This is a genomic window from Pseudomonas sp. Marseille-Q0931 (genome assembly GCF_940789645.1).
Taxonomy (GTDB): Bacteria; Pseudomonadota; Gammaproteobacteria; order Pseudomonadales; family Pseudomonadaceae; genus Aquipseudomonas.
On the sequence record NZ_CALNWT010000003.1, the window covers coordinates 1 to 450,387 of the forward strand.

At 63.7% G+C, this 450,387-nt stretch carries 429 protein-coding genes, 2 tRNA genes and 3 pseudogenes (1 of these 434 only partly in view); 191 read left to right on the forward strand and 243 right to left on the reverse strand.

Features of this window, described 5'->3' with window-relative positions; all coding sequences use genetic code 11:
- The 4 genes and pseudogenes from dctM to P3C50_RS08905 all read right to left on the reverse strand — a co-directional run.
- Positions 1–760: pseudogene (dctM, locus tag P3C50_RS08890) on the reverse strand (C4-dicarboxylate TRAP transporter large permease protein DctM); the annotation flags it as partial.
- On the reverse strand, positions 760–1,386 hold the full coding sequence (locus P3C50_RS08895) for a TRAP transporter small permease (protein WP_197855320.1): 627 nt from the start codon (positions 1,384–1,386) through the stop codon (positions 760–762). The gene P3C50_RS08895 and the pseudogene dctM, both read right to left, overlap by 1 nt.
- A gap of 150 nt (positions 1,387–1,536) precedes the next feature.
- Complete coding sequence (locus P3C50_RS08900) at positions 1,537–2,556, reverse strand: TRAP transporter substrate-binding protein (RefSeq protein ID WP_275545722.1); 1,020 nt, start codon at positions 2,554–2,556, stop codon at positions 1,537–1,539.
- 118 nt (positions 2,557–2,674) lie between these two features.
- Entirely contained in the window at positions 2,675–3,595 is a 921-nt protein-coding gene (locus tag P3C50_RS08905; RefSeq protein ID WP_041979976.1) for a LysR family transcriptional regulator, read from the reverse strand.
- 168 nt (positions 3,596–3,763) lie between these two features.
- On the opposite strand from P3C50_RS08905, the gene P3C50_RS08910 reads away from it, so the two are divergent.
- A complete protein-coding gene (locus P3C50_RS08910; RefSeq protein ID WP_275545723.1) occupies positions 3,764–4,966 on the forward strand; it encodes a CaiB/BaiF CoA transferase family protein in 1,203 nt (400 codons plus the stop codon).
- 100 nt (positions 4,967–5,066) lie between these two features.
- Positions 5,067–6,002, forward strand: a complete 936-nt coding sequence (locus P3C50_RS08915; protein WP_275545724.1) for a hydroxymethylglutaryl-CoA lyase — start codon at positions 5,067–5,069, stop codon at positions 6,000–6,002.
- 189 nt (positions 6,003–6,191) lie between these two features.
- On the opposite strand, the gene P3C50_RS08920 is transcribed toward P3C50_RS08915, so the two are convergent.
- The 6 genes from P3C50_RS08920 to P3C50_RS08945 all read right to left on the reverse strand — a co-directional run bounded on the left by P3C50_RS08920 (position 6,192) and on the right by P3C50_RS08945 (position 12,865).
- The gene (locus P3C50_RS08920; RefSeq protein ID WP_275545725.1) at positions 6,192–7,187 is read right to left on the reverse strand and encodes a TRAP transporter substrate-binding protein; all 996 of its coding nucleotides are present in this window, start codon (positions 7,185–7,187) and stop codon (positions 6,192–6,194) included.
- Positions 7,188–7,261: 74 nt separating this feature from the next.
- Positions 7,262–8,089, reverse strand: a complete 828-nt coding sequence (locus P3C50_RS08925) for an HpcH/HpaI aldolase/citrate lyase family protein (protein ID WP_275545726.1) — start codon at positions 8,087–8,089, stop codon at positions 7,262–7,264.
- A complete protein-coding gene (locus tag P3C50_RS08930; protein ID WP_275545727.1) occupies positions 8,089–9,288 on the reverse strand; it encodes a CaiB/BaiF CoA transferase family protein in 1,200 nt (399 codons plus the stop codon). Before P3C50_RS08930 ends, P3C50_RS08925 begins: the two co-directional genes overlap by 1 nt.
- Positions 9,289–9,426: 138 nt before the next feature.
- Positions 9,427–10,782 carry an MmgE/PrpD family protein gene (locus P3C50_RS08935; RefSeq protein ID WP_275545728.1) on the reverse strand — a complete coding sequence of 452 codons (1,356 nt, stop codon included), beginning with the start codon at positions 10,780–10,782 and terminating at the stop codon, positions 9,427–9,429.
- 10 nt (positions 10,783–10,792) lie between these two features.
- Positions 10,793–11,956: an acyl-CoA dehydrogenase family protein gene (locus P3C50_RS08940; RefSeq protein ID WP_275545729.1), complete on the reverse strand. Its 1,164-nt coding sequence runs from the start codon at positions 11,954–11,956 to the stop codon at positions 10,793–10,795.
- Positions 11,957–12,037: 81 nt separating this feature from the next.
- Positions 12,038–12,865 (reverse strand): FAS1-like dehydratase domain-containing protein, encoded by an 828-nt coding sequence (locus tag P3C50_RS08945; protein ID WP_275545730.1) that lies wholly within the window; start codon positions 12,863–12,865, stop codon positions 12,038–12,040.
- 213 nt (positions 12,866–13,078) lie between these two features.
- Here P3C50_RS08945 and P3C50_RS08950 point away from each other — a divergent pair, with 213 nt between their 5' ends.
- Both P3C50_RS08950 and P3C50_RS08955 read left to right on the forward strand, forming a co-directional pair.
- Positions 13,079–13,966: a LysR substrate-binding domain-containing protein gene (locus tag P3C50_RS08950; RefSeq protein ID WP_115291076.1), complete on the forward strand. Its 888-nt coding sequence runs from the start codon at positions 13,079–13,081 to the stop codon at positions 13,964–13,966.
- Positions 13,967–14,203: 237 nt separating this feature from the next.
- Positions 14,204–14,764, forward strand: coding sequence for a nucleoside deaminase (locus P3C50_RS08955; RefSeq protein WP_275545731.1), 561 nt, complete (start codon positions 14,204–14,206; stop codon positions 14,762–14,764).
- A 73-nt stretch (positions 14,765–14,837) separates the two neighbouring features.
- Here P3C50_RS08955 and P3C50_RS08960 read toward each other — a convergent pair whose 3' ends face one another.
- Entirely contained in the window at positions 14,838–16,391 is a 1,554-nt protein-coding gene (locus P3C50_RS08960) for a sigma-54-dependent transcriptional regulator (RefSeq protein ID WP_275545732.1), read from the reverse strand.
- 256 nt (positions 16,392–16,647) lie between these two features.
- Here P3C50_RS08960 and phhA point away from each other — a divergent pair, with 256 nt between their 5' ends.
- The 5 genes from phhA to ggpS all read left to right on the forward strand — a co-directional run bounded on the left by phhA (position 16,648) and on the right by ggpS (position 22,994).
- The gene (gene phhA / locus P3C50_RS08965) at positions 16,648–17,433 is read left to right on the forward strand and encodes a phenylalanine 4-monooxygenase (protein WP_275545733.1); all 786 of its coding nucleotides are present in this window, start codon (positions 16,648–16,650) and stop codon (positions 17,431–17,433) included.
- Positions 17,434–17,573: 140 nt separating this feature from the next.
- Positions 17,574–17,927, forward strand: coding sequence for a 4a-hydroxytetrahydrobiopterin dehydratase (locus P3C50_RS08970; protein WP_024308976.1), 354 nt, complete (start codon positions 17,574–17,576; stop codon positions 17,925–17,927).
- Positions 17,924–19,123 carry an amino acid aminotransferase gene (locus P3C50_RS08975; RefSeq protein ID WP_275545734.1) on the forward strand — a complete coding sequence of 400 codons (1,200 nt, stop codon included), beginning with the start codon at positions 17,924–17,926 and terminating at the stop codon, positions 19,121–19,123. The genes P3C50_RS08970 and P3C50_RS08975 overlap by 4 nt, the downstream gene beginning before the upstream one ends.
- Before the next feature lie 233 nt (positions 19,124–19,356).
- Complete coding sequence (locus tag P3C50_RS08980) at positions 19,357–20,619, forward strand: MFS transporter (protein ID WP_197855305.1); 1,263 nt, start codon at positions 19,357–19,359, stop codon at positions 20,617–20,619.
- A gap of 116 nt (positions 20,620–20,735) precedes the next feature.
- Positions 20,736–22,994 carry a glucosylglycerol-phosphate synthase gene (ggpS, locus tag P3C50_RS08985; RefSeq protein WP_275545735.1) on the forward strand — a complete coding sequence of 753 codons (2,259 nt, stop codon included), beginning with the start codon at positions 20,736–20,738 and terminating at the stop codon, positions 22,992–22,994.
- A 260-nt stretch (positions 22,995–23,254) separates the two neighbouring features.
- Here the strand turns inward: ggpS and P3C50_RS08990 are convergent, their stop codons facing one another.
- The 7 genes from P3C50_RS08990 to zwf form a co-directional block, all read right to left on the reverse strand.
- Positions 23,255–23,674 (reverse strand): VOC family protein, encoded by a 420-nt coding sequence (locus P3C50_RS08990; RefSeq protein WP_275545736.1) that lies wholly within the window; start codon positions 23,672–23,674, stop codon positions 23,255–23,257.
- A 2-nt stretch (positions 23,675–23,676) separates the two neighbouring features.
- On the reverse strand, positions 23,677–24,111 hold the full coding sequence (locus tag P3C50_RS08995; RefSeq protein ID WP_197855302.1) for a YciI family protein: 435 nt from the start codon (positions 24,109–24,111) through the stop codon (positions 23,677–23,679).
- A 204-nt stretch (positions 24,112–24,315) separates the two neighbouring features.
- Complete coding sequence (locus tag P3C50_RS09000) at positions 24,316–26,238, reverse strand: methyl-accepting chemotaxis protein (RefSeq protein ID WP_275545737.1); 1,923 nt, start codon at positions 26,236–26,238, stop codon at positions 24,316–24,318.
- A 304-nt stretch (positions 26,239–26,542) separates the two neighbouring features.
- Positions 26,543–28,465, reverse strand: a complete 1,923-nt coding sequence (locus P3C50_RS09005; RefSeq protein WP_275545738.1) for a HAMP domain-containing methyl-accepting chemotaxis protein — start codon at positions 28,463–28,465, stop codon at positions 26,543–26,545.
- A 178-nt stretch (positions 28,466–28,643) separates the two neighbouring features.
- A complete protein-coding gene (locus tag P3C50_RS09010; protein ID WP_275545739.1) occupies positions 28,644–29,315 on the reverse strand; it encodes a bifunctional 4-hydroxy-2-oxoglutarate aldolase/2-dehydro-3-deoxy-phosphogluconate aldolase in 672 nt (223 codons plus the stop codon).
- Between the two features lies 1 nt (position 29,316).
- On the reverse strand, positions 29,317–30,030 hold the full coding sequence (pgl, locus tag P3C50_RS09015) for a 6-phosphogluconolactonase (RefSeq protein WP_275545740.1): 714 nt from the start codon (positions 30,028–30,030) through the stop codon (positions 29,317–29,319).
- Positions 30,017–31,486, reverse strand: coding sequence for a glucose-6-phosphate dehydrogenase (gene zwf / locus P3C50_RS09020; protein ID WP_275545741.1), 1,470 nt, complete (start codon positions 31,484–31,486; stop codon positions 30,017–30,019). Before zwf ends, pgl begins: the two co-directional genes overlap by 14 nt.
- Positions 31,487–31,697: 211 nt before the next feature.
- Here zwf and P3C50_RS09025 point away from each other — a divergent pair, with 211 nt between their 5' ends.
- The 3 genes from P3C50_RS09025 (at position 31,698) to sugE (ending at position 34,091) form a co-directional block, all read left to right on the forward strand.
- A complete protein-coding gene (locus P3C50_RS09025; RefSeq protein WP_197856081.1) occupies positions 31,698–32,558 on the forward strand; it encodes a MurR/RpiR family transcriptional regulator in 861 nt (286 codons plus the stop codon).
- 131 nt (positions 32,559–32,689) lie between these two features.
- Positions 32,690–33,637 carry a bile acid:sodium symporter family protein gene (locus P3C50_RS09030; RefSeq protein ID WP_275545742.1) on the forward strand — a complete coding sequence of 316 codons (948 nt, stop codon included), beginning with the start codon at positions 32,690–32,692 and terminating at the stop codon, positions 33,635–33,637.
- Positions 33,638–33,776: 139 nt separating this feature from the next.
- Complete coding sequence (gene sugE, locus P3C50_RS09035) at positions 33,777–34,091, forward strand: quaternary ammonium compound efflux SMR transporter SugE (RefSeq protein ID WP_275545743.1); 315 nt, start codon at positions 33,777–33,779, stop codon at positions 34,089–34,091.
- Between the two features lie 116 nt (positions 34,092–34,207).
- Here the strand turns inward: sugE and P3C50_RS09040 are convergent, their stop codons facing one another.
- A complete protein-coding gene (locus tag P3C50_RS09040; RefSeq protein WP_275545744.1) occupies positions 34,208–36,082 on the reverse strand; it encodes an MFS transporter in 1,875 nt (624 codons plus the stop codon).
- 659 nt (positions 36,083–36,741) lie between these two features.
- Between P3C50_RS09040 and P3C50_RS09045 the strand changes: the two genes are divergently transcribed.
- Positions 36,742–37,446 (forward strand): 4'-phosphopantetheinyl transferase family protein, encoded by a 705-nt coding sequence (locus P3C50_RS09045; RefSeq protein ID WP_275545745.1) that lies wholly within the window; start codon positions 36,742–36,744, stop codon positions 37,444–37,446.
- A 433-nt stretch (positions 37,447–37,879) separates the two neighbouring features.
- On the opposite strand, the gene P3C50_RS09050 is transcribed toward P3C50_RS09045, so the two are convergent.
- A complete protein-coding gene (locus tag P3C50_RS09050) occupies positions 37,880–39,487 on the reverse strand; it encodes an ATP-binding protein (RefSeq protein WP_275545746.1) in 1,608 nt (535 codons plus the stop codon).
- 10 nt (positions 39,488–39,497) lie between these two features.
- Positions 39,498–40,250, reverse strand: coding sequence for a response regulator (locus P3C50_RS09055; RefSeq protein WP_275545747.1), 753 nt, complete (start codon positions 40,248–40,250; stop codon positions 39,498–39,500).
- Positions 40,251–41,156: 906 nt separating this feature from the next.
- On the opposite strand from P3C50_RS09055, the gene P3C50_RS09060 reads away from it, so the two are divergent.
- The 6 genes from P3C50_RS09060 to P3C50_RS09085 all read left to right on the forward strand — a co-directional run bounded on the left by P3C50_RS09060 (position 41,157) and on the right by P3C50_RS09085 (position 49,675).
- Positions 41,157–44,063 (forward strand): ribonucleoside-diphosphate reductase subunit alpha, encoded by a 2,907-nt coding sequence (locus tag P3C50_RS09060; RefSeq protein WP_275545748.1) that lies wholly within the window; start codon positions 41,157–41,159, stop codon positions 44,061–44,063.
- A 507-nt stretch (positions 44,064–44,570) separates the two neighbouring features.
- Positions 44,571–45,821: a ribonucleotide-diphosphate reductase subunit beta gene (locus P3C50_RS09065; RefSeq protein ID WP_275545749.1), complete on the forward strand. Its 1,251-nt coding sequence runs from the start codon at positions 44,571–44,573 to the stop codon at positions 45,819–45,821.
- Positions 45,822–45,972: 151 nt separating this feature from the next.
- Positions 45,973–46,152: a hypothetical protein gene (locus tag P3C50_RS09070; RefSeq protein ID WP_275545750.1), complete on the forward strand. Its 180-nt coding sequence runs from the start codon at positions 45,973–45,975 to the stop codon at positions 46,150–46,152.
- 1,260 nt (positions 46,153–47,412) lie between these two features.
- On the forward strand, positions 47,413–47,925 hold the full coding sequence (locus tag P3C50_RS09075) for a hypothetical protein (RefSeq protein WP_209450212.1): 513 nt from the start codon (positions 47,413–47,415) through the stop codon (positions 47,923–47,925).
- Positions 47,926–48,039: 114 nt separating this feature from the next.
- On the forward strand, positions 48,040–48,978 hold the full coding sequence (locus tag P3C50_RS09080) for a hypothetical protein (protein ID WP_275545751.1): 939 nt from the start codon (positions 48,040–48,042) through the stop codon (positions 48,976–48,978).
- Between the two features lie 166 nt (positions 48,979–49,144).
- Positions 49,145–49,675: an REP-associated tyrosine transposase gene (locus P3C50_RS09085; protein ID WP_275545752.1), complete on the forward strand. Its 531-nt coding sequence runs from the start codon at positions 49,145–49,147 to the stop codon at positions 49,673–49,675.
- 37 nt (positions 49,676–49,712) lie between these two features.
- Here the strand turns inward: P3C50_RS09085 and P3C50_RS09090 are convergent, their stop codons facing one another.
- Positions 49,713–49,904, reverse strand: a complete 192-nt coding sequence (locus P3C50_RS09090; protein ID WP_275545753.1) for a DUF1289 domain-containing protein — start codon at positions 49,902–49,904, stop codon at positions 49,713–49,715.
- Positions 49,888–50,223, reverse strand: a complete 336-nt coding sequence (locus P3C50_RS09095) for a hypothetical protein (RefSeq protein WP_275545754.1) — start codon at positions 50,221–50,223, stop codon at positions 49,888–49,890. The genes P3C50_RS09090 and P3C50_RS09095 overlap by 17 nt, the downstream gene beginning before the upstream one ends.
- A gap of 243 nt (positions 50,224–50,466) precedes the next feature.
- On the opposite strand from P3C50_RS09095, the gene P3C50_RS09100 reads away from it, so the two are divergent.
- On the forward strand, positions 50,467–51,651 hold the full coding sequence (locus tag P3C50_RS09100; protein WP_275545755.1) for a GGDEF domain-containing protein: 1,185 nt from the start codon (positions 50,467–50,469) through the stop codon (positions 51,649–51,651).
- Between the two features lie 127 nt (positions 51,652–51,778).
- Positions 51,779–52,474 (forward strand): GNAT family N-acetyltransferase, encoded by a 696-nt coding sequence (locus P3C50_RS09105; RefSeq protein ID WP_275545756.1) that lies wholly within the window; start codon positions 51,779–51,781, stop codon positions 52,472–52,474.
- A 153-nt stretch (positions 52,475–52,627) separates the two neighbouring features.
- Here the strand turns inward: P3C50_RS09105 and P3C50_RS09110 are convergent, their stop codons facing one another.
- Entirely contained in the window at positions 52,628–54,727 is a 2,100-nt protein-coding gene (locus P3C50_RS09110; protein WP_275545757.1) for a TonB-dependent receptor, read from the reverse strand.
- Positions 54,728–55,265: 538 nt separating this feature from the next.
- On the opposite strand from P3C50_RS09110, the gene P3C50_RS09115 reads away from it, so the two are divergent.
- A complete protein-coding gene (locus P3C50_RS09115; protein WP_275545758.1) occupies positions 55,266–56,123 on the forward strand; it encodes a DMT family transporter in 858 nt (285 codons plus the stop codon).
- A gap of 192 nt (positions 56,124–56,315) precedes the next feature.
- Entirely contained in the window at positions 56,316–57,704 is a 1,389-nt protein-coding gene (locus P3C50_RS09120; RefSeq protein WP_275545759.1) for an FAD-binding oxidoreductase, read from the forward strand.
- Positions 57,705–57,864: 160 nt separating this feature from the next.
- Here P3C50_RS09120 and P3C50_RS09125 read toward each other — a convergent pair whose 3' ends face one another.
- From P3C50_RS09125 to gcvA, 3 genes are all read right to left on the reverse strand, one after another.
- Complete coding sequence (locus tag P3C50_RS09125; RefSeq protein ID WP_275545760.1) at positions 57,865–58,158, reverse strand: type II toxin-antitoxin system RelE/ParE family toxin; 294 nt, start codon at positions 58,156–58,158, stop codon at positions 57,865–57,867.
- Complete coding sequence (locus P3C50_RS09130; RefSeq protein ID WP_275545761.1) at positions 58,155–58,379, reverse strand: addiction module protein; 225 nt, start codon at positions 58,377–58,379, stop codon at positions 58,155–58,157. Before P3C50_RS09130 ends, P3C50_RS09125 begins: the two co-directional genes overlap by 4 nt.
- Before the next feature lie 81 nt (positions 58,380–58,460).
- Entirely contained in the window at positions 58,461–59,360 is a 900-nt protein-coding gene (gene gcvA / locus P3C50_RS09135) for a transcriptional regulator GcvA (RefSeq protein WP_275545762.1), read from the reverse strand.
- Positions 59,361–59,479: 119 nt separating this feature from the next.
- On the opposite strand from gcvA, the gene P3C50_RS09140 reads away from it, so the two are divergent.
- Positions 59,480–60,181, forward strand: a complete 702-nt coding sequence (locus tag P3C50_RS09140) for an FMN-dependent NADH-azoreductase (RefSeq protein WP_275545763.1) — start codon at positions 59,480–59,482, stop codon at positions 60,179–60,181.
- A gap of 42 nt (positions 60,182–60,223) precedes the next feature.
- Here P3C50_RS09140 and P3C50_RS09145 read toward each other — a convergent pair whose 3' ends face one another.
- Both P3C50_RS09145 and P3C50_RS09150 read right to left on the reverse strand, forming a co-directional pair.
- The gene (locus tag P3C50_RS09145) at positions 60,224–61,237 is read right to left on the reverse strand and encodes a sterol desaturase family protein (RefSeq protein ID WP_275545764.1); all 1,014 of its coding nucleotides are present in this window, start codon (positions 61,235–61,237) and stop codon (positions 60,224–60,226) included.
- 109 nt (positions 61,238–61,346) lie between these two features.
- On the reverse strand, positions 61,347–62,090 hold the full coding sequence (locus P3C50_RS09150; RefSeq protein WP_275545765.1) for a class I SAM-dependent DNA methyltransferase: 744 nt from the start codon (positions 62,088–62,090) through the stop codon (positions 61,347–61,349).
- A gap of 170 nt (positions 62,091–62,260) precedes the next feature.
- Here P3C50_RS09150 and P3C50_RS09155 point away from each other — a divergent pair, with 170 nt between their 5' ends.
- The 6 genes from P3C50_RS09155 (at position 62,261) to P3C50_RS09180 (ending at position 67,504) form a co-directional block, all read left to right on the forward strand.
- On the forward strand, positions 62,261–63,571 hold the full coding sequence (locus tag P3C50_RS09155) for a methyl-accepting chemotaxis protein (protein WP_275545766.1): 1,311 nt from the start codon (positions 62,261–62,263) through the stop codon (positions 63,569–63,571).
- Between the two features lie 186 nt (positions 63,572–63,757).
- On the forward strand, positions 63,758–64,849 hold the full coding sequence (locus tag P3C50_RS09160) for an SMP-30/gluconolactonase/LRE family protein (protein ID WP_275545767.1): 1,092 nt from the start codon (positions 63,758–63,760) through the stop codon (positions 64,847–64,849).
- A gap of 190 nt (positions 64,850–65,039) precedes the next feature.
- Positions 65,040–65,480 (forward strand): phage infection protein, encoded by a 441-nt coding sequence (locus P3C50_RS09165; RefSeq protein ID WP_275545768.1) that lies wholly within the window; start codon positions 65,040–65,042, stop codon positions 65,478–65,480.
- Positions 65,481–65,690: 210 nt separating this feature from the next.
- A complete protein-coding gene (locus tag P3C50_RS09170) occupies positions 65,691–66,038 on the forward strand; it encodes a cupin domain-containing protein (RefSeq protein ID WP_013716543.1) in 348 nt (115 codons plus the stop codon).
- Positions 66,039–66,261: 223 nt separating this feature from the next.
- Positions 66,262–66,852 (forward strand): SCO family protein, encoded by a 591-nt coding sequence (locus tag P3C50_RS09175; protein ID WP_275545769.1) that lies wholly within the window; start codon positions 66,262–66,264, stop codon positions 66,850–66,852.
- Positions 66,842–67,504 carry a cytochrome c oxidase assembly protein gene (locus P3C50_RS09180; protein ID WP_275545770.1) on the forward strand — a complete coding sequence of 221 codons (663 nt, stop codon included), beginning with the start codon at positions 66,842–66,844 and terminating at the stop codon, positions 67,502–67,504. The genes P3C50_RS09175 and P3C50_RS09180 overlap by 11 nt, the downstream gene beginning before the upstream one ends.
- 28 nt (positions 67,505–67,532) lie before the next feature.
- On the opposite strand, the gene P3C50_RS09185 is transcribed toward P3C50_RS09180, so the two are convergent.
- Entirely contained in the window at positions 67,533–67,802 is a 270-nt protein-coding gene (locus P3C50_RS09185) for a DUF2798 domain-containing protein (protein WP_275545771.1), read from the reverse strand.
- Positions 67,803–67,904: 102 nt separating this feature from the next.
- Between P3C50_RS09185 and P3C50_RS09190 the strand changes: the two genes are divergently transcribed.
- The 3 genes from P3C50_RS09190 to P3C50_RS09200 all read left to right on the forward strand — a co-directional run bounded on the left by P3C50_RS09190 (position 67,905) and on the right by P3C50_RS09200 (position 70,481).
- The gene (locus P3C50_RS09190; RefSeq protein ID WP_275545772.1) at positions 67,905–68,882 is read left to right on the forward strand and encodes a LysR family transcriptional regulator; all 978 of its coding nucleotides are present in this window, start codon (positions 67,905–67,907) and stop codon (positions 68,880–68,882) included.
- A 114-nt stretch (positions 68,883–68,996) separates the two neighbouring features.
- Positions 68,997–69,473, forward strand: a complete 477-nt coding sequence (gene eco / locus P3C50_RS09195; RefSeq protein WP_275545773.1) for a serine protease inhibitor ecotin — start codon at positions 68,997–68,999, stop codon at positions 69,471–69,473.
- Between the two features lie 186 nt (positions 69,474–69,659).
- The gene (locus tag P3C50_RS09200; protein ID WP_275545774.1) at positions 69,660–70,481 is read left to right on the forward strand and encodes an HDOD domain-containing protein; all 822 of its coding nucleotides are present in this window, start codon (positions 69,660–69,662) and stop codon (positions 70,479–70,481) included.
- A 75-nt stretch (positions 70,482–70,556) separates the two neighbouring features.
- On the opposite strand, the gene P3C50_RS09205 is transcribed toward P3C50_RS09200, so the two are convergent.
- A complete protein-coding gene (locus tag P3C50_RS09205; RefSeq protein WP_275545775.1) occupies positions 70,557–71,201 on the reverse strand; it encodes a YecA family protein in 645 nt (214 codons plus the stop codon).
- A 497-nt stretch (positions 71,202–71,698) separates the two neighbouring features.
- On the opposite strand from P3C50_RS09205, the gene P3C50_RS09210 reads away from it, so the two are divergent.
- Together P3C50_RS09210 and P3C50_RS09215 are read left to right on the forward strand one after the other, a co-directional pair.
- A complete protein-coding gene (locus tag P3C50_RS09210; RefSeq protein ID WP_275545776.1) occupies positions 71,699–73,708 on the forward strand; it encodes a peptidase U32 family protein in 2,010 nt (669 codons plus the stop codon).
- 180 nt (positions 73,709–73,888) lie between these two features.
- Positions 73,889–75,022, forward strand: a complete 1,134-nt coding sequence (locus P3C50_RS09215; protein WP_275545777.1) for a methyl-accepting chemotaxis protein — start codon at positions 73,889–73,891, stop codon at positions 75,020–75,022.
- Here the strand turns inward: P3C50_RS09215 and P3C50_RS09220 are convergent.
- Complete coding sequence (locus P3C50_RS09220) at positions 75,019–76,332, reverse strand: PAS domain-containing methyl-accepting chemotaxis protein (RefSeq protein WP_275545778.1); 1,314 nt, start codon at positions 76,330–76,332, stop codon at positions 75,019–75,021. The two genes, P3C50_RS09215 and P3C50_RS09220, sit on opposite strands and share 4 nt — an antisense overlap.
- A 119-nt stretch (positions 76,333–76,451) precedes the next feature.
- On the reverse strand, positions 76,452–76,748 hold the full coding sequence (locus tag P3C50_RS09225; protein WP_275545779.1) for a putative quinol monooxygenase: 297 nt from the start codon (positions 76,746–76,748) through the stop codon (positions 76,452–76,454).
- Between the two features lie 153 nt (positions 76,749–76,901).
- Here P3C50_RS09225 and P3C50_RS09230 point away from each other — a divergent pair, with 153 nt between their 5' ends.
- A complete protein-coding gene (locus tag P3C50_RS09230; RefSeq protein WP_275545780.1) occupies positions 76,902–77,489 on the forward strand; it encodes an NAD(P)H-dependent oxidoreductase in 588 nt (195 codons plus the stop codon).
- A gap of 1 nt (position 77,490) precedes the next feature.
- On the opposite strand, the gene P3C50_RS09235 is transcribed toward P3C50_RS09230, so the two are convergent.
- A complete protein-coding gene (locus P3C50_RS09235) occupies positions 77,491–78,351 on the reverse strand; it encodes a CAP domain-containing protein (RefSeq protein ID WP_275545781.1) in 861 nt (286 codons plus the stop codon).
- Positions 78,352–78,536: 185 nt separating this feature from the next.
- Between P3C50_RS09235 and P3C50_RS09240 the strand changes: the two genes are divergently transcribed.
- A complete protein-coding gene (locus tag P3C50_RS09240) occupies positions 78,537–79,586 on the forward strand; it encodes a GGDEF domain-containing protein (protein ID WP_275545782.1) in 1,050 nt (349 codons plus the stop codon).
- Here the strand turns inward: P3C50_RS09240 and P3C50_RS09245 are convergent, their stop codons facing one another.
- Positions 79,587–80,036, reverse strand: coding sequence for a hypothetical protein (locus P3C50_RS09245; RefSeq protein WP_275545783.1), 450 nt, complete (start codon positions 80,034–80,036; stop codon positions 79,587–79,589).
- Positions 80,037–80,301: 265 nt separating this feature from the next.
- Here P3C50_RS09245 and P3C50_RS09250 point away from each other — a divergent pair, with 265 nt between their 5' ends.
- Positions 80,302–80,583 carry a peptidylprolyl isomerase gene (locus P3C50_RS09250; protein WP_090430990.1) on the forward strand — a complete coding sequence of 94 codons (282 nt, stop codon included), beginning with the start codon at positions 80,302–80,304 and terminating at the stop codon, positions 80,581–80,583.
- 138 nt (positions 80,584–80,721) lie between these two features.
- On the opposite strand, the gene P3C50_RS09255 is transcribed toward P3C50_RS09250, so the two are convergent.
- Positions 80,722–81,615: an EamA family transporter gene (locus P3C50_RS09255; protein ID WP_275546049.1), complete on the reverse strand. Its 894-nt coding sequence runs from the start codon at positions 81,613–81,615 to the stop codon at positions 80,722–80,724.
- 139 nt (positions 81,616–81,754) lie between these two features.
- Here P3C50_RS09255 and P3C50_RS09260 point away from each other — a divergent pair, with 139 nt between their 5' ends.
- Positions 81,755–82,489, forward strand: a complete 735-nt coding sequence (locus P3C50_RS09260) for a sulfite exporter TauE/SafE family protein (protein WP_275545784.1) — start codon at positions 81,755–81,757, stop codon at positions 82,487–82,489.
- Positions 82,490–82,515: 26 nt separating this feature from the next.
- Here P3C50_RS09260 and P3C50_RS09265 read toward each other — a convergent pair whose 3' ends face one another.
- Positions 82,516–83,556 (reverse strand): DUF1176 domain-containing protein, encoded by a 1,041-nt coding sequence (locus P3C50_RS09265; protein ID WP_275545785.1) that lies wholly within the window; start codon positions 83,554–83,556, stop codon positions 82,516–82,518.
- A gap of 237 nt (positions 83,557–83,793) precedes the next feature.
- Here P3C50_RS09265 and P3C50_RS09270 point away from each other — a divergent pair, with 237 nt between their 5' ends.
- The 5 genes from P3C50_RS09270 to P3C50_RS09290 all read left to right on the forward strand — a co-directional run bounded on the left by P3C50_RS09270 (position 83,794) and on the right by P3C50_RS09290 (position 87,029).
- The gene (locus P3C50_RS09270) at positions 83,794–84,495 is read left to right on the forward strand and encodes a YebC/PmpR family DNA-binding transcriptional regulator (RefSeq protein WP_275545786.1); all 702 of its coding nucleotides are present in this window, start codon (positions 83,794–83,796) and stop codon (positions 84,493–84,495) included.
- 41 nt (positions 84,496–84,536) lie between these two features.
- Positions 84,537–84,938: an NUDIX hydrolase gene (locus P3C50_RS09275; RefSeq protein ID WP_275545787.1), complete on the forward strand. Its 402-nt coding sequence runs from the start codon at positions 84,537–84,539 to the stop codon at positions 84,936–84,938.
- Positions 84,939–85,036: 98 nt separating this feature from the next.
- Positions 85,037–85,366: a DUF2025 family protein gene (locus tag P3C50_RS09280; protein ID WP_275545788.1), complete on the forward strand. Its 330-nt coding sequence runs from the start codon at positions 85,037–85,039 to the stop codon at positions 85,364–85,366.
- Between the two features lie 95 nt (positions 85,367–85,461).
- Positions 85,462–85,872, forward strand: coding sequence for a GNAT family N-acetyltransferase (locus tag P3C50_RS09285; RefSeq protein ID WP_275545789.1), 411 nt, complete (start codon positions 85,462–85,464; stop codon positions 85,870–85,872).
- Positions 85,873–85,982: 110 nt separating this feature from the next.
- Positions 85,983–87,029, forward strand: a complete 1,047-nt coding sequence (locus P3C50_RS09290; protein WP_275545790.1) for a sensor domain-containing diguanylate cyclase — start codon at positions 85,983–85,985, stop codon at positions 87,027–87,029.
- Positions 87,030–87,031: 2 nt separating this feature from the next.
- Here the strand turns inward: P3C50_RS09290 and P3C50_RS09295 are convergent, their stop codons facing one another.
- From P3C50_RS09295 to P3C50_RS09305, 3 genes are all read right to left on the reverse strand, one after another.
- Positions 87,032–87,394 (reverse strand): hypothetical protein, encoded by a 363-nt coding sequence (locus tag P3C50_RS09295; RefSeq protein WP_275545791.1) that lies wholly within the window; start codon positions 87,392–87,394, stop codon positions 87,032–87,034.
- Positions 87,395–87,499: 105 nt separating this feature from the next.
- Positions 87,500–87,575: transfer RNA gene (locus tag P3C50_RS09300), tRNA-Thr, on the reverse strand.
- A 54-nt stretch (positions 87,576–87,629) separates the two neighbouring features.
- Complete coding sequence (locus P3C50_RS09305) at positions 87,630–88,472, reverse strand: S1 RNA-binding domain-containing protein (RefSeq protein ID WP_275545792.1); 843 nt, start codon at positions 88,470–88,472, stop codon at positions 87,630–87,632.
- Positions 88,473–88,712: 240 nt separating this feature from the next.
- Between P3C50_RS09305 and P3C50_RS09310 the strand changes: the two genes are divergently transcribed.
- Positions 88,713–88,904, forward strand: a complete 192-nt coding sequence (locus tag P3C50_RS09310) for a hypothetical protein (RefSeq protein WP_013716575.1) — start codon at positions 88,713–88,715, stop codon at positions 88,902–88,904.
- Between the two features lie 59 nt (positions 88,905–88,963).
- Here P3C50_RS09310 and P3C50_RS09315 read toward each other — a convergent pair whose 3' ends face one another.
- Entirely contained in the window at positions 88,964–90,109 is a 1,146-nt protein-coding gene (locus P3C50_RS09315) for a PQQ-dependent sugar dehydrogenase (protein ID WP_275545793.1), read from the reverse strand.
- A gap of 83 nt (positions 90,110–90,192) precedes the next feature.
- On the reverse strand, positions 90,193–90,894 hold the full coding sequence (locus tag P3C50_RS09320; RefSeq protein ID WP_343252197.1) for a transporter substrate-binding domain-containing protein: 702 nt from the start codon (positions 90,892–90,894) through the stop codon (positions 90,193–90,195).
- Between the two features lie 170 nt (positions 90,895–91,064).
- Here P3C50_RS09320 and P3C50_RS09325 point away from each other — a divergent pair, with 170 nt between their 5' ends.
- Entirely contained in the window at positions 91,065–92,042 is a 978-nt protein-coding gene (locus P3C50_RS09325) for a zinc-dependent alcohol dehydrogenase family protein (RefSeq protein WP_197856123.1), read from the forward strand.
- 379 nt (positions 92,043–92,421) lie between these two features.
- On the forward strand, positions 92,422–94,602 hold the full coding sequence (locus tag P3C50_RS09330) for a putative bifunctional diguanylate cyclase/phosphodiesterase (protein WP_275545795.1): 2,181 nt from the start codon (positions 92,422–92,424) through the stop codon (positions 94,600–94,602).
- A 231-nt stretch (positions 94,603–94,833) separates the two neighbouring features.
- Here P3C50_RS09330 and P3C50_RS09335 read toward each other — a convergent pair whose 3' ends face one another.
- Positions 94,834–95,619, reverse strand: coding sequence for a hydroxypyruvate isomerase family protein (locus P3C50_RS09335; RefSeq protein WP_275545796.1), 786 nt, complete (start codon positions 95,617–95,619; stop codon positions 94,834–94,836).
- On the reverse strand, positions 95,616–96,506 hold the full coding sequence (locus P3C50_RS09340) for an NAD(P)-dependent oxidoreductase (protein ID WP_275545797.1): 891 nt from the start codon (positions 96,504–96,506) through the stop codon (positions 95,616–95,618). The genes P3C50_RS09335 and P3C50_RS09340 overlap by 4 nt, the downstream gene beginning before the upstream one ends.
- 129 nt (positions 96,507–96,635) lie before the next feature.
- Here P3C50_RS09340 and P3C50_RS09345 point away from each other — a divergent pair, with 129 nt between their 5' ends.
- The 4 genes from P3C50_RS09345 to phnE are packed head-to-tail and all read left to right on the forward strand — an operon-like array spanning position 96,636 to position 99,863.
- Entirely contained in the window at positions 96,636–97,487 is an 852-nt protein-coding gene (locus P3C50_RS09345; RefSeq protein WP_197856127.1) for a putative selenate ABC transporter substrate-binding protein, read from the forward strand.
- Positions 97,484–98,284: a phosphonate ABC transporter ATP-binding protein gene (locus P3C50_RS09350; protein ID WP_275545798.1), complete on the forward strand. Its 801-nt coding sequence runs from the start codon at positions 97,484–97,486 to the stop codon at positions 98,282–98,284. The genes P3C50_RS09345 and P3C50_RS09350 overlap by 4 nt, the downstream gene beginning before the upstream one ends.
- Positions 98,278–99,105 (forward strand): PhnE/PtxC family ABC transporter permease, encoded by an 828-nt coding sequence (locus P3C50_RS09355; protein ID WP_275545799.1) that lies wholly within the window; start codon positions 98,278–98,280, stop codon positions 99,103–99,105. The genes P3C50_RS09350 and P3C50_RS09355 overlap by 7 nt, the downstream gene beginning before the upstream one ends.
- The gene (phnE, locus tag P3C50_RS09360; RefSeq protein ID WP_275545800.1) at positions 99,102–99,863 is read left to right on the forward strand and encodes a phosphonate ABC transporter, permease protein PhnE; all 762 of its coding nucleotides are present in this window, start codon (positions 99,102–99,104) and stop codon (positions 99,861–99,863) included. Before P3C50_RS09355 ends, phnE begins: the two co-directional genes overlap by 4 nt.
- On the opposite strand, the gene P3C50_RS09365 is transcribed toward phnE, so the two are convergent.
- The 7 genes and pseudogenes from P3C50_RS09365 to P3C50_RS09395 all read right to left on the reverse strand — a co-directional run bounded on the left by P3C50_RS09365 (position 99,856) and on the right by P3C50_RS09395 (position 106,425).
- The gene (locus P3C50_RS09365) at positions 99,856–100,668 is read right to left on the reverse strand and encodes an alpha/beta fold hydrolase (protein WP_275545801.1); all 813 of its coding nucleotides are present in this window, start codon (positions 100,666–100,668) and stop codon (positions 99,856–99,858) included. The genes phnE and P3C50_RS09365 overlap by 8 nt on opposite strands.
- A gap of 81 nt (positions 100,669–100,749) precedes the next feature.
- Positions 100,750–101,907 carry an iron-containing alcohol dehydrogenase gene (locus P3C50_RS09370; RefSeq protein WP_275545802.1) on the reverse strand — a complete coding sequence of 386 codons (1,158 nt, stop codon included), beginning with the start codon at positions 101,905–101,907 and terminating at the stop codon, positions 100,750–100,752.
- Between the two features lie 69 nt (positions 101,908–101,976).
- A complete protein-coding gene (locus tag P3C50_RS09375) occupies positions 101,977–102,777 on the reverse strand; it encodes an AMP-binding protein (protein WP_275545803.1) in 801 nt (266 codons plus the stop codon).
- Between the two features lie 85 nt (positions 102,778–102,862).
- Positions 102,863–103,609 (reverse strand): annotated as a pseudogene (locus tag P3C50_RS09380) (AMP-binding protein); the annotation flags it as partial.
- A 28-nt stretch (positions 103,610–103,637) separates the two neighbouring features.
- Entirely contained in the window at positions 103,638–103,940 is a 303-nt protein-coding gene (locus tag P3C50_RS09385; RefSeq protein ID WP_275545804.1) for an EthD family reductase, read from the reverse strand.
- Between the two features lie 45 nt (positions 103,941–103,985).
- Entirely contained in the window at positions 103,986–105,593 is a 1,608-nt protein-coding gene (locus P3C50_RS09390; RefSeq protein ID WP_275545805.1) for a phytoene desaturase family protein, read from the reverse strand.
- 43 nt (positions 105,594–105,636) lie between these two features.
- On the reverse strand, positions 105,637–106,425 hold the full coding sequence (locus tag P3C50_RS09395; protein WP_275545806.1) for an SDR family oxidoreductase: 789 nt from the start codon (positions 106,423–106,425) through the stop codon (positions 105,637–105,639).
- Between the two features lie 103 nt (positions 106,426–106,528).
- On the opposite strand from P3C50_RS09395, the gene P3C50_RS09400 reads away from it, so the two are divergent.
- On the forward strand, positions 106,529–107,257 hold the full coding sequence (locus P3C50_RS09400; protein WP_275545807.1) for a Crp/Fnr family transcriptional regulator: 729 nt from the start codon (positions 106,529–106,531) through the stop codon (positions 107,255–107,257).
- Positions 107,258–107,262: 5 nt separating this feature from the next.
- On the opposite strand, the gene P3C50_RS09405 is transcribed toward P3C50_RS09400, so the two are convergent.
- Positions 107,263–108,255, reverse strand: a complete 993-nt coding sequence (locus tag P3C50_RS09405; protein ID WP_275545808.1) for an AraC family transcriptional regulator — start codon at positions 108,253–108,255, stop codon at positions 107,263–107,265.
- A 157-nt stretch (positions 108,256–108,412) separates the two neighbouring features.
- On the opposite strand from P3C50_RS09405, the gene P3C50_RS09410 reads away from it, so the two are divergent.
- Together P3C50_RS09410 and P3C50_RS09415 are read left to right on the forward strand one after the other, a co-directional pair.
- Positions 108,413–109,309, forward strand: coding sequence for a TauD/TfdA dioxygenase family protein (locus P3C50_RS09410; protein WP_275545809.1), 897 nt, complete (start codon positions 108,413–108,415; stop codon positions 109,307–109,309).
- 103 nt (positions 109,310–109,412) lie between these two features.
- Positions 109,413–109,892 (forward strand): VOC family protein, encoded by a 480-nt coding sequence (locus P3C50_RS09415; protein WP_197856139.1) that lies wholly within the window; start codon positions 109,413–109,415, stop codon positions 109,890–109,892.
- A gap of 8 nt (positions 109,893–109,900) precedes the next feature.
- On the opposite strand, the gene P3C50_RS09420 is transcribed toward P3C50_RS09415, so the two are convergent.
- Both P3C50_RS09420 and P3C50_RS09425 read right to left on the reverse strand, forming a co-directional pair.
- A complete protein-coding gene (locus P3C50_RS09420) occupies positions 109,901–110,386 on the reverse strand; it encodes a hypothetical protein (RefSeq protein ID WP_275545810.1) in 486 nt (161 codons plus the stop codon).
- 200 nt (positions 110,387–110,586) lie between these two features.
- Positions 110,587–111,327, reverse strand: coding sequence for a substrate-binding periplasmic protein (locus P3C50_RS09425; protein ID WP_275545811.1), 741 nt, complete (start codon positions 111,325–111,327; stop codon positions 110,587–110,589).
- Between the two features lie 192 nt (positions 111,328–111,519).
- On the opposite strand from P3C50_RS09425, the gene P3C50_RS09430 reads away from it, so the two are divergent.
- Positions 111,520–111,966: a MerR family transcriptional regulator gene (locus P3C50_RS09430; RefSeq protein WP_275545812.1), complete on the forward strand. Its 447-nt coding sequence runs from the start codon at positions 111,520–111,522 to the stop codon at positions 111,964–111,966.
- Between the two features lie 56 nt (positions 111,967–112,022).
- On the opposite strand, the gene P3C50_RS09435 is transcribed toward P3C50_RS09430, so the two are convergent.
- Positions 112,023–113,042, reverse strand: a complete 1,020-nt coding sequence (locus P3C50_RS09435) for an acetoacetate decarboxylase (ADC) (RefSeq protein ID WP_275545813.1) — start codon at positions 113,040–113,042, stop codon at positions 112,023–112,025.
- A gap of 222 nt (positions 113,043–113,264) precedes the next feature.
- Here P3C50_RS09435 and P3C50_RS09440 point away from each other — a divergent pair, with 222 nt between their 5' ends.
- On the forward strand, positions 113,265–114,494 hold the full coding sequence (locus P3C50_RS09440) for an NADH:flavin oxidoreductase/NADH oxidase family protein (RefSeq protein WP_275545814.1): 1,230 nt from the start codon (positions 113,265–113,267) through the stop codon (positions 114,492–114,494).
- 3 nt (positions 114,495–114,497) lie between these two features.
- Here P3C50_RS09440 and P3C50_RS09445 read toward each other — a convergent pair whose 3' ends face one another.
- Positions 114,498–115,265, reverse strand: coding sequence for an MBL fold metallo-hydrolase (locus tag P3C50_RS09445; RefSeq protein ID WP_275545815.1), 768 nt, complete (start codon positions 115,263–115,265; stop codon positions 114,498–114,500).
- A gap of 96 nt (positions 115,266–115,361) precedes the next feature.
- Here P3C50_RS09445 and P3C50_RS09450 point away from each other — a divergent pair, with 96 nt between their 5' ends.
- Together P3C50_RS09450 and P3C50_RS09455 are read left to right on the forward strand one after the other, a co-directional pair.
- The gene (locus P3C50_RS09450; RefSeq protein ID WP_275545816.1) at positions 115,362–116,318 is read left to right on the forward strand and encodes a GlxA family transcriptional regulator; all 957 of its coding nucleotides are present in this window, start codon (positions 115,362–115,364) and stop codon (positions 116,316–116,318) included.
- Positions 116,319–116,536: 218 nt separating this feature from the next.
- Positions 116,537–116,710, forward strand: a complete 174-nt coding sequence (locus tag P3C50_RS09455) for a hypothetical protein (protein ID WP_197856145.1) — start codon at positions 116,537–116,539, stop codon at positions 116,708–116,710.
- Between the two features lie 299 nt (positions 116,711–117,009).
- Here P3C50_RS09455 and P3C50_RS09460 read toward each other — a convergent pair whose 3' ends face one another.
- From P3C50_RS09460 to pap, 7 genes are all read right to left on the reverse strand, one after another.
- Entirely contained in the window at positions 117,010–119,055 is a 2,046-nt protein-coding gene (locus tag P3C50_RS09460; RefSeq protein ID WP_275545817.1) for a pyridoxamine 5'-phosphate oxidase family protein, read from the reverse strand.
- Positions 119,056–119,108: 53 nt separating this feature from the next.
- Positions 119,109–119,735, reverse strand: a complete 627-nt coding sequence (locus tag P3C50_RS09465; RefSeq protein WP_197856147.1) for a glutathione S-transferase family protein — start codon at positions 119,733–119,735, stop codon at positions 119,109–119,111.
- A gap of 133 nt (positions 119,736–119,868) precedes the next feature.
- Positions 119,869–120,762 (reverse strand): LysR family transcriptional regulator, encoded by an 894-nt coding sequence (locus P3C50_RS09470; RefSeq protein ID WP_275545818.1) that lies wholly within the window; start codon positions 120,760–120,762, stop codon positions 119,869–119,871.
- Entirely contained in the window at positions 120,759–121,682 is a 924-nt protein-coding gene (locus P3C50_RS09475) for a LysR family transcriptional regulator (RefSeq protein ID WP_275545819.1), read from the reverse strand. The genes P3C50_RS09470 and P3C50_RS09475 overlap by 4 nt, the downstream gene beginning before the upstream one ends.
- 43 nt (positions 121,683–121,725) lie before the next feature.
- On the reverse strand, positions 121,726–122,346 hold the full coding sequence (locus P3C50_RS09480) for a LysE family translocator (RefSeq protein WP_275545820.1): 621 nt from the start codon (positions 122,344–122,346) through the stop codon (positions 121,726–121,728).
- 151 nt (positions 122,347–122,497) lie between these two features.
- A complete protein-coding gene (locus P3C50_RS09485; protein WP_197856151.1) occupies positions 122,498–123,685 on the reverse strand; it encodes a thiolase family protein in 1,188 nt (395 codons plus the stop codon).
- 160 nt (positions 123,686–123,845) lie between these two features.
- Positions 123,846–125,333: a polyphosphate:AMP phosphotransferase gene (pap, locus tag P3C50_RS09490; protein WP_197856152.1), complete on the reverse strand. Its 1,488-nt coding sequence runs from the start codon at positions 125,331–125,333 to the stop codon at positions 123,846–123,848.
- 145 nt (positions 125,334–125,478) lie between these two features.
- On the opposite strand from pap, the gene mnmC reads away from it, so the two are divergent.
- Complete coding sequence (mnmC, locus tag P3C50_RS09495) at positions 125,479–127,440, forward strand: bifunctional tRNA (5-methylaminomethyl-2-thiouridine)(34)-methyltransferase MnmD/FAD-dependent 5-carboxymethylaminomethyl-2-thiouridine(34) oxidoreductase MnmC (protein WP_275545821.1); 1,962 nt, start codon at positions 125,479–125,481, stop codon at positions 127,438–127,440.
- Positions 127,441–127,480: 40 nt separating this feature from the next.
- On the opposite strand, the gene P3C50_RS09500 is transcribed toward mnmC, so the two are convergent.
- Positions 127,481–128,374, reverse strand: a complete 894-nt coding sequence (locus P3C50_RS09500) for a DMT family transporter (RefSeq protein ID WP_275545822.1) — start codon at positions 128,372–128,374, stop codon at positions 127,481–127,483.
- 148 nt (positions 128,375–128,522) lie between these two features.
- On the opposite strand from P3C50_RS09500, the gene P3C50_RS09505 reads away from it, so the two are divergent.
- The 4 genes from P3C50_RS09505 to P3C50_RS09520 all read left to right on the forward strand — a co-directional run bounded on the left by P3C50_RS09505 (position 128,523) and on the right by P3C50_RS09520 (position 133,771).
- Entirely contained in the window at positions 128,523–130,436 is a 1,914-nt protein-coding gene (locus P3C50_RS09505; protein ID WP_275545823.1) for a DEAD/DEAH box helicase, read from the forward strand.
- A gap of 20 nt (positions 130,437–130,456) precedes the next feature.
- Entirely contained in the window at positions 130,457–131,353 is an 897-nt protein-coding gene (locus P3C50_RS09510) for a LysR family transcriptional regulator (RefSeq protein ID WP_275545824.1), read from the forward strand.
- Positions 131,354–131,459: 106 nt separating this feature from the next.
- The gene (locus tag P3C50_RS09515) at positions 131,460–132,575 is read left to right on the forward strand and encodes an alkene reductase (protein WP_275545825.1); all 1,116 of its coding nucleotides are present in this window, start codon (positions 131,460–131,462) and stop codon (positions 132,573–132,575) included.
- A gap of 8 nt (positions 132,576–132,583) precedes the next feature.
- Positions 132,584–133,771 (forward strand): MFS transporter, encoded by a 1,188-nt coding sequence (locus P3C50_RS09520; RefSeq protein ID WP_275545826.1) that lies wholly within the window; start codon positions 132,584–132,586, stop codon positions 133,769–133,771.
- 420 nt (positions 133,772–134,191) lie between these two features.
- On the opposite strand, the gene P3C50_RS09525 is transcribed toward P3C50_RS09520, so the two are convergent.
- From P3C50_RS09525 to bglX, 4 genes are all read right to left on the reverse strand, one after another.
- Positions 134,192–134,722: a cytochrome b gene (locus P3C50_RS09525; protein ID WP_275545827.1), complete on the reverse strand. Its 531-nt coding sequence runs from the start codon at positions 134,720–134,722 to the stop codon at positions 134,192–134,194.
- 191 nt (positions 134,723–134,913) lie between these two features.
- Positions 134,914–137,454 carry a glucans biosynthesis glucosyltransferase MdoH gene (gene mdoH, locus P3C50_RS09530; RefSeq protein ID WP_275545828.1) on the reverse strand — a complete coding sequence of 847 codons (2,541 nt, stop codon included), beginning with the start codon at positions 137,452–137,454 and terminating at the stop codon, positions 134,914–134,916.
- The gene (locus P3C50_RS09535; protein ID WP_197856161.1) at positions 137,447–138,982 is read right to left on the reverse strand and encodes a glucan biosynthesis protein G; all 1,536 of its coding nucleotides are present in this window, start codon (positions 138,980–138,982) and stop codon (positions 137,447–137,449) included. Before P3C50_RS09535 ends, mdoH begins: the two co-directional genes overlap by 8 nt.
- A gap of 261 nt (positions 138,983–139,243) precedes the next feature.
- Positions 139,244–141,538 (reverse strand): beta-glucosidase BglX, encoded by a 2,295-nt coding sequence (gene bglX / locus P3C50_RS09540; protein ID WP_275545829.1) that lies wholly within the window; start codon positions 141,536–141,538, stop codon positions 139,244–139,246.
- Between the two features lie 217 nt (positions 141,539–141,755).
- On the opposite strand from bglX, the gene P3C50_RS09545 reads away from it, so the two are divergent.
- Positions 141,756–142,628: a helix-turn-helix domain-containing protein gene (locus tag P3C50_RS09545; protein WP_275545830.1), complete on the forward strand. Its 873-nt coding sequence runs from the start codon at positions 141,756–141,758 to the stop codon at positions 142,626–142,628.
- Positions 142,629–142,783: 155 nt separating this feature from the next.
- Positions 142,784–145,414: a DEAD/DEAH box helicase gene (locus P3C50_RS09550; protein WP_275545831.1), complete on the forward strand. Its 2,631-nt coding sequence runs from the start codon at positions 142,784–142,786 to the stop codon at positions 145,412–145,414.
- A gap of 15 nt (positions 145,415–145,429) precedes the next feature.
- Here the strand turns inward: P3C50_RS09550 and P3C50_RS09555 are convergent, their stop codons facing one another.
- Entirely contained in the window at positions 145,430–145,924 is a 495-nt protein-coding gene (locus P3C50_RS09555; protein ID WP_275545832.1) for a phosphate-starvation-inducible protein PsiE, read from the reverse strand.
- 262 nt (positions 145,925–146,186) lie between these two features.
- Between P3C50_RS09555 and P3C50_RS09560 the strand changes: the two genes are divergently transcribed.
- Positions 146,187–146,450, forward strand: a complete 264-nt coding sequence (locus tag P3C50_RS09560; protein ID WP_090434336.1) for a YebG family protein — start codon at positions 146,187–146,189, stop codon at positions 146,448–146,450.
- A gap of 37 nt (positions 146,451–146,487) precedes the next feature.
- Here the strand turns inward: P3C50_RS09560 and P3C50_RS09565 are convergent, their stop codons facing one another.
- Entirely contained in the window at positions 146,488–146,730 is a 243-nt protein-coding gene (locus tag P3C50_RS09565) for a hypothetical protein (protein WP_275545833.1), read from the reverse strand.
- Between the two features lie 82 nt (positions 146,731–146,812).
- Between P3C50_RS09565 and P3C50_RS09570 the strand changes: the two genes are divergently transcribed.
- On the forward strand, positions 146,813–147,217 hold the full coding sequence (locus tag P3C50_RS09570) for a DUF488 domain-containing protein (protein ID WP_275545834.1): 405 nt from the start codon (positions 146,813–146,815) through the stop codon (positions 147,215–147,217).
- Between the two features lie 25 nt (positions 147,218–147,242).
- Here the strand turns inward: P3C50_RS09570 and P3C50_RS09575 are convergent, their stop codons facing one another.
- A complete protein-coding gene (locus P3C50_RS09575) occupies positions 147,243–148,265 on the reverse strand; it encodes a Glu/Leu/Phe/Val dehydrogenase dimerization domain-containing protein (RefSeq protein WP_275545835.1) in 1,023 nt (340 codons plus the stop codon).
- A gap of 100 nt (positions 148,266–148,365) precedes the next feature.
- Between P3C50_RS09575 and P3C50_RS09580 the strand changes: the two genes are divergently transcribed.
- From P3C50_RS09580 to P3C50_RS09610, 7 genes and pseudogenes are all read left to right on the forward strand, one after another.
- Positions 148,366–149,169: a SirB1 family protein gene (locus P3C50_RS09580; protein WP_275545836.1), complete on the forward strand. Its 804-nt coding sequence runs from the start codon at positions 148,366–148,368 to the stop codon at positions 149,167–149,169.
- Between the two features lie 176 nt (positions 149,170–149,345).
- Positions 149,346–149,999 (forward strand): annotated as a pseudogene (locus tag P3C50_RS09585) (DUF3313 domain-containing protein).
- Between the two features lie 77 nt (positions 150,000–150,076).
- Positions 150,077–150,427, forward strand: a complete 351-nt coding sequence (locus P3C50_RS09590) for a DUF3302 domain-containing protein (protein WP_275545837.1) — start codon at positions 150,077–150,079, stop codon at positions 150,425–150,427.
- A gap of 2 nt (positions 150,428–150,429) precedes the next feature.
- Positions 150,430–151,389 carry an HlyD family secretion protein gene (locus P3C50_RS09595; protein ID WP_275545838.1) on the forward strand — a complete coding sequence of 320 codons (960 nt, stop codon included), beginning with the start codon at positions 150,430–150,432 and terminating at the stop codon, positions 151,387–151,389.
- Between the two features lie 64 nt (positions 151,390–151,453).
- A complete protein-coding gene (locus P3C50_RS09600) occupies positions 151,454–151,822 on the forward strand; it encodes a DUF5064 family protein (protein WP_197856172.1) in 369 nt (122 codons plus the stop codon).
- A 50-nt stretch (positions 151,823–151,872) separates the two neighbouring features.
- Positions 151,873–153,201, forward strand: coding sequence for a putrescine-ornithine antiporter (gene potE / locus P3C50_RS09605; RefSeq protein ID WP_275545839.1), 1,329 nt, complete (start codon positions 151,873–151,875; stop codon positions 153,199–153,201).
- Positions 153,202–153,212: 11 nt separating this feature from the next.
- The gene (locus P3C50_RS09610) at positions 153,213–154,106 is read left to right on the forward strand and encodes an amino acid ABC transporter substrate-binding protein (protein WP_275545840.1); all 894 of its coding nucleotides are present in this window, start codon (positions 153,213–153,215) and stop codon (positions 154,104–154,106) included.
- 8 nt (positions 154,107–154,114) lie between these two features.
- On the opposite strand, the gene P3C50_RS09615 is transcribed toward P3C50_RS09610, so the two are convergent.
- The 3 genes from P3C50_RS09615 to P3C50_RS09625 all read right to left on the reverse strand — a co-directional run bounded on the left by P3C50_RS09615 (position 154,115) and on the right by P3C50_RS09625 (position 155,402).
- The gene (locus tag P3C50_RS09615) at positions 154,115–154,471 is read right to left on the reverse strand and encodes a PilZ domain-containing protein (protein ID WP_197856175.1); all 357 of its coding nucleotides are present in this window, start codon (positions 154,469–154,471) and stop codon (positions 154,115–154,117) included.
- A 59-nt stretch (positions 154,472–154,530) separates the two neighbouring features.
- The gene (locus P3C50_RS09620) at positions 154,531–154,953 is read right to left on the reverse strand and encodes a DUF4124 domain-containing protein (RefSeq protein WP_275545841.1); all 423 of its coding nucleotides are present in this window, start codon (positions 154,951–154,953) and stop codon (positions 154,531–154,533) included.
- A 74-nt stretch (positions 154,954–155,027) separates the two neighbouring features.
- Positions 155,028–155,402 carry a tetratricopeptide repeat protein gene (locus P3C50_RS09625; RefSeq protein ID WP_197856177.1) on the reverse strand — a complete coding sequence of 125 codons (375 nt, stop codon included), beginning with the start codon at positions 155,400–155,402 and terminating at the stop codon, positions 155,028–155,030.
- A gap of 233 nt (positions 155,403–155,635) precedes the next feature.
- Between P3C50_RS09625 and P3C50_RS09630 the strand changes: the two genes are divergently transcribed.
- Both P3C50_RS09630 and pyk read left to right on the forward strand, forming a co-directional pair.
- Positions 155,636–155,863 carry a universal stress protein gene (locus P3C50_RS09630; protein ID WP_275545842.1) on the forward strand — a complete coding sequence of 76 codons (228 nt, stop codon included), beginning with the start codon at positions 155,636–155,638 and terminating at the stop codon, positions 155,861–155,863.
- A gap of 71 nt (positions 155,864–155,934) precedes the next feature.
- A complete protein-coding gene (pyk, locus tag P3C50_RS09635) occupies positions 155,935–157,386 on the forward strand; it encodes a pyruvate kinase (RefSeq protein ID WP_275545843.1) in 1,452 nt (483 codons plus the stop codon).
- A 62-nt stretch (positions 157,387–157,448) separates the two neighbouring features.
- Here pyk and P3C50_RS09640 read toward each other — a convergent pair whose 3' ends face one another.
- Genes P3C50_RS09640 through P3C50_RS09650 form a run of 3 tightly spaced genes read right to left on the reverse strand, consistent with a single transcriptional unit; the run spans position 157,449 to position 160,337 of the window.
- On the reverse strand, positions 157,449–158,222 hold the full coding sequence (locus tag P3C50_RS09640) for an enoyl-CoA hydratase (RefSeq protein ID WP_275545844.1): 774 nt from the start codon (positions 158,220–158,222) through the stop codon (positions 157,449–157,451).
- Between the two features lie 56 nt (positions 158,223–158,278).
- Entirely contained in the window at positions 158,279–159,217 is a 939-nt protein-coding gene (locus tag P3C50_RS09645; RefSeq protein ID WP_275545845.1) for an iron-sulfur-binding ferredoxin reductase, read from the reverse strand.
- Positions 159,210–160,337 (reverse strand): sensor domain-containing diguanylate cyclase, encoded by a 1,128-nt coding sequence (locus tag P3C50_RS09650; protein ID WP_275545846.1) that lies wholly within the window; start codon positions 160,335–160,337, stop codon positions 159,210–159,212. Before P3C50_RS09650 ends, P3C50_RS09645 begins: the two co-directional genes overlap by 8 nt.
- Positions 160,338–160,627: 290 nt before the next feature.
- Here P3C50_RS09650 and P3C50_RS09655 point away from each other — a divergent pair, with 290 nt between their 5' ends.
- Positions 160,628–162,151 (forward strand): fumarate hydratase, encoded by a 1,524-nt coding sequence (locus tag P3C50_RS09655; RefSeq protein ID WP_197856182.1) that lies wholly within the window; start codon positions 160,628–160,630, stop codon positions 162,149–162,151.
- Positions 162,152–162,218: 67 nt separating this feature from the next.
- Here the strand turns inward: P3C50_RS09655 and dsdA are convergent, their stop codons facing one another.
- Positions 162,219–163,568: a D-serine ammonia-lyase gene (gene dsdA / locus P3C50_RS09660; RefSeq protein ID WP_275545847.1), complete on the reverse strand. Its 1,350-nt coding sequence runs from the start codon at positions 163,566–163,568 to the stop codon at positions 162,219–162,221.
- Between the two features lie 144 nt (positions 163,569–163,712).
- Between dsdA and P3C50_RS09665 the strand changes: the two genes are divergently transcribed.
- Positions 163,713–164,387, forward strand: coding sequence for a DUF1028 domain-containing protein (locus tag P3C50_RS09665; protein ID WP_275545848.1), 675 nt, complete (start codon positions 163,713–163,715; stop codon positions 164,385–164,387).
- Here P3C50_RS09665 and zapE read toward each other — a convergent pair.
- Genes zapE through P3C50_RS09680 form a run of 3 tightly spaced genes read right to left on the reverse strand, consistent with a single transcriptional unit; the run spans position 164,384 to position 166,985 of the window.
- Positions 164,384–165,517, reverse strand: a complete 1,134-nt coding sequence (zapE, locus tag P3C50_RS09670) for a cell division protein ZapE (protein ID WP_275545849.1) — start codon at positions 165,515–165,517, stop codon at positions 164,384–164,386. The two genes, P3C50_RS09665 and zapE, sit on opposite strands and share 4 nt — an antisense overlap.
- Positions 165,514–166,398, reverse strand: coding sequence for a carbon-nitrogen hydrolase family protein (locus P3C50_RS09675; RefSeq protein WP_275545850.1), 885 nt, complete (start codon positions 166,396–166,398; stop codon positions 165,514–165,516). Before P3C50_RS09675 ends, zapE begins: the two co-directional genes overlap by 4 nt.
- Complete coding sequence (locus tag P3C50_RS09680) at positions 166,395–166,985, reverse strand: GNAT family N-acetyltransferase (RefSeq protein ID WP_275545851.1); 591 nt, start codon at positions 166,983–166,985, stop codon at positions 166,395–166,397. The genes P3C50_RS09675 and P3C50_RS09680 overlap by 4 nt, the downstream gene beginning before the upstream one ends.
- Positions 166,986–167,097: 112 nt before the next feature.
- Between P3C50_RS09680 and P3C50_RS09685 the strand changes: the two genes are divergently transcribed.
- Complete coding sequence (locus P3C50_RS09685; RefSeq protein ID WP_275545852.1) at positions 167,098–167,496, forward strand: nuclear transport factor 2 family protein; 399 nt, start codon at positions 167,098–167,100, stop codon at positions 167,494–167,496.
- Positions 167,497–167,727: 231 nt separating this feature from the next.
- Here P3C50_RS09685 and P3C50_RS09690 read toward each other — a convergent pair whose 3' ends face one another.
- From P3C50_RS09690 to P3C50_RS09725, 8 genes are all read right to left on the reverse strand, one after another.
- Positions 167,728–168,030 (reverse strand): ribbon-helix-helix domain-containing protein, encoded by a 303-nt coding sequence (locus P3C50_RS09690; RefSeq protein ID WP_013716665.1) that lies wholly within the window; start codon positions 168,028–168,030, stop codon positions 167,728–167,730.
- 281 nt (positions 168,031–168,311) lie between these two features.
- A complete protein-coding gene (locus tag P3C50_RS09695) occupies positions 168,312–168,896 on the reverse strand; it encodes a DJ-1/PfpI family protein (RefSeq protein ID WP_275546050.1) in 585 nt (194 codons plus the stop codon).
- 264 nt (positions 168,897–169,160) lie between these two features.
- Positions 169,161–170,072, reverse strand: coding sequence for an SDR family oxidoreductase (locus P3C50_RS09700; RefSeq protein ID WP_275545853.1), 912 nt, complete (start codon positions 170,070–170,072; stop codon positions 169,161–169,163).
- Between the two features lie 111 nt (positions 170,073–170,183).
- The gene (locus tag P3C50_RS09705) at positions 170,184–170,510 is read right to left on the reverse strand and encodes a hypothetical protein (RefSeq protein WP_275545854.1); all 327 of its coding nucleotides are present in this window, start codon (positions 170,508–170,510) and stop codon (positions 170,184–170,186) included.
- A 96-nt stretch (positions 170,511–170,606) separates the two neighbouring features.
- Entirely contained in the window at positions 170,607–171,137 is a 531-nt protein-coding gene (locus tag P3C50_RS09710) for a DUF1569 domain-containing protein (RefSeq protein ID WP_275545855.1), read from the reverse strand.
- Positions 171,130–172,023, reverse strand: coding sequence for an alpha/beta fold hydrolase (locus P3C50_RS09715; protein ID WP_275545856.1), 894 nt, complete (start codon positions 172,021–172,023; stop codon positions 171,130–171,132). Before P3C50_RS09715 ends, P3C50_RS09710 begins: the two co-directional genes overlap by 8 nt.
- Positions 172,020–172,796 carry a class II aldolase/adducin family protein gene (locus P3C50_RS09720; RefSeq protein WP_275545857.1) on the reverse strand — a complete coding sequence of 259 codons (777 nt, stop codon included), beginning with the start codon at positions 172,794–172,796 and terminating at the stop codon, positions 172,020–172,022. Before P3C50_RS09720 ends, P3C50_RS09715 begins: the two co-directional genes overlap by 4 nt.
- Before the next feature lie 205 nt (positions 172,797–173,001).
- Entirely contained in the window at positions 173,002–173,451 is a 450-nt protein-coding gene (locus tag P3C50_RS09725; RefSeq protein ID WP_197856194.1) for a flavodoxin, read from the reverse strand.
- Positions 173,452–173,553: 102 nt separating this feature from the next.
- Here P3C50_RS09725 and P3C50_RS09730 point away from each other — a divergent pair, with 102 nt between their 5' ends.
- Positions 173,554–174,000: a PAS domain-containing protein gene (locus tag P3C50_RS09730; RefSeq protein ID WP_197856195.1), complete on the forward strand. Its 447-nt coding sequence runs from the start codon at positions 173,554–173,556 to the stop codon at positions 173,998–174,000.
- Between the two features lie 67 nt (positions 174,001–174,067).
- On the forward strand, positions 174,068–174,676 hold the full coding sequence (locus tag P3C50_RS09735) for a PilZ domain-containing protein (RefSeq protein ID WP_197856196.1): 609 nt from the start codon (positions 174,068–174,070) through the stop codon (positions 174,674–174,676).
- Between the two features lie 22 nt (positions 174,677–174,698).
- Here P3C50_RS09735 and P3C50_RS09740 read toward each other — a convergent pair whose 3' ends face one another.
- Positions 174,699–175,652 carry a MerR family transcriptional regulator gene (locus P3C50_RS09740; protein ID WP_197856197.1) on the reverse strand — a complete coding sequence of 318 codons (954 nt, stop codon included), beginning with the start codon at positions 175,650–175,652 and terminating at the stop codon, positions 174,699–174,701.
- Positions 175,653–176,059: 407 nt separating this feature from the next.
- Between P3C50_RS09740 and P3C50_RS09745 the strand changes: the two genes are divergently transcribed.
- From P3C50_RS09745 to P3C50_RS09775, 7 genes are all read left to right on the forward strand, one after another.
- Complete coding sequence (locus P3C50_RS09745; protein ID WP_275545858.1) at positions 176,060–176,626, forward strand: antibiotic biosynthesis monooxygenase; 567 nt, start codon at positions 176,060–176,062, stop codon at positions 176,624–176,626.
- A gap of 315 nt (positions 176,627–176,941) precedes the next feature.
- Entirely contained in the window at positions 176,942–177,652 is a 711-nt protein-coding gene (folM, locus tag P3C50_RS09750) for a dihydromonapterin reductase (RefSeq protein ID WP_197856199.1), read from the forward strand.
- 22 nt (positions 177,653–177,674) lie between these two features.
- Positions 177,675–178,235 carry a GTP cyclohydrolase I FolE gene (gene folE, locus P3C50_RS09755; RefSeq protein WP_197856200.1) on the forward strand — a complete coding sequence of 187 codons (561 nt, stop codon included), beginning with the start codon at positions 177,675–177,677 and terminating at the stop codon, positions 178,233–178,235.
- Positions 178,235–178,606, forward strand: coding sequence for a dihydroneopterin triphosphate 2'-epimerase (gene folX, locus P3C50_RS09760; protein WP_024309111.1), 372 nt, complete (start codon positions 178,235–178,237; stop codon positions 178,604–178,606). Before folE ends, folX begins: the two co-directional genes overlap by 1 nt.
- 75 nt (positions 178,607–178,681) lie before the next feature.
- Positions 178,682–178,975, forward strand: coding sequence for a DUF1244 domain-containing protein (locus P3C50_RS09765; protein WP_275545859.1), 294 nt, complete (start codon positions 178,682–178,684; stop codon positions 178,973–178,975).
- Positions 178,972–179,313, forward strand: coding sequence for a HopJ type III effector protein (locus tag P3C50_RS09770; RefSeq protein WP_275545860.1), 342 nt, complete (start codon positions 178,972–178,974; stop codon positions 179,311–179,313). The genes P3C50_RS09765 and P3C50_RS09770 overlap by 4 nt, the downstream gene beginning before the upstream one ends.
- A gap of 160 nt (positions 179,314–179,473) precedes the next feature.
- Positions 179,474–180,061, forward strand: coding sequence for a putative glycolipid-binding domain-containing protein (locus tag P3C50_RS09775; protein ID WP_197856204.1), 588 nt, complete (start codon positions 179,474–179,476; stop codon positions 180,059–180,061).
- A 9-nt stretch (positions 180,062–180,070) separates the two neighbouring features.
- Here the strand turns inward: P3C50_RS09775 and P3C50_RS09780 are convergent, their stop codons facing one another.
- The 3 genes from P3C50_RS09780 to P3C50_RS09790 form a co-directional block, all read right to left on the reverse strand.
- A complete protein-coding gene (locus P3C50_RS09780) occupies positions 180,071–180,400 on the reverse strand; it encodes an AzlD domain-containing protein (protein WP_013716688.1) in 330 nt (109 codons plus the stop codon).
- Positions 180,400–181,110, reverse strand: a complete 711-nt coding sequence (locus P3C50_RS09785; protein ID WP_275545861.1) for an AzlC family ABC transporter permease — start codon at positions 181,108–181,110, stop codon at positions 180,400–180,402. The genes P3C50_RS09780 and P3C50_RS09785 overlap by 1 nt, the downstream gene beginning before the upstream one ends.
- 118 nt (positions 181,111–181,228) lie before the next feature.
- Positions 181,229–183,169, reverse strand: a complete 1,941-nt coding sequence (locus tag P3C50_RS09790; RefSeq protein ID WP_275545862.1) for a methyl-accepting chemotaxis protein — start codon at positions 183,167–183,169, stop codon at positions 181,229–181,231.
- Between the two features lie 492 nt (positions 183,170–183,661).
- Between P3C50_RS09790 and P3C50_RS09795 the strand changes: the two genes are divergently transcribed.
- Positions 183,662–185,614, forward strand: coding sequence for a methyl-accepting chemotaxis protein (locus P3C50_RS09795; protein WP_275545863.1), 1,953 nt, complete (start codon positions 183,662–183,664; stop codon positions 185,612–185,614).
- 85 nt (positions 185,615–185,699) lie between these two features.
- On the opposite strand, the gene P3C50_RS09800 is transcribed toward P3C50_RS09795, so the two are convergent.
- The 3 genes from P3C50_RS09800 to P3C50_RS09810 all read right to left on the reverse strand — a co-directional run bounded on the left by P3C50_RS09800 (position 185,700) and on the right by P3C50_RS09810 (position 189,560).
- Entirely contained in the window at positions 185,700–188,123 is a 2,424-nt protein-coding gene (locus tag P3C50_RS09800) for a TonB-dependent receptor (protein WP_275545864.1), read from the reverse strand.
- Positions 188,124–188,205: 82 nt separating this feature from the next.
- Positions 188,206–189,045 carry a FecR family protein gene (locus tag P3C50_RS09805; RefSeq protein ID WP_275545865.1) on the reverse strand — a complete coding sequence of 280 codons (840 nt, stop codon included), beginning with the start codon at positions 189,043–189,045 and terminating at the stop codon, positions 188,206–188,208.
- The gene (locus P3C50_RS09810) at positions 189,042–189,560 is read right to left on the reverse strand and encodes an RNA polymerase sigma factor (RefSeq protein ID WP_275545866.1); all 519 of its coding nucleotides are present in this window, start codon (positions 189,558–189,560) and stop codon (positions 189,042–189,044) included. Before P3C50_RS09810 ends, P3C50_RS09805 begins: the two co-directional genes overlap by 4 nt.
- A gap of 287 nt (positions 189,561–189,847) precedes the next feature.
- On the opposite strand from P3C50_RS09810, the gene P3C50_RS09815 reads away from it, so the two are divergent.
- Positions 189,848–190,291: a GNAT family N-acetyltransferase gene (locus P3C50_RS09815; RefSeq protein WP_275545867.1), complete on the forward strand. Its 444-nt coding sequence runs from the start codon at positions 189,848–189,850 to the stop codon at positions 190,289–190,291.
- Positions 190,292–190,393: 102 nt separating this feature from the next.
- Here the strand turns inward: P3C50_RS09815 and P3C50_RS09820 are convergent, their stop codons facing one another.
- Positions 190,394–190,936 carry a thioesterase family protein gene (locus tag P3C50_RS09820; RefSeq protein WP_275545868.1) on the reverse strand — a complete coding sequence of 181 codons (543 nt, stop codon included), beginning with the start codon at positions 190,934–190,936 and terminating at the stop codon, positions 190,394–190,396.
- Positions 190,937–191,042: 106 nt separating this feature from the next.
- Between P3C50_RS09820 and P3C50_RS09825 the strand changes: the two genes are divergently transcribed.
- Positions 191,043–192,026 (forward strand): GlxA family transcriptional regulator, encoded by a 984-nt coding sequence (locus P3C50_RS09825; RefSeq protein ID WP_275545869.1) that lies wholly within the window; start codon positions 191,043–191,045, stop codon positions 192,024–192,026.
- A gap of 216 nt (positions 192,027–192,242) precedes the next feature.
- Positions 192,243–192,872: an isochorismate family cysteine hydrolase YcaC gene (gene ycaC, locus P3C50_RS09830; protein WP_183892921.1), complete on the forward strand. Its 630-nt coding sequence runs from the start codon at positions 192,243–192,245 to the stop codon at positions 192,870–192,872.
- A 112-nt stretch (positions 192,873–192,984) separates the two neighbouring features.
- Here ycaC and P3C50_RS09835 read toward each other — a convergent pair whose 3' ends face one another.
- The 5 genes from P3C50_RS09835 to P3C50_RS09855 are packed head-to-tail and all read right to left on the reverse strand — an operon-like array spanning position 192,985 to position 198,980.
- On the reverse strand, positions 192,985–193,764 hold the full coding sequence (locus tag P3C50_RS09835; protein WP_275545870.1) for an ABC transporter ATP-binding protein: 780 nt from the start codon (positions 193,762–193,764) through the stop codon (positions 192,985–192,987).
- Positions 193,761–194,834, reverse strand: a complete 1,074-nt coding sequence (locus tag P3C50_RS09840; protein ID WP_197856215.1) for a FecCD family ABC transporter permease — start codon at positions 194,832–194,834, stop codon at positions 193,761–193,763. The genes P3C50_RS09835 and P3C50_RS09840 overlap by 4 nt, the downstream gene beginning before the upstream one ends.
- Entirely contained in the window at positions 194,831–195,934 is a 1,104-nt protein-coding gene (locus P3C50_RS09845; RefSeq protein ID WP_197856216.1) for an ABC transporter substrate-binding protein, read from the reverse strand. The genes P3C50_RS09840 and P3C50_RS09845 overlap by 4 nt, the downstream gene beginning before the upstream one ends.
- Before the next feature lie 20 nt (positions 195,935–195,954).
- The gene (locus tag P3C50_RS09850; protein ID WP_275545871.1) at positions 195,955–196,635 is read right to left on the reverse strand and encodes a Fe2+-dependent dioxygenase; all 681 of its coding nucleotides are present in this window, start codon (positions 196,633–196,635) and stop codon (positions 195,955–195,957) included.
- On the reverse strand, positions 196,635–198,980 hold the full coding sequence (locus P3C50_RS09855; RefSeq protein ID WP_197856218.1) for a TonB-dependent receptor: 2,346 nt from the start codon (positions 198,978–198,980) through the stop codon (positions 196,635–196,637). Before P3C50_RS09855 ends, P3C50_RS09850 begins: the two co-directional genes overlap by 1 nt.
- Before the next feature lie 177 nt (positions 198,981–199,157).
- Between P3C50_RS09855 and P3C50_RS09860 the strand changes: the two genes are divergently transcribed.
- The 6 genes from P3C50_RS09860 (at position 199,158) to P3C50_RS09885 (ending at position 205,469) form a co-directional block, all read left to right on the forward strand.
- The gene (locus P3C50_RS09860) at positions 199,158–199,880 is read left to right on the forward strand and encodes a response regulator (protein ID WP_197856219.1); all 723 of its coding nucleotides are present in this window, start codon (positions 199,158–199,160) and stop codon (positions 199,878–199,880) included.
- Entirely contained in the window at positions 199,877–201,256 is a 1,380-nt protein-coding gene (locus P3C50_RS09865) for an ATP-binding protein (RefSeq protein WP_275545872.1), read from the forward strand. Before P3C50_RS09860 ends, P3C50_RS09865 begins: the two co-directional genes overlap by 4 nt.
- A gap of 73 nt (positions 201,257–201,329) precedes the next feature.
- On the forward strand, positions 201,330–201,806 hold the full coding sequence (locus tag P3C50_RS09870; RefSeq protein ID WP_197856221.1) for a hypothetical protein: 477 nt from the start codon (positions 201,330–201,332) through the stop codon (positions 201,804–201,806).
- 68 nt (positions 201,807–201,874) lie between these two features.
- Positions 201,875–203,287: a di-heme oxidoredictase family protein gene (locus P3C50_RS09875; RefSeq protein WP_197856222.1), complete on the forward strand. Its 1,413-nt coding sequence runs from the start codon at positions 201,875–201,877 to the stop codon at positions 203,285–203,287.
- A gap of 10 nt (positions 203,288–203,297) precedes the next feature.
- Positions 203,298–204,362, forward strand: coding sequence for an imelysin family protein (locus tag P3C50_RS09880; RefSeq protein ID WP_197856223.1), 1,065 nt, complete (start codon positions 203,298–203,300; stop codon positions 204,360–204,362).
- Between the two features lie 3 nt (positions 204,363–204,365).
- Complete coding sequence (locus P3C50_RS09885) at positions 204,366–205,469, forward strand: DUF1513 domain-containing protein (RefSeq protein WP_197856224.1); 1,104 nt, start codon at positions 204,366–204,368, stop codon at positions 205,467–205,469.
- 38 nt (positions 205,470–205,507) lie between these two features.
- Here the strand turns inward: P3C50_RS09885 and P3C50_RS09890 are convergent, their stop codons facing one another.
- A complete protein-coding gene (locus tag P3C50_RS09890) occupies positions 205,508–206,533 on the reverse strand; it encodes a LacI family DNA-binding transcriptional regulator (RefSeq protein WP_275545873.1) in 1,026 nt (341 codons plus the stop codon).
- Positions 206,534–206,908: 375 nt separating this feature from the next.
- Here P3C50_RS09890 and P3C50_RS09895 point away from each other — a divergent pair, with 375 nt between their 5' ends.
- From P3C50_RS09895 to P3C50_RS09920, 6 genes are all read left to right on the forward strand, one after another.
- Complete coding sequence (locus tag P3C50_RS09895; protein WP_275545874.1) at positions 206,909–207,736, forward strand: NAD-dependent epimerase/dehydratase family protein; 828 nt, start codon at positions 206,909–206,911, stop codon at positions 207,734–207,736.
- Between the two features lie 53 nt (positions 207,737–207,789).
- A complete protein-coding gene (locus P3C50_RS09900; protein WP_275545875.1) occupies positions 207,790–208,665 on the forward strand; it encodes an SMP-30/gluconolactonase/LRE family protein in 876 nt (291 codons plus the stop codon).
- A 76-nt stretch (positions 208,666–208,741) separates the two neighbouring features.
- Entirely contained in the window at positions 208,742–209,716 is a 975-nt protein-coding gene (locus tag P3C50_RS09905; RefSeq protein WP_197856228.1) for a TRAP transporter substrate-binding protein, read from the forward strand.
- Positions 209,717–209,776: 60 nt separating this feature from the next.
- Positions 209,777–210,304, forward strand: coding sequence for a TRAP transporter small permease (locus P3C50_RS09910; RefSeq protein WP_197856229.1), 528 nt, complete (start codon positions 209,777–209,779; stop codon positions 210,302–210,304).
- Entirely contained in the window at positions 210,304–211,584 is a 1,281-nt protein-coding gene (locus P3C50_RS09915; protein ID WP_197856230.1) for a TRAP transporter large permease, read from the forward strand. The genes P3C50_RS09910 and P3C50_RS09915 overlap by 1 nt, the downstream gene beginning before the upstream one ends.
- A gap of 119 nt (positions 211,585–211,703) precedes the next feature.
- The gene (locus P3C50_RS09920) at positions 211,704–212,609 is read left to right on the forward strand and encodes an EamA family transporter (protein WP_275545876.1); all 906 of its coding nucleotides are present in this window, start codon (positions 211,704–211,706) and stop codon (positions 212,607–212,609) included.
- A gap of 117 nt (positions 212,610–212,726) precedes the next feature.
- On the opposite strand, the gene P3C50_RS09925 is transcribed toward P3C50_RS09920, so the two are convergent.
- Entirely contained in the window at positions 212,727–213,482 is a 756-nt protein-coding gene (locus P3C50_RS09925; RefSeq protein WP_197856232.1) for a FadR/GntR family transcriptional regulator, read from the reverse strand.
- Positions 213,483–213,582: 100 nt separating this feature from the next.
- On the opposite strand from P3C50_RS09925, the gene P3C50_RS09930 reads away from it, so the two are divergent.
- Positions 213,583–214,458 carry an aldose 1-epimerase gene (locus P3C50_RS09930; RefSeq protein ID WP_275545877.1) on the forward strand — a complete coding sequence of 292 codons (876 nt, stop codon included), beginning with the start codon at positions 213,583–213,585 and terminating at the stop codon, positions 214,456–214,458.
- A gap of 245 nt (positions 214,459–214,703) precedes the next feature.
- Positions 214,704–214,925, forward strand: coding sequence for a hypothetical protein (locus P3C50_RS09935; RefSeq protein WP_197856234.1), 222 nt, complete (start codon positions 214,704–214,706; stop codon positions 214,923–214,925).
- 89 nt (positions 214,926–215,014) lie between these two features.
- Here P3C50_RS09935 and P3C50_RS09940 read toward each other — a convergent pair whose 3' ends face one another.
- The 4 genes from P3C50_RS09940 to purU form a co-directional block, all read right to left on the reverse strand.
- The gene (locus P3C50_RS09940) at positions 215,015–216,499 is read right to left on the reverse strand and encodes a helicase HerA-like domain-containing protein (protein ID WP_275545878.1); all 1,485 of its coding nucleotides are present in this window, start codon (positions 216,497–216,499) and stop codon (positions 215,015–215,017) included.
- Positions 216,500–216,708: 209 nt separating this feature from the next.
- Positions 216,709–216,885 carry a hypothetical protein gene (locus P3C50_RS09945; protein ID WP_197856236.1) on the reverse strand — a complete coding sequence of 59 codons (177 nt, stop codon included), beginning with the start codon at positions 216,883–216,885 and terminating at the stop codon, positions 216,709–216,711.
- 11 nt (positions 216,886–216,896) lie between these two features.
- Positions 216,897–217,322, reverse strand: coding sequence for a CBS domain-containing protein (locus P3C50_RS09950; RefSeq protein WP_275545879.1), 426 nt, complete (start codon positions 217,320–217,322; stop codon positions 216,897–216,899).
- Between the two features lie 45 nt (positions 217,323–217,367).
- The gene (purU, locus tag P3C50_RS09955) at positions 217,368–218,219 is read right to left on the reverse strand and encodes a formyltetrahydrofolate deformylase (protein ID WP_275545880.1); all 852 of its coding nucleotides are present in this window, start codon (positions 218,217–218,219) and stop codon (positions 217,368–217,370) included.
- A gap of 295 nt (positions 218,220–218,514) precedes the next feature.
- Between purU and mvaT the strand changes: the two genes are divergently transcribed.
- Positions 218,515–218,889: a histone-like nucleoid-structuring protein MvaT gene (mvaT, locus tag P3C50_RS09960; RefSeq protein ID WP_275545881.1), complete on the forward strand. Its 375-nt coding sequence runs from the start codon at positions 218,515–218,517 to the stop codon at positions 218,887–218,889.
- A gap of 255 nt (positions 218,890–219,144) precedes the next feature.
- On the opposite strand, the gene sbcB is transcribed toward mvaT, so the two are convergent.
- Positions 219,145–220,590 carry an exodeoxyribonuclease I gene (gene sbcB / locus P3C50_RS09965; protein WP_275545882.1) on the reverse strand — a complete coding sequence of 482 codons (1,446 nt, stop codon included), beginning with the start codon at positions 220,588–220,590 and terminating at the stop codon, positions 219,145–219,147.
- A gap of 181 nt (positions 220,591–220,771) precedes the next feature.
- Between sbcB and P3C50_RS09970 the strand changes: the two genes are divergently transcribed.
- The 9 genes from P3C50_RS09970 (at position 220,772) to P3C50_RS10010 (ending at position 231,746) form a co-directional block, all read left to right on the forward strand.
- Positions 220,772–221,530, forward strand: coding sequence for a hypothetical protein (locus tag P3C50_RS09970; RefSeq protein WP_275545883.1), 759 nt, complete (start codon positions 220,772–220,774; stop codon positions 221,528–221,530).
- Between the two features lie 89 nt (positions 221,531–221,619).
- Positions 221,620–222,345, forward strand: a complete 726-nt coding sequence (locus P3C50_RS09975) for an RDD family protein (RefSeq protein WP_275545884.1) — start codon at positions 221,620–221,622, stop codon at positions 222,343–222,345.
- Positions 222,342–223,322 carry a stage II sporulation protein M gene (locus P3C50_RS09980; RefSeq protein ID WP_275545885.1) on the forward strand — a complete coding sequence of 327 codons (981 nt, stop codon included), beginning with the start codon at positions 222,342–222,344 and terminating at the stop codon, positions 223,320–223,322. The genes P3C50_RS09975 and P3C50_RS09980 overlap by 4 nt, the downstream gene beginning before the upstream one ends.
- On the forward strand, positions 223,309–224,895 hold the full coding sequence (locus P3C50_RS09985) for a DUF4129 domain-containing protein (RefSeq protein ID WP_275545886.1): 1,587 nt from the start codon (positions 223,309–223,311) through the stop codon (positions 224,893–224,895). Before P3C50_RS09980 ends, P3C50_RS09985 begins: the two co-directional genes overlap by 14 nt.
- The gene (locus P3C50_RS09990) at positions 224,892–226,082 is read left to right on the forward strand and encodes a DUF4350 domain-containing protein (RefSeq protein ID WP_275545887.1); all 1,191 of its coding nucleotides are present in this window, start codon (positions 224,892–224,894) and stop codon (positions 226,080–226,082) included. The genes P3C50_RS09985 and P3C50_RS09990 overlap by 4 nt, the downstream gene beginning before the upstream one ends.
- Positions 226,079–227,113: an AAA family ATPase gene (locus P3C50_RS09995; protein ID WP_275545888.1), complete on the forward strand. Its 1,035-nt coding sequence runs from the start codon at positions 226,079–226,081 to the stop codon at positions 227,111–227,113. The genes P3C50_RS09990 and P3C50_RS09995 overlap by 4 nt, the downstream gene beginning before the upstream one ends.
- Positions 227,110–228,441, forward strand: coding sequence for a DUF58 domain-containing protein (locus P3C50_RS10000; RefSeq protein WP_275545889.1), 1,332 nt, complete (start codon positions 227,110–227,112; stop codon positions 228,439–228,441). The genes P3C50_RS09995 and P3C50_RS10000 overlap by 4 nt, the downstream gene beginning before the upstream one ends.
- Positions 228,442–228,697: 256 nt before the next feature.
- Positions 228,698–229,279, forward strand: a complete 582-nt coding sequence (locus P3C50_RS10005; protein ID WP_003462535.1) for a superoxide dismutase — start codon at positions 228,698–228,700, stop codon at positions 229,277–229,279.
- 403 nt (positions 229,280–229,682) lie between these two features.
- Entirely contained in the window at positions 229,683–231,746 is a 2,064-nt protein-coding gene (locus P3C50_RS10010) for a putative bifunctional diguanylate cyclase/phosphodiesterase (protein ID WP_197856248.1), read from the forward strand.
- Between the two features lie 305 nt (positions 231,747–232,051).
- Here P3C50_RS10010 and P3C50_RS10015 read toward each other — a convergent pair whose 3' ends face one another.
- Entirely contained in the window at positions 232,052–232,957 is a 906-nt protein-coding gene (locus tag P3C50_RS10015) for a GIDE domain-containing protein (RefSeq protein ID WP_275545890.1), read from the reverse strand.
- Positions 232,958–232,967: 10 nt separating this feature from the next.
- Entirely contained in the window at positions 232,968–233,540 is a 573-nt protein-coding gene (locus tag P3C50_RS10020) for a LemA family protein (protein WP_197856250.1), read from the reverse strand.
- 190 nt (positions 233,541–233,730) lie between these two features.
- Between P3C50_RS10020 and P3C50_RS10025 the strand changes: the two genes are divergently transcribed.
- Positions 233,731–235,068 carry an imelysin family protein gene (locus P3C50_RS10025; protein ID WP_275545891.1) on the forward strand — a complete coding sequence of 446 codons (1,338 nt, stop codon included), beginning with the start codon at positions 233,731–233,733 and terminating at the stop codon, positions 235,066–235,068.
- A gap of 74 nt (positions 235,069–235,142) precedes the next feature.
- On the opposite strand, the gene P3C50_RS10030 is transcribed toward P3C50_RS10025, so the two are convergent.
- Positions 235,143–235,970 (reverse strand): AraC family transcriptional regulator, encoded by an 828-nt coding sequence (locus tag P3C50_RS10030; protein ID WP_275545892.1) that lies wholly within the window; start codon positions 235,968–235,970, stop codon positions 235,143–235,145.
- Positions 235,971–235,975: 5 nt separating this feature from the next.
- Positions 235,976–236,545 carry a GNAT family N-acetyltransferase gene (locus tag P3C50_RS10035; protein ID WP_275545893.1) on the reverse strand — a complete coding sequence of 190 codons (570 nt, stop codon included), beginning with the start codon at positions 236,543–236,545 and terminating at the stop codon, positions 235,976–235,978.
- 202 nt (positions 236,546–236,747) lie between these two features.
- Between P3C50_RS10035 and P3C50_RS10040 the strand changes: the two genes are divergently transcribed.
- The gene (locus tag P3C50_RS10040) at positions 236,748–240,236 is read left to right on the forward strand and encodes a PAS domain-containing hybrid sensor histidine kinase/response regulator (protein ID WP_275545894.1); all 3,489 of its coding nucleotides are present in this window, start codon (positions 236,748–236,750) and stop codon (positions 240,234–240,236) included.
- A gap of 116 nt (positions 240,237–240,352) precedes the next feature.
- Here the strand turns inward: P3C50_RS10040 and rmuC are convergent, their stop codons facing one another.
- Both rmuC and P3C50_RS10050 read right to left on the reverse strand, forming a co-directional pair.
- A complete protein-coding gene (gene rmuC / locus P3C50_RS10045; protein WP_275546051.1) occupies positions 240,353–241,714 on the reverse strand; it encodes a DNA recombination protein RmuC in 1,362 nt (453 codons plus the stop codon).
- 181 nt (positions 241,715–241,895) lie between these two features.
- Positions 241,896–242,147 (reverse strand): sel1 repeat family protein, encoded by a 252-nt coding sequence (locus P3C50_RS10050; protein ID WP_013716752.1) that lies wholly within the window; start codon positions 242,145–242,147, stop codon positions 241,896–241,898.
- A 743-nt stretch (positions 242,148–242,890) separates the two neighbouring features.
- On the opposite strand from P3C50_RS10050, the gene P3C50_RS10055 reads away from it, so the two are divergent.
- From P3C50_RS10055 to P3C50_RS10065, 3 genes are read left to right on the forward strand one after another with little or no spacing between them, the layout of a single operon-like run.
- The gene (locus P3C50_RS10055) at positions 242,891–245,446 is read left to right on the forward strand and encodes a YdbH domain-containing protein (protein WP_275545895.1); all 2,556 of its coding nucleotides are present in this window, start codon (positions 242,891–242,893) and stop codon (positions 245,444–245,446) included.
- Between the two features lie 4 nt (positions 245,447–245,450).
- Positions 245,451–245,642 (forward strand): YnbE family lipoprotein, encoded by a 192-nt coding sequence (locus P3C50_RS10060; protein ID WP_024309303.1) that lies wholly within the window; start codon positions 245,451–245,453, stop codon positions 245,640–245,642.
- A gap of 11 nt (positions 245,643–245,653) precedes the next feature.
- Positions 245,654–245,992, forward strand: a complete 339-nt coding sequence (locus P3C50_RS10065; protein WP_197856256.1) for a YdbL family protein — start codon at positions 245,654–245,656, stop codon at positions 245,990–245,992.
- Positions 245,993–246,053: 61 nt separating this feature from the next.
- On the opposite strand, the gene grxD is transcribed toward P3C50_RS10065, so the two are convergent.
- Both grxD and P3C50_RS10075 read right to left on the reverse strand, forming a co-directional pair.
- Positions 246,054–246,380 (reverse strand): Grx4 family monothiol glutaredoxin, encoded by a 327-nt coding sequence (gene grxD, locus P3C50_RS10070; protein ID WP_179574230.1) that lies wholly within the window; start codon positions 246,378–246,380, stop codon positions 246,054–246,056.
- 129 nt (positions 246,381–246,509) lie between these two features.
- Positions 246,510–248,618 (reverse strand): molybdopterin oxidoreductase family protein, encoded by a 2,109-nt coding sequence (locus P3C50_RS10075; RefSeq protein ID WP_275545896.1) that lies wholly within the window; start codon positions 248,616–248,618, stop codon positions 246,510–246,512.
- A 358-nt stretch (positions 248,619–248,976) separates the two neighbouring features.
- Between P3C50_RS10075 and argF the strand changes: the two genes are divergently transcribed.
- Both argF and P3C50_RS10085 read left to right on the forward strand, forming a co-directional pair.
- A complete protein-coding gene (gene argF / locus P3C50_RS10080; RefSeq protein WP_275545897.1) occupies positions 248,977–249,897 on the forward strand; it encodes an ornithine carbamoyltransferase in 921 nt (306 codons plus the stop codon).
- A complete protein-coding gene (locus P3C50_RS10085; protein ID WP_275545898.1) occupies positions 249,894–251,000 on the forward strand; it encodes an ABC transporter ATP-binding protein in 1,107 nt (368 codons plus the stop codon). The genes argF and P3C50_RS10085 overlap by 4 nt, the downstream gene beginning before the upstream one ends.
- Here the strand turns inward: P3C50_RS10085 and P3C50_RS10090 are convergent, their stop codons facing one another.
- From P3C50_RS10090 to ybaK, 3 genes are all read right to left on the reverse strand, one after another.
- Positions 251,001–251,807 carry a PhzF family phenazine biosynthesis protein gene (locus tag P3C50_RS10090; RefSeq protein WP_275545899.1) on the reverse strand — a complete coding sequence of 269 codons (807 nt, stop codon included), beginning with the start codon at positions 251,805–251,807 and terminating at the stop codon, positions 251,001–251,003.
- Positions 251,808–251,929: 122 nt separating this feature from the next.
- On the reverse strand, positions 251,930–253,417 hold the full coding sequence (gene glpK / locus P3C50_RS10095) for a glycerol kinase GlpK (protein ID WP_275545900.1): 1,488 nt from the start codon (positions 253,415–253,417) through the stop codon (positions 251,930–251,932).
- An 82-nt stretch (positions 253,418–253,499) separates the two neighbouring features.
- On the reverse strand, positions 253,500–253,970 hold the full coding sequence (ybaK, locus tag P3C50_RS10100) for a Cys-tRNA(Pro) deacylase (protein WP_275545901.1): 471 nt from the start codon (positions 253,968–253,970) through the stop codon (positions 253,500–253,502).
- 98 nt (positions 253,971–254,068) lie between these two features.
- Here ybaK and P3C50_RS10105 point away from each other — a divergent pair, with 98 nt between their 5' ends.
- The 3 genes from P3C50_RS10105 (at position 254,069) to bfr (ending at position 257,302) form a co-directional block, all read left to right on the forward strand.
- On the forward strand, positions 254,069–254,827 hold the full coding sequence (locus P3C50_RS10105; protein WP_275545902.1) for a DeoR/GlpR family DNA-binding transcription regulator: 759 nt from the start codon (positions 254,069–254,071) through the stop codon (positions 254,825–254,827).
- 206 nt (positions 254,828–255,033) lie between these two features.
- Positions 255,034–256,563 carry a glycerol-3-phosphate dehydrogenase gene (glpD, locus tag P3C50_RS10110; RefSeq protein WP_275545903.1) on the forward strand — a complete coding sequence of 510 codons (1,530 nt, stop codon included), beginning with the start codon at positions 255,034–255,036 and terminating at the stop codon, positions 256,561–256,563.
- A 268-nt stretch (positions 256,564–256,831) separates the two neighbouring features.
- Positions 256,832–257,302: a bacterioferritin gene (gene bfr, locus P3C50_RS10115; RefSeq protein WP_197856265.1), complete on the forward strand. Its 471-nt coding sequence runs from the start codon at positions 256,832–256,834 to the stop codon at positions 257,300–257,302.
- A gap of 56 nt (positions 257,303–257,358) precedes the next feature.
- Here bfr and P3C50_RS10120 read toward each other — a convergent pair whose 3' ends face one another.
- The 3 genes from P3C50_RS10120 to P3C50_RS10130 form a co-directional block, all read right to left on the reverse strand.
- Positions 257,359–258,660: an MFS transporter gene (locus tag P3C50_RS10120; protein ID WP_275545904.1), complete on the reverse strand. Its 1,302-nt coding sequence runs from the start codon at positions 258,658–258,660 to the stop codon at positions 257,359–257,361.
- A gap of 168 nt (positions 258,661–258,828) precedes the next feature.
- Complete coding sequence (locus tag P3C50_RS10125) at positions 258,829–261,903, reverse strand: efflux RND transporter permease subunit (protein ID WP_275545905.1); 3,075 nt, start codon at positions 261,901–261,903, stop codon at positions 258,829–258,831.
- Between the two features lie 6 nt (positions 261,904–261,909).
- Complete coding sequence (locus P3C50_RS10130) at positions 261,910–263,013, reverse strand: efflux RND transporter periplasmic adaptor subunit (RefSeq protein ID WP_275545906.1); 1,104 nt, start codon at positions 263,011–263,013, stop codon at positions 261,910–261,912.
- A 148-nt stretch (positions 263,014–263,161) separates the two neighbouring features.
- Here P3C50_RS10130 and P3C50_RS10135 point away from each other — a divergent pair, with 148 nt between their 5' ends.
- Positions 263,162–263,797, forward strand: a complete 636-nt coding sequence (locus tag P3C50_RS10135) for a TetR/AcrR family transcriptional regulator (RefSeq protein WP_275545907.1) — start codon at positions 263,162–263,164, stop codon at positions 263,795–263,797.
- Positions 263,798–263,806: 9 nt separating this feature from the next.
- Here the strand turns inward: P3C50_RS10135 and P3C50_RS10140 are convergent, their stop codons facing one another.
- The 8 genes from P3C50_RS10140 to ppc form a co-directional block, all read right to left on the reverse strand.
- A complete protein-coding gene (locus P3C50_RS10140; RefSeq protein WP_275545908.1) occupies positions 263,807–264,592 on the reverse strand; it encodes a class I SAM-dependent methyltransferase in 786 nt (261 codons plus the stop codon).
- A gap of 183 nt (positions 264,593–264,775) precedes the next feature.
- The gene (locus P3C50_RS10145; protein ID WP_275545909.1) at positions 264,776–265,477 is read right to left on the reverse strand and encodes an extensin family protein; all 702 of its coding nucleotides are present in this window, start codon (positions 265,475–265,477) and stop codon (positions 264,776–264,778) included.
- A 12-nt stretch (positions 265,478–265,489) separates the two neighbouring features.
- Complete coding sequence (locus tag P3C50_RS10150) at positions 265,490–266,359, reverse strand: DUF72 domain-containing protein (RefSeq protein ID WP_275545910.1); 870 nt, start codon at positions 266,357–266,359, stop codon at positions 265,490–265,492.
- A 53-nt stretch (positions 266,360–266,412) separates the two neighbouring features.
- The gene (locus tag P3C50_RS10155) at positions 266,413–266,757 is read right to left on the reverse strand and encodes a hypothetical protein (protein ID WP_197856272.1); all 345 of its coding nucleotides are present in this window, start codon (positions 266,755–266,757) and stop codon (positions 266,413–266,415) included.
- 110 nt (positions 266,758–266,867) lie between these two features.
- The gene (gene tsaB / locus P3C50_RS10160) at positions 266,868–267,551 is read right to left on the reverse strand and encodes a tRNA (adenosine(37)-N6)-threonylcarbamoyltransferase complex dimerization subunit type 1 TsaB (RefSeq protein WP_275545911.1); all 684 of its coding nucleotides are present in this window, start codon (positions 267,549–267,551) and stop codon (positions 266,868–266,870) included.
- Positions 267,552–267,667: 116 nt separating this feature from the next.
- On the reverse strand, positions 267,668–268,441 hold the full coding sequence (locus P3C50_RS10165; protein ID WP_275545912.1) for a 5'-nucleotidase, lipoprotein e(P4) family: 774 nt from the start codon (positions 268,439–268,441) through the stop codon (positions 267,668–267,670).
- Between the two features lie 182 nt (positions 268,442–268,623).
- A complete protein-coding gene (gene adk, locus P3C50_RS10170; RefSeq protein WP_017362788.1) occupies positions 268,624–269,271 on the reverse strand; it encodes an adenylate kinase in 648 nt (215 codons plus the stop codon).
- Positions 269,272–269,495: 224 nt separating this feature from the next.
- Positions 269,496–272,132, reverse strand: coding sequence for a phosphoenolpyruvate carboxylase (gene ppc / locus P3C50_RS10175; RefSeq protein ID WP_275545913.1), 2,637 nt, complete (start codon positions 272,130–272,132; stop codon positions 269,496–269,498).
- A gap of 166 nt (positions 272,133–272,298) precedes the next feature.
- On the opposite strand from ppc, the gene P3C50_RS10180 reads away from it, so the two are divergent.
- The 3 genes from P3C50_RS10180 to P3C50_RS10190 all read left to right on the forward strand — a co-directional run bounded on the left by P3C50_RS10180 (position 272,299) and on the right by P3C50_RS10190 (position 274,299).
- Positions 272,299–272,643: a pilin assembly protein gene (locus P3C50_RS10180; RefSeq protein WP_275545914.1), complete on the forward strand. Its 345-nt coding sequence runs from the start codon at positions 272,299–272,301 to the stop codon at positions 272,641–272,643.
- Positions 272,644–273,052: 409 nt separating this feature from the next.
- On the forward strand, positions 273,053–273,466 hold the full coding sequence (locus P3C50_RS10185; protein WP_197856278.1) for a DUF4398 domain-containing protein: 414 nt from the start codon (positions 273,053–273,055) through the stop codon (positions 273,464–273,466).
- Between the two features lie 47 nt (positions 273,467–273,513).
- A complete protein-coding gene (locus P3C50_RS10190; RefSeq protein ID WP_275545915.1) occupies positions 273,514–274,299 on the forward strand; it encodes an OmpA family protein in 786 nt (261 codons plus the stop codon).
- A 58-nt stretch (positions 274,300–274,357) separates the two neighbouring features.
- Here P3C50_RS10190 and P3C50_RS10195 read toward each other — a convergent pair whose 3' ends face one another.
- From P3C50_RS10195 to prfB, 8 genes are all read right to left on the reverse strand, one after another.
- Positions 274,358–274,681 (reverse strand): hypothetical protein, encoded by a 324-nt coding sequence (locus P3C50_RS10195; protein ID WP_197856280.1) that lies wholly within the window; start codon positions 274,679–274,681, stop codon positions 274,358–274,360.
- The gene (locus P3C50_RS10200; RefSeq protein WP_275546052.1) at positions 274,678–275,595 is read right to left on the reverse strand and encodes an alpha/beta hydrolase; all 918 of its coding nucleotides are present in this window, start codon (positions 275,593–275,595) and stop codon (positions 274,678–274,680) included. The genes P3C50_RS10195 and P3C50_RS10200 overlap by 4 nt, the downstream gene beginning before the upstream one ends.
- A gap of 55 nt (positions 275,596–275,650) precedes the next feature.
- Complete coding sequence (locus P3C50_RS10205) at positions 275,651–276,649, reverse strand: hypothetical protein (protein WP_156886313.1); 999 nt, start codon at positions 276,647–276,649, stop codon at positions 275,651–275,653.
- 141 nt (positions 276,650–276,790) lie between these two features.
- Positions 276,791–278,080 carry a flavohemoglobin expression-modulating QEGLA motif protein gene (locus P3C50_RS10210; RefSeq protein ID WP_017675103.1) on the reverse strand — a complete coding sequence of 430 codons (1,290 nt, stop codon included), beginning with the start codon at positions 278,078–278,080 and terminating at the stop codon, positions 276,791–276,793.
- An 8-nt stretch (positions 278,081–278,088) separates the two neighbouring features.
- Positions 278,089–278,640, reverse strand: coding sequence for a hypothetical protein (locus tag P3C50_RS10215; RefSeq protein WP_017675104.1), 552 nt, complete (start codon positions 278,638–278,640; stop codon positions 278,089–278,091).
- A 43-nt stretch (positions 278,641–278,683) separates the two neighbouring features.
- A complete protein-coding gene (locus tag P3C50_RS10220) occupies positions 278,684–279,397 on the reverse strand; it encodes a TetR/AcrR family transcriptional regulator (protein WP_021490309.1) in 714 nt (237 codons plus the stop codon).
- Between the two features lie 165 nt (positions 279,398–279,562).
- Positions 279,563–281,065 carry a lysine--tRNA ligase gene (lysS, locus tag P3C50_RS10225; protein ID WP_017675106.1) on the reverse strand — a complete coding sequence of 501 codons (1,503 nt, stop codon included), beginning with the start codon at positions 281,063–281,065 and terminating at the stop codon, positions 279,563–279,565.
- A 115-nt stretch (positions 281,066–281,180) separates the two neighbouring features.
- Positions 281,181–282,276 (reverse strand): peptide chain release factor 2 gene (prfB, locus tag P3C50_RS10230; RefSeq protein WP_275545916.1). Its coding sequence is split into 2 segments (ribosomal slippage): positions 281,181–282,203 and positions 282,205–282,276, totalling 1,095 coding nucleotides; the frame shifts between segments, so codons are not numbered across the junction.
- A gap of 165 nt (positions 282,277–282,441) precedes the next feature.
- On the opposite strand from prfB, the gene P3C50_RS10235 reads away from it, so the two are divergent.
- Positions 282,442–284,085: a diguanylate cyclase domain-containing protein gene (locus P3C50_RS10235; RefSeq protein ID WP_275545917.1), complete on the forward strand. Its 1,644-nt coding sequence runs from the start codon at positions 282,442–282,444 to the stop codon at positions 284,083–284,085.
- On the opposite strand, the gene P3C50_RS10240 is transcribed toward P3C50_RS10235, so the two are convergent.
- Both P3C50_RS10240 and P3C50_RS10245 read right to left on the reverse strand, forming a co-directional pair.
- On the reverse strand, positions 284,080–285,696 hold the full coding sequence (locus P3C50_RS10240; RefSeq protein ID WP_275545918.1) for a GMC family oxidoreductase: 1,617 nt from the start codon (positions 285,694–285,696) through the stop codon (positions 284,080–284,082). The two genes, P3C50_RS10235 and P3C50_RS10240, sit on opposite strands and share 6 nt — an antisense overlap.
- A 78-nt stretch (positions 285,697–285,774) precedes the next feature.
- Complete coding sequence (locus tag P3C50_RS10245) at positions 285,775–286,509, reverse strand: tellurite resistance TerB family protein (protein ID WP_197856289.1); 735 nt, start codon at positions 286,507–286,509, stop codon at positions 285,775–285,777.
- Between the two features lie 384 nt (positions 286,510–286,893).
- Here P3C50_RS10245 and dapA point away from each other — a divergent pair, with 384 nt between their 5' ends.
- Positions 286,894–287,760, forward strand: a complete 867-nt coding sequence (gene dapA, locus P3C50_RS10250; protein ID WP_275545919.1) for a 4-hydroxy-tetrahydrodipicolinate synthase — start codon at positions 286,894–286,896, stop codon at positions 287,758–287,760.
- An 18-nt stretch (positions 287,761–287,778) separates the two neighbouring features.
- Here dapA and recJ read toward each other — a convergent pair whose 3' ends face one another.
- Together recJ and P3C50_RS10260 are read right to left on the reverse strand one after the other, a co-directional pair.
- Positions 287,779–289,488, reverse strand: coding sequence for a single-stranded-DNA-specific exonuclease RecJ (recJ, locus tag P3C50_RS10255; RefSeq protein WP_275545920.1), 1,710 nt, complete (start codon positions 289,486–289,488; stop codon positions 287,779–287,781).
- Positions 289,489–289,764: 276 nt separating this feature from the next.
- The gene (locus tag P3C50_RS10260) at positions 289,765–290,310 is read right to left on the reverse strand and encodes a YaeQ family protein (RefSeq protein WP_275545921.1); all 546 of its coding nucleotides are present in this window, start codon (positions 290,308–290,310) and stop codon (positions 289,765–289,767) included.
- A gap of 191 nt (positions 290,311–290,501) precedes the next feature.
- On the opposite strand from P3C50_RS10260, the gene P3C50_RS10265 reads away from it, so the two are divergent.
- Positions 290,502–292,220 carry a hypothetical protein gene (locus P3C50_RS10265; RefSeq protein ID WP_275545922.1) on the forward strand — a complete coding sequence of 573 codons (1,719 nt, stop codon included), beginning with the start codon at positions 290,502–290,504 and terminating at the stop codon, positions 292,218–292,220.
- Positions 292,221–292,228: 8 nt separating this feature from the next.
- Here the strand turns inward: P3C50_RS10265 and P3C50_RS10270 are convergent, their stop codons facing one another.
- From P3C50_RS10270 to P3C50_RS10310, 9 genes are all read right to left on the reverse strand, one after another.
- Positions 292,229–294,940: a DEAD/DEAH box helicase gene (locus tag P3C50_RS10270; RefSeq protein WP_275545923.1), complete on the reverse strand. Its 2,712-nt coding sequence runs from the start codon at positions 294,938–294,940 to the stop codon at positions 292,229–292,231.
- The gene (locus P3C50_RS10275) at positions 294,940–295,626 is read right to left on the reverse strand and encodes a phospholipase D-like domain-containing protein (RefSeq protein WP_275545924.1); all 687 of its coding nucleotides are present in this window, start codon (positions 295,624–295,626) and stop codon (positions 294,940–294,942) included. The genes P3C50_RS10270 and P3C50_RS10275 overlap by 1 nt, the downstream gene beginning before the upstream one ends.
- Before the next feature lie 15 nt (positions 295,627–295,641).
- Positions 295,642–296,190 carry a rhomboid family intramembrane serine protease gene (locus P3C50_RS10280; protein ID WP_275545925.1) on the reverse strand — a complete coding sequence of 183 codons (549 nt, stop codon included), beginning with the start codon at positions 296,188–296,190 and terminating at the stop codon, positions 295,642–295,644.
- A complete protein-coding gene (locus P3C50_RS10285; RefSeq protein WP_275545926.1) occupies positions 296,187–301,427 on the reverse strand; it encodes a DNA repair ATPase in 5,241 nt (1,746 codons plus the stop codon). The genes P3C50_RS10280 and P3C50_RS10285 overlap by 4 nt, the downstream gene beginning before the upstream one ends.
- A gap of 142 nt (positions 301,428–301,569) precedes the next feature.
- Positions 301,570–301,809, reverse strand: a complete 240-nt coding sequence (locus tag P3C50_RS10290) for a hypothetical protein (RefSeq protein ID WP_275545927.1) — start codon at positions 301,807–301,809, stop codon at positions 301,570–301,572.
- 68 nt (positions 301,810–301,877) lie between these two features.
- A complete protein-coding gene (locus P3C50_RS10295; protein ID WP_275545928.1) occupies positions 301,878–303,923 on the reverse strand; it encodes a flotillin family protein in 2,046 nt (681 codons plus the stop codon).
- Between the two features lie 83 nt (positions 303,924–304,006).
- Complete coding sequence (locus P3C50_RS10300) at positions 304,007–304,645, reverse strand: OB-fold-containig protein (protein WP_275545929.1); 639 nt, start codon at positions 304,643–304,645, stop codon at positions 304,007–304,009.
- 50 nt (positions 304,646–304,695) lie between these two features.
- On the reverse strand, positions 304,696–305,391 hold the full coding sequence (locus P3C50_RS10305; protein WP_197856299.1) for a PspA/IM30 family protein: 696 nt from the start codon (positions 305,389–305,391) through the stop codon (positions 304,696–304,698).
- Between the two features lie 14 nt (positions 305,392–305,405).
- Positions 305,406–306,026: a YjfI family protein gene (locus tag P3C50_RS10310; RefSeq protein ID WP_275545930.1), complete on the reverse strand. Its 621-nt coding sequence runs from the start codon at positions 306,024–306,026 to the stop codon at positions 305,406–305,408.
- 294 nt (positions 306,027–306,320) lie between these two features.
- Between P3C50_RS10310 and P3C50_RS10315 the strand changes: the two genes are divergently transcribed.
- Positions 306,321–306,572 (forward strand): hypothetical protein, encoded by a 252-nt coding sequence (locus P3C50_RS10315; RefSeq protein WP_275545931.1) that lies wholly within the window; start codon positions 306,321–306,323, stop codon positions 306,570–306,572.
- A gap of 46 nt (positions 306,573–306,618) precedes the next feature.
- On the opposite strand, the gene thrC is transcribed toward P3C50_RS10315, so the two are convergent.
- From thrC to P3C50_RS10330, 3 genes are all read right to left on the reverse strand, one after another.
- Entirely contained in the window at positions 306,619–308,028 is a 1,410-nt protein-coding gene (gene thrC / locus P3C50_RS10320) for a threonine synthase (RefSeq protein WP_275545932.1), read from the reverse strand.
- Between the two features lie 57 nt (positions 308,029–308,085).
- The gene (locus P3C50_RS10325; protein ID WP_197856303.1) at positions 308,086–309,390 is read right to left on the reverse strand and encodes a homoserine dehydrogenase; all 1,305 of its coding nucleotides are present in this window, start codon (positions 309,388–309,390) and stop codon (positions 308,086–308,088) included.
- A gap of 248 nt (positions 309,391–309,638) precedes the next feature.
- Positions 309,639–310,364 (reverse strand): thioredoxin fold domain-containing protein, encoded by a 726-nt coding sequence (locus P3C50_RS10330; RefSeq protein ID WP_275545933.1) that lies wholly within the window; start codon positions 310,362–310,364, stop codon positions 309,639–309,641.
- Positions 310,365–310,666: 302 nt separating this feature from the next.
- Here P3C50_RS10330 and P3C50_RS10335 point away from each other — a divergent pair, with 302 nt between their 5' ends.
- Complete coding sequence (locus tag P3C50_RS10335; protein ID WP_106735689.1) at positions 310,667–311,092, forward strand: organic hydroperoxide resistance protein; 426 nt, start codon at positions 310,667–310,669, stop codon at positions 311,090–311,092.
- 59 nt (positions 311,093–311,151) lie between these two features.
- Complete coding sequence (locus P3C50_RS10340; protein WP_275545934.1) at positions 311,152–311,412, forward strand: DUF2790 domain-containing protein; 261 nt, start codon at positions 311,152–311,154, stop codon at positions 311,410–311,412.
- Positions 311,413–311,486: 74 nt separating this feature from the next.
- Here the strand turns inward: P3C50_RS10340 and xerD are convergent, their stop codons facing one another.
- The 7 genes from xerD to ffh all read right to left on the reverse strand — a co-directional run bounded on the left by xerD (position 311,487) and on the right by ffh (position 316,472).
- A complete protein-coding gene (gene xerD, locus P3C50_RS10345) occupies positions 311,487–312,383 on the reverse strand; it encodes a site-specific tyrosine recombinase XerD (protein WP_275545935.1) in 897 nt (298 codons plus the stop codon).
- Between the two features lie 91 nt (positions 312,384–312,474).
- Positions 312,475–312,888 carry an acyl-CoA thioesterase gene (locus P3C50_RS10350; protein WP_275545936.1) on the reverse strand — a complete coding sequence of 138 codons (414 nt, stop codon included), beginning with the start codon at positions 312,886–312,888 and terminating at the stop codon, positions 312,475–312,477.
- Between the two features lie 80 nt (positions 312,889–312,968).
- Positions 312,969–313,319 carry a 50S ribosomal protein L19 gene (rplS, locus tag P3C50_RS10355; RefSeq protein ID WP_003246155.1) on the reverse strand — a complete coding sequence of 117 codons (351 nt, stop codon included), beginning with the start codon at positions 313,317–313,319 and terminating at the stop codon, positions 312,969–312,971.
- A gap of 42 nt (positions 313,320–313,361) precedes the next feature.
- Positions 313,362–314,105 (reverse strand): tRNA (guanosine(37)-N1)-methyltransferase TrmD, encoded by a 744-nt coding sequence (trmD, locus tag P3C50_RS10360; RefSeq protein WP_143499718.1) that lies wholly within the window; start codon positions 314,103–314,105, stop codon positions 313,362–313,364.
- 5 nt (positions 314,106–314,110) lie between these two features.
- The gene (gene rimM / locus P3C50_RS10365) at positions 314,111–314,647 is read right to left on the reverse strand and encodes a ribosome maturation factor RimM (RefSeq protein WP_275545937.1); all 537 of its coding nucleotides are present in this window, start codon (positions 314,645–314,647) and stop codon (positions 314,111–314,113) included.
- Positions 314,648–314,656: 9 nt separating this feature from the next.
- On the reverse strand, positions 314,657–314,908 hold the full coding sequence (gene rpsP / locus P3C50_RS10370; protein WP_009403592.1) for a 30S ribosomal protein S16: 252 nt from the start codon (positions 314,906–314,908) through the stop codon (positions 314,657–314,659).
- Between the two features lie 184 nt (positions 314,909–315,092).
- The gene (ffh, locus tag P3C50_RS10375; protein ID WP_275545938.1) at positions 315,093–316,472 is read right to left on the reverse strand and encodes a signal recognition particle protein; all 1,380 of its coding nucleotides are present in this window, start codon (positions 316,470–316,472) and stop codon (positions 315,093–315,095) included.
- Between the two features lie 157 nt (positions 316,473–316,629).
- On the opposite strand from ffh, the gene ccsA reads away from it, so the two are divergent.
- Both ccsA and P3C50_RS10385 read left to right on the forward strand, forming a co-directional pair.
- Complete coding sequence (ccsA, locus tag P3C50_RS10380; RefSeq protein ID WP_197858512.1) at positions 316,630–317,430, forward strand: cytochrome C assembly family protein; 801 nt, start codon at positions 316,630–316,632, stop codon at positions 317,428–317,430.
- A gap of 10 nt (positions 317,431–317,440) precedes the next feature.
- Positions 317,441–318,727, forward strand: coding sequence for an HlyC/CorC family transporter (locus P3C50_RS10385; protein ID WP_275545939.1), 1,287 nt, complete (start codon positions 317,441–317,443; stop codon positions 318,725–318,727).
- Here the strand turns inward: P3C50_RS10385 and P3C50_RS10390 are convergent.
- The 5 genes from P3C50_RS10390 to P3C50_RS10410 are packed head-to-tail and all read right to left on the reverse strand — an operon-like array spanning position 318,699 to position 321,976.
- On the reverse strand, positions 318,699–319,433 hold the full coding sequence (locus tag P3C50_RS10390; RefSeq protein ID WP_275545940.1) for an SGNH/GDSL hydrolase family protein: 735 nt from the start codon (positions 319,431–319,433) through the stop codon (positions 318,699–318,701). The genes P3C50_RS10385 and P3C50_RS10390 overlap by 29 nt on opposite strands.
- Positions 319,430–320,611, reverse strand: coding sequence for a formate-dependent phosphoribosylglycinamide formyltransferase (gene purT / locus P3C50_RS10395; protein ID WP_275545941.1), 1,182 nt, complete (start codon positions 320,609–320,611; stop codon positions 319,430–319,432). The genes P3C50_RS10390 and purT overlap by 4 nt, the downstream gene beginning before the upstream one ends.
- 22 nt (positions 320,612–320,633) lie before the next feature.
- A complete protein-coding gene (locus tag P3C50_RS10400) occupies positions 320,634–320,831 on the reverse strand; it encodes a DUF1289 domain-containing protein (protein WP_275545942.1) in 198 nt (65 codons plus the stop codon).
- Positions 320,824–321,348 carry a gamma carbonic anhydrase family protein gene (locus P3C50_RS10405; RefSeq protein WP_275545943.1) on the reverse strand — a complete coding sequence of 175 codons (525 nt, stop codon included), beginning with the start codon at positions 321,346–321,348 and terminating at the stop codon, positions 320,824–320,826. The genes P3C50_RS10400 and P3C50_RS10405 overlap by 8 nt, the downstream gene beginning before the upstream one ends.
- A gap of 22 nt (positions 321,349–321,370) precedes the next feature.
- Entirely contained in the window at positions 321,371–321,976 is a 606-nt protein-coding gene (locus tag P3C50_RS10410) for a CoA pyrophosphatase (RefSeq protein WP_275545944.1), read from the reverse strand.
- 150 nt (positions 321,977–322,126) lie between these two features.
- Between P3C50_RS10410 and P3C50_RS10415 the strand changes: the two genes are divergently transcribed.
- Together P3C50_RS10415 and P3C50_RS10420 are read left to right on the forward strand one after the other, a co-directional pair.
- Positions 322,127–322,681 carry an NUDIX hydrolase gene (locus tag P3C50_RS10415; protein WP_275545945.1) on the forward strand — a complete coding sequence of 185 codons (555 nt, stop codon included), beginning with the start codon at positions 322,127–322,129 and terminating at the stop codon, positions 322,679–322,681.
- A 19-nt stretch (positions 322,682–322,700) separates the two neighbouring features.
- Positions 322,701–323,204 carry a L,D-transpeptidase family protein gene (locus P3C50_RS10420; protein WP_275545946.1) on the forward strand — a complete coding sequence of 168 codons (504 nt, stop codon included), beginning with the start codon at positions 322,701–322,703 and terminating at the stop codon, positions 323,202–323,204.
- A gap of 4 nt (positions 323,205–323,208) precedes the next feature.
- Here P3C50_RS10420 and P3C50_RS10425 read toward each other — a convergent pair whose 3' ends face one another.
- Genes P3C50_RS10425 through P3C50_RS10480 form a run of 12 tightly spaced genes read right to left on the reverse strand, consistent with a single transcriptional unit; the run spans position 323,209 to position 333,850 of the window.
- Positions 323,209–323,865, reverse strand: coding sequence for a general secretion pathway protein GspN (locus P3C50_RS10425; protein ID WP_275545947.1), 657 nt, complete (start codon positions 323,863–323,865; stop codon positions 323,209–323,211).
- The gene (gene gspM, locus P3C50_RS10430) at positions 323,862–324,248 is read right to left on the reverse strand and encodes a type II secretion system protein GspM (protein WP_275545948.1); all 387 of its coding nucleotides are present in this window, start codon (positions 324,246–324,248) and stop codon (positions 323,862–323,864) included. Before gspM ends, P3C50_RS10425 begins: the two co-directional genes overlap by 4 nt.
- Positions 324,245–325,345 carry a type II secretion system protein GspL gene (gspL, locus tag P3C50_RS10435; RefSeq protein WP_275545949.1) on the reverse strand — a complete coding sequence of 367 codons (1,101 nt, stop codon included), beginning with the start codon at positions 325,343–325,345 and terminating at the stop codon, positions 324,245–324,247. Before gspL ends, gspM begins: the two co-directional genes overlap by 4 nt.
- Positions 325,342–325,932, reverse strand: a complete 591-nt coding sequence (locus P3C50_RS10440; RefSeq protein ID WP_275545950.1) for a PulJ/GspJ family protein — start codon at positions 325,930–325,932, stop codon at positions 325,342–325,344. The genes gspL and P3C50_RS10440 overlap by 4 nt, the downstream gene beginning before the upstream one ends.
- A complete protein-coding gene (locus tag P3C50_RS10445; RefSeq protein WP_275545951.1) occupies positions 325,929–326,294 on the reverse strand; it encodes a prepilin-type N-terminal cleavage/methylation domain-containing protein in 366 nt (121 codons plus the stop codon). Before P3C50_RS10445 ends, P3C50_RS10440 begins: the two co-directional genes overlap by 4 nt.
- Positions 326,291–326,737: a type II secretion system minor pseudopilin GspH gene (gene gspH / locus P3C50_RS10450; protein ID WP_275545952.1), complete on the reverse strand. Its 447-nt coding sequence runs from the start codon at positions 326,735–326,737 to the stop codon at positions 326,291–326,293. Before gspH ends, P3C50_RS10445 begins: the two co-directional genes overlap by 4 nt.
- Positions 326,738–326,740: 3 nt before the next feature.
- Complete coding sequence (gene gspG, locus P3C50_RS10455) at positions 326,741–327,175, reverse strand: type II secretion system major pseudopilin GspG (protein WP_197858498.1); 435 nt, start codon at positions 327,173–327,175, stop codon at positions 326,741–326,743.
- Positions 327,176–327,189: 14 nt separating this feature from the next.
- Positions 327,190–328,392, reverse strand: coding sequence for a type II secretion system inner membrane protein GspF (gspF, locus tag P3C50_RS10460; RefSeq protein WP_275545953.1), 1,203 nt, complete (start codon positions 328,390–328,392; stop codon positions 327,190–327,192).
- Between the two features lie 3 nt (positions 328,393–328,395).
- Entirely contained in the window at positions 328,396–329,850 is a 1,455-nt protein-coding gene (locus P3C50_RS10465; RefSeq protein ID WP_275545954.1) for a GspE/PulE family protein, read from the reverse strand.
- Entirely contained in the window at positions 329,850–331,742 is a 1,893-nt protein-coding gene (gene gspD, locus P3C50_RS10470; RefSeq protein ID WP_232106466.1) for a type II secretion system secretin GspD, read from the reverse strand. The genes P3C50_RS10465 and gspD overlap by 1 nt, the downstream gene beginning before the upstream one ends.
- A gap of 57 nt (positions 331,743–331,799) precedes the next feature.
- Complete coding sequence (locus P3C50_RS10475; protein WP_275545955.1) at positions 331,800–332,222, reverse strand: pilus assembly protein PilZ; 423 nt, start codon at positions 332,220–332,222, stop codon at positions 331,800–331,802.
- Positions 332,219–333,850, reverse strand: coding sequence for a lipoprotein UxpA (locus tag P3C50_RS10480; protein WP_275545956.1), 1,632 nt, complete (start codon positions 333,848–333,850; stop codon positions 332,219–332,221). The genes P3C50_RS10475 and P3C50_RS10480 overlap by 4 nt, the downstream gene beginning before the upstream one ends.
- A gap of 250 nt (positions 333,851–334,100) precedes the next feature.
- Here P3C50_RS10480 and P3C50_RS10485 point away from each other — a divergent pair, with 250 nt between their 5' ends.
- Positions 334,101–336,149: a PhoX family protein gene (locus tag P3C50_RS10485; RefSeq protein ID WP_275545957.1), complete on the forward strand. Its 2,049-nt coding sequence runs from the start codon at positions 334,101–334,103 to the stop codon at positions 336,147–336,149.
- A 91-nt stretch (positions 336,150–336,240) separates the two neighbouring features.
- On the opposite strand, the gene gspK is transcribed toward P3C50_RS10485, so the two are convergent.
- Positions 336,241–337,206 (reverse strand): type II secretion system minor pseudopilin GspK, encoded by a 966-nt coding sequence (gspK, locus tag P3C50_RS10490; protein ID WP_275546053.1) that lies wholly within the window; start codon positions 337,204–337,206, stop codon positions 336,241–336,243.
- A gap of 143 nt (positions 337,207–337,349) precedes the next feature.
- Between gspK and tatA the strand changes: the two genes are divergently transcribed.
- The 3 genes from tatA to tatC are packed head-to-tail and all read left to right on the forward strand — an operon-like array spanning position 337,350 to position 338,637.
- A complete protein-coding gene (tatA, locus tag P3C50_RS10495; RefSeq protein ID WP_275546054.1) occupies positions 337,350–337,592 on the forward strand; it encodes a twin-arginine translocase TatA/TatE family subunit in 243 nt (80 codons plus the stop codon).
- On the forward strand, positions 337,592–337,891 hold the full coding sequence (gene tatB / locus P3C50_RS10500; protein ID WP_197858492.1) for a Sec-independent protein translocase protein TatB: 300 nt from the start codon (positions 337,592–337,594) through the stop codon (positions 337,889–337,891). The genes tatA and tatB overlap by 1 nt, the downstream gene beginning before the upstream one ends.
- Positions 337,888–338,637, forward strand: a complete 750-nt coding sequence (gene tatC / locus P3C50_RS10505) for a twin-arginine translocase subunit TatC (RefSeq protein WP_275545958.1) — start codon at positions 337,888–337,890, stop codon at positions 338,635–338,637. The genes tatB and tatC overlap by 4 nt, the downstream gene beginning before the upstream one ends.
- 50 nt (positions 338,638–338,687) lie before the next feature.
- Here the strand turns inward: tatC and P3C50_RS10510 are convergent, their stop codons facing one another.
- The 3 genes from P3C50_RS10510 to purL all read right to left on the reverse strand — a co-directional run bounded on the left by P3C50_RS10510 (position 338,688) and on the right by purL (position 343,704).
- Positions 338,688–339,005 (reverse strand): YqfO family protein, encoded by a 318-nt coding sequence (locus P3C50_RS10510; protein WP_197858490.1) that lies wholly within the window; start codon positions 339,003–339,005, stop codon positions 338,688–338,690.
- 170 nt (positions 339,006–339,175) lie between these two features.
- The gene (locus P3C50_RS10515) at positions 339,176–339,490 is read right to left on the reverse strand and encodes a CDGSH iron-sulfur domain-containing protein (protein WP_275545959.1); all 315 of its coding nucleotides are present in this window, start codon (positions 339,488–339,490) and stop codon (positions 339,176–339,178) included.
- Positions 339,491–339,807: 317 nt separating this feature from the next.
- Positions 339,808–343,704 carry a phosphoribosylformylglycinamidine synthase gene (gene purL, locus P3C50_RS10520; protein WP_275545960.1) on the reverse strand — a complete coding sequence of 1,299 codons (3,897 nt, stop codon included), beginning with the start codon at positions 343,702–343,704 and terminating at the stop codon, positions 339,808–339,810.
- A gap of 167 nt (positions 343,705–343,871) precedes the next feature.
- On the opposite strand from purL, the gene mltF reads away from it, so the two are divergent.
- The gene (mltF, locus tag P3C50_RS10525) at positions 343,872–345,338 is read left to right on the forward strand and encodes a membrane-bound lytic murein transglycosylase MltF (RefSeq protein ID WP_275545961.1); all 1,467 of its coding nucleotides are present in this window, start codon (positions 343,872–343,874) and stop codon (positions 345,336–345,338) included.
- Positions 345,339–345,342: 4 nt separating this feature from the next.
- Here mltF and P3C50_RS10530 read toward each other — a convergent pair whose 3' ends face one another.
- The 3 genes from P3C50_RS10530 to P3C50_RS10540 are packed head-to-tail and all read right to left on the reverse strand — an operon-like array spanning position 345,343 to position 347,718.
- A complete protein-coding gene (locus P3C50_RS10530) occupies positions 345,343–345,810 on the reverse strand; it encodes a hypothetical protein (RefSeq protein ID WP_275545962.1) in 468 nt (155 codons plus the stop codon).
- Between the two features lie 20 nt (positions 345,811–345,830).
- On the reverse strand, positions 345,831–346,307 hold the full coding sequence (tadA, locus tag P3C50_RS10535) for a tRNA adenosine(34) deaminase TadA (RefSeq protein ID WP_275545963.1): 477 nt from the start codon (positions 346,305–346,307) through the stop codon (positions 345,831–345,833).
- A gap of 40 nt (positions 346,308–346,347) precedes the next feature.
- Entirely contained in the window at positions 346,348–347,718 is a 1,371-nt protein-coding gene (locus tag P3C50_RS10540; protein ID WP_275545964.1) for a multicopper oxidase family protein, read from the reverse strand.
- Positions 347,719–347,898: 180 nt separating this feature from the next.
- On the opposite strand from P3C50_RS10540, the gene P3C50_RS10545 reads away from it, so the two are divergent.
- Together P3C50_RS10545 and P3C50_RS10550 are read left to right on the forward strand one after the other, a co-directional pair.
- Positions 347,899–348,369, forward strand: coding sequence for a hypothetical protein (locus tag P3C50_RS10545; protein ID WP_275545965.1), 471 nt, complete (start codon positions 347,899–347,901; stop codon positions 348,367–348,369).
- A gap of 2 nt (positions 348,370–348,371) precedes the next feature.
- Positions 348,372–348,887: a hypothetical protein gene (locus tag P3C50_RS10550; RefSeq protein WP_275545966.1), complete on the forward strand. Its 516-nt coding sequence runs from the start codon at positions 348,372–348,374 to the stop codon at positions 348,885–348,887.
- A 60-nt stretch (positions 348,888–348,947) separates the two neighbouring features.
- On the opposite strand, the gene P3C50_RS10555 is transcribed toward P3C50_RS10550, so the two are convergent.
- Positions 348,948–349,571 (reverse strand): hypothetical protein, encoded by a 624-nt coding sequence (locus P3C50_RS10555; RefSeq protein ID WP_275545967.1) that lies wholly within the window; start codon positions 349,569–349,571, stop codon positions 348,948–348,950.
- Positions 349,572–350,084: 513 nt separating this feature from the next.
- On the opposite strand from P3C50_RS10555, the gene P3C50_RS10560 reads away from it, so the two are divergent.
- Genes P3C50_RS10560 through P3C50_RS10580 form a run of 5 tightly spaced genes read left to right on the forward strand, consistent with a single transcriptional unit; the run spans position 350,085 to position 352,981 of the window.
- On the forward strand, positions 350,085–350,315 hold the full coding sequence (locus P3C50_RS10560) for a hypothetical protein (protein WP_275545968.1): 231 nt from the start codon (positions 350,085–350,087) through the stop codon (positions 350,313–350,315).
- The gene (locus tag P3C50_RS10565) at positions 350,239–350,892 is read left to right on the forward strand and encodes a hypothetical protein (protein ID WP_275545969.1); all 654 of its coding nucleotides are present in this window, start codon (positions 350,239–350,241) and stop codon (positions 350,890–350,892) included. Before P3C50_RS10560 ends, P3C50_RS10565 begins: the two co-directional genes overlap by 77 nt.
- Entirely contained in the window at positions 350,889–351,110 is a 222-nt protein-coding gene (locus tag P3C50_RS10570) for a hypothetical protein (protein ID WP_275545970.1), read from the forward strand. Before P3C50_RS10565 ends, P3C50_RS10570 begins: the two co-directional genes overlap by 4 nt.
- Positions 351,111–351,135: 25 nt before the next feature.
- Positions 351,136–352,203 carry a WYL domain-containing protein gene (locus tag P3C50_RS10575; RefSeq protein WP_343252195.1) on the forward strand — a complete coding sequence of 356 codons (1,068 nt, stop codon included), beginning with the start codon at positions 351,136–351,138 and terminating at the stop codon, positions 352,201–352,203.
- 58 nt (positions 352,204–352,261) lie between these two features.
- Positions 352,262–352,981, forward strand: a complete 720-nt coding sequence (locus P3C50_RS10580) for a hypothetical protein (protein ID WP_275545971.1) — start codon at positions 352,262–352,264, stop codon at positions 352,979–352,981.
- A gap of 155 nt (positions 352,982–353,136) precedes the next feature.
- Here the strand turns inward: P3C50_RS10580 and guaA are convergent, their stop codons facing one another.
- The 4 genes from guaA to P3C50_RS10600 all read right to left on the reverse strand — a co-directional run bounded on the left by guaA (position 353,137) and on the right by P3C50_RS10600 (position 357,559).
- Positions 353,137–354,714, reverse strand: a complete 1,578-nt coding sequence (gene guaA, locus P3C50_RS10585) for a glutamine-hydrolyzing GMP synthase (protein ID WP_197858482.1) — start codon at positions 354,712–354,714, stop codon at positions 353,137–353,139.
- A gap of 121 nt (positions 354,715–354,835) precedes the next feature.
- A complete protein-coding gene (gene guaB, locus P3C50_RS10590; RefSeq protein WP_275545972.1) occupies positions 354,836–356,305 on the reverse strand; it encodes an IMP dehydrogenase in 1,470 nt (489 codons plus the stop codon).
- Between the two features lie 174 nt (positions 356,306–356,479).
- Positions 356,480–357,034, reverse strand: coding sequence for a sugar ABC transporter ATPase (locus P3C50_RS10595; RefSeq protein WP_275545973.1), 555 nt, complete (start codon positions 357,032–357,034; stop codon positions 356,480–356,482).
- 57 nt (positions 357,035–357,091) lie between these two features.
- On the reverse strand, positions 357,092–357,559 hold the full coding sequence (locus P3C50_RS10600) for a multidrug/biocide efflux PACE transporter (RefSeq protein WP_275545974.1): 468 nt from the start codon (positions 357,557–357,559) through the stop codon (positions 357,092–357,094).
- Positions 357,560–357,648: 89 nt separating this feature from the next.
- Between P3C50_RS10600 and P3C50_RS10605 the strand changes: the two genes are divergently transcribed.
- From P3C50_RS10605 to leuA, 6 genes are all read left to right on the forward strand, one after another.
- Positions 357,649–358,566 (forward strand): LysR family transcriptional regulator, encoded by a 918-nt coding sequence (locus P3C50_RS10605; RefSeq protein WP_275545975.1) that lies wholly within the window; start codon positions 357,649–357,651, stop codon positions 358,564–358,566.
- A gap of 313 nt (positions 358,567–358,879) precedes the next feature.
- On the forward strand, positions 358,880–360,259 hold the full coding sequence (gene xseA / locus P3C50_RS10610; RefSeq protein ID WP_275545976.1) for an exodeoxyribonuclease VII large subunit: 1,380 nt from the start codon (positions 358,880–358,882) through the stop codon (positions 360,257–360,259).
- Positions 360,260–360,263: 4 nt separating this feature from the next.
- Entirely contained in the window at positions 360,264–361,169 is a 906-nt protein-coding gene (locus tag P3C50_RS10615; RefSeq protein WP_275545977.1) for a peptidoglycan DD-metalloendopeptidase family protein, read from the forward strand.
- 88 nt (positions 361,170–361,257) lie between these two features.
- A complete protein-coding gene (locus P3C50_RS10620) occupies positions 361,258–361,926 on the forward strand; it encodes a glutathione S-transferase family protein (RefSeq protein ID WP_275545978.1) in 669 nt (222 codons plus the stop codon).
- Positions 361,927–362,105: 179 nt separating this feature from the next.
- A complete protein-coding gene (locus P3C50_RS10625; RefSeq protein WP_275545979.1) occupies positions 362,106–363,356 on the forward strand; it encodes a mechanosensitive ion channel family protein in 1,251 nt (416 codons plus the stop codon).
- A 359-nt stretch (positions 363,357–363,715) separates the two neighbouring features.
- Positions 363,716–365,386 carry a 2-isopropylmalate synthase gene (gene leuA, locus P3C50_RS10630; protein ID WP_275545980.1) on the forward strand — a complete coding sequence of 557 codons (1,671 nt, stop codon included), beginning with the start codon at positions 363,716–363,718 and terminating at the stop codon, positions 365,384–365,386.
- 160 nt (positions 365,387–365,546) lie between these two features.
- Here leuA and P3C50_RS10635 read toward each other — a convergent pair whose 3' ends face one another.
- From P3C50_RS10635 to trmJ, 22 genes are all read right to left on the reverse strand, one after another.
- Complete coding sequence (locus P3C50_RS10635; protein WP_275545981.1) at positions 365,547–366,002, reverse strand: hypothetical protein; 456 nt, start codon at positions 366,000–366,002, stop codon at positions 365,547–365,549.
- Between the two features lie 16 nt (positions 366,003–366,018).
- The gene (locus tag P3C50_RS10640) at positions 366,019–366,801 is read right to left on the reverse strand and encodes an amidohydrolase (protein ID WP_275545982.1); all 783 of its coding nucleotides are present in this window, start codon (positions 366,799–366,801) and stop codon (positions 366,019–366,021) included.
- A 61-nt stretch (positions 366,802–366,862) separates the two neighbouring features.
- Complete coding sequence (locus P3C50_RS10645; protein ID WP_275545983.1) at positions 366,863–368,011, reverse strand: pyridoxal phosphate-dependent aminotransferase; 1,149 nt, start codon at positions 368,009–368,011, stop codon at positions 366,863–366,865.
- Between the two features lie 141 nt (positions 368,012–368,152).
- Positions 368,153–369,628, reverse strand: a complete 1,476-nt coding sequence (gene der, locus P3C50_RS10650; protein ID WP_275545984.1) for a ribosome biogenesis GTPase Der — start codon at positions 369,626–369,628, stop codon at positions 368,153–368,155.
- 98 nt (positions 369,629–369,726) lie between these two features.
- A complete protein-coding gene (gene bamB / locus P3C50_RS10655) occupies positions 369,727–370,878 on the reverse strand; it encodes an outer membrane protein assembly factor BamB (protein WP_275545985.1) in 1,152 nt (383 codons plus the stop codon).
- Positions 370,871–371,509 carry a tetratricopeptide repeat protein gene (locus tag P3C50_RS10660; protein WP_197858467.1) on the reverse strand — a complete coding sequence of 213 codons (639 nt, stop codon included), beginning with the start codon at positions 371,507–371,509 and terminating at the stop codon, positions 370,871–370,873. The genes bamB and P3C50_RS10660 overlap by 8 nt, the downstream gene beginning before the upstream one ends.
- A 32-nt stretch (positions 371,510–371,541) precedes the next feature.
- A complete protein-coding gene (gene hisS, locus P3C50_RS10665; protein WP_275545986.1) occupies positions 371,542–372,828 on the reverse strand; it encodes a histidine--tRNA ligase in 1,287 nt (428 codons plus the stop codon).
- 20 nt (positions 372,829–372,848) lie between these two features.
- Positions 372,849–373,961 carry a flavodoxin-dependent (E)-4-hydroxy-3-methylbut-2-enyl-diphosphate synthase gene (gene ispG, locus P3C50_RS10670; protein WP_090431984.1) on the reverse strand — a complete coding sequence of 371 codons (1,113 nt, stop codon included), beginning with the start codon at positions 373,959–373,961 and terminating at the stop codon, positions 372,849–372,851.
- Between the two features lie 3 nt (positions 373,962–373,964).
- Positions 373,965–374,963, reverse strand: a complete 999-nt coding sequence (locus P3C50_RS10675; protein ID WP_275545987.1) for a helix-turn-helix domain-containing protein — start codon at positions 374,961–374,963, stop codon at positions 373,965–373,967.
- Positions 374,960–375,721, reverse strand: coding sequence for a type IV pilus biogenesis/stability protein PilW (pilW, locus tag P3C50_RS10680; protein WP_275545988.1), 762 nt, complete (start codon positions 375,719–375,721; stop codon positions 374,960–374,962). The genes P3C50_RS10675 and pilW overlap by 4 nt, the downstream gene beginning before the upstream one ends.
- A 13-nt stretch (positions 375,722–375,734) precedes the next feature.
- Complete coding sequence (gene rlmN, locus P3C50_RS10685; RefSeq protein ID WP_275545989.1) at positions 375,735–376,883, reverse strand: 23S rRNA (adenine(2503)-C(2))-methyltransferase RlmN; 1,149 nt, start codon at positions 376,881–376,883, stop codon at positions 375,735–375,737.
- Positions 376,884–376,910: 27 nt separating this feature from the next.
- Positions 376,911–377,342 carry a nucleoside-diphosphate kinase gene (gene ndk / locus P3C50_RS10690; RefSeq protein ID WP_003459696.1) on the reverse strand — a complete coding sequence of 144 codons (432 nt, stop codon included), beginning with the start codon at positions 377,340–377,342 and terminating at the stop codon, positions 376,911–376,913.
- A gap of 202 nt (positions 377,343–377,544) precedes the next feature.
- The gene (gene iscX, locus P3C50_RS10695; protein WP_275545990.1) at positions 377,545–377,745 is read right to left on the reverse strand and encodes a Fe-S cluster assembly protein IscX; all 201 of its coding nucleotides are present in this window, start codon (positions 377,743–377,745) and stop codon (positions 377,545–377,547) included.
- A 17-nt stretch (positions 377,746–377,762) separates the two neighbouring features.
- Entirely contained in the window at positions 377,763–378,104 is a 342-nt protein-coding gene (fdx, locus tag P3C50_RS10700) for an ISC system 2Fe-2S type ferredoxin (RefSeq protein WP_197858454.1), read from the reverse strand.
- A 3-nt stretch (positions 378,105–378,107) separates the two neighbouring features.
- On the reverse strand, positions 378,108–379,973 hold the full coding sequence (hscA, locus tag P3C50_RS10705) for a Fe-S protein assembly chaperone HscA (RefSeq protein WP_275545991.1): 1,866 nt from the start codon (positions 379,971–379,973) through the stop codon (positions 378,108–378,110).
- A 45-nt stretch (positions 379,974–380,018) separates the two neighbouring features.
- Positions 380,019–380,540 (reverse strand): co-chaperone HscB, encoded by a 522-nt coding sequence (gene hscB, locus P3C50_RS10710; protein ID WP_275545992.1) that lies wholly within the window; start codon positions 380,538–380,540, stop codon positions 380,019–380,021.
- An 8-nt stretch (positions 380,541–380,548) separates the two neighbouring features.
- Positions 380,549–380,872 carry an iron-sulfur cluster assembly protein IscA gene (gene iscA / locus P3C50_RS10715; RefSeq protein WP_197858449.1) on the reverse strand — a complete coding sequence of 108 codons (324 nt, stop codon included), beginning with the start codon at positions 380,870–380,872 and terminating at the stop codon, positions 380,549–380,551.
- Positions 380,873–380,885: 13 nt separating this feature from the next.
- Positions 380,886–381,272 (reverse strand): Fe-S cluster assembly scaffold IscU, encoded by a 387-nt coding sequence (gene iscU, locus P3C50_RS10720; protein WP_017362576.1) that lies wholly within the window; start codon positions 381,270–381,272, stop codon positions 380,886–380,888.
- A gap of 43 nt (positions 381,273–381,315) precedes the next feature.
- Positions 381,316–382,530: an IscS subfamily cysteine desulfurase gene (locus P3C50_RS10725; protein WP_197858447.1), complete on the reverse strand. Its 1,215-nt coding sequence runs from the start codon at positions 382,528–382,530 to the stop codon at positions 381,316–381,318.
- A gap of 30 nt (positions 382,531–382,560) precedes the next feature.
- On the reverse strand, positions 382,561–383,058 hold the full coding sequence (gene iscR, locus P3C50_RS10730) for a Fe-S cluster assembly transcriptional regulator IscR (RefSeq protein WP_197858445.1): 498 nt from the start codon (positions 383,056–383,058) through the stop codon (positions 382,561–382,563).
- Positions 383,059–383,194: 136 nt separating this feature from the next.
- Entirely contained in the window at positions 383,195–383,974 is a 780-nt protein-coding gene (gene cysE, locus P3C50_RS10735; protein ID WP_197858443.1) for a serine O-acetyltransferase, read from the reverse strand.
- Positions 383,967–384,746 carry a tRNA (cytosine(32)/uridine(32)-2'-O)-methyltransferase TrmJ gene (gene trmJ, locus P3C50_RS10740; RefSeq protein WP_275546056.1) on the reverse strand — a complete coding sequence of 260 codons (780 nt, stop codon included), beginning with the start codon at positions 384,744–384,746 and terminating at the stop codon, positions 383,967–383,969. The genes cysE and trmJ overlap by 8 nt, the downstream gene beginning before the upstream one ends.
- A 145-nt stretch (positions 384,747–384,891) precedes the next feature.
- Here trmJ and suhB point away from each other — a divergent pair, with 145 nt between their 5' ends.
- Entirely contained in the window at positions 384,892–385,707 is an 816-nt protein-coding gene (gene suhB, locus P3C50_RS10745; protein WP_197858442.1) for an inositol-phosphate phosphatase, read from the forward strand.
- A 59-nt stretch (positions 385,708–385,766) separates the two neighbouring features.
- On the opposite strand, the gene P3C50_RS10750 is transcribed toward suhB, so the two are convergent.
- The 7 genes from P3C50_RS10750 to P3C50_RS10780 form a co-directional block, all read right to left on the reverse strand.
- Positions 385,767–386,309: a glycine zipper 2TM domain-containing protein gene (locus tag P3C50_RS10750; protein ID WP_197858440.1), complete on the reverse strand. Its 543-nt coding sequence runs from the start codon at positions 386,307–386,309 to the stop codon at positions 385,767–385,769.
- 118 nt (positions 386,310–386,427) lie between these two features.
- The gene (secF, locus tag P3C50_RS10755) at positions 386,428–387,342 is read right to left on the reverse strand and encodes a protein translocase subunit SecF (RefSeq protein WP_275546057.1); all 915 of its coding nucleotides are present in this window, start codon (positions 387,340–387,342) and stop codon (positions 386,428–386,430) included.
- 12 nt (positions 387,343–387,354) lie between these two features.
- Positions 387,355–389,223 (reverse strand): protein translocase subunit SecD, encoded by a 1,869-nt coding sequence (secD, locus tag P3C50_RS10760; protein ID WP_197858438.1) that lies wholly within the window; start codon positions 389,221–389,223, stop codon positions 387,355–387,357.
- A 68-nt stretch (positions 389,224–389,291) separates the two neighbouring features.
- Positions 389,292–389,621 carry a preprotein translocase subunit YajC gene (yajC, locus tag P3C50_RS10765; RefSeq protein WP_197858436.1) on the reverse strand — a complete coding sequence of 110 codons (330 nt, stop codon included), beginning with the start codon at positions 389,619–389,621 and terminating at the stop codon, positions 389,292–389,294.
- Between the two features lie 41 nt (positions 389,622–389,662).
- Positions 389,663–390,778 carry a tRNA guanosine(34) transglycosylase Tgt gene (tgt, locus tag P3C50_RS10770; RefSeq protein WP_197858519.1) on the reverse strand — a complete coding sequence of 372 codons (1,116 nt, stop codon included), beginning with the start codon at positions 390,776–390,778 and terminating at the stop codon, positions 389,663–389,665.
- A gap of 20 nt (positions 390,779–390,798) precedes the next feature.
- A complete protein-coding gene (gene queA, locus P3C50_RS10775; protein WP_275545993.1) occupies positions 390,799–391,842 on the reverse strand; it encodes a tRNA preQ1(34) S-adenosylmethionine ribosyltransferase-isomerase QueA in 1,044 nt (347 codons plus the stop codon).
- Between the two features lie 40 nt (positions 391,843–391,882).
- Complete coding sequence (locus tag P3C50_RS10780) at positions 391,883–392,635, reverse strand: substrate-binding periplasmic protein (protein ID WP_275545994.1); 753 nt, start codon at positions 392,633–392,635, stop codon at positions 391,883–391,885.
- A 238-nt stretch (positions 392,636–392,873) separates the two neighbouring features.
- Between P3C50_RS10780 and P3C50_RS10785 the strand changes: the two genes are divergently transcribed.
- The 3 genes from P3C50_RS10785 (at position 392,874) to P3C50_RS10795 (ending at position 394,109) form a co-directional block, all read left to right on the forward strand.
- A tRNA-Leu gene (locus tag P3C50_RS10785) sits at positions 392,874–392,958 on the forward strand.
- Positions 392,959–393,294: 336 nt separating this feature from the next.
- Entirely contained in the window at positions 393,295–393,507 is a 213-nt protein-coding gene (locus P3C50_RS10790; RefSeq protein WP_003298189.1) for a cold-shock protein, read from the forward strand.
- Positions 393,508–393,611: 104 nt separating this feature from the next.
- Complete coding sequence (locus P3C50_RS10795; protein WP_197858396.1) at positions 393,612–394,109, forward strand: RDD family protein; 498 nt, start codon at positions 393,612–393,614, stop codon at positions 394,107–394,109.
- Between the two features lie 59 nt (positions 394,110–394,168).
- Here the strand turns inward: P3C50_RS10795 and lptG are convergent, their stop codons facing one another.
- Positions 394,169–395,233, reverse strand: a complete 1,065-nt coding sequence (gene lptG, locus P3C50_RS10800) for an LPS export ABC transporter permease LptG (protein WP_197858394.1) — start codon at positions 395,231–395,233, stop codon at positions 394,169–394,171.
- Entirely contained in the window at positions 395,226–396,350 is a 1,125-nt protein-coding gene (gene lptF / locus P3C50_RS10805; RefSeq protein WP_275545995.1) for an LPS export ABC transporter permease LptF, read from the reverse strand. Before lptF ends, lptG begins: the two co-directional genes overlap by 8 nt.
- A 143-nt stretch (positions 396,351–396,493) precedes the next feature.
- Between lptF and P3C50_RS10810 the strand changes: the two genes are divergently transcribed.
- From P3C50_RS10810 to rlmF, 9 genes are all read left to right on the forward strand, one after another.
- On the forward strand, positions 396,494–397,981 hold the full coding sequence (locus tag P3C50_RS10810; protein ID WP_275545996.1) for a leucyl aminopeptidase: 1,488 nt from the start codon (positions 396,494–396,496) through the stop codon (positions 397,979–397,981).
- A gap of 126 nt (positions 397,982–398,107) precedes the next feature.
- Positions 398,108–398,527, forward strand: a complete 420-nt coding sequence (locus P3C50_RS10815; protein WP_275545997.1) for a DNA polymerase III subunit chi — start codon at positions 398,108–398,110, stop codon at positions 398,525–398,527.
- A gap of 61 nt (positions 398,528–398,588) precedes the next feature.
- Positions 398,589–399,029, forward strand: coding sequence for a DNA polymerase III subunit chi (locus P3C50_RS10820; RefSeq protein WP_275545998.1), 441 nt, complete (start codon positions 398,589–398,591; stop codon positions 399,027–399,029).
- Positions 399,030–399,167: 138 nt separating this feature from the next.
- The gene (locus tag P3C50_RS10825; RefSeq protein WP_275545999.1) at positions 399,168–401,999 is read left to right on the forward strand and encodes a valine--tRNA ligase; all 2,832 of its coding nucleotides are present in this window, start codon (positions 399,168–399,170) and stop codon (positions 401,997–401,999) included.
- 137 nt (positions 402,000–402,136) lie between these two features.
- Positions 402,137–403,570, forward strand: a complete 1,434-nt coding sequence (gene nhaC, locus P3C50_RS10830) for a Na+/H+ antiporter NhaC (RefSeq protein ID WP_275546000.1) — start codon at positions 402,137–402,139, stop codon at positions 403,568–403,570.
- Between the two features lie 144 nt (positions 403,571–403,714).
- Positions 403,715–405,091, forward strand: a complete 1,377-nt coding sequence (gene nhaD / locus P3C50_RS10835; protein WP_275546001.1) for a sodium:proton antiporter NhaD — start codon at positions 403,715–403,717, stop codon at positions 405,089–405,091.
- A 36-nt stretch (positions 405,092–405,127) separates the two neighbouring features.
- Entirely contained in the window at positions 405,128–405,424 is a 297-nt protein-coding gene (locus P3C50_RS10840; RefSeq protein WP_275546002.1) for a winged helix-turn-helix domain-containing protein, read from the forward strand.
- A 263-nt stretch (positions 405,425–405,687) separates the two neighbouring features.
- Complete coding sequence (locus P3C50_RS10845; protein WP_275546058.1) at positions 405,688–407,517, forward strand: SLC13 family permease; 1,830 nt, start codon at positions 405,688–405,690, stop codon at positions 407,515–407,517.
- A gap of 145 nt (positions 407,518–407,662) precedes the next feature.
- A complete protein-coding gene (gene rlmF, locus P3C50_RS10850; RefSeq protein ID WP_275546003.1) occupies positions 407,663–408,661 on the forward strand; it encodes a 23S rRNA (adenine(1618)-N(6))-methyltransferase RlmF in 999 nt (332 codons plus the stop codon).
- 504 nt (positions 408,662–409,165) lie between these two features.
- Here the strand turns inward: rlmF and P3C50_RS10855 are convergent.
- From P3C50_RS10855 to sbcD, 6 genes are all read right to left on the reverse strand, one after another.
- Positions 409,166–409,708 carry an isochorismatase family protein gene (locus P3C50_RS10855; protein WP_275546004.1) on the reverse strand — a complete coding sequence of 181 codons (543 nt, stop codon included), beginning with the start codon at positions 409,706–409,708 and terminating at the stop codon, positions 409,166–409,168.
- Between the two features lie 2 nt (positions 409,709–409,710).
- Positions 409,711–413,145, reverse strand: coding sequence for an AAA family ATPase (locus tag P3C50_RS10860; RefSeq protein WP_275546005.1), 3,435 nt, complete (start codon positions 413,143–413,145; stop codon positions 409,711–409,713).
- Between the two features lie 60 nt (positions 413,146–413,205).
- Positions 413,206–413,571, reverse strand: a complete 366-nt coding sequence (locus P3C50_RS10865) for a hypothetical protein (RefSeq protein ID WP_275546006.1) — start codon at positions 413,569–413,571, stop codon at positions 413,206–413,208.
- 69 nt (positions 413,572–413,640) lie between these two features.
- Positions 413,641–414,738 (reverse strand): sensor domain-containing diguanylate cyclase, encoded by a 1,098-nt coding sequence (locus tag P3C50_RS10870; protein ID WP_275546007.1) that lies wholly within the window; start codon positions 414,736–414,738, stop codon positions 413,641–413,643.
- 249 nt (positions 414,739–414,987) lie between these two features.
- Positions 414,988–415,947: a quinone oxidoreductase family protein gene (locus P3C50_RS10875; RefSeq protein WP_275546008.1), complete on the reverse strand. Its 960-nt coding sequence runs from the start codon at positions 415,945–415,947 to the stop codon at positions 414,988–414,990.
- 376 nt (positions 415,948–416,323) lie between these two features.
- Positions 416,324–417,538, reverse strand: a complete 1,215-nt coding sequence (gene sbcD / locus P3C50_RS10880) for an exonuclease subunit SbcD (protein WP_275546009.1) — start codon at positions 417,536–417,538, stop codon at positions 416,324–416,326.
- Positions 417,539–417,753: 215 nt separating this feature from the next.
- Here sbcD and P3C50_RS10885 point away from each other — a divergent pair, with 215 nt between their 5' ends.
- Positions 417,754–418,554, forward strand: a complete 801-nt coding sequence (locus P3C50_RS10885; RefSeq protein WP_275546010.1) for a 50S ribosomal protein L11 methyltransferase — start codon at positions 417,754–417,756, stop codon at positions 418,552–418,554.
- 3 nt (positions 418,555–418,557) lie between these two features.
- Positions 418,558–419,907 (forward strand): APC family permease, encoded by a 1,350-nt coding sequence (locus P3C50_RS10890; protein WP_275546011.1) that lies wholly within the window; start codon positions 418,558–418,560, stop codon positions 419,905–419,907.
- 2 nt (positions 419,908–419,909) lie between these two features.
- Here P3C50_RS10890 and P3C50_RS10895 read toward each other — a convergent pair whose 3' ends face one another.
- Positions 419,910–420,329 (reverse strand): Lrp/AsnC family transcriptional regulator, encoded by a 420-nt coding sequence (locus P3C50_RS10895; protein ID WP_275546012.1) that lies wholly within the window; start codon positions 420,327–420,329, stop codon positions 419,910–419,912.
- A 121-nt stretch (positions 420,330–420,450) separates the two neighbouring features.
- On the opposite strand from P3C50_RS10895, the gene yjeH reads away from it, so the two are divergent.
- The 4 genes from yjeH to P3C50_RS10915 all read left to right on the forward strand — a co-directional run bounded on the left by yjeH (position 420,451) and on the right by P3C50_RS10915 (position 424,792).
- Complete coding sequence (yjeH, locus tag P3C50_RS10900; RefSeq protein ID WP_275546013.1) at positions 420,451–421,704, forward strand: L-methionine/branched-chain amino acid transporter; 1,254 nt, start codon at positions 420,451–420,453, stop codon at positions 421,702–421,704.
- Between the two features lie 149 nt (positions 421,705–421,853).
- Positions 421,854–423,176, forward strand: coding sequence for a TAXI family TRAP transporter solute-binding subunit (locus P3C50_RS10905; protein WP_275546014.1), 1,323 nt, complete (start codon positions 421,854–421,856; stop codon positions 423,174–423,176).
- Positions 423,177–423,388: 212 nt separating this feature from the next.
- Positions 423,389–424,396, forward strand: a complete 1,008-nt coding sequence (yejK, locus tag P3C50_RS10910) for a nucleoid-associated protein YejK (protein WP_197858334.1) — start codon at positions 423,389–423,391, stop codon at positions 424,394–424,396.
- Positions 424,397–424,471: 75 nt separating this feature from the next.
- The gene (locus P3C50_RS10915) at positions 424,472–424,792 is read left to right on the forward strand and encodes a glutaredoxin family protein (protein WP_275546015.1); all 321 of its coding nucleotides are present in this window, start codon (positions 424,472–424,474) and stop codon (positions 424,790–424,792) included.
- Positions 424,793–424,810: 18 nt separating this feature from the next.
- Here P3C50_RS10915 and P3C50_RS10920 read toward each other — a convergent pair whose 3' ends face one another.
- From P3C50_RS10920 to P3C50_RS10935, 4 genes are all read right to left on the reverse strand, one after another.
- Positions 424,811–425,746, reverse strand: coding sequence for a glutathione S-transferase family protein (locus tag P3C50_RS10920; RefSeq protein WP_275546016.1), 936 nt, complete (start codon positions 425,744–425,746; stop codon positions 424,811–424,813).
- Positions 425,747–425,810: 64 nt separating this feature from the next.
- Positions 425,811–426,092, reverse strand: a complete 282-nt coding sequence (locus P3C50_RS10925) for a GIY-YIG nuclease family protein (protein ID WP_275546017.1) — start codon at positions 426,090–426,092, stop codon at positions 425,811–425,813.
- A complete protein-coding gene (pcsA, locus tag P3C50_RS10930; RefSeq protein ID WP_275546018.1) occupies positions 426,089–426,808 on the reverse strand; it encodes a phosphatidylcholine synthase in 720 nt (239 codons plus the stop codon). Before pcsA ends, P3C50_RS10925 begins: the two co-directional genes overlap by 4 nt.
- Before the next feature lie 101 nt (positions 426,809–426,909).
- A complete protein-coding gene (locus tag P3C50_RS10935; RefSeq protein WP_197858324.1) occupies positions 426,910–427,380 on the reverse strand; it encodes a nuclear transport factor 2 family protein in 471 nt (156 codons plus the stop codon).
- 155 nt (positions 427,381–427,535) lie between these two features.
- Between P3C50_RS10935 and P3C50_RS10940 the strand changes: the two genes are divergently transcribed.
- Complete coding sequence (locus tag P3C50_RS10940; RefSeq protein ID WP_275546019.1) at positions 427,536–428,477, forward strand: GlxA family transcriptional regulator; 942 nt, start codon at positions 427,536–427,538, stop codon at positions 428,475–428,477.
- A gap of 57 nt (positions 428,478–428,534) precedes the next feature.
- Here the strand turns inward: P3C50_RS10940 and P3C50_RS10945 are convergent, their stop codons facing one another.
- From P3C50_RS10945 to P3C50_RS10960, 4 genes are all read right to left on the reverse strand, one after another.
- Positions 428,535–429,296 carry an amino acid ABC transporter ATP-binding protein gene (locus P3C50_RS10945; RefSeq protein WP_275546020.1) on the reverse strand — a complete coding sequence of 254 codons (762 nt, stop codon included), beginning with the start codon at positions 429,294–429,296 and terminating at the stop codon, positions 428,535–428,537.
- 157 nt (positions 429,297–429,453) lie between these two features.
- A complete protein-coding gene (locus tag P3C50_RS10950) occupies positions 429,454–430,551 on the reverse strand; it encodes an amino acid ABC transporter permease (protein WP_275546021.1) in 1,098 nt (365 codons plus the stop codon).
- 9 nt (positions 430,552–430,560) lie between these two features.
- Positions 430,561–431,745, reverse strand: coding sequence for an amino acid ABC transporter permease (locus P3C50_RS10955; RefSeq protein ID WP_275546022.1), 1,185 nt, complete (start codon positions 431,743–431,745; stop codon positions 430,561–430,563).
- 239 nt (positions 431,746–431,984) lie between these two features.
- Positions 431,985–433,013 (reverse strand): amino acid ABC transporter substrate-binding protein, encoded by a 1,029-nt coding sequence (locus tag P3C50_RS10960; RefSeq protein ID WP_197858315.1) that lies wholly within the window; start codon positions 433,011–433,013, stop codon positions 431,985–431,987.
- 477 nt (positions 433,014–433,490) lie between these two features.
- Between P3C50_RS10960 and P3C50_RS10965 the strand changes: the two genes are divergently transcribed.
- From P3C50_RS10965 to rhlB, 5 genes are all read left to right on the forward strand, one after another.
- Complete coding sequence (locus P3C50_RS10965) at positions 433,491–434,150, forward strand: alpha/beta hydrolase (RefSeq protein ID WP_275546023.1); 660 nt, start codon at positions 433,491–433,493, stop codon at positions 434,148–434,150.
- Positions 434,151–434,174: 24 nt separating this feature from the next.
- Positions 434,175–436,076: an acyl-CoA synthetase gene (locus P3C50_RS10970; RefSeq protein ID WP_275546024.1), complete on the forward strand. Its 1,902-nt coding sequence runs from the start codon at positions 434,175–434,177 to the stop codon at positions 436,074–436,076.
- Between the two features lie 189 nt (positions 436,077–436,265).
- Entirely contained in the window at positions 436,266–437,204 is a 939-nt protein-coding gene (locus P3C50_RS10975) for a GGDEF domain-containing protein (RefSeq protein ID WP_197858309.1), read from the forward strand.
- A 98-nt stretch (positions 437,205–437,302) separates the two neighbouring features.
- The gene (locus P3C50_RS10980) at positions 437,303–438,466 is read left to right on the forward strand and encodes a dipeptidase (RefSeq protein ID WP_275546025.1); all 1,164 of its coding nucleotides are present in this window, start codon (positions 437,303–437,305) and stop codon (positions 438,464–438,466) included.
- 110 nt (positions 438,467–438,576) lie between these two features.
- A complete protein-coding gene (rhlB, locus tag P3C50_RS10985) occupies positions 438,577–440,025 on the forward strand; it encodes an ATP-dependent RNA helicase RhlB (RefSeq protein ID WP_275546026.1) in 1,449 nt (482 codons plus the stop codon).
- 36 nt (positions 440,026–440,061) lie between these two features.
- On the opposite strand, the gene P3C50_RS10990 is transcribed toward rhlB, so the two are convergent.
- Complete coding sequence (locus tag P3C50_RS10990) at positions 440,062–440,763, reverse strand: MOSC domain-containing protein (RefSeq protein WP_275546027.1); 702 nt, start codon at positions 440,761–440,763, stop codon at positions 440,062–440,064.
- Positions 440,760–441,326, reverse strand: coding sequence for a MarR family transcriptional regulator (locus P3C50_RS10995; protein WP_197858304.1), 567 nt, complete (start codon positions 441,324–441,326; stop codon positions 440,760–440,762). Before P3C50_RS10995 ends, P3C50_RS10990 begins: the two co-directional genes overlap by 4 nt.
- Before the next feature lie 117 nt (positions 441,327–441,443).
- On the opposite strand from P3C50_RS10995, the gene P3C50_RS11000 reads away from it, so the two are divergent.
- From P3C50_RS11000 to P3C50_RS11020, 5 genes are read left to right on the forward strand one after another with little or no spacing between them, the layout of a single operon-like run.
- Positions 441,444–441,674, forward strand: a complete 231-nt coding sequence (locus tag P3C50_RS11000; RefSeq protein WP_197858303.1) for a thioredoxin family protein — start codon at positions 441,444–441,446, stop codon at positions 441,672–441,674.
- A 55-nt stretch (positions 441,675–441,729) separates the two neighbouring features.
- A complete protein-coding gene (locus P3C50_RS11005) occupies positions 441,730–441,984 on the forward strand; it encodes a DUF2024 family protein (RefSeq protein WP_275546028.1) in 255 nt (84 codons plus the stop codon).
- A 9-nt stretch (positions 441,985–441,993) separates the two neighbouring features.
- On the forward strand, positions 441,994–442,272 hold the full coding sequence (locus P3C50_RS11010) for a Rho-binding antiterminator (RefSeq protein WP_275546029.1): 279 nt from the start codon (positions 441,994–441,996) through the stop codon (positions 442,270–442,272).
- A gap of 49 nt (positions 442,273–442,321) precedes the next feature.
- Positions 442,322–442,570, forward strand: a complete 249-nt coding sequence (locus P3C50_RS11015) for a cytoplasmic protein (RefSeq protein ID WP_275546030.1) — start codon at positions 442,322–442,324, stop codon at positions 442,568–442,570.
- 19 nt (positions 442,571–442,589) lie between these two features.
- Positions 442,590–443,030 (forward strand): hypothetical protein, encoded by a 441-nt coding sequence (locus P3C50_RS11020; protein ID WP_275546031.1) that lies wholly within the window; start codon positions 442,590–442,592, stop codon positions 443,028–443,030.
- Positions 443,031–443,033: 3 nt separating this feature from the next.
- On the opposite strand, the gene P3C50_RS11025 is transcribed toward P3C50_RS11020, so the two are convergent.
- From P3C50_RS11025 to P3C50_RS11035, 3 genes are all read right to left on the reverse strand, one after another.
- Entirely contained in the window at positions 443,034–443,333 is a 300-nt protein-coding gene (locus tag P3C50_RS11025; RefSeq protein WP_275546032.1) for a hypothetical protein, read from the reverse strand.
- Positions 443,334–443,392: 59 nt separating this feature from the next.
- Positions 443,393–444,379 carry a TerC family protein gene (locus P3C50_RS11030; RefSeq protein WP_197858292.1) on the reverse strand — a complete coding sequence of 329 codons (987 nt, stop codon included), beginning with the start codon at positions 444,377–444,379 and terminating at the stop codon, positions 443,393–443,395.
- Positions 444,380–444,721: 342 nt separating this feature from the next.
- Positions 444,722–447,085 carry a DNA polymerase II gene (locus P3C50_RS11035; RefSeq protein WP_275546033.1) on the reverse strand — a complete coding sequence of 788 codons (2,364 nt, stop codon included), beginning with the start codon at positions 447,083–447,085 and terminating at the stop codon, positions 444,722–444,724.
- Between the two features lie 163 nt (positions 447,086–447,248).
- Here P3C50_RS11035 and P3C50_RS11040 point away from each other — a divergent pair, with 163 nt between their 5' ends.
- From P3C50_RS11040 to P3C50_RS11050, 3 genes are read left to right on the forward strand one after another with little or no spacing between them, the layout of a single operon-like run.
- Positions 447,249–447,677: a group II truncated hemoglobin gene (locus tag P3C50_RS11040; protein ID WP_275546034.1), complete on the forward strand. Its 429-nt coding sequence runs from the start codon at positions 447,249–447,251 to the stop codon at positions 447,675–447,677.
- A gap of 1 nt (position 447,678) precedes the next feature.
- Positions 447,679–448,017 (forward strand): FKBP-type peptidyl-prolyl cis-trans isomerase, encoded by a 339-nt coding sequence (locus P3C50_RS11045; protein WP_275546035.1) that lies wholly within the window; start codon positions 447,679–447,681, stop codon positions 448,015–448,017.
- The gene (locus P3C50_RS11050; RefSeq protein ID WP_275546036.1) at positions 448,010–448,936 is read left to right on the forward strand and encodes a class I SAM-dependent methyltransferase; all 927 of its coding nucleotides are present in this window, start codon (positions 448,010–448,012) and stop codon (positions 448,934–448,936) included. The genes P3C50_RS11045 and P3C50_RS11050 overlap by 8 nt, the downstream gene beginning before the upstream one ends.
- Before the next feature lie 126 nt (positions 448,937–449,062).
- Here the strand turns inward: P3C50_RS11050 and norR are convergent, their stop codons facing one another.
- Positions 449,063–450,387, reverse strand: partial view of a nitric oxide reductase transcriptional regulator NorR gene (gene norR / locus P3C50_RS11055; RefSeq protein WP_161867502.1) — the 3' portion only. The gene runs 226 nt beyond the window's last position; 1,325 of the gene's 1,551 nt are visible here — the last part of the coding sequence; the start codon falls outside the window, past its right edge; it ends in the stop codon at positions 449,063–449,065.

Genomic DNA, 450,387 nt, shown 5'->3' on the forward strand with positions numbered 1-450,387 from the left:
ACAGGGCAACGAAGCCGGCGTACACCGCCGCCACGGCCGCAGCCTCGGTCGGGGTGAACATGCCGGTGTAGATGCCGCCGAGGATGATCACCATCAGCAACAGGCCCCAGAAGGCCTCGCGGGCGGAGCGCAGCCACTCGCGGAAGCTGGCGCGCGGCAGGGCCGGCAGCTTCTTGATGCGCGCGACGATGTAGATCGCGATCATCAATGCCAGGCCGAGCATCACACCGGGAATCACACCGGCCATGAACAGCTTGCCCACCGACTGCTCGGTAGCGGCGGCGTACACCACCATCACGATCGACGGCGGAATCAGAATGCCCAGGGTGCCGGCGTTACACACGATGCCGGCGCCGAACGCCTGCGGGTAGCCGGAGCGCACCATACCGGCGATGGCGATCGAGCCCACTGCCGCTACGGTAGCGGGCGAGGAGCCGGACAGCGCGGCGAACAGCATGCACGCCAGTACCGCACCGATGGCCAGACCGCCACGGATGTGGCCGACGCAGGCGTTGGCGAAGTCGATCAGGCGACGCGCCACGCCACCGGTGGTCATGAAGGCACCGGACAGCAAGAAGAACGGGATCGCCAGCAGGGTGTAGTGCTCGGAGGTCTCGAACAGCTTGATCGCCAGCGAGCGCACCGAGTCGGGGCTGAACAGCATGATGGTGATCGAGCCGGCCAGGCCGAGCGACGCGGCGATCGGCACGCCGATGAACATCAGCAGGAACAGCAGCAGGAAGAGGAACAGCACGGTCATTATTTGGCCTCCTCGTGCTCGTTGATTTTCAGCGCATCGGCGGCTTCGTCAGCCAGGCCGAGGCCGGTCTGCTCGTTGCGCAGGATACGCACGAGGATTTCCAGGAAACGGATGAACACCATGGCGTAGCCGAACGGCACGATCATGCCGATATGCCATTGCTGGATGCCGTAGTGGCCCAGGTCTTCGGCGCCGATGCCGGCGATGAACAGGGTGCGGACCCAGTCGAAGCTGCCGACGGCGATCAGGCCGGCGTAGCCCAGGCAGCACAGGCAGGCGATCACGCCGATGACGCGCTGCACGCCGCGCGGAGCGAGTTTGACCAGGGCGTCGACGCCGATGTGGCCGGCGGTGCGCACGCCGTAGGCCAGGCCGAAGAAGATCAGCCAGCCGAACAGGGCCTTGGTCAGGGCGTTGCTCCAGGTCATCGCCTGGGCAAGGTCGAGAATGAAGTCGCCGATAGCGAGCAGAGCCTCGTTACCGCCGAAGAAGTCACCCAGCCAATAGAACAGGGTGTAGAAGTTGTTGAGGATCACGTAGACGAAAGTGATCAGCGTCATGGCCGCCAGGAGAAAGGCAATGAAGCCTTCCTCGAAGTGCTCCCAGACGCGCCGCAAGGCGTTCATGGCATCTCCGCGAAGTTCTTGTGATTGTCAGGAGTCGGACGAATCTAACCGAGCCAGGACCAGCGCGATATTCGTCATTGGCAAACGCCGTCTTAGGCGACGGCGAATGAAAGACCGCCCCGGGTGCGTGGGCCCGAGGCGGTCATGGGCTCATTGCTGATTGGCGGCTTGCGCAGCCTCGATCACATCAGTGCCGATCTCGGCCTCGAACTTCTTCCACGCTGGGCGCACGGCGTCACGCCAGGCGGCGCGCTGCTCGGGCGTGAGGGTGATGATCTCGCTCTTGCCGGTATCGAGAATCGCCTGGCGCGCTTCGGCGTTCAGCGCTTCGGCCTGCTTGTTCACCTCGACGGTCACCTCGTCGACGATCTGTTCCAGCTCGCTACGGATGTCCGCCGGCAGGCCGTTCCAGAACTGGGTATTGGTGATCAGCAGGTAGTTGCCGATGGCATGGTTGGACTCGGTCATGTACTTCTGCACCTCGAAGTACTTCTGCGAGTAGATGTTCGACCAGGGGTTGTCCTGGGCGTTGACCACGCCGGTCTGCAGGCCCTGGTAAATCTCGGCGAAGCTCATCTTGCGCGGTACCGCACGCAGGGCGCTGTACTGCGCGGCCTGCAGATCGGACGGCTGCACGCGGAATTTCTGCCCACGGGCGTCGCTTGGCTCGACCAGCGGCTTGTTGGCTGTGAGCTGGCGCATGCCGTTGAGCCAGTAGGCCAGGCCGGTGATGCCCTTGCTCTCCATCGACTTGAGCAGTGCCTTGCCCTTTTCCGAGGACTGGAAACGCTGCGCGGCGGCCACGTCATCGAACAGGAACATCATGTCGAACAGCTGCAGCTGCTTGGTGTACTGCTCCAGCTTGGACGGTGCCGGCGCCAGCATCTGCACTTCGTTGAGCAGCAGGGCTTCCATTTCCTTGCCATCGCCATACAGCGAAGAATTGGCATAGACGTCGACCTTGACCTTGCCGGCCAGGCGCTCCTCCACCAGTTTCTTGAACATCAGCGCGCCCTGGCCCTTCGGCGTGCTATCAGCGGTGATATGGGAAAACTTGATCAGGATCGGGGCGGTCGGCTGCGACTCGGCTGCGTGTGCCGAGAGTGCGCCAAGCAGTGCGCAACCGGCGAGCACACCGGCTAGGCCACGACGGACGAAAGAAAACTTCATGGAAGGCTCCTGTTGTTTTTGTCTGAGCGTCGAGGGAGAAACCCCTTCGATTGGCCCGGACTCTACTCCGCCGCCCCCCCGGCTGAAATTCACATTTGAACAACCGAGCCTTCGGCATTCACGAAGGCAGTGCTGAATATCCCTCTGTCGCGCCACTGTTTCGCAGGTGATCGAGCATCTGCTTCGCGGTCAGCGAAAGGTTGTCCTGATTACGTACCGCCACCTTGAGCTCACGCCGAGCCCAGGGATCGTGCAGCGGGATCACCCGCACATCGAGCGCCGGCAGGTAGGTACGCACTGCCAGATCCGGCAACACGCCAACACCCATGCCGGTATGGATCATCCGGCAAATGGCCTCGAAGCTGCGTACCTGAATGCGCAGGCGCAAGGCCACGCCCTGGCTGTGCGCCGAGTGCTGCAGCAGGCTATGCAGGGAAGCGTCCTGCTGCAGGCCGATGAAATCGAAGCCCACCGCCTCGCGCAGGAACAGGCCGTCGCGTTCGGCCAGGGGATGCTCGCGCGGGGTGACCAGCACCAACTGATCGTGACGGTAGGTGAAAACCTGCAGATCCTCGGCCGGCACATGCCCGGCGAAGATGCCGATATCGGTCAGCCCCTCGCGCACGGCGCGGATGGTCTCGCTGCTGACCCGCTCTTCCAGGTCGATCTTCACCTGCGGGTGCAGGCGACTGAAGCTGGCCAGGTCCTCGGGCAGAAATTCGATCACCGCCGAGGTGTTGGCGTGAATGCGCACATGGCCCTTGACCCCTTCACTGAACTCACTGAGGTCGGCGTTGAGCTGTTCGAGGTTGTCCATCATGTTGCGCGCGTGGTGCAGCAATGCATGGCCGGCCGGAGTCAGTTCGACGCCCTTGGGCTGGCGATAGAGCAGCGCGATGCCGAGCTGGTTTTCCAGGTCGCTGACGCGCTTGCTCACCGCCGCCAGGGCCAAGTGCTCGCGCTCGGCAGCGCGGGTCAGGCTGCGCTCATCGGCGATGGCGACGAACAGCTTGAGGGTGACGAAATCGATGCGGCGCATAAAGGTCTCCATTTCGTGCCTGGCGAAGCGAAGCCGCCAGAAAGCTGATTTACAGCATGCCACTTCGCAATACGCGAAGCCTAGCTTGGCCATTGAGCAATTGTCGGCACCGCGCCGCTGCGCCATTCTGCGCACCACGAGAAACGCACAGGCAAATCAGGTGCAGCCATGACTCAACACAACACCAGCAACATGGCCCTGCAGGGGCTCAAGGTGATCGAGATGGGCCAGCTCATCGCCGGTCCCTTCGCCAGCAAGCTGCTCGGCGAATTCGGCGCCGACGTGATCAAGATCGAGCCGCCGGGCGTCGGCGACCCGCTGCGCAAATGGCGCAAGATCAAGGACGGCACCTCGCTCTGGTGGCACGTGCAGTCACGCAACAAGCGCTCGCTGACCCTCGACCTGAAACAGGCCGAAGCCCAGGACATCGTGCGTAAGCTGGTGGCCGAGGCCGACGTGCTGGTGGAGAACTTCCGCCCCGGCACGCTGGAAGGCTGGGGCCTGGGTTATGAGGCACTGAAGGCGATCAACCCGCGCCTGATCATGCTGCGCATCTCCGGCTATGGGCAGACCGGCCCCTACCGCGACCTGCCCGGTTTCGGCGTGATTGGCGAAGCCATGGGCGGCCTGCGCCACCTCTCCGGCTACCCCGGCCAGGCGCCGGTGCGCGTCGGTATCAGCATCGGCGATTCGCTGTCCTCGCTGTACGGCGTGATCGGCGTGCTGCTGGCCCTGCAGGAGCGGGCGCGCAGCGGCGAAGGCCAGGAGATCGACGTGGCGCTGTACGAGTCGGTGTTCGCCATGATGGAAAGCCTGATCCCCGAATACGACGCCTTCGGCTACGTTCGCGAGCCAGCCGGCAGCGCCCTGCCCGGTATCACGCCGTCCAACTCCTACCCGTGCAACGATGGCAGCTACGTGCTGATCGCCGGCAATGGCGACAGCATTTACAAGCGCCTGATGAGCCTGATTGGTCGCGAGGACCTGGGTAACGACCCGCGCCTGGCGCAGAACGACGGACGCAGCCAGCACGCCGAACTGATCGACGGCGCCATCGCCGAGTGGACTGCCCAGCGCAGCCGCGATGAGGTGATCGAAGCACTCAAGGGCGCGCGCGTGCCGGCCGGCTATCCCTACACCGCCGCCGACATCGTGCAGGACCCGCACTACCTGGCGCGGCAGATGATCGAGCAGGTGCAGACCAGCGTCGGCCCGCTCAAGGTGCCAGGCGTACTACCCAAGCTCAGCCGCACACCGGGCCGTATCGGCACCGGCGGCCCGCAGCTCGGAGAGCACAACGACGACATCCTCGAAGGCCTCGGCCTGAGCGCGGAACAGGTCGCAGGGCTGCGCGAGCGCGGGATTATTTAAAAGCAGCTGCAAGCTTCAAGCGGCAAGCCTCAAGCAAGCGGCTTCGGGCCTTTACTTGTAGCTTGAAGCTTGCGGCTTGCAGCTCCTCCTGAGGATTACCATGAGCAAACGCCTTTATATCCAGGACGTCGCCACCCGCGACGGCTTCCAGATCGAAGCTTCCTTCGTACCCACCGAAGACAAGATCACCCTGATCGACCGCCTGTCCCACACCGGCCTGGCCAAGATCGAGGTCACCTCCTTCACCTCGCCCAAGGCCATCCCCAACCTGCGCGATGCCGAGGAAGTGATGCGCGGTATCCAGCGCGTGCCAGGCGTCGAATACACCGTGCTGGTGCCCAACGTGAAGGGCTGCGAGCGCGCGCTGTCCTGCGAGGTGGACGAGATCAACCTGGTGATGTCGGCCAGCGACACCCACGGCCTGGCCAACCTGCGCATGACCCCGGAGCAATCGTTGGCGCAGTTCGCCGAGATCATCGAGGTCACCCGTGGCAGCGGCGTATTTATCAACGCCTCGCTGTCAACCACCTTCGGCTGCCCCTTCGAGGGCGAGGTACCCGAGGCCCGCGTGCATGAGCTGACCGAGCGCCTGCTGGCAATCGGCGTGCAGGGCGTGACCTTGTGCGACACCACCGGCATGGCTGATCCGGCGCAGGTCGAGCGCATCTGCCGCGAGTCACTGCGGCGCTGGCCGGAAGCGGTGTTCACCGCGCATTTTCACAACACCCGCGGCATGGGCCTGGCCAATGCCCTGGCGGCGCTGAATGCCGGCATCGATCGCTTCGACGCCTCCCTCGGCGGTCTTGGCGGCTGCCCTTACGCGCCGGGCGCCAGCGGCAATATCTGCACCGAGGACCTGGTGCATATGTTCCAGCGCATGGGTTTGGAGACGGGGGTGAACCTCGACGCCCTGCTCGAAACAGCCGCCACCCTGCCCGGCCTGATCGGCCACGACGTACCCGGCGCCATCCTCAAGGCCGGCAAATCCGATCGCCGCTATCCCAAGCCGAAGTGGATGCAGGAAGCCGGGCTCTAAGGCTCGGCTACCAAATCGCGGCTAAAGCCCCTCCCACAGGATGACGCGGTTCTGAGGGAGGGCGTGCGGCTTTAGCCATATCCCCATCGCCTACCCAAAAGGCTACGCCCTTCCAATGTTGTGGGAGGGGCTTTAGCCGCGACAAAAAACCCGGTGCAAGCACCGGGCTTTTTCGTTTGCAGCACAACATCACTGCTGGTTGGACTTCTCCGCCGCCTGGATCAGCTGGGCGCCGATCTCCTGCTCGAATTTCTTCCACACCGGGCGCATGGCCTCACGCCATTCGGCGCGCTGCTGCGGGGTCAGCTCGATGATCTCGGTGGTACCGGCCTTGGCGATGTCCTGCTTGGCCTTGCGGTTCAAGTCATCAGCTTGCTTGTTCACCTCGACGGATACCTCGGCCATGATGGTTTCCAGTTCGCTGCGCACGTCATCCGGCAGGCCCTTCCAGAACTTGGTGTTGGTGATCACCATGTAGTCGATCAGGCCGTGATCGGACTCGGTCATGTACTTCTGCACCTCGTGCACCTTCTGGCTGTAGTAGTTCGACCAGGTGTTCTCGGTGCCGTTGACCACGCCGGTCTGCAACCCCTGATAGACCTCGGCGAAGCTCATCTTGCGCGGGTTGGCGCGTACCGCCTTGAACTGTTCCTCGAGTACGGCAGAGGCCTGCACACGGAATTTCAGACCACGGGCGTCGGACGGTTCGCGCAGCGGCTTGTTGGCCGACATCACCTTCAAGCCGTTGTGCCAGTAGGCCAGGCCAGTGATGTTCTTGTCCTCCATGGAGGTCAGCAGGCCGCGCCCCTCTGGGCTGGCCTGGAAGCGATCGACCGCCTCCATGTTGTCGAACAGAAATGGCAGGTCGAAGATCTGCACCGGTTTGGCGTACTGCTCGAACTTGGCCAGCGACGGCGCCAGCATCTGCACCTCGCCTAACAGCAGTGCCTCCATTTCCTTGCCATCACCGAACAGCGAGGAGTTGGGGTAGACATCGACCTTGACCCGCCCAGGAAGGCGCTCCTCGGCCAGTTTCTTGAACAACAGCGCGCCCTGTCCCTTGGGCGTGTTGTCCGCCACCACATGGGCGAACTTGATGAGGATGGGCTCATCGGCCGCCTGTGCCAGGCCGGCACAGGAGAGGATGGCGGCGCAGGCCAGCGCCTTGGCGGTGAGTTTGAACATGACGTTACCTCATTGTTTTTGTAGGTCGGTACGTGGGACGAAATGGCCGGTGGCGCAATGCCGCCGGCCGGTATTCAGGCCGGGCTCTCGCCAGCGCGTTGCAGCAGTCGCTGGGCGCGGCCCAGCACCGGGGCGTCGACCATCTGGCCGTCGACCACGAAAACGCCTTCGCCGCTGCTGGCCGCCTTCATCACGCGGCGCGCCCAGGCCAATTCCTCCTCGGCCGGGAGCAACGCGCGATGGACGACCTCCACCTGTTTGGGGTGGATGCACAGCAAACCGTCGAAGCCCATGTCGCGGGCATCGCGCGCAGTGCGGGCGAGACCGTCGCGGTCTTCGATGGCGGGGAACACACTGTCCAGCGGCGCCGCCAGGCCTGCCGTGCGCGAATGCAGCAACAGGGCGTAACGAGCCTGATCGAGCATGCGGTCGGCCGCGGCGCTGCCGCTGCTGAGGCCCAGGTCCAGCCCGAGGTCGAGCGCGCCAAAGGACAGCCGCTCGACGCCCGAGGCCCGTGCGATGGACGGCAGCTCCAACAACCCCGCTGCGCTCTCGATGATCGGCCAAACCGGCTTGCCACAAGTGGCAACGCGGGCAACCTGAGCAGCGCACTCCACCTTGGGCAAGAGCACGCCGATGACTCCGGCATGGCGTGCGCACAGCTCGATATCGGCGCCATGGCCGGCATGCTCCGGCGCGTTGATGCGTACCAGCAGACGGGCCTCGGGGTTGGCCGTGAGAAAGGCATCGAGATGAGCACGAGCCTCGACCTTCAGGCTTTCCTGCACGGCGTCTTCCAGGTCGACGATCACCGCATCGGCGCCAACGGCAAGCGCCTTGGGAATGCGCTCCGGTCTACTGGCTGGTACGAACAGCGCGGTACGAATGATGGAATGGTTCATCACACGGCCCCCTGTTGATGCAGGCGTTGAATATCACCCGCGCCATAGCCCAGCTCGGCGAGCAGCCCATCGGTGTGCTGACCCAGCGCCGGAATGGCGTCCATACGCGGCTCGAAGGCGTTGTTGCGCCCTGGCGGTAACAGTGCCGGCAAGCTGCCGCTGGGGCTGTCGACCTGGCGCCAGCGCTGGCGTGCCTGAAGTTGCGGATGAGCCCAGACGCCGGCCATGTCGTTGACCTGGGCATTGGCGATCTGCGCCTGCTCCAGGCGCTCGATCACCTGCGCCGTGCTCATGCGCGAGAAGGCTTCGATGATCAGCGCACGCAGCTCACTGCGGTTTTCGGAGCGTTTGAAGTTGGCGGCAAAGCGCTCGTCACTGGCCAGTTCAGGCTGCTCCAGCACCTTGGCGCAGAACGCCTGCCACTCACGCTCGTTCTGCAGACCGAGCATTACCGTACCGCCGTCGCCAGCCGGGAACGGGCCGTATGGGTAGATGGTCGAGTGCGCAGCGCCTGCACGCGGCGGCGGCGTGGCGCCGTCGTAGGCGTAGTACAACGGGTAACCCATCCACTCCACCAGGCTTTCCAGCATCGACACATCGACGCGACTGCCGACACCGGTCTTGCCGCGCAGCATCAGCGCTGACAGCACGCCGGTGTAGGCGTACATACCGGCAGCGATATCGGCGATGGAGCAGCCGGCCTTGGCCATCTCCTCCTCGCCCGGTCCACCGGTAACGGAGAGAAAGCCACCCTCGCTCTGGATCAGCAGGTCATAGGCCTTCTTCTGCTCGTACGGGCCGCCCTCGCCATAGCCGGAAATGTCGCAGACGATCAGTTGCGGGAAGCGTTCGCGCAGCGCTTCGAACGAAAGGCCCATGCGCGCAGCGGCGCCCGGCGCCAGGTTCTGCACCAGCACGTCGGCCTTGGCCAGCAGGCTGTCGAGCACCTGCGTCGCATCATCCTGCTTGAGGTCGAGGGTCAGGCTTTCCTTGGAGCGGTTGGTCCAGACGAAATGCGAGGCCAGGCCATCGACGCGCTCGTCATAACCGCGGGCAAAGTCGCCACTGCCGGGGCGCTCGACCTTGATCACCCGCGCGCCGAGGTCGGCAAGCTGACGGGTGCAGAACGGCGCAGCGATGGCATGTTCCAGGCTGACCACGGTGATGCCATCCAGTGGCCGGGGGTTGCTGTGAATCATGTCGAAAACCTCATTTACCCAAACGCAAGAGCATCCTTGTAGGAGCGGCGGGCGGCGTACCGCTTTATCCGCGAAAGCAATGCGTCAGGCGCTACAGTTGCGTGGGGTTGGCTTACGTCTTCGCGGATAAATCCGCTCCTACAGAGTCAGGTGGCTCAGGTCATCGGTTTCGCGCAGGCGCCAGACCCGCTCGATCAGCACACCCGCATCGTCGCTGCTGCGCTTGCCGGCGAAGGCCAACAGGCGACGGAACTTGTCTTCCAGCTCGGCGCGACTGAGGGTGTTGCCGGGATCGCCCTTGGGCTCGTCGATGGCGCCATGCAGGGTGCGACCGTCGACCGTGACGACCTCGACCCGGCCCAGCCAGCGAGCCGGATAGGCACCATCGACCTCGGGTTCGAGACGCATGCTGACCTTGTCGCGGAAGGCCGCGACGTCGGCATCGGTCAACGACAGGTTGGCGAATTCGGTGAGCTGCGCCTTGCCATGCACGGCGATCAGACCCAGCACCGTGCCCATGGAGAACTTGGCCTGGTGCACGGTCTGCGGCACCACTACGCGGCCAAGCACGTCGATGGCGCCCTGGTGCACATGAGTGACGACCTGAGCGATATCGCCATGACGCAGGCCTTCACGCTGCATCAGGTCGAGCAGCGCATCGGCAGCCGGATGCGTATGCCGGCAGGAGGCGTGGAACTTGAACGAGGTTTCCACCAGCGCCCAGCGGCTGCCGAGACGGTCGGACAACGCGGCTGGATTGGCGTCGCTGGACATGCCCGCAGCCATGCCCTGCTCGCCTTCGAGAATGTTCTGCGCGCCGGTCAGGCCTTGCGCGGTGAAGTAGGCGGCTAGCAAGCCATCAGCCGCTGCCTTGGCGGTGTGCAACTGCTTGGAGTCGGCGGCGTCACGCAGGAACTCCCAGAGCCCGGCAGCCTGGGTGCCGGCGTTGCCGAGCAGATGCACGAACTGCTGTTTGTCGAAGTTCAGCAGCTTGCCCACGGCCACCGCAGCGGCCAGGGTGCCCACCGTCGCCGTGGTGTGGAAGATGCGGTAATGCGAGCGACCGAGGAATTCGCCGATGCGAATGCCCGCCTCGTAGCCGGCCACCGAGGCTAGCAGCAGCTCGCGACCGGACTTGCCGAGATCCTGCGCCGCTGCCAGGGCCGCCGGGAAGACCACCGTGGCCGGGTGCAGCACCGAGCTGTTGTGCAGGTCGTCTTGCTCCACCAGGTGCGACGACGCGCCGTTGACCAGCGCGGCGAAATACGCCGAGGTGCCGCGGCCATTGACCAGGATGCGCGCCGGGCCATCGGCCGGGCCCATCTTCTGCGCATAGGCCTCGAATAGCGGGATCGGCCGCGCGCCTTCACTAGCCAGAGCCGAACCGAGCCAGTCGAGGAACAGGTCTTCGGTGCGATTCAGTACGTGCTCGGGAATCTGCTCGTAGGACAGTTCCGCGAGGAACGCAGCCAGTTGTTGAGTGTGCTTGCTCATGGTCGCGGCCTCAGAAGGAACGGGGCAGTTCGAGCAAATGCTCGGCCACGTAGCTCAGGATCAGGTTGGTGGAGATCGGTGCCACCTGGTACAGGCGGGTCTCGCGGAACTTGCGCTCGACGTCGTATTCGTTGGCGAAGCCGAAGCCACCGTGGGTCTGCAGGCAAGCGTTGGCCGCCTCCCAACTGGCCTTGGCCGCAAGGTACTTGGCCATGTTCGCCGCCGCTCCGGCGTTGCGCCCGGCGTCGTATTCCTCGCAGGCGCGCCAGCGCATCAGGTCGGCGGCCTCGATCTCGATATGCGCCTCGGCGATGGGGAACTGCACGCCCTGGTTCTGGCCGATGGGCCGGCCGAACACTACGCGATCGCGGGCGTACTGCGCGGACTTCTCGATAAACCAGCGACCGTCGCCGATACACTCGGCAGCGATCAGCGTGCGCTCGGCATTGAGGCCATCGAGGATGTAGCGGAACCCCTTGCCTTCTTCGCCGATCAGGCTGCTGGCGGGGATTTCCAGGTTGTCGAAGAACAGCTCGTTGGTTTCGTGGTTGACCATGTTGGCGATCGGCTGCACGGTCAGGCCGTTTCCGATGGCCTCGCGCAGGTCGACCAGGAAGATCGACATGCCTTCGGACTTGCGCTGCACCTCGGCCAGCGGCGTGGTGCGCGCCAGCAGGATCATCAAGTCAGAGTGCTGAACGCGGGAGATCCACACCTTCTGCCCGTTGATCACGTACTTGTCGCCCTGGCGCACGGCGGTGGTCTTGATCTTGGTGGTGTCGGTGCCGGTGGTCGGCTCGGTGACGCCCATCGATTGCAGGCGCAGTTCGCCGCTGGCCAGCTTGGGCAGGTAATAGCGCTTCTGCTCCTCGCTGCCGTTACGCAGCAGGGTGAACATGTTGTACATCTGCCCGTGGATGGTGCCGGAGTTGCCGCCGCAGTGGTTGACCTCCTCGAGGATCACCGAGGCCTCGGCCAGGCCCAGACCCGAGCCGCCGTACTCTTCCGGGATCATCGCAGACAGCCAGCCGGCCTCGGTCATGGCCGAGACGAAGGCCTCCGGAAAGCCCTGTTCCTCATCGATCTTGCGCCAGTATTCGGCGGGGAATTCCGCACAGAGCGCGCGCACGCCTTCGCGGATGGCGTTGAGTTCTTCGTTGTTATAAGCGTTCATCGGTGTTCCTCGATTCAGGCATTGCCGTAGCCCGGATGCAATCCGGGGAGCGATTTCCCGGATTGCATCCGGGCTACAAAGTCAGTCGAACTGCACCTCGGCGCGTTGCGCCAGGCCGGCTTCGTTGCCTGCCCAGAGTTCGGCATGGCCGTCCCCGTCGATGCGCCCGCCCACCTCGAACGGCTGTGGCGCGATCAGCGGGCGCAGGCCGCGGTAGGCGAAGCGGCGCACGCGCACCTGCGGGTTGGCGCGGCAGAAGGCACGCAGGTTCAGGGTGGCGATCAATGGGCCGTGTACCACCAGGCCGCTGTAACCCTCGGTCTCGGTGACATAGGGCCAGTCGTAATGGATTCGGTGGCCGTTGAAGGTCGCTGCGCTGTAGCGAAACAGCAGCGTGCTGGACGGTGTGACTGCCTCACGCCAGTCGCCGGCAACCAGCGGCTCGCCACTGCTGGTCTTGGGCGGGCTGGGCTCGCGGTAGACGATGTCTTGCTCTTCGCGGATGGCCAGTTGGCCGTCCTGCAGGTAGTCGTGCTGCACCGTGACGAACAGCAGTGCGCCGGTGCGTCCGTGCTTTTCCTCGATGTGCTTGATGGTCGATACCCGGCTGGCTTCGCCGCCCACGCGCAGCGGCTGGATGAACTCGACACGCCCCCCGGCCCACATGCGGTTGCGGTTGTCCGCCGGCGGCAGGAAGCCCCCACGCGCTGGATGGCCGTCCTCGCCAAGACCATTCTCGGCGACCGGTTCCTGAAAGAACGCCCAGTGCCACAGCGGCGGCAACGCCTCGCCATGGGCCGGCGTGGCTTCGCCGAAGGTGGCGGCGATGCGCTTGACCAGATTGCGGCTGAGTTGGTCGTGGACTTCTTCGCTACGACCGATCCAGGCGGAAAAAGCAGAATCACTCATGGGGCAGGTTCCAGCTCGGTTCTTGTGTGAGCTGGAGCATGCGATGCTGCACGCGTTCAGAGAATCCGCATTTATTTAAACCAGCGTTTGGTTATGCTGAACGCCATATTTCTATCTGGGAGGGGCTTTAGCCGCGATGTTTTCCGGGGAAGCCAGGGCGTCGCGGCTGAAGCGGATCGCCGCCCGGCCCCTCCCACAGAAGCAGAGGAACCCATGCATTTCGATCTGCCCGACCTGCGCCTGTTCATCCATATTGCCGAGTCGCCCAGCCTGACCCAGGGCGCGCGCAAAGCGTTTCTCTCGCCGGCCGCTGCCAGTGCGCGGATCAAGGCACTGGAAAGCCAGCTCGGTAGCCGTCTGCTGTACCGCGATAGCCGCGGTGTCGAGCTGACCCCGGCCGGCCAGCGCCTGTTGCAGCACGCGCGGCTGATCATGCGCCAGGTCGATTACCTGAAGAGCGAATTCACCGAATACGGCACCGATGCCGCCGGGCATATCCGCATCTTCGCCAACACCACGGCTGTGACCGAATTTCTCCCCGAGGTGCTGGCCGGCTTTCTCGCCGAACGCCCGGGCGTCACCGTCGACCTGCAGGAGCGCCTCAGCCGCGACATCGTTCGTGGCGTGCTGGATGGCGCGGCGGATCTGGGCATCATCGCCGGTCCGGTGCAGGCGCCGGGGCTGCAGGTGCTGCACTTCAGCACCGACCGCCTGGTGCTGGCCGTCCCTCTGGGCCATGCGCTGGCACAGCGGCAATCGGTGAGTTTCAACGACACCCTTGCCTACCAACATATCGGCCTGCACGAGGGCAGCACCCTGCTGAGTTTCTTGCGCGAACAGGTGGAAAAGCTCGGCGGCAGCCTGGCGCTGCGCATTCAGGTATCGAGCTTCGAGGCGATCTGCCGGATGATCGAAGGCGGCGTCGGTATCGGCATCATTCCCGAGTCGGCCGCACGTCGGCACAGCCGCACCATGCAGCTGGCGATCCTGCAACTGGACGAAGCCTGGGCGGTGCGCGAGCGCAGCATGCTGGTGCGCGAGCTGGATGCGTTGCCGGGGAGCGTGCGGGCGCTGATCGACAGGCTGAATCAGGGCGTCTAGGCGAGGCTCGGCGAGAGGGAAGCCGGGGACAAAAAAAGGGCGACCAATTGGTCGCCCGCCCATTCAAGGCATTCCCCGAGAGGAATGCGGAAACGCTTGCACCCATATCACGCAGGATGATCGGGACGTGCTCAGTGTCGCCGCGCAGCCCCACCCTGCCTATTGCACCAAGGTCGTAGGGCACCGGACCAATGGCAGGCCATACTCCGGCAACACTTCGCCGGCCCTGGAGACGCCATGAACCCCGAGCATCTGGCCCTGTTGCAACAGGCGCCCGCCAGCGCTCATGTCGATGACACCTGGGCCAGGCTGTGCTGCGAACAGGCGCTGCTGGCAATCGAGGATGGCTGCTACGCGGTCGGTGCCTTACTGGTGGATGAGGCAGGTGAATTGCTGTGCAGCGGGCGAAACCAGGTGTTCGCCTCGGCCTACGCCAGCGCCGCCCACGCCGAGATGCAGGTGCTCGACCAGCTCGAAAACGAACATGCGCAGGTCGACCGCCGAGGTCTGACCCTCTACGTCAGCCTCGAACCCTGCCTGATGTGCTATGGCCGTATCCTGCTGGCCGGCATCACCCGCGTGCGCTATCTGGCGCGCGACCGCGACGGCGGCTTCGCCCTGCGCCACGACCGCCTGCCAGCGGCCTGGGCCAATCTTGCCTCCGGGGTTTGCGTGGTGCAGGCCAAGGCCGATCCCTACTGGCTCGACCTGGCCGAGCGGATGATCGACCGCCTGCAGGACCGCCGCGCAATGCGCGAGCGCGTGGTAGCGGCCTGGCGCGGCGGTCAGGTGAGCTAGACGCGTGGCCTAGGGTGCGCCGTGCGCACCGAAAAACTGCGGGCATCAGCCAAGGCCAGCGGCGCACCTACGCCTACTCCTTGCCCAACCCATGCTGCCGCAGCTTGTTGGCGATGGTGGTATGGGAAACGCCGAGACGCTTGCCCAGTTGGCGGCTGCTCGGGTGGTCGCGGAACAGGCGCTCCAGCACCGCTTTCTCGAAACGGCCGAGGATATCGTCGAGGCTGCCGTCGACGGAGAATTCACCGAGCGGCTGCGGCGCGCCGTAGTCCGGCAGACGAATGTGCTCGGCCTTCACCGTGCCGCCATCGCATAGCGAGACCGCCTGGAACAGCACGTTCTCCAGCTGCCGCACGTTGCCCGGCCAGTGGTAATGGGCCATGCGCTCGAAGGCCTGTGGCGCCAGCTTCGGCAGCGCACAACCGATCTGCCGGCTGGCGGAATCGAGAAAGTGCTCGACCAGCGGCTCCAACCCGTCGAGGCATTCGCGCAGTGGCGGAATGTGCAGGCTGAGCACGTTGAGGCGGTGATAGAGATCCTGACGAAACTCGCCGCGGGCGCAGAGCTCGGAAAGATCGACCTGGGTGGCGCAGATCACCCGCACGTCCAGATACACCTCCTCGTCGCTGCCGACACGGCGAAAGCAGCCGTCCTGTAGAAAGCGCAGCAGCTTGGCCTGCAGGCGCGGGCTCATCTCGCCGACGCCATCGAGAAACAAGGTGCCGCCCGCAGTCAGTTCCAGCAGCCCGAGCTTGCCTTCCGGGCGCGCGCCCTCGAAGGCGCCGGGGCCGTAGCCGAACAGCTCGGTCTCGGCCATGGACTCGGGCAGGCCGGCGCAGTTGAGCGCCATGAACGGCGACTGCCCGCGCGGGCTGGCCAGGTGGCAGGCGCGCGCCAGCAGCTCCTTGCCGGTGCCGGTTTCGCCCTCGATCAGCAGCGGTGCATCCAATGGCGCCATGCGCCGCGCCTCCTTGACCACTGCCGCCATCACCTTCGAGCTCTGGAAGATCGAGTCGAAGCCACGCAGCTCCTGCTTGCGCACATGGTAGATACGCTCACCAACGCGGTCGGCGCGATGCAGGGTCAGCACCGCGCCGGCCAGTGCCTCGCTGTCGTCGTGCTCATTCTGCAGCGGCGCGATATCGGCGAGAAACACATCGCCCTTGATCTTCACCCGCAAGCCGTTGATCCGCGTCTTGTTGGCGCGCACCAGTTCGGGCAAATCGAAATCCTCGGCGTAGCGCGACAAGGCCATGCCCGGTACCTCGTCCACACGCACGCCGAGCAACTGCGCTGCGCTGCGGTTGGCCGCGACGATGCTGCCGCCCATGTCGATGGACAGCACCGGGAAATCCAGCGCACCGAGCAGCGCATTAAGCTCCAGATGGCGCCGCTCGCTGGGCATCAGTCCGACACGCTTGACGCCGAATACGCCGGCAATGGCCTCGAACTTTGGTCTGAGCGACTGGAACTGCAGGTTGATCAGATTCGGGCAGTGCAGGTAGATGGCGTTGCCCTGCTCGCCCCCGACTTCGCCACGGGCGACGTTGATGCCGTAGTCGACCAGCAGGTTGAGGATGTCACGCAGGATGCCGACACGGTTCTGGCAGTGGACCTTGATACGCATGGCTCGGTCTCTTGGTTTTCTTGTTATAGGGCCACCCGGAAAAGTCGACTGAGCGGCGTAATTTTCGTCAAGAATATGTGACACCTCAGCATAACGGCAAGGCGATAACTGGCCGCTTCGGCCGAATCGTAATCCAAACTTTACAGTTTTCCTTTCAGCTACTGCGCAGGTGCGCGCTTAGGGCCTGCCGTCGATCACGCGGGCGGGGTAAATCTGTGTCCAAGACAAGAACAACAGCCCCCTGAAGGAGGCAGCGATGAAGAGTACGCAATACCTGGCCCGGGAACCGGACGACAGCGGCTTTATCCTTTACCCGGAAAGCGAGCATCAGGTGTGGAATACCCTGATCACCCGTCAGCTGGAGGTGATCCAGAACCGCGCCTGCCAGAAATATCTGGACGGTATCGAGCAACTCGGCTTGCCCATGGAGCGCATTCCGCAGCTCGGTGAGATCAACCGTGTGCTCGAATCCACCACCGGCTGGCGCGTGGCGCGGGTGCCGGCGCTGATCCCCTTCCAGACCTTCTTCGAGCTGCTGGCCAGCAAGCAGTTTCCCGTCGCCACCTTCATTCGCACGCCCGAGGAGCTGGATTACCTGCAGGAGCCGGACATATTCCACGAGATCTTCGGCCATTGCCCGATGCTGACCAACCCCTGGTTCGCCAAATTCACTCACACCTACGGCAAGCTCGGTCTCAAGGCGAGCAAGGAAGAGCGCGTCTACCTGGCGCGGCTGTACTGGCTGACCATCGAGTTCGGCCTGCTCGACACACCGGCCGGCCGGCGCATCTATGGCGGCGGCATCCTCTCCTCGCCGAAGGAAACCCTTTACGCCCTGTCCGACGTGCCCGAGCACCAGCCCTTCGACGCACTGGACGCAATGCGCACGCCGTATCGCATCGATATCCTGCAACCAGTGTACTTCGTCCTACCCGAGCTCAAGCGCCTGTTCGAGCTGGCTCACGAAGACATCATGGCGCTGGTGCACAAGGCCATGCAGATGGGCCTGCATGCACCGAAATTTCCGCCGAAAGCCGCGTAGCCCTTCAACTCCCCTCGCCCATTTATGGGAGAGGGGTCGGGGGAGAGGGCAAATGGTTCACGCTATCTTCCCTTTGACCATTGCGGTGGAAAACGCTTCGCGGTTTTCCACCCTACGAAAATCTATTCAGGAGAACCCCCATGAGTCTTGCCCAAGCCCAATGCGAAGCCTGCCGCGCCGATGCGCCGAAAGTGTCCGATGAAGAACTGGCCGAGCTGATCCGCGAGATCCCCGACTGGAACATCGAGGTGCGTGGCGATCATATGGAGTTGGAGCGCGTGTACCTGTTCAAGAACTTCCGCCATGCCCTGGCCTTTACCAATGCCGTTGGCGCCATCGCCGAAGAGGTTGGCCACCATCCGGCACTGCTCACCGAATGGGGCAAGGTCACCGTCACCTGGTGGAGCCACGAAATGCGCGGCCTGCACCGCAACGACTTCATCATGGCCGCGCGCACCGACGTGCTCGCCGCCAGCGCCGAGGGCCGCAAGTGAGTCACTTCGACCAGGTCGCCCGCGTACCGGGCGACCCCATCCTCAGCCTGATGGAAGCCTATCGCCTGGACAGCAACCCGGCGCGCCTGGACCTTGGCGTCGGCGTGTACAAGGACGCCCAGGGCCTGACGCCGATTCCGCGCGCGGTGAAACTGGCCGAGCAGCGCCTGATCGACCTCGAACAGACCAAGACCTATGTCGGTGGCCATGGCGACGCGGCGTTCGGCGAGCGCCTGAGCCAGCTCGTGCTGGGGGCCAACTCGCCGCTGCTGGCCGAGCAGCGCGCCGCTGCCACACAAACACCCGGTGGTACCGGTGCGCTGCGCCTGGTGGGCGATTTCATCCGCCACTGCCTGCCGGGACGCGGCATCTGGCTGAGCGATCCGACCTGGCCGATCCATGAAACCCTGTTCGCCGAAGCCGGGCTCAAGGTCGGCCACTATCCCTACGTCGGCGCCGACAACCGCCTCGACGTGGAAGCGATGATCGCGGCACTGGCCCACCTGCCCAAGGGCGACGTGGTGCTGCTGCATGCCTGCTGCCACAACCCCACCGGCTTCGATCTCACCCCGCGCGACTTCAAGCGCGTGCTGGAAGTGGTCAAAGCGCGCGAACTGCTGCCGCTGATCGACTTCGCCTACCAGGGCTTTGGCGACGGCCTGGAGGAGGATGCCTGGGCCGTGCGCCTGTTCGCCGCCGAACTGCCGGAGCTGTTGATCACCAGCTCCTGCTCGAAGAACTTCGGCCTTTATCGCGAGCGCACCGGCGCCCTGATCGTCTGCGCCGGCAACGCCGAGAAACTCATCGACATCCGCAGCCAGCTGGCCTCCATCGCCCGCAACCTGTGGTCGACCCCGCCCGCCCATGGCGCTGCAGTGGTGGCGCAGATCCTCGGCGACGACGAGCTGAAAGGCCTCTGGCTGGACGAACTGGAAAGTATGCGTCTGCGCGTGGCCAGCCTGCGCCGTGGCCTGGTCGAAGCACTTGCGCCGCACGGGCTGAACGAGCGTTTCGCGCATATCGCCGAACAGCGCGGCATGTTCTCCTACACCGGGCTGTCGCCGCTGCAGGTGCAACGCCTGCGCGAGGAGTTCAGCGTGTACATGGTCGGCAGCGGCCGCGCCAACGTCGCCGGGCTGGATGGCAACCGGCTGGATCAACTGGCTGCAGCCATTGCCCGAGTCTGCGTGAACTGAAACAGGCAGGCGGCGGGCCTTTATCACCTGCCGCCTGTCCTCTTCCCGGCTATGGTGCGGCCTTCGCGTGGCAAGCGAGGCACCATGATCGGGCAATTTTTACCGCAGAAAAATTGACCCACCGTTTATCATTAAAAATAACACTTTAAAATCAATTACTTACAAGCGAAACGCAAATATCATGGCGTGCTTCGTGCTTGCCATGAGGGGCACAGTTCCCTAGGGTAGTTCGCATGTGGTCTCTCATTGCCCCTATCAGTTCACTGCTGAGCGGGGTCGCGTTACTCCTGCTTGGCAATGGTCTGCTCAACACCCTACTGACCCTGCGTGGCGTCGCCGAAGGCTACTCCACCACGATGCTCGGCCTGATAATGTCCGGGTACTTCGTCGGGTTCCTCCTCGGCACCTGGCTGGCGACGCCGCTGGTCAGGCGCATCGGGCACATTCGCGCGTTCGCCTGTTGCGCCGCCCTGGCCGCCATCGCTGCCCTGCTCCATTTGCTGTTGATCGATCCCTGGGTCTGGCTGCTGTTACGCGTGCTCTATGGCCTGGGGCTGGTGACGCTGTACATGGTCATCGAGAGCTGGCTCAACGCCCAGGCACCCAACGAGAAACGCGGCCAGGTATTCGCCGTGTACATGGCGGTCAACCTCGGCGCCCTGGCGCTGGCACAGCAACTGCTGCATCTGGCCGACCCGGTGCAATTCACCCTGTTCGCCATCGCCGCCATCTTGATCAGCGCCGCGCTGATGCCCATCACGCTCACCCGCCAGGCACAACCGACACTGCCCGAGTCGCCGCCGACCAACCTGCGCCAACTGTGGCGGATCGCCCCGCTGGCGATCATCGCCGCTGGCCTGTCAGGCCTGGCGATGGGTGGCTTCTGGGGAATGGCGCCGGTCTATGCCAGCCTTGCCGGCTTCGATACGTCCGGAGTCGGCCTGCTGATGACCGCCACCATTCTCGGCGGCGCGCTGCTGCAATGGCCCATCGGCATCTATTCGGATCGCCGCGACCGGCGCCAGGTGCTGCTCTGGGTGGTGGTGCTGGCGGTCGTCCTTGCGCTGATCATGAGCCTGCTGCCGGCAGGGCCCCTGCTACTCGGCGCGATCTTCATCTGGGGCGGCCTGGCCTTCGCCATCTACCCTATCGCCGTAGCGCAGCTGATCGACCAGTTGCACGCAGACGAGATTCTCTCCGGCTCCGCCAGCCTGCTGATGGTCAATGGCATCGGCTCGGTGTGCGGGCCGTTGCTGGCCGGCGTGTTGATGGAACAACTGGGCGCCAGCGCGCTGCCGCTGTACTTCGCCAGCACCCTCGGCCTGCTGGCTGCCTACACCTTTTACCGGCTGCGCCATGTCAGCGATTTGGTCAGCGGCGACGCCGCGCATTTCGTGCCGATGCTACGCACCAGCCCCACGGTGCTGGAGCTGATGCCCGATGCGCCAGCGCAAGACCAAGAAGCCACGGAGGAACCTTTCCCCCACGCCTCCTGAACACCTAAGGATGGCTGTTTCGGCAAGGCCCCGAGCCTACCCCAAGCAGCCAGAACCCGGCCGGTCGGCCGCCCGTCATCGACGCGCACCGCATTGGCCACTTCTGGAGAAACACGATGCTATTAGCCACCGACCTGGATGGAACCTTTCTCGCCGGCGATCCCGAAGACCGCCTGAGCCTCTACCAGACCATCGCCGCCCACCCCGAGATCAAGCTCGCCTACGTCACCGGGCGCAGCCTGGAAGCGGTGCTGCCGCTGCTGGCCGACCCGACGCTGCCGCAGCCGGACTATATCGTCGCCGACGTCGGCGCGACCCTGGTGCATGGCGACAGCCTGCAACCGATCCAGCCGCTGCAGAGCGTGGTCGATGCACGCTGGCCTGGCGAAACCCAGGTGGCCAGCGCCATCGAGCCGTTCGGCCTGGAGCGCCAGGACGTGCCGCAGGCACGCCGCTGCTCCTACTTCTGCACGCCTGAGCAGGCGGCAAACCCGGCGCTAGGCGAGATCGCCGATGAACTGGGCTGCGACCTGCTTTACTCCGCCGAGCTGTACCTGGATTTTTTGCCCAAAGGCGTGAACAAGGGCAGCAGCCTGCAGGCCCTGGCCGACTGGCTGGAGCTGGACCATGATCAGGTGCTGGCGGCCGGCGATACGCTCAATGATTTGTCCATGCTCAGCGCCAACTTCCACGGCGTGTGCGTCGGCCAGTCGGAAGCTGCGCTGCTGGAAGCCACGCGCAGCCATTCGCGCACCCTGCACGCCGTCCGCCCAGGCTGCGGCGGGATTCTCGAGGCCTTCGCCCATTTCGGTTTTCTCGGCGAGCACGGCATCGCTGCCGAACGGCGCCAGGCCGCCCAGCCGGGCAAGGCCGAGCTGGTGATGGTCTACCATCGCCTGCCTTATGAGGAATACCGAGGCGCCGATGGCAAGTTGCAGCGCCGCCGTCCCACCTCGCCCAACGGCATCATCCCCACCCTGCTCAGCTTCTTCGGTGACGGCCAGCCCGGCTCCTGGGTCGCCTGGGCCGTGCACGAGGACGGCGACGAGCCGTTCGACAGCCACACCACGGTGGACGCCGAGCGCTATCCCAAGCTCACCGCCGCGCGGGTCAAGCTGAGCAAGGAGGATGTGGACATCTTCTACAAGCGCTTCTCCAAGGAAGCCTTCTGGCCCACCCTGCACACCTTCTGGGAGCGCGCCACCTTCAACGAAGACGACTGGCTGGTGTTCCTAAAGGTCAACCGCGCCTTCGCCGAACGCACCGCGCTGGAAGCCGCCGAGGGCGCCATCGTCTGGTTGCACGACTACAACCTGTGGATGGTGCCGGCCTACCTGCGCGAGCTGCGCCCGGATCTTCGCATCGCCTTCTTCCACCACACCTACTTCCCCTCGGCCGACGTGTTCAATGTGCTGCCCTGGCGCCGGCAGATCATTGGCAGCCTGCTGCAATGCGACTACATCGGTTTCCATATCCCGCGTCAGGTGGAGAACTTCGTCGACGTCGCCCGCGGTGTGTTCCCACTCAAGACCCTGGAACGGCAGAGCTGCGCCCCGCGCTTCATCACCTATGGTTGCGCCGTGGGCCTGGAGCGCATGACCACGGCGCTGGATACCGGTACACGCCAGGTCAAGCTCGGCGCACACCCGGTAGGCCTCGACATCGACCGCGTGCGCAACGCATTGGAGGCACCGAAGATCAAGGAACTGATGGGCCAGCTGCGCGAAGAGATGAAGGGCGTGAAGCTGATTCTCGCGGTCGAGCGCCTCGATTACACCAAAGGCATTCTGGAAAAGCTCAACGCCTATGAGCGCCTGCTCGACGACAACCCCGAGCTGCTCGGCAAGGTCACCCTGGTCACCGTGTGCGTGCCGGCAGCACGCGAAATGACGGTATACGACGAGCTGCAGACGCAAATCGAACAGGCCGTGGGGCGCATCAACGGACGCTTCGCCCGCGTCGGCTGGACACCGCTGCAGTTCTTCTTCCGCAGCCTGCCGTTCGAGGAAGTCAGCGCCTGGTACGCCATGGCCGACGTCATGTGGATCACCCCACTGCGTGACGGCCTCAACCTGGTGGCCAAGGAGTTCGTCGCCGCGCAAGGCCTGCTGGGCGGGCGCGGTGTACTGGTGCTGTCGGAGTTCGCCGGTGCAGCGGCTGAGCTCAAGGGCGCGTTGCTGACCAATCCGCACGACCCGGCCGACCTGGCGCAGACCTGCTACCTGGCGCTGAACCTGCCCAAGAGCGAGGCCCAGGCGCGTCTGCGCGAGCTGTTCGATATCGTTTGCTTCAACGACATCCGCCGTTGGGGCGAGGACTTCCTCGCCGGCGTGCAGGTAGAGGAAGAGCGCGAACCGCTGACGCTGGTGGGCTGAAAAACAGCGTTCGCGGCTGAAGCCGCTCCTACAGACTAATAGTTGGGTAGGAGCGGCTTCAGCCGCGAAGCCACCCGATCCCACTTTTCACCGAACTACATCCGCGCCAGCCCGTAGGGCGGGTGAAACCCGCCACCATCTCTGGCGGGTTGCACCCGCCCTACATGGAGCAAAGCCTGTTGGAGCGGCTGGGCGGCATTCCGTTTCAGCCGCGAACGAGAGCCCGCGGATCGCATCCGGGCTACGCTCAAGGCTCGCTATCAGCCCTGCTGGCTATCGATCACGCAATTGATCATCCACGGCACGCCGAAGCGGTCGGTGAGCATGGCGAAGCGGGTCGCCCAGAAGGTGGCCTGCAGCTCCATCTGCACCTCGCCACCGGCCGACAGCGCTTCGTAAAGGCGCTCGGCCTCCGGCACATTATCCACCTGCAGGGAAATCGAGCAGCCCTTGATCCCCTCGTGCGGATACTGCGGGATGGTGTCCGAGGCCATCAGGACCTGGTCACCCGCCGTCAGGCACACATGCATCACCCGGTCGTGAAACTCCGGCAGTACCTCGCCAGCATCAGGGCTTTCGCCGAAGCGCATCAGCTCCAGCTTGCCGCCCAGCAGCTCGGCATAGAAATTGAAGGCTTCCTCGCACTGGCCGTCGAACATCAGATAGGCATGTATCTTCATCGTTACTCTCCTTGGTCTTCTTTGCTGATGCGCGCGCGAATACGGTCTTCCTGCTCACGCAGCTCGGGGGTGAACTCGGCGCCGAAATCCTCGGCCTCGAAAATCTGCCGAATCTCGATATCGGATTCGCCAGGCATGGGGTTGGGGCAACGCTTGACCCAATCGATGCAGGCCTGCAGTGACTCACACTGAAAGATCCAGAAACCGGCAACCAGCTCTTTGGTCTCCATGAACGGACCATCGATCACCGTGCGCTGCGCCCCGGAAAACCGTACCCGCGCGCCCTTGCTGCTGGGGTGCAGCCCCTCGCCGGCCAGCATCACGCCAGCGGCAGCCAACTCCTCGTTGTAACGGCCCATGGCCGTCAGCAACTCCTCATTGGGCATCACGCCGGCTTCTGAATCGGCAGTCGCCTTGACAATCACCATGAAACGCATCGCCTTTCTCCTTGTTCGAGTCGAAGTCGCGCGCAGGGTGCCTCCCTACGGCTGACAGTGAACCCAGGGCGGGGTTCTATGCAGTAGTCGAACGGGTGAAGAGAGAATCGACAGACGATGAAAGATTTGTGCCGGGTCGCCAGATACGACCCGCGGCGCGGATGCGTCGCGCGGCGCCTCAGGGAGCGCGCCGCGCGGGCAGGATCAAACGCGGAAGCGGCTGACCAGCAGTTGCAGCTGGCCGCCCAGGCGCGCCAGCTCGGCCGAGGATTTGGCCGTCTCGTCACTGGCCGTGGCGGTCTGTTCTGCCACGTCGCGCACATTGATGATGCTGCGGCCGATCTCTTCGGCCACGGCGCCCTGCTGCTCAGCCGCGGCGGCGATCTGCTGGTTCATCGACTGGATGTTGGAGACTTTCTGGTTGATGCTCGCCAGCGAGTCACCCGCCTTGCGCGCACGCTCCACGCTGCCCTCGGTCAGCACTTGGCTTTCCTGCAGCACACCGGCCACCTGCTGGGTACCGCGTTGCAGCGCACCAATTAGGCTTTCGATCTCTTCGGTGGACTGCTGGGTACGCCGTGCCAGATTACGCACTTCGTCCGCCACCACAGCGAAACCACGCCCGGCCTCACCGGCCCGCGCCGCTTCGATGGCCGCATTGAGCGCCAGCAGGTTGGTCTGGTCAGCCACGGCCTTGATCACGTCCATGACGCTGCCGATCTTGTCGCTTTCCTGCTGCAACTGGTGCATGGCCTGATTGGAGCGGGACATTTCCGCAGCCAGCTCTTCGATCTGCTTGATCGCTTCAGCTACCACCTGGTCGCCCTGATAGGCCTCGCGGTCCGCATCCGACGCCGCCAGCGAGGCCTGCTCGGCGTTGCGCGCCACCTCCTGCACCGTGGCCGACATCTCCTGCATGGCCGTGGCCACCTGGTCGGTCTCCAGCTTCTGGCTGTTGACCCCGGCGCTGGTCTGCTCGGTCACTGCCGACAATTCCTCGGCGGCACTGGCGATCTGACTGACGCTGTCACGGATGCCGCTGATCAGTTCACGCAAGGCGTTACCCATACGCTGCACACCTTGCTGCAGCGCACCGATTTCATCGCGACGCGTGACCTGCAAGCTCTGGGTGAGGTCACCTGCGGCGATGCGCTCGACAGCATTGAGGGTGTCCTTCAACGGGCCGGTAATCTGCCGGGTAATGACCCACGCCGCCAGCACACTGCAAAGCAGGGCCAGTAACGTGGCGCTGATTTGCAGGGTGCGGGCGCTGGCGCTCTCACTGTCGCGGCGGGTCATCTGGATCTGCGTCAGCTCGGCGCTGGCATTGACGATCCGATAGCCCTGTTCGGTCATTTCCTTGCGGGCCACAGCCACACTTTCATTCGCGGACTTGAACGCCAGTAGCGCGTTACGATAATCGCTCAGAGCACCCTCGGCGCGGTTGATACGCTCAAGATGCTCACCGGCGAAACGCTCGCGGAACTGGCCAAGGGCTGCCAGGCTCGCATCGATCTGCGTCATGGCGGTACGCTCGGTTTCCGCAGTGGCGTTGAAGATGTAGCCCCTCACGTGGTAACGCACCACCTGCCAGTCGTCCTTGATCTTGGCGATGGCCTGAAACTGTGCGAACCGGCTTTCATCGTAGTCCGGCAGGGCCACCACCGCGGCACTGATCTCATCGAGCGTTTGCCCGACATTGCCGCCGCTGCTCACCATGCCCTGACGCGCATCGTTGATCCCACGGTAGGCGGCACGCATGGCGTTCAGGGAAATCTGGTAGGCCTTGATCTCGCTCTCCTGCATTTTCAGCAGGCGCACGTTCTCCGGACTTTTGAAGGTAGACAGAACCTGCTGGTGCTGAGCGGAGAATTCATCCAGAGTTTTCTGTACGTTCTGGGCAATCTGCTCATCACCATTGGCGAGCATGTACTGCAGGCGCACCACGCGCAGGTTGGTCAACGAATCGCTCAATCGACTGATATCGCTCATCCAGTCGCTGCGCTGTATAAGGCTGCCCAGGCTGGACCAGCCAGCCAGGGCCAGTGCCGCCGTCATGAGCAGGACAAGCGCAAAGCCGATGGCAAGCTTGTAGGTGACGCTGATGTTCGCAAACCAGCTTTTCATAAATTCTCCAACAGAATTGACCAATGCAAAGGGCTGGAGATTTATTGTTGTGGCCAGCGAGAAAAAGGCCGCGATTCTAGGGAACGGGCAGCAACGCTGCCAAGCTGGCCTGCCAGTAATTTGCCAGCCATCCGACGGGCTGCAGCCAGTTGCACCGACCCGTCAGCACCTCATGACAGACGATGGCGACAGTTTTCAGGCAAAGATGAGGATGTAACAAGGCGTGTAGCAGCCACTATCACGGCGTAGGTCTCGCCGGCAGGCTATTGAAGTGGTGCACGCCGTGCGCACCACTTTTACCGGATCAAACGCGGAAGCGGCTGACCATGCTTTGCAGCTGGCCACCCAGGCGCGCCAGCTCCACCGAGTTGGCGGCGGTTTCCTCGCTGGCAGCAGCGGTCTGCTCGGCCACGTCGCGCACGCTCAGTACGCTGCGGCCGATCTCTTCGGCGACCGCACCCTGCTGCTCGGCAGCCGCGGCGATCTGCTGATTCATCGACTGGATATTGGACACCTTCTGATTGATCACACCCAGCGCAACGCCAGCCTTGCGCGCCGATTCGACGCTGCCTTCGGTAAGGCTGCGGCTCTGGCCGAGCACCCCCGCCACCTCCTCGGTACCGCGCTGCAGAGCGCCGATCAGGCTTTCGATTTCTTCGGTGGACTGCTGCGTGCGCCGCGCCAGGCTACGCACTTCATCGGCAACGACAGCAAAACCGCGTCCTGCTTCGCCCGCACGCGCGGCCTCGATGGCTGCGTTGAGCGCCAGCAGGTTGGTCTGATCGGCCACGGCCTTGATCACGTCCATCACGCTGCCAATCTTCTCGCTTTCTTTCTGCAGCAGATTCATGGCGTCGGTGGAGCGCGCCATCTCGCCGGCCAGCGCCTCGATCTGGCCAATCGCCTCGGCCACGACGCGATCCCCCTGGTTCGCCTCGGCATCCGCGTCCGCCGCGGCGAGCGAGGCCTGCTCGGCATTGCGCGCCACCTCGTTGACCGTGGCCGACATCTCCTGCATGGCGGTCGCCACCTGATCGGTTTCCTGCTTCTGGCTGTTGACCCCGGCACTGGTCTGCTCCGTCACAGCCGAGAGCTGCTCGGCCGCGCTGGCAATCTGGCTGACGCTGTCGCTGATGCCACCGATCAGCTCACGCAGGGAGCGGCCCATACGCTGGACGCCTTGCTGCACCACGCCAATTTCGTCGCTACGGCTGGTTTCCGGCAGGTCGGTCAGGTCGCCCGAGGCGATGCGCTCGACCACCGCCAACGTCTCGCCAAGCGGGCGGGTGATCTGACGGATTATCACGATGGCTGCGCCAATGCCGACGAGCAGTGCTACCAGCGTGGCGATCAACTGTATGGATTTGGCTGACGAGCTGTCACTGTCGCGCTGCATGATCTGGTTGCGGATCAGCTCGTTACTCAGCCTGACGATTTCGTTACCGGCCTGGTCCAACTCGTCACGCGCCTTGAGCGCCGCAGTATTGGCCTGCTGGAAGGCCGCTACCACCGCCCGGTAGGTTTCGAAACCGCTTTGAATCGCCTTAACTTGCGTGGCGCTTTCACTGCCCATGGACAGCTCCAGCTGGACCAGACTGTCGGCCGTGCGCTGCACCTGTCGAGCCACGGCTGCTTCGGTGTCGGCGTTGACGTTGGCGGTGTAGCCACGTACCTCGTAGCGCATCAGCTGGATACCTTCACGGGCATCACGCATCGCGCGGTAGCGCACCTGGCGCTGCGGGTCGTACTCCGGCATACGCTCTATGCCGCCCTCGAGCGCCTCGATCTCGGCGAAGACGTCGCGTGCCAGCCCTCCCATTTCCTTGCGCGCCTGCGCCGCCTGCGCAAAGCCGGCTTTCATGGCCTTCAGCGAGGCCTGATAGTTGACGATCAGGCTATCCTGCTGCTTGAGCAGACCGATGTTCCCAGCCGATACGAAGTTACCGATGATGCGCTGGTGAGCCTCCCGGTATCGGTCGAGAGACTGCTGCATGGTCTCTCCACGCTCCTCGTCACCGTTGCTCATGACATAACGCACGCGGTCCACTCTCAGGGCGCTGAGCAGATCGTTGACTTGGTTGATCTCGACCACCCGCTGGCTGCGCTCGCTCATGCGGCTTATGCCGGTCCAGCCGCTGAAAGCGAGCACGAGAGTAAGAGACAGAATGAAGCCGAAGCTGAAAGCGAGTTTCAACCTAACGCTGACATTGCCGAGCCATTTGCTCATGAGAATTCTCCGTCCAAGGAAGAGGGATTGGGCATCCGCTGGAGAATTTTTCTTGTTGCCAGCCCGCTAGCCTTCAGCACTCACATAGAGTGACCAATTAGTCGACGATATCATGACGCCACTATTAAGTCATCATTCAACTAGATGACCAAATGACTGCCCTTGGACGAAAATGGCGTCACTTCAGCAATTGCAGGGCCTCTACGCTGCATCGCTGAATCTGCGCCCAATCACTGTTTTCCACCCATTCACGCTGGAACATCCAGGTGCCGCCGACGCACATGACGTTGGGCTGCGCCATGTAACCCTGCAGGTTGTCCGTCGTGATGCCACCAGTCGGGCAGAAACGCACGCCGCCGAAGGGGCCGGCGAGCGCCTTGAGCATCGCCACGCCGCCACAGACCTCTGCCGGAAACAGCTTGAAGCGGCGATAGCCCAGGGCGTAGCCGACCATCACATCGGACGCGCTGCTCACACCTGGCAGCAGCGGCAGCGGGTTGTCCAGCGCCGCCAGCAGCAATTCGCGCGCGCTCCCCGGCGTGACAATGAACTGCGCACCGGCATCAGTTGCGGCGGCGAGCATGCTCTCGTCCAGCACGGTGCCGGCGCCGACGCACAGCTCGGGACGCTCGGCACGCAGGCGACGAATTGCCTCCAGGCCGTGCTCCGAGCGCAGGGTCACCTCCAGCACGCGCAGGCCGCCGGCGGCCAGGGCGTCGGCCAACGGCAGGATGTCCGCCTCACGGGCGATAGTGATCACCGGCATGATCCGCGCCTGGGCGCAGATGCGGTCGATCTCGGCGATTTTGTCGGCCATGCGCGCGCGCTGGTCTTGGTCGAGGCTGGTCATGTCAGGGGCACCAATGGATTTCGAGAGGGGAATGCAGGAACGCGCGAATCGGCAGCTCGGAGGTTTCACCGGGCTGCAGCGCCGCGCTGAGTGTGTTCAGTTTCGCCTGGCCCTGGATCGCCAACAGCGGCAGGCGTGCGCTGGCCAGTATCGGCAGGGTCAGGGTCAGGCGCTGCGCCGGCTCGCTCGGCGCCAGCATCGGCAGCACACGGCGCGCACAAGCTGGCTGAAGCGCCTGGTGCAGATTGGGGCTGTGCGGGAACAGCGAGGCAGTGTGGCCGTCATCGCCCACGCCCAACACCAGCACGTCTATCGGTGCCAGTTCGGCGACCGCCGCATCAGCCAGCTCGGCTGCCTGTTCGAGGTTGCCAGCGACCTGATAAAGACCGAGAAAACGCGCCTCGGCGGCCGCGCCACGCAGCAGGTGACGACGCACCAGGGCCTCGTTGCTGCCCGCGTGATTGATCGGCACCCAGCGCTCGTCGGCCACGCTCACCAGCACCTGCGCCCACTGCACGTCCTGCTGCGCCAGCGCTTCGAAGAACGGCACCGGACTGCGCCCACCAGACACCACGAGCGTGGCCTGACCGCGACTGGCAATGGCTGCACGCAGCACATCGGCCACGCGCACCGCCATCGCCTGGGCCTGCTGTTCGGCACTGTCGTAGGGGCAGGCCTGTACGCCCTGCGGCAGTTTCAGTTCAGAGATCGCCATACCAGCTCCTGCCATCCCGAGTGATCAAGGCCACCGAGGCCATGGGGCCCCAGCTGCCGGCGGTGTAGGGTTTCGGCGCTTCGCCGAGGCGCTGCCAGCCGTCGATCAACTGATCGCACCACTGCCAGGCGTATTCGATCTCATCCTTGCGCACGAACAGGTTCTGGTTGCCGCGCATCACTTCCAGCAGCAGACGCTCGTAGGCATCGGGAATGCGCGCACTGCGGTAGGTATCGGAGAAACTCAGCTGCAGCGGGCCGCTGCGCAGCTGCATGCCCTTGTCCAGGCCCTGATCCTTGGTCAGCACCTGCAGGGCAATGCCCTCGTCCGGCTGCAGGCGGATGATCAGCTTGTTGCCGATCAGCTGGCGCTGCTCCGGGGCGAAGATGTAGTGCGGCGGCGCCTTGAAGTGGATGACGATCTGCGACAGTTTCTGCGGCATGCGCTTGCCGGTGCGCAGGTAGAACGGCACACCGGCCCATCGCCAGTTGCGGATGTCAGCACGCAGGGCGACGAAGGTTTCTGTGTCGCTCTGGGTATTGGAATTCTCTTCCTCCAGATAGCCCGGCACCGGCCGTCCATCGCTGCTGCCGGCGACATATTGGCCGCGCACCACGCGCTGGCCGAGCTGCTCGACGCTGATCGGCTCCAGCGCCTTGAGCACCTTGACCTTCTCGTCGCGGATGCTGTCGGCGGACAGATCGCTGGGCGGGTCCATGGCGATCAGGCAGAGCAGCTGCAGCAGGTGGTTCTGGATCATGTCGCGCAACTGCCCGGCCTGATCGAAGTAACCCCAGCGACCCTCGATGCCGACCTTCTCGGCCACCGTGATTTCCACGTGGGAGATGTGGTTCTGGTTCCACTGGGTCTCGAACAGGCTGTTGGCGAAGCGCAGGGCGATGAGGTTCTGCACCGTTTCCTTGCCCAGGTAGTGGTCGATGCGATAGACGCGATTCTCCGGGAACACCTGGGCCACGGCATCGTTGACCGCACGCGAGGACGAGAGGTCATGGCCGATCGGCTTTTCCAGTACCACCCGCGTACCTTCGGCCAGCCCCACGGCATCCAGGTTGGCGCAGATGCCGCCATACACCGAGGCCGGCGTGGCGAAGTAGGCGATCAACTGATCCTGAGGGATGACATGCTCGAGCAGCGCGGCGTAGTCCTCGGCCTTGAGAAAATCCATCGTCAGGTAGTTCAGCCGCGCAAGGAAGCGCGCCAGGTCGGGTTCCGTCAGCTCCTTCGCCGGTACGTACAGGCGCAACGCCTGCTCGATAGCAAGCAGATGCCGACTCGGCTCACCGCCATCACGGGCCAGAGCCAGGATGCGCGTGCCATCGTGCAGCAAACCGGCGCGATCGAGCTGATAAAGCGCGGGAAATAGCTTGCGCAAAGCCAGATCGCCCAGCGCGCCGAACAAGGCCAAGGTGCAGGATTCGAGTTTCATCGCAGGCATGAGTTTGTTCTTTTATCAAGATGAACTAGAAATACCGGGTGATACTGCATTTATCAAGAAAAAATGTTGTCATAGCAACAACATTTTCTATAACCACTGATAAGCCAGTGGTGGCCCGAGGGCAGCATCAGTAGGATAGGTCGGCCGCTTGGCTGCCGATCGCCTGCTGCCGAGCCCGTCAAACCTGCTGTTAGGAGCCCCTATGGACCGAGTGCGCAACCTGCTGGAACAGATCCAGAGCCGCCTGGACGACCTGAACAAGGCCGAACGCAAGGTCGCCGAAGTGATTCTGCATGACCCGCAGCAGGCCACTCGTTTCAGTATCGCTGCACTGGCACAGGCGGCCGGTGTCAGCGAGCCTACGGTCAACCGCTTCTGCCGTTCCTTCGGCGCCAACGGCTACCCCGAGCTGAAGATGCAGCTGGCGCAAAGCTTGGCCAGCGGCGCCGCCTACGTCAGCCGCGCAGTGTCCGCCGACGACGGTCCCGAGGCCTACACCCGGAAGATCTTTGGCAGCACCATCGCGTCGCTGGATAGCGCGTGCCAGAGCCTCGACCCACAGCACGTCAGCCGCGCGGTCGACCTGCTGATCCAGGCGCGGCAGATCCACTTCTTCGGCCTCGGCGCCTCAGCCTCGGTAGCGCTGGATGCGCAGCACAAGTTCTTTCGCTTCAACCTCGCCGTCTCGGCCCACTCCGACGTGCTGATGCAGCGCATGATCGCCTCGGTGGCCCACACCGGCGATCTGTTCGTGATCATTTCCTACACCGGACGCACCCGCGAGCTGGTGGAGGTGGCGCGCCTGGCGCGTGAGAATGGCGCTTCTGTCCTCGGACTGACCGCCGCCGGCTCGCCGCTGGCCAAGACCAGCACCCTGAGCCTGGACATTCCGCTGCCGGAAGACACCGACATCTACATGCCAATGACTTCACGCATCATTCAACTCACCGTACTCGACGTACTCGCCACCGGCGTCACCCTACGCCGTGGCGTGGACTTCCAGCCGCACCTGCGCAAGATCAAGGAAAGCCTGACCGCCAGCCGCTATCCGGCGGATGAAGAGTCGCTGTAGAGATTCGGACAAGGCATCTGCGCGCAGGTTGCGCCGATGATGTCTGAGCCCGCCCGCATTGTGCCGTTCAGGCAAATTGCGTCGCTTCTGATAGGCTTGCCGGCTTTCCCGAAAAGCCCAGGCCTCATTCCATGCAAGCACTGATCGCCCTCAGCCGTTTCATCGGCAACACCTTCGCCGTCTGGGTGTTGCTGTTCGCCGTCATGGCCTTCTTCCAACCCAGCTGGTTCCTGCCGCTGACCGCCTGGATCGTCCCGCTGCTCGGGCTGATCATGTTCGGCATGGGCCTGACCCTGAAGGGCGCAGACTTCCATGAAGTTGCTCGCCGCCCGCTGGCGGTGCTGCTGGGGGTGCTGGCGCAGTTCAGCATCATGCCACTGGTGGCCTGGGTGCTGTGCCAGGCATTCGCCCTGCCACCTGAGATTGCCGTGGGCGTGATTCTGGTGGGCTGCTGCCCCGGCGGCACCGCCTCCAACGTGATCACCTGGTTCGCCCGTGGCGACCTGGCGCTGTCGGTATCGATCACCGCCGTCACCACCTTGCTCGCCCCGCTCGTCACCCCGGCACTGATCTGGCTGCTGGCCTCGGAATGGCTGCCGGTGTCGTTCGGCGCCATGTTCATTTCCATCCTCAAGATGGTGCTGCTGCCCATCGCCCTCGGCCTGATCGCCCAGCGTCTGCTTGGCGAGCGAGTAAAAACCGCCGTCGAGGTACTGCCGCTGATTTCCGTGGTGAGCATCGTCGCCATCGTCGCCGCAGTGGTCGCGGCCAGCCAGGGCAAGATCGCCGAATCCGGCCTGCTGATCATGGCCGTGGTGATCCTGCACAACGGCATCGGCCTGGGCCTGGGGTATCTCGCCGGGCGCCTGTTCGGCATGTCGCTGGCGCAGCGCAAGACGCTGTCCATCGAAGTCGGCATGCAGAACTCCGGCCTCGGTGCCGCGCTGGCCAGCGCACACTTCAGCCCGCTGGCCGCCGTGCCCAGCGCTCTGTTCAGCGTCTGGCACAACCTGTCCGGCCCGCTGCTTGCGACCCTCTACCGGCGCATGGGCCAGGATGGCAAACAAAGCACCGGCTGATTGAGTGCCGCACGCCAATCCGGGCGCCTTGCCCCGGACACGCCGATATGCACAATAACGGTGCGCGCGAGGACGACCTCCACACCCTGAGCCCAGGGTGGCTCATCCGGGGACGGCCCCTTCAGCCACGGAGGTAACCATGTCCTGGATCATCCTGTTTCTCGCCGGTCTGTTCGAGGTCGGCTGGGCCATCGGCCTGAAATACACCGAAGGCTTCACCCGCCCCCTGCCAACGGTGCTGACCGTCTGCGCCATGCTGGTCAGCCTCGGCCTGCTGGGCCTGGCCATGAAGGAGCTGCCGCTGGGCACCGCCTACGCCATCTGGACCGGCGTCGGCGCCGTGGGTACGGTGATCGCCGGCATCATCCTGTTCGGCGAGTCGATGGCACTACTGCGCCTGGCCAGCGTGGCGATGATCGTCTGCGGGTTGGTCGGGCTCAAGTTGAGCCACTGAGAAAGCCGGAATCCAGCCATGTGGGAGGGGCTTTAGCCGCGACGCTTTCGCCGCTGCGACTGCATGGATGCAGGGAGCGAAACAGAATGCCCGAGCCGAAAGCCCCTCCCACAAGCTCAACGCCAATCCCCGCGCAACTCGGCCACCTGCGCCTGCAGCACGTCACGCTTGGCCTGCTCCGGCGCAACCGGCGCGCCAGCCACCAGGCACACCCGCGACCACAGGCGTTTGAACAATCCCTTGTGCGGATCGCGACTGAAGAAACTACCCCACAATCCCTGCAGCGCCATCGGAATCACCGGCACCGGGTTCTCTTCGAGAATACGCTCGACCCCGGCCCTGAACTCATCGATCTCGCCATCCCCACTCAGCTTGCCTTCTGGAAAGATGCACACCAGCTCGCCGTTACGCAGGTACTCGGCGATCTTCTTGAACGCCGCGTCGTAGATCAGCAGGTCCTCGCTGCGCCCGGCGATCGGCACGGTGCCGGCGGTGCGGAAGACGAAATTGAGCACCGGCAGATCATAGATCTTGTAGTACATGACGAAGCGCACCGGCCGGCGGATTGCACCACCGATCAGCAGCGCATCGACGAAAGACACGTGGTTGCACACCAGCACCGCCGGGCCTTCATCCGGAATCACGCCCAGGTTCTTGTGCTCGACGCGGTACATCGAATGCCCCAGCAGCCAGATGAGAAAGCGCATGCTGAACTCGGGGACGATCTTGAAGATGTAGCTGTTGACCGCGATGTTCATCAGCGACACCACCAGAAACAGCTGCGGAATCGACAGGCCGGCGACGCTCAGGAACAGGATCGCGGCGATGGCCGAGGCGACCATGAACAACGCATTGAGGATGTTGTTCGCCGCGATTACCCGCGCCCGCTCGTGCTCGGCGGTGCGCGACTGGATCAGCGCGTACAGCGGCACGATGTAAAAACCACCGAACAGGCCGATGCCGAGAATGCAGCCGAGAATCCACCAGGCCTGGCCATGGCCCAGCAGCGCCAGCCAGTCATGCGGCGTGGCGCCCTGCGGGAAGCCGCCAGAGAACCACCACAGCAACATACCGAACAGGGTCAGACCGATGGAGCCGAACGGCACCAGCCCGATCTCCACCTTGTGCCCGCTCATGCGCTCGCAGAGCATCGAGCCCAGGCCGATCCCCAGCGAGAACACGGTGAGAATCAGCGTCACCACGCTTTCGTCGCCGTACAGCCACTCCTTGGCGTAGGCCGGGATCTGCGTCAGGTAGATCGCGCCGAGAAACCAGAACCAGGAGTTGCCCACCAGCGAGCGTGAAACCGCCGGGCGCTGGCCCAGGCCAAGTTTGAGGATCGCCCAGGACTGGCGAAAGATGTTCCAGTCCAGCGGCAGTTCCGGCATAGCCGCCGAAGCCTTGGGAATGCCATGGCTGGCCAGGTAACCGAGCAGCGCCACACCGACCACCGAGCCGGCGACGATGGGCGCATAGCTGCTGCTGGCCATCATGATTCCGGCGCCAATGGTGCCGGCCAGGATTGCCAGGAAGGTGCCCATCTCCACCAAGGCGTTGCCGCCCACCAGCTCCTCTTCCTTCAAGTGCTGCGGCAGTATCGAATACTTCACCGGGCCGAACAGCGCCGACTGCGTGCCCATGGCGAACAGCACCGCGAGCATCAGCGGCAGGCTGTCCAGCAGCACCCCGGCAGCGCCGGTGAGCATGATCAGGATCTCGGCAGCCTTGATCTTGCGGATCAACGAATCCTTGGCAAACTTCTCGCCAAACTGGCCGCCGAGCGCGGAGAACAGAAAGAACGGCAGGATGAACAGCAAGGCGCAGAGATTGACCAGCAGATCGCGGTCGACGCCCGTGTTGAGCTTGAACAGGATGGCGAGAATCAGCGACTGCTTGAAGATGTTGTCGTTGAAGGCGCCGAGCAATTGCGTCACGAAAAACGGCAGGAAGCGCTTCTTGCCGAGCAGAGCGAATTGCGATTGTTGGGTCATCGTCCATGGTCCTCGCGGGAGTCGGTTTTTGCCCGCACAGGCATTTGACTGCAAATCGCCCCACGAAAGCCACAGGGCAAATGCGAACGCCTTGGCTAAAGCCACTTCGTGGGAAGTGATGCTGTTCATCTAAGGCTGCGTGCGCTTAGCCCCCTCTCCCATCCATGGGAGAGGGGCTGGGGGAGAGGACCGAACAGCAGCAAAACCGCCGGCTTCTCCTATTCGAACGCGGCCCGCCCTTCCCCCAAAGAGGCCAGGGGACTAATCGCGCTCCACCACTTTTATATGAACAACATTTACCTTTGTGGGAGGGGCTTTCGGCTCGGGCATCCTGCTTCGCTCTACCTCCTGCATCCATGCAGTCGTAGCCGCGATGCTTTCGCCGCTGAAGCGCCTCCCACGTCCGACGACCTCGGTCCAGTGGGGTGTGCCAAACGCAGCGCAAAAAAAAACGGCAGCCCAATCGGGCTACCGTTCTCGAACTCGGAGAAAACGTCAGTGCCCTCGCACTGACTACAACCTCACCTGCACTCCCTGGGGGAATGCCAGCGCAGTCTGACAAAAGCCAGGCACAGCGTCCGTTTAGCTTTGTTAACTGCCTGCAAAGAAATGTAAACGGCGGATGACTGCACGGTCCGCGGCGCGGCACAATCGCGCCCATGAACGTCTACCACCCGGCCTGCTGCAGCCCCCTCGACGATTACGACCTGCTACCGCGCCCACTCGCCGGGGCGCAGTTGATCAGCACGCGCTTCGACCCCGCCCTGCTCGCCGAAGACGACCTCGCCCGCTGCGGTATTCCGCCCGTGCGCGGCGTGGCCAAGCGTCAGGCCGAATACATGGCCGGGCGCCTGTGTGCGCGCGAGGCGCTGCGCCGCGTGACCGGCCAGGCCAGCGTGCCGGCAGCGGGTGAAGACCGCGCGCCGCAGTGGCCGCGTGGCGTGGTCGGCTCCATTACCCATGGCAACAACTGGGCTGCTGCGCTGGTCGCGCCTGAAGATCGATGGCGCGCCCTGGGCCTGGACATCGAGCGCCTGCTACCGGCCGAACGCGCCCAGCGTCTGCAGGGCGAAATCCTCACCCCCGCCGAACTGCAACGCCTGCACGGCCTCGATGAGAATGCCCGCGCCGCACGTATCAGCCTGACCTTCTCGATCAAGGAAAGCCTGTTCAAGGCGCTCTACCCGCTGACCCTGACACGCTTCTATTTCCAGGACGCCGAGCTGCTGGACATCGATAAGGACAGCGCGCGCCTGCGCCTGCTGATCGACCTGAACGAGGACTGGCGCGCGGGCAGCGAGCTGGACGGGCAATTCGCCCTGTTCGACAACAAGGTGCTGAGCCTGGTGGCGGTGGCGGCGTAATCATGCATCGCCTCACCATGGCTAGCTCGGTGCGCACGCCCCCTACAGAACAGGCGGCGGTCGCGGCGTAGCCCGGATGAAATCCGGGAACAGGTGGCCGGCCAGCCCCGGATTGCATCCGGGCTACAGAGCTGGTCGCGTTCGACCGATTCTTTATCAACAGCATTACGCCAAGTGCGGGCTTTTTGGTTCCGGGCCGGCGCGCTTCATCGGCGCATGGTGCGCTCGAGCGGACGGTGATGGTGCGCTTGTAGCTGCTGCCCCTTGTGGCAGCGTGCACTGTGGGAGCGGACTTGTCCGCGAACGGGGCGGATTAGAAACATCGCGGCCAAGGCCGCTCCCACAGTTTCATAGCCCGGATGAAAATCCGGGGATGATGCAGAAATCACCGCGGATTGCAGCCGGGCTGCGGGCTGCAGCGCTACGCCGACGCCTACTCGCCCTGGCGCCGCGGCCACACCAGGCTGAAGCGCGCGCCGCCGAGGCTGTCGCTGCGGCCGATCTGCGCGCGGCCGCCGTGCCAGTAGATGATCCTGCGCACGATGGACAGGCCCAGGCCATGACCACCGGATGCGCGCGTGCGGCTGTCGTCGAGGCGCAGGAAAGGACTGAACAGACGTTCCCAGGCTTCTTCCGGCACGCCCGGCCCGTCATCCTCGACGTCGATGCGGCAACGCTTGTAGCCGACCTGGCAACTGATCAGCACCCGCCCTTCGGCATAACGCATGGCGTTGCTCACCAGATTCTGCAACGCCCGATGCAGGTAGCGCGGCTCGGCCTCGACCCAGCAGGCGCCCTCGGCCTGCACGCTAAGCGCCGCACCGCATTCCACGCGCACCTTGTTGCTCAGCGGTGCCAGCTCGTCGATCACCTGGTCGATCAGCGCCTTGAGCTCCACCTGCTGGAAATTCAGCGCCGGCGAGCCCTGCTCCAGGCGCGCGTAGGTCAGCATCTCGTCGACCAGCTTGTCGAGGTCCTGGATATCGCTGTCCATGCCATCCATATATTTGCGCCGGGCACTTTCGTTGGGCGCATCGGCGATCATTTCCAGGCCGAAACGCAGCCGCGCCACCGGCGTGCGCAACTCGTGGGACACCGCTCGTACCAGCTCACGCTGGGTACTCAGGGACGTCTGCAGATGCTCGGCCATGGCATTGAAGCTGCTGGCAAGGCGCCCCACCGAGTCCGCGCCGCGCGTCGGCACGCGCGCATCCAGGCGGCCGCTGGCGATATGCGTGGCAGCGCTTTCCAGCGCACGCAGGCGCTGCTCCAGCGAGCGCACCAGCAGGTAGACGATCAAGCCGATCAGGCTCAGGCCCAGCGCGCCGATCAGCACCAGCAGCTGCGGCGGATAGGGGTTCATCTGGTACAGCGGGCCGATCTCCAGCACCCAGGGGGTATCGACGATGCCGGAGAACACGTAGATGGAGTCGCCGCCCTTGCCCAGCGCCATCACCGTATCGCCCTCGTCGATGCGGCGGCGCTGATCGGGGTCGACGGTGGCGTCCTCGAGCCGCACCAGCTGCAGATCGAAGCCAAACTGCTTGGCCTCCTTCAGCTCGGCCAGGCGCTGCGGCTGCTCATGCACCGGGTAGCGCACCAGCTCGTCGATCAGCAGGTAGTTGGTGGCCCGCGCCAGCTGCTCGCTGATCTGCTGGATCTCGCCGGTCAGCAGCAGCGGCTGCGTGCCGTCGAGCAGGCCGTAGACCTTGGCCGAGTGCGGGCCGGTCTGCTGCACCAGCACGTGGCCGCGTTGCAGCCGGTTGCGCTCGCTGCTCTCCAGCGCCACGTCGCTCAGCGCCTGCAGCTCCAGCGGGATGCCGAGCAGGCGCGACCACACCACCAGGGCGCGCTTACGCTCCACTGCGTTCATCGGCAGCAGGTTGTCCGCCATCAGGCGGAAGGTGCCGCGCGCCAGGCCTTCGCGGTACTGATCGCCGCGCACTTCGTTGACCAGATGCAGCGTGCCGACGCCCAGCAGCGCCACCAGCACCAGCGCGGCGAGCATGCCGCCGTAGATACGCAGGAAGATCGAGTTCATGGCCGCCCGATCAATCGCGCAGAAGCGGTGCATCACCGAAGGGCAGCGCTTCGGCGGCCTCGGCGACGAACAGATAGCCCTTGCTGCGCACCGTCTTGATCATCCGCGGATGCATCGGGTCGTCACCGATCTTCGGGCGGATGCGCGAGATGCGCACGTCGATGGAGCGGTCCTGGCCGTCGTACTCTATGCCTCGCAGGGAATTGAAGATTTCCTCGCGCGACAGGATGCGCCCGGCATTGACCGCCAGCAGCCACAACAGGTCGAACTCGGCGCTGGTCAGCTCGATACCCTGCTCGCCCAGCCAGGCCTCGCGCATGGCACTGTCGATGGCCAGGGCACCGAATTGCAGGCGCCGCGCCTGGCTCTCGTCACGCTCGCTCTCGCCCCCCTCGCGGCGGCGCAGCAGCGCGCGAATGCGCGCTAGCAACACGCGCGGGCGCACCGGCTTGCACACGTAGTCATCGGCGCCCATCTCCAGGCCCAGCACCTGGTCCATGTCGTCGGTGCGCGCGGTGAGCATGAGAATCGGCCCCTTGTAGCCGCCGCGCACCTTGCGGCAGATGCTCAGGCCGTCTTCACCCGGCAGCATCAGGTCGAGAATCACCAGGTCCGGCTGCTCGGCGAGAATTCGCGCCGCCGCACGGGCGCCGTCGGCCTCGATGGCAACGCGCAGGCCGTTGCCCTCCAGATACTCGCGGGTCAACTGCGCCAGGCGCTGGTCATCCTCGACAATCAGAATCTGCCACGCTTCTTGTTCCACACCTATCCCCTTCGCATACCGGCAAGCGCCGCAAATACCGCAGCCATTCTAGGGGCTGTGTGCGTCTCGGCGCGAGCGGCAAACCCGCTGCCCGAGCCTGACCGTCTCGTCAAGCACAGCACATGCCAAAAGCACTATATATAGTGGTAGTCTGTGCGCCGCAGAACAGCTTCGCCAACTCGCTGAAATCCCGCTCTTAGGCGCGACGAACGGTCATCAGCAGCCAGAGCCAGAGAACATGCGGGCTACGCCGCCGGCACCCACAAGACACTCACACCTTATCCACAGGTTGTTCCTTTTCCAGTGCCTTGCAATGCCTCCAACAGCGCACTATCTTGTATCCCCATCGCGCAGCACCCACCAGATATTGGGTTGCCACAGAAAACCGGACACAAAAAGAACGAATCGCGCAAGCCCTTTTCACAGGGTTTTCCAGATGTTCCGGCCAATCGTTTCGCCCTAACCCAGGCCCGGCCTGGGTTACAGCCACGCCGCAACGCTCGACGTTACGCGTGAGCCGGTCAGGCAGCGGTCTTGTCCGCCAGTCGACCACTATATGTAGTAGGCGGGGCGTGGTAATGCCCCGCTGTGACTTATGCGCCAGGACGGCACTTGAAGTCGTGCCCACCCTGCCAGCTATTGCGACACCCGTACCCGGCCCCGCTGCCGCGTGCGGCTCAGTTGTTAGCAGACCGTTGAAAAACGTAGGCGAGGCAGGCAAGACAAGGCAAAAACGACCGAAAAAGCGCAGTTTACGTGCTGTAAATGAGCATTTTGAGGTCGTTTTTAACGCAGGATTGCCAACGCAGGTAGTTTTTCAACGGCCTGCTAATGGAATGAACGGCGGACAGGGCACAGTTTCTAATCGTGACGTCCAACCAAAAATTACAGAACACGGAGATCTCCATGCATACCGACACTACTCGCGAGAACCCGCAGGCCGTGGCGCCGCAGGCCGCTGAATCCTCCCAGGATCTGGCTGCCACCGCGCCCGGCCAACTGCGTGTGATCAAGCGCAACGGCACTGTCGTCCCCTACACCGATGACAAGATCACCGTCGCCATCACCAAGGCCTTCCTTGCAGTAGAAGGCGGCACCGCTGCCGCTTCGTCGCGTATCCATGACACCGTCGCGCGTCTGACCGAGCAGGTCACCGCCACCTTCAAGCGCCGCATGCCGTCCGGCGGCACCATCCACATCGAAGAAATCCAGGACCAGGTCGAACTGGCCCTGATGCGCGCCGGCGAGCAGAAAGTCGCCCGCGACTACGTGATCTACCGCGAAGCCCAGGCCAGCAAGCGCAAGGCCAGTGCCGGCAGCGAAATCGCCCAGCCGCACCCGAGCATCCGCATCACCACCGCCGCTGGCGAAGTACAGCCGCTGGACATGGGCCGCCTGCAGACCATCATCACGGAGGCCTGCGAAGGCCTGGCCGAAGTCGACGGCGGTCTGATCGAGCGCGAAACCCTGAAGAACCTGTACGACGGCGTGGCCGAGAAGGACGTCAACACCGCCCTGGTGATGACTGCCCGTACCCTGGTCGAGCGTGAGCCGAACTACAGCTACGTCACCGCCCGCCTGCTGATGGACAACATCCGCGCCGAGGCCCTGAGCTTCCTCAGCATCGCTGGCAGCGCCACTCACCACGAGATGGCCGACCTGTATGCCAAGGCCCTGCCCGCCTACGTCGACAAGGGCGTGGAGTTCGAGCTGCTGGACGCCAAGCTGAAGGAGTTCGATCTGGAGAAACTGGGCCGCGCCATCAACCACGAGCGCGACCAGCAGTTCACCTACCTCGGCCTGCAGACCCTGTACGACCGCTACTTCATCCACAAGGACGGCATCCGTTTCGAACTGCCGCAGGTGTTCTTCATGCGCGTGGCCATGGGCCTGGCCATCGAAGAGCCGAAGAACCGCGAAGATCGCGCCATCGAGTTCTACAACCTGCTGTCCTCGTTCGACTACATGGCGTCCACACCGACCCTGTTCAACGCCGGCACCCTGCGTCCGCAGCTGTCCTCCTGCTACCTGACCACCGTGCCGGACGACCTGTCGGGCATCTACGGCGCCATCCACGACAACGCCATGCTGAGCAAATTCGCCGGCGGCCTGGGCAACGACTGGACCCCGGTGCGCGCGCTGGGCTCCTACATCAAGGGCACCAACGGCAAGTCCCAGGGCGTCGTGCCGTTCCTCAAAGTGGTCAACGACACCGCAGTGGCGGTCAACCAGGGCGGCAAGCGCAAGGGCGCCGTGTGCGCCTACCTGGAAACCTGGCACATGGACATCGAGGAATTCCTCGAGCTGCGCAAGAACACCGGTGACGACCGTCGTCGTACCCACGACATGAACACCGCCAACTGGATTCCGGACCTGTTCATGAAGCGCGTCTTCGAAGACGGCAAGTGGACCCTGTTCAGCCCGTCCGAAGTACCGGACCTGCACGACCTGACCGGCAAGGCCTTCGAAGAGCGCTACGAGTACTACGAAGCCCTGATCGAGTACGGCAAGATCAAGCTGTACAAGACCATCCAGGCCAAGGACCTGTGGCGCAAGATGCTCTCGATGCTGTTCGAGACCGGCCACCCGTGGCTGACCTTCAAGGACCCGTGCAACCTGCGCAGCCCGCAGCAGCACGTGGGCGTGGTACACAGCTCCAACCTGTGCACCGAGATCACCCTGAACACCAACAAGGACGAGATCGCGGTCTGCAACCTGGGCTCGGTCAACCTGGTCAACCACATCGTCGACGGCAAGCTGGACATCGAGAAACTCGGTCGCACCGTCAAGACCGCTGTGCGCATGCTCGATAACGTCATCGACATCAACTACTACAGCGTGGATCAGGCACGTAACTCCAACTTCAAGCACCGTCCGGTCGGCCTCGGCCTGATGGGCTTCCAGGACGCCCTGTACCTGCAGCACATCGCCTACGGCTCCGACGCGGCCATCGAGTTCGCCGACAAGTCGATGGAAGCCATCAGCTACTACGCTATCCAGGCGTCCTGTGACCTGGCCGACGAGCGCGGCAGCTACAGCACCTTCGAAGGCTCGCTGTGGAGCAAGGGCATCCTGCCGCTGGACTCGCAGCAACTGCTGATCGAAGCCCGTGGCCAGAAGTACATCGACGTCGACCTGTCCGAATCGCTGGACTGGGCGCCGATCCGCGAGCGCGTGAAGAAAGGTATTCGCAACTCGAACATCATGGCCATCGCGCCGACCGCGACCATCTCCAACATCATTGGCGTGTCGCAGTCCATCGAGCCGACCTACCAGAACCTGTACGTGAAATCGAACCTCTCCGGCGAATTCACCGTGATCAACCCCTACCTGGTGCGCGACCTGAAAAACCGCGGCCTGTGGGACCCGGTCATGGTCAACGACCTGAAGTACTACGACGGTTCCGTGCAGCAGATCGAGCGCATCCCGCAGGATCTGAAAGACCTGTACGCCACCGCGTTCGAAGTGGAAACCAAGTGGATCGTCGACGCCGCCAGCCGTCGCCAGAAGTGGATCGACCAGGCTCAGTCGCTGAACCTGTACATCGCCGGCGCCTCGGGCAAGAAGCTGGACGTGACCTACCGCATGGCCTGGTACCGTGGCCTGAAAACCACCTACTACCTCCGTGCCCTGGCCGCTACCAGCACCGAGAAATCCACCATCAACACCGGCAAGCTCAACGCAGTATCCGCTGGTGGTGACGAAGGCTTCTCGGCCAAGGCCCAGGCGCCTGCCCAGCAGGCCGCCCCGGCGCCGGCACCGGTTCCCAAGGCCTGTGCCATCGACGAACCCGACTGCGAAGCGTGCCAGTAAGGCTTTCGCGCGTATCTGAGCGGCGCCCGCGTCGTTGCCCGGTAGGCCGGCCCCCATCACGTACTGAAGTACGCTCAGGGGCTCCGACCTACCAGGCGCCTAGCGCTCACTCGCTCAGCTACACGCTCGAAGGTCTGATGCAGTTCTAAAGCAAAGCAACAGTCAGTCCCCTCTCCCGCTTGCGGGAGACGACTGCAGGGATGCAGGAGGTAGGGTGAAGCAGGAAGCCCGAACCGAGGGTTAGGGAGAGGGCAAGGCTCTTCCGTAGGAGCGGCTTCAGCCGCGAAATTCGCGGATAAATCCACTCCTACCCGAGCCTAGCCCCTCTCACAAATTCCCGCCCCTCCTCCTCCGGGTCGAGGGGCAACGGTCAGCCAGCAACCCACCGCCTGCTGACCAGTGGTACCCGTTTACCCTTGCGCGCATCACGCAACGGAACATAATTCAAATTATCTGTATATCCATACAGGCCGGTTCATTGACCGGCCCTCACGCAGGAGCCAAGCCATGCTGAGCTGGGATGAATTCGACAAGGAAGACGGCGCAGAAGCCGCCGCCGCAAGCAAAGCCAGCGCACAAAGCGCCGGCACCAACTTCGACAAGCTCGACAGCGAAGCTGCCGGCTCGGTCGAGCAGGCTCGCGCCGTCGACGCCAACGACTCCGACGCCGTCGCCCGCGCCAAGAAAGCCCTGAACGACCTCGACATCCAGGAAGGCCTGGACGACCTCGAAGGCGCCTCCGCGCGCGTACAGGTCGGCGACAAGCAGATGATCAACGCCCGCGCCGACCTCAACCAGCTCGTCCCCTTCAAGTACGACTGGGCCTGGCAGAAGTATCTGGATGGTTGCGCCAACCACTGGATGCCGCAGGAAGTGAACATGAACGCCGACATCGCGCTGTGGAAGAGCACCGACGGTCTCTCCGAAGACGAGCGCCGCATCGTCATGCGCAACCTCGGTTTCTTCTCCACCGCCGACAGCCTGGTGGCCAACAACCTGGTACTGGCCGTGTACCGCCTGATCACCAACCCCGAGTGCCGCCAGTACATCCTGCGCCAGGCCTTCGAGGAAGCGATCCACACCCACGCCTACCAGTACTGCATCGAATCGCTGGGCATGGATGAAGGCGAGATCTTCAACATGTACCACGAGATCCCGAGCGTCGCGAAGAAGGCCTCCTGGGGCCTGAAGTACACCCGCTCGATCTCCGATCCGCAGTTCCAGACCGGCACCCCGGAAACCGACCGCCAGTTCCTGCGCAACCTGATCGCCTACTACTGCGTACTGGAAGGCATCTTCTTCTACTGCGGCTTCACCCAGATCCTCTCCATGGGTCGTCGCAACAAGATGACCGGCACCGCCGAGCAGTTCCAGTACATCCTGCGTGACGAGTCCATGCACCTGAACTTCGGCATCGACGTGATCAACCAGATCAAGATCGAGAACCCGCACCTGTGGGATGCCCAGATGAAGGACGAAGCGACCCAGATGATCCTGCAGGGCACTCAACTGGAAATCGAATACGCCCGCGACACCATGCCGCGCGGCGTACTGGGCATGAACGCCGCGATGATGGAGGACTACCTCAAATTCATCGCCAACCGCCGCCTGACCCAGATCGGCCTGAAGGAAGAGTACCCAGGTACCACCAACCCCTTCCCGTGGATGAGCGAGATCATGGACCTGAAGAAGGAGAAGAACTTCTTCGAAACCCGAGTGATCGAGTATCAGACTGGTGGGGCGTTGAGCTGGGATTGATCATCAACCATCCAGATGCCGCTGCCAAATTGCGAGGCTAAGAACATAGCTATCTGGCAGTGGCTGACTTGCTACTTTTTGCAGTCTTATTAGATCGGAAATTAATTTATGGACGACAAGGAGGTCGACTATCTGTCATACGGGGGCAGCCATGAAAGAAAACTTAGGTATTGTCGTTGCTATAGTAATTGGCATCATGTTTGTTGCGGCAGTTATTGCCTTAGTTTTTCTAGTGAAAGACAAGGCAGCAGTTCGAGCAACAATGGATCTTGAGTCAGGAAAAGCAGAAGTAACAGTCGCCGTTGATCATTCCAACGCTCCCGTGCAGTAAAAATTGATCAATATCACCCTCCGTATGAGAATGTAAAACTCGACGCTTCAGCGTCCGCCTCGAGACGATATAAAGCGGCTCAGGTTTACTACTGCACCGAAGCGTGAGAGTTCAGACTGGAGGGCATTGAACAGGGATTGGTTCTACATCCCCAAAAGCATATGACCGCTGACCTATACCTCGGCCACGCGCCTATTAGATAAACCCAAGAGGAATAGTAGTGAACTAGAAAGAGCATCCTCTGACTGCGGCAGCAATTTCATGTGCGTCTACCGCGGCTTTCTTTCTAACCTTCGTCACGCCCATACTCGAAAAACACAATACAAATACAATTACCGACTTAGAACAGAATCTAAGGAACATGACAGAAAAGGTGACAGATTTATTTTCTACGTCACCCTCTTCTACTGGTTTCGCCCTTACGGCGAGTTACTTTCTCTTTGCTCGCGCGAAAGAGAAAGTAACCAAAGAGAAAGCGCGCCCGGCATCCGGGTTTCGCTGCGCGAAACTCCCCTCACTCCGGCGCTGTTCCGAGGGTCGTCGCGAAGGGCCATCCCTGGCCCATCACTCCTCGTTTGGCATCCATGCCAAACGCCCCTCTCCGCAGCACCTCCACTCGGCCTCCTGACGGGATTCGGGGATCGCGGTGCCTGAGCGTTTTGTGGAAGGCAGAACAGCAAGCAAAAGCAGAGCTTAAAGCCAGAGCATTGCGGCCGAACCGCAATGCTCTGGCTTTGTTTCTAAGACACAAATCTCACAGACGATGCCAAACGCCCCGTCAGGAGGCCGAGTGGGATCGTTGTGAAACGAAGCGCAGCGAAGTAACAGCCGCAGGCTGGCCCGGAGGGCCAGCGAAGCGAGTCAAGGGGTTGAGCGGCATGGATGCCGCGAGAGCCGCGATGGGCCAGGGATGGCCCTTCGCGGCGTGCCCCTGGAACGACGATGAAGCGAGGGAACCCGACGAAGTCGGGCCGGATGGTAGGGGCAAAAACCTTTTGCTTACTTTTGGCGGGGCCGGCCATCCGGGCGTTTGCCAAAAGTGAGCCGCTGTAAGAGCGGAACCGGTATGAAGGACCTAACATAAGCGGCGGATTCACGCGAACCAAGCGAGCAGCCCGGACAACCGCTGATGGCGGGTAATAAAAGCATCATCCCTACAGATTGCTCCGCCCGCGTTTTGCGGAGCAGACCCAGCAACACCGCAACAGATGCAATACGCTGTCCCAACTCCGCAGCAATAACCCCCAGGAAAAATGACGCATGGAAGTCCGTTTACTGTCCCAGTCGGAGTTCGGCAACGTCCAGTTCTACAGGATCATCACCCTTCTCTTCCTGCTGCTCATGGCCGGCATCACCCTGAAGGGCCTGGCAAACGATGAATTCGCCCTGCTCTCGCCTCTGCCCTGCGTCATGCTGATCATCTTGGGCCGCTTCATCGTGGAATGGCGCCGGATCGCCAAAAGCCAACCTGCCTTCATCCACGCGGACGAACTGGTGCTGTGCAGCGAGGACGGCAACCGCCGGATTCCCCTGGCGAAAATCAGCTCGACCAAGGCCAGCCACAGCCTTTTCATGGTGCGCCGCTACCGCTCCTGGTCGGAGCACGTGGCATTTCTCGAACTGACCCTGAATAGCGGCGAGCGCCTGTACACCCTCGCCGAAAGTGCCGTCTTCGAAATGCCTCCGGCCAAGGACACGGTGAAGGCAATCGAGGCGGCGATCCTCGGCGCCAAGATGAAGGACATCACCCAGCGCCAGCTGGACGTTAGCTAAGGTTGATCGCCCACGCCCCGCAGGGGAATTCCCACGGTCGTGCCCCACTTCCCTTCCCCCGCACAAACCAGGCGCTATCATGCGCGGCCCATTGCTGACCTAGGGAGAGGTCTAATGAACGTCCATCGCATCCTGCTGCTTGGCGCGCTGATACTGCTTGGCGCCTGCAAGGAAGAACGCCTGGTTCTGCACTTCGAGCAACCTGTTGCCAGTGGCTGGGGGCTCGACTCGCAATACCAGCAAGCAATTCTGGATGGCCTGCAAAACGCCGGTATCGACAGCAGCCAGGCGACGCTCGACACACACGACAATGGCAAGGCGGTAGCCGTCTCATTCCCCGAAGACGCGCTGAGCCAGCAACAGCAGACAAGCCTGACCACCTACTTCAACGATCTGCTCAAGGCACGTGCCGAGGCGCAACAGGTGCGTTTGCGCATCAAGCAGCAGGAGCCCGAAGTGGTAAAGGGTGATCCATTTGCCGACACGATCCGGATGCTGCAGGCAAAGGCCAACACGATGCGCCCGCAATTCACCAGCCGCATCGAGTACTTCGACACGCCACGACTGATGTACCAGGAGCGCGAAGCGCCAGGTGTCCGCCTGTACCAGTCCAGCCCGGTGCACTGCCAGGTCACCCTGGGCCTGGAGAAGCCGCTGCCGCAAATCCACTACCAGTTGAACGCCCCCGGCGAGAGTGGCAGCGTCGACATGCTCAACCCGTTTCTGGCGACACAGAGCTTCCGTCTGCCTTCGTCGGTGAGTATCGGCAACAGCGACCTCGATAAGGCCGTTGCCGAAGGCCATTACCGCTACAAGCTGATCACCAGCGCCAATGCCCGTGCCAACCAGGCCGATGAACTGGTGTTCTTCTTCGGTGAACTAGGTTTGATCGACCACAGAGGCGGCCTTACCACCACCGATCTTGGCAAGTTCGAGGCGAACTGCCTGAAGCGGATCATGGCTGCCGGGCGACCATTCACCTTTCATTACGGCAACTCGCTGGATCGACTCGTAGCGGTGGATTATCGCTTCGGCGAAGCGGCCATTGATTGATCGTCGAAGCTGCAGTCGGCTGCCAGCGAGTAGCCCGGACAACCGCTGACGGTGGATGAAAAAAGCGTCATCCACCCTACGGGTCGCCGACATACCGTGTAGGGTGGACAACGCGAAGCTTGTCCACCATGGTTTAGATACAGCCACCGCTCAAGGACGAGCCGCAATGCCCAATTACCGGCGCGCCCGCGTTGCTGGCGCCACCTACTTCTTCACCGTCAACCTGCGCGATCGCACCAGCGATCTGCTGATCCGCGAAATCGACTTGCTGCGCGAGACTGTGCGCGCCACCAAAACCCGTCACCCCTTCCATATCGATGCCTGGGTGGTGCTGCCCGAGCACATGCATTGCCTGTGGACACTCCCGCCTAGCGACGCAGATTTTGCCCTGCGCTGGAAGGTCATCAAGTTCGCTTTCAGCAAACGCCTACCCGCCACCGAAATGCTAAGCGTCAACCAACAGAACAGGCGTGAGCGTGGTATTTGGCAAAGGCGCTACTGGGAACATCTGATCCGTGACGAACGCGATTACCAGCGCCACTTCGATTACATCCACTACAACCCGCTTAAACACGGCCATGTGGCACGGTTGGCGGATTGGCCCTATTCGAGCTTCCATCGGGCAGTGGCGGAAGGTATTTACCCAGCAGATTGGTGTGGTGTGCCGGAGCAGGTCGAGGGTGGTTATGGTGAGTGAGCTACCCGATGGTGGATGAAAAAAAGCGTCATCCACCCTACTGACTTTTACCTTTCTTCTTGGCAATCGCCTTCATCCTTGCTGCGGCCTTCTGCACGGTGGCCATCTTCTCGGGGCGTTTCATGCCCCGCCATTTGCGGATTTCCTCGCGCGTGCGTCCACAGCTGACGCACAGCTCGCCGTTGAGCTGGCACAGCGACACGCAGGGGTTCTCAATGTCCTTGGCCACGCTTGCCCCTTGCCGGTCGTTCGACCGAGAACGCTACGTGGTCGGCGATGCGGGATACGCTGATACCCACCTCGTCGAAAGCCGCCAGGGTCAGCGCCAGCATTCTCGCCTTGTCGGCACTGGCGAGTGCCCGCGCCTTGTTCGCCTCGGTGTCGAACACCCAGGTTACGACAAGGCTCTGCGGAAACTGCTCGTAGTCCACATCATGGGTCAGCCATTGGAAGCCGACGACTTCGCTTTTCGCCGTTTCACAGGCCAGGGTCAGCGCGCGGATCAGCTCGCGCTCGATGCCTGAGTATCTTCGTTTCGGCGATGGCATATGGGTCTTCCGGATCTGTGTTCGATGCCCCGCCATGTTACCCGAGACGCTATAGGCCAGGACGCTGCGATGGCGTTCATGACGCAGAGCGTGGGAACGAGCAAAGCGTCCAATCGCCACTGCAGACACCCGACCGCCAGCGCTGTGAAAATCCGCCCTAACCCTTAAAATCTGCCGCCAAACAGACCGCAGGCGGAATGCCCACCGCTCCCTTCTCATCGATCCGTACAGGCCCTGTAGAACATGGCGTTCGACGCCCCGACCATGCTGACTCTCACCATCGCCCTCGCCGTGGCCGCTGCGCTGTACCTGGCGGTTGAGTGGCGCAACGTGCGGGAGTCGCCCTTGCTGTTCTGGAGTGCGGGCTTCGCGACCATCGCCATCGGCTCGACCCTTGCCCTGTTGCGCGGCAGCGGCCTGATCCTGATTGGCATCTGGTTCGCCAATGGCCTGCTGATCACCGCCCACTGGCTGTTTTTACTGGGTGTGGCCCGCTTCACCGAAGCGCGCTTCTCGCGGGCCTGGTACCTGATTTTCGTCGCCTGGCTGGCGATGCTGCTCCTGCCGGAGGGGCCGCTGTGGTCCAGGGTCATGCTGTTCACCAACTCGATGTTGGTCGCCCTGGTCACCCTCAAGGCCAGCGCCCTGCTGCGTCCTCACGGCAGGTCATTGAGCGTGGGCGCCGTGCAGTTGCGCTATGTGTTGCTGATGCACGGCCTGTTCTATGCGGCCAAGGCAATGACCGCAGTGATTCCCGGCGCGCTGATCGACCTCAACGCCTTTCGTGGCCTGATCATCCAGATTTCGTTGGTGGAAGGTGCCATGGCGCTGATGCTGATTGCCCTGTCGATGACCGGCACCGTGCGTTGGCGCCGCGAAAAACGCATCGAGCGCCTGGCCGCTCGCGATCCGCTGACCGCGCTGTACAACCGCCGCGCGCTGGAGGCGAGAGCCGGCAACCTGCTGAAGGAAACTTCGCCCACCCGCCTTGGCGCACTACTGCTGATCGACATCGACAACTTCAAGCAGGTCAACGATCTCCACGGCCACCTTGCGGGGGATCGTTTGCTGATCGCCCTCGGCGAGATGCTCCGCGCGCTGCTGCCGGAACGTGCGCTGACGGCTCGCCTGGGCGGAGACGAGTTCGTCATCCTGCTGGGCGATGCGTCGAACGAGCGTGTCGTGGCCTTGAGCGATGCGCTGCGCCAACGCTTCAACCCGATGGCAGCGCAAACATTCGACACTCCCGAGGCCGTCACCCTGAGCATCGGCGCCATGCTGTTCGATCGACCACCGGCCAGCCTGGCGGCGTTGATCGAGCAAGGCGACACCGCGCTGTATCAGTCCAAGCGCGGCGGCCGCAACAGCACGCGGGTGGATGACCGGACGGAGGCGAATCGCGGCCGAGCGGATAGAGGCACACCGTAGCGCCGATCTGCTGGCATTCCCGATCAAGGTCGAGATCGGGTTCGCGGCGCCATCGCCTACGAAACGTCATGGACGCAGCCGGCGGGTTACAATCCCCGGCCACGCCCTTGCCCTGCGGAGCCTCCTGATGTTCACCCTTTCTCACCTCAGCAGCCCTCCGCCCGAGTCACTGAAGAGCCAGGTGCAGCAGATGGTGGTGGACTACTTCGCCGACGTCAGCGCGGTACCGCTGCTGCCGAGCAACCCGCTGTATCAGCTTTACCAGTACGTGATCGGCTATGAGCTGCATCTGCACCTGCAGTCCATGAACGGCGACGTCGAAGGCCCCGTGCAGTTGCTACTGGCGCTGGACGATGAAGACCCGGCCCGTGTACTCGGGTTTGCCCTGTACCTGCCCAGCCCGGACGATGCTGCCGCCTGCACCCTCGCCTATATGGCGGTGCACAGCGAGCATCGCGCTCAGGGCATCGGCCGGGCGCTGCTGCAACGCGTGCTGGAGCGACGCCCGCACCTGGAGCTGGCCTGCACGGCAGACAAGGTACCGCTGTTCGAGGCCCTGGGTTTGCAGGTGCTGGCAGCCCAGGGTGCGCAGGTGGTGATGAACAGCCGCGACTATCGCTCCAGCGGCATGTTCGCCGTCGCTGACCTGGCGCCCGTGTTCGCCTCCACGGAGGTCCGGCAAATTCACGCCTACCTGCTCAAGCAGCACGGCCAGCGCGCCATGCAACAGGCGGAAAAGCAGCGCGACCAGCACCTCGACACGCTCGCCCTGCAGGCTCAGCAACTGGTCGACGAGCGCCTGCCTTCACGCGCGCTGCATTGAAGCGATGCCCACGCCAGGCGTGGGGGCTTCACGAAATGCCGAGCGCCGTCACCTGCGGCGGTCAGCCAACTACGCCCATGCACACGCGCGGTTGGCGGACGTTCAACGCCCGCCAACGCTGATAGAGCGTTACGACAGGGGGCTCTCGCCCGATCAGAACGAGTAGCTGGCACTGACCACAAGGTTACGCGGTTCGCCCAGCTGGATCTGCCCGGCGCTGGTGGCAGAGCTGTAGTAGGTACGGTCAGTGATGTTGTTCAGCGCCGCGCGCACATCCCAGTCCTTGTGACGGTAGCCGGCCAGGGCGTCCCAGGTACCATAGCCAGGCAGTACGGTGGTGTTCTGGTTGTCGGCAAAGCGCTCGCCCACCAAGGTCACACCGGTTTCGGCGTACCAGCCCAGCTCAGGCTTCCAGGTGACGAACAGGCTGCCATTGCGCTTGGCAACGTTGCTGACGCGGTTGCCTTCCAGGCCGTTGTTGTCCTTGACGATGCTGGCGTCCTGCAAACCGATGCCGCCGCGCAGGTACCAGTTGCCGACCAGTCGGCCGGTTGCGGTCAGCTCGATACCACGCGAGCGCTGCAGGCCGGTGAGGATGGTCAGGGTCGGGTCGTTCGGGTCGCTGGTACGGCGGTTGTAGAGTTCCAGCTCGTATACGGCTAGGGTGGTGCTCAGGCGCTCGTCCAGCCAGTCGCTCTTGACGCCGACTTCCTTCTGCCGGGTCTGTTCGGGCTCGAGTTCGTTGCCATTGCCCGAGGCGCCCGGGGTGATACCGATCAGACCACCGCCGACCGGGGAGAAGGTCTTGCTCCAGGAGGCGTAGAAGGAGTGATGCTGCAGCGGCGTCCAGACGATACCGGCGCGGGGGCTGAGGCCGTAGCTGTTGCGATCTTCCTTGAGGTTGCGCAGCTTGTTGGTGGTGGCCACCTCGAACTCGTCGTAACGCAAGCCGGCCAACAGTTGCCATTGGTCATTCAGGCGCAGTTGATCCTGCACGTAGATGCCACGGCTTTCGACTTCGGTGTGGTTGTTGCTGGAGAGGGTCATGGCGCCCCGGTGACTCTGGCTGCGATCCGGCTTGTACAGGTCGAGCGCGGGTACGGCCTGGCCGCCCTGATTAACGGCGAGCGCGCTGTAGAGCTTCGGGTCACGACGCTGGCTACCCATTTCCACACCGCTCAGCAGACGATGCTCTAAGCCGAAGGTGTCGACGGTGCCTTCGGCCTCCAGGTTGTTGAACAGGTTGCGGGTGCGCAGGTCCTGCTGCCAACGTTGCCGGGTCACGCGCTGGGTAGCAGCGTTGAAGCCAGTCAGGTAGGTGTTGTCAAAGTCGCTGTCGAGTTTGAAGAGGCTGGCGGTATGACGCAGTTGCCAGTTGTCATTCAATTCGTAGGTGAGCCTGGAGCGCAGTGTTTGCGTGGTGTCGTCGATGAAATCGCGGTCATCGCCATAGGTGGTGTCGCGCTTGACGTCCGCCGGGCGCCCGCCAACGCCGGGGATACCACGATCCGGGGTGCGGTCGAAGCGGCTGTATTCATACTGCACCAGCCAGTTCAGCTCAGGCGTCAGCTGCCAGCTCATGGACGGCGCGAACAGTTGACGATGGCTGGAGACGCCGCCACGGAAGCTGTTGCTGTCTTCATTGCCCATGTTCAGGCGCAGACTGATGGTGTCGGAGGGGTCGGCGCTGAGGTCGGCATACAGGCTGCGCAGGTCTTCGCTGCCGCCCTGTGCCTCGAGCGTGGAGCGACGGCCAGCTTCGGGCGCCTTGCTGATGCGGTTGACGATACCGCCCTGGCTGCCACGCCCATAGAGCACGGCTGCCGGCCCCTTGAGCACTTCGATGCGCTCGATGTTGTGCAGGTCGCGCACATACTGGCTGTCGTCACGCACGCCATCCAGGTAAAAGTCGTTGCTGGCATCGAAGCCACGGATGCGCAGGCTGTCGAAACGGGTATCCGCCCCGCTGCTGACGTTGGGCAGGCCGCTGAGCGCCTTGCCCAGATCATTGGTGCCATAGTTCAGCACGTTGCTCGTCTTCAGTGTATCGATGGCCTGCGGCACGTAACGCACCGGCGTGGCAGTGCGCGTGGCGGTGCTGACCTCCTTGACGCGGGGGTTATCGGCTTCCTCGTCGGCCTCGCCATAGACCACGATCTCAGGCAGGTTGGCCGTCGCGGCGCAAGCAAAGCCGGTTGTCAGTAGAACGGAAAAGCCCAGCGAAATGGAGGTTAGTCGCGAAAGGGAGAACATCTCAGCACGCATCCAGACAAAGGTGATTTATTAACGGGCGCGCATGATAATGTTTTTCATTTGATACATAGAAGTATTTATTCCTTACTTCAAGCCTGCTGAATCTTGAATGGCTCACCTCAGATGAAAGGAAACCAGTAGCAGCCCGCACTACGTGATGAAGAGCTGTCGTGCACGTTGCGAGCGGTCTGCAACGCAGCCGCTTTGCCCGAGAATAAAGGTATGCAGGGCTATTCTGTCCGGTGTCCTGCTCTGCCGCCCTTCTCCAACAGCGAGCCACAGGACCCGCCTCGGCTGTTCAGTAGTTGCAGCCTCACGTAGCAAGAAACCCGCACGCCAGCGCCAACGCTAGATGAAAACAGCCGCGCTCTTCCCCACGACGATAAGGTCGCGAACCGCAGCACTCGCGGCGCTTCTGGGCAGGTCTGCAGCAAAAACCACGTCCACCATCGACACAGCGTCTGGCTGTGCACCATTTCGAGGCAGCCTTCCTCCAGCAGCAACAGGATGCCCACAGCGGCACGTCGAGGACACACGGATGAAAGATTCAGCGCGCGGTTTGCTGCTCGTTACCAGCGGCATCACCCTACTCAGCTTCGATGGTCTGCTGGTGCGCCTGGCGCAGGCCGATGGCTGGAGCATCGTGTTCTGGCGCGGTCTGCTGATGTTCCTGGCGCTCGGCGTGTTCTCGCTGTCAGCCAGAAGCCGTGCCAGCGTCCGTGCGCAACCGCTCCTCAGCGCCTGTTCGGCCCTGCTGCTGGCGTTGATCTCGATCTTCTTCGTGCTGGCGGTGATCCATACCCAGGTCGCCAATGTGGTGGTCATTCTGTGCACCGCGCCGTTGTTCGCCGCGCTGTTCACCCGCTTCTTTCTCGGCGAGCAGGTGGCCCTGCGCACCTGGCTGGCGATCGGCGTGGCGGCATTGGGCATCATGCTGGTATTCGCCGGCGCGTTTAACGCGACCGACCTGGCCGGCAACGGCTACGCGCTGCTGTCATCGGCGGCGGTGGGCGCCAACCTGACGCTACTGCGCCGCCACCCTAAGCTGGAACGCATGCCGCTGATCGCCCTCGGCGGGCTGGCGGCGGCACTGATCGCCTGGCCCAACGCTCAGCCCTTCGCCCTGGGCGCTTCGAGCTATTGGGCGCTGGCCATCATGGGCCTGGTGCAGATGCCGCTGGCGACCTTGCTGATCAACAACGCGACCCGTTATCTGCCCTCTGCCGAAGTCGCGCTGTTCTACCTGCTGGAAAGCGTGCTGGGTACGCTCTGGGTCTGGTACTTCCTGCAGGAGACGCCGGCCAATGCGACGCTCTACGGTGGCGCGCTGGTAATCGCCACCCTGGCGGTGCATGCCGGCATGACGCTTCGCGTACGCCCGGCGCTGCCGGCTTGAATTTGCCCAGCCCTGGCTGACCGGCGCGGCGGATACCAACCGCCAGGTGCCGCCGACATTTCAATTGACACTCGCAGGCGCAGTTGAGGAACAATGCACGGCAGCGCTCGCCTGGCGGCACCTGCATAGCCGCGCGAGCAACAGCCCCAGCAGCAACATCATCCGCTTCACTGCCGCGAACAAGGACGTCCGATGCGCATCCTCCCCCTCCTTATCCTGCTTCTGTGCCAGGCCGCCCATGCCGGGGAAATCGTCAACGACGTCAGCGGCATGAACCCCATCGAGGTCGCGCAGGTGCTGGCGCCTACCGAATTGGAGCAGATCGTCGAGGCGGTGCGCGGGCATGCCGGGCCCATCGCCATTGGCGGCGGTCGCTACAGCATGGGCGGGCAGATCGCTACCGAGCAGGCCCTGCAACTGGACATGCGCCGTTTCAACCAGGTGCTGGAGTTTTCCGCAGAGCGCCGGGAGATTCGTGTGCAGGCCGGCATCACCTGGCGCGAAGTGCTGGAGTACATCGACCCACACGGTCTGTCGCCGCAGATCATGCAGTCCTACGCCAACTTCACCGTAGGCGGCGCGCTCAGCGTCAATGCCCACGGCCGTTACGTCGGCCAGGGGCCGCTGGTGCTCGGCGTGCGTTCGTTGCGTCTGGTGTTGGCCGACGGCCAGGTGGTGGACGCCAGCCCGACGCACAACAGCGAGTTCTTCTACGGTGCCATTGGCGGTTACGGCGGGCTGGGCGTCATCGTCGAAGCCACCCTGCCGCTGGTGGAGAACAGCAAGCTGATGCGTCAGACGCAAGTCATGCCGCTCAGTGACTATGCGCAGTTCTTCGCCAGCCAGGTCATCGACAACCCGGACATGGTGATGCACAACGGCATTCTCTACACCGACGACTACAACAGCGTTCGCGCCGTGTCCTACCTGCGTACGGACGCACCGCTGACCGTGACGGAAGGCCTGGTGCCGCTGGACCGCGACTACAAGGCTATGCGCGCCGCATTGGCAGTAGCCAGCAGCAATGGCGGCGCCAAGGTGCGTGAAAGCCTGGTCGACCCGCTACTGCTCAAACGACCGCAGGTGCAGTGGCGCAACCATGAAGCCAGCCTGGATGTGCGCGAGCTGCAGCCCATTTCCGGCCCCGACTACAGCTACGTGCTGCAGGAGTATTTCGTCCCGCAAGCCCAGTTGGAGCAGTTCGTAGCAGGAATGAAGGAGGTGCTCCAGGAGCACAAGGTCAAGGTCGCCAATATCTCCATCCGCCATGCCAAGGCCGACCCGGGTACGCTGCTGGCCTGGGCTCGCGAAGACACCTTCGCGCTGGTGATCTATTACCGCCAGGGCGTCTCGCCCAGCGAGCGCGATGCCGTCGCCGAATGGACCCGGCAACTGATCGACCTCGCCATCGCCCACCAGGGCAGCTACTACCTGCCGTATCAAATCCACGCCAACCGTGAGCAGTTCCTCGCCGCCTATCCGCGCGCCGAAGCGTTCTTCGCGCTGAAAAAACGCGTCGACCCAAGCAACAAATTCCGCAACAAGCTGTGGGACGCCTACTATCGCAGGCCAGCTCCATAGCGAGTAACCGCCGCAGTAGATGCTGGACGAGACGATCCATCCTGGCTGCCGCTCCCGCGCATCATCAGAAGCACTCGCCACCGCTCTGCCACGGCCAAAGCCCCACGCGCGCATCAACGAAGCCGATGTGATGGGCCGTACCGGTCAGCCAAAGGACGAATCAAAGCCTGCCAAGCCAGTACTGCGGACGCCGACGGTGATGGGCAACGGCCAGAATCTGGAAGCCGTCAGGTTTTGGCCGGTAGATGATCGATAGCGGAAAACGCTGAAGGGGAACGCTGCGAATATCTGGCTCAAGTTCAACCCGCCAGGCCTTGGGCGACTCACCAATCAATGTAGCCAAGGCCTGAAACTCGTTGATCAATACCCCACCCAATCCAGGAACCTTCGATTCGTAATAACCGACTGACTCCAGAAACTCGGCTTCCGCTGCCGGGTGGAAAAAATACTTCATCGAATCAGGGCTCTGGCCTTCTTCATCACCTCGTCACCCGGCACTGCCTGAATCGAGCCGCTATCGAGCTCTTGCGCACGCCTCTGTGCTTCAAGCAACCAGTCTGAACGCAGTTCGTCTTCCGCAGGGGTATCCAGACTCAAGACCAGACGCTGGATCAGCTGTGCCCGCTCCTTCTTGGAAAGATGCAGGGCTTCATCCTCGATCTTCTGCAGATTCATGGCTTCACCTCTCGCTTGTGTACCGGCAAATCTTGGCACGGATGCTTAGCGGGAGCCATGGCTGTGGCCCCTTAACTTTCGTCACACCGAACACATCCCACCCGGCACCGTCAGGATCCATTCCCGCAAGGCCTGGATACTCGGGTCATTGCGCCGACTTTCCGGGTACACCAGAAAGAACGGCTTGCCTTCCAGCTCGGGTCCGAAGGGCTGCACCAATCGCCCTGCCTTCAACTCGTCTTCAATCAGTTGCCGACTCATCAGCGCCACGCCCTGGGCGCCGACGGCGGCCGAGACGGCGTGGGTCTCGTCGGAAAACACCAGCCCGGCGCCGACGTCCAGTCCCTCCACCTGAGCCTGCTTCTGCCAGAAGGCCCAATCCATGGGCGAGGAAATCGCCGCCTGGTTGCGAAAGTGGATCAGCGAATGCCTGGGCAAGTCGGCCACATCGTGCAGTTCCAGCAGCGGGCTGCAGGCGGGCACGAAGGTGTTGTCGAAGAGTTTTTCCGCCACCAGCCCGGGCCAGCGGCCATCGCCGTAGCGAATGGCGATATCGGCGGTGACACCGTCGAGCGCCACCGGTTCGTGCGAGGCATGAATGCGCAGGTCGATGTCCGGGTGGGAATCGCGCAGCAGGCAGACCCAGGACAGCAGCCAGCGCACCGCCACCGCGGGCGTGGTGCTGAGGGTGACGGCATGCCGGCGCGGTGCGGCGCTGAGCCGCTCGACCGCAGCGCCGATGCTGTCGAAGGCGCTTTCCAGCACCTGCTGCAGCTCGCGCCCGGCCATGGTCAGTTCCAGCTGACGAGGCTTGCGGACGAACAGCGCAAGGCCGAGGGATTCCTCCAGCGCACGGATCTGGTGGCTGATCGCCGTGGCAGTGACGGAAAGTTCCTCCGCGGCCTGCTTGGCGCTCTCATGACGAGCCGCCGCCTCGAAGGCGCGCAAGGCGGAAAGCGGCGGTAGTTTGCGCCGGCTCATAGCTGAGTTTTCCTCATCCATTTCAGAAAATATTGATCGTTTGTCGTCTCATACAGGCGAACTTAGCCTGTCCCTGCAGCTTTTCACAGATGAATAGAAATTCAAGCAGGAGACTCACCATGACCAAGATTCTGCATATCGACGCCAGCGCCCGCCCCGGCCTGGCCGGCAAGGACCAGCACGGCTCGCACAGCCGCAACCTCAGCCACCGTTTCATCAGCCAGTGGCAGGCGCGCCGCCCACAGGACGTCGTCACCTACCGCGACATCGGCCAGAACCCGCCGTCGATCATCAGCCATGACTGGATAGCGTCGTCATTCACCCCCGAGCCGAAGCGCGAGGCCTGGATGCGCGACACGCTGGCCGAAAGTGATCGCCTGGTGGACGAATTGATCGCAGCGGATGTGCTGGTGATCGGCACGCCGCTGTACAACTTCGGCATGCCGGCAGCGCTCAAGGCGTGGATCGACCAAGTGGTACGCCCCGGTCGCACCGTGGAGATGGACGAGAGCAACCCGCTCGACCCCTACGTGCCCAAGCTGGCCGACCGACCGCGCCATGTGGTGATTCTTACGGCACGCGGCGGTGTCGGCTTCGATGCCGGTGGCGAGATGGCGCACATGAACCATCTGGAGCCGAATCTGATCACCGCACTCGGTTTCATCGGCCTCACCCGCGTGCACCAGATCGCCATCGAAGGTCAGGAAGTCGGCGGCGAATTGCTCGCAGAGTCAGTCAGGCAGGGGCTGAACAAGGTCGATGCGCTGGTGGCCGAACTGCAACGCTCCGTGCAGGCCGAACGCGTCGCACAGCCGGCGTGACCACGTGAGGGCTTAGCGTGGATGGCCGCGGCGCCGTCTGCGCTAAACCCTTCGGCGCAGGCTTCGCCCTTCGATGCTGTGCAGCGCCTTGCGCGCAGTGTCGATGAACGGCAGCACGATCAGGCTGTACAGGCTCTGGTAGCGATGCGCATCGCGTTCGGCCGTGCCGAAGCTGAGCGGCTCCGGGGTGTCCGTGGTGGTGTAGAGCGTGCCGAACATCCAGTCCCAGATCGACAGATTGGTGCCGAAGTTCTTGTGGAAGTGACGCGGGGCATCGCTGTGGTGGATCTGATGCTGCGCCGGACTGTTGAGCAGGTGTTCCAACCTGGGCCCGAAGGAGAGCCAGATGTGCGTATGGCGCAGATTGGCCGCCAGGCAGTTGAAGATGAACACCAGGTAGGTCACGCCAAACAGCGTGTAGCGACTGATCTCGCCCCCGCACAGGTACCAGAACGTCCCGGAGTAGGCGCCCAGCAGCACCAGCGTAAGCAAGCTGTCGGCGAGTTTTTCCACGACATGCACTCGGCTGGCGGTAAGCGGCACCAGCACGGGTGCGACGTGGTGAACCTTGTGGAACTCCCAAAGCCAGCGTGAGTGGAAGGCGCGGTGCGTCCAGTAGCTGGCGAAATCGTTGATCAGGAACACGCCCAGGCCATAGAGCAGGCTCAGGCCGAGATTTTCACCCAGTTGCGGCCGCGCGCCCCAGAGGTTGGTGAAGAAGGCCATGTAGTCGGCCGAATGCAACACGTAGGGATCAACCAGGCCGATCACCGGAACGATCAGCAGCACGCGCAGCAGAGCGCGGATGAAGTAGTAGCGGTAGTCGAGCAGCGCCGAAGGATGCAGCAGCACCTGGCGCCCACCGATGAACTGCCAGAACGATGCAATGCCGCTGCTCACGCGACGCCGGCGGTAAAGCAGGTAGGCCACGCTGTAGGAAAGCAGGATGAAGACCAGGCCGATACGCCCATTCAGGTCGAAAAGCCCCTGAAACTGCCTGGCCAGAACGGCCAGCAGCTCAGTCAACGGAGTGGCTGCCAGCGACAGCTCTTGCATCACTCCAACCTCCCCAGGCAAAAGTGGCGGAATGATAAGCAAGAATGATGTTTTAGCAAATGAGAATAGTTACCCCCGGCATCTGCCGTGCGGCCCGGCCACTTGCCGTTCAGCGCTTGCTGCAGGCGAATAGCGCATTGCCGGAGTTGCCATCCCACGGGACCAGCCGCTGATAGTCGTGCTCCAGCACCTGCATCTCGAAATACGGCGCCAGCAGGGCCTGCAATTCGGCGAAGCTCACCGCCACCATCGGGTGCTCGTCGTGCCAGATCTCGCTCTGCTCACCCAGGGTGCGCTCGATGCGCAGGCGCAGTGCCTGCTGCTCGCCTTCGCCGCGGTAGTACCAGCCGGAGCTGAAACGAAACTGCCCTTCGGCATGCAAAGCACTATGGGAAACGAACGAGGCGTTGTCGATGCGCTGCTTGTCCACGGCGTTGAAGCAGAACACCCCGCCCGGCGCCAGGGCGGCGTGCACGCTGGCGATGCAGGCCTTGAGCCGTTCGATGCTGGCGCTGTAATGGATGGAGTAGAGAAAGCAGGTGATCAGATCCAGCGGCTCGTCGACCTGGAAGCTGCACATGTCCTGCCGGGAAAAGCGCGCCTCGGGGCAGCGCTGGGCGGCGCGGTCGAGCATCGGCTGGTTGATGTCCAGCCCGCTGCTGGCGTAGCCGGCATTGAGGAAATGGCGCACATGCGGGCCGGTGCCGCAGGCCAGGTCGAGGTGGCGTTTGCCGCCATTGCCGAACAGCTGCTGCAGGCGCTGCACGCAGTGGCTCTGCGCGGCGTAGTCGATGTCCGCGCACATCAGGTCGTAATAGCCCGACAGGTCGGTATAGAGAGCGTTGCCGGACATGATGACCCGCCAGGGGAGCCGAGGGGCGCGCATCATATCCCAAGCGCAGCCGCGCGCCGATAGGGAAAATATCACCGCGCTACTCGCTTTTTTGCACAGGCTACGACCCCGCTAAACTCCTGACGTTTGCAGCCGAAACAATGACGTCAACACTCAGCGAGATGGCCCACATGTTCAATGGACGACTGAAGCAGGAGTTGCAGGCACTGCGTGAGGACCTCTCTTCCGTGGAGCAGGTGCGCGCCAGCCTGGAAGAGGAAATGCTGGTGTTGATCCTCGACCCGCAAGGTCGCATCGAGCGCGCCAACGACAATTTCCTCGGTGAGATGGGCTATACGCCGCAGCGCCTGCAAGGTCAGTCCCTGCTGGCAATGATTCCCGAGCATGTGCGCAGTCTCGACTTCCACCACCGCGTGCGCCAGGCGCTGGAGCGTGGCGAGCACCTTGCCGGGGTGATCCGCCTGCTGCGCGGCAATGGCGAGGAAGCCTGGCTGCGCTCGATCCTGCAGCCGGTGCGTGATAGCGGCGGGCGTATTCGCTACTTTTCCATCCATGCCAGCGACCTGACCCGCACCATCGAGACCTCGCGCGAGCATGAAAACCTGATCAAGGCCTTGCAGCGCTCCACCGCGGTGATCGAATTCAATCTGAACGGTGAAGTGCTGACCGCCAACCAGCGCTTTCTCGATTCCATGGGCTATAGCCTGGCGCAGATCCAGGGCAAGCATCACCGCATATTCTGCGACCCGAGCGAATACAACTCCCTCGAGTACCAACGGTTCTGGGAGCAATTGCGCCGAGGCGAATTCGTCGTCAACCGCTTTCGCCGCCTGGATAGCCACGGCCGCGACGTGTGGCTGGAGGCCTCCTACAACCCCATCACCGACGCCCACGACCAGCTGTACAAGGTGGTCAAGTTCGCCACGGTGATCACCGATCAGGTGCAGCGCGAGGAGGCCGTGGCCCAGGCCGCCGGCATTGCGTTCGAGACCTCCAAGGGCACCGACGAAAGCGCGCGCAACGGCGCCTCGGTGGTACAGCAGATGCTCGACGCCATGACCGAACTGGCCACGCGCATGCAGGAAGCCGCACAAGGTATCGAGGCGCTGGACAAGCAATCCCAGCTCATCGGCTCCATCGTCAAGAACATCAGCAGCATCGCCGACCAGACCAACCTGCTGGCGCTGAACGCGGCCATCGAGGCGGCGCGTGCCGGTGACCAGGGGCGCGGCTTCGCGGTGGTAGCCGATGAGGTTCGGCAGTTGGCCTCCCGAACCAGCGCAGCAACGGTGGAAATCACCTCGGTGGTCAGTCAGAACCAGCAATTGGCCGAGCGCGCGGTAGAGATCATTGACCGCGGCAAGAGCCAGGCCGAGCTGGGCCTCGAACTGTCGGGCCAGGCTGGCCAGGTCATCGAGGAAATCCAGGATGGCGCGCGGCGCGTGGTCAAGGCGGTAGAGATTTTCGCTACGCAGTTGTGATCTCACGATACCGCCGCTTAGTCATCACACAACCTGATCCTCCATGAAACCCTGAATGGCCCGATCCAAAGCCAATTCACGAATATCCTGAACGAGTTGGGTGACAGGGTTTCCAATGTCGTCATACATCGTATAAGTTTCCTGAGTCGCATCCACTATCAACAAGAACAACAAGGAAACCTCCCAATGAATGACGAACAACGCCCCGTCGGCTCACGCCGCCAATTTCTCAAGCAATCGCTGGTCTGCTCCGCTGCCGCCGCCGGCGCTGCCTCTCTGCTGCCGCAACTGGCCAACGCCACGCAACCCCTCGATCTGCGTTACCCGTCCGGCGCGGTGAAGGCGCTGGATGACAGCTTCCTGCAATTACGCCTGTTCAACGCCAGCGTGGAAAAACTTGCCGACGGCATCCGCTGGGCCGAAGGTCCGGTGTGGTTCGGTGACGGTCGCTACCTGCTGGTTAGCGACATTCCCAACAACCGCATCATGCGCTGGGACGAAATCAGCCAGTCGCTGGCCGTCTATCGCCAGCCGTCGAACTATGCCAATGGCCTGGTACGCGACCGCCAGGGCCGGCTGATCGCTTGCGAAGGCTCGACCACCCAGGACGTTGGCCGACGCATCACCCGCACCGAACACGACGGCAGCATCACCGTGCTGGCCGACACCTTCGAGGGCAAACGCTTCAACTCGCCGAACGACCTGGTGGTCAAGCGCGACGGCTCGGTCTGGTTCACCGACCCGCCCTTCCAGACCGGTAACTTCTACGAGGGTTACAAGATCGAGCCGGAGCTGCCCCATGGCGTCTACCGCATCGACGGCGAGACGCAGCAGGTCACCCGTGTGATCGACGATCTGGCCGGCCCCAACGGCCTGTGCTTCTCGCCGGACGAGAAGACCCTGTACATCGTCGAGGGTCGCGCCAAGCCGCATCGCCTGGTATGGGCATATCAGGTGAACGACGACGGCAGCCTCGGTCAACGCCGCAAACACATCGAAGCCACCGACACCGGCGCGCTGGATGGCATCAAGTGCGACGAGTTTGGCAACCTGTGGTGCGGCTGGGGCAGCAACGGCTCGGCCGACAGCGACCCGGAAAAACTCGATGGCGTGCGCGTGTTCAACCCGCAGGGCAAGGCCATCGGCCATATCAGCCTGCCGGAGCGCTGCGCCAACCTGTGCTTTGGCGGCGAGAAAGGCAATCGCCTGTTCATGGCCAGCAGCCATGGCATCTATTCGCTGTTCATCAACGCACGCGGTGCCACCTTCGTCCAGTGACGACTGCGCCACGGCCGATCCGGCCGTGGCCTGCTTCCCCTTCCAGACGGCTTTGAACACTCTATTTCGCGCGTTTCAGCAAGCATCAGCGGCATCGATGTTCACCATCATGCCAATGAAGTTCTCTGAAAAAATCCAATGCGTAACATCTGCTCCAGACCCGACCACAACCCTGCTGGAGCACGACACAATGAAACGCCAACTCATCCTCAGCTTCGCTTTCTCCGTACTGGCAGCCAACGTATTCGCCGCTTCTTCCGCCCAACCCATCGTTGCCGAAGGTGGTTCCGATCGCCTGATCGAGAGCCGCATCGCCGAAGGTGGTTCCGACCGTCTGATCCAGAACCGCGTCGCCGAAGGTGGCTCCGATCGCCTGATTCAGAACCGCATCGCCGAAGGTGGTTCCGACCGTCTGATCGAGAGCCGCATCGCCGAAGGCGGCTCTGATCGCCTGATCGAAAGCCGCATCGCCGAAGGTGGCTCCGATCGCCTAATCCAGAACCGCGTCGCCGAAGGTGGCTCCGATCGTCTGATCCAGAACCGCGTCGCCGAGGGTGGCTCCGATCGCCTGATCCAGAATCGCGTCGCCGAGGGTGGTTCCGATCGCCTGATCCAGAACCGCACTGCCTGATCCACTTCCACCACTGATCGAGAACGTCGTATGACTCGATGGCAAGCGCAGCCCCGCAAGGCCGGCCTGATAAGCCGGCCTTGTTCTTTACGGCCCTGAAGGTCCCGCACGCACAGCGCGAATGAATAGCCCCGTGTCGCGCCCCGGCAACCGACCGCTGCGCCCCCGCTCTATGGTAAAGGCCCTTTCTGACCGACACCGGAGCGCCACATGGCCAACAAACCGATCACCGTACTGCGCGATACCCAGCCGATGCCCGTCGTCGATGCCTGCAAGTGGGAGCGCATCGAAGGTGACCCGCACACCGTCAACCTCAACGCCTACACCTCCGACGATGGCAGCAAGATCATGGGAACCTGGATCTGCACGCCCGGCAAATGGCGCGTGGAGTACGTGAAGTGGGAGTACTGCCACTTCCAAGAAGGCTACTGCATCATCACCCCGGACGGCATGGAGCCGATTCACCTCAAGGCTGGCGATATCTTCGTGGTCGAGCCCGGCATGAAGGGCACCTGGGAAGTGGTCGAGACCGTACGCAAGTACTTCGTTTTCGCCTGATCGCTGCACCTCAGTACGGTGCGCGCCGACATGGCGCCCACCAACTCGTCCGCCATTGAGTACGAGCAATACCGCCCCTCCCAGGCATTCAGCCCTGCCTCATCCGCCAGCATCGAGCTCTTCGAGCCGAGCATGCCCGGCCATCATGCAAACGACAGATATTTCGGGCACCCAATGGCCGATTGCGGGTCTTTAGAGATCGGGATGCATGCGAGAGGGCAGGATGAGGCGATCATTATGGGGCACGGCAATTTGCATCGGCCTGCTGCTGGCGGGGTTGCCGCTGGCCTACAGGTTCTGGCCGGCCGCCGTACCACCGGCGGCACTGGTCGGGGAAGTCGCCGGGGCATTCGAGTTGGTCGATCATCAGGGCCGACTCCTTGACCAGAACAGTTTTGCCGAACGCTGGCTCCTGCTGTCCTTTGGCTTCACCCATTGCCCGGACGTATGCCCGACCACCCTGGCCACGGTCGCCAAGACGCTGGACAAGCTCGGGCCACGCAGCCAACACGTGCAACCCCTGTTCATCACCCTAGACCCGGAACGCGACAGCCCGCAGCTTCTGCAGCGCTATACGGGTTTCTTCGACCCGCGCATTCTCGGCCTGAGCGGTAGCGTCGGGCAGGTCATGCAGGCCGCCGACGCCTATGGGGTATATGTGTCGCGGCGCGAGGGCAGCGGTACCTACCTGCTCGATCACACCACCAGCCTCTACCTGGTGGCTCCTGACGGACGCCTGGTTGAACTGTTCGCACAGAACGTCACGCCCGAGCACCTGGCAAGCAGTATCGGTGACTACCTCGATGCGGACTGAAAGCGCCGAAACATCACCTAACTGGCCCCTGTACCTGGGCCTGCTGGTACTGGCGGTGCTCTGGCTGGGCCCGTTGCCTGCCATGAGCCGCACGGCGTTCTCGCTGCACATGATGCTGCACCTGGGCGTCGTGGCGCTCGCTGCCCCGCTGCTGGCCATCGGCCTTGCGCGCGCCGGGCTGTGCCTCGACCGCTACGCCAGCGCGACCTGGCTGAGCCTGGCCTTCCTCGCCGAGTTGCTGGTGGTATGGGGTTGGCATCTGCCGGCGCTGCATGAAGCCGCCGCGCTGCACACTTCCCTTTTCGTCCTGCAGCAGGTCAGCTTCCTTGCCGTTGGCCTGGCCATCTGGTTACTGGGTTTCGCCAGGCGCTCACAGCAGGGGCTGGTGCTGACGCTGTGCGGCTTTTTCCTGACGTTCGCCCATATGACCATGCTGGGTCTGGTGCTGATCATGGCGCCCCAGCTCATCTATCCTCCCGAGCTTTGCCTGGGCGCTTTCGGCCTGCAGGCCCTGGACGATCAGCGCCTGGGCGGCATGCTGATGGCGGGCTGGAGTGCGGTGGTCTATCTCGGCGCCACGCTGGCGCTGGCAGGTCGCTTGCTCAGGGATGACGAGCCCCTGATCGCCGACGAGCAAGGGCCCGCCCGTTAGTGACGCCTGCAGGCCGCCATCATGTCTTTCACGGCGAGCGTACGGTCAGGCTCACCAGTTTGAGCACGATCGGCCGCACCAGCATCACACAGACGAACGCCACCGGCATCGCCAGGCTGTAGGCGCTCAGCACCGCCTGCACGTAACCCTCGCCGATACCGCGGTTTGCAGCGGTAATTACCAGCGACATGAGCATGGCCATGATGCCCGACATGAAAAAGGCAAAGGCCACGGGCATGGCGCGCGCAGGCAGTTTCCAATTGCGCGTGACGCCTGGCGCGAGTTCGAGATCGGACATATTGGTTTCTCTGGTCGATGAAAGTGCAGCGCACTCTAACGACGAAGGCGATTGCGACGGTAGAGGGCGAAAGGTAAGTTGAGTATCAAGCTCAACTTACGAATGGATGACGCATTGGAAAGCAAAAGCACGGACACCCTGCGCGGCCTGGAGAGCTTCGTGAAGGCCGTGGAGAGCGGCAGCATCGCTGCTGGCGCGCGCCTGCTGGGCATCAGCGCAGCCGCCGCGAGCCAGAACATCGCCCGCCTGGAACAGAGCCTGGGGCTGCGCCTGCTCACCCGCACCACCCGTAGCCTGGCACTGACCGACGCCGGTGCGCTGTACTTCGAGCGCGTGCAAGCGGTGCTTCAGGAGCTGGAGCTGGCCCGCGCCGCCGTCGCCGACCTGCAGGATCAACCGCGTGGCCAGTTGCGCATCGCTGCCAGCGCCGCGTTCGGTCGTCACGTGCTGGCCCCGCTGATTCCCGGCTTCATGGCGCAGCACCCGCGCATCCGCTGCGAACTGCTGACCACCGATGCCGTCGTCGATCACGTCCAGGAGGGCGTGGACCTCAGCATCCATATCGCCCAGCAGTTGCAGGACGGCCTGGTGGCCAGGCGCATCGCCACGGCGCAGACGCGCTTCTGCGCGGCGCCGGAATATTTGGAACGTGCCGGGCGCCCCAGCGAGCCAGAGCAATTGCGCGACCATGACTGCCTGCTGTTTCGCTTCGCTACCGACGGGCGCTTCCTGCGCTGGGGCTTCGTGCGCGAAGGCGTGCATTTCGATGCCCAGGTCAGGGTCGGCATGAGCAGCAACGACATCGATGCCCTCGCCCAGTGCGCCGCGGCAGGCGGGGGTATCACCCGGCTGGCGTCCTTCGTCGCCGATCCCTACCTGGCCCGCGGCGAACTGGTCGAACTGTTCTCCTCGGCCACACCCACCCTCAGCCGGGCCACCAGCGCTCCGCTGGACTATTACCTGTGCGTGCGTGACCGCTACGAGCTGACGCCCAAGGTGCGTCTGTTCATGGATTACCTGCAGCACGCCCTGCCCGCCGATTTGCAGCCTTCCGCCGAGGCGCCCTGGCATGGCACCTGAGGCCGCTTGCAAAGCGCGGGAACCTGGCCTATCGAGAAGGGTCTGTGCTGTTCCGCCGATCCGGCGTCTTCCCAATCACGGATGGCTCAAAAGGCCTTTCAGCAAGGAATAATCATGAACCGACTCAAACTGCCGTTGTTCACCCTCGCCTGCGCGCTGCCGCTGGCGGCCTGCGCCGCCACCCCCGAGTCGCTGAAACCCTACCCTGCAGCCGGCGAAGGCTATAGCCGCCATGTGATCGAGCTGCCGGCGCAAGCCAACGAAGCCGAGTACAGGGTGGAGATCATCGCCGGCAAGACGCTGGAAGTGGACTGCAACCAACACCGCCTGGGCGGCCAGTGGCAGGAAAAGACCGTGGAAGGCTGGGGCTACAGCTATTACGAACTGGGCCAGGTCGGCCCGGCTGTTAGCACGCTGATGGCCTGCCCGGACGGCAGCCGCAAGCAGGCATTCGTACGCGTCGGCGGCGAGCCGCAGTTGGTGCGCTACAACAGCAAGCTGCCGCTGGTGATCTACGCGCCGGACGATATCGAGGTGCGCTATCGCCTGTGGTCGGCTTCCGGCGAGAGCAGTGTGGCGCCGCGTCAGTAACGTCGAGCCCTGCCGCACCGGCCGTGAACGGCCGGTGCTTCGTGGCGCTTGTGCGAGAGCGGGCCGGGCGGTGAAAAAAGCTCTAGCAAGCGGCTGTGAGACTGGATGCGATGGCCGGCGCGACTATGCTCAAAGAGCACCTTCTCACCGAGCGCCAGAGCCGCGCCCGTAGCCACCGGAGCCAACATGGATATCGAAAGTCTCTTTGCCCAACTGCACACCCTGCCCAGCATTCCGAAGGTCGCGCAGGAGCTGATCCAACAGTTCGACAACCCCTCCTCCAGCCTGGAAAGCGTGGCGCGCAACATCGAGCGTGACCCGGTTATCGCCGCCAAGGTATTGCGCCTGGCCAACTCGCCCCGTTTTCGCGGCGCGCGCGAAGCGGTGAGCGTTGAGGACGCCGCCATGCGCCTGGGCTTCAACACCCTGCGTACGCTGGTGCTTGCCTCGGCCATGACGGGCGCGTTCAAGACCGACACCGGCTTCGACCTCAAGGGGTTCTGGATTCGCAGCTTCCGCGTCGCCAGTATCGCCCGCTGCCTGGCCAAGCAGTTAAAGCTGGACACCGACGCGGCCTTCACCTGCGGCATGATGCACAACATTGGCGAGTTGCTGATCCAGACCGGCGCGCCGGATTTCGCCCGGCGCATGAACCGTCACCCGAAACGCGAGGCAGCTGCCCACGCCGCCGAGGAGACCCTGCAACTGGGCTTCGGTTACCCCGAGGTCGGCGCCGAACTGACGCGGCGCTGGCAGTTGCCGGCACTGATCCAGCACGCCATCGCCTATCAGGCGCGTCCAACCCAGTCGCCCGGTGACAGTCGCTATGCGCGCCTGCTGGCCCAGTCGGTGACCGTGGCCGAATGCATCGACTCGCACGGTGTCAACGAGCAGGCCAGACAGAGCCTGGAAGGCCCGTTGTTCGAAGAGGTCGACCTGGACAAGCTGTTCGAGGCGCTGCCGGCGGTGCTGGAGGCGGACAAGGCGTTTGCCGAACTGCTCAGCTGAGCGGCATCACCCGGCCATGCAGCCGCCGGCTGGCGCAGGTATCGAACCCAAGCCGGCCGGCTGCGGCAGAGAGAGTCAGCGCATGCAGCACTGCTTGTATTTCTTGCCACTGCCACAGGTGCAAGGGTCATTGCGACCCACCTTGGTGTCGTCACGGCGCACCGGCAGCACCGGCTCGAGGTTCTGCTGCCAGTACTCGTAGAGCTCGACAGCAGCCGGCTCGATCAGCGCCGTGCTGACGTCATATTCCGCGTCGGACATGGCCTTGAGCGTCTCGGTGCCGCTTTCGTCGCCGTGCAGGGTGATCAACGCCAGCGCTGCCGCGACCGAGTCGGGTAGCGAGGCTTCCAGCCAGCCGGCTACCGCCGCGCCTCGCAGGTAGCCGGCGCACCATTCGGAAACGATCAGTTTTTCGCCCTTGCCGTTGTCGTCGGCGAGGAAGATCGCCTCGTAGTCGTCCGGCTCTTCGCTGAGCATGTAGGTGGCTTCGCTCATCAGCTCCACCGCCAGCTTCATGAAGCGCTCGCCGTCCTTGTCGCTCGGCCATTGCGGTGGCTGGTCGGCCCAGATCGCCGAATACCAGACGGCCGGCGCGACCTGGCGCGGCGCAGAGACAATGGCGGCGAAATAGCCGTCCAGTTCGCTGGCAGAGAGGATCGAGTCATCGTTGCCGTACTTGAGCAGCCACTGATCGAGCTTCTCCAACCCTCTGTTGTCCATCGCCACGCCTCCCGCTGAAAAAGGGCGCTACTGTCCCACAGTTGGCCGTCGCGAAACAGCCTGACCGCCGGCCCTGCCGGCCTGGAAGCGCCAGAATTTGCAGCCCCAACATACCCGTAGGAGCGAATTTATTCGCGATAGGCTTTAGCTCCATGCCCGCCCATGATCGCGAATAAATTCGCTCCTACATGGGTAATGCTGTTCACTGAGGGCCGCAGGCGCTTGGCTGCCTTCGCCCCGGAGGCCTGATTGCATTCGACCTTTCCAGCCTGCAAAAGGCCTCTTCTGCGCGCAGGACACCGGGACGCATGACCGGTAGGAGCGAATTTATTCGCGAAGGCTTGGGCACACGACGATGATCGCGAATAAATTCGCTCCTTCCCAATAGAGGCCGTTTCCAGGCTTCGTCGCAGGTACGCTCGTCGGGACGGGTGCCGATGCCACGGGCTGCCGCTACAATGCGCAGCTTGCCCGTGCCGCCTGATAAAGAAAGAACCATGTCCTTGCCCAAGAACCACCTGGAACTGCTCAGCCCTGCCCGCGACGTCGAGATCGCCCGCGAGGCCATCCTGCATGGCGCCGACGCCGTCTACATCGGCGGCCCGAGCTTCGGCGCGCGGCACAACGCCTGCAACGAGGTGAGCGATATCGCCAGACTGGTGGAATTCGCCCGCCGCTACCACGCGCGCATCTTCACCACCATCAATACCATCCTGCATGACGACGAGCTGGAGCCGGCGCGCGCGCTGATCCATCAACTCTACGATGCCGGCGTGGACGCGTTGATCGTGCAAGACCTGGGTGTGCTGGACCTGGACATTCCGCCCATCGAGCTGCACGCCAGTACCCAGACCGATATCCGCACCCTGGGCCGCGCCAAGTTTCTCGACCAGGCTGGCTTCTCCCAACTGGTGCTGGCCCGCGAGCTGAACCTGCAGGAAATCCGTGCCATCGCCGATGAAACCGATGCCGCCATCGAATTCTTCATCCACGGCGCGCTGTGCGTGGCCTTCTCCGGGCAGTGCAACATCTCTCACGCGCAGACCGGGCGCAGCGCCAACCGCGGCGACTGCTCTCAGGCCTGCCGCCTGCCCTACACACTCAAGGATGAAAAAGGCGGCGTGATCGCCTTCGAGAAACACCTGCTGTCGATGAAGGACAACAACCAGAGCGCCAACCTGCGCGCCCTGGTCGAGGCGGGTGTGCGCTCGTTCAAGATCGAGGGCCGCTACAAGGATGTGGCCTACGTGAAGAACATCACCGCTCACTACCGCCGCGAACTCGACGCGATTCTCGAAGACCGCCCGTATCTCGCCCGCGCCTCCAGCGGCCGCACCGCGCACTTCTTCGTGCCAGATCCGGACAAGACCTTCCACCGCGGCAGCACCGACTACTTCGTCACCGAGCGCAAGGTGGACATCGGCGCCTTCGACTCGCCGACCTTTACCGGGCTCGCTGTCGGCCACGTCGAAAAGGTGGGCAAGCGCGACCTGATCGCCGTCACCCATGAACCGCTGTCCAACGGCGACGGCCTCAACGTGCTGGTCAAGCGCGAAGTCGTCGGTTTCCGCGCCAATATCGCTGAGTTGAAAGGTGAGTTCGAAGAGGATGGCGAGAAGCGCTACCGCTATCGCGTTGAACCCAACGAGATGCCCGAAGGCCTGTTCCGCCTGCGCCCGAATCACCCGCTCTCGCGCAACCTCGACCATAACTGGCAACAGGCGCTGCAGAAAACCTCGGCAGAACGACGCATCGGCGTGAGCTGGAAGGCCGAGTTGCGTGAAGACGCCCTCAAGCTCACCGCCACAAGCGAAGAAGGCATCAGCGTCGACGTCGCCCTGCCCGGCCCGTTCGGCGTGGCCAACAAGCCGGAACAGGCGCTCGACGGCCTGCGCGACCTGCTCACCCAGCTCGGCACCACCATCTACCACGCCCAAGGCGTCACCCTGGATGCACCGCAGGCGTTCTTCGTGCCTAACTCGCAGCTGAAAAGCCTGCGCCGCGAGGCCATCGAGGCGCTGACCGAAGCCCGCGTCGCGGCCCACCCGCGCGGCCGCCGCAAGGCCGAGAGCAACCCGCCGCCGGTGTACCCCGAGTCGCACCTGTCGTTCCTGGCCAACGTGTACAACCACAAGGCCCGCGAGTTCTACCACCGCCACGGCGTACAACTGATCGACGCTGCTTACGAGGCCCACGAAGAAGAAGGCGAGGTGCCAGTGATGATCACCAAGCACTGCCTGCGTTTTTCCTTCAACCTGTGCCCCAAGCAGGCCAAGGGCGTGACCGGCGTGCGCACCAAGGTGGCGCCGATGCAACTGGTACACGGCGACGAAGTGCTGACCCTGAAGTTCGATTGCAAACCGTGCGAGATGCACGTGATCGGCAAGATGAAGGGCCACATCCTCGACCTACCGCAGCCAGGCAGCGCCGCCACCCAGGTGGTCGGTCATATAAGCCCGGACGACCTGCTCAAGACCATTCGCCAGAAGCCGGGCTACAGTCATTGACACCTTGCCGGCCTGGCGACAGGCCGGTGCTACATCAGGTCATTAACACCACGACATGTCAGTTTGACATCAAGTCATAGTGACTTCGCAACGCTAAGCCGTTGATTTTCAAGAAGCCAGGTGCTGGCACGAAACCTGAAATGTCCTCCGTGACCTCTTCCTTTCGTGCCGGATACCGCCATGTTTTTCGTCAGCGCCAAACGCCATCGCAGCCTCGAAGCCGACCATCAGGCCCTACTCGCTCGCCTCACCGCCAGTGAGCAGGAAACCCAACATCTGCGCAGCGCATTGCAGGCCAGCCAGGAAGACACCCGGCTGCAGAGCGACCTGAGCTTCTACCAGGGGCTGGCGGGTAATCTGCTCAAGTTCGGCCTATCCATCGAGCATGTTGGCGACTCCTTCAGTTATCTCAATGCGCGTCTCGATGAGAACAATCGCCGCGCCCAGGACGTGGCCAATGCCGCGATTCAGAACAAACTCAAGTTCGGCCAGTTGCAAGAGGAGTCGCAACGCATGGAGGACGGCCTGGCCAGCCTGAATCAGCGCATATCGGAACTGGTCAAGCGCGCCAGTGAAATCGACCGCATCGTCGGCCTTATCGGCAGTATCGCCAGCCAGACCAACCTGCTGGCACTCAATGCCGCCATTGAGGCGGCGCGCGCAGGGGAATCCGGTCGCGGCTTCGCCGTGGTCGCTGGTGAAATCCGCGATCTGGCGGAGAAGACAGCCAGCGCTACTCAGGACATCGTTCGCGAGACGGCAGATATCCAGAGCGTGATCCATGCCGCCCAGCAGGAAATTCAGCAACACGCCGGCAGCGCCGGTCATTTCCAAGCCATGACCACCGAAGCCAGCGGCGCCATGCTTAACGTTCACGGCCAGGCGCAGCGCATGCACCACGAGATCAGCCAGTCGTTCTTCCGCTCCGGCATCGAGCTGGCCAACCTCGCCGAGCTGTCGCTCAAGGCCTCGGTCTACCAGGCGATTCTCAACGGCAAGGGCAATGCCCGCGACCTGCCCAGCGAAGAGCAGTGCCTGTTCGGGCGCTGGTACTACGGCGAAGGCAACGCGGCGCTGCAGGGCAACCGCGAGTTCCGCCAGATCGAACATCCGCACGAGCTGGTTCACCAGTGCGGCGCGCAGGCCATCACTGCCTTCGCCGAAGGTCGGCTGCAAGAGACGTTGGACAACCTGGCCACCATGGAGGACGCCAACGTCGAGGTGATGCGTATCGTCAGGAAGGTGCTCGACGAGCACGACAAGGGCCTGACGACGCCAGTGGAGCGCCCGCGTCTGCGGGCTGTACCGGCCTAATGCAACTGCCGGGCGAATCGCTCCACTGCGCCGAGAACCTGCTTGGCGCCCTGGCGAATTTCGACGATCACGTCGCCCGCCTGGTTGGCCAGGGCCAACCCGGTTTCGGCCTGGGCGCGACTGCTGGCCATATCGCGCACGGCGGCATCCACCAGCCGCTGGTTGTCCTGCACGACTCCGACGATCTCCTCGGTGGCCTTGCTGGTGCGGCTGGCCAACTGACGCACCTCATCAGCCACCACGGCGAAGCCGCGTCCCTGCTCGCCCGCCCGCGCAGCCTCGATGGCGGCATTGAGCGCCAGCAGGTTGGTCTGCTGGGCGATGCCGCCGATGGTCTGCACCATGGTGCTGATCAGCACTGATTGCTTGCCGAGGGCTTCGATCCCTTCGGATGCCGACGTCATCTCCTGGGCGATACGCTGCATGGTCTGCACCGTCTCGGTCACCACCTGGGCGCCCTGCTGCGCGGTGGTATCGGTGCGCTGAGAGATGCCGTAGGCGGTGTCGGCGGCATCGTTGACCTCCTCCTCGCGGTTGACCTGCTCGGTGATCACGGTGGCGAACTTGACCACCTTGTACAGGCGGTTCTGCGTGTCGTGCACCGGGTTGTAGGTGGCCTCCAGCCAGACGGCCCGACCGTGGCTATCCACCCGTTTGAAACGCCCGGCGACGAACTCGCCACGGTTGAGCCGCTCCCAGAAGTGGGCGTACTCGCTGGACGACGCCTCCTGCGGCTCACAGAAGATCCGGTGATGCTGGCCCTTGATCCGTTCCAGGCTGTAGCCCATGGCATCGAGAAATTGCTGGTTGGCGGTGAGCACCTGGCCTTGAAGATCGAATTCGATCACCGCGGTGGAGCGCAGCAGCGCGTTGATAAAGTCTTCGTTCTCACGCGCCTTGTTCATGCTCTCGGTCACCTCGCTGCCGATGCACTGGATCTGCCGCACAACGCCGCGCTCGTCGGCCAGCGGCATCCACGAGGCCTGCACCCACACCAGCGCACCATCGCTCCGCAGGAAACGATAACGATCGCTGACCGACTCACCCAAGCTGATCGCGGTGCTGAGGTTCTTGAAGCATGGTAGATCCTTGACGTAAGCCGGCACGATGTCGCTGAGCGGGCGACCTTTCAGCTGCTCAGGTGCATAGCCGACGAAACGGGCGAACTTGTCGTTCAGGTCGACGATCCGCCTCTCGGGATCGATCGACACCATGATCTTCTGCGCCCGGATGCCTTCGTAGAGCTGCTTGTACAACGACAGCTCGGCCTCTTTCTCCTGCAGCTCCTTCTTCAATCGATTAGCGAACATGCGCCTTCTCCAAGCAGTCGTTCTCCAGATGGTCGACTGTCCCCGGCGTCAAGCCAGGCCAGCTTCAGCGCAAGCATAGAAGGCGGACGGTGAAAGGCGCCAGCGTAGGCGCAGCTGGATCAACCCGCCGGGCTGAGCATGACGATTTCGCGAATCTCGAAATCGTGGCGCAGGTAGTCCATGCGTTTGTCATGAAACTCACGCATGTGTGGCAGGGCCGTGTGCTCCGCCAGTGCCTCCCGCGATGCCCACACCTCGTAGAAGATGAACAGTGTCGGATCAAGCGCATCGCGCAGCATGTGATATTCGACGCAGCCAGGCTCAGCGCGGCTGGGTTCGATGTAGGCGCGAAACAGTTGCTCGAAGGCCTCGGCCTGCTCGGGCCTGGTATGAGCGTGGAGGATGAAGGCGTGCATGACGAAGGTCTCGTGAGAATGAAGATGCTTCACCTTAACGCAGGATTGAAATTAACTTTCATGACTTTCAGTCAACAATAATTTGAGCGTTCCGGGGTGTTTCGCCCGCGTGGGGCTCGTTAACCTGCCGCCACATTTTTTGGAGAACCCCCGATGAAAAAGATCCTCCTGCTCAACGGCGGCAAAGCCTTCGCCCATTCCGACGGCCAGTACAACGCCACGCTGCACGATGCTGCCGTGGCCTTCCTCGACCGCGCCGGTTTCGACATCAAGACCACCTTCATCGATGGCGGCTACGACGTCGAGGATGAAGTGCAGAAAATCCTCTGGGCCGACGTGGTGATCTACCAGATGCCCGGCTGGTGGATGGGCGCCCCATGGACGGTGAAGAAGTACCTTGATGAGGTGTTCACCGCCGGCCACGGCAGCCTCTACGCCAATGACGGCCGTACGCGCTCCGATGCGTCGCAGAAGTACGGCAGCGGCGGGCTGATCCAGGGTAAGCAATACATGCTGTCGCTGACCTGGAACGCGCCGCTGCAGGCCTTCGAAGACCCCAGCGATTTTTTCGAGGGCAAGGGCGTGGACGCGGTGTACTTCCCCTTCCACAAGGCCAACGAGTTCCTCGGCATGAGCGGCCTGCCCACGTTCCTGTGCAACGACGTGATGAAGGTGCCGAACGTCGAGCGCGATGTGGAGCGCTACGAGCAGCACCTGGCCAAGGTGTTCGGCGTCAACTGAGTCATTGCCCGCCGAACAATGCCGTCCAGTAGATGCCGGCATCGCTCTGCGGGTCATTGGCGTAGGCAGCGCCCAGCTCGCTGAACGCCGGGTTCATGATGTTGGCGCAGTGCCCGGGGCTGGCCAGCCAGCCCTCGACCACCTTGGCGGTGGTATCCAGCGCGGCGGCGATATTCTCACCCACCGTGGTGCCGCCGTAGCCCGCCAATTCGGCCCGATCACCCGGTGTCAGGCCGTCCCGGCCCTGATGGGCGAAGAAGTTGCCATTGGCCATGGCCCGGCTGTGGCTCTCGGCAGCGCTGCCCAGTTCAGCACTCCATACCAGCGGCGCCGTCGCGGCGAATGCCTGGTCGCCGCACTGGCGCGCCTCGGCACGGGCGGAATTGACCAGCAGCAGCAGCCCTTCCCCCTCGGTCTGCCAGGTTTGCAAGCGCCCGCTGAGTAGCGGCCTTGCCAGCACGATGCGCCAGTCACGATCCTCCTGGCTGACGCCGATATCAATGAACTGCGGGTCGAGCAGCACGCGGCAGAAGCTCTCGCTCAATGCCTGCATCGCCGCTTGCGCATTGCGTGGGCCGGAGAGGGTGATGGCCTGGACGTTGACCAGCGGATAGCCGGAGGCACTTAGCGAATCCTGCAGGTCCGCGGTGCCATTGGCGGGCAGTATCAGGCGCGGGTCGTTGGTCAACGGCGGCAACGGTTCGGAGGCCTGCACGCCACAACGCTGCACTTCGCTGCGATAGGTATTGATCGTCTCGATCAGCGCCAGATCCTCGCTGGCCTGAACCGAGCCCAGTCCCCCCATCAACAGCAGCGCCAGCAGGCAGCGCCGCCATCCCCGTTTGTCCATTGTTGTTGTCATACAGCCCTCTCCCAACTAACGTCGTGATTCTGACGTATTTCCCGGCGCACCATCATTACCGGTTTCCTCGTCCCTTCGAATGCCTGCGAACACTGGACTCACCAGGCTCGGCAGGGTTCCTGCATGACGCCGTTTGCCGCCATCGCACCACTGTCGCAATTGCCTCATTCCGCCCGAGAACACCGATGCCTGGTTACGCTGCCAAGAACGAACAACACCGACGCCTGGTCCTCAAAGCCTTGCTATGGATCACCTTGAGCGGCGGTTTGTTCTTCTCCGTGGTCAATCTGCTGCACGATAACTGGCTGCTGGCGGGACTGGAGATCGGCTACGCCGCTGTATCACTGTATCTGCTGACCATCCTCGACCGAACCCGCCACCTGCAGCTATTGACCGCGGTTTACCTGCTGCCGTTCTTCAGCATCATGATCCTGGCGCTGGCTCAGACCCACACCACCTTCGCGGTGTTCGCCTGGATTCAGTCGATTCCGATCATCTGCTACCTGCTTCTGGGGTTGCGCCTGGGCATGTACGGCTCGGTGCTGTTCGTCGGCGTCGGCCTGTTCGTCTTCACTCGGCGATTCTCTTCCGAGGGTCTGCTGCAGAACGTGGAGATCATCGCCAACCTCGGCCTGGCCAGCCTGGCGGTGATGATTTTCGCCCACATCTACGAGCGCAGCCGCATTCTCAACGAAAGGCGTCTGACCGAGCAGGCCACCACCGACGCCCTGACCGGCCTGGCGAACCGGCTGAAACTGGCCGAGGTGTTCGAACGTGAGCGCGCCCATGCGTTGCGCAATGGCACACCGCTTTCGCTGGTGTTTCTCGATATCGATCACTTCAAGCAGATCAACGACCGCTTCGGCCACGAGGTCGGCGACCGTGCCCTGGCCCACTTCGCCACGGTGCTGGCGCAACGGCTACGCATCAACGATCTGTTCTGTCGCCTGGGCGGTGAGGAATTTGCCGTGCTGCTGCCCGGCAGCACGGCGGGCCAGGCTCGCGATATAGCCGAGAACCTGCGCGAGCGCCTGGCAGCCGAGCCGTTGATGAACGACGGCATCGCCCTGGCCATGACGTTGAGCGCCGGCGTGGCGAGCTTCAAGGTGGACGGGCAGTCCCTCGACGAGCTGATGCTGGCGGCTGACAGGCGTACCTACGCCGCCAAACGTGCCGGACGTAACCGGGTCATCACCGGCGAAGACATGGGCGACAGCGAACCGGTACCGGGCTGATCAGGCGTAGACGCTGAGCCCGCCCTTTTCCTGCAGCCACTGGCGGTAGGTTTCCAGCGAGTCGGTCTGCTTGTCGCCATTGTGCCCGGCGATGCGCACGCTGCCGTCCAGGCCGGCGTCGACCATCTTCTGCACCTGCTGCAGCAGCTTGGCGGCATCGTCGCGATCGAGTTGCGTCACATCCGGCAACTGAATCACCGAGGGCGCCGCCGCCTGATTGTCGGCACTGCTCTGCACGGCATTGGCGGGCGTCGCCGCGCCGCCATTCATCGCACGCAGCAGCCCACCCTCACTACGCGCGACCACCTGCTTGGCGAAACGCCGCAGATCGGCCAGCGGATCCTGGCTGGCCTGGCTGTCGGTTTCGCCACTGGCGGTGCTGGAACGATTGTTTGCCTGGCTGCCGTAGTAGCTGAGCATGGCAGGTATGCTGTTGTTGATGCTGGTCATATGGCCTCCCGCCAAAAGCATTCGCTACAGGCAAAGCAGGTTTCGGGCCAGCCGCTGCCGGCCTTTGACCACGGGCTCGGCGCATGCCTTAGCGGCAGCGACTTGCCACCGCAAGGCAAGGTTTTTCCGGTGCACGGAGCCCTCATGCCGCCAGCGGCGCAGCCGGCGGCCAATGAAAGGCTGAACGTCGAGCGAACGGCTTTCCGTTTGCTTGGCAAGGCGATTGCGCTAGGCTCTGCACCTCTATCAATAGGAGGTACTCCCCATGGCCCGCGCCACTGCCCGCCACATCCTGGTTGCCAGCGAAGACAAGTGCAACGAACTGAAAGCCGCCATCGAGGGCGGTGCCGACTTCGCCCAACTGGCCCGAGACAACTCCACCTGCCCGTCCGGCCGCAGCGGCGGCGACCTGGGCTCCTTTGGCCCGGGCCAGATGGTCAAGGAATTCGACACCGTGGTCTTCAGCGCGCCGGTCGGCGTGGTGCAAGGCCCGGTCAAGACCCAGTTCGGCTATCACCTGCTGGAAGTCACCAGCCGCCAGGACTGATCGCGTCCCCGGCCCGAAGAATGGCTGCTGCCACTCTTCGGGCACCTCTGCTGAAAACAGCGCACCTCGTTACGCCTCAAGCGCCTGCACGTAAGATCCGGCAGCGTCTGGATCAGACCTCGAACTTCCCTACCTGCGTCAAACAGCGCCCGGCGCGCGCTGGCGCCAGTTGTCGAGCAAGCGTCCGCCCCAGACGTTGATCAGCAGCCCGGCCATCACCAGCCCCGCGCCGACCATCTGCAGCCCCGCAAGGCGTTCGCCCAGCAACGATGCCGAAGAGCTGATGCCCACCACCGGCACCAGCAGCGAGAACGGCGCCACCTGGCTGGCCGGGTAGCGCGACAGCAGGCGGCTCCACAGGCCATAGCCGAGAATGGTCGCGCCGAATGCCAGGTAGGCCAGCACCAGCAGCGAATCCAGGCCAAGCGTGAGCAGCGACTGGCTGATCAACTCAGACCCCTCCAGCCACAGCGACAGCGCCAGGAACGGTAGCGGCGGAACCAAACTGCCCCAGACCACCAGGCCGACCAGATTGACCTTGCCCAACTTGCGCGTCACTACGTTGCCCAGCGCCCACATCGACGCCGCCGCGATGGTCAGGGCAAAACCGGCCAGGGTCATCGCCTGCCCACCCTGCAAACCGATCAACACCAGGCCGCTGGCCGCCACCAGCAAACCGAACAGGTTGCTGCCGCGCAGCCGCTCGCCGAGAAACAGAGCGGCGAAGAACAGGGTAAAGAACGCCTGCGACTGCAGCACCAGCGACGCCAGGCCCGCCGGCATGCCGACGTACATGGCATAGAACAGGAAGGCGAACTGCCCCAGCGAGATGGTCATGCCGTAGGCCAACATCCAGCGCAGTGGCACCTGCGGCCGGCGCACGAAGAGAATCGCCGGGAAGGCTGCGAGCAGAAAACGCAGGGCGCCCATCAGCATCGGCGGCATGCCGTGCAGACCGACCTTGATCACCACGAAGTTCAGCCCCCAGACGACGATTACCAGCAGCGCCAGCAGCAGATCCTTGGGTGTCATGAGCATGAGCCTCGCCTTGATTGAGCAGGCATTAGAGCAGCCTCGCCCCGAGCCAGACAGACACAGAGGCCACGGAAAAAAGCCACACAGCCGCGCGCGGCTGCTAACCTGCGCGCTTCAGCGCCGTTACGTCACGCCCATGACCCTGCACGATTTCCTTCTGTTCGCCCTGCCGGCGGTGTTTCTCACCGGCCTGTCCAAGGGCGGTTTCGGCGGCGCCCTGGGCGGCATCGCCGTGCCGCTGCTGGCATTGGCAACCTCGCCGAAACAGGCCGTGGCGGTGATGCTGCCGATTCTCTGCCTGGCCGACGTGGTCGGGCTGAAGGCTTACTGGGGCAAGTGGGATACGGCCAACCTCAAGGTCATGCTGCCGGGCGCCGTGATCGGTATCGGCATCGGCTCGCTGACCTTTGGCTTCTTCGACGAACGTGCCATTGGCCTGCTGATCGGCACCATCGCCATCGTCTTCGTCGGCCTCGGTCTGCTAGCGAGCAACCAGGCGCCACGACCGCTGCGCGCCGGCCGTGGCACCTTGTTGTCGAGCCTGGCCGGCTTCACCAGTTTCGTTGCCCATGCTGGCGGGCCGCCGGTAATGATGCATCTGTTGCCGCAGCAGTTGGACAAGGTGCGCTTCGTCGCCACCATCAACCTGTTCTTTCTGCTGACCAACGCCGCCAAACTGTTCCCTTACGCCGCGCTGGGCCAGTTCACCCAGGAGAACCTGCTGCTCAGCCTGATGCTCGCGCCCATCGTGCCGCTAGGGGTATGGAGTGGGCTGTGGCTGCAGTCACGGGTCAACCACTTGTGGTTCTACCGCATTGCGCGGCTGGGCATCCTGCTGGCTGGCGTGCAACTGATCTGGCGCTACCTGTAGCGCGTCCTGCCGGGAACCGTACGGGATCAGGGTTCGACCACGCGCCACAACTCGGGCCACTCGCCCGGATTACGCGCCGCACAGCGGCCGAGAAAACTGAGCGAGGCCAGCTGAAAACGCTCGCCATCGAAGCGCCAGCTGCCCGATTCACCACAATCGGCAATCCCTCGCCCCTTGTACAGGTAGCCCAGCTCGCCGGTGTCGGGGTTGTAACTCACCCAACCGGACAACGCGCCAAGGTCCAGCGGCGGCGTCTCGAGCTGCAGATCGAGCTCGGCATAAGGCGCCTGGCGACCGACGCGATACACCGCAAAATCGCAGTTGTAGGCGGCGCACCAGGTTCGGATGATGACCAGCGCCTCCTGGTCGTTGAGCGCAAAAGCCTCGGCCTCCGGCTCGCTGCTCATATCCTCTTCGAACCACTGGCTGCGGGTCGCGGCCATTACGTGCTCAGCGATATCACGCTGCTCCACTTCGCTCATCGGCGTGACACCGGGGTAGGCGCGCAGACGCGGCGCCAATGGCGCAGCGGGCACCTCGCTATCGGGTCGTGAGCCGGGACGATAGAGGGCACTGCGGCTGTCCACCCGCCCCTGCACAGCATCCATCAGCAGCAAGGCAGCGGAAAGACCACTGAGCGAAACCACCGCCTCGTACTCGCGCTCACCTTCCATGCGCAATTGCACACCATTGCGCAGCTCGGTCAGCACTGCCTGAGCATCGGCGCCTTCGGCCACCAACGTGGTTTCACCCTGAATTTCTATCGGCTGCAGGCGACCTGCAGTAGACAAGGCCCGACCGTCGAGCCGCAGCGGTGCATAGCCGCCTTGCTCGGCATCGTGCAACGACAGTCGTAGCTGCGCCTGGGCGCCTGGAGAGCGCTCGAGCTGGAGGCTCAAGGGCTGGTAATCGAAACTCTCCGGCGCACTCAACGCCTGGCATCCGCGCAGGTTGTCGCAGGCGACGACCCAATCCTTGATTTCCCGGTACAGCGGCACCTGCTCGGGAGCGGCTTGGGCGATTCCCGCAGCCAGCAGCAGAGCGGTAAGCAAGACCCAACGCGACATGAACAACTCCTTTTGACGATTGCGCAGGGGCGTCATGTTCCTTCGCCCGAGCGAGCCAGGCAAGCGACGTCGCAGCCCCGCAGTTGGTGTGATTCGCCGGTCGCCAGCAAGGGTGCTCGCACCATCGGGAAATTGCAGGTGCCGATAACCGCGCAAGGCACTAGAATCCGCAGCCTATCCGATCGTCACGCGCAGATTCGCGCGACGCCGTCTCACCTATCGGCCAGGAGACCCCAGATGGGCGCCCAGTGGAAAGCTAAACCCAAAGAAGCCGCCGCCAATGCCCGAGGCAAGATCTTCGGCAAGCTGGTGAAGGAAATCATGCTCGCCGCGCGTAACGGCGCCGATCCGGACATGAACCCCAAGCTGCGCCTGGCTGTGCACCAGGCCAAGAAAGCCTCGATGCCCAAGGACACGCTGGATCGCGCCATCAAGAAAGGCGCCGGCCTGTCCGGTGAGGTGGTCAACTACGAGCGTACCCAGTACGAAGGCTTCGCCCCGCACCAAGTGCCGGTGATCGTCGAGTGCCTGACCGATAACGTCAACCGCACCGTCGCCGAGATTCGCGTGCTGTTCCGCAAGGGCCAGCTCGGCGCTTCCGGCTCGGTGAGCTGGGACTTCGACCACGTTGGTCTGATCGAAGCCAGCACCGAAGAAGGCGCGGACCCGGAACTGGCCGCCATCGAAGCCGGCGCTCAAGACTTCGTGCCCGATGACGAAGGCTCGACGCTGTTCATCACCGACCCGACCGACCTCGACACCGTATGCAAGGCGCTTCCGGAGCAGGGCTTCACCGTCAACTCGGCCAAGCTCGGCTACCGCCCGAAGAACCCGGTAACCAGCCTGACGCCGGAACAGATGGAAGAAGTCGAGGCCTTCCTCGAGGCCATCGACGGCCATGACGACGTGCAGAATGTCTACGTCGGCCTTGCTGGCTGAGGCCCGCCGGGCGCCCTGATCGGGCGCCCGCTGCTTATCCCATGAAAAACACCCTAGATATCGCCGCCGCCTGCCTGTTCGACGAACGAGGCCGCCTGCTGCTCGTGCGCAAGCGCAATACCGGTTTCTTCATGCTGCCTGGCGGCAAGCGCGAGCCGGGCGAAGATGCACTGGCTGCGCTCAAGCGTGAACTGTTCGAGGAGCTCGAACTGCAACTGGACAGCGCAGCGTTGCAACCACTCGGCCAGTTCCACGCCCCCGCCGCCAACGAAGCCGATACCTGGGTGCAGGCCGACATCTATCGCGCCGCCCTGCCCCATGCGGTACAAGCCGCCGCTGAGCTGGAAGAACTGCGCTGGCTCGATACTGCCCTGCCCCTGCCCGATGACTTGGCGCCGCTGCTTCGCGAGCAGGTATTGCCGGCCCTGCAACGGCTTCCTTGATCCACGGCAACGCACAGCCAGCGGTTCAGGCGTTAGGCTGCGCCGATAAACAGAACCATTCGCCTTGCCTGCAAACCCCATAGGAAACGAGGTTTGCCATGAGTATCACGTCCGCCCAGATCTGCCAGGCCGCCGACCAGCTGCAGGGTTTCGTTGGCTTCAACGCCAAGACCGGCCAGTACCTGCTGCGTTTTTCCGAAGACAGCTTCGGCCTCGACGTACCTGCCGAAACCATCACTCCGACCTGCGAGTACGTCTGGCACGCCGACGAAGGCGAGCTGATGCGCCTGGATCGCCAGCGCCTGGCCTGGCTGCAGGACCAGCGTATCGATGACCGGGTGAATCTCAGCGAACCGCTACGCGTCTACCTGCGTCGCGCCGACCTGCCGGAGATCCGCGCCGAACGCCGCCGTCTGGCGCCAGCCTGAATCATTGACAGGGAGCGCCGTGTACAGCGAACCGCGGTGCACCCTTACCCGCCTGATTCTGCTTAAATGGCCCATCGCCCGCTTCCCCTGTGCCGATGAGCCCATTCCGCTACCGCCAATTGCCGCCCCTGCTGCGCCCCCTGGTCGACAAGTTCTACCGCGGCCATCGCTCGCCGATGCGCAGCCAGGCGGGCGACCAGATCTGGGTCGCCGAACATGCAGGTGACATTGTCGCGGCCCTCAGCATGCGAGCCGTGACAGGTGGACAGTGGCTCACCGGGCTGTTCGTCGCCCCTGCACTGCGTCGCCAGGGCGTGGCCGCGGCCTTGCTCGATCACGTCCTGGCAGAGCATCCGGAAGCGGTCTGGCTGTTCTGCCATCCCGACCTGCAGGGTTTCTATCAGTGGCGAGGTTTCGCACCCGGCCAGCCTCTTCCCGCCGAACTAGCCGAACGACTGGCCCGCTACCAGCGCAGCAAGTCACTGGTATCGCTGCGCGCCCATTAAAGGCAGTCTGTCGCCTGGGGCAAAAATACTGGCACTTTGCTCCGGAATGCCCCTTGCCATCGGCGGTCAAAGCTTTGCATGCTTATTCCATAACAACGAAAAGAAACGCTATGGCTACCCAGACCGCACGTTTGCTGAAACGCCTGCGCAACGATTTCCAGCTGTCGATCATCACCCTGATGGGACTGTTCGGCGTCATCGGCATTTCGCCCTATGCCGTTTACCGCCTGCTCCACGGCAATTATTTGGTTGGCATCGCCGACACGATTATCGTTCTCTCCACGCTGTTCGCCGTGCGCTATGCCTGGGTCACCCGCGACACCGTCAAACCTGGGCTCTACCTGGCCGCAGTGTTCTCGGTCGGCGCCACACTGATCGCCATCAACCTGGGGGTCAACGGCCTGTTCTGGATCTACCCGCTGATCCTCTTCAACTTCTTCATGGTCTCGCCCGGCAAGGCCTTGCTGGCCACCGCACTGGTGCTGATCAGCCTGGTCAGCCACGCTCTGCTGGTACCCGGCAGCGTGTTCGAGAGCAACTACCAGATGGTCTCGTTCCTGGTCACCTGCATGATGGCCAGCGTGCTCAGCTTCATCTTCGCCTTCCGCACGCGTACCCAGCGCGACCAACTGCAAATGCTGGCGATCCATGATCCGCTCACCGGCGCGCGTAACCGTCGGGCGATGAACGAAGAATTGAAAATCGCCGTGGCCAGCCATCGCCGTCACAGCGACAGCTATGGGTTACTGGTGATAGACCTTGACCACTTCAAGCAGATCAACGACCGCTTCGGCCATCAGGTCGGCGACCAGGTGCTGGTGGCTTTCGTCGGGCTGATCAAGCGCTACTGCCGCAAGGAAGATCGCCTGTTCCGCTTCGGTGGCGAGGAGTTCCTGCTATTGCTGCCCAGCACCGATGCAGAAGGCCTGCGCGTCGCGGCGCAGAACCTGCTGAGCAAGGTCGCCAGTGAGCTGCAAAGCCCGGGCGGCGCGGTGACCGTCTCTATAGGCGGCGCGATCCTGCATGGTGGCGAGCATTGGGAAAGCTGGCTGCAGCGCGGCGACGAATGCCTGTACCGGGCCAAGAGCGAGGGGCGCAACCGCGCAGTGATCTCTGACGCGCCGGACAACGCACATAGAACGGCCGCCCGTCATTGAGATCAGCGGCTACGTTGCAGCTGGTAACTGCCGCTGCCAGGTTGACGCTCGATGATCAGCCCGCCGGGATACTCGGTGCTCTGCCGAATCCCGCCGCGCGTCTCGATGGACTGACTGCCATAACGGCTTTCCTGACGCACGCTGCCCCGCGGTAGACGCTGGCCGCCGTAGAGATTGTGCTGCTGATAACTCGACGAGCCCGAAACGCTGCCGCTGGCACCGGGGCTGACGTAACTCTTGGGAATGACCCGGATGGTCTGCGGCTGATCGGCGAAAGCGGCACTGGCCAACACTGCAGTCAGGATCAATACAAGCGAACGAATGAGCATGAGCAACTCCCACTGAGTCAGGGTCAGACTGCGCATGCCTGACACCCGAAAACCATCATCACACCGGGTTGGACAACAGTTCGAGAGAATTTTCAGCGTGAAACGACAAGGGGTCAGCCGAGGCAGACCCTTTGATTTTTATGGTGCCGGAGATAGGAATCGAACCTACGACCTTCGCGTTACGAGTGCGCTGCTCTACCGACTGAGCTACACCGGCGGGAAACGCCGGCATTATGCGAGTTGCCGCGCCGGCGCTCAAGTCACGGTCGTATCAGCTGTCGAGCAGTTCGATGCGGTCGTCGTGGATGCGGATCAGGCCCTGCTTGTAGAGCCCGCCGATGGCCTTCTTGAAGTTGCCCTTGCTGACCCGGAACTGTTCGGCGATCAGCTCTGGCGGGCTCTTGTCACCCAATGCCAGCACACCGCCCTGATCACGCAGGCGCTCGATGATCTGCTCGGCCAGGCCGCTGGCGGCTTCGTGACCGATGGGCTGCAGGCTCAGGCTGATCTTGCCGTCGGCACGCAGCTCCTTGATGTAGCCCTTCTCGCGCATGCCGCTGCGGATGAACTTGAACAGCTCGTTCTTGTGGATCAGACCCCAATGCTTGCCGTCGATGATGGCCTTGAAACCGAGGTCGGTACGCTCGACCACCAGCAGATCGACTTCCTGACCGACCTGGTAGTTGGCCGGCACCTGGTCCAGATGACGATCCAGGCGCGCGGTGGCGGTGAGGCGGCGGGTGCGCTTGTCCAGATAGAGGTAGATCACGCAGTAGTCGCCAATCTGCAGCGGACGCTTCTCTTCGGAGTGTGGCAGCAACAGGTCCTTGGGCAGGCCCCAGTCGAAGAACAGGCCGACGCGGTTGATATCCACCACCTTGAGGCTGGCGAACTCGCCAAGCTGGATCTTCGGCTTGAGCGTGGTGGCGATCAGCTTGTCTTCGCTGTCCAGGTAGATGAACACGTTGAGCCAGTCCTCGACCTCGCTCGGCGTATCCTTGGGGATGTAGCGCTTGGGCAGGAGAATTTCACCGTCCGCGCCACCGTCCAGATACAGACCGAAGTCGGTGTGCTTGACCACCTGTAAAGAATTCATCCGCCCGATAACGGCCATCGTGTTACACCTCGCCAAAACAGCCGGCCATTCTACCCGAGATCAGGCACAACCGGGCTGGCTGCATGATGAATCGACAGCCGGTCAAAAGGCCGTATAAGTGACTGGAAAACAAGCCATAAAGTGTCGCGAAAAACCGCTCATGCGCGGCGTTGTAGCCGGTAACGGGGCGATTACCCAAGCAGAAAAAGGCGGCTTGAGGCATAATGGCCGGCCGCCCATCTGAAAGAGATCAAGGTCATGGCCACCCTTCGCGTCAAGTCGTCCGCCAGCAAAGTCAGCAAACCCGCCCCTGCCGTGGAAACCCGCGAGTCCATCGAGGCGCAGATCGCTGCCTTCCTGCAGGGTGGTGGCGAGATCCAGCAGATCGCCAAGGGCGTCAGCGGTCAGACTTACGGCGGCACTCGTCAGATCACCATCAGCAAGAAGTGATCGCCTCGGGTGCGCATTGCGCACCCAGCCTCCCTCCCCGCCTTAGCCTCCAACCAAGCTTACTCGCTCGCCAGCCCCAGGCGCAGCAACTGCCCTTTCGGCGCATCCGTCAGCACGTAGATATAACCGTCCGGCCCCTGTCGCACGTCGCGTACCCGTACCTTCAGCGACTCCAGCAAGCGTTCTTCATGCACGACCCTGTCGCCGTCGAGTTGCAGGCGAATCAGCGCCTGGCTGGCCAGTGCTCCGATGAACAGATTCTGCTGCCAGGCCGGGAAACGCTCCGCGTCGTAGAAGGCCATGCCGCTGATGGCCGGTGATTTTTCCCAGACATGATGCGGCGCCTCGGTGCCCTCGACCGTTTTGCCCTTGGCCTCGGGAATCGCCAGCATCGAGTAATTCACCCCGTGCGTCGCCAACGGCCAGCCGTAGTTCTTGCCGGCTTCGGGAATGTTGATTTCGTCACCGCCGCGCGGGCCGTGCTCGTGGGTCCACAGGCGGCCGCTCCAGGGGTTGAGTGCCGCGCCCTGCTGGTTGCGATGACCGTAGGACCAGATTTCCTTACGCGCGCCATCACGGGAAACGAAGGGGTTGTCCTCGGGAATACGGCCATCGGGAAAGATACGCACCAGCTTGCCCTGCAACTTGTCGAGATCCTGTGCGGTGGGGCGATTGTTGTTGTCACCCAGGGCGATGAACAGGTGACCGTCACGGTCGAACACCAGGCGCGAGCCGAAGTGCGTGCCGCTGGATAACTTCGGCTGCTGACGGAAGATCACCTCGAAGCCCTCCAGCGCCGCAGCATCGGCCGAGAGCTTGCCGCGCCCCACCGCCGTACCGGCAGCGCCATCACCCTCTTCGGCGTAGGACAGGTAAACCATACGGTCCTGGGCGAAATCAGGCGACAGCACCACGTCGAGCAAACCACCCTGGCCGACAGCGAAGACTTCAGGCAGCCCACGCAATGGCTCGGACACCGCCCCCTCGGCACTTACCCGGCGCAACGCGCCCGGCCGCTCGCTGACCAGATATCCCTGGCCGTCCGGCAGAAAGGCCACGGCCCAGGGATTGGCCAGACCTTCGGCGACGGTATGAACCTTCAGCGGGCCCAGTTCCGAATCAAGCTGCCGGTCTTCGGCAAGGCTGTGCTGGGCACCGAAAAGAGCGATCAGACCGAGGGCTGCAAGGGGTTTCAGGCGCGGCATCGAGGCGTCTCCAGTCGTCAGACAAGCCGGCATAGTGCTACAGCCTGCCAACCGAGGCAGCCCTGCAAAAGTTTCCTCAGATTTCAGTCCGTCAGGTAGCGTCGTTCGATGCGCAGGTAGTCGCCGGATTCGCGCAGCATGCGCAACCCCGCATCGAAACGCAGCCGATGCGAGTCCTGACGAAAGCCCACGCGGTACGGCGTCGGTGGGAAAATCTCGAACCAGTCGAGCGACTGGGTTACGTCGACCTGATCGTTCACTTCGCGATCGAGATGGAGAATGATCCGCTTGTCACCCACCACTACATCGGTGCGGCCGCTGTAAAGTAGGCGGTTGCGGTTGATCTGCAGCGCCTCCTCGCGATAGCGCGGGTTGTTCATCGCCATACGCTCGAACTCCGGCCCGAGCAGCAGGCGCGCACGCTGAAAGGCGCTGACCGCATAGTTGCTCAGGTCGGCGATACGCTCGATGTGATAATCCCGACTGGCCAGCGACACTGCAACGTTGTGGTAGTGGATATAGATATCGGAATAGAACGCCACAACCCCGCTGCGCTCGTGGGTAGTGGTAATGGCATCGATTTCGCCGCGCCGCAGCATCAGGTGCAGGCGCTCCATCGGTGCGTAATAGGCGGTCAGCTCGAAGCCGGCGTTGTGGGCGGCACGGTCGACGATCTCGTACTCCAGGCCGCGCGGCTCCCCTTCGAACACGTAAGGCGGCTTGTGCGTGCCGAAACCGACATGCAGCACCTCTGCCGCAACCGTCGGACTCAGACATGCCAAGATCAAGCCCAGCCACCATCTGCCCATCGTCTACCCCACTATCGGATAAGCCAGAGCATAGACGGCTGGTCGTCTTCATAACCAGAGTGGATGCCGGCCGATTCATTCCGCTTTGCCCTATCGCAGCTAGACTGGCTGCACGCATTTTTGCGCCAGTCTTCAGGAGATCAGACATGCTCAAAGCCGAATACCAGCAACGCGGCCCGGTGCCGCAAGACGTGATCAGCGCTGTGCCTCTGGAGCTGTCGGAACCCGCCGCCGGGCAAGTGCGGGTCAAGGTACTGGCTGCACCGATCAATCCGTCGGACGTGCTGACCCTGACCGGCGCCTACGGCATGCTGCCGCCGCTGCCCGCGGTCGGCGGCAATGAAGGCGTCGGCAAGGTCGAGGCGCTCGGTGAAGGCGTCGGCAACTTCAAGGTCGGCCAGACCGTGCTGCTGCCGGTGGGTTGCGGCACCTGGGTCAGCGCCTTGAACGCGCCGGCAGACAAGCTCATCCCGCTACCGGAGGCCGATCCGCTGCAGTTGGCCATGCTCACCGTCAACCCGCCGACGGCTTCGTTGCTGCTCAGCGAGTTCGTCGACCTCAAGCCGGGCGACTGGGTGATCCAGAACGCCGCCAACTCGGGCGTCGGCAGTTATCTGATCCAGCTGGCCAAGCTGCGCGGCTTCAAGACCATCAACGTGGTGCGCCGGGAATCGGCTGTCGCCGCTGTCGAGGCCGAAGGCGGTGATCTGGTGCTGGTGGACGGTCCTGACCTGGCCAAGCGGGTTCGTGCTGCTACCGGCGGCGCCGACGTACGCCTGGGCATCGACGCGGTGGGTGGCGCCAGCACCGATCATATCGCCGCGGCGCTGGCCAACGGCGGCGTGCTGGTGAACTACGGCATGATGAGCGGCGAGGCCTGCCAGGTTTCGCCGGCCTCGTTCGTATTTCGCGACGTCACCCTGCGCGGCTTCTGGCTGGCCAAGTGGTTCCAGCAGGCCAGCCCGGCGCAGCAGATGAAGGTGTTCGGCGAGCTGGTGCAATTGATCGCTAGCGGTAAGCTGAAGACCCGCGTCGCCGCCACCTACGACCTGGCACACATCAAGGACGCTGTGGCGGCAGCTGCCAGCGGCGAGCGTGACGGCAAGATCCTGCTGGTGCCTTAACGTAAACCGCGCCCGATGGATAGCGCGCCCTGCCCTATGAGCGCGCCAACATTCTGCTTCACCTTGCCGCTCGTGCCTCACGGGAGTCTCGGCCATGGGCCTCCATCCCTGCCGGCACCGGCCGAATATGGGGCGATAGGCGTCTCACGCCCTTCGCCTCAACCTTCGTCATAACGATGCGCCTGATACAGGCCCAACGCGCTAAGTTAAACCAATCTGCCCAATTTCTGGCACATATAAGGCAAAGTGCCATTTTTAGTGCTAAAAACCTTGAGGGCTGGTCATTTTGTGGCCTATAGCCCGTCGACTCGCACGCAAGTACGAACGTGCCTGTGCTTCACTGAATGGACATGCACACCGCCCTGCCAGGGGGATGCCTATGGAAGGATGGTCGATTCATTTTCTCGCAGACCTGCCCGAGCAGGGCCAAGTTCTGCTCGACTGCTTACACGACCCGAAGCTGGTGGTGCTGTCCTACGTTATCGCCAGTATCGGTAGTCTCAGCACACTGACCATCGCCAGGCATCTCGATCAGGTGCCGATGCGCAGCATGCGCCTGGTCTGGGGGCTGCTCGGCGGGCTGTGCCTGGCCGGCGCGATCTGGTCCATGCATTTCATCGGCATGCTGGCATTCCACGCACCTGTCGCCATTCGCTACGACCTCGCCACCACCGCGCTTTCCTTGTTGGTGGCGCTGGCTGCCGCCCTTCTCGCTCTTTACTGCATGGCCATGCCGCGCCCCGGCCTCAGCCGGCAGTTACTGGCGGCCGTGATCATCGGCCTGGGCATCAGCGCCATGCACTACAGCGGCATGGCCGCGATCCGCTCGGACGCCCAGGCTTACTACCACGGCGGCCTGTTCACCCTGTCCATCATCATTGCCATCAGCGCCAGCTTCGCTGCGCTGCTGCTCAACCGCTACGTGCGCAACGGCTCGCCCAGCCGCCAGCGCTGGATGAAGTATTCGGCAGCGCTGGTGATGGGCGCCGCCATCGCCTCGATGCATTACACCGGCATGGCCGCGCTCAACCTGGTGGTGCCCGATGGCACGCCGCTGGAGTTGCGCAGTGCCGACAACAGCGCGCAACTGGTGGTGATCGTCGCGTCCATCACCCTGCTGATTCTCGGCCTGGGCCTGGCCGCAGCCTGGATCGGACGCAAGCTCGACGACAAGGAGCGCGACCTGCAGCGGGTCAATACCCTGCTGGTGCAGCTCGATCAGGCCAAGGCCTCGCTGGAACAGGTGGCGCATTTCGACCCACTGACCGAACTGCTCAATCGCCGCGGCTTCAACCGGGTCTTCACTGCCACTCTGGAAGAGCATGCTGTGACCGGCCGCAGCCTGGCGGTGATGTTTCTCGATGTCGATCACTTCAAGCGCATCAACGACAGCCTTGGCCACGACGCCGGCGACGAACTGCTGCGCGTGGTGGCGCAGCGCATCCGTGCAGCACTACGCGAGCGCGACATCATCGCGCGCTTCGGCGGCGACGAGTTCTGCGTGGTCGCCAGCCTCGACAGCAATGCCGACCCGCGTGCGCTGGCCGCGCGCATGCTGGAACAGATGAAGGAGCCGATCAGCCTGGCCGGGCGCAAGATCGTGATGACCACCAGCGTCGGCATCAGCCTGTTTCCACAGGACGGCAGCAGCGCCGACGAGCTGCTCAAGCACGCCGACCTGGCGCTCTATCAATCCAAGGGCAGCGGGCGCAACGTGGTGCATTTCTTCAACCCGCACCTGAAACAGAAGGCCTCGTACGAGCTGCAACTGGAAGAGGACCTGCGCCAGACCCTGCTGCAGGACAATGGCCTGGTCCTCTACTACCAGCCGATCATCGATCTGCGCAGCGGTGGCCTGAGCAAGCTGGAAGCCCTGGTGCGCTGGAATCATCCACAGCACGGTCTGCTCACCCCGGAACGCTTCATCGCCATCGCCGAGGCCAACGGCTTTATCGATCAGCTCGACAATTGGGTGCTGCGCCGGGCCTGTCTCGATCTCAACAGCCTGGAGCACATGGGCTATCCGGGCTTGAAGATCGCGGTCAACTGCTCGGCGCTCAATCTGGCCAACGACCAGTTGCCGGGCCGCATCGAGCAATTGCTGAACGCGACCCACTGCCCCGCCCACTGCCTGGAGCTGGAAGTGACCGAAAGCGCGCTGCTGAGCAACATCAATCGCGCCATCGGCCTGCTGGAAAACATCCGCGCGCTGGGCGTGAGCCTGTCCATCGACGACTTCGGCACCGGCTATTCATCCCTTGCCTATCTGCGCCGCTTGCCGCTGGATACGCTGAAGGTGGACCGTTCCTTCATTCAGGACGTGGCCAACTCCAATCAGGACCGCGAGATCGTCCACGCCATCATCGCCATGGCCCATGCCCTGCACCTGAAGGTCGTCGCCGAAGGCGTGGAAACCACCGCGCAGCTGGAGTTTCTGCAGGAGCGCGGCTGCGATCAGGTGCAGGGCTATCTGTTCAGCAAACCGGTACCGCTGGCGGAAATCGTCACGTTGTTCCCACCTCACTACCGGCCGCTGGAACGGGTAGCGGCCAGGTCCTGAGCTTTCTTTGAGCATAAGCTCGCCGCTAAAGCGCCTCCTACAACAATCGCGCCGCCCTGTGGGAGGGGCTTTAGCCGCGACCAGCGGCGTAGCCCGGATGCAATCCGGGGAAAGCTCGCGCACCTTGTCGTTGCTTGGCCGTTGCCTGAGTCTGATATCTCATCGCGGCTAAAGCCGCTCCTACGAAATCGGTGGGTATCTGTAGGAGCGGCTTCAGCCGCGATCAAACACTCACACTCCAGCCTTGAACCCCGGCAACCAACCCAGACTCGCCTGCGTACCTGCCTCACCCGGCTTGTATTCGGCCCCAAGCCAGCCGCGATATCCGGTCTCATGCAGGGTTTCGAGCATCGGCGCAAAATCCAGCTCACCGCTGCCTGGCGCGCCGCGCCCCGGCACATCGGCGAACTGCACGTGGCCGATGCGCCCGGCCAACAGGCGTATGCCCGCCGCCACATCCAGCTCCTGGCGCGCCATATGGTAGAGGTCGTACTGCGCGGCCAGATTGGGATGATCCACCGCACGCAGCAATTCATCGAGATGCTCCGGCGTGTTGATCACAAAGCCCGGCATGTCGATCGGATTGATCGCCTCGACCAGCACACGAATGCCCAGTGTGGCGAACGCCTCGGCGCTCTTGCGCAGGTTGACGACCAGACACGCCAGCGCCTGCTCCCGGCTGACGCCTTCGGCCAGGCGCCCCGGCAGCACGTTGACGCAGGTCGGGCGCACCATGGCGGCATAGGTCAGCGCCTCCTGCAGCGCGGCATCGAACTCGGCCTGGCGCGCCGGCACGCTGGCCAGACCGGGGCCGCCCGTCATCAGGTCGCCCGCCGGCACGTTGATCAGCACCAGTGACATGCCGCTGAGCTCCAGCACCTCCTTCAGGGCGATGGCCGGCAGCTCGTAGGGAAACTGGATCTCCACGCCATCGAACCCCGCACGCATCGCGGCCAGCACACGCTCGCGTAGCGGCAGCTCGGTGAACAGCATGGACAGGTTGGCAGCGATCTTCATCGGCAAGGCTCCCGCAGCATTTCCACCAGCGTGGCGGGGTCACGTTCCAGATTGCCCTGGCTGCCGTGCAGGCGCATCAGCTGTGCAGCGAGGCCGCTCATGGGCGTGGCGCTGCCCTGCTCACGCGACAGTTTGACCGCCGTATCGAGGTCCTTGAGCAGGGTGCGCACGTGCCACTTGACCGGCTCGAACTGGCTGGCGGCCATTTGCGGCGCGAGGATCTGCAGCGGTTTGGAATCGGCGAAACCACCGGCCAAAGCCTGCGCGATCAGGCTGGCATCGACGCCGGAGCGCTCGGCCAACGCCACCACCTCGGCAATCACCAGCGCGTTGCAGGCAACGATCATCTGGTTACACACCTTGGTCACCTGCCCGGCTCCCACCTCACCCATGCGCGTCAGGCGCTGGCCCAGGTGCGCCAGTACCGCGCGCACGCGCTCCACGTCCTCTTCGCGGCCACCCGCCATGATCGCCAGCGTGCCGGCCTCGGCGCCCGGCGTGCCACCGGAAACCGGTGCATCGATCCAGCGCATGCCGGTGCGAGCTTCCAGCTCCGCGGCCATCTCACGCGTGGCGGCCGGTTCCAGGCTTGAAAAATCCACCAGCAACTGCCCGGGCCGCGCACCTTCGACGATCCCGCCAGGGCCGAACACTACCTCACGCACCACATCGGTATTGGCCAGGCACAGCATCACCAAGTCGGCATCGCGACACAGCTCGGCGGGGCTCTCCACGCGACGCGCGCCCTGCTCCAACAGCGTCGCGCACTTGTCCGGCGTGCGGTTCCAGAGGGTCAGTGGATAGCCTGCGGCCAGCAGGCGGCGGGTCATCGGCAGACCCATCAGGCCGATCCCGGCGAAGGCCAGGGCGGGCAGCGTTGCAGTCATCGATCAACTCCAGGCAGTTGGTATCCAGCGCGCATATTAACTCCGGCATCTGCGCGTACGTGCTGCAAGCGCAGCGTCCGGCCACTATACTCCGCGCGCCTTCCCCGCTATTGAACCGGAGAATCCGACATGTTCAAGAACACCCTGGCGCTCGCCGCCGGCATCGCCCTGTCCGTATCCGCTGTATTTGCGCAAGCCGCCGACGTCCTCAAGGTCTCGGCCATCCCCGACGAAGCCCCCACCGAACTGCTGCGCAAGTTCAAGCCGCTGGGTGCCTACCTGGAGCAGGAACTGGGCATGAAGGTGGAGTTCGTGCCGGTGGCCGACTACGCCGCCGTGGTCGAGGCGCTGGCGGCCGACCGTATCGACATGGCCTGGCTGGGCGGCTTCACCTTCGTCCAGGCGCACCTGAAGACCGGTAACGCCGTGCCGCTGGTACAGCGTGAACAGGACGCCGAGTTCACCAGCAAGTTCATCACCTCCGACCCGGCCGTCAAATCGCTGCAGGATCTGAAAGGCAAGACCTTCGCCTTCGGCTCGGTGTCCTCCACCTCCGGTAGCCTGATGCCGCGCTATTTCATGCTGCAGGACGGCATCAAGCCGGAAGACTTCTTCAGCCGCGTGGCCTATTCCGGTGCTCACGACGCCACCGCAGCCTGGGTGCAAGCCGGCAAGGCCGACGCTGGCGTGCTCAACGCCTCGGTCTGGCAGAAGCTGGTCGATGGAGGCAAGGTCGATACCGACAAGGTCAAGGTCTTCGCCACCACCCCGACCTACTACGACTACAACTGGACCGTGCGCGGCAACCTCGATGCCGACCTGCAGGCGAAGATCAAGGCCGCCTTCCTCGCCCTCGACCCGGCCAAGCCCGAGCAGAAGGCAATTCTCGACCTGCAGGCCGCCAGCCGCTTCATCGAGACCAAGCCTGAAAACTACGAAGGCATCGAAGAAGCCGCTCGCGCCGCCGGCCTGCTCAAGTGAGCATCGCCCTGCGTGGCGTGGGCCTGGCCCACGCCAACGGCAAGGTTGCGCTGAAAAACATCGATCTCGAGGTCAGCCCCGGCGAACGGGTGGCCATCATCGGGCCCTCAGGTGCCGGCAAGACCACTCTGCTGCGCCTGCTGGCCACCAGCCTGCAACCCACGCACGGTGAGATCGACCTGCTGCAACACAACCCCTGGCGCCTGGCTACCCGCCAGCGCCAGCGTCTGCGCGCACGCATCGGCCTGATCCACCAGGCGCCGCCGCTGCCACCGCGTCAACGCGTGGTCACCGCCGTGCTGGCCGGCAAGCTTGGCCAGTGGTCATTGGCCAAGGGCCTGATCAACCTGCTGCATCCGCTGGATGCAGGCGGTGCCCAGGCCGCCCTGGCGCGTCTGGATATCGCCGACAAGCTCTACCAGCGCTGCGACCAGCTCTCCGGTGGTCAGTTGCAGCGCGTCGGCATCGCCCGCGTGCTGTACCAGTCGCCGGAACTGATCCTCGCCGACGAACCGGTCTCGGCCATGGACCCGGTGCTGGCTGGCCACACCCTGGCCGTGCTCAACCGCGAGGCCGCCGAGCGCGGCATGACCCTGCTGGCCAGCCTGCATGCCGTCGACCTGGCGCTGGCGCACTTCCCGCGGGTGATCGGTATTCGCGACGGGCGCATCGCCTTCGACCTGCCGGCCGGTGAGGTGCAGCCTGCCCAGCTGGAAGCGCTCTATATGAACGAGCAGTTGCAGGCCGCCCCCAGCTCGCCCGTACAGCCGCAACCGACGCATATCCCGCGATGCTGAACACCGCCCCGCGCGACCCCGCCGCCCTGCCGCGCCTGCTGATTACCGTTCTGGCGCTGCTGCTGTTGTGGCCGGGCCTGAGCCTGAGCGAGCTGGACCTGGCCGTACTGGTCGATGGCGACAACACCCGCGCCATGGGCAACTTCCTCGCCGGTTTCTGGCCGCCTGCGCATGATGGCGAATTCCTCGCCCTGCTCGGCCGCGCCACCCTGGAAACCCTGGCCATCGCCACCGCCGGCATGAGCCTGGCGCTGCTGATCGCCATTCCCGCCGCACTGCTGGCAAGCCGTGCGCTGTCGCTGTCGGCCGTGCATCGCGGTGGCCGCCCGGCCTGGTGGGCGAACCTGGCGCGCTGGCCGGTACGCGGGCTGCTGATCTTCCTGCGCAGCGTGCCGGAAATCGTCTGGGCGCTGCTGTTCGTCCGCGCCGTCGGCCTCGGCCCCACCGCCGGGGTACTGGCCATCGCCATCACCTACGCCGGCATGCTCGGTAAGGTGTATGCGGAAATCTTCGAATCGGTCGACGCCCGCCCCACCCGCGCGCTACTGGGCGCCGGTAGCAGCCGGTTGACGGCCTTCACCTACGGCGTGCTGCCCAATGCCGCCGGGGAAATGCTCTCCTACACCGTATACCGCTGGGAATGTGCCATCCGCGCCTCGGTGGTAATGGGCTTCGTCGGCGCTGGCGGGCTGGGCCAGCAGATCGACCTGTCGCTGCGCATGTTCGCCGGCGGCGAAGTGGCCAGCATGCTGCTCACCTTCCTGCTGCTGGTACTGTTGGCCGACCAGTTCAGCCGCCTGCTGCGTGCGAGGCTGACATGAGAGCCGGCAACCTGATCCTGCTTGCCGGCATTCTCGGTGCGGTGATTGCCTCGTTCCTCTATCTGGGCATCGACCTCAGCGCATTGGTGGCCGGCGACAGCCTGGCGCAGATGGGCCAGTACGCCAGCGGCTTCCTGCAACCGGACTTCTCCGCCGCGCACTTGCAGGCCATCGGCCACGGCGCGCTGGAAACCCTGGCCATGTCCGCCATCGGCACATTGCTCGCCGCCCTCCTCGGCCTGGCCCTCGCGCTACCGGCCGCCGGGCGCTTCGGCGCAATCGCACTGCACGCCACACGCCTGCTGCTCAATGCCCTGCGCGCCATTCCCGAACTGGTCTGGGCGGCGCTGATGGTGCTGGCCGCCGGCCTCGGCCCCAACGCCGGCACCCTGGCCCTGGCTCTGCACACCGCCGGCGTGCTCGGTCGCCTGTTCGCCGAAGCGCTGGAAAACACCCCACGCGAACCGGCCGACGCAATCCGCGAAAGCGGCGGCGGGCGCATGCTCGCTTTCTGCTATGGCACCCTGCCCGGCGTCTGGCCACAGCTGGTGGCGTACACGCTGTATCGCTGGGAGAACAACATCCGCATGGCCAGCGTGCTCGGCTTCGTCGGTGCCGGCGGCCTCGGGCAGATGCTCTACATGAGCCTCAGCCTGTTCCAGGAAGCCCAGGCCGCTACGGTGATCCTGGCCATGTTGCTGCTGGTGCTGGCGGTCGATGCTTTCAGTGGCTGGGCCAGGCAGCGCTGGGTCAGCTAGGCCCCTCGCACTCCTGCGGTGCAAGCCAATCGGATACGGCCCGATTGAAGCCCTCCGCACAATCCACCATCACCCAGTGGGAGGATTTGAAGAGCACGACCTTGCAGCCCGGGCTCGTGCTCAATGTCTGCAGCCATTGTTCGGATTGAAACTGAAATGGCTTGTAGCTTCCGTACGCGTAAAAGATGGGACACGCCAATTGGGTCGGACCGATAAGGTTTTTCAATCCTCCGCGCGCGCCCATCCAGCGCATGGCATAGGGATAGCTCATACCCGCATGGATGCTGGCCGGGTCGGTCTTGCAACGCAGATATTTCGCGGTCGCACGTGCCAGGTAATCGCCTACCGGACCCTTCAGGTACCACGTCAGCGCCAGGGGCATCTGATAGGCAAAAATCATCCATTTGGCTCGCAGGCTCAGCCCGCGTTTGAATGCCGGTGAGCTGGCATCTCCGACATCGACGGCAACGATTCGCGCCACTTTGTGCGGCTGAGTGGCAGCGAAGTGAAACCCGAACAGGCACCCCCAGTCATGCAGCATGAGCGTGACCGTGCCGTTGGGAGTGACCTGATTCACGACACGCAGGATCAGCTCGGTTATCTCGCTTATAGAAAAACCCCGCGTCTTCGGGTCATCGAAGCCGGGCAAGGTAAATCTCACGCATCGATGCGTGCGCTTGAAATGCTGAACCTGTCGTGCCCATATTTCATGGCTATCCGGCCAGCCGTGCAGCATCACGATGATGTCGGGGCTTTCGCCGTCGATGTACACCGGAATGCCGGAGACGATTGATTCAGTATGCACGCGTCTGTCTCTCCGAAAGTCGACTCAGGGGCTGTTGCTGCAACCAGTCGATCGCCCCAGGAGCGGTGATCTCACCAGGTGCTACAAGCACTGTTCCAGCACTTTGGCACTTATCGGCAAGGTTATTTCCCGACGCTCACCCAACGCGACCATGCCGTGGCGTTCCAGCTGTTCGAGCAGCTTGGGTATACCGCCGGCATCAATACCATAACTGCTCAGGCGTGTCGCAACGCCCATCTGCTCGAAGAAATCGCGCGTGAGGGCGATGGCCTGCTCGATTCGCTGCTCCCGCGAGCCTCCGCGAAGGTCCCAAACTCGCTCGGCGTACTGCAGCAGTTTCTGCGACTTTTCCTGGCGGCGCACACTGAGCATGGCGGGCAAGACCACGGCCAGGGTCTGCGCATGGTCGAGGCCATGCACAGCGGTGAGCTCATGGCCGATCATGTGCGTTGACCAGTCCTGCGGTACACCTGCACCGATCAGGCCGTTCAGCGCGAGGCTGGCGGCCCACATGAGATTGGCCCGTACCTCGTAGTTCTCCGGCTCGCTCAGGGCCAGCGGTCCCAGCTCGACCAGAGTCAGCAGCAAGCCTTCGGCGAAACGATCCTGGACATGGGCATTGACGGGATATGTCAGGTACTGCTCGATGACATGGACGAACGCATCGACCACGCCGTTGCCGACCTGACGAGCAGGTACGCTCATCGTCCGGGTCGGGTCGAGAATCGCGAACACCGGGAAACAGTGGCGACTGGCAAAGGGAATCTTGTCGTGAGTCGACAAGCGCGTGACAACGGCGCTGTTGTTCATTTCCGAGCCCGTTGCCGCCAGGGTCAGCACCACGCCTACGGGGAGCGTGCGGATGATGCAGCGGCCGCCGCTTTCGAGGATGGCCCAGCCGTCCGCCGCCATGCAGGCGGCTGCCGCAATGTACTTGGCAGCGTCGATCACCGACCCGCCGCCCACGGCCAGGACATAGGAAATGTCCTCGGCCTTGGCCTGCTCAACGGCCAGGCTGAGTCGCTCATAGCTCGGGTTGGGTTCGATACCGCCAAAATCGCTGAGGTAGCGCTCTCCCAACGTATGCCGCACCTCTGCCAGCGTGCCATTCCTGATCACGCTGCCGCCGCCGTAGAGCAGCATGACTCTGGCGTCGGCGGGTATTTCCTGATTCAGCTTCGACAGCTTGCTCTTGCCGAAGTGGATGCGCGTTGGGTTGGAGTACGAAAAATCAAGCATGAATTATTCTCGGAATGCCCAGTAATGCTGGCGCACTGAAGCGCCACTGAGGGGGAGCCAGGCGAGCGCCTAGCGGTTGTCACTGGCGGTGTCGGGAAGCGCGTAGTCCTCCAGCACCTTGCGCAGCTCGGTTTTCAGCATTTTCCCGGTCGCGCCAAGCGGGATGTTATCGACGAACACGACGTCATCCGGGGTCTGCCACTTCGCCAGTTTTCCTTCATAAAGACCAAGCACCTCCTCTCTGCTGACGACTGCGTCCTTGCGCCTGACGACGAGCACGATGGGGCGCTCTCCCCATTTCGGGTGCGGCACGCCCAACGCCGCAGCCATCGCGACCGCCGGGTGGTTCATGGCGATATTTTCGATATCGATGGTCGAGAGCCATTCTCCGCCTGACTTGACCACATCCTTGCTGCGGTCGGTGAGCTGCAGGTAGGCGTTGGCGTCGAGCGTGGCAACGTCGCCGGTGGCGAACCAGCCATCGTCCAGACGCTGCTCGCAGTCGTCCTTGAAATAGGCGCTGATGACCCAGTGCCCCTTGACTTGCAGGTGGCCGCAATTCGTTCCGTTCCACGGCTGTACGACGCCCTGGTCATCGACGATGCGCAAGTCGATCCCGAACACCGGACGACCTTGCTTCAGACGAAGCCGTTGCTGCTCCTCACGGCTCAGACTCGAGTGCTCCGCCATCAGCGCGGAGGCCGTGCCCAGAGGCGACATTTCGGTCATGCCCCAGGCGTGAATCACTTCGACGCCGTAGCGGTCCTCGAAGTGCTTCTGCATGCTCGGAGAACAGGCCGCTCCACCGATGGTGGTTTTTCTCAATGAGGAAAAGCTCCCCTGCCGGGCATCGACGTGATCGAGCAGCATCTGCCAGACCGTTGGCACGCCCAGCGCCAGCCGTCACCGACTCCTGCTCGATCAGCTCGTACACCGATTGCCCGTCCAGCGCCGGGCCGGGCAACACCAGTTTGCAACCGGCCATCGCCGTACAGTAGGGCGTGCCCCAGCCATTGACATGGAACATCGGCACTACCGGCATCACCACATCCTGAGGACCGATACCCAATGCACTGGGCGTGCTGAGAATCATGCTGTGCAGCACGGTCGAGCGATGAGAATAGAGCGCGCCTTTCGGGTTGCCCGTGGTGCCGCTGGTGTAACACAGGCTCGAAGCCGCCAACTCATCGAACTGCGGCCAAGCGTATTGACCACTGTGCTTCGCCAGCAACGACTCGTAACTGACGACCTCCGGCATGTCTTCGAGGCGTTCGAGCGCAGCCTGATCACCCAACAGCACCCAGTGACGAACACGGCGGACCAGCGGCTGCAGAGTACGGACCAGGTCAATGAAGCTGGCATCGAAGAACACCACTTCGTCTTCGGCATGCTCCAGCATCCAGGCCACCTGCGAGGCATGCAGACGTGGATTGATGGTATGCAGCACACGCTGCGAGCCGCTGATGCCGTAGTACAGCTCCAGATGGCGATAGCCATTCCAGGCGATGCTCGCGACCCGGCTGCCCGCAGGCAGATCCCAGTCATCGAGCACCATGGCCACTTGCCGAGAACGCTGGGCGACATCCGCCCAGGTGTATCGATGAATGTCGCCCTCGACACGGCGCGATACCACTTCGACCCCTGCACTGTAACGCTCCGCATGCTCCAGCAGAGATGAAATGAGCAGCGGCTTGTCCTGCATCAATCCGTTCAAGGCACGGCCTCCCGAATCACTGGATGACTTGGCTGATGACCACAACCGGGACGATATCGGTGTAGTTCGTGCGGTCGGCACCGAGCACCTTGCCTTCAGCGGCCATTGCCGCCTTGAAGCTGTCGACGTCGGCGAAGAACATGTGCGCTGCCGCAACGCTCGCAGGCAGCTTGCCGCCAGGTTCGGGCAAGGTCTGATCGATCTCCAGCTTTACCAGGCCGTGAGCGCCGAGCCGGTCCCTGATCAACTGCGCGTGCGTTGACTGGTAGTACTGATGATCGAACTGGAAGCCTTCGTGGGGCGGGTAGGAAACGGTCATTCTGATCACGGTTATTCTCCAAATGGCGATAGTCGGTTGAAGGAATCAGGCGAGCTCTCGCAGCTCACGGAACAGGTCACGGCCAAGTGCCGCCGATGCGGCCAGCAAGCCGCCGACCATGGCACCGCTGACGCCGCCCATGGCGACATCCTGACCGGTAAAAAGCAAACCTTTGACCGGGCTGAAGGCACGGGTCCAACGCTGTTGATAGCGCTCGGGCGTCGGCGCGAAGGACATGAAATCGCCACGCGTGCGGCCCAGAAAGTCATTGAAACTCACCGGCGTGGCCAGCTCCGCATGGACGACGTGCCCCTGCGCCTTCGGGTAGAAACGATAGACCTGCTGGAGCATTTCCTCGGAGAGGCGGGCCTTGAGGTCCTCGTACTCGTCACCCCGGTGCTTCCATTGCGTACCGGTAAACGGCTGCCACAGGTTCCAGTCGGTAAAGCTGCAGATATCCATCGTGCTGCGGCCGGGATAGCGCAGCGGCCAGCTTGGATCCTTAGCTGACGGCTGCGAGATGAAATGCAGCGGCATCGGACGCCGCGCCGGGTCCTGAATGTAGTGCTGCCAGTCCTCGCTCTGCCTCGCGCTCTGGTGAATCCAGATGTTGGCCGGGCCGACATCCAGGTCGGCATTGCTGGCATCGAGGCCCACGTTGAGCACGACCGCTGGCAGCGTGCTGGGCATGGCCTGAGCCCTGGCATTGAGCTGTTCGATTTCCGGGTTCGCGCTGGTGAGCATGTTCAGCGTCTGGCGGATACCGATGCCGCTGATGACCTGCGGTGCCTCGAGTATTTCACCGCCCGCCATGCGCACGCCGACCACCTTGCCATCATGCTCGACGACACCGACCACATCGGCCCCAGCCAGCACCATGCCGCCGGCACTGCGGATGGTTTCCGATATCAGGTCGGCGATGACTTGCGAGCCGCCGATGGGATAACTCGCTCCATCGAGGTAGTGGCGAATGACGGCGGCATGTACCGAGAACGAGGCGACACTCGGCAAACTGGCGTAGTCACCGAAATGGCCGCAAAGCACGGCGATCAGCTTTTCGTTGCGGGTGATCGAACGCAGGACCTCCAGCGTGGTTTGCTCGGCCAGCGGCATGAAGCGCGGGGCGACCTGCTCGAACGCCTTGTCCGCAAAGGAGCCTGGCATCGCCCGTACGGCCAGGAACTCACCTGCGGGGCGACTGGCCTCGTTGACCAGCTCGATGTAACGATCGATGGCGTGCGCTTCTTCGGGGAAGTATTCCTTGAGCCGCTCCTTGAAGGCAGCGCTGCCTGCGTAGTACTCGAATATTTCGTCGCCTATCGCGATCTTGTTATAGAGGTCGGGCATCTTCTGCCACTTGAGCTCACCGCGGGTGACCTTGTCGAACAGGTTGCGCAGGGTGCCGGCGCGATGAACTTCGCCGACGTAGTGCAACCCCACATCCCACTCGAATCCGGGGCGCCTGAAGACCTGCAGGCAACCGCCGATGACCGCATGGCGCTCCAGCACCAGCACCTTCTTGCCCTCGAGAGCCAGCAGCGCGGCAGCCGTCAGGCCTCCGGCGCCGGAACCCATGACGATGGCATCCATTTTCGCTGCGAGATCGCCGCGCGCGAGCGCGCGTTTGTAGCTGGAATCGGCTGCAGTTTTCATTATTGTTTTCCTGGTTGGGTGGAGCAGAAGTCGGACTGCAGGCTCAGGCGGGAGAGCCAAACAACCCAGGGCCAGCGAGCGATGCGCCGCCATCGACAGGCAACACGACGCCTGTCACGTAGTCGCACACCGAAGAACTGAGCATGACCGCGACCTTGGCCACCGACTCGATGTCGCCGTAGCGGCGCAGCGGAAGGTTGCGAATGACTGCATCCCGCGCCTCGGACGTCGGCGTCAGTCGCGCCATCCCTTCCGTGCCGTCGATAGGACCGGGGACGATGGAATTGACGCGGATACCCTCAGGCCCCCACTCCATGGCCAGCACGCGCGTGAGCATGTCGACGCCGGCTTTCGCTGCACAGACGTGCGCTTGCAAAGGCGTGGCGATGGAGGCCTGAGGGGCAGAGATATTGATGACCGAGGCGCCGGGACGGGTCAGGAACGGATAAGCCGCGCGCAGTACGTGAAAGCTGCCGAGCAGGTCGATATCCATCACGCTCTTGAAGCCGTTCACCGACATGGCCGCCGCTGGCGCCACGAAGTTGCCGGCTGCGCCGGAGCAAAGCACATCGATGCTGCCCCAGGTTTCGCAGGTTCCGGATAGCGCTTCCTGAACGCTGCCGCTATCGCGGACATCACCGGTAAAGCCCAGCGCCTCGGCGCCCAGGGCACGCAAGCTGGCAAGCGCGCTGTCGACTCGCTCGGGCGAGCGGCTGAAGACCGCCACACGCGCACCCGACGCGGCGAAGGCCTTGGCTATTCCCAGGTTGATACCGCTGGTACCGCCGGCGACGAATACGGTTTTTCCAGTGAACTCGCTGTGATTCAACATAGTTGCCACTCCCGTCTGCGAGGCGCTTTTTGTTATTGGCGAGCACTAGGCTAGGAGCAGCGAAGATGGCAGTCTGTCAAAAACTTGAATTTTGAATCCGAGCATGGACACACCATCAGATACCGATTCACTGCTGGCTGTACTGGAGAAGGATGAGTGGTTTTCGACCTGCGCGATCGAGCTCAAGCGCGCACTGATTCGCGATGCGAAGATGCACGATTATGCCGCTGGAGAAGCCCTTTACCGGGAAGGCGAATTCGCTCGACACGCCCTTTTCTGCGTGATCGAAGGGGCCGTGCGACTCAGTAGCTCGCTGCATGACGGCACCCCTTCGCTGTTGGTCTATCTGGAGCCCTGCCACTGGTTCGGCGACATTTCCCTGATCGATGGCCGGCCCTACATTCGAGATGCAATCGCTGACGTGGATACGCGGATTCTTTGTGTTCCCATGCAGGCCTTCACCCAATGGCTGGACCACAATCCCAGGCATTGGCGAGACATCGCCCGCCTGAGCATCAACAAGCTTCGGGTGGCCTATCAGGTGATCGGCGAGCCCGGGGCACTGCATCATCGGCTCGCCAGGCGGCTGTGGCTGATGGCGCAGGGTTTCGGATCGCGCACGCAAACCCCGTCCTTGCAGCTCAATGTTTCCCAGGAGCATCTCGCGCAGATGATGGGCACTACCCGCCAGAGCATCAATGCCGCGCTGGCCAGGCTGGAGGGCCTGGGGCTAGTGGTGCAGGGCTACAGAACCATCGAGCTGCGTGATCTGAAAAGCCTGTTGGATCATGCCAATCGCCTGGACGTGGAGGGCCCGGCTGATCGCTCGTGAAGCGCTCATGGCTCCTCGCTGTGGCGCTGCCAGCGACTCGGCGGATAGCCGGTCCAGCGGCTGAACGCCCGGGAAAAGCTGGCCGCCTCGGCATAGCCCAGGCGCTGCGCGATGGTGTGCAGATCAAGGCGCGAATCAGCCAGCAAACGCTTGGCGAGCTGTTTCTTGATCTGTTCGTTCAACTGCTGGAACGCATGTCCCTCAATTGCCAGCCGACGGTGCAGGGTGCGCTCGGAAATGCCCAGGCGTTCGGCCACGATGCGGCATGAAAGCAACTGACCGGACTGCCCGATCAACACCCGTTGCACCTGCCGCGCGGTGGGCGACTTATGTAACTGGTGGGATATTTCCTGACATTGCAATTCACACAACTGCTCGCCTTCGAGCCGCGCATCGATATGCGCCTGCGGCAATGGGCTGTGCAAGTCCTCGCTGGAAAACAGGACGCCATCACGTCTGGCTGAACGAGTCGGCACGCAGGGGAACGATGGGTGCCAAGCGCCAAGTGCCTCAGGCGCGGTCATTTCCACGGCCAGCGGGATCACCTGGCGTTTCAGCAACTCCGAACTGATGCTCAGGCAAGCGGCAATGCCACGTTCGACGACGAAAGCGCAGGCGTCTCTGGGCAGTACGCTGGCGTCGAACAGCAGCCAGGTACCACGCCGTTCGTGTTCCAGGCGGGTGGGGCAAAGGGTCAACGCCATCAACTGGAATCGGCTGAACGAGTTGAACGCCTCGATCAGCGTACGGCTCGCCAGCATGGTGAAACCGAGCACGCCAAGGGACGTCAGGTGGTAACGGCTGCCGGTGATGAAGCCCAAGCCAGGGCGGCGACTGTGCTCGAGCAGGCTGCGAATGACTGCAAGCTCCTGCCAGGCCTCGATCTGCGCGGCGCTGGCCTGCAGATCGAGCGAGGCGATGGCGCTGCCTTTCAAGCAGACGTCCTTCGCCACGCCTTCTGCCTGTGCCGTCTCCAGCAAGTAGCGAACGCCAGTCACCGAACGTTTCTGTCGCCAGTCCATTTTGCAGGCCCTCAGCTCGCTGGCGCCGCGCGAATCGTGGCAGCAGAGATCATGAAATGGCAGTAATTATCATGGAGCCTGCCAATCGCTCAACCCATGCTGTTATCACCTCGATCGCGGAGACAACAACAAAATGAGCGAATTTATCTACACGTTGCCCAGCGCCAACCCGCACACTCACTACCAGCATTTTTGCGCCATACCTGCCACTGGCGCATTGGGCGCATATGTCGAAGGCATCGATCTGCGCGCCCTGAGCGCGGAAGGCTACGCCGAGTTGCGCCAGGCCTTGCTGCGACACAAGGTGCTGTTCATTCAGGGGCAATCTCTGGGCGTAAGCGATCTGGAGCGAGTGACCACGCAGTTCGGCGAGTTTGGCCGCGAGCCTTACGTCACCTGCATGCAGGAACATCCGCATGTGGTACACGTCGTCAAGGAAGCGAGTGAGAAGGCACCCTTCGTGTTCGGTGGGGCCTGGCATACCGACTGGACCTTTCAGGAACGGCCGCCGGCCTTCACCCTGCTCTATGGACACGATGTTCCAAAGTATGGCGGCGATACCTGCTTTGCGAACATGGCACTCGCCTACGAGTGGCTCTCCCCCGGCATGCAGGCCTTGCTCGAAAGGCTCGACGCACAGCACAGCCCGGAACGCGCCTATGGTGCCAACGCCAATCACAACGCACTGCTGGAGAACATGCAGATACGTTATGGCCAGGACACCTCCGGCGAGGCCCGCAACCATCCGCTGGTGATCCGCCATCCGGAAACCGGCAAGAAGATCCTGTTCATCAACCCGGCCTATACCTGCGGCATCGAAGGACTGCGGGCAGCGGAGGCGCAACCGTTGCTCGAGTATCTGTTCAACCTGGCGGTGTCCCCTGCCTTCACCTGCCGCATGCAATGGCGCCAGGGCACATTGGCGATCTGGGACAACCGCAGCACATGGCACATGCCCGTATCGGACTATCACGGCATGCGACGTGAAATGTTCCGTACCACAGTGATCGGCGAGCGCCCTTCTCGCTGAGATGCCAGGCCCAGTCGGCGACAGGGCCTGAACCTGTCGCTGACGCGGCCTGCCCCGCGACTCCGGTCTAGACTGCTGAATCACCCCGGCGAGGAGATTGAGGATGACCAGCAAGAACACCATATGCCTCTGGTACGACCGCGACGCGCTGGAGGCTGCAACCTTCTACGCCGAAACCTTCCCCGACAGTGCCGTGCTGGCCGTGCATCATGCGCCCGGCGACTACCCATCCGGCCAGCGCGGCGATGTGCTGACGGTCGAGTTCAAGGTGATGGGCATCCCCTGCCTCGGCCTCAACGGCGGCCCGGCGTTCCGGCACAGCGAGGCGTTCTCGTTCCAGGTCGCCACCGACGATCAGGCCGAGACGGACCGCCTGTGGCACGCGATCATCGACAACGGCGGCCAGGCCAGTGAATGCGGCTGGTGCAGGGACAAATGGGGCATCTCATGGCAGATCACGCCGCGTATTCTCAGCGCTGCCATCGCCAGCCCGGACCGTGCAGCGGCCAGGCGCGCCTTCGAGGCAATGATGACGATGGGTAAGATCGACATCGCCAGGATCGAGGCTGCGCTGAAGGGCTGATCGACCGTTCAGGCGCGGGCGTTCTTCTTCTGCAGGATCGCCGAGGCCTCGTTGTAGGCGCTCTGGAAGGCTTCGCTGCTGATCCAGGCCACTGCCGCGTCTTCGTCGTCCTCGTGGAAGATGGCGCGATAGACGATCAGCAGGCCCATCATGAAGTCGGTCGCAGCGTCCTCGGATTCCTCGGCGACCACCAGTTCCAGCACTGGATATTGCAAGAACACCAGGCACAGGGCGAGCAGACTGATGCCCTCCGCGGTCTTCATCGTCTGGAACAGATCATCGAAATGCGCCGGGTCGAAGCCGTTCTCTTCGATGTCCTTGAAGTCGAAGCTACTCAGGTCGATCTCGACATCATCGAACGGCTCGTCGATCAGCGGGTTGGCCAGGATCGGATGGACAACGTTGGCCTGCGGCCTGAGCTTGCCCATGCGGTTCTGCCTGGCCTTGGTCTTGGCCCGCTGGGCGCGCTTCTTCTGTTTGTCTGCGGAGGCCATGGGGCGGTTCCTCGTTGGGTTCGCCATGTGCATGGCTGGAAATGATCAGGCGTACATTGTATGCAGTCACGCAGTAACTGTCGGCAAGAGTCTGTACGCGCATGGCCCGAGCGACGATCGCGCGCTGATGCGAAGCGGTGTGGCTCTGGCCTAACGCTCTTATCGCCCTTGCGAGCAGAGCCATATGAGCCGCTCAGGGCCTATCGCCTCTGGTAATGCCGATGGATACGTGCCAACTCGCCGGAGCGCCGCAGTTGCTCGAGCGCCTCGCTCCAGGCGGCAACCAGCGCATCGTCACTGTCACGGCTGAAGGCGATGTACAGCGAGGACCGATACAGCTCGATGGGGATTGGTCGCAGCGTACCGGGCGCGATGCCGAGCTGGCGGCTGTAGTAGGCCACGCCTGCATCGGTATCGCCCACTATCACCTCGGTACGACCGGCCAGCAGCATGCTGTAGAGCTGCTGGCTTTCCACTGCGCTCTTGTCGAGGTTGTTGAAGCCCATCGACTCCAGCATGCTCGGCACCAGGCCTGCGTGCCGCGTGGTGATGCGCGGAGCACGCAGCAGCTGTTCCAGAGACGTTATCGGCCGCGGCGCATTGGCCAACTGATAGGGATGAATGGACTCCTCCACGATCGGTCCCACCCACTTGTACAACGGCTCGCGCTCCTGCGTGCGAAACAGCGAATACATGATGGTCCGAGGTTGGGTCCGCAGCGTGCGGGTAGTGCGCATGCTTGGCTGCAAGACGATTTCGAACTCGTCGCCGGTCAAGGCCATGATCGCCCGCACGATTTCCGTGGACATGCCGGTGAGCTGGCCGCCTTCCGCATAGTTGTAAGGCGCCCACTCTTCGGTGATCACTCGATAGCGTTCAGCGCTAGCCAGAGGGCTGAGTAGCAGGCAAAACAGGGCCGCGGTAAATCTCGAACGCTTCAAAGGGTCTGCCTGATGAACGGGTCATTGCTGGCCGGTGGAGCCTGGCCATGAGTCAGACAAGCATAGACGCCAACAAGCCCGGTTTGCCGGAGGCATTCGCCATAAATTGTCGTCGGCGCCGACAGTGCCTGGCTCGGGCCCAAAGCTTAAAGTTAAGCTACAGGTTTACGGCCTTTGGCGAAGACAACAGCGATGAAAATTGGTGAATTGGCAAAGCGTACCGGGCTGGCAGCCTCACGTATTCGTTTCTACGAAAGCATCGGCCTGCTCAGGCTGGCGGAGCGCCAGGCCAACGGTTACCGCAGCTATCCAGAACAGGCAGTGCTGGTGCTCAACCTGATCACTACCGCGCAGCAGGCCGGCTTTAGCCTGGACGAGCTGCGCACACTGCTGCCGCAGGATCTGGCGCAGTGGCAGCATGGCAAGCTGCTCGACACCCTGCACGCCAAGGTGAACGACATCGAGGCGCTGGAGGAGCGCTTGGCGCAGAGCAAGGGCCACCTGCTGGCGCTGATCGACGAGATCGAGAGCAAACCGGACGACCTCGATTGCGCGGCCAACGCCAGGCGAGTGCTGGCCAAGATGAACCTGGGCGAGCCGAACAAGCCAACCAGGCGCACGGGCAGCAAGCGCAGATAAGGCCGCCGTTTGCAGGAGCGGCCTGTTCAGCCAGCGAATGGCCGCTGCTCACCGGTTCAGCGCGACATCTGTGCCAACGGCTTGGGCGCGTAGAGCGCGCTCTGAAAGTCCGGCACGTATTCATACCTGATCATCTTGCCCAGCTTCAGCGACTCGATGTAGGTCGACAGGCTGCCCGCGCCGAGCGCCAGGCTCACCTTCTGCCCGTCCGAGCTCGCTGCATGGCGCATCTGCCGGGAAACGGCGTAGCCGAAAGCAAGCTCACCATCGTGTCCGATATTGGTGAAGCTGTTGGTCACCAACTCAGGTTCGGTAGATGCATCAGCGAGTTTCTCCACCTCGAAGGTAACGTCAAGCTTGCCGGTGTCGCCGTCGGCGATCTCGAAGACGAGACTCTTGTCGGTCTCGCGATAATCGATGGGCGTCAGCCACTTCGGCAGGTTGTAACCGACCACACCACGCACGCGCGCCAGCTCGGTGTTGACCGGCAGCTTGAGCACGTACCCCCAGAAGTCCTTGGACAGCGACTGCCCGACCAGACTGATGGGGCCCAGGTTGGCATTGCCGGGCCTGTTGGTCACGATGGACAGGGCAATTTCGTTGTAGCTGTCATTGTCGCAGTAGTGATAGGCGTAGGCGGTAAAGGCGACCAGCCCGCGGCCAGGCCAGATCTGCAGCGGCTGCACCTGCTCCAGCACCTGCGCCGGCATCAGCTCGCGAAGCCTGTCGAGGTCGGCGGTGAATACCGCGGTGACGCGTGTGTTGCGGTAATAGAAGTTCGGCGAGTAAGACTCAAAGCCCATGTCCACCTTGGTTTTCTTCAGGCCGCGGAACCAGCTGAGATCGATATCCGGCGCCTCGTCCGCGATCACAGACAGCGGGGGATTGGAGTGGAAACGGTGGTAAAGCCCGCCCGCTTCCACCGGCACCGAATGGCCGGCGATATCGACCGTGGCAGCGTGCGCATCGGCCTCCTGTGCCCAAGCGGGCATGGCCACGAGGTTGAAGATCATCCCGGCCAGCACCGCAGTGCGCTGGCGTCTTAGACGTTTAGTAAGCTCGGCAATCTGCTTCATCGTTCTTATCCGCGTTGAGGAATTCATAGGCTCCCTGCTCCTCGGAAGGTCTCCGAAGGGCAGACGCGGCAACCCTAAGGTTAAATAGAACTTTAAGGTCAAGCAGTCGAATCAAGTAGATTGTTTCAAAGCGGTAACATGCCGAAGCGAGAACAAACGCCCGTTGACATTAAAGTGAACTTTAAAGTTAAGGTCAGCGCGTCTTCAGCCGAGGAAGCACCCATGACCCTGTTCGATCCCCTTGTCCTGCCCAATGGCTCGATCATCCCCAACCGCCTCGCCAAGGCGGCGATGGAAGAGAACATGGCGGATAGCGAGCACGCGCCATCCGAGCACCTGATGCGCCTTTACCAAGGCTGGGCCGAGGGCGGCGCCGGCCTGCTGATTTCCGGCAACGTGATGGTCGACAGCCGCGCCATGACCGGCCCCGGTGGCGTGGTACTGGAAGACGACGCGCAGCTGGCCAGGTTCGAGCGCTGGGCTTCGGTCGGCCGTGCCAAAGGCGCGCAGTTCTGGCTGCAGATCAACCATCCCGGCCGGCAGATGCAAGCCAATCTGGGCCAGCCGACCTGGGCACCCTCTGCGGTGCCGTTGGAGCTGGGCAACCTGTCCAAGCGTTTCGCCACGCCGCTGGCGATGACCGAAACAATGATCGCTGAAGTGATCCAGCGCTTCGCCCACACGGCACAACTCGCCGAACGAGCAGGTTTCAACGGTGTGCAAATCCACGCCGCGCATGGCTACCTGCTCAGCCAGTTCCTCTCCCCCTTGAGCAACCAGCGCAGCGACCAGTGGGGCGGCACGCTGGAGAACCGCGCGCGCCTGCTGCTGGAAATCGTCAAGGCGGTGCGTGCTGCGGTGGCACCTGGTTTCGCCGTGGCGGTCAAGCTCAACTCGGCAGACTTCCAGCGTGGCGGCTTCAGCGCCGACGACGCACAGCAGGTGGTGCGCCTGCTCGACGGCCTGGGCGTGGACCTGGTCGAGTTGTCCGGTGGCAGCTACGAAGCGCCGGCCATGCAGGGTCAGGCCCGCGACGGCCGTACCCTGGCGCGCGAAGCCTACTTCCTGGAGTTCGCCCGCGAGATTCGCGCCGTGGCGAGCATGCCGATCATGGTCACCGGTGGCATCCGCCGCGCAGCGGTGGCGCAGGAAGTGCTGGCCAGCGGCATCGAGATGGTCGGCATCGGCACGGCCCTGGCCATCGACCCGAACCTGCCGCGTGACTGGCAGCTCGGCCTCGGCAGCGCTCCCCAGCTGCCGCCGATCACCTGGAACAACAAGGTGCTGGCCTCTCTGGCCAACATGGCACTGGTCAAATATCAGTTGCGCAAGTTGAGCCAGGGCCAAGGCACCCAGCCCGGCGTAGCCCCCTCATGGGCACTGTTGACCCAGCAAGTGCAGGACATATTCAGCGCTCGCCGATATCGGCGCTGGATGCAGCGACGCCGCTGATACTCAGAAAGCCAGCACCTCACCATCCTGCGGAATCAGCAGCTCGACCTGTGCGCGGGCAGCGGCTTCGGCCAGCGCCACGCGGCTGACCGGACAGTGACTGATGGCTTCCAGATGATTGGCCACCACAGCCGCGCCGCTCAACCGGGTGAACTCGATCACCTCGTCGATGCCCATGATGATGTCGCCGCCCAGGTCGAAACGCGCGCCACCTGCCGGCACCACAGACACGGCTGGCCGGTGCTCGCGCACACAGGCGCGCACCTCGTCGGTAAGCAGGGTATCGCCGGCCAGGTACAGGCTCGGCTCACCCGGCATCTCGATCAGAAAACCGACACCGTGCTCCATCAGGCGCCCCACTACTCCCCGACCGTGAGTGCAGCGGACAGTGCGTATGCGTCCGCCAAGAAAGGGACCGGGAAGATCATGCTCCGGCAACAATGGCTGGACATTCAGGCCACGCTGGCGCAGATGGTCGGCATCATGCGGGGTGCAGATCACCGGAATCTGTCGCTCGCGTAGCCAGCGGGTACCGGCACGATCCAGATGGTCGAAATGCCCTTTCTGGCAATGCGTGATCAGACAATGGGTGACCGACTCAAGCTCGGTCCAGGCGCCGCTTGGCAGCTCCACCAGCGGGTTGCGCTGGCGGGCGCCGAACAGACGCAGCGGCGGCAACGCGTCCCGCCGGGCCAGCATAGGGTCGACCAGCACTCGATGCTGACCGAATTCGACGATGATGGTGGCGTTGCGCAGTTGCTGGATTTTCATGAAAAGCCCTCGAGTTCTGAGAGCTCCATGCTGCCTATCCGCCCCATGAACAATAATGGCAGTATTGGACATCTTAGATTCATTTCAGGCCATCCAATGCGCATTGGTTTGCTGCTGTTTCCCGAGTGTATGCCTGCCGGGCTGCTGGCTTTTGCCGATTTGCTGCATGCCGCCAATCGCCGGAACGCAACAGCACTGTTCGAGGTTCGTTATATCGCCGAGCAGGCCGGACCGGTGCAATGCGCCCATGGCCTCGTGCTGCAAGCGCACGCCAACCTCGACCCACGCACGCTAGATGCCTTGCTGATCCCCGGTTTCTGGGCTGAGTCGGCAGAGCAGGTCGATACGCTGCTGACGCGCAATGCCACGCTGATCAAGGCGCTTTCGGCCGCAGGCAAGCGCATTCAGCTTTGGAGTTATTGCACGGGTGTCGGCCTGCTCGCGGCCAGCGGTCGCCTCAACGGTCAGGCAGCGACGGTAACCTGGTGGCTGGCGGACGTGATGCGTGAGCGCTTCACCCGGGTTCGCTGGCAAAGCGAGAGCAGTTGCGTGTTCGCCCAGCGCGTGGCCACCGCCTCCGGGGTGAACGGTTACCTGCCCATCGCTCAGGGAGTCATCGAGCGTCATGTCAGCGAGGACGTGTTCAAGGACCTCAGCCAGTTGATGGTGCTACCCCGCCCGGCTGTGCCCCACAGTGCATTTCAGGGCGCCAGCCTGATGCAGCAACCGGCGGGGCTGTTGCGGCGCCTGCATACCTTGATCGAGCAGACGCCTGCCGAACAGCTGACCGTGGAGAGCCTGGCCGACAGGCTGGCGATGTCCGAGCGCACCCTGGCGCGCAAGGTGCGGGCGGAAACCGGCGAGGCCGTGGCGAGCTACGCCAGGCGCATCAAGCTCTATCAGCTCAGTGAACGCCTGGCCATGACCTCGACGCCTCTCGGTACCCTGAGCGCTGATCTGGGTTTCAGCAGCCCGGCCAATCTGCGGCGCATGTTCAAGGCACTGACCGGGCTGACACCTGCGCAATATCGCCAGCAGTATGGGCGTCAGTAATCCGGGGGGACCGGAAACGGTGTTTTCGGTGCCTAATCACCGCCAAATATTTCAAGATAATTCAAAACGTCCCGAACAGGAAACGACACAACAAAAATCACGTTGTTCGTTGCATAAAAGGAACAGTCCTTTGCCGAACCAGCGGTTTAATTAGCTTGCTAACGAGGCGTATAAACGAAGTGCGACATAACGCCGCATCCGCATATCGAGGAGACAGCATGAACGTGATCGTGCATGAACGTGACAGCGAACATCTTTCCCGTGAGGCCCGCGCCATGGGGACGGTGGTCTGGGATGTGCTTCAGAATGGAGAGCTGGTAGGCATCTTCCCGTCGCAGGACGAAGCCAACGCCTACCGCAAAGCGCTGGAAGACGCGCAAGCGCAAGGGTAAGCAGAGGCTGTTGCCGTTTCGCGCGAAACGGCAACAGCTTCACCGCATTGCTCACTGCGCCCGAACACCGATATCGCCAGCGCGCCAACCTCCCCCGCAATAACGCTAAGCCTCCGCCAGAGCCCGGCGCCGCCTGAACTGCCCATCGGCGCCTCACATCCGTGCAACAGCTTCGACGTCAGATAGCCCGGCTCGATTTCCACGTAGTCATGCGCCCCGAGGGCGATGCGCGAATCACTCGATTCGGCATCAGGCCAGGCGTAACGGGTGTAGGGACGAATGCTCATTTCCCAGCCCTCTTACAGATCAAGCACCAGAGTTTGGACACCATCCTCGCCCTGTGCCGGCACCGCGCAGCAGATCAACACGCCGCCGTCCTGCGGCAATTCGGCCGGAGGGTTCGGATAGTGCACCTGACCGCTGACTAGGCGCGTCTTGCAGGTGCCGCAGGAACCACCCCGGCAACTGAACTCGGGCGTGAGGCCGCGACTTTCCGCCAGTTCCAGCAGACTGCCGCTGTCCGGTGACCAGCGCGCCTCCTTACTCGATGCGCTGAAATGCACCGGCACCGGTTCGCTCGCGGCGGGCGGCTGCTCGAGGGCCGTCACCTGGCCATCGGTACGGCGCGTGAGCGTCGAGGGGCCGAACGCCTCGGCATGGATGCGCTCATCGGCGACATTGAGATCGCGCAGGCCATCGTAAATCGCCTGGGTAAAGGCGGCGGGGCCGCACAGGTAGAAGTCGTAGTCATCGAACATCAGCGCAGCCTTGATCTGCGCCAGGTCGATACGCCCCTGCTGCTCGTAGTCGCGGCCCACTACAGCGTCCGCTTCCGGCGTGCTGAGGGCGCGGTGCACCTGCAACAGGCCGCCCGCGCGCTGCACCAGCTCGTGCAGCTCGGCCTGGAAGGGCAGATCACGCAGCGTGCGCGCACCCTGAAAGAAATGAATGCGCCTGCCCTGCCCCAGCGCCACCTGTTCACGCAGCATCGACAATAGCGGCGTGATACCGACACCGGCGCCGATCAGCACCAGCGGCCGGCGGCTTTCGCTGTTCAGGATGAAGCTCCCCAATGGCGGGCGCACGTCCAGCACATCACCCACCTGAACCTGTTCGTGCAGATGCCGCGACACCACACCCTGCGCCTTGACGCTGATGCGCAGCTGACCGTCCGACGGCGCGCTGGAGAGGCTGTAGGTGCGCAGCAGGGTCTCACCGCTGGCGGTGGTGATGCGAATCGGCAGGTGCTGACCGGCGGCGAAACCGGGTGCGGCGCCCTGCTCCGGCGCCAGCACGAAGGAGCGGATATCGCTGCTTTCCTGCTGCACACTCTGCACACGCCAGCGCTGCCACTGATTGCGCTGCTCACGCTCGCGCAGGCGCGCGGCGGTTTCCGCCCAGGTGCCGGTCATCAGGCTGGTCGGTGCATATTCCTCGAAGACCCAGCGCAACGAGGTCGCCGCCGGGCGTAGCACCACCTGCTCGACGTCGAACGTCCACAGCCGCTCGGCGCCCTCGAAGGCTTTGATCAACGGGCTGTCGAGGATGATCTCGGCGCGGCCACCCAACTGCAGCACATCGCCCGTGGTGAAGTCGACGAACAACAGGCCGGCGCGCGGATTGACGCTGAGGTTGCCCAGGGTATTGAAGAACAGGTTGCCGGCGTAATCGGGAATGGTCAGGCGATTGCCCTCCACTCGTACGAAACCCGCTCGGCCGCCCCGGTGGGAGACATCCACCGAACGACGACCATCGTCGTGCTCGACGTAACTGGCGACGAAGAAGGTGTCGGCGCCTTCGATCAGCGCGCGGGTGCGTGCATCCAGCTCCGTTGAATCCACGCGCTCGCCGCCCCGCTCGGGCACGCGGCGGTACTGGCGCAGTTGAATGTACTGCGGGCAATTGCCGTAGGAATGCTCCACGGCGATCTCCAGGCGTTGTGCCGAAGCCAGGCGAATATGCCCGTTGACGCGATTGCGCCGCCGCGTATGCAACTCGATGCCCAGCAGGCCGATGGCCTCGCCCGCATGCAGGCCACTGCTGGCCGGGTCGAGCGGATCGAGCGCCATGGCGGCCAGATCGAACGACAGCTGACGCGAGTCGGGCGAAGTGACGAAGCCCTCCTCGCCTTCGATCAGGGTGGCCCAGGGCTGGCCTGCCCCATCCAAAGCACCAGCAATCATGAACGGCAACTGGTGGAAGAACTCGCGATGCTGATCCGGCATATGGTCGCGGATCACCTTCTGCCCGAGCACCTCCATGCGCTCGGCAACGCCGACCTTTTCCTGCAGTTGTCTTTCACCGGCGTGCCAGGGCGACTGCCGATGGCTGGGAAGCTGTTGCATGTTCTGCCCTCCACGAAAGCGGCCGCCGGGCGATCCCGGCGGCGGTCAGCGACTCAGGCTTGCAGGCCGGCGGCTGTACGCGGCATCGGCACGAAACCCGGCAGTGCCTCGATGCGTGCCAGCCAGGCGCGAATGTTCGGGTAGGGCTCCAGCGACACATTGCCCTCCGGCGCATGGGCGATATAGGAGTAGTTGGCGACGTCGGCAATGCTCGGCTTGTCGCCGGTCAGGAATGGGGTTTCGCTCAGCTCGCCTTCCATCACGGTGAACAGCGCATGAGCGCGGTTGATCACTTCTCCGGCGTTGAACGAGTAGCCGAACACGGTGACCAGGCGCGCTGCGGCGGGGCCGAAGGCCACCGGACCGGCGGCGACGGACAGCCAGCGCTGCACACGGGCAGCAGCGGCCGGCTCCTGCGGCAGCCAATCATCATTGCCGTAGCGCTTGGCCAGGTAGAGGAGGATGGCGTTGGAGTCGGCGATGACGGTGCCGCCGTCATCGATCACCGGCACCTGGCCGAAGGGGTTGAGGGCGAGGAACTCCAGGGTCTTGTGCTCGCCCTTGGCCAGATCGACGAAGATCAGCTCGGTGGGCAGCTGCAGCAGCGACAGCATCAGCTCGGCGCGGTGGGCATGGCCGGAGCGAGGAAAGTTGTACAGTTTGATGGCGGGACGGGACATGGCGATGACTCCTTGAAAGTGAGGGTTGGTCATCGCGAGACCACTTGCTTTCGCGACGATGGAGCCATGCTCACCCCATCCACCTCACAGAAGAATCACCAAAAACGGCAATCCACTATTTCATTTTCTGCAATTACCTCATCGCAAATGCCGGATGAGCGCGCAGACGCGGCACAGCGAAGTCGAGTAAACTGCGCACCCGCGCGGCAGCACGGCGCCCCTCGCGGTAATACAGCTGCACCGGCAAGGGCGGCGCGGCAAAATCCTCGAGCACAGCCAGCAGTTGCCCCGCCTGTAACTCATGATGGGCTTCGTAACTCAGGCAGCGAGTCAGCCCGAAGCCGGCGAGCGCCGCACGAATGGCGGCCTGCGGCGTGCTGCAGGTCAGCCGTGGCGCGACCTTCACCGTTTCCTGCGCAAAGCGCCACTCACCCACGTGGCCGGTCGAGGAGGTGGCGATGATGCGGTGCGCCGCGAGATCGTCCGGGCTGGCCGGCCGGCCCCAGCGCTGCAGATAGGCCGGTGCCGCGCAGATCAGCGGGCGCACCTGTCCCAGCGGTACGGCGAAACCGGACGAACTGGGCAAGTGCCCGACCACCAGCGCCAGGTCGATGCCCTCCTCCAGCAGCCTCGGCAGCTCCTCGCGCGCCAGGGTAGCCAGGCTCACCTCGGGAAAGGCCGCCAGGTACTCGACGGCGATGGGCATCAGCACCTGGTGCGTCATCAATAGCGGCAGGGCCAGGGTCAGTTGCCCGGCCGGGCTGGCATGCAGGCCCGTCACCGACTGCTCGGCCTCGTCCAGCCGCTGCAGGATGCGCTGACAGCTGTCGGCGAAACGCACGCCGGCCGGACTCAGGCTCACGCCGCGAGGCCCTCGCAGCAGCAGGCTGGCGTCCAGGCGGTTTTCCAGCGCCGTCACGGTGCGCATCACCGTCGCCTGCGACAGCTGCAGCCCCCTGGCGGCTGCCGCCAGGCTGCCCGCCTGCGCCACGGCGAGGAACACCTGCATCTCGCGATGATGATTCATGCTGCCGGTGGAGCACCGGCCGCGCGCAGAGCCGGGTCGGCACGAAAACTCGCGGCGCAATGGTCGACGAAGGTCCGCACCTTGGCCGACACCTGCCGGCCGCCCTGATGAATGATGTGCACCGGCAAGGCCGGCGGTTCGAAGGTTTCCAGCACCAGTTCGATCTCACCGCGTGCTACCGCATCGGCGACCTGGTAGGACAGCACGCGTGTATAGCCCCAGCCCAGGCGCGCGGCGCCGATTGCCGCCTGGTTGGAGCTGACGGTGAAACGTGGCGCAGGCGTGAAACCGAACCCGCCATCGGCGCCAACGAAGTTCCAGTGCGTCAGCAGACCGCTGGCACTGGACATGACGATGGGCGCATCGCGCAACTCATCCGGATGCTGCGGCCGACCTACCCGGTCGAGAAAGGCGGGCGATGCACACACCACCGGGCGGATCTGCCCGACCTGCAATGCCGGGTGATCGCCCTCGGGCAGCGAGCCGATGCGCACGGCAACGTCGATGCCCTCCTCCATCATGTTCACCACGCGATCGACCAGCAGCGCATTGATTTCCACATCCGGGTAGGTGTCGAGGTACTGGGCGATACGCGGGATCAGGAACAGTTCGCCGAACATCACAGGCGCCGTCACGGTGAGCCGTCCACGCGGCCGCACGCTGCCACCGGCGGCCAGTTCCTCGGCCTCCTCCAGCTCCAGCAGGATGCGCCGGCAATCCTCGACATAGCGCTGGCCGGCCTCGGTCAGACGCAGGCTACGCGTGCTGCGCGCCAGCAACAGCGTGCCCAGGCGCGCCTCCAGCGCAGCAACGGCGCGGGTCACGCTGGGCGGTGAAATACCCAACAGCTTGGCGCCGCCGGCGAAGCTCTCGGCTTCGGTGACCGCCAGCAGCACCTTCATTTCCTGAAACCGATCCATCGTCACCGCCTGAACGCGAGAAGCCGATAACGCCGAAGCACACTCAGCGCCGGCTCAATGCCAGGCGCGCGGCAAACAGCATGAAGATCAGACCGGTGCTGCGATCCATCCACTTGATCACAGCTTCGCGCCGCAGCCAGTGACCGAGTGGCTGGGTAGCACCGATCAGCAACATCGCCCAGGCCAGGCTGAGCACCACGTGAATGCCCACCAAACCGAAGGTCCAGGCGATCAGGGGCTGCCCCTGCGGAATGAACTGCGGCAGGAATGAAACGTAGAAGATCCCCACCTTGGGGTTGAGCACATTGCCCAGCAGGCCACGCACGAACCAGTTGGCGCCAGGTTTGCCGCTGGCCTGTTGCGGCGCCAGCGAGGTACGCGGGCGCAGCAGCATGTTCAGCCCGAGCCAGGCCAGATAGGCCGCGCCGCAGTACTTGAGCAGGTTGTAACCGAACTCGGAAACTGCCAGCAGCGCGCCCAGGCCGAAGGCTACCGCCGCGCCCCAGATCAGGCAGCCGGCATTGATGCCCAGCGCCGCGCGAAACGCCTGCTGCCGACCCTCGACCGCTGCGGTACGCAACACCAGCGCAGTGTCGATCCCCGGGGTCAGGGTCAGCAGTGTGGCCGCCAGGGTGAAGGCGATCAGGTTTTCGGCAAAGGGCATGGGCAGGCGCTCCAGTCGAAGGTCAGAGCGCGAGTATAAACAGCGCATCGCTGGCCGTCGTGGGGCCAGCGATCCCGTAGGGTGAGCCATGCGCACCGCGGTGCGTTCGTGCGATGCGTGTTGCCGGTGGTACGCGCGGCGTAGCCCAGGTTTAGCCGCGATAGGCCTCGAACAGCCCCGTGGCGCCCATGCCGCCACCGACGCACATGGTGACGATGCCGTAGCGCAGCTCGCGGCGTTGCAGCTCGCGCACCAGGTGGCCGACCTGACGCGAGCCGGTCATGCCGAAGGGATGGCCGATAGAGATGGAGCCGCCGTTGACGTTGTATTTCTCGTTGTCGATCTCGAGCTTGTCGCGGCAGTACAGGCACTGCGAGGCAAAGGCTTCGTTGAGCTCCCACAGGTCGATATCGTCAACCGACAGGCCCTTGGCCTTGAGCAGCTTGGGCACCGAGAACACCGGGCCGATGCCCATTTCGTCAGGCTCGCAACCGGCCACGGTGAAGCCGCGGAAATAGGCCTTGGGCTTGAGGCCCAGCTCCAGCGCCTTATCCAGGCTCATCACCAGGGTCATGGAGGCGCCGTCGGACAGCTGCGAGGCGTTGCCGGCCGTCACGCTGCCAGCCGGGTCGAACGCCGGCTGCAGCTTGGCCAGGGATTCCAGGGTGGTGTCCGGGCGGTTGCAGTCATCCGCCTCGACCACGCCGTCGACGATCTTCTTCTCGCCGGTGGCCTTGTCTTCGACCTGATACTTCACCGACATCGGTACGATTTCGTCGGCGAACAGGCCCTCGGCCTGAGCGCGAGCGGTGCGCTGCTGGCTCTGTAGGGCGTAGGCGTCCTGGGCCTCGCGGCTGATGCCGTAGCGGTTGGCGACGATCTCGGCGGTCTTGCCCATGGGATAGTAGATGCCGGGGTTGTCCTGCTGCAGCAGCGGGTTGAACAGGTTGTCCATGTTCATGCTTTTCAGGGTCATGGTGATGGACTCGACGCCGCCGGCGACGATGATGTCGCTGCAGCCGGATGCCACCTGGTTGGCAGCGATGGCGATGGCCTGCAGGCCCGAGGAGCAGAAGCGGTTCAGCGTCATGCCCGCCACCGGATTGCCCAGGCGCGAGAGCACGGCGACGTTGCGGCCGATGTTCATGCCCTGCGCGCCCTCGTTGGAGCCGGCGCCGACGATGCAGTCATCGACCAGCTTCGGGTCGATGCCGTTGCGCGCCAGCAGCGCATCGACGCAGTGAGCGGCCATGTCGTCCGGCCGGGTCATATTGAACTTGCCGCGGAAGGACTTGGCCAGGCCAGTCCGCACGCTATCGACGATCACCACTTCACGCATGACGCACCTCGTTGTTATTGGATGGCGAATGGCGTGAAGATAAATCCAGTCCATAGCTGGGCGCGACCATCATTGATCTGGCGTATACGGAGCGATCCGGTGCGCTATCCCGATCCCGCTCCTACAGATCGGGGTCGCGGCTGAAGCCGCGATTAACGCCTCAATCCCTGGCGAACGCCGCCTCGATGGCCTCATTGATGGTGCGCAACACCTTGACCCGGGCGAAGCGCTTGTCATTGGCTTCGATCATCGTCCAGGGCGCGATCTCGGTGCTGGTGCGGTCAACCATGTCGCCCACTGCATCGGCGTAGTCGTCCCACTTGTCGCGGTTGCGCCAGTCTTCTTCGGTGATCTTGAAGCGCTTGAACGGGATCTGCTCGCGCTCCTTGAAGCGCTCCAGCTGCGTCTGCTGGTCGATGGCCAGCCAGAACTTCACCAGAATCACCCCGGCGTTGGTCAACTGCTCCTCGAAATCGTTGATCTCGCCATAGGCGCGCAGCCAGTCGGCCTGGCTGCAGAAGCTCTCGATCCGCTCCACCAGCACGCGGCCGTACCAGCTGCGGTCGAAGATGGTGAAATGCCCGCGCGCCGGAATGTGCCGCCAGAAGCGCCAGAGGTAGGGCTGGGCACGCTCTTCTTCGGTCGGCGCCGCCACCGGCACGATGCGGTACTGGCGCGGGTCGAGCGCGCCGGTCACGCGGCGGATGGCGCCGCCCTTGCCGGCGGCATCGTTGCCTTCGAACACGGCGATCAGCGCGTGCTTGCGCATGCGCTTGTCGCGCATCAGGCCGGATAGTCGCGCCTGCTCGGTGGCCAACTGCTCCTTGTACTCCTCCTTGCTCAGGGCCTGGGTCATGTCCAGGCTGGTCAGCAGGCCGCGGTTGTCCAGGCTGGAGGCCAGCGGCGCCGCATGCGGCTGCAGCTTCGAGCGCTGCGGATTGGCCAGGGCCGCTTGCAGGCCTTCGAGCAGAATGCGCCCAACGGTCAGGCTGCGGTAGTAGTGATCGACGCCCTCGACCACGTACCAGGGCGCGTAGTCGCGGCTGGTACGGCGCAGCACGCGCTCGCCGTGGCGCACGAACTTGTCATAGGTCTTCGATTGCTGCCAGTCCAGCGGGCTGATGCGCCAGCTGTGCAGCGGGTCGTCCTTGAGCGCTTCGAGGCGCGCCTTCATCTGCTGCTTGGACAGGTGGAACCAGAACTTGAAGATCAGCGCGCCCTCGTCGCAAAGCATGCGTTCCAGGCGCTCGGCGCCATCGATGGCCTGATCCAGCACGGCGTCCTTGAACTTGCCGTGTACCCGCCCCTGCAGCATCTGGCTGTACCAATTGCCGAAGAACACGCCCATGCGCCCTTTCGGCGGCAGCTGTCGCCAGTAGCGCCAGGCCGGCGGCCGCGCCAGTTCCTCGTCGGTCTGAAGATCGAAGGTGCTGACCTGGATCAGCCGCGGGTCCATCCACTCGTTGAGCAGCTTCACCGTCTCGCCCTTGCCGGCACCCTCGACCCCGTTGATCAGTACGATCACCGGGAAGCGCGCCTGTTGCTTGAGCTCGTACTGCGCCTCCAGCAACGCCTCGCGCAGCGCCGGCTCTTCGGCGTCGAACGTGGCCTTGTCGATACTGCGGCCGATTTCGGCGGATTCGAACATGCAGAAAACCTCCCTGGAATGATCGTTAAAGCGTAATGGATCGGCCGCGACTTTGCCTGGCGGCAGCTCGCCACGGATTGACCTGCGCCGGGTAAACCGCGTGCACAGCGGTTAGAATCGCCGCCTGTTTTATCGGGATGCAATCATGTCCGACGTCCACAACGCCCAGCTCGACTGGGACGAACACGGCCAGCCACTGTCGCGCAGCTATGGCGACGTGTACTTCTCCCGCGCCAACGGCCTGGAGGAAACCCGTCACGTCTTCCTCGCTCACAACCAGATCGTCGAACGCTGCCAGGCCCTGCCGGCCGGCGGGCGCCTGGTGATCGGCGAAACCGGCTTCGGTACCGGACTCAATTTTCTCTGCGCCTGGCAAGCCTTCGCCGAGCATGCTCCGTGCGATGCGCGGCTGCACTTCGTCAGCGTGGAGAAATTCCCCCTGACCCAGACGGACCTGCAGCGCGCCCTGGCCCTGTGGCCGGAGCTGGCACACTACGCCGAGCAGCTGCTGGCGCAGTACCGCGCCATCCATCCCGGCTTCCAGCGCCTGCTGCTCGATGGCGGCCGCGTGGTGCTGACGCTGATGATCGGCGACGTGCTGGAATGCCTGCCGCAGCTGGACGCCAAGGTCGATGCCTGGTTCCTCGACGGTTTCGCCCCGGCGAAGAACCCGGAGATGTGGACGGATGCGCTGTTCGCCGAACTGGCGCGGCTGTCGGCGCCCGGCGCCACGTTGGCCACCTTCACCAGTGCCGGTTTCGTCCGACGCGGGCTGATCGCTGCAGGTTTTGCCGTACTGCGGATCAAGGGCTTCGGCCACAAGCGCGAAATGCTGGCCGGCCCGTTCCAGGCGCAGCAGATGCAGCGCACGGTGCCCTGGTTCGCCAGACCGAGATTGACGACGGGCGAACGCCAGGCCGTGGTAATCGGCGCCGGCCTGGCCGGTTGCGCCACTGCCGCCAGCCTGGCCGCACGCGGCTGGCGCGTCACCCTGCTGGAGCGCCATGACGATGTCGCCCGCGAGGCTTCAGGCAACCCCCAGGGCGTGCTCTACCTGAAACTGTCAGCCCATGGCACCGCGCTGTCGCGACTGATCGTCGCCGGTTTCGGCCATACCCGCCGCCTGCTCGAACGCCTGCAGCGCGGCGTCGACTGGGATGCCTGCGGTGTGCTGCAACTGGCCTTCGACGCCAAGGAAGCCGAGCGTCAAGCCAAACTGGCCGCGGCCTTCCCGAATGACCTGCTGCACGCGTTGCCCCAGACCGAAGCCGAAGATCGTGCCGGCATCGGCCTGCCAGCCGGCGGCCTGTTCTACCCGGATGCCGGCTGGGTGCACCCGCCCGCGCTGTGCCGGCAACTGGTGCAACATCCGTTGATCGAGCTGCGTCCCTATCAGGAGGCACTGAGCCTGAGTCGGCAGGATGATCGCTGGTGCGTCGAGGGGCAGAACGGCGTACTGGCCGAGGCGCCCGTGCTGGTCTTGGCCTGCGCCGCCGAGATTGGCCGCCTGCTGCCGGAGGCGAACCTGCCGCTGAAGCGTATTCGCGGGCAGATCAGCCGTCTCCCGGCCAGCACGGCCAGCAGTACGCTACGCACGGTGGTCTGCGCCGAAGGTTACGTTGCACCACCGCGCGGCGGCGAACACACCCTGGGCGCCAGCTTCGACTTCCATAGCGATGATCTGGAGCCCAGCGTGGCCGAGCACGCCGGCAACCTCGAGCTGCTGCGGGAGATTTCTCTCGATCTGGCCGAGCGGCTCGATACGCAATCGCTCGACCCAGCAATGCTGCATGGCCGCGCGGCGTTTCGCTGCACCAGTCCGGACTACCTGCCGCTGGTAGGCCCGCTGGCCGAGCAGCAGGCCTTCAATGAGGCCTACGCCGTGCTGACCAAGGACGCCCGCCAAGTGCCGGAAACGCCCTGCCCCTGGCTGGATGGCCTGTACATCAACAGCGGCCATGGCTCGCGCGGTTTGATCACCGCGCCGCTGTCGGGCGAGCTGATCGCCGCCTGGCTGGAGGACGAGCCGCTGCCGGTGCCACGCGACGTTGCCGAGGCCAGCCACCCCAATCGCTTTATGCTGCGCAAGCTGATTCGCGGGAGCTGATCGACGGTGCGCGCGGCGCACTCTTCCGGGTCTACCGCGCTTAGGCCCTAGCCTCGGTAAGCACTGGCTTGGGCTTGCGAAACACCAGCACGTTACCCAGCATCACCAGCCCCAGGCCGAGCAGTGCCGGGGCCGTCCATTGGTAGCCCTCAGCGAACACCGAGATGTTCAGCGCCACCACCGGGAATAGCACCGTGCAGTAGGCTGCGCGCTCCGGGCCCATGCGCCCGACCAGAGTCAGGTAAGCAGTAAAGCCAATCACCGAGCCGGGAATCGCCAGATACAGCAGCGAGCCGACATAGCGCGCGTTCCATTCGAAGGCGAACGGCGTGCCGCTGACCAGGCAGATGCCCACCAGCATCAGCGCGCCATAGAGCATGCCCCAGGCATTGGTGGTCAGCGGCTTGAGCCCGGCCTTCTGCTGCAGGCTGGAGAGCATGTTGCCGGCCGAGAAGAACAGCGTGCCGCACAGCGCCAGGCCGATGCCCAGCAGGCTTTCGCGGCTGGTTTCATGCCCGGCCAGCTCCGGCCAGAACAGCAGGCCAAGACCGGCCAGCCCCAGCCCGCCGCCGAGCAGCACGTTGGCAGCGATGCGCTGCTTGAAGAACAGCCGCGCATTGATCGCATTCCACAGGGTAGCGGTGGAGAAGATCACCGCGATCAGGCCGCTGGGTATCCACTGGCTGGCGGTGTAGAAGCACAGGAAGTTGAGGCAGAACAGGCATAGCCCCTGCAACAGGCAGATGCCCTGACCACGGCGATCCAGCGGCTGCAGGCGGCCGCTGAACCAGAGCATGGCGAACAGCACTGCCGAGGCCAATGCGAAGCGATAGGCGATGGAGGCGGCGACGGCCACCTCGCCCATCTGCAATTTGATGGCGATCCAGGTCGTGCCCCAGATCAGTACGGTAAGCAGGTAAAGCGACAGGTTCATGGCATCCTCCGAAAACTGAGTCCAGTCTGAAACCCGTACGCACCGAGCGCTTGCACAAAGTTGCGCATTTATCGAAGCGCCACCCTTGCCTGCCATCGCGCCCCAAGGCTTATCATTCCCGTTTTGCTAGCCAGGTCATCACCGCCGCATGCTTTCCGCCGTCGCGCGCTACAAACAACTGCTGTCCAGCGCCCTCGCCCGCTACTTCCCCCGCACCACCGCCTACCTGCGCGCCGAGCGCGAAGCTGCGCAGCCGCGCAAGCCCGTACGCAAACAAAACAAGAAGAAATCCACCGCCAACAAGAAAGCCAGCAGTCGCAAGACCCCCAGCGGCAAGCCTGGCCCCGTCGGCATCTACCCCGCCGCCCGCCTGAAGATCGAAGATGCCCAGGTGCAGGCCATGCGCGAGCGCGTGGCCGAAGCGGTAAGCGCCGGGCTGATCGGCGCACCGTCGGAGGAGCAGTGGGCGATGATCCTCTGCCGCGCGCCGCTGGCGCGCATCTTCGCCGGCGCCGGCTCGGGCAAGTCGAGCACCCTGGTACTGCGCGTGGTGTTCCTGCTCTGCCACCTGGACATCGAGCCGAAACGCCTGACGGTAATCTCCTTCACCAACGCCTCCTGCCACGAGCTGCGCGAGCGCCTGCAACGCCTGCTCGACTTCTGGCACTACCCGCACGATGCGCGCCAGTGCGTACGCACCTTCCACGCCGCCATGGCGACGCTGGCCAAGGAAAGCCTGGGCAACCCGCGCTGGTTCGAGCAACTGGACGAGCCCGGCGACGAACCGGACAACCCGCTCGCAGGCACGCGCCTGCGTCCAGCGCAGCAGCGCCTGCTCAAGCAGGCCTACCAGAACGCCTACGCCGACGACGCGCGATTTCGCGCCCTGACTCACCGTCTGCTCAAGCTGCCAGCGCCCGAGGAGCCGCCACAGGGCAAGGCCAAGGTACCGCTGGATGCCTGCAAGCTGCCCGGTGAATTCGCCGCTCTGCCGCTGTTCGAGCTGCTGCACGGGCAGATCGACTTCGCCGAGAGCCTGGGCATCCGTCTCGACCGCCTGGACGTGAAAGCGCTGGGCTGCGGCCTCCGCGAGCGCGATTTCATCGAGGCCATGCAGCGCTTCCACCAACAATTCAGCGCCCTGCTGCACAGCCAGGGGTTGAGCAGTTTCAACGGCGCGTTCGCGCAGTTGAGCGAGCGCCTGAGCAGCGACGGCGGCAAACCCGGCCCCGCCCTGCTCGCCTTGAGTCACTTGCTGATCGACGAATTCCAGGACATCTCGCCGCAGATCGTGCTGTGGTTGCAGGCCGTGCATCGTCGCCTGCACGCTGCGGGCGAGCGTATCAGCCTGATGGCCATCGGCGATGACTGGCAATCGATCTACGGCTGGCGCGGCAGCTCGCCGGAGCTGTTCATCGATTTCGACCGGCACTTCCCCAGCCGCGGACGCGGCAAGAGCACTACTCTGCTGCTGGGCACCAACTACCGCAGCATTGAGCCGGTGATCCGCGATGGCGAAAAAGTGCTGGCCGAAGTGCACAACAAGCAGGCCAAGACCTGCGTCGCGGCCAGGGCAATGCAACCGGGCGACCACGGCGTCAAGCTGATCCAGCGCTTCGACCTGGCCAACGGCCTGCCGCGCTTGCTCGAAGAAATCCGCGCGCAATGCGCCCATGTCGCCAGCCGCTCCGGCGCCGATCGCACCGCCGTGCTACTGCTCAGCCGACGCAACGAGCCGCTGCAGCAAGTACGCGCACAACTGGACAAGACGCTGCCGGTCAAGGCCCTGACCATCCACCGTGCCAAGGGCCTGCAGGCCGAGGTGGCGATCATCCTCGACGACTGCCTGCCTGTGGACAAACACCCGCTGCGCAACGCCCTGTACGCCCAGAGCGGTTTCTTCGCCGGCAGCTACGACCAGGCCATGCAGGACGAAACCCGGCGTCTGGCCTACGTGGCCATCACCCGCGGCGTAAGCCGGGTGCTGTGGTACACGCGCAAGGCCCAAGGCGCCACGCAGTGCTTGGCAGCGAGCCGGCCAATCGCGCAAGCTGAGGGCTGATCGGTACTTCGGGCATTTCCATGGACAAACTGCTGGCTCTGCGCACCTTCGTCGCCACCGTTCGCTGCGGCGGTTTTTCCGCCGCGGCGCGGCAACTTGGGCTGGCCACCTCGTCGGTGACTCGCGCGGTCAATGCCCTGGAACAGGAGCTGGGCTGCGTACTGCTCAACCGCAACACGCGGCAGATCAGCGTCAGCGAGGCCGGGCGAGACTACTTCGAGCGCGCCCTGGCCATCCTCGATGCGCTGGACGAAGCAGACGCTGCCGTGGCCGATAGCGGCGGCGATGTGCGCGGTCGGCTGGCCGTAAGCGTGCCGGTAGAGTTCGCTCGTCGGCTGATCGCACCGCGCCTGGGCGAATTGCTCGAACGACACCCACAACTGGAACTGACCCTGCGCGTCACCGACGAGGTAGTCGACCTGCTCAGTCAGCGCATTGACGTTGCCCTACGCCTGGGCTCGTCGATCACCAGCGACGATGTGGTCAGCCAGCGGGTCGGCAGTTTTCGCCGCTGGCTGGTGGCGAGCCCGCAATACCTCTCGCGCACGCCTGCCATCGAGCATCCCGAGGCGCTGCAGACCCATGCCTGCCTGCAGTTCGATTACGGCCAACCGACCCGCTACTGGCGCTTCGAGCAGGACGGCGAACTGCTTCAGGTTCCGGTAACCGGCCGCCTGCTGAGCAACAACGCCGACATCTTGCGCCAGGCGGCGCTGGCCGGTCAGGGCGTGGCCCTGCTGGCCGACTGGCTGGTGCGCGAAGACGTCGCCAGCGGCCAGCTGCTGCGTCTGCTGCCCGAGCACGAGGTCGCCCCAGGCCCACACGACGGTGCCATCCACCTGCTGTACCTGCCCAACCATCGCGGCTCTATACGCATCGCCGCGTTCACGGCGTTTCTGCAAACGGTACTGGAGTGACTCATTGCGCAACGCGCAATACAGCGTTGCCGGCGCGCTGGATTATCCTTACTCCGCTCTGTCCCTAACCTTGAGTCTCCAGGCCAAACCACCACGGAGACTTCAGATGGCCCCTTCCTTGTTCGATCCCGTCAGCCTCGGCGACCTGCAACTACCCCACCGGGTGGTGATGGCGCCGCTGACCCGCTCACGTGCCGAGCAACCCGGCAACGTACCGGGCGCGCTGAATGCCGAGTATTACCGCCAACGCGCCAGCGCCTCGCTGATCATCAGCGAAGCCACGCAGATATCCCGCCAAGGCCAGGGCTATGCCTGGACGCCAGGCATCCACAGCCGTGAGCAGATCGAAGGCTGGCGCCTGGTCAGCGACGCCGTGCATCAGGCCGGCGGACGCATGTTTCTGCAGCTGTGGCATGTCGGCCGCGTTTCCCACCCGAGCCTGCAACCCGGCGGTCGTCTGCCAGTAGCCCCAAGCGCCATGCCGGTGCCCGGCCAGACCTTTATCGAAGACGATAGCGGCCAGGGTGTGTGGAGCGACATTCCCGTTCCACACGAGCTGAGCGTCGATGAGATCTGCAACATAGTCGCCGACTACCGCCAGGCCGCGCGCAACGCCCTGGAAGCGGGAATGGACGGGGTGGAAATACATGCCGGCAACGGCTACCTGCTCGATCAGTTCATCAATTCCAACAGCAACCAGCGCCGCGACGGCTACGGCCAGAGTATCGGCAACCGCGCGCGCTTCCTGCTCGAGGTGGTCAAAGCGGTGTGCGAGGAAATCGGCGAGCAGAAAGTGGCCGTAAGGCTGACGCCCATGGGCCGCTTCATGGGCATGGGCGACGACACCCCGGCAGCCACCTTCGGCTACATCGTCAGCGAACTGAACCGCTGGCGCCTGGCCTATCTGCATCTGGTGGAACCGGCGATTGTCGGCACTCAGCTCGATGAAGACAGCGATCCAGCCTGGGATCGCATCATCCGTCAGCTGCGACGCAGCTGGAACGGCGTGCTGATACTGGCTGGCGGCTACGACCTGCACAGCGCACGTCGCGCCCTGGCAGAAGGTCGCGCCGATCTGATCGCCTTCGGCCGGTTGTTCATTGCCAATCCGGATCTGCCACAACGCCTGCGTCAGCAAAGCCGCCTGAATGCGCCGGACAGCAGCAGCTTCTTCGGCGGTGGCGCTGCCGGCTATACCGACTACCCAGCCCTGAACGCCTGAGAGATATCATGACAAGTCAGACTACCTCGCTCACCCGCGAATCTCCCGCCCTGCCCCAGGCACTGGTGCTGCTGTTCGCCCTGTGTTGCGGCGCCATCGTCGCCAACCTGTATTACGCCCAGCCAATCATCGAGCTGATCGCCCCGGATGTCGGCCTGGGCGCCGAGCGCGCCAGCCTGATCGTCTCGCTGACGCAGATCGGCTACGCACTCGGCTTGCTGTTCCTGGTGCCCCTGGCCGACCTGCTGGAAAGCCGTCGGCTGATGCTGATCACCACTGTCGCTGCCCTGCTCTGCCTGGCGGCCGCAGCGTTCGCCACGCAACCGGATCTGTTCCTCGCCCTGGCGCTGCTGATCGGCCTCAGCTCGGTCTCGGTGCAGATGCTGATTCCGCTGGCTGCCAACCTGGCGCCGGAGGCCAGCCGTGGCCGCGTGGTGGGCAACATCATGAGCGGTCTGCTGCTCGGCATCCTGCTGGCGCGGCCGCTGGCCAGCGTGGTGGCCGGCGAGTTCGGCTGGCGTGCTGTGTATCTGATGGCGGCAGGCCTGATGCTGGTGATCGTGGCCGTGATAGCCACCACTATTCCGCGCCACGCCCCCAGCCACAAGGCAAGCTACGGGCAACTGCTGGCCTCGCTCGTGCATCTGCTGCGCCGCTATCCAACGCTGCGGCGTCGCGCGCTTTATCAGGGCTTGATGTTCGCCAGTTTCAGCCTGTTCTGGACGGTAGCGCCGCTGGAGCTGGCACGCCACCTGGGTATGAGCCAGCAGGATATCGCCCTGTTCGCCCTCGCCGGCGCCATCGGCGCGGTCGCAGCGCCCATCGCCGGGCGGCTCGCCGACGCCGGCCATACCTGGCGCGCCAGCCTGGTGGCGCTGGTCCTGGCGCCGCTGGCCTTTGCACCCAATCTGCTCAGCGCCGGGCTGGGCTGGATCGGACTGGTCGCCACCGCCATCGTGCTGGATTTCGCCGTACAGATGAGCATGGTGCTGGGCCAGCGCACCATCTATGCCCTGGAGCCGCAAAGCCGCGCGCGGCTCAATGCGCTGTACATGACCAGCATCTTCGTGGGGGGCGCCATCGGTTCGGCGCTGGCCAGCCCGGTCTACGAACGTTTCGGCTGGTCGGGCACGGCACTGCTGGCCGCCGGGCTGCCGCTGCTGGCCCTGCTGATATTCGTTGGCAAAGAGGAGTGAGGAGATTCGCGACGCAAAAAACGCAGGCAATAAGGAAATCGCTGGGAACGCTTTTGGAGTCGCTTGCAACGGCCTGAGGGGTTGCCGCCAAGGCCGGTATTTACTCGTGCAAAACCGACATTTCCGCCATCCCTTGCGGTCAATCGCAGGCAACAAAAAATCGTCGGGAACGATTTTTGACGTCGCGTGCGACGGCCCGAAGGGTTGCCGCCAGGGATGGCAGGCAACAAAAAACCCGCCTAAGCGGGTTTCCTCCCAACCACCCGACATCCTGTCGGTAGCCATCTTGGCCTGGTCATCTTCCTTGATCCTCAGCGCTCCGTCGCTGCAGGGGATGTGTGTAGATTAGAGATCGCCCCGAACCGGCAACAGTGGAGGTTGCCGCTTAGGCGTGTAAGCCTTTTGCCATAGCCAGCCGCTTCAGCGACCGATCATGCGTGCCAGCACGTCCTCGCCACCCTGGCGGCGATGGATGAAGGCCATGGCCGCGTGGCCGATTACCATGAACAGCAACAGCCAGCCCAGGTTGCCGTGCAGCAGGCTGGCCGGCGCGATCATCCATTCGACCTTGCCATCGAAACCCGGCATGACGCTCATGCCGAACGCGACGAACTCACGGCCCGAGCCGTACTGGCGCAGCAGCGCAATGAAGGGAATGACGAACAGCAGCCCATACAGCGCCAGATGGCCGAGACTCGCCAGGGTGCTGACCGCCGCCGGCCGGCGGTTGCGGCTGCACAGCGCCCAGATCAGGCGGATCACCACCAGCACCATGAGCACCAGGCCCGTGGCCTTGTGCGTGCCCCAGGCGAACGCCTCCAGTGCGCTGTCTTCCAGCAGCGCGTGGGCCAGCACGGTAACGAACTGCCACCCCAGCAATACGGCCATGCCCCAATGCAGCAGGCGGGTAACGGCGCCATAGCGCTGCGCGGAATCATGCAGATTCGACATCGTGGTTCCTCTCCAATGTCATCGATGAAAACGGTATTCAGGTTCGGCAGCCAAACGCTGCGGTCCGAGCAAAGACCCGATCCAGACGCAATGGTGCCGTGCTGCCGGGCTCGGGTGCACCTGTAGATGTTAGCGGGTATGTCAGAAAGGCATCACGACACGCCCCCGTCAGGCGGGGGCGTGTCGGATGATCAGGCGTCGCGCAGCGCTTCGCGCCAGGCGTGGTGTTGCGGCTCTTGCCAGATACGCGCATGCAGGCGCGCCATGCCGTCGGGATCGTTGAGCAGGCGCCAGCGAGTCGCCTCGACCTTGCCTTGCGGCCCGGCGTTGAGGATTTCATCGATACGCTCGTCGCGCAGCGCTTCGGCGGCAGGCACCACCTTGGCATGGCGGGCACGCGCCATGGCGCAGACCAGGGCGTTGTAAAGCGGATCGACCACGGCGCGGAGGAAGCCCCGATGCAGCGCACGCGAGCTGTTCAGCTGCTCGTACTCGGAGGTATTGCTCAGCTCCACCGGCACCTTGTGTTCTTCCGGAATCAGGAACAGCTTGCTGCGCCGCGTTGCCAGGCCCGGTGCCGTGCGGCTGGTCAGCACCGAGACCGCCGGCGACAGCACCAGGGACACGACGATGGGTGCCAGCCACCAGAGGAAGTCCGGGTTGAGCCAGGCCACCAGCGCCGTCCAGCCGATACCGATCAGCACCTGGGTACCGTGACGGCGGAAGGCTTCGCTCCAGGGCGTCGAGTCATCCACGCGCTGCGGCGAGTTCCACTGCACCGACCAACCGAGGAAGGCGGCGGTGACGAACAGGCTGTGGAACAGCATGCGTACCGGCGCCAGCAACACCGAGCAGGACGCCTCCAGCAGCATCGACAGCAGCACGCGCGTGCGACCGCCATAGGCCTCGGCGCCCTTGATCCAGATCAGCAGCACGCTGAGCAGCTTGGGCAGGAACAGCAGCGTCATGGTCGCCGAGAACAGGGCGATGGCCTCGTGCGGCTGCCAACGTGGCCACAACGGATAGAGCTGGTTGGGCTGCAGGAAATACTCCGGCACCATCAGCGTGTGGATCGCCAGCAGGCAGGTCGACAGCACCAGGAACAACAACCACAACGGCGCCGAAAGGTAGGACATGACGCCGGTGAGGAACACCACGCGATGCACTGCGTGCATGCCGCGCACCAGGAACAGGCGGAAGTTCATCAGGTTGCCGTGGCACCAGCGGCGATCGCGCTTGAGCTCGTCGAGCAGGTTCGGCGGCAGCTCCTCGTAGCTGCCCGGCAGGTCGTAGGCGATCCATACACCCCAGCCGGCGCGGCGCATCAGCGCGGCCTCGACGAAGTCGTGGGAAAGGATCGCACCGGCGAAGGAGCCGGTACCCGGCAGTGGCGCCAGGGCGCAGTGCTCGATGAAGGGTTTGACGCGGATGATCGCGTTGTGCCCCCAGTAGTGCGACTCACCCAGTTGCCAGAAGTTGAGGCCGGCGGTGAACAGCGGCCCATAGACGCTGGTGGCGAACTGCTGCAGACGCGCGTACAGGGTGTCCATGCCCGACGCCTTGGGCGCGGTCTGGATGATGCCGGCGCCGGGGTTGGCCTCCATCAGGCGCACCAGGCTGGTCAGGCAATCACCGCTCATCACGCTGTCGGCATCGAGCACCACCATATAGCGGTAGTTGCTGCCCCAACGCCGGCAGAAGTCGTCGATGTTGCCGCTCTTGCGTTTCACCCGGCGGCGGCGACGGCGATAGAAGATATGGCCGAAGCCTTCCACTTCGCGGCACAGCTCCATCCAGGCCTGCTGTTCGGCCACGCAGATATCCGGATCGTTGCTGTCGCTGAGAATGAAGAAGTCGAAATGTTCGAGTTGTCCGGTAGCCTTGAGCGACTCGAAGGTCGCGCGTAAGCCGGCGAATACTCGCGGGACATGCTCGTTGGCAATCGGCATCACCAGTGCGGTTCGCGCGTTTGGCGAAATCGGCTCGTTGCCGCAGCTGGTGGCCGAGATGCTGTAGCGATCACGCCCCTTGAGCAGCTGGAAGAAGCCCATCAGCGCGGTCCAGAAGCCCATCGACACCCAGCAGAACAGCAGGGCGAACAGCGCCAGGATGCTGGTCTGCACCACGTACGGCAGGATCTGCCTCGCCGATTCGCGCAGCGGCTGCTCGAACACCAGGCCCAGATCGACCAGCGACCAGCCCTGATAGGGCAGCACCGACTTCATGTACCAGGTGGCGACCACGGTCTGCGTGATCATCAATACCAGCAGCGCGGCACGGCGTACCGCGGCGACATGCCGCCAGCGTTCCTCGGCGAAGTCCTCGCTTTCGCGCGTACGCGGTCGCGGCGCCGACTTCTCGCCCTTCAGGCGGCGCCAGCCGCGCTGCAGGATATTGGTCTGCCAGGGCTCCGGCACCATGCGCGTGCGCTTGATCGGCGGCGTCGAATCGATGGTCGGGCGACCCTGGTGATCCTGCACGATGCGGCAGCCGCGCTCCAGTGCATCCGGCCAGCCCAGCGCCAGCCGCGCTGGCACCGAGTCGAGCATTTCGCGGGTTTCTTCCTGGGGCTCGGCTGCTGCCTGGTCGTCCTCGTGCAGGGCACGGTGCAACGTGGCGAGATCGCCGCCCTCCTCCTCCACGCGATGGGCCAAAGCCTGCTGCCGCTCGTGATCGAGCGGCAGTTCATCCAGGTAATCCTGGATCTGTGTAGCGTCTAGGCTGTTATTCATGGGAAGGCAGCTGATAGCTCCAGGTTTCCGACACAGGCTTGCCGTCCTCGACCAGCGCGGCACGCATCTCCACCGGCTGCGCCGGGTTCTTCACCTTGACCCGCAACATCAGGCGCCAGCCCTTGCTCACCGGGTTGTAACGCAGGCTGTCTTCCAGCAACTCGGCGTTGTCATCGACGCTGACCTGCACCTGCGGCGCGGCATCGGGCGAACGCTTGGCCAGTTCCTCACCGACGAAGTCGACCACCAGCGCAGTACTGCCATCGGCCTGACGAATCAGGTTGGCCTGCTTGATGTCGCCCTCGGACAGACGGGTCTGACTGACCATGGCCAGTTGTGGATCGTGCAGCTTGGCATCGTCACGGCTGAAGTGTAGGCGATAGGCCACATCCAGCGACTCACCCGGTGCCGGCAGCTTCTCCGGGCGCCACAGGGCGACGATGTTGTCGTTGGTTTCGTCCGGGGTGGGAATCTCCACCAGCTCGACATGGCCAGCGCCCCAGTCACCGACGGTTTCCACCCAGCCGCTCGGGCGCAGCTCGTAGCGGTCGTCGAGATCCTGATACTGGTTAAAGTCGCGGCCACGCTGCATCAGACCGAAACCGCGCGGGTTGTCGATGCGATAGCTGCTGACGTTGAGACGCTGCGGGTTGTTCAGCGGGCGCCAGATCCACTCACCATTGCCGGCGGCAATGGCCAGGCCATCGGAGTCATGCAGCTGCGGACGGTAGTTCGGCCGCGGCCAGGGCTGGTTGGCGCCGAACAGGTACATGCTGGTCAGCGGCGCGATGCCAAGCTTCTCGACGTTCTCGCGCAGGTAGACCTTCGATTGCACGTCGAGCACGCTGTCGCGGCCCGGCTTGATCTCCATGCGATAGGCACCGGTGGCGCGCGGCGAGTCGAGCAGTGCGTAGATCACCAGGCTACGGCGATCCGGTTGCGGCTTCTCGATCCAGAACTCGGTGAACCGCGGGAATTCCTCGCCGGACGGCAGCGCGGTATCGATCGCCAGCCCGCGAGCGGAAAGGCCGAACACCTGGCCCTTGCCGACGATGCGGAAGTAGCTGGCGCCGAGCACGCTCATCACTTCGTCGTGGCGGCCGCCGGTGTTGATCTCGTTGATCACCTTGAAGCCGGCGAAGCCAAGGTCCTTGAGGTCATCCGGGTTCAGTTCGAGATCGCCGAAGTCGAACATCGACGGGTCGTACTTGATCTCCTGGGTACCTTCGGCGGTCACTTCGTTGATTTTCACCGGCAGGTCGAAGTGCATGCCCTGATGGAAGAAGTACAGCTGGAACGGCAGCTTGTCGTCGCGCCAGTGCGCCTTGTCTTCAACGAAGCGAACTTTCTGGTAATCGGCGAAAGGCAGTTGGCGCAGCGCAGCCGGCAAACGGCTTTGCGGGGCACCATAGCGTTCGGCGGCAAGCTCCTTGGCCTTGACGGCCACATCATCCAGCTCGAAGGCCCAGCTCTGGGCAGCGAACAGCAGAGGGAGCACACAGAGGGCCAGCTTGGCGGCCTTGCCCATACGGGCTCCAGAACAACGACTCATCGACACACAGCCTCCAGGGCAACACGTACTGACGGGCAGCGGCCAGCCCAAGGGGCGGTCGCTGCGGAGAGTTGAAATCAGGCGAATGGTACAAAGACAACGCGAGCGCAATGCAGACAGCCAACCGGACGGCGGCGTCTCCGCATGCGCGGATTCTTTCTGCGCATTATTACCAGATCGTGAAGTCCGGCACAGGTGCTCGCGCGAGTATATTTTCCGCCTCCTTGGGCCACACCTTCATTGGCGTGGCAACAGTTCGAAACGCGCCTCCTGCACGCTCTCCGAATCCAGCCCCAGCTGGACCCGAAAGGCACCCGGCTCGCTAACTTGCTGCAGGCTGGCGTCATAGAAACGCAGCATGGTTTCGTCGATCTCGAAACTCAGCTCACGCGCCTCACCTGCTTCAAGCTTGACCCTTTGAAAATCCTTGAGTTCCTTCAACGGACGGATCACCGAGGCGGCCTCGTCATGCAGGTAAAGCTGCACCACGGTGGCGCCAGCCCGTGGCCCGGCGTTCTTCAGGGTGACGCTGACACGAATCTTCTCGCCCGGTTTCATGCGCTCGGCAGACAGCCTCGGCGCCGAAAGTTGGAAGTCGCTGTAGCTCAGGCCATAGCCGAACGGGTAAAGCGGGCCGGTGGGCTCCTCGAAATACTGCGAGGTGTAATTGCCGGGCGTGCCGGGGCCGTACGGGCGCCCCAAGCGCAGGTGGTTGTAGTAGGTGGGAATCTGCCCGACCGAGCGCGGGAAGGTGATCGGCAACTTGCCGGAGGGATTGTGCTCGCCGAACAGCACCTCGGCGATGGCATGGCCGCCCTCGATGCCGCTGTACCAGGTTTCCAGCAGCGCATCGGCGTTGGCCTTCTCCCAACTCAGCGCCAAAGGACGGCCATTCATCAATACCACCACCAATGGCTTGCCAGTGGCCTTAAGCGCACGCAAGAGCGTCTGCTGACTTGCCGGCAAATCCAGGCGCGTTCGGCTTGACGACTCATGCGACATGCCCCGCGACTCCCCCACTGCGGCGACGATGACGTCGGCCTGGCTGGCCACGCGTACCGCCTCTTCGAGCATCGTCTGCGGCGTGCGCGGGTCCGGTACCACCTCCGGGCGATCCCAGTTGAGGTGGTTGAGGTATTCGATCACACGAGCGTCGTCGGTGACGTTGGCACCCACCGCATAGAGAAGTCTGCCCTGGCTGGCGAGCGCCACTTCCATGCCACTGCGCAGCGTCACGGCCTGCTCGGCGACACCGGCTGCCGACCAACTGCCGAGCATGTCCAACTGCGCATCGGCCAGCGGACCAACCAGCGCGACGGTGGTGTTCTTGCTCAGTGGCAGCGTGTCATCGCGGTTTTCCAGCAGTACCAGAGAGTCGCGCGCCATGGCCCGAGCATCGGCGCGGTGCAGACGACTTTCGGCATTGACGTCGGCCGGGTCATCCTCGGCGCGGCCGATGCGGCGGAACGGATCGTGAAACAGGCCCAGGTCGTATTTGGTGTTGAGCACATGGGTGACGGCCTCATCCAGCACGCTTTGCGGCACCGCGCCACTGCGTACCAGCTCTGGCAGTTCCTGCCCATACAGGGTATCGGCCATGCTCATGCCGACACCGGCGGTGACGGCCAGCCGGGCAGCCTCGCGGCCATCCGCGGCAACACCATGGCGCAGCAATTCGTCGATCGCGCCGTGATCACTGAGCACCACTCCCTTGAAGCCCCAGTCACGCCGCAGCAGGTCACGCAACAACCAGCTATTGGCCGACGCTGGTACACCATTGACCGCATTCAACGCCCCCATCACCCCGCCCGCGCCGGCGTCGATGGCGGCGCGATAAGGCGGCAGGTAATCCTGGTACATCCGCATCGGGCTCATGTCGACCACGTTGTAGTCGCGCCCGCCCTCCACTGCGCCGTACAGGGCGAAGTGCTTGACGCTGGCCATGATGCGCTGCGGATCACTTGGATCGTCGCCTTGGTAGCCGCGTACCATGGCGGCGGCGATACGCGAGACCAGATGCGGATCTTCGCCGAAACTTTCGGAGATACGGCCCCAGCGCGGATCGCGGGAAATATCGACGCTCGGCGCGAAGGTCATGTCCAGGCCGTCGGCGCTGGCTTCGAAGGCCGCGACCCGGGCGCTGTTCTCGATGGCCGGAATGTCCCAACTCGAGGCCAGCCCCAGGCCGATGGGGAAGGTGGTGCGGTGGCCGTGGATGACGTCGTAGGCGAAGAACACCGGGATACCCAGGCGGCTACGCAGCGCGGCCTCCTGCATCGGCCGGTTCTCCGGGCGCACCACCGAATTGAAGGTTGCGCCGATGCGCCCTGCGGCCATCTCCTCGCGAATGCGTTCGCGCGGCATGTCGCCGCCGATGCTGATCAGGCGCAGCTGGCCGACCTTTTCCTCCAGGGTCATGCGCCCGACCAGGTCGGCGATGAAAGCCGATTTGTCATCGATGGACGGAGCGGCAGCCAGCAGGCCGGGGGAGATCAGAACGGAGGCAAGAGCGAACTGGCGCAGGAGTTTCATCGGGAGCGGCATCCGGGATGCGAATCATTGTTTGAATGGCCGCCACGATACTCCGAGTCCTCGCGCCGCGCCGCGGGTTAGTGCAAAAAAACTTAAGCACCAGTCAAAGGCGTTCCAGAGGTTACGACCCCAGACTTGCGCAAACTTGCGCATTTTTTTCGCCGCCACTGGTTTTGCCTGTCGGCAGGCGTAGCATGGCTGCATTCGGGAGAAGGTGATGGCGCAATTCGAACATCTGCAGGTATTCCAGAGCATGAGCCGCTCGCCCAATGCGCGGCTGCACGCGATGGCCGAGCTGGGCAACGGCATGGCCGTGGCGCGCTGGAGCAATGCCCATGACGCACGCGACTACCTTGCGCCAAGCCATCACACGCTGTCCTGCTATCTGAGCGGCGGCACCGGCACCTTTCGCCGCGAGCAACCCGGCCACAAGGGCGCGCCGGACAAGCTGTGCATCCTGCCGGCCGAGCACCAGTCGGCCTGGATCATCAACGGCGAGATTCAGCTTGCCCACCTCTATATAGAACAGGAGCAGTTCGCCCTCGGCGCGGTCGCCCTGCTCGACCGCGAACCACGCAGCCTGCAGCTTGAGGAAGCGACCTTTCTCGAAGATGCCGAACAAGCGGCGCGCTTCCGGCAACTGTGCACCCTCGACTGGCAGGAACCGGGCGAACGCCTGCTGGCCAGCAGCCTGGCCCATCAGTTGCTCGACCATGCCCTGCTCAATCAGGTCGGCCAACGCCAGGGCCTGCGCCTCAAGGGTGGCCTGGCACCGCTGCAACGCCGGCGTGTGCGCGAGTTCATCGAACAACACCTGGAAACGCCGTTACCACTGAGCCAACTGGCCGCGCTCTGCGCCCTGTCCGAATATCACTTCGCGCGCATGTTCCAGAGCAGCTTCGGTCTGCCACCGCATCGCTATGTGCTGGCCCGGCGCCTGGCTCGCGCCTGCCAGATGTTGCGTCAGCCGCAGCCCTCGCTGAGCGAGGTGGCGCTGGCTTGCGGCTTCGCCAGCGCCAGCCATTTCAGCAACCGTTTCCGCCAGGCGCTGGGCGCCACGCCGCGTCAGTACCGCGCGGCATTCTTCTAACAACCTTTCATCCTCCACGGTGGGTTCACTCGCCCTACCGTCGACAATCTCCGCGCCACGCCTGCTAATCGCCGCACAGCTATGCGAAAATCTGCGGCTTTGCATTGCCACGGCCCAGTCATGCGCCTATCCATTGTTGCCGCGGGGCTTCGTTGATGCCCCTGGATATCCACCAGTTACGCCAGGAAGACTGGCGTTCCGAGTTCGGCGCAGGGGACTTGCGTCGCGGCCACGGCTATGCCGAGGAAAAACGCAGCAAACTGCTCAGCCTCAAGGACAACAGCCTGCTCGCCAATTGCCGCGGCTCGGCTGGGCAGACCTATCAGCAGCGCATCACCCTGCACCCCTATGGGCGCAAATGGAGCGTGACCGGCCACTGCAACTGCCCGGTCGGTTTCAACTGCAAGCATGTGGTCGCCGCACTGCTCACCCTGGAAGCCCAGCAACGCGCCGGCAGCGACCTTTCCGACATCATCGTGGTGGACAAGGAGTTGGCGGAAACACGCCTCGAAGGCATCGAGCCCACCGCCATCCTCAGCCTGGGCAGCCAGGTACGCGTTCATTTCGACGCACGCAAGGGACGCATGCAGGAACAGACCCAGCACCGCGCGGCGCTGGCCTTCGATTACGCCGGGCACAAGGTCTTCGGCAAACCGGCCAAGGACCTGGTCAAGCGCCTGGACGAACACAGCAACCTGCGCCTGATCCGCGACGGCGCTGCCGAAGCCGCGCTGCGCAAGCGTCTGGAAGGCCTCGGCCTGCAGGTGGCGCTGCGCCAGAGTGAAGCGCTGCCGGCCGAAGCCGGCGAGCCGTTCGAGCTGGAGCGCGAGCGCGACTGGCTGGATTTCGTCCAGCGACATCTGCCGCAACTGCGCGCCGAAGGCTGGCAGATCCATATGCGCCCGGACTTCCAGTACAACCTCGCCGAGGTCGACGACTGGTATGCCGAGGTCGAGGAAGACCCGCAGCAGAACTGGTTCGATCTGGAGCTGGGCATCGAGGTCGAAGGCCAGCGCCTGAGCCTGCTGCCCATCCTGCTCCAGGCCATTCGCCGTAAGCCCTGGCTGCTGGCGCCCGAAGCGCTGGCGCAACGCGCCGATGAGGATCGCCTGCTGGTCAGCCTGCCGCAGGGCGGCAAACGCATTGCCCTGCCCTTCGCCCGCCTCAAGCCGTTGCTGGCCACCCTCGGCGAGCTGTATTTCCGCGACCCTGGCGACGACCACCTGCCGCTGCGCCTGGGCCGCGCCGACGCTGCACGCCTGGCCGAACTGGCGCATGGCCCAGAACTGAGTTGGCAAGGTGGCGATGAGTTGCGCGGTTTCGCCCAGCGCCTACAGAACCTGGCGGTGCGCGAGATTGCGCCACCCGAGGGTTTGCAAGCCGACCTGCGCACCTATCAGGTGCAGGGCCTGAACTGGATGCAGACCCTGGCCGAACTGCGCGTCGGCGGCGTACTGGCCGACGATATGGGCCTGGGCAAGACCCTGCAGACCCTGGCGCACATCCTCTGCGAGAAACAGGCCGGGCGTCTCGACAAGCCCGCGCTGATCGTCATGCCCACCAGCCTGATTCCCAACTGGCAGGACGAGGCGGCGCGCTTCACCCCGCAACTGCGCGTGCTGGCCCTGCATGGCAGCAAGCGCAAGGCGCTGTTCGAGCAGATCGCCGAGCACGACCTGATCCTCACCACCTACGCCCTGCTACCGCGCGACCTCAAGGCGCTGAACCAGCAGCGCTATCGCCTGCTGATTCTCGACGAAGCGCAGAACATCAAGAACCCGCGCAGCAAGGCGGCCAGTGCTGCCGCCCAGGTGCAGGCCGACCTACGCCTGTGCCTGACCGGCACGCCGCTGGAAAACCATCTGGGCGAACTCTGGTCGCTGTTCCATTTCCTCATGCCGGGCTGGCTGGGTGAAGCCAAGGCCTTCACCCGCGACTACCGCACGCCTATCGAAAAACGTGGCGACGCCCAGCGCCTCAATCACCTGAACGGGCGCATCCGCCCTTTCCTGTTGCGCCGCACCAAGGAGCAGGTGGCCAGCGAGCTACCGCCGAAGACCGAGATCACCCAATGGGTCGAGATGACCCAGCTGCAACGCGACCGCTACGAAACCCTGCGCCTGGCCATGGACCAGAAGGTACGCGACGAGATCGCCCGCCAGGGCCTGGCTCGCAGTCATATCGTCATCCTCGAAGCCCTGCTGCGCCTGCGCCAGAGCTGTTGCGACCTGCGCCTGCTCGGCGAGGACGGCGGCGAGCTGACGGCCGCCGACTCGGGCAAGCTCAGCGCCCTGCTGGACATGCTCCAGGAGTTGGTCGACGAAGGCCGCCGCGTGCTGCTGTTCTCCCAGTTCACCTCGATGCTGGCACTGATCGAAGCGGAGCTGCATGCACGCAAGATCGCCTACGCCAAGCTGACCGGCAGCACTCAGGACCGGCGCACACCAGTGCAGCGCTTTCAAGCCGGTGAATTTCCGGTTTTCCTGATCAGCCTCAAGGCCGGCGGCAGTGGCCTCAACCTGACCGCCGCCGACACGGTGATCCATTTCGACCCCTGGTGGAACCCGGCCGCCGAAGCCCAGGCCAGCGACCGCGCCTACCGCATCGGTCAGGACAAACCAGTGTTCGTCTACAAGTTGATCGCCCGTGGCAGCGTCGAAGAGAAGATCCAGCAACTGCAGCAGGCCAAAGCCAGTCTGGCCAGGGGCGTGCTCGACGGCGGCAGCCAGGGCCAATGGCAATTGAACGAGGACGATCTGGCGGCGCTGTTCGCGCCGCTCGATTGATGTCCGGCTTACGCCCTAGTCGGAGGTATCGTCGCGCTCTGCCTCGGCGTCCTCGCGGTTGCGCGCCTTGCTGCGAGGGTGCGGGCCGACCACGGCCGGAAAGCGCGACGAGGCGTAGCGCACCACCAGAATCGCCAGGGCCAGCAGCAGAATCGCCCCAGATACCATCACCACACCCCAGCTCGGCTTGTGGGTGTGGGAGATGTCGGAAATCAGCAAGCGGGTCAGCGCAGTGATCGCCACGTAGATCATGAAGCGGATCGGCATGTGGTTGGTCTTGAAATAGATCCCCACCATCGCCGCCAATTCCAGGTAGATGAACAGCAGCAGAATGTCATCGACCGTGATGTGACCCTTCTCCAGCATGCCGATAAAGGTCATCACCCCTGCCCACGCCGTGATTGCGCCGATGGCAAACAGCGCCAGGTAGTGGAAGGCCTCCATCAACAGATTGCCCAGCGACTCCGCCAGGCCATGCATGCCCTCACGCAGACGTTCCGCCCAATTCATCCTTCACTTCTCCCCAAGACCAGCATGACGTCCGGGCATCCGACATAGATGCCCGCTGACGAGCATGCAGGAAAAACACCAGCCTGAGGATGATGCAGCGATGTGACGGAAAGACACAGGCGGATGGCCGGTATCAGCCATGACTTCTATCCTGTGTCGGACGCAATACTGGCCAAAAGGCAGCGAGTCCTTTATTCTCGCCACCACTGTATAAAAAACCAGTTAAATCCAACGACACATATGAAGGCAGAAGAGGTGATGAATGGCCGTCGAAGTGGTGTACCGCAGCAGCCGCGATCCGGAGCGCTTGTTCATGGATAAGGCCGAAGCCGACCGTTACGACAAGATGCTGGAACTGGCCGAGCGCCTGAGCGAAGTCCTGCACAAGGCGGTTCCTTCCCTGAGCGAGGAACAGGGCGAGGAGCTGGGTATCTTCATGGCCAAGAACCGCGACGTCTTCGCCAAGGCGTTCAAGAGCCAGCCGGACGCGCTCGACGAGCTGGAAATCGACGCCGCCAGCGAATGACCGGGAACCGCGGCCCCGTTCCCAACGGGGCCTAGACCTATGCGCGACTGACGGGATACTGCGCTGCGGCCTGCTCCAGCCAGACTGGCAGTTCCCGCCGCTTTACGCCCTCACGCCGGGCACGGGCCAACTGCTCCAGCATGTACTGACGCTTGTGCTGGTCGCCTTCGGCGAAGGACAGCGCAAGGTCACGATCGGTCCACTGACGAATCCGGCGAAACAGCCACCAGTGAAAGTAAAGGCCGGCTGCAGTGGTGAAGACGATAATGAAATAGTCCATGGTGAGTCCTCCTTTCACCACGCTAATCGAGCCCGCAGGCGTCGCCAAGTGCGGCATTGCCGCAGGCGATGGAGGCAGGTCGATGATCCAGTGCAAGCGGGTTTATCTCGACGCAGAATCCAGTGACGGCCAACGCGTATTGGTTGACCGATTGTGGCCTCGCGGTCTGTCCAGGGATGCCCTGGCACTCGATGAATGGCTACCCGACGTCGCGCCCTCCAGCGAACTGCGTAAGTCCTTCGCCCACCGCGCCGAGGCCTTCGATGAATTCCGCACAGCCTACCGCCGCGAACTGACCGGGCGCCCCGAGCATTGGCAGCGCCTGCTGCACTGGGCGAGAAGCGGCACACTGACGCTGCTCTACGCCGCGCGCGACGAGGCGCATAACAACGCACGCGTACTGGCCGAATTTCTCGAAGATGAACTGCAGCGCCATGACTCGCCTAGTTCGCCGGTGTGCTACCAGGGCGAATTCGACGGCCATTGATCGCGCAGGAGCGCCCGGATAGCCGCTATATGCCGTACAGCAGGCGCTCGGCCAGGAAGTCGGCGACGCGCGCCGGAGAGCGTTTTTCAGCTTGCGCGTGGGCGTAGATTTCAGTCAGGCGTCGGCTGATCTGCGCCAGATGTGCGGTGATCGCCGATAGTTCCTCGCCGCGATGACGCAGCGCCACGTAAATCAGCCCACCGGCATTGAGCACGTAATCCGGCGCGTAGAGAATGCCGCGCGCCTCCAGTTGGTCGGCGACTGCGGGGCTGCTCAACTGGTTGTTGGCCGCACCAGCCACCGCTGCGCAGCGCAGATGGGCGACCGTCTGCGCATTCAGCACGCCACCGAGGCCGCACGGCGCAAGGATGTCGCAAGGCGTGCCGAGCAACGCATCGCTGGCGACCGGATGTGCGCCCAACTGCTCGACCGCCAGCTGCACGCGCCCGGCATCGAGGTCGCTGACCAGGAGCTCAGCGCCAGCGGCGTGCAGTGCTTCGGCCAGGGCAAAACCTACATTGCCCAGGCCCTGCACGGCAACCCGCAGTCCTTCCAGATCATCGCTGCCCAGGCGCGCCTGCGCTGTGGCACGGATACCCGCGAACACCCCCAGCGCCGCGTGCGGCGAAGGATCGCCCGCGCTGGTAGTGCTGGTGGCGTGGTTGGTGTGCTGAGCGATGCAATCCATGTCGGCGCTTGAGGTGCCGCTGTCGATGGCGGTGATGGAGCGCCCATTGAGCGTCTCGATGAACCGCCCGAAGGCTTCGAACAAGGCGGCACGGCTGGGCACATGCGCAGGGCGGATGATCACCGCCTTGCCGCCGCCATGATCGATACCGGCCAGCGCCGCCTTGTAGCTCATGCCCTGAGCCAGACGAATGGCGTCGCCAATGGCGCTCTGTTCATCGGGATAAGGCAGGTAACGGCAACCGCCGAGCGCCGGCCCGAAGCGGGTGTTGTGAATGGCGATAACGGCCTTGAGGCCGCTGGCCGGGTCCTCGGCCAGGTGCAGGGCCTCGAGGCGGGCGGCTTCCATCATGCTGAACATGCCTGCGCTCCCGGTCGGACTTCAGGCCTCAGTATAGGAGAAGCCACTGGACGACGACCCGGTCAGCGGCTACAAGAGCAGAAGTTCAGCGGAGAATGCGATGAGTCCACGCCAAGCCTGCCTGCAGTGCCTGCAACGCGATCCTCCCGCCCTGTTCGAGGCGGCGCTGTGGATTGCCGCTGAACACGATGACCACCTGCAACCCGCCCAAGTATTGAACGACCTGCACAGTCTGTTGCTGCAGGTCAGCGCCGGACTGCCCGCCCTGCCCGCTCGCGAACTGGCCCAGCCGCTGCTGCGCCGGCTTGCCGAACTGGATTTTCAGGAGGACGACGAAGGTGCCACGCGGCCGCGCCACGCACTGCTCCATGAAGTGCTGCGGCGCCGACGCGGCCAGCCGCTGGCGCTCGCTCTGATCGCTCTGGAGGTGGCGCGCCGCCTGGACATTCCGCTGCAAGGCGTGAATTTCCCCGGACATTTCATGCTGCGTGTGCCGGGCGCCGATCACCTGCTAGACCCGTGCGGCGGGCGCCGCCTGTACACCCGCGACTGCCGCGAGCAGCTCTATCGCCAACTGGGAGCGAACGTCGAACTCAAAGCCGAGCACCTGCAGACGGCCGACGCCCAGGCCATGCTGCGGCGCCTGTCGCGCAATCTACGTCAGTTGCACATGCAGTGCGATGCCCCGGACGCAGCACTCAAGGACGCCGAGCGAGTCCTGCTGCTGGGACCACCCAACCTGGCCGACCACCTGGCGCGAGCCGATGTCTACCGGCAACTCGACTGCCCGCAGGGCGAGCGCTACGACCTGGAGCGCGCGCTGCTGTTTTGCGAAGAGGACGCCCAGCGCCTGAGACTGAGCGAGCGCCTGCGCAGCCTGCAAAGGGCATCGGCGTTGCACTGAGAGGGCCGTGGTTCGGGCGTTTCAGCAGGCCTCCAATTTTTTTCGCTTCCCCATTGAACTTTATTTTCCTCGACTACACTCCTGGAGAACGCGGCACTCTCTGCCAGTACTTGGGCGCTGCCGATCAGGCAACATTTCATTACTGTATGGAGACTTAAGATGCAAAGCTCTTGGGTATGTCGTTATTGGCGGCACTCATGGGAGCAGCCGCATGATCCAGCACTACGGTCGCACCCGAGCAGTACTCGGGTTTCCTGCAAGATTACAGCCGCCTCAGCGAACAGCAGTCGCCCTCCGGGGCACATGTGGCACGCTGGGTCGATCCGGATCTGCAGATCGCCCGTTATAACCAGTTGTTCCTCGAGCCGAGCCAGTTCTATCCAAAGCCTCAGCCAAGCGCTCGCCTGTCGCAGGATACGCTGCGAGACATCACCCAGTATTTTGATGCGGCGCTGCGGCGCGAGCTGAGCAAGGTCATGCAACTGACCGACTCGCCTTCTACCGGCACCCTGGTGCTGCGTCCGGCCATTACAGCCGTCGCGGTATCCACCGAAGGCCTGCAGCCCTATGAAGTCATTCCAATCGCACTGGTAGTGGCGGCCGCGAGCACTGCGGCCGGAACGCGCGATCAGCAGGTGGAGATCGCCACCGAAGCGGCAGTGATCGACGCGCAGAATAACCGTGTCATCGCACAGGTTGTACGCAAGGGCGCGGGCGTGAATCTGGAGAACGATCAGCAGGTGCTCAGCGTCGATAACGTCAAGCCAGTGATCGATGGCTGGGCCAGCGACATGCGCCAGTCCATCGAGCAGATCAGAGCGAAGCGCTAGCAACACCGGCTCGGAGCCGTCGCGATCTCACGAGCGGCACCGCCCAGACTGTCAGATCGGATGATTCGGAGGGCCGTATGCTGGACTACTTCGCCTTGGGTGTACTGATATTCGCCGCCATAGTGCTGTTCTACGGCGTCATCGCAATTCACGACATACCTTACGAAATCTCGGTACATCGCAAACACCCACATCAGGATGCCATCCACGTGGCAGGCTGGGTCAGCCTGTTTACCCTGCACGTGCTCTGGCCGTTCCTGTGGATCTGGGCAACCCTCTATCGCGAGGATCGCGGCTGGGGCTTCAATGCCTCGCCCAAGGAGTACTCTGCACGCCTGCAACTCATGGAACAGCAGGTGGCTGAGCTCAAGGCCCGGCTGGACGCGATGGAACGGCAGACCAAAGAACCAATCGCGGCAAGGGACTGAGCATGGATCTGCTGCTGATACTGACCTATACGGCCATCTGCGTGGCTATCTTCAAGATCTTCAAGATCCCGCTGAACAAGTGGACGGTGCCAACCGCAGTACTCGGCGGAATCGTACTGATCGGTTCGCTGATATTCCTGATGAACTACAACCACCCCTATTCGGAGGTGTCGCGCAGCTACTTTGTCAGCACTCCGATAGTACCGGCAGTGAGCGGCCAGGTGATCGAAGTGCCGGTGCGAGGTAACCAGTTGCTGGAAAAAGGCGACGTGATCTTCCGCCTCGACCCCACCCCCTTCGAGAATCGCGTGCGCTCCATCAGGGCCCAGCTGGTGTCGGCCAAGGGTGATCAGTTTCGTGCAGGCGAACTGGTCAAGCGCAACCTGGGCAACCGACGCGATTTGGACATCACCACGGCTCGCGTGGACGACCTGCAGGCGCAGCTCAATATCGCCCAGTTCGAACTGGATAACACGGTGGTCCGGGCGCCATCACGCGGCTACGTGACGCAAGTTGTGCTGCGCCCGGGTATCTACGCAGTGAAGATGCCGCTGCGGCCATCGGCGATTTTCATTCCTCAGGAGGAATATTTCTATGTGGCCTGGATGCGCCAGAACAGCCAGTTACGCCTGACCCTGGGCGATAAGGCTGAAATTGCCTTGGACGGTCTGCCTGGCAAGGTTTTCCAGGCGCAGGTTAAGCAGGTGCAACCGGTGATAGCCGAGGGTCAGGTTCAGCCCGGCGGCAGTCTTGTAGGTGTGACCGGCGCCATGCCGGCCGGTCGCGTGCCGGTTGTGCTGGAGATCACCGACCCTGCCTTCGAACCTTACAAGGATCTCATACCCGGCGGCGCCTACGGCCAGGCGGCGCTCTATTCCGAGCACTTTCCTCATGTGGCAATTCTGCGCAAGGTGCTCCTGCGGATGGCCGCATGGATGAACTACATCTTCCCCTTCCACTGATCCCTATCTGCAACCGGCGGCGCCCAGCGAAAGCGTGACGCCGCGTCACACACAGGAGCCCAACATGTTCGAGCCTGGCCACCTCAACCGTAAGAAACAACCAGGAATACCCGGCGTCCCGGACTTCGACATCGATGTTTATTACGACGTCCTCCGTGACCCCAAAGAAGGTGTTCTGCTGCATTTTCGCATGAGCGGCCATGTCAACGGCCGTAGCTTCACCGATGAGTTCAACATGCACCGTGATACCGCGTTCAACTTCGCCAGCCGCATCGCCAAAGCAGCTGCGAAACAGGGGCTGCCGGTGAATGCCAGCCCAATCATGCGCAGCCACAGCGAGTACGACGCGATGTTCGCGGATATCCGCAAGAAGTTGGATATCCGCACCGGTGATCCGGTTAATTTCGACAATCTGGAAAAAGACGGCTTCTAGCGTTTCGTTCTGCGCCCACGTCCACTTATCTCAAGCGTGAGGAACGGATCATGGCCGACGCAAGCAAGAAGATGGGCCTTGTAGGCCTGACCACCCTTGTGGCGGTCAACATGATGGGCTCAGGCATCATCATGCTGCCTTCGAGCATGGCTCAGCTGGGTGCGATTTCGTTGCTGTCATGGGTAGTCACGGCGGTCGGCTCAATGGCGATCGCTTATGGCTTCGCACAGTGCGGCATTTATTGCCCGCGGCCCGGTGGCATGTCTGCCTACAGCGAGGAGGCGCACGGCAAGTCCGCCTTCTTCCTGTGCTCTTATCTGTACTTTCTCTCGCTGGTGATAGGCAATGTGGCCATCGGCATTTCAGCCGTCGGCTATCTCACCCCCTTCTTTCCCTGGTTGGGCAGCGGCGCTGCAGCTCTGGTAGCAGGAACCATCGCACTCATCTGGCTGACGATACTGGCCAATCTTGGCGGCCCCAGCGTCACCGGGCGCCTCGGCGCAATAACAGTATGGGGCGTTATTATTCCCGTGGCGGGCCTGGGCCTGATCGGTTGGTTTTGGTTCGAGCCGAGCCTGTTCAAGGAAGCCTGGAACCCCAATGGCCTGCGCACCAGCGATGCCATCGCGCAAAGCATTCCGCTCACCCTCTGGGCGTTTCTCGGTATGGAGTCGGCGGCGCAGAACTCCGATGCTGTGGAAAACCCCAAGCGCAACGTCCCACTCGCCTGCCTGCTCGGCACGCTTGGCGCCGCCGTGGTTTATGTGCTGTCTACCAGCGTGATTCAGGGAATCGTTCCCAATCCACAACTGGCGAACTCCAGCGCCCCCTTCGCGCTGGTCTATGCGCAGATGTTCAACGACAGTGTAGGCAACATCATCATGGCCCTGGCGGTGATGGCCTGCCTGGGCTCGCTGCTGGGCTGGCAGTTCACCCTGGCACAGACTGCCAAAGTCACCGCAGAACAGGGAATGTTTCCCAAGCTGTTCACCCGCGTCAGCTCTCGCAACGCTCCGCTCATCGGCCTGCTGTTCTGCGGTGTTCTGCAAACCCTGATCGCGTTATCGACCATCTCACCGAATGCGAGCGCGCAGTTCAACAAACTCGTCGGCCTGGCTGCCGTAACCAACATTATCCCCTACATCACCTCCCTGACCGGCCTGCTGGTGATCATGTACAAGGCCCAGGTCGAGCCGCGGATATTCCGCCGCAACGGCGTGATACTGCTGGTGGCCATGCTGTACTGCTTTTACGCCCTGTATGCCTCGGGCCTGGAGGCAGTGTTCGGCGCTGCCCTGGTGATGGTGGTGGGCTATCTGCTGTTCGGCGCCATTGCCAAACGCTTCGTCGGCGCGCTAGACAACCTCGGCCGGCCATAGGAGCTTCCAGCATGCCTATTCGATATCTGGTCCGGCTACTGTTTCTCTGCGCATGGCTGCCGATCGTCGCTAACTCCGCCACCCTGGAGCGCATCCGTGACAACGCCAAGTTCGTGCTCGGCTTCGTGCCAGGTGACCTGCCGTTCTCCGACGGTGACGCCAAGCAGGCCAACGGCTATGCCATCGATCTGTGCCAGCAGGTCGCCAGCCTGATCAGGGAACAACTGGCCATGCCCGAGTTGCAGGTGCGCTATGTGCCTCTGACCACCACGGATATGCTCGATGCGGTGGCGGACGCCAGGGTCGACATTCTCTGCGCGCCCGTGGTGGAGAGTCTGGAACGTCGCCGCCGGGTCAGCTTTTCCCTGCCGATCTTCACTGCCGGCCTCGGGGTGGTCGTGCGGCAGGACGCTCCAGCGACCCTGATGCTGCCGCTCAAGGGCGAAACGGCTTACCGCGGTCCAACGTGGCGCGCCACCATCAATCAGGGCTTGAGCCGTCACAGCTTTGCCGTGATGAAGGGCACGGTGAGCGTTGACTGGGCTCAGACGCGCATTCGCCAACTCGGCCTGCAATCCAGGCTGCTCGAAGTAGACAGTAACCAGGAGGGTGTCGAGCAGGTCGTCACTCGACAGATTGATGCGTTCTTTGCAGATCGCCTGGTGCTGCTCAACTATCAGACGCAACATCCGCAAGGCGCTCAGCTATGGGTCCCGGAGCGACTATTCGCAGTAGAATCGGTGGCCATGCCGCTTGCACGCGATGACGAGGACTTCCGCCTGTTGGTCGATACCGCGCTGAGCCGCCTGAATCGCTCCGAGGATGGCGAAGCTCTTTACCGCCGCTATTTCGGCGATCTCAGCGAGCAAGGCCGAATGATGTTGCGACTCAACTCACGTCCCTGAGCTGAATATCAGGCCGAAGCCGCCAGACTGTGAAAGCTGAAGTAGTAACGCAGAGCGTCGATCAGCTCGACGTAGTCCGCGGGTGGTGCGACCAAAGCGAAGCCGGAATCGTAGACACCGGGGTTGACGTCTTCGCGGCACCACTGGCAGTTGGCGGAAAAGTCGATGAAGTGAAGGCCATGCTGGCCGGGAATCTTCAGGCGCATGTCGAAACGCGCGCCCACCAGCATCGGCAACTGACTGATCAGCATCAGGCCGTCGAGGGAGACATTGCCGATGGAGCCCATCGGTTTGTCGGTAATGCGGTTGAACACCTTCAGGTAGTAGGGCAACTGATGGCGTTCGATTCGGCGCTGGCTACGCATGCTGGCATATCGCTACAAGGGGCCTTGAGTATGGCCCTACTGCGGCCATGAAACCACCCTCAAGTACAGCGTTGGGCTATCCGCTCGCGCAGCTGGCGACGAGCGGTGTCTGTTTCTACATCACTGTAGTAGATGCGCTCGCCATTGGCGCCTTCACGGTAATAGCGGTATCCCTCCGGCATCTGCTCCAGTCGCCGGCGCAGCTCACGGCATTCACCGGCGCGTTCCTCGCGCTGCGCGGTTGCCGTGGCCGCAGCCTGCTGCTGCTCCTCACGACGGGCGTCGTAGAAGCGCTGCGTGCGCGCCTCTCGCTCCCGGGTATGGGCGTCGCGCTCAACCACCTGCGGCTTCACCTCTACGGTCTCGGCCCCTGCCACCGGGCGCTGAGCGAAATGCACCCGGCCCTGCTCGTCCGTCCAGCGATAGATCTCGGCCGTTGCCAGCGTTGGCAGGAGCACGGCGATCAGCAATAGGTGACGCATGTTCATCCTCCATGAAGGCCATGCGCCAGCTTATACCGCGCTGCGGCGCCGAGAAATGCCAGGTGACCGAAGGTTCAGAGTGCTGCGGGGCTGGCCTTGGCCGCAGTTGCCGGGCGGTGATGGCCCAGTTGCTCTAGGGTCTGCAGACGGGCACGGGCGCGGTAGGCGTATTCGCTGGCCGGGTAGCGCGCGATGATGAACTGATAGGTCTGCGCTGCGTCGACGAACAGACTTTCACGCTCCAGGCATTGGCCACGCAACAGTGAAATCTCCGGTTGCAGGTAGCTGCGCGAACGGCTCTTGCGCTCGGCCTGCGAAAGCTCAAGCGCGACCCGGGCGCAATCGCCTTCGTTGTAGGCGCGATAGGCGTTGTTCAGATGATGGTCGAGCGAGACGCGGGTGCAACCCGTGGCTGCCAGGGCCACGGCCAGAATGATCAGGGTACGCATGGGCAAGTCCTCCAGTGAGCAGTGTATCGACAGCGCAGGGAAAAACTGAACAGCGACGAACCTCCGATGGGTTTTGCCCGTAGCACCTTGGCGCTGAACGGCGCGCTGACCAGCGCCGTGCCGCATCGGCCGTCGAAACAGCGCGCCACTGCCACATCTGCGGCTCGACGCCGAGGTAGCGCAGGCATATGACGACTACGTGAACAGTGGTGAATACCGCGAAGCTTCGACAAGTGTTGATTGCCCAGTACGTCCTCGATCAGGCGCAGGCCCACCTGCCGGACGGATTTGCCAAGGAAGTCGTCCGGCATTTCGTGCGCGAGCACAATATCGGCCTGCTGAGGATGGGTACCATCGCCCGCGGCCATCTGGACAACCTGTTGATCGATCACACCGCGCAGCGGGTGCTGCAACGCCTGGAGTGCGATCCGCTGGTGATCAAGCCGGACGGCAAAGGGTAGTGCACAGGAACAATGACTACAGCTGAACGTCGTAGTAGCCTCCCTGACATCGATCACTAGGGAGTTCGTGCATGACCTTTCGCCGCACCAAAATCGTCGCCACCCTGGGCCCGGCCAGCAGCTCGCCGGAAGTGCTGGAGCAACTGATCCTCGCCGGTCTCGACGTGGCCCGCCTGAACTTCTCCCACGGCACGCCGGACGATCACAAGGCTCGCGCCGCCCTGGTCCGCGAACTGGCCACCAAGCACGGCCGCCATGTCGCCCTGCTCGGCGACCTGCAAGGCCCGAAAATCCGCATCGCCAAATTCGAGAACAAGCGTATCGAGCTCAAGGATGGCGACCTGTTCCGCCTCTCCTCCAGCCACTCGCGCACGGCCGGTACCCAGGAAGTGGTCGGCATCGACTACCCGGCGCTGATTCAGGACTGCGATGTCGGCGACGAACTGCTGCTGGACGACGGCCGCGTGGTCATGCGTGTCGAGCTCAAGGGCGCCGACGAACTGCACTGCCGCGTGGTGATCGGCGGCCCGCTGTCGGACAACAAGGGCATCAACCGCCGCGGCGGTGGCCTGACCGCCCCGGCGCTGACCGACAAGGACAAGGCTGACATCAAGGTCGCTGCCGAGATGGATCTGGACTACCTGGCCGTGTCCTTCCCGCGCGATGCCGCGGACATGGACTATGCCCGTCGCCTGCTCACCGAAGCCGGCGGCACTGCCTGGCTGGTGGCCAAGATCGAACGCGCCGAAGCCGTAGCCGATGACGAAGCCCTTGACGGCCTGATCCGAGCCAGTGACGCGGTGATGGTGGCGCGTGGCGACCTGGCCGTGGAAATCGGCGACGCCGAGCTGGTCGGCATTCAGAAAAAGATCATTGCCCACGCCCGTCGTCTGAACAAAGCGGTGATCACCGCCACGCAGATGATGGAGTCGATGATCCACAGCCCGATGCCGACCCGCGCCGAAGTCTCCGACGTGGCCAACGCCGCGCTGGACTACACCGATGCGGTGATGCTGTCGGCCGAGAGCGCCGCCGGCGAATACCCGGTCGAAGCCGTGCAGGCCATGGCCCGCGTGTGCCTGGGCGCCGAGAAGCACCCGACCAGCCAGAAATCCAGCCACCGCATCGGCCGTCAATTCGAGCGTTGCGACGAGAGCGTGGCCCTGGCGACCATGTACACCGCCAACCACTTCCCGGGCGTCAAGGCCATCATCAGCCTCACCGAGAGCGGCTACAGCCCGCTGATCATGTCGCGCATCCGCTCGTCGATCCCGATCTTCGCCTTCACCCCGCATCGCGAAGCCCAGGCCCGCGTGGCGCTGTTCCGAGGCGTGTACACCGTGCCGTTCGACCCGGCCTCGCTGCCGGCGAACAAGGTCAGCCAGGCGGCGGTGGACGAGTTGCTCAAGCGCGGCGTAGTGGAGCCGGGCGACTGGGTCATCCTGACCAAGGGCGACAGCTACCACGGCACCGGCGGCACCAACACCATGAAGATCCTCCACGTCGGCGATCAGATGGTGTAAGCCATCCGTGGATGCACAAGGCCGCTCGATGAGCGGCCTTTTGTTTTGTGGGCGGGCGCAGCCTATGCGAAGCGAGAAAAATCCGGCTTTCTACGCTGCATGAATGCCGTCAGCGCCTCGATGGCCTCGGGCGAGCGCAGGCGCTGGCCGAAAAGAGCGCCCTCCTCCTCGATCACCTTGCGCAACTCCTCGCGCCCCGGCGCATGCATCAGGCGCTTGCTGTCGGCAACTGCCGATGGCGCCAGTTCGAGAAAACGTTGCGCCATCTCACGGGCCTTGCTCAAGGTCGCCGCACCATCATCGAGTGCCTGATTGGCGATGCCCCACGCCGCCGCCTGCTCCCCTGTGAATGACTGGCCTAGCAACAGCAGCTCGGCAGCACGCGCGTGCCCCAGCAAACGCGGCAAAATCAGACTGGAGCCGTATTCAGGGCACAGCCCCAGGTTGACGAAAGGCATCTTCAGCTGTGCATCGCGGGCGACATAGACCAGATCGCAATGCAGCAGCAAGGTGGTGCCGATGCCCACCGCCGGGCCGGCCACGGCGGCGACCACCGGCTTGCTGAAGTCGAACAGCGCGCGCATGAACTGGAATACTTCACTGTTCAGCCCGTTCGGCGGCGCCTGGATGAAGTCGGCGACATCGTTGCCGCTGGTGAAGCAGTCCTCGCCACCGGTCAGCAGCACCACGCGCACACTCGTATCGCGTTCGGCCTCGTCCAGCACCTCGGCCATGCCGGCGTACATGGCGCGGGTCAGCGCATTCTTCTTGTCCGGGCGATGCATGCGCAGGGTCAACAGACCGCCGTCGCGTTGGATATGCAGGTGTTCGCTCATGCCTGGGCTCCAAATAGCGCGTCGCATGCACCGCCATCGAGCCTGAACGGCACAGCCTACGCGCGTGTGAGAAAGACGTCGGCGAGCATCTGACTGCGCGGCAAACCGGCCATGTAGAGGCGCCGCGCGAAGCTGTCGACCGCCTTCGGATGGCCGCAGAGTAAGGCGAGGGTCTGCCGTGAAACAAGGCGCAGTTCGGCCAAAGCAGCCGGCAACTGCGCCGCCGTCACCAGCTCCACCTGCAAGTTGGCATGCTGCCCCACCAGCGCCTGAAGCTCGCTGGCCAGATAATGCTCGGCCGGCTCGTGGGCCACGTGCAGCAGGCGAATGGCGCCCTGATGCTCCTGGCGCAATGCCTCACGCAACACCCCGTACAGCGGCGCCAGTCCGGTACCAGCGGCCAGCAGCCAGAGCGGGCGCGCCTGCCAGTCAGGGTCGTGATGCAACGCGCCGCCACGCAACTCACCGAGACGCAGCCCATCGCCGACCCGCAGGCGCCGCGCTGCATCACAGAAGGCCCCCGGCTTGCGGCAATCGATATGGAACTCCAGCCAGTCGTCTTCGCCCGGCACGCTGGCCAGTGAATAAGGCCGGGCGACGCCCTCTTCGCTCCACAGCAACAAATGCTGGCCGGGGCGATAGCGCAGCGGCCGCGCCGGCTGCAAGCGCAGGCGCAAGACCTGCGGGCTGGGCCAGTCAAGAGCAACCACTTGCGCGGCCAGGCCATCGCGCTGAGGGTCGAACGGCTCGATTTGCAGATCACCTACGATCTGGCACTGGCAGGCCAGACGCCAGCCCTCGGCACGCTTGTCGGCCGCCAGCGCTTCGGGCTGAAGGTCCAGTGGCTCGCCGTCCACGCAACGTATCAGGCAGGCGTGACAACTGCCGGCACGACAGCTATAGGGCACGGTCACAGCGCCCGCGAGCAGTGCATCGAGCAAGTTGGTTTGCTGGGCAACCTGCAACAGCTGACCACCGACACGCAGTTCAGGCACCCGCACGCTCCCAGCTGGCATCGCAACGATTGCGACCGCCGCGCTTGGCCTGGTAAAGCGCCTGGTCGGCGCGCTGCAGAGCTTCGTCGAGGTCATCGCCAGCGACCAGCAGCGTCATGCCGGCGGAAAGGCTGAGATCATCGATCTTCACACCCACCGGCTCGGCTTTGGCGAACGCCTCGCGCAGCCGCTCGCAGCAGGCGGTGAACTGATCGGCATCGGTATTGGGCAGTAGCAGCACGAACTCCTCGCCGCCATAGCGGGCAATGATGTCGCCGTCACGCAGACAGGCTCGGGCCACCGCGGCGAAGGTTTGCAACACCCGGTCGCCGGCGGCATGGCCGTGAGCATCGTTGATTCGCTTGAAATGGTCCAGGTCGATCAGCGCCAGGCCGTGCTGACGCCCATGCCCGAGGTGCTCCAGCTCACGACTGGCCAGGCGCAGGAAGTGCCGGCGATTGAACAGCCCGGTCAGCTCGTCGGTAGCGACCAGTTCTTCGAGCTGACGCATCATTCCGCGCAGGGTGTCCTGATGCGCCTGCAAGGCGAACCGGCGCTGGCGCATGCGTTTGCGCATGGCCTGCACGTAGCTGGAAAACAGGCACAGCCAGACCAGCAGGATGAACAGCACCCACACCTGCAGCCAGGCCATGCTCGGGTCCACCAACTGCATGCGATAGGCCTCCACCAGCACCATCGCGGTGAAACCGAAAAAAGCGAAGGCGGCGCACCGCGCGAACACCCGGGGCGGCAATTGGAATACGCCGAACAGCAGGATCAGCACGTAGAAGACCATCATCACGCCGCGTGCGCTGTCGAACAGCCCCAGCACCGGTGGCTGCCAGGCCAGCGCGACCAGCACCTGAGCCTGGGTCAGGCTGGGATCCTCGTAACGCAGGTTGCGCCCGGAAAGAAACAGCCAGAGAAATACCAGCTGACTGCCAAACACCCCAAGGCTCAGCCAGACGGCCGTGCTGATGGAGCCGAGAAACAGGCCATTGAAGACGGCGAACCAGCAGACGAGCGCCATCATCGCGTAGGTAGCGAAAGCCATGGCGAAGCGTTTGAGCAAAAGGCTTTGCAGGCTACGCTGCGCGCCCCGACGAGTGGTTGAGCTCATGGGCTCCGTCCCATACTGGCATCTGGCCGTTACTCTACCCCTGTGATCACAGATTGCCTAGCGAGCCGATGAGCGCGCACATGGCTAGCATCATCGACCTCAGGCGACTGTGCCCTATCCGACCGGCGCGGTATACTGCCGCGCCTTTTTTGTTGCTGCCCCTGCATGGCGGCCACCTAAGCAGACCGTCGCGGGGCGACGTGAAAACCGCTCCCGACAGTTTTTCGCCATTGCGCCGGGTCGTTGTCCGGCGCTTCCTTGTAGATGTTCCCTGATAGAGGAGCGCCCCAATGACCGTGATCAAGCAGGACGACCTGATTCAGAGCGTTGCCGACGCACTGCAGTTCATCTCTTATTACCACCCCGTCGACTTCATCCAGGCCATGCACGAGGCCTACCTGAAGGAAGAGTCGCCGGCCGCCAAGGACTCCATGGCGCAGATCCTGATCAACTCGCGCATGTGTGCCACCGGCCACCGCCCGATCTGCCAGGACACCGGCATCGTCACCGTATTCGTCAAGGTCGGCATGGACGTGCGCTGGGACGGCGCCACCATGAGCGTCGACGACATGATCAACGAGGGCGTGCGCCGCGCCTACAACCTGCCGGAAAACGTCCTGCGCGCCTCGATCCTGGCCGACCCGGCCGGTGCCCGCAAGAACACCAAGGACAACACCCCGGCGGTGATTCACTACTCGCTGGTGCCCGGTGACAAGGTGGAAGTGGACGTCGCGGCCAAGGGCGGCGGCTCCGAGAACAAGTCGAAGATGGCCATGCTCAACCCGTCCGACTCCATCGTCGACTGGGTCCTGAAGACCGTGCCGACCATGGGCGCCGGCTGGTGCCCGCCAGGCATGCTCGGCATCGGCATCGGCGGCACCGCCGAGAAGGCTGCGGTGATGGCCAAGGAAGTGCTGATGGAGCACATCGACATCCACGAACTGCAGGCCCGCGGCCCGCAGAACCGCATCGAGGAGCTGCGTCTGGAGCTGTTCGAGAAGGTCAACCAACTGGGCATCGGCGCCCAGGGTCTGGGCGGCCTGACCACCGTGCTCGATGTGAAGATCATGGATTACCCGACCCATGCCGCGTCCTTGCCGGTGTGCATGATCCCCAACTGCGCCGCTACCCGTCACGCCCACTTCGTGCTCGACGGCTCCGGCCCGGCCGAGCTGGAAGCGCCTGATCTGGACGCCTACCCGGAAATCGTCTGGGAAGCCGGCCCGAGCGCGCGCCGCGTCAACCTCGACACCCTGACCCCGGAAGAAGTGCAGAGCTGGAAGCCGGGCGAGACCGTCCTGCTCAACGGCAAGATGCTTACCGGCCGCGACGCTGCGCACAAGCGCATGGTCGACATGCTGAACAAGGGCGAGCAACTGCCGGTGGACCTCAAAGGCCGCTTCATCTACTACGTCGGCCCGGTCGATCCGGTCGGTGACGAAGTGGTTGGCCCAGCTGGCCCGACCACTGCCACGCGGATGGACAAGTTCACCCGTCAGATCCTCGAGCAGACCGGCCTGCTGGGCATGATCGGCAAGTCCGAGCGTGGCCCGATCGCCATCGACGCGATCAAGGACAACAAGGCCGTGTACCTGATGGCCGTCGGCGGCGCCGCCTACCTGGTCGCCCAGGCGATTAAGAAGTCCAAGGTGCTGGCGTTCGAAGAGCTCGGTATGGAAGCCATCTACGAGTTCGAAGTCAAAGACATGCCGGTGACCGTTGCGGTCGACACCAACGGCGAGTCCGTACACATCACCGGCCCGGCGATCTGGAACAAGAAGATCGCCGAAAGCCTGGCGGTGGAAGTGAAGTAAGGCAGCCGCAAGCGACCAGCTTCAAGCTGCAAGGAGAAGCCCGGCCAAGTGCCGGGCTTCTGCGTTTTCAAGCGCCCTGCAACAGCTGCCGACCCCGCGCCAGGTAGCTGTCCATTTCAGCCTGCGGCACCATGCTGCCGCCTGTTGCCCAGACCAGATGCGTCGCCTGCGCCATGCGCTGCGGTGTCAGCCCCATGCGCTGGCGGTAGCCCTGCTGCTCGCCCAGCACGTGCAACACACCCGGCATACCGGCCAGGGCCGAAGGCTCCAGACGCTGGCCCTCGGTCTGCTCCAGCAACGCCAGGTAGCGGAACAGTTGCTCGTCGCTGACCGTGTAGTAACCATCGATCAGACGTTGCATGGCGCGGCCGACGAAACCCGATGGCCGCCCCACCGCCAGGCCATCAGCCGCGGTGCGGTTGTCGATACCGAAATCCTGCACCGCCAGCTCTTCATGCCGGCCGGTGTGCACGCCGATCAGCATGCACGGCGAATGCGTCGGTTCGGCGAACAGACAGTGCACTGCATCGCCGAACGCCAGCTTAAGACCGAAGGCCACGCCACCCGGCCCGCCACCGACGCCACAGGGCAGATAGACGAACAGCGGATGCTCGGTATCGACCACGACACCGGCCGCAGCCAGTTGCTGCTTGAGACGTTCGCCGGCCACCGCATAGCCGAGAAACAGGTGCCTGGAATTCTCGTCATCGACGAAGTGGCAGCGTGGGTCGGCCTCGGCCTGCTGCCGCCCCTGCTCCACGGCGAAGCTGTAATCGCTGGCGTACTCGACCACCGTCACGCCATGGGCGCGCAGCTTGTCCTTCTTCCACTGGCGCGCATCGGCGGACATATGCACGGTGGCCTGGAAGCCCAGGCGCGCACTGATGATGCCGATGGACAACCCGAGGTTGCCGGTGGAGCCGACGGCCACCTGATAGCCGCCGAAGAAGGCGCGCATCGCATCGCTGTCGAGGCAGACGTAATCGTCGTCGAGGTCGAGCAGCCCGGCCGCCAGCGCCAGGTCCTCGGCATGCTTGAGCACCTCGTAGATGCCGCCACGGGCCTTGATCGAACCGGAGATGGGCAGATGGCTGTCGCGCTTGAGCCACAGCGCGCCGATTTCCTCTTCGGCCTCTTCACGCAGCAGCGCCTGCATTTTCGGCAGGTGAACTACGTCCGACTCGATAATGCCGCCGCTGGCAGCCGTCTGCGGGAAGACCCGGGCCAGGTAGGGCGCGAAGCGCTCGAGGCGCGCGCGGGCATCAGCCACATCGGCAGCGCTCAAACCGACATCGCCCAGCGCCTCGGCAACGGGCGCCACGGCCGGGTTGAACCAGCTGGTTTCGCGCAGGGCGATCAGCTCGTCGAGCAGCGGAAACTGCGCGCGCCATTGCGCGAGCGACTGGCCAAGGATCATGCGGCATTCCCCTTATAGCGGGCAGTGAACAGTGCGCATTAGACGACGCCCAGGCTGATCTGGCAAAGGTCGCAGCAGCGACCAGCCAAGCGGAACGATAACGGCCTGGTGATGGCCTAAGCTGAAAATCGACCAGGAGTCGCCATGACCTTTTCCATCATCGCCCGTTGCCCGCGCAGCGGTCAGTTCGGCGTCGCTGCAGCCACCGCCATGCCCGCCGTCGGCAAACTGCTCAGCCACGCCGCAGCCGGTGCCGGCGCGGTGGCGACTCAGGCGCAGGTCAACCCCTATCTGGGCCTGGACGGCCTGGCCCTGCTGCGCCAGGGGTTTTCGGCACAGCAAGCGCTGCAGCGACTCACAGGAACCGATCCCTGCATGGAACTGCGCCAGTGCGCGTTGATCGACGCCCAGGGCGACAGCGCCTGCTGGACCGGCGAAAAGTGCATTCCCTGGGCTGGCTCGCTGAGCGGCGAGCAGTTCTCCGTACAGGGCAACCGCCTGGTCGGTCCACAGGTGCTGGATGCCGTCGCCGAAGCCTTTCACCAAGCCGAGGAACGTCCGCTGATCGAGCGCCTGATCGAGGCGCTGGCGGCCGGTGACCGTTGCGGTGGCGACCGGCACGGCGAATCCTCGGCAGTGATCTACGTGGTCGATCAGGAGGAGTATCCGCTGTGGGACATCCGCGTCGACCATCATCTTGATCCGGTGGCCGAGCTGCGCCGCCTGCATGACGTGTTCGCCCGTGAAGTGCTGCCGGAGATTCTCGCCATGCCGACCCGTGACAACCCGGCCGGCAAGGCGGCGGAAGACTCGGTCTAGGCGCCCGCCCGCTTGGCAGGAGCGGCAAAACGCTCCAGCTGCATCTCGCGCAAACGGCTCAGCGTGCGGCGAAAGGCAAAGTCGAGGTAGCCCTGGGTGTACAGCTCTGCCAGCGCCACCTCGGCTTCGATATACAGCGGCACGCGGCGGTCGTAGCACTCGTCGACCAGGGCGATGAAGCGGCGTACCGCGTCGTCATTGCGCGACAGCGCGGGCAGCTGTCGATCCCCGGCGTCGACGCGCTCGGCAGCGTCCTCGGTACCACGGGCGATGCGTCCCTCGCGTTGCTCGCCGCCCAGGCGCGGCACTTCGCCGAGCAGAATGACCGGGAAGCGCTCGCATAGCTCGATAAAATCGGATGCGGCCAGCGGCTGTTCACACAGATCGGTGAAGCGACACCACAGCGCCGCCGGGCTATGGCCGAGAGCCAAGACACGGCGGTGAGCCAACTCGACCGGCTCGCCGCTGATGGTTTGCCCCTCGCTCAGACGAGTGAACAGCTCACCCAACGCCTGCGGCTGCTGCACCCAGTAGCGTTGCACCTCGGCACCGGGATGCAGGCGATGATCCTGCTCGCCGTCCACGGCCACCACCTGCATATGCGCCTCGAGCGCGGCGATTGCCGGCAGGAAGCGCTCGCGGTTGTAGCCCTCGGCGTAGAGCTGATCCGGCGGTTGGTTGGAGGTCGCCACCAGCACCACGTCCTGCTCCACCACCAGGCTGAGCAGGCGGCCGAGCAACATGGCGTCACCGATGTCGCTGACGAACAGCTCGTCGAAGCACAGCACGCGCACTTCGCGCCCCAGCTCCTCGGCCAGCAGGCGCAGCGGGTCAGCGTTGCCGGTGAGCTGGAACTGGCGGCGGTGTACCCACTGCATGAAGTGATGAAAATGCTGCCGCCGTGCAGGCACGCGCATGCTGTTGTAGAAGCTGTCCATCAGCCAGGTCTTGCCGCGCCCGACCGGCCCCCAGAGGTACACGCCGAGCGGGCGCTCACCACGATGCACAGCTTCATGGCAGTGTTGCAGCGCCTCCACGACACGGCGCTGCGCGGCATCGGCGACGAAACCGCGAGTCAGCGCCCGTTCGTAGGCGGCCAGCGGCGAATCCGGTGTCTGCGGGGCGTTCATCGCAGCACCAGCCGGCCGCCTTCGAACTGCTGCGGCCAGTCGCGCCGGGTGAATACCTGGCCCTGCTCGCGCACGCGGCGCACTTCAACCAGGTCCAGCTCGCAGATCAGCCAGTGGCTGCGCGTGGGGCACAGTTCCCCGCTCTCGGCGATCACGCCATTGGCCGGCATGCCGTAGTCCGACGGCACGTACAGCCCGGCGCGGCCGATGTTCTCGTCCAGCGCCGGCGACCAGGGCGCCAGTCCGACCGTGGGCGACTGCAGCACGGCGATCTGGTTCTCCAGAGCACGGGCCTGGGCACCGATGCGCACGCGATGAAAACCCGCCTCGGTATCGGTGCAACTGGGCGCCAGGATCAGGTCGACCCCGGCCTCGGCCAGGGTGCGCGCCAGCAGCGGGAATTCGTTGTCGTAGCAGATCAGGATGCCCAGCTTGCCCAATGGCGTGTCGAACACCTTGAGGCCGCTGCCTGCCGCGATCTGCCACTGCTCCAGCTCGAAGCGGGTCATCATTAGCTTGTCCTGGCTACCCAGGCAGCCGTCCGGGCCGAACAGCCAGGCACGGTTGCGGTAGACGCCGTCGTCATCCAGCACGGCTACCGAACCGGGTTGCAGAAGAATCTTCAATCGGCGCGCCAGGCTTTCGCACAGTTCCAACCAGCGCGGCAGCAGCGCCTGGATGCCGGCGATGGAGCCGTGCAGGTCGCTGCGCTCGGATTCCGGCAACTGCCCGGTGAGCACTAGGCCGGCGTATTCCGGCAGCAAGAGCAGCTCGGCGCCCTGCCCGGCCGCGTCCTCGCATAGCGTGGTCAGGTGTTCGGCATAGGCGTCCCAACTCGTCAGCAGGCCGATGTGGTATTGGCAGGCGGCAACCTTGATCATGAAGCGAGTTCCTTCAACCAGAACGACATGGGCTTGGCCGATTCCTCGGCTTCATCCAGGTCGCGCCAGTGATATTGAGTGTGCAATTCGGGATGATGGCGATAGCCGCGGCGCGCCCAGAAGGCATCCAGCGGCTGATAGTCCATGGGCCGGCGCGGATGATTGGCCGGGCGCTGCACGGCGCAGAAGGCGCACCAGTCGAAGCGGCTCAATTTACGCGCATGTGCTTCACGTTCGGCGAAGAAGCGTACGCCCAGGCCACGCCCGCGCCAGTCCGGCAACACCACCGACTCGGCGCAGTAGAAGATGCGCGCCGGATCCCTGCCTGCCGAAAGGAACGGCTGCTGGAATTCCGGCGTTTCATCAGCCAGTGGCAGCGCCGTGGATGCGCCGACTACCCGGCCCTCGTCCCGCACCAGCACGCACAGGCTGTCGGCGCTGCGCACATAGGTGTCGAGGTACTCGGCCTCGTAATCGAGGCTGCCGTCGTAGAGGTAGGGGAATTCGCGGAAGACGGTGATCCGCAAATGCGCCAGGTCTTCGATGTGGGGCGCTATCTGCGGCCCCTGGAGCAATTCGATGTCCATCTGCAGTCGTTCGCCAGCAGCAAGGTGACGCCGGCGGCTATGCCGGCACGAAAGCGCGAACTTATCATGCGTGCCAACCCACCACTAACCACGCTACGAAAGGAACTTAGCCATGACCGCCACCGAACTGGTTCAGGCTTACTACTCCGCCTTCAACGCCGGCGACATGCCCGCCTTCCTCGACCTGCTGGCCGAGGACGTGGTGCACGACATCAACCAGGGCGAGCGCCAGGTGGGCAAGGCCACCTTCGCCGCCTTCATGGACAAGATGAACCGCTGCTACCGCGAGCGCCTGGCCGACATCGTGGTCATGCAGAATGCCGCAGGCGACCGCGCCGCCGCCGAGTTCGTGGTGCACGGCGAGTACCTGGCCGACGACGAAGGCCTGCCCCCGGCCAACGGCCAGACCTACGTGTTGCCGGCCGGCGCTTTCTTCGAAATCAGGAACGGCAAGGTCGCGCGCATCAGCAATTACTACAACCTCAATGATTGGGTTGCGCAGGTCGGCTGACTACAACGAGGCCCGATGGGCCAACGTATAGGCATAGCCAATTGCTGAAATAGAGACAATCCGTTTTATCAATCGAAGCGCTTCTCCGATCATGCACGCCTGTTCACCAGCCCCTACAGGAGTAACCTTGCATGAGCCTGATCAAGCGCTTCTTCCAGCCAGCCCAACCGAGCCAACAGGCGGCCACGCCTAGCGCGCAGGAGCACCCGAATTTCTGGATGTACCAGTGATTCAACCGGCCGCGCCGACCACCCGTAGCGGCACCTGGCGCCCGGCCTTCTGCGCCAGGTAACGGGTGCAGCTGACGCGCAGGAACGAGGCGAAGTTGACCACTTCGCCGCGAAAGTCCATGACCTCCTCGTACAGTTTGGCGATCAGCTGGTTGGTGGTCATGCCGTCGACTTCGGCGATTTCACGCAGGATGTCCCAGAACTGGTTTTCCAGGCGCAGGGTGGTCACCACGCCGCGGATGCGCAACGAACGCGAGCGCGATTCGTAGAGTATAGGGTCAGCCTTTACATAGAGCTCGCACATCCGCGTTATCTCCTCACTAGCCTCGTAGCCCGGATGCAATCCGGGATACCGGAAATGGTGCGACCCCGCATTGCATCCGGGCTACTTTGGTTAACAGGCCATTGAAAAACGTAGGCGAGGCAGCCAGTGCAATACCGATGACGGCCCCGCAAAAAACAGGCGAAAAAAGCACTGGGCCCGCACTCGGGTTTACGAGCTGTAAATGAGCATTTTGATCGGACTCGCGCACGAGCCTGTTTTTAACGCTGCAATGGCAACGCAGGTAGTTTTTCAACGGCCTGTTAAAGGCGAATCTCTGTGCCCAGCACCTTGAGAAACGCCGCCAGCCAGGCCGGGTGCGCTGGCCAGGCCGGCGCAGTGACCAGCTTGCCCTGCACGTGCGCCTGGTCGACCGCAATGTCCACGTACTTGCCACCGGCCAATGTCACTTCCGGCGCACAGGCAGGATAGGCGCTGCATTCGCGCCCTTCCAGCACACCGGCCGCCGCCAGCAGCTGGGCACCGTGGCAGACGGCAGCGATGGGCTTGTCAGCCGCGGCGAACGCCTTTACCAGAGCCACGACCTCGCCATTGAGGCGCAGATATTCCGGCGCGCGGCCACCGGGAATGACCAGAGCGTCGTAATCCTCTGCGCGCACCTTGGCGAAATCGAAGTTCAGCGCGAAATTGTGCCCCGGCTTCTCGCTGTAGGTCTGGTCGCCCTCGAAATCGTGGATGGCGGTGCGCACCGTCTGCCCGGTGACCTTGTCCGGACAGACCGCATGCACGGTATGGCCGATCATCTGCAGCGCCTGGAACGGCACCATGGTTTCGTAATCCTCGGCGTAGTCGCCGACCAGCATGAGAATCTTCTTGGCAGCCATGATCGTCTCCTGAAGGTAGGTGGAACGAACGCCATTATTCGCCCCTGTTTCTTCCGACAGGTAACAGCCGGGTACTACTGCACTGCACTCCGTCGCTTCGGCGACCAGCCTGAACGACGAAAGGCCTGGTGAGGATTGCAGCAGCCGAATGAAAGGCCGCAAGCCATAGGCCAGTCGCGTTCAACTCGAAGGCGCGGCCAGGCTCAGAAAAACTGCTGCAATGAAAAAGGCCGACATCGCTGTCGGCCTTCCTCACCCGCTTATCGCTCAGAGCGCATATTTTTGCAGGTTCGCCATCATTTCCTTGAGCGCCTCGACGTTATCCGCAGGGTTCGCAGCGCCTTCGAAATCGCAGATGCGCTGCCACTGGGCCGCGATGTCCTCGGGGCTGAAACCAGCCTTGGGATCGAAGCCGGCGCACAGGCTGCGCTCCCAACGCACCTTGCCGACCCAGCCGCCGCCAACCTCGAACAGGCCGCCGGTGTCCTGGCAGGTCGCACTGCCGAGATAAACCACCAGCGGGCTGACCAGCTCAGGCTTGAGCTGCTCGAACACCTGCGGCGGGATCAGGCCCTCGGTCATGCGCGTGGCGCCAGTTGGCGCGATGGCGTTGACCAGGATGTTGTTCTTGCGGCCCTCGATGGCCAGGGTGCGAGTCAGGCCGTAGAGGCCGAGCTTGGCCATGCCGTAGTTGCTCTGGCCAAAGTTGCCGTAGATTCCGGAGGTGGACGAGGTGAAGATCACGCGGCCAAAGTTCTGTTCGCGCAAATAAGGCCAGGCGGCGTGGGTGGTCTTGTAGGCGCCTTCGACATGAACCTTGTAGACCAGGTCCCAGTCGGCGTCTTCCATCTTGTGAAAGCTCTTGTCGCGCAGGATACCGGCATTGTTGACCAGCACGTCGATACGACCGAAATGATCGAGCGCAGTCTGTACGATCTTGTCGCCATCGGTGACCGAGTCGTGGTTGGCCACTGCAATGCCGCCGAAGGCGCGAATTTCTTCAACTACCTTGTCAGCAGCGGACGCATTGGCGCCTTCACCGTGCGTGCTACCACCCAGATCATTGACCACCACCTTGGCGCCATGGCGGGCGAACAATAGTGCATGGGCTCGGCCCAGGCCACCGCCAGCACCGGTGACTATGACCACTTGATCTTCGAAACGGATGGCATCGCTCATCGACAGCTTCCTCGGGCAGGTTGTGAATGCCCCGAGTGTCAGGCAGCCCCGCGTGCTTCACAAGGCGCGCGGGGCCCCTGAATGACGGCCGATAATGCGACCTTATACGCGTTAGCTACCGGAGCCAGAGCCCGAGCCACCGCCGGTCCCGGAACCACCCGTGCCAGTGCCGGAACCACCGGTCCCAGTGCCGCCAGTGCCGGTACCATTACCCGAGCCGCCACCGCTACCGCCGGGGTTGCCATCGGTGTTGGGACCCTGAACCGGTGGGATGCCTTCGCCATCATCCGCCGGGTTCATCGGGTTGGTGTCCCCAGGAGTCATGGGCGTGGTCGGCCCCGGAGTATCCGGAGTATCGGCCTCGCCGGCCGCGAAGGCAGGCAGTGTCATTGTGCCCAGAATCCCGCTCAACAGCAGTGCAGATAACTTCTTGTTCATGAGTAACCTCGACTTTTCTGTGAGTGACACAGTTACTGAGTCACTCACCGTTGCGTAGGTTCGACAAAAATTATCGCAGCTGCAGCCCGGCCCATTTCACGCCAGACGAATCAGGCTCAGGTGGTTGTACAAATGCAGTACGTGCGCTTGGGCATATTCGCCGTGCTCCAGCGCGCCATAGGCGAAGTGAGGCTGCAGCGCGCCCTGATGCGCGGCGAAACGCGCGAAGGCCGCCTGCAGTCGCTGCAGAGCCAGTGCCTGGCTGGCCGGCTCGCTCAGATCGGCCGCGCCGGGAATGGCCTCGTCCAGGGGATGGCGCATGGCGCCGCGGGCGCTGAACACGGCGAAAGCGGCAGGTCCCAGACTGTGGCGAAACCAGGCCGGCTTCAATTCGGGATAGCCGTCGATGGAGTAATCGATGCTCTGCGCACAATGATTGAACACCTCGCTCGGGCTCCAGCCGCTGACGCTATGCAGTGCCCTGCCCTGCAGATCCGCCAGTACCCGACGCGCCCCATCCAGGCTGACAGCGGCAGGCCGCGGGCCAGTTGGTAATGCCCAGTAACCGGCGCCGAGCACGGCAGCTCCGCTTACTGCTGCGCCTTTGAGCAGGGTACGTCTATGCATGCAAGCTCCTTGCGTGGCGAAACTCAAGATAATGTTCGAGCACCGCAGCCGGGGCTTCGATTTGCGGATAGTGGCCGATGCCATCGAGCAGCACCGTATCGGCGTCTGCGATCAGCTCGCGGTAGCGCGCCACCATGTGCGCGCCTGAAATCGGGTCGAAGGCGCCATCGATCACCCGCATCGGCACTGCAGTGGCCTGCATCGCCGTGACCCAGCGCTGCCGCTGCAGACGCCGTTCGGGCATGTAGCGAATCAGGCGATGCATGACGGCCGGGCCGTTGTTGTGCTTCACCAGTTGCCACAGCGCATCCAGCTCGACGTCGCTGGCCTGGGTCTGCGGACCGAAGATGCGGGCGAAACTCTGCGCCAGCTTGCGCCGCGAGAACACTCTGCCGAGCAACGGCCCAAGCGGCCCGAGCAGCAATTTCTGCACACGCACCGGATGATGCGTTTCGGGGAACAGACCGCCATTGAGGAACACGCAACTGGCCAGTTGCAGGTGTCCGTCCTGATGCCGGGCGATCAGTTCCTGGGCCACGCTGTCGCCATAATCGTGGGCCAGCACGTGCACCGGTCGCCGTTCACCGATATGGGCCAGCAGCGCCTGCTGCAGGTCGGCCTGCTCCAGCAGACTGTAGGCATGGCCGCGCGGTTTGGCCGAATAGCCGAAGCCGAGCATGTCGCAGGCGATCAGCCGATAACGCGCAGCCAGCGGCGCCCACAGGCGGTGCCAGTCCCAGCTGGCGCTGGGAAAGCCATGAATCAGCAGTAGCGGCTCGGCTTCGGCGTCACCGGCAAGCCAGTAACGGATGGCGTGGCCGCGAAAGTCCAGCGTCTGGCCTTGTGCGCGCCACTGCTCCAGGGCGATGCCTGGCAGCTCGCTCACTGGTCGTAACCCGGCATCTGCTGGTCCAGCTTGCGCAGCAGCGCCGGCCAGGGCAGCGAGCCGCCCATGCCCTGCGGCGTTTTCATCACGCCTGCGATCATCGTCCGCGCGCCATCGAGAATCTGCTGCGGAATATGGATCAGCTCGGCGCCGCCGCTCTGTGCCATGACCTGGATCTCGCAAGCCCTCTGCAGGATGAACATGCCGAGGAAGGCATCGGCGATACCGCCGAAAGCGGTGAGCAGGCCGTGGTTGGGCAGGATCATGAAGTTCTTGTCGCCCAGGTCGGCCTGCAGCCGCGCCTTCTCGTCATGGTTCAGCGCCACCCCCTCGTAGCCGTGGTAGGCCAGGCTGGCGAGGACGAACAGCGACTGCTGCGACAACGGCAGCAGCCCCTGCTTCTGCGCCGACACGGCGATGCCCGCCGGGGTATGGATGTGCAGCACGCAGCCCACGTCGTGGCGCACCTCGTGCACCGCGCTGTGGATGGTGTAACCGGCAGGATTGATGTCGAACGGGCTGTCCATCAGCTTGCCGCCCGCCAGATCGACCTTGACCAGACTGGATGCGGTGATCTCGTGGAACATCAGGCCATAGGGGTTGATGAGGAAGTCCTCGGTCCCCGGCACCTTGGCGGAAATATGGGTGAAGATCAGGTCATCCCAGCCATAGAGCGCGATCAGCCTGTAGCAGGCGGCGAGATCGACGCGCGTGCGCCATTCGGCTTCGGAGACCTGATTTTTCACGGCAGGGAGTTTCAGCGGAGCATTCACGGCGGCACCTCGATGTTCTTGTTGATCGGTGGTGTCCGCAGTCTAGCCATGCGCCTGCATGGCGGTAGTTGCCGTGGCAGCCATGTTGATGGCTTTGCGGGTCAAAGCGCCCATGTACCCTGGGGCGATAAGGGCTTATTCGCTGCCCTTATCGATCAATCAAGCCTGCCCTGCTGCGGTCAGCAATGACGCGCGCGCCAGCAGATCAGGCCTTCAGGGCCGCTGCGAAGGCTTGCAGCCAGGGCTCGGCGTCGGTTTCCGGGGTGACGGTTTCGCTGGAGTCCAGACGCAGCATCTCGACCACTTCGCGCAGGCCCAACTCGGCATAGAGTTCGCGGATCAGTTCACCACCGCCGCAGAACGAGTCGTAGCTGGAGTCGCCCAGCGCCAACACCGCCCCCGGCTTGCCAGCCCAGGCCGGGAGGCGGTCGCGGATCTCGCTGTACAACGGCAGCAGATTGTCCGGCAGCTCGCCCATGCCGGTAGTGGAAGTGACGGTAAGAAAGGCGTCCGGGGCGAAGGCCAGCAGCTCATCGAGGCTCATGTCCGCTTTGTACCAGGCTTCCAGCCCGGCGGCCTTGAGTTGACGTTCGGCGTGGCGTGCGACTTCCTCGGCCGTGCCGTAGACCGAACCCGAGACGATGGCGACTTTCATGAAAACTCCAGAAACAGGAAAAACGCCGCACATTATGCAGCAAGTGGAAAGCCCGACTCGATGTTTTAGAATGCAGCGCATATCCATCGCGGAATCGGACCCATGATCAATGCCAAGCTGCTGCAACTGGTAGTCGACGCCTCCAACGATGGGATCGTGGTGGCCGAGCAAGAGGGCGAGGACAATATTCTGATCTACGCCAACGCGGCGTTCGAACGCCTCACCGGCTACTCCTGTGACGACATTCTTTATCAGGATTGCCGCTTCCTGCAGTCCGGAGATCGCGCCCAGATCGGCTTGCAGGCCATTCGCGATGCAGTCAAGGCGAGCAAACCCTGCCGCCAGATCATTCGCAACTACCGCAGGGATGGCAGCGCCTTCTGGAACGAGCTGTCGATCACGCCGGTACTCAACGAAAGCGATCAACTGACCTATTACATCGGCATTCAGAAAGACGTTACCGAGCAAGTCGAAGCCAGGCAGCGTGTGCGCGAACTCGAGACCGAAGTGGCCAGGCTTAAGGCTGAATTGGCACTTCTGAAAAGCTGACGAACGGGCAAAACTATCGTTCGTGACGGCAGTCAAAGAGGTTTACCCTCCTTGCAGTATCAATTCCATGCAAAGCGACCCGCTGCTGACCCAGGACGAGCTGGACTTCATCCAGCAGACTCTCTCCACGCCTCCGCATGCGCGACGCCCGAGCGTAGCGCCGCAACTGGCGCTGGGCGAGCGACTCAGTGAACTGCTGAGCCGGCTGGGCGATGAAGAGCACCTGAGCCTGGATACTCACAGCGACAATCAACACCTCAGCTTCCCGCTACGCCTCATTCAGGATGAACAGAGCCATTCACGCCTGGAGCTGGGTGCGCCTCTGATCTTCGAGCAGGGGGTGAGCGAGCGGCCTTGGCGTTTGGTCCTGCCCACGGCGCTGGCGTTACTGGACAGCAGAGAGCGGCCCAGCGGCCTGCAAGCGCTGGAGCTGTCCAATAGCGGAATGTTGGTGGAATACCGCAAGGCTGGCACACCGGCCAAGGATCAGCTGCTGCAATTGCTGCTGCCTCAGGAGCAGCGCGTTCAACTGCGCGCCCGACTGGTCAGACGGGTCAGCAAAACGCGCTACGCCTACAGCCTGCAGACGCTGCATGCCGAAGACGAGCAGACATTGCGCCAATACCTGTTCGATCGGCACAGCGAGCAGCAACTGCACACTGTAACCGTCGACTGAAATTCCGATGGTGCAGGCCGTCTCAGGTATCCAGACGGCCCGCGAGGTACTGCTGCAAACGACGCTGCATCAGGCGGCCCTCGTTACCCAGGCAGGCGATGGGCGAGCCAGCGAGGCTCTCCTCGGCCAGATCGGCACTGTCACCGGCAAGCGCCACCGGACACTCCAGGCTGAGCGCCAGGCGTACAAGCTGCCGTGGCAATGCCTCACCTGGCGGTTGATTACTGAAGAACACCAACGCCTGCGGGCGCATGCGCTCGCAAACTAGCGTCAGATCGGTCATCGGCACACCCGGCCCCATCACCGTGACCTCGATGTCCTGACTGCCGAGGAGCAAGGCCGCAACCAGTAATTCGAGTTCACGGCAGTGGCTGGGTAGCGCCACCAGCAGCACCCGTTCGCGGGACTCGCCTCGGCTTAATTGCAGGCGTTGCCAGCAACGCCCACGCAGGAAACCATCGAGCAGCAACCACTCGGCGCGCTGGCCTACCTCGTCCTGACGCAGCAGCAACTCCTGCCAGATCGGCATGAGAATGTCCTGAAAGACCACCGGCAGCGGGTAACAGGAAAAGATCTGCCCATACAGACGCTCGAGGCGGGCCTCGTCGAAGTTCTGCAGCGCGCTGCGCAGCTGATCCTGCCACTGACTCCAGTCGTCACTGCTGACATCGTCGTAAGCCGGAGCGGCAACACTGCGACTGCTGGCGCGCTTGGCCAGAATCGAGCCGACCTTGCTGACCGCAACCCCGCGCTCGATCCAGGCCAGGATGCTGCGTACCGCGTCGATGTCGGCCTGCGAATAGAGGCGATGGCCGCTGTCTGTCCGCGTCGGCTGGATCAGGCCGTAACGCCGCTCCCAGGCACGCAGGGTGACCGGGTTGACGCCGGTAAGGCGCGATACCTCGCGAATGGGGAACAACTCTTCCTGCTTCAAAGCACTGGACGCAAGCGATGTGACGGAGGCGAATTCAGGCATGGCTTCGGGCATCACGGCAATGAATTGAGCGGTCATTGTAACTTAGCATCGGAAAACTGACATTGTGCAAAAATTATACAAGATGAGCCAATGCATAATTGTTCTGTCCTTAGAGCTGTTATTACCATGACAACCGCCCACCCTGTCGATTCGCTAGGCGTCTGATCGCACCAGCTTTCTGGAAATAACGGCCGCCTGCCTCCATCTGGCGCATCCCCGCACCCCGACGGGGCGGCGCACTGCCACAACGACATCCCGTGCGCAGCGACGCTCGCCATCGGGAGGGGCTGGCTAATTTTCATGGAACGGGAATAATCCTTGCTGCACTTTTCATCGAGCACACCACCCCGTGTTCGATCGTGCCGACACCACACCCGGCTGACGGCAAATATTCGAGGAGATACACGATGTCCCCCGTTACCCTGATGGTGGCGCGCCGCGTCGCCAATGGCCGTTATCACGACTTCATCGCCTGGCTGCGTGAAGGCGAGCACCTGGCCACCGACTTTCCCGGCTATCTCGGCTCCGGAGTATTGGCACCGCCTGCCGGCGACGACGAATTCCAGATCGTTTTCCGTTTCAGCGACGAACAGACCATGGCTTCCTGGGAGCATTCCGCTTCGCGCCAGGCCTGGCTCCAGCGCGGCGCTGGGCTCTTCGCTCAACCCCAGGAAAAGCGCGCGGTGGGTCTCGACGCCTGGTTCGGCAGCGCCCACCGCCAGCCACCACGCTGGAAGCAGAGCGTAGCGATCTGGCTGGCGTTCTTTCCGGTTTCTCTGGCCTTCAACCTGCTGTTCGGCCCCTGGCTCGCCGATCTGTCACTGACCATGCGTGTGTTGTTGTCGACACTGGCCCTGACGCCACTGATGACCTACCTGTTCATTCCGCTTTCCACTCGCCTGCTCGAACCCTGGTTACAAGGCAACTACCCGCAACGCCTGAGCAAACGAGCCGCCAGCATCGGCAAATCCTGAATGTGCTTTGTCCCTATCGGCCAGCCTCGAGCTGGCCGATTTGATTTGTATAAGCCAGCAAAACCTATACAAAAATAAAACTCGTATAAGCGAGGTACAAAAACGCCCCACTCTAGACTCCGTGATAAAAAGCCTTGTAACTCAGCAAAATAGGCAAAATCGTCAAGCTTGATAGCAAAACCACATGACGCCCATGGTTGTACAACCTGCAGCTCTGGTATAGCTTTACCTTCGGCCTGGTGAATGCCGCCTGCCACTGGTCAGGTATCCCGAGGCGGTACGAACCAGGCCTTCATTCAAATCTGCGAGTCGTACATGAGCGCTGCCAGCTTCCCCATCCTGATCACCGGCGCCGGCCAGAGGGTTGGCCTGTACTGCGCCGAGCGCCTGCTCGACGAAGGCCAGTCGGTCATCGTCAGCTACCGTCAGGAGCGCGACAGCATCGGCCGACTGCGTGAGCGCGGCGCAATTGCTCTGCAGGCCGACTTCAGCGATGAAGTGGGGATTCTCGCCTTCATCGACAGCCTCAAGGCGCAGTGCAGCGGCCTGCGCGCGATCGTCCACAACGCCTCGCAATGGCTGGCCGAAATGCCGGGCGATGAAGCCGAAGCCTTCCGCCAGCTGTTCAGCGTGCACATGCTTGCCCCTTACCTGATCAACCTGCATTGCAGCGACCTGTTGCTGCAGTCGGAATACGCCGACATCGTTCACGTCAGCGACGACGTGGTACGCAAGGGCAGCGCCAATCGCCCCGCATACTGCGCCAGTAAGGCCGGCCTGGAGAGCCTGACGCTGTCTTTCGCCGCGCGCCTGGCTCCACGTATCAAGGTCAACGCCATCGCCCCGGCGTTGCTGATGTTCAACGAAGGCGATGACGAGGCCTACCGAACCAGGGCCCTGGCCAAATCAGCGCTGGGCATAGAACCCGGCCCGCAGGCCTTCTACCAGAGTTTGCGCTATCTGCTGGACAACCCCTACGTAACCGGAACCACCCTTACCCTCAACGGCGGCCGCCACCTCAAGTGAGGCGACTGCCCAGGACACTGCCATGAGCGAACCCCTATCCCAGCAATACCGCGAAATCATCAAGGGCCTCGGTGAAAACCCGGAGCGCGAGGGCCTGCTCGACACCCCGAAGCGGGCCGCCAAGGCCATGCAGTACCTTTGCCATGGCTATCAGCAGTCGCTGGAGGAGATCGTGGGCAGCGCGCTGTTCGAGTCCGACAATGACGAGATGGTGATCGTCAAGGACATCGAGCTGTACTCGCTGTGCGAGCACCACCTGCTGCCCTTCATCGGCAAGGCGCATGTCGCCTACATCCCCACCGGCAAGGTGCTCGGGCTGTCGAAAGTAGCGCGCATCGTCGACATGTACGCACGTCGCCTGCAGATCCAGGAGAACCTGACCAAACAGATTGCCGACGCGATTCAGCGCGTGACCAACGCTGCCGGTGTCGCCGTGGTGATCGAGGCCAAGCATATGTGCATGATGATGCGCGGGGTGGAGAAGCAGAACTCGGTGATGAGCAGCTCGGTGATGCTTGGCGCGTTCCGCGAGTCCTGCAACACTCGCCATGAATTTCTGCAATTGATCGGACGGAACAACTAATGCCGCGACTGGAACCCGGAATGGCGCGCATCCGCGTCAAGGACCTGCGCCTGCGCACCTACATCGGCATCAAGGAGGAAGAGATCAACAACAAGCAGGACGTGCTGATCAACCTGACCATCCTCTATCCGGCGGTCGACGCCGTGCAGGTCAACGACATCGAACACGCCCTGAACTACCGCACCATCACCAAGGCGATCATCGCCCACGTCGAAGGCAATCGCTTCGCCCTGCTCGAACGCCTGACTCAGGAAATTCTTGACCTAGTCATGGCTCACCAGGCCGTGCGCTATGCCGAAGTCGAAGTGGACAAGCCGCACGCTCTGCGTTTCGCCGAGTCGGTATCCATCACCCTCGCTGGCCACCGCTGACAGCTTCCATCTGGCGGCTTGTCGCTCCCCGACGACGCTTTTATCATCGCCGCCACCATCTCCGGAGAGCCCACCATGACCGAGCAAGAACGCCTCGAACTGGAAGCTGCAGCCTTTCGCGCCCTGGTCCAGCACCTGCGCACGCGCCCCCACGTGCAGAATATCGACCTGATGAACCTGGCCGGTTTCTGCCGCAACTGCCTGTCGAAATGGTACAAGGCCGCCGCCGACGACCTCGGCGTCGACGTCAGCGCCGACCAGGCCCGCGAAACCGTGTACGGCATGCCCTATGCCGACTGGAAGGCCAAGTATCAGAAAGAAGCGTCGGCCGAACAGCAGGCCGCATTTGCCAAAGGAAAGCATCAATGACCGCTCTGAACGAACTGCGCAGCCGCCTGCAGCAGGACGATTACGCCTTCAGTGAAACTCTGGCCTTCGTTGCCGAGCACTACGACTATCAGCCCAGCGCCTTTCGCAATGGCGACGTAGATAACGCTGCGGGGCAGAACGAAGGCTCCTGCAAGACCCTGGGCCTGGCGCTGCTGGAAGGTTTGAGCAAGGACGAGGCGCTACGCGCCTTTGGCGAACACTACCGCAGCGTAGTGGCCACACCGCAGGGCAGCGATCACGGCAACATTCGTGCACTGATGGCCCACGGCCTGGAAGGCGTGAAGTTCGAGCTGCAACCGCTCAAGCGCAAAGCCTGAATCGGTAGCGCAAAAATTTGCACTCTTGTCGGCAAAAGCTGACAGACATCACACTGACATCGCTTTATGCTGCGCGCCTACAATTCATCGAACACGAGGGAACGTGTTCCGCGCGCAGTCGCCCTTCCCTCCTGTTTCGCATCCGGCATGGAGTCGAGCGATGCAGCAGACCTTGGTATGGAAGCCCAGGCACACCCCCGGCGTGGAAACGCTCCGTCTGAATCAGGATGCCCATGGCATTCACGCCACCAGCCACCTCATGCAGGTCATCAGGGGCAACAGCATCGCTGCCAACTACCTGATCGATTGCGACGCACGCTGGCGCTTCCGCCGCCTCTGGCTCAAGGTCGACAACCACGGCCAACGCAAGCTTTCCCTGGAGCGAGACCTGCGCGGCAACTGGCTGCTCAATGGCGAGCTGCGCCCCGAATTGCAGCGATGCCAGCACGTCATGCTCTCCGCCTCGCCCTTCACCCACACGCCCTTGCTACAACGTAGCGCCCTGGAAACCGGGCAAAGCGACGAGATGCAGGTCGCCTACATCGATCTCGTCAACCTCAAGGTGGAGCCGCGCCAGCAACGCTACCAGTGCCTGCACCGCCGCCCTGGGGAAAACCTCTATCGCAGCCAGGCCGAAAACCAGGCGCAGGAAGAGTTGAGCGTCGACGACCAGGTGCTGCTGCTCAACGCCAACGAACAATACCTGCGCCAGAACCCGCGCGAGCTGAAGGCCAGCGCGCAGGTCTGACATACCACACTAGATCGGCAACTGACCGAACGCCCAACGCAACAGGAAGAACACCAGCAGCCCACCGCCAATGGTCGCCAGCAAGTGCCGCGTGAACGCGGCGATGGCGATGGCGGCGACGCCCGCCAGCAGGTAGGCGTTGTTCCAGGTCAGCGCCCAGTGCTGCCCGTCAGGCAGCAGCATGCCGGGCACCACGATGGCCGTGAGCACGGCCGTTGGCACATAGTGCAGCCCCTGCCTGACCAGGGGCGGAAAACGCAGGTCAGGGAAGGCGAACAGGCTATAGCGGGTTACGAAGGTGATCGCCAGCATGCCCAGGATCAGCAACCAGATATCCATCAGACCAACTCCCCCTGCAGCGCCGGCTTGCGCCGCTCCAACCAGACGCCGACGACGATGCCGCTGGCCGCAGCAGCCATCAGGCCGAGCTTGTACGGCAAGGCATGGCAGGCCAGCGCCACGGCGCCCGCGACCAGGGCCGCAGCCACCTGCGGCCGGTTGCGCAGCATGGGTACGACGATGCCGATGAACGTCGCCAGCATGGCGAAGTCCAGCCCCCACTCGCCGATGTTCGGCACTGCCTGGCCAAACAGCACACCCACCAGCGTGCACAGCTGCCAGTTGCAGTACATGGCCAATGCCGCGCCGAAAAAATACCAATGGCGATAGGTATCCTGGTCGCTACGCGCATAGCGCTGTACCACCACCGCATAGGCCTCGTCGGTCAGGCCGAAGGCCAGCGGCACGCGCCAGCGCTTGGGCAAGTGGCGCACGTGGGGCTGCATGCTGGCGCTGTACAGGGCATGACGCAGATTGACCACGAAGGTGGTCAGCAGCACCACGGCGATGCCGGCGCCACCGGCCAGCAGGCTGATGGCGATGAACTGTGCGGAACCGGCGAATACCAGGGCGGACATGCCCAGGGTTTGCCAGGGATCGAGCCCGGCGGCGCCAGCCAGACTGCCGAAGATGATGCCGAAGGGAATGGCGCCGAGCAGCATCGGCAGCATATCGCGGGCGCCTTGAGTGAATTCGTGATGACGGGACATGGAACCTCCTTGGGCAGCCGAGCTTAACCGGGCCACCGAAGCAGGTCTTGAACGTTCTTGCGCAGAATGGTGCGACCAGCGCTGCGGCGCCGCATGCTCATGCGGCGCCGCAGTCAGGCTAGGCGCGGAACCGCCCGACCAGTCCGTGCAGTTGCTCGGACAGTTGCGCCAGCTCCTGCGAATCGCGGTGCGCCGACTGCGCCAGGTTCTCCACCAGCAGCGCGTCGTTCTGGATCTGGGCGATATGGCGGTTGATGTCCTCGGCGACCTGATGCTGTTCTTCCGCGGCAGTGGCGATCTGGGTGTTCTGATCGCGGATATGATCCACCGCGCCGCGAATCTGCTCGAAGCTGTGGCTCGCCAGGCTGATGCGCTCGACGCTGGCTTGCGACATCTCCAGGCTGTTCTGCATCTGCCGGGTGACTTCCTGCGTGCGTCGCGCCAGGCCACCGAGCAGGCTGTCGATCTCGCCGGTGGAGTCGGCGGTACGCTGCGCCAGGGCCCGAACCTCGTCGGCCACCACCGCGAAGCCTCGTCCCTGATCACCGGCACGGGCGGCCTCGATGGCCGCGTTGAGCGCCAGCAGGTTGGTCTGCTCGGCAATCGAACGAATGGTGCCGAGAATCGCGTTGATGTTCTGGCTGTCCTGTTCGAGCGCCTGCAGCGCCAGCGCCGACTGCTTGAGGTTGTCGCTCAGGCGCGACACGCTGTCGGTGGCATCCTCGATCTGCGCCTGCCCGGCATGCACCTGGCGTTGGCCATCATCGGCAGAGGTGGCGGCCTCACTGCACGAGCGCGCCACCTCGTTGGCAGTGGCGACCATCTCGTTGAAGGCCGTCGACACCATCTCCACTGCACCGCGTTGGCGCTCGGCCACGTCGGTCATGTCCTGGGCCACCCTCGTCGAGCCATCGGAGGTCTGACGCAGGGCGGCCGAGGCCTCTATGATGCGCTGCACCAACTGACGGATAGTACCGAGGAACTGGTTGAACCAGCGCGCCAGCAGGGCCGTCTCGTCCTTGCCCTGGATATTCAGGCTGCGCGTCAGGTCACCTTCACCCTGCGCGATACCTTCCAGGCCGCTCGCCACGCTGCGAATCGGGTTGACGATCAGCTTGGCGAACAGGGTACCGACCATGGCGAACACCAGCCCCAGGATCAGCACGATCACGCCGACCTGCCAGGCCAGGTCATTGGCCTTGGCCATGACCTCGTCGTGCTCGATCAGGCCGATGAAGCGCCAGCCCAATGTCGGCGACGACCAGATATTGGCCATGTAATGGGTGCCGTTGAGTTCGACTTCCAGCAAGCCGTCGGCGCCAGCCATGCGCGCGTAGTCACCACCGAGATCGGCAAGGGATTTGAAGTTGTTCCCGGCATTCTGCGGGTCGACCAGAACGTTGCCGCTGTCCTCCACCAGCATCAGGTAGCCGGTCTGGCCGATCTTGATCTGCTTGACCAGATCGGTGAGCTGCTTCAGCGAGACGTCGAGGCCGACCACGCCGGCGACCGTGCCCTGCGTGTCGTTGACGGTGCGCACCGTCCCGATCAGCACGGCATCGTCAGGCGCCCAGTAGTAGGCGGCGGTGCGCTGCGTTTTGCCCGGCGCCGACATAGCGGTCTTGTACCAGGGACGTATGCGCGGATCGTAACTGCTGAGCCCCGGATCGCTCGGCCAGATGGCATAGCCGCCGTCCACTCGCCCGTACGAAAGATAGGCCGTGGTCGGATGGGACTTGGCGAAGCGGTCGAAGATGCTTTCCAGCTCCTGGTTGGATTCCGGCAGCGGAGTGCTTGCCGCGTCCGCCGAGGAATAGTTCTTCAGGGTCGGAGCGGCGGTCATCTGCGGCAGGCTCGCCAGGTACTCGACGTTCTCGGTGATGCCCTTGAAGAACATGCCCATGGCGTTGTCGATCTGGCGTATCTCGCGGGAGCTGCCATCGAGGAAGTCGGCCTCAGCCTGCGCACGCAGGTTATAGATGACCACAGCGGCAACCAGGAGGATGGGCAGGCACGCAATCGCGACAAACGCACAGGTCAGCTTTTGTTTGATATTCATTCGATGAAGCCCTCGAGGGTAGTGGGTTCACCAGGCGCGCGCGCGACGACGAACCCTCAGGGACATTATCGGCTCGGCGATGAATGACTTGAGATGGCAAAGCGACCTATTGCTGTCGGTCAAAGACCGACAGTTGATTTTGTTTAATCTACCCGTGAACACTCAGCTCACTGCGTATGTCATTGATCGCGATCAGGCAGTTGGTTAAAGAAAAGCCTGAGTCGTACGATGACCTCCGTACGAGCTTCGTTCGCATAACCGTTGCTGACCGACGCCTGCCATATCCAAGTTGCAGACCAAGGCCAGATAAACGAGTCCATCCCTTCAATCCCCGACGCAGCCGATACAACGAAGCACTACAACACCGCAACAGCAGAGGGGCACCTAGATCCCTCGCAGCCTGCTTAGTCGCTGGCCCAAGGGGGGGCCGTCGACAATCGTCGTAACTTCGCCTGCCAACTATCCAATTCAAGACGATGAGGCAAGAAACAGATGCTTAAAAATGCCCCGCTGAGCGTGAAGCTACTGCTCATACTGATATTCCCATTACTTGGTTTCCTGGCGTTCGCTGGCGTCTATGTCACCGGCAAGTACCAGACCCTGACCGAGATGGATCGGACCGTGACCGCCAGCGGCGCGGCACAGAAGATCAGCGCCGTGATCACCGCCCTGCAACGCGAACGCGGCGCCAGCGGCGTGTTCATCGGCAGCAGCGGCACTGCCATGCGTGACAAGCTGGCCGAATATCGCCGTGACAGCGACGCCGCGGCGGACCATTTGCGCGCCCAGGGCTCGAACGACATGAACGAGGCCCTGCGCGCGCTCGACGAACTGGGCGCGTTGCGTCCGCAGGTCGATGCGCTATCGCTGAACAGCACCAACTCGGGCAGCCGCTACACCAACCTGATCCAGACCCTGATCGGCTACACCCACGCCCTCGAGGCGAGCGTCGACAACCCACAGATCCTGCGTGCGCTGGGTTCCCTCAACCAGTTCGTGGAAATGAAGGAGCGCGCCGGGCGCGAGCGCATGCTGCTCGGCCTGGTCTTCAACCAGAACCTCTTCGATGCCGCTTTGCTATCGCGTTTCAGCCGTAACCTGGGCGAATTCTCGGCCTATCTGGATGCCTTCGAACGCCGTGCCTCCACCAGCTTCCGCAGCAAGCTCGACAATGCGCTGCAGCAACCCGACTCACAAGAGGTGGCGCGCCTGCAACGCCTGGCCTTCGAAACCCCGCTCGGCACCCCGCTGGGCATCAAGCCCGAAGACTGGTTCAGGCTTTCCACCAGCCGCATCGACCTGATGGGTCAGCTCGAGGCCGAACTTGGCCAGAGCGTTGGCGACCTGGCGACCCAGGCGCGCGACGAAGCCGCCAGCAGCCTGTGGCTGACTATCGCAGCCATACTCGGCGTGCTGTCCGCCGTGGTGGTGCTGTCGCTGCTGATCATCCGCAACATCAAATCGGCGGTCAGCGATCTCAATCAGACCCTGGTGGCCCTGGCCAGACGCGATCTGACCGCGCACACGAGCTATGAAGGCGGCGACGAGTTCGGCGTTATCGCGCGCAACCTCAACAACATGGCCCAGCAGATCAGGGAAGTGATCGAGGAAATCGGTGGCGCTGCGGCGCAGGTCGCCACCGCCGCCGAAGAATCCTCGGCCGTGGCCCTGCAGACCAGCCAGAACGTGGCGCAACAGCGCCAGGGCACTGATCAGGTCGCCACCGCCATCAACGAGATGAGCGCCACCGTGCGTGATGTGGCGCGCAGTACCACCGAAGCCGCGGAAATGTCGCGCCGGGTCAACGACAGCACGCTGCAGGGCAAGAGCGAAATCGAGAGCACCGTGCGCCTGGTCCAGGCCCTGTCGACGCAGGCCGAACAGACCGCGCAGATCATCATCGAGCTGAAGCAGGAAAGCGATGCCATCTCCTCGGTGCTCGACGTGATCCGGGGCGTCGCCGAACAGACCAACCTGCTGGCCCTCAATGCCGCCATCGAAGCGGCCCGTGCCGGCGAGCAGGGTCGTGGCTTTGCCGTGGTAGCCGACGAGGTACGTCAGTTGGCACAGAAGACCCAGGACTCCACCGTCAGCATTCAGCAGATGATCAGCAACCTGCAGAGCGGCTCCGACCGCGCAGCCAGCTCCATGCAGGAAACCCTGGACAAGGCCCAGGCCGGCGCCAACAACGTGGTCAGGGCTGGCGACCTGCTGGTGGAGATCGCCGATGGTATCGCCAGCATCAGCGACCGCAATATCCAGGTGGCCTCGGCCGCCGAGGAGCAGAGCCTGGTGTCGGAGGAGATCAACCGCAATGTCAACGAGATCAACGACCTGGTGATTCAGGTCAGTGCCGCCGCCGAGCAGACCGCCGTAACCAGTCGTGAGCTGGCGCGTCTGGCCGATCACCAGCAGCAACTGGTGAACCGCTTCAAGGTAGGCTGAGGCATCGCGCCGCTCGGCCTGCCCAAAGGGTTTGCCGAGCGCGCTGTTCGAGAAAACGGCCCCGCCATCGTGCGGGGCCGTTTGGTTACCACTGGTGGCTGTAGCTCACCGTCAGCGTAGTGCCAGGCGCCGGCAGGTGGCTGGTGTTGTTGTTGCTGCGCAGTAGCTGGCTGTAGAGCGGGTAGTAATCGCGGTTGAACAGGTTCTGGATGCCCAGGCTGACCTTGTCCGCTTCGCTCAGGCGGTAGTCGCTGATGAGGTCGACGGTGGTATAGCCGTCCACGTCGCGGCGGCCGAAGCTGGCCTGGCCATCGATGCGATAGTCCTTGCTGGCGAAGTACGTGGCCTGCAGACGGTTGCTCCAGGCTTCGCTGGGGTTGTACTGCACGTAGGCGGTCAGCTTCAGCGGCGGCACGCGGAAACCGGTCATGTCGCGCCACTCGCCATTGTCCGGCTTCTCGCGGCCCTTCATCCAGGTAAAGGTGCCGCCCAGGCCCCAGGTTTCCTCCAGGCTCAGCCAGTCCAGGCTACCCTCGACACCGTGGATGCGCTCCTCGGTGCGGGTCAGGATCAGGCCGTTGTTGAAGCTCTGCACGTCACCGAGTTTCGAGGTGGTGTAGAACAGCGCCAGCGCGCCCTGCGTCTGCTCGCCCAGCGCACCGCGCCAGCCCAGCTCGTAGTTGTTGGTCTTCACCGGCTCCAGTTCGGAAGAGTCGATGTCGAAACCGCTGCGCGCATTGCGCAGCTGTACACCGATGTCCGGCAACTGGAAGCCCTGGCTGAAAGCCGCATAGATTTCCTGGCCGGCCAGCGGCGAATAGACCACACCGAGGTTGCCGAGCACGTCGTCATAACGCACCTTGCCGCCACTGACGGTCGCCGGGTTGGCATTGCGAATCTCTGACAACGGCACGAAGTCATCGAACTCGGCGGTGGCGTACTCGTAGCGCAGACCACCATCGACCGACCACTGCTCGTTGATGCGATGACGCAGCTGAGCGAAGGCGCCGGTACTGATGGTGGTCAGCTCGGGCATGTAGGTGAGCTTGCCGATCTTCTCAAAATCCCGACCGCCGCTGGCGTCGTAGCGCGCAGCGTCGAAGATGTCGAGCGGCATGTCGCTGCGCTCGTGGTTGAAGTCGCCACCCCAGACCAGCTCGGTGTTCTCGCCCAGCGGTGTGCTCAGGGTGAAGCGACTGCCGAGAATCTCGCTGTTCTGCATCACCTGATCGACGAAGCGCCCACGGGTGGCGACGCCACGTGCGTCGAAGGGGGTGAAGCGGGTGAAGTAGTCGCGATAGTAGAGCTGCGCGGACAGACGACTGCCGAGCAGATCGGCGTGGTCGTATTGGAGGTTGGCCAGGGTGTTCTTGATACGGTTCTGGGTATCCAGTTTCAGGCCTTTGAGCGGCTGCGCCGGCACGCTGCCGGCGGGCAGCGTGGCAACTGCAGGGTCGGCGGTGTAGTCGCTGTCCTGCTTGGCATCGGAATGGCTGAGGGCCAGTTGGATACGCTGATCCTCATCGATACGCAGGCCCAGTTTGCCGCCGATGTTGAAGCTGTTGGAGTCGAACAGGTCGCCCTGGCTCGGTTCGGGAGCGATGCGCTTGCCGTCCGCGTCGAACGAGCCACCGACATGGCGCACACCGAGGTCGAAGGCGTAGTCGACCTTCCCCTGCGCGCCGGACAGATGATGCTGCAGTTCACCGCCCAGGCTGTCGCTGTCCAGCTGGGTCAGCGAGGACGAGCCACGGAGGGTGGTTTCGGCCCGGCTCTCGCCACCGGCCGGACGGGTGGTGATGTTGACGATGCCGCCGGTGGCGCCGGCACCGTAGATCGCACTGCTGCCATGCACCACTTCGACCCGCTCGATCAGCGCCGGGTCGATGCTGGCAAGGTTGCGTGAGGAGTCGCGGTTGGTATTGAGCGGCACACCGTCGACCAGGATCAGCATGGTGCGCCCGCGCAGAGTCTGGCCATAGTCGGTGATGGTGCGGCTGGAATTGGACATGCCCGGCGTGACCTTGGCCAGCAAGGTGGCCAGGCTGTCGGAACCCTGACGCAACTGCTCGAGTTTTTCGCGTTCGATCACATCGACCTGGCGCACCTGTGGAACCAGGCTGCTGGAGGTACGCGTGGCGGTCACGTCCATCGCCCCCAGTTGCAGTGGCGCGGCACTCGGCGCCTGCGACAGCGCGGCCTCGCGAGAAACGATGATGAAGGTGTTCTCGCCCTGCTGGTGAACCTCCAGGCCACTGCCTTCGAGCAGGCGCTGCAGGGCCTCGCCGGTGCTGTAGCGACCACGCAGCTCACCGGCCTGCTTGTCGCTGGCGATGTCGCTGGAGAAAAGTATCTGCGCGGCAGACTGGCCGGCCAGGGCATTGAGCGACTGTTCGAGCGGCGCGGCAGGCAGGTCGAAATCGACTTCGTTGGCGGCCTGCACCATCGACGACAAGCCCAGCAGCAGGCTGCTGGCCAACAGGTTAAGGCGCAGTTTCGGGGTTCTCACGTGGGGGGCTCCGGGAATGAAAAGAGGGCGTTCCTGGAGATAGCCGCCGCTACGCGGGCAAAACCCTACCTCACGACGAAAATTATTTTTTGGCCTGACGCCGGCTCAGCGTCGGCACGCCATCGGGCCCCGTCGTCAGGTCCACTGGCAGGATCTTCGGCAACAGCGCCGGCAATCCCTCCAGGCGCGAGCGTTCGAAGCGGCCGGATACCGGTAGCTCAGCCAGGCTGGCGTCCGACAGATTGACGCGGATACCGGTATGGCGCTGCAGCGCATCGAGCACCTCACCCAGCGGTGTGCGCTCGAAAACCAGACGACCATCGACCCAGGCGGCGCTCGCCTCGGCATCGACCCGCGTGACCGTGCCAAGCTCACCGGCGCGTACCCGCACCTGCTCACCCAGGCTCAGCAGCAGCGTATCGCCGCGGCCGTGTACAGCCACCCTGCCCTCGCTCACCGTGACCTGCACCTCGTCGCCCAGTCGGCTGACGTTGTAGCGTGTGCCAACCACGACAATCCGCGTAGCACCGGCCTGGGTCAGGAATGGTCGGTAGCTCATCGGCGCAACCGCGAACAGCGCCTGGCCGGCCTGCAATTCCACACGGCGGCTACGCAGGTGCCAGCTCACCCGAATACGGCTGTCACCATCGAGCGTCACCTGGCTGCCATCAGCCAGGGCAATGGTCTGTACCTGCCCAGGAGCGCTGGCATGATCCTCGTTGCGATAGGCAGGGTCGAGCCAGATCAGGCCACCGGCCATAGCCAGCGCGGCGGCGAACAGCCCCACCGTGGAGCCCGGCGAGCGCCTGCTGCGCTTGACCGGCGCCGGCAGGGGAAAGCGCGCCTTGAGTGCCTCGCGGTGGCGAGCGATGGCGTCGTCGGCCGGGATGCGGTCGTCCTCGTGCGGCGGCTGACGGTTCACGGCGCTACCCGCTCCAACCAGGCCAGGCACTTGCTCATGCCCACGCGCAGGTGCTTTTCCACCGCCTTGAGGGAAATCCCTAGCTGTTCGGCTACCGCCTGCTGGGGCAACTCGTGGATCTTGTGCATGACGAACACCTGCTGGCAGCGCGGCGGCAATTCGGCAATCGCCGCACACAGACGATCCAGCTCATCGGCCGTTTCGAGACAGCGCTCCGGCCCCGGAGCGGCACTGGCTACCTCCGGCAACTGCGTCTGCTCGTCTACCCAGGCCTGCCGTCGCCGCTCGCTACGGTAATGACTGACGGCGCGGTCATGGGCGATCTTGCGCAGCAGCGCCAGTGGCACACGCACACCCTCCTTCTCCGGTGCTTCCAGCAACTGGACGCAAACGTCGTGGACCACCTCGCGTGCCGTCTGGCGATCGCCGAAGCGGCGACGCACCGAGTCGACCAGTTCGTCGTAATGACGAACCAGCGCGGCGAGCAGAGAGGTATTGGCGGAGGAATGGGACAAGGGAGCGCTTCGCTGCCAATTGGATGAGCGCGAATATAAGTGAGAATTCTTTTCAGTTAAAGCACTACAACAAGGATCGCTATCGGCTTGAGGCCAATGGCCTCGACCGACTATGGGGTGCCTCTAAAAACGTAAGCGAGGCAGTCAGCGCAAGGCAAAAACAAGCGAAAAAGCGGAGTTTACGAGTTGTAAATGAGCATTTTGAGCTTGTTTTTAACGCAGCGATGACAACGCAGGTAGTTTTTAGAGGCACCCTATGGTGGCCTGCATGCACAAGGAGCCCTGCCATGAAAGCCACGCTTCGCCCGGCCACCGTAGCCGATATCCACACGCTATTCGACATTCGCACCAGCGTCGTTCAGAACCACCTTTCCCGCGAGCAGATGGCCGAACTCGGCATTACACCTGCTGCCTTGGCCGAGGCCATCGACCAGGCGCCGTGCGCCTGGATAGCTGAACTGGGCGGTGTTGCGGCAGGCTTCGCCATGGTCGATCTCGAAGCCGGCGAACTGTTCGCCTTGTTCGTTCGCCCGCAAGCCGAAGGCCATGGCCTCGGTCGCCTGTTGCTGGGTGCGGCGGAGACTGCGCTATTCCAGCATCACGAGTCGATCTGGCTGATCACCGATGGCCATGAAAGCATCCGCGCCAATGGTTTCTACCGCCGGTATGGCTGGGAACTGGCGGACGCCGTCGACGAGCGCGACATGCGTTACGAGAAACGCCGAAGCTGAACATTCAGGCGGTATCTCGCTCAGGAAGAAGGGCCGCAACACCTGGTGTTGCGGCCCTTCTCGTAAATTTGACTACCCAGGTGGTAATGGCCAGCCCGGCACCTAAGGTCGCTCCGTCTCACGCAGTTGCAGACTCAGGCCGTCGCAGCTGGCCGACCACTGCTGCAGCCAATCGGGTAACGCCGGTGACTGCTCGTCCAGACCAAGCTCACGGGCGAATTCGGCAGGCGCCACATTCCCCTTCGGCCCACGGAACAACCCGCGCATGACCACCACGGCGATGACCCGCTGATCCTTTACGAAGCGGTGCTCGACGAAGCTCCACTTGTCATCCCAGCCCAACATGCGTGTGTGGATCTCGAAACGCTCGAACAGCTTCAGTTCACGGCGGAACTTGCCGCACACATCACCGACGATGGGCAGCGCACGGTGGCGCAGAGCCACGCGAAAGGCGCCGCTGCGCAGCACGTAATCCATGCGTCCGACATCGGCCAGGGTGAAGTAGCGACCATTGGTGACGTGCCGGTTGAAATCCAGATCCAGCGGCCACACCCGCAGGCGCACCACGGTGGTGGCCAGTCCCGGCACCGGCCGGCGCCAGGGACGGCGCAGCAACATCAGCAAAAGGCGAAACCAGAGGTTCATGCGACAAACACCCGTTTGAATGAAGGGGCGCACTCTAGGCGGCGCGCCTGGAGTAAGGTAGATGCAGAAATGACCAATACCATGCTGATTACGCAATGGAGCATTCATGCACGTCACCTTGCTGCTGGCTGACTACAGCTCGCTGGCCAGCGCTGCCCTGGCTCTGGAAGTACTCGACGCCGCCAATCGTTTTGCCCTGCCGGCCCCAGCGCCCTTCACCCTCAGCGTGGCCTCGCTGGACGGGCAGCCGGCGGCCAGCGCCCTTGGCCGCAGCATGCCGGTGGACGTGGCGCTGGAGGCGGTGAAGAAAACCGACCTAGTGCTGATCCCCGGCTTTCTCTTCAGCCTGCGCGAGGCGCTGCCGACGTTCGAACGCCATGCCGGCTGGCTGCGCCGTCAGCATGAGCAGGGGGCGGTGATCGCCTCGATGTGCACGGCCACCTTCATGCTGGCCGAGGCGGGCCTGCTCGACGGTGTAGAAGCCACCACCCACTGGGCTTTCGCCGACCTGCTGCGGCGTCGCTACCCGCAAGCCCGCGTGGACGAGCGGCGCATCCTTTGCGAGGACAACCGAGTGATCACCAGCGCCGGGGCGAGCGCGGCGATGGATTTGCTGCTGCACCTGATTCGCCACTTCGCCTCGCGCGAACTGGCGCAGCAATGCAGCCGCTACCTGCTGATCGACAATGTGCGCAGCGAGCAGTCCGTCTACATCAGCTGGTCGCTGCCGCGCAGCCATGGCGACGAAGCGATCCTGCGCGTGCAGGACTGGATGGCGGCCCACTTCGCCGAGCCGTGCAACATCGACGAGTTGGCCACGCGCTTCGGCTTCGGCGTGCGCAACTTCAAGCGTCGCTTCAAGGATGCCACCGGCCTTCCGCCGCTGGCCTATCTGCAGGGCTTGCGCCTGGAGAAGGCCAAGGAGTTGCTGGAAACCACACGCCTGAGCGTCGAGACGATCACCAGCCGGGTGGGCTACGAGGACAGCAACTCGTTCCGCCGCCTGTTCTGCCAGCGTGTCGGCGTTTCTCCAACTGCCTTTCGCAAGCGTTTCCTGCGCATGCCGGCAGGCCTTCAGGCGGATGATTGACACTCTGCGTGTTGCCCCTCGCCCATCGTCTGGGTGAGGTCGCAGAAGCGATCAAACGCTTTATCGTTCCCCAAATAGAACGCTAGAGGCAATTTTCGCAGTCTAGTCGGAAAAGGGTCTCGAATTTAATCTTTCTTCCATGCAGTGACGCACTGCTGAACGAAAACCCACTCACCGGCACAGCCGGCACATTGAAAACAATTCGAGGACTTCACCATGACCAACGCCACCTACAACCGCCTGGACAAAGACAACGCCGTCGTACTGCTGGTCGACCACCAGGCTGGCCTGCTCTCGCTGGTTCGCGACATCGAGCCGGACAAGTTCAAGAACAACGTGCTGGCGCTGGCTGATCTGGCCAAGTTCTTCAACCTGCCGACCATCCTCACCACCAGCTTCGAAACCGGCCCCAACGGCCCGCTGGTTCCCGAGCTGAAGGAAATGTTCCCGGACGCGCCGTACATCGCCCGCCCTGGCCAGATCAACGCCTGGGACAACGAAGACTTCGTCAAGGCGATCAAGGCCACCGGCAAGAAGCAGCTGATCATCGCCGGCGTGGTGACCGAAGTCTGCGTGGCGTTTCCGGCCCTGTCGGCCATCGAGGAAGGCTTCGACGTGTTCGTGGTCACCGATGCCTCCGGCACCTTCAACCAGATCACCCGCGACTCGGCGTGGCAGCGCATGACCCAGGCCGGCGCGCAACTGATGAACTGGTTCGCCGTTGCCTGCGAGCTGCACCGCGACTGGCGCAACGACGTGGAAGGCCTGGCCAAGATCTGCACCGATCACATCCCGGACTACCGCAACCTGATGACCAGCTACAACGCGCTGACCGCTGGTAAGTGATCCACGCCTGAAACCGAACCGGAGCCTGCAAAGGCTCCGGTTTCTTTGCGCAAGAGAAAAGCTCGACTCGCCCGTGCTGGTCGACATCCGCGGCGAGCCTTGCGGCTGCCTGTCAGCCGAGTCTTTGACCGGCCGGCAGCGCCCGATCCACCAGCACCTGCAGCCGTCCGCGCGAGCAACGTTCGACGCGCGCCTCGACGCCGTAGACCTCGGCCAGCAGATGCGGCGTCAGCACCTCGTCGGGCGTGCCGCTGGCATGGATACGGCCGGCGCGCATCACCACCAGCTGGTCGGCGCAACTGGCCGCCAGGTTGATGTCATGCAGCACCGCCACCGCCAGCAATTGGTGCTCGCGCACCAGGTCGCGCACGCAATCCATCACCCGCAACTGGTAATGCAGATCGAGCGCGCTGGTCGGCTCGTCGAGCAGCAGCACCCGCGGGCGCCGCGCGATCAACTGCGCCAGCGAGACCAGTTGCCGCTGCCCACCGGAAAGACCATCGAGCGAATGCTCGGCCAGATCCTCGATGCCGATGCGCGCCAGGGCGTCGAAGGCACGCGCCAGCACCTCACCCTCCTCGCTCACCCGCAGCGCCGCCAGCACGCTTTCCAGCACGCCGAGGGCGATGCCCGGCGGCAATTGCTGCGGCATGTAGGCCAGAGTACGAGCACGCTCGCCGCCGCCGATGCGCGTCAGATCCTGGCCGCCGAGAGTAAGGCTGCCTTGCATGCGCTCCAGCCCGGCCAGCGCCCGCAGCAAGGTGGACTTGCCAGCCCCGTTGGGGCCGACCAGCGCCACCAGGCCGCCCGGCTGCAGCTCGGGCAGCGACAGCCCGTGGAGAATCTGTCGGCGCCCATAGGCCACCGCGATGTTTTCCGCCCTGAGGGTCACAGGCGCCTCCCACGGCGGAACACCAGCGCGACGAACACCGGCACGCCAACCAGCGCGGTGACGATGCCCACCGGCACGATCACCCCCGGCAGGATCAGCTTGCTGGCGATGGACGACAGCGACAGCAGCAAGGCGCCGACCAGGGCGCTGGCCGGCAGCAGGAAGCGTTGATCCTCGCCCACCAGCAGGCGCGCCATATGCGGGCCGACCAGGCCGACGAAACCGATGGTGCCGACGAAGGCCACCGCAGTCGCCGCCAGCAGACTGATGCGCAGCAACGAAGCGTAACGCAGGCGGCGCACGTCGACGCCGAAGCTGCGTGCGCGGTCCTCGCCCATGCGCAGCAGGGTCATGCCCGGCGCGGCGCGCAAGGAGAACGGCAGCAGCACGGCGAGCACCGCGGCGAGGATGCCGAGCTTCTCCCAGTTGGCCCGAGCCAGGCTGCCCAGCGTCCAGAACACCAGTTGCTGCAGCACGTCCTCGGTGGCCAGCAGTTGCAGCAGCGACACCAGCGCATTGCAGCTGAACACCAGAGCGATACCGAACAGCACCAGGCTCTCCACCCCGGCGCCACGCAGGCGCGACATGGCCTGCAACAGCAGCACCGACAGGCAGGCGAAGACGAACGCCGCCACCGTCACCTGGCCGCTCGGCGCCAGCCAGTCGATGGCCAGCGGATAGGCGATGGCCAGCGAGGCGCCGAGCGCCGCTGCCGAGGACACGCCCAGGGTGAAGGGGCTGGCCAGCGGGTTGTCGAGGATCGCCTGCATCTCGGCGCCGGCCAACGCCAGCGCGGCGCCGACCAGCACCGCCATCAGCGCGTAGGGCAGGCGCACGTTCCAGATGATCACGCGCTCGGTGGCGCTCAGCGCGCCGGGGTCGAGAATGCCGGCCAACAACTGACCAAGGCCCATGCCGGAGGCGCCGCTGGCCAGGTCGGCCAGTACGCTGACCAGCAACAGGCCGACCAGCAGCAACACCAGCAGACCGCGCCGCAGCAACAGGCGCCGGTAGCTCAGCGCGGCCGCCTCCAGCGCCGGCGCGCCGGCACTTTGCAGATAGGCATTCACGGCGTTGCGTCGATCCAGTAGTGGCCATCCAGGCCAACGGCAAGGAAGCGGTTGATCTCGGCCTGGGTCGCGCGCGGGTCGAGGTCGGCGAAGCGCTCGGGATGAATCCAGCGCGCCATGCTCTCGATCGCCAGGATGTTGAACGGCGAGTTGTAGAAGTCATGCCACAGAGCATGGGCTTGGCCATCACGGATCGGCCGCAGCGGCGCGAACTCGGGGCGCGCGGTGATCTTCGCCAGACTATCGCGGGCGGTCTTCTCGTCCACGCCGGCACCGAGCAGCACGCCCGGGTTACGGTTGCCGGTGGCGATGTAGACGTCCGGGTCGGCGGTCAGCACATACTCCACGCTGACGTCACCGATCGCGCCCGGCACCACGCCGGCGGCGATGTTGCGTCCGCCGACTGCTTCGACCACGCCGCCCAGGCCGCTCTTGCCGGTGGTGTGGCCCGGCGCCTGCCAGACGCCAGCCAGCAGCTCGAGAAACACCTTGGGCCGCTGCGCATCCGGCAGGTCGGCCACCGCCTCGGTGACGCGCGCCAGGTGGCGCTCATAGAAGCTCAGATATTCCTGCGCCTCGCGCTCGCGGCCGAGCAGTTTGCCCAGCGCTTCGAGGCTGACGCGGGTGTTCTTGATCGGGTGCACACGAAAATCGATGAACAGCACCGGTATGCCCGCTGCGGCAAGCAGGTCGGCGACCGGGCTGTGCTGGGTCGGGCCTTCACCGGCGATGCTGAACACCGCCAGGTCCGGCTTGAGGGCGAGGATCTGTTCGGCGCTGACGCTCTGCTCCGAGGCCTGGCCGATCAGCGGAATCTGGGCGATGCCCGGGTACTGCTCGGCATACACCTCGTAGGTGTGCGGGTCGAGCAGGCGCATGTCGTTCTGCCAACCGACCACGCGCTGGAACGGTGCCTCGCGGTCGAGCAGCGCCAGGGCGAAGAACAAGCGCCCTTCGCCCAGCACCACGCGCTTGGGCTCGGCCGGCACTTCGACCTTGCGCCCGAGCACGTCGGTGACTTCCACGGCATGGGCGGAGCCTACCAGGGCCAGCAGCAACAGGGGCAGCGCGAGTACGCGCCGCAGCGGGGAGATATTCACGGCAATGACCTCGAATGGATTCAGGTGTCGCTCCAGCGGCGGAGCAGGTTGTGATAGACGCCGGTGAGTTCCAGCAGTGATTGGTCGTCGGCGCCCTGGGCAGTCAGGCGCTGGATGGCCACGTCCATGTCCAGCAGCATCTGCCGCTGGCTGTCCTCGCGCACCAGGCTCTCGATCCAGAAGAACGAGGCCAGGCGCTCGCCACGGGTGACCGCCTCGACCCGGTGCAGGCTGCTGCCGGGATAGAGCACCAAATGCCCGGCCGGCAGCTTGACGCGCTGCTCGCCGAAGGTGTCGCGGATCACCAGTTCGCCGCCGTCGTAGCTGGCCGGATCGGCCAGGAACAGGGTCGCAGACAGGTCGGTGCGTACGCGTTCGCGCACGCTCTTGATACCGCGGATGGCGTTGTCGACATGGAAGCCGAACGCCTCGCCAGCGCCATAACGATTGAACAGCGGCGGGTAGATGCGCTTGGGCAAGGCGGCGGACATGAACAGCGCGTTGTCCGACAGCCGCCGCAGGATCAGCTCGCCGAGCTGGCGGGCCAGCGGGTTGTCCTCGTCCAGCTGGCGGTTGGCCTTGACTTGCGCCGACTGCACGCCGGCGGTGGCCTTGCCCTCGACCCAGGGTTGCGCCAGCAGTTGCCGACGCACCTCGTCCAGTTCCGCGGCGCTGAGCAGCGCTTCGATCTCGATCAGCATCAGAAGCTGTAATCCACGCTGGCGGTGACGGTACGCCCGGCGCCCGGCACGCCATACAGCTGGAAGCCATCGAGCGAGGCGCTGATGCGGCTGTAGTAGAACTTGTTGAACAGGTTGTCGACGTTGAGATTGACCGTAGTGTTCGAATCGACCTGATAACGTGCCGCGACGCTGTGCAGCCAGTAGCTCGGCGCCTTTTCATGGTCACGGGTGTAGATAGCGGCCACCCCGGACGGACCATCGGCGTAGCTGCTGTTGTTGTTCAGGCCGCCCACGTACTTGTTGTCGCTATAGCGACGGCGACCGACATAGTTGGCGCCGTAGCTCAGACTCAGGTCGTCGCTGAGGTCGTAGGTGGTCCACAGGTTGGCGGTCAGGTCGGGGACGTTCTTGGCCTCCTCGCCCTTGTTGGCGCCCTTGGTCTGGCGGCTCTTCATCGCCGCGAAGCCGGCGTAGGCGCTCCACTTCGAGGTCAGCTCGCCCTGCAGGCCCAGCTCGACGCCGTCGACGCGTTTGGCCGGCAGCGCACGTACCGGCGAGGCCTCGCCTTCGCTGTATTCCCAGCTGTTCTCCAGTTCGGTGCGGAAGATCGCAGCGGTCAGGCCCAGGCGCTTGTCGAGCAGCTCCCACTTGGTGCCCAGTTCGTAGGTGCTGGCCTTGGCCGGCTCGTAGTTTGCCGTGCTCGCTGCGCCGTAGACTTGGTTGTTGGTGGTGGCGCCGATGGCCGACGGCTGCGCCGACTGGCTGTAGGACAGGTAGATGCTGCCGTTGTGCGCCGGCTTGAACACCAGCCCGGCGCGGCCGCCGAAGGTGTCGTCGCGACGACTGGTTTCGTTGCCGCCGTTCTCGGTGCTGACCTTCCAGCGGTCATAGCGCAGCGACAGCAGCAGCTGCCATTGCGGACTGAAGGTCAGGGTATCGGAGACGTACAGGCCGGCGTTCTTCACCTCGGTGGCCGGGTCCCCGTAGCCCTTGCGCTCGTAGGTGGAGGCGAAGTGATGGGCCGGATCGGTCATGTCGAAGAACATCGCGCCGTCCGGCACCTTCATGCTCTTGTGCAGGCCGGCGTAGGTTTCCTTGTACAGCTCGACGCCGGTGACCGCCTGGTGGCCGATGCCGCCAGTGGCGAAGTCGAAGCTCAGGTCGGTCTGGTTGTCGATGATCGAATAGCGCTTGGACAGGCCGAAGTCGCTGCCGCGCAGGTAGCCATAGCGGGTGTCACCGCTGTTGGCGTAGTCGGTATAGGCATTGACGCCATTGACCGAGCTGACCGGGCCGACGCCCACGTAGCCGAGGCTGGCACAGCGCGTGCCGGTGCAGTTGCGGCTGCCATCGGCGTTGGCGGCGACGAAGCGCGCCGGCGAGAGCACCGCCCAGTTGTCGGTCTGCTGCCAGCGCAGCTGGTTGCGCAGCGTGGTGCTGTCGTCGAAGTCATGCTCGAACAGACCGGTCAGCGAGCGCGTCTCGGTCTGCTGGGTGTACAGGCTCGAATCGCCGTACCAGGCATCGCGCGATACGCCGGGCATGCGCTTGCCATTGCTGCCACGCTGGATCGGCACGCCGCCGTCCGGGGTGTTTTCGTCCTTCTGGTAGAAGGCATCGAGCCACAGGCGAGTTTCGGTGCCCAGGCCAAAGCCGAAGGACGTGGCCAGGCCCCAGCGGTCGTAGTCGACTTCGTCGCGCTCGGCCACCGCGTTGCCGTGCTTCATCAGGTTGATGCGCACCGCGCTGGTGTCGTTGATCTCGCGATTGATGTCCGCGGTCAGGCGCTTGTAGTTGTCGCTGCCGATGCCCGCCGACAGCTTGCCGTCGTCGCCGAGGTGGGCGCGCTTGCTGACCAGGTTGACGCTGCCGCCGATGGCCGAGACGCCGGACTCCACCGAGCCGGTGCCCTTGTAGACTTCGGCCTGCTCCAGGTTGAAGGTGTCGGTGCGGCTGGACATGCCGGAATCACGCACGCCATCGACGGTCAGGCTCTGCTCCGAGGAGAAGCCGCGGATGGAGAACAGGTCGCCCCAGCCCAGGTTGCCCTCGCCGGACATGAAGGTGATGCCCGGCACGTTGCGCAGCACGTCCTGCAGGGTCTGCGCGTTCTGCTCGTCGAGCACCTCGCGCGGCACCACGTTGACGCTCTGCGGCGCGTCGAGCAGCGGCACGGCGATCTTCGCCGAAGAAGCCCGGTCGGTCTTGTAGGGCACGTTCTGGCCGGTCACCTGGGTGGCGGGCAATTGCACCGCGCTATCATCGGCCAGCGTCGGCAGCGTGCAGGCGCCGAGCATCAGGCCGAACGCCGGAGCCAGGGTTTTCGACAGACTCGAGGGGACTGCGGGAAGCACTTGGGACATCGATATTCCTTAAATACAATCAGTCGCATTTGTATTCGAAGGATTCTATCGATTGCGCCCCAGCCCCCTGGCTGTCGAGATGTATCGGCGATCGTATGACCTGCGCGCCACAACATTCCATTACATTTGCCCGACGGCACCGGTGTAAGGTGCTCGTCCCGCCCACAGGTGATGCCCATGTCCCGACCGGATCACATCCTCATCGTCGACGACGATCCCGAGATTCGTCAGTTGCTTTCCACCTACCTCAGCGATGCCGGTTACCAGACCAGCGTGGCCAGCCACGGTGTGGAGATGCGCAAGCGTCTGGAGGAGCAACTGATCGACCTGGTGGTGCTCGATCTGATGATGCCCGGCGAGGATGGCCTGACCCTGTGCCGCGAGCTGCGCGTGCGCAGCAACATTCCGGTGATCATGCTCACCGCGCGCGGCACCCTGGTCGACCGTATCGTCGGCCTGGAGATGGGCGCCGACGACTACCTGCCCAAGCCGTTCGATCCGCGTGAATTGCTGGCGCGGATCAAGGTGGTGCTGCGCCGCACGCAGAGCTTTCCGGATCGCGCGCGCCTCGATGAGGCCACCACCCTGCGCTTCGCCGGCTGGCGCCTGGACACCGCCACGCGGCAGTTGCGCTCGCCCGCCGGCCTGGTAATCAGCCTCGGCAACTCCGACTACCGCGTGCTGCGCCTGCTGCTGCAACACCCCAATCGCCCGCTGAGCCGCGACTTCCTGCTTGGCCATGCCTTCGACAAGGAACGCGCGCCCTTCGACCGCAGCATCGACGTGTGCATCAGCCGTCTGCGCCAGCATCTGGAAGACGATCCGCGTGCGCCCAGGCTGATCCGCACCGTGCGCAACGAGGGCTATGCCCTGACCGTCGAACAGGTCGAGCAAGGGTGAAGCGCTTCTGGCCCGACTCGCTGTCCGGTCGCCTGGTGCTGATCCTGGTGACCGGCCTGCTCGCCGCGCAGGTGCTGACCAGCAGCATCTGGTACGAAGTGCGCCATGGCCAGGTGCTTGAGATCCCCACGCGCCTGCTGGCGACGCGCCTGGCCGATCTGATCCTGCTCGACCGGCACGATCCGCAGCAGGCCATGGCGCTGATTCGTGCGCTGCAGGCCGATGACTTTCGCCTGCTCGAACGCCCGCCGAGCACGTCGCCACTGGACAAGGCCGACCGCAATCGCGAAACGCTGCTGCGCGAAGTGGTCGAGCAACGCACCGGAGCGGCTCCCCGCTTGCGCCTGCTGAGCCTGGAGGTGCTCGATCAGGACGGCCATCCGGCCAGCCTGCCGGTATTGTTCGGCACGGGCCCGGCCAGTGGTCGCTTTCTGGTGGAGCTGCAGCTGCCCAGTGGCCCGCTGCTCTACCTGCAGGCCACCGAGGAGCAGGGCTGGACGAACACCCCGCCGCTGTCGCTGCTGCTCGACTACCTGACCCGCATCTACCTGCTGCGCATCATCGTGGTGGTGCTGATCGCCCTGCTCGCCGTGCGCCTGGTGCTGCGCCCGCTGCAACGCATGACCGGCGCTGCCGAAGCCCTCGGCCAGGACATCCATCGCCCTGCGTTGCCGGTCGAAGGCCCGCGCGAGGTGCGCCAGGCCGCGCAGGCGTTCAATGCCATGCAGCGCCGCCTGATCGACAGCATCGCCGAGCGCACGCGCTTCTTCGCCGCCGTTTCCCACGATTTGCGCACGCCGATTACCCGCCTGCGTCTGCGCGCCGAGCTGCTCGCCGACGAAGCCACCCGCCAGCGCTTTCGCGACGACCTGCAACGCATGGAGGAAATGGTCTCGGCGAGCCTGGACTTCCTGCGCAGCGGCGAGCTGCAGGACGCCCGTGAACAGGTGGATATCGACGCGCTGCTGCAGGGCCTGCAGGCGGACTTTCATGATCTAGGTGCCGAGGTGGCGATCCAGGGCAGCGCTCGCCCGCTGGTGGCCCACGCCAGCGGCCTGCACCGCTGCCTGCAGAACCTGCTGGAAAATGCCGTGCGGCATGCCGGCGGACTCATCGAAATCCAGCTCGAAGACAGCGCCGAGTACGTACGTATCGGCATCGCCGACCGCGGCCCGGGCATCGACGAGGCGCTGCTGGAGCGCGTCATGGAACCCTTCTACCGCGAGGACGAAGCACGCGGCGAAGGCACCGGGGGCTATGGCCTCGGCCTGAGCATCGCCCGGCAAATCGCCAGCGCCCATGGCGGCAGCCTCACCCTGCAACCCCGCGAAAGCGGCGGGCTGCTGGCGCTCCTCGACCTGCCGCGCCGGAGCTGAGTGCTGGTGCTTCCCATGGTTGGCACAGGCCGGTAGCTTCGACATTCATCCCACCTACAAGGAATAGTGCATCGTGCTACCCGTCATCCAGGAGGAAGTCAGCGGCTGCGGTATCGCCGCGGCCGCCAACATCCTTGGCAAGCGCTACGCCGAGATGAAGGCCATCGCCAACGCCATGGGCATTCATGCCGAAGACCAGTCGCTGTGGTCCGACACCCAGTACGTGCGCCGCCTGCTGGCTAGCGGTGGCGCCAGAGCTGCAGCCGGCGAAACGCCCTTCGTCTCCTGGGAGGCCCTGCCGGACCTGGCGTTGCTGGCCATCAAGCACCACCAGGAAAACGGCCGCAACTTCTGGCACTGGGTGGTGTTCGAACGCTCGCTCGGCCAGATGCGTGTGCTGGATTCGGCCAGCTATCTGCCCACCAACGTGCGCACCGACTTCGCGGCTATGCAGCCGAAGTGGTTTATCGCGGTGGACCGGGCCGGCGCCGCTGAGGCGGACGGCGCAGCAGCCCGCGACCGCTGGCCGCGCCCGGATAACGCTAATTGATCTTATTTAAATTTCGTTAGCCTGATAATCTTGCCGCCCCGTTTCCCTGCCGTCCGGATAGTTCCTCGATGTCGCCGCTCCAGCGCTGCCTGCTGCCAATCCTGGCTCTGACCCTGATCGCCTGCGAGCAGCAACCCGAATTCACGGCGGCAGAACCCGGCGAAGCCCTGTCGGCTGGCGCCGCCACGGTACGCAAGTTCGACCACAACGCCTTCTCTCTGCCCGCGGCCAACCTGGCGCCCAGCCGGCGCCTGGATTTTGCGGTGGGCAACAGCTTCTTCCGCAACCCCTGGGTGCCAGCGCCCGCCTCCACCACCGCGCGCGACGGCCTGGGCCCGCTGTTCAACACCAATGCCTGCCAGAACTGTCACCTCAAGGACGGCCGAGGCCATCCGCCGGAGCCGGGTACTCTCAGCGCAGCCTCCATGCTGGTGCGCCTGTCCATCCCGGCCGCGGCCGAGCATGCCGAGTTGCTGGAGCGCCAGGGCGTGGTCGCCGAGCCCACCTACGGCACCCAGCTGCAAGACATGGCCAACCCCGGCGTCGCCCCCGAAGGCAAGGTGCGGGTGAACTACAGCAGCGTGCCGGTGCATTTTGCCGACGGCACGCGGGTGGAACTGCGCAAACCGCAGCTGGAAATCACCCAGCTCGGTTACGGCGATATGCACCCGGACACTCTGTTCTCCACCCGTATCGCCCCGCCGATGATCGGCCTGGGCCTGCTCGAAGCCATTGCCGAACAAGACATCCTCGCCGCTGCCGACCCGGACGACGCCAATGGCGACGGCATTTCCGGGCGCGCCAACATCGTCTGGGATCGCCAGCAGCAACGCAGCGTACTCGGCCGTTTCGGCTGGAAGGCCGGGCAGCCCAACCTCAACCAGCAGAATGCCGACGCCTTCGCCAATGACATGGGCCTGACCACCAGCTTGATCCCGCACGACAACTGCACCGCTGCGCAGGCCGATTGCCTGGCCGCGCCCCATGGCGGCGAACCGGAGGTCAGCGACAACATCCTCGCCAGCGTGCTGTTCTACAGCCGCAACCTCGGCGTGCCGGCGCGGCGCAACGTCGACGCCCCGGATGTGCTCAAGGGCAAGAGCCTGTTCCACCAGGCCGGCTGCCAGAAGTGCCATACCCCCAGCTTCACCACCTCGGCCGATGCCGCCGAGCCTGAGCTGGCCAATCAGTTGATCCGCCCCTACACCGACCTGCTCCTGCACGACATGGGCGAAGGCCTGGCCGATGGCCGCGAGGAGTTCCTCGCCACGGGCCGCGAATGGCGCACACCGCCACTATGGGGCATTGGCCTGACCCAGGCCGTCAACGGCCACACCCAGTTCCTGCACGACGGTCGCGCCCGCAACCTGCTGGAAGCCATACTCTGGCACGGCGGCGAGGCCGAAGCGGCCAAGCAGCAGGTGCTGAAATTCGATGCCGATGAGCGAGCCGCGCTGCTCGCCTTCCTCAATTCCCTTTAAGGAGCCCGAGATGTTGCATAAAAGCCTGATCGCCTCCCTGCTCGGCCTGGCCCTGGTCGGCTGCGGCCAGCAGGATCAGACCGCCAAGGTCACCGGCGCGCTCACCGACGGCGTGTTGCTGCCGGCCTATACCAGCTGGCAGGAAGCCGATCGCCAACTGGCCGAACGTGCTGCGGCCTTCTGCGCCGGCAGCGCCGACCTGCCCGCCGCGCGCCAGGCCTTTCTCGGCGCCATGAGTGCATGGTCGGCGCTGCAGCCGCTGATGCTCGGCCCGCTGGCCGAGGGCAACCGCGCCTGGCAGGTACAGTTCTGGCCGGACAAGAAGAACCTGGTGCAGCGCCAGGTCGAGGCGCTGCTCAAGAACAAGCCGCAACTGACCCAGGCCGACCTCGCCAGCGCCAGCGTCGTGGTGCAGGGCCTGACCGCCTCCGAATACGTGCTGTTCGACGCCGACATCGATCTGACCCAGGCTGAGCAGAAAGCCCGCTACTGCCCGTTGCTGCAGGCCATCGGTCAACATCAGCAAGCCCTCGCTACCGACATCGTCGCGCAATGGCAGGCCGACGAGAGCGGTATGGCCGCGCAGCTCAAGCAGTTCCCCAACGAGCGCTACGCCGACTCCAAGGAAGCGGTGGCTGAACTGTTGCGCGTTCAGGTCAGCGGCATCGATGGCCTGAAGAAAAAACTCGGCGCGCCGCTCGGCCGCCAGACCAAGGGCATCCCCCAGCCCTACCAGGCCGAATCCTGGCGCAGCGGTGCCAGCCTGGCCAACCTCGGCTCGGCACTGGCCAGCGCCGAACTGCTCTGGCACGGCAACAACAAGGACGGCCTACAAGCGCTGCTGGGCAGCGACCAGGCCGAGCTGGCGCAACGCATCGACGCCGCCTACCTCGACACGCGCCAGCGCCTGGCCGCCTTGGACCTGCCGCTCACCGAACGGTTGGCCAGCGAAGCCGGCCGCACGCAGTTGAACGAGCTGTACGACAGCCTCAACCGCCTGCATCGCCTGCAGGAAAGCGAGCTGGCCAGGGCCCTCGGCGTACAGATCGGCTTCAACGCGCACGACGGGGACTGACGGATGCAACGCAGAACCTTTCTCGGTCTCGGCGCGGCTGCGGCCAGCCTGGCGGCTGCGGGCGCCTTCGGCGGCTGGACGCTGTTCGGCCCCTCGGGGCAACCGCTACTGCTGTCGGCCCGTGACGACGCCGATGGCAAGCACTACGCGGTCGGTTATCGCCTCGACGGTGAACGCGCATTCGCCACCCCGGTAAACGAACGCTGCCACGATGTGGTGCCGCACCCGACCTTGCCGCTGGCATTGTTCGTCGGCCGCCGCCCGAGTACTGAAAGTTACCTGATCGACACCCGCAACGGCCGCCTGCTGCAAACGCTCAGCTCACCAGCCGGGCGCCACTTCAACGGCCACGCGGTGTTCCACAAGGGCGGCGAATGGCTGTACACCACCGAGAACGACACCACCGAACCCGGACGCGGCGTGCTCGGCGTCTATCGCCTGGACGCTGAGCGACTGCAACGCGACGGCGAACACGGCACGCACGGCGTCGGCCCGCACCAGCTGTTGTGGATGCCCGATGGCGAAACCCTGGTGGTGGCCAACGGCGGCATCCGCACCGAAGCGGAAAGCCGCGTCGACATGAACCTCGATGCCATGCAGGCCAGCCTGGTGCTGATCAAGCGCGACGGCAGCCTGGTCAGCCAGGAGTACCTGGCCGATCAACAAAACAGCATCCGCCACCTGGCCGTGGCTCGCGACGGCACCGTGGTCAGCGGCCAGCAGTACATGGGCGACATGCACGATGCCGTACCGCTGCTGGCAATCAAACGACCCGGTAAGCCGTACCAGCCCTTTCCCCTTGGCGAGGCGCAGCGCGCGGCGATGAACCAGTACACCGCCAGCGTGGCCATCCATGACGAGCTGCGCCTGCTGGCGATGACCGCACCGCGCGGCAACCGCTTCTTCATCTGGGATCTGGACAGCGCCGAGGTGCGCCTCGACGTGCCGCTGCCTGACTGCGCAGGTGTCGGCGCGGTGGCCGATGGCTTCGTGGTCACCTCCGGTCAGGGCCGTTGCCGCCTTTACGATTGCCGCGGCGCGCGCATCGTCACCAACGCCCTGCAGCTACCGGCCGGCCTCTGGGACAACCACCTGCGCCTGGCCTGAGCCATGACCTGAGCTGAGCTGAGCTGAGCGTGCCGGGCTCAGGCGCTGCCGCGCTCGATCAGTTCGAAACCCACGTCCAAGCGCAGTGGCTGACGCGCAGCTGCTGGCTCGGCAATACGCTCCAGCAGCGCTTCGGCAATGGCGCAGCCAATACGCGCCCCGTCCACCCGCACGGTGGAGAGCGGCGGATAGGTATGCGCCGCGCTGGAAAGGTCGCCGAAGCCCATCACCGCCAGATCCTCGGGGATACGCAAGCCACGACTCAGCGCCTCGGCCAGCACGCCCTGCGCCACCGTATCGGAACTGCACACCACCACCTCACCGGCAGCGCCCTCCTGCAGCAGGCGCGCCAGGCCTTCACGGCCGACCGCGAGCGTCGCCGGTGCCGGCAGAATCTGCGCCGCCACTGGCGCCGCAACGTGCCCGTGCAGCGCCGCGACCAGACTGCGATAACGGCGCAGGCCCCGCGGATCATCGATACCTACCGCCGACACCCGGCGGTATCCCTTGCCGATCAGGTAGCGCGCCACCGCCTGGCCGACGGCCTCGTGGGAGAAGCCGACCAGCATGTCCACCGGGTGCTCGCACAGATCCCAGGCCTCGACCAGCGGGATGCCGACCCGCGCCAGGCGCTCACGGCTGGCTTGGGAATGCTCGGTTCCGGTCAGCACGATACCGTCCGGGCGCCGCCCCAGCACCGCTTCGAGCAAGGCCTCCTCCTGCTCGGGGCGGTATCCGGTCAGGCCCAGCAGGGTCTGGTAGCCGGCGGCAGCCAGGCGGTCGGTCAGCGCCTGCACGGTGTCGGCGAAGATCGAGTTGGCGATGGTCGGCAGGAAGATCGCCACCAGCCGGCTGCGGCTGGATGCCAACGAGCCGGCGGCCAGATTGGGCACGTAACCGGTCGCGCGCACCGCCTCCAGTACGCGCTTGCGGGTCGCATCGGTGACCACTTCAGGTCGGCCGAGCGCGCGTGATACGGTGATCGGCGACACCCCCGCCACCCTGGCCACGTCGATCAGCGTCGGTGCCGCACTGCTGCGAATACCGGCAGGTTTCCTGCCCATCTCACGCCTCCAAATCAATCAAGCGCCTTGCACAAGCACGCTCCACGTTCGCCGAGATACGTTGTCATACAACTTTAGTCAAATACGCCGAGCCGATCACACTCCAGCGGTTCACCGAAACCACCGCCAGGTTCTCCGAAATACTTCGAGCACATACGAGAAACCGCCGTAATAGAGCGGGCAAATCGAAATTTCCATTGGCCCGACAGCGAGACCGAATCTGTCCAACGAGCCTGGCGACAGGCAGAGCGCCCTTATCAAATTCCCGCCACTGTCACGTTGACATTGACCAGGCTGGTGCTGATAATCGATTCAAGTCATACGACAACGTATGACAAACCAATAACAACAAGCAACAAGAGTCCAGGCCCCGCCATGACCACGATCTCCAGCGAACTGCGCCCCTTCAATCGCCTGCTGCTGACCGGCGCCGCCGGCGGACTCGGCAAGGTACTGCGCGAACGTCTGCGCCCCTACGCCAACATTCTGCGCCTGTCCGACATCGGCGAGATGGCCCCTGCCGCCGGCTCCCATGAAGAAGTGGTGCGCTGCGATCTGGCAGACAAGGCCGCGGTGCATCAACTGGTCGAAGGCGTCGACGCCATCCTGCACTTCGGTGGTGTCTCGGTCGAGCGCCCCTTCGAAGAAATCCTCGGCGCCAATATCAGTGGCGTGTTCCATGTCTACGAAGCCGCGCGCCGCCATGGCGTGAAACGCGTGGTGTTCGCCAGCTCCAACCATGTCATCGGCTTCTACAAGCAGGACGAGCATCTCGACGCCAACTGCCTGCGCCGCCCGGATGGCTATTACGGCCTGTCCAAATCCTACGGCGAGGACATGGCCAGCTTCTATTTCGATCGCTACGGCATCGAGACCGTCAGCATCCGCATCGGCTCTTCCTTCCCCGAGCCAGCCAACCGCCGCATGATGAGCACCTGGCTGAGCTACGACGACCTCACCCACCTGATCGAACGCTGCCTGTACACCGAAAATGTCGGCCACACCGTGGTCTACGGCATGTCGGATAACCGCGACGTGTGGTGGGACAACAGCAAGGCCGCGCACCTGGGCTTCAAGCCCAAGGACAGCTCGGAAGTGTTCCGCGACAAGGTCGAGGCGCAGCCGATGCCGGCCGCGGACGACCCGGCACGCATTTACCAGGGCGGCGCCTTCGTCGCAGCAGGCCCATTCGGCGACGACTGAAACGTCGCCCCACCGCCACCCGATGCCATAACAACAACTAGAGCGCCCCTGCCATGACAGCCGAACTGATTGTCGATGCGCGCAACGCCACGGGTGAAAGCCCGGTCTGGAATACAGCCGAACAGGCCCTGTACTGGGCCGATATCCCCGCCGGACGCCTGTATCGCTGGTCCGCCGCCACTGGCCAGACGCAGAGCTGGCAGGCCGAGGAAATGCTCGCCTGCATCGCCATGCATCCGGCTGGCGGCTGGCTCGCTGGCATGCAGAGCGGCATTTTCCATCTGCGCCCGCAAGACGATGGCAAGGTGCAGGCCGAACGCCTGGCGCAGGTCGAGCACGCCCGCCCGCAAATGCGCTTCAACGATGGCCGCTGCGACCGCCAGGGCCGCTTCTGGGCCGGCACCATGCTGCTGGACATGGCCGCAGGCGCCCGCGTCGGCGCGCTGTATCGTTACGACGGCCAGCTGCAGCAGGTACTCGCCGACTTTATCGTGCCCAACGGCCTGGCCTTCAGCCCAGATGGCCGCACCCTCTACCTCTCCGATTCACACCCGAGCGTACAAAGTGTCTGGGCCTTCGATTACGACACCGACAGCGGCACGCCGCACAGCCGCCGCCTGTTCATCGACATGACGCAGCATCCGGGCCGCCCGGACGGCGCTGCGATGGATGTCGACGGCTGCTACTGGATCTGCGGCAACGACGAGGGCCTGGTGCACCGCTTCACGCCCGATGGCCGCCTCGACCGTTCGCTGGCCGTGCCGGTGAAGAAGCCCGCCATGTGCGCCTTCGGCGGCGCGAATCTGGACACCCTGTTCGTCACCTCGATCCGCCCCGGCGGCGACCTCTCCGACCAGCCGCTGGCCGGCGGCGTATTCGCCCTGCAGGCTGGCGTATGCGGTATCGAGGAGCCTGCCTTCAAACCCTGATCCGATTCACCCCGGGCCGTTCGCGGCACCGGACTGCACTGCTGTTCACCAACAACAACAAGACGGAGTTTTCCGCATGAACCTCAAACGCAAGTTGCTTCTCGCCACACTTCCGCTAGCGCTCGGTCTGTCTTCCTTCGTACAGGCCGAGACGACCCTGAAAATTGCCGAAATCCACCCTGCCGGCTACCCGACCGTAGTCGCCATGGAAAACCTCGGCAAGAAACTGGAAGCCGCCACCAATGGTGAAATCAAGTCCCGCATGTTCGCAGGCGGTGTGCTGGGTTCCGAGAAGGAAGTGATCGAACAGACCCAGATCGGCGCCGTTCAGCTGACCCGCGTCAGCCTCGGCTCGGTCGGCCCGGTGGTTCCGGCTACCAACGTCTTCAACATGCCGTTCGTATTCCGCGACATCGACCACATGCGCAAGGTGGTCGACGGCGAGATCGGTCAGGAAATCCTCGACGCCATCACCAACTCCGACTTCAACATGGTCGGTCTGGCGTGGATGGAAGCCGGCAGCCGCAGCCTCTACACCAAGAAGCCGGTACGCAAGCTGGAAGACCTCAAGGGCATGAAGATCCGCGTGATCGGCAACCCGCTGTTCATCGACACCCTCAACGCCATGGGTGCCAACGGCATCGCCATGGACACCGGTGAAATCTTCAGCGCCCTGCAAAGCGGTGTGATCGACGGCGCCGAGAACAACTCGCCGACCCTACTCGAGCACAACCACTTCCGTGCCGCCAAGTACTACACCCAGACGCATCACCTGATCCTCCCCGAGCCGCTGCTGATGTCTAAGACCACCTGGGAGAAGCTCACCCCCGAGCAGCAGGAGCTGGTCAAGAAGCTGGCCAAAGAGGCCCAGTTGGAAGAGCGCGACCTGTGGGTTGCCAAGGAAAAGGCCAGCGACGAGAAGCTCAAGGCTGAAGGCGTCGAGTTCATCGAAGTCGACACCAAGCCCTTCTACGACGCTACCGCCCCGGTACGTGAGAAGTACGGCGCCCAGTTCGCCGATCTGATCAAGCGCATCGAAGCCGTTCAGTAATCCACGCGCAAGCGCGCGGCGCCGGCTCCCTGCCTGCGCCGCGCTACCGGTGAAAGTCTCATGAAAAACCTGGTTCTGGGCGTCAATGACGTCATCTACCGTGCCTGTATCGCGACCGCCGGCCTGGCGATCGTGGTCATGGCCCTGATCATCCCCTGGGGCGTGTTCAGCCGTTACGCACTCGGTCAGGGCCTGGGCTGGCCCGAACCCATCGCCATCCTGCTGATGGTGCTGTTCACCTTCGTCGGCGCCGCTGCCAGCTACCGCGCCGGTGCGCACATGGCCGTGCAGGTGCTGAGCGACCGCCTGCCCGAAGCGGCGCAACCCTTTCTTACCCTGTTCGTACGCCTGGCCATGGGCGCCATCGCCCTGTTCATGCTGATCTGGGGCTACAAGCTGTGCGTCGCCACCTGGAACCAGTACCTCAGCACGCTGACCTGGATGCGTGTCGGTATCAGCTACGCGCCGATTCCGCTGGGCGGCCTGATCACCCTGCTGTTCGTCATCGAACAACTGCTCTACGGCGACCAGCACAAACGCCGCGTCGTCGATTACGAGAACTGCGAAGATTCCAAGGAGTCCGTGTAATGGATGCCGCCATCCTGCTGGGCAGCTTCATTGTCCTGATTCTGCTGCGCGTCCCGGTCGCCTATGCCCTTGGCCTGGCCACCCTGATCGGCGCCTGGTACATCGACATTCCGCTACACGCGGTGATGATTCAGATCGCCGGCGGCGTGAACAAATTCTCCCTGCTGGCCATTCCGTTCTTCGTCCTGGCCGGCGCGATCATGGCCGAAGGGGGCATGGCTCGGCGCCTGGTGGCCTTCGCCGGGGTCCTGGTGGGCTTCGTCCGCGGAGGCCTGTCGCTGGTCAACATCACCGCCTCGACCTTCTTCGGCGCCATCTCCGGTTCCTCCCTGGCCGATACCGCCTCGGTCGGTTCGGTGCTGATCCCGGAAATGGAAAAGAAAGGCTACCCGCGCGAGTTTTCCACTGCAGTCACCGTCTCCGGCTCGGTACAGGCGCTGCTCACCCCGCCCAGCCACAACTCGGTGATCTACTCGCTGGCCGCTGGCGGTACGGTGTCCATCGCCGCGCTGTTCGTCGCCGGCATCGGCCCGGGCCTGCTGCTGAGCTTCACCATGGCGACGCTGTGCCTGATGTTCGCCAAGAAGCGCAACTACCCCAAGGGTGAAGTGATTCCGCTGCGCCAGGCGCTGAAAATCTGCGTCGAAGCTCTGTGGGGCCTGATGACCATGGTCATCATCCTCGGCGGTATCCTCAGCGGCGTGTTCACCGCCACCGAGTCGGCGGCCGTTGCCGTGGTCTGGGCCTTCTTCGTGACCATGTTCATCTACCGCGACTACAAGTGGAATGAACTGCCGAAGATGCTGCACCGCACCGTGCGCACGCTGTCGATCGTGATGATCCTGATCGCCTTCGCCGCCAGCTTCGGCTACATCATGACCCTGATGCAGATTCCGTCGAAGATCACCACCGCGTTCCTGACCCTGTCGGACAACCGTTACGTGATCCTGATGTGCGTCAACTTCATGCTGCTGGTGCTGGGCACGCTGATGGACATGGCGCCGCTGATCCTGATCCTCACCCCGATCCTGCTGCCGGTGGTGACCTCGTTCGGCGTCGATCCTGTGCATTTCGGCATGATCATGCTGGTCAATCTCGGTATCGGTCTGATCACGCCTCCGGTAGGTGCGGTACTCTTCGTCGGCGCCGCCATCGGCAAGGTCAGCATCGAGAGCACCGTCAAGGCGCTGCTGCCGTTCTACATCGCACTGTTCGCCGTGCTGATGGCCGTTACCTACATCCCCGCCATCTCGCTGTGGCTGCCGAGCGTGGTGCTCTGACCGCCAACCCAGGGCATTGAACGAAACGCCGCCCAACCGGGCGGCGTTTTGCTTTAGGGCCGAGACACCGCAGTCGCCGACAAGCGCTGCACAAGACCATGACCAACAGGATTTACGTCATGCAAGGTTCCACCCCGTTTCCCCGTCACATCGCCGTCCTGATTCTCGCGTCGCTGGCCTGCTCGTTCGCCGGCAACCATATCGCCGCGCGAATCGCCTTCGATCACGACACCGGCCTGCTCCTGGCGATGCTCGCGCGTGCCGGCGTGACCCTGCTGGTGCTGGTGGCGCTGGTGCTGTGGCGACGCGAGTCGTTGAAACTGGGCCGCGCCACCTGGGGCTGGCAGATTCTGCTGGGCCTGCTGATCGCCATCCAGAGCTTCTGCATCTACTCGGCCGTAGCGCGGATTCCAGTGGCGCTGGCATTGCTGGTGGTGAACCTGTCGCCGATTCTCCTGGCTCTGCTCACCTGGGCGCTCGGCGGCCCGGCACCGACGCGCCAGGCGCTGGCGATCATGGGCGTGATCCTGTTCGGCCTGGTGCTGGTGCTCGATGTTCCCGGACGCCTGACTGGCAGTGCCGCGCTGGATGGCGAATGGATCGCGGGAATTCTCTTCAGCCTGACCGCTGCCGGGGTATTCGCCGTCGCCCTGTGGATCACCGAAAACCGCCTTTCCAGCCTGGCCGGCTCGGTACGCAGCATGCTGACTTTGGCCGTGGTGTTCAGTGCCTCTACCTTGCTCGGCGCCAGCGGACTGATCCCGGGCGGCTTGAGCCTGCCCAATGCCAGCGTTGGCTGGATCGCGCTGGGCTGTCTGGTGCTGCTCTATGGCGCCGCCTTCTCCACCCTGTTCATCTGCATGCCGCGCCTGAACATCGCGCGTAACGCACCGGTGATGAACATGGAGCCGGTGGCCGGCATGGTGCTGGGCTGGCTGATCCTGGGTCAGGTATTGGGGATTCTGCAGGTGGTCGGCGGCCTGATCGTGGTCGGCGGTATCGTCGCCCTCGCCTATCGTCGCTAACAGCCCTTGAAACTACCTGCGTCTCAAAAAGGCTGCTGAGAAGCCATGCCCGCCCGCTTTTTCTCACTGCAGAAACGAACTCGGCGGCCTTGGGCCGCCGAGTTCATTCATCCAGTTTCAGCCGTGCAGCGCTTCGGCCTCGGCCGCTTCGTGCGCCTGACGCAGGCGCTCGCGACTGTTGGTCAGGTGCAAGCGCATGGCCGCTCGCGCCGCCTCGGCGTCCTGGCGCGCGATGGCCTCGAAGATCTGCTCGTGCTCGCGCTCCAGGCGCGCCATGTAATGGGTGTGATCGTCACGCGCCAGGCCGGCGGAGTTGACCCGGGTACGCGGGATGATGCTGGTGCCCAGATGACTGAGGATATCGGTGAAATAGCGGTTGCCGGTGGCCTCGGCAATGCGCAGGTGGAAATGAAAGTCCGAGGACACCGCATCACTGGCATGCGCGGCGCCGTCGTTGATCGCGTCCAGTGCCTCGCGAATGGCTTTGAGCTGAACGTCGCTGCGCCGAGCAGCCGCCATGCCGGCCGACTCCACCTCGAGACTGATGCGCAACTCGAGGATGGCCAGCACGTCGCGCAAGGTGACGATGGTCGCCGGGTCGATGCGAAAACCGCTGGCACTGGGTGTATCCAGCACGAAGGTGCCGATGCCGTGACGGGTCTCCACCAGGCCGGCCGCCTGCAAACGCGACAACGCCTCGCGCACCACGGTACGGCTGACGCCCTGCTCTTCCATGATCGCCGACTCCGTCGGCAACTTCTCACCGCGCTTGATATGTCCATCGCGAATGCGTTGCGACAGCTCGGCCACCAACTCCTGGGCCAGGCTGCGGTGCTTGCGACGAGCACGTGGTTGAGCGTTTTGCATTTCCATGGTGGGCGGATACTCGACTTGAGGCTTTGCCGTAATGATAGCCCAGCAGTTGTACGATGACACTATGAATTCCCGACATTTACCGCCATTGGAGCGCCAAATGCCAACTACTCTGCTGACCCTGCGCGATAGCCTGACACAACTGACCATGGCTCCGGACCTGGGCGCAAGTCTGGTCAACTGGGTTCGCCTAAGCGATGGCCGAGCACTGCTTCGGCACAGTGACGAACAGGCGCTAGCCGCCGCCAACCCTAGGCGTCTGGCCTGCTACCCATTGCTTCCCTGGTCCAATCGCATCGGTGGCGGCGGCTTCGATACGCCTGCCGGCTGGCAGGCACTGAGCGCCAATACCGACCATGAGCCGCTGCCGATTCATGGCAGCGCCTGGCAACAGCCCTGGCAAGTAGTCGACGTGACATCCGACAGCGTAGGCCTGCAACTCGACAGCCACTCGCCATTCCCCTACCGCGCCACATTGCATGTTCAATTAATCGACGGCTGCCTGCGCCTGACGTTACAAGCCACTCATCTTGGCGAGCAGCCCACCTGGTATGGCCTCGGCCTACATCCTTATCTGCCACGCAATGAGCACACTCGGATACAGGCCAAAGCTGCAGGCGTCTGGTTATGTGGCGAAAACAAACTTTCCAGTCAGTGGGTCGAGTTGCCCCAGGCCTGGAACTTCGACGAGCCAACACTGCTGCCGCAGCAACTTGTCGATAATGCCTTTACCCAATGGCCCGGCGACGCCCGCATCATCCAGCAGGACGCCGGTTATCAACTCGTCTGCACAGCACAGGGCAGCGATGTATTTCTGTTGTTTTGCCCGCAAGCACAGAACTTCTTCTGTTTCGAGCCCGTCACCCACCCGGTCAATGCGCATCATCTGGCACAGCGTCCAGGCCTGCAGTTACTGGCTCCGGGGCAAAGCTGTCGACTGAGTTTCAGCCTGCATTATCAGGCGCTGTCCGGCTGATTACTGGACATTCATGAGACGTCGGCGATAATACACGCCAGTTGCACTGTGCAACTTTTCTCGCGAAAAACTTACAAATAGATAAGTAACCGCAGAGACGGAGAGCGATGCAAAGCGCGAACTTTGTAAACCCCTCTTCCACGCCCCCAAGGCGTACGACCCTTTAGATCGACTCCCGACCGCAACAGTGAAGCCAGGCGCTTCACGCGTCGTGGGCCGATCATAACTACATACAGGTAAAACCAGTGACGAAAGACGAACTGCGCGCCGAACTCGAGCGCCAGGCGCAGCGTTACAAGGATGTATACGGCGGAGAAGTCATCACCTACGCCGCTCAGCCGGACCCGGATCGCAAACCCTGGCGCAAGAAACCCAGCCTGCTCGATCAGGCCTTCGACAAAGAAATCGAAAAAATCGAGAAAGAACGCCAGGAAAAACGCGACGCCGCCGACGAAGTTGCCAGCTAGGTCCAACTTCGAACCTAAGTAGGGCGTGTGAAACCCGCCAAAACTGCAATCGCCAGTTTCACCCGCCCTACTGTTATTTCAGCGTTTCCCTAGCGCTTCTTGCCGCCCATCAGCGACCCCATCAACCCTCGCACCAGTTGCCGGCCCAGTTGGTTGGCCGCTTGGCGCAAGGCACTTTTCACCGCCCCGCCAATCAACTCTCCCGCCATCTGCCCCAGCCCTTGCTCCTGCGTAGCGGCCTTGGCCTTCGTAGTCGGCTGTGCCGGCGCCTCGGCGGCCGCCTGGGCGGCGCGCGCAGTGAGCAGCTCATAGGCCGATTCCCGGTCGACAGGCTTGTCGTAGCGCCCCGCGAGCGATGACTGGCGTACCAGTGCCGCACGCTCCGAATCGCTCAGCGGGCCGATACGCGACTGCGGTGGGGCGATGGCCACGCGCTGGACCATCGCCGGTGTGCCCTTCTCCTCCAGGGTTCCGACCAAGGCCTCACCTATACCCAGCTCCGTCAACACGCTAAGCGTGTTGAACGCCGGATTCGGACGAAAGCCGTCGGCCACGGCGCGCAAGGCCTTCTGCTCCTTGGCGGTGAAGGCGCGCAGGCCGTGCTGGATGCGCAGGCCGAGCTGGGCCAGCACATCATCCGGCAGGTCTCCCGGCGACTGGGTGACGAAATACACCCCGACGCCCTTTGAGCGAATCAACCGCACCACTTGCTCCAGGCGCTCCTGCAGGGCCTTTGGCGTGCCCTGAAAAAGCAGGTGCGCCTCATCGAAGAACAGCGCCAGTACCGGTTTGTCGGCATCGCCACGCTCCGGCAACTGCTCGAACAGTTCGGCCAGCAGCCACAGCAGAAAGGTCGCATACACCTTGGGCGCTTCGTGGACCAGGCGCGTGGCATCGAGCAGGTGCACGCGGCCACGGCCATCGCGGTCCGGGTGCAATAGATCCTCGAGCTGTAACGCCGGCTCGCCGAACAGCGCCTCTGCGCCCTGCTGTTCCAGGCCTGCCAGACGCCGCAGCAACGCCTGCGCGGAGGTGCTGGTGAACAGCGCCGCGTCTTCCCCGAGCACCTGCGGATTGTCCTTGAGGTAGCCGAGCAGCGCCTTCAGGTCCTTCAGATCGAGCAGCAGCAGACCTTCGCGATCAGCCACCTTGAATGCCGCGTAGAGCGCGGCCTGCTGGCTATCGGTCAGCTCCAGCAGTGCGCCAAGCAACAATGGCCCCATCTCGCTGAGCGTGGTGCGCAAAGGGTGACCGCTCTGCCCATGCACGTCCCACAGGGTCACCGGGTAGGCCTGAGGCTGATGATCGAGCCAGGGCATGCTGGCAATGCGTTCGGCGATCTTGCCCTGAGGCGCACCGGCAGCACCGAGGCCACACAAATCGCCTTTGACATCGGCGGCGAATACCGCCACCCCGGCATCGCTGAAAGTCTCGATCAAGCGTTGCAGGGTTACCGTCTTGCCGGTACCTGTGGCGCCGGCGATCAGGCCGTGACGATTGCCCAGTCGCAGCGGCTGCCCCACCGCCTGGCCATCACTGCCTGCACCCAATACGAACTGCGAATTCAAAGGCATCTTGCCATCCCCTGGAAGCCGTGAGCGGCCGCGAAAGCACTTTCAAGCGCAGCCGTGGTACACAAGACTGGTTGCAGAGCGATGCGCACGCAAGATCACATGAGCAAAAACCTGCAATCTCGATGATCACGGCAGGCCGAGTGCTTCATGTATCGATCAGTAATACCTGCTGGACATGACGAAGGGCGCCACAGCGCCCTTTTCGCTCGTCACTCCTGCTCGGTCTTAGGCCCCTGTCGCTCCTGCAACTGTCGCCACAGCTCGGCGGCTTCGGCGAACTCGGTGCCATCTTCTTCGCTGAGTGCATCGGGGTCGTAACGCCGCACGCAGCCCTCGCCCAATGTCGGCGGCGCCTTGGAGGTCGCCTTGTCTAGTGGATCGCTCATCACCCCTGCCCTCAACCGATGCTCAGCTCGCCCTGCTCGTGCTGGGCGAACTCCTTGACCGCCCGAAGCACGTCATGGCGACTGATCTGTCCGACCAGACGGCCATTCTCGATCACCGGCATGCGCCGGCGCCGGCCACGCAGGAAACGCTCCGACAGTTCGATGATGTCCGCCTCCGGGCTGACCGTCTCCACCGCAGTGGTCATATAGGTGCTGACAGTGCCGCCGATAGCTTCGTAGTAGGCACCGGAGAGAATGCCACGCAAGCAGTCCCCTTCCGACAGCAGGCCAATCAGATGACCTTGGGAGTCGACCACCGGCGCTCCGGAAATCCGGTGCTCCAGCAGTCGATTGATGGCAGTGAACAGATCCGTATCCGATCGGAACGTCACCAGATGGCGAGTCATGTAATCGCGCACCTTGATGGACTTGAGCATGGGCTTTCTCCTCTGACGTACGCCGGGCCGGCCCACGCAGCAAGATCAGTCGAACACCACCGTCTTGTTGTCGTGTACCAGCACTCGGTCTTCCAAGTGATAGCGTAGCCCACGTGCCAGAACCATCTTCTCCACGTCCTTGCCCAGGCGCACCATTTCCTCGATATCGTCGCGATGCGTCACGCGGACTACATCCTGTTCGATGATCGGACCAGCATCCAGTTCTTCGGTAACGTAATGAGATGTTGCACCGATCAGCTTCACGCCACGCAGAGAGGCCTGGTGGTAAGGCTTGGCACCGACGAAGGACGGCAGGAAGCTGTGATGGATATTGATCACGCGCTGGGCGAATTCGGCGCACAGCGCTGGCGGCAGAATCTGCATGTAGCGCGCCAGAACGATGACATCGGCCCCATGCTCCTTGACCAGACGCTCCACCTCGGCGAAGGCCGGTGCCTTGTCCGCAGGATCGACCGGTACATGGAAATAGGGAATGCCATGCCATTCGACCATGCTGCGCAGGTCGTCATGGTTGGCGATCACGCAGGGGATCTCACAATCAAGTTCATTGCTGTGCCAACGGTGCAGCAAGTCGGCCAGGCAGTGCGATTCGCGACTGGCCATCAGCACCACGCGCTTCTTCTGCGCCGAGTCGGTGACGCGCCACTCCATGGAGAACTCGCGAGCGATGGGCGAGAACGCCTGCTTGAAACCCTCCAGATCGAATGGCAGCGAGTCGGCACGAATTTCGTGACGCATGAAGAACCAGCCACTCTGCGTGTCGGAGTGGTGACTGGCTTCGGTGATCCAGCCGTTATAGGTGGCGAGAAAATTACTGACTTTGGCAACGATGCCGACGCGGTCGGGGCAGGAAATCACCAATCTGAACGTGCGCATAACTAAGATCCCAATGGCGGCGCATAAAGCCGGCCATTCTAACGATAAGCCGGCAAAACTGCAGTAGGGCGACGACGGGCGCTCGGCTTAGGACGCCCGGCTAACCCATTAGCGTGGAGCCTGGAAAACTTCCCAGCGCTATTTGTAATAGTCGATTTAATTTAGGCCTAGTCGACACAAAGGGTTGCATTGCACTGCAGCAATTTTATGTGCCGCTGTTTACTTGTTATTAGTGCCTGACTATTATTAGGCCACTGTTGACTACCACAGACTTATTCACGCCAAGGTAACGCCCATGTCGCTGATCAATGAATACCGCGCTACAGAAGAAGCCATCAAAGAACTGCAAGAACGCCTGAAGAACCTGTCGCAAGACGACAAGCTAAAGAAAGAGCTGGAATTCGAAGGCAAGCTGCGCACCCTGATGGGCGAATATCAGAAGTCGCTGCGCGACATCATTGCTCTGCTCGATCCTGAAGCCAAAAGCGGCAAAGGCGTCCGTTCCGCCAAGCCTGCTGCCACCAAGCGCGCGCGCAAGGTCAAGCAATACAAGAACCCGCACAGTGGTGAAGTGATCGAAACCAAAGGCGGCAACCACAAGACGCTGAAAGAGTGGAAGGCCAAGTGGGGCGCCGACGCCGTCGAGGGCTGGGCCACGCTGCTGGGCTAACGCCAGGGCAACACCGCTAAACGCCAGCCATGCTGGCGTTTTTTATTGCCGGTATTTTTTTCATGCGTCAGAAAAGCAGTTTTAGGCAATGTTTTTGAGTAGCGAGTTGGCACGCTCAATTAGCAGTAGTTTTACTGTGCCGTCAGCAGGCGTGATCCTGCACCCGCGAAAGTTCCCAACGCCTAGACTTTTTCTTGGAAACAGCTGACGAGCGCGAGCGTTTTCATCCCGTTGGCATAGCAGTCCTGGACGAAATCAGACCACGATCCCATCCACAGCAAAACGCGCCTGCAGTTCTTCTGCATAGGCCTGCCACTGTTGCAGAAGTTGCAGTTGCCGGGGGCTGCAGCCAAGCCGCGATTGCTCCAGCGCTGCGCGAAATTGCCCCAGAGTATTGGGAGCGCCGAACTGTGGATCGCTCAATCGCTGCCGGCAAAAATCCACCCAGCGCTGACCTTCGTCGGGCGACAAGCTGTCGGGAAAGTTGCGCGCGCGATAACGAAACAACAACTCCGGCAGTCGCGCATCATCGAATGGCCATTTGTCGTCGGCCAACGACTGAGGCTGAGCACTACGCACCTGTTCGCACAGGCGACGATCACGGTCGCCGATAAAACCATCGTAGAGCTGCTGCTCAGGATCGCTGCTGCCGGTGAAGGGCTCCTCGCGGTAGATGGCGGCCAGTTTGTCCTGCCACAGCGACTGCGCGTTCTTCAGGGCCTCGACGTTGCGCTCGCAGAGCGACCAGTCCAGCTGCAGCCGCTGACGATCCGTCTCACGCAGCACGGCCAAGGGCGCCACCACCGGACAGCGGTTGATATGCAGCAACTTCAAAGGTACCGGCGCTTCGCCCTCGGCCAGGTCTTCGCGGCGCGTGTAGAGGCGACTGCGCAGGACTTCGGCATCCAGGTCCAGCAAGGGCGATGGATCGGCCTGCAGGTCGCAGACGATCAGCGCGTTACGATTGCGCGGATGCCATGCCAACGGCAGCACCGGCGCCAGATAGTGACGCGCCGCAGAGAAACGTCCGGAAATATGCAGCACCGGCTGCAGCAGGCGAATCTGATCCATGACCCGCTGCTTGCTGCGCAGCTGATAGAGGAAGTCGTAGAGCCGAGGCTGCCGCTCACGCAGCAGGCGCGCCAGGCCGATGGTCGCACGCACGTCGGACAGCGCATCGTGCGCCTGGCCGTGATCGATGCCGTTGGCCTGGGTCAGCCGCTCCAGCTTGAGCGATACACGCCCGTCTTCCTCGGGCCACTCGATGCCCTCAGGGCGCAGCGCGTAGGCGGTACGGACCAGATCGATCAGGTCCCAACGGCTGTTGCCGCCCTGCCATTCGCGGGCGTACGGGTCGAAGAAATTGCGGTAGAGACTGTAGCGCGTCACCTCGTCATCGAAGCGCAAGCTGTTGTAGCCGGCGCCGCAGGTGCCCGGCGCCGACAGCGCGGCATGCACCCGGGTGATGAACTCACCCTCGTCCAGGCCCAGCTGCAGCAGGCGCTGCGGCTCGATACCGGTCACCAGGCAGGCAGCCGGGTGCGGCAGGATATCGTCGCTGGGCCGGCAATAGATGTTCAGCGGCTCGCCGATCTCGTTCAGCGCCTCGTCGGTACGGATGCCCGCCACCTGCAACGGACGATCACAACGCGGGTTGATCCCGGTGGTCTCGTAGTCGTACCAGAAAATGCTGGAAGTCATTGGCGGCTCCGTACCCAAGGCAAAATTGCCGCCAGTCTATCATTCACCTCCGGCCTCGCCGCCGCCGGCAAAAGCATGAACCAGCGCACAGGTGCCGCATGAACGGACGCACTGCACTTGAGAAAAATGCTGTAACCATTAGCATTGGCGCTCCTCTTCCACTCTGTACAAGGACGCAGCCATGAGTGACGCGATCACCCCCAATCCCTACGCAGCCCCCACCAGCGACCTGCAACAGTCGTCTCTGGGCCATGCGCCGAGCATCGAAGAGGCCCTGGCACGCGGTTATGACTTCAGCATCGGCGAACTGCTGAGTGAGTCCTGGAGCAAGGTCAAAGGCACCAAAGGCATCATCATCGGTGGCTTCCTGGTGTTCTACGTGGTGCTTCTGGCAGCCACTTTCATCCTCGGCGGCGTAGTGGGCATCTTCGGCGCGCTGAGCGAGAACCTGTTTCTGGTATTCGTCGGCGAGATCCTGATTTCGCTGCTGGCCTCGGCACTGGCCTACCCCTTCATGGCCGGCATCAACATGGTCGGCATTCGCCGTGCGGCCGACCAACCGCTGAGCTTCAACGAGATCTTCAGCCACTTTGGCCGCACCGTACCGCTGATCATCACCGCCGTGGTGATGATGCTGCTGATCTACCTCGGCATGATCCTGCTGCTGATCCCCGGCATCTACCTGGGCGTTGCCTATCTGCTGGCCATCCCGCTGGTGGTCGAGCGCGGCCTGTCGCCCTGGCAGGCGCTGGAAGCCTCGCGCAAAGCCATCACCCAGCACTGGTTCAAGGTCTTCGGTCTGTTCATCGTGCTCGGTCTGATCGTCATGGTCAGCGCCATTCCGCTGGGCATCGGTCTGGTGTGGAGCATTCCGCTGATGGTCGTGGCCATGGGCGTGCTGTATCGCACCATTTTCGGCGTGCTGCCGGCCGCCCAGTAAGCCGACGTGACTCGGGCCAGCTCGCTGGCCCGGTTGCGTTCGTGGCCCGCTGCTCGCTAGCATCGGGCTTTCCTTGATGCAGTCCGCCGATGCCCTCACGCTCAAGCGCCAGCTTTTCATCCCCCCTGCCGCCCCTGGATACCCGCTATCAGGTCGAAACGCCGGAAGGCATCGATCTGCATCTGCGACCGGCCGGGCTGGTCCCGCGCGCCCTGGCGTTCGCCATCGACCTGGCCATTCGCGGCCTGATTCTCGCCCTGATGTTCATCGTCCTCGGCCTGCTCGGTCAGTTCGGCATGGGTCTGGGCACCATCCTGCTGTTTCTCGTGACCTGGTGGTACATGGTGCTGTTCGAGGTACTCAACCAGGGTCGCTCCCCCGGCAAGCAGATGCTTGGCCTGCGCGTGGTGCACGATGACGGCACGCCCATCGGCTGGGCTGCCTCGCTGACCCGCAACCTGCTGCGCTTCGTCGACATCCTGCCGTTCGGCTACACCCTGGGCATCATCAGTTGCCTGAACCATCCGGCGTTCAAGCGTCTCGGCGATATCGCCGCCGGCACGCTGGTGGTCTACCGCGACGCGCCGCTGAGCAAACCGCAACTCGCCGACGCCGAACCGCTGCAAGCGCCCTTCCCGCTCAGCCTCGGCGAGCAACGCGCCATCCTCGGTTTCGCCGAACGTGGCAGTCAGTTGTCCGCAGCCCGCAGAGCGGAGCTGGCGGCGCTACTGGCCGAACCGCTGCAGGTGCCTGTAGAGCAGGCAGAACCGCGCCTCAACGGCATCGCCCGTGGCCTGCTGGGGAGCGCTCCGTGAAGCAGAGTCTGTTCGAAAGTCGCCATCAGCCGGACTGGGATGCCTTCAACAGCCAGCTCGAGGCACTCGAGCGCGGCAAGGCCGAAGCGCAAACCTGCCAGAGCTTCGCCGCCCGCTATCGACAACTCTGCCAGCACCTGGCTCTGGCCCAGGCGCGCGGCTACAGCAGCCATCTGATCGATCAACTGCAGCAGTTGGCCATGCGTGGCCATCAGCAGTTCTACCGTCATCGCAGCCACCTTGGCGCGCAGATGATCCGCTTTCTGTTCGGCGGTTTTCCGCGCCTGGTTCGTAGCGAATGGCGCAGCGTCTGCGTCGCCAGCCTGCTGTTCTTCGGCAGCCTGGCCCTGATGGGGCTGCTGACATACCTCTATCCCGAACTGATCTTCAGCCTGGTCAGCCCCGATCAGGTCAGCGAAATGGAGCGTATGTACGATCCCGATGCGCGCCGCCTCGGCCGCTTCAGCGAACGCGGCTCCGGCGATGACTGGGTGATGTTCGGCTTCTACATCATGAACAACATCGGCATCGCCTTTCAGACCTTCGCCAGCGGCCTGCTGCTGGGCCTCGGCAGCCTGTTCTTTCTGCTGTTCAACGGTTTGATGATCGGCGCCGTGGCGGGCCACCTGACGCGCATCGGCTACGGCGAGCCGTTCTGGTCCTTCGTCATCGGCCATGGCGCCTTCGAGCTGACCGCCATCGCCCTGGCCGGCGCGGCAGGCTTCAAGCTCGGCTGGGCGCTGCTCGCGCCGGGCCGTCTGCCCCGCGGCGAAGCCCTGCGCCTGGCAGCCGGCAAGGCGATCCAGCTGGTCTGCGGGGTGATCCTGTTCCTACTGCTGGCCGCATTCATCGAAGCGTTCTGGTCGTCAACCACCTTCGCCAGCCCGAACATCAAGTACATCGTCGGTGCGGGTCTCTGGGTACTGGTACTGAGCTATCTGCTACTGGCCGGGCGGAGGCAGCATGCGCCTGACTGAAGCCAGCGTCGCCATTCGCCCGCGCAGCGCCTGGGAAGCCATCGACCTCGGCGTGCTGCTGGCCCGTCGTCACGCCGGCCTGCTGATGGCCAGCTGGGCGCTGGTCACCCTGCCGCTGTTCGCCCTGCTCTGCGCCCTGCTCTGGCAGTATCCGGGTTGGGCAGTGTTCCTGTTCTGGTGGCTCAAACCCGCCTATGAGCGGCTGCCGCTGTACATTCTTTCGCAGGCGCTGTTCGGCAATACGCCCTCGCTGAAGCAATCTTTGCGTGCGCTGCCGAAACTGCTGTGGCCACAGTTGCTGGCCAGCCTGACCTGGCGCCGTCTGAGCCCGACGCGCAGCTTCGATCTGCCCGTGCTGCAGCTCGAAGGCCTCTCCGGTCAGGCGCGCAGCCAGCGTCTGGTGGTGCTCGGCCAGCGCGACAGCGCCGCCGCTACCTGGCTGACGCTGGTGGGCGTGCACCTGGAAATCGCGTTGTGGATGGGCCTGGTCGCCCTGTTTTACCTGATGCTGCCGCAACAGATGGAGCTGGACTGGACCTGGGAAAGCCTGATCGCCGCCAGCAGCGGCCAGTGGTTGTGGCTGGAGCACCTGTCCAACCTGCTCTACGTACTGCTGCTGATCCTCTGGGAACCGGTCTACGTCGCCTGCGGCTTTACCCTCTATCTCAATCGCCGTACCGCCCTGGAGGCCTGGGATATCGAGCTGACCTTCCGCCGCCTGCACCAGCGCCTGACTGGCAGCGCCTACGCTCTGCTGCTCGGTTGCGCTGTGCTGCTGGCGCAGCTGCCAGGCGATGCCTGGGCCGACACGCCGCCGATCGTCAGCGAAGAGGTTGAGCAGACCGACGCGCAAGCCCCCGATGCCCCGCGCATGCTCAAGCAGCCGCTGACCAGCCAGGCCGCACGTGAAAGCATCGAAGCGCTGCTCGACGAGCCACCCTTCCAGCATCGCGAAACCGTCACGCGCTGGCGTCTGGGCGAAGAGAAGCCTGCAGAAGACCCCAAACCGGAAGACGTCGAAGCCTTCCTCGACATGCTCAAGAACCTGCTCAAGCTGGGCGAGTGGTGGAAGAGCCTGGATGTCGTCGCGCAAATTTTCGAAGTGCTGCTGTGGGCGGCGCTGGCCGCATTGCTGGCCTTCATCTTCTGGCGCTATCGCGAATGGCTGCAGGCCTTTGGCGAGCGCATCGGCCTGCCGACGCGGCGCCGGTCAGCGGCGCCGCAACAACTCTTTGGCCTGGAACTGGCGCCGGAGAGCCTGCCCGATGACGTCGCCAGCGAAGCCGAGCGGCTCTGGGCCGAACAACCGCGCGCGGCACTGGGCCTGCTCTACCGCGCCCTGCTCAGCCGCCTGCTGCACGAACACCGTCTGCCGCTGAAGCAGTCGCACACCGAAGGGGAAGTGCTGCACCTGGTAGCCGGCCTTGGGCAGCAGAACCTGGAGGACTATAGTCGCCTGCTCACCCAGCACTGGCAGGCGCTGGCTTATGGTCACCGCGTGCCCACCGAGTCCCTACGTCAGAGCCTGTGCCAGGATTGGCGCAGCTTGTTCGGCCAGGAGCGTGCGGCATGAGTCGGCGCAGCGGATTCATCCTCGCCATGACCCTGCTGCTGGTTGTGGGGCTGATCGCCAGCTACGTGCTGGGCAAACTCGAACCGTATGAAGACGTGATCGAGCACGGCCCTGCCCCCGAGGTTGCCAGCAGCCCCTACCTGGCCGCCGAACATTTTCTGCGCAAGCAGGGCATCGCCGCGCGCCGCGCAGAAGGCCTGGAAGTGCTCGACGATCTGCCCAGCAAAGGCCAGACCCTGATGCTGCTGGCCGACCGCGGCAACATGACGCCGCGCCAGGTCGAGCGCGTACTGCAATGGACGGCCAATGGCGGTCATCTGCTGTTCATCGCCGAACGACTGTGGGACGAAGAGGACGGCGAGAGCGGCGACCTGTTGCTCGACCTGCTCGGCATCCAGCAGTACATGAGTGACGAGCTGGACGATGAAGAGGCCAGCGAGGCGCAGGCGGAAAACCAGCAGGACGAAGCGCGCGAGGCCTACCCGCAACTCACCAAGCTCTACCTGGAGAACGAGCAGGCGCCGGCCTATATCGCCTTCGACACCGACTTCCACCTGTACGACGCGCAGAATCGCGCGCATGCCTGGGCCAACAGCGAGGCCGCCACGCACCTGTTGCAGCTGTACCACGGCGATGGCCTGATTACCGTACTGAGCGACCCGTGGATCTGGCAGAACCGCAACATCAACGAATACGACCACGCCTGGCTGCTCTGGTATCTGAGCCAGGACAGCGCCGTGACCTTGCTCTACCACGCCGACAGCGAAGGCCTGGCGCGCCTGCTGCTGCGCCATTTCCCGCTGGCCTTGCTGGTCCTGGCCCTGCTGATCATCGCCGCCCTGTGGCACGTTGGCGTGCGTCACGGCCCGCTGCAGGCACCGGCCAGCCGGGCACGCCGCCAGCTCGAGGAACACCTGCGCGGCAGCGCCGACTTCCTCCTTCGCCGCAGTGGCCAGCACAGCCTGCTCAAAGGCCTGCAGCAGGACATCAATCGCCGTGCGCGGCGCCGCTACCCAGGCTTCGAGAAGCTCGCCGTAGCCGATCAGTGGCAGGTGCTCGGTCGCCTGACCCGCCTGCCCGCCAAGGACATCAGCCAGGCCATGCGCCCCTTGCCGCCACAACGCCTGTCTGCCAGTGATTTCACCCGCCAGGTCGCCCACCTGCAAACCCTCAGGAATGCCCTATGAGCGAGATCCCCGAGAACGACAACCTGCCGGAGCAGGAAACCCCGGCCGCCGCGCCGAGCAATCCGCAGGTGCAGCAACGCCAGCGTGCCAGCCAGTTGGCCCAGGCCCTGCGCGCCGAACTGCGCAAGGCCGTGATTGGCCAGAGCGCGGTGATCGATGACGTGCTCACCGCATTGCTCGCCGGCGGCCACGTGCTGGTCGAGGGGGTACCGGGCCTGGGCAAGACCCTCCTGGTACGCGCCCTGGCGCGCTGCTTCGGCGGCGAGTTCGCACGCATTCAGTTCACCCCGGACCTGATGCCCAGCGATGTCACCGGCCACGCCGTGTATGACATGCAGAGCGAGCAGTTCAAGCTGCGCAAGGGCCCGGTATTCACCAACCTGCTGCTGGCCGACGAGATCAACCGCGCACCGGCCAAGACCCAGGCTGCCCTGCTGGAAGTGATGCAGGAACGCCAGGTGACCCTGGAAGGTCGCGCTCTGCCGGTACAGCTGCCGTTCATGGTGCTGGCGACCATGAACCCGATCGAGCAGGAAGGCACCTACCCTCTGCCGGAAGCCGAGCTGGACCGCTTCATGCTCAAGCTGCGCATGGATTATCCGCAGCAGGACGAAGAATTGAACATGGTGCGCCAGGTGACCCGGTCGGCCAAGGCCGACATGCTCGAAGTCAGCCCGCTGCGTACCCTGCTGCAAGCCAAGGACGTGTTGGCGCTGCAGAAGATCGCCAGCGACCTGCCCCTGGATGATCAGGTGCTCGATTACGCCGTACGCCTGGCCCGCGCCACCCGCAGCTGGCCGGGCCTGGCGATGGGTGCCGGGCCGCGTGCCTCCATTGCCCTGGTGCGCGGTGCCCGTGCACGCGCACTGCTGCGTGGCGGCGACTTCGTTCTGCCGGATGACATCAAGAGCTGCGCGCTGGCCGTGCTGCGTCATCGCGTGCGCCTGGCACCTGAGCTGGATATCGAAGGCCTGTCAGTGGATCAGGTTCTGCAGCAACTGCTCGATCAGGTACCGGCACCGCGCCTATGAAACCTTCGCGCCTGCTCCTTGGGCTGCTTGGCGGCCTGTTCGCCGCTGCCGTGCTGCTCGGTGCCCTGCCACTGCTCGGCATTCGCCTGGCAGACAGCCTGATGCCGCTGGCCTGGGGGCTATTGCTGGCCTTGCTGCTGATCGCCTCCGTCGATGGGCTGTGGCTGCGCCGCCAGGGTTCGCCACGCCTGGAGCGCGTGCTGCCCGGCAACCTGCCGCTGGGACGCTGGAGCGAGGTGCAACTGATCGCCCATCACGATTTCACCCAAACACAGGAAATCGAAGTCTTCGATCATGTGCCCGAAGGCATGGCCTTCGAGTTCCTGCCACAACGCATCACCCTGCACCCCGGCCAGCAGACGCGAGTCAGCTATCGCCTCAAGCCGCTGATCCGCGGGCACTTCCATTTCGCCCGGTGCGAGCTGAAGCTGCCCAGTCCACTGCGCCTGTGGCAGGCCAAACGCCTGCTGCCGCTCGCCGACGAAAGCCGCGTCTACCCGGATTTCGCGCGTCTCTACGGCGCGCAGCTCAAAGCCGTGGACGACTGGCTGAGCCAGCTGGGCGTGCGCCAGCGCCCACGCCGCGGCCTGGGCCTGGAGTTTCACCAACTACGCGAATTTCGTGATGGCGACACGCTGCGTCAGATCGATTGGAAGGCCACCGCCCGCAAGCGCATGCCCATCGCCCGCGAGTATCAGGACGAGCGCGATCAGCAGATCGTCTTCCTACTCGACTGCGGCCGCCGCATGCGCAGCCAGGACGACGAGCTGTCGCACTTCGACCATGCCCTCAATGCCTGCCTGCTGCTCAGCTACGTGGCGCTGCGCCAGGGCGATGCCGTGGGCCTGGCGACCTTCGCCGGCAACCAGTCACGCTACCTGGCCCCGGTCAAGGGCCCCGCGCAACTGAACGTGCTGCTCAACGCCGTCTACGACCTCGACACCAGCCAGCAACCGGCCGACTTCAGCGCCGCTGCCGACTTGCTGCTGGCGCGTCAGCGCCGCCGCTCGCTGGTGGTACTGGTGACCAACCTGCGCGACGAGGATGACCAGGATCTGCTCGCCGCCGTACGCCGCCTGTCGCGCCAACACCGCGTGCTGATCGCCAGCCTGCGCGAGGAAGCGCTGGACCGCCTGCGCCAGACGCCGGTAGAGCAATTCGACCAGGCCCTCGCCTACTGCGGCACGCTCGACTACCTCAACGCCCGCGCCGAATTGCACGAACGCCTGGCTGCCCATGAGGTGCCGGTGCTCGACGCCCGCCCGGGCGAACTGGGCCCGGAGCTGGTCAGCAGTTATCTGGCCTGGAAAAAAGCCGGCGCCCTGTAAAGGCAACTGCTGGCGCGCACGATGGTCGAAGCCACTGTCGCAGAGGCCCTGGCACCGGCTTTCCCACACAGATGTTGCGTGGTTATGGCCGTGGCCGGGTGCTATGATCCCGAGTCTGCGGCGCAAAGAGTACAAACTCGACGCCGCTTCGAGTGGTGTTTGCAAAGCCGCTAGCGCAGCAGTTGTGAACGCCCTCCACGGGCCGCCCGTGATCGGCCTGGCGCATACCGCACACGACCTGAGTAGGAGATAGACCATGGCTTTTGAATTGCCGCCGCTGCCTTACGAAAAGAATGCTCTCGAGCCGCACATTTCCGCCGAGACCCTCGAATTCCACCACGACAAGCACCACAACACCTACGTCGTGAACCTGAACAACCTGGTGCCGGGCACCGAGTTCGAAGGCAAGAGCCTGGAAGAGATCGTCAAGACTTCCTCGGGCGGCATCTTCAACAACGCCGCTCAGGTGTGGAACCACACCTTCTACTGGAATTGCCTGTCGCCGAACGGCGGTGGCCAGCCCACTGGCGCCCTGGCTGACGCCATCAACGCTGCCTTCGGTTCCTTCGACAAGTTCAAGGAAGAGTTCAGCAAGGTCTCCATCGGCACCTTCGGTTCCGGCTGGGGCTGGCTGGTGAAGAAAGCTGACGGTTCCCTGGCCCTGGCCAGCACCATCGGCGCCGGCTGCCCGCTGACCAGCGGCGACACCCCGCTGCTGACCTGCGACGTCTGGGAACACGCCTACTACATCGACTACCGCAACCTGCGTCCGAAGTACGTCGAGGCGTTCTGGAACCTGGTCAACTGGGACTTCGTCGCCCAGAACTACGCGGCCTGAGTCCAAGCCCCGTAACGCAAAAACCCGGCCCATATGGCCGGGTTTTTCGTGTCTGGTACCTGGGTCGGCGTCTCGGGCAAGCGATGCGCCGGGCTCCGCCAGATCTGTGCGTTCGACACACCAGTGATGTAGATTCAGCCATGAACCAGTGCCGGTCCATGCCGGGCCGCAGCAGGCGCAAAAGCAGCCACCGCGCTCCATCAATCCGACAAAGGGTGCTCAAGTCTCGCGCAATCGCACCGACATAGGGCAACGCATCGACCTGGAAGCGCCGACTCTCATCATGAACATTCCTTATAGAATAAAAAGTGCCACCAGACATGATGGCCCTTTGACGGCTAGGGCTAGATTGCCAATACTCTCGTCTGAATGACGCTGCACGCATCGACACAAGGAATTGCCTTTGAAGCTGGAATTAAAGAACAGCTTGTCACTCAAGTTGCTCCGCGTGGTGCTGCTTTCCGCGCTGGTGGTCGGAGTGGTATTGAGCTGCGCGCAAATCGTCTTCGATGCCTACAAGACACGCCAGGCGGTCGCGAACGATGCTCACCGCATTCTCGGCATGTTTCGCGATCCATCGACCCAGGCCGTGTACAGCCTGGACCGTGAAATGGGCATGCAGGTGATCGAGGGCCTGTTCCAGCACGAGTCGGTGCGCTACGCCTCCATTGGTCACCCCAACGAGCCGATGCTCGCCGAGCGCTCGCGCGAGCTGGCACAAATGCCCACGCGCTGGCTGACCGACCCGATCCTCGGTCAGGAACAGCAGTTCGCTACCAAGCTGGTCGGCCGCGGTCCTTACAGCGAATACTACGGCGACCTCAACATCACCCTCGACACGGCGCCCTACGGCGAGAGTTTCGTCACCAACTCGGTGATCATCTTCATCTCCGGCGTGCTGCGCGCCATGGCCATGGGCCTGGTGCTCTATCTGGTCTACCACTGGCTGCTGACCAAGCCGCTGTCGAAGATCATCGAACACCTCACCAGCATCAATCCCGACCGACCCAGCGAACACAAGCTGCCGATGCTCAAGGGCAACGAGAAGAACGAGCTGGGCCTGTGGATCAACACCGCCAACCAGTTGCTGGCCTCGATCGAACGCAACACCCACCTGCGTCGCGAAGCCGAGAATAGCCTGCTGCGCATGGCCCAGTACGATTTCCTCACCGGGCTGCCCAACCGCCAGCAACTGCAGCAGCAGCTCGACCAGATTCTCGAAGACGCCGGCCGCCTGCAGCGCCGCGTCGCCGTCCTGTGCGTCGGCCTCGACGACTTCAAGGGCATCAACGAACAGTTCAGCTACCAGAGCGGCGATCAGTTGCTGCTCGCCCTCTCCGATCGCCTGCGCAGCCACAGCGGGCGTCTCGGCGCGCTGGCCCGCCTGGGCGGCGACCAGTTCGCCCTGGTTCAGGCCGACATCGAGCAGCCTTACGAAGCCGCCGAACTGGCGCAGAGCGTGCTCGACGATCTGGAACTGCCCTTTTTGCTCGATCAGCACGAAGTGCGCCTGCGCGCCACCATCGGCATCACCCTGTTCCCGGAAGACGGCGACAGCACCGAGAAGCTACTGCAAAAAGCCGAACAGACCATGACCCTGGCCAAGAGCCGCTCGCGCAACCGCTACCAGTTCTACATCGCCAGCGTCGACAGCGAGATGCGCCGCCGCCGCGAGCTGGAGAAGGATCTGCGCGATGCCCTGGCGCAGAACCAGCTGCACCTGGTCTACCAGCCGCAGGTGGATTATCGCGACCACCGCGTGGTTGGCGTCGAAGCGCTGCTGCGCTGGCAGCATCCGCAGCATGGCTTCGTCGCGCCGGACCTGTTCATCCCTCTGGCCGAGCAGAACGGCACCATCATCCCTATCGGCGAGTGGATTCTCGATCAGACCTGCCGCCAGCTGCGCGAATGGCACGACCAAGGCTTCAGCGACCTGCGCATGGCCATCAACCTGTCCACCGTGCAGCTGCACCATGCCGAGCTGCCGCGCGTGGTCAACAACCTGATGCAGGTCTACCGCCTGCCGCCCAGGAGCCTCGAACTGGAAGTCACCGAGACCGGCCTGATGGAAGACATCAGCACTGCCGCCCAGCACCTGCTCAGCCTGCGTCGCTCCGGTGCACTGATCGCCATCGATGACTTCGGTACCGGCTATTCCTCGCTGAGCTACCTGAAGAGTTTGCCGCTGGACAAGATCAAGATCGACAAGAGCTTCGTGCAGGACCTGCTCGAAGACGAGGACGACGCAACCATCGTTCGCGCCATCATCCAGCTGGGCAAGAGCCTGGGCATGCAGGTCATCGCCGAGGGCGTGGAAACCGCCGAACAGGAGGCCTACATCATCGCCCAGGGCTGCCACGAGGGTCAGGGCTATCTGTACAGCAAGCCGCTACCGGCGCGCGAGCTGACCCTGTTCCTCAAGCAGGCAAGACGCCTGAGCTCGGCCGCCAACCCGGCCACGCTCTGAGGCGTACTACACTGACCGCCTTCGAGCGCTTCTTGTGTGAACGGAATTACGCCATATCGGCGGGCTTGTTCGTTCAAGGGGCTGGGGGCGTTTCCGGCAACAGCGCCTGCCCGACGGTGGGAGCGGACTTGTCCGCGAAGCCTTTCTACAGAGCCAGTCCAATTCGCGGACAAGTCGCTCCCAAGAACACCCTATCTGCCTGCAGCGTTCCAGAAACCCGGCGGCGCGTGTTCGCAAGTTCCCCTGACCCCTCACCACTAAACGGAAGACGATGGACGAGCATTGAGCGCTCAGGTTGCGTCTTTCTAGAAGTGCTGCACACCCAATAACCAGGCCGTGGCCAAGGCGCCTGCCAGGCACAACACGGCACCACCGGCAGCCTGCCAATAGAAATTGCGCGCCAGTTCGTCCTCCCCGCTGTTGGAGAGGATGAACGGCTGACGTTCACCGGGCTTGGCCATCTGGTGCCGCGCCGGCTCGGAGGCTTTCTGCCGGTGGCGATCCTCGGCCTCCAGCTGCGCAGCCAGGCGTACGCGATTCCATTCCTGCTCATCGAGCTCACCGTTGCCGTCGCTGTCGAAGCGCCGCAGCAGGCCTGCGTAGTCGCCCTTCCATTCGCGGATCACTTCACCCTGAGCGGCATGCCTGTCGAATCCCTGCTGCGCAGCGCCGAGGGTGCGAAAATCGCCAATGGCATACAGCGGCTGGCCAACGTGAAAGCGCTCCTCGCTGTAGCGATAACGCTGGCCACTGGTAAGAAAGCCGAACAGCCCGGTCTTGGCCGGGCCCAGCGGGTGGCGCAGATTGCCCTCCCACACCTCGCGCACCGCCGCTTTGATCTCGGCACCGCGCGGGTCGATCAGGCATTCGCCGGTGCCGTCGACCAGGCGCAGCCAGGCGTCACTGGCACCACTCTCGATCACCCGCCAGCTGCGCTTCTTGCCGCTGGAGCGGTATTCCTCGATACGAAAGCGCCACCACAGGCACGGTTTGCCGGTCAGCGGCCCGCGAACCGGCATGTCCGGCAGCGCTTCGAGCACACCATAGAGTTCGACATAACCCTGCGCCGCCGAGCGGATCTTCGAGGTGGGCGTATCGAGCAGATGACGCGCCTGCGACCAACGCCGCAAGAACCACCAGGCGCCGCCGAGGCAGGCGCCAAGGGTAAAGGCCAGTGTCGTGAAGAAGCCAATAGGGTCGGCTTGCAACATCGGCAGGCGCTCAGTTGAATAACGATTTCAGATCTACGTCTGCCTTCTCCGCCTCGCTGAACACCAGCAAGTCGGCAGCCTGGAAGTTGAACATGCGCGCAACGATCACATCGGGGAACTGCTCGATGCGCACGTTGTTGAGGTTGACCGCCTCGTTGTACAGCTCGCGGCGATCGGCGATGCCGTTCTCCAGGCCGCTGATGCGCTGCTGCAGGTGCTGGAAGCTGTCGTTGGCTTTGAGCTCCGGGTAGTTCTCGGCCAGGGCGAACAGCTGGCCGAGGCCGGCACGCAGGCCACTCTCGGCCTTGCCCAGGGCGCTGACGTCCTGCTGCTCGCGGGCGCTGGCTACGGCGCTACGCGCGGCGATCACGCGCTCCAGGGTCGAGCCTTCGTATTGCATGTACTGCTTGCAGGTCTCCACCAGCTTAGGCAGTTCGTCGTGGCGCTGCTTGAGCAGCACGTCGATGTTCGACCAGGCCTTGCTCACGCCATGCTTGAGGCGCACCAGGCCGTTATACAGGGACACCGCGTAGGCGCCGAGCAGGACGAGGACGACGATAACGATCACGGCGGTCAGGCTCATGCAGTTTTCTCCATGCAGAACTGCGAATCAGGTGTCGGCATTCTAGCGACAGGAACGACATGTGGCAGCGATATCCCGCACAAGGGCAAATAATGGCCTTTACACATAATGCGAAACATTTGCATTATGTCGCGGCTTTTTCAGGTACGCCTGCGTACCGTCCACATTCGTACATGCAAAGGACCCCGCCATGATTCGTATGCCCCTGGCTTCGGCCAGCCTGCTGGCCATCGCCATTTCCCTCGCTGGCTGCGGCGAAGACAAAGCTCCCGCCACCCAGGCTGCAGCGCCTGCCGCCGCCACCGAGAGCGCGGCTCCGGCCACTGCCGCGAAGGTCGACGAAGCAGCGGCAAAGGCCGTGGTCAATCACTACGCCGATCTGGCCCTGGCCGTGTTCAGCGACGCCGCCAGCACTGGCAAAGACCTGCAGGCTGCAGTCGATGCGCTGCTCGCCGCCCCCAGCGAGGCGACCCTGAAAGCCGCCCGCGAAGCCTGGCTGGCTGCGCGCGTGCCGTACATGCAGACCGAAGTGTTCCGTTTCGGCAACCCGGTGGTCGACGAGTGGGAAGGTCAGCTCAATGCCTGGCCGCTGGATGAAGGCCTGATCGACTACGTCGCCGAAGATTACCAGCACGCACTGGGCAACCCGGGCGCGCAGGCCAACATCATCGCCAACACCGAGATCCAGGTCGGCGAAGACAAGATCGACGTCAGCGAGATCAACGGCGAGCTGCTGGCCAGCCTGAACGAACTGGGCGGCTCCGAAGCCAACGTCGCCACCGGCTACCACGCGATCGAGTTTCTGCTCTGGGGCCAGGACCTGAACGGTACCGAGCCAGGTGCTGGCGAACGCCCCTACACCGACTACCTGGTCGGCGAAGGCGCCACCGGTGGCCACAACGAGCGTCGCCGCACCTACCTGAAAGCCGCCACCGACCTGCTGGTCAGCGATCTGGAGGAAATGGTCGAGCAGTGGAAGGACGGCGTGGAAGGCAACTACCGCAGCGAACTGGTCGCCGATTCGGGCGAGAACGGCCTGCGCAAGATGCTGTTCGGCATGGGCAGCCTGTCGCTCGGCGAGCTGGCTGGCGAGCGCATGAAGGTGGCGCTGGAGGCCAACTCCACCGAAGACGAGCATGACTGCTTCAGCGACAACACCCACAACTCGCACTTCTACAACGGCAAAGGCATTCGCAACGTTTACCTGGGCGAATACAAGAAAGCCGACGGCACTACCCTGACCGGTCCGAGCCTGTCCGAGCTGGTCGCCAAGGCCGACTCCCAGGCCGATGCCACGCTCAAGGCCGACCTGCAGGAAACCGAAGCCAAGCTGCAGGCACTGGTCGACAGCGCCGAGAAGAACAACGTGCACTTCGATCAGCTGATCGCGGCCGATAACGCCGAAGGCCAGCAACTGGTGCGTGACGCCATCGCCGCCCTGGTCAAGCAGACTGGCGCCATCGAGCAGGCCGCGGGCAAGCTGGGCATCGGCGACCTGAACCCGGACACCGCCGATCACGAATTCTGATCGACGCAGCGGGCTGAAAAAGCCGGCGCCTCCGTAAGGAGCGCCGGCTTTTTTACGTCTGGTTTTCGCTGCTGTCAGTTGCGCGCCACGGCGCTGCGATACTCGCCAGGGCTGACGCCGTAGGCCTGCTTGAACTGTCGCGACAGGTGGCTCTGGTCGGCAAAGCCCAGCTGCATGGCCACGGCGACCGCCGTGCAGCCGGTCCTGAGCAACGCACGCGCCTGTTCCAGACGACGTTGCTTGAGCCAGGCATGCGGCGGCAGCCCGGTCGCACGGCGAAACACCCGGGCGAAATGAAAGGGTGAGAGATTGACCGCAGCCGCCAGCTCTTCCAGGGAAGGTGGCTCGATCAGGCGGTCGGCGAGCATCTGCTTGGCACAGGCCACGGCCCAGGGCTCGCGCCCGGGCGCAGGCGGTTCGGCCAGCCGTGCATGACGCTGGAACAGCAGCAGAATCGCCTCACGCCAGGCTAGTTGCTGCTGCAGTGCTTCAGCGCCGTCCTCGAGCAGGCGATGCAGTTGCAGGAAGGCGCTGTGCAACTGCGGATCATGCAGCACGCTGAAGGAAAACGACGGCATGCCCGCCCTGGCCAGGCCCAGCTCCTGCAGCGCACCCAGCACCTGATCATTACCCGGATAGAAGCCGCGATAGCGCCAGCCGTCGTCATGCGCCTTGGAGCCGGTGTGCACTTCGTCCGGGTTGATCAGCACCATGCTGCCCTGCGGTGCCAGGTGGTCGCTGCCACGGTGATGAAAGCGCTGGGCACCGTGCTCGATCACGGTGAAAACGAAGCCCTCATGCACATGAGGCGCGAAGCGTTGTTCCAGGTAGCGCGCCTGCAACAGCTCGACTCCGCTCAATGCGGGAGCTTGCCAGAAGCGGGTCTGCTCGCGAATTTGCATGCAGCTCAGGCGCCGAAGCCCGCCTCCATCGCCTCTCGCAGCGCCGGCCATTCCTGATCGGTGATGCTGTACAGCACGGTATCGTCGAGACGGCCATCGGCCAGCCGACGATGGTTGCGCAGCAGACCTTCACGGACGGCGCCCAGTTTCTCGATGGCGCGTTGCGAACGCTGGTTGCTGGCGGCGGTTTTCAGCTGTACGCGGACCATGCCCCAGTTGTCGAAGGCATGCCTGAGCATAAGGTACTTGATGGTGGTGTTCAGGCCGCTGCCATGCTGATTGCGATCGAGCCAGGTCCAGCCGATTTCGCAGGCCGGCAGGGCGTTCATGAAATCGGCGAAGCGGGTGGTGCCCACCAGCTCGTCACCCAGGCGAATAACGAAAGGTAGCGCGCGCTGCTCGCGCAGATCGGCCAGGGCGCTGCGGTACCAGTCCAGGCGCTGGGTACCGCTCATGTACAGCAGCTCCTCGCGATTGGCCTCAGCCAGTGCTACCAGGGCGGGGATGTCCGCATCGGAGAGCGGTTCCAGGCGCAAAGCGCCACGTTGCAACGTCACCAGTTGCGGCTTGAACATAGGGGCTTCCTCGGGTCCGTCCTTGGGCAGAATCGCAAACCGACCACGCTATCAGCCCCTGCGCTGCTGCACAATCGAGTCCCGTCGCAAAGCACAGCTGCCTGGCTGCGACCTTGGTCGCAGCCGACAGCGTCCGGCTTTGTGCAACACTGATCAACATCGTTTCGTCCTGTTTCGTTCCACTGCGTGTTTCGGAGTCTGCATGTCGCTGTCCCCCGGGCTGATCGCCGCGGTCGCCCTGATCTACATGGCCATCCTTTTCGCCATCGCCTTCTATGGCGACCGCCGCAGTGCGCCCATGCCGCCGAAAGTCCGCGCGTGGGTATATTCGCTGTCGCTGGCGGTGTATTGCACCAGTTGGACCTTCTTCGGTGCCGTCGGCCAGGCTGCCGAACAACTGTGGTCGTTCCTGCCGATCTACCTCGGCCCGATCATCCTGCTGCTGACCATGCCCTGGGTGCTGCAGAAGATGGTGATGATCAGCAAACAGGAGAACATCACCTCGATCGCCGACTTCATCGCCGCGCGCTACGGCAAGTCGCAGTCGCTGGCCATCGTCGTCGCACTGATCTGCCTGGTCGGCGTGCTGCCCTACATCGCCCTGCAGCTCAAGGGCATCGTACTCGGAGTCAACCTGTTGATTGGCGAACACGCCCAGGACACCGGCACCAGCGCCCAGGACACCGCTCTGATCGTGTCGCTGGCACTGGCGCTGTTCACCATCCTGTTCGGCACGCGCAACCTCGATGTCACCGAGCACCACCGCGGCATGGTGCTGGCCATCGCCTTCGAATCGCTGGTCAAGCTGCTGGCCTTCCTTGCCGTCGGCGCCTTCGTCACCTTCGGCCTGTACAACGGTTTCAACGACCTGCTGCAGCAGGCACACAATACTGCCGAGCTGGACGACTTCTGGAACGAGGCGGTGAACTGGCCGGCGATGCTGGTGCAGACCGGCATGGCCATGATCGCCATCGTCTGCCTGCCACGGCAGTTCCACGTCACCGTGGTGGAGAATATCGAGCCCAAGGACCTGCGCCTGGCACGTTGGGTGTTTCCCGCCTACCTGGTGCTGGCCGTGCTGTTCGTCGTGCCCATCGCCCTGGCCGGGCAGATGCTGCTGCCGGCCGGCATCACGCCGGACTCCTTCGTCATCAGCCTGCCGCTGGCCGAGGCCCATCCGGGGCTGGCGGTACTGGCCTTCATCGGCGGCGCCTCGGCGGCCACTGGCATGGTGATCGTCGCCTCGGTGGCGCTATCGACCATGATTTCCAACGACATGCTGCTGCCCTGGCTGCTGCGCCGGCAGAGCACCGAGCGGCCGTTCGAGGCGTTTCGCCATTGGATGCTCACCGCCCGCCGGGTCAGCATCGTGCTGATTCTGCTGCTGGCCTACGTCTGCTATCGCCTGCTTGGCGAGGGCACCAGCCTGGCGACCATCGGCCAGGTGTCGTTCGCCGCCATCGGCCAGCTGGCGCCGGCCATGTTCGGCGCCCTGGTGTGGAAGCAGGCCAATCGCCGCGGCGTGTTCGCCGGCCTGATCGTCGGCGCCATGCTCTGGTTCTACACCCTGGTGCTGCCGCTGGCGGCACGCGGCATGGGCTGGTCGCTGGACAGCTTCCCCGGCCTCACCGCCCTGCTCTACGCCCCCATCGGCCTGCAGGTCGACCCGCTGACGCGCGGCGTGGTGCTGTCGCTGGCCGGCAACATGCTGTTGTTCGCCTGGGTGTCCTGGTTCTCCCGAACCCGCGTTTCCGAGCACTGGCAGGCCGGGCGCTTCATCGGCCACGATCTGGGCACCAAGCCCAGCGGCCGCAGCCTGCTGGCGGTGCAGGTCGGTGACCTGCTGATGCTCTCCAGCCGCTTCGTTGGCGAGGAGCGTGCGCGCCAGAGTTTCACCCGCTTCGCCCTGCGCCAAGGCAAGAACAAGGCCTTCGATCCCAACCAGCCGGCCAACAGCGAATGGATCGCCCACACCGAGCGCCTGCTCGCCGGCGTGCTAGGCGCCTCGAGCACCCGTGCGGTGGTCAAGGCCGCCATCGAAGGCCGCGAGATGCAGGTCGAGGATGTGGTGCGCATCGTCGACGAGGCCAGCGAGGTGCTGCAGTTCAACCGTGCCCTGCTGCAGGGCGCGATCGAGAACATTACCCAGGGCATCAGCGTGGTCGACCAGAACCTGCGCCTGGTGGCCTGGAACCATCGCTACCTGGAATTGTTCGAGTATCCCGAAGGCCTGATTTACGTGGGGCGGCCGATTGCCGAGATCATCCGCTTCAACGCCGAGCGTGGCATGCTCGGTGGCGGCAACGTCGAAGAGAACGTCGCCAAGCGCCTGTACTGGATGCGCCAGGGCACTGCGCACAGCTATGAACGGGTATTCCCCAACGGCCGGGTGATCGAGCTGATCGGCAATCCCATGCCGGGCGGCGGCTTCGTCATGAGCTTCACCGACATCACCGAATTCCGCGAAGCCGAGCGCGCCCTCAAGGATGCCAACGAGAGCCTGGAGCGGCGGGTGGCCGAGCGTACCTTTGAGCTGTCGAAACTGAACCAGGCGCTGACCGAGGCCAAGGCCCACGCCGAGGCCGCCAACCAGTCGAAGACGCGCTTCCTGGCGGCGGTCAGCCATGACCTGATGCAGCCCCTCAATGCTGCGCGCCTGTTCTCCGCAGCGCTGGCCCATCAGGACGATGCGTTGCCCAGCGAAGCGCAAGAGCTGGTCCGGCACCTGGACAGCTCGCTGCGCTCAGCGGAAGACCTGATCACCGACCTGCTGGATATCTCACGTCTGGAGAACGGGCGGATCACGCCGGATCGCCACCCCTTCGCCCTCTCCAACCTGTTCGACACCCTAGCCGCCGAGTTCGGTGTGCTGGCTGCGGAACAGGGCATCGACCTGCGCGTGCATGGCAGTCGGCACTGGATCGACAGCGACATCAAGCTGCTGCGCCGGGTGTTGCAGAACTTCCTGACCAACGCGTTTCGCTACGCCAAGGGCCGCGTGGTGCTGGGCGTACGCCGCGAGGGCGAGCAATTGCGTCTGGAAGTGTGGGACCGCGGCATGGGCATCCCCGAGGACAAGCGCAAGGTGATCTTCGAGGAATTCAAACGCCTGGACAGCCACCAGACCCGCGCCGAGAAAGGCCTGGGGCTGGGTCTGGCGATTGCCGACGGCCTGTGCCGCGTGCTCGGCCATCGCCTGGAGGTGCGCTCCTGGCCAGGCAAGGGCAGCGTGTTCAGCGTCAGCGTGCCGCTGGCGAGGAAACCGGCGCCGAAGCCGCAAGGCCCGGCCGTATCCGCTGTTGACGGCCAGCCGCTGCAAGGCACCCAGGTGATCTGCATCGACAACGAGGACAGCATCCTCACCGGCATGCACAGCCTGCTGTCGCGCTGGGGCTGCCAGGTGTGGACAGCGCGCAACCGTCTGGAGTGCGAACACCTGCTCAGCGAGGACGTGCACCCGCAGTTGGCCCTGGTCGACTACCACCTGGACGAAGGCGAGACCGGCACCGAGCTGATGGCCTGGCTACGCACCCGCCTGGGCGAGCCCGTGCCCGGCGTGGTGATCAGCGCCGACGGCCGCCCGGAGCTGGTCGCCGAGGTGCATGCCGCCGGCCTCGACTACCTGCCCAAGCCGGTCAAGCCGGCTGCGCTGCGCGCCCTGCTCAGTCGTCATCTGGTGTTGCGCGGTTAGCAAGCACCCGCCGTTTTTACAAGGTCGCCGGCCCTTTGCGCTTGTAAGGCGAATGCAGCCCGCCAGCACATTAACGGCGGGTTGCACCCGCCCTACTCTTTACGACTGGCTGTGGCTTACTCGCCCAACTCGTCCAGCGCCGGCAAATCGGAAGAACGTTCGAGCAGATCGGCAGGCAAACTCTTGCTCGCGCGGGCGCCGAGCAACTTGAGGTTTTCCACACGGCCAACGAGATTGCCGCGGCCGTCGACCAGTTTGTTGCGCGCGCTGGCGTAGGCCTTGTCCAACTGCTGCAGGCGACTGCCCATCTCATCCAGATCGGCGACGAAGGCCACGAACTTGTCGTACAGCTGGCCGGCGCGCTCGGCGATCTCGCGCGCGTTCTGCCCCTGGCGCTCCTGGCGCCAGAGGCTGTCGATCACCCGCAGGGTCGCCAGCAAGGTGGTCGGGCTGACGATCACCACCTGCTGCGCGAAGGCTTCCTGGAACAGGTCCGGTTCGGCCTGCAGCGCCGTGGCGAACGCGGCTTCGATGGGCACGAAGAGCAGGACGAAATCCAGGCTGTGCAAGCCTTCGAGGCGCTGGTAGTCCTTGCCGGACAGGCCCTTGAGGTGGCTGCGCAGGGAAATCAGGTGTTGCTTGAGCGCCTGCTGGCGAATCGGCTCGTCCACCGCCGAGACGTACTGCTGGTAGGCACTGAGGCTGACCTTGGCGTCGACGATCACCTGCTTGTCGCCTGGCAGACGGATCAGCACGTCAGGCTGGAAGCGCTCACCGCCAGCGCCCTTGAGGCTGACCTGGGTCTGGTATTCGCGTCCCTTCTCCAGGCCGGCATGCTCCAGCACACGCTCCAGCACCAGCTCGCCCCAGTTGCCTTGGGTCTTCTGCCCCTTGAGAGCAAGCGTGAGGTTGGTCGCCTCGTCGCCCAGGCGCTGGTTGAGCTGCTGCAGGCGCTCCAGCTCCTTGCTCAGGGAAAAGCGTTCACGCGCCTCTTGTTGATAACTTTCGTCGACGCGCTTCTCGAACGCCTGGATACGCTCCTTGAGCGGGTCGAGCAACTGACCGAGGCGCTGCTGACTGGTCTCGGCGAAACGCTGCTCGCGCTCGTCGAAAATCTTCGTCGCCAATTCGGAGAACTGCGCGCGCAGCTCATTGCGCGCGCCCTGCAGGTCATCGAGACGCTGCTGCTGGTTATCGCGGTTTTCCTGCAGCTCAGCTGCCAGCGCCGCACATTCTGCGGTCAGACGGCGTAGCTCGGCTTCGTGGCGCTCGCGCTGCTGGTTCCAGGATTGCGCGGCCTCGCGGGCGATCTGCCGTTCCTGCTGCAGCAGTTCGTTTTCACGGCGCAGGCCGGCCAGCTCGGTCTGCTGGTCCACCTTGATCTCGCTGACCTCGGCCAGTTCTGCACGGCAGGCATCGAGTTGCGCCAGCAGACCGGCCTGGCTCAGCTGGGCATGCTCCAGCCGTTCCTGCAGCAGCGCCTGCTCGCCTTGTTCGCGCGTCAGCCGGCGTTGCAATGACCAGAGCGCCGCCAACAGCGGGACCAGCGCGACGACCGCACCGATGGCAAGAGAAAGAGGATCGATTGGCATAGACGCTCCATGTTGGACCGCCGAGCAGTATACCCAGCCGGCGATTCACACGGGGGCTAGCACGCACTCAGCGTGACAGGCGCTCCAGCTCCAGCTGGGCACCACGGTCGCCGGCACGAGCGGCCTGGCGCAGTAGTTCATAACCGATACGACGGTCGCGAGTGTTGCCGCAGTCGCGGCAGAGCAGCTGGCCCAGGCGGCTTTGCGCCTGCACGCAACCTTTGCGCGCGGGCTGCTTGAGCAGGTTGCCGGCGATGCGCTTTACGCTGGGCGTTTGTCCCAGGCGCGGGCTGTCGAGCAGCCATAGCGCAACGCGCATGGGCAGACGTGAAGAACCGGAACGAGCTGCGGAGGATGACGAAGGTAAAGCGCGAGGCATAAATAACGGAGGGGTGACTGCCGGGGCGCGCCACTCTACTCTTTTTTTCCCGAAGGTAAAGTCTCGCCGGACGAATCGATTGCCACTGCTAAAAAGAGTTCCGTCACAATCCACAGAAGCTGTGGATAAGTCCGTGAACAACTTGCTCGAAAGAGGTGCAAGGCCCGATGGTTAGGGGCTTTGAGACAAACTGTCGATTTTTTCGCCAATGGGAAAAATTCATATTTTTCATTGACTTAAAAATCAACCACGAAAAATCAAACGCTTAGCGGCGTTTCTGACAGTGATGTGACAGCCTGCTTCAGCATTGTGCACAACTCGCTGCGACATATCCGCGCAGCGCTCTGTTTCGGGGCATGCAAACGGCCAATGCAGTGTTCATGCGGGCTGCGCTAACGGCTCCCGCAGCAGAAACGGCGCACAGCGAAACGGCAGCGATCTGTTCACCCAAGACAGCAGGCGCTTGGCTTCCTCTCACCCACTCGACTGAGGGAGAAGGCTGAACGCGCCATAAAAACGCCAGCTTTCCCCTCGCCGAACACAATCAGCGCATGCTTGCGTTTGAGGTTGTGCACAGCCAGGGCGCATGGTCGTGCCAGCGCCATACACAACGCCATGGAGCGGCTTGGCACCCTCCGGAGCATGGGGTACCGTCGCGCAACAGGCCTTGGCAAGGAGAACTCATGAGCCGCCGGCGTTTCTGGCTGAGCATCTGCGTAGCGATTCTGGCGCTGTTGTCGCTACTGGCCGGCTACGCCGGCTATCGCGTTAAGCAGTTGCTGGAAGCACAGCATGTCGAGCTGGATTGGCAAGGCTTCAGCCTAACCTGGCGCGGTCTGCAACTGCATGAGGTGAGCCTGGTGCAGCGTCAGCAGGGCGAACTGCATGCCCATGCCAGGCAGTTGCAGCTGCAATGGCTGGCCAGCGAAACGCCGCGCTACCGCCTGGCTGCACAGGGTCTGCGAGTGGACTGGCTGCCGGCCGAGACAGCAGCGCAGAACCCGGCAGACAGCGACCTGGACGTTACCCTCCAGACGATACTTGACGCCCTGCCCTGGCTGCCGAGGCAGATCGAACTGCGCGATGTACAGGCGCAACTGCCGTGCGCCAAGGGCCGGTGCGCAGTCGATGGCGAGCTCGACCTGCAGCGCCTGGGCGATGCCCTGCAGCTGCGCCTGCGACTGCTACGCGAAAGCCACAGCGCACTCTTGCAGGCGCGCTTACAGGGGCTCGACGGCGCCTTGGACAGCCCACGCCAACTGCAGCTGACCCTGCACCTCGATGAACAGCAGCAACTGGAGCTGCGCAGCGACCTGGCCGCTCAGGGCGATGCACTGCAATGGAACGGCGACCTGCTACTGGCACCGCTACAGGAAATCGCCTGGGTCGCCGTCTGGCTGAGCGAATGGACATCACTAGACACGGCCAACCTGCCAGCGACGCCGCAGCAAGCCGGCATCATCGCGCAGTGGCAATTGCAGCTGCCGCAGAGCACCCGCCAGTTCGGCGAGTTGCTGGTCGCACCGGGATGGCTGCGTGTCGACGCCCAGCTGCCGCAGCCCTGGCCAATGCCCGGCGTCGGCCTGCTCAGCGGTGAACTGCAGCTAGACCTGCGCAATACCACAGGCGTCTGGCAGGCGCGCAAGCTGCACGGCGACCTGCAACTCGACGCGCAGGACGCGCCCTGGCTGACCGCCCTGCCAAGCGGTTTGCAGCCAGGCCAGCTAAATATGCAGCTGGTGCCGCTACAAGGCAGCGCTGACAACGAACTGGCCGTAGGCCTCACGCTCAGCGGGCAAGGCGCGCTGGAGGTGCAGGCGAACGCCGAACTCGGCCTGCAGCAGTCGCGCGATTGGGCGCTGGACGTGCGCCAGCTGCGGCTCGAAGCTCGCAGCAAACGCGTCGATCTGGGTGCTACTCGCGCCGATGGCCTGCGACTGAACCTGGCGCTATCCGGCAATGCCACGGCGCAGCAACTGCAACTGGCGGTCGCCGACGACTCGCGCCTGGCCATCCAGCGCCTGCGCGTCGCCGAGCTGGACCTGCAGCAGGCGCAACTGATCCTGGCCGGCCTCGGCATCATCGGCGCGCCGACTGCACCTACGCTGTCCGGCCCACTGGCGCTGCGCGTGCAGAGCCTGCAGCATCCGCAACTGCAGCCCCAGAGCTGGCAATGGCAGGGCCGGCTGCAGGCCGACAGCGTCCGCCAGGCGCTCGATGGCGCCCTGCTGGTCGACTCCGGCCTGAGCCTGGCCCTGGGCCTGAACAACAGCGCCGACGGGCTGGTGCTGAAGGCCACGCTCGATGAACTCTTTCTGCGCGCCGGTAACCCGCTGGCGCAAACCCTGGCCAGTTGGCCGCCATTGCTGACCCTGGACAACGGCCGCCTGCAGGGCGAAGCCAGTCTGCGCCTACCCGCCAACAAGCCTCTGCAGCTGAGCGCTCGCCTGAGCGGCAAGGGTCTGGCCGGCATCTACGACCGCAGCACGCTGAGCGGTGTGGACGGCGAACTGCGCCTGCAACTGGCTGGCGATCGCCTCACCCTGGAGCTGCCCAGCCTCAGCGCGAAACAGATCGATCCAGGCATCGCCCTCGGCCCGTTGCAGCTGCAGGCCAGCTATAAGGCCAGCCTGCAACGCCCTCTGGCCGGCAGCCTCAGCCATCAGCGCGCCGAGCTGGGCATTCTTGGCGGCAACCTGCGCCTGGAACCGGCGACCTGGGCATTGGACCAACCCAGCCAGCTGCTGCCCCTGAAGCTCAGCGGCCTGGACCTGCAGGAGCTGTTTCGCGTGTATCCGGCCGAGGGGCTGGAGGGCAACGGCCTGCTCGACGGTACCCTGCCGCTGCGCCTGAGCGAGACGATCAGCATCGAGCAGGGATTGATCGAAGCGCGCGCTCCAGGCGGCCGCCTGCGCTTTCAATCGCCGCGCATCCGTGCCATGGGCCAGGCCAACCCGGGTATGAAGCTGGTCACCGACGCGCTGGAAGACTTCCACTACGATCTGCTCAGCAGTAGCCTCGACTACGAGCCGTCCGGCACACTGCGCCTCGGTATGCGTCTACATGGACAGAACCCGGCCATCGAACAGGGCCGTCCGATTCACTTCAACATCAACCTTGAAGAAGACATTCCGACCCTGCTGGCGAGCCTGCAACTGACCGACAAGGTCAGCGACATCATCCAGCAACGGATTCAGCAACGGATGCGCCAGCGTGTCCCTCAAGAAACCAAGGAGTAGCGCCATGCGCACGTACCGCCTCCTCGCCGCCCTGAGTCTGGCATTGCTGTGCCAGGCCTGTACCCCGACGGTGCAGTTGGCCATGCCCAACGAGCCGATCAACATCAACCTCAACGTCAAGGTCGAGCACGAGATCTACATCAAGGTGGACAAGGCGCTGGACAACGTCTTCAACGAAGACAGCGGCCTGTTCTAAGGAGAAGCATGATGACCCGATATATTTCGACCCTGCTCCTGGCGCTGACCCTGAGCCTGCCGGCCTATGCGCTGAACCTCAACCAGGCCATGAGTGCCCTGGGCGACGCCAAGGCCAGCGGCCAGCTCGGCGAGCAGCCCAACGGCTATCTGGGTGTGGTCAAGCCCGGCGGCCAGGCCGACGAAATCGCGCGCCTGATCAATCAGGCACGCCGCGCCGAATACCAGAAAGTGGCCAAGGACAACGGCATCAGCCTGAACGACGTAGAAGCCATCGCCGGCAAGAAGGCCATCGAGCGCACGCCCAAGGGCCAGTTCATCCAGCTGAACGGCCAATGGCTGCAGAAGTAGAAAGCCTGCGGCAGAAATGAAAGAACCCGCCTAGGCGGGTTCTTTTTTGCGAGCGCGGCGATCAGGCCTCGGCTTTGCCTACGGCGTCCTTGATCAGGGTTTGCAGTTCGCCCTTCTCGTACATCTCGGTGAGGATGTCGCTACCGCCGACCAGCTCACCACCGACCCACAGCTGCGGGAAGGTCGGCCAGTTGGCGTACTTCGGCAGGTTGGCGCGGATTTCCGGGTTCTGCAGGATGTCGACATAGGCGAACTTCTCGCCGCAGCCCATCACCACCTGCGCAGCACGGGCAGAGAAGCCACACTGCGGGGCGTTGGGCGAGCCTTTCATGTACAGCAGAACGGTGTTGTTGGCGATCTGCTCTTTGATGGTTTCGATGATATCCATGGGGCACCTCAGCATAGACTTCGCGACCCGACGGTCGCCACGGTGGCGCGATTGTAGCGAAAAGCCGAGCATAATGCTCGGCCTTGCCGTCGCCACATTGCCTCAATACGACCCCGGATCGTATTCGAACTAAGCAGCCACCACCTCAACCGGCACGCCATTGAGCACCGCATTGCCGGACAGTGCATCGAGGCGGCGGTCGTCGGTCAGGTCATTGGCGCTGGCGCCGGGCTGGGCACGGGCGATGTCCAACTGCACGCCCGGCCGGGCGTGGCCCCAACCATGCGGCAAACTGACCACACCGGCCATCACCTCGTCGCTGGCCGCCACCTCCACTTCGATGCTGCCGACGCGCGAACGCACCTGTACCCGCTGCCCATCGGCCAGGCCACGACTGGCCAGGTCCGCCGGGTTCATCAGCAACTGATGACGCGGCTTGCCCTTTACCAAACGGTGATAGTTGTGCATCCAGGAATTGTTGCTGCGCACATGGCGGCGGCCGATCAGCAGCAGTTCATTAGCGCCAGGCTGCTCCTGCCCGGCAAAGCGCGCCAGGTCCGCCAGCAACGGCTCGGGCGCCGCCTGCACGGCCTTGCTCGGAGTTTTCAGCCGTGCCGCCAGGTTCGGTTGCAGAGGTCCCAGGTCGAGACCATGGGGATGCTCGCGCAAGCTGGCCAGGCTAAGCTTGTGCTCGCTGCGATCACCATAGGCGCCGAAGCGCAGACCCATGTCGATCATCTGCTCCGGCGCCATGGTCGGCTTCAGTTCAAGGTTGTTGCGCGCGGCAAAGGCCTTGGCCAGACCGACGAAAATTTCCCAGTCGTGCAGTGCGCCGTCCGGCTTGGCCAGCACAGCCTCGTTGAAACGGGTGACATTACGCACCGCGAACACATTGAAGGTGGTGTCGTAATGATCATGCTCCAGCGGCGCGGTCGGCGGCAGGATCAGGTCGGCGTAACGGGTGGTTTCGTTGATGTAGAAATCCACCGAGAGCATGAAATCCAGGTCGTCCAGCCCCCGCTCCAATTGGCGCCCGTTGGGCGTCGACAGCACCGGGTTGCCGGCTACCGTGACCAGCGCGCGGATCTGCCCTTCACCGGGGGTGAGCATCTCTTCGGCCAGCGCCGAGACAGGCAGCTCGCCGCCATATTCCGGCAGGCCGGCCACGCGGCTCTGCCAGCGATTGAAATGGCCCCCGGAAGTACTCGCCACCAGATCCACCGCCGGCGAGGTGCAAAGCACGCCGCCGACGCGGTCCAGATTGCCGGTCACCAGATTGATCAGTTGCACCAGCCATTGGCACATCGTGCCGAAAGCCTGGGTGGACACCCCCATACGGCCGTAGCACACCGCCTTGTCGGCTGCGGCAAAATCACGCGCCAGTTGCCGAATGGTCTCAGCCGGCACACCACAGCGAGCGCTCATCGCCTCGGCGTGGAAGTCGGCGATCGCCGCGCGCACCTGCTGCAGCCCTTCCACCGGCAGATGGCTGTCGCGGGTCAGGCCCTCCTCGAACAGGGTGTTGAGCAGCGCCAGCAGCAGCGCGGCATCGCTGCCGGGGCGCACGAACAGGTGCTGATCGGCGATGGCCGCGGTTTCACTGCGCCGCGGGTCGACCACCACCAGCTTGCCGCCACGAGCCTGGATGGCCTTCAGGCGCTTTTCCACGTCCGGCACGGTCATGATGCTGCCGTTGGAGGCCAGGGGGTTGCCGCCGAGGATCAGCATGAAGTCGGTGTGATCGATATCGGGAATCGGGATCAGCAGGCCGTGGCCATACATCAGGAGACTGGTCAGGTGGTGCGGCAGCTGGTCGACCGAGGTGGCCGAGAAGCGATTGCGGGTTTTCATCTGGCCAAGGAAGTAGTTGCTGTGAGTCAGCAACCCGTAGTTGTGCACGCTGGGGTTGCCCTGATAAACGGCCACGGCGTTCTGCCCGTGCTCGGCCTGGATGGCGCTCAGGCGCTCCGCCACCAGCTCGAACGCCTCATCCCAGTCGATGGCCTGCCACTGCTCGCCGATACGGCGCATGGGCTGGCGAATGCGATTGGGATCGTTCTGGATATCCTGCAGCGCCACCGCCTTGGGGCAGATATGGCCACGGCTGAAGCTGTCCTGCGCATCGCCCTTGATCGAGCGGATCTGCATGGTGCCGTCAGGCTGAGTTTCGGTTTCGATGGCAAGGCCGCAGATGGCTTCGCACAGGTGGCACGCACGGTAATGGAGGGACTTGGTCATGGCCTGGCCTCTTGTTCTGATCCGAGACGACCGGTCAGGTCGCAGGTTTCGCACTATGGGCCGAGCCTGGGGACGACGCCAGCAGCGTTCGTCCCGTGAATCGGCAGGCATCATGGGTGCCGATTCAGGCGCTGAAGTCTTCGATATCGCTGGCGCCAAAGCTTTGGCAAAAAGGCTTGTAAAACAGGATTCTGCGCGCTCGCGGGCGGCAACTTGCGCCGTCTCGTCATTTCCTTATAGGATCGCGCCTTCCCCTGTTTCGTCGCACCCTGCGGCCTCCTGCCGCAAGCTCTGCTGTTTTTGTCGGTTTTGTCACCGGGCACAGGCTTGCGAACTGTAGTGATAAAGGTAGTTAACGATGAGCGTCAGACACTTCCTCTCGATGATGGATTACACACCGGACGAACTGGTGGGGTTGATCCGCCGAGCCATCGAGCTGAAGGACCTGCGCAACCGCGGCGTACTGTTCGAGCCGCTGAAGAATCGCGTGCTGGGCATGATCTTCGAGAAGGCCTCGACCCGCACCCGTCTGTCGTTCGAAGCCGGCATGATCCAGCTCGGCGGCCAGGCCATCTTCCTCTCGCCGCGCGACACCCAGCTGGGTCGTGGCGAGCCGATCGGCGACGCGGCCATCGTCATGTCGAGCATGCTCGATGCAGTGATGATCCGTACCTTCGCCCACAGCAACCTCACCGAATTCGCCGCCAAATCGAAAGTACCGGTGATCAACGGCCTGTCCGATGATCTGCATCCCTGCCAGCTGTTGGCCGACATGCAGACCTTCCTCGAGCATCGCGGCAGCATCGCCGGCAAGACGGTGGCCTGGATCGGCGACGGCAACAACATGTGCAACTCCTATATCGAAGCGGCGATTCAGTTCGACTTCCAGCTCAAGGTTGCCTGCCCCGAGGGTTACGAACCGGACGCGCGCTTCCTCGCGCTGGCCGGTGACCGCGTGCAGGTGCTGCGTGACCCACGCGAAGCCGTGGCCGGCGCCCATCTGGTGAGCACCGACGTATGGGCCTCCATGGGCCAGGAAGACGAAGCCGAACAACGCATGGCACTGTTCCGCCCTTATCAGGTCACCCCCGCACTGCTCGATAACGCCGCACCAGATGTGCTGTTCATGCACTGCCTGCCGGCGCACCGCGGTGAGGAAATCAGCCTCGACATGCTCGACGACACGCGCTCGGTTGCCTGGAATCAGGCCGAAAACCGCCTGCACGCGCAGAAGGCGCTGCTCGAACTGCTGGTCGAACCGGCGTACCACCACGCATGAGCCAGCCGCTGCTGCAGCTACGCGGACTGAACTGCGGCTACCAGAACCACAAGGTGGTGCAGGATCTCGACCTGCACCTCAACGCTGGCGATATCGGCTGCCTGCTGGGCCCATCGGGCTGCGGCAAGACCACCACGCTGCGCGCCATCGCCGGTTTCGAGCCGGTGCTCGAAGGTGAGATCGAACTCGACGGCGAGATCATCTCCCGCGCCGGTTTCACCCTGGCACCGGAAAAACGCCAGATCGGCATGGTGTTTCAGGATTACGCTCTGTTCCCCCACCTCAGCGTGGCGGAGAACGTCGCCTTCGGCATCCGCAAGCAAGCCAACGCCGAGCGCGTCACCCAGGAGCTGCTGGAGCTGGTCAAGCTCGGCAACCTGGCCAAGCGCTACCCGCACGAACTCTCAGGTGGGCAGCAACAACGTGTCGCCCTGGCCCGCGCCCTGGCGCCGGAACCGAAGCTGCTGCTGCTCGACGAACCCTTTTCCAACCTCGATGGCGAGTTGCGCCGGCGCCTGAGTCACGAGGTCCGCGATATCCTCAAGACCCGCGGCACCAGCGCCATTCTGGTCACCCATGATCAGGAAGAGGCTTTCGCGGTCAGCGATCATGTCGGCGTATTCCAGGGCGGCCGCCTGGAACAATGGGACACGCCCTTCAACCTCTATCACGAGCCGCTCACGCCCTTCGTCGCCAGCTTTATCGGTCAGGGCTATTTCATCCGCGGCCAGTTGCTCAGCCCGGACACGGTACAGACCGAGCTCGGCGTGATCTGCGGCAACCGCGCCTACACCTGGGCACAAGGCAGCGCGGTGGATGTGCTGCTGCGCCCGGATGACATCGTCGCCGATGAAGGCAGCCATCTGAAGGCACGCATCGTCGGCAAGACCTTCCTCGGCGCCGCGACCCTGTATCGCCTGCAACTGCCCACCGGCAGCCAGCTGGAATCGATCTTCCCCAGCCATGCCGACCACCAGCCAGGCGACGAGGTGGGCATCCGCATCGCCGCCGATCACCTGGTGGCCTTCCCGGCCCTGGGCAGCGTGGCGGCGCAGTTGCAACTGAGCGATTCCGGCGGTGTGCGCCGGGTCAGCAGCAACTGATCAGAGCATCAGCTGGCCGCTGGCGATATGCCGCGCGTGGCCCGCGATCTTCACCCGGCTACCGTCGAGACGGCAGAGCAACTCACCGCCGCGTACCGAGCACTGAAAGGCGCTGAGCTCGCTGCGCCCCAGGCATTCGGCCCAGTACGGCACCAGCATGCAGTGTGTCGAACCGGTCACCGGGTCTTCGTCGATGCCGATGGCAGGCGCGAAGTAACGCGAGACGAAGTCATGCCGCTCGCCCGCCCCGGTGATCAGCACGCCAAGGCCCGGTAATGCCGCGAGCGCCGGCAGATCGGGAGTGAAGCCGCGCACCTGCGCCTCGGACGCCAGCACCACCATCAATTCCTGCACGCTGCCATCGGCATTGAGCAGAGCCAACACCTGCTGCGCGGGCTGTCCCAGCGCGCGCTCGACCTCGGCTTGCAGCGACGCAACCACCGGCACCACTGGACGCACAGGGAAATCCAGCTCCAGCCGCTCCCCCCGGCGAGTTACGCGCAACGCGCCGGACAGGCAGGTGAACTGCAGTACGTCGCCCGCCTCGTGATAGAGATCGAACAGCACCTTGGCGCTGGCCAGGGTCGCATGGCCACACAGCGGCACCTCGCTGGTCGGGGTGAACCAGCGGATATGCCAGGCCTCCCCCTCCTTCACCACGAATGCCGTCTCGGCCAGGTTGTGCTCGGCGGCGATACGCTGCATCAAAGGCTCGTCCAGCCAGGCATCCAGGCGATAAACCATGGCGGGATTGCCCGCGAAAGGTTGCTCGGTAAAAGCGTCAACTTGATGAAAAGCGAGCGGCATGATGCGTTCCTGGCCAGATGAGAAGCGTCAGCATGCCTGCGCCAGTTAACCTGCAACAGATACAGTTTCTGTTTTCCAGATGCCCTGAGGCTTCGCGGCAGAAGCCGCACCTACGGGCCGGATCAGGGCTCGCTGCGTACCCGCTTCACTGCATCCAGCCAGCCGGCGTAGAGGTGCTCACGATGAGCGTCGTTCATCCGCGGTTCGAAACGCTGCTGGCGATGCCAGTGACTGGCGATGGCATCGAGGTCGCGATATAGCCCGAGTTTCAACCCTGCCAGATAGGCGACGCCGAGCGCAGTGGTCTCGGTGACTTCGGGCCGCTCGACACTGACGCCGAGAACATCGGCGAGAAACTGCATGACCCAGTTGTTTTCCACCATGCCGCCGTCCACACGCAGCGCACTGGGCGCCGCCGCCCCGTCCTGGCGCATGGCCTCGAGCAGGTCGCGAGTCTGGTAGCACACCGACTGCAGCCCGGCAGTGACGATCTCCTTGATCCCGGTATCGCGGGTCAGGCCGAAGATGGCACCACGCGCCTTCGGGTCCCAGTAAGGCGCGCCCAGACCGGTGAAGGCCGGCACCAGATAGACGCCGCAGGCCTCCCCCGTCGCCTCGGCCAGGGCCTCGCTTTCGCGCGCATGACTGATCAGCTTGATGCCGTCGCGCAGCCACTGCACGGCGGCGCCGGCAACGAAGATACTGCCTTCGACCGCGTAGGTGACCTTGCCATCGAGGCGATAGCCCACCGTGGTCAGTAGACGGTTCTTCGAACTCACCGGCTGCTCGCCGGTGTTCTGAATCATGAAGCAGCCAGTGCCATAGGTGCTCTTGACCATACCGGGTTTGAAGCAGGCCTGGCCGATCAGGGCCGCCTGCTGGTCGCCGGCCATGCCCAGCACCGGGATGCTGGCGCCGAGCAATTCGTGTTCGGTATGGCCGAACTCGGCGGCGCAGTCGAGCACTTCCGGCAGCAGGCTGGCAGGAATGCCGAACAGCTCGAGCAGCTCTTGGTCCCACTGCTGGGTATGAATGTTGAACATCAGCGTACGCGAGGCATTGCTGGCACCGGTACGGTGCACCTTGCCATCGGTCAGGCGCCACAGCAGGAAGCTGTCGACCGTACCGAAACGCAGCTCGCCGCGCTCCGCCCGCTCCTGTGCGCCTGGCACGTTGTGCAGAATCCAGCGCAGCTTGGTGGCGGAAAAATACGGGTCGATCAGCAGACCTGTCTTGGCCGAGACCATCGCTTCGTGGCCTTTTTCCTTGAGCCCGGCGCAATAGTCGGCGGTGCGCCGATCTTGCCAGACGATGGCCGGATGGATCGGCGTGCCGGTCGCAGCATCCCAGACCAGCGTGGTTTCACGCTGGTTGGTGATGCCGATGGCGGCGATCGCCTCGGGCTGCAGACCACTGCTGGCGATGGCGTCACGGCAGACCTTTAGCGTGGACAGCCAGATCTCCTGGCCGTCGTGCTCGACCCAGCCATCCTGCGGGAAGTACTGCTTGAACTCCTGCTGAGCACGCGCCACCGGCAAGCCCTGAGCACTGAAGATGATGGCGCGGGAGCTGGTGGTGCCCTGGTCGATGGCTAGCAGGTATTGAGACATGCAAGGTTCCTTGTTGTTATTGCCAACGATCGCTGCAGTTGACCGCAGGATGACTTATTTTGCTTGCAGCATACTGCGCGACTCAGGCTTTGCCGATAGCGGCAAAGTGTCCCTGAGTATGCTGGGCCAGGGTGTCGGCCGAGAGCTCGAGCTCCAGCCCACGCCGCCCGCCGCTGACATGAATGGTGGAATGCAGACGCGCCGACTCATCGATGAAGGTGCGCAGGCGCTTCTTCTGTCCCAGCGGGCTGATGCCGCCGACCAGATAACCGGTGGCGCGCTGCGCTGCATTGGGGTCGGCCATGTCGGCCTTTTTCGCCCCGGCCGCTGCGGCCAGCGCCTTGAGATCGAGGCTGCCACCTACCGGCACCACGGCTACCAGCAGTTCGCCTTTCTCGGTGGCCGCGAGCAAGGTCTTGAACACGCGCTCGGGCGCCAGCCCCAGCTTTTCCGCCGCTTCCAGCCCGTAGGACGGCGCCTTGGGATCGTGCTGGTAACTGTGCACACGGTGTTCGGCCTTGGCCTTCTTCAACAGATCGATTGCGGGAGTCATGTTCGAATGTGAAAACGCTGTGAAAGATGTCCTACCTTAACAGGCCGCAATCCTCCGCATCTACAGCCTATAATGGCTGACCATCACAGGAAGCGCTCATGAATCTCGCTCCCCGACAGCAGGACATCCTCAATCTCGCCCGCGAGCGCGGCTACGTCAGCATCGACGAACTGGCCCAGGCGTTCGCCGTCACCCCGCAGACCATCCGCCGCGACATCAATCAGCTGGCCGAACACGGCCTGTTGCGCCGCACCCATGGCGGTGCCGCCTGCGAAGCCTCGAGCATTCAGAACACCGCCTACGGCATGCGCGCCGGGCAGATGCGCGAGGAGAAACAACGTATCGCCGAGGCCGTGGCGGCGCAGATACCCGACCACGCCTCGCTGTTCATCAACATCGGCACCACCACCGAAGCCATTGCCCGCGAACTGCAGAATCACAAGGGACTGAAGATCATCACCAATAACCTGCACGTCGCCGCCCAGCTCAGCGCCAAAGCCGATTTCGAGGTGCTGGTAGCTGGCGGCACGGTGCGCAGTGACGGCGGCATCGTTGGCCAGACCGCGGTGGATTTCATCCAGCAGTTCAAGGTCGATTACGCCATCGTCGGCATCAGCGGCATCGACGAAGATGGCAGCCTACTCGATTTCGACTATCAGGAAGTCCGCGTTTCACAGGCCATCATCGACAATGCGCGTCAGGTTTTCCTCGCCGCCGACTCCAGCAAGTTCGGGCGTAACGCCGTGGTGCGCCTGGGCTCCATCGCTCTGGTCGACCGCGTCTTCACCGACAGCGCCCCCTCCGCTGCCATCACCCGCCTGCTGCACAGCCACAAGGTCCAGCTCGATCTGGTCTGATTGGCCTCTCGACGACTATCGCATAGGGCGGGTGCAACCCGACAGCAACGTCTCGGCGGGTTACACCCGCCCTACAACAAACCCGATCCTTCCCCTACCGCTCGGCGCGCAATCGCGTGCCGGGGTAGCGAAGCTGCGCATCTTCGTCTAGCATATTTTCGAAAGTGAACATAAACACATTCGAATCCAATAGCCGAGCGTGCCCTATGCCCCACGATCCATTCACCAGCCCCGTTGCGGAAGTCTATGACCTCGCCGTCGTTGGCGGCGGTATCAATGGCGTGGGCATCGCAGCCGATGCAGCCGGTCGCGGCCTGTCCGTGTTCCTTTGCGAAAAGGACGACCTGGCCAGCCACACCTCCTCTGCCAGCAGCAAGCTGATCCACGGCGGCCTGCGCTATCTGGAGCACCACGAGTTCCGCCTGGTACGCGAAGCCCTGGCAGAGCGCGAGGTGCTGCTGGCCAAGGCGCCGCATATCGTCAAGCCGATGCGCTTCATCCTGCCGCACCGCCCGCACCTACGTGCGGCCTGGATGATCCGTGCTGGTCTGTTCCTTTACGACCACCTGGGTAAGCGTGAGCGCCTGCCCGCCTCGCGCGGCCTGCGCTTCGGTGCCGGCAGCCCGCTGAAACCCGAGATCAGCCGCGGCTTCGAATATTCCGACTGCTGGGTGGACGATGCCCGTCTGGTGGTACTCAACGCCATGGCCGCGCGGGACAAGGGCGCGCACATTCACCCACGTACGCGTTGCGTCAGCGCCCGACGCAGTAAAGGCCTGTGGCATATTCATCTGGAGCGCAACGACGGCAGCCTGCTGTCGATTCGCGCCCGGGCACTGGTCAACGCAGCCGGCCCCTGGGTCGCGCGCTTCATCCGTGAAGACCTCAAGCAGCAGTCGCCCTATGGCATCCGCCTGATCCAGGGCAGCCATATCGTCGTACCGCGCCTGTACGACGGCGAACAGGCCTACATCCTGCAGAACGAAGATCGCCGCATCGTCTTCGCCATCCCCTATCTGGAGCGCTTTACCCTGATCGGTACCACCGACCGCGAATATCAGGGCGACCCCGCCCAGGTGGCGATCACCGCCGAAGAAACCGATTACCTGCTCAAGGTGGTCAATGACCACTTCAAACAACAGCTCGGCCGGGCCGACGTCCTGCACAGCTTCGCTGGCGTGCGCCCGCTGTGCGATGACGAGTCCGATGAGCCGTCGGCCATCACCCGCGATTACACCCTGTCGCTCTCCGGTACGCCGGGCGAAGCGCCGTTGCTCTCGGTGTTCGGCGGCAAGCTGACCACCTACCGCAAGCTGGCCGAGTCGGCCATACAACAACTGGCACCCTACTTCAGTCACCTGGGCCCAAGCTGGACGGCCAGTGCACCGCTGCCGGGTGGCGAAGATCTGCAAAGCCAGAGCGCCTTGGTCGAGGCTCTGTGCGAACGTCATGGCTGGCTGCCTTCTAGCCTGGCCAGACGCTGGGCCACCACTTACGGCAGCCGCACCTGGCGCCTGCTCGAAGGCGTGCACAACCTCGCCGACCTCGGCGAACACCTTGGCGCCGGCCTCTATACCCGCGAAGTGGATTATCTGCGCCGCGAAGAATGGGCGCGCAGCAGCGCCGACATCCTTTGGCGGCGCAGCAAGCTGGGGCTGTTCATGACGCCAATACAGCAGGCCCGCCTGCAGGACTACCTGGACAGCCAAGACCCGCACTCCGCTCACGCCGCCTGAATTCTGCGTGCTCATGCCCCGCTTTGCGGGGCTTTTTTATGGCCGCTGAAAAATAAAAACACTCATCTTTTTAGGCGATTTAGCCGCAGTAGAACTTCCAGCAACTTTTTTATTACGCCTTTTCAATAACTTGGCGCCAAGTTGCGGAATAAAAACATTCTTATTCAGTTTTATTTTTACTTATGTTTCAAGAACTTAGGTTTGACAGCGGAAAGAACTCGACAGAAAATTCAAAGCCATCACGGTCATTGAAACAGCTGGAGCGGTCATGAAAGGCGACAAGAAGGTCATTCAACACCTGAACAAGATTCTTGGTAACGAACTGGTCGCCATCAACCAGTACTTCCTGCATGCGCGTATGTATGAAGACTGGGGCCTGAAAAAACTCGGCGAGCACGAGTACCACGAGTCCATCGACGAGATGAAGCACGCCGACAAGCTGATCAAGCGCATTCTCTTTCTCGAAGGCATTCCCAATCTGCAGGACCTGGGCAAGATTCTGATCGGCGAAAACACCCAGGAAATGCTCCAGTGCGATTTGCAGATCGAGCACAAGGCGCATGCCGACCTCAAGGCCGCCATCGCCTACTGCGAAAGCATCGGTGACTATGCCAGCCGCGAGTTGCTCGAAGAGATTCTCTGCTCCGAAGAAGATCATATCGACTGGCTGGAAACCCAACTAAGCCTGATCGCAGCCGTCGGCCTGCAGAATTACCTGCAATCGCAGATGGACGAATAAGTCCGCCACTGGATAAAGAACGGGAGCCGATGGCTCCCGTTTTTCGTTGCGTGCGCTTATTTCTGTGGGTCCGGCTCGCCATCGGAACGACCGATGCTGGCTGGCGCTTCCACTAGCAGTTCTTCCGGCACTTCGTCCACACGCGGGTCGAGCGCTGCGGCCATGGGGCTGACCGTATCCGGCATTGGCACGTGGCTGAGCGGCGCCTCGTCGACCCGATGCTGGCCGGTAACGCGCTTGGGCTGCACCCAGAAGATCAGCACCACGGCATAGAGCGATACCAGCATGTAGAACATGCCCGGTCCGAAGTGCTGCATCATGAAACCTGCCAACAACGGGCCGATGCAGGCGCCAACGCCATAGGTGGTCAGCAGCATGGCCGACAGCGCCACCCGGCGTGATTGCTCGACGTGGTCGTTACCCAGCGCCACGGCCAGTGGGTACAGGGTGAACAGCAACATGCCGGTGACGAAGCCGTTGGCCAGCAACAGCCAGTACGGCAGGTCGAACAGCCCCCACATGGGAATGGCGGTCAGGCACAGCAGGATGGCGTTGCCACGAATCAACCAGCTGCGGTCCAGACGATCGGACAGCCAGCCCAGCGGCCACTGCGCACAGAAGCCGGCGATGATGCACATGGCCACGAATAGGCTCGCCTGCGTGGTGTCCAGCCCGCTGCGGCTGGCGTAGACCGGCGCCAGGCCGTAGAAGGCGCCGACCATCAGTCCGGCGACGAAAATACTGCCCAGCGCCTGTGGCACACGCTTCCAGAAAAAACCGATTTCCAGCGGCGCAGCCACCAGCTTGGCCGGGTGCACGCGACGGGTCACGGCCAGCGGGATCAGGCAGGAGGCGAAGCACATCGCCACCAGCACCAGCGGCTTGTAATCCAGAGTCGGGCTCATCGCCAGCAGGCCCTGGCCGACCACCAGGCCCAGGTCCACAGCCACCATGTAGCCGGCGAAAACTTTGCCGCGCATGTGGTTTTCGGACTGCTCGTTGAGCCAGCTCTCGATCACCATGTACTGGTTCATCATCACCGCGCCCATCACGAAACGCAGCAGCAGCCAGACCTCCAGGCGCTCGACCAGCACATGCAGCAGCACGATCACCGTGGCGAGGCCGGCGCAGGCGACGTAGGAGCGAATATGGCCAACGCTGGCGATCAGCTTATGGCCGAACTTGCCGCCGCATACCAGGCCGAAGTAATAGGCCGCCATCAGGCCGCCAACCCAGGCGTCGCCCGCTCCCTCCTCGGTCAGGCGCAGCCCCATGTAGGTGCTGAACAGCCCCGAACCGGCCAGCATGAGTAAGGTGGCGCTATACAGGGCCGGGAAGGTGACGAGCGGGCTGAACATGACGACTCCAGACGGGACGGCAGCAGCGCCGTCCGACGAACACGGGACGATGGCGTCCCGTCGGCCCCGGGCGGGGCCAGCGAAAACCGCGCATTATCCATATCCGCCACCTGCCCCGCCATGTCCGCCGGGCGCTTTGCCGCGAAACGCGCGAACGCGTCTGTAGCGCTAGCGGGCCTCGCTTTCCTTGACCCGGAACCAGGCCGCGTAGAGCGCCGGCAGGAACAGCAGAGTCAGTGCCGTGGCGACCACCAGACCGCCCATGATGGCCACCGCCATCGGCCCGAAGAACACGCTGCGCGATAGCGGAATCATCGCCAGCACAGCGGCCAGCGCCGTCAGTACGATGGGGCGGAAGCGCCGCACCGTGGCCTCGATGATGGCATGCCAGCGATCCAGGCCATGGCTGATGTCCTGCTCGATCTGATCCACCAGAATCACCGAGTTGCGCATGATCATCCCGGCCAGGGCGATGGTGCCGAGCATGGCGACGAAACCGAACGGCTGGCGGAAGATCAGCAGGAACAGCGTCACGCCGATCAGCCCCAGCGGCGCGGTGAGAAACACCATGGCCGAACGCGAGAAGCTCCTGAGCTGCAGCATCAGCAGCGTCAGCACCACCACGATGAACAGCGGGATACCGGCGTTCACCGATTTCTGCCCGCGCTGCGAGTCCTCCACCGTACCGCCCACCTCCAGCAGGTAACCATCCGGCAACTCGGCGCGGATCGGTTCCAGCGTCGGCAGGATCTGCTGGGTCAGGCTGGCCGGCTGCTGGCTGCCGTAGACGTCGGCACGCACGGTGACGTTGGGCAGGCGGTTGCGATGCCAGATGATGCCTTCCTCGAAACCGTATTCCAGCGTCGCCACCTGCGACAGGGCCACGCTGCGCCCACTGTCGGTCGGCACCGCGAGACTCGGCAGCAAGCTCAGCGCCTTGCGTTCCTGCGGTGTGCCGCGCTGGAGAATCTCGATCAGCTCATTGCCTTCGCGGTACTGGCTGACGCTGGTGCCGGACAGCGAGCCCTGCAGAAAGCGCGACAGCTCGGCGGTGTTGACCCCCAGCGCTCGCGCGCGATCCTGATCGATATTGAGGATCACCACCTTGCTCGGCTCCTCCCAGTCCAGGTGCACGTTCACCACATGCGGGTTCTCGCGCACCTTGTCCGCCACCTGACGAGCCAGAGCGCGCACCTCGGCGATATGCTCGCCGCTGACGCGGAACTGCACCGGATAGCCCACCGGCGGGCCGTTCTCAAGGCGGCTGACGCGGCTGCGCAGCGCAGGGAACTGGTCGTTCATCGTCTGGATCAGCCAGGTACGCAGGCGCTCGCGCTCCTCGATGCTCGACGCTAGCACCACGAACTGGGCGAAGCTCGCCGCAGGCAACTGCTGATCCAGCGGTAGGTAGAAACGCGGTGAGCCGGTGCCGACATAGGCGACATAGTTGTCGATGCCCGGCTGCTCCTTGAGCAGTTGCTCCAGGCGACGCACCTCGGCCTCCGTGGCGCTCAGTGAGGCGCCCTCCTCCAACTTGATGTCGACCATCAGCTCCAGGCGGCCGGAAGCCGGGAAGAACTGTTGTGGCACGAAGCGGAACAGCAATACCGAGCCGATGAACAAGCCGATGGTCAGCAGGATGACAATGCCGCGACGGCGCACACACCACTGGACCGTGGCGCGCACGCGGCGGTAGAACGGCGTCGAATAGGGGTCATGGCCCCCATCGCTGCCGCCATGTTTCGCCGCGTGCAGCTTGGCCAGGTCCGGCAACAGCTTGTCGCCCAGATAGGGCACAAACATCACCGCGGCGATCCACGAGGCGATCAGCGAGATGGCCACCACCTGGAAGATGGAACGGGTGTACTCGCCCGTGCCGGACTGCGCGGTGGCGATGGGCAGAAAGCCCGCGGCGGTGATCAGCGTGCCGGTAAGCATGGGAAACGCGGTGCTGGTCCAGGCGAAACTGGCCGCCTTGAAGCGGTCATAGCCCTGTTCCATCTTGATCGCCATCATCTCCACCGCGATGATCGCATCGTCCACCAGCAGGCCCAGGCCGAGCACCAGCGCGCCGAGCGAGATCTTGTGCAGGCCGATGCCTAAGTAGTACATGGCGGCAAAGGTCATCGCCAGCACCAGCGGGATCACCAGCGCCACCACCAGGCCGGTGCGCACGCCCAGGGAGAAGAAGCTGACCGCGAGCACGATCACCAGCGCCTCGACCAGTACCTTGACGAACTCGCCCACGCCGGCCTTCACCGCCGCCGGCTGATCCGACACCTTGCGCAGCTCCATGCCCAGCGGCAGGGTCTGCTGCAGGCGGGCGAATTCACCCTCAAGCGCTTTGCCCAGCACAAGGATGTCGCCGCCGTCCTTCATCGACACGGCAATGCCGATGGCGTCCTCACCCATGAAGCGCATGCGCGGTGCAGGTGGATCGTTGAACCCGCGCTTGACCTCGGCCACATCGGCAATGCGGAAGGTGCGGTCACCAACCCGAATGGGGAAATCACGAATCTCCTGCACGGACTCGAAGCGCCCGGTCACGCGCAACTGAATGCGCTCGCTGGACGTCTCGAAGAAGCCGGCAGCCGCCACCGCGTTCTGCGCCTCCAGTGCCTGCTGCACCGCGGAGAGCGGCAGACCCAGAGTCGCCAGCTTGGTATTGGACAGCTCGATCCAGATCTTCTCGTCCTGCAGCCCCACCAGCTCGACCTTGCCAACGTCCCTGACTCGCTGCAGTTGCAATTGCAGGCGGTCGGCATAGTCCTTGAGCACCGCATAGTCAAAACCGTTGCCGGTCAGCGCATAGATGTTGCCGAAGGTGGTGCCGAACTCGTCGTTGAAGAACGGCCCCTGGATGCCGGGCGGCAAGGTGTGGCGAATGTCGCTGATCTTCTTGCGCACCTGGTACCACAGCTCGGGAATCTGCGAGCTGCGCATGGAATCGCGCGCCATGAAGGTAACCTGCGACTCACCCGGACGGGAGAAGCTGGTGATGCGGTCGTACTCGCCGGTCTCCATCAGCTTCTTTTCGATGCGCTCGGTGACCTGGCGCGAAACCTCTTCGGCGCTGGCGCCCGGCCAGTTGGTGCGAATCACCATGGCCTTGAAGGTAAAGGGCGGGTCTTCGCTCTGCCCCAGCTTGGTGTAGGACAACGCCCCCACCACGGCGAACAGCAGCATGATGTAGAGAACGATCTGGCGATGACGCAACGCCCAGGCAGACAGGTTGAAGCTCATGCCCGCTTACTCCTTGGCTGCCAGTTCGACATTGCGATTATCGCGATCGACAGGGCGCACTTTCAGCCCCTCGCGCAGCATCTGCACGCCAGCGGCCACCACCCAATCGGATGCGGAAAGCCCCTCCAGCACCGGCACGCGGTCGTCACCATAAGCGCCAACGCGGACCGGTCGGCGCTGCACGGTGTGCTCCCTGGGGTCGATGACCCAGACGAAGGCCTGCCCCTGCTCGGCGCTAAGTGCCGACAGCGGCACGGCCAGCGGCACCTCGCCGTTGCTGGCGATGAAGACGCGCGCGCTCTGCCCCAGCTCCGCCGGCACCTTGCCTTCGCTGAAGGCGACGCGGGCGGCGAAGGTACGTGATTGCGGATCGGCAGCCGGCGCCATCTCGCGAATGCGCCCGGGGAAGCGCTGGTCGGGTTGCGACCACAACTCCACCTCGACCGGCTGACCGATCTCGAAGCGACCGAAGCTCTGCTCCGGCAGACTGATCGACACTTCACGCTCGCCATCGGCGGCCAGGGTAAACACGGTTTGCCCGGCGGCCACCACCTGCCCGACCTCGACCGCACGGCGGGCGATCACGCCATCCTGCGAGGCGCGCAGCACGGCATAGCCGGTCTGGTTGCGCGCCACGTCGTACTCGGCCTTGATCTGTTTCAGACGGGCTTCACCGGCGCGGTACTGGTTCTCGACGTTGTCGAACTGCGAGCGACTGACCAGATTGCGCCCGAGCAGCGCCTTGTAGCGCTCGCGCTCGGCGCGCACGGTCTGCAGGTTGGCCTCGGCTGCCGTCATCTGCGCGCGCGTGGCTTCCAACTGCAGACGTACGTCCTGCGGGTCCAGCTCGGCCAGAGCCTGGTCCTTCTTCACCCGCTCGCCGACATCCACCATGCGCTTGCTCACCTTGCCGGCGATGCGGAAGGCCAGCTCAGGTTCGTAGCGCGCGCGCACCTCACCCGGATAGCTGTCCACCAGGGCGGTGGCCGGCTGCGGCTGCACCACCATGGCCGGACGCACCGGCTGCTCCATCTGCTCACCATTGCCGCAGGCAGACAACACAAAGACCAGACCCAGAGAAGCGATCAAGGGGAGAACGTGGCGGGACATGTGTGAGACCTTTCGAAGAAGGTTTGGAGCTGGCCCTAAGCTCACGGCGCTACCAGCGCCAAGGCTATCGGAGTTGCCCTTTGGAATATTTGTACTGGCGGGTATAGTAAAAATAGCAAACTCGCCAGTCCAGTATTAAAATCTGCTGATGCCAGACAAGTTGTTACAACCTTCCGGTCCCGGTCGCCCGAAGGATCCCGCCAAACGCCGCGCCATTCTGGAAGCGGCCAAGGGCCTGTTCCTGCGAAACGGTTACGACGGCAGCAGCATGGACGCCATCGCCGCCGAGGCCGGGGTTTCCAAGCTCACCGTGTACAGCCACTTCACCGACAAGGAGACGCTGTTCTCCGCGGCGATCAAGGCCAAGTGCGAGGAACAGCTGCCGGAACTGTTGTTCGAGCTGCCGGATAACGTGCCGCTGGAAAGCCAGTTGCTGGGAATCGCGCGCGGTTTCCTGGCGCTGGTCAACAGCCGTGAATCGGTGGAGATGCACCGGATGATGGTGAGCCTGGCCAGCCAGGGCTCCAAGCTGTCGCAGGTGTTCTACGAGGCCGGCCCGAAACGGGTGCAGGAAGAAATGGAAGTGCTGCTGCACAAGGCCGCCAGGCGTGGCCTGTTGAGCCTGGACGACCCGCGCCAGGCCGCCGATCATTTCTTCAGCCTGCTCAAGGGCGGCGCGCATTTCCGCCTGCTGATCGGCTGTGGTGAGCCGCTGCAGGGCGACGCCGCGGAACATCATGTGCAGGACGCGGTACAGCTGTTTCTGCGCGCTTATCGGCCCTGACAGCGCACTCTAGGCACCGGCTTCCAATTTCTTCTTCGGATAGATGTCGTAGCGACTGGATTTGCCTTCCAGCACATAGCCGGGCTTGCCGCCTTCGATGGCCGGCGCCTTGCGCGGGCGTTTGACCACCACACGATGGGTGGCCAGCGCCAGCGCCGCCTCGAGCAACGCCGGCGCGTCCAGATCGTCGCCGACGAAGGGGCGGAACAGGCGCATTTCCTTCTTCACCAGCGCACTCTTGTCGCGATGCGGGAACATCGGGTCGAGGTAGATCACCTGCGGCGGCTCACCTTGCCAGGCGCACATCAATTCGATGGCATTGCCAGTGAGCAGGCGCATGCGCGCGGCGATGGGCGCCACGTCGAGATCCAGCGCAGCACGTTGCAGACCGTCTTCCAGCAGCGCCGCGACCAGCGGCTGGCGCTCGATCAGCGTCATGTCGCAGCCCAGGCTGGCCAGCACGTAGGCATCGCGCCCCAGCCCGGCGGTCGCATCGAGAATGCGCGGGCGAATCCCCGATTGCACGCCCACCGCCTTGGCGATCATCTGCCCGCTGCCACCACCGAATTGACGTCGATGCGCCGCCGCACCCTCGACGAAATCCACCCGCACCGGGCCGGGTGCCTTGTCGCCCAACTCGACCAGCTGCAGCCCGTCATCCCCCAGTTGCAGGGCGAACTCGGTTTCCCCCTCGAGAGCCAGGCCCAGGCGCGCCGCCCACTGGGCCGCCGCTTCGGCGTACTGAGGGCGCAGGGCTTGGATGCGGATGCTGGCGTTGTGCCGCTCGTCGGTCATGGGTTCGTTCTGCTCAAAAATCACTCAAAGCATCGACCGCTCGGTCGACATCGAAGGAGCGGCATTCTGCCAGACCCGGCCGCCGACAGCCGCATCGAGAATGAACATCCGCTCTGCGCCGAAGCAGCGAGCCAGTGCAGCCGCGAGCGGATCACGCCCGCGTCACAACTCGCAAACAGGCTGTTAGCGGCACATCCGCCACATGCCCATGTCAACGTGAAAGTGATCACGGTGGGCGGCGTTGTATTCCGGCCCCAGAGTAACGTTGAAACTGTCGCAGGCCGCGTCCCGAACCAGACGCAGAAAGCGCGCCTTGTCGCCTTCCCCCGGCCAGTCGTGCAGCACGCTGATGCGCTGGCCGTCGCGCAGGCGAAAACCGACCATGTCCAAGGCATTGGCATAGGAATGCTGGCTGGGTCGCTGGCTGCCGGCGATGCTGCGACAGGCGAAGCTGCCGACATGTTCGATACGGCTGACCGGCTGACCGAACACCTCCTGCGCAGCGGGCTGCAGGCCATGGCGCTCGAACAGGGCGAAACTCACCGCCAACGGGCAGGTGGCCATGAAGCTGCTGCTCAGGCCAACGTCGGCGCCCTGGATGCGTACGGCGTTTTCAATCGGGCAGCCGGGGTGCGGCGTGCTGTCATCCAGGCGCGTGAAACGCAGGTCGGACGTGGCCAGGGCCAGGTCGCACAGCGCACGATCCTCGCTCAGGCGCCAGAGCTTGAATGAGGTCAGCAGGTTTGGCGCTTCTCGCACGTCCAGCGGCGCCCAGGGATTGAAACGCGGCGCCACCTCAACCCAGCCACGCCAGAGCGCCACCAGCAGTGCGGCGCCCAGCAGCAGGGAAAGAAACAGCAAACGACCGATTATCCGTATCAGCATGTTCATCCTTCATCAGAGCAGGCCGAGCTGCTCCAGTTCCGGTTCGGTTCGCAGCACCGGCAATTCCGGCAAGCCTGGCAGGCGCTGCATCAGCTGCTGGTGAAAACGCCGCGCCAGCTCGGGCGCCAGGCGATTATCGGAGGTGTGCGCGAAGACGTACGGAGCGAGCCCCTGCTCGATCCAGCCAGCGACCTTGTCCAGCCAGGGCAGCATGAAGGGATCGTTGGCCAGCAGTTCAGGGTGGCCGATGAAACGCAGCTGTGGATGCTGACTGAACGCCGTGGGCCGGGTCGGCAGGCGCGGTTTCTTGGCCTGCGCATGGAGCACGGCCGGCTCCTGCGAGTCGCAGCTGAACAGCGCTCGCGAGTCCAGGCAGATGCGCTCGATACCGCGCTCGTGCAGCAGGCGATTGAGCACACGCTCGGCATCGCCCTTGGCGAAGAACTCCGGATGACGCACCTCTACAGCCAGCGGCCATTCGCCCCACTGCTCGATGAACGTAGCCAGCTCGGCCAACCGCGAAGGACCGAATGCAGCCGGCAACTGCAGCCAGTAAGGCGCGACCCGCGCGCCGAGCGGCGCCAGCAACTGGCGGAACTGCGCGACCTCATCGAGTTGCTGGCAGAGGTCTTCGCTGTGGCTGATATCGCGCGGCAACTTGGCGCAGAAACGAAAGTGCGCCGGCATCGCCAGCGCCCAGCGGGCGACCGTTTGCTCGCTGGGCCTGGCGTAAAAGGTGGTGTTGCCTTCTACCGCGTTGAACACTTCGGTATAGCGGCCGAGAAAATCCGTGGGACGCGTGTCCTGTGGATAGAGCGTGGCGCGCCAGGCCGCTTCGCTCCAGGATGGACAACCAAGAAAATAGGGAAGCGCAACACTCATCGATCTATGCAACGGACCAGGCTGAGGGGCGTGAGCCACGCCATGAAACGGAGTTACGCGTAGAGATCGAGGCCGAGCACTTGCTGAGCATCGTACTCATTGGCGTAGGCAGCGGTGGTGCTGTAGCTGGCCAACGCCTGGGCAGCGCGGTTGCTCAGCGCGGGCTGCTGGTAAACCAGGTCCTGCGCTCGCGTCGGCAGGCTATCGGAGTTACTGCTGCTGGCCTGCACGCGACGAATCTGCGGGGCCTGCTCGAGACCCTGGCTGCTCGCCGGGGCAGCTGGCTGCTCACGTCGGGCCTCGACTTCCCGCTGCGCCTCGCGATAGGGCGTGACCGCTGTCCCCGAACGGGGGCCGCGATCTGGCGAGTAGGGAGGCAGGTAACCGTCGATCCGCATTTAGGACTGCTCGGGCTCGAGCTAATAATGGACAGTGCTGGCAATGTAACGGCGAGTACCGGTCTTGGCAATTACCAAGCGGTTTTTGACGCCAAGCATCCGACAAGCTGTCATACCGGTGGTGCTTTCGGTGTGACGACCTGGTCACGCAGGTAAACCGGCTGCGCCTGATCGGCCGGCACAGCCTCGCCGCGCGCCCAGGCGAAACGCGCCAGGTTCAGCAGGTCTTCGGCATGCGGCAGCATGCTGCCGTCCATGCTCGCGGGCTTGAGGGCGATACGCGTGGCAAAGGTGCCCCACCCCGTACCGGCACCGTACCATTCACCATCGCTGCCGAGTGGCGCCTCGGCCTGTTCCGGCGGCAACACCGCCTCCTGGCCGAGCAAACGCATCTCGCCTGCCTCGGCGCGATAACAGCCCCAGTAGACCTCATCCATGCGCGCATCGATCGCCGCGGCGACCTGGGTCACGCCCTGCTCTCGCAGCGCGCGCTGGGCCAGCACGGCCAGGTTGGAGACCGGCAACACCGGCCGCTCCAGTGCGAAGGCCAGGCCCTGTACCACGCCGATGGCGATGCGCACGCCGGTGAAGGCACCGGGGCCACGACCGAAGGCGATGGCATCCAGCGCCGAAGCCGCGATGCCGGCATCGCCCAGCAGCTGCTGGATCATCGGCAACAGGCGCTGCGCATGCAGACGCGGGGCGACTTCATAATAACTGAGCACACGACCGTCATGCAGCAGCGCGACGGAGCAAGCTTCGGTGGCGGTATCCAGGGCCAGGAGAGTGGTCATTGCATTCGGACGGCTGAAGAAAAAAGAGCCGGCATTAGACCGGCTCGACGAGTTTTTTTCCAGCGCCATGACGGCGCCCGGCCTGAGCCGAGCGACCGGTGGCGATCAGCGCGGTCTTACCAGGGCTCGACCACAGGCTCGGCGTCCCAGCCTTTGAGCGGCGCTTCGGACCAGGTGCCATAGCTGGCGTTGGGGAATACGATCCACTCCACACCCCACTTTTCAGCCTCGTCAGCAACGGTCTTGCGCTGTGCGTCGAGCGGCGTCTTGCGAAAGCGTGCATCGAAATCGTGCAGCGTGTCGCCCAGCAGCATGACGATCTGCTGATCGGCGCTGACGATGGCGCGGCGTTCGACCTTGGGCGGGCCGAGCAGCAGCACGCTGTCTTCCGACACCTGCGGCAGGCCCAGCTTGGTCAGGGTGGCCAGGGTGTATTTCTTCTGCTCGTCGGCACGGTCGGAGATGTAGCGGATGGTCACGCCGAGCTTGTCGGCATGCTCGAGGAATTTCTTCGCACCGGGGATCAGCTCCGGCGTGCCGTCGCGTTCCCAGGGCAGCCAGGTATCCCAGGCATCGTATTGATGACAGTTGGCCAGGTCGCGTGCCAGCAGTGCGCTGTTGTCGATCACGGTTTCATCAAGGTCGGTGACGATGGCCAGCTTGGAAGGATCCTTCGCCACCGCTACGGCCTTGTCGAGCCTCTCTGTTGCGATGTTGTAGGCCTGCAACTGCAGCGCCTGGACCTCCGCGGACTGCTGCTGAAAGCGCAAGCCCATGGTGAATTCCGCGACCGAACAGTCGGTCTTGCTCTGCGCGGCGATCTCGGCAAATACCAGCGGAGTGGTCAACAACGATACCGCAAGGCCCAGCCAAATGCGTTTCTCGGTCATTTAATGCCCTCTTCCTTATAGGTTATCGACAGGCCCCGACGCAGGCCGGAGGCTTGCACCATCGATACTAGCCGACCCGTCACTCGGGGCCATGCTTGAGAGCGACCACAACGTATTCGTGTTCCATAAACGACCAAGGCCCCTTTCGAGGCCTTGGTGCGATAACGGCTGGCGGCGTGGACTCAGTCCAGAGCGGCCAGGGTCTTCGCGGTGATTTCTTCGACGCTGCCGACGCCCGGAATGTGGCTGCACTTCGGCGTACCGGTGGCGGCGGAAAGCTTCTGGTAGAAGTCCACCAGCGGCTTGGTCTGCGAGTGGTAGACGGACAGGCGATGACGCACGGTCTCTTCCTTGTCGTCTTCGCGCTGGACCAGCTCCTCACCGGTCAGGTCGTCCTTGCCGGCAACCTTCGGCGGGTTGTATTCGGTGTGGTAGACGCGCCCGGAAGCCGGGTGTACACGACGGCCGGACAGACGCTTGACGATTTCCTCGTCGTCGACGGCGATTTCCACCACGTGATCCAGGGCTACGCCGGCATCGCGCAGCGCTTCGGCTTGCGGAATGGTGCGCGGGAAACCGTCGAACAGAAAGCCATTGGCGCAATCGTCTTGAGCGATGCGCTCCTTGACCAGGTTGATGATCAGGTCATCGGAGACCAGACCGCCAGCATCCATTACGCTCTTGGCTTTCAGGCCGAGCTCGGTGCCAGCCTTGACCGCTGCGCGCAGCATGTCGCCAGTGGAGATTTGCGGAATGCCGAACTTCTCGGTGATGTAGCGAGCCTGGGTACCTTTGCCGGCACCGGGCGCCCCCAGCAGAATCACGCGCATCGATGTGCTCCTCAAGAGTTATGTAGTAATCGGTCGGACTCGCCTCGTGGGGCCAATCTCTTGAATGTTGTGCGGCAGCCGCAGCGGCCAAAAAGGCTGCTCAAGATACACAGCGCACCCCAGGCGCACAAGCCGCCAAAAGTCGGATAAAAACCCTCCTCACGGCGGCCTGCACCCCGTACACGGCGCTGGCCGCACACCTTTGCGCCAGCGCACTGCATCCCTTAGCCGGTGTTGCGCAAGCCCGCTGCGATACCGGCAACACTGACCAGCAAGGCCTGCTCCAGCGGGCTCTCCGGCACCTGCTCGCGCTGGCGGCAGCGCGCCAGCAGCTCGGCCTGCAGCAGGTGCAGCGGGTCGAGATAGGTATTGCGTACGCTGATCGATTCGAGGGTTTCCGGGTTGTGCGCGAGCAGGTGCGACTGACCGGTCAATTCCAGTACGGCGGCACAGGCCTGCGACAATAGGTCGCGTAACTGCGCACCCAACGGTTGCAGCGCGGGTTCGACCAAGCGCTCGTCATACAGCGCGGCAATGCTGGCGTCGGCCTTGGTCAGCACCATCTCCAACATATCGATGCGCGTGCGGAAGAACGGCCAGTGCTCGCGCATGTCCTTCAGCAGTTCGGCATCACCACCCGCCAGCGCCTGCCCCAACGCCTGCTCCCAGCCGAGCCAGGCCGGCAGCATCAGTCGCGTCTGGGTCCAGGCGAAGATCCACGGGATCGCACGTAGGCTCTCAACGCCGCCCTCACGCCGCTTGGCCGGGCGACTGCCCAGCGGCAGCCGGCCCAGTTCCTGCTCCGGTGTGGCCTGGCGGAAATACTCGACGAACTGCGGATGCTCGCGCACCACGCCGCGGTAGGCCTTCACACCCACATCGGCGAGGCGATCCATCATCGCCCGCCAGCTCGGCTGCGGCGCAGGCGGCGGCAGCAGCGTGGCTTCCAGCACGGCAGCGAGATAGAGGTTGAGGTTCTGCTCGGCGATATCCGGCAGGCCGAACTTGAAGCGGATCATCTCGCCCTGTTCGGTGGTCCGGAAGCGTCCCGCCACCGAGCCCGGCGGTTGCGACAGAATGGCCGCATGGGCCGGGCCACCCCCACGCCCGACGGTGCCACCGCGACCGTGGAACAGGAGCAACTCGACCTGATGCTCGCGGCACAGGCGCACCAGCTCCTCCTGCGCACGGTACTGAGCCCAGGCAGCGGCGGTGGTACCGGCATCCTTGGCCGAATCGGAATAACCGATCATCACTTCCTGCGGGCCATGCAGGCGCGCGCGATAGCCGGGCAAGCCGAGCAGACGATCCATCACCGGCCCGGCGTGGTCGAGGTCGGCCAGGGTTTCAAACAGTGGCACCACGCGCATCGGCCGGCGCAACCCGGCCTCCTTCAGCAGCAGTTGCACTGCCAGCACGTCGGAAGCGGCGCCGGCCATGGAGATCACGTAGGAGCCCAGCGAGGCAGCGGGAGCAGCAGCCACCTCACGGCAGGTGGCGAGGACCTCGGCGGTATCGGCCGAAGGGCGATAGTCGCTCGGCAGCAACGGCCGGCGGCTGTCCAGTTCACGTTGGAGGAAACCCAGGCGCGCCTCTTCGTCCCAGTCGGTGTAGCGACCAAGGCCGAGGTAATCGGTGATTTCCGACAGCGCCGCAGCGTGCAGGGCGGAGTCCTGACGCACGTCGAGCCGCACCAGGAACAGACCGAAGGTCGCGGCCCGGCGCAGGCAATCGAGCAACGGGCCGTCGGCGACCACGCCCATGCCGCACTGATGCAGCGACTGGTAGCATAGCTGCAGCGGCGCCAGCAGATCGCGGTTGTCCTGCAACACCGAAGGCCCCGCAGCGATATCGACGGTCAGCGCCTGCTGCGCCCAGCTGCGCGTCTCGCGCAGGCGTTCGCGCAGATGCTTGAGCAGTGCGCGGTATGGTTCGGCGCTGTCGCCCACCTGCGCGCGCAGCTCATCGCTGGCCTGCTGCATGGACAGCTCGGCCGCCAGGTGATCGACATCGCGCAGGTACAGATCGGCCGCCATCCAGCGTGCCAGCAGCAGCACCTCGCGCGTTACCCGCGCCGTGACATTGGGGTTGCCGTCGCGGTCACCGCCCATCCACGAGGCGAAACGAATCGGCGCGGCCTCCAGCGGCAGGCGCAGGCCGGTGGCGGCCTCAAGGCTGCGGTCGGCACGACGCAGGAACTGCGGCACGGCCTGCCACAGCGAATGCTCGATGACGGCAAAGCCCCACTTGGCTTCGTCCACCGGACTGGGCCGACTGCGGCGGATTTCCTCGGTGTGCCAGGCCTCGGCGATCAACCGTTGCAGGCGTTCGACGATGCGCTCGCGCTCTGCCGGCGACAGATCGCTGTGATCCAGTGCCGTGAGCTGTGCGGCGATGGCATCGTATTTCTGAATCAGGGTACGCCGCGCCACTTCAGTGGGGTGCGCAGTCAGTACCAGTTCGATGTCCAGACGCCCAAGCTGGCGCGCCAGCTCGTCGCTGCTTTGTCCCTCGGCGAGCAGACGCTCGAGCAACTCGTCCAGCACACGCAGCTCGAAAGGTTCGGCTTCGCCCGCGCGGCGGCGGCGCACACGATGCTGCTGCTCGGCGATATTGGCCAGATTGAGGAACTGGTTGAACGCCCGCGCCACGGGTAACAACTCGTCGTCACCGAGGTCGCCCAGGGTGCTGGTCAACTGCTCGACATCCGCATCGGTGCCGCTGCGACCGGCCTTGGCCGCCTTGCGTATGCGCTCGATCTTGTCGAGAAACTCGTCGCCCAACTGGGTGCTGATGGTATGCCCGAGCAGCTCGCCGAGCAGGTGCACCTCTTCACGCAGGCGCGCATCTATTTCCGCCATGTCGCACTCCTTCTGCTGACCATTGTCAACAGAGTGCCCAGCGCGCCAACTTCTTACAAGGGTGCGACCTGCACCCAAGTGGGGCTGAGTGCTGGGTCTAGGCTTGTTGACAGGCGCAGAGGAATGTCCAACCGGCATTGCCTGCGCCCCCGTAAGGAGCGACGACATGAGAATTCGCGAACTGGCAAAACATTGGGAACAGAATGCCAAGGGGCACCTGACCCCGACCCGCTACCACATCCATCTGGATGTCGAATCGGCCGCACGCCTGGCGGCGCTCACCGAGATGTACCCCAAGCACCACAGCGAAGAATTGCTCGGCGAACTGATTGGCGCGGCACTGGAAGAGCTGGAAGCCAGCCTGCCCTATGTAAAGGGCAACAAGGTGGTAGCGCTGGATGAACAGGGCGACCCTCTCTACGAGGACGTCGGGCCGACACCGCGCTTTCTGGCGCTGTCGCGCAAGTACCTGCGCCAGCTCAATGAGTCGGCCAAGGGCACAAGCCACTGAGCGCTCGTTCGATATAACGTTCAAATTCGCGTACTTAGGCCATGGAAGCGCCGTTACCGAAACGCTTCTAGGCAACAACGGCAGCAGGCTGCCCGGCTTCGGCGGAGCGCTCGCTGCGGCCGTGTTCGGCCTGAAAAAAACCTATCGACGCCCACGAACTACAAGGGGAGATGAATCTTTTTTGCACGTGCTCTCGGTCTTAGGGGGCGGGCGTAGAGCTTTCAATACCTGACTAAATGGTCATGCCTGAAATCATAAGTAGGCTGTCTTTTTTTCTGAACCATTCAAGAAAAGTTCAGGTCCCAACTGCAGGCCCCTCGTGGCAAGCCAGCGTCGCCAACGGCCTTGGCGGACGCATAGCACGTTGGGTCATTTGCCACGGATATCGTCATTCATAGGAGTGTTTCAAATGGAGTTAGCCACCATGAAGACCCATACCGATAAAGCCCCACGCAGCCGCCTGCAGGGGATCAAACTGGCTGCACTGGTGCTGGGCAGTAGCCTGGTACTCGCCGGCTGCGCCGGTAACCCACCGACCGAGCAATATGCCGTGACGCAGTCTGCCGTCAACTCGGCGATCAGCGCTGGCGGTACCGAGTTCGCTGCAGTGGAAATGAAGTCTGCGCAGGACAAGCTCAAGGAAGCCGAGCTGGCCATGCACGAGAAAGAGTATGACAAGGCCCGCCGCCTGGCCGAACAGGCCGAATGGGACGCCCGCGTCGCCGAGCGCAAGGCCCAGGCCGCCAAGGCCGAGCAAGCCGTGCAGGACGCCCGCAAGGGTGTCGAGGAGCTGCGTGAGGAAGGCATGCGAAACGCTCAATGAGCGCCTTGCCACCCACCCATTCGCTGAAAGATCAAAGGATGAACGCCATGCGTAAACACGTGATGATCCCCGCCCTTCTGGCCCTGAGCGTTGGCCTCGCCGCCTGCTCGCACCAGCCCAACGCCAACCTGGAGTCGGCGCGTAGCAACTTCTCCTCGCTGCAGAGCGATCCGCAGGCGACCAAGGTGGCCGCACTGGAGACCAAGGAAGCCCAGGAATGGCTGAACAAGGCCGACAAAGCCTACATGGACAAGGAAGACGAGAAGAAGGTCGACCAACTGGCCTACCTGACCAACAAGCGTGTCGAGGTGGCCAAGCAGACCATCGCCCTGCGCACTGCTGAAGCCGAGCTGAAGAACAGCTCCGCGCAACGTGCCAAGGCCCTACTCGATGCCCGCGATGCGCAGATCCGCAAGCTGCAGGACAGCCTCAACGCCAAGCAGACCGAACGCGGCACGCTGGTGACCTTCGGTGACGTTCTGTTCGACTTCAACAAGGCCGAACTCAAGAGCAGCGCGCTGCCCAACGTCACGCAACTGGCGCGCTTTCTCCAGGAAAACCCGGAGCGCCAAGTGATCGTCGAGGGCTACACCGATAGCGTCGGCTCGGCCAGCTACAACCAGGGCCTGTCCGAGCGTCGCGCCGAGTCCGTGCGTCGTGCGCTGATTCGCGCCGGCGTAGAACCGACGCGCATCGTCGCTCAGGGCTACGGCAAGGAGTATCCGGTTGCGGACAACGCCAGCGATTCCGGTCGTGCGCAGAACCGTCGCGTGGAGGTGACCATCTCCAACGACAACCAGCCGGTGGCACCGCGCTCCTCTGCTGGCGCCTGATCACACCGCTGCAATGAAGAAACCCGCCTGATGGCGGGTTTCTTTTTGGTTGCTGACCTTACTGCTCCAACTGCGGAGTCTCCTGGCCCATGCAACGCACGGCCTGCTTCCTGTTATCCACCAGCACGCCGGTCAGCCCCTTCTGCTGCAGGTCGAACAGCACCACTACGCCGTCGATGCATTGCGCCACCTGATCGGCCGGTTTCAGTGAAACCTTGTAGTCCTCGCCGGGGATGGTCTTGAGCATGGTGAAGTCGGACAGCAGCAAGGCATCTTCCGGTTTGGCGAAATGCACGTAGCCGTAGTACCAGAGGACGCCGACGGTGCCGACGATGCTGGCGACGCCGGTGAGGATCAGTGGAATGGGATTGCGTTCGGTCATTGCGGACTCTCTGTTGCGGATTCGGTAGCCGGTCCCAGGCGTTCGACGTAGGCCTGCGGCGCGACGAAGAACGCCAGTAGCGACTGACGCCAGGCGGGCTCGGCAAAGGTTTGCACGTGCGGGCCACGGGTCGCCTGAAAGGCGCGTGGCGGGCGCGCAGCTTGATACAAACGCTGGCCATTGGAAAGCGGCACGATCGCGTCGTCAACACTGTGATAGATCAGCAAGGGCGCGCCTGCGAGTCGATCGATGCTGTGAATCGCGCTGTCGCCGTCCGGCACCAGCCAGGACAGCGGCACCTGCAGCGGCCAGGTCAACCAGGACTTGCTCAGCGCATGGCGGGCGACGTCGCGATAACTGGCCGGCACACCGTCCAGTGCGATGGCCTGCAAGGTCGATTGGCGCTCGGGATGCTCGGCCAGATAATGTACGGCCAACGCACCACCGAGGCTCTGCCCGAGCAGGAAAAGCGGCGCGCCCTGCACCTGCGGCGCCTGATCGAGCCAGGCAAAGGCCGCATCGATATCCTGATAGACCTCCGGCAGCCGCGGCTTGCCTTCGGACAGACCGTAGCCGCGATAATCCAGCATCAGCACCTGATAGCCCTGTTCCGGCAGCCAGTGAACGCCGCCCAGGTGCCAGGCTAGGTTGCCGCCATTGCCATGCAGATGCAGCACCGTGCCCTTGACCTGCACGCCGGCCTTGGCCGGCAACCACCAGGCATGCAGACGCGTGCCATCGGCGGCGCTCAGGTGGATGTCGCGGTACTCCAGATCGGCCCGCGCGGGGGTGAACGGCAACCCCGGTTCCGGATAGAACAGCAGGCCGCTGCAGCCGACCAGGCCGAGCAGGACAAGGCCAAGCAGCAGCGCCCGCAGCCTAGCAGCCAGCCCCCCCTGCTCGGATCGATGCATGGCCATAACGGTTTCCTTAACGAGCCTCGCCAACACCAAGGCTCGCTGGGAGCCTTTAATTCAGGTACTTGTTGCAATAACCAGGCACGGGCCTATCTTCGCTGTAGGGAACTTCTTCGCCACGCAGCCCTTTGGTGACCCCGCGCATCCATTTTTCATTCAACTCTAAGCAATGTGCTCTTTCAGCGTTTCTTAGCTTCTGCTTAGTCTGCATAAGCTGAGATTCGTCCAGCTTAGCTCCAGCCTTCAGCCACATATCAACTCTATCATCCGCCATATGATGCCAGATTAACACCCACTCAAGCGGAGTCAGTCCTTCCCGTGACTTATGATTAATATCGGCGCCATCATGGAGCAAACTGTTAAATAACTCCACAGAAGTATTCTCACCATACACATAACTCCAAAGAGCGTCCTTCCCCGCTTTTGTTCCGCCGGCCATAAGCCATGAAACGACTTTTAGTTTGCGCTGCTTTATAAAGCCATTAAGGATTTCTGGTTCCATGCAGTGATAACCCTTGTGGTTTCTCATCGCATCAATCATCTGAATTGCATCATCCTCTGACAGCCTCTCACTGCTCGCTACTTTGAGAAACTCCAACCTACAGTCAGATAAATTCTCTTTTCCCGATAGCAAAATCGTTTTTGCCACATCGTATCTCTTAGCATCTAGGGCCTTACTGAATACATGCCCCTTCAGCTCTGCAGAATTATTTAAAATAACCTCTATAATCTCTGAGCTAAAATACCTGTCATAGCTCAAGGCATAATTAATATACTGAGAGCAGTCACTGCATACGCCAGCCTCGAAAATCTCTTTTACCTCATCAACACTCCCTCGACTTATTATTTTATTTATATCTTTTTCCGAGTAACTTCGAATTTCTTCCAGTCTTGCAGCTGCGACTGCAGCTTTGGCAGCCTCGCTTTTTGTTCTTTCTTGCTCAGCTAGTCGGGCCTGATACCTCCCAACCATAGGCTTCAATACTGTAAGCGCAATAGTTACACATACAGCAATACCTACACCCCACAAAATCCATCCCTTTGCCTTCATTCCCGGATCTCTGATCGGTTGCTATTTGAGCGATAGTGCCATAAAGCCAGTTTCTCACCCAACCCTCGGCAGCTTCTGCCAACTCGAAGTGCGATCAATGGAATCGGAACCATTGATCCACAACAATTCGGCTTTCAGCTCTCACAGAATATTGGCGTAGTCCGCTTCGATGCGATCCAGGCTCAGATGGTTGAGGAAGTTGGAGAAGCACATCCAGGCCGACAGCGCGTTCATGTCCTGAAACTGCGGCGGCAGATACTTGGGCGGCTGCACCAGGCCCTCGTCCACCAGTTTGCGCAGGGTGCGCATGTCCTCCAGGGTGGTCTTGCCGCAGAACAGCAGCGGAATCTGCTCCAGCTTGCCTTTGCGCACCGCCAGCTGGATGTAGTTGTAGATCAGGATGAAGCCCTTGAGGTACGACAGGTCCTTGGTGAACGGCAGGCCCGTCGGCAGCGAGCCGCGGAACACCCGGCTGGCGTTGCTGTAGCCGCCTTCCAGGCCGTAGCCCTGCTCGCGGAAGAACTCGAATACCTCGAGAAAATCGGCGCCTTCCTCGGCCATGTGGATGGCGCGGGTGCGGTTGGTCAGCTTGCGCAGGCGGGTCGGGTAGGAGGCGAAGGCGATCACTTCCATGAGAATGGCCAGGCCTTCCTGGGTCACCGTCGATGAGGGTGGGCCCTTGGCCAGGAAGGTGCAGATCGGCTGGTTGAGGCCGTTGAGCGTGGTGCCGACATGCACCAGGCCTTCATGCACTTCCAGCGCCTTGACGTCGCGCTCGTTGAAACGCGCATCGCTGCGGATCTTGATGTAGTCGGCGCCAGCGGCCGCGTCGGCAAGGATGCCGTCGGACTCGAACACGCGAATGGTGTCGTCGCCGAACACCCCGGCCAGGCGCTGCTGCAGGATGTTCACCGCATCACTGGCACCGAGGGTCTTGGCCTCGTCTTCGAGGTCACCACGCGCAGCGATGTTGTTGAGGTAGTCCGAGAGCATCAGGCCGAGGTCGGCCAGGGTCGGATCACCGGCATGAAAGGCGTCGGAGGCAGCGCCATACAGCTCCTGGCTGATCAGACCGAAGTCCTCGGTGCCACGCGCCTCGAGCATGCGGATGACCATGCGGTATTCCTTGCACATGCGCCGCATGATCTGCCCGACCGGGTTGAACTGGCCGAGTTGACGGGTGATGTCGCGCTCGATGTTCTGGAATTCCAGTTTCTTCGCGGCGGCATCGAAGGCCAGCGGCCGACTCAGGTAGTAGTCGCGATCGACGGCCGGCGGCTGCTTGCCCTTGGCCTTGAGAAAACCGTCACGGATGCCGTCGTCCCACTTCACCGCATCGAGTACACGGATGGGCGTTTGTGCTTCGACGATGCGGTCACTGAGGGCGCGGATACAGAGCTGATAGTCGTCCAGTTTCTGCTGGCTGTTCATTGCAGTTCCTACTCGGCGGCCCGCTGATAACGCGCCACCTCGACGAACAGGTCGGCATTGGCCGGGTCGTCGAGGTAAGCGAACACCTTGTCCAGCGGGCTGGTGATCAATGCGCCGTCCGCTTCGGGCATGGAAACGGTCTGCCCTTCCAGCAGGCCCTTTTCCATATCCTGGAGAATGCGGTCGGTGTCGAGGTTGTACAGCACCAGCTCGTTGTCCTTGGTCAACTCGAAACCGGCAATGGCGAAGTTGGCCCCCAGGCTCTTCGGCAGGCCCGCCGAGAGGTACCAGCGGCGGCCATGATGAGCGACGGTGAAACCGAACTCCTCGAAGCTGCTTTCGTTGTCCGCGCTGCCTTCGTAGATACGCGCCAGGTAGAGGTTGGAGCCGGCACGGGTGATCTCCAGAAATAGCTGGTCACCCCACTCGTCCTGCCGGGTCCATTCGCCCAGCAGAGGTATCGGGGCAGCCTCGTTGGCCGGAATCGGGTCCTTGAAGGTGACCAGGCAACCACTCAACAGCAGGAAGGACAGGGCGACCAATGCGCGCCAGGCTTTCATTACGCTCTCCTTGTGAAGGCCGTTCGACCCGATGATCGACGGTTTACAACCCCAGAACCAGATTCATGTAGCGTTTAAGGATGGCCAGCATTCCTTGGCTGTCCAGGTGCTCTACACCGTCTAGCAGGCCCTGATACTCCATCCGCACGATGGCGGCCGTCAACAGCACGGCATCCTGTTCAGGCTGGCGCGAGCCCAGTACCTCGAAGAAGTGGGTGACCCCCTGCTGCAGGATCTGCCGGTGCGCTCGCACCAGCTCGCGCAGTCGTGGATTGAGCAAGGCTTCCTGCTGGAATGCCTGCTCGGCGATCAGGTGATCACGACGCTCACGCAACTGACGCTGCACGTACTGCACCGCCAGAGCGGCAATTTCGTCAGCCAATTGCCGACGCGCCTGCTCGCTGCCATCCAGGCGCCCGACCATCTCCTCCAGCACACCCTGGGTACCGGCCCAGAATGCCGCCATCTGCGCGGCGCTGCGCTCGACGAACTGGGCGAAGGTATCGGTGATCAGGTCATCGATGTCCTTGAAATAGTAGGTCGTGGCCGACAAGGGTACCTGCGCCTCGGCCGCCACAGCGCGATGGCGCACGGCGCGCACGCCATCGCGCACGATGATGCGCATGGCGGCATCGAGAATCGCCTGGCGGCGCTGCTCGCTGCCCTGACGACTGGCCTTGCGGCCCTGGTACTGGACGCTTTCGGCGACGGCATTGGCTGCCTGGGTGGCATTCGGGGACGCGGGCACGGAGCTCAAGATGGGTCGACCCTCTAGGTTCTAGTTATGACAGGGAGAGTAATGGCTTGGACAGGCAAGCAAAAGGCTCCGTTTCGCTTACAGCCCGGGCGAGCGGTGAAATCGACGTGAAAAGTGCAACGACAAGTAGCAAAAAGCCGCCCGAAGGCGGCTTTCTGTCTGGCATCAAGCCTGCGGACGCATATGCGGGAACAGGATGACGTCGCGGATCGACGGTGAGTTGGTCAGCAGCATCACCAGGCGGTCGATACCGATGCCTTCACCAGCCGTCGGCGGCATGCCGTACTCCAGGGCGCGGACGAAGTCGGCGTCATAGTGCATGGCTTCGTCGTCACCGGCGTCCTTCTCGGCCACCTGGGCGAGGAAACGCTCGGCCTGATCTTCGGCGTCATTGAGCTCGGAGTAGGCGTTGGCGATCTCACGACCACCGATGAACAGCTCGAAGCGGTCGGTGACGTTGGGATTGTCGTCGTTGCGACGCGCCAGTGGCGACACTTCGAACGGATACTCGGTGATGAAGTGCGGCTGCTCCAGCTTGCTCTCCACCAGCTCTTCGAAAATCATCACCTGCAGCTTGCCCAGGCCTTCGTGGCCGAGCACCTTGGCGCCGGCCTTCTTGGCAATGGCGCGGGCCTTCTCGACGTCGTTGAGGTCAGCCTCGGTGATGTCCGGGTTGTACTTGAGGATGGAGTCGTACACCGACAGGCGCACGAACGGCTCGCCGAAGTGGAATACCTTGTCGCCATAGGGCACGTCGGTGCTGCCCAGCACGGCCAGGGCCAGCTCGCGGAACAGCTCCTCGGTCAGATCCATGTTGTCGCGGTAGTCGGCATAGGCCTGGTAGAACTCGAGCATGGTGAACTCGGGGTTGTGCCGGGTCGAGACGCCTTCGTTACGGAAGTTGCGGTTGATCTCGAACACTTTCTCGAAGCCGCCGACCACCAGACGCTTGAGATACAGCTCCGGGGCGATACGCAGGAACATGGCCATGTCCAGCGCGTTGTGGTGGGTCTCGAACGGCTTGGCCGCAGCGCCGCCGGGGATGGTCTGCAGCATCGGGGTTTCCACTTCGAGGAAACCGCGCTCGTTGAGGAAACGACGGATGTGCGCGATCACCTGCGAACGTACGCGGAAGGTGTGGCGCACTTCCTCGTTGACGATCAGGTCGACATAGCGCTGGCGGTAGCGCTGCTCGGTGTCGGTCAGGCCATGGTGCTTGTCCGGCAGCGGGCGCAGCGACTTGGTCAGCAGGCGCACGTTCTGCATGTCGACGTACAGGTCGCCCTTGCCCGAGCGGGCCAGGGTACCCTCGGCAGCGATGATGTCGCCCAGGTCGAAGTGCTTGACCGCTTCCAGCTGCTCGGCCGGCAAGGTCTTGCGGTTGACGTAGACCTGCAGGCGCCCGGACGTATCCTGGATGACCATGAAGGCGCCACGGTTGAGCATGATGCGCCCGGCCACCTTGACCGGGATGGCGGCGGCTTCCAGCTCTTCCTTGCTCTTGCCCTCGTACTGTTTCTGCAGGTCGGCGCACAGGCGGTCGCGGCGGAAATCATTGGGGAAGGCAATGCCCTGCTCACGGACGGCAGCAAGCTTTTCCTTGCGCTGGGCAATCAGCTTGTTTTCTTCCTGTTGCAGTTCGTTGTGGTCGAGTTGTTGGTCGCTCATGGTCGTTTTATCTGCCTGGCGTGTATATGCAAATGGGGGTTTGGTAGGAGCCAGCTTGCTGGCGATGCGCTTCGAGAGCGTGATCGCCAGCAAGCTGGCTCCTACAGGGTAAGGCTTACAGGCCCTGCTTGAGGCTGGCCTCGAGGTAGCCGTCGAGGTCGCCATCGAGGACTTTCTGGCAGTCACTACGCTCGACGCCGGTACGCAGGTCCTTGATGCGCGAGTCATCGAGCACGTAGGAGCGGATCTGATGACCCCAGCCGATATCGGACTTGCTGTCTTCCAGCGCCTGCGAGGCAGCGTTGCGCTTTTGCATCTCCAGCTCGTACAACTTGGCCCGCAGCATCTTCATGGCGGTGTCCTTGTTGGCGTGCTGGGAGCGTTCGTTCTGACACGCGACCACGGTGTTGGTCGGCACGTGGGTGATACGCACCGCCGAGTCGGTGGTGTTTACGTGCTGACCACCGGCGCCGGAGGAGCGGTAGGTGTCGATGCGCAGGTCGGACGGGTTGATCTCGATGTCCACCTTGTCGTCGATTTCGGGGGAGACGAACACCGCCGAGAACGAGGTGTGACGACGCGCACCGGAGTCGAACGGGCTCTTGCGCACCAAGCGGTGCACGCCGATCTCGGTACGCAGCCAGCCGAAGGCGTACTCGCCCTTGATGTGCACGGTGGCGCCCTTGATGCCGGCGACTTCACCCTCGGACAGCTCGACGATCTCGGCACTGAAGCCGCGCTTGTCGGCCCAGCGCAGGTACATGCGCAGCAGGATGTTGGCCCAGTCCTGGGCCTCGGTGCCGCCGGAACCGGCCTGGATATCCAGGTAGCAGTTGTTCGGGTCCATCTCGCCGCTGAACATGCGGCGGAATTCCAGCTTTTCAAGAATTTCGCGCAGGCGCTCGACTTCGGCGACGATGTCGCTGACCGCGCCTTCGTCGTTCTCTTCGGCAGCCATTTCCAGCAGATCCTTGGAATCGGCCAGGCTGCCGGTGAGGTCGTCGATGGTTTCGACGATCTGCGCCAGCATGGCGCGCTCACGGCCCAGGGCTTGGGCGTACTCGGGCTTGTTCCAGACGCTGGCGTCTTCCAGCTCGCGGTTTACTTCGACCAGACGATCATGCTTGTGATCGTAGTCAAAGATACCCCCGAATTGACTGGGTACGTTCGGACAGGTCCTTGATGGCGTTGAGGATCGGATTGATTTCCATGGTAGTCGGCGCTCGCGGCAAATCGGACGGAAAAGCCGGCGATTATACCCAAACGCAGCTCCGCTGGCAGCCTGTCACGGCCCGCAGGTCGCATAACTCAGCTCTAAGGGCGAACTATACTTGCGCCCAAAGTTTCATAAGAATGGCAATCTCGGAGCCCCATCCATGCCCTTCTCGCACAGTCTACGCAGCCGCTTCGCCCTGATCATCGCCCTGCTTGTGGCCGCACTTACCTGGCTGCTGGGCACACTGATAGGCGAATACAGCAGCGAGCAGATTCGCAAAGAGGTAGGTCGGGATATGGCTGAGCAGACCTACACCATGGTCGATCGCCTAGATCGCGACATGGCCGGGCGCGCCGCCATGCTAAGGGTACTGGCCAGCCTGCAGACCTTGCGTGAGCCGCAGGACCCGAAACAGGTCAGGCACCTGCTCGACAACCTGCAGAGGGAGGTTCCCAGCTTCGCCTGGATTGGCCTCACCGACGCACAGGGCACCGTGGTGGCGTCCAGCAATGGTGTGCTGGAAGGTGCCAGCATCGCCCAGCGACCGGTCTATATGGAGGCGCAGAAAGGACTGTTCATCGGTGACGTACACGAAGCGGTGTTGCTGGCAAAATTGCTACCCAACCCCACTGGCGAGGCGATGAAATTCGTCGATATCAGCTTGCCGATGAGCGCCGACCGCGGCAAGCCTGTAGCTGTACTCGCGTCGCACCTGTCATGGCGCTGGGCCGACGAAGTGCGCCAGGCAATCTTGGCTCCCATACAGAAACGCCGCAACGTCGAGTTCTTCATCATTGGCAAGGACCGCAGCATCCTCCTTGGTCCAAGGGAAATGATCGGCCAGTCGCTGCAGTTGCCTGCCCTGGAAGGTCTGCGTCCTGGGGCCAGCCAGTGGGCCGTGCAGCGCTGGCCGGACGGCACCGAATATCTGACCGGCATGACTCTCAGCCAGGGCTATCAGGACTACCCCGGTTTGGGCTGGACGGTGGTAGCGCGCCAGGACCTCGAACTCGCCTACGCCCCGGCACGCTCGCTGATGCTGACCATCCTGATGTGGGGTGGCGGCCTGGCCGTGGTATTCGCCCTGGCCGGCTGGACGCTCAGCGGCCACTACACCCGCCCGCTGCACGACATCGTCGAGGCCGCCGATCGCCTCAGCGCCGGCCAGATCAGCGAGATTCCCGAGCTGCACGGGAGCCGTGAAATCGCCCAGCTGAGCCAGTCGATTCGCAAACTGGTAGAACGCCTGACCCTGCAGAAGCGCGCACTCGTCGCCATGGAGAACCTCGCACACCAGGACCCGCTGACCGGGCTGCCAAACCGTCTGGCCCTGGAGAAATGCTTACTGCAGGCGCAGCAGCTCAGCACGCAGCAAGGCAGTTGCCTGGCATTGCTCTACCTGGATCTGGACGATTTCACGGCGATCAACGAGGTGCACGACACGGCCTTGGGTGACCACCTGTTGCGCGAGGTAGCCCAACGCCTGCGCCGCGGCCTGCGCGACGGCGACATGGTGGCACGCCTGGGCGGAGACGAATTTCTCATGGTGCTGCAGGTGCCCGAGCGAGAGGCTCGCACGCAGGCGCAGCATATTGCCGAACGCACCTTGATCACCGTGCGCCAACCGGTCAGTCTGGAAACCGCTCTCGTCAGTATTTCGTGCAGCATCGGGGGCGCAGTCTGGCCTTTGGATCACGAAGATCTCGGCAGCGCTCTGGATCTAGCCGATCAGGCCCTGAATCGGGCCAAACAGGACGGGCGCAACCACGCCCGGTTCCAGGACGAGTCGACCGAGACCTCATGACCTCAGCGCATCCTCCTTGATCATCAGCGCAGCCTTCTCCGCGATCATCAGCACCGGCGAGCAGGTATTGCCCGAGACGATGGTCGGCATGATCGACGCATCGACCACCCGCAAGCCGGCGATACCGTGCACGCGCAATCGGGCATCGACCACCGCGCCATGCCCCTGCCCCATCGCGCAGGTGCCCACCGGATGGAAGATGGTGGTGCCGATCTCGCCCGCAGCGCGCTGCAGGTCCGCCTCGCTCTGGTACTGCGGCCCGGGCTTGTACTCCTGCGGCCGGTAGCCGGCTAGAGCAGGCGCAGCGACGATGCGCCTAGTCAAGCGAATGGCGTCGGCCGCCACATGCAGGTCGCGCTCGTCACTCAGGTAGTTGGGCTGGATCATTGGTGCGACGGCAGCATCCACCGAGTTGATGGCGACGCGACCACGGCTGTGCGGGCGCAGGTTGCACACCGAGGCCGTGAACGCCGGGAAATCGTGCAGGGGCTCGCCAAAGCGCTCCAGCGACAAGGGTTGCACGTGGTATTGCAGATTGGCGCGCGCCTGGCCGGGGTCGGATTTGGCGAAAGCGCCCAACTGGCTGGGCGCCATGGACAGCGGCCCACTGCGCTTGAGCAGGTATTCCAGGCCCATGCCCAGCTTGCCCCAAGGCGTGGCGACGATGCGATTGAGGGTCTTCACCCCCTCGACCCGGTAGATCAGGCGCAGTTGCAGGTGATCCTGCAGGTTCTCGCCGACGCCCGGCAGTTCATGCTTCACGCCGATGCCAAGGCGCTCGAGCAGCGGCCGGGGGCCAATGCCGGAACGCTGCAGCAAGGCCGGCGAGCCGATGGCGCCTGCGCATAGCACGATCTCACGGCGCGCCCTGACCCGCACGACCTGGCCCTGCCAACGCAGATGCAAGGTGCTGGCGCGGCCGTCCTCCAATTCCAGGCGCTCGGCTTCGGCACCGGTCAGCACGTGCAGATTGGCGCGCCGGCGTATGTCACGTAGAAACGCCTTGGACGCATTCCAGCGCACGCCGCGTTTCTGGTTGACCTGGAAGTAGCTGCAGCCTTCGTTGTCGCCGCCATTGAAGTCATCGACGCTGGCGATGCCGCTCTGCGCCGCCGCTGCTCGAAAGGCTTCGAGAATTTCCCAGGACAGGCGCTGGCGCTCGACCCGCCACTCGCCGTCGCCGCCATGCAGGTCGCTGGCGCCGGCAAAGTGATTTTGCGCGCGTTTGAACAGCGGCAGCACGTCGCGCCAGGCCCAACCGACATTGCCTGCCGCCGCCCAGGCGTCGTAATCAGCGGCCTGGCCGCGCATGTAGATCATGCCGTTGATCGAGGAACAGCCGCCGAGCACGCGCCCACGCGGGTACTTGAGACTGCGACCGTGCAGGCCGGGGTCGGCCTCGGTGCTGTAGCACCAGTCGGTACGCGGGTTGCCGATGCAGTAGAGATAGCCGACCGGGATATGAATCCAGGGATAGTTGTCGCGCCCGCCTGCCTCGATCAGCAGTACGCTGACGCCCGGGTCGGCAGACAGCCGATTGGCCAGCAGGCAGCCGGCCGGGCCGGCGCCGACGATCAGGTAGTCATAGGCATCCAGTGGCGCTTGCGACATGGGCATCCTCGCGTGTCGTTCTTGTCGTTGGCCTTCAGCCTAAAACAAGCCGAGCGCGAGAATGAATGATCTTTTCGTCTAAACGCGCTGCAACTCGACCCGCACCTGTGCCTCCAGCTCGCTCTTGAGCGCCGGCGGCAACTGCAGCTGGCGCGCCAGCTCTTCGAGGTAGGCACGCTCCATGAAGTGCTCCTCGTCCACCATCAGCACGCTGGCCAGGTACATTTCCGCGGCCATTTCCGGCGTGGTGGCAGCACGCGCGACATCGGCCGGGTCCAGCGGCTTGTTCAGTTCGGTGTGCAGCCAGGCCTGCAACTCGGCGTCCTGCGCCAGCTTGCCCAGTTCCTCTTCGATCAGCTGACGCTCGCGATCATCGACATGGCCATCGGCCTTGGCCGCCGCCACCAGGGCCTTGAGAATGGCGTGGCTGTGCTGCTCGGCCTGCGGCGCCGGCAGGCGATCGAGCGTCTGCGGCTCGACCGGCTGCGCCCCGCCCTGCTGGGCCTGTTGCGCCTGCCAGTTGCCGTAGGCCTTGTAGGCCAGCACGCCAAGCGCGGCCAGGCCGCCATAGACCGCCACCTTGCCGCCGACCTTGCGCACCCGCTTGTTGCCCAGCAGCATGGCCAGCGCAGCGCCGCCACCGGCGCCCTTGAGCATCGAGCCGAGGTCACTGCCGCCGCTCTTGCCCGCGCCACCGCCGAGCAGGCCACCCAGCGTGCCACCCAGCCCGGAAGAGGCTCCGCCAGCGCCTTTCTGTTGCAGCAGGTCCTGACCGGATTTGAGCAGTTGATCGAGTAAGCCACGGGTATTCATCGCGCATTCTCCTGAGGAAATCTCGCCGAGTGTAGGCCTCGGCCATTGGCCCGGCAGCTAACCGAATGCTTCCAGATATTACCGCCGGGGCCGCTTGACAGCCGCGCCAGCGTCCAAGCACCATCGCCGGACGATTCAGGCAACGGGCTGCCCTGCATGTACGCCACCTTCGACCACCAAGCACTGCTCCCAGGTTCCATGACCTGCCAGTGCGCGTGCGTCGTCGTTGCCAAGAAATCCAAGAAACAGTCGCTCATTTGACCGGGGCGTGCTGTCCCGTCAGATGGGCTGACAGGACAAGCGCCAGGTTGAAGATCCCCCTCCCGCTCGTATCCCGCACCCTCCCTGACGGCGACCAAGACGGTCAGTCGCAAGGAGTTTCGCATGTCCGCTTTTCAAGGTATCTGGGTGGCGCTGGTCACCCCCTTTCATAACGGCGAGATCGATTTCGCCAGCCTCGACCGGCTGACGGCCAAGCTGCTGGAGGACAGTGTCGCGGGTTTCGTGGTCTGCGGCACCACTGGCGAAGCCGCCGCACTGAGCCAGACCGAGCAGTTGACGGTGCTGGATGCGGTACTCCAACGCGTACCGGCAGAGCGCGTGATCATGGGCCTGGCCGGTAACCAGCTGAGTGCTTTGCTCGACCTGCAACGGGAAATCCAGCGCCGTCCGCTGGCCGGCCTGCTGGTACCGGCGCCTTACTACATCCGTCCGTCGCAGGCAGGATTGGAGCACTTCTTCACCACGCTGGCCGACGCCGCCGAGGTGCCGCTGGTGCTCTATGACATTCCCTACCGCACCGGCGTGCGCATCGAGCGCGAGACGCTGCGACGCATCGTGCGCCATCCCAATATCCAGGCCATCAAGGACTGCGCGGGCGATGCCGAAACCACCATGGCGCTGATCACCGATGGCCAGGTACAGGTGCTGGCCGGCGAGGACGTGCAGATCTTCAATTCCCTGTGCCTGGGTGGCGCGGGTGCCATCTCGGCATCGGCGCATATTCGCGCCGATCTTTACGTGGAGATGCAGCAGCGTGTGGCTCAAGGCGATCTGCAGGGCGCCCGGCAGTTGCACTACCGTCTTTTGCCCTGGATGCAGGCGGCGTTCAGCGAAGCCAACCCGGCAGCCGTAAAGGCGGCCCTGGCCTTGCTGGAACTGACCCACGACGAGGTACGCGCGCCGATACTGCCCTGCTCGCAGGAAAACCGCGAACGCCTGCGTCAAGTACTGGCCACATTGGCGGATTAGCTAACGAACTGCCCCGCGTCAGCGCGGGGCGATATGCGCCACCATCAGCTGTACCGTTTCGTTGCCACGGAACTCGTTGAGGTCGAGCTTGTAGGCCAGCTCGGCCCAGCGCAGCGTGGGGTTGGGCCAGACGTCGCGGTCGATGTTGAAGGCGATACCGTCGAGCTGCACGCTACCGCATTCGGTCTTGAGCACCAGTTTCAGATGACGCTCGCCGACGATGCGCTGATTGAGGATCTGGAACACGCCATGGAACAGCGGCTCGGGGAAATGCTGGCCCCAGGGGCCGGCGTTGCGCAGGGCACGGGCCAGCTCCAAGTGGAACTCGGTGGCGTCGAGCTGGCCGTCGGACAGCAGGCGTCCGGTCAGGTCGTCCTCGCAGAGCTGACGCCGCACCTCGGCGTCGAAGGCGGCGGCGAAGGCGCCGAAGTTGGCCTCCGGCAACGACAGGCCGGCAGCCATGGCATGCCCGCCGAACTTGCTGATCAGCCCCGGATGGCGCGCGGCCACTGCGTCCAGCGCATCACGGATATGCAGCCCCGGCACCGATCGCGCTGAGCCCTTGAGCATGCCCTCACCCGCATCGGCGAAGGCGATGGCCGGGCGGTGGTAACGCTCCTTGAGGCGCGAGGCGAGAATGCCGATCACACCCTGATGCCAGTCCGGCTCGAACAGGCAGAGGCCGAACGGCATGTCGTCCAGTGACAGATCCTTGAGCTGGGCCAGCGCCTCGCGCTGCATGCCCTGCTCGATGGCCTTGCGATCCTGGTTGAGCTGATCGAGCTGCACCGCCATGTCGCGGGCCAGCGCCTCGTCGTCGCAGAGCAGGCATTCGATGCCAAGGCTCATATCATCCAGGCGCCCGGCCGCATTCAACCGTGGACCAAGGATGAAGCCCAGGTCGGTGGAAGTGATGCGGCGATGATCGCGCCCAGCCACTTCGAGTATCGCCCGCAGGCCCGGCCGCGCGCGGCCGGCACGAATGCGCGCCAGGCCCTGGTGCACCAGGATGCGGTTGTTGGCATCCAGCGGCACCACGTCGGCCACGCTGCCCAAAGCTACCAGGTCGAGCAGCTCGCCCAGATTCGGCTCCGCACGGCTGGCGAACCAGCCGGTCTCGCGCAGGCGCGCGCGCAACGCCAGCAGCACGTAGAACATCACGCCGACGCCGGCCATGGCCTTGCTCGGGAAATCGCAGCCCGGCTGGTTGGGGTTGACGATAGCGTCGGCCGCGGGCAGCTCCGGGCCCGGCAGGTGGTGGTCGGTGACCAGCACCTTGAGCCCAGCCGTCTTGGCCGCGGCCACGCCATCGACGCTGGAGATGCCGTTGTCCACGGTCAGCAGCAGGTCGGGCTGACGCTCCAGCGCCACGGCGACGATTTCCGGGGTCAGGCCGTAGCCGTATTCGAAGCGGTTCGGTACCAGATAATCCACGTGCGCCGCGCCGAGCAGGCGCAGGCCAAGCACGCCGACCGAACTGGCGGTGGCGCCGTCGGCATCGAAGTCGCCGACAATCAGGATGCGCTGGCGCTGCGCCAGCGCCTCGACCAGCAGCTCGACGGCGGCGTCGATACCCTTGAGCTGCGGGTAGGGGATCAGCCGCGCCAGGCCCTTGTCCAGCTCCTCGGCGGACTGCACGCCACGGGCAGCGTAAAGACGGGTGAGCAGCGGCGGCAGGTTGCCCAGGTCAGGCAGTTGCGTGGGTAGGGGACGGGCTTCGATACGCATGTTGGGTCTATTTCAGGTGAGACGGGGTTTGTCTCCCCTCTCCCATTTATGGGAGAGGGGCTGGGGGAGAGGGTTCATCCAGCAACACCGAGTCGCCGATCCCCCTCTCCCTAGCCCTCTCCCCAAGGGGAGAGGGAACTGAACCGTAGCCCGGATGCAATCCGGGCTACGGCTTCAACGCTCGCCGGCCAGATTCGTAGGGTGGACGACGCTTCATCCGTCCACCTTGCGCACTTGTGGTGGACGAAAAGAGCGTCGTCCACCCTACGCTACTCATCAAGCTCCGCGTTCGCCAGCCAGCCACTCCAGCGGAATCTCGTGCTGGCCACGCTCGTCGGTGACGAACAGTTCGCCATCGCTGATCATCACGCTCCAGGACAGCGAACGCGGCAGATCCAGAGCGAGGTCGGCCAGTGCCTCCTGCCCCAGGGCGACCACGTTGATGTTCTTCAGGCTGCGCACCGGATCGAGACACTTGGTCTGCCACACCCGCAGGTTGCCGTAGGCCACCAGGCTGAACTTCTCGGTACGCCGCGAGCACCAGGTGATGCGCTCGCTGTCCGGCTGGCCGACCTCGATCCAGTGCAACACGCGATCGTCCAGGCTCTTTTCCCACAATGCCGGCTCGTCGACATCCGACAGGCCACGGCCGAACGCCAGTTGCTCGTGATAGAACAGCGCATAGGCGATCAACCGCGCGGCCAGGCGTTCTTCGGTTTCCGAGGGGTGGCGCGCGACGGTGAAACGCAGGTTCTCGTAGACGCTGCGATCCATGTCGGTGAGGTTGAGCTCGATCTTGTAGGTGGTCGATGGCAGGGCCATGGCGGGCTTCTTGGCTGGTCGAAAGAGCGCAAGTCTACCGTGAATCGCTACCTCGATGCCGACGCAGGAATGAACGGTTTGGCAAATGGCGCTGCGCGCGGTTGTCAGCATGAGGGGTGATCCGTATAAAGCGCTACGCCGGGCCGTTCATGACGGATGCCCCAAGGGAAAGCGTGCCACAAGGAGGTTTCATGGAAGTTTTCGCGATTCTTTTAGTCGCGTCGATATTGGCGATCATCGTCGGCGCCGTGCTGGCGTCGCCAGCAGATGGAGGACCAGAGCCTCGCCTGGCCATTGTCGGAACCCCTGCGCAACTGACGCTGACCGAGGTCGCCCAGGTCAACCGCATCGCCATGCTGCGCATGCTCGCGCCGGAGCTGGCGCTGCAACTGGCCGCACGCCTAGAGGGCGACGCCTGGCAGGTCGTCAACGCCCCTCTTTATGCAACGCTCTGGCACCTGCATCGACGGGATGAGGCACAGGCGCTGCGTTCGCGCCTGGACAGCCATCACCGCCAGCAGGCATTGATCACGCTACTTCAGGAGCTGGTCGACGCCGGGCGAGCCGGAGAGGCCGTCGCCGTGCTTGAGCAGCTCGGCGAGGAACTGCCAGAGGAGCCGCTATTGCGCGCGAGCCTGCTGGCCGCTCAAGGTAAATCGGACGAGGCCCGTGAAACCCTGGAAGACCTGCTTGGCAGCGGGCAACTTTCCGAACTGCAATGGCTGGATCTCGCTCGCCAGCAACGCGAACAGGGCGATCGTGAGGGGGCCCGCCGCAGTCTGGAACAGTTCTGGACGCTCAAACAAAGCGCCGATGCGCAGAACATGCTGGGTCTGGACCTGTACGCAGGCGAGCTGGCTCGCCTGGGCGATATCCAGCGCCTGCTGGAAAGCGCCGCGACGCTCAGGCTTGAGCGCGACAATCCGTTCATTGCCGCGCTGATCGAAGCCGGCCTATTCGAGCAGGCCATCGAGCAGATCGAACGCCTCGATATTCTGTGGCGCAGCGCCCCCTACGAACTACTGCTCGATACGCTGCTGCAGCGCGGCTACCTGCAGGAGGCCGAAGAACTCATCGCCGCGGCGGATGAGAGCGTGCAAGAACGGCTGCTTCTACGTCTGCTCAGATGGCGTTTCGATCACGGCAAGGCCGACGGCGTGCAACAGGATATTGAGCGGATGGCGCGCCACGAAGCCCTGCGCATCGATCTATGCCTGTCACTCTGGAAGCTCTATCGGCAGAGCCACGCCGAAGCCGCCGCCTGCCTGCTCGACCAGGCCGAGCAGCGCGTCGAAGCCCTGCCTGACGGAGAGGAACGTGACCAGCTGCGCCTGTTCGTGATCGAGTCGCGACTGGAGATTCAGCTCAGCCAGCCCGAGCGCCAGCGCAACAGCTACGAGCTGCGCCGGGCGCTGGAGGAAATGCAGCGTCTTACCGACCGCCAACCGATGTACAACCAGATGCTCAACCTCAAGCAACGCGCTCTGCTGCTACAGCGCCTGGGGCGCCTGGACGACGCGCACGCTCTACTGAATGCCGTGCATCTCAAGCTGCAAAATGTCGAACTGAACGAGGCGCTGGATGAATACGACCTGGCCCTGTTGCAGGAGGGTCTGGCCATTGCCTACCTGCGACTCGGTCGTCTTGAGCAAGCGCTCGCACTGCGTGCCAACATCCAAACCGATCACAGCGTTGCATCGGAATGGCTGCAAGTGCTGGTCGAGCAGGATCACCTCGAGCATGCAGTGGAACATCTGAGCTACATGGACCTGCTCGACGCAGAGCAGGCACTCGACAAGCTGCTGACGAAACTGCAGGAAACCGAGGATGAAGTGGCCATCGCGCTGAATCACCGACTGCTCGACAGACTCACGAGCGATGACTTCTGGCCGCGCCCCGCGGCTGCTTGAAGCACCCGTCAGAGGCGCGCCAGTATCGCCTCCAACACCTGCTGCGGCGCCTCGTGCCAGAGGCCGTAGCTCAGCGGCAGGGTTTCCAGGCCGGCGCGCGTCAGTACCAGATAGCGCTCCAGCTCGAGGAAGCCCTCGCCCTGCCCCGGAAAGCCGATCAGGTCGATGGCCAGGCATTTGTCGCCACGGCGGCAGAACAGATCCAGCACCTGGCCAGCCAGCGGATAGTGATTCCAGACGCTGACGCCCTGGGCCTGCAGTGCTTCGCACAGGGTCTGCCGCGCCGCGTCGGTGGCGCCGGGCTGCCAGAGCGCGCCGGGCTTTTCGAGGTACTCCAGATAACGACGTAGCAGGTGCGTGGCCGGCAACTGGCGCTCGTCGCCGCTGAATAGCAGCACCTGTCGCTCACGGGCCCGGGTGATGGCGACGTTGAACAGGTCGGCACGGTTCAGGTAGGCCGCAGCCTGACTCGACTCTCTATCGATGGCGAAACTGAGGATCATCAGGTCGCGCTCCTCACCCTGGAAGCCGTAGGGCGTATCCACCAGCAGGCGGAACTCGCGCAACTGCTCCAGCGGCAGGGTTTCGCCGATGCGCGCGCGGATGCGTTCGACCTGATCACGAAACGGCGACAGCACGCCGATGCTGGGCTTGAGCGGGCTGCTCTGGTACTCGGCCAGATACGCCGTGATCAGCGCCAGTACGCGCTCCACTTCCGCCTCGTTGACCCCATTACGCCCGCGCTGCCCTTCGATACGCAGCAGTTGCAGGCTGTCGCAGGCCTCAGCACCAGGACGCTCCTTCATCACTCGCAGGCGCTGGTCGTAGAACAGCTCGTTACTGAAGCGAATCAGCGCCGGGCGGCTGCGAAAGTGCTCGTCAAGAAACACCACGGCCTCCTGGCTGGCCAGTTGCAGGCCGACCAGATCCAGCACGCTGTTGTCTCGGTAGCTCCAGGCCTCGCGCTCCTCGGCCTGCAGGCCGGCGCGCTGCAACAACTGCGTCTCGCGCACGCGGGAAAGGAAGGAGATGTGCCGCAGCTGGCGCGCATCGCCAGTCACCACCGCGCGCTTGCAGCGCTGGAAAGCCGGCAGTGCCGAGGCGATGTCGCACTGGGTCGCCTCGTCCATCACCATCACGTCGAACAGTTCCGGGCGCAGCGGCAACAGCCGGTGCAGCTCGTCCAGCGTCACCACCCAGATCGGGAAGGCAGCGAGCAGGCGCGCCGGGTCGATATCCTCGAACAGGGCCAGTTGGCGCTGCGAATTACGCGCGCGGATGGCCTGGTTGTAGCGCACGAACAGCCCACGGTCGGTCATCAACAGGCGCTTGAGTGCCAGGCTGCGATGGCTGTTGAGGTGCTCGCGACTGAGCAGTTGGCGGCGCCGCTGGCTGTCACGCAGTTCGTCCAGTAAGGCCCAGGGGCGCACGCTGGCGCCAAGCCGTTTGCGCACCCAGGGCACCTGCAGCCAGCGTTGCCAGAAGGCCAGGCTGCCGCGCTCGGCACGCAACAGCAGGCGACTCCAGCGCACGGCCTGTTCGCAGCGCTTGCGGAAGTCTGTCGAGAGGCGCCGCTCGGCTTGGGTCAGCACCTCCAGCTCGCTGCGCTGACGCGCCTCGAGCTGCTCGGAGACCTCCGGAATCTCACCCTGCAGCATGCGCTGCAAGCGTTCGCGCAAGGCCTGGCGCAGGCTCTGGCCATCGCCTTCGAGCACGCCGTCGCGCAGGCCGAAATCCTCGCGCAGCTTGTGCGCGATGACCCGCACCGCCTGTACGCTGCGGCTGACCAGCAGCACGCTCTCGCCCTGCAGGTAGCGATCCAGCGCAAGGGCCGCCAGGCTGTAGCTCTTGCCGGTACCGGGCGGGCCGGAAACCTGGCTCAGCGGATAGCGCGCGGCATTGGCCAACGCCCGGCATTGGGCCGCGCTGAGTTGCGCCGGCAGGCGCTGCGGCGCGCTGATGGAGCCCGTGGACTGCAAGGCAGGCACTTCACCGAGTAGCTGCAACAAGGCGGGCGAAAGCTGCTCGGCCTCCTGCAGCAGCTGCAGCTCATGGGCGATACCGCGACTGCCGCTGCCGCGCGGCACCAGGGCGACGAAGGCGCCGGCCTGTAGCGACAGGCTGCGACGACGCTGAGCCTTGGCCAAGGTCTCGGCATCTGCCAGCTGCGGGAACCCCGCCGCCTCACTGACTTCGCCCACTTGCGTGTTGCGCGCTACCCAGGCCAGCAATTGCCCCAGGGAGGCGGCGTCCAGCGTGCCGGTCGGCAGCGGCAGCCCGTCGAGGCTGTCATTGCTGCCCTCATCGAACACACGGCGCAGCAAGCGCCAGTTAGCTCGCACCTGCTGCGGATCGATGGCAAGCAGCTGACTCTGGCCGTCGGCCGTCGCCTGCAGGCTGGCCTCGTAATAGAACAGCGGCCCGCAGATCACCTGCGAGGCGCCGCTATCGAGTTGCAGGCGACCGCAGATCGGCAGCACGCCGTAGATCAGTTGCAGTTCGCGTTGATACAGCGCCTGCGCCTCGGCCAGGCTGCGGCCCAACTCGGCGGACAATGGCAACAGCGGTATGCCGCCGCTGGCCAGCTCCTCGCGCCCATCGAGCCAGGCCCAGCGGCTGGCGGGAAGCTTGCTCAGGTTGTCCAGATCCAGGTCGCGGCTGTCGGCCAGGTAGCAGCTGCGATAGAAGCCGAGCAGTTGGCGGGCGTGAGGATGGTCCATCAGTTACCTGCGTAACGGGCCCAGAGCTTGTCGAACTCGCGCCGGTATTCGGCCACCAGATGCGGGTCGTCGGTCACCAGCAGGTTTTCCTCGTTGCTGGTGGTGGCGCTGCGCGTCCAATTGAAGCTGCCGTTGAGCAGCAGACGACCATCGAACAAGGCGAACTTGTGGTGCATGTGGAATGGCCCGGCGTCGATACGCAGTGGCACGCCCTTGTCCTTGAGCCATTGGATGTCGCTGCCGGCATCGAACTGTTTTTCATTGTCGCTGATCACCCGCACGGCAATGCCACGCTGATGACAGGCGAGCACCTCCTCGCTGAGCTGATCGTCGGAGATGGTGTAGACGCAGATGTCCACGCTGACGCGCGCCTGGCGGCACAGGTCGCGGATGCGCTGGCGGCAACTCTCGCCGGGGCTGAAATGCGCACTGCTGTGATCACGCACCGGCGAACAGCGCACTTCCAGGGTCTTGATCACCTGCTCCAGCCACTTCAGCGCCTGCAGCGCGTCCTCGGGGCTCAGGATCAGCTCACGCACCAGCGCGAAGGCGCGGTTGCGCATGAAGCGCACCTGATCCGGGCTGAGGTCGTTGCCCAGCTCACGCAGCTCATCGCGCTCCTCGTTGCTCAGGCGCAGATCGGCGAGGCTGTCGCGCAGGGTTTGGTCGAGTCGGTTGAAATCCATGCAGATTCCCTTGCGTCATTGATTACGGCGGCGGCTCAGGGCGGCGTACAGCACACCGCAAAAAGCCCCCGCCAGGTGGTATTCGAAGGAAACGCCGGCACGCGGCAGCAGGCCGAAGAACCAGCCGCCGTAGAGGAAGAACACCAGCGCCGCCAGCAACAGGTCGAGCAGGCTGCGCTCGAACCAGGCCCGCGCCAGCAATAGTCCCCAGAAGCCGAACAGCCAGCCGCTGGCGCCAACGTGCAGACCGGTGCGGCCGAACAGCCAGACCAGAACGCCGCTGCCGATGATGATGAAGGCGCTGGCGAAGAAGAAATCGCGCCGTGAGCGCAGCAGCACCAAGCTGCCGAGCACCAGCAGGCCGCTGAGGTTGCTGAGCAGATGCGCCCAGCTGCCATGCAGCCAGGGCGCGATGAGGATGCCGGGCAGCGCCTCGATATGCCGGGGCACCAGGCCCCAGAGATTCAAGGCGCCGCCCAGGGCGCCATTGACCACTTGCACCAGCAGCATCGCACCGCTGATCAATATCAGCGGGCGAAGCTCGATCAGCCAGCCTCGCCTCACGGCGCCTCGTCGTCCGCGGCATCGCTGCGCCGCTCATGGCCGAGCAACGTGCCGAGGTCGCGCAGTTGGGTGGAGATTTCCAGCATGCGGTTGTGAGTGCGCAAATCGATGTCGATCTTCTTGTCCATCGCCTTGATCAGCGGCAGAAAGCTGTTTTCCAGGCTATCGGCCAGGCTTTCGAGCAATTTTTGCGTGCCCGGCTGCGGCGGCGCAACCACCTCCACCTGCGGGCGCAGCTCGCCAAGCTTGTTCAGCCCGGCCAGCAACTGCTCCCAGGGAATGCTCGGTGCCTCACTGGCCGGCTTACCGCCGGCCCCCAGGCCGCGAACGCTCTCGACCAGGTCGTTGAGCTGCGCCACCACGCGACCACCGACATCGCTGTCGCTGCCGCCCATGGCCTTGTTGCGCATGAAGTCGCGCTTGATCTGCGTCCAGCGCTCGGCCTGCTCGGGCGTCTGGTTGCCGCGCAGCTCGGCGAGCTTGAGCAGGTTTTCCTCGGCGCCGGTGGTGAGCAGCTGCGACTCGCCCTGGTAGTGGTCAGCGATCAGTTGCAGCAGCTCGGCATCGTTCATCACCGAGCTGATCTTCTCGGCCATCTTGTTCATGTTGCGGTAGCTGCCCTGCAGCTTGAACGGCGGCTCGGTACGGTAGCTGTCGGCCTGCGCGGCGCTGACGATGTACTGCTGGTTGACCCGGCCGACCACATCGCGCACCTGCATCAGGCGTTGCAGGGTCGAGGAAATCTCGTTGATCTCGGCGGCGCTGTAGGTGTGGCTCAGCTCGTTGGCCGAGAACGGCTTGCCCTCGGCCTTGGCCACGAAGCGGTAGACGTCGGCCATGTCGCGGGTGGCCAGCGGCGCCAGCACCGGGTTGGAGGTCAGGCTGTTCTCGATATAGCTCAGCGCGAAGGCTTCCTGCATGCCGCCCAGGGTGTCGCCGAGGTTGTAGATGTCGGCGCGGTTGGCGAGCATATCGGGAATCTTGAACACGTCGCCGGACTCGGTGTACGGGTTGCCGCTCATCACCACGCAGAATTTCTTGCCGCGCATGTCGTAGGTCTTGGTCTTGCCTTTCCACACGCCTTCGATGCGCCGCGTGCCGTCGCACAGCGAGATGAACTTCTGCAGGAACTCGGGGTGGGTGTGCTGAATGTCATCGACATAGAGCATCACGTTGTTGCCCATTTCCAGCGCCAGGTTTAGCTTCTCCAGCTCCTGGCGCGAGGTGGCGTCCGGCGCCTGGGCCGGGTCGATGGAGCGCACCTCGTGACCCAGCGCCGGGCCGTTGACCTTCATGAAAATCAGGCCCAGGCGGTGCGCCACGTATTCCATCAGCGTGGTCTTGCCGTAGCCGGGCGGCGAGATGAGCATCAGCAGGCCCATCAGGTCGGTGCGCTTGTTCTCGCCAGCGGTACCCATCTGCTTGGCCAGGTTGTCGCCGATGAAACCCAGGTACACGTCGTTGATCAGCTTGTTACGCACGAAGGACGACAACGGCCGCGGCTTGAATTCGCTCAGGCGCAGCGCGTCGCGCTCGCGGTTGATGACCTCCTGGCGCAACGCCTGGTAGCGCTGCAGCTGCGGCACGAAGTGATCGAGGTGCTGCTGCAGGCGCGCGAAATAATCGTCGATGGCCAACAGCAGCGTGCCGTTCTGCACACGCGGGTGGTCGCCAAGCAGGCCGCTGACGGTGAAGCGTAGATCGACCTCGGTGAAACGCCGCGGAAACTCCTCATCCAGAAGGCTGACGGCGATCGCCTCGGGCACGTAGTCGGCCAGCTCGGCCATGCTGGCATCCTGCGCGCACAGGCCGTCGAACCAGGTCTGCGCCAGCGACCAGCGCTGCACCGGGCGGCCACGCAGGTTGTCCAGCGCAGCGCGGTAGTCGTCCCAGACATGGCTGGCCTGCATGCGCTGCTGAAGGGTGTCGAGCAGTTGCCGGGCGTACTTGCTGAAGCTGAACTCGATCGGCTTGGCTGCCAGTTCCTCGACCAGATAGGCGGCAGCCGCCTGGCGCTGTGCGGCGTCGACCGGCAACGGATGCTGGGCGAGAAAGCGCTGCATGGCCGCGTCGATCTCGTCGCGCAGACGTTGCACGCCGCCGTCGCTGCCGAACAACCGGCGCAGGTGCAGGCTGCTGCGCGCCCGCTCCGGCCACAGCTCGGCCTCGATGTCCTGCCCCCAGCGATTCCAGAACAGCGCAGCAAAGCCCCGCGCCGCCGGCGCGTAACGCAGCAGCCCGGCGCTTTCGCGCAGCGGCAGCAACTGGCTGAGGATCAGCGCCGCGTCGTGGTCGTGGATACCCTTCTCGTAGGCATCCTTGTAGCGCGGCGCGGCAAAATCGCGGATCAGCCGGGTCAGTGTTTCCGGCTGCGCCAGGTGAGTCTTGAGCAGATCCAGGCTCAGGCCTTCACGGCCGCCCACCGCGGCGTCGAGCACCAGGCCGGCGAGGTATTCGGCGCGGTACAGCGAGGGCGACTCGGACTCCAGCGACACCTGCCAGAAGTCGCGCAGGCCTTCCAGGCTCTCGTCGCGTAGCGGTTCGAGGAAATCGGTGCCTGTCAGGTGCAGATAGAGCTGATCACCGCGCGGCATCAGGGTCAGGTCGAGTTCCTGCGTGTTGACGCTGAAGCGGTGACGCGGGCCGAGCTTGATGACGTTGCCGCCCTCCTCGAACAACTCGCTCTTATCACGCAGGGCACGCACGGCCTGGTCGCGGGCAGCCTTCAGGCGCGCCTCGACGTCATCGGCCTTGACGCTGTCCTTCAGCTCGCGCAGGCGCTCGGCCATTTCGCGCAGCTTGAGAATAAGCGGATCGGCGGCGAAGAAGGCGTTGAGCTCCTCCATCTGGGTCAGCCGCGCGGTGCGCCGGCCCAGGCTGTCGAGGATGCGCTGAGCGGCGTCGAGCACGCCCTGGGCGCGGCGCTGGCGGTCGTCGAGCAGGCTCTGCTTGTGCGACTCGAAGGTCTCCAGCAGTTCCTCGCGCTTGCCGAGGATGTCGCTGAGGAACTCTTCGTGATCGCCGAACTGGCTTTCCAATTCTTCGAGCTGCACCAGCAGGCGCGACAGCTGCTCGTCGCATTTCTCCGGGTCCTGGGCTAGCGCCAGGGCGTTGGTGATGCCCTGGCTGAACAGTTTGAACTGGGCGCCGAACTGCGCCACGGTCTCGGCCGAGCCCAGACCCTTGCGCCGCTGTTCGGCACGCGCCTTGGCCTGATTGAGGTGGGCGTAGACCTCGGAAATCGACTCGACGATGGCGGTACGCTGGGTGGCATCATCGATCTTCAGCGACGCCATCAGGCTGGAGAGCATGTCGAGGTTGCCGGCCATTTCCTGCATCTCGACCAGCGGCTCGTTCAGCTGGGTGACGCTCTCGGCCTTCTGCGCCAGGCCGTCCAGCTCACCCAGGCGCTGCACATAGGGCTGCAACGCAGCGTCGCTGGCGAGGAAGGCGGAGGTGGCCGTGGCCACGCGCTCCTGGGCTTCGAGCAGTTCGGCTTCCATGGCGTCGATGCGCGCCACGTCGATGTAGCGGTAATCGCGGATGGTCAGCAACTGGCCGCGCTGCGCGGTGATGGCGCCCAGCGCCTCGACGAAGTGCTGCACCTCGTCAAAGCTGTCGACCAGCAGGCCGGAGAGCAGGCTCTTCTGCTGCGTCTCGGCCTCGGCCATGGCGCGGGCAGACTGCTGGCGGATGCTCTCGACCTTCTCGAATTCGTCGAGCACCAGCTCGCCGGTGGCACCGATTTCACGCAGCAGCGGCGCCAGCTCGGCACACTGGGCATCGCCCAGCCAGTGGTAGACGTCGAACAGACGACGGGTGTTCTGGCATAGCTGGGTGTAGCGCGCCACCGACACTTCGCGGCTGTCGATCTCGCGGCTGAGATTGAGCAGGTCGGACACGCCACGCACCAATTCGGCATTGCCGATACGCCCGAAGAAGCCGCTGCGCGCCGGCTGACGGGCGGCGTAATCGTCACTCTCGAACGGTGTCTGCCAGATCTGCATGGGGTGGATGCGGGTCGGCTCGCTGCCCTCGGCAGAGAAGATCACCATGCGCCCGTCTTCCAGGCGCGCGTAACCGTGACCGAAGATCGGGTTATGCAGTTGGCGGTTGATCATGTTGTAGGTGAACAGCGCCGAGCGGCCTTCTTCCGGGTGGTAGAAGATGTACTGCACATCCTCGCCGTTGGGCGAGCGCACCGAGCGCTTGAAGCGCATGCCGCCCATGGGCTGTTCGAAGGTCTTGTATTCGCCGCTCTGCAGGTAATAGCCGCCGGGGAAGATGATGCCGTGGTCTTCCGGCAACTGCACGCAGGCCAGGCCGATGGCGTCGATGCGCTCGACCTGGTTGGTCAGGCTGTTGAACACCAGGTAGCGCCACTGCTCCTCGCGGTACGGCAGGATCTTCAGCAGGATCAGGCTGCCCAGGCGGGCGTATTCGATCTGCGCATCATCCAGCGACTGGGTCTTGTCCACCACCGCTTCGCGGTAGATGCCCAGGCCGTCCTGGGTGTTGTTCTCGACCTTGATGGTGAGGTCGCCACCGATAGTCTCGACGAACACGGTGTCGAGGATGTTCATGTGCGGATGACGGCCGCTGACCACCATTTCACGCGAGGTCTTCTGCCACTCGAAGTCGAACGGCGCCGGCAGCGCGATATCGCGCTCGCCGCGGTTGTCGATGTAGCGGACGTCCTTGCCGTCCGTGGAGATCGACCAGCGGAACACGCGGATGTCGCTGATCCGCTCGCCGATCTGGAAGCTCGCCAGCAGCTTGCCGTCGCGGATGGCCAGCTGCAGCAGGCGGGTGTTCTTGTAGTAGGTGTACAGCTCGTTGAAGTCGGCGATGAAACTGGCCTGGGCCAGGAAGCTACCGTCCAGAGGCACCGACTCGGCCTCAAAGCCTTCGCCACCCTCGACCAGGCGGTAGAGAGAGAATACGTCAGCGACGCTGGTTTCCTTCTTCAGGCCGATGAACACGTTGTAACCGAACAGCAGGCACTCACCGACCTGGACGATATCGCGGGCGATGCAGTTGTTCTCGGTGCGGATGCGTACCCGACCGATGGCTTCCATATGGCTGCTGCCAAACTCGGCCAGACGCTGGCCATTGAGCGCTTCGGTCAGCCCGCGCAGGCGCTGCCCCTGCTCCTGCAGGCGCTTGTGCAGCACCTCGTAGGCGCCGCCTTCGGCGACGGCCTTGTCCAATACGTCCTGTGTTTGTGCGTCCGACATCGTGTTCTTCCTGGATAGGCGGCCTTCAGCCCCGCGCCTGTTCAGCCAGGCAAGGGGACTGGGAATGCGGGTGGCGCTTGCGCGGCGAAGATCAGGCCGCGGCAATCTGGTGTGCGGCGGATGGGCGACCCCACCCGGCAAGTCAGGCGCCGATCTTCTTCTCGACGATGGCGATCTTGTCGCGCAGCGCCGCGTCGATCTCTTCGGGGCGAACGTGGGCAATGATCTTGCGCAGCACCCGTACTTCGTTGTCGTCGATCACGCCGTCGCGCTCGGCGATCTCCAGCAGGCTCTTGAGCTCCTGCGCGTCCAGACGACCATCGTTGCTGAAGCACTGGATCGAGCGGAAGGTCATCTCCAGATAGTCTCTTGACTCTGCCATCGCATATTCCCCGGTTGATCGAAAGGTAGATAGCGTGGGCGGCACTTCAGCCGCCCACGATTAAGGCCTCAGGCCTGCTCCGGGCCTGCGCTCGGCGCGTTCACCGGTGCGGCAGCGGCGGCTTTGCCGGCCAGCAGACGCGACAGCACGTCCTGCACCACCGGGCTCTTGCCGACCACGCCTTCGATGGCCTTGCCCACCGACAGCGACTTGGCGAAGGAGTTGAAGAAGTCGCCCTCGCCGCCGACGATCTCGATCTTCGCCTTGCCCAGCGCAGTGGCCAGCACCTCGGCCTGATCCTTGGCGATGTCCTTGTTGGCGGCGATGGCGGCCATGGCCTCCTCGAAGCTCTTCTCCAGCTGCATGCGGAACTCTTCGTGGGCACGGGCGTTGTCGCTGAGCGCATCCAGCGCGCCGAACTTCTTGCCCAGGCCTTCCGCCTCGGCGTTCAGACGCTCCAGCAGCACCTGCGCCTCGGCCATACCCAGGTCCTGGGTGGCCTTGGCCTTGGCGGTGCCGAGTTGCTCTTCGCCGCGCGCCTGGGCGCCCAGCTTCTCTTCCAGCACCTTGGCGTCGGCCAGGCCGTCTTTTTCCTTGGCGGCAGCCTGCGCTTCGGTGACACGCGCCAGCGCCAGACCTTTTTCCTGCTCGCCCTTGGCTTCGGCGATCAGGCGCTCGGCCTGTACGCGGGCTTCGGCCAGACCTTCCTTCTCTTTCGCTGCAGCGGTGACTTCACGCACACGCGCATCGGCCAGGCCAGGTGCGGCGCGCTCGGCTTCGATGCCTTCGGCCAGTTTCTTCTTGGCTTCGGCGCTCTTGGCGGCTGCTTCCAGCTCGGCCTGGGCCAGGGTGTTGATTTCCACGGCCTTGTGCTTGGAACGAGTCTCGTCGGCTTCGGCCTGCTTGACCTGGCGCACCAGCTCCTGCTCGGCCTCGGCCTGCGCATTGAGAACGGTGACCTGCTTGAGGCGCTCGGCCTCGGACACTTCACGCACTTCCTTGATGCGCTCTTCTTCCTGGGCCACGGTCTTCTCGACCGCCACGCGCTCGCGCACCACGGCGGCGATGTTCTTGCGCTCTTCTTCCAGCGCCTTTTCCTTCTCGATGCGCTGCAGCTCGACCTCGCGCTCGCGGGACACCACCTCCAGGTCCTTGGCACGGGTGACCTTCTCCACCTCGATGACCACGGCACGCTGGCGATTCTGCTGAGCCACTTCCACTTCGCGCTGGTGGTTTTCGGCGCGGATGTCCAGCTCCTGCTGGGTCTGGATGCGGGCCTGCTCGGCCTTCAGGCGCTCTTCCTCGCGTACCTTGAGGGTTTCCGCTTCCTCACGGGCACGGATGGTTTCGATCTCACGCTTCTGGCGCGCTTCGGCATCGGCCTGCTGGCGTTCCAGCGACAAGGTCGCTTCGCGTGTTTCGACGTTCTTCTTCTTGATCGCCAGCTCTTCGTTGCGCTCCAGTTCGTTGGTGATGACGTTCTGCGCGGCAGTCAGCTCGGTAATCTTGCGGATACCTTCGGCGTCGAGAATGTTGCTCGGGTCCAGCGACGCCTTGGAGGTTTGCTCCAGGTAGTCGATGGCCACGTCTTCCAGCACGTAACCGTTCAGGTCGTTGCCGATCACTTCGACGATGCGATCACGGAAGTCCTGACGATTCTCGAACAGCTCGACGAAATCGAACTGCTTGCCCACGGTCTTCAGGGCTTCGGAGAACTTGGCGTTGAACAGTTCGTTGACCGCAGCACGATCGGAGGCACGATCCACACCGATGGCCTTGGCCACCTTGAGCACGTCCTCCTGGGTCTCGTTGACGCGCAGGTAGAAGGCCACGGTGATGTCGGCGCGCATGTTGTCGCGGCAGATCAGCCCGTCCTTGGCGCGGCGGTCGACTTCCAGGGTGATCAGGGAGATCTTCATGAATTCCTTGAGGTGGATCACCGGGTACACCAGGGAGCCGGTGAAGTGCACCTTGGGCGTCGAGCTCATGTCGTTGACGATCAGCGCGGTGCCCTGCGGAACCTTGATGTAGAAGGCCTTGAACAGAGCGATCAAGGCGATCACGAAGAGGACGACCAGCCCCGCCCCGACGATGAAGGGAATGAAGTTTTCCATTACAGCTTTACTCCTTTGCTAATTGTGCAGGCAGGTTTGGCGATGCCTTACCCTGCCAGTCGTCTGTTACGTAGCGATTGTGGCTAGACGCCGCGAAACTCTTCTTCGGTAATGACGCGGTAGGCGTGTTCGGCAGCCAGGTATTCCAGCAGCACCACACGGTCGCCACGCTTGAAACCCAGCGCCTCATCGGCGCGTACGCGCAGAATCAGCCCGGCGCCGCCGTCCTCCAGAACCGCCTCGCCATGGCGGGCAGTGACGCGACCGCTGCGCACCACCGCCACTTGCCCCAGCACCGACTTGCTGCTGATCGCCTCGACCTTGTGAAACAGCGGCCGTAGTGGCCGGCAGATCGCCGCGCACAACGGCGCCGCCACGACGAAGGCGCCGGCGATGATCACCAGCCCCAACGGGTAGCGCAGAATGCCCAGCGGCAGATGGCGCAGCAGCCACAGCTCGATGAAATAGCAGATGAACCAGCCGAAGAAGAACAGCAGCGTCAGCACCAGGGTCACTGGCACGCCGTCGAGCTTGAGTTTGTAGAGCAGGCCGGCAAGGCCTTCGGTCTGGCCGCCTTCCATGACCGAATCGGCTTCGATGTCGAGCAGGTCGACTTCGAGCAGGCCGGCGGCGACGACGAGCCAATAGATGACCGCCACGCACAGCAGGAAGCTGTAGATGGCGGTGGGGAATGACAGCGCTGTCTGCAGGAAGAGTTCCATTTTTTCCTTTCCCTAAGGTAGGGAAACGGGGCGCGAACGCCCCGCACCATTCAAGCCTTGGACTTGTCCTTCAGGCGCGCCAGCACGCTGTCGGCGCTGGCGTTGTCGGCCTTGATGCCGGCCGCACGCAGCTTGGCTTCCAGCGAATCGTCCGGCGCGCTGGTGGCTGCCAGCTCGGCCGAGGCCTCCATCTTCGCCGCGCGCTCGGCCTGTTTCTGCTTGATGCGTTCGAGCGACTCGACCGCTGTCTGCAGCTTGGCCTGCGAGCCGCCATAGCGCTGGGCTACGGCCATCTGCGCCTTCTGCACGCTCTCGGTGGCCTTGACCGTATCCACCTGCTGCTTGAGACGCTTGATATTGCCCTCGGCCTGGGTCACGGCCTTGCGCAGTTGCGCCACGCTGGCAGCGAACCCTTCGGCCTGCTCGCGCTCGCTGGCCTGTTCGATTTCCAGGTTGGCGATCTTCTCGGCCACTTCCTTGGCCAGGGTCTCGTTGCCCGCTTCCAGCGCCTTGAGCGCGTACTGCTCGTACTCGGCAATGCTGGCCGCGCTCTTGCTCACCTTGTCGCTGGCCAGCTTGTGCTTGGCCATGATCTCGGCCAGCGCTTCCTTGGACTTACGCAGCTCGAGATCGGCGTCGCGGATTTCCTGATCGAGGATGCGCAGCGCCTGGCTGTCGACCACCGCTTCGCCCATTTCATTGGCACCGCCACGCAGCGCCGTCAGCAGTTTGCTCCAGACATTCATCGTCCTATCTCCTCTCAGGCGCCGGTCTTGAGGAAGCCTTCGTAGGCTTCGGTGGCCTTGATCACGTTGTCCGCCAGCAGCTCGATCTCGAACACCACGTCTGACAGGCTCGAGTAGGAACTCAGCGCACCGAACATGGTGTAGCAGTCGCGCCCGTCGACCATCTTCTCCAGGCCGATGGACGACAGCGGGAACAGCTTGTGGGTACGCAGCACTTCTTCGTTGAAGGCAGTGGCGTCGCGCACATCGCTCGCCGGCCAGAGCAGCGCTTCGACGATGATCTGCTCGCCGAACACGGCGATGAACAGCGGCAGGTCGCCGTATTCGCGCATGGTGATGTGCAGGCTGGCGTCGGCGCCCTGAATCAGCTCGATGCCGGCCTGGCCGCTTTGGAACAGTTCCGTTGCCGCCAGGGCTTCATGCAGCGCCTGGGCGGTCCAAACTTGAGGCATGTTCATACCCTCCTCCTTCTCCATCGAAGCCAGCAGTGACTGTGGCTGGCGCAGTTTGCGCTCGAACGCTACCAGCAGCGGCGCATGCTCGGGCAAGATCCAGACTTCCTTCTTCACCAAGCCCTGCTCGCGCAGGCGCTGACGATAAAGACGCTGGTAATGGGCTGATGATTTGCTATCCATGAGACGCAGCCTAGCCCCTTACATGTAAACCGTAAAGCAATTACATGTGATAAATGTGATGCCGTTCGTCAGATCGACGCGCACAGATCATCCTCGGCACGAAGCCGAAGAATGAAGAGAGGAATGGGAGAGATAGAGAGGGTAGGCACCAGGCTCATCCATGATTCGGGCAAAACGCTTCCATTCGCGAGGTGTCGAATTAAACCGCAGACGCTTCCGTTGCGCACGGAGAAAAGCGCGAACCGGGTCGCAGTTGTGACCCTGAACCCGTCAACCCGAGAGACAGGCAGCGCCATGAACGAACTACCACCCGCGGTACGCCAGCTCGTGCATGCCGGCCAACGCCAGGCCGCCATCGACCTGCTGAGTGAGTATCTGGCAAACGACCAGCAAGAGGCCGAACGCCGCATCAATCAGTACCTGGAGAACGACCCGCCGGTACATCTGCGTGGCGCTGGCGTGGTCCGCGCCAGTCGCCTCAACGCACTGATCTGGGTGACGCTGATCATCCTGATGGCGCTAGCCGGCCTGATTTTCGCTCTGTAAACAAAACCGGCGCCACGAGGGCGCCGGTTTTATCGAAGCGACAGCCTCAGAGCGGTTTGCCGCGATTGCCGTGAGCGGCAACGAACTGCTGCACGGTCTTCAGGTCATTGGCCAGCACCGTGCAACGCTCTTCACGCTGGAACAGGTCGGTCAGGTGCGCCGGCAACGCCGGAACCGCATCGATACCGGCCTTCTCCACCGCCTCGGGGAACTTGACCGGGTGCGCAGTGCCCAGCACCACCATTGGCGTGGCCAGACTGCGACGGCACTCACGCGCGGCGCGCACACCGATAGCGGTGTGCGGGTCGAGCAGCTCGCCGCACTCCTTGTACACCTCGGTGATGGTTTCGCAGGTCTGCTCGTCGTTCACCGCCAGCGAATCGAACAGCTTGCGCGCCTCGGTCCAGCGATCTTCCTCGACGCTGAAACCGCCGCCCTGCTTGAAGTTGTCCATCAGGCTGGCGATGGCAGCGCCGTTGCGGCCGTGCAGATCGAACAGCAGACGCTCGAAATTGGACGAGACCATGATGTCCATCGACGGCGACAGGGTCGGATGCAGGGTTTCCTTGACGTACTGATTGCCGCTCATGAAGCGGTGCAGGATGTCGTTGCGGTTGGTGGCGACGATCAACTGGCTGACCGGCAGGCCCATGTTGCGCGCCAGGTAGCCGGCGAAGATGTCGCCGAAGTTGCCGGTCGGCACCGAGAAAGCTACCGAACGCGCCGGCCCGCCGAGCTGCAGGGCTGCGTGGAAGTAGTAGACGATCTGGGCCATGATCCGCGCCCAGTTGATCGAGTTGACCGCCACCAGGCGCGTACCTTTCAGGAAACCCTGATCGGCGAAGCTGGCCTTGACCATCTCCTGGCAGTCGTCGAAGTTACCTTCGATGGCGATGTTGTGGATGTTCTCACCGAGGATGGTGGTCATCTGCCGGCGCTGCACTTCGGACACCCGGTTGTGCGGGTGCATGATGAAGATGTCGACGTTGTCGCAGGCCTTGCAGCCCTCGATAGCCGCCGAGCCGGTATCACCGGAGGTGGCACCCATGATCACCACGCGCTCGCCGCGCTTGGCCAGCACATGATCGAGCAGACGGCCGAGCAGCTGCAGGGCGAAGTCCTTGAACGCCAGGGTCGGGCCGTGGAACAGCTCCAGCACCCACTCATTGCCATTGAGCTGGCGCAGCGGCGCGACCGCGTTGTGCTCGAACACGCCGTAGGTTTCTTCGAGGATCTTCTTGAAATCGGCATCGGCGATGGAGCCGGCAACGAACGGGCGCATCACCCGAAAGGCCAGCTCGTGATACGGCAGCCCAGCCCAGGAAGCGATCTCCTCGACGGTGAAGCGCGGCAGATTTTCCGGCACGTAGAGGCCGCCATCGCTGGCCAGGCCAGCCAGCAGCACATCTTCGAAATTCAGGGCCGGCGCCTGGCCGCGAGTACTGATATAGCGCATGGGATAAACCTTCGTTCGACTGCACCCGCAGACCTGTGCCTGCGGGTGGACACGGGATTAGTTGAGCTGTTCGACGCGCAGACGCATGACCGGCGAGGTCACGCCATCCAGCGCTTCCATGGCGGCGATGGCCTCGATGATACGCGCCTCGACCACACGATGGGTCACGAGGATCATCGGTACCAGGCCGTCCTGCTCCTCGGCTTCCTTCTGCATGATCGACTCGATGTTGATGCCACGCTCGGAGAGGATGCTCGCCACCTGCGCCAGCACGCCCGGATGATCCTTGGCCTGGATGCGCAGGTAGTAAGCGCTCTCACACGCCTCGATCGGCAGGATCGGGTGATCGGACAGCGAGTCCGGCTGGAAGGCCAGGTGCGGCACGCGATTGGTCGGGTCGGTGGTCAGCGCACGCACCACGTCCACCAGGTCGGCCACCACCGCTGATGCGGTCGGCTCCATGCCGGCACCGGCACCGTAATACAACGTGCTACCAACCGCATCGCCATTGACCATTACCGCATTCATCACGCCGTTGACGTTGGCGATCAGACGGTCGGCCGGAATCAGCGTCGGGTGCACGCGCAGCTCGATACCGGCGTCGGTACGACGCGCGACACCCAGATGCTTGATGCGATAGCCCAGAGCCTCAGCATAGTTCACGTCAGCAGTGGTCAGCTTGGTGATGCCCTCGGTGTAGGCCTTGTCGAACTGCAGCGGAATGCCGAAAGCGATGGAGGCCAGGATGGTCAGCTTGTGCGCGGCATCGATGCCCTCGACGTCGAAGGTAGGATCGGCTTCGGCATAACCCAGCGCCTGCGCTTCCTTGAGCACGTCCTCGAAGGCACGGCCCTTCTCGCGCATTTCGGTAAGGATGAAGTTGCCGGTACCGTTGATGATGCCGGCCAGCCAGTTGATGCGGTTGGCAGACAGACCTTCGCGGATGGCCTTGATCACTGGAATACCGCCAGCGACGGCAGCTTCGAAAGCGACGATAACGCCCTTCTCGCGCGCCTTGGCGAAGATCTCGTTACCGTGCACGGCGATCAGCGCCTTGTTGGCGGTAACCACGTGCTTGCCATTCTCGATGGCCTTGAGCACCAGTTCCTTGGCCAAGGTGTAGCCGCCGATCAGCTCGATGACGATGTCGATCTCGGGGTTGTTGACCAGCTCGAACACATCGCTGGTCATGGCAATGCCGGTGGTGTCGTACTGCGGCTTGGGCGAGCGAATGGCGATCTGGGCAATCTCGATGCCGCGACCGGCGCGCCGAGTAATCTCCTCGGCATTGCGCTTGAGTACATTCAAAGTACCGCCACCGACGGTGCCCAACCCACAGATGCCCACTTTGACCGGCTTCACACTCAATTCCCCATCAGCACTGCACGAAACGGCCGGAGCATGCCCCGGCCGCAGATAAAGAGCCGCACCTTACGAAGCGGCTGTTTGTTAGTCAATCCACGGCGCACAGAACCTTTTCACGAGCTCGCGAGCTAGAGCTATGCAAGGCAAAAACAGGCGAGGAAGCGCAGTTTACGAAGTGTAAATGAGCATTCCGAGCCTGTTTTTAACGCAGCAGAGCCGACGCGCAGCAGGTCGTGGACAGGTTCTTAGTTAGATTCCAGGGCAATTTTGGCCAGCTGCGGTGCCGGCTGATAGCCCGGAATCATCTTGCCGTTGGCCAGGACGATGGCTGGGGTGCCGTTGACCCCGATCATCTGACCCAACTGATACTGCTTGGCCACCGGGTTGTCGCAGGTCGCATCGGCTACACCCTTGCGAGTCTTGGCGCGATTCATCGCGTCCTGCTGGTCCTTGGCGCACCAGACGCTGACCAGCTCCTTGGCCGCCGGGCTGTTCAGCCCCTGCCGCGGAAAGGCGACATAACGCACTTCGACGCCCAGGCGGTTGAGTTCAGGCACTTCGCTGTGCAGCTTCTGACAATAGCCGCAGTCGGTATCGGTGAAGACCGTGATATGGGTCTTCGGCGCCTTGGGCGCGAACACCACCATTTCCTTGGCTGGAATGGCGTTGATCTGCTTGGCCACGGCGCGGCTCTCTTCGATTTCGGTCAGGTTGACGGCCTTGCCGTCCTTGACCTGGAACAGATAGCCCTGCAGCAGGAACTGCCCATCAGCGCTGGTATAGAGCTGGCGACCACCTTCCAGTTGCACCTGATAAATGCCGGTCATCGGACTCTCGGCAATGGCCTCGATCGGCAGGCTGGCGTCGAGCGACTTCAGTGACTGACGAATGACCTGATCGGGGTCGGCAGCCAGCGTGACGCTACTGCCCAGCGTGAGCGCCAGAGCAATGGAAATACGGGTCAGGGACATGAACACTCCTGTCGAACGACGGACCGGTGAAAATCGCTACAGCCTACCACAGATGGCGCGCCAGACAGCCGATCAGGTAGCAGACGACGCATAAGCTGCGTCAGAACCAACGGCCATACGCACAACCGAGACGCGGGCTTCCGAGCCTTATTCCAATAACGTTAAGGCATATAGCGAAAAGATCCTTATATTTATCTTGCGCGCTAATATTTTGCGCATTACAGTTCGCTCCATGGAAACGGTTGGCGCACAAGACATTAGCGAACCAATCCATCACCACATTACCTAAAAGGATCACCGCCATGACTATCGAAAACGTTCTCTACCGTGCAACCGCTGAAGCCTTTGGTGGCCGTGAAGGCCGCGCAGTGTCCTCCGACGGCATCCTCGACATCGCCCTGACCACCCCGAAAGAACTCGGTGGCGCCGGCGGTAACGGCACCAACCCGGAACAACTGTTCGCCGCCGGCTACTCCGCCTGCTTCCTCGGCGCCCTGAAATTCGTCGCCGCCCGCGACAAGCTGAGCATCCCGGCTGACACCTTCATCGAAGGCACCGTCGGCATCGGCGCCATCCCCACCGGCTTCGGCATCGAAGTGGAACTACGCATCAGCCTGCCCGGCCTGGATCGCGACGCCGCACAAACCCTGGTGGATCGCGCGCACATCGTCTGCCCGTACTCCAACGCCACCCGCGGCAACATCGACGTCACCCTGACCATCGTCTGACAGATAGCAGCCAGCGCTCGCAGCCATAGCCCGAGCGCGGCGCCAAGAGGAGAACCACCATGAAAACCCGCACCCTGTTCGCCCCCGCACTGACCGCCATCGCTCTCAGCGCATTGCTCACCACCCTGGCCCACAGCGCCGAGGCCACGCCCTACCGCTACGGCCAGAACCTGGATATCGCCAAGGTGATTTCCATCGACGTGCCCAATAGCGCCCAGTGCGAAGTGGTCACGGCGCAGATGACCTACCGCAACAGTGCGGGTGAGGTGGAAACCCTCAGCTACGAGCAACTTTCCAGCGCCTGCACACTGCAGAGCTGATCGCCCCGAGCCGCTCGCCAAGCACAGCGAAACCCCGCCACCGGCAACGGTGACGGGGTTTCGTTTATGGCCAGTCAGCCACGCGGGTGGTGTTGCGCATGCAGCTCCTGCAGGCGGGCACGCGCGATATGCGTGTAGATCTGCGTAGTGGACAGGTCGCTGTGACCCAGCAGCATCTGCACCACGCGCAGGTCGGCGCCGTGATTGAGCAGATGCGTGGCGAAGGCATGGCGCAAGGTATGCGGCGACAGCGCCTTGCTGATACCGGCGACCTGCGCCTGGTGCTTGATGCGATGCCAGAAGGTCTGCCGGGTCATCTGCTCGCCACGCAGACTGGGGAACAGCACATCACTTGGCTTGCCGCCAAGCAACAGCGGGCGCGCCTCGCGCATGTAACGCTCGATCCAGGCGATGGCCTCCTCGCCCAGCGGCACCAGACGCTCCTTGCTGCCCTTGCCGAACACCCGCAACACGCCCTGGCGCAGATTGACCTGCTCCAGCGTCAGACCAACCAGCTCGCTGACGCGCAAGCCGCAGGCATAGAGTACTTCGAGCATGGCGCGATCACGCAGGCCAATGGGGTCATCCAGGTCCGGCGCCTGCAGCAGCGCCTCGACATCCGCTTCGGACAACGACTTGGGCAATGGGCGACCGATCTGCGGCAGCTCGACCTGCAAGGTTGGGTCTTCACTGATCAGCGTTTCACGCAGCAGGAAACGGTAGAAACCGCGCACCCCGGAGAGAAAGCGCGCCGTGGAGCGCGCCTGATAGCCCTGCTCGAGGCGCCAGGCCAGATGATCGAGAATGGCATCGCGACCAATGTGCTGCAGCGCCAGGCCGCGCGCATCGAGCCAGGCATTGAAGTGTTCCAGATCGCTGCGGTAGGCAGCCTGAGTGTGGGCCGAGAGCCCCTTTTCCAGCCACAGCGCCTCGAGGAAGCGCTCGATTAGAGGGTGAGTCAGCGCAGGCATCGAGTGACCTTCAATTACAGGGCAGGCAAGTGTTCCACAGCCTGCACCCGACGCACCAGCAGACCAGCCTGACATTCAGGCAGGCATCTGACTAGCTAACGAAGCCTGGCAAGACCGGCACGGGCTTTTGCTGCTCATCGACAGCGACGAAACTGAAGCTACCGCTGATCGCCCGCTCACGTCCTTCCTGATACAGCCCCTCGACGAATACCTCGACCTCCACCTTGAGGCTGGTATTGCCGGCCTTAATCACCCGCCCGATCAGCTCGACGATCGAGCCGGCCGGTATCGCATGCTTGAAGTCGATCCGATCGCTGGACACCGTCACCAGCGGCAAACGGCAGAAGCGCGTGGCGGCGATGAACGACACCTCGTCCATCCAGGCCAGCGCGGTGCCGCCGAACAGGGTGTTGTGGTGATTGGTCGTCGGCGGAAACACCGCCTTGGTCACACGGGTTTCCGATAGCGCGATGCGCCGCTGGATTTCTTGCTCTCTTGGAGTCATGCCACTGCTACTCATGATTACTGGACGCCAGAAACGAAAAAAGCAGCCCGTAGGCTGCTTTTCCAGAGAAGCGTCCGAACTTAGGACAGCTTTTCCTTGATGCGCGCGGCTTTGCCGGACAGGTCGCGCAGGTAGTACAGCTTGGCTTTGCGTACGTCACCGCGACGCTTGACGCTCAGGCTGTCGACCAGCGGCGAGTAGGTCTGGAAGGTACGCTCGACGCCAACACCGCTGGAGATCTTGCGCACGGTGAAAGCGCTGTTCAGGCCGCGGTTACGCTTGGCGATCACGACGCCTTCGAAAGCCTGCAGACGCTGACGGTCGCCTTCCTTCACTTTCACTTGCACGACAACGGTGTCGCCCGGTGCGAAAGTCGGGATTTCTTTGTTCATTTGCTCGGCTTCGAGCATCTGGATAATTTTGTTGGTCATGCTTCGCTCCTAAGACAAGCCTCCCGGCCTGCCATCGATACGTTAACTATCGTCCCGCTGGCGGATGTATTCCTCCAGCAGCTTCTTCTCTTCTCCAGAAAGCGAGCGGCTATCCAGAAGATCAGCGCGGCGTTCCCAGGTCCGACCAAGGGACTGCTGCAAACGCCAGCGCCGGATGTGTTCGTGGTTGCCACTAAGCAACACTTCGGGAACACGTTTATCCGCATACACCTCCGGGCGGGTGTAGTGCGGGCAGTCGAGCAGGCCATCCGTAAAGGAGTCCTCCTCGGCCGAATCGGCATGACCCAATGCACCAGGCAAAAGGCGCGTCACCGCATCGATCAGCACCATGGCCGGCAGCTCACCGCCGGACAGGACGTAGTCGCCAATCGACCATTCCTCATCGACATGCGTCTCGATGAAACGCTCGTCGATGCCTTCATAACGACCGGCGATCAGGATCAATGCATCCTCCTGCGCCAGCTCGCGGACCGCAGCCTGATTCAGACTACGCCCCTGCGGCGACAGGTAGATCACCTTCGCCGTCTCCCCCGCGGCCTGCCTGGCACTGGCCAAAGCGTCCTCGAGAGGCTTGATCTTCATCACCATCCCCGGACCACCGCCGAAGGGGCGGTCATCCACCGTATGGTGGCGATCCGTCGTGTAGTCCCGCGGGTTCCAGCAGTTGAGCTTGAGCAGCTCCTGCCTGACCGCACGACTGGTGATGCCGTACTCGCCGATGGCGGCGAACATTTCCGGGAACAGGGTGATGACTTCTACGCGCATGAGCCTTAGAAATCCGCATCCCAGTCGACCCGCATCTCGCCAGCCGCCAGATCGATCGAAAGCACGCACTGGTCCGTGTAGGGCAGCAGACGCTCGCGATCATCCAGGCTGCCTGCGCAAGCCCTGACCACCATCACATCGTTGGCACCGGTCTCGAACAGATGGTCGACCATGCCGAGCAACTGCCCCGCCTGATCGATGACCTTCAAGCCCTGCAACTGGTACCAGTAGAACTCGCCGTCATCCAGGTCCGGCAGCTCGCTACGCGGCACGCAGATCTCGAAACCGGCGTAGGTACGCGCAATTTCGCGATCATCCAGACCCTTCAACTTGGCTACCAGCACCTTGCCTTGCAGGCGGCCGCTGGCCAATTCCACTTTCTTTACCTCACCGTCACGCTTGAGCGTCCAGTGGCGGTAATCGAGCACGTTATCGATGGGATCGGTAAAGGAGTACACCTTCACTTCACCCTTGACGCCGTGCACCGAAACAATCTTGCCGAGAACGATCAGATCCTCGGCGACGGCCGGCGTCGTACTCATAGAAGATGCTTAGGCAGCAGCCTTGGCAGCTTCCTTGAGCAGCTGAGCAACGCGCTCAGACGGCTGTGCACCCTGGCTCAGCCAGTAGGTAGCGCGCTCTTGGTTTACGGACAGCTTGACTTCAGCACCCGAGGCGATCGGATTGAAGAAACCGATACGCTCTACGAAGCGACCGTCGCGCGCATTGCGGCTGTTGGTCACGGTCAGGTGGTAGAAGGGGCGCTTTTTGGAGCCGCCGCGAGCGAGACGAATAGTTACCATGAGAACATCGTTCCTGTAGTCGGTGCTAACTTGAGGCACACATCAAAAATGGGCCTAGGCCCGAAAGGCCGCATATTCTATGAGCAAAAGCGGTAGGCTTCAAGCCACAAGCTACAAGTAAAAGCAGATTTTCAGACTGCAGCTCTTTCTTGCGGCTTGAAGCTCGTGGCTTGTGGCTGCTTTCCTAGAATTTCGGCATTCCGCCGCCACCGGGAAGCATGCCGCCCATACCGCGCATCATCTTGGCCATGCCGCCCTTGGCGGTGAATTTCTTCATCATCTTCTGCATCTGCTTGTGCTGTTTGATCAGCCGCCCGATGTCCTGCACCTGAGTACCGGAGCCCAGGGCGATGCGGCGCTTGCGCGAGCCGCTGATGATGTCCGGATCGCGGCGCTCGGCAGGCGTCATCGAGTTGATGATCGCTTCCATCTGCTTGAACTGCTTCTCGGCCGCGCCCTGGGCACTGCCCATCTGCGACAGGTTGACGCCACCGATGGACGGCAGTTTGTCCATCAGGCCGCCAAGGCCACCCATGTTCTTCATCTGTTGCAGCTGGTCGCGGAAGTCTTCGAGGTCGAAGCCCTTGCCCTTCTTCAGCTTCTTGGTGAGCTTCTCGGCCTTCTCGCGATCGAGGGTCTGTTCGGCCTGTTCGATCAGGCTGAGCACGTCGCCCATGCCCAGGATGCGCGAGGCGATACGATCCGGGTGGAACGGCTCGAGCGCGTCGCTCTTCTCGCCCATACCGATGAACTTGATCGGCTTGCCGGTGATGTGGCGCACCGACAGCGCGGCACCGCCGCGAGCGTCACCGTCGACCTTGGTCAGCACCACACCGGTCAGCGGCAGCGCATCGCTGAACGCCTTGGCCGTGTTGGCGGCGTCCTGACCGGTCATGGCATCGACCACGAACAGGGTTTCAACCGGCTTGACCGCCGCATGCAGCGCCTGGATCTCGGCCATCATCTCGGCGTCCACGGCCAAACGGCCGGCGGTATCGAGAATGACCACGTCGATGAACTTCAGCTTGGCTTCGCGGATGGCCGCATTGGCGATGTCCACCGGCTTCTGACTGGCATCGGAGGGGAAGAAGGTGACGCCGAGGTCGCCGGCCAGGGTTTCCAGCTGCTTGATCGCAGCCGGACGATAGACGTCGGCGGACACCAGCAGCACCGATTTCTTCTTGCGCTCCTTGAGGAACTTGGCCAGCTTGCCGGCGGTGGTGGTCTTGCCCGCGCCCTGCAGGCCGGCCATCAGCACCACGGCAGGCGGCGTGGCGTTGAGCGCCAGGTCCTCGTTGGCCGCGCCCATGAGTTCTTCCAGCTCGGCGCGGACGATCTTCACGAATGCCTGGCCCGGGGTCAGGCTCTTGGACACCTCGGTGCCGACGGCACGCTCCTTGACCTTGCCGACGAAGTCCTTGACCACCGGCAGGGCCACGTCGGCCTCGAGCAGGGCCATACGCACTTCGCGCAGCGTATCCTTGATATTGTCTTCGGTCAGCTTGGCCTTGCCCGTGACGTTACGCAGCGTCTGAGACAGGCGATCGGTTAGATTTTCGAACATGCGCGTTCCTTTGATAGGTGCGACCCGGCGCGCCGGGTGTACGACAGGCGGCGGATTATAGCGGAGTCGCCGAGCCGCCGACACCGCCGGCAGTCTTTCGTGTCGACGCCCTTCTGTGCCACACTCAGCGCCTTTCGGGCTCGCCTTACACGGATTTATGCACCCTCTGTTGCCCAGCCTCGCCGCCGCCCTCCTTTATGCCGGCGCCGCCGCTTACCAAGGTCTGCGCCTGACGCAGCGCAGCATTCCCGACAAACGCCTGCTGGCGTCGCTTGGTGTGCTCGCCTTGTGCCTGCATGTCGTCAGCCTGTTTTTCCAGCTGTACGACGTACACGGTCTCAACCTGGACTTCTTCAATGCAGCCAGCCTGATCGCCTGCGCGGTCATCGGCCTGATTCTTCTGGCCTGCGTGCGCATACCGGTGGAAAACCTGCTTCTGTTGCTGTTCCCGCTCGGCACGCTGACCGTGCTGGCCGCGGAGTTCATGCCCAGCGGCACGATCAACCCGATCGACGAACACCCCGGCATCCTCGCCCATATCCTGCTGTCGGTGCTGGCCTACGGCATGCTCACCATCGCCGTGTTCCAGTCGGTGCTGTTGCTGCTGCAGGACTATCAGCTCAAGCACAAGCATCCATCCGGGCTGATCCGCAACTTCCCCCCGCTGCAGACCATGGAAAGCCTGCTGTTCGGCTTCCTCTTCGCTGGCTGGGTGCTGCTGTCGCTGTCGCTGCTGTCCGGCGCGCTGTACATCGATGATCTGTTCGCCCAGCACCTGGTGCACAAGACCATCCTGTCCTGTTTCGCCTGGGTGGTGTTCGCAGTGCTGCTGTGGGGTCGCCACCAGCTCGGCTGGCGCGGTCACAAGGCCATTCGCTGGACCCTCGCCGGGTTCTGCCTGCTGATGCTGGCCTACTTCGGCAGCAAGCTGGTGCGCGAATTCATCCTGCACATCTGAGGCAGACGTCGTGAACGACCTTCATTCGACCTACCTGCTCGGCCTGCTGATTTTTCTGATTCTCTGCTCGGCGTTCTTCTCCAGCTCCGAGACCGGCATGCTCAGCCTCAACCGCTATCGGCTCAAGCATCTGGCCAAGGAAGGACACAGCGGCGCCAAACGCGTGACCCGCTTGCTCGACCGCCCGGACCGCCTGCTCGGCACCATCCTGGTCGGCAACAATGTGGTCAACATTCTCGCCGCCTCCATCGCCACGGTGCTGGCGGTCGATATGTGGGGTGAGGCAGGCATCGCCATCGCCACCGCCGGCCTGACCATCGTTGTACTGATTTTCGGCGAGATCACGCCCAAGACCTTGGCTGCACTGCGCCCGGAACTGGTCGCCTTCCCTGCCAGTCGCGTGCTGAGCCTGCTGCAACGCGTGCTCTACCCGGTGGTATGGCTGACCGGTGTGATCAGCAACGGCCTGCTGCGCCTGGTCGGCGTCGATCCGGCGCAGCGCGCCAGTGACAGCCTGTCCACCGAGGAGCTGCGCAGCGTGGTGCGCGAATCCGGCTCGGAGCTGCCGAAGAACCGCCAGGACATGCTGCTGGGCATTCTCGATCTGGAACGGGTCACGGTCGATGACATCATGATTCCGCGCAACGAAGTGGCCGGCATCGATCTCGACGACGACCTGGAGGTCATCGTCGGCCAGTTGCGCAGCACGCCGCACACGCGCCTGCCGGTGTTCCGCGGCGACATCAACCAGATCGAGGGTGTGGTGCACATGCGCCAGATCGCCCGCCTGCTGACGCATAACCAGTTGACCAAGGACGCGCTGCTGGCAGCCTGCAACGAACCCTATTTCATCCCGGAAAATACGCCGCTGGCGACCCAGCTGATCAACTTCCAGAAGCAGAAGCGGCGCATCGGCATCGTCGTCGACGAATACGGCGACGTGATCGGTATCGTCACCCTGGAAGACATCCTCGAAGAGATCGTCGGCGACTTCAGCAACCAGGACAGCCTGCGCAGCCCCGACATCCACCCGCAGGAAGACGGCACGCTGGTCATCGATGGTGCCGCCTACATTCGCGAAGTGAACAAGACCCTCGGCTGGCACCTGCCCAGCGATGGGCCCAAGACCCTCAACGGCCTGATCACCGAGGCGCTGGAAACCATCCCCGACAGCAGCGTCTGCCTGAAGATCGGCCCCTATCGCCTGGAGATCCTCCAGGCCGCGGAAAACCGGGTGAAGAGCGTGCGCGTGTGGCAGGTGAAGAAGATCAAACCGGACGCTGAAGAAACGGAGTGAGGCGTTCGCCAAGCCCCGCCGCCCATTGCCGGTAGCCCAGCGCCGACGGGTGATAGCCATCCTCGGCCAGATAGTGGGCCTCGAACGGTAGCTCCAGCGCGCAATGCATCGCCCCGAGGCGTTGCGCGAGATTCTGCAATTCACCATCGAGCAAACGCGCGCGCCAACCCATCAATTGCCGCAGCAACCAGGGCAAGGCGCTGAAATGCTGTAACGGCGGCACCGCGCTGAACGCCACGAGACAACCCCGAGCTGCCAGCGCATCGGCCATCGCCGTAAGCGCCTGCAGCCAGCGCCTGCTCGCAGTCAGGCCCGTGGTGTCATTGACGCCGAATACCAGCAGCGCCAGATCGGCAGGTTCCGCCAGCCCCAGCGGCAGCAGACGCTCATGTGCCTGAGCTACGGTGATGCCGTTCTCGCCACAGGCGCGCCAGCGCACCGGTCGCCCCAGACGTTCGGCCAGGGCAGCGGCCAGGCAACTCGCCAGAGACTGATCGAAACGGGTGACGCCGACGCCGGCCACGGTCGACTCACCGATCAGCAGCAGGCGAAACGGCTCACCCGGCAAATGCGCCGCGGCGATGCCGCTCGGCTCGCCCTGCGCAACCGGCAGGCGCAACGCCGTACGCCGGGTGTGCAGGGCCAGAGGCAGCGCTAATGGCAGCAGCGGCAAGGTCGCCAGCCACCACAGCGCGTGCCGGCTCACAGCTGCACGCGAACCGCTTGCGCGCTACGCAGCGCCTTGGCGCGAGCCGTTTCAATGGAGGCGTCACGCGCCAGCGCCACGCCCATGCGCCGTTGGCCTTTGACTTCCGGCTTGCCGAACAGACGCAGCGCCGTGTCTTCCTCGCTCAGCGCAGCGCCGAGGTTGGCGAAGCTGGCCTGCTGCGAATCGCCTTCCACCAGAATCACCGCCGATGCCGATGGCCCCATCTGGCGGATCACCGGGATCGGCAGGCCGAGAATGGCGCGCGCATGCAGGGCGAATTCGGAAAGTTCCTGAGAGATCAACGTCACCAGACCGGTGTCATGCGGGCGCGGCGAGACCTCGCTGAACCACACCTGATCGCCCTTGACGAACAGTTCGACACCGAACAGACCACGCCCGCCCAGCGCCTCGGTCACGGCCAGGGCGACGCGCTCAGATTCGGCCAGTGCCTTGGCGCTCATCGGCTGCGGCTGCCAGGACTCCTGATAGTCGCCATTCTCCTGACGATGGCCGATCGGCGCGCAGAAACTGGTGCCACCCGCGTGACGCACGGTCAGCAGGGTAATTTCATAATCGAAATCGATGAAGCCCTCGACGATCACCCGGCCCTTGCCGGCACGACCACCTTCCTGGGCGTACTCCCAGGCACGCTGCAGGTCGGCGTCGCTCTTGAGCACGCTCTGGCCCTTGCCGGAGGAACTCATGATCGGCTTGACCACGCAGGGGTAGCCGACGGATTTCACCGCCGCGGCGTAATCCTCGAAGGTGTCGGAGAAATGATATGGTGAAGTCGGCAGCCCCAGTTCTTCGGCCGCCAGGCGACGAATGCCCTCGCGGTTCATGGTCAGTTGCGCGGCGCGCGCGGTCGGCACCACGTTGAAACCTTCGGCCTCCAGCTCGACCAGCGTGGCAGTGGCGATGGCCTCGATCTCCGGGACGATGTAGTTCGGCTGCTCCTTCTCGATCACCGCGCGCAGGGCCGCGCCGTCGAGCATGTCGATAACGTGACTGCGATGCGCCACCTGCATGGCAGGGGCATTGGCATAGCGATCCACGCCGATGACTTCGCAGCCCAGGCGCTGCAGCTCGATCACCACTTCCTTGCCGAGCTCGCCGCAGCCACACAGCAGTACGCGGGTCGCGGAGGGCGACAGAGGGGTTCCAATACGGGGCATGAGGGTTTCCTCGAACAGTGAATCAGGAAGGCGTCAGTAGCAGGCCGCAGGCGCGGGCGCGCTCCAGGCAAAGTTGCAGCACCTCGCGGCGCTCGGCATTGTCCATGCGGCCCCAGCGGGTGATTTCGGCAGCCGTACGCTGACAGCCGATGCAGATGTCCTGCTCGTCCAGCGCGCAGACATGTACGCAGGGCGAGCGCACGGGTTTTTCGTCACTCATCGTCAACAACCAGCTCTCGGGCATAGCGCTGCGCATTATGAACGTAATGGGCGGCACTGGCTTCGAGCATCTTCTTCTGCTGCTCGGTCAGTTCGCGCACCACCTTGCCCGGGCTGCCCATGACCAGGCTGCCATCGGGAATCACCTTGCCTTCGGGAATCAGGCTGTTGGCGCCGATGATGCAGTATTTGCCGATCCTGGCGCCGTTGAGGATCACCGCGTTGATGCCGATCAGGCTGTAATCGTCGACGCTGCAGCCGTGCATCATCACGTTGTGGCCGACGGTGACGCCCTTGCCCAGGGTCAACGGAAAGCCCATGTCGGTGTGCATGACACTGCCGTCCTGCACGTTGCTGTTCTCACCGATATGGATCAGTTCGTTGTCGCCGCGCAGCACCGCACCGAACCAGACGCTGGCCCCCGCCTCCAGGCGGATCTTGCCGATCAGATCGGCGCTTGGCGCGACCCAACTATCGGGATGGGCATCGACACGGGAGCTTCCCAGACGGTATTTCATGCTCGTCAGTCCTCGGCGCTAGTCAGCGCAGGTGTATGAAGTGTTCGGGCGGCTGGTGCAGGGCGATTTGCGCATCGTCGAAGATCAGGTTGACCAACTCCACCACCATGATCGCCGTGAGCCCCCAGATGCGGAACTCGCCATAGGTGTAGGACGGCACGTACCAGCTGCGCCCGAGGTAATCGATACGGTGGGTTATCTCGCGCGGGTCGCTGCGGAAGAACTCCAGCGGCACCGAGAACACCGCGGCGATTTCGGCATCGTTGGCCTTGTACTCGACGTAGTCCGGCACCACTCCGACGTAAGGCGTGACCTGAATGCCATGCCGCGACACCAGGCTGCTGAGCGGCCCGACCACTTCGACCAACCCCGGTGGCAGGCCGATCTCCTCCTCGGCCTCACGCAGCGCGGTGTCTACCAGATCGCGATCTTCCGGATCGCGCCGGCCACCCGGGAAGGCGACCTCGCCACCGTGGGTCGACAAACCGCTGGCGCGCAGGGTCAGCACCAGCTCAGGTTCATCACTGCGGGTAATCGGGACCAGCACCGCCGCCTCGGGGAAGCTGCGCTCGGTCTCCAGAGGGTGCGGGCTGTAGCCGCGCACGCGATGGAGCAACTCGTCCAGCATGGGCATACTCGGAGTCTTGTTTTGCCAGGCATCATGGCATGAAAGCAGCCGGCCGCCCAACCCCGAGGAAAGGGCCGAGCGGCCTGTAAAGCAGGCTTGCCGGTCATCGCACCGGCCGCCAAGATAGCGCCAGAACCAAGAGGAGCGGGCATGAAATTCTGCAATCAGTGCGGCAACCCCGTCACCCGCATGATCCCGACCGGCGACAACCGCATGCGCCATGTCTGCGGTCACTGCGCCACCGTGCATTACGAAAACCCGCGTATCGTTGCCGGCTGCCTGCCCATATGGCATGACCAGGTGCTGCTCTGCCGCCGCGCCATCGAGCCACGTCGGGGCTACTGGACATTGCCTGCCGGCTTCATGGAAAACGGCGAGACCATCGAACAGGCCGCCGCCCGTGAAACCCTCGAAGAAGCCTGCGCGCGTGTACGCGACCTCAGCCTCTACACCCTGTTCGACCTGCCGCATATCAGCCAGGTGTACATGATGTTTCGCGCCGAACTGGTGGATCTGGATTTCGCTGTTGGCGAGGAAAGCCTGGAAGTACGCCTGTTCGAGGAATCGCAGATCCCCTGGTCAGAGCTGGCTTTCCCGACCATAGGCCGTACCTTAGAATGCTTCTTCGCCGACCGTCGGCAGAATTCCTTCCCGGTACGCAATGAGCCACTCGAAGCGTTGCGTGCCCATTACACACCCCGTTGACCCTTGCGGACGATCCCCGATGCGCTGGTTGTTGCCCCTGCTCTGCCTGACTCTCAGCTTCAACGCCCTGGCCAGCACTACGCCAGCGACCGGCAGCCGCACCGTGGACAAGGTGCTGGTGCTCAAGTCCGAACGCAAACTGCACCTGCAGCAACGCGGCGAAACCATCAAGTCCTACCGCATTTCCCTGGGCAAACAGCCCGATGGCGCCAAGCAGCGTGAAGGCGACCTACGCACACCGGAAGGCTTCTACTGGATCGACTGGCGCAAGCCGAGCGACAAGTACCAGCTGTCGCTGCACATCTCCTACCCCAACGCCCGCGACCTGGCCAAGGCCAAGGAAGCCGGCGTACCGCCAGGCAGCATGATCATGATTCACGGCACGCCGCTGGACGAGGAGTACCCGGAGTGGTTCTTCCATACGCTGGACTGGACCGAAGGCTGCATCGCCATGAAGAACGACGACATGCGCGAGGTCTGGAGCCTGGTCAAGGATGGCACGCTGATCGAAATCAGGCCCTAGCTGCCTACCAGCGAATATTGCGTGCCAGACGCGTGTCGCCCGGTGTCAGCCACTGGGCACTGACCAGCACAGGATAGATCGCCGCCCCTGCCTCGACGGTGCCCTCCAGCTTCGCCCGCCGGCCAAGAATGTCCGCCTCCAGTTCGGCCTGGTGCTGGTCGGCCAGCTGCAGCTTCGCCAACAGTTTCATACCGGCTGAACAGTCCAGCTGCAAGGCGGCCTGGCCCAGCGGCAGTTGCCAGGGTGCCTGCAACTCGAGCGAGGTTACGCTCACCTGCCCTTGCGCTCGCCGGCACTGAGTGGCGCTACCGTGCAATGCAATACGCCCCTGCCAGTGCCCGGCCAACCGGTAGCTGCCGGCTTGGCCGGCATAGCGTTCACCGGGTTGCACCAGCACCTGCCAGTCCCAGGGCCAGCCCTGCATGCGCAGATCCCAGCGCTGCCCCTGCCAGCCCCCGCTGAAGTCTGCCCGCAGGCGCCAGGGCTGCAGGTGCCAAGCCGGGCGGTCGATCTCGGCGAGCCGCTCGGCCTGGCCGTGCCAGAGGCTGCCACTCAAGCCCGTCACAGGTAGCGCCAGGGGCTCGGCCAGCCAGCGCGCCGGCCACTGGCTGAGCAAGGTGAGCAGGAAAACCAGCGCACACCAGGCAGCACGTCGCTTCATGGGCTGATCACCACTTCGAAGCCGAGATCGGATTCACCCCGCTGCAGATTCCAGCCAAGAGGCTTGGCCCCTTCGCCGCGAATGTGCAGCAACCAGTCGTGCAGGTGTCGCTCATCGCTCACCCTGCCCGTCAGCAGCCAATTGCCCTCGCGCACCTCGGCCAGTTCGATGCTGAGCCGGCCCTGCTCGGCGGATTGGCGCAACTGCTCGATGGCAAGCGGCGCGCGAACCTGCAGAGCCGCCGCCGACGTGGCCAGGCTGCGCCACTGTTGCAGCGTCTGCCAGCGGGCCAGTACTTCACGCCCGGCCAGGATAGCCAACAGCACGCCGATGCAGCCCAGCGCCAGCCACTGCCGCATGCGCGGCGACAAGATGAAGGTCATGGGCCGGCCTCTAGGTCGAAGGATATGTTCAGGTTGCCAGGCTGCTGCTCGACTCGGGCCACCGCCCCCACCTCGTCGGCGAACGCCTGCCAGGGAGCTGCGCCATCGCCGTCGCCGTTCAATCGCAGGCGCCAACTGCGTCCGTCGTAAGCCACGCTGTCAAGCTGCCAGTCAGCCTGCTGCGACAACCACTGGCTGACACGCGCCTGCAACTGCTCTACCTGACGCAGGCGCAGGCGCTGCTCGTCCGCTTCCTCACGCAGACGCCTGAGGTGCTGGGTAGCCTGGGGCAGAAGCTCGGCAGCGCCGGTCACCGCCCACACCTGCTGCTGGTACTGCGCCTGCTGGCGCCATTGCTGGCTTGCCCAGATCCCGCCCCAGAGCATGGTCAGGGCCAGGCAGGCCGCGGGCAGGCGCCAGTCCAGCCGCAGCCCGGAGGCGAGCCTGCGGCGCTTGCCGGTCTGGAGGTCGAAGGTGCCGGGCAGGTTGTCGAGTGGCGGAAGTTGGTCCGGCCAGGGGCCGTCAGTTTGCACCACTGCGCCCGCGTATCCACCGGCCTCTGGCGGCTCACCCAGCGTCTCGGGCCAGGCCAGCCAGAACTGCTGTCCCGCGGCCGAGGCACGCTTGTACAGCTGCAGCCCGGGCTCACGTTGCCAGCCCAGCACTTGCGAGGGTTCTGCCCGTGGCAGCAGTTGCAGCTCGGCCCAGCAGCGCTCGGGTTGAAGGCCCCAGGCCTGGCAGCACGCCGACCAGCGCTGCAGCCGCTGCGCATCGACGCAGACCAGTTCCAGCCAGCCGGGCTGTCGGGCGATGCAGCCGATCGATACCTGCTCGGCGGGCTGCAGCAGGCGGTCTTCGAGCAACAGCGGCCATTCGTGACGCTTCAGCCCCGGTGGTGCCTGCAGGTGAAAGTGACTGCAGACCTCCGCCGGGATCAGCAGCGCCACACGAGCTTTGGCCATTGCCGGCGGCTCGCCGCTGCCCGACGCGCGGACCCGACCGCCCTCCACGCGGGCCCACTGCCACGACTCAGCCTCTGCCGAGGGCCGCAGCAGCAGCCAGGGACGCAGGTTGCGCCGCCAGCGTTCAGGCTTCATAGACGCCCCCAGGGCAGGGCGAAGGTGCATACATACGGTGCTCCATCACGTTGGAAAGTCAGGCGTACGCCGCGGTCAGGCCGCAGCAGGTCAGGGGACGGCGCGGCCACCCAGCGTCCTTCCTGGCGAAAGCTCAGCTGCACGGCGTCCACACCCGACAATTGCTCGCGGGCGACCCAGCGCGCCTGGTCAGGGGCGTACAGATCGTTACTGGTAAACACGCCCAGGCGCTGGTTACGGGCGTCGAAGCGCAGCCGCTGACGCTGCAGGCGCGAGGTGCCGGCCTCTCCCGCCCAGGCATCGAGGGTCACCCACTGCAACTGAGCTTGCCCCTCGTGCCAGTCCAGCCAGCGGGCCTCCAGCGGCATCCTCCGCTCATACAGCTGGCGCAGCACCAGGGTGTCGAAACGTCGTTCCAGCGCCAGGCAGAAATCCAGCACGGCGCTGCCTTGCCCGCTGTCCTGCAGGCGCTCGCGAACGCTGCTCCAGCCGCTGACCAGTGCCGCGAGCAGCACGCCGAGCATGGCGGTAAGCGCCAGCGCGACCAACAGTTCGATCAGGGTCAGGCCCTGTTGCCCGGTTCTCATGGGCGCACCAGAAACACCAGGTACTGGCCCATCGATGCGCGTCCGTCCCGGTCGGCGAACAAACTCAGATCGCCCCGGCGCAGCCGGTTCACGCCAGTGCCCTGCAGCTGCAGGCGCCAGTGGCAGTTGACCAGCCCCTGGCGAAGCACGCCAGCCGCCGAGGAGCCTGTCGGCCAGAAACGTTCCACGGCAAAACGCGCCTCCAGTTCCCTGGCGCACAACAACCCCGCCTGGTGCTGCTGCACGCTCTGCTGCACCGCCAGGCGCTGACGCAGCGCCTGGCTGCTGATGACGGCGAGCAAGGCGGCAATACCGAGGGCCACCGTCACCTCCAGCAGGGTGAAACCGCGCTGGCGCCTCATGGCTGCAACGTCCGCTGCAGCCGCCCCTGGGCATCCCAGCGCCAGACCTCGACGCCACCGGGCCAGCTCCAGCGCAGCGCGTCACTACGCACCAGACCGGTGGCCGAGACCACCAGACGCGGCTCGTCGCTGGCCGGCCAGTCCGGGCGCAACTCCCTGGGCCAGTCGCCCAGGGCCACCGGCTCGACCTGCCAGGCCGGCTGGCTGTCGCCCTCGACCTGGCGCACGAACTCCGGTCGTTCGCCCGTCCAGCGCAAGCCCTGCACCTGCCCTGCATGCACGGCCAGCCCGGCCTGGCTGCGCGCGGCCGCGGCAAGTCGCTCCAGGGCCTGGCGCGCAGCGCTCTGCTCGCCGTCCAGCCAGGCCACGGCGAGGCTGGTCAGCAGGCCGGCGATGAACAGCACCACCAGCAATTCGAGCAGACTGAACCCGCGCTCGCGCACCGCTTACAGGTCCCAGTTGCCCAGGTCTGCATCCATCCCTTCGCCACCTTCGAGGCCGTCCGCACCCAGGGAAAAGACATCGAAACGGCCATGCTCACCGGGGCTACGGTACTGATATGGCGCGCCCCAGGGGTCCGCGGGCAGGCGGCGGATATAACCATCATCCCGCCAGGCGCGTGGCAGCGGCTCGACAACAGGTTTGCTGATCAGCGCAGCCAGGCCCTGCTCGCTGCTGGGAAAGCGCAGATTGTCCAGGCGATACATGTCCAGCGCCTGCTCCAGACTCGAGAGATCGGCCATCACCTTCTGCTTCACGGCCTTGTCCTGGCTGCCCAGCACGCTGGGGGCGACCACGGCGACGAGCAGGCCCATGATGAAGATCACCACCATGATTTCCATGAGCGTGAAGCCGCGCTGGTGGTTTCGCTTGTCGTGCATGACAGTTCTCCTCTTCATAGTGTCAGACCCTGGTTGAGTTGAAGGATCGGTAGCAGTACGGCCAGGACGATGAACAGCACCACCGCGCCCATGAGCAGAATCATCAGCGGCTCGAACAGCGCCATGGCGGTGTCCACCTGACGGGCAAAACCGCGCTCCTGGTTATCGGCAACCCGTTCGAGCATGTCCGGCAGCGTGCCGCTGGCCTCGCCACTGGCGACCATGTTCAGCAGCAGCGGCGGAAAATGCCCGCTGGCCTCCAGAGCACGGTGCAGGCTCACGCCCCCGCGCACTTCATGGGTGACGCGTTCCAGGGCCAGGCGGATGCGCCGGTTGTCGACCGTGGCAGCGGCGACCTGCAGGGCCTCCAGCAGGGGCACGCCACTGCCGACGAGAATCGCCAGGCTGCGTGACAGGCGCGCGCTTTCCAGCCCCTGCAACAGCCCCCCGAGGCGCGGCAGGCGCAGCAGCAGATCGTCTCGACGCAGACACCACTGCGGCTTGCGCAGAAGCCAACCGGCCACCAGCGCCAGCACGACGCCCAGGCCCAGCAGCCACGGACCACAAACCAGCAGGGCGTTGCTGATGCCGATCAGCAGCGACGTGATCCACGGCAGGCTTTGCCCGGCATGGGCGAACTGCTCGGTGAGGCGCGGCACGACGAAGGTCATCAGGCCGATCACCACTACGAGCGATACGCCCATCAGCACGCAGGGATAGATGAGCGCGGTGCGCGCCTTGTGCCGCTGGCGCTGGCTCTGCTCCAGGTGCTCGGCCAACCGTTCCAGCACCGGCGCAAGGCGCCCGGAGCGCTCGCCGGCCTCCACCAACGCGCAGTACAGCGGTGAAAAGACGCCGCCCTGGCGCGCCAGGCTGCGCGCCAGGCCCAGGCCCTCGGCGAGGCTGCCACTGACCGCCACCAGCAGGTTGCGCAGCGCCGGCTGCACCAGTTGCCGCTGCAGCGTGGCCAGGGCGTCGACCAAGGGAATCCCCGCGCCGGTCAGGGTCGCCAGCTGCCGGGTCAGCTCGCACAACTGGGCACGGTCGACGCGCTGGCGCCGTGCCGGCTGGCGATCGTTCTCATGCCGTTGCAGATCGCGGGCGAACAGCCCCTGCTCGCGCAGCAACTGGCGCGCATGGCGCTCGCTCTCGGCCTGCAGGCTGGCCTTGTGGCTGCGTCCGGCCAAATCGACGGCCTGATAGCGATAGGTCGGCATGGCTCAGCCCTGCACCGCTCGCAGGATTTCGGCAAGGCTGGTCTGCCCTGCCGCCACGCTGGCTGCCGCCATGCCTGACAGGCTCTGCCGACGACCTTGCAGGTACTGCTGCATGGCCACTTCACTCGCGCCGTCGTACAACAGGGCAATCAGCTCGGCATCCAGCTCGACGAATTCGTAGAGACCCAGACGCCCCTGGTAGCCCGTGCCGCGGCACTGTTCGCAGCCGCGCGGGTGATAGCTGTGCTGCAGATCACTCAGTTCCGGCAGCAGCGCCTGCTCCGCTGGCTGCAGCGGGCGGCGCTCGGCGCAATGGCAAAGGCGCCGCACCAGACGCTGGGCCAGCACTCCGCGCAGGCAGGAGGCGATCAGAAAGGGCTCGATGCCCATGTCGCGCAAGCGCGTCACCGCACCCACGGCACTGTTGGTGTGCAGAGTAGAAAGCACCAGGTGGCCGGTAAGGCTGGCCTGCACGGCAATCTGCGCGGTCTCGCGGTCACGGATTTCGCCAAGCATGATCACGTCCGGATCCTGGCGCAGGATGGCACGCAGGCCGCTGGCGAAGGTCAGGCCGGCACGTGGGTTGATCGCCGTCTGGCCGATGCCGGCGATGGCGTATTCCACCGGGTCTTCGACCGTGAGGATATTGCGACTGCCATCGTTGAGACTATTAAGGCAGGCGTACAGCGTGGTGGTCTTGCCCGAGCCGGTGGGCCCGGTGGACAGGACGATGCCATTGGGCCGCGCCAGGCAACCGCGCAGCCCCTGGGCAACGGCCGAGGGCATGCCCAGGTTGTCCAGCGCCAGCAGGCTCGCCTGTTTGTCCAGCACCCGCATCACCACCCGCTCGCCATGGATGCCCGGCAGAGTGGAAACGCGCACATCGACTTCGCGCCCGGCGGCCCGCAGGGTGATGCGGCCATCCTGCGGCTGGCGTTTCTCGGCGATGTCCAGGCGCGCCATGACCTTGATCCGCGACACCAGCATGGCCGACAGGGCGCGCGGCGGCCGCAGCACTTCCTGCAGATGACCGTCGACACGCAGGCGCACCACCAGGCTCTGCTCGAAGGTCTCGATGTGGATATCCGATGCCTGACGCTGCAGGGCCTGAGCAAAGAGGCCGTTGATGAGGCGAATCACCGGCGCCTCGTCATCGCTTTCCAGCAGGTCCTCGATACGCGGCATCTCGCTCATCAGGCTGTCCAGGTCGACCTGCTCGCCAATGCCTTCGATCAGCGCCTCGGCTGCGCCTTCGCCGGCCTGGTACAAACCGCCCAGGCGCTCATCGAAGGCGGCCCGCGACAACTGGCACACCGACGCGGGCCGCCCCTGCACGCGCAGCAGCTCCTGCAACTGGGCGCTGTCGGCGTCCTCGCGCAGCCATAGCTGCCAGCCGGCGTCCCCCGGCACCACGGCCAGGCCGGCCTGGCGCGCCAGCCGGTAGGGCAAGAGCTGCATCACCAGGCGCCCTCACCAAGACGTGCGCGGCTCGCCGGGAACAGGCGCTGCAAGCTGTCGGCATCGTCCAGCGAAGACAGCGGCAACCCGGTTTCGCGTCGCAGCCCCTGGTACTTGTCGGTGCTGTAGGCCGCGATGCTGGCGTCGTCACGCAGGATGCGCGGGCGGATGAACACCATCAGGTTCTGCTTAACACCCGACTGCCCGTTGGAGCGGAACAGATGGCCCAGACCGGGGATATCGCCCAGCAGCGGGACCTTCTGCGCGTTGCTGGTCACTTCATCGCTGATCAGGCCGCCGAGGATGATCAGGCCGTTGTCCTCGACCATCACCTTGGTCTTGATCTCGCGCTTGTTGGTGATCACATCACTGGCGGAGGCGTTGTCGGCCAGCGAGGAAACCTCCTGCACGATGTCCAGGCGCACGCTGTTGTCGACGTTGATCTGCGGCCTGATGCGCAGCTTCACCCCGACTTCGCGACGCTCGATGGTCTGATAGGGATTGGCGTTGTTCTGGGTCACCGAGCCGGTAACGAAGGGCACTTCCTGCCCCACCAGAATCGATGCCTCGGCGTTATCCAGCGTCAGCAGCGTCGGCGTCGACAGCAGGTTGAAGCCGCTGTTGCTCTTGAGCGCGTTGACCAGCACGGCGAAGTTGAAGCCACCGCCGAAATGCCCCAGCCCGGCCGTGACGCCATTGACGCCCGACAGCAGCTTACTGAGCGCCTTGTTGTCGCCGCTGGCGACGGCACCGGCGATGGCCGAGATGTTCGCCCCGCCAGCGCCGAAGTTGACCACCCCGGCACCGAACTTTTCATCGGCGAACAGCCACTGCACGCCAAGCTCTTCGGCCCGCGAGTCGGAGACCTCGGCGATGATCGCCTCGACCACCACCTGGGCGCGGCGGATATCCAGTTGCTCGACGATGGCGCGATAGGTCGCCAGCTCGCTGTCCGGGCCGACCATGACCACGGCGTTGGTGCCCTCCTCGTATTCCAGGCGCACTCCCGAGTCACTGACGGGCAGGCGCGCGACCGTCTCCTCCTGGCCCGCCCCTGCGGCAGCAGCGGCCTCCTGGCTGAGCCCACGCAATACCTTGACCACCTCGGCGGCATTGGCGTGGCGCAGGTAGATGACCTGGGTATTGGAATTTTTGGTCTGCCCGGCAGGACGATCGAGTTGCGCCAGCAGTGCCCTCACCCGCTCCCGGCCGCTGGCGCTGCCGCGCACCAGCAGCGCGTTGCTGCGCGGATCGGCAACCACCTGGACATCGTCGTTGCCCTTCTCACGCGCCAGCAGACGGGTGACGAGCTGGCTGGTATCGGCGGCGCTGGCATGCTGCAGCGGCAGCACCTGCAGCGGTTCGTCGCTGACCTGATCGAGTTCGGCCAGCAGGCTGTCGATGCGCTCGAGATTGCTGCGCCAGTCGGTCACCACCAGCAGGTTCGCCGCCGGATAAGGCGTGATGACCCCGACGCGTGCATCGATCAGTGGTTTGAGAATGCCCAGCAACTGTTCGCTGGCTGCGTTGCGCACGCTGAACACACGGGTGGCGATGCCGTCGCCGCCGGCCTTGCGCTCGCCGCTCTCCACCGGCACCGGCTCCAGGCGCGCCGCCTGATCGGGCACGATCTTCACACTGCCGTTGGGCAGGTTGACGGCGGCAAAGCCCTGCGCCCGCAACTGCGCCAGGAAGATATCGTAGATGGCCTCGCTGTCGTGCCGCTCCACGGTGCGTACCGTGACCTTGCCCTTGACCCGGGGATCGACGATGAAAGTGGTACCGGTGATCTGCGACACGCTGTCGATGAACTCGCCCAGCTCGGTATCGACGAAATTCACCTCGTACAGCGGCGACTCGGCAACCGGCAGATCCAGCACCTCATCGGCCATGGCCAGTGGTGACAGCAGGCCCGCCAGGCCGATCAGGCAATAGCGCACGCTCATTTCTTATCCTTGCCGCTTGAAGCCGGTCACGGTGGGCCGTGGCGGCCAGGGCAGACGCTCGCGTCGCCCCTGGTTATCGAGGATCAGGCCCTCGTCATCGATGTCCTGCAGCACGATGCCGGGCGCCAGCGCCTGACCGCGGCTGTAGCTGCGCACCTGCTGGCCATAACGCAGCACCACCACCGTGGCGCTCGCCGGCCAGGCGCGCAGACCGCCGACGTATTCCACGGGCAGGCGCGTCAGCGGCAGGCCATCGGACTGTGCGGCCTGCCAGTGTCCGACCAGCAGGCCAGGCATCGCTTGCAGATCGCTTGGCCCGGCGCTGGCCGGCATGGGTTCATGGGCCAGCTGCAACACGCACTGGGCCGCCAGCCAGGCGGCCAGCGTCAGCCAGCAGAAACGAAGCGCGCGCTGCACTCGATTCACGAGAGTCGCTCGCGCGGGTGCCAGCCCGGATGCCCCTGCACGTAGCGCATGCTGGGCAGATGCAGCGCCGGCAACTGCCAGCCTTCTGGCTGCTGCACCAGCCAGTTTTCGACGCGCTGCCAGAGCGGTTCCCCGGCATTGGCCTGGTGCTGCAGGCCGAAGGTGCGGCACAAACCGGTGGGCGGCGCCAGGCCAGCCACGCGCCTGCCGCTCGGGCTGTAGCTGAGTTGCCAGCTCTGCCCCAGCAGGCGCGGCAGATCCTGGCTGTTGTCGAGTAGCAACGGGTCGCCGAACAGTTGCTCGGCAGCACTTTCCAGCACCTGTTCCAGGCGATCGCCGGGCACGTCGAGCACCGGCGCCGAATAGCCACCTGTCAGGTTGATCAGGTGTTCGCGGGTGATGGTCTGCCCGCGCGCCAGGGGGCTGTCGTAGCGCAGCCCGGGCAAAAGCACCGGGATCTGCTCGTCGCCGCGCAGGGCCTGGTAGAGCAAGCGATCCCAGGAGCCTGCGCGCGTATCGCGGCGCCAGAGCGCCTCCGGAGCCCGTGCCAGCGGCTGGTCCAGCCAGGCGGCGTGCCCGGCGCGCTGTTGGTCGAGGGTGAGCTGCAGGCTCTGCATCTCACTGCGCGCAGCCGCGGACAGGCCGCGCTCGAAGGCCGGATGGAACTGCGCGCTGAACTGCCAACGTCCGCCCTGTTGCCGACAGTTGATATGAAAGGCACCGCTGGCCCGACAACCGGCGAAGATCACCGGCACCTGACGCCCTCCGGCCTGCCAGACCGGGACCGGCGCCGGCCAGAAATCCTGCCCGCGCGCGCACAGCAGCAAGTCGACCCCGGGCATGCGCTCGGCCAGCCACAGGCCGGGGCCGGTGCCGACATCCGCCAGCGCCACCACCAGGTCGGCTTCGCCGCGCGCAGCCTCGATAACGGGTAGCAGCGACTGGTACCACTGTTTCAGCGACGCCTGCTGATCCTGCGCATAGGGATCGGTGATGCCGACGATGGCGATCCTCACGCCGGCCCTGCGCAGCACCGTGTAAGGCTGCACGCCGAGCGACTCGGCCTGGTCGGCCGCGAGACCGGCCCCCAGTACCGGGCGCTCGAAGCGGCGATACAGCGAAGCGCCACTCTGTGGCCAGAGCACGCGTTCGTCGCTGCTGACGCGCACCTCGGAACCTAGTAACTGGCTGCCCTGCAACCCGCTTTCGCCCTGCGTCAGGTAGGCCAGGCCACTGCCGTTCCAGCATTGGCCGTTTTCCAAGGTCAGGCAGTTTTCCCGGCCCAGACGCTGGCGCAGATCGACCAGCAGGGCGCCGAGCACGGCATAGCCGCCCGTGGTGGCCTGCGCGCCCAGCCGGGCATCGAGCAAGGCATCGAGTTCAGCCTGTCCCTGACGGGCACTGGCGCCGCTGATCCAAGGTGCACGCCCCAGATGCGAAACCGGCCCCAGGCGCGTCGCCGGTACCACCGGCTGACCTGGCAGGCGTGCATCCAGCGTGTCGGCCACATAAAGCAGATTCAGCCCCGGCGCCGAATCGCCGGCATGAGTCGCCAGGCCAGAACAGGCGCTGAGCAAGGGCGCCATCGCCAGCATGCCGATCCCGCCCAGTACCTCACGCCTAGCCATGTCCACCATCGTAATGCTCGCCTGCCTTGATCAGATGTCGGGGCGCGATACTGGGCAGCTTGCATGACAGTTTAATGGCAGTTAATCGACAGGAATTTTTCGAAACCGTCAGAAAAGTCTTTGTAAATCAGCCAGGTGGCAGTAACCAAGTGTTCAATTTCCGTTAACGGAACTGCCAAGGAATCATCACAAACGGTCATTACAGTCCCGGTTTCCTCAAGCCGTTTCACTAGAAAAAGGACATGACCTGATGAGTCGAGATACCGGCGACAACCTTGACCGCAACCTCAGTGGCAACCGCCCCATGGCTGCAGTCATGGATGCCTACCTGAGCCGCCGCAGCGTAATGCGCGGCACTCTGGGAGCCGCGATTGCCATGATCGCGGGCACCGGCCTCACCGGCTGCTTCGACAGCGGCGGCAGCAGCAATAACAGCAGCGACAACTCTCCCGATACGCCTGCCGAGCCGAAACTGGCTCTGGGCTTCGCATCCATCGCCGGCTCGCGTACCGATGCTTGCGTCGTGGCCGCTGGCTACAGCGCCCATGTCCTGGCGCCCTGGGGTACTCCGTTCAACAGCAACGGCGGCACCTGGATGAATGACGGCAGCAACAGCGCCGATGAGCAGGCCAACTCGGCAGGCATGCACCATGACGGCATGCACTTCTTCCCGATCAACGGCAGCTCCGAAGATGGCCTGCTGGCGATCAACTACGAATACATCGATGAAGACGCCCTGCACCCCAACGGCCAGACCGACGATGCCTCCGGCAATCGCCCGGCCGAGGAAGTACGCAAGGAAATCAACGCCCATGGCGCTGGCGTACTGCACATCCGCAAGGTCAATGGCCGCTGGCAGGTCGTCGACAACGATCCGCTGAACCGCCGCTTCACCACTGCCACCGTGATGGACATCGCCGGCCCGCTGCGCGGCACCGATCACGTCAAGACCAAGTTCTCGGTCGACGGCACCGAAACCCGCGGCACCAACAACAACTGCGGCAACGGCTACACCCCGTGGGGCACGTACCTGACCTGTGAAGAGAACTGGCCGTCGGTGTTCATCAACACCACCGGCTCGGTGCCCGTCGACCAGCAGCGCATCGGTGTCAGCACCCGCCAAGGACGCTATCGCTGGGAAACCGCCGCTGGCGACCCAAGCGAGCAGAACGAAGAGTTCGCCCGTTTCAACCTGGAGCCTTACGGCGCCAGCGCCACCGACGACTACCGCAACGAAGCCAGCACCTATGGCTACATCGTCGAGATCGATCCTTACTCGGCCACCAGCCGTGCGGTGAAGCGCACCGCGCTTGGCCGTATCCGTCACGAAGGCTGCTGGCCAGGCCTGGCAGTGGCCGGCAAGCCAATCGTGTTCTACACTGGTGACGACTCGAACAACGAGTACCTGTACAAGTTCGTCTCCGACGCCCTGTGGGATGAAGCCGACGCCAACCCCAGCGATCGCCTCGCCACCGGCGCCAAGTACATGGATAGCGGCACCCTCTACGTTGCCCGCTTCGACGAAGACGGCAAGGGCGTGTGGCTGCCGCTGACCGTGAACAGCCCCACCCTGGACAACAGCACCCTGGGGGCCAAGTTCACCGACCTGCCGGGCATCATCCTTAACACCCGCGGCGCAGCCGATGCGCTAGGCGCCACGCCGATGGACCGCCCGGAGTGGACGGCCGTCAACCCGCTCAACGGTGACGTGTACCTGACCCTGACCAACAACAACAGCCGTCCGGTCGCCAACCCGGCCAACCCACGCATCAACAACCGCCACGGCCACATCATCCGCTGGCACGACAACGACGACCACACCAGCTTCGAGTGGGACATCTTCGTGTTCGGCGCCAACGCTGCCGGTACCGCCGACATCAACCGCTCCGGCCTGACCGAACTCAACCAGTTCGCCAGCCCTGACGGCATGAGCTTCGACAGCCGCGGCATCCTGTGGATCCAGACCGACAATGGCGAATCCACCCTTACCAGCTACACCAACGACCAGATGCTTGCGGTCATCCCCACCAACCTCGTCGACAGCAATGGCGACCAGGTGCCGGTCAACGCCCAGAACCAGGCCGACCTGCGTCGCTTCTTCGTCGGTCCCAATGGCTGCGAAGTGACGGGTATCGCCTTCACGCCGGACAACAAGACGATGTTCATCAACATCCAGCACCCGGGCAACTGGCCGTACTCGGATGACGCAACCGAAGCCACGCCATCCGCCACCACAGTGCGTCCACGCGCTGCCACGGTGGTCATCCAGCGCGATGACGGTGGTGAAATCGGCGTCTGACGTCAGGCATGCAAAAACAACGGCCCGGGACTTCCCGGGCCGTTTCTTTTTACCTGTGCGATCAAGTGGCGCGCCGCTGCGCCAATACCTTCTACCAGGGCCGTACTTCGCGGGTAATCACTCTGACACGCTGCACCGGCACTTGCGCATGCCACTGCACCACGCCCTCGGCCTGCACCTGGAACTGGCTGCGCATGATCTGCCCGTCCTGCTCGAAGCTCATCTGCAGGAGGAAATTGCCACTGTTGAGCAGCAACCCTTCGCTCAGGCGTTCGAAAGTCTGATCGTCCACCGCCCCCAGCGCCTGACGCAATGCGGATGCATCAGGATAGCCGCCGGCGGGTCGGCCACTGAGGATCCGGCTCAGCAGCGAGCGGGGAAACGCACCCTCGTAAAGCGCGTCGAGCAGCGGCAGGTGCGCCTGGGTCAGCGAGTTGGCATTGAGCCGCCACCCGCTCGTCTGCGGCAAGGCGCAGAGCTGTGGGTAGTGCGTATGCGCGATACCCTGCTCGGCCAGCAGGACATTCAGCTCGCTCATGTCCACCATCGGCTGATCGGCCGCCAGATGCGGTGGTGAGCGACGCAGATAATGATCACTCTCCGCGCCCTGCAGGCGACTCTGGCTGTCCGCATCGATCCAGTCACTCAGACGATCCACCAGCCGCTCGGCCGCCATGTCATCACCGAGTAGGTACTTGAGCTGGCGCTCAGCGCGCTGCGCCTCTTCGCCGACCAGCGCATTGACGTTGAAACAGGTGTGCAGATCGCGAATGCGCAGGCTCGCCGAACCGTCGGCCAGACCGTAGCTTAGTGGCTGCCCACGCAGCGCCTGCCAGAACAGCGGGCTCAGCCGCCAGGTTGCGTCCCGGAGCGCCTGCTCGGCAAAGGCCAGACCTGCCACCTCCATCGCCCGCGCCTGCACGCGCTGCTGCTGCAGGCGCACCGCATCGACCTGGCGGCGGCCGTCCTGGACCATCCAGGTCAGGCCACCCGCCAGCATCGCCAGAACCACCAGCACCATCAGCAGGGCCGCACCTCGCTGCCTTTGACCAACCATCTTCAGCGCCTTGTAGAGAAAGCCGCCAGTCAACACCGCCGATGTTTCAGGCGCATGGCAGCCACTGCCGTCGGCGATCGCCACGTCACTTTCGCGTCACAAAGCGCAGGCAGGATTAGGCCTTCAATTTCATGAGCTTGGAGATTTCCATGGGTGGCATCGGTATCTGGCAACTGGTCATCGTGCTGTTGATCGTGTTCCTGTTGTTCGGCAGCAAACGGCTCAAGAGCCTGGGCGGAGACCTGGGCGAAACCATCCAGGGCTTCCGCAAATCCATGGCCACCTCCGATACCGGCGAGCAGGCCACGGCGCAGGTCCAGCAGCACGCGCCCGCGCAGGCTGAGGCCACCACCCAACCCCAGGCACACGCGGATCGTCACGCCTGATGTTCGAGATCGGCTTCACCGAAATGCTGCTGGTCGGCGTCGTGGCGCTGCTGGTACTTGGCCCGCACCGTCTGCCCGCCGCAGCCCGTACCCTCGGCCGCGGCCTGGGCCAGGCCAAGCGCGCCATGGGCATGCTGCGCGACCAGTTCGAGAAGGAGCTCAACGCCGAGGCGCTGAACAAGGAATTCGATGCAGCCCCTCTGCGCCAGCTCGAACAGGACCTGCGGCGCAGCGTGAGCCTGCAACCACCAACCGGTAACGACATTGCCAAAACGGAAAATCTGGAGCGCGCCTCATGAGCGAGATGCCCCTGACGGCCCACCTGGGCGAATTGCGTAGACGTCTGCTGCGCAGCCTGCTGGCGATAATCCTGGTATTCGCCTGCCTGTTTCCCTTCGCCCAGACGCTCTATACCCTGGCATCGGAGCCGCTGCGCCGCTATCTGCCCGAAGGCGCAAGTATGATCGCCACCAGCGTCACGTCGCCCTTCCTGGCGCCGTTCAAGCTGACCATGATGCTCGCCCTGTTCATCGCCATGCCGCTGCTGTTGCACCAGGCCTGGGGCTTCGTTGCACCCGGTCTGTATCGGCGGGAAAAGCGCATCGCCGTGCCCCTGCTGGTTTCGAGCATCGTGCTGTTCTACAGCGGCATGGCCTTCGCGTTCTTCCTGGTGTTCCCGATGATGTTCGGCTTCCTCGCCAGCGTCACCCCCGCCGGTGTGGCGATGATGACCGACATCAGTCTCTACCTGGATTTCATCATGGCGCTGTTTCTGGCCTTCGGCCTGGCGTTCGAGATCCCGGTGGCCACTTTCCTCGTGGTCTGGGCTGGCCTTACCGATGTACAGACCCTGCGCCAGAGCCGGCCGTACGTGGTCGTCGGCTGCTTCCTGGCCGGCATGCTGCTGACACCACCGGACGTGTTCTCTCAGACCATGCTGGCGGTACCAATGTGGCTGCTGTTCGAACTTGGCTTGCTGACCTGTGCCACAGTGCAACGTCGCGCCGAACAAGACAGCGCTCAGGAACTGGTTGAACAACCATAAAGGGCATCAGGCCGCGGGCAGCGAAACTGCCTACGGCCTGATCGTCGGTCTCAGAACTGCATGTCGGATAGACGCCAAACGTCGAAGGCCGGCGTCTCGTAGGGGTGGCTCTTTTTCAGGGCCTTGACGGCATCGTGGATCAGCTCGTCGGCCACCACGAGTTCGACTTTCCACTCGGCAACCTGCTCCACTCGCCCTACCGTACCCAGGAACGGCTGGCTGCCTTCCAGTGCCCGGAACTGCCCTTGTCCCAGTGACTGCCAACAGCAACTGTCGTAGCGACCGATACGACCGCCACCAGCGGCAAAGACCGCTTTTTTCACCGGTTCAAGGTGACTTTCCGGTACGTAGAAGCACAGTTTGTACATCAAGTTCTCCGCAATTGGGTAACACGACAACAGGCACAACAATGACGTCAGAATGATGGCATTTTGCCTCAATTTGTTTCCGAGAACTCCATCAGGAAAGCAAAAAAAAGAGGAAATGTTCCGACGATTCCGTTTGGACTCGATCAGCTCGATAGCGTTCAGGAGAGGGGTCAGTCCCTGCCGAAAAAGCGCCGCCATTTGTCGCACAGAACGGGAGCCGGCGGGTTATGGCTGCCGTCGCAATAAGGCAGGCTTGCGGAGCGAGTGCAGCGGCACAACAGCAGGCGCTGCTCACGCTCAGGATGCAGGATCAGGGATTGGGCGCAGTCGGGCGGGCAGTTGGGCATCTCGGGGGAGTGGCCGCAGCGGCACAGGCGATGAGTCTCACCGGGCTTGACCAGGCGAACTTCGGGAAGGATCTGCTGGAAGTCATCGGCCATGGCTGGGCCCATGTAGCCCGGATGAAATCCGGGAAGGTATGACACGGATTCTCCCGGATTGCATCCGGGCTACGGCCTATTCCACGATCGGCTCCCTCTCCCATTTATGGGAGAGGGCTGGGGGAGAGGGTTTGGTGTTGGCTATAACCCCATCTCCCGCCCCGACGCTAATACTTACAAGCTCAAGCTGGATCGGAGCGCGGCCGCTTTCCCTCTCCCGCCCTTCGGGCACCCCGCTCCGCGCCCCGGCCTGATCGCTTCGCGATCAGGCGCTCATCGGCGCAGGAAGCGGTGCTTCCAAAGCGCGCCTCTTTGCCCCGCAAGCGGGAGAGGGTCATCAGAAGGCCGCTACGCGGCCGCTATCAGTTCACCCAGACGCGGGCGTTGCGGAACATGCGCATCCAGCCGCCGTCTTCCTGCCACTCGTCCGGGCGCCAGGAGTTCTGCACGGCGCGGAACACGCGCTCCGGGTGCGGCATCATGATGGTGACGCGGCCGTCGCGACTGGTAAGGCCGGTGATCCCGCGCGGCGAACCGTTGGGGTTGGCCGGGTAGGCTTCGGTGACCTTGCCGTAGTTGTCGACGTAACGCAGGGCCACGGTGCCGGACAGATCGGCCTCCAGCAACGCCTCCTCGCTTTCGAACTCGGCATGGCCTTCACCGTGGGCGATGGCGATCGGCATGCGCGAACCGGCCATGCCCTGCAGGAAGATCGAGGCCGACTCCTGGATCTGCACCATGGCCACGCGCGCCTCGAACTGCTCGGAACGGTTGCGCACGAAGTGCGGCCAGAACTCGGTGCCTGGGATCAGCTCGTGCAGGTTGCTCATCATCTGGCAGCCGTTGCACACACCGAGGGCAAAGCTGTCCTTGCGCTCGAAGAAGCCGGCGAAGGCATCACGCGCGCGGGTGTTGAACAGCACCGACTTGGCCCAGCCTTCGCCGGCGCCAAGCACGTCACCGTAGGAGAAGCCGCCGCAGGCCACCAGGCCCTTGAACTCTTCGAGGCTGACGCGGCCAGCCAAGATGTCACTCATATGCACGTCGATCGCCGAGAAACCGGCGCGGTCGAAGGCAGCCGCCATTTCCACCTGGCCGTTGACGCCCTGCTCGCGCAGGATCGCCACTTGCGGCCGCACGCCCTTCTTGATGTAGGGCGCGGCGATGTCCTGGTTGAAGTCGAAACCGAGCTTGACTGACAGACCGGGGTTGTCCTCCTCCAGCAGCAGATCGAACTCCTGGTCGGCACCCTGCGCGTTGTCACGCAGGCGTTGGATGCGATAGCTGGTCTCGGCCCACTGGCGCTGCAGCAGACGGCGCTCACCGGCGAATACCGGCTCACCGTTGAAACTGATGCTGACCTCGCCGTTATTGACGGCCTGGCCGATCACTGCCACGCAGTCGTCCAGACCGGCGGCGCTGAACTGCGCCAGCACTTCCGGGGTGGCGTCCTGGCGAACCTGGATCACCGCGCCCAGTTCCTCGTTGAACAGCACAGCCGGCAATTCTGCGGCTTCGTCAGCCAGCGCATCGAGGTTCAGCGACAGGCCGCAATGACCGGCAAAGGCCATTTCCAGCACGGTGGTCAGCAGGCCGCCGTCGGAGCGGTCGTGGTAAGCCAGCAGGTGGCCATCGGCGTTGAGGCCCTGGATCACGGCGAAGAAGGCCTTGAGGTCTTCGGCGTCGTCGAGGTCCGGCACCTGCTGGCCGATCTGCGCGTAGACCTGCGCCAGGATCGAGGCGCCCATGCGGTTCTGGCCGCGGCCGAGGTCGATCAGGATCAGGTCGGTCTCGCCCTTGTCCATGCGCAGTTGCGGGGTCAGGGTATTGCGGATGTCCTGCACCGGAGCGAAGCCGGAGATCACCAGAGACAGCGGCGCGGTCACGCTCTTGTCGACGCCCTCGTCCTGCCAACGGGTCTTCATGGACATGGAGTCCTTGCCCACCGGAATGGTGATGCCCAGCTGCGGGCACAGCTCCATGCCCACGGCCTTGACGGTGTCGTACAGGCGGGCGTCTTCACCCGGGTGGCCGGCAGCGGCCATCCAGTTGGCCGACAGTTTGATATCGGACAGCTTGCCGATGCGCGCCGCAGCCAGGTTGGTGATGGTCTCGCCGACGGCCATACGCCCGGATGCCGGGGCGTCGAGCAGCGCCAGCGGTGTGCGCTCGCCCATGGCCATGGCTTCACCGGTGTAGACGTCGAAGCTGGTGGCGGTAACGGCGCAGTCGGCCACCGGCACCTGCCACGGGCCGACCATCTGGTCGCGGGCTACCAGGCCGGTGATGGTGCGGTCGCCGATGGTGATCAGGAAGCTCTTGCTGGCCACGGCCGGATGACGCAGCACACGGCCCAGCGCTTCTTCGATATCGACACTGGCGGCGTTGAAGTCATCGCCCTGCTCCGCTTCGCGGCTGACGCTGCGGTGCATGCGCGGCGGCTTGCCCAGCAGCACTTCCAGCGGCATGTCCACCGGGGTGTTGCTGAAATGGCTGTCGGTGACGGTCAGGTGCGGCTCGGCAGTGGCTTCGCCGACTACGGCGAAGGGGCAGCGCTCGCGTTCGCAGATGGCCTGGAAGCGCTCGAAGTCGGCCGCATCGACCGAAAGCACGTAGCGCTCCTGCGACTCGTTGCACCAGATCTCGTGCGGGGCCATGCCCGGCTCGTCATTGGGCACCTTGCGCAATTCGAAGCGACCGCCACGGCCGCCGTCGTTGATCAGCTCCGGCAGGGCGTTGGAGATACCGCCTGCGCCGACGTCGTGGATGAACTTGATCGGGTTGGCATCGCCCAGCTGCCAGCAGCGGTCGATGACCTCCTGGCAGCGACGTTCCATTTCGGGGTTCTCGCGCTGCACCGAGGCGAAGTCCAGGTCGGCCGAGCTGGCACCTGTGGCCATCGACGAAGCGGCACCGCCGCCCAGGCCGATGAGCATGGCTGGGCCGCCGAGCACGATCAGCTTGGCGCCGACCGAGATCTCGCCCTTCTGCACGTGGTCTTCACGAATGTTGCCGAGACCGCCAGCGAGCATGATCGGCTTGTGGTAGCCGCGCACTTCTTCGCCACGCGGGCTGCTGACCGCCTGCTCGAAGGTACGGAAGTAGCCATTGAGCGCCGGGCGACCGAATTCGTTGTTGAACGCGGCGCCGCCCAGCGGGCCTTCGATCATGATGTCCAGCGCGCTGACGATGCGCTCGGGCTTGCCGTAGGGCTTTTCCCAGGGCTGGAGGAAATCGGGGATGTTCAGGTTGGAGACCGAGAAACCGGTCAGGCCGGCCTTGGGCTTGGCGCCACGACCGGTGGCGCCTTCGTCGCGAATCTCACCACCGGAGCCGGTGGACGCGCCGGGGAACGGGGCGATGGCGGTCGGGTGGTTGTGCGTCTCCACCTTCATCAGGATGTGCACCGGTTCCTGCACCGCGCCGTACTGGCGGGTTTCCGGGTTCGGGAAGAAACGCCCGGCGGTGTGCCCAACGATGACCGAGGCGTTGTCCTTGTAGGCGGACAGCACACCTTCGCTGTGCATCTGGTAGGTGTTCTTGATCATGCCGAACAGCGACTTGTCCTGGCTCTCGCCGTCGATGTCCCAGCTGGCATTGAAGATCTTGTGGCGGCAGTGCTCGGAGTTGGCCTGGGCGAACATCATCAGTTCGATGTCGTGCGGATTGCGTCCCAGGTCGTTGAAGCTCTTCACCAGGTAGTCGATTTCGTCCTCGGCCAGGGCCAGGCCCAGGTCCTGGTTGGCCTGTTCCAGCGCGGCGCGACCACCGCCGAGCACGTCCACGGCGGTCAGCGGCTTGGGCTGGGCGTGGCTGAACAGCGCGGCGGCGTCCTCGAGGGCGCTCAGCACCAGCTGGGTCATGCGGTCATGCAGCAGGGCGGCGACGGCGGCGCTGTCGCTCTCGCTCAGCTCGCCACTGACGTAATAGGCAATACCGCGCTCCAGGCGCTGGACCTTGGCCAGGCCACAGTTGCGGGCGATGTCGCTGGCCTTGCTCGACCAGGGCGAAATGGTGCCGAAACGCGGAATGGTCAGGAACAGCTTGCCGCTGGGCTCCTGCACCGGCACGCTCGGGCCGTACTTGAGCAGCCGCGCCAGCACTTGTTCTTCGTCGGCGTTGAGCACGCCCGTCACGTCGGCAAAATGCGCGAACTCGGCGTACAGCCCGGTCACGGCCGGCACCTTGCTGGTCAGTTGCTCAAGCAATTTGCCATGGCGGAAAGCGGAAAGGGCGGGAGCGCCGCGCAGAATCAACATCGTCGGAACAGCCTCTGGGAAGGGGTGTGCTGGAGGCCGGGCATTCTACCTTAAAGCGGCGGTCTGCGGCACCTGTAGCCAGGCGCTTTCAGGACGAACGCGCACTATCAGAGAAGCGCAGCGCTGTCGAGATATGGCGCCGCCTGCGCTTTGCGTATACTGCGCCGATGTTTGCACGACCTGCGATACGCATGCGTTGCGCCACAAGGCTGTTGGCGATTGGAACCCTCCTGATGCTTGCTGGCTGTGGCGAAGAAGCCCAACCCAGCGTACTCGAGCAGGCAAAGGCGGAGGGTGAGCTGCGCGTGGTCACTCGTAACAGCCCCGCCACCTACTTCCAGGACCGCAACGGCGCGACCGGTTTCGAATACGAACTGGCCAAGCGCTTCGCCACCGATCTCGGCCTGGAACTGAAGATCGAAACCGCGGACAACCTCGACAATTTGTTCGCCAGCCTGGGCCGCGACAAGGGCCCGGTCATGGCCGCCGCCGGCCTGGTGGACACGCCACAGCGTCAGCGTGAGGCGCGCTTCTCGATTCCCTACCTGGAGGTCACGCCGCAGGTCATCTATCGTCAGGGTGAAAGCCGCCCGACCAAGCCTGAAGACCTGGTCGGCAAGCGCATCCTGGTGCTGGCCGGCAGCAGCCACGCCGAACAGCTGGCCGCCCTCAAGCTGGAACAGCCGGAACTGGAGTTCGAAGTCTCCGACGCCGTCGAGGTGGTCGACCTGCTGCGCATGGTCGACGAAGGACAGATCGACCTGACCCTGGTGGATTCCAACGAGCTGGCGATGAACCAGGTGTACTTCCCCAACGTGCGGGTCGCCTTCGACCTGGGCGATACCAATACCATGCGCTGGGCGGTGGCTGCCGGTGAGGACGACAGCCTACTGGTAGAAATCGACGCCTTCCTCGAACGCTCCGAGGCCAACGGCACCCTGCAGCGTTTGAAAGAGCGCTATTACGGCCATGTCGACGTGCTGGGTTATGTCGGCGCCTACACCTTCGCGCAGCACTTGCAGAAGCGCCTGCCGCGTTACGAGAAGATGTTCCGCAACGCTGGCCAGACCAACCAGATCGACTGGCGCCTGCTGGCAGCCATGGGCTATCAGGAATCCTTGTGGCAACCCAACGCCACCTCCAAGACCGGCGTACGCGGCCTGATGATGCTGACCCAGCGCACCGCGCAGTCGGTCGGCGTGTCCAACCGTCTCGACCCCAAACAGAGCATCGACGGCGGCGCCCGCTATTTCATCCAGGTGCACCAGCAACTGCCGGAAAGCATCGCCGAGCCGGACCGCACCTGGTTCGCCCTGGCCGCCTACAACGTCGGCGGCGGCCATCTGGAAGATGCCCGCAAGCTGACCGAGGCCGAAGGCCTGGACCCGAACAAATGGGCCGACGTGCAGAAGATCCTGCCCCGCCTGGCGCAGAAGCAGTGGTACAGCAAGACCCGCTACGGCTATGCGCGTGGTGGCGAGCCCGTGCACTTCGTGCGCAACATCCGCCGCTACTACGACATTCTCACCTGGGTGACCCAGCCGCAGCTGGAAGGCAACCAGGTGGCCGAGAGCGGTATCCACCTGCCCGGTATCGACAAGCGCAAGCCCGAAGAAGAAACCCCGCCGCTGTAACTGCCTACAACAAGCTCTGATTGCCTGCCGCACAGCGACTGATGGCCTGGCGCGCCGCTGGCAGCCCCTTCAAACGCGTGGCGCACTGCGCCTGACTCGACACCCGCTCGACCTGCAGGTTGGCCTGCGCGTCGATGCTGATCAGGTACGGATGGTTGTAGCGCACGCGATCGTTCCAGTCGCTGAAACGCTGAGTGGCGAATACGCAGCGGTAGTCCAGATGGCCGGTAAAGCCCTGGAAGCGATCACGCATGAAGATGTGGTGATAACTCTGCCAGTCGCGGTCACGCTGGCCGACGCGCACGGCCTCCTGGCAATCTTCCAGCGTGGTGATCTGTGGCTCGTGCAGGAAAATGCTCTGCGCCAGGTTCGAGCCGCCCAACTGCACGCTGGCCACCAGGTACACCTCAGGCTGCGCTGCCACGACCGGCGCAACCAGCAGCGCCAGCAGGCTCAACATCCCTTTGCTCATGACAGTTCCTCTTAGGGCGCTCAGCCGCGCCGGGCCTTGAAGAAATCTTTCAGCAGCGCCCCGCTCTCCTCGGCCAGCAAGCCACCCTCAACCAGTACGCGATGGTTGAGAAAGCCTTGATCGAAGAACTGCCCCTGGCTGATCGCCATGCCCGCACGCGGCTCGCTGGCAGCGAACACCACACGGGCGATGCGCGCATGCACGATCAAGCCGGCGCACATGCTGCAGGGCTCCAGGGTGACGTACAACGTGCTACCGGGCAGCCGATAGTTCTGCACACTCTGCGCCGCCACGCGAATGGCCACCATCTCGGCGTGGGCGCTGGGGTCATGCCGCACAATCGGGCAATTGAAACCCTGGCCCAGTACCTCGCCATCCTGTACCAGCACGGCGCCGACCGGCACTTCACCCTGCTCGGCTCCCAGGCGCGCCTGCGCCAGCGCCAAGCGCATGAAGTGCTCGTCACGCGAGCGGTCGATGATCTGCGGTCTTTTCATTGCAACAATCCGTAGGCGCCGGCGAAAAACGGCGCCTACCCTACACCACTTCGATGGCCGCCATCAGCCCCGTTTCCATATGGTCGATCACGTGGCAATGAAACATCCACACGCCGGGATTATCGGCGACGAAAGCGATGCGCGCCGTCTCGTTCTTGCCCAACAGATAGGTATCGGTGAAATACGGAATGATCTTGCGTCGATCCGACCCCAGCACCTTGAAGGTCATGCCGTGCAGATGGATGGGGTGCTGGTACTGCGCCATATTGCGCAGCACAAAAATGTAATGGCCATCTTTCTTCAGCGTGGCAATCGGGCGGTCGGCGCAGGTCTTGTCGTTGATATCCCAGGCCTGGCCGTTGATCTGCCAGTACTTGTAGCTGCCACCGCGCTCGACATCACCCGACAGCATCGCCGCCCATTCGAAGTTGAAGCGCAGCGTTTCGGCGCGGGCCAGATCCGGTTCGGCGACGGGGTTGGCCGGCAGAGGTGGCGGCCAGTCGCCTGCGACTTCGCTACTCGCGACACCCTTCAAGGTGGCAAGGCGCAGCGGCCCGTTGCGCAGTGACAATTCCTCGCCGGCTGCAGGCACCTTCAGCGCCAGGTCGATGCGCATGCCCGGCCCCAGCCAGTATTCCTTGCCCAGTGGCCGCGGCTGCACCGGGTTGCCATCCAGGGCATAGATGCGTGCCTCGCCGCCCGGCAGGTTGAGGCGGTAGGTGATGGTGTTGTCGACGTTGATCAGGCGCAGCCGCACCACCTGCCCTTCCGGCAGCTCCAAGGTCGGGTTGGGCTCGCCGTTGATGGTGGTCAGGCGCCCACGCGTGCCTTCGCGCGCAGCCTGGCGCGGCACCAGAAACTCGGTGAAGGCGCCCTGCTCGTCGATGTGCCAGGTCTTCAGGCTCAGCGTGCGCTCATGGCGAAAGCCGGTCGGCTCGCGCTCCTCGACGATCAGCGGCCCGACCAGGCCGCGCCCCAGTTGCTCGGCACTGGCAGTATGCGGGTGATACCAGAAGCTGCCGGCGTCATGGCAGATGAAGTCGTAGTCGAAGTATTCGCCCGGCAGCACCGGTGCCTGGGAGACGTAGGGCACGCCGTCCATCTCCAGCGGCAGACGGATACCATGCCAATGGATGGTGCTCTGCACGTCCAGCTTGTTGATGAAGCGCACCCGCAAGCGCTCGCCCTGACGACAACGCAGCTCCAACCCCGGCGCCTGGCCGCCATAGGCCCAGGCCGGCGTCACATGCCCTGGCACCAGTTGCAGATCCAGTGGCGCGGCGATCAGCTCGTAATCATGGGTGGCGACATTTTCCGGGCGTCCCAGCCAGTAGCGCACACCGCCAGCGCCCAGGCCGGCCACACCCAGACCGGCCAGGCCGGCGAGCACTTGTCTGCGGGTAAACGACATCTTCTTCCTCGATAATCTGCAGCCATACTCAATTGCGGTATCTTCTCATTTTCATGCGTAGGCAGACGAGCATCTGCAAAGACAAATTGCCGCGGCCGCGGCTGAGAGATAACACCGGGAATAGAACAGGCTCAAAGGGATAGAATCGCCAGGCAATCCATAGGAAGCGCTACCCCGGACATGGACAGTTTCTTCTTCGACACCCCCCTGGCCATCATGATGGTGGCGATAACCCCGATGATCCTGCTCATGTGGGTCGGGTTGATGGCCGCATTTGGCGAAATGATCTGGTCGGACTGTTACCGGCTCAGCCGTCCGCACGACATCGTGAACGCGGCGATCATCGATCAGAAGCTCGTGAACGCGCGCATCAGCGTGGGTAAAACCACAATGGTCACCCTCAAGCCGGTCTATCGCCTACGTTACGAGTACGAACAACGCACCTACGAAGTGGAGCACCTCGTGCTCAACCAGGAGCATGTCGAGCTCAACGAGCAGGCCGGCACCTTCCTGCTCTATGTACCGAAAGCCAACCCGGCCGATGCCACGCCCGAAGCCCCAAACGCCGCATCGCCCTTCGCCGCGATCATGCTGATGATCATGGGCTACCTCATCTGGGAAGCCGCGCCGACGCTGCTGGCAGGGTATTGATCATGATCGTGCTGTTCATCCTGCTCGGCGGCCTGCTGTGGCTGATCAGTTTGCTGCTTTCCGCCTTTTCCGCCTGGGGCTTCTATAAGCTGGCGCGACTACTGTGGGAAAAAATCCGCCGAGCCTTACTGCGCCCGGGCACGGCGCAAATCACGTCCTATGAAGTTTTCACACCCGCCCCCGAAAACGTTCACGTTCAGGACACCCGCCCACAAGTCCGCCTCGAACTGGACTGCGAGCGCCATGGTCAGCGCTTTCAGATATCCCTCGGCCCTTTGACGTGCGAGGAGCTATTCCCCGCTCTGGACCTGCCCGCACACCACATCGCCTGCTGGCTGAGCGACGAGGATTGGCGCCAGCTGCTGAAAGATCGCTGGGTGACGATCGCCTGCGACTGGCGCCAGCGCAAAGCAATACTCACCAGCCAGATTCGTCAGGACCGAAGCATGCTGCTGATCGGTTTTCTGAGCCTGAGCCTGTTCGTTCTTCTAGTGGCGCTGTCATTACTGCAGAGCTGACCGCCCACTGCGGTGCTCCAGGTTTATAGAGCCCGTATCCGCCCGACAGAGCGTCTTCGCTCAATCGCACTCAGGCACCTGAGCCATGGTCATGCCGCCACCGAAATTGGCGATGGGCCGCATGACCAGCCGGCAGCCTTCCTCTACATCCCGACCGGCCTGCGCCTCGAGCGATTCGCGTTTGACCCGGTAATCAAACGTCAGGGTGGTTCCGGCAGGCGCACCACCTTCTTCACGAGCCGTCGTGACACGCACCTCCAGCCGCACATCGGTCGGGCTGAACGTGCCCGAAAAAAGGAAAGTACGTCCATTGCTGACGCCCCCACCGCTGACACGCCCGTCGGCAGTGATGCTCATCTGCACATCACCCGGCTCGCTACGCCAGCCGGTGTCGTCATAAATGCCGGGGACAGTAAGCTCGGTCTGCGTTGTACTTTCCGGCACCTTACCCTGCAACTGCAGGCTCGCCTTGCCTGGTGCACTGCGCTGCAGCAGCACACTTCCCCTACCGTAGTGCGTGGCCGACTTGCCGGAGGGAGGCGCCACCTTGAAGTCGACCCGACCGGTGTAGGCGCGCTCGCCGAACCGTTCGATGATGTCCTGAGCCAATGCGCAGGGTGCCAGCGCCAGCAACAGCGCCGTCAGCAACGTGCGCGAACAAAAGGCCGGTAAGTTGCCGAACATGGGCGCTTCCTTTTCAACGAAATGAAAGCCTAACCCTAGCCAATGCTTGGCGCGGGCGACAGCAACCCGCTAGTCAACCCGCAAAAAACAAAACCCCGGCACCATGGCCGGGGTTTCGTCACGCGGGTTCGCACCAAACAACAAGATCATGAGAAATGACATTACTAGCCAAACCATACAAAAAACGGGGCCAGCCTCTCGCGACATAGGCAACCAATAACTGCCGCGTCAGAGAGCAGGCAAACCGTACACGACGACCTGAGCTTTAGTCAGACAATCACTACACGCATGAGCAACTCCAGGTTCGGCACTGGTGCATGCAGCAAACCGCTTGTCAGCATATGCATTGGATAAAAAATCTTTATGTCGCGAGAGAAAATCACCGCGTTGCGTAGGGGCGCAAGTTGGATCGAGGAGTCTGTTAGGCAGCAGCGAATAGATAGCACGGCTTGCGACCTATTCTGTCGCGCCATCGGACGATGATGCTGACCTTGTTCTGACGGAGCCATCCCCATGGACCGCCTAATTCACGAAAATCTGGAAAGCCTCGGCGGCGCGCGCCAGCAGATCGCCGACCTCGACGAGATCAACTACCCGTTGCAGGCTGGGTGGCTGGTCAGCACTGCCGAAGAACGGCAGATCCTGCGAGTCAGCCGGGGAGCAGCAAATGAACCGCACAGGCCCACTGTTCGCTACCCTCGACTTCATCAACCGCCGCTCCGCTCTGCAAGCTGGCTGGCCTGACGGGCCACATCTGGACGGCAGCAGCCGAAATTGCGACCTGCTTTTCGTCATCGATGCTCCCCCCGACTACCAACCGGCCGTGCAGCCGCAGCGGTCGGTGATATTTCTCGACCAGCACGCACAACCGCGCAAGCTGCCGCCCGAGCACTTCCAGATCACCCCGGCGCACGCCCTTAGCCTTCACGCTTTCGACGCCTGGGCGCAGTTCGTTGTACAGGCGCTGCCGGCGCCGCTGCTGCGCAACGTCATGATCGGCACCGATCTCACCGATCTGCTGCACCTGATGCGCGCTTGCAACGGCCGGCGCCTGCAGCTGTTCTGCCTGGAGTTTCCCGCCGACGCTCAGGCGCCACTCGAACAACTGGGTGGGCTGCACTTCCGTCACCTGTTTACCTGCCTGTTCGGTGGCCCCGATCTGAGCCTGCATCATTACAGCGACGCTGGCTCGGCGCTGGAAGCCATTTGTACAGAAGGTGCCCGGATGGTCATAACCACCGCCATGCACGCGGCACCGCAGCGCCGCCTGTTGCTGCTCGGCGAACCTGTAACGCCCCATACCGCGGAGCCGCGCCCATGAGCCAGACGAACTTCGACCTGCCGCACACGCCGCCGGATCTCAGCCTGCAGGCGCTAGCCTGGATGTACAGCCTGGCGCGCGATTGCGGCGGCCTGCGCACGCTTGTCAACAGCAACTACTTCACGGATGACGATGTCGCGCTGGGCCTCGGCGCCCAGCGCACCGAAAGCGCACCGAAGGCCGAACGCAGCACGCGGCCGATTGGCTTCGTGCACTAAGCGTGACAACACTGGAGGCATTGCCGTGCAACAGTGCAAGCCGCATGATGGCGCCACGCAATCAGTCATGGACGTTACTGTGCCCGCCGTCACCAGCCGCACCACCCTCACCCGCCAGTGGGAGCTGCTCAAGCTGCTCCCGCCGCGCAGCCCCGGCGCCACCGCCAGCGAATTGCACCAGCGCCTCGCCGAGGCCGGTTACAGCACGACCAAGCGCACCGTCGAACGCGACCTGATCGAGCTGTCGCGCCTGTTCCCGTTGCAATGCAACGACAAGAGCCCGCCCTACGGCTGGCACTGGCAACCCGGTAAAGGCGCGGATCTGCCGGGCATTACCCTCAGCGAAGCCCTGACCCTGCAACTGCTCGAAGACAGCCTGCGGCCGCTGATGCCGACGTTCATGCTGAAGACACTGGAGCCGCGCTTCAGCCTGGCCCGCGACAAGCTCAGCGCGATGACCGGGGAAAACGAGTCAGCGCGCTGGCTGAGCAAGGCTGCCAGCGCGCAGCCAACCATCACCCACCTGCCACCCGGAATAGACAGCGCCGTGCTCGACTACATCCAGCAGGCGCTGCTCAACGAGAGCCAGCTGTACTGCCACTATTATTCCGCACACAAGGACCAGCAGCGCGAACTCATCCTCAACCCGTTGGGTCTGGTGCAGCGCGGACAGATCACCTACCTAATTGCCACTGCCGAACCCTACATCGACGTCCGCCAGTTCGCTCTGCACCGTTTCAGCCAGGCCGAACTGCGCAACAGCCGCTGCAACATACCCACCGGCTTCCAACTACAGCACTACATCGACAGCGGCGCCATGCAGTTCGGCTCCAGTGAAAAGATTCAGCTAAAGGCGCGCATCAGCGAAGCCATCGCACGCCTGCTGCGCGAAACCCCGCTGTCCGATGACATGCAAATCATCCCCGATAAAACCGGCCTGCAGCTCACCGCCACGGTGAGCAACAGCTGGGAACTGCGCTGGTGGATTCTCTCCCATGCCCCGGCCGTGATCGTCGAAGCACCGCTAGCGTTGCGTGAGGATATTGGTCGGCGCTTGCGCGAGGCGGTCACTGCGTATGGCGCTGCCGTCTGAAGAAATCCACCCCCCAGATAAGCTCCTCACCTAAACCCTCTGACAAGGAAGCCCAATAATGGCAAGACACCATTACTCAACCCGTGCCGTACTGGTACTTGAGCAGCCCTGGAATCTGGACAGTGGCGACTGCAACCGCAGTAGCGTCCTGCCTTTCATAGAAGGCATTGCCAAACTGGCAGGGGATACCGAAGTCTTTCATGCTAATTTTTACGACAAGCGCAGCTTTGAACAGGCCCTGGAAGTCCTGTGTAGTGCGCGCTTTAAAAATGCCGTTATCTACATCGCCGCTCATGGCAATAAAAAGCAAATTGGCGGAATTCGACTGGCCGCTCTTCTGACCGCGATTGGTGAACACTCCAAGAAAACCAACATCACCGGCATCATGCTGGGTTCCTGCTTCATTGGATCGGATACGTACAAGATTGAAGCCTTTATCGAAGGCACCAATATCTCGTGGTGCGCTGGTTATGCATCGGAGAGCTATTGGCTCCAAGGAACCATGATTGACTCTTCAATCCTCGCGTCAATGCTTGAGCTGGATGAGAACTATCTGTCCGAACGGAGCGTGATGATCCGGCACTTGGGCAACGCCCTAGCCCCTTTCTCACGCACTTACATCATTGGCAAAGATGAAGATAAAAACGAGGTCTCGCTTGAAAACTCGATGCGGTTCATCATCCAACCCCGCGGCCAAGGCAACAGGGCTCGCCATGTAACGGATGAAGTACTGAAACAACACGACCGGTACCAGATTGCTGAACCCAACGAAGTCTGAGCCGCCCGGCAAGCAGTTATCAGGCGATACTCCGTACGCAGCCAGCCCGCCGTCGATAATGAATACCTGACGACACTCGGTCAGAAAGACAAAAGCCCGCTTACGCGGGCTTTCTGTTGCAGCAGGTCAGCTTGTGCGGCACGCGCCGCCGCAGCTTATTCCCACTCAATCGTCGCTGGCGGCTTGCTCGACACGTCGTAGGTAACGCGGGAGATGCCTTCGATCTCGTTGATGATGCGGCCGCTCACGGTTTCCAGCAGCTCGTAAGGCAGGTGCGCCCAGCGAGCGGTCATGAAGTCTACGGTTTCCACGGCGCGCAGGGCGACGACCCAGGCGTAGCGACGGCCGTCACCGACCACGCCAACCGATTTCACCGGCTGGAACACCACGAACGCCTGGCTGGTCTTGTGGTACCAGTCGGCCTTGCGCAGCTCTTCGATGAAGATGTGATCGGCGCGGCGCAGGATGTCGGCGTATTCCTTCTTCACCTCGCCGAGGATGCGCACACCCAGGCCAGGGCCCGGGAACGGGTGGCGGTAGACCATGTCGTAGGGCAGGCCCAGCTCCAGGCCGATCTTGCGCACTTCGTCCTTGAACAGTTCACGCAGCGGTTCTACCAGCTTGAGGTTCATCTCCTCCGGCAGGCCACCGACGTTGTGGTGCGATTTGATCACGTGGGCCTTGCCACTCTTGGCGCCAGCCGACTCGATCACGTCGGGGTAGATGGTGCCCTGGGCGAGGAACTGGATGTTATCCAGCTTGCTGGCCTCGGCATCGAACACGTCGATGAAGGTGCGGCCGATGATCTTGCGCTTCTTCTCCGGGTCGGCTTCGCCGGCCAGGTTGCCGAGGAACTGATCTTCGGCGTTGGCACGGATGACCTTGACGCCCATGTTCTCGGCGAACATGGCCATCACCTGGTCACCTTCGTGCAGGCGCAGCAGGCCGTTATCGACGAACACGCAGGTCAGCTGGTCGCCGATGGCCTTGTGCAGCAGCGCCGCGACCACCGAGGAGTCCACGCCGCCGGACAGGCCGAGCAGCACGTTGGCGTCGCCGACCTGGGCGCGCACGGCGGCCACGGCGTCTTCGACGATGTTGGCCGGGGTCCACAGGGCTTCACAGCCGCTGATCTCCAGCACGAAGCGCGAGAGGATGCGGCCGCCCTGCTTGGTGTGGGTCACTTCCGGGTGGAACTGCACGCCGTAGTAGTGGCGGGTGTCGTCGCACATCGCGGCGATCGGGCAACTCGGGGTGCTGGCCAGGACGTGGAAGCCTTCCGGCAGGCGGGTGACCTTGTCGCCGTGGCTCATCCACACGTCGAGGCCGAGCACGCCGTCGGCGTCGACATGGTCTTCGATGCCGGCCAGCAGCTGGCTCTTGCCGACCACGTCGACACGGGCGTAGCCGAACTCGCGCAGATCGGAGCCTTCAACCTTGCCGCCGAGCTGCTCGGCCATGGTCTGCATGCCGTAGCAGATGCCCAGTACCGGCACATTCAGGTCGAACACGGCCTGCCGCGCGCGCGGGCTGTCAGCTTCGTGCACCGACTCCGGGCCGCCGGCGAGGATGATGCCGCGCGGAGCGAAGGCGCGGATGTCCTCGTCGCTCATGTCCCAGGGGTGCAGTTCGCAATAGACGCCGATTTCGCGCACGCGGCGGGCGATCAGCTGGGTGTACTGGGAACCGAAGTCCAGAATGAGGATGCGGTGGGCGTGAATGTCGTGGGCCATGGGCGCCTCTGCGAGGCAGCTGCAAGCCTCAAGCTGCAAGCTGCAAGTTGAAGAAGAAAGCGGCAGCCACGACGCTCGGTAGCTTGTGGCTTGCCGCTTGAAACTTGAAGCTGGGCGGGTTTCAACCCACCCGGTAGTTCGGCGCTTCCTTGGTGATCTGTACGTCGTGCACGTGCGACTCGGCCATGCCGGCGCCAGTGATGCGCACGAACTCGGGCTTGGTGCGCATTTCCTCGACGGTGGCGCAGCCGGTGTAACCCATGGAGGCACGCAGGCCGCCCATCAGTTGGTGAACGATGGCACTCATCGCGCCCTTGTAGGGCACGCGGCCTTCGATCCCTTCCGGCACCAGCTTCTCGGCACCGGCCGAGGAGTCCTGGAAGTAGCGATCCGAGGAGCCTTGCGCCTGGGCCATGGCGCCCAGCGAGCCCATGCCGCGGTAGGCCTTGTAGGAGCGGCCCTGGAACAGCTCGACTTCGCCCGGGGCTTCTTCGGTACCGGCCAGCATGGAGCCGATCATCACGGCGGAAGCGCCAGCGACGATGGCTTTGGACAGGTCTCCGGAGAAGCGGATGCCGCCATCAGCGACCAGCGGCACACCGGTGCCGGCCAGCGCGGCGGCGACATTGGCCACGGCGCTGATTTGCGGTACGCCGACGCCGGCGACGATACGGGTGGTGCAGATGGAACCCGGGCCGATGCCGACCTTGACGCCATCAGCGCCGGCTCCGACCAGCGCCTTGGCGGCAGCGCCGGTGGCGATGTTGCCGCCGATCACCTGGACTTCCGGGAAGTTCTGCTTGACCCAGCGCACGCGGTCGATCACGCCCTTGGAGTGACCGTGGGCGGTGTCGACGATGATCACGTCGACACCGGCATTGACCAGCGCACTGACGCGATCACCGGTATCGGCACCGGTGCCGACCGCGGCGCCGACGCGCAGACGGCCCTGGTCGTCCTTGCTGGCCAGCGGGTAGGCCTTGGCTTTTTCGATGTCCTTGACGGTCATCATGCCCTTGAGGGTGAAGGCGTCGTCGACGATCAACACCTTCTCGATACGGTGCTTGTGCAGCAGCTCGCGAACGGTTTCCTTGTCGGCGCCTTCCTTGACGGTGACCAGGCGCTCTTTCGGCGTCATCACCTCACGCACTTTGGCGTCCAGACGGTTCTCGAAGCGCACATCGCGGGAGGTGACGATGCCTACCAGGTCGCCATTACTCAGCACCGGTACCCCGGAGATGTTGTTCTGCCGGGTCAGCTCGAACAGGTCACGCACGGTGGCGTCGGCCTCGATGGTGATCGGGTCCTTGACTACGCCAGCCTCGAACTTCTTGACCTTGCGCACTTCGGCAGCCTGCTGCTCGATGGTCATGTTCTTGTGGATGATGCCGATGCCGCCTTCCTGGGCCATGGCGATCGCCAGGCGCGCTTCGGTGACGGTGTCCATGGCCGCGGACAGCAGCGGGATGTTCAGTTCGATGCCGCGGGTCAGGCGGGTCTTCAGGCTGACGTCCTTGGGCAGTACCTCGGAATAACCGGGGATGAGCAGGACGTCGTCGAAAGTGAGTGCTTCTTGGCTGATGCGCAGCATGGCGGGCTCCCGAGCGGGAAAATAAGAAGCGCGGCATTATACCCAGCGAGGCCTCTGCACTCAATGCAAAGAGTGCCTTCAAATAGACATGCCAGCAAACTTTTCATCACCAGGCCTGCACTGAAACGGCGGTGACGACGCCCTCCCTGAGCGGCCAGGCTGCGGGCAACAGGCTCAGGCCGGATCATCCACCCGCACCTGCCTCACCGCAAAGCCCAGGCGTTCGCCGAACTCCTCGACGAATGCCGGGCGCAGACCCGCCTCCAGCCAGCCGTTGAAGATGAAGCCCAGGTTGGAAAAGCCGCAAGGCTGCAGGAAGAGGAAACCGTTGATGTCATCTTCATGCCCGCATTCGGGGCAGGTGAAGTTATCGGTCTCCCCCGGCCACCAGATCTCAAGGCTGTCGAACAGCGGTACGCCGACCTCTTTGCGACATTCGGCGCAGCCCGCCTCTTCGAGAAAGCCGCGCGTCGGTACATAGATGCAGCGGTGGGTGATGATCTCCAGGCCATTGTGCGGCTGGCCATAGGGCAGCAATTCGGGACGCTGGGCGATACGCCGCGCGCCGGGCCCGATGGCGTAGGCCATGCCGTTGCCGCCCTGACCGCAGGTGGTCGGCAGCGCCTCGACGATCTCCCGCTTAACCAGCCAGCGCAGCATGGCCTGGGCCTTTTGCTCGTGGGCGGGAAGCGTGGAAATCTGCGGGACGAGAATCAGTTGGGCGGTCATGGCGATCAGGCAGCGGCGATGAAAAGACCCGGCAGCTTAGGCGCTGCCGCCAGCAAATCAAGCCTCGCGACAGGCTTGCTCGGCTGTTGCGACCTGCGCACGCGCCACCCAGCGCGCGCGCAGCAGGTCATAACTCCAGTTGAACGCCATGGTGTAGGGCAGGAAGAACAGAATCAGACCGATATCCAGCCAGAAGGCCGCCCACAAGCTGATCGACAGCCACCAGGCAGCCAGCGGCACCAGCACCAAGATCAGCCCTGCCTCGAACAGCAAGGCATGAGCCAGGCGTACCTTGAACCCGCGATGAAAACCCATGCGCCGCTGCGCCTGGTCGAACAGATAATTGAACAGCATGTTCCAGAGCATGGCGATGGTGGAGAACATCAGCGTCAGGGCGCCCATCTGAGCGAGCGGCTTGTCCATCAGCCAGGCCAGCGCCGGCGCGCAGACACCGACCGCGATGAACTCGAAGGCCAGTGCATGGCCGACACGCTCCTTGAGGGAGCGCTGCAAGGGCTGAGTCATGGGATGAAGCCTCGTTAAGAAATGCGATGGGCGCTATGATCATCGGTATTACGGTTACCAACAAACCAGCTGCCATCGGGAAAACCGATATGAATCTATCCCCCGATTCACTCCAGGCGTTCGCCCAGGCAGCCAGCTGCGGCTCGCTCAGCGCTGCCGCGCGGCGTTTGGGCAAGAGCCAGTCGACCATCAGCGAGGCAGTGGCGCGCCTTGAGCTGGACCTTGGCATCGAGCTGTTCGAGCGCGGCCCGCGCCGGCTGCAATTGACCGAAGCCGGCAGCAGCCTGCTGGCTCACGCCGAAGAGGTGCTGGCCGCCAGTGACCGCCTGACTCGCCATGCCGCGAACCTCGCCGCTGGCCAGGAAGCGAAGCTGACCCTGGCGCTGTCGGACGCCTACCAGCCCAAGCAGTACCAGGCACGCCTGGTCGAGCTGGACCAGCGCTTCCCCGATCTGGAATTCGAGTGCCTGATCGCCGAGCACGCCGACGTGCTGGACCTGGTCAATCAGGGCCGCGCGCACCTCGGCCTGCTGGCCGCGCAGCCGAACTACCCGCCTGATATCGCTCACGCCGGTGTCGCCACCAACGCCGAGTTCGGCCTGTTCGTGGCCCGTGAACATCCATTGGCCAGGCAAAAATCGGTCACCAACGAGGATCTGGCCAACTGGCGCGTGCTGCGCCTGAGCAGCGTGGCCAGCAGCGAAACGCCGGCCGACGACCTGCCAGGCAGCGGCGGTCGTTGCTGGTCGGCGCCGGATTACCTGCTGCTACAGGAGATGGCGGCGCTGGGCTTCGGCTGGGCGGCGCTGCCGCGGGAACTGGTCACCAACCATGGCGGCGGGCTGCTGCAGGAGCTGCAATTGCCCGGCTGGCCACGGCACGTGCCGGTCGACGTGGTGTGGTCGCGCCAGCGCGAGTTGCGCCCGGTCGCCGCCTGGTTGCTGGGCCGCCTGCTCGAAGGCACAGCCCCCCAGAGGGAGCGTAATGCTGTTCACTCAAGGTCGTAGGCATTGGCTCCCCTCTCCCATTTATTGGCGGCACGCCTAGTGGAGAGGGGTTGGGGGAGAGGGCCGAAAACTCCGCGAAACTGCCAGCTTCCCCTCGCCGAACGCGGCCCGCCCTAACCCTCTCCCCGGAGGGGCGAGGGGACTAATCGCGCTCGACCGTTTCTTAAGTGAGCAGCATTACCAGTGGGAGCGGACTTGTCCGCGAAGCTTTACTGCCAGCCCATTCGCGGACGAGTCCGCTCCCACAACGGTATGTCCACGCATCGGTCGAACGGGTCGCAGCCGTCGCCTGCTCGGCTTATCATGCTGCCCCATGATCAAAGACCCATTCGCACGCCTGAACCTCGACCGAGAGGTGCTCAGCGTCAGCCAGCTCAACAACCGCGCCCGCCTGCTGCTGGAGGATGTGTTCTCCGGTATCTGGGTCGAGGGGGAGATCTCCAACCTGGCCCGCCCGGCGTCCGGCCACATCTATTTCACCTTGAAAGACAACCAGGCCCAGGTGCGCTGCGCGCTGTTCCGGCAGAACGCCGCACGCGTACGCCAGGCGCTGCGCGACGGCCTGGCAGTGAAGGTGCGCGGCAAGGTCTCGTTGTTCGAGGGGCGCGGCGACTACCAGTTGATTCTCGATGCCGTCGAGCCAGCCGGTGACGGCGCCCTGCGCCTGGCCTTCGAGGCGCTGAAGGAAAAGCTCGGCGCCGAGGGCCTGTTTTCCACCGAACGCAAGATCGCCCTGCCCTCCCATCCCAAGCGCATCGGCATCGTCACCTCGCCCACCGGCGCGGTCATCCGCGACATCATCAGCGTGTTCCGTCGCCGCGCGCCGCAGGTGGAGCTGAACCTGATTCCCACCGCCGTGCAGGGCCGCGACGCCACCGCACAGATCGTCCGCGCCCTGCAACGCGCCGATGCGCAGGGTTTCGACGCGCTGATCCTGGCCCGCGGCGGCGGCTCGCTGGAAGACTTGTGGTGCTTCAACGAGGAAGCCGTGGCCCGCGCCGTAGGCGCCTGCGTCACGCCCATCGTCAGCGCCGTGGGGCACGAGACGGATGTTTCCATCGCCGACTTCGTCGCCGATATGCGTGCACCGACGCCCTCGGCCGCCGCCGAACTGCTGGCCCCGGACAGCAGCGAGCTGGTGCAGCGCCTGCACAACCTGCAGCGGCGTCTGGTCCTGCACATGCAGGGTCGCCTGGCCCGCGAACGTCTGCGTCTGGAGGGCACCAGCCGACGTCTGCGTCACCCCGGCGAGCGCCTGCGCCAGCAGGCCCAGCGCCTGGACGACCTGGACATGCGCCTGCGCCGCGCCTTCAACCAGCAATTCGCCGGTCAACGCGAGCGCCTGGCGCGCCTCGACGCACGCCTCGCCGCGCAGCACCCGGGCCGTAACCTGGCCCTGCTGCGCCAGCGCCTGGACGGCCTGGCGGCGCGCCTGCCTCGCGCCATGCAAAGCCAGCTGCGCAGCCAGCGCCAGCAACTCGGCGCGCTAGCCGCGCAACTGCAGATCGTCAGCCCACTGGCCACCCTTGGTCGTGGCTACAGCATTCTCCTCGACGAACGTGGCCAGGCCGTGCGCAGCGCCGCGCAGACAGAGCCGGGTCAGCGCCTCAAGGCGCGCCTGAGCGAAGGCGAACTGGACGTGCGCGTCGAGGACAACCACATACAACCGGCGACCCTGTCGCTTCTGGATTGAGCCAATGCCAGCATCCCTGCGTAGGAGCGAGCTCTGCTCGCGAAGTTTTTTCAGCCTGCACGTTCGCGAGCAGAGCTCGCTCCTACGAGCACTCTGCGTAAGCCTATTGACCCTTTTCCTCGCCCTGCCCGCCCATGCCGAAGGCTTCATCACCCGCCTGCTGAACAAGCCGGTACCGGGCGGTGTGGCCGTGGTTGATCTGGGCAACCCGGCGCAGGCGCCCAAGGTGCGCTATCAGGGCAAGCCGGTGCTGACCGTGCGCGAGGACGGCCAGCGCTGGATCGCCATTGTCGGCATCCCGCTGAGCGTCAAGCCCGGCACCCAGCAAGTGGAAGTCGAGGGCGGCCGGACGCTGAGCTTCCAGGTCGGCGCCAAGCACTACACCGAGCAGCGCATCACCATCAAGAACCAGCAGCAGGTCACGCCCAACGCGGAGAATCTCAAGCGTATCGAGCGCGAGCTGGCCGAGCAGACTCGCGCCTATCAACAGTTCAGCGCGCGCCAGCCGAGCAACCTGCTGTTCGACAAGCCGGTCAACGGCCCGCTGTCGAGCCCCTTCGGCCTGCGCCGCTTCTTCAACGGCGAGGAGCGCAACCCGCACTCGGGCCTGGACTTCGCCGCCAACCGCGGCACGCCGATCAAGGCGCCGGCAGCCGGCAAGGTGATCCTGGTGGGCGACTATTTCTTCAATGGCAAGACGGTGTTCGTCGACCACGGCCAGGGCCTGATCAGCATGTTCTGCCACCTGTCGGAGATCGGCGTGAAGGTCGGCGACGAGCTGGCCCGCGGCGGCGTGCTCGGCAAGGTCGGCGCCACCGGCCGCGCGACCGGCCCGCACCTGCACTGGAACGTCAGCCTCAACGATGCACGGGTCGACCCGGCGATCTTCATCGGCGCGTTCAAGCCATAACCGAGGTACTTGGGCGCCGCCGCAGGTTAGCGTCTAACCTGACGGCGACCGCTGACCGACGATTGCCCGACCGCACCGAGGAGCCACCATGATCACCGTCCACCACCTGAACAACTCGCGCTCGCAGCGCATCCTCTGGCTGCTCGAAGAGCTGGGCGTCGACTACCAGATCAAGCGCTACGAGCGTGACACGAAAACCATGCTCGCTCCGCCGGAACTACGCGCGGTACACCCGCTGGGCAAGTCACCGGTGGTCACCGACGGCGAGCTGACCCTGGCCGAATCCGGCGCCATCATCGACTACCTCGCCAACCGCTACGGCCCGCACCTGTTACCAGCTGCCGATAGCCCCGAGCGCCTGCGCTGCACGTACTGGCTGCACTACGCCGAAGGCTCGGCCATGCCGCCGCTGCTGCTCAAGCTGGTGTTCGACAAGATGGAAAGCAGCCCGATGCCCTTCTTCGTCAAACCTATCGCCCGCGGCATCGCTCGGAAGGTCAAGAGCGCTTTCGTCGCACCGCAGCTCAAGCTGCATCTCGATTATCTGGAAAGCGAGCTGGGCAAGAGCACCTGGTTTGCCGGCGAGCAGTTCAGCGCCGCCGATATCCAGTTGAGCTTCCCGCTGGAAGCCGCCGCCGCTCGCGCCGGCCTGGACGCCAGCCGCCCCCGCCTGATGGCCTTTCTCGAACGCATCCATGCCCGCCCCGCCTACCAACGCGCCCTGGAAAAAGGCGGCGAATACGCCTACGCCAAATGATGTCCTGCTCGGCGCCGGGCCACACGCGCCGATCAGCCACCAGGCGTTATCGCGACTGACTGCAGACGCACACAGCCGATGCTGACGCGATTGCCCGCCAGCAACCCGTGTTTGCTAAGGTACGCGCGCCATCGCGCGGCGCGCCCGCGGCGGCGGTTATGAAACGAGCGAGAGACGCGATGAAAGAACAGTACCAGGCCACCCTCGCGTGGCTTCAGCAATACCCCGAGCTGCACACCCTGATCAGCCTGAGCCTGCTGATTCTCGGTGCCTGGATCGCCAACTGGGTGGTCAAGCGCATTCTCGTGCGTGGCATCTACCGCGCGCTGCGTTCGACCAGCATCGGCCAGGACAAGGTACTCAGCCACTCCCATGTGGTGCGCCGCCTGGCCAACATCGTGCCGGCGCTGATCCTCACCGCTGGCATCAAGGTGATCCCGCATCTGCCCGAAGCCGTGGTCACGGTGGTGGAGAACGTCTGCAGCGCCTTCATCATCCTGACCATCGCCCTGGCCATCGCCGGTGTGCTGAACCTGATCAACACGCTCTACCAGCGCCGCCCCAACGCCCACCTCAAGCCCATCAAGGGTTATATCCAGGTGGTGACCATCGTCATCTACGCCATCGCGGCGATCCTGATGGTGGCCGCGCTGATCGACCGCTCGCCGCTGATCCTGCTCTCCGGCCTCGGCGCCATGGCCGCCGTGCTGATGCTGATTTTCCAGGACACCCTGCTGTCGCTGGTGGCCAGCGTGCAGATTTCCTCCAGCGACATCATCCGCGTCGGTGACTGGGTGGAAATGCCGCAGCTCAATGCCGATGGCGACGTGATCGACATCGCCCTGCACACGGTCAAGGTGCAGAACTTCGACAAGACCATCACCACCATCCCGACCAAGCGCTTCATCAGCGACCCGTTCAAGAACTGGCGCGGCATGCAGGAATCAGGCGGGCGACGGATCAAGCGCGCGCTGTACCTGGATCAGACCAGCGTACACTTTCTCAACGATGAAGAAGTCGCCCGCTTGCGCCGCTTCATGCTGCTCGACGAATACCTCGACCGTAAGGACCAGGAGCTGCAGGACTGGAACACCAAGCTGGCCGAGCACGGCAAGGAAGCGGTCAACACCCGCCGCATCACCAACATTGGCAGCTTCCGCGCCTACGTCGAGCACTACCTGCGGCACAACCCGAACGTCCACCAGAACATGACCCTGCTGGTGCGCCAGCTCAGCCCGACCGCCGACGGCCTGCCGCTGGAAATCTACTGTTTCACCAATACCGTGGCATGGAGTGCCTATGAGGGTATCCAGTCGGACATCTTCGACCATCTGCTGGCCATCCTCCCTGAATTCGGCCTGCGCGTGTTCCAGCACCCGAGCGGCGCAGACATGCGCGAGCTGCGCCCGTCTTTGCACCTGACACCTTAGAGCCTGCACCTCGCTGCGGGAGCCAGCTTGCTGGCCCCGCTCGCGTCGTGGCCGGTGGTGGCGCGATCGCTGCGCAATCAAAGCCCGATGTTCCGACAATTACCGCAACAAAAAGCTTTCTGCCGACCGAAGACGCGTTTTTTCACCAATTTTTTTAACGTACTTGCCAGCTTTTTTCACAGTAGTTAGGGTTGGCTTCATGAACATCTGGCAAACCCTCATCACCCTTCGGCAACACGCCAATCTCTGCCTGGTCGCCCAACGACTGCGCTAGGGTCTGCCGACCCCGAATCTCTCTGTTTCCTTCATCTCTTTATTTTCAGCACGGCCTGCTTGGCCTTCGCGTTCAGGATTGATTCATGAGCATGCTCAAAGACCCGTCGAAGAAATACCGTCCGTTCACTCAGATCCAGATTCCCGACCGCACCTGGCCAGACCAGATCATCGACAAGGCGCCAATCTGGCTGTCCACCGACCTGCGTGACGGCAACCAGTCGCTGATCGAGCCGATGGACGCCGAGAAGAAGATGCGCTTCTTCAAGTGCCTGCTGGCGGTGGGTCTGAAGGAAATCGAAGTGGGCTTTCCGTCCGCTTCGCAGACCGACTTCGACTTCGTGCGTGAGCTGATCGAAGGCGGCCACATCCCCGACGACGTGACCATTCAGGTGCTGACTCAGGCCCGTGACGACCTTATCGAGCGCACCTTCGAATCGCTCAAGGGCGCCAAGAAGGCCATCGTCCACTACTACAACGCCTGCGCGCCGAGCTTCCGCAAGATCGTCTTCAACCAGGACAAGGCCGGCGTGAAAGCCATCGCCGTGGCCGCCGGCACCACCATCAAGCGCCTGGCCGACGCCGCGCCTGAGACCCAGTGGGGCTTCGAGTACTCGCCGGAAGTGTTCAGCAGCACCGAAATCGACTTCGCCGTCGAGGTGTGCAACGCGGTGATCGACGTGTTCCAGCCAACCCCGGCCAACCCGCTGATCCTCAACCTGCCAGCCACCATCGAATGCGCCACGCCGAACAACTACGCCGACCAGATCGAATGGTTCGGCCGCCACGTGAACAAGCGCGACAGCGTGCTGATCAGCGTGCACACCCATAACGACCGCGGCACCGGCGTCGCTGCCTCGGAGCTGGCCGTCATGGCCGGCGCCGATCGCGTCGAAGGCTGCCTGTTCGGCAACGGCGAGCGCACCGGCAACGTCTGCCTGGTGACCCTGGCGCTCAATCTCTACACCCAGGGCGTCGACCCGCAGCTGGACTTCTCCGATATCGACGCGGTGCGCAAGGTGGTCGAGGACTGCAACCAGATTCCGGTGCACCCGCGCCATCCGTACGTCGGCGACCTGGTCCACACCGCGTTCTCCGGCTCGCACCAGGACGCCATCCGCAAGGGCTTCGCCCAGCAGAAAGAAGATGCGCTGTGGGAAGTGCCGTACCTGCCGATCGACCCGGCCGACATCGGCCGCGATTACGAGGCGGTGATCCGTGTGAACAGCCAGTCCGGCAAGGGCGGCATCACCTTCCTGCTCGAGCAGGAATATGGCATCAACCTGCCGCGCCGCATGCAGATCGAGTTCAGCCAGGTGGTGCAGCGTGAAACCGACCGCCTGGGGCTGGAGATGACTGCCGCGCAAATATACAAGTTGCTCGAGACCGAGTACCTGCAAGCGCGCAGTCCCTACGCCCTGAAAGGTCATCGTCTGCAGGAAGAGAACGGTACCAGTGCAGTCGACGTGGAAGTCGTCGAAGGTGGCGAGAACCATCATTGGCGCGGCATCGGCAAGGGCCCGCTGGAAGCGCTGGCCGCAGCCCTGCCGGTGGCCATCGAAGTCATGGACTACAGCGAACACGCTATTGGCGCTGGCGCCAATGCCAAGGCTGCGGCTTACATCGAGCTGCGCGTAAACGGCGGCCGCGCTCTGCACGGCATCGGTATCGACGAGAACCTGACTACGGCCAGCTTCCGTGCCCTGTTCAGTGCACTGAACCGCGCCCTGAGCCAGAGCGAGTCGCAAGCGGCCTGATCCATCAGCGCTGAATGCAAAACGCCGGGCAATGCCCGGCGTTTTTGTATGCGTATCTGGCCGTCTCGAGCGTAGGGCGGGTGAAACCCGCCACATGGACCCGGCGGGTGCACCCGCCTTACCGACTTTGGTAGCCCGGATGCAATCCGGGAAGCAGCATTCAGATATCGAAAATCATCAGCACCGCGAACATCAGCGCAGCCAGGCCGAGGGTGAACAACAGGCCGATACCGGCCGCCCGCCAGTTGGATAGGAACGCACCGCCGGCCTCGACATGTTGCTTGAGGTCGGCCTCCTGCAGATTCTTCGCCAGCATGATCATCGCCATCAGTTGCGCGACGGCGAACGGCAGGGCGGGCACTTCCTCGGGCAACACGAAAGCCAAGACCAAGGTGACGATCAGAAGCACGACGGAAATGCCCCAGACCATCGCCACTCGATGCGCCTGACCGAGCAGTTGCAGGTTATGCGCCAGCAGCCAGGCACCGGCCAGCGGCGTGCCGATAAAGGTCGCCAGACCGACGCCGGCGATGCTGTAAAGCGGCTGCTGCTGAGTGGCGGCTTGCTGCAGGTCGGCCTGCGGTGTCTGGAAGGGGTTGCTCTGTTGCACGTCCATGTCGTGTCGCTCCGGATCAGTTCAAGGTAAAAGCGTCGGCATCCAGGTGCGCGGGGAAACGCTCGCGGTAGGCAGCCAGCGCTTCGCTCGACAAGCGGACGCGGAACACACCGTCGCCCTCGCCTGCCACCAGCAGCGCCTCGCCCTGGAAATCCAGCACCTGGGAATCGCCAGTATACGCGTGCCCTTTGCCATCCTCGCCGACCCGGTTCACAGCCGCGACATAGCACAGGTTCTCGATAGCCCGCGCCGGCAGCAGGCGATTCCAGTGCTGGCGGCGAGCGCCCGGCCAGTTGGCGGTATACAGCAGCAAATCGGTACCCTGCGGGTCGCGGCTCCATACCGGAAAGCGCAGGTCGTAGCAGATCAGCGGGCGCACACGCCACCCCTCGAGCTCCAGCACTACTTGCTCATCGCCGGCGCTGTAGTGCTTGTGCTCGCCGGCCATGCGGAACAGATGGCGTTTGTCGTAATGCGCCAGTGAACCATCCGGGCGCGCCCAGAGCAGGCGATTACGGTAGCTGCCATCAGCCTCCTGGATGATCAGGCTGCCGCAGACCACCGCATCAATGCGCTGCGCCTGCTCGCGCAACCACTGCGTAGTGGGGCCTTCCTCGGCTTCGGCCAGTTCGGCCGAGTCCATGGAGAAACCGGTGCTGAACATCTCCGGCAGGATCACCAGATCGGCGCCGCGTGCCTGCTCCAGTAGTTTCTGAAAATGGTCGCGATTGGCGACCGGGTCATGCCAGGCCAGAGTAGTCTGGATCAGCGCCAGTTCAAGATCGGGTTTGTTGCTCATTGGGGCGCCTCGCTTGTCGTACCCGCCAACACCTCACAGGCGGGTTGCACCCGCCCTACCATCACACCGCGCATAGCTTCTCGGCAGCCTGGCGCAGGGTTTCCTCACGCTTGGCGAAGCAGAAGCGCACCAGGCGCATATCCTCAGGCGCGGACTGGTAGAACACCGACACCGGAATCGCCGCGACACCATGCTCGCGAGTCAGCCACTCGGCCATGGCCACGTCGTCCAGATCGGGGCGAATCGCTGAATAGTCGGCCAGCTGGAAGTAGGTACCCGGAGCGCGGGTGAAGGTGAAGCGCGAGCCGGCCAGCAGGTCGCAGAACAGGTCGCGCTTGGCCTGATAGAAAGCCGGCAGCTCTTCGACATGTTCGGGGTGCGCGGCCATGAACTCGGCCAGACCGAACTGCAGCGGCGTCACCCCACAGAAATTAACGTACTGGTGGATCTTGCGCAGCTCGGCGGTCAATGCGGGCGGCGCCACCACGTAGCCGGTCTTCCAGCCGGTGACGTGGTAGGTCTTGCCGAAGGAGCTGACCACAAAGGCGCGCCGGTACAGCTCCTCGTGCGCCAGCACGCTGGCATGGCGGGCGCCGTCGAAGATCAGGTGCTCGTAGACTTCGTCGCTGATGACATGGATATCGCGGCCACGAATCAGCTCGGCCAGTTTGTCCAGATCAGCGCGCGTCAACAGTGCACCGCTGGGATTGTGCGGCGAGTTCAGGAAGATCAGCCGGGTACGCGGGCTGATGGCATCAGCCAGGCGCTGCCAGTCCACGGCGAAATCCGGCAATGCCAGCGGCACATGCACGCAGCGCCCGCCGGCCAACTCCACCGACGGCTCGTAACTGTCGTAGCAAGGGTCGAGCACGATGGCTTCATCACCCGGACGGATCAGCGCCTGCACCGCGCAAAAGATCGCCTCGGTGGCGCCGGGGGTGATGGTGATCTCGCTGTCGGCATCGCGCTGCACGCCGTAGCTGCGGGCGATCTTCGCCGCCACCTGCTGGCGCAACGTGGGCAGGCCGGTCATCGGCGAATACTGGTTGCGCCCTTCCATTACGTGGCGCGCGACTGCCTCGCGCAACGCCTGCGGTCCGTCGAAATCGGGAAAGCCCTGAGAGAGGTTCAGCGCGCCTACATCGGCAGCGAGCTGCGACATTCGCGTGAAGATGGTGGTGCCGACGTTGGGCAGTTTACTGACGAGCATCGCGACTTCCTGATAGAACAAGGCAAGCCGCGAGGATAGCCGAAGGGCGCCATAGACGGCACCCACAGCACTTATGAAAAAGAGTTGGAAGCTTATGCCGCGCATGCCGAACGGAGTCCGATATGCGCGGCGCGGCCAAGCTTACTTGCGCTTGTCCTTGCGCTTCTTCTCGGCCTTCTTGTGGTGGCTCATCAGGCGGCGTTTCTTGTTCACCTGGCGGTCGGTGAGCTTGTTCTTGTTGCCCTCATAGGGGTTGTCGCCGCCCTTGTACTCGATACGGATCGGCGTACCCACCAGTTTCAGCACGCGGCGGAAGGTATTTTCCAGGTAGCGGCTGTAGGCGCGCGGTACGGCGTCGACCTGGTTACCGTGGATCACGATCAGCGGCGGGTTGGCACCGCCCAGGTGGGCATAGCGCAGCTTGATACGGCGACCGTTGACCAGGGGCGGCGCGTGGTCGCTGACGGCATCTTCGAGAATCTGCGTCAGGCGGCTGGTCGGCCAGCGGGTGATGGCCGATTTGAAAGAGGCCTGCACCGACTTGTACAGATGGCCAACGCCGGTGCCGTGCAGGGCGGAGATGAAGTGGATATCGGCGAAGTCGACGAAGAACAGCCGGCGCTCCAGCTCGGTCTTCACGTAGTCCTTCTGCCCCTGGTCCATGCCGTCCCACTTGTTAAGGGCGATGACCAGGGCGCGGCCGCTTTCCAGCACGAAGCCGAGCAGGTTGAGGTCGTGATCGACCACGCCTTCGCGGGCGTCCATGACGAACACCACGACGTTGGAGTCCTGGATGGCCTGCAGCGTCTTGACCACCGAGAACTTTTCCACCGCCTCGAAGATCTTGCCGCGACGACGTACGCCGGCGGTGTCGATCAGGGTGTACTTCTCGTCGTCACGCTCGAACGGGATGTAGATGCTGTCACGGGTGGTGCCGGCCTGGTCATAGACGATGACCCGCTCTTCGCCGAGCATGCGGTTGACCAGGGTCGACTTGCCGACATTGGGACGGCCGATGATGGCCAGCTTGATGCCGTCCTTCTCGCTCGGGCCGGGAATGCGCTTGGCCTCCTGGCCTTCCAGCACTTCTTCCTCTTCGGCGCCCTCTTCCGGCTCGCCGGCATCCTTGGGGAAAGCGCCAAGCACCACTTCGAGCATCTGGGTGATGCCACGACCATGGGCACCGGCAATCGCCAGCGGTTCGCCCAGGCCCATGGGGCTGAATTCCGCACGGGCCAGGTCGACGTCGAGGTTGTCGACCTTGTTCACCACCAGGAAGCTCTGCTTGTTACGACGGCGCAGGTGCTCGCCGATCATCTGGTCGGAGGCGGTCATGCCGGCACGCGCGTCCACCAGGAACAGCACGGCATCGGCCTCTTCGATGGCCTGCAGCGACTGCTCGGCCATCTTCGCGTCGATGCCTTCCTCGTCACCGGAAATACCGCCGGTGTCGATCACGATATAGGTGCGCCCCTGCCACTTCGCCTCGCCATACTGGCGGTCGCGGGTCAGACCGGACAGGTCGCCGACGATGGCGTCGCGGCTGCGGGTCAGGCGGTTGAAGAGTGTGGACTTGCCGACGTTCGGCCGGCCCACCAGGGCAATTACGGGAACCATCAGGCTCTCCACTTGAGTTAATTCAGAAAATGCAAAGGCCGCTGCATGGGCAGCGGCCGGGATATTTCGTGCTGCCGGGTTAAGGCAGCATAGTCGGCTTACTTGATGGTCAGTGCCACCAGCTTGCCGCTATTACCGTAGACATACAGCCAATCACCCACCACCAGCGGCTGGGCACGCAGGCCATCGCTGTCGATACGGGTACGGCCAACGAAGCGACCGTCGACCTGGCTCAGCAGGTGCAGATAGCCCTCGAAGTCACCCACGGCGACATAGCTGGAGAACACCGCCGGGCCCGAGAGCTGACGGCGCGCCATCGAATCATTGGTCCACAGGGCCGAGGCGCTGCGCTCGTCGATACCTTCGACGGTGCCACTGGCATGGCTGACGTAAACGTTGCCGAAGCCCTGAGCGACGCCTACCGAGCTGGAGGCCTCGCGCTGCCACAGCACGCGGCCGGACTCCAGGTCCATGGCCGCGACACGGCCCTGGTAGCTCACTGCGTAGACGGTGCCGCCGGACAGCAGCAGGCCGCCGTCGATATCCACCACGCGCTCTAGCTCGGAACGGCCTTGGGGAATGGCAATGCGCTGCTCCCAAACCGGCAGGCCACGCTGGGCATCCACCGCAACCACCTTGCCGCTGGACAGGCCGGCGACCACCAGGCGGTTGGTCACCAGCGGCGCGCCGGTACCGCGCAGAGTCAGTACGGCCGGGGTATTCTCAACGATCCAGCGCTGGCTACCGGTGCTGGCATCGAAAGCGATCAGACGGTCATCCTGGGTCTGCACCACGACAATGTCGCCATTGCTGGCCGGCGCCGCCAGTACTTCGCTGGTCACGCGCGAGCGCCATTGCTCTTCGCCGTCGCTGGAATCCAGGGCGATCACTTCGCCCTTGAGCGTACCCAGCAGCACCTGTCCGTAACCGACGCCAATGGCACCGGAAACCGGGATTTCGAGCTTCTTGCGCCAGATGACCTTGCCGCTGGTGCGGTCCATGGCCATGACCACGCCTTCGACGTCGGCAGCGTAGATCACATCGCCTTCGATGGCTGGGACCAGCATGTTGAAGGTTTCACCCTGACCATCGCCAATCGAGCGGCTCCACTCGGTACGCAGCTCGACTTCAGCGTCGAACTTGGTCAGCTCGGCGGGCGGCAGTTCCTTCTTGCTATTGCTGCTGCAACCCACGGCCAGAACGGCCAGAGCCAGCAGTGCGGCATTCTTCCAACGCATCACGTCACGCATCCCCTTTTGCCAGGTCGTCCAGCTTCATCTGCAGGCCACCGACGGCGGCGTCTTCGGCCAACGCGTCCTTGGCCTTCTGATACGCGGCGTGCGCGTCGTCGCTGCGACCCAGCTGTACCAGCAGGTCGCCCTTGAGCTCTTCGCGGCTGGCGAGGTAGGCATCCTCGACCTTACTGTCGAGCAGCTTCAGCGCATCATCGGTCTTGTCCTGGGCCGCCAGCACACGGGCCAGACGCTGACGTGCCAGCTCCTCGAGCGTGGCGTCGGCCGGCTTGTCGAGAACGCGTTGCAGCGCGGCCGCGGCATCGTCGAGGCGATCCGCTTCGACGGCGACCTTGGCGACGAACAGGCTGCCGTACTGGGCGTAGTGGCTACCGCCAAACTCGCTGTCGAGCTTGCCGGCCAGTTCGGCGACTTTCGCGGCGTCGGGCTTGCCGGCCGGGTCCAGCGCTGTTTCCAGCAATTGCTGATAGAGCACCGAGGCGCCTTGCGCCTGATTGTCCTGGTACTTCTGCCAGCCCTGCCAGCCGAATACAGCCACCAGCGCCAATACGCCACCGGCCAGCAAAGGCTTGCCGTTGCGATCCCACCAGTCCTTGATTTGCGCGATCTGTTCGTCTTCGGTCTGCATGTCTAACCCCGTACTCCTAATCGAGAGCCTGCTCAAGCCTGCTGGCAGGCGGCCAGATGCTCAGCCAGAGCATCCCAGGCAACATTTTGTTGTTCACTGTCGTCGCGCAGCGGTTTGCAACCTACCACGCGCCCAGCCAATTCGTCGTCCCCCAGAATCAGCGCATAACGTGCGCCGCTCTTGTCGGCTTTCTTGAACTGGCTCTTGAAACTGCCGCCACCGGTGTTGAGCAACAGGCGCAGCCCCGGCAGCTCGTCGCGCAGACCTTCGACCAGAGTCAATGCCGCCAGCTCTGCCGCCTCGCCAAAGGCGCAGACGTAGACATCGGCGGCGCGATTGAGCTCGGCCGGCAACAGGTCCAGGGTTTCCAGCAGCAGAACCAGGCGCTCGATACCCATGGCGAAGCCAACACCCGGCGTAGCCTTGCCACCCAGCTGCGTCACCAGGCCATCGTAGCGACCGCCCGCACACACCGTGCCCTGCGCGCCGAGCTTGTCGGTGACCCACTCGAACACGGTGCGGTTGTAGTAATCCAGACCGCGCACCAGCTTGTGGTTGATCTGGTAGCGAATGCCGGCGGCATCCAGACGCGCCTTGACGCCCTCGAAGTGCAGGCGCGATTCCTCGTCGAGGTAGTCGCCCAGGGTCGGCGCACCGACCAGCAGCGCCTGAGTCGTCTCGTTCTTGCTGTCGAGGATGCGCAGCGGGTTGGTGGTCAGCCGGCGCTGACTGTCTTCGTCGAGCTGCTCGAAACGCTCCTGCAGGTAGGCCACCAGGGCATCGCGATAAGCCGCGCGCGCCTCGCTGGAACCCAGGCTATTGAGCTGCAGGGTCACCGCATCGGCCAGACCGAGCTGCTTCCACAGACGCCAGGTGAGCACGATCAGCTCGGCATCGACGTCCGGCCCCGGCAGGTTGAAGGCTTCCACGCCGACCTGGTGGAACTGGCGATAGCGGCCCTTTTGCGGCTTTTCGTAGCGGAACATCGGGCCCGCGTACCAGAGCTTCTGCACCTGGCCGCCACCGGACAGACCATGCTCGAGCACGGCACGCACGCAGCCGGCGGTGCCTTCAGGGCGCAGGGTCAGGGATTCTTCGTTGCGGTCGAAGAAGGTGTACATCTCCTTGTCGACCACATCGGTGCCCTCGCCGATACCGCGAGCGAACAGCTCGGTGTACTCGACGATGGGCAGGCGGATTTCCTTGTAGCCATAGCCATCGAGCAGGCTGACCAGCGTACTTTCCAGGTAGCGCCAGGCAGGCGTCTGCTCCGGCAGGATGTCGTTCATGCCACGAATGGCTTGCAGGGACTTGCTCAATTGTCTTCCTTACGCACGGATCAGCTGCGCACGATCACGGCAGCATCGGCGGCAGCCTTTTCGGCCGCCTTGTCGCGGATGAGCTTCTCCAGCTCGTCCACCAGATTTTCGTTGGTCAGCTTCGAGGCCGGTTTGCCGTCGATGTAGACCAGGTTGTTCGGGCTACCACCGGTAAGGCCGATATGCGCCTCTTTGGCCTCGCCGGGGCCGTTGACCACGCAGCCGATCACGGCCACGTCCAGCGGCACCAGCAAGTCCTCGACGCGAGCTTCCAGCTCGTTCATGGTCTTGACCACATCGAAGTTCTGCCGCGAGCAGCTCGGGCAGGCGATGAAGTTGATGCCACGCGAGCGCAGGCGCAGGGACTTGAGGATGTCGAAACCGACCTTGATCTCCTCCACCGGATCGGCGGCCAGGGAGATGCGGATGGTATCGCCAATACCTTCGGCCAGCAGCATGCCCAGGCCGACTGCCGACTTGACCGTACCGGAGCGCAGGCCACCGGCCTCGGTGATCCCCAGGTGCAGCGGCTGCTCGATCTGCTTGGCCAGCAGGCGATAAGCCTCGACGGCCATGAATACGTCGGAAGCCTTTACGCTGACCTTGAAGTCGGGGAAGTTCAGGCGATCCAGGTGCTCGACATGGCGCAGGGCGGACTCGACCAAGGCCTCGGGCGTCGGCTCGCCGTATTTCTTCTGCAGATCCTTCTCCAGTGAACCGGCGTTGACGCCGATGCGGATCGGGATGCCCTTGTCGCGCGCAGCCTCGACCACCGCCTTGACGCGGTCCTCACGGCCGATGTTGCCCGGATTGATACGCAGGCAGTCGACGCCCAGCTCAGCCACGCGCAGGGCGATCTGATAGTCGAAGTGAATATCGGCCACCAACGGCACACGCACCTGCTGCTTGATACGGCCAAAGGCCTCGGCGGCGTCCATGTCCGGCACGGAAACGCGCACGATGTCGGCGCCGGCATCTTCCAGGCGACGGATCTGCGCTACGGTGGCGGCCACATCGTTGGTGTCGGTATTGGTCATGCTCTGCACGGCAATCGGCGCATCGCCGCCGACCGGTACCGAGCCAACCCAGATCTTGCGCGACAGTCGGCGCTTGATCGGCGATTCGCAATGCATGCTTTACATCCCCAGTGTCAGGCGCGCGGTTTCGCCAGAGATATGCGGCGTGACGTCAACGCTTTCGCCGTTGTAGGTCACCTGAGCGCCCCGGGCAAAGCCCAGGTGTAACTTCAGCGGCGCCTTGCCGGTCAGTTCGATGCGCTCGCCGCTACGCTTGAGGGCGCTAACCAGGACCTTGCCATCGGCATCGGTCACCTGCGTCCAGCAATCGGCGGTGAACTGCACATTGAGTGCGCCCTGCCCTGCCGGCACCGCTACAGGTGCAGCAGGCTCAGCGGCGGGAGCCGGCGCGGTGGCGGTCACTGCTGGCTGATCCTGTTCGGTAGCAAGCGGGGCCTCCGGCGCGGGTTCAGCAGCCTCACCCTCAGTCGTCGCGGACTCGGCAGCAGGCTGTTCGGCGGCACCGGTGCCTTCCGGGGTTTCACCCGGGTCGACCGGCAGCAACAGCGGGCTGCTCCGCTCATCGCCCTGAGCGGCAACCACAGCCTGATCTTCCGGCTCGGCAAGCGAGTGCACCTGCGTGGTGCCATCGGCCCCCTCTACTTCCACATGCTCAAGCCCCAGATCAGCCAGACTGGTCACCGAACGGCCCTGATCCTGCCACCAGACAAAACCACCGCCAATCAATGCCAGCAGCAACAGAAAACTGACCAGGCGCAGGATACTTTGCGAATACCGTACGGGCTCTTCGATACGGCCCAGTGCATGCACGCTGCTGCCGGTGGCATCGGTGCCAGTGAACTGATCGAACTCCATCACCAGACGGTTCTGATCCATTTCGAGCAGCTTGGCGTAAGCACGAATGTAGCCACGGGCAAACGTGGTGCCCGGCAGCTTGTCGAAAGCACCGGCCTCGAGCTGGGTGAGACGCTGCGGAGTCAGATTGAGCTGAGCCGCTACTTCGGCGACGCTCCAGCCCTTGAGCTCACGGGCCTGCCGCAGGCTTTCGCCCGGGTTGTTCGGCGTCGGCTGAGTCACTTCGCTATGCGCGGCTTTCATTTTTGCCCCGAAACAAATTGCTGATATTCCTGAGAAGCCGGATACAGGCGCCGTAATTGCAGCCCCAGGCTGGCTGCCCGGTCACGGTCCTCGAATATCTCGGCCAGTCGCGCTCCCAGGAGCAGGCTGCGAGCGCTTTGCGGCGCCATTTCGCTGTAGCTATCGTAGTAGCGACGCGACGGCACGTACTCCTTGTCCTCGTAGGACAGCAGCGCCATTTCCAGCAACGCGCGCGGCTGGCGGCTGCTGAGGCGCAAGGCACGCTGGAAATACTCTTTGGCCTGCTCACGCTGACCGAGTTGCAGAGCCGTCATGCCGAGGTTCTCGAACACTCGGGAGCGCTCGGGATAGAGGTTGTCCTCGGCGGCCTTGAGGTAGGTGCTCATGGCCTCCTGATAGCGCTTCTGCTCGAACAGGAAACCGCCGTAATTGTTCAGCAGACGGGCATCCGCAGGCCGCTGGGACAGCGCCTTGCGAAAATGCTCGTCGGCCAGTTTAGGCTCCATTTCCAATTGAAAGGCCATGGCCAGCGCGGCATGCGCATCGGCATTGGAGGAATCAAGCTCCAGCGCGTTCTTCAACGGTACCTTGGCGAGCTGGGTATCGCCCTGCTGGATATAAGCGATGCCTAGCTGGACATAGGCATCACGTGCTTCGTCACGCCCTTTCGCCGTACGCATGGGGTCGACATCGCCGGTGGTCACACACCCACCGAGCAGGCTGGCAACGAGCAATAACAGCGCAGGGCGCAAGGTCATGGACATCCTCTCTTCAATTTCGATTGGCGGTGGCGCGAGGCTCTTGCGCCTCGCTGCCCAGCTGACGCACGGCGATATAACGCTCACTGCGCCGAGTACGGTCCATGACCTGGCCAACCAGCTGGCCGCACGCGGCGTCGATATCGTCACCACGGGTGGTGCGTACCGTGACGTTATGCCCGGCCTTGTGCAACAGGTCCTGGAAGCGGCGAATGGCGTTATTGCTCGGCCGCTCGTACCCCGAGAAGGGGAAGGGATTAAACGGAATCAGGTTGATCTTGCAAGGTACATCGGCCAGAAGTGCGATCATCTGCTCAGCATGCTCGGGCTGATCGTTGACGCCCTTGAGCAGGGTGTACTCGATGGTCAGCACACGCTTCTCGCCCAGTTTGGAGATGTAGCGCTTGCAGGCCGCCAGCAGCATGTCCAGCGGATACTTCTTGTTGATCGGCACCAGCTGGTTGCGCAGCTCGTCGTTGGGCGCGTGCAGCGACAGGGCCAGCGACACGTCGATCACTTCGGCCAGCTTGTCGATCATCGGGACCACGCCGGAGGTGGACAACGTCACCTTGCGCTTGGAAATGCCGTAACCGAGGTCGTCCATCATGATCTGCATGGCGGAGACGACGTTGTCGAAGTTCAGCAACGGCTCGCCCATGCCCATCATCACCACATTGGTGATGGCGCGATCGATCTTCGCCGGCACGCTGCCGAAGGATTGGTTGGCGATCCACACCTGGCCGATGATCTCGGCGCTGGTCAGGTCGCTGTTGAAGCCTTGCTTGCCGGTGGAGCAGAAGCTGCAATCCAGAGCACAGCCGGCCTGTGACGACACACACAGGGTGCCACGGCCGTTCTGCGGGATGTACACGGTTTCCACGCAGCTGCCAGACGCCACACGCACCACCCACTTGCGCGTGCCATCGGCGGAAATATTTTCGCTGACCACTTCCGGGCCGCGAATCTCGGCAGAGGCCTCGAGCTTCTCGCGCAAGGCCTTGCCGACATTGGTCATGGCGGCGAAATCATCGACGCCAAAGTGGTGAATCCACTTCATTACCTGGCCGGCACGGAAGCGCTTCTCGCCAATGGACTCGAAGAACTGTTCCATTTCCGGCTGGGTCAGGCCCAGCAGGTTGATCTTGCCGGTGGTATTGGTCATGGCTTCACCCTCGCATCATTCGCCGTATCAGCGAATGCGCGCGCACTGCTCGGTAGCGGAGAAGAAGTAAGCGATCTCGCGGGCAGCGGAAGCTTCGGAGTCCGAACCGTGAACGGCGTTTTCGTCGATGGAAACGGCGAAATCAGCACGGATGGTGCCGGCAGCAGCTTCTTTCGGGTTGGTGGCGCCCATCAGTTCGCGGTTCTTGGCAACGGCGTTCTCGCCTTCCAGAACCTGAACGATGACCGGGCCGGAAGTCATGAAGGCGACCAGGTCCTTGAAGAAGCCGCGCTCGCTGTGCTCAGCGTAGAAACCGGCAGCTTCGCGCTCGGACAGTTGCACCATCTTCGAAGCGACGACGCGCAGACCGGCCTTTTCGAAACGGGTGGTGATCTCACCGATGACGTTCTTGGCAACGGCGTCAGGCTTGATGATGGAGAAAGTACGTTGAACAGCCATGTGAAGCTCCAGAAACTTTAGGGTTAAAGCGAAAAATTAAACCCGCGAATTATACGCGGGTTATGAGAGCGCAGCCACAGGCGGCAAGCCACAAGCTGCAAGTAAAAGCTACGCAGCGAAACCCGCGCTTGCGGCGCCGGATTTGTAGCTCGAGCGTAATCCGGGACTGTAGCGCCGATACTCCGCCCCTCCGAGCCATGCCCTACTGGGCTTCTTCGATCCAGGCTGCCTGGATGGCTTCGAGCACCTTTTCCCCACCGCGTTGCGGATCGTCGGAGAACTCGGGCAACGCCAGCACCCAGCTGCGCAGATCGACGAAGTTGACGTAGCGCGGATCGATATCCGGCTTCTGCTCGCTCAGCTCGATGGCGATATCCAGGACATCGACCCATTTCAGACTCATGACAGATACCTCCCGGATCAATGCGGCGCTTCAGCAGCGTGGTTGAGTGAATACTTGGGAATCTCGACGGTGAGGTCGTCCTCGCCGACGATGGCCTGACAGGCCAGGCGCGACTGAGCTTCGAGCCCCCAGGCCTTGTCCAGGTAGTCCTCTTCCAGCTCGTCCGCCTCGTTCAGCGAGTCGAAACCTTCGCGCACGATGCAGTGACAGGTGGTGCAGGCGCACACGCCACCGCAAGCGCTTTCCATCTCGATATGGTGCTCATGCGCCAGCTCGAGGATGGAAATGCCAGGCTCGGCCTCGACCACCAGGCCATCCGGGCAGAATCGCTCGTGAGGCAGAAAAATTACCTGCGGCATTAATTATTCCTCGATCTCGTTGAGATTGCGCCCGGCCAGCGCGGCTTTAACCGTCGAATCCAGTCGCCTGGCGGCGAAGGCATCGGTGACCTGCGACAGGCGTTTGGTCTGTCGCTCGATCGCCAGACCATCGGTGCCGGCAAGCAGATCGCGAAGCTCCTGCACCTGCAGCTCGATGACTTCGCGCTCCTCGGCATCCAGCAGACGATCGCCATCGGCCTCCAGCGCCCCCTCGACTGCCTCGATCAGACGCTGGGCATCGACCTGCTGCTCACGCAGCACACGCGCCGCCTTGTCGTCTCCGGCGTTCTGGAAGGAGTCCTGCAACATGCGTGCGATCTCACCATCGGTCAGGCCGTAGGACGGCTTGACCTGAATGCTCGCCTCGACGCCGGAGCTCAGCTCGCGCGCCGCGACACTGAGCAGACCGTCGGCATCGACCTGGAAGGTCACGCGGATCTTCGCCGCCCCGGCGACCATCGGCGGAATACCGCGCAACTCGAAACGCGCCAGGGAACGGCAGTCGGCGATCAGTTCGCGCTCGCCCTGCAGCACGTGAATCATCATCGCCGTCTGGCCATCCTTGTAGGTGGTGAACTCCTGCGCACGCGCCACCGGAATGGTGGTATTGCGCGGGATCACCTTCTCCATCAGCCCGCCCATGGTTTCCAGGCCGAGCGACAAGGGAATCACGTCCAGCAGCAACAGCTCCTCGCCATCCTCACGCTGGTTGCCGGCCAGGGCGTCGGCCTGGATCGCCGCACCAATGGCCACCACCTGGTCAGGGTCGATATTGGTCAGCGGCGCACGACCGAACAGCTCACCCACCGCCCCGCGCACACGCGGCACACGGGTCGAACCACCGACCATGACCACCGCACTGACTTCTTCCAGCTCGATACCCGAATCGCGTACGGCACGGCGGCAGGCCTTGAGGCTGCGCGCGACCATCGGCTCGATCAGCGCTTCGAATTGCTCGCGCGACAGCGAACCATGCCAGTCGCCATAGCTCAGCTCGACACTGCCGGCGTCCGTGAGCGCTTCCTTCGCTGCGCATGCAGCCTGCAGCAGGCGACGCTGGGCGGCCGGGTCGAGGTCGCTGGAAATACCGGCCTGCTGGATGATCCAGTCGGCCACGGCATGATCGAAATCGTCACCACCCAGGGCGCTGTCGCCACCGGTGGCCAACACCTCGAACACACCGCCAGTCAGACGCAGGATGGAAATATCGAAGGTGCCGCCACCGAGATCGTAGATGGCGACCACGCCTTCGGCCTTCTGATCCAGGCCGTAGGCCACCGCAGCAGCTGTCGGCTCGTTGAGCAGTCGCAGCACGGTCAGGCCGGCGAGACGTGCAGCGTCCTTGGTGGCCTGACGCTGGGCATCGTCGAAATAGGCCGGCACGGTGATCACCGCGCCCACCAGCTCACCGCCCAGGGTCTGCTCGGCGCGCAGGCGCAGAGTCTTGAGAATCTCAGCCGAAACCTCGACCGGGCTCTTCGCCCCCTGCACCGTCTCGATGAAGGGCATGTGCGATTCGCCGGCAGCGAAGCGATACGGCAACTGTTCGCCGAGCTGATGCACGTCGGCGATGCCGCGTCCCATCAGGCGCTTGACCGACAACACGGTATTGAGTGGATCGCTGGCGGCCGCCAGCTTGGCCGACTCGCCCACCTCGATGCTTGCGGCGTGATAACGCACGGCAGAGGGCAGGATAACGCCGCCATCAGCATCAGCCAGAGGTTCGGCCAGACCACTGCGCACGGCAGCGACCAGCGAGTTGGTGGTGCCCAGGTCGATGCCCACTGCCAGCCGACGCTGGTGCGGTTGTGGGCTCTGCCCTGGCTCGGCGATCTGCAATAGGGCCATGGTCTTCTTGAAATCATCAGGCAGGCTGCCGAAGCAACCTACAGGTTAATCGTCGAGGCGCTCTTCTAACTGGCGCACTTCATGAGAGAGCTTGTCGAGGAATTGCATACGGCGCATCAGGCGCTCGGCCTCTTCACGGCGCGCCTCGTCATCCCAGCACACAGCGAAGCCCTCGTTGAGCTGCTCCTGCGCGGCTTTCAGGCGGCCTTTGAAGGCAGCGACGCCAGCCAGATCTGCATCGTCCTGCAGCTCTTCCAGCTCTTCACGCAACTGCATCTGCTGCAGAAGGAAATCCGGATCCTGCACAGTCACTTCCAGCGGCAACTCGGGGCCACGCATGGCCAACAGATAGCGCGCACGCTGCGACGGTGTTTTCAGGACCTGATAAGCCTCGTTGAGGCAGGCCGAGCGCTCAAGCGCCAGGCGCTGCTCACGCTCGCCGGCATCGGCGAATCGATCCGGATGAACCTGGCGCGCCAGCTCACGGTAACGTGCCGCCAACTGCTGCAGATCGAGGCGAAAACCCGGTTGCAGGTCGAACAGGGCGAAATGGCAAGGATTACCCATTCAGGGCCTCAAATGTTGAAGCTTTCGCCGCAACCGCATTCGCCGCGCACGTTGGGGTTGTTGAACTTGAAGCCCTCGTTGAGGCCTTCCTTCACGAAGTCCAACTCGGTGCCGTCGAGATAGACCAGGCTCTTGGGATCGATGATCACCTTGACGCCGTGGCTCTCGAACACCTGGTCCTCGGCCGCCAGCTCATCGACGAACTCGAGCACGTAGGCCAGGCCGGAGCATCCGGTAGTACGCACACCGAGGCGAATGCCCTCGCCCTTGCCGCGCCCTTCGAGAGAGCGTTGCACATGGCGGGCAGCTGCTTCAGACATGGTGATGGCCATTGCAAACCTCGTATCAGAGCAAACCTTTCTTCTGCTTGTAATCGCGCACAGCAGCCTTGATGGCGTCCTCGGCGAGTACGGAGCAGTGAATTTTCACCGGCGGCAGCGCCAGTTCTTCGGCGAGCTGGGTGTTCTTGATGCTTTCGGCTTCATCCAGGGTCTTGCCCTTCATCCACTCGGTGGCGAGCGAGCTGGAGGCGATGGCCGAACCGCAGCCATAGGTCTTGAACTTGGCGTCTTCGATCACGCCGCTTTCGCTGACCTTGATCTGCAGGCGCATAACGTCGCCGCATGCCGGCGCACCGACCATGCCGGTACCTACATCGGGATCTTCGGCGTTCAGCTTGCCGACGTTGCGCGGGTTTTCGTAGTGGTCGATGACCTTGTCACTGTAAGCCATGTTGTATTTCCTCTCTCATCAGGTGCCGCTCTTCAGGCAGCTATCAGTGTGCTGCCCATTCCACGGAGGAAAGGTCGACACCTTCTTTGAACATATCCCACAGGGGCGACAACTCACGCAGCTTGTCCACCGCTTCGCGGACCTTGGCAGCGGCGTAGTCGACTTCTTCTTCGGTAGTGAAGCGACCGAAGGTGAAGCGAATCGAGCTATGCGCCAGCTCATCGTTGCGGCCCAGAGCGCGCAGCACGTAAGACGGCTCCAGGGAAGCCGAGGTGCAGGCCGAACCGGACGATACGGCGAGGTCCTTGAGCGCCATGATCAGCGACTCGCCCTCGACGTAGTTGAAGCTCAGGTTGAGATTGTGCGGCACGCGGGCAGTCAGGCTGCCGTTGACGTACAACTCTTCCATGTCTTCGAGCTGGCGATAGAAACGGTCACGCAGGGCAGTGATGCGCTGGTTTTCCGCCGCCATCTCTTCCTTGGCGATGCGGAAGGCTTCACCCATGCCGACGCACTGGTGAGTGGCCAGCGTGCCCGAACGCATGCCGCGCTCGTGACCGCCACCGTGAGTCTGCGCCTCCAGACGTACGCGCGGCTTGCGACGCACGTACAGGGCGCCAACGCCTTTGGGGCCATAAGTCTTGTGCGCGGAGAAGGACATCAGGTCGACCTTCATCTTCTCCAGGTCGACTTCCACCTTGCCGGTGGACTGCGCCGCATCGACGTGCAGCAGCACGCCACGGGAGCGGGTCAACTCGCCGATGGCGGCGATGTCATTGACAGTGCCGATTTCGTTGTTGACGTGCATGAGCGACACCAGCGTGGTGTCGTCACGCAGCACGGCTTCGACCATGGCCGGCGTGATCAGACCATCTTCGCCCGGCTCCAGATAGGTCACTTCGAAACCTTCGCGCTCGAGCTGACGCGTGGTGTCCAGCACCGCCTTGTGCTCGATCTTCGAGGTAATGATGTGCTTGCCCTTGCTGGCGTAGAAATGCGCCACGCCCTTGATGGCGAGGTTATCGGACTCGGTGGCACCACTGGTCCAGACGATTTCGCGCGGGTCGGCATTGACCAGCTCGGCGACCTGACGGCGGGCGTTCTCCACCGCCTCTTCGGCTTTCCAGCCAAATACGTGGGAGCGCGAAGCCGGGTTGCCGAAGTTACCGTCGACCAGCAGGCACTCGCTCATCTTCTGCGCGACACGCGGATCGACCGGCGTTGTGGCGGAGTAATCGAGGTAAATAGGCAATTTCATTGGGTTTCTCCTATCAGGCAAACGCCCTGCTCACTCGATGGCAGACGCTTCAATCTTATCCAAATGCGGCGCAGTGCCTCTGCCGGAGCAGCGACGCTGATCCTGGCGCAACGCGACCTCTTGAACCTCACGGCGCACGACCAGATCGGCCAGACTGATGCCACTGAGGAATTCATGAATTTGCTGACTGAGATCGCACCACAGATGATGGGTCAGACAGGTGTCGCCAGAGTGGCAATCGCCCTGCCCCTGGCAACGCGTGGCATCTACGGACTCATTGACCGCATCGATCACCTGGGCCACCTGAATGCCACGCATGTCACGCGACAGCTGATAGCCGCCACCCGGCCCGCGCACACTGGAAACCAGGTTGCCACGGCGCAGCTTGGCGAACAGTTGCTCGAGATAGGACAGGGAGATGCCCTGCCGCTCGGAAATATCGGCCAGGGAAACGGGACCATGCTGCGCGTGCAGCGCCAGATCGAGCATGGCGGTAACGGCGTAACGGCCTTTGGTGGTCAGTCGCATGGCTCTACCACGAATCACTGAATTGAGGCGGAGTATGCAATTCCCGAGTATTTAAGTCAACTATAAGACCTATTAATTTACTCAGGTTTGACCGCAAAAAGAGGCGAGATGATAGCAGAGACCACCTCGCCGCGCATCAGGCTGCAGGCTTGTCGCCCTGCCCCTTGCAGACCTCGGCGAAATCCTCGTCACGCAGCTCCGGCAACGCCTTGGCGCGATAGTCGCAATCCAGAGAAGCCAGCGCCTTGCTGACATCCTCCAGACGACCATCGACGGCCTGCAGGTGGTCGAGCAATTGCCCGATTGCCCTTGCCACCGGGTCAGGCATGTCCTGACCTACGCCATAGGCATCGAAGCCGATCTTCTCGGCCATGGCCTGACGCTTGGCCTCCTGCTCGTCATCGGACTTGACGATGATCTTGCCGGGAATGCCGACCGCGGTCGCACCGGCCGGCACCGCCTTGGTCACCACGGCATTGGAGCCGATCTTGGCGCCCGCACCAACAGTGAACGGCCCCAGCACCTTGGCGCCAGCTCCGACCACGACACCATCTTCCAGGGTCGGGTGACGCTTGCCCTTGTTCCAGCTGGTACCGCCGAGGGTCACACCCTGATAGAGCGTCACGTCATTGCCGATCTCGGCAGTTTCGCCGATCACGATACCCATGCCGTGATCGATGAAGAAGCGCCGCCCGATCTTCGCCCCCGGATGGATCTCGATACCGGTCATCCAGCGCCCGAAGTTGGACACCACGCGCGCCGGCCACTTCCAGCCCGAACGCCATAGCGCATGAGCCACCCGATGCAGCCAGGTGGCATGCAACCCCGGGTAGCAGGTCACCACCTCGAAGGCATTGCGCGCCGCCGGATCACGGTGAAAAACGCTCTGGATATCTTCTCGCATGCGTTCAAACATCAGACTTCCCCTGCTTGTGAGGCTCTCCACGCACGGCCTTCTCTGTCTCGGTAAGGATGCCGCGCAGGATATTCATTTCCAGCTTGCTCACCGCACTGCGCCCAAAAAGGCGGCGCAGGCGAGTCATCAGGTGCCGTGGCTTCTGCGGATCGAGAAAGCCGATCATCACCAGCACGCGGCGCAAATGACCGTAGAAAGATTCCAGCTCATCCGCCGTCGCGACCTGGGAATTGAGCATCGCCGTGGTTTCCAGCTTCTCCACCTTGCTCGGCAGGTTTTGCGCTGTCAGCCAGGCCATGCGCACTTCATAGGCCAGCACCTGCACCGCCGCAGCCAGGTTCAGCGAGCTGAACTCCGGGTTGGACGGGATATGCACGTGGTATTGACATCGCTGCAGCTCCTCGTTGGTCAGACCGGCGTACTCACGGCCGAACACCAACGCCACCTCACCACCCGCAGCGGCCTGTTCGCAACTGGTCGTACCGCACTCGCGAGGATCGAGCAATGGCCAGGGGATGCGTCGGTCGCGCGCACTGGTACCGATGACTAGCGTGCAGCCGACCAGCGCCTCCTCCAGCGTGTCGACCACCTGCGCGGCGTCCAGCACATCGGTGGCGCCGGATGCTCGCGCAACGGCATCGCCGCTGGGGAAATCCTCGGGAGCCACCAGCACCAGACGTGACAGACCCATGTTTTTCATCGCCCGCGCGGCACCGCCGATGTTGCCCGGATGACTGGTACCCACCAGAACGACGCGAATATTGTCCAGCAACGCAGACACTCTCAGAAACGATTAGGGGGCTACGATCTTACCCAAGCCCCGGCGTGATTGCCATGCGGGGTACAGACGGCGCTTCATCAGCAACGGTTTTCTGCTAACATGGCCGGCTTTCTTTAACGCCCCAGGTGAACCTCCCATGCAGCCCATGCTGAATATCGCCCTGCGCGCCGCTCGCAGCGCCGGTGAAATGATCTTTCGCTCCATCGAGCGCCTGGATGTCATCTCGGTCGACGAGAAGGATGCCAAGGATTACGTCACCGAGGTCGACAAGGCCGCCGAGCTGATGATCGTCCAGGCCATTCGCAAGGCTTACCCGACCCACAGCTTCCTCGGCGAAGAAGGCGGCGTGCTGGAAGGCAGCGGCGAAGGCGCTGATTATCAGTGGATCATCGACCCGCTGGACGGCACCACCAACTTCGTTCGCGGCGTGCCGCACTTCGCCATCAGCATCGCCTGCAAATACCGCGGTCGCCTCGAGCACGCCATTGTCCTCGACCCGGTTCGCCAGGAAGAATTCACCGCCAGCCGCGGCCGCGGTGCAGCTCTCAACGGTCGTCGCCTGCGCGTCAGCAATCGCAAGAGCCTTGAGGGTGCCCTGCTCGGCACCGGCTTCCCGTTCCGCGATGGCCAGCTCGATCACCTGGACAACTACCTCAACATGTTCCGCAGCCTGACCGGCCAGACCGCCGGCATCCGCCGCGCAGGCGCTGCCAGTCTGGACCTGGCGTACGTTGCGGCCGGCCGCTTCGACGCATTCTGGGAGTTCGGCCTGTCCGAGTGGGACATGGCTGCCGGCGCCCTACTGATTCAGGAAGCAGGCGGCCTGGTCAGCGACTTCAGCGGCGGCCATGATTTCCTCGAAAAGGGCCAGATCGTTGCCGGCAACACCAAGTGCTTCAAGGCCGTGCTGACGGCGATCCAGCCGCACCTGGCACCCTCGATGAAGCGCTGAGCTTTCATCGAGCAAAAATAAAAAACGCCCCGAGGGGCGTTTTTTTATGACTCGCTTTCTTATTGAGTCTGCTGCACCAGCACCAGCTCGCCCTGCTTGTTGACCGGAATGCGGCTGCCCGGATCACGGTCCATGCGCACGGTGCCGACCTTCTCGCCCAGCTGGTACTTCACATCGTAGCCCACCAGCTTCTCGCTGGTGTCGGTCACGGTGTTGCAGCGGGTTTCGGTGGTGGTGTAAGTGTCACGCTGCTGCATGCCTTCCTGAACCTTGTTGCCGGCATAACCGCCGCCAACGGCGCCGGCCACGGTGGCGATCTTCTTGCCGGTACCGCCGCCGACCTGATTACCCAGCAGACCACCGGCGATGGCCCCGATAGCCGTGCCGGCGATCTGATGCTGATCCTGTACCGGACGCTGACGCGTGACCGCCACGTCCTTGCAGACTTCCCGTGGCGTTTTCACGGTTTCATTGACCGGCGTTACGGCCAGCACCTCGGCATAATCCGGGCCACGATCAACCAGGCTGTAAGTGGCAACAGCGCCACCAGCGGTCACACCCACAGCACCCAGTACGGCACCTACCAACAGTGATTTGTTCATTTTATGTGTCTCCTAGGCTCGGCGACTCGCGCCCTTCTCCCTGCCTAGGACAGCAAAAAGCCGCGACAAGTTCGACTGGCCGCGGCTTTCGCTGACTTTCATGAAGCCTGTCACATCGTTACGGGCGGCCGTCGTCGGCCTCGGCTTCAGCCGCAGGAGGAATCAGATCTTCCACGCTGAGTTTCAGCCATACCAGCACAGTGGCACCGATATAGACCGACGAGTAGGTCCCGACCACGACACCCACCAGCAGGGTCAGAGCAAAGGCGCCCAGCACTTCACCACCGAAGAACAGCAGCGCCAACAGCGCCAGTGCTGTGGACAATGATGTAGCGATGGTACGCAGCAAGGTCTGGGTAATCGAAACGTCGATATTCTCGATCAGCGAGGTCTTGCGCAGCACGCGGAAGTTCTCGCGGATACGGTCATAGATGATGATGGTGTCGTTGAGCGAGTAACCGATCATCGCCAGGATCGCCGCCAGCACGGTCAGGTCGAACGGGATCTGGAAAAACGCCAGTACGCCCAGAGTGATGATCACGTCATGCACAAGGGATGCGATGGCGCCGACACCGAACTTCCACTGAAAGCGAAACGCCAGGTACAGCATGATGCCGCCCAGCGCCAGGAGCATGGCAATACCGCCCTGGTCACGCAGTTCCTCCCCCACCTGCGGGCCGACGAACTCGACGCGTTTGACCTCGAAACGCGTCGCCTCGTCGACCTTGCGCAGCGCGGCCGCGACCTCATTACCCAGGTCGGGAGAATCGCCAGCCAGACGCACCAGCACATCGGTACTGGCGCCGAAGCTCTGCACCACGGCATCGGTATAACCTGCCTGGCCCAGCTCGGTCTTGATTCGATCAAGATTGGCCGGCTGTTCGTATTGCAGTTCGATCAGGGTGCCGCCGGTGAAGTCCAGGCCGAAGTTAAGCCCTTTGGCGAACAACGCCCCCAGGCCGATCACTGTCAGCGCCAAGGTTATGGCGAAGGCGATATTGCGTACCGCCATAAAACGAATGGTTGATTTGATCATGGCTGCACCTCAGATCCACAGCTTCTTGACGTTGCGGCCACCGAAGATCAGGTTGACCAGACCTCGGGTGAACATGATGGCTGTGAACATCGAAGTGATGATGCCCAGAGACATGGTCACCGCGAAGCCCTTGACCGGGCCGGTGCCCATGGCGAACAGGATGCCGCCGACCAGCAAGGTGGTCAGGTTACTGTCGAGAATCGCCGAGAATGCACGGTCGAAGCCTTCATGCAGGGCGCGCTGCACGGGCAGGCCATTGGCCAGCTCCTCGCGAATGCGCGAGAAGATCAGCACGTTGGCGTCCACCGCCATACCCAGGGTCAGGACGATACCGGCAATACCCGGCAAGGTCAGGGTCGCGCCGATGGCAGACATCAGGCCTACCAGCAGCACCAGGTTGAACGCCAGAGCGACAGTCGCCAGCACACCGAAGAAACGGTAGATGGCGATGATGAAGAGGGCCACGAAGATCATTGCCCATTCGGTAGAGGCAATACCCTTGGCAATGTTCTCTGCACCCAGGCTCGGGCCGATGGTGCGCTCTTCAGCGAAGTACATCGGTGCAGCCAGGCCACCGGCGCGGAGCAGCAGCGCCAGCTCCGAGGACTCACCCTGGCCGTTCAGACCGGTGATACGGAACTGGCTGCCGAGTGCCGACTGGATGGTCGCCAGGCTGATGATCTTCTTCTCTTCGACGAAGGAAGGGACGGCGACTTCCTGCTCGACGCCATCGACGGTCTGACGCACATAGCGAGTGACCGGCTTCTGCTCGATGAAGATCACCGCCATGCTGCGACCGACATTGTTGCGCGTGGCGCGATTCATCAGATCGCCGCCGTGACCGTCGAGGCGAATGTTCACCTGCGGACGACCGTTCTCGTCGAAACTGGCCTGGGCATCGGTAACCTGGTCACCAGTGATGATCAGCTCACGCTCAAGCTGCACCGGCGGACGACCCTCCTCGCGGAAACCGAAAGCCTCGGTCGCACCACGCGGCGCGTCGAAATCGGCCTGCAGACGGAACTCCAGGTTCGCGGTCTTACCAAGAATACGCTTGGCCTCGGCGGTGTCCTGCACACCGGGCAGCTCGACCACGATGCGGTTGGCGCCCTGGCGCTGCACCAGCGGCTCGGCTACGCCCAGCTCGTTGACGCGGTTACGCACAGTGGTGAGGTTCTGGCGAATGGAGTATTCGCGGATCTCGGCGATCTTCGCCTGGGTCAGACCCAGTTGCAGGACCTGCTGGCCATTGCGCTCGACAGTGGTCAGTTCGAAATCGCTGTAATCCTTGCGAATCAGGCGCTGCGCATTGTCCAGCGTGTCGCTGTCGGCAAAGCCGAGCTGAATGCGGCCGTTGCTTTCCGGCATGCTGCGATAGCGCACGCGCTCCTTGCGCAGCAGGCTCTTGATTTCACCTTCATAGACCTGGCGGCGCACGTCCAGCGCCTTGTCCATGTCGACTTCCAGCAGGAAGTGCACGCCCCCGGAGAGGTCCAGGCCGAGCTTCATCGGGCTCGCGCCCAGGCTGCGCAGCCAGTCGGGAGTGGTTTGCGCCAGGTTCAGCGCCACGACGTAGTCATCGCCCAGTGCGCGACGGACGATGTCCTTGGCCGGCAGCTGGTCATCCTGCTTGATCAGACGAATCAGGCCGCCGCGGCCACGCTCGTCGATGCTGGCAGCCTTGACCTGGATACCGGCATCGGTCAGCGCCTTGCTGGCACGATCGACATCCGTCTGCTCGATGCTCAGCGCCGAGCTGGCGCCGCTGATCTGCACGGCAGGATCGTCTGGATAGAGATTTGGAATGGAGTAGACCAGGCCGATCGCCAGTACGGACAGAATCAGCAGGTACTTCCACAGAGGGTATTTATTGAGCATGAACGGGCCGCCCGCTATGACGCGGGGCGCTAAAAGCGCCCCGTGGAATGGAAAAACCGAGAACCGAATCAGATGGCTTTCAGCGTGCCCTTGGGCAGGGTGGCGGCGATGGCCTGCTTCTGGAACTTCAGCTCGACGGTGTCAGACACCTCGATCACCACGAAATCGTCGGCAACCTTGGACACCTTGCCGGCGATACCGCCGCTGGTGACGACTTCGTCGCCCTTCTGCAGGCCGCCGAGCAGGTTCTTGTGCTCCTTGGCACGCTTGGCCTGCGGACGCCAGATCATCAGATAGAAGATGACCAGGAAGCCGATCAGGAAAACCCACTCGAAACCGCTGCCGGCAGGGCCAGCAGCCGCGGTGTCAGCGTAGGCGGCGGGGATCAAAAAGCTCATGTAACACTCCTAATGGAAAGGATCTTCAAACGTTCGGGAAATCAGTCCAGAGGCGGCACAGGCAGGCCGCGCTTGGCATAGAAGGCTTCGACAAAGGCGGCCAATGTACCCTGTCCGATAGCCTCGCGCAAACCAGCCATAACCCGCTGATAATGCCGCAAGTTATGGATGGTATTGAGCATACTACCGAGCATTTCGCCGCACTTGTCCAGATGATGCAGATAAGCGCGCGAGAAGTGTTTGCAGGTGTAACAGTCGCAGGTCGGATCCAGCGGCGAATCGTCGAGCTTGTGCACGGCGTTGCGGATCTTCACCACGCCGGTATCGACGAACAGGTGTCCGTTGCGCGCATTACGCGTCGGCATCACGCAGTCGAACATGTCCACGCCGCGGCGCACGCCCTCGACCAGATCTTCCGGCTTGCCCACGCCCATCAGGTAGCGTGGCTTGTCGGCCGGCATCTGCGGCGGCAGGAAGTCGAGCACGCGGATCATCTCTTCCTTCGGCTCGCCGACCGACAGGCCGCCGATGGCCAGGCCGTCGAAGCCGATCTCGCACAAACCCTCCAGCGAGCGCATGCGCAGCTCCTCGTGCATGCCACCCTGGACGATGCCGAACAGCGCCGCGGTGCTTTCACCGTGCGCGGTCTTGGAGCGCTTGGCCCAGCGTAGCGACAGCTCCATCGAGCGCTTGGCCACGTCGAACTCGGCCGGGTACGGCGTGCATTCGTCGAAGATCATCACGATGTCCGAGCCCAGGTCGCGCTGCACCTGCATCGACTCTTCCGGCCCCATGAACACCTTGGCGCCGTCGACCGGCGAGGCGAAGTACACGCCCTCCTCCTTGATCTTGCGCATCGCCCCGAGGCTGAACACCTGGAAACCGCCGGAGTCGGTGAGGATCGGCCCCTGCCACTGCATGAAGTCGTGCAGGTCGCCATGCTTCTTGATCACCTCCATGCCCGGGCGCAACCACAGGTGGAAGGTGTTGCCGAGAATGATCTGCGCGCCGATGTCCTCGACGTCACGCGGCAGCATGCCCTTGACCGTGCCATAGGTACCCACCGGCATGAAGGCCGGGGTCTCGACCACGCCTCGCGGGAAGGTCAGGCGGCCGCGACGGGCCTTGCCGTCGGTAGCCAGCAACTCGAAGGACATGCGACAGGTGCGCGACATACTCAAACCTCGGGCCCGCGCGCGGCGGGATTGCGGGTGATGAACATGGCATCACCGTAACTGAAGAAGCGATAACCCTGCGCCACGGCCTCGCGATAGGCGGCCATGGTCTCGGCATAGCCGGCGAAGGCCGACACCAGCATCAGCAGGGTCGACTCGGGCAGATGGAAGTTGGTGACCAGCGCGTCGACGACATGAAACGGACGCCCCGGGTAGATGAAGATGTCGGTATCGCCGCTGAACGGCTTCAGCTCGCCGCTCTGCGCCGCGGTCTCCAGCGAACGCACACTGGTGGTGCCGACGGCGACCACGCGTCCGCCACGGGCGCGGCAGGCCGCCACGGCATCGACGACATCCTGGCCGACTTCCAGCCACTCGCTGTGCATGTGGTGATCCTCGATGCGCTCCACGCGCACCGGCTGGAAGGTACCGGCGCCGACATGTAGGGTGACGAATGCCGTTTCCACACCCTTGGCACGGATCGCCGCCAGCAGCTCGTCATCGAAGTGCAGCCCCGCAGTCGGCGCAGCCACTGCGCCCGCTTTCTCGGCGTAGACGGTCTGGTAACGCTCGCGATCCGCTTCGTCGTCCGGCCTGTCTATATATGGCGGCAACGGCATATGGCCGACCCGCTCCAGCAACGCCAGCACCGGCTCGGCGAAACGCAGCTCGAACAGGGTATCGTGACGCGCGACCATCTCGGCCTCGCCACCACCCTCGATAAGAATCTGCGAGCCCGGCTTGGGCGATTTGCTCGAGCGCACATGGGCCAGCACGCGGTGCTGATCGAGCACACGCTCCACCAGTATCTCCAGCTTGCCGCCGGACGCTTTCTGGCCAAACAGGCGCGCCGGAATCACCCGGGTATTGTTGAACACCATCAGATCACCGGAGCGCAGTTGCTCCAGCACGTCGGTGAACTGGCCATGACGCAGCGCGCCACTCGGGCCGTCCAGCTGCAACAGGCGACTGGCACGACGCTCGGCCAGGGGGTGACGGGCGATCAGCGACTCGGGCAGATCGAAGTGAAAATCGGCAACACGCATGATTCTATTCGGCGGGGGTATTTCTGCAGGATGGCGAAGCTTACCGGATTTCCCCCAGTCCGACCACGTGAGGCTGCGGCGCATACCTGGCGACGATCCGCGCCAGGGTGCCATCGTTCTGCAGCGAGCGGATGGCGGCATTGACCGCCTCGAGCCGACCCAGCCGATCTCGGTGCAGGCGCAAACGCAATTGAGAGCGATGAATCGTCGGCCCCTCCTCCACCTGCCAGCGAGTCCCGCGCAACTGCCCGTCCACATGTTGCAGATAGCGCCACTCCAGGCGGTCGAGGATGCCGGCCTCGCTGCGCCCCTGGGCAACGCGGTAGATCAGTGCCTGAACATCGGCGCCATCGTTACGCTGAAAGTGGTTGCTGCCGGCATAGCCATAGCCGCGCACGGTGGCGATGGCTCGTCCACCTAGATCCTCGAGATGACTGTAGGGGAAATCCCTGCCGGGAGGAAAAATCAGCATCTCCTCGGTTTCCAGCACCGGCACCGTCCACGCCGAGACCTCGACTTGTTCGGCGTCACTGCGCCAGCTCTTGCTGACGCAACACTCGATCTGCAACTGCCCCTCGCGAAAAAGCTTTTGCGTCCGCAGCGGCGGCAACGGGTGGCTGGCTAGCAGCGACTCCGGCAAGCGCTCATCCAGCGCGAGCATGAACTCGTGGAGGATGCCGCTGACCCGAGCCCCCTCGACTATCCAGTAAGGTGCCCAACTTTCATCGGTGACGGCGTAGGTCAGGGTGTCGGCCCTAGCGATAGGCACGAGTAGCAGACCCGTGACGAGCATCCGGCACAAACCTTTGATAACTCCTTCTCCCATGACCGCCTCACCCCGAGGTCATTTATATAAGTGCCATACTCGGCAATCTTGATGACAGCGCGATTCTAGCCGCAACCGCAATATAAAAGCCGGGCGCCATCATCACTGCCATTGGCCGCCAGTACAGGAACGCATCGATAGCCAATTACCGCATTAACGCCGATTGACCGGCGCAAGGTGCATCCCTATACTGCGCCGCCATCGTGCCCCGGTGGCGGAATCGGTAGACGCGGCGGATTCAAAATCCGTTTTCGAAAGGAGTGGGAGTTCGAGTCTCCCCCGGGGCACCACGATTCGAAGCCCGCAAGACCTTGGTCTTGCGGGCTTTTTCGTATCTGCGTGAACAATAGAGGCAATTGTTGCAAGCCGGTTACCGCCAAACTTTTCCGGCACCTCGGCAGGCCCCGTAAAACCTGGCTGGCGACCTTGCTGGCAGGGGTTGGCAATTGCGCAAAAGTTAGCGTAGAGTGATCGAACTGTTTGCATGGGTCGCCGTGAATCGTGACTCTGGTGCAGCAGATCACTTCGATCCGCTACATCCCGCTCGACTTCTATTACTCCTTGCAACCAGTCTCAGCCCTCTATACTCGGAGGCTGTCATCAACTTTAGTTTCAAGGAAAAAGACATGTCGAATCGTCAGAACGGTACCGTCAAGTGGTTTAACGACGAGAAAGGTTTTGGTTTTATCACTCCCGAAAGCGGTCCGGATCTGTTCGTGCACTTCCGCGCGATCGAAGGTAACGGCTTCAAGAGCCTGAAAGAAGGCCAGAAAGTCAGCTTCGTAGCTGTGCAAGGTCAAAAAGGCATGCAGGCCGACCAGGTTCAGATCCTGGGCTGATTGCCGCTGCTTTGAAGAACCCCTGATCTCGATCAGGGGTTTTTTTATGCCTGGGGAAAAGTCGCGGTTAGAATGGCGCGCACTTTCGTCACAGCGAGCCCATCATGCCGAAACACCAGCTACGCCCGCAGGGAGACTTTCCCACTGCCGGGCTGATTCGTCGCCTGGCGGCCCTCTTCTACGACTTTTTGCTCTGCGTGGCGCTGATCATGGTGGTCACCCTGATCTACCAACAGGGCATCCTGCGCCTGATTCATGGTGGCGATGCACTGATGGCGATGGCCGAAGCCGGCGCCCTGGACAACGACCCGCTTCTCGCCAGCCTGGTACTGCTGTCGCTGTTCGCCTTCTTCGCCAAGTTCTGGACGCATAACGGCCAGACGCTGGGCATGCAGGCCTGGGGATTGCGCATTCAGAACGCCGACGGTAGCGCCATTGACCTATGGCAGGCCTTGCTGCGTTTCGTGGTCGCCATCGGTTCCTGGCTGTTCGCCGGCCTGGGTTTTCTCTGGCTGCTGTGGGACAAGCAGGGCCGCACCTGGCACGACATCTATTCGGACAGCCGCGTGGTTCAGCTACCCAAGAACATTCACAAGAAGTAGCCCGAGCAGATACGAAAAAGCCGGTTCACTGAACCGGCTTTTTCATGCCCACAAGCGACTCAGCCGGCGCGGCGTAGCAGCCAGAGACCGGCCAGCGCGCAGATGCCAGCCGGCACCAGCACCGCCAGTAGCGGCGAGAAGCCGAACACCAGGCTCGACGGCCCCAGCAGGTCCTGAGCGATACGGAAGATGAAGCCGACCAGCACGCCGGTGAAGACGCGCTGCCCCAGCGTCACCGAACGCAGCGGGCCGAAGATGAAGGAAATCGCCATCAGCACCAGAGCGCCAGTCACCAGCGGCTGCAGTACCTTGGTCCAGAACGCCAGCCAGTAACGGGCATTGTTCAGCCCCTGCTCGCCCAGGTAGTGGATGTACTGCCACAGCCCGGTCACCGAGAGCGACTCGGGCTCCATCACCACGGTGCCAAGCAGCTCCGGGTTGAGTTCGATGTCCCAGCGCTCTTCGCGCTGATTGACCACCTCGGAACGGTCTTCATGCAGCAGCGTGGTCTGCACGTTGCTCAGCATCCAGTGGTTGTCACGGTACTCGGCACGGCGAGCGAAGCTGGCCGAAAGCAGGCGACGCTCGCCGTCGAAGCGGTAGCGCGTAACCCCGAGCAGAACACCGCCTGGTTGCACGGCGTTGATGTGCACGTATTCCTGGCCCTGACGATGCCACATACCGCGCTTGGAGCTCTGCGCCGCACCACCACCCTGCGCCAGCGCACGGTCGGCCTGGGCCTGGTTCTCGGTCAGCGGCGCAACGTACTCGCCGATCAGAATGCCGGCGAGCATCAGTACCAGCATGGGCTTCATCACCGCCCAGACGATACGCCCGATGGACACGCCAGCAGCGCGCATGATGGTCAGCTCGCTGTTGCTGGCCAGGGTGCCGAGACCGATCAGGCAGCCGATCAGCGCCGCCATCGGCAACATCTCGTAGGCCCGGCGCGGCGCGGTCAGCAATACGTACCAGAGCGCCTGACCGAGGCCGTAATCGCCCTTGTTAAGGTCGCCCAGCTCATCGATGAAGGCGAACAGCAACGCCAGGCCGAGGATGACGCCCAGTACCGCCAGAATGGCGAAGAAAACCTGAGCGCCGATGTAGCGATCCAGCTTAGCCATGAGCCACCTCCGACGCCGGCGCACGGCGGCTGGCCCACCACAAACTCAGACGTTCCCAGTACAACAACGCCAAGCCGATGGCGAGGAAGATGCCATGCACCCACCACAGGCCCAGGGCCGCAGGCAGCCGGCCCTTGTCCAGCGCGCCACGCGCGGCGATTAGCAGGCCCAGATACGCCATATAAAGGAAGATTGCCGGCAACAGCTTGAGGAAGCGGCCCTGACGCGGGTTGACCTTCGACAGCGGCACGGCCAGCAAGGTGACGATGAACACCAGCAGGGGCAACGACAGGCGCCATTGCAGCTCGGCCTGCATGCGCGGGTCGCTGCTGCCGAGCAGCTCACGAGTCGGCGTCGCCTCACGTTCGCTGGCTTCGATGGCGACCTCCGGCTTGGGCAGCAGCACGCCGTAAGTGTCGTACTGGATGGCGCGGTAATCCGCCTCGCCCGGCTCACCGTCATAGCGGTAGCCATTTTCCAGAATCAGATAGCGGCTACCGTCGTCCTGGATTTCCTGGCGCCCGCTCTCGGCCACCAGCACAGTGATGCCACGCTCGGAACGGCCATCGGTGGAGAAGCGCTTCTCCGACATGAACACGCCACGCAGCTCGCTGCGATCGGCCGACAGCTCCTGCGAATAGGTCACTCGCGAGCCATCACGCAGCGACTGGAAGCGCCCCGGCACCAGAGTATCGAGTTCGGTCAGGGCATCCTGCTCGTTGAGGATGCGCGCCACGCTGGCCACGCCCTGCGGCGCCAGGCCCAGACTCAGCCAGCCAACCAGCAGCGCGACGATCAGCGCTGGCGCCATGCTGTAAGCGGTCAGGCGCTGCTGGCTGACGCCGGTGGCCGACAGCACGGTCATCTCGCTGTCCAGGTACAGACGGCCGTAGGCCAGCAGGAAACCGAGGAACAGCCCCAGCGGCAGGATCAGTTGCAGGAAGCCGGGAATCCGGTAGCCCATGATCAGAAACAGCACGCCCGGGTCGAGTACGCCCTGCGCCGCCTGGGCCAGATACTTGATGAAACGACCGCTCATGATGATCACCAGCAGTACGGCACTCACCGCACTGAGGGTCACCAGCACTTCGCGGGACAGATAACGGAAGACGATCAAACCGGACGCTCCAGGGTTGTCAGGCTCAGGCGCGAACGCTCAAACTAGCCGCACCTACTTGCCGGCCCACCGCAGGGTGGACCCTCGAAAAATGGCGGCCATTATCCGTCAAACCCGACTCTTTGTCTTGGGGACAGCTCACTATGGAATTCCTCGTCAAAAGTACCCGTGCGGAAACCCTGAAAACCGCGACCCTGGTGGTCGCCATCGGCGAAGGCCGCAAGCTTGGTGATGCCGCCAAGGCCGTCGACCAGGCCAGCAACGGCGCCCTCTCCGCCGTGCTCAAGCGTGGCGATATCGCCGGCAAGCCGGGCCAGACCCTGCTGCTGCACAGCCTGCCGGGACTCAAGGCCGAACGCGTGCTGCTGGTGGGCTGCGGCAAGGGCGATCTATCCGACCGCCAACTGCGCAAGTTGGTTGCAGGCGTGCATGGCGTGCTCAAGGGCCTGGGCGGCAGCGACGCGCTGCTCGCCCTTGGCGAGCTCAAGGTCAAGGGCCGTGATACTTACGGCAAGACCCGCCTGATCGTCGAGACCCTGGCCGACGGCACCTACCTGTTCGAGCAGTTCAAGAGCCAAAAGGCCGAGCCGCGCGCGCTCAAGAAGATCACCCTGGTCGTCGACAAGGCCGAACAGGCCGACGCCGAACGCGCCCTGCAGCATGCCCGCGCCATCGCCACCGGCGTCGCCTTCACCAAGGACTTGGGCAACCTGCCGCCGAACCTCTGCCACCCCAGCTACCTGGCCGAAGAGGCCAAGGCTCTGGGCAAGGTGCACAAGAACCTCAAGGTCGAAATCCTTGACGAGAAGAAGCTCAAGGAGCTCGGCGCCGGTGCCTTCCTCGCCGTGGCCCAGGGCAGCGAGCAGCCGCCGCGGATGATCGTCATGCACTATCAGGGCGGCAAGAAGGACGAGAAGCCCTTCGCCCTGGTCGGCAAGGGCATCACCTTCGACACCGGCGGTATCAGCATCAAACCTGCCGCCGGCATGGACGAGATGAAGTACGACATGTGCGGCGCCGCCAGCGTGTTCGGCACGCTCAAGGCCGTGCTCGAGCTGCAACTGCCGATCAACCTGGTGTGCCTGCTGGCCTGCGCCGAGAACATGCCCAGCGGCCGCGCTACTCGCCCTGGCGACATCGTCACCACCATGAGCGGGCAGACCGTGGAGATCCTCAACACCGACGCCGAGGGCCGTCTGGTGCTGTGCGATACGCTGACCTACGCCGAGCGCTTCAAGCCGCAGGCAGTGATCGACGTGGCCACCCTCACCGGTGCCTGCATCGTCGCCCTGGGCAGCAACGTCTCCGGCCTGATGGGCAACAACGACACGCTGATCAAGCAGATCCTCAAGGCCGGCGACACCGCCGACGACCGCGCCTGGCAGCTGCCGCTGCATGACGAATATCAGGAGCAGTTGGACAGCCCCTTCGCCGACATCGCCAACATCGGCGGGCCGAAGGCCGGCACCATCACCGCCGGCTGCTTCCTGTCGCGCTTCGCCAAGAACTTCCACTGGGCGCACCTGGACATTGCCGGCACCGCCTGGATCAGTGGCGGCAAGGACAAGGGCGGCACCGGTCGTCCGGTACCGATGCTGACCCAGTATCTGCTGGACCGCGCCAAGGCCTGACGCCGCAGCCCGGCCACGCCTGTGTAGGAGCGGCTTCAGCCGCGATAATTCGCGAGTTATCGCGGATAAATCCGCTCCTACACAATGCACTTCACCGCCATTCGCTTTTTATCGTCGAAGCCCCTGATGCCCAGAATCGAGTTCTACGTTCTATCCTCCAGCGACGCCGCGGGCCGTCTGCGCGCCGCCTGCCAGTTGGCGCTCAAGGCCTGGGGCGCTGGCCTGCCGGTGTTCGTCCGAGGTAGCGACGAGGCGCAATGCGCTGAACTCAACGAGCTGCTGTGGAGTTTCAAGGCCGAGCGCTTCGTACCCCACGACCTGCATCAGGACGCGCCGCTGTCGCCCGTGGTACTGGGTATCGATGAAGTGCCGAGTGCCGACCAAGGCGTGCTGATCAACCTCGGCAGCAGCCTGTCGCCGCACGTCGAGCGCTTTTCCCGCATCATCGAGATCGTCAACCAGCAACCCGAATTGCTCAGCGCCTGTCGCGAGAATTTCCGCACCTACCGCCAGCGCGGGTATGATCCGCAGCGCGTCGAACTTTAGTGGCCGTCGGCGCTCACAATTCAGGCTACTTCTGCCCTTTTAGCCCGCCGCACCGACCGCCATGGACACGCCCAAGCCTCCGCAAAAACCTGCTCAACTGCTGCACGACCTGGAGTCGATTCGCGAGCTGCTGGGTGACGACAGATCCGAGCCACCGCTGCTGATCGACTCACTCGATCCGGACAGCATCCCGGTGCTGTCCGATATCGTCAGCGCGCCGCCCGGCCCACCGCCGCCCTTCCACGCCGCGCCGGCGCCCAAGCCGAGCGCGCCGGCGCCAGCATCTGCCGAGCCTCCGCCCGCGAGCCCATTGCGTGAACGCATCGAGCCGCGCCTGCACGACAGCGCCCGCGAGTTGCAGCACCTCAATGGCGAGCTGCGCGCAGCCGCGCAACTGATCCTGCAGGACGTGATCGACGACTTCGTGCCGCAGATCGAGGCCGAACTCAAACGTCGCCTGGAAGCCCGACTGCCGCGCCTGTTGCCGCCGCGCAAACCCTGACACGTCTCAACCCAGGCGGCGCGCCCTGCCCCCAGCGCCGCGCCACTGCCCTCTGACGCGCAGCCCTTACGCCACAAGGCCCATCCCCGTTATACTTGTCGGCTTTTCCGATCAGCCGTCACAAGGGTCCCGCCGCGCATGGACAAGACCTACCAGCCGCACGCCATCGAATCCAACTGGTACCAGACCTGGGAGCAGAACGACTACTTCGCCCCGCAAGGTCATGGTGAGCCGTATACCATCATGATCCCGCCGCCGAACGTCACCGGCAGCCTGCACATGGGTCACGGCTTCAACAACGCGATCATGGATGCGCTGATCCGCTTCCGCCGCATGCAGGGCCGCAACACCCTGTGGCAGCCGGGCACCGACCACGCCGGCATCGCCACGCAAATGGTGGTGGAGCGCCAGCTGGCAGCGCAGGGTATCGGTCGTCACGACCTGGGCCGCGAGAAATTCCTGGAGAAAGTCTGGGAATGGAAGAACCAGTCCGGCGGCACCATCACCCGCCAGATCCGTCGCCTCGGCTCCTCTGTGGACTGGTCGCGCGAGCGCTTCACCATGGACGACGGCCTGTCCGGGGCGGTGAAGGAAGCCTTCGTCCGTCTGCATGAAGACGGCCTGATCTACCGCGGCAAGCGCCTGGTAAACTGGGACACCAAGTTCCACACCGCCATCTCCGACCTGGAGGTGGAAAACCACGACGAGAAAGGCTCGCTGTGGAACCTGCGTTATCCGCTGGCCGACGGCAAGAAAACCGCCGAAGGCAACGACTACCTGATCGTCGCCACCACCCGCCCGGAAACCATGCTCGGCGACAGCGCCGTGGCCGTGCATCCGGAAGACGAGCGCTACAAGGCGCTGATCGGCAGCTACGTCGAACTGCCGCTGCTGGGCCGCCGCATCCCGATCATCGCCGACGATTACTGCGATCCCGAGTTCGGCACCGGTTGCGTGAAGATCACCCCGGCGCACGACTTCAACGACTACGAAGTTGGCAAGCGCCACAACCTGCCGCTGATCAACATCTTCGACAAGAATGCCGCCGTGCTGGCCAGCGCCCAGGTGTTCAACCTCGACGGCAGCGTCAACGAGCAGATCGAGGCCAACATCCCCGAGCAGTTCGCCGGCCTGGATCGTTTCGAGGCGCGCAAGCAGATCGTCGCTGCGTTCGACACTGCCGGCCTGCTGGAGAAGATCGAGGATCACGCGCTGAAAGTGCCGAAGGGCGACCGCTCCGGCACCGTGATCGAGCCGTGGCTGACCGACCAGTGGTACGTTTCCACCAAGCCGCTGGCGGAAAAAGCCATCGCTGTGGTCGAGAGCGGCGAAATCCAATTCGTGCCCAAGCAGTACGAGAACATGTACTTCAGCTGGATGCGCGACATCCAGGACTGGTGCATCAGCCGTCAGCTGTGGTGGGGCCACCGCATCCCGGCCTGGTACGACGAATCCGGCAACGTCTACGTCGGCCGTGACGAAGCGGAAGTACGCGCCAAGCACAATCTCGGTGATGCCGCCCTGCGCCAGGACGAAGACGTGCTGGACACCTGGTTCAGCTCCGGCCTGTGGACTTTCTCCACCCTCGGCTGGCCGCAGCAGACCGACTTCCTCAAGACTTTCCACCCGACCGACGTGCTGGTCACCGGCTTCGACATCATCTTCTTCTGGGTCGCGCGGATGATCATGCTGTCGACTCACCTGACCGGGCAGATTCCGTTCAAGACCGTCTACGTGCACGGCCTGGTACGCGACGGCCAGGGGCAGAAGATGTCTAAGTCCAAGGGCAACGTGCTCGACCCGCTGGATATCGTCGACGGCATCACCCTCGACGAACTGCTGGAAAAACGCACCAGCGGCATGATGCAGCCCAAGCTGGCCGAGAAGATCGCCAAGCAGACCAAGGCGGAGTTCCCCGAAGGCATCGCCAGCTATGGCACCGATGCCCTGCGCTTCACCTTCTGCTCGCTGGCCACCACCGGCCGCGACGTGAAGTTCGACATGGGCCGCGTCGAGGGCTATCGCAACTTCTGCAACAAGCTGTGGAACGCCGCCAACTTCGTCATCGAGAACACCGATGGCCAGGACACCGGCATTAACGGTGAAGAGGTTGAGCTGTCCTCGGTGGACCGCTGGATCATCAGCCAGCTGCAACGCACCGAAGCCGAAGTCACCCGCCAGCTCGATGCCTTCCGCTTCGACCTGGCCACCCAGGCGCTCTACGAGTTCGTCTGGGACCAGTACTGCGCCTGGTACCTGGAGCTGGTCAAGCCGTTGCTGTGGGACGAGAACGCGCCCATCGAGCGCCAGCGCGGCACCCGCCGCACCCTGGTGCGCGTGCTGGAGGTGATTCTGCGCCTGGCTCACCCGTTCATGCCCTTCATCACCGAAGAAATCTGGCAGCGCATCAAGGGCCAGGCCGGCGTGCAGGGCGAGACCCTGATGCTGCAGCCGTGGCCGGTGGCCAATGAAAGCCGCATCGACGCCGCCGCCGAAGGGGACATCGAGTGGGTCAAGCAATTGATGCTCGGCGTACGCCAGATTCGTGGCGAGATGAAAATCTCCATGGCCAAGCGCATCGACATCATCGTTGCCAACGCCAGTGCCGAAGATCAACGCCGCCTGGCCGACTTCGAGCCGCTGCTGAACAAGCTGGCCAAGCTGGAATCGGTACGTGTGCTGGCTGCCGGTGAAGAAGCGCCAATGTCCGCCACCACCCTGGTCGGCGAGATGGAAGTGCTGGTGCCGATGGCCGGGCTGATCGACAAGGACGCCGAACTGGCGCGCCTGGACAAGGAAATCGCCCGCCTCGACGGTGAGGTCAAACGCGTCGGCGGTAAGCTCGCCAACGAAGGCTTCGTCGCCAAGGCGCCCGCCGAAGTGCTGGAAAAGGAACGCGCCAAACTGGCCGAGGCCGAGCAGGCCCTGGCCAAGATGGTCGAGCAGCGCGGCAAGATCGCTGCACTCTGATCCTCCCGCGACACCCACAGGCCCGCGCCCTAACCGGCGCGGGTTTGTTTTTTGTGGGAGGGGCTTCAGTCGCGAGCTTCAACCGCAAAGTCGCGGCTGAAGCCCCCCACGGTTCATCTGATTTTCCGGTACCCCCAATGACACCCCGCTCCCCTTCCCTGCTCGACGCGCTGCTGCCGATTGGCGTGCTCGTCGTGCTCCTCAGCCTGTCCGTCTACTTGTTCGGTGATGGCTCCTCCAGCGGCCCGAACCAGATCGCCCTGATGAGCGCGGCCTTCGTCGCAGGCCTGGTCGGACTGAAGAACGGCCTGCGCTGGGCCGAGATCGAAGAAGGCATACTCGCTGGTATTCATATGGCGATGAAGGCCAACCTGATTCTGCTGGCGGTCGGCGCACTGATCGGTACCTGGATTCTCGCCGGTACCGTGCCGACCATGATCTGGCTGGGCCTGAAGCTGATCAGCGCCGAGTACTTCTACCTCACCAGTTGCCTGATCTGCGCGCTCACCGCGCTGTCGATCGGCAGCTCGTGGACGGTGGCCGGCACTCTCGGCATCGGTCTGATGGGCGTGGCAGCAGGCCTGGGGCTGGACCCGGCGATCACCGCCGGCGCGATCATTTCCGGCGCCTACTTCGGCGACAAGCTGTCGCCACTATCGGACACCACCAACCTGGCGCCGGCCGCTGCCGGCGCCGACCTGTTCGCGCATATCCGCAACATGCTGCGCACCACCGTGCCGGCGCTGCTGATCGCCTTGGTGATCTTCTTCACCCTCGGCCAGCAGGCCAGCGCCAACCATGACACCGGGCGCATCGCCGAGGTGTTGAGAGCCCTGGAAGCACAGTTCCGCCTGGGCTGGCACCTGCTGCTGCCAGTGGCCTTCCTGTTGCTGCTCGCGGTGCGCCAGTGGGCCGCCTTCCCGGCGGTGTTTCTTGCCGCCCTGCTCGGTGCAGTGTTCGCCGTGGTGTTCCAGCCTGAAGTGATGGCGCGCCTGAGCGACCCTGCCGCCGGTGCACTGGCCCCACTGAAAACCGTATGGAGCGCGCTGTTCGCCGGCTACGAGTCGGCCAGCGGCAACGCCGAACTCGATGGTCTGCTATCCAAGGGCGGCATGGGCAGCATGCTCACCACCGTGTGGCTGATCATCTGCGCCATGTGCTTCGGCGGCGTGCTGGAGCGCCTCGGCCTGCTGCAACGCCTGTTGCAGAGCGCGCTGCGCCTGGTTCGCAGCGACAGCGGCCTGGTCGTCAGCACCATCACCACCACCATCGGCACCAACATCATCACCGCCGATCAGTACATCGCCCTGGTGCTGCCGGGCCGTATGTACCGCGCCGAGTATGAGAAGCGCGGCCTGCCGGCTACCAGCCTGTCCCGCGCCCTAGAAGACGGCGGCACCCTGACCTCGGTGCTGGTGCCCTGGAACACCTGCGGCGCCTACATGGCCGCCACCCTCGGCGTGGCCACCCTGAGCTACCTGCCGTACTGCTTCTTCAACCTGATCATGCCGGTGCTGGCCATCGCCCTCGCCTACCTGCTGCCACCACGCAGCAGCGCTGCCGCACAGTAGCCGTACCGCTGCGCGCGAGCGGCATGGATCGCCCTCGCTGCGCAGCTGCGGCATTAAGTCGTTTCCTTTTACAAGGTATTTCAGGCATCTTCCCCCCGCCTACCGACCTCCAATACCTCCAAAAGAAAACAGGCGGACCCCTTCATGTATGCGTTGATGGCCCTCGTATTCGTCCTCGGTTACCTCTGCATCGCCCTCGAACACCCGTTAAAGATCGACAAGGCAGCCTCCGCCCTGCTCACCGCCGTGATCGCCTGGACACTGCTGGTGCTCGGCGCCGACAGCATCCTGCCGCTGCTCGGTACCGGCACTGCCGGGGCCAGCACCAACACCCATCATGTGGTCGAAGAGCTGCGCCATCATCTCGGCGAGATTTCCGAGATTCTGTTCTTCCTCATGGGCGCGATGACCATCGTCGAGCTGATCGACGCCCATGAAGGTTTCAAGGTCATCACCGACCGCATCCGCACTCACAAGCGCGTGCACCTGCTGTGGCTGGTGGGGCTGATCACCTTCTTCCTCTCCGCCGCGCTGGACAACCTGGCCACTACCATCGTGATGATCTCGCTACTGCGCAAGCTGATCGCCGACCGCCACGAGCGCTGGTTCTACGCCGGCATCGTGGTCGTCGCCGCCAACGCCGGCGGCGCCTGGTCGCCAATTGGCGACGTCACCACCACCATGCTGTGGATCGGTAATCAGGTCACCGCCACCGGTATCATCATCGAGCTGTTCCTGCCCAGTCTGGTCTGCCTGCTGGTGCCGCTGCTGGTCATGAGCTTCCGCCTCAAAGGCGACGTGGCCGAGCCGCGCATCAAGGAAAGCGCCGAGAGCCGCCGCGACCCGACCACGCCCTTCGAACGCAACCTGGTGTTCGGCCTCGGTCTGGGTGCGCTGATCTTCGTGCCGGTATTCAAGACCCTCACCCATCTGCCGCCGTACATGGGCATCCTTTTCGGCCTCAGCCTGCTGTGGATCACCACCGAGATCATCCACCGCAGCAAGAACAGCGAAGAGAAGGACCCGCTGTCGGTGGTCGGCGTGCTGCGCCGTATCGACATCACCAGCGTGCTGTTCTTCCTCGGCATCCTGCTGGCGGTCTCGGCGCTGTCCAGCGCCGGCCACCTGATCCAGGTGGCGACGCTGCTCAAGGACAGCCTGGGCAACGTTTACAGCATCGCCATTTCCATCGGACTGCTGTCGGCCGTGGTGGACAACGTGCCGATGGTCGCCGGCGCCATGAAGATGTACCCGCTGATCAGCCCCGAAACCCTGGCCACCGCTGCCGCGGAAGAACTGCCCTGGCTGCGCAACTTCGTGGTCGACGGCAACTTCTGGGAAATGCTCGCCTACTGCGCCGGCACCGGTGGCAGCTGCCTGATCATCGGTTCGGCCGCCGGTGTGGCAGCCATGGGTATGGAGAAGATCAACTTCATCTGGTATCTGAAGAAGATCACCGGCCTGGCCCTTCTCGGCTACCTGGCCGGTGCCGGCACCTACATACTGCTGTTCGCCGCCTGACCCGCGGCGGCGCCCGGACACGAACAGGAAGTCACCATGCAGACGAGCAAGACCCGCACCAGTTTCTACCGTCGCCTCTACGTGGCCTGGCTGATCGACAGCGGCCAGGCCGTCAGCGTGCCCGCGTTGATGGAGGCCACCGGCATGCCGCGGCGCACCGCGCAGGACACCCTCGCGGCGCTGGCCGAACTGGATATCGACTGCCAGTTCGCGCAGAACCAGGGCGAGCGCAACAATGCCGGTCATTACCGGATTCAAGACTGGGGGCCGATCGACAAGCGCTGGATCGCCGCCAACCTGCAACAGATCAAGGCGACGCTGGGTTATCCCTGAGATAATCGCGCCTTTACTTCAGGGCGCTTCTAAAAACGTAGGCGAGGCAGTCAGCACAAGGCGCAACGACCAGCGGGAGTAACAGCCGAAGGCTGGCCCGAAGAGCGAGCGCCAGCGAGTCAAGCAAGCGAAAAACGGTCGGAGTCGCGCTCGACTTTACGAGCTGTAAATGAGCATTTTGATCGGACTCGCGCACGAGCTTGTTTTTAACGCAGTGATGACAACGCAGGTAGTTTTTAGAGGCGCCCTTCATGGGATATGCGATGAATCCGGACCTGCTCTGGGTGCTCGGCCTGCTGGCCGGCGCCGTCACCCTCTTCATCATCGGCAAGCCGCGCATGGACGTGGTCGCCCTGCTGGTGCTGGTCGCCCTGCCGCTGACCGGTGTGCTCGACCTGCAGCAGACCCTGGCCGGTTTCAGCGATTCCAACGTCATCCTCATCGCCGCGCTGTTCATCATCGGCGATGGCCTGGTGCGCACGGGTATCGCCTACCGCCTGGGCGACTGGTTGGTGGCCAAAGCTGGCAGCAGCGAGACGCGCCTGCTGATTCTGCTGATGCTGGCAGTAGCAGGGCTGGGTTCGGTGATGAGTTCCACCGGCGTGGTGGCGATCTTCATTCCGGTGGTGCTCGGCGTCGCCGCACGCCTGCGCATCGCCCCGGGCCGGCTGATGATGCCATTGGCCTTCGCCGGGCTGATCAGCGGCATGCTCACGCTGGTCGCCACGCCGCCGAACCTGGTGGTACACGCCGAACTGCGCCGCGCCGGCCTGGATGGCTTCGACTTCTTCACCTTCACCCCCATCGGCTTGGCCGTGCTGGTGCTCGGTGTCGGCTACATGCTGGTCGCCCGGCGCTGGCTGGTGCGCAATGACGCCGACGGCAACGCCGAGCCGCCGCGCCTGACCCTGGCCGACCTCGCCGAGCGCTATCGCCTGAGCGAGCGTGAGCGGCGCCTGCAGGTACGCGCCGACTCGCCCCTGGCCAGGCAGATTCTCAACGAGCTGCAGCTGCGCCGTGATCACGGCATCAACGTCATCGCCATCGAGCGTCGCCAGCGCCTGCGCACCCTGTTGCTGATGGCCAGTGGCAATACCCTACTGGAGCCGGGCGACGTGCTGCTGGTGGATATCGCCAGCCCCACCATCGGCCTGCTCGGCAGCTACCAGGCGCTGGGCCTGGAGCCCATGCCGCTGCCGCATTCCTATTTCAGCCTGCACGCCCATGAACTGGGCCTGGCCGAAGTGGCACTGCCGCCGGAGTCGCAACTCCCCGGCAAGACCATCCAGGAACTGGGCTTCCGCTCGCGGCACAAGCTCAACGTGGTCGGCCTGCGCCGCCAGGGGCAGGCGCTGGAAGGCGTGCTGGTGGATGAGAAACTCAAAGCCTCCGACACCCTGCTGGTAGCCGGCGCCTGGCGCGATATACACCGTTTGCAGGGGCTGAACCGCGACTTTCTGGTGCTCAGCCTGCCGGCGGAAGTAGCCGAGGTGGCACCTGCCGCGCGCAAGGCGCCCTACGCGCTGCTCAGCCTGGCGGTGATGGTGGGCCTGATGGTCAGCGGCCTGGTGCCCAATGTGCAGGCCGCGCTGATCGCCTGCCTGTTGATGGGCGCGTTTCGCTGCATCGACCTGGACAGCGCCTACCGCGCGATTCACTGGCCAACGCTGATCCTCATCGTCGGCATGCTGCCCTTCGCCCAGGCGCTGCAGCAGACCGGCGGCGTCGAACTGGCCGTGCAGGGCCTGGTGGGTGGCCTGGGCGGTGCGGGACCGCACCTGATCCTGGCCAGCCTGTTCGCGCTGACCGCGGTGATCGGCCTGTTCATCTCCAACACCGCCACGGCGGTGCTGATGGCCCCGGTGGCCATCGCCACTGCGCAGGCGCTAGGGGCCTCGCCGCTGCCCTTCGCCATGACCGTGGCGCTGGCGGCGTCGGCAGCGTTCATGACGCCGATCTCCTCGCCGGTGAACACCCTGGTGCTCGGCCCCGGCCAGTACCGCTTCGGCGACTTCGTGCGTATCGGCGTACCCTTCACCCTGCTGGTGATGATCGTCAGCGTACTGCTGGTGCCGCTGATCTTTCCGTTGTAGCCCAAGACGCTGAGGAAAACACCCGCCCCCTGTGGGAGCGGCCTTGGCCGCGAAGCTTGGCTGTCGCATCCATTCGCGGACAAGTCCGCTCCCACACCGCGCCAGGCTGTGGGAAAATCCGCACCCGACTCGCCAGACCATCGCCATGCCCCAGCCGCCGAAACGCCCACGCAAACCCGCCCCCGCCGCCGTGAAAACCGCGCCAGCCAAGGGCGAGCTGCATCCGCGCAATCGCCATCAGGGGCGCTACGACTTCCCTGCATTGATCAAGGCAAGCCCCGAGCTGGGCCAGTTCGTCATTACCAACCCATACGGCAAGCCGAGCATCGACTTCGCCAACCCGGCGGCGGTCAAGGTGTTCAACCGCGCGCTGCTGGCGCAGTACTACGGTATTCGCCACTGGGACATTCCCGATGGCTACCTGTGCCCACCGATTCCCGGCCGTGCCGACTATCTGCACAACCTCGCCGATCTGCTGGCCAGCGAGCAGGGCGGGCAGATACCGCGGGGTGCCGACATCCGCGCGCTGGATATCGGCGTCGGTGCCAACTGCATCTACCCACTGATCGGCCATTGCGAATACGGCTGGCGTTTCGTCGGCGCCGATATCGCCCCGGCCGCGCTGGCCTCGGCGCGCGCCATCGTCGCGGCCAACCCGCAACTGGCCGGCGGCGTCGAGTTGCGTCAGCAGGCCAATGCCGAACATATCTTCCTCGGACTGCTGCAAGCCGATGAACGCTTCGACCTGACCCTGTGCAACCCGCCCTTCCACTCCAGTGCCGACGAGGCGACCCGCGGCAGCACGCGCAAGTGGCGCAACCTCGGCAAGCTCGACCCCAGGCGCAAGCTGCCGGTGCTCAACTTCGGCGGCCAGGCGGCCGAGCTGTGGTGCCCAGGTGGCGAGGCCGCCTTCCTCAAGCGCATGGCCAGCGAAAGCGCGCAGGTAGCCGCGCAGGTGTTGTGGTTCAGCAGCCTGGTGTCCAAAGGCAGCAACGTCGAGCTGCTGCAGGGTTGGCTGGCCAGGGCCGGCGCGGCCGAGGTGCGCATCCTCGGCATGTCCCAGGGACAAAAGCAGAGCCGCCTGGTGGCCTGGACCTTCAAGGGTGCCGAGCAGCGCAGTGCCTGGCGACAGGCAGGCGCCTGAAACGCCCACAGTGCGCGTAGACCGGATGCAATCCGGGAACGCTCTGCAAGCGCCAATGGCGAACTGTTCACCTACGCGCCTGAGTCCGCCCTACAGCGTTGTTCTGTAGGAGCGGCTTCAGCCGCGAAATGCCTCGCCCAGAAACCAGCCGCAAACTGTGGGAGGGGCTTTAGCCGCGACAAACCATCGTCGCTAAAGCGCCTCCCACGACAGTTGACCTCGTAGCCCGGATGCAATCCGGGGCCTGCCGCTCGAGATCCTCGAATTGCATTCAGGCTGCGGTTCCGTAGAAGCGACTTCAGCCGTGAAATGCCCCGCCCAGAAACCCGCCGCAAACCGTGGGAGGGGCTTTAGCCGCGACAAACCATCGCCGCTAAAGCGCCTCTCACGACAGTTGACCCTCGTAGCCCGGATGCAATCCGGGGCCAGCCGCCCGAGATTTCCGGCTTGCATCCGGGCTACGGTTCCGTAGGAGCGGCTTCAGCCGCGAAATGCCGCGCCCGCTCAGCGAATAAAACCCTTGCTGACCTCACGAAACACTTCCGTGCCCGCCTGCTCCAGCCATTCGAAGGCGACCATCTCACGCGAGACGATTACAGCGCCGGCACGCTCCATGCGCGCCAGGCCCAGGGCCTTGTCGCGCGGCCGGCGCGAGCCGACGGCCTCGTCCACCACGAACACCTCGCGCCCGGCCGCCAGCAGGCCGAGTACCGTCTGCAACACACAGACATGGGTTTCCGTGCCACAAACGATGAACTGCCGACGCTCGCCGCCCGGCAGATCGAACAGCCCGGCGCCCCTGGTCGCCGAGAAATGAATCTTCTCGCGCAACCCCTCGCTCGGCAGCAGCGCCCGCAGGCCCGCCTCGGTCATCCCCAGCCCCTTGGGATACTGCTCGGTGGTGATCACCGGCACCTGCAGGCGCTGCGCCACCTGAACCAGCCAGGCGGCCTGCTCGACCACCGCCGCGCCGCCGTCGATGGCCGGCAGCAGCCGCTCCTGCAGGTCGATCACCAGTAGGGTGGAATCCTTCGCTCGCATCAGCATCGCTATGCTCCTTCCTTCACCGCAAAACGCGCATCGAGCCGGCTGTAACCGAGGCCGACGCCCTTGTGTACCCGCAACTGCACGGGAATGCGCTCCTTCATCGCCTCGACATGACTGATCACGCCGATGGTCTTGCCGCTGGCGTTGAGGTTGTCCAGGGCATCGAGCGCCACTTCCAGGGTTTCGCCATCCAGGGTGCCGAAGCCTTCGTCGAGAAACAGTGAGTCGATGCTGGTCTTGTGGCTGACCAAGTCCGACAGCGCCAGGGCCAGCGCCAGGCTGACCAGGAAGCTCTCGCCCCCTGACAGCGTGCGGCAGTCGCGGGCCACATCAGCCTGCCAGGTATCGCAGACCTCCAGCTCCAGCTCGCCGCTGCTCTTGCGCGCCAGCTGGTAGCGACCGTGCAGGCGCGTCAGTTGGCGGTTGGCCAGGTGGATCAGGTGATCGAGGGTCAGGCCCTGGGCGAACTTGCGGAACTTGGCGCCATCGGCCGAACCGATCAAACCGTTGAGTTGCTGCCACAGCGCATGTTCGCGCTCCTGCGTGGCGATCTCGGCGAACAGCGCCTGCTGGCTGCTGCGCCGCGCATCGTCAGCCTGCAACTGGGCGCGCAGCTCGCCCTGGCGTTGACTCAGCTCGCGCAAGGCCCGCTGCAGCGCCTGTAGCTGCTCGTCCAGCTCGGCCAAGGTCAGCTCGGTCTGCGCAGCAGCACTCAACTGCTGCCATTGCGCATCGGCGGCGGCCAGCAGCGTCGTCGCCTCGGTGAGAGCCTGCTGCAGACGCGCCTGCAAGGCGGTCAGACGCTCGCGTTCGTCATCGTCCAGCAGTGCAGCAAGAAATGCCGGCAAATCGGCAAAGGGGCTGGCCACCAGCGCCTGCTGCCAGCGCTGCTCGGTATCGCTCAGGCGCTGCTGCAGTTGCTGCAGCAAGGCGTGTTGGCTCTGCTCCCGGCCTCGCAAGGCATCGCTTTCACGCTGCGCGCTGGCCAGGCTGTCGATAGCACCTTGCAGGGCCTGCTCGGGCTGCGCCACTGGTTCGGGTTCGCTCAGCGCCTGCGCCTGTTCGCCCTGCCAACGCTGCTGCCAGTGCTCGGCCTGGGCCTCGGCGTCAGCGAGCAAACGCTGCGTCTCGCGCTGTTGTTCGTGCAGTTGCTGATCCTCCGCCTGAGCCTGTTGCCAGTCGCGCCAGGCGGTTGCCTGCTCGGCCAGCCAGGCATCAGCGTCCGCCGGAAACTGCCGGGCGAACCCTTCGAGGCTGGCTAACAGTGCCTGCTCATGGCGCTGCAGCTCCTGCTCCAGGCTCAGCAGACGTTCATCCTGCTCACGCTGGCGCGCCAACAGATTGTCCTCATCGCGCGCCAGCAGCTCCCGGCGCTGCTGGATATCGGCCAAGGCGCGCTCAGCTACTTCACGCGCATTGCGCGCCTGCGCCAGCTGTGCCTGCCAGTTCTCGACAGCAGCGAGCCGCTCCTGCAACTGCGCCAGGCTCTGTTCGTGTTCCCGCTGTAGCTGACGCAGCGCGTTGCCATCGGCGATCTGCAAGGCCTGTTCGGCCAGGTGCTGCTGCCACTGCGCCTCCTGCTGACTGGCCAGTTGTTGGGCCTGCTCCAGTTGCTGCTGCAACTGGGCGATTTGCGTGGCCAGGCGGGTCAGCTCGTCACGCAGGGTGCCGCCCTGGTTCTCCAGCTGCGCCAGCTCGCCGCGGCACTGCTCCAGCGCCTGGCGCGTGGCGGAAACGTTGAGCGCCTGATACTGGCTGACCGCCGGATGCTCGTGCGAGCCGCACAGCGGGCAGGCTTCACCCGCCTGCAACTGGGCACGATAGGCTTCCAGATCCTGAATGCGCTGCTCCTGCTCCAGCAGTTTTTCCTTGTCGATGACCTGCTGCTTGAGCCCCTTGTAGCGCTCACGCAGGCCGGTGATTTCATCGTTCTTGGCGGCGTGCTTCGTTTGTAACTGCGCCAGGCGCGAGGCCAGCTCGGTGAGCTGTTCGGCCGTTTGCTCGCGGCTCTGCGCCAGCTGCTCGAGGCGGTCCAGCGCCCGGCCCTGCACTTGCAACTGCTGCCAGCGCTGACGCATCCCGGCCTCATCACCCTCGCCGAGCAACGCCTGCAACTCGCTCTGCTGCCTGGCTTCGAAGCCCCTGGCCTGCTCCAGGCGTGTCGCTGCGTCCTGTTGTTGCGTGCTGAGCTGAGTACGTTGGTGTTGCAGACTGTCGAGCTGCTCACGCTCCTGCGCCAGGCGCGCCTGCAGCGCAAGCCGTTCCTTGAGCAGTTGCCCACGCTGATCGAATTGCGCACGCCAGCCCCCCAGCAACTCGCCCAGTCGCGCTCGCTGCGGGGTGGCGCTCAGGCGCGCTTGCAGCTCTTCGCGCTGTTCGGCCAGTTGCTGCTGTTCACGCTGGCGAAGGTTCAGGCATTGCCGGGCGTAGCGGCTGGCCAGCCAGAGTTGCTGGTGTTCGCGCTCGCTGCTGTGGCGTTGTTGCGCCTGCAGATCGTCCAGCGCCTGTTGCGCGCGCTGGCGATCCTCCTGCACCTGCCGCCAGCTCTGATACAGCGGCTGCAAGCGAACGGCCGGTTCACTGGCGACCAGGCGCTGCAAATCGTCGGCCGCCTCGTTGCGTGCCTGCTGCGCCTGCCCCAGCGCCAGGCGCGCCTGCTCGCGTTGCTGCTCGGCCTGTTGCAGGGCCTCACGCCAGCGGCGCTGACCTTGCAGGGTTTGCTGCCGCGCCAGCAGAGGCGCCTCTCCCTGACTCAGGCGCTGATGCTCGGCCTGCAGTTCGGCGCGCTGCGTCTCGTCCAGCAGCTCCATGCCCTGGGCGCGGCTTTTCAGCAGATTGAGCGCCTGCTCCGAAGCCTTGGTACGTTCGTAGACCTGCTGCGAGATCTGCCCGTACACCTCAGTGCCGGTCAGTTCCTCCAGCAACTCGGCGCGCTGGTTGGCGTTGGCCTCGAGGAAGGCCGCAAAGCCACCCTGGGCCAACAGCATGGACTTGGTGAAACGCTCGAAATCCAGACCGGTCAGCTCGGCGGTAAGGTGTTCCTTCTCGCGAATCTTGTCGGTCAGGATTTCGCCATCGGCAATGCGCGCCAGTTCGACCTTCGGCGCCTGCAGCGCGCCATCGACCTTGTCCCGCGCGCGACGCTGGCTCCAGAAAGCGCGATAGCCCTGCCCTTTCACCTCAAACTCGACCTCGGCCAGGCAGTCGGCGGTGTGCCGGGTCATCAGCTCGTTGCCGCTGGCCGACAGCGTGCTCATACGCGGTGTGCGGTGGTACAAGGCCAGGCAGATGGCATCGAGCAGTGTGGTCTTGCCCGCGCCGGTCGGCCCGGTGATCGCGAACAGGCCGCTACCGGCGAAAGGCTCGGCGGCGAAGTCGATCTTCCATTCGCCCTTGAGCGAGTTGAGGTTCTTGAGGCGCAGGCTGAGGATTTTCATGCACAGGTCGTAAGCCGATGAAGGCGTTCATTCTGGCATTGTCCTCAGCCGCGTGCAGGCTCAATCGCGGCAGTAGCCCTCGCCGCTGCGCACGGTCAGGCAGTTCTGCTTATCCAGCAGCCACTTCATGCCGGTGGCCTCACCGTCGGTGGCGGTGATGGTTTCGACTTCTCCATCGCGCACGAAAACGATCTTCCCTCCCTGCGCACGGCCGACGAAGCGCCGCGGACCATCGAGATTGGCGATGGTCAGACGGTAATCGGCAGGCGTGCCGCTGATATCCAGATAAGTGCCTTCCGGCCCGTTCCAGCGGCCCTGCCATTGTTCGGTCAGCCTGGCGTCCTGCTCGCTGGAGTTTTTCGCACAGCCAGTGAGCAAGAGGGAAACGGCAGCAGTCGCGAGAAGAAAATGCGCAGGTCTTTGCATGAGGCTCTCCACAGCAATGGGGGTAGTCGCTTTCGACCAGAGCGGCTCATGGCCGGTTCAGGCCTGTACTCAAAGGACCTCGATACGGTCGCGGCCATTGGCCTTGGCCCGGTACATGGCCTGATCCGCGCGTTCCATCAGGCTGTCGAGGCTTTCGCCGGGATGGTATTCGGCAATGCCGAAGCTTGCGCTGTTGCGCTCAACGCGGTCGAACGAAAAGCCGTTGATACGCTTCTGCAGCGCCTGCACGGCCCGCATCGCATGCTCTGCACCGGTCTCGGGGAGGACGATGAGAAATTCTTCGCCGCCGAGTCGGCCGACTTTATCCACGACCCGCACACCGTCGCGCAGCAATCCGGCGAATTGACGCAGCACGCTGTCTCCGATCGCATGACCGTGTGTGTCGTTGACCGTCTTGAAGTGGTCGATATCGATCAGCACCACCGAGAATGGCGTGCCGTAGCGGTTGGCCCGTGCAGCTTCTTCGACGAGAAAGTGCAGGGTACGCGCGCGATTCCACAACCCGGTCAGGCTGTCGATGCTGGCGCTCAGGACCAAGCTGTCCTGATGCAGGAACATGCGTTTGTATGCCTTTTCCAGCAGAAATGCGCTGAGCAGGCCGAAGGAGAACGAGGCGAGAATCCAGATCAGGTGCAGGCGCTGCATGCCCGGCTGCAGCGAATCACCGAGAGTGACGAGGAGAATCACCAGCACCGACGCCGAGGCCGTTGCGCTGGCCTGACGCAGGGTGAGCCCGGAAACGGCGAAGGTCCACATCAGGTTGAGGTAGATCTCCGGTGCGTAATGGACGAACAGCGGTGTGCCGTAATTGAAATAGAGATTGGCTGCCGCCGTACACACGGGCGCCACCATGAGAATGGCGAACATGGTGCGCTGGCGGTTCGGCTGAAAACTCAACAACCCAACTGCCAGCAGCGCTCCGGGCACCATCAGCCCGTGAACGATGAAACGAGCCCATACCTGCTCGCTCGCCACGTTCTGCTCGATGGCGGCATAGATCAGGTACAGCGCCATCGTCAGGAATGCGACGTAGCGAATCTGCGGAATCTTCGCCTGCAGATACCAGCTGACGAACGCCTGCCGAGTCGTCTCGGGCGCCCCGTGCAGGGGGTTCAGCGCACGTATCAAGGAATTCAACAACGGCACCTTTGCACCTCAGCCAAATGGCCATCATCCACAGCATAGAACGCCTGCAGCGGAATAGACCACAAGACGACGCCTGAGGGCTGCGGGGAAGGAGGAGCGCAGGTGGGCCGAATCCCCCCCGGCAACTGGAACGGTCAACCCAATTGGTCACAACAAAGCGGCTTCGGCACTGGCCAGACAGGGCAAAACTGGGAAGAAGCGCGGTTCACCGCTGTGAATGAGCGTTCGACTTCCTGCTCAGACCGGGTTTTACGGTTTGATGACGATACGCCCAAGCGGCTTCTCCTTCTCGGCATAATCATGGGCTGCGGCAGCCTCCGATAACTTAAACGTTCGGTCAATGACGCTGCGAAGACTGCCCTTAGCAATGGCCTTCAACATGTCGTCAACATTCGAACGTACGGAGGGTCTCTCGAAAAGGGTTCCCATGAACACGCCCAGGAGTGTCTGGTTGGCCTGCATCGGTGGCCACAGGTCAGCTGTCAGGTTGCCGCCCCCCGCATTACCGACAAAGACAAGACGGCCCTCATGCGCGAGACAGGAAAGGGAGGCCTGCAGAGTCTTTCCAACCGGATCGATAGCGAGGTCGACGCCTGCGCCTTCTGTGAATTTATGAACTGCTTCCACCACGTCACAGTTAGCGCGGTCTATTACGTGGTCAGCGCCGAGTTCGACCAAGCGATTTTTGCGCTGTGCCCCGCTTGCTACAGCAATTACAGTCGCGCCCGATTGTGCTGCAAGCTGAAGAGCAGCAACCCCTCCTCCGCCGGCAGCCGCCTGGATGAGAACAGTCTCCCCACGTGTAAGTGCGCCTCGCGTGAAAAGACAGTGGTAAGCGGTTCCAAATGAGATTGGTATAACTGCAGCACCCGAGGCATCTAGCTCATCGGGTATGCACCACGTTCGCGACTCCGGCACAGACCAGAGTTCCGCATGCGAACCCTGCATATCGAACGCGACGACCCTATCCCCGACCTTGCGGTTTCTGACCTCCGTCCCGATCTCGATCACGGTTCCGGATGCCGCATAACCGACTACCCAAGATGGATGGGGCGGCGGTGTAGAGCGACGGTTGATCAGGTCACCACCCTCGAGCGAAATGGCCTCAACGGAAATCAGCACTTCACTTGGACCAATAGCGGGTCTTGGAAGATCGATGTATCTCAAAACACTAGGGGCGCCGGGTGTATCGTAGGCTGCTGCTTTCACAATTTATCTGCTCCTTGTCCGAATCAAGCTGTGGATGAGTGCGCTCAACCTGCTACGACTGAAGCAACTTCTCGGCACCAAGTCGGCCTCAAGATCCGTTCCAGCTAGCGTATTCCCGTAGCGAAACGACACTGATTCAGAACGTCGATTTATCGACGTTGTTCCATCGGTTTCAGATAAGTGAACCTACGTGGGGAACTGCTAGCTCGTGGTTTTGGACCAGCTTCCCGCGCCGCGTTCAAGCGGCGGTTTGATCGAAGTAGATTCGCCAGGGTGCCCAATGTCTATCTTGCGCTTGGCGTTGATAGGCGGACGTACCTGGGGCTGGAGCGTGTCGGCATAGGCATGCGCTAGCGAACAAAGCGCACCAGAGCATCTAAGCCCGCGGCAGCGCTTCCAGCACCTGCCGATACAGCCCCTGCAGGCGTTGGGCATCGTCTTCTTCGAACGCCTCCTGCTGCAGCCGACGGGCGAAAACGTCCTCCACGCTCAGCTCGTCCAACGTCTCCCGCGAGTCACTGGCCAAGCTGGCTGCCGCATTGCCACGCTCACGGCGGATGCGCAGTACGTCCACTGGCAGCCCTTCGCAGAGAGCGTTGATGCGGCTTTGCAGATCGCTCAGGTAATCGTCGCTGCTGACCTGCACCTCCAGCCAGACCGGGCGCTCGGGTGTGCCCTGTTCAGCGGCCGCAGCGATGGCACCGGCCAGCTCCTTGAGCGAACCGCGCAGGCTGGCCATGGGCTGGAATACCGGTACGGGCAATGGCGTGATCGATTGTAGCTCCCCCTCGCCGAAGTCCAGCAGCAGCACTTCCTTCTGCTGGCGCGCCTCGTCGAAGGACAGGGCAATCGGCGAGCCGCTGTAGCGGATGTGCTCCAGGCCGCCGACCTTTTGCGGGCGGTGGATATGACCAAGGGCGATGTAGTCGGCCGGTGGGAAAGCGCTGGTGGGGAATGCCTCCAGGCTGCCGACGTAGATTTCGCGCACCGATTCGCTGGCGCTGGCGCCCACGGTGGTGAGGTGGCCGGTGGCGATGATCGGCAGCGCCGGAGCAAACGCCTCGCGCCTGCTCAGCGCCAGCTGGTACAAGGCCTGGTAATGCTCGGCGATGGCCTGCTGCAGCGACTGTTGCTTGTCCTGCGCGCTCTGCCCGGCCTGGCTGGCCATGACATCTCGCGGGCGAATGAAGGGGATGGCGCAGAGGATCGCGCCCGGCTGGCCCGTGCGATCAAGCAGCACCAGCACCTGTTCACCCGGATCGACACCCACGCCCGGCACCACGCGGGTGCCCAGTTGCGCCAGCAGGCTGCGGCTTTCGCCGAGCATGGCTGGCGAGTCGTGGTTGCCGCCGAGCACCACCAGCGCGCAGCCGGCATCGCGCAGGTCGACGACCAGACGGTAGTACTGTTCACGGGCGTAGCTGGGCGGCGCGCCGGTGTCGAACACATCGCCGGCGATCAGCAGCACGTCCACTTCATGCGCGTGTACCTGCTCCAGCAACCAGGCACAAAAGGCCTGGTGCTCGGCCTGACGGGTCTTGCCCATGAAGTGCTGGCCCAGATGCCAGTCGGAGGTGTGCAGGATGCGCATGCGAAAACGACCAAAGCGAAAAACCCGCCTACAGTGCCTGCGCAGCTGGATGCTGGCAATGCCGGGCGCCGCATCACATCCGGTTACACAGCCGCAGGCGTTGCGCCCACTGGGTTGAAGGGCGTTCTTGCCCGATCCTGCTGCGTATCGATACGAACCTAGGTCCCGCTCGCCAGTCGGAAAAAAATCGCCACCCTCGTGAGGAGCTTTTCCCGATGAGCGCTCTATCCGTTCGCAGCTTCGCCTCCCTCACCCTGCCCGTCGGATTGCTGGCCGGTCTGCTGATCGGCCCCGCGCAGGCCCAACAACCAGCGCGGCTCGACGTGCCCTACGTACCGACGCCGGAACCGGTCGTCGCGCACATGCTCAAGCTGGCGGAAGTCGGCCCGGACGATTACCTCATCGACCTGGGCTCGGGCGACGGCCGCATCGCCATCTCCGCGGTGCAGGATCATGGCGCCAAGGCTGCACTCGGCATCGATCTGGACCCCGAGCGTGTCAAAGAAGCCAAGGAAAACGCCAAACGCGAGGGCGTGACCGACAAGGTCACCTTCGAGCAGGGCGACCTGTTCCAGAAGGATATTTCCGAGGCCGACGTGCTGACCATGTACCTGCTTTCCACGGTCAACATGCGTCTGCGCCCGGTGATTCTCGACACGCTAAAACCCGGCACTCGGGTGGTGTCGCACGCCTTCAGTCTCGGTGACTGGGAGCCCGATCAGAGCGATGTGATCAACGGCAGCTCGGTATTTCTGTGGATCGTGCCGGCCAAGGTGGCGGGCCAGTGGACCCTCGAACTCGATGGCAAACGCTATCAGGTCGAACTCGATCAGCGCTTTCAGAAAGTCACGGGCACGGTCGAAGGCCATCCCGCTGGACTCAGCGGCCAGTTGAAGGGCAACGAACTGCACTTCACCCTCGACGACAGGCTGTATGTCGGCCAGCTCAATGGTGATCGTATCGAGGCGGTGCCGGCGGACGGCGCGCAGCAGGGTTGGGTCGCGTACAGGAGCTGAACCATGACCTCGCTAGCGTCCTCCCAGCGCGCCGGGCTTTCGGTCGTCGATGCCGTGGCCATGCTGGTCGGTGTGGTGATCGGCGTCGGCATCTTCGGCCTGCCGCCGCTGGTGGCGCAACATGCCAGCAGCGCCGAACTGTACCTTGCGCTGTGGCTGGTCGGCGGCCTGGTGATGCTGATCGGCGCGTTGTGTTACGGCGAGCTGGGCGCAACGCACCCGGACCAGGGCGGTGAATACCATTATCTAAGCCTGGCCTGGGGGCCGCAGATCGCCCTGCTGTTCGCCTGGGCTCGCGGCACGGTGATCCAGACCGGCGCCATCGCCGTGGTCGCCTTCATCTATGGCGACTACGCCCAGCGCCTGCTGCCGCTCGGCGAATATGGCGGGGCCTGGCATGCAGCCTCGGTAGTGGTCGCGCTGACCCTGCTCAATGTGCTCGGCACACGCGAATCGCGGCGGGCGCAGGTGTTCTTCACCGGGGTGACGGTACTGGCACTGCTGACGGTGGTGCTCGCTGGCCTGGCGCTGGCCGAACCGCAGCCGACCGCTGCCACCTCGGCACCTGCCGGCGGCAACCTGGCCGGCATGCTGGGCATGGGCATGGTCTTCGTGCTGCTCACCTACGGCGGCTGGAACGAGGCAGCCTATCTGTCCGGCGAGTTGCGCAACCCAGCGCGCAACATGAGCCGCGTGCTGCTGATCGGCACGGCGGTGGTGACCGCCATCTACCTGCTGGCGAACCTGGTCTTTCTGAATATCTTCGGCCTCGACGGCCTACGCCAGAGCGACGCAGTGGCAGCGGACCTGATGAGCATCGTCGCCGGGCCAAGAGCCGAAGCACTGCTGGCGCTGTTCGTCTGCCTCACCGCCTTGAGTACGTTGAACGCCACCCTGTTTACCGGCGCGCGGGTCTATTACGCGCTGGGCCGCGACGTGCCGCTGTTGGCCTTCATCGGGCGCTGGAACGAGCGCGGCGCCACGCCGGTGCGCGCGCTGCTGTTGCAATGCGCATTCACCTTGCCATTGATCCTGTTCGGCGCGCTGAGCGAGAACGGCGTGGAGACCATGGTGGCCTACACCGCCCCGGTGTTCTGGCTGTTCATGTTCCTCGTCGCCCTGGCGCTGATCCGCCTGCGCCAGCGCCAGCCCTGGGTGCCGCGGCCGTTCAGCGTGCCGCTGTATCCGCTGACGCCGATCCTGTTCGCCGCGACCTGCCTGGGCCTGCTGTATGCCAGCACGCTCTACGCTGGCAGTGGCGCATTGCTTGGCTTGCTGGTGCTCGGCGCCGGCCTGCCGTTGCTGGCCCTGCAGCGCCCGCAACCGGAACTGCAAGGCGAGCACGCCGAGTAGCGCTACATCGCCCAGTCCTTGACCACCACATGGGTCTTGACCTTCTGCATGCCGGGGAACGCCTCGATGGCCCCGCGCACTTCGCTCAGGCGCGTCATGCTCGGCGCTTCGATGAACACCAGCATGTCGGTTTCCCCGCTGATGCCGCTACAATGACGCACTTCGGGCAGCGCGCGCATGCGCTCGACGTATTCCTCGCAACGCCCGCCCTGATAGAAAAGCTCTAGAAAGGCCTTTACCCCCGCCTCGCCCAGCTCCGCCACCTGGGCGTGATAGCCACGAATCACCCCGCTGCTCTCCAGATGGCGAATCCGCTCGCTGACCGCCGAACGTGACAGATTCACCTCACGTGCAATCTGGCTGATGGAGGTACGCGCATCGCTGCGCAGCAGAGCGAGGATCTGGCGATCGAACTTGTCCACGGGCTTCTCGGGCGGCAATCAGTTTGACGGGGAAAACCACCATTTCGTCGGCAAAAGGCGCCAGCCTGCAAACGGCCAGCGCCCTACCATGGCGGTATCGGAAAGAGGATGAGCATACCCCATGAGTCGCTTGAACAAGGAGTTGGGCCTGTTGCAGGGCATCGCGCTGCTCAGCACATCGCTGCTCGGCACCGGCATCTTCGTGGTGCCGGCACTGGCGGCCACCGCGGCCGGCGAGGCCTCGCTGTGGGCCTGGCTGCTGCTGATTAACCTGGTGTTGCCGGTGGCGTTCACCTTCGCCCAGCTGGGCAAGCGCTTCCCCCATGCCGGTGGCGCGCCGCACCTGATCGGGCGCGCCTTCGGCCTGCGCATGGAGGGCGTCAGCGCCCTGCTGTTTCTCGCCGTGCTGCCGGTCGGGCTGCCGGCTGCCCTGCATATCGCCAGCGGTTTCTGGCTGGCCTTGTTCGACCTCGATCGCACCGGCCTGCTGCTCATCGAACTGGCGACCTTGGTCGCCATGCTCGTACTCGGCCAACGCCCAGCAAAAGCATCGGGCACGCTGCAGGGGCTGATTGCCGTGGCCATCGTCGCCAGCGTGGCACTGATCTGGTGGGTTGGTGACCTGCCGCGCGCCAGCCAACCGCTGCTGCCGACGATGGACGGGCAATGGCACCTGCTGCCTACGGCGCTGGCAGTCATGTTCTGGTGCTTCGTCGGCATTGAGGCCTTCACCCATCTGGGCGAGGAGTTCAAACATCCCGAGCGCGACTTTCCGTTGGCGCTGCTGCTCGGCGTGCTGCTGGCCGGCCTGGTGTACTGGGCCTGTTCGGTGGCGGTGCTGAGCTTCGCCACCTATGGCGACGTGCACAGCGATACCGCCGCCCTGCCGCGTTTGTTCTCGCTGCTGCTTGGCGACCAGGCGCGCGTGCCGGTAACGGTGCTCGGCTATCTGGCCTGCTTCGCCTCGATGAACGTGTACATCCAGGGTTTTGCCCGGCTGATCTGGAGCCTGGCCGACGAGGGCCGCCTGCCGGTCGCGATGGCTGCGCGCAATCGCCATGGCGTACCCGGCAGGGCATTGCTGCTGGTGGTGTTCAGCTGCGCACTGTGCACTACGCTTTCCGCCTCGTTGAACCTGTCCGTGGACGACCTCATCCGCTACGCCAACGGCAACTTCGTGCTGATCTATCTGCTCAGCATGGCCGCTGGCTGGGTGCTGCTGCGAAGCTTCTGGCGCCTGCTCGCAGGGCTTAGCGCAGTGCTCTGCGCCGGCGTGTTGCTCATGCTCGGCGGCGATGCCCTGTACGCCGTGGCGCTGCTCGGCGCGTTGCTGCTGCTCGATCGCCTGCGCGTCATGCACAAGGCCATGACCTGACGCAACCGCTCTGCCAGCGCAAGGTTACCTGCACCTCCGCGGCCGTTAGGGGTCGAAAACGGCGTAACCCGAGCGACGACGCAGCCAAGGCGTGACCTTCGTCGCTCAGGGGTTCTATCCTTGAATCGAGAATGCCGAAAGGATGCCCAATGCACCGCGTACTGAACGATCTGAAAATCATGATCCTGACCAACCTGTGGATCGTCCCGGTGGTTGGGGTAATCGTCTGGGCCTTGTTCCAGTTCGTCCCGCCACCGCCGCAGATGAGCGCGAGCATGGCCACCGGCACGCCGACCGGGGCCTATCAACAGTTCGCCGAGCGCCTGAAGGAGGAACTGGCCAAGGAAGGCTTCGAGCTCAAACTCGTACCGACCTCAGGCTCGCGTGACAACCTGGAGCGCCTGCTGGCGACGAACCCGCAAGTCGAAATCGCCCTGGTGCAAAGCGGTCTGGAGCGCCAGCTTACAGCCGCGCAGCAGCGCCAGTTGGAAAGCCTGGGGGCCATCTATCAGGAACCGCTGTGGCTGTTCTACCGACGTGACGTGGAGCTCGATCGCATTGCCGACCTGCTGCCGCTGCGCGTCGGCCTGGGCGGCGATGGCAGTGGCACTCGCGCCGCCAGCGACGCCATTCTCGGCGCTAATGCCATCGCCCCCGAGCAGTATCCGGAAACCTGGCAGAGCACCGGCGGCGGCAAGGCGGCACGCGCGCTGATGGCCGGCGAGTTGGATGCCGCATTCTTTGTCGGGCCTGCGGAAAACGCCCTGGTACAGCAACTGGCCGCCAACCCGGACATCGTCCTGGCGCATTTTCGCCGCGCCGCCGCCTATGAGGCGCGCCTGCCGTTCTTCAATCGGGTGGAGGTCGGCGAAGGCCTGCTCGACCTGGCCAGCAACGCGCCGGATCGCGATATCGTCACCCTCGCGCCCGTCGCGACGCTGGTGGTCAACGATGAATTCAACCCCGGCCTGGTGCCGCTGTTTCTCGAGGCCACCCGCGAAGTGATGAGGAAGGGCACGCTACTCGACGCGGCCGGCACCTTCCCCAGCGCCGAGCCGCGCACCTTCGACCTGCACAAGGACGCCAGGCACTACTACGACAAGGGGCTGCCGATCCTGCAGCGCTACGTGCCGTTTCGCATCGCCTCGCTGGCCGACCGCTACATCATCCTGCTGATCCCGCTGATCGTGGTGATGATCCCGCTGCTCAAGGCCGTCGGGCCACTTTACCAGTGGCGCATCCGCGCGCGCATCTATCGCTGGTACAAGTACCTGCGCGAGATCGACCGCAAGCTGCATGCCGGCTCGCTGCCCGACGAGCTCGACAGCGAGATCGCCCGCCTGGAGCACCTGGAGGACGAGCTGGCATCCGTGGAAGTGCCGCTGTCGTATTCCAACCAGCTGTACGAGTTGCACCTGCACGTACGCTACGTGATCGAGCGACTGCGCGAGTTGCAGCAGCGGCGGCACTGAATGACCATCGCGGCTGAAGCCGCTCCTACAGAATTCATCCACCCGTAGGAGCGGCTTCAGCCGCGAAGGCTTCAGCTTGGTTGCCCTACGATTGACTGTGCGCCGCGACTTTCTGCGTGACTACAAGACGCTTCACGGAACGATCCATGCCGGAATCCAGCGGCCGCTTCGGGTAAACTTCGCCTCCTGTTTCATCTGCCCACGAGACCGCCATGCCGATCCGTCACTGCATCGTCCACCTGATCGACAAGAAGCCCGACGGCAGCCCTGCCGCACTGCACGCCCGCGACAGCGAGCTGGCCACGTCGCAAGCCATGGAAAACCTGCTGGCCGACCTCAACGAGAGCTACAACGCCAAGCAGGGCAAGGCCTGGGGCCTGTTCCACGAGGAATCCGGCGCTTACCCGTTCAGTGGCTGGCTCAAGGCCTATCTCGATGGCGAGCAGGATTTCACTGCCTTCAGCCGCCAGGCCGTCGAGCAGTTGCAGAAGCTGATGGAGGAATCCAACCTGTCCACCGGCGGCCACGTGCTGTTCGCCCACTATCAACAGGGCATGACCGACTACCTGGCCATCGCCCTGCTGCACCACAGCGAAGGCGTGGCAGTGACCGACGCATTGGACGTGACCCCGGCCAAGCATCTGGACCTTGGCCAGTTGCACCTGGCCGCGCGCATCAACATCAGCGAGTGGCAGAACAACAAGCAGTCCAAGCAGTACATCTCCTTCATCAAGGGCAAGAACGGCAAGAAGGTCTCGGACTACTTCCGCGATTTCATTGGCTGCCAGGAAGGTGTCGACGGCCCGGGCGAAACCCGCACCCTGCTCAAGGCCTTCAGCGATTTCGTGGAAAGCGAGGACCTGCCCGAAGAGCAGGCGCGCGAAAAAACCAAGACCCTGGTCGGCTATGCCACCAGCCAGGCCAAGCTGGGCGAGCCGATCACCCTCGACGAACTCTCCGGGCTGATCGACGAGGAGCGCCCCAAGGCCTTCTACGAACACATCCGCAACAAGGACTACGGCATGGCCCCGGAATTTCCGGCGGACAAACGCACCCTCAACCAGTTTCAGCGCTTCACCGGCCGCGCCGAGGGCCTGTCGATCAGCTTCGAGGCGCACCTGCTGGGCTCGAAGGTCGAATACGACGAGGGGCGTGACATGCTGATCATTCGCCAGCTGCCGACCCAGCTCAAGGACCAGCTCAAGCGTCGCCAGGACTGATAGCGCAAGATTGGCGGGATGGCCCCGCGCGGTTTACCCTGATATGACCGCGCCATCACACAAGGACGCGAAACGATGAAGACGATTGTGCTGCTGCTCGCCGCCCTGGCCCTGTGGCAACACTGGGACAAGGTCGAGCGCTGGATCGACCCGCCCCAGGCACGCAATGCCAGCGGCGAAGTGGTGCTCTATGCCACGCAATGGTGCGGCTATTGCGCCAAGACACGCGAGCTGTTCGCCGAGGACGGCATCGCCTATCGCGAAGTGAATATCGAGACCGATGCCGCCGGCCGCGCCCAATACCAGGCCTTGGGCGGGCGCGGCGTGCCGGTGATCGACCTGCGCGGGCAGGTCATCCACGGCTACGACGTACGCGCCATCCGCGCCGCCTACTGACAGGCGGCGCAGCAAGCTTCAGCGCGCCTCGATGCGGAAGCCCAGGCGTGGGAAGTGCACATGCACGACGCCGGCGCGCTCGTCCTCGCGACGCAGAATCAGCTCGTCACGCCCGGCATGCAGCAATTCGCCTTGTACCGGGTCGACACCATAGTCCACCGCCGCGATGCTCACCGCCTGGCCGGCCTCGAAGCCATTGGGGTCGACGAAGGCTTCGTCCGGCAGCGCCGCCGGCGTGGCAGCACGCGCCACCTCAATCGCCTGCTCGCCGCTCATCTCGCTCAGCGATCCATGGCCGAAGCCCAGTACCCGGGCGAGCCAGGCAGCGACCTCGGGGTAATCGTCGACCAGCGGCGAGGTCACCGGCGTGCCGCGCAGGAACCACAGGCAATGGGCCACGGAGAAGTCTGCGTGCGATGGCTCACCGAAAAGGAAGTCACCCTGCTCGCACTGCAACTGACGCTGCAATGCGCCCATCAGCGCCGGCCACTGGTGCTTGGCCTGCTCCAGCGGCAGACGGCTCGCCGTGCCGCCGGAGAACAGCGCACTGCGGTCGGCGGCGAAGGCCTTGGCGAACTCCGGCGGCACCTTGGCGAAGCGTAGCGCCATCGACTCTGGCTGAAATACCAGCGCCACGACGTGCTGGAACAGTACCGAGTCAGCCCATTGCGAGAGCAGGCTGACGTTGAACGCCTGAGCTTCGGGGAACAGCGCCGGCGTGGCCTTTTCGGCCTCCAGGCGGCGGGCGATCAGCGCCGTATCGCAATAGATGTCAGCACCGACCTGCAGCACCGGCGTCTTGCGGTAGCCGCCGGTCAGTGCGGTGAGGTCGGGCTTGGGCATCAGCGGAGGGATCATCGCCGAACGCCAGGACAGTTGCTTGAAGCCCAGCATCAGGCGGGCCTTCTCGGCGAACGGCGAGGTCGGATAATGGTGCAGGATCAGCTCGTGCATGGCGCGCTCCGCGACAAAGTCGAAAGCTGCAGCTTAACCGCCTCGCTTGGCCACGCCCACCGTCTCAGGGTGATGCAACGCTATCAACGGCCAGAATGAGCGCCTCTTTGGCGCTTTTGCTCAGGCGTTTGATCGCCCGCTCGCGCCGCAGCGCGTCGCCCTTGCCGGCACAGGCCTCGACATAGGCAAGCGCCAGCGCGGGGCTGGTATGGAAGAAACGCGCGCCCTTGCCACTCTGGTGCTGGGTGAAGCGCCGTTGCGGGTCATCGCTGATACCGCAATAAAGAGCGCCATTGGCCGCACGCACCAGATAGACGAACCAAGCCTTTTCGACGGCCGCATTCATCCGCGTGCTGGAAACCACTCACGCGCCGAGCGCCACAGGCACATGCCGACGAAGTAAGCCGATGCCAGCCACCACAGCGCCAGCAGCCAGAAATGGTTGGCCGGGTACTGCAGAATCAGCAGCGCGCTGGAGAGCATCCAGACGAAGGTCACCAGGATGTTCAGCGGCATGAACTGGCGTACGCGGAACGGGTGCAGGAACTTCATCTTGGTCAGGGTCAGGCCGGCCAGCAGCACGATCATGCCCAGGGTGACCCAGGGATGCACATCGAGGATGTAGAAATACAGCACCACCACGTTCCAGGCCGCCGGGAAGCCGACGAAGTAGTTGTCCTTGCTCTTCATGTTCAGGTTGCAGAAGCAAAACAGCGAGGACAGCAGGATCAGCCCAACGGCGAACAGCGGCGTGTAATCCGGCAACGGGATGAAGCGGTAGAGGAAGATCGCGGGGATGAAGACGTAGGTGAGGTAGTCGATCACCAGGTCGAGGGTCGAGCCGTCGAAGTGCGGCAGCACGCCCTTGACGTCATAACGTCGCGCCAGCGAACCATCCAGGCCATCGACCAGCAGCGCCAGGCCAAGCCACATCAGGCACTGCTTGGGTTGGCCGTCGAGTACAGCCAACAGCGCCAGCAGAGCGAGGATCACACCGCTGGCGGTAACGGCATGAACCCCCCAGGCTTTGGCCTGTTTTACGGCAACGATCAGTTCGGTCACGGCAGGTCTCGATTGGCAGTGGAGATGCGACACCCCATGTGCGCACGCTCATTATTGAAGGCTAAGACCGAATAGCCTACCACTGCGTTCCTTCGCCCGCCTTAGCGCGAAGCGCGGAATTGGACGAGACCGCGTGCCGCCTGTCGACGAATGGCGGCCTGAACCGGTGGCGCCCAGCCCAATAGCAGCCCCTTGCCACCGAGCGCCTGACGCGCCCATCGCCACAGATCGAAATGATCGCGATGTTCGACGATCAGCCCGTCGCGGAACACGAAGCGCGCCTGGATGTGGTTGACCACCTGGCGACCAGTGGCACTGAAGCGGTAGCTGGCAATCCAGCGCGCACTGCCGGCATGGTCATCGGCGTGCACCGAGTCGAAGGTCAGCGAAAAGTCTTCGGCGCGGCTGCACAGCATGCGCCACATATCACCTGCCTCTGCGCCGCGCAGGCCAACGAAGACCGGGTCGGAGAACTTCACGTCCTCGGCGTAGCAGGCCGCCATGGTCTCGGCATCGAGCTTCTGGAAAGCGCTGTAGAAACGCTGGAGTAGTTCGGCGTTGGGGTGGCTCATGACTCGTTCCTGCGTGCGTTCTGGTGGTGACCGGCGCGCATGCGCGCTACGGCACGTGAATGCAGCCTAGTTTGTGCGCGGGAGAATCCGGTGACGACTGGCGATAAAGACAACCTTGTGTCAATAATCGCCAAATCCACACAAGAGCCGGTTTCATGCTGCGCATCGCCCTTTATATCTGCCCGCAAACCATCTGCTCCAGCCTGAGCATGGCGCAGGACGCCTTCAGCCTGGCCAATCGCCTCGCCGATACGCCGGGCTTCGAGCTGCAGCGCTTCAGCCTCGATGGACAGTCGGTGCAGCTGGATTTCGCGCAGATCCGGGTCGATGGCGGCCTGCAGTTGGCCGAACAGGCCGACCTGCTGATCGTGCCCGCCACCGGCAGCGCCATCAGCAAGACTCTGGAGAGCAACGCCAGACTCCTGCCCTGGCTGGCTCGACGCGACCGACAGCAAGTAGCGAGCCTGTGTAGCAGCGCCTTCCTGCTGGCAGCAGCCGGTCTGCTCAATGGTCGCCAGGCCACCACCCACTGGGCACTGGCCGGGGCCTTCTCGCACCACTTTCCCCAGGTAAACCTGCGCAGCGACCTGCTGCTGACCGAAGATGGCCCGTTGTTCTGCTCCGGGGGCGCACAGGCCGGGCTTGACCTGTGCCTGCACCTGATCGGCCGGTATGCCGGCGAATGGCTCGCACAACAAGTGGCCAGTGCCATGGTGATCGAGCGCCAGCGCGGCACGCAGACGCGCTTCGCTCCACTGCTACCCAACACCGAAGACAAGGCACTGGCGCCGCTATTGGCCTGGCTGCGCGAACACCACGCCGAGGCCATTGATCTCAACCGCCTGGCGCAGCAGGCCCATTGCTCGGCGCGCACCCTGCTGCGCCGTTTCAAACAGGGCACCGGGCTGACCCCAGGCGACTACCTGCAGCGCCTGCGCATCAGCGTCGCGCAACAGGCGCTGGCCGACTCGACGCAGTCACTGGAGCAGATCGCCAGCGAAGTCGGGTTCGCCGACCGCGCCACCTTCGCCAAGCGCTTCAAACAGCTGTGCGACGAAACGCCCGGCGCCTTTCGCAAACGCATGCGACGCAGTTAATACCAGGCAAAGAAAAAGGGAGCCTGAAGGCTCCCTGATACACAACGCGACGCCGACTCAGTGCAGGATCTGGCTGAGGAACAGCTTGGTGCGCTCGTTCTGCGGGTTGGTGAAGAAGGTGTTGGGCTCGGCCTGCTCGACGATCTCGCCCTTGTCCATGAAGATCACCCGGTTAGCCACGGTACGGGCAAAGCCCATCTCGTGGGTCACGCAGAGCATGGTCATGCCGTCTTCGGCCAGGCCGATCATGGTGTCCAGCACCTCTTTCACCATCTCCGGGTCGAGGGCCGAGGTCGGCTCGTCGAACAGCATGATCTTCGGCTTCATGCACAGCGCACGGGCAATCGCCACACGCTGCTGCTGACCTCCGGAGAGCTGACCCGGAAACTTGTGGGCCTGTTCGGGAATGCGCACACGCTCGAGAAAGTGCATGGCGATTTCCTCGGCCTGGCGCTTGGGCATCTTGCGTACCCACATCGGCGCCAGGGTGCAGTTCTGCAGCACGGTCAGATGCGGGAACAGGTTGAAGTGCTGGAACACCATGCCCACTTCGCGGCGGATCGCCTCGATGTGCTTGAGGTCGCTGGTCAGCTCGGTGCCATCGACCACGATGCGCCCCTGCTGATGCTCTTCCAGACGGTTGATGCAGCGAATGGTGGTGGACTTGCCCGAGCCGGACGGCCCGCACAACACGATACGCTCGCCCGGTTGCACGCTGAGGTTGATGTCCTTGAGCACGTGGAACTGGCCGTACCACTTGTTCACGCCCTGCAGCAGGATCATCGGCTCGGCGCTGGGTTGCTTGATTGCTTCACTCATAAATTCACTCCTATCGAGGGGCTCGATTCAGGATTTAGCGAGCTAGAGCCAGGCAAGGCGAAAACATTCGAGGGAGCGGAGCGTACTGTTGTACGTGAGCATTCCGAGAGTGTTTTCAACGACGCCTGGTCGACGCGCAGCAAATACTGATCAACTCCTAACGCTTGTGGCCGGTGTCCAGCTTCCTCTCCAGATGCATGGAGTAGCGGGACATACCAAAACAGAAAATCCAGAAGACCAGCGCGGCGAACACGTAGCCCTCGGTGGCCATGCCCAGCCAGGCCGGGTCGGTGGTCGCCTGCTTGATGCTGTTGAGCAGATCGAACAGGCCGATGATGATCACCAGGCTGGTGTCCTTGAACAGGGCGATGAAGGTGTTGACGATGCCTGGAATCACCAGCTTGAGCGCCTGCGGCAGGATCACCAGACCCATCGTCCGCCAGTAGCCCAGGCCCATGGCCGCGGCCGCCTCGTACTGGCCCTTGGGGATGGCCTGCATGCCACCGCGCACCACTTCGGCGATATAGGCGGCCTCGAAGAAGATCACCATCACCAGGGCTCGCAGCAGCTTGTCGAGGCTCATGCCTTCGGGCAGGAACAACGGCAGCATCACCGAAGACATGAACAGCACGATGATCAGCGGCACGCCGCGCCAGAATTCGATGAAGGTGACACAGATGACCTTGATCGCCGGCAGGTTCGAACGTCGCCCCAGCGCCAGCAGGATGCCCAGCGGCAAGGCGCCGGTGATGCCGACGTAGGCGATCACCAATGTAAGCATCAGGCCGCCCCAGCGGCTGGTAGGCACCACGCTCAGGCCGAACACGCCGCCGTGCAGCAGGCACCAGGCGATGATCGGGTAGATCACCAGGAATGCCACGCCATAGAACGCCTTGCGCGGCATCTGCGGGACGAACAGCGGCGCAGCTCCGACGATGGCCAGCCAGATGGTGGCATCGACCCGCCAGCGCTGCTCGCTGGGGTAGAAGCCATACATGAACTGGCCGAAGCGTTGCTGAATGAACACCCAGCACGCGCCTTCCTTGGTGCAGTCTGCGCGGGTGCTGCCCACCCAGTTGGCATCGAAGATCGCCCACTGCAGAAGCGGTGGAACCACGAGCCAGATCAGGTACAGCGCCAGCAGGGTCAGCAGGGTGTTGAACCAGTTGGAGAACAGGTTGGCCTTGAGCCAGCCCAGCGCGCCGACGCTCATGCTCGGCGGCGGCAGGTCAGGCTTGAAGATATGGGTCTGCATGGCTGCTCCTTACCGCTCGGTCAGCGCGATGCGCTTGTTGTACCAGTTCATCAGCAGGGAAATGCTGATGCTGATGGCCAGATAAACGCTCATGGTGATCGCCATGACCTCGATCGCCTGACCGGTCTGGTTAAGTACCGTGCCGGCGAACAGCGAGACCATGTCGGGGTAGCCGATGCCGGCCGCCAACGAGGAGTTCTTCGCCAGATTGAGGTACTGGCTGGTCAACGGCGGGATGATCACGCGCAGTGCCTGCGGGATGATCACCAGGCGCAGGGTGATGCCTGGGCGCAGGCCCAGCGAACGCGCGGCTTCGGTCTGGCCATGGCTGACCGCCATGATCCCCGAGCGCACGTTCTCGGCGATGAAGGCTGCGGTGTAGATGGTCAGCGCCAGGGTCAGCGCCATCAGCTCGGGGATCATCACCCGGCCGCCGCGGAAGTTGAACCCGGTCAGCTCCGGCACGCTCCAGTGCAACGGGTTGCCGGCGACGAGAGCCGTCAGCCCGGGGATCAGGACGATCAGCGCCAGCGACGTCCACAGCAGCGGGAAGATCTTGCCGGTGGCTTCGCGGCGCTTCTTGGCCCAGCGCCCCAGCGCGATGATGCCGACGATGGTGGCCAGCAGGATCACAACGAACAGGCCGAAACTCTCCGACGGGCTCGGCGCCGGCATGTACAGACCACGGCTGTTGAGGAAGAAGGTTTCGCCAACATCCAGGCTCTGCCGCGGTCCGGGCAGGGCGAGGAAGACCGCGAAGTACCAGAAGAGGATCTGCAGCAGCGGCGGGATGTTGCGGAAGATCTCGATATAGACGGTGGCCAGTTTGCTGATCAGCCAGTTCGGCGACAGCCGCGCCACGCCCAGCACGAAGCCGAGTATGGAGGCCAGCACGATGCCGATGAAGGACACCAGCAGCGTATTGAGCAGACCGACCACGAACACGCGACCGTAGCTGTTGCTCTCGGTGTAGTCGATCAGGTGCTGGGCGATACCGAAGCCGGCGCTGTTGTTGAGGAACGCGAAGCCGGAGATGATCCCGCGCTTCTCCAGGTTGGCCTGGGTGTTCTGGAAGAGAAACCAGCCGAGCGCCACGACGGCGACAACGGCAATGATCTGGAAAGCCCAGGCGCGCACCTGCGGATCGTTCAGAAGCGATCCACGCGGGCGCGGGGCGTTAGCAGTCGTATGCATGACAACCCTCACGGAAGCCCCGGCCGTACACAATCAGGCCGGAGTTCACTTAATCGGAAACGACAGCGGCAGCCCCCGAGAACCGGTCCATAGTCTGCTGCGCGTCGGGCCTGCTGCGTCATAAACAGGCTCAGAATGCTCATTTACAACTCGTAAACTGCGCTTCTTCGCCTGCTTTTTCCTTGCATGCCTCTAGCTCGCGAGCCTATGAACAGATTCTCGTCTGCCGCTGTGGACGGTCAACGCACCGGCGGTGCGTACTGCAGACCACCCTTGTTCCAAAGGGCGTTGAGACCACGCTCGATCTTCAGCTCGCTGCCGGCACCGACGTTACGGTCGAAGGACTCGCCGTAGTTACCGACTTGCTTGACGATCTGCACTGCCCAGTCTTTCGGCAGCTTGAGGTCCTTGCCGAACTCACCTTCGGTCCCTAGCAGACGGGCTACGTCCGGGTTCTTGGTGGATTTGGCGGTTTCTTCGACGTTGGCCGAGGTCACGCCCAGCTCTTCGGCGTTGAGCATGGCGAACAGGGTCCAGCGCACGATATCGAACCACTCCTCGTCACCCTGACGAACGGACGGGCCGAGCGGCTCCTTGGAGATGACTTCCGGCAGCACCACGTAGTCGCCCGGGGTGGCCAGCTTGATGCGCTGTGCGTACAGCTGCGACTGGTCGGAGGTCAGCACGTCGCAACGACCGGCTTCGACCGACTTGGCGCTCTCGTCGGAGGTATCGTAGGTGATGGGGGTGTACTTCATGCCGTTGGCACGGAAGTAGTCGGAGAGGTTCAGCTCGGTGGTGGTACCGGCCTGGATGCAGACGGTGGCACCGTCCAGTTCCTTGGCGCTGGAAACCCCCAGCTTCTTGTTCACCAGAAAGCCCTGACCGTCGTAGTAGGTCACGCCGGTGAAGTTCAGGCCCAGCGCCGCATCGCGCGAGCTGGTCCAGGTGGTGTTGCGCGAAAGGATGTCGACTTCGCCGGACTGCAGCGCGGTAAAGCGCTCCTTGGCGGTCAGCGGGCTGTACTTGACCTTGGTCGCGTCACCGAACACCGCGGCTGCAACCGCGCGGCAGACGTCGACGTCCAGGCCCATGTAATTGCCCTTTGCATCGGCGTAGGAGAAACCAGGCAGACCGTCGCTGATACCGCACTGCACGAAGCCTTTCTTCTGCACCGCATCCAGGGTGGCGCCTGCCTGAGCAAAACCACTGACACCGAGCACAGCTGCGGTAGTCAGAACAGCCAGGGTGGATTTCACCATCTTCATCAAAAACCTCCAGTTGCTCTTGTTGTGTTGGAGTCTCCGTCCGCCTTCCCCACCCTTTTGAGGCTTGCGATCCGCTGGCAGCAACGGTATCGACGAGAAGTTCGAACGTCAGGCGGGAGTCTAGTCGGCATTACCCTCTGCTGGCCAACTGCTCCTGCCCTGCCCATTGGTTGAACGGGCTTGAGACGGATCGTCATCCGCCTGGGCGTATCACCGCCCCGACGGTCTGGTTAGGAACCCCCCACAGCAGATTCCTGCCTGTTGAGCAGCGCGCATTACACAGTGTTACCGTTAGCGCACCGCGTCGTCAGTCCGGATGAGGCATAGCAAGCCCCGTACCAGCACACGGCGAACTGCCGTATCCAAAGGGGTCAAGCGCAAAAGATTCACCCGTGCGACAACTTGTTCACAGATTAGCCAAGCCTTGAAAAGGGTGCCGCCCCAAATAAAGGCACCTGCACCACACTGGAGCTACCAATGACCGCACCCATGATTCTGCAGCCCCCGCAAACCGCCGATGCCAGCGTGATCTGGCTGCACGGGCTGGGCGCTGACCGCTACGATTTCCTGCCGGTCGCCGAGATGCTGCAGGAACGCCTGCCGACCACGCGTTTCATCCTGCCGCAGGCGCCGACCCGCCCGGTCACCATCAATGGCGGCTGGAGCATGCCGAGCTGGTACGACATCCTTGCCATGAGCCCGGCACGCGCCATCGACCAGGCGCAGCTGGACGAGTCCGCCGATGAGGTAATCGCGCTGATCGAAGCCGAGCGCGAAAGCGCCATCGCCGCCGAGCGCATCGTCCTGGCCGGCTTTTCCCAGGGTGGCGCGGTGGTGCTGCACACCGCCTTCCTGCGTTACCAACAGAGCCTCGGCGGGGTGTTGGCGCTGTCGACCTACGCGCCGACCTTCAGTGACGACATGCAGCTGGCGGATACAAAAAGACAACTGCCGGTGCTTTGTTTGCATGGCAGATTCGACGACGTGGTGACACCCGACATGGGACGTGCCGCGTACGACCGCCTGCACGCCAGTGGCGCACAGGTGCAATGGCGCGACTATCCGATGACCCACGAGGTCCTGCCGGAAGAGATTCGCGATATCGCCGAATGGTTGGGCCAGTTGCTGGCCAACTGACCGAACCGAAGAGATGCACGATAAATGAGCACAGCGCCCCTGATTCGCACCCTGCAGGATATCGAGCAGATCGAGAGCACGCCGTTGAGCGAGCGCGATCTACCCGGCAGCACCTTCGAGCTGATCCGCCGCACGGCACAGGCCAACCCCGATGCACCGGCGCTGTCGTTCATCCTCCAGGGCACGGGCGATGAAACGCCACTGCGCCTGAGCTATGCCGAGCTGCTGGCCAGGATCACCCAGACCGCCAATGCCTTTCATCGCCTGGGTTTACGCCCGGGCAAGGCAGTCTCGTTCCTGCTGCCCAACCTGCCGCAGACCCACTACACCATCTGGGGCGGCGAGGCGGCGGGGATCGTCAACGCGATCAACCCGCTGCTCGATCCCGAGCACATCGCCGAACTGATCCATGCCTCCGAGTCCGAACTACTGGTGACCCTGGCGCCCTTCCCCGGCACCGACCTGTGGGACAAGGTCGAGGCCCTGCGCGATCAACTGCCGGAGCTCAAGGCGATTCTCTGCGTGGACATGGCCAACCTGTTGCCGGAACCGCAACGCAGTGCGCTCAAGGCCCAGCGCGGCCCGTTGCCGGACGGCGTGCTGGATTTCGATGAAACCATCGCCGCCTGCCCCGCCGACCATCTGGAAAGCGGACGCGTGATCGCCGCCGAGGACATCGCCAGCTACTTCCATACCGGCGGTACCACCGGCACGCCGAAACTGGCGCCGCACAGCCACGGCAACGAAGTGGCCATGGCCTATAGCATGAACCTGGTGACCCGCTTCGGCGTCGGAGACGTGACGCTCTGCGGCCTGCCGCTGTTTCACGTCAACGGTGTGATCGTCACCGGCCTGGCGGCCTTCATCGGTGGCGCCGAGGTGCTGCTGGCCACGCCGCAGGGCTATCGCAACACCACGCTGATCGGCAATTTCTGGAAAGTGATCGAACGCCACAAGGTCAGCTTCTTCAGCGGCGTGCCCACCATCTATGCCGGCCTGCTGCAGGTGCCCAGCGAGGGCCATGATCTGTCCTCGCTGAAATACGCGCTGTGCGGCGCGGCGCCGATGCCTGTCGAGCTGATCCGCCAGTTCGAGGCCAAGACCGGCCTGACCCTGATCGAAGGCTACGGCCTGACCGAAGGCACCTGTGGCAGCTGCGCCAACCCGCCAGCCGGCGAACGCCGCCCTGGTTCCATCGGCCTGCCGATGCCTTACTGCGAGGTGCGCATCAAGGTGCTCGACGAACAGGGACACTACGTTCGCGATGCCGCGCCAAATGAAATCGGCAACCTGTGCATCCGTGGCGCCACGGTGTTCAAGGGCTATCTGCAGGCGAGCAAGAATACCGGCATCTGGGTCGATAGCGACTGGTTCAACACCGGCGACCTTGGCCGCGTCGACGTCGATGGCTATATCTGGCTGACCGGCCGCAGCAAGGACCTGATCATCCGCGGCGGCCACAACATCGACCCGCAGATGATCGAAGAAGCCCTGCACAAGCACCCGGCCGTGGCCATGGCCGCTGCCGTGGGCAAGCCGGATGAGAAGGCCGGCGAGCTGCCGGTGGTCTACGTGCAGCTCAAACCCGGCAGCCAGATCAGCGAGGCGGAACTGCTCGAGCATGCCGCCGCGCACATTCCCGAGCGCGCCGCAATTCCCAAGGACGCCTGGATCATCGATGCCATGCCGCTCACCGCAGTGGGCAAGACATTCAAGCCGGCGCTGCGCTTCGATGCCATCACCCGCGTCTACCAAGCTGCCGTCGGCGAGCTGCATCCTGCCGCTCGGGTCGAAGTGCTGAGCGACGACAAGGCCGGTCAACTGGCTCACGTTCACCTGCCGAATCAGGATCAGGCACTTGCCGAGGCCATCGGCGAGCGCCTGGCCGGCTATGCAGTAGGCCATCGTATTCACTTCGCAACGTGATCCAGAGCGCGCAAGGACGCGCGCCAGTTAACAACTTTGCACTTTCGTGCCGCCATTGGTCGGTCTGGCTTGGGACAGGCATTGCCAGGCCTCCAGCGGCGGAATAATGTCGAGCGATCCGTAGACACGACAGGGAGCGTTGGTGGAGCCCTACGGCCTATTCCCCCGGCCAGGCCCGACGAGATTGCGATGAAACCGGCGCACTGGCAGGCAGACCTGCAGCAAGTCCAGCAGTTGCGACTCTTTCAGAATGTCGCCACCAGCAGCCTCGATCAGTTGCTGCGGGAGTTTCGTGCCTGCGAGTTGGAAGCAGGCGAAGTGCTGCTTTCCCCTTTCAACCGCAACCAGCACCTCTATCTGCTGATAGAAGGCCAGCTGCGCGTCTACCTCGGTTCACTGGACAACCAGGCCGTCAGCACCCTCGAAGTCGGCGACTGCGCGGGTGAAATCAGCTTCATCGACAACGAGCATCCTTCTGCCTACGTGGTAGCCGAGCGCCCCTCCATCGTCTTGCGCCTGCATCGCGAATCCCTGGTGGCGCTGTTCGAGCAATCCCCACAGATGATGCAGAACCTGCTGGAGCTGCTCTGCGACCGCGTGCGTCAGGGCAACCGGAAGATTCTCGACAGCGAGCAGAACGCCAACGTCGACACCCTGACCGGCTGCTTCAACCGACGCTGGCTGGAGCACGTGTTCGAGCGCGAGAGCACCCGCTGCGCCTTCAACGATGAACCCATGTCGCTGCTGATGCTCGATGTCGACCACTTCAAGGCCTACAACGACCAGCACGGCCATCTGGCCGGCGACTACGCCCTGTGCCTGGTGGCGCATACCCTGAGCAGCCAGCTCAGGCCCAAGGACAGCCTGATACGTTTCGGTGGCGAGGAGTTCGTCATCCTCTTACCTGAGATCGCTGCCGAGGCCGCGCGCGGCATTGGCGAGCGCCTGCGCGTCAGCCTGGAGCAGATCGCCTCGTTCTACTCGCCGGTTGGCGTGCTGCCCGGCGTCACCATTTCCATCGGTCTGGCGCAGATACAACAGCCGGACAGCCTGCAGGGCCTGATCGCGCGTGCCGATGCGGCGCTGTACCAGGCCAAGCAACAGGGTCGCAACTGCCTCTGCGGCTGAGCGTTGCCAACATCGCTGCGCACACGTACCCGAGCGCGCCGGACACTACGCTTCCCTGCTAGAGTGCCGGGCATAACAACATGCCCGGATGGCTTCTCATGCGCAAACTGCTGATCGCCCTGCTTCTGCTGATTCCCCTCTCCGCCCTCGCCGTGCTCGGCCTGCCGCAAGTGATCGACGCGCAGATGAACAGCGTCGCCAACCCGCCACCCTATGCGGCCAGTGCCAGCGCGCAAAAGCTCCACCAGGGCCTGTTCGTCGCCGACCTGCACGACGATGCGCTGCTCTGGGAGCGCGACCTGCTCAAGCGCTACGACTATGGCCATTCCGACCTGCCGCGCATGCTCGAAGGCCGCCTCGGCCTGCAGGTGTTCTCCACCGTGACCAAGACTCCGCGCGGCCTGAACATGGAGAGCAACGGCGCCGACAGCGACAACATCACCCTGCTGGCCATGGCTCAGCGCTGGCCGCGGGAAACCTGGAACAGCCTGCTGCAACGCGCGCTGTACCAGGCACAGAAACTCCAGGACGCCGCCGCTGGCAGTGATGGTCGTCTGGTGCTGATCCGCACCCGCGCGGACCTGGCGAACTTCGTCGAAGCCTGGGAAAAGGACCCGCGCCGCGTCGCCGGCCTGCTCGCCACCGAGGGCCTGCAACCCATCGAAGGCAAGCTGGAAAACATCGACGTGCTGTATGACGCAGGCTTCCGTATCGCCGGCCTGACCCACTTCTTCGACAACGAGGTCGGTGGCTCCGCCCACGGCCAGGAAAAAGGCGGGCTCACCCCGTTAGGCCGGCAGGTCATCGCGCGCCTGGAAGAAAAATCCATGCTGGTGGACCTGGCCCACGCTTCGCGGCCGCTGATCGATGACGTACTGGCCATGGCCAAGCGTCCGGTACTGGTTTCGCACACCGGAGTCGAGGGCACCTGCGCCGGCACACGCAACCTCAGCGACAAGCACCTGCAGGCCATCGCCGCCACCGGTGGGGTGATCGGTATCGGCTACTGGAGCACCGCGGTGTGCGACACCTCGGTCGCCGCCATCGTCAAAGCCATTCGTTACACCGCGGACAAGGTCGGCGTCGAGCACGTCGCCCTGGGTTCGGACTTCAACGGCGCCGTGCACACGCCGTTCGATGTAACCGGCCTAGCGCAGATCACCGAAGGCCTGCAAGGCGCCGGCTTCGACGACACAGCCATCGCCGCGATCATGGGCGGCAATGTCCAGCGCCTGCTGCTGGCCAGCCTGCCGGAGAAATGACGCACTGACCGCACAGTACGCTTGACAGACGCGAGCGAAGCACTTCGCCACGCCCGCGTCTTGCATTACACTGGCGGGCGTTCACTCCTTAACCAGTCGATGAGAAGCCCGTGCTCAAAGCACTCAAGAAAATGTTCGGCAAGGCCGAAGACGAGCAGCCGCAACCAGCGCCGTCACCCGTAGCAGCGCCCGCCCAGAGCCGTGGCGCAGACGACAAGCGCCCGCGCAGGAACAAGCCCGCCCGCAGCGCAGACGAACCGGCTGGCGACAGCCCGGCGCCACAGCCGCCGCGCCCGCCGAAAGCCGACAAGCCGCGCCGCGAGCGCCCAGCCAAGCCGGTAGACACCTGGAAGCTGGAAGATTTCGTGGTCGAGCCGGCCGAAGGCAAGATGCGCTTCCATGACTTCAAGCTCGCTCCCGAGCTGATGCACGCCATCCACGATCTCGGCTTCCCCTACTGCACACCGATCCAGGCCGGCGTGCTGGGCTACACCCTCAAGGGCCAGGACGCCATCGGCCGCGCCCAGACCGGCACCGGCAAGACTGCCGCCTTCCTCATCTCGATCATCACCCAGTTGCTGCAGACCCCGGCGCCGAAAGAGCGCTACATGGGCGAGCCGCGTGCGCTGATCATCGCGCCGACCCGCGAACTGGTGGTGCAGATCGCCAAGGACGCCGCCGAGCTGACCAAGTACACCAAGCTCAACGTCATGAGCTTCGTCGGCGGCATGGACTTCGACAAGCAGCTCAAGCAGCTGGAGTCGCGTTTCTGCGACATCCTCGTGGCCACCCCGGGCCGCCTGCTGGACTTCAACCAGCGCGGCGAGGTGCACCTGGACATGGTCGAGGTAATGGTGCTCGACGAAGCCGACCGCATGCTCGACATGGGCTTCATCCCGCAGGTGCGCCAGATCATCCGCCAGACGCCGATGAAGGGCGACCGCCAGACCCTGCTGTTCTCCGCCACGTTCACCGACGACGTGATGAACCTGGCCAAGCAGTGGACGGTCAACCCGGCCATCGTCGAGATCGAGCCCACCAACGTCGCCAGCGAAACCGTCGAGCAGCACGTCTACGCCGTCGCTTCCAGCGACAAGTACAAGCTGCTCTACAACCTGGTGACGCAGAACGCCTGGGACCGGGTGATGGTCTTCGCCAACCGCAAGGACGAAGTGCGCCGCATCGAAGAGCGCCTGACCCGCGACGGCGTCAGCGCCGCGCAGATGTCCGGCGACGTGCCGCAGCACAAGCGCATCAAGGTGCTCGAAGGCTTCCGCGCCGGGCATATCCGCGTGCTGGTGGCCACCGACGTGGCCGGCCGTGGCATCCATGTCGACGGTATCAGCCACGTGATCAACTTCACTCTGCCGGAAGACCCGGACGACTACGTGCACCGCATCGGCCGTACCGGCCGCGCCGGCACCAGCGGCACCTCGATCAGCTTCGCCGGCGAAGACGACGCCTTCGCCCTGCCGCCGATCGAAGCGCTGATCGGCCGCAAGATCCAGTGTGAGATGCCACCGGACGAGTTGCTCAAGTCGGTGCCACGCAGGCACTGAGCCGGCAGGAAGCAAAAAGGCGAAGCGCGTGGTGCGTCAAGGATTCGCGATGGTCGGCCGCCCTTCCAGCCGCGGTGCCCAGTCCTCGACTTCGGTTTTCTGCAGACGCCGCTCCAGGGTTTTGCGCCAGGACGGCACCAGTGGCAGAGCCAGGCATTCACGCAACAGCTCGGGCTCCACCCGCCTGTCGAACAACACTGCCGAAAGCCGACTCAGCGGCCAATCGGCATGGGTGCGTTCCAGCAACTGCAGAGGGTCGCCGACCCGAACCATGCCCTCCTCAACAACTCGGTAGTACCAGCCGGTGCGGCCGGACTGCTGCACGCGCAGCGCCAGATCGGCGACGCCGAAGCGGTCGCTCAGCTTCCAGCATGGCATGCGCCCCTGGGACACCTGCAGCAAGGCGCTGCCGGCCCGTATGAGATCGCCCAGGCAAACATCATTTTCGGTCCACCCTGTGGTACTGAAGTTCTCGCCGAAAGCGCCGGGCTGCGCCAGCAGAGGATGTTCGCCAAGCTCGCTAAGCCAGGCGGCGTAGTGTTCGCGCGGGTAGTGATGGATGGCCTTCTCCACGCCGCCGTGCACCCGCAGGTCGCCCTGCTCGTCGCCAGCCAGCCCCAATGCGGTCGCCGCCAGCGGCTCCTGGCGTGACGTCTTGGCAATGCCGCTGCGCGAGCCGGGTCGGGTGAACGGCTGCGCCCGCCCGGTAAGCAATGCATCGAGAATCAGGCGGGTCATGCGGCCTCCGGGGGTTGATGTTCACGACAGATCAGCTTGGCATCGTCTGGCGCCAGCGGTTCCTGGGTCAGACTGCAGAACGATTCGCCATCGATCTGTTGGTGAAAACGACAGCTGCCGCACAGCCCGAAGCCAGGCACATCGTTGTCGCGCTGGATTTCGCGCAGAAGGTCGGTCAGCAGGGCTTTGAGCTGCTCGCCTCTAGCCCCCAGGCGGGCCTCGCCAGCGGCCAGAAAATCGGGCGGCAACAGCGCCTGCAGCAGCTCCCAGGCCGGCTCGGTGAGCGCCAGGTGCACGCTGCGCTTGTCGCGTGCGTCCTGCGTCTTGACGATCAACCCCTTGCCCTCCAGCGCCTTGAGCGACTGCGACACCGTGCCCTTGGTCAGGCCAAGGTAGTCGGTCACCCCCAGCGGCGTATTCGAATAACGGTTGCAGCGCGCCAGGTACATCAGCGCACTCAGCTGGATGGGCTGCAGCTCGGCCAGCAGCGGGTGCTGGCGAAACCAGATGCGGGTCAGGCTTGAAAGCCGTTCAAGTAGATCGAAGAGAGTCGTGTCGGTCATGTATCACTCCTGTCGAAACATAGTATCGACTAAATACCATATTGACAAAGGATGTTTTGCGGGCAATCTTCGCATCAGTATCGAATCGATACTAAATTACCCAACAGGAGATTGATCATGACTCAAGCACGCTTCTATCACGCCGGTTGCCCCGTTTGCGTATCGGCCGAACAAACCCTGCTGAATCTGCTGGCTCCGGAGGTCAAGGTGGAGATCGTTCACCTCGGCGACCAGGCCACGCGCGTCGCGGAAGCCGAACAGGCCGGGGTCAAGTCGGTGCCCGCGCTGGTGGTCGACGGCCAGGTGCTGCACCTGAACTTCGGCGCCTCGATCGACGACCTGAAGTAAGTGCAGTACATGCGAGACGCCGCTCGGCGTCTCGCTGACCGCCGAGGAGAGAATCATGAAAGTGAATGTTTTCGATACCCACGTACGTACGCGCGACGGCCGCTATCTGCACTTCGATGTGTTGATCGAAGGCAACGATCAGGCGCACGCCAACCAGTTCGCCAGGGACTGGATGGCCGAGCGCGGCCTGCAGGAAGACGCCATCGAACAGAGCCGTTGCCAGTTCTGCCACAGCCAGCCGGCTCACCCGGAGATCGCGGCGGCCATCAGCAGTAAGGGCTACTTCATCATTCCCCTGCAAGATTGCTAGGAGACATCCATGAACACCTATCGCCCCCTGAACTGCGATTTGCACGACTACCTGGAAATCGCCTGCATGCACGGCTACCGCCTGCGCATCGAACGGCTCGATGGCCTCAGCTTCGAGGCCAGAGCACTGACCACGCGCACGGCCGCCAGCAAGGAGGAGTTTCTGCTGGTGCAAGGCGACGCGGGCCAGCAGGAGCTGCGCCTGGACCAGTTGCTGGCCATCACCCCGCTCAACGTGGGCGCCAGCTTTGGCCGCGTCGAGTTGGCTGGCAGCCACTGCGCCTTGTGATATCTACGCCCGCCCCGGCCCAACTGCAATGTCACCCAGGAGAACCAGCATGCCGACCTTCCGCCTCGTCATCAGCCGCAACGAGCAGTTGCTGGGGTATTTCCAGTCCGATGTTCCCCAGGCCCAGGCGGCCATCGCGTCTCTCGCCAGCGACTTGGGCAGCGCAGGCTACGACCTCGAACTGCAGATTGCACACCACGAACGCCGCTTACTGGAAAGCGGCCCCGAGGGGCTGCGCGTGATAAGCAGCGAACCGCTGTTCGTTGCCGTATCCTTGGACGCTCATCTGCAGACCTGACCGCCACGCCTCCCACGCCATGTTTTCCAGCCTGATTCGCCTCGTTCAGGGCTTGTGCCTGATTCCCAGCACCGGCCTGTTCATCGCCCTGCTGACCCACAAACTGCGCCACGACAGCCTGGGGCTGGAGTGGCCATCGCTGCTGGAGCCGGGCAGCAACCCCGCTATCGAACTTGTGCTCGCCAGCCTTCCTGGCCTGATCGCGTTCCTGCTGCTGGCCGCCAGCGGCCTGCTACGCAGAGGCAAAGCCCTGCCCTTGTTGCTCAGCTACAGCCTGTGCGCCAGCCTCGCCGCATACTGCGCCGTGAACCTGTTTGCCAGTTCCTACGGCAACACCTGGAGCGCGGCGGAAATCTTCCGTGAATTGCTGCTAAACCAGCTCAACTTGCTCGGCCTGGCGATCCTGCCTGGGCTGATCGTAGCCAGACTGCTGGACAGGCTTCTCCGCCGTCCGACATAGACCTCAGGTTTCGACGCTCGCTACCGGCTCGTCTTCCTGCTCCTGCCGGGCCTCGGCGCCCTCGTCACGCTCCTGCTCGGATTTGCCGAGGGCGCGATTGGTGGACTCCTGCAGAGAATCCACTTGGCGGTTGACCTCGTCCACCACCTCACCGACCGACTCCTCGATCAGCGCCTGCGCTTCCTTCTTCGCCTCTTCGGCGAGTTTCTGCGCGGACTGCTCGGCGGCATCGCAGCCCGCCAAGGTGATCAGCGCTACGCCCAGCGCGACGGGCGCCAGACGGTTTTTCCAGAATTGGTACATCTCAATTTCTCCGGTTGCGAGACCGGTCTCACCCCGTAAGGCGAGGCCAGGTTAATGGGTCAGATATTGGCGGGCGGCTGGCCGCGGGTCTTGTACAGCGACAGCAGCACGCCACCGATCAGCAGGCCCAGGGTCACGCTCAGCGACACCGCAGCCGGGATCTTGCCGATGATGCCGACCAGGAAGATCTTCGCGCCGATAAACACCAGCACCAGGGCCAGCGCGTACTTGAGGTAGGCGAAGCGGTGGATCAGCGCCGCCAGGGCGAAGTACAGGGCACGCAGGCCGAGGATGGCGAAGATGTTCGAGGTGTAGACGATGAACGGGTCCTGGGTGATGGCAAAGATCGCCGGCACGCTATCGATGGCGAACACCAGGTCGGCGCACTCGATCAGGATCAGCGCCAAGAACAGCGGCGTCACCCACAGCACGCTGCGCCCCTTGCCATCGTCCTGCCGCACGAAGAAGCGTTGGCCGTGCAGCTCATCGGTCACGCGCAGGTGCTTGCGTAGGAACTTGACCAGCATGTTGTTCTGCAGGTCCGGCGCATCGTCGAGTTTGGAGAACAGCATTTTCACGCCGGTGAAGAACAGGAAGGCGCCGAACACGTAGAGGATCCAGGCGAACTCGTGGATCAGTGCGGCGCCCAGGCCGATCATGATCGCCCGCAGCACCAGCACGCCCATGATTCCCCAGAACAGCACCTTGTGCTGGTACTGCCGCGGGATGGCGAGGAAGCTGAAGATCATGGCCATGAGAAACACGTTGTCCATCGACAGCGATTTCTCGATCAGAAAGCCGGTGAGGTAATCCATGCTGGCGTCGCCGCCCTTCTGGAAGAACACCCAGACACCGAACAACAGACCCGCAGTGATGTAGCCGCCCGACAGCAACAGGCTCTCGCGCACGCCGATCTCGCGGTTATCGCGATGCAGCACGCCAAGGTCGAAGGCCAAGAGGGAGATGACGACAGCGATGAAGACCAGCCACAACCAGGTGGCCGTGCCGAGGAAGTCGGCGAAGAGAAACGGTTCGAGGGCAGTCATGAGCCCCTCCTACAGTCAGATTGAACAGACTGTGATTCCGACATCGCGGTGTTAACCGCCAGAGGGGCCCGGTATCACGGGCGCAAATATATTCAGGCCGCGAATGCCGCTCAACGGGGCGAATTTTGCAAAGTGTTTCACGCCGTGCAAGCGTTCCACGGCAGTAGTCTGCTTGCGGGGGAACAGCGTCACGGACGAAGACCGCGTAAAAGCTTCGCGGACAAGTCCGCTCCCACAGGTAGCATCTGCTTATCGTGGGAGCGGACTTGTCCGCGAATTCTGCAACTGTAGCCCCAGGCCTGGATCGAGCAGCAGGCTGCCTCACCCCCATCCTGCAAATGCTCAGAAGAGCCCGAGCTGCCCATCCACCAACCGTTCGAACTCGCCGCCGACGAATGGCAGGATGGCATCGGCTAAAGGTTTCAATTGGCGGCTGATGTAGTGCTCGTAATCCACCGGCGACAGCAAGCGCTCCAGCGGTTGCGGCCCGCCAGTGGTGATCAGGTAGCTGATCCAGCCGCCGCGCTGGTACTGCAACGGCCGGCCCAGTCGCTGGTTATGCTCGTCGGCCAGGCGCGCCGCGCGTACGTGTGGCGGCACGTTGCGCTGGTAGTCGTCGAGGCGTCGGCGCAAACGCTTGCGATACACCAGCAGCTCGTCCAGCTCACCAGCCAGGGTTCGCTTGACGTAATCGCGCACGTAGTCCTCATAGGGCTGGCCGGCGAATACCAGGCGGTACAGCTCCTGCTGAAAGCGCTGGGCCAGCGGCGACCAGTCGGTGCGTACCGTTTCCAGCCCCTTGAACACCATGCGCTCGCTGCCATCGGCGGCGCGTACCAGACCGGCGTAGCGCTTTTTGCTGCCCTCCTCGGTGCCGCGAATGGTGGGCATGAGAAAGCGCCGGTAATGGGTCTCGAACTGCAGTTCCAGGGCGCTGGTCAGGCCGTACGCATTCTGCAGATGCTCGCGCCACCAGGCATTCACGCGCGCTACCAGCGCGCGGCCGATGCGCGTCGCCTCCTCCTCGTCATGGGCGCGGCCGAGCCAGACGAAGGTAGAGTCGGTGTCGCCGTAGATCACCGCATGCCCCTCGGCTTCGATCAGCTCGCGGGTGCGCTTCATGATCTGGTGCCCGCGCAGGGTGATCGACGATGCCAGGCGCGGGTCGAAGAAGCGGCAACCACTGGAGCCGAGCACGCCGTAGAAGGCATTCATGATGATCTTCAGCGCCTGCGACAGCGCCTTGTTGCCCTCGCGCTTGGCCGCCTCGCGCCCCTGCCAGACGCGCTCGACGATGGCCGGCAGGCAGTGCCGGGTACGCGAGAAACGCGCGCCGCGAAAGCCTTCCACCGAGTGCTCGTCGTCCGGCTGGCGTAAACCTTCGACCAGCCCTAGCGGGTCGATCAGGAAGCTGCGGATGATCGACGGATACAGGCTCTTGTAGTCCAGCACCAGCACCGAGTCGTACAGGCCGGGGCGCGAATCCATGACGAAGCCGCCAGGGCTGTTCTCGCCGCGAATATCGCCGAGGTTCGGCGCGACGAAACCCAGACGGTGCATGGGCGGCAGGTACAGGTGGGTGAAGGCCGCCACCGAGCCGCCACTGCGATCAGCTGCCAGACCGGTGACGCTGGAGCGCTCCAGCAGGAAGGCAAGCAGATCGGTGTGGGCGAAGATGCGCGTGACCAGCTCGCAGTCCTTGAGGTTGTAGCGGGCCAGTGCCGGCTTGTCCTCGTCGAACATGCGCTGGATCTCGTCCATCCGCGCATAGGGCGTGTCGATAGCCTTACCCTCGCCGAGCAGGGTCTGCGCCACCGACTCCAGGCTGAACGAAGAAAAGCTCCAGGTCGCAGAACGCAGCGCTTCGATGCCATCGATGATCAGTCGCCCAGCCGCCTCGGCAAAATAGTGCTGGCTGCTGTTGTGCTGGCGCCAGCCCATCACGTCGCCGCCACGCCCCAGCAGCAGCGGCACCTTGAGTTGCTCGGCGTGATCGCGCAGCACGCGCAGGTCGAACTGCACCAGGTTCCAGCCGATGATTGCGTCCGGATCATGCCGCCGAAGCCAGTCATTCAGGCGCTCGAGCAGTGCCTTGCGGCTGTCGCAGTACTCCAGGTCGAAGTCGACGATACTGGCGTCGCCATTGGCCGGGCCGAGCATGTACACCTGGCGCTGGCCACAGCCTTCCAGGGCGATGGAATACAGCTCGCCGCGGGCGCTGGTCTCGATATCCAGCGACACCAGGCGCAGCGTCGGGCGGTAATCGGTGGCGGGTTTGAGCGACTTGCACAGCAGGCTGCCGTCCTGCTGCTCGATGCCCTCGAAGCTGACGGAGGCAGTGATAAAGCGCTCCATCAGGTAGCGATCCGGCGGGCGGATATCGGCCTCGTACACATCCACTCCGACCTGACGCAGCTTCTTCTCCAACTGCAGCAACTGGCGGTACTGGCGGCAATACAGCCCCAGCACCGGGCGGCGCTTGAAATCGCGCAAGGCCAGCTCACGCAACTCGACGCCCTTCTCATTGCGCAATAACGGCTCGGCCCAGGCACGCTGCTCGGCGGGAATGAACGCCACCGTTTCCTGGCACGGCAGGCGCACCTGGCGCGGGCCGGTATCGGTCGCCAGCCAGAAGGCCACCTCTGTTCCTTCCGGCGAGTCGCGCCAATGGCGGCTGAGCACGAAGCCTTGCTGGGGTTGCGTCATCGGGATTGGGTCACGGGTTACACGGCAGATCAGGGGCACCTGTAGGAGCGGCTTCAGCCGCGATAGTCGCCGCTAAAGCGCCTCCCACAGGTTCATGTGCTTCAAACTGGCCGAGCATTCTACGCCAGCGGTTACAATGGCGCCTTTTCCGGACGATGGTTCGATGAGCGACACATTTCCCTACGGCACCGGCGATGCCTCCTACCAGGCTGCCGGTGGCATCGACGGCCTGCGCCGCCTGGTCGATGACTTCTACCGACTGATGGACGAACGCCCCGAAGCCGCCGCACTGCGTGCCCTGCACCCAACCGACCTGAGCGCCTCGCGCGACAAGCTGGCGTGCTTCCTGAGCGGCTGGCTGGGCGGGCCGCGGCTGTTCGCCGAGAAATACGGCAGCATCAGCATCCCTGCCTTTCATGCCCAGTGGCCAATCGACCAGGCGCTGGCCGAGAACTGGCTGAGCTGCATGGCCGGCGCCATCGCTCTGCAGAACTATGCACCGGCGTTCGCCGACTACCTGCTGACCCAGCTGCGCGTACCCGCCGAACGCTCGGTACAGGCCAGCCAAAACCGTCATCGCAAGGAAACCTGAAATGAGCGACGAACTGATCATCGAAGACCTGCAACTCGGCGACGGCAAGGCCGTGGTCAAGGGCGCCCTGATCACCACTCAATATCGCGGCTGGCTGGCGGACGGCAGCGAGTTCGACTCGTCCTACTCGCGCGGCAAACCGTTCCAGTGCGTGATCGGTACCGGCCGCGTGATCAAGGGCTGGGATCAGGGCCTGATGGGCATGCAGGTCGGTGGCAAGCGCAAGCTGCTGGTGCCGGCGCATCTGGGTTATGGCGAGCGCAGCATGGGCGCGATTCCACCCAACTCCGACCTGACCTTTGAGATCGAGCTGCTGGAAGTGCTGACCCGCGATGACTGATGCCGCCCTCGCCACCCTGCGCGAGCACCTGCTGCAGGCGCTGGATAACCACCCCGGCAGCGAGACCCGCCGCCTGTTCCATGGCCGTGGCCGCTGCTGGCCGGGGCTGGAACAGATCACCGTCGACTGGCTGTCCGGCATCGTTCTGGTGATGCTGTTCCGCGAGCCATCGCCAGCGCTGCGACCGCTGCTGATCGAGTTGCTGGCAACACCGCAGTGGCAGGCCAGCGGCGCGCGCGGCCTGTTGCTGCAGCATCGCTATGTACAGGGCAGCGAGAGCGAATGGCTGGCCGGCGAGCCACAGGCGCAATGGCCGATCATCGAGGACGGCCTGCACTACCTGCTGGATCTGGGCAGCAAGCAGAACAGCGGGCTGTTCCTCGACATGCGCCTGGGTCGCCAGTGGGTGCGCGAGCAGGCCGCCGGCAAGCGCGTGCTCAACCTGTTCGCCTACACCTGCGGCTTCTCCGTGGCGGCCATTGCCGGCGGTGCCGAGCGGGTGGTCAACCTGGACATGGCGCGCGCGGCGCTGTCACGCGGTCGCGACAACCATCGCCTGAACGGGCATGACCTCTCCCGAGTGGAGTTTCTTGGTCATGAACTGTTCAAGTCCTGGGGCAAGGTGCGCAAGAGCGGCCCCTACGATCTGGTGATCATCGACCCGCCGAGCTTTCAGAAAGGCAGCTTCGCTCTCACCCAGGACTACGCCAAGATACTCCGGCGCCTGCCGGAACTGCTCAGCGAGCACGGTATGGTGCTGGCCTGCGTCAACGATCCGGATATCGGCCCGGACTTCCTTATCGAAGGGATGGCGGCCGAAGCGCCACAACTGCACTTCGTGCAGCGCCTGGACAACCCACCGGAGTTTCCCGATATCTCCCCCGAGAGCGGCCTGAAGGCGCTGGTGTTCCAACTGTAGCCTGGATGAAATCCGGGAGTTGCTGGCCCCGGATTGCATCCGGACTACGAGCAGATGCCGATGATGTGGGATGGGCTTTAGCCGCGACGTGAACAGATCGCGGCTAAAGCCCCTCCCACAATCCGGCTAGCGAATACCCAGGCGCCTGGCCAGGCGGCTGAGGTTGGCGCGATCCACGCCCAACTCACGCGCCGCGTCGGCCCATTTGCCCTGGTGGCGCGCCAGGCACTGTTCGATCAGTCTGCGCTGGAAGGCGTCCACCGCCGTGCGCAGCTCCACACCCGTCGGCATAGCCTCACCGGGCGCCAGCACTTCGTCGATCAGGGGCGGCGCCTCGGCCGTCGGCAAGTCCAGGTCCTGCACGTCCAGGCTGAGAATGCGCGGGCGCTCGCCGTGGCGCGCCAGCGCCTTGATCGCCGCACGACCGACCAAATGCTCCAGCTCGCGCACGTTGCCCGGCCAGTCGTGGCCCAGCAGCGCCTTCTGCGCCTCGGCACTCAGACGCAGGCTGCGCAGCCCGAGCCGGGCACGGTTCTCCTCGAGAAAATAACCGGCCAGCAACAGCACATCGCGGCCGCGCTCGCGCAGCGGCGGCACCGGCAACGGATAGACGCTCAGGCGGTGATAGAGATCGGCGCGAAAGCGTCCGGCACGCACTTCGGCCGCCAGGTCGCGGTTGGTGGCGGCGATCACCCGCACATCGACACGGTGCTCGCGATCCGAACCGACCCGCTGCAACTGGCCGCTCTGCAGCACGCGCAGCAGCTTGGCCTGGATCGCCAGCGGCAGTTCGCCCACCTCGTCGAGGAACAGGCTGCCGCCATCGGCCAGCTCGAACTTGCCGCTGCGCTCGCTCATCGCCCCGGAGAAGGCGCCGCGCACGTGGCCGAACAGTTCGCTCTCCACCAGCGCATCGGGCAGCGCCGCGCAGTTGATACTGACCAGAGGCCGCTGGGCGCGTGGCGAGGCGGCGTGGATGGCTTCAGCCACCAACTCCTTGCCGACGCCGGTTTCGCCGGTGATCAGCACGGTCAGCGGGCTGTCGCCGACCAGGCGAATTTCGTCCTGCAGCTTGCGCAGCGCCGTGCTCTGCCCCACCAGCTCGCGCGGTTGCTGGCGCGCCTGCTTGTACAACTCGGTGAGCTGGCGCTCGGCCTCGACCCGCTGCGCCAGGCCGCTGATGCGCTGACTGACCTTGACCGTGGCCGCCGCCAGGCTGGCGAACGCATCGAGACTGTCCAGATCGAGCCGGCCGAAACTGGCCGGGTCCAGCGAATCCAGGGTCAACAGGCCCCATAGCTGCTCATCCAGATAGAGCGGGCAACCCAGGCAATCGTGCACTTCCAGATGCCCATGCAGGCCGTCTACCAGCCCGTCATAAGGATCAGGCAGGCCGCAGTCGGCGGCGAAGCGAGTCGGCCCGGCATGCTCCAGCAACGCGGCCAGGCGCG

Coding starts and splice junctions, on each gene's coding strand:
- P3C50_RS08895 (WP_197855320.1), bottom strand. CDS start 1,386: ATGAACGCCTTGCGGCGCGTCTGGGAGCACTTCGAGGAAGGCTTCATT.
- P3C50_RS08900 (WP_275545722.1), bottom strand. CDS start 2,556: ATGAAGTTTTCTTTCGTCCGTCGTGGCCTAGCCGGTGTGCTCGCCGGT.
- P3C50_RS08905 (WP_041979976.1), bottom strand. CDS start 3,595: ATGCGCCGCATCGATTTCGTCACCCTCAAGCTGTTCGTCGCCATCGCC.
- P3C50_RS08910 (WP_275545723.1), top strand. CDS start 3,764: ATGACTCAACACAACACCAGCAACATGGCCCTGCAGGGGCTCAAGGTG.
- P3C50_RS08915 (WP_275545724.1), top strand. CDS start 5,067: ATGAGCAAACGCCTTTATATCCAGGACGTCGCCACCCGCGACGGCTTC.
- P3C50_RS08920 (WP_275545725.1), bottom strand. CDS start 7,187: ATGTTCAAACTCACCGCCAAGGCGCTGGCCTGCGCCGCCATCCTCTCC.
- P3C50_RS08925 (WP_275545726.1), bottom strand. CDS start 8,089: ATGAACCATTCCATCATTCGTACCGCGCTGTTCGTACCAGCCAGTAGA.
- P3C50_RS08930 (WP_275545727.1), bottom strand. CDS start 9,288: ATGATTCACAGCAACCCCCGGCCACTGGATGGCATCACCGTGGTCAGC.
- P3C50_RS08935 (WP_275545728.1), bottom strand. CDS start 10,782: ATGAGCAAGCACACTCAACAACTGGCTGCGTTCCTCGCGGAACTGTCC.
- P3C50_RS08940 (WP_275545729.1), bottom strand. CDS start 11,956: ATGAACGCTTATAACAACGAAGAACTCAACGCCATCCGCGAAGGCGTG.
- P3C50_RS08945 (WP_275545730.1), bottom strand. CDS start 12,865: ATGAGTGATTCTGCTTTTTCCGCCTGGATCGGTCGTAGCGAAGAAGTC.
- P3C50_RS08950 (WP_115291076.1), top strand. CDS start 13,079: ATGCATTTCGATCTGCCCGACCTGCGCCTGTTCATCCATATTGCCGAG.
- P3C50_RS08955 (WP_275545731.1), top strand. CDS start 14,204: ATGAACCCCGAGCATCTGGCCCTGTTGCAACAGGCGCCCGCCAGCGCT.
- P3C50_RS08960 (WP_275545732.1), bottom strand. CDS start 16,391: ATGCGTATCAAGGTCCACTGCCAGAACCGTGTCGGCATCCTGCGTGAC.
- phhA (WP_275545733.1), top strand. CDS start 16,648: ATGAAGAGTACGCAATACCTGGCCCGGGAACCGGACGACAGCGGCTTT.
- P3C50_RS08970 (WP_024308976.1), top strand. CDS start 17,574: ATGAGTCTTGCCCAAGCCCAATGCGAAGCCTGCCGCGCCGATGCGCCG.
- P3C50_RS08980 (WP_197855305.1), top strand. CDS start 19,357: ATGTGGTCTCTCATTGCCCCTATCAGTTCACTGCTGAGCGGGGTCGCG.
- ggpS (WP_275545735.1), top strand. CDS start 20,736: ATGCTATTAGCCACCGACCTGGATGGAACCTTTCTCGCCGGCGATCCC.
- P3C50_RS08990 (WP_275545736.1), bottom strand. CDS start 23,674: ATGAAGATACATGCCTATCTGATGTTCGACGGCCAGTGCGAGGAAGCC.
- P3C50_RS08995 (WP_197855302.1), bottom strand. CDS start 24,111: ATGCGTTTCATGGTGATTGTCAAGGCGACTGCCGATTCAGAAGCCGGC.
- P3C50_RS09000 (WP_275545737.1), bottom strand. CDS start 26,238: ATGAAAAGCTGGTTTGCGAACATCAGCGTCACCTACAAGCTTGCCATC.
- P3C50_RS09005 (WP_275545738.1), bottom strand. CDS start 28,465: ATGAGCAAATGGCTCGGCAATGTCAGCGTTAGGTTGAAACTCGCTTTC.
- P3C50_RS09010 (WP_275545739.1), bottom strand. CDS start 29,315: ATGACCAGCCTCGACCAAGACCAGCGCGCGCGCATGGCCGACAAAATC.
- pgl (WP_275545740.1), bottom strand. CDS start 30,030: ATGGCGATCTCTGAACTGAAACTGCCGCAGGGCGTACAGGCCTGCCCC.
- zwf (WP_275545741.1), bottom strand. CDS start 31,486: ATGCCTGCGATGAAACTCGAATCCTGCACCTTGGCCTTGTTCGGCGCG.
- P3C50_RS09030 (WP_275545742.1), top strand. CDS start 32,690: ATGCAAGCACTGATCGCCCTCAGCCGTTTCATCGGCAACACCTTCGCC.
- sugE (WP_275545743.1), top strand. CDS start 33,777: ATGTCCTGGATCATCCTGTTTCTCGCCGGTCTGTTCGAGGTCGGCTGG.
- P3C50_RS09040 (WP_275545744.1), bottom strand. CDS start 36,082: ATGACCCAACAATCGCAATTCGCTCTGCTCGGCAAGAAGCGCTTCCTG.
- P3C50_RS09045 (WP_275545745.1), top strand. CDS start 36,742: ATGAACGTCTACCACCCGGCCTGCTGCAGCCCCCTCGACGATTACGAC.
- P3C50_RS09050 (WP_275545746.1), bottom strand. CDS start 39,487: ATGAACTCGATCTTCCTGCGTATCTACGGCGGCATGCTCGCCGCGCTG.
- P3C50_RS09060 (WP_275545748.1), top strand. CDS start 41,157: ATGCATACCGACACTACTCGCGAGAACCCGCAGGCCGTGGCGCCGCAG.
- P3C50_RS09065 (WP_275545749.1), top strand. CDS start 44,571: ATGCTGAGCTGGGATGAATTCGACAAGGAAGACGGCGCAGAAGCCGCC.
- P3C50_RS09070 (WP_275545750.1), top strand. CDS start 45,973: ATGAAAGAAAACTTAGGTATTGTCGTTGCTATAGTAATTGGCATCATG.
- P3C50_RS09075 (WP_209450212.1), top strand. CDS start 47,413: ATGGAAGTCCGTTTACTGTCCCAGTCGGAGTTCGGCAACGTCCAGTTC.
- P3C50_RS09080 (WP_275545751.1), top strand. CDS start 48,040: ATGAACGTCCATCGCATCCTGCTGCTTGGCGCGCTGATACTGCTTGGC.
- P3C50_RS09085 (WP_275545752.1), top strand. CDS start 49,145: ATGCCCAATTACCGGCGCGCCCGCGTTGCTGGCGCCACCTACTTCTTC.
- P3C50_RS09095 (WP_275545754.1), bottom strand. CDS start 50,223: ATGCCATCGCCGAAACGAAGATACTCAGGCATCGAGCGCGAGCTGATC.
- P3C50_RS09100 (WP_275545755.1), top strand. CDS start 50,467: ATGGCGTTCGACGCCCCGACCATGCTGACTCTCACCATCGCCCTCGCC.
- P3C50_RS09105 (WP_275545756.1), top strand. CDS start 51,779: ATGTTCACCCTTTCTCACCTCAGCAGCCCTCCGCCCGAGTCACTGAAG.
- P3C50_RS09110 (WP_275545757.1), bottom strand. CDS start 54,727: ATGTTCTCCCTTTCGCGACTAACCTCCATTTCGCTGGGCTTTTCCGTT.
- P3C50_RS09115 (WP_275545758.1), top strand. CDS start 55,266: ATGAAAGATTCAGCGCGCGGTTTGCTGCTCGTTACCAGCGGCATCACC.
- P3C50_RS09120 (WP_275545759.1), top strand. CDS start 56,316: ATGCGCATCCTCCCCCTCCTTATCCTGCTTCTGTGCCAGGCCGCCCAT.
- P3C50_RS09125 (WP_275545760.1), bottom strand. CDS start 58,158: ATGAAGTATTTTTTCCACCCGGCAGCGGAAGCCGAGTTTCTGGAGTCA.
- P3C50_RS09130 (WP_275545761.1), bottom strand. CDS start 58,379: ATGAATCTGCAGAAGATCGAGGATGAAGCCCTGCATCTTTCCAAGAAG.
- gcvA (WP_275545762.1), bottom strand. CDS start 59,360: ATGAGCCGGCGCAAACTACCGCCGCTTTCCGCCTTGCGCGCCTTCGAG.
- P3C50_RS09140 (WP_275545763.1), top strand. CDS start 59,480: ATGACCAAGATTCTGCATATCGACGCCAGCGCCCGCCCCGGCCTGGCC.
- P3C50_RS09145 (WP_275545764.1), bottom strand. CDS start 61,237: ATGCAAGAGCTGTCGCTGGCAGCCACTCCGTTGACTGAGCTGCTGGCC.
- P3C50_RS09150 (WP_275545765.1), bottom strand. CDS start 62,090: ATGTCCGGCAACGCTCTCTATACCGACCTGTCGGGCTATTACGACCTG.
- P3C50_RS09155 (WP_275545766.1), top strand. CDS start 62,261: ATGTTCAATGGACGACTGAAGCAGGAGTTGCAGGCACTGCGTGAGGAC.
- P3C50_RS09160 (WP_275545767.1), top strand. CDS start 63,758: ATGAATGACGAACAACGCCCCGTCGGCTCACGCCGCCAATTTCTCAAG.
- P3C50_RS09165 (WP_275545768.1), top strand. CDS start 65,040: ATGAAACGCCAACTCATCCTCAGCTTCGCTTTCTCCGTACTGGCAGCC.
- P3C50_RS09170 (WP_013716543.1), top strand. CDS start 65,691: ATGGCCAACAAACCGATCACCGTACTGCGCGATACCCAGCCGATGCCC.
- P3C50_RS09175 (WP_275545769.1), top strand. CDS start 66,262: ATGAGGCGATCATTATGGGGCACGGCAATTTGCATCGGCCTGCTGCTG.
- P3C50_RS09180 (WP_275545770.1), top strand. CDS start 66,842: ATGCGGACTGAAAGCGCCGAAACATCACCTAACTGGCCCCTGTACCTG.
- P3C50_RS09185 (WP_275545771.1), bottom strand. CDS start 67,802: ATGTCCGATCTCGAACTCGCGCCAGGCGTCACGCGCAATTGGAAACTG.
- P3C50_RS09190 (WP_275545772.1), top strand. CDS start 67,905: ATGGATGACGCATTGGAAAGCAAAAGCACGGACACCCTGCGCGGCCTG.
- eco (WP_275545773.1), top strand. CDS start 68,997: ATGAACCGACTCAAACTGCCGTTGTTCACCCTCGCCTGCGCGCTGCCG.
- P3C50_RS09200 (WP_275545774.1), top strand. CDS start 69,660: ATGGATATCGAAAGTCTCTTTGCCCAACTGCACACCCTGCCCAGCATT.
- P3C50_RS09205 (WP_275545775.1), bottom strand. CDS start 71,201: ATGGACAACAGAGGGTTGGAGAAGCTCGATCAGTGGCTGCTCAAGTAC.
- P3C50_RS09210 (WP_275545776.1), top strand. CDS start 71,699: ATGTCCTTGCCCAAGAACCACCTGGAACTGCTCAGCCCTGCCCGCGAC.
- P3C50_RS09215 (WP_275545777.1), top strand. CDS start 73,889: ATGTTTTTCGTCAGCGCCAAACGCCATCGCAGCCTCGAAGCCGACCAT.
- P3C50_RS09220 (WP_275545778.1), bottom strand. CDS start 76,332: ATGTTCGCTAATCGATTGAAGAAGGAGCTGCAGGAGAAAGAGGCCGAG.
- P3C50_RS09225 (WP_275545779.1), bottom strand. CDS start 76,748: ATGCACGCCTTCATCCTCCACGCTCATACCAGGCCCGAGCAGGCCGAG.
- P3C50_RS09230 (WP_275545780.1), top strand. CDS start 76,902: ATGAAAAAGATCCTCCTGCTCAACGGCGGCAAAGCCTTCGCCCATTCC.
- P3C50_RS09235 (WP_275545781.1), bottom strand. CDS start 78,351: ATGACAACAACAATGGACAAACGGGGATGGCGGCGCTGCCTGCTGGCG.
- P3C50_RS09240 (WP_275545782.1), top strand. CDS start 78,537: ATGCCTGGTTACGCTGCCAAGAACGAACAACACCGACGCCTGGTCCTC.
- P3C50_RS09245 (WP_275545783.1), bottom strand. CDS start 80,036: ATGACCAGCATCAACAACAGCATACCTGCCATGCTCAGCTACTACGGC.
- P3C50_RS09250 (WP_090430990.1), top strand. CDS start 80,302: ATGGCCCGCGCCACTGCCCGCCACATCCTGGTTGCCAGCGAAGACAAG.
- P3C50_RS09255 (WP_275546049.1), bottom strand. CDS start 81,615: ATGACACCCAAGGATCTGCTGCTGGCGCTGCTGGTAATCGTCGTCTGG.
- P3C50_RS09260 (WP_275545784.1), top strand. CDS start 81,755: ATGACCCTGCACGATTTCCTTCTGTTCGCCCTGCCGGCGGTGTTTCTC.
- P3C50_RS09265 (WP_275545785.1), bottom strand. CDS start 83,556: ATGTCGCGTTGGGTCTTGCTTACCGCTCTGCTGCTGGCTGCGGGAATC.
- P3C50_RS09270 (WP_275545786.1), top strand. CDS start 83,794: ATGGGCGCCCAGTGGAAAGCTAAACCCAAAGAAGCCGCCGCCAATGCC.
- P3C50_RS09275 (WP_275545787.1), top strand. CDS start 84,537: ATGAAAAACACCCTAGATATCGCCGCCGCCTGCCTGTTCGACGAACGA.
- P3C50_RS09280 (WP_275545788.1), top strand. CDS start 85,037: ATGAGTATCACGTCCGCCCAGATCTGCCAGGCCGCCGACCAGCTGCAG.
- P3C50_RS09285 (WP_275545789.1), top strand. CDS start 85,462: ATGAGCCCATTCCGCTACCGCCAATTGCCGCCCCTGCTGCGCCCCCTG.
- P3C50_RS09290 (WP_275545790.1), top strand. CDS start 85,983: ATGGCTACCCAGACCGCACGTTTGCTGAAACGCCTGCGCAACGATTTC.
- P3C50_RS09295 (WP_275545791.1), bottom strand. CDS start 87,394: ATGCGCAGTCTGACCCTGACTCAGTGGGAGTTGCTCATGCTCATTCGT.
- P3C50_RS09305 (WP_275545792.1), bottom strand. CDS start 88,472: ATGGCCGTTATCGGGCGGATGAATTCTTTACAGGTGGTCAAGCACACC.
- P3C50_RS09310 (WP_013716575.1), top strand. CDS start 88,713: ATGGCCACCCTTCGCGTCAAGTCGTCCGCCAGCAAAGTCAGCAAACCC.
- P3C50_RS09315 (WP_275545793.1), bottom strand. CDS start 90,109: ATGCCGCGCCTGAAACCCCTTGCAGCCCTCGGTCTGATCGCTCTTTTC.
- P3C50_RS09325 (WP_197856123.1), top strand. CDS start 91,065: ATGCTCAAAGCCGAATACCAGCAACGCGGCCCGGTGCCGCAAGACGTG.
- P3C50_RS09330 (WP_275545795.1), top strand. CDS start 92,422: ATGGAAGGATGGTCGATTCATTTTCTCGCAGACCTGCCCGAGCAGGGC.
- P3C50_RS09335 (WP_275545796.1), bottom strand. CDS start 95,619: ATGAAGATCGCTGCCAACCTGTCCATGCTGTTCACCGAGCTGCCGCTA.
- P3C50_RS09340 (WP_275545797.1), bottom strand. CDS start 96,506: ATGACTGCAACGCTGCCCGCCCTGGCCTTCGCCGGGATCGGCCTGATG.
- P3C50_RS09345 (WP_197856127.1), top strand. CDS start 96,636: ATGTTCAAGAACACCCTGGCGCTCGCCGCCGGCATCGCCCTGTCCGTA.
- P3C50_RS09355 (WP_275545799.1), top strand. CDS start 98,278: ATGCTGAACACCGCCCCGCGCGACCCCGCCGCCCTGCCGCGCCTGCTG.
- phnE (WP_275545800.1), top strand. CDS start 99,102: ATGAGAGCCGGCAACCTGATCCTGCTTGCCGGCATTCTCGGTGCGGTG.
- P3C50_RS09370 (WP_275545802.1), bottom strand. CDS start 101,907: ATGCTTGATTTTTCGTACTCCAACCCAACGCGCATCCACTTCGGCAAG.
- P3C50_RS09375 (WP_275545803.1), bottom strand. CDS start 102,777: ATGCTGCTCGATCACGTCGATGCCCGGCAGGGGAGCTTTTCCTCATTG.
- P3C50_RS09385 (WP_275545804.1), bottom strand. CDS start 103,940: ATGACCGTTTCCTACCCGCCCCACGAAGGCTTCCAGTTCGATCATCAG.
- P3C50_RS09390 (WP_275545805.1), bottom strand. CDS start 105,593: ATGAAAACTGCAGCCGATTCCAGCTACAAACGCGCGCTCGCGCGCGGC.
- P3C50_RS09395 (WP_275545806.1), bottom strand. CDS start 106,425: ATGTTGAATCACAGCGAGTTCACTGGAAAAACCGTATTCGTCGCCGGC.
- P3C50_RS09400 (WP_275545807.1), top strand. CDS start 106,529: ATGGACACACCATCAGATACCGATTCACTGCTGGCTGTACTGGAGAAG.
- P3C50_RS09410 (WP_275545809.1), top strand. CDS start 108,413: ATGAGCGAATTTATCTACACGTTGCCCAGCGCCAACCCGCACACTCAC.
- P3C50_RS09415 (WP_197856139.1), top strand. CDS start 109,413: ATGACCAGCAAGAACACCATATGCCTCTGGTACGACCGCGACGCGCTG.
- P3C50_RS09420 (WP_275545810.1), bottom strand. CDS start 110,386: ATGGCCTCCGCAGACAAACAGAAGAAGCGCGCCCAGCGGGCCAAGACC.
- P3C50_RS09430 (WP_275545812.1), top strand. CDS start 111,520: ATGAAAATTGGTGAATTGGCAAAGCGTACCGGGCTGGCAGCCTCACGT.
- P3C50_RS09435 (WP_275545813.1), bottom strand. CDS start 113,042: ATGAAGCAGATTGCCGAGCTTACTAAACGTCTAAGACGCCAGCGCACT.
- P3C50_RS09440 (WP_275545814.1), top strand. CDS start 113,265: ATGACCCTGTTCGATCCCCTTGTCCTGCCCAATGGCTCGATCATCCCC.
- P3C50_RS09445 (WP_275545815.1), bottom strand. CDS start 115,265: ATGAAAATCCAGCAACTGCGCAACGCCACCATCATCGTCGAATTCGGT.
- P3C50_RS09450 (WP_275545816.1), top strand. CDS start 115,362: ATGCGCATTGGTTTGCTGCTGTTTCCCGAGTGTATGCCTGCCGGGCTG.
- P3C50_RS09455 (WP_197856145.1), top strand. CDS start 116,537: ATGAACGTGATCGTGCATGAACGTGACAGCGAACATCTTTCCCGTGAG.
- P3C50_RS09460 (WP_275545817.1), bottom strand. CDS start 119,055: ATGCAACAGCTTCCCAGCCATCGGCAGTCGCCCTGGCACGCCGGTGAA.
- P3C50_RS09465 (WP_197856147.1), bottom strand. CDS start 119,735: ATGTCCCGTCCCGCCATCAAACTGTACAACTTTCCTCGCTCCGGCCAT.
- P3C50_RS09470 (WP_275545818.1), bottom strand. CDS start 120,762: ATGAATCATCATCGCGAGATGCAGGTGTTCCTCGCCGTGGCGCAGGCG.
- P3C50_RS09475 (WP_275545819.1), bottom strand. CDS start 121,682: ATGGATCGGTTTCAGGAAATGAAGGTGCTGCTGGCGGTCACCGAAGCC.
- P3C50_RS09480 (WP_275545820.1), bottom strand. CDS start 122,346: ATGCCCTTTGCCGAAAACCTGATCGCCTTCACCCTGGCGGCCACACTG.
- P3C50_RS09485 (WP_197856151.1), bottom strand. CDS start 123,685: ATGCGTGAAGTGGTGATCGTCGATAGCGTGCGGACTGGCCTGGCCAAG.
- pap (WP_197856152.1), bottom strand. CDS start 125,333: ATGTTCGAATCCGCCGAAATCGGCCGCAGTATCGACAAGGCCACGTTC.
- mnmC (WP_275545821.1), top strand. CDS start 125,479: ATGTCCGACGTCCACAACGCCCAGCTCGACTGGGACGAACACGGCCAG.
- P3C50_RS09500 (WP_275545822.1), bottom strand. CDS start 128,374: ATGAACCTGTCGCTTTACCTGCTTACCGTACTGATCTGGGGCACGACC.
- P3C50_RS09505 (WP_275545823.1), top strand. CDS start 128,523: ATGCTTTCCGCCGTCGCGCGCTACAAACAACTGCTGTCCAGCGCCCTC.
- P3C50_RS09510 (WP_275545824.1), top strand. CDS start 130,457: ATGGACAAACTGCTGGCTCTGCGCACCTTCGTCGCCACCGTTCGCTGC.
- P3C50_RS09515 (WP_275545825.1), top strand. CDS start 131,460: ATGGCCCCTTCCTTGTTCGATCCCGTCAGCCTCGGCGACCTGCAACTA.
- P3C50_RS09520 (WP_275545826.1), top strand. CDS start 132,584: ATGACAAGTCAGACTACCTCGCTCACCCGCGAATCTCCCGCCCTGCCC.
- P3C50_RS09525 (WP_275545827.1), bottom strand. CDS start 134,722: ATGTCGAATCTGCATGATTCCGCGCAGCGCTATGGCGCCGTTACCCGC.
- mdoH (WP_275545828.1), bottom strand. CDS start 137,454: ATGAATAACAGCCTAGACGCTACACAGATCCAGGATTACCTGGATGAA.
- P3C50_RS09535 (WP_197856161.1), bottom strand. CDS start 138,982: ATGGGCAAGGCCGCCAAGCTGGCCCTCTGTGTGCTCCCTCTGCTGTTC.
- bglX (WP_275545829.1), bottom strand. CDS start 141,538: ATGAAACTCCTGCGCCAGTTCGCTCTTGCCTCCGTTCTGATCTCCCCC.
- P3C50_RS09545 (WP_275545830.1), top strand. CDS start 141,756: ATGGCGCAATTCGAACATCTGCAGGTATTCCAGAGCATGAGCCGCTCG.
- P3C50_RS09550 (WP_275545831.1), top strand. CDS start 142,784: ATGCCCCTGGATATCCACCAGTTACGCCAGGAAGACTGGCGTTCCGAG.
- P3C50_RS09555 (WP_275545832.1), bottom strand. CDS start 145,924: ATGAATTGGGCGGAACGTCTGCGTGAGGGCATGCATGGCCTGGCGGAG.
- P3C50_RS09560 (WP_090434336.1), top strand. CDS start 146,187: ATGGCCGTCGAAGTGGTGTACCGCAGCAGCCGCGATCCGGAGCGCTTG.
- P3C50_RS09565 (WP_275545833.1), bottom strand. CDS start 146,730: ATGGACTATTTCATTATCGTCTTCACCACTGCAGCCGGCCTTTACTTT.
- P3C50_RS09570 (WP_275545834.1), top strand. CDS start 146,813: ATGATCCAGTGCAAGCGGGTTTATCTCGACGCAGAATCCAGTGACGGC.
- P3C50_RS09575 (WP_275545835.1), bottom strand. CDS start 148,265: ATGTTCAGCATGATGGAAGCCGCCCGCCTCGAGGCCCTGCACCTGGCC.
- P3C50_RS09580 (WP_275545836.1), top strand. CDS start 148,366: ATGAGTCCACGCCAAGCCTGCCTGCAGTGCCTGCAACGCGATCCTCCC.
- P3C50_RS09590 (WP_275545837.1), top strand. CDS start 150,077: ATGCTGGACTACTTCGCCTTGGGTGTACTGATATTCGCCGCCATAGTG.
- P3C50_RS09595 (WP_275545838.1), top strand. CDS start 150,430: ATGGATCTGCTGCTGATACTGACCTATACGGCCATCTGCGTGGCTATC.
- P3C50_RS09600 (WP_197856172.1), top strand. CDS start 151,454: ATGTTCGAGCCTGGCCACCTCAACCGTAAGAAACAACCAGGAATACCC.
- potE (WP_275545839.1), top strand. CDS start 151,873: ATGGCCGACGCAAGCAAGAAGATGGGCCTTGTAGGCCTGACCACCCTT.
- P3C50_RS09610 (WP_275545840.1), top strand. CDS start 153,213: ATGCCTATTCGATATCTGGTCCGGCTACTGTTTCTCTGCGCATGGCTG.
- P3C50_RS09615 (WP_197856175.1), bottom strand. CDS start 154,471: ATGCGTAGCCAGCGCCGAATCGAACGCCATCAGTTGCCCTACTACCTG.
- P3C50_RS09620 (WP_275545841.1), bottom strand. CDS start 154,953: ATGCGTCACCTATTGCTGATCGCCGTGCTCCTGCCAACGCTGGCAACG.
- P3C50_RS09625 (WP_197856177.1), bottom strand. CDS start 155,402: ATGCGTACCCTGATCATTCTGGCCGTGGCCCTGGCAGCCACGGGTTGC.
- pyk (WP_275545843.1), top strand. CDS start 155,935: ATGACCTTTCGCCGCACCAAAATCGTCGCCACCCTGGGCCCGGCCAGC.
- P3C50_RS09640 (WP_275545844.1), bottom strand. CDS start 158,222: ATGAGCGAACACCTGCATATCCAACGCGACGGCGGTCTGTTGACCCTG.
- P3C50_RS09650 (WP_275545846.1), bottom strand. CDS start 160,337: ATGAGCTCAACCACTCGTCGGGGCGCGCAGCGTAGCCTGCAAAGCCTT.
- P3C50_RS09655 (WP_197856182.1), top strand. CDS start 160,628: ATGACCGTGATCAAGCAGGACGACCTGATTCAGAGCGTTGCCGACGCA.
- dsdA (WP_275545847.1), bottom strand. CDS start 163,568: ATGATCCTTGGCCAGTCGCTCGCGCAATGGCGCGCGCAGTTTCCGCTG.
- P3C50_RS09665 (WP_275545848.1), top strand. CDS start 163,713: ATGACCTTTTCCATCATCGCCCGTTGCCCGCGCAGCGGTCAGTTCGGC.
- zapE (WP_275545849.1), bottom strand. CDS start 165,517: ATGAACGCCCCGCAGACACCGGATTCGCCGCTGGCCGCCTACGAACGG.
- P3C50_RS09675 (WP_275545850.1), bottom strand. CDS start 166,398: ATGATCAAGGTTGCCGCCTGCCAATACCACATCGGCCTGCTGACGAGT.
- P3C50_RS09680 (WP_275545851.1), bottom strand. CDS start 166,985: ATGGACATCGAATTGCTCCAGGGGCCGCAGATAGCGCCCCACATCGAA.
- P3C50_RS09685 (WP_275545852.1), top strand. CDS start 167,098: ATGACCGCCACCGAACTGGTTCAGGCTTACTACTCCGCCTTCAACGCC.
- P3C50_RS09690 (WP_013716665.1), bottom strand. CDS start 168,030: ATGTGCGAGCTCTATGTAAAGGCTGACCCTATACTCTACGAATCGCGC.
- P3C50_RS09700 (WP_275545853.1), bottom strand. CDS start 170,072: ATGAGCGATGCCATCCGTTTCGAAGATCAAGTGGTCATAGTCACCGGT.
- P3C50_RS09705 (WP_275545854.1), bottom strand. CDS start 170,510: ATGAACAAGAAGTTATCTGCACTGCTGTTGAGCGGGATTCTGGGCACA.
- P3C50_RS09710 (WP_275545855.1), bottom strand. CDS start 171,137: ATGCATAGACGTACCCTGCTCAAAGGCGCAGCAGTAAGCGGAGCTGCC.
- P3C50_RS09725 (WP_197856194.1), bottom strand. CDS start 173,451: ATGAAAGTCGCCATCGTCTCGGGTTCGGTCTACGGCACGGCCGAGGAA.
- P3C50_RS09730 (WP_197856195.1), top strand. CDS start 173,554: ATGATCAATGCCAAGCTGCTGCAACTGGTAGTCGACGCCTCCAACGAT.
- P3C50_RS09735 (WP_197856196.1), top strand. CDS start 174,068: ATGCAAAGCGACCCGCTGCTGACCCAGGACGAGCTGGACTTCATCCAG.
- P3C50_RS09740 (WP_197856197.1), bottom strand. CDS start 175,652: ATGCCTGAATTCGCCTCCGTCACATCGCTTGCGTCCAGTGCTTTGAAG.
- P3C50_RS09745 (WP_275545858.1), top strand. CDS start 176,060: ATGTCCCCCGTTACCCTGATGGTGGCGCGCCGCGTCGCCAATGGCCGT.
- folM (WP_197856199.1), top strand. CDS start 176,942: ATGAGCGCTGCCAGCTTCCCCATCCTGATCACCGGCGCCGGCCAGAGG.
- folE (WP_197856200.1), top strand. CDS start 177,675: ATGAGCGAACCCCTATCCCAGCAATACCGCGAAATCATCAAGGGCCTC.
- folX (WP_024309111.1), top strand. CDS start 178,235: ATGCCGCGACTGGAACCCGGAATGGCGCGCATCCGCGTCAAGGACCTG.
- P3C50_RS09765 (WP_275545859.1), top strand. CDS start 178,682: ATGACCGAGCAAGAACGCCTCGAACTGGAAGCTGCAGCCTTTCGCGCC.
- P3C50_RS09770 (WP_275545860.1), top strand. CDS start 178,972: ATGACCGCTCTGAACGAACTGCGCAGCCGCCTGCAGCAGGACGATTAC.
- P3C50_RS09775 (WP_197856204.1), top strand. CDS start 179,474: ATGCAGCAGACCTTGGTATGGAAGCCCAGGCACACCCCCGGCGTGGAA.
- P3C50_RS09780 (WP_013716688.1), bottom strand. CDS start 180,400: ATGGATATCTGGTTGCTGATCCTGGGCATGCTGGCGATCACCTTCGTA.
- P3C50_RS09785 (WP_275545861.1), bottom strand. CDS start 181,110: ATGTCCCGTCATCACGAATTCACTCAAGGCGCCCGCGATATGCTGCCG.
- P3C50_RS09790 (WP_275545862.1), bottom strand. CDS start 183,169: ATGAATATCAAACAAAAGCTGACCTGTGCGTTTGTCGCGATTGCGTGC.
- P3C50_RS09795 (WP_275545863.1), top strand. CDS start 183,662: ATGCTTAAAAATGCCCCGCTGAGCGTGAAGCTACTGCTCATACTGATA.
- P3C50_RS09815 (WP_275545867.1), top strand. CDS start 189,848: ATGAAAGCCACGCTTCGCCCGGCCACCGTAGCCGATATCCACACGCTA.
- P3C50_RS09820 (WP_275545868.1), bottom strand. CDS start 190,936: ATGAACCTCTGGTTTCGCCTTTTGCTGATGTTGCTGCGCCGTCCCTGG.
- P3C50_RS09825 (WP_275545869.1), top strand. CDS start 191,043: ATGCACGTCACCTTGCTGCTGGCTGACTACAGCTCGCTGGCCAGCGCT.
- ycaC (WP_183892921.1), top strand. CDS start 192,243: ATGACCAACGCCACCTACAACCGCCTGGACAAAGACAACGCCGTCGTA.
- P3C50_RS09850 (WP_275545871.1), bottom strand. CDS start 196,635: ATGCTGATCGAGATCGAAGCGCTGCTCAGCGCCGCGGAACTGGACGAG.
- P3C50_RS09855 (WP_197856218.1), bottom strand. CDS start 198,980: ATGTCCCAAGTGCTTCCCGCAGTCCCCTCGAGTCTGTCGAAAACCCTG.
- P3C50_RS09860 (WP_197856219.1), top strand. CDS start 199,158: ATGTCCCGACCGGATCACATCCTCATCGTCGACGACGATCCCGAGATT.
- P3C50_RS09875 (WP_197856222.1), top strand. CDS start 201,875: ATGTCGCCGCTCCAGCGCTGCCTGCTGCCAATCCTGGCTCTGACCCTG.
- P3C50_RS09880 (WP_197856223.1), top strand. CDS start 203,298: ATGTTGCATAAAAGCCTGATCGCCTCCCTGCTCGGCCTGGCCCTGGTC.
- P3C50_RS09885 (WP_197856224.1), top strand. CDS start 204,366: ATGCAACGCAGAACCTTTCTCGGTCTCGGCGCGGCTGCGGCCAGCCTG.
- P3C50_RS09890 (WP_275545873.1), bottom strand. CDS start 206,533: ATGGGCAGGAAACCTGCCGGTATTCGCAGCAGTGCGGCACCGACGCTG.
- P3C50_RS09895 (WP_275545874.1), top strand. CDS start 206,909: ATGACCACGATCTCCAGCGAACTGCGCCCCTTCAATCGCCTGCTGCTG.
- P3C50_RS09900 (WP_275545875.1), top strand. CDS start 207,790: ATGACAGCCGAACTGATTGTCGATGCGCGCAACGCCACGGGTGAAAGC.
- P3C50_RS09905 (WP_197856228.1), top strand. CDS start 208,742: ATGAACCTCAAACGCAAGTTGCTTCTCGCCACACTTCCGCTAGCGCTC.
- P3C50_RS09910 (WP_197856229.1), top strand. CDS start 209,777: ATGAAAAACCTGGTTCTGGGCGTCAATGACGTCATCTACCGTGCCTGT.
- P3C50_RS09915 (WP_197856230.1), top strand. CDS start 210,304: ATGGATGCCGCCATCCTGCTGGGCAGCTTCATTGTCCTGATTCTGCTG.
- P3C50_RS09920 (WP_275545876.1), top strand. CDS start 211,704: ATGCAAGGTTCCACCCCGTTTCCCCGTCACATCGCCGTCCTGATTCTC.
- P3C50_RS09925 (WP_197856232.1), bottom strand. CDS start 213,482: ATGGAAATGCAAAACGCTCAACCACGTGCTCGTCGCAAGCACCGCAGC.
- P3C50_RS09930 (WP_275545877.1), top strand. CDS start 213,583: ATGCCAACTACTCTGCTGACCCTGCGCGATAGCCTGACACAACTGACC.
- P3C50_RS09940 (WP_275545878.1), bottom strand. CDS start 216,499: ATGCCTTTGAATTCGCAGTTCGTATTGGGTGCAGGCAGTGATGGCCAG.
- P3C50_RS09945 (WP_197856236.1), bottom strand. CDS start 216,885: ATGAGCGATCCACTAGACAAGGCGACCTCCAAGGCGCCGCCGACATTG.
- P3C50_RS09950 (WP_275545879.1), bottom strand. CDS start 217,322: ATGCTCAAGTCCATCAAGGTGCGCGATTACATGACTCGCCATCTGGTG.
- purU (WP_275545880.1), bottom strand. CDS start 218,219: ATGCGCACGTTCAGATTGGTGATTTCCTGCCCCGACCGCGTCGGCATC.
- mvaT (WP_275545881.1), top strand. CDS start 218,515: ATGTCGCTGATCAATGAATACCGCGCTACAGAAGAAGCCATCAAAGAA.
- sbcB (WP_275545882.1), bottom strand. CDS start 220,590: ATGACTTCCAGCATTTTCTGGTACGACTACGAGACCACCGGGATCAAC.
- P3C50_RS09970 (WP_275545883.1), top strand. CDS start 220,772: ATGAGTGACGCGATCACCCCCAATCCCTACGCAGCCCCCACCAGCGAC.
- P3C50_RS09975 (WP_275545884.1), top strand. CDS start 221,620: ATGCCCTCACGCTCAAGCGCCAGCTTTTCATCCCCCCTGCCGCCCCTG.
- P3C50_RS09985 (WP_275545886.1), top strand. CDS start 223,309: ATGCGCCTGACTGAAGCCAGCGTCGCCATTCGCCCGCGCAGCGCCTGG.
- P3C50_RS09990 (WP_275545887.1), top strand. CDS start 224,892: ATGAGTCGGCGCAGCGGATTCATCCTCGCCATGACCCTGCTGCTGGTT.
- P3C50_RS09995 (WP_275545888.1), top strand. CDS start 226,079: ATGAGCGAGATCCCCGAGAACGACAACCTGCCGGAGCAGGAAACCCCG.
- P3C50_RS10000 (WP_275545889.1), top strand. CDS start 227,110: ATGAAACCTTCGCGCCTGCTCCTTGGGCTGCTTGGCGGCCTGTTCGCC.
- P3C50_RS10005 (WP_003462535.1), top strand. CDS start 228,698: ATGGCTTTTGAATTGCCGCCGCTGCCTTACGAAAAGAATGCTCTCGAG.
- P3C50_RS10015 (WP_275545890.1), bottom strand. CDS start 232,957: ATGTTGCAAGCCGACCCTATTGGCTTCTTCACGACACTGGCCTTTACC.
- P3C50_RS10020 (WP_197856250.1), bottom strand. CDS start 233,540: ATGAGCCTGACCGCCGTGATCGTTATCGTCGTCCTCGTCCTGCTCGGC.
- P3C50_RS10025 (WP_275545891.1), top strand. CDS start 233,731: ATGATTCGTATGCCCCTGGCTTCGGCCAGCCTGCTGGCCATCGCCATT.
- P3C50_RS10030 (WP_275545892.1), bottom strand. CDS start 235,970: ATGCAAATTCGCGAGCAGACCCGCTTCTGGCAAGCTCCCGCATTGAGC.
- P3C50_RS10035 (WP_275545893.1), bottom strand. CDS start 236,545: ATGTTCAAGCCGCAACTGGTGACGTTGCAACGTGGCGCTTTGCGCCTG.
- P3C50_RS10040 (WP_275545894.1), top strand. CDS start 236,748: ATGTCGCTGTCCCCCGGGCTGATCGCCGCGGTCGCCCTGATCTACATG.
- P3C50_RS10050 (WP_013716752.1), bottom strand. CDS start 242,147: ATGCGCGTTGCGCTATGGCTGCTCGACAGCCCGCGCCTGGGACAAACG.
- P3C50_RS10055 (WP_275545895.1), top strand. CDS start 242,891: ATGAGCCGCCGGCGTTTCTGGCTGAGCATCTGCGTAGCGATTCTGGCG.
- P3C50_RS10060 (WP_024309303.1), top strand. CDS start 245,451: ATGCGCACGTACCGCCTCCTCGCCGCCCTGAGTCTGGCATTGCTGTGC.
- P3C50_RS10065 (WP_197856256.1), top strand. CDS start 245,654: ATGACCCGATATATTTCGACCCTGCTCCTGGCGCTGACCCTGAGCCTG.
- grxD (WP_179574230.1), bottom strand. CDS start 246,380: ATGGATATCATCGAAACCATCAAAGAGCAGATCGCCAACAACACCGTT.
- P3C50_RS10075 (WP_275545896.1), bottom strand. CDS start 248,618: ATGACCAAGTCCCTCCATTACCGTGCGTGCCACCTGTGCGAAGCCATC.
- argF (WP_275545897.1), top strand. CDS start 248,977: ATGAGCGTCAGACACTTCCTCTCGATGATGGATTACACACCGGACGAA.
- P3C50_RS10085 (WP_275545898.1), top strand. CDS start 249,894: ATGAGCCAGCCGCTGCTGCAGCTACGCGGACTGAACTGCGGCTACCAG.
- P3C50_RS10090 (WP_275545899.1), bottom strand. CDS start 251,807: ATGCCGCTCGCTTTTCATCAAGTTGACGCTTTTACCGAGCAACCTTTC.
- glpK (WP_275545900.1), bottom strand. CDS start 253,417: ATGTCTCAATACCTGCTAGCCATCGACCAGGGCACCACCAGCTCCCGC.
- ybaK (WP_275545901.1), bottom strand. CDS start 253,970: ATGACTCCCGCAATCGATCTGTTGAAGAAGGCCAAGGCCGAACACCGT.
- P3C50_RS10105 (WP_275545902.1), top strand. CDS start 254,069: ATGAATCTCGCTCCCCGACAGCAGGACATCCTCAATCTCGCCCGCGAG.
- glpD (WP_275545903.1), top strand. CDS start 255,034: ATGCCCCACGATCCATTCACCAGCCCCGTTGCGGAAGTCTATGACCTC.
- bfr (WP_197856265.1), top strand. CDS start 256,832: ATGAAAGGCGACAAGAAGGTCATTCAACACCTGAACAAGATTCTTGGT.
- P3C50_RS10120 (WP_275545904.1), bottom strand. CDS start 258,660: ATGTTCAGCCCGCTCGTCACCTTCCCGGCCCTGTATAGCGCCACCTTA.
- P3C50_RS10125 (WP_275545905.1), bottom strand. CDS start 261,903: ATGAGCTTCAACCTGTCTGCCTGGGCGTTGCGTCATCGCCAGATCGTT.
- P3C50_RS10130 (WP_275545906.1), bottom strand. CDS start 263,013: ATGTCCCGCCACGTTCTCCCCTTGATCGCTTCTCTGGGTCTGGTCTTT.
- P3C50_RS10135 (WP_275545907.1), top strand. CDS start 263,162: ATGCCAGACAAGTTGTTACAACCTTCCGGTCCCGGTCGCCCGAAGGAT.
- P3C50_RS10140 (WP_275545908.1), bottom strand. CDS start 264,592: ATGACCGACGAGCGGCACAACGCCAGCATCCGCATCCAAGCCCTGCGC.
- P3C50_RS10145 (WP_275545909.1), bottom strand. CDS start 265,477: ATGCTGATACGGATAATCGGTCGTTTGCTGTTTCTTTCCCTGCTGCTG.
- P3C50_RS10150 (WP_275545910.1), bottom strand. CDS start 266,359: ATGAGTGTTGCGCTTCCCTATTTTCTTGGTTGTCCATCCTGGAGCGAA.
- P3C50_RS10155 (WP_197856272.1), bottom strand. CDS start 266,757: ATGCGGATCGACGGTTACCTGCCTCCCTACTCGCCAGATCGCGGCCCC.
- tsaB (WP_275545911.1), bottom strand. CDS start 267,551: ATGACCACTCTCCTGGCCCTGGATACCGCCACCGAAGCTTGCTCCGTC.
- P3C50_RS10165 (WP_275545912.1), bottom strand. CDS start 268,441: ATGACCGAGAAACGCATTTGGCTGGGCCTTGCGGTATCGTTGTTGACC.
- adk (WP_017362788.1), bottom strand. CDS start 269,271: ATGCGCGTGATTCTGCTGGGGGCGCCCGGTGCCGGCAAAGGTACCCAG.
- ppc (WP_275545913.1), bottom strand. CDS start 272,132: ATGGCGGAAATAGATGCGCGCCTGCGTGAAGAGGTGCACCTGCTCGGC.
- P3C50_RS10180 (WP_275545914.1), top strand. CDS start 272,299: ATGAGAATTCGCGAACTGGCAAAACATTGGGAACAGAATGCCAAGGGG.
- P3C50_RS10185 (WP_197856278.1), top strand. CDS start 273,053: ATGGAGTTAGCCACCATGAAGACCCATACCGATAAAGCCCCACGCAGC.
- P3C50_RS10190 (WP_275545915.1), top strand. CDS start 273,514: ATGCGTAAACACGTGATGATCCCCGCCCTTCTGGCCCTGAGCGTTGGC.
- P3C50_RS10195 (WP_197856280.1), bottom strand. CDS start 274,681: ATGACCGAACGCAATCCCATTCCACTGATCCTCACCGGCGTCGCCAGC.
- P3C50_RS10200 (WP_275546052.1), bottom strand. CDS start 275,595: ATGCATCGATCCGAGCAGGGGGGGCTGGCTGCTAGGCTGCGGGCGCTG.
- P3C50_RS10205 (WP_156886313.1), bottom strand. CDS start 276,649: ATGAAGGCAAAGGGATGGATTTTGTGGGGTGTAGGTATTGCTGTATGT.
- P3C50_RS10210 (WP_017675103.1), bottom strand. CDS start 278,080: ATGAACAGCCAGCAGAAACTGGACGACTATCAGCTCTGTATCCGCGCC.
- P3C50_RS10215 (WP_017675104.1), bottom strand. CDS start 278,640: ATGAAAGCCTGGCGCGCATTGGTCGCCCTGTCCTTCCTGCTGTTGAGT.
- lysS (WP_017675106.1), bottom strand. CDS start 281,065: ATGAGCGACCAACAACTCGACCACAACGAACTGCAACAGGAAGAAAAC.
- P3C50_RS10235 (WP_275545917.1), top strand. CDS start 282,442: ATGCCCTTCTCGCACAGTCTACGCAGCCGCTTCGCCCTGATCATCGCC.
- P3C50_RS10240 (WP_275545918.1), bottom strand. CDS start 285,696: ATGTCGCAAGCGCCACTGGATGCCTATGACTACCTGATCGTCGGCGCC.
- P3C50_RS10245 (WP_197856289.1), bottom strand. CDS start 286,509: ATGAATACCCGTGGCTTACTCGATCAACTGCTCAAATCCGGTCAGGAC.
- dapA (WP_275545919.1), top strand. CDS start 286,894: ATGTCCGCTTTTCAAGGTATCTGGGTGGCGCTGGTCACCCCCTTTCAT.
- recJ (WP_275545920.1), bottom strand. CDS start 289,488: ATGCGTATCGAAGCCCGTCCCCTACCCACGCAACTGCCTGACCTGGGC.
- P3C50_RS10260 (WP_275545921.1), bottom strand. CDS start 290,310: ATGGCCCTGCCATCGACCACCTACAAGATCGAGCTCAACCTCACCGAC.
- P3C50_RS10265 (WP_275545922.1), top strand. CDS start 290,502: ATGGAAGTTTTCGCGATTCTTTTAGTCGCGTCGATATTGGCGATCATC.
- P3C50_RS10270 (WP_275545923.1), bottom strand. CDS start 294,940: ATGGACCATCCTCACGCCCGCCAACTGCTCGGCTTCTATCGCAGCTGC.
- P3C50_RS10275 (WP_275545924.1), bottom strand. CDS start 295,626: ATGGATTTCAACCGACTCGACCAAACCCTGCGCGACAGCCTCGCCGAT.
- P3C50_RS10285 (WP_275545926.1), bottom strand. CDS start 301,427: ATGTCGGACGCACAAACACAGGACGTATTGGACAAGGCCGTCGCCGAA.
- P3C50_RS10290 (WP_275545927.1), bottom strand. CDS start 301,809: ATGGCAGAGTCAAGAGACTATCTGGAGATGACCTTCCGCTCGATCCAG.
- P3C50_RS10295 (WP_275545928.1), bottom strand. CDS start 303,923: ATGGAAAACTTCATTCCCTTCATCGTCGGGGCGGGGCTGGTCGTCCTC.
- P3C50_RS10300 (WP_275545929.1), bottom strand. CDS start 304,645: ATGGAACTCTTCCTGCAGACAGCGCTGTCATTCCCCACCGCCATCTAC.
- P3C50_RS10305 (WP_197856299.1), bottom strand. CDS start 305,391: ATGAATGTCTGGAGCAAACTGCTGACGGCGCTGCGTGGCGGTGCCAAT.
- P3C50_RS10310 (WP_275545930.1), bottom strand. CDS start 306,026: ATGGATAGCAAATCATCAGCCCATTACCAGCGTCTTTATCGTCAGCGC.
- P3C50_RS10315 (WP_275545931.1), top strand. CDS start 306,321: ATGAACGAACTACCACCCGCGGTACGCCAGCTCGTGCATGCCGGCCAA.
- thrC (WP_275545932.1), bottom strand. CDS start 308,028: ATGCGCTATATCAGTACTCGCGGCCAGGCGCCGGCCCTGAATTTCGAA.
- P3C50_RS10330 (WP_275545933.1), bottom strand. CDS start 310,364: ATGTCCCTGACCCGTATTTCCATTGCTCTGGCGCTCACGCTGGGCAGT.
- P3C50_RS10335 (WP_106735689.1), top strand. CDS start 310,667: ATGACTATCGAAAACGTTCTCTACCGTGCAACCGCTGAAGCCTTTGGT.
- P3C50_RS10340 (WP_275545934.1), top strand. CDS start 311,152: ATGAAAACCCGCACCCTGTTCGCCCCCGCACTGACCGCCATCGCTCTC.
- xerD (WP_275545935.1), bottom strand. CDS start 312,383: ATGCCTGCGCTGACTCACCCTCTAATCGAGCGCTTCCTCGAGGCGCTG.
- P3C50_RS10350 (WP_275545936.1), bottom strand. CDS start 312,888: ATGACTCCAAGAGAGCAAGAAATCCAGCGGCGCATCGCGCTATCGGAA.
- rplS (WP_003246155.1), bottom strand. CDS start 313,319: ATGACCAACAAAATTATCCAGATGCTCGAAGCCGAGCAAATGAACAAA.
- trmD (WP_143499718.1), bottom strand. CDS start 314,105: ATGCGCGTAGAAGTCATCACCCTGTTCCCGGAAATGTTCGCCGCCATC.
- rimM (WP_275545937.1), bottom strand. CDS start 314,647: ATGAGTACGACGCCGGCCGTCGCCGAGGATCTGATCGTTCTCGGCAAG.
- rpsP (WP_009403592.1), bottom strand. CDS start 314,908: ATGGTAACTATTCGTCTCGCTCGCGGCGGCTCCAAAAAGCGCCCCTTC.
- ffh (WP_275545938.1), bottom strand. CDS start 316,472: ATGTTCGAAAATCTAACCGATCGCCTGTCTCAGACGCTGCGTAACGTC.
- ccsA (WP_197858512.1), top strand. CDS start 316,630: ATGCACCCTCTGTTGCCCAGCCTCGCCGCCGCCCTCCTTTATGCCGGC.
- purT (WP_275545941.1), bottom strand. CDS start 320,611: ATGCCCCGTATTGGAACCCCTCTGTCGCCCTCCGCGACCCGCGTACTG.
- P3C50_RS10400 (WP_275545942.1), bottom strand. CDS start 320,831: ATGAGTGACGAAAAACCCGTGCGCTCGCCCTGCGTACATGTCTGCGCG.
- P3C50_RS10405 (WP_275545943.1), bottom strand. CDS start 321,348: ATGAAATACCGTCTGGGAAGCTCCCGTGTCGATGCCCATCCCGATAGT.
- P3C50_RS10410 (WP_275545944.1), bottom strand. CDS start 321,976: ATGCTGGACGAGTTGCTCCATCGCGTGCGCGGCTACAGCCCGCACCCT.
- P3C50_RS10415 (WP_275545945.1), top strand. CDS start 322,127: ATGAAATTCTGCAATCAGTGCGGCAACCCCGTCACCCGCATGATCCCG.
- P3C50_RS10420 (WP_275545946.1), top strand. CDS start 322,701: ATGCGCTGGTTGTTGCCCCTGCTCTGCCTGACTCTCAGCTTCAACGCC.
- P3C50_RS10425 (WP_275545947.1), bottom strand. CDS start 323,865: ATGAAGCGACGTGCTGCCTGGTGTGCGCTGGTTTTCCTGCTCACCTTG.
- gspM (WP_275545948.1), bottom strand. CDS start 324,248: ATGACCTTCATCTTGTCGCCGCGCATGCGGCAGTGGCTGGCGCTGGGC.
- gspL (WP_275545949.1), bottom strand. CDS start 325,345: ATGAAGCCTGAACGCTGGCGGCGCAACCTGCGTCCCTGGCTGCTGCTG.
- P3C50_RS10440 (WP_275545950.1), bottom strand. CDS start 325,932: ATGAGAACCGGGCAACAGGGCCTGACCCTGATCGAACTGTTGGTCGCG.
- P3C50_RS10445 (WP_275545951.1), bottom strand. CDS start 326,294: ATGAGGCGCCAGCGCGGTTTCACCCTGCTGGAGGTGACGGTGGCCCTC.
- gspG (WP_197858498.1), bottom strand. CDS start 327,175: ATGCACGACAAGCGAAACCACCAGCGCGGCTTCACGCTCATGGAAATC.
- gspF (WP_275545953.1), bottom strand. CDS start 328,392: ATGCCGACCTATCGCTATCAGGCCGTCGATTTGGCCGGACGCAGCCAC.
- P3C50_RS10465 (WP_275545954.1), bottom strand. CDS start 329,850: ATGCAGCTCTTGCCCTACCGGCTGGCGCGCCAGGCCGGCCTGGCCGTG.
- gspD (WP_232106466.1), bottom strand. CDS start 331,742: ATGGCCGATGAGGTGCTGGATCTGCCGGTTGCCGAGTCGCCGCTGTAC.
- P3C50_RS10480 (WP_275545956.1), bottom strand. CDS start 333,850: ATGGCTAGGCGTGAGGTACTGGGCGGGATCGGCATGCTGGCGATGGCG.
- P3C50_RS10485 (WP_275545957.1), top strand. CDS start 334,101: ATGAGTCGAGATACCGGCGACAACCTTGACCGCAACCTCAGTGGCAAC.
- gspK (WP_275546053.1), bottom strand. CDS start 337,206: ATGGTTGGTCAAAGGCAGCGAGGTGCGGCCCTGCTGATGGTGCTGGTG.
- tatB (WP_197858492.1), top strand. CDS start 337,592: ATGTTCGAGATCGGCTTCACCGAAATGCTGCTGGTCGGCGTCGTGGCG.
- tatC (WP_275545958.1), top strand. CDS start 337,888: ATGAGCGAGATGCCCCTGACGGCCCACCTGGGCGAATTGCGTAGACGT.
- P3C50_RS10510 (WP_197858490.1), bottom strand. CDS start 339,005: ATGTACAAACTGTGCTTCTACGTACCGGAAAGTCACCTTGAACCGGTG.
- purL (WP_275545960.1), bottom strand. CDS start 343,704: ATGTTGATTCTGCGCGGCGCTCCCGCCCTTTCCGCTTTCCGCCATGGC.
- mltF (WP_275545961.1), top strand. CDS start 343,872: ATGTTTGCACGACCTGCGATACGCATGCGTTGCGCCACAAGGCTGTTG.
- P3C50_RS10530 (WP_275545962.1), bottom strand. CDS start 345,810: ATGAGCAAAGGGATGTTGAGCCTGCTGGCGCTGCTGGTTGCGCCGGTC.
- tadA (WP_275545963.1), bottom strand. CDS start 346,307: ATGAAAAGACCGCAGATCATCGACCGCTCGCGTGACGAGCACTTCATG.
- P3C50_RS10540 (WP_275545964.1), bottom strand. CDS start 347,718: ATGTCGTTTACCCGCAGACAAGTGCTCGCCGGCCTGGCCGGTCTGGGT.
- P3C50_RS10545 (WP_275545965.1), top strand. CDS start 347,899: ATGGACAGTTTCTTCTTCGACACCCCCCTGGCCATCATGATGGTGGCG.
- P3C50_RS10550 (WP_275545966.1), top strand. CDS start 348,372: ATGATCGTGCTGTTCATCCTGCTCGGCGGCCTGCTGTGGCTGATCAGT.
- P3C50_RS10555 (WP_275545967.1), bottom strand. CDS start 349,571: ATGTTCGGCAACTTACCGGCCTTTTGTTCGCGCACGTTGCTGACGGCG.
- P3C50_RS10560 (WP_275545968.1), top strand. CDS start 350,085: ATGGACCGCCTAATTCACGAAAATCTGGAAAGCCTCGGCGGCGCGCGC.
- P3C50_RS10565 (WP_275545969.1), top strand. CDS start 350,239: ATGAACCGCACAGGCCCACTGTTCGCTACCCTCGACTTCATCAACCGC.
- P3C50_RS10570 (WP_275545970.1), top strand. CDS start 350,889: ATGAGCCAGACGAACTTCGACCTGCCGCACACGCCGCCGGATCTCAGC.
- P3C50_RS10580 (WP_275545971.1), top strand. CDS start 352,262: ATGGCAAGACACCATTACTCAACCCGTGCCGTACTGGTACTTGAGCAG.
- guaA (WP_197858482.1), bottom strand. CDS start 354,714: ATGGCCCACGACATTCACGCCCACCGCATCCTCATTCTGGACTTCGGT.
- guaB (WP_275545972.1), bottom strand. CDS start 356,305: ATGCTGCGCATCAGCCAAGAAGCACTCACTTTCGACGACGTCCTGCTC.
- P3C50_RS10595 (WP_275545973.1), bottom strand. CDS start 357,034: ATGACCGCCCAACTGATTCTCGTCCCGCAGATTTCCACGCTTCCCGCC.
- P3C50_RS10600 (WP_275545974.1), bottom strand. CDS start 357,559: ATGACTCAGCCCTTGCAGCGCTCCCTCAAGGAGCGTGTCGGCCATGCA.
- P3C50_RS10605 (WP_275545975.1), top strand. CDS start 357,649: ATGAATCTATCCCCCGATTCACTCCAGGCGTTCGCCCAGGCAGCCAGC.
- xseA (WP_275545976.1), top strand. CDS start 358,880: ATGATCAAAGACCCATTCGCACGCCTGAACCTCGACCGAGAGGTGCTC.
- P3C50_RS10615 (WP_275545977.1), top strand. CDS start 360,264: ATGCCAGCATCCCTGCGTAGGAGCGAGCTCTGCTCGCGAAGTTTTTTC.
- P3C50_RS10620 (WP_275545978.1), top strand. CDS start 361,258: ATGATCACCGTCCACCACCTGAACAACTCGCGCTCGCAGCGCATCCTC.
- P3C50_RS10625 (WP_275545979.1), top strand. CDS start 362,106: ATGAAAGAACAGTACCAGGCCACCCTCGCGTGGCTTCAGCAATACCCC.
- leuA (WP_275545980.1), top strand. CDS start 363,716: ATGAGCATGCTCAAAGACCCGTCGAAGAAATACCGTCCGTTCACTCAG.
- P3C50_RS10635 (WP_275545981.1), bottom strand. CDS start 366,002: ATGGACGTGCAACAGAGCAACCCCTTCCAGACACCGCAGGCCGACCTG.
- P3C50_RS10640 (WP_275545982.1), bottom strand. CDS start 366,801: ATGAGCAACAAACCCGATCTTGAACTGGCGCTGATCCAGACTACTCTG.
- P3C50_RS10645 (WP_275545983.1), bottom strand. CDS start 368,011: ATGCTCGTCAGTAAACTGCCCAACGTCGGCACCACCATCTTCACGCGA.
- der (WP_275545984.1), bottom strand. CDS start 369,628: ATGGTTCCCGTAATTGCCCTGGTGGGCCGGCCGAACGTCGGCAAGTCC.
- bamB (WP_275545985.1), bottom strand. CDS start 370,878: ATGCGTGACGTGATGCGTTGGAAGAATGCCGCACTGCTGGCTCTGGCC.
- P3C50_RS10660 (WP_197858467.1), bottom strand. CDS start 371,509: ATGCAGACCGAAGACGAACAGATCGCGCAAATCAAGGACTGGTGGGAT.
- ispG (WP_090431984.1), bottom strand. CDS start 373,961: ATGCATTGCGAATCGCCGATCAAGCGCCGACTGTCGCGCAAGATCTGG.
- P3C50_RS10675 (WP_275545987.1), bottom strand. CDS start 374,963: ATGAAAGCCGCGCATAGCGAAGTGACTCAGCCGACGCCGAACAACCCG.
- pilW (WP_275545988.1), bottom strand. CDS start 375,721: ATGACCTTGCGCCCTGCGCTGTTATTGCTCGTTGCCAGCCTGCTCGGT.
- rlmN (WP_275545989.1), bottom strand. CDS start 376,883: ATGACCAATACCACCGGCAAGATCAACCTGCTGGGCCTGACCCAGCCG.
- ndk (WP_003459696.1), bottom strand. CDS start 377,342: ATGGCTGTTCAACGTACTTTCTCCATCATCAAGCCTGACGCCGTTGCC.
- iscX (WP_275545990.1), bottom strand. CDS start 377,745: ATGAGTCTGAAATGGGTCGATGTCCTGGATATCGCCATCGAGCTGAGC.
- fdx (WP_197858454.1), bottom strand. CDS start 378,104: ATGCCGCAGGTAATTTTTCTGCCTCACGAGCGATTCTGCCCGGATGGC.
- hscA (WP_275545991.1), bottom strand. CDS start 379,973: ATGGCCCTATTGCAGATCGCCGAGCCAGGGCAGAGCCCACAACCGCAC.
- hscB (WP_275545992.1), bottom strand. CDS start 380,540: ATGGGTAATCCTTGCCATTTCGCCCTGTTCGACCTGCAACCGGGTTTT.
- iscA (WP_197858449.1), bottom strand. CDS start 380,872: ATGGCCATCACCATGTCTGAAGCAGCTGCCCGCCATGTGCAACGCTCT.
- iscU (WP_017362576.1), bottom strand. CDS start 381,272: ATGGCTTACAGTGACAAGGTCATCGACCACTACGAAAACCCGCGCAAC.
- P3C50_RS10725 (WP_197858447.1), bottom strand. CDS start 382,530: ATGAAATTGCCTATTTACCTCGATTACTCCGCCACAACGCCGGTCGAT.
- iscR (WP_197858445.1), bottom strand. CDS start 383,058: ATGCGACTGACCACCAAAGGCCGTTACGCCGTTACCGCCATGCTCGAT.
- cysE (WP_197858443.1), bottom strand. CDS start 383,974: ATGTTTGAACGCATGCGAGAAGATATCCAGAGCGTTTTTCACCGTGAT.
- suhB (WP_197858442.1), top strand. CDS start 384,892: ATGCAGCCCATGCTGAATATCGCCCTGCGCGCCGCTCGCAGCGCCGGT.
- P3C50_RS10750 (WP_197858440.1), bottom strand. CDS start 386,309: ATGAACAAATCACTGTTGGTAGGTGCCGTACTGGGTGCTGTGGGTGTG.
- secD (WP_197858438.1), bottom strand. CDS start 389,223: ATGCTCAATAAATACCCTCTGTGGAAGTACCTGCTGATTCTGTCCGTA.
- yajC (WP_197858436.1), bottom strand. CDS start 389,621: ATGAGCTTTTTGATCCCCGCCGCCTACGCTGACACCGCGGCTGCTGGC.
- tgt (WP_197858519.1), bottom strand. CDS start 390,778: ATGTCCTTCGAGTTGCTGGCTACCGACGGCAAGGCCCGTCGCGGCCGC.
- queA (WP_275545993.1), bottom strand. CDS start 391,842: ATGCGTGTTGCCGATTTTCACTTCGATCTGCCCGAGTCGCTGATCGCC.
- P3C50_RS10780 (WP_275545994.1), bottom strand. CDS start 392,635: ATGCTCGTCACGGGTCTGCTACTCGTGCCTATCGCTAGGGCCGACACC.
- P3C50_RS10790 (WP_003298189.1), top strand. CDS start 393,295: ATGTCGAATCGTCAGAACGGTACCGTCAAGTGGTTTAACGACGAGAAA.
- P3C50_RS10795 (WP_197858396.1), top strand. CDS start 393,612: ATGCCGAAACACCAGCTACGCCCGCAGGGAGACTTTCCCACTGCCGGG.
- lptG (WP_197858394.1), bottom strand. CDS start 395,233: ATGGCTAAGCTGGATCGCTACATCGGCGCTCAGGTTTTCTTCGCCATT.
- P3C50_RS10810 (WP_275545996.1), top strand. CDS start 396,494: ATGGAATTCCTCGTCAAAAGTACCCGTGCGGAAACCCTGAAAACCGCG.
- P3C50_RS10815 (WP_275545997.1), top strand. CDS start 398,108: ATGCCCAGAATCGAGTTCTACGTTCTATCCTCCAGCGACGCCGCGGGC.
- P3C50_RS10820 (WP_275545998.1), top strand. CDS start 398,589: ATGGACACGCCCAAGCCTCCGCAAAAACCTGCTCAACTGCTGCACGAC.
- P3C50_RS10825 (WP_275545999.1), top strand. CDS start 399,168: ATGGACAAGACCTACCAGCCGCACGCCATCGAATCCAACTGGTACCAG.
- nhaC (WP_275546000.1), top strand. CDS start 402,137: ATGACACCCCGCTCCCCTTCCCTGCTCGACGCGCTGCTGCCGATTGGC.
- nhaD (WP_275546001.1), top strand. CDS start 403,715: ATGTATGCGTTGATGGCCCTCGTATTCGTCCTCGGTTACCTCTGCATC.
- P3C50_RS10840 (WP_275546002.1), top strand. CDS start 405,128: ATGCAGACGAGCAAGACCCGCACCAGTTTCTACCGTCGCCTCTACGTG.
- P3C50_RS10845 (WP_275546058.1), top strand. CDS start 405,688: ATGAATCCGGACCTGCTCTGGGTGCTCGGCCTGCTGGCCGGCGCCGTC.
- rlmF (WP_275546003.1), top strand. CDS start 407,663: ATGCCCCAGCCGCCGAAACGCCCACGCAAACCCGCCCCCGCCGCCGTG.
- P3C50_RS10855 (WP_275546004.1), bottom strand. CDS start 409,708: ATGCTGATGCGAGCGAAGGATTCCACCCTACTGGTGATCGACCTGCAG.
- P3C50_RS10860 (WP_275546005.1), bottom strand. CDS start 413,145: ATGAAAATCCTCAGCCTGCGCCTCAAGAACCTCAACTCGCTCAAGGGC.
- P3C50_RS10865 (WP_275546006.1), bottom strand. CDS start 413,571: ATGCAAAGACCTGCGCATTTTCTTCTCGCGACTGCTGCCGTTTCCCTC.
- sbcD (WP_275546009.1), bottom strand. CDS start 417,538: ATGCGCATCCTGCACACCTCCGACTGGCATCTGGGCCAGCACTTCATG.
- P3C50_RS10885 (WP_275546010.1), top strand. CDS start 417,754: ATGAGCGCTCTATCCGTTCGCAGCTTCGCCTCCCTCACCCTGCCCGTC.
- P3C50_RS10890 (WP_275546011.1), top strand. CDS start 418,558: ATGACCTCGCTAGCGTCCTCCCAGCGCGCCGGGCTTTCGGTCGTCGAT.
- yjeH (WP_275546013.1), top strand. CDS start 420,451: ATGAGTCGCTTGAACAAGGAGTTGGGCCTGTTGCAGGGCATCGCGCTG.
- P3C50_RS10905 (WP_275546014.1), top strand. CDS start 421,854: ATGCACCGCGTACTGAACGATCTGAAAATCATGATCCTGACCAACCTG.
- yejK (WP_197858334.1), top strand. CDS start 423,389: ATGCCGATCCGTCACTGCATCGTCCACCTGATCGACAAGAAGCCCGAC.
- P3C50_RS10915 (WP_275546015.1), top strand. CDS start 424,472: ATGAAGACGATTGTGCTGCTGCTCGCCGCCCTGGCCCTGTGGCAACAC.
- P3C50_RS10920 (WP_275546016.1), bottom strand. CDS start 425,746: ATGCACGAGCTGATCCTGCACCATTATCCGACCTCGCCGTTCGCCGAG.
- P3C50_RS10925 (WP_275546017.1), bottom strand. CDS start 426,092: ATGAATGCGGCCGTCGAAAAGGCTTGGTTCGTCTATCTGGTGCGTGCG.
- P3C50_RS10935 (WP_197858324.1), bottom strand. CDS start 427,380: ATGAGCCACCCCAACGCCGAACTACTCCAGCGTTTCTACAGCGCTTTC.
- P3C50_RS10940 (WP_275546019.1), top strand. CDS start 427,536: ATGCTGCGCATCGCCCTTTATATCTGCCCGCAAACCATCTGCTCCAGC.
- P3C50_RS10945 (WP_275546020.1), bottom strand. CDS start 429,296: ATGAGTGAAGCAATCAAGCAACCCAGCGCCGAGCCGATGATCCTGCTG.
- P3C50_RS10950 (WP_275546021.1), bottom strand. CDS start 430,551: ATGCAGACCCATATCTTCAAGCCTGACCTGCCGCCGCCGAGCATGAGC.
- P3C50_RS10955 (WP_275546022.1), bottom strand. CDS start 431,745: ATGCATACGACTGCTAACGCCCCGCGCCCGCGTGGATCGCTTCTGAAC.
- P3C50_RS10960 (WP_197858315.1), bottom strand. CDS start 433,013: ATGAAGATGGTGAAATCCACCCTGGCTGTTCTGACTACCGCAGCTGTG.
- P3C50_RS10965 (WP_275546023.1), top strand. CDS start 433,491: ATGACCGCACCCATGATTCTGCAGCCCCCGCAAACCGCCGATGCCAGC.
- P3C50_RS10970 (WP_275546024.1), top strand. CDS start 434,175: ATGAGCACAGCGCCCCTGATTCGCACCCTGCAGGATATCGAGCAGATC.
- P3C50_RS10975 (WP_197858309.1), top strand. CDS start 436,266: ATGAAACCGGCGCACTGGCAGGCAGACCTGCAGCAAGTCCAGCAGTTG.
- P3C50_RS10980 (WP_275546025.1), top strand. CDS start 437,303: ATGCGCAAACTGCTGATCGCCCTGCTTCTGCTGATTCCCCTCTCCGCC.
- P3C50_RS10990 (WP_275546027.1), bottom strand. CDS start 440,763: ATGACCCGCCTGATTCTCGATGCATTGCTTACCGGGCGGGCGCAGCCG.
- P3C50_RS10995 (WP_197858304.1), bottom strand. CDS start 441,326: ATGACCGACACGACTCTCTTCGATCTACTTGAACGGCTTTCAAGCCTG.
- P3C50_RS11000 (WP_197858303.1), top strand. CDS start 441,444: ATGACTCAAGCACGCTTCTATCACGCCGGTTGCCCCGTTTGCGTATCG.
- P3C50_RS11005 (WP_275546028.1), top strand. CDS start 441,730: ATGAAAGTGAATGTTTTCGATACCCACGTACGTACGCGCGACGGCCGC.
- P3C50_RS11010 (WP_275546029.1), top strand. CDS start 441,994: ATGAACACCTATCGCCCCCTGAACTGCGATTTGCACGACTACCTGGAA.
- P3C50_RS11015 (WP_275546030.1), top strand. CDS start 442,322: ATGCCGACCTTCCGCCTCGTCATCAGCCGCAACGAGCAGTTGCTGGGG.
- P3C50_RS11020 (WP_275546031.1), top strand. CDS start 442,590: ATGTTTTCCAGCCTGATTCGCCTCGTTCAGGGCTTGTGCCTGATTCCC.
- P3C50_RS11025 (WP_275546032.1), bottom strand. CDS start 443,333: ATGTACCAATTCTGGAAAAACCGTCTGGCGCCCGTCGCGCTGGGCGTA.
- P3C50_RS11030 (WP_197858292.1), bottom strand. CDS start 444,379: ATGACTGCCCTCGAACCGTTTCTCTTCGCCGACTTCCTCGGCACGGCC.
- P3C50_RS11035 (WP_275546033.1), bottom strand. CDS start 447,085: ATGACGCAACCCCAGCAAGGCTTCGTGCTCAGCCGCCATTGGCGCGAC.
- P3C50_RS11040 (WP_275546034.1), top strand. CDS start 447,249: ATGAGCGACACATTTCCCTACGGCACCGGCGATGCCTCCTACCAGGCT.
- P3C50_RS11045 (WP_275546035.1), top strand. CDS start 447,679: ATGAGCGACGAACTGATCATCGAAGACCTGCAACTCGGCGACGGCAAG.
- P3C50_RS11050 (WP_275546036.1), top strand. CDS start 448,010: ATGACTGATGCCGCCCTCGCCACCCTGCGCGAGCACCTGCTGCAGGCG.